Here is a 461,373-nt window from a genome sequence, read left to right on the forward strand (position 1 = left end):
AAATTGAGCAGGATGAAGCGATGTTTTCAGCAACAAAGCAGCAGAAGGTTCTTGATTCAGAAAGTTTTTTGAAAAAAAACAAAGACCTATTAAAAGGTAAAGAACCCATTGTTAAATTCTTATTAAATAAGGTTTTATCTCCACTTTATCCGGTAGAAAAGATAAAGCTGCTAATTAATGGGAATGAGAAGTTTGAAATGCTGTTAGCTGAATTAGAACAAGCCAAAAACCATATCCATTTGGAATATTACATTTATGAGGATGATGTGATTGGAAATAGGATTAAAGATATTCTTATACGTAAAATTAAAGAAGGTGTAAGAGTTCGATTTATTTACGATGCTTTTGGTAGTCATGCAATTAAAAAGCAATTAGAGAAAGAATTACAGGAAGCTGGCATTGAAATTTATCCATTTTATAGTATTAAATTTTTTCTTTTATCCAATCGGATCTATTATCGTAACCACCGTAAAATCATTGTCATTGACGGAAATATAGGATTTGTTGGCGGTATAAATGTAGGGGATCGCTATCTTAATAATGGAAAGCCTAAGGAGCTTTTTTGGCGCGATACCCATTTGATGATGATGGGAGGTGCAGTAGCAGGCCTTCAATCAACATTTATTGCTGATTGGAATTTTTGCAGTGGAAGTAAATTAAAGATAACGAAAGAATTATTTCCTCATATGAAGGACTGTCAGTATGATGCTTTGGTACAAATAGCTGTCAGCGGGCCCGATTCACCAATTGCAAATATTATGTTTTCTTATTTTGCAGCTATTAATTCTGCCCTCGAAAAGTTATATATTACAACTCCTTATTTTATTCCTAATGAAAGTATTTTGGACGCTATTAAGCGCTCGGCTCTTAGTGGAGTAGATGTACGTTTATTGGTTCCTGGTGAAGGGGATTCGAAATTTGTGAACGCAGCATCTTGTTCATATTATGAAGAACTATTGAGTACAGGTGTAAGAATATTCCGATACCAAAAAGGCTTTGTTCATGCTAAAACAATAACTGTAGATGATAATTTATCTATAATTGGAACCGCAAATATGGATATAAGAAGCTTCCATTTGAACTTTGAAGTGAATGCCATGGTTTATGATAAAAGATTAAATCAGGAACTGAATACAGCATTTATAAATGATATTAAACAGAGTAAAGAGCTTAAGTTAGATGTTTGGAGCAAACGAAATCAACTGAAAAAGTTTGGTGATGCATCAGCGAGGTTAGTTTCATCACTTTTATAAAAAAATACCAATTTCAAAAATAAATGACTGTTGAAGGTTGTTAAATAAGATTCCCAACGCAAAAATCTTTAATTTATTGGTGCCTTTTAACTCATAATCTTTTAAGAATACGCATAATAACCGAGTCGTTGATTTTTATATATTGACAAATCATGTTGATATGGTTATTGGTAGTAAGATAGTAACGCCGCAAAGATTGTATTAGCAACTGATTGACTCTGAGGATATCAAAAAAATCCGGGCCTATTTTCAAAACCTTTAATTCATCCTTCTTTAAACAATATATAGTTCCTTGTCACCAGGTCTGGGCAGGTAGATTTGCTTGCTCATTACCAGTTTTACCAGGTAGGCCGCCTTCTGTTGTTTAATTGATTTTCTTTGAGTTTGCGGTAAGCCTGTCGGTCTATCCCAAACAAATGTTCAGCCAGATCAATCGTCCTTCAAAAATAATCTCTTTTTAAACGCAAAGAATCGTTGTGTGTTGATAATGTGTGAATTATGTAACTATTATATTTAGTTATGTAACGTTCCCGTTGGTTTATAGTGGTACATTTATTCTATAATTGTTAAACTACTATTAAGATAAAAATCATGGAAGAAACCAAATCATCAGGAACGTTCGGACAAAGAAAATGGTCTGAACAAAAAACTAAGCTTATTGCAAAGTTTCCTGTTTTAACAGATGCCGATGTTCATTACGAACTGGGGAATAGAGAAAAAATGTTAAGAAAAATTGAAACCAAATTGGGTAAAACCAAAGAGGAATTAAATTTAATTATTCAACAACTATAATTTCTATTTAATATGATAATGGGTCAATATCTTTTGGCTCATTATTCTTTTGAGATTTTAAAGCTATTTCTTAAATGCTAGAAAGGTATATTAAGATGAGATTTAATTAATAGCAAACGGCTTATGTGCAGTGAGTAAAGGAGAACAGAAAATGGACAGAGGTGAAGTTGAAAAATCAAAAGCACTCATCATTGTTGAAATAATAGAGTACTTATCGAATGCGGTTGTAAGCAAAACAATCATCAAAAAGTCGACCGGCAATATTAGTGTACTTTCATTTGATACCGGCGAAATGTTAACTGAAAAAATTTCTCCATTTGATACGTTTGCTCAAATAATAGAAGGCAATGCGGAAGTAATTATTGATGGTAAGTTGAACTTATTAACGACAGGGCAATCGATCATTATACCTGCACACTCACCCAATAGTATAAAAGCAAATGAGCGCTTTAAAATGATAGTAACGGTTATAAAAAGCGGATATGAGTAAATGAAAATAAAAATAAATGTGTTAAACAGGATTAGCAAATTTAAAAATTAAAATCATGGGAAATTTATTGTATATACTGGCTGTACTATTGATAATAGGATGGCTAATTGGTTTTTTTGCTTTTCATGCAAGTGGTCTCATTCACATACTGTTAGTTATTGCTTTAGTTGCAATAATTATAAGGGTCTTGAAGGGCAGAACTGTCGTTTGATTATGAATTAATTCTGTAGAAGAATTATAATGGAAGTTCAAGGCAGAAGATGATCAGATGAAGAAACTGCACCCGTTAGTATTAGATTAGTAAATGGCGCCATCAAAGAAAATAAAACTCCAGCATCCTCCGGAGGAGCTCTTTTCCAAGAGGGCGAGAACTTTCTGATAAGGTAGTACAATTTGGTGGTAGCTGGAAGTTTATTATTCTATTTGGAATTGTGCTGGTTGGCTGGATTTTATATAATGTTTTTACCAGGAGGAAATAAAAGAAAACAATGAATACACTCTCTTTAAATAAAAGTTTGATGCAAGACATAATTACTGCATTAGTTGAGATGGAAGAACTTTGTCCTGAATTGTATTTGTTTATAGATGAAACACCTCAATTAATTAGTGATAGTGATATAACCGAAAACGGACCTAGCATTATTGCTTTGCAAGAATATTTGCAAACATTAAAGTGTCAATTAGTAAAAGCCGGCAACACTTCAAAATTAATTTATAATGCATGAATTTGTACGGCGAAAGAAAAAGAATATAACTGTTGGCTAAGTATGAATGTTCTGTTAAACACGGAATAATACCAGTTAAACAGCTTGGTAAAACCAGACTGGATATGGACTTCCCATAAACGAATCCTACGACCCCGACAGAAAACAAAAAGCTCAATTATGCAAATGGTTGAGACATAGTCATCGTTGCCGACGACGATTAATTGCCTCGTAAACTGTTCTTTGTAAGGTTACTTTCAGGTTTAATCAGCGCATTCCTTTTACCAAATGGCCCAATTTTTCCAGTGCTTGTTTTACGCTTTCGTTCCATATTGATCCGTAGTTTAATCGCAGACAGTTTTGAAACTGATTTTGAAGTGTAAAAATCCTGCCAGGTGCAATACTTATTCTATGACGTAACGCTTTGTCATATAAAACAGAAGTATCTTTTTTTTTATCCATTTCAAGCCATAAAGTGAATCCTCCCTGGGGACGATTGACTTTTGTGTTTTTTGGAAAATTTTCACCTATCGTTCGTATAAAATTTAAACAGTTCCCCTGAAGTGTGCGACGCATGCTACGCAGATGGTTCTCATATCGACCATTTTCCAGGAAATTTGCAATTACTTCCTGGGTAATCGATGTGGAAGAAATAGCGTGTGTTAGTTTTAATTGAATAACCTGTTCCTTAAATTTTCCGGGAGCTACCCAACCAACCCTATAACCTGGTGCTAATGTTTTAGACATCGATCCACACCATAAAACTATTCCCTCTGAATCAAATGCTTTACATGGTTTTGGACGAGCTGTACCAAAATAGAGATCTCCATAAAGATCATCTTCAATCAGGGGTATGCCTTGCTCTGTGAGCATGCGCACAACTGCAATTTTGTTTTCCTCAGGCATACAGCTGCCTAATGGATTACTGAAATTACTGACCAATACGCACGCATTTATTTTAGGTAACACTTTTTTCAAAGCATCTGGTTCTATACCTGTTATGGGGTGGGTTGGTAACTCCATTATTTTCAACCCAAGACTTTTAGCAAGTTGCAGGATTCCGAAATATGCTGGGCTTTCTACTGCTATGGTATCACCATGTTTAGTAGTAGCCATCAGGCAATAAAAGAGTGCATTGATAGCCCCCGAAGTACTAACAATATCTTCTGCTGTTAAACCTCCTTCCCAAGCAAATGCCCAGCGAGCAATGTTCTTGCGCAGTTTTAGGTTTCCTTGCGTGTCTTCATATGCTGTACCACTCCCTTGAAGCGAACGCATTGCATTTACAAGCTCCTTGTTCAATTTTGCAACGGGCAACAATCGTTCATCAGGTATACCGACAGATAGATTAATCATAGAAGGGTCGACTAATGAATCATGGACTTTCTTAATTAAGGCTTCAGTGTCCAACAACCCGGCTAAAGGACTTGGTTGACTTATCGTAGGTATTGTTAATCTGTACTGACATGAATTGCTAACAAAGAAGCCCGATTTTGGTCTTGATTCAATCATACCTTTTCGTTCCAGCTCCAAGTATGCTTGTATTGATGTATTCATGCTAACCCCATACTCAGTGCAAATAGTGCGTAGTGAAGGCAATTTTTCGCCAATTTTCCATCCACCGCTTCTTATTTGTTTTTCTAACGTAAAGGCTATTCTCACATACAATGGTTCTTTATCCATAACTAATTATCTGTACTCATCAAAATTAATAAAACTGTATCTGTACTCATGTTTATGTATTAATTAATTTTGTACTAATGAAAAAATAAAAACTAATATTTATTAAACTTGATGAAGATGAATATTCTAGCTAAAGAAAATTACTATAAGGCCATACCTTATCTCGCAGAGATAACCATCAATAATTTGTTTGCCCAATCTGTGATTGAACAAAAAATAGCAGGGAAAGTCTATGTTGATGATAGCGAAAATCCCAAGACGTTTTATGTAATTCATCCTTATGGAATGACGCTTCTTTTTGGGGAAAGTGGGAATACGAGATTTAATAAAAGCTTTCGGGATTATGCCTTAAACAAGGATAACAATAGAGATATCTATGAATGGATGCAAGCCTTTCCTGATACATGGCATATTGAATTAAAGGAACTCTTCGAAGGACATCTGATTAAGTCGGATGAAATGAACGGATGCTTTGACAAGGGAATAGTGGAACTTAATACAAGGGTCAATTTTAAATTCGATAAGAGTCTATATCTAAATAGAAAGAAAACTAGCCTTTATTCAGGTGTAAAAATTATAAGAACAGATCGGCAGATTTTAAGAGCAATGAAAGGGAGTGTTGTTCCTGAATATTTTTGGGAAAGTGAAGATGATTTTTTGGAAAAAGGTATCGGGTTTAGTCTTTTACATCAGGGGGAATTAGCATCAACAGCTTTTTCAGCACTAATTCATCATGACAAACTGGAATTAGGTATTGAAACAGTAGCTGAATTTAGGGGAATGGGGTTCGCTGAACAAAGTTGTTCAGCATTGATCGATTATTGTATAAAAAATCAGTTAGAGCCAGTTTGGGCTTGTCGACTAGAAAACGTCGGTTCCTATAAGTTAGCTCAAAAACTCGGTTTTGTCCCATCTGCAATGATTCCCTATTATAGATTGGGTAGATGATCAAATAGGTATAATTAACATTAATAGGGGGTAAATTAGGAGAAAATTCTCTTTATAGAAATGTATCCCCAAAAACTACAGAATGTTTTTCTGAGGAATATTTCAAAATTGAGTTAAAGGTTGGTAGCTTCTCAACATTATTTTGTAAGTTTCTTCCCCAAAAACACATTAGCTACCATAAAAATAGTTAGTTGTGATGATCTCAAAAGATTGCATAAATAAATCAACATATGAAAAATAAGGAATGTCATAAATTAAAAACAGTAATGAAAAACCTTTTTACTTTGCTTATTAGTCTTTCACTGTTAGTGTCTTGTTCTCAAACAAAGACAGACAATCTGCAATGGTACGAAGATCAGGTCATTGAACAAGTGATAGCAGATTCTGACTCCACATACATCATACAAATAGGAATGATGGCACAAGCATTTCATTTAGATAAACAAAATGAAAACTTTGAAAGCAATCTGAATCTGTTGCAGGAGAGTCTTTCAAACAAAAGAAAGATAACTATTGGAGTGGAAAAAGGCTCAGCGAAAATTATAAGCGTTAAAAAATAGTAATGGGGCTAAACTATCTAATAATAATAATAGTATCCTGATGTAGATTAAACTGTTTTTTAAATCAACATGTTCATAAAATAAAAGACTTAAGCATAATACCTACGATTGCCGCCATGGCAATAATGTATGGTTCTTGAATTTTCTTTAAATAAATTAACAGTACTACCGTAACAGCAGCAATTAATGCAGTTGGAATATCAATTATAGATCGACTTGCAATTACAAGAACAGCACCTACTAATGCCCCTATAACAGCGGCAGTAATTCCGTCGACAAAAGCTTTAATGCTTTTATTCTTGGCAATTCTTTTAAAGTACGGAGCTGGAATAATTGTAAATAAATAGCAGGGAAGAAATGTAGCTAAAGCTGCCACAATAGCACCAGGTAGTCCTGCTACTAAATAACCAATAAATCCAACGGTAATTACTACAGGTCCGGGAGTGATCATTGCCACAGCAACGGCATCAACAAACTGTTGTTCAGTTAACCATTTGTATTCAGTAACCACCCCTCCGTGTAAAAAGGGAACAATTGCAAGTCCGCTACCAAATACAAATGCTCCGGCTTTGGTAAAAAACCATGCAATTTTACCTAAAATACTCCAATCAACTTTTTCAACACTGAAGACGACTAAGAAAACCGAGTTAACAACAACAGGTTTCTTTATCCATTTAGGAGGTGCTTTCACCATCATATAAATAAGTCCGGCTGTAATAAATAACATAACTTCTTCAGATTGAGTAATTACGGTAATAATTGCAGCAATGAGGTAGAATAGCCATAGCAGCCAATTTTCCTTAATTGCTTCAACTTTAAATTTACCAACTGATTTAATGGTGAGTTTATAAGCACTCATGGCAATAATACCAATGACAGCCGCGCCAACTCCATAAAACACGGCCTGTATCCAAGGTATACCTCCAAACATTTTGTAAGCAATACCCAACAGTACAACCATAATAAAAGAAGGAAGAACAAAAGCAATTCCGATAAGTGTAGCTCCCCCAATACCATAATGGACAAAGCCCAGGTAAATTCCTAACTGTGCGGCCAAAGGCCCGGGAGCTAATTGGGCCAATGCCAACCCTTCTTTGTATTCCTCTTCAGAAATCCATTTCCGTTTTTCTACCAGATCACGGTGCATGTAACCCGCTAATGCAACAGGGCCGCCAAAACCTGCATAGCCCAGGTAAAGAAAATACTTAACTAATTGCCAGAGCGAATAAGTCGGTTTCGTAGTTGTTAAAGATTCGGATTCCATGTGTGTTTTTCGTTTTGAACAAATTTGGCCCAGGAATAAAGAGCGTCATAAACTTTCATTCCCAATTGTAACATGTCATAATCGTTATGAATATTGTAGGAGAGTCCCGCGGAAATAGCCCAAAGTCCAGCTGCTTGCGGTGCCAGGTCGAACCTGTCGGTATCGGCTCCTCGAACAATTAGTGCAAGTTGTAGTAATGCTGTGTCAGTAAGATTGTATTTTTTGATGATGTAGTCAAAGGTGCACTCCTCACCATAATGAGAATATTCCGCTCCTGGTATATCGTAAGGAATTGCCTTGAATTCGGCTGCTTTATCAAACACCTCTTCCTTGGCAACATAAATGAACTCCGCATCCTTATCCACAAAATTCTTAATGAGCCAGGGACAGGCAATCCTGTCTATCTTTGGCCGTTCACGGGTTATCCATTTCATAGCACAACATATTAGCTATCCAAAGTTCTTTAACCCTTTGCTAAAAAAATAGAATCCCTTTAACCTTTTGTATTTATTTTACTTTTTACAATACTTTTTTTGTAGTCAGAAGGGTTTTGACCAGTGTGTTTTTTGAAAATACGGGTAAAATGACTTTGATCAGAGAAACCTGTTAAATAGGCAATTTGGGATAAGGAATGATTACCCGACTCAAGGAGTTTAATGGCCTTTTCAATACGAAGTTTTCGGATATAATCACCAAAAGTTAGGTCATCAAAATGTTTTGAAAATTCGCGTGATAAATAGGCAGGATGTACATTTAACTCTTTTGAAACCCCCTTCAGGCTTAAACTTAAATTAATATCAATCTGATCCTGAATGATTTCTTTCAATTCAATTACCCAATCCGGTATCTTTTTTTGAGACCCCTTTTTTTGATGAAGATATTTGTTGTAAATTTCTAACAATAGATATTCAACAGGGTTTTGCGTGTGTTTTTCATTTTGATGGTATTTTGCCCAGCTGTACAATGCATCATAAATGAGCATGCCTTTTTCAAGCAGTTCATAATCATCTTTTGTGTTATGAGCAAGGCCGGCAGAAATGGCCCATAAGCCCGAAGCCTGACTGGCTAAATGATGGGCATCCGTATCGGCTCCACGAACAATGGGAGCCATCACTTGTAATGATGGGTCTTTGAGCTTATACTTTTCCAGGAAATAGTCAAATGTACATTTATCATTATAATGAGTAAACTCTACATCCGGTACGTCAAATGGAATTGCATTTAGTTCTTGCGATCTTGCGATCACCTCCTTAAAAGGAACATATATAAATTCCGCTTCGTTGTCGATGAATCTTTTGATAAGCCATGGACAGGCAATGCGGTCAATTTTGGGTCGTTCACGGGTGATCCATTTCATATGCTATTAACTGGAAAATTACATTATAGGAACGTTAGGCTACTGAATAGTTTCTTCAACTTAAAACTAAATATTTTAATTTTTTTTTGATAAAAACCTATAATTGTTAAAAATGCAAGATTTTAAAAAAAAACAGAAATTGGAGCAGTAGCCTATTTTCGCCATTTGTCGTTAATGACCTAGCTATGTGGCTTGATCAGTGGGAAATGACAGGAAATACTCCAGATGGGCATCCGATTAAAATGACAGCCCATACATCTTGCGTAATGAAAAGAAATGAGATTGGAGATTGTTGTGGATTGTTGATAATCCTTTTGGATCTGCGATACTCAATGCTGTACTTGATAAAGGTTTTTACCAAATGATTGTCCCTTCAGGGCGATAATAAGCTTATAAGCAAAATCAAAACCCTCTGAATTATATATTTAGAGGGTTTTTTATTTGTTCTACCATTTTTCCCGTTTGTCTGAAAGTCAGATTGATTAAATCGACTTGTCTCATTTCTAAGTAGTAGAACGTAGTTTTTCAAGTCAGAAGTTCTACGGATAAATAGCTTTTGACTTGGAAATACCTTTGATGGCAGAAATATGCTGTAAAATTTAGCGTCTATAATTTCCACAGCTATTTATAAAAGGGCACATGCTATGAAAATAGTTAGCCTCAAAATCCCATTTATCAATACTAAAACGTGATATGAGAATATACTTACTTTTTTTTTGCTGCCTTTTACAATTTGGAGCAGTGGCACAAAAAGTCACTAATTATGATTTTACGGCATCACAAGGAACTTTTGAGCAGATAAACGGCACTACCATGCCTTATTCTCAAACAAATCCCTTTAATCCCGGAGATGATGATAATTTTAATAAGATACCCATAGGCTTTACCTTTCATTATTGTGGACAGCCTTACACTGCTTTAGCAGCCAATACCAATGGCGTAATTGTTCTAACCGAAGGAACTGTGGTAACTGGATACAATTCTAATTCAAATGGATTTTCCAATGGATATTCTTACTCATTATTAGCTCCCTTATGGGATGATTTAAGACTTAATGATCCGTCTGATTTTTCTTACCAAACAACAGGAACAGCAGGTAATCGTGTTTTAACCCTCCAATATTTAAATGTAAGATGGGGCAATGGCGCTCCTGCACCTGTTATTTCTTTCCAGGTAAAATTGTATGAGGCAGATGGACATATAGAGTTTTTGTACCGCGGAGAAACAGGTGCTATCCATAATTCGGGAGTTGGATACCTGGGGGCAACTATAGGGATTGTTCTAGCCAGCCAACCTATTGCAAATTCGGTTGGGGGATTTCTGTCTCTATCAAATAGCTCTTCTGCTCCAACAATTAGCTCTACGGTTTCAACGAATTCGATTAACACCAAGCCGGCTGATGGTCAGGTTTACACTTTTACTCCAACTATTACAGGTGTCCCCAATGCGCCTGTTAGTTTAACCTTTCCAGGTCGTACCTTCAATACGATAACACTTAACTGGATTGATAATTCCAGTAATGAAACATTGTTTAAAGTTCGCAGATCAACTGATGGGATTAATTTTGTGGATATTGCCTATATTCAATCAACCACAACAACTACCACAGGCGATTCTTATAGTTATACTGCAACAGGATTAAATACATCTGCAAAATATTATTTTCAGGTTGTAGCGGCTAATGAAGGTGCTGCACCTTCAGCGGCTCTGAGTAGAAGTTATTATACAGATGGAGTTCCGCTAACACCCGAGCCATTTACCTCCGGATCTACTGATGTGTGTGCTCCTCAAGATGGATTAGTTTACGAAGTAGGAGAATCGATTAATGCAACAGCCTATGACTGGAGTTATACCGGTTCGGGTGTTGGCCTTGTTCCAAATGGAAAAACCATTACACTTCTTTTTACAGAATTTGCTACTTCCGGTTTTTTGAGTGCGACTGGTCGAAATACTCATGGAAATTCAAGCAGCCAATCATTGTTTATTAATGTAAAAAATTTCCCTATTACTATCAATCTTCAACCACGAGATCTGACCGTTTGTGAAAAAACTGATGCGAAATTTTCTGTAGCTGCAACTGGTAATAATTTAACCTATCAATGGCAAAAATCTGATATCAATGGACAATCATGGACAGATCTTTCTGATGCAGGTAATTATTCTGGGGTGAATACTGCTGAATTAACCAGAACTAACGCTGATTTTCAAGAAAATGGAATACAATATCGCTGTGCTATCAAATCGGGTTGCAGGACAGTAAATAGTTCAAGTGCAGTTTTAACTGTCATGGAATTACCTCATCAGCATAACTTTGTTATTAGTCAAAATGAAGTGATTCAGGGACAAACGAATGTTCTGTACAGAGTTGCAGATAGTCCGGATGACGGTATAGCTCAACCCGGAATAGCCTATCAATGGGAGTATTCAGGAACTGGGGTTACTATTAACGGGTCGGGAGATGCGGTATCATTAGATTTTTCTAATACAGCAACAAGTGGAGTATTAACTTTAAAAACCACCAATTGGTGCATGCTAGTAGGACCTGCTACATCTCTTAATATTACAGTAAAACCTTTAAAACAACCACAATCTATTACCTTTAATCCGTTTCCTGCTGTTACCTATGGATCTGCTCCGGTTTTAGCAGAAGCTACAGCCAGTTCGGGTTTACCTGTAACGTATGAAAGTTCCAATCTTTCAATAGCAGTAGTAGAAGGTGATAAAATTAAAATTTTAAGTGCCGGATGGGTTACAATTACAGCCAAACAAGATGGCAACGATCTATTTTCTCCAGCTCCCAATGTTCAACAGCTTTTAAAAGTAGATAAAGCCACACTTCTTGTTAAGGCTGATGATAAGCAAAGAACCTATGGGCAGAATAATCCTGGCCTAACATTTAGCTACAGCGGTTTCGTAAATGGCGATGATCCTTCAAAATTAAGCACCTGGCCAACTGCTAGCACTACTGCAGACTTAAACAGCCCGGCAGGATCATTCCTCATTACAGTTAATGGAGGCCAGTCATGGTTGTATGACTTCGTTTATCAGGATGGTACCTTAACCATAAACAAAGCTCAATTAACTGTAATAGCACATGATCAGCATAAAATATACGGACAACAAAACCCGGCTTTAATAGTCGATTATACAGGTTTTGTAAATGGAGATGACCAATCTGCAGTTACAACCCTTCCGGTTATAACTACCACAGCAACTGCTTCCAGTGCTGTAGGAACTTATCCGATTTCTGTTAACGGAGCAACCGCTTCAAACTATGATTTCAGTTATCAGCAAGGAAGCTTAGTTATAAGTAAGGCCCAATTAACCGTAAAAGCTGAAGATAAACAGAAAATTTATGGTCAGACAAATCCGGCTTTGACGATTTCTTACACCGGATTTGTAAACGGTGATGATGCATCTACTTTTTCAACACCAGCAACCGCCACAACACTTGCAACCAAAGAAAGTGCAGTGGGTACATATACTATTACTGCTGGCGGCGCTGCATCTGCTAATTATAGTTTCATCTATCAGGATGGAGTCATAACAGTTGGCAAGGCAGCTTTAACCATTACTGCAAATAATGCGACAAAAAATGCTGGCGCTGCCAATCCTTCTTTTACTGCAAGTTATAATGGTTTCGTTAATGGTGAAACTAATACAGTGCTTACTGCGCAACCATTAATTAGTACAAGTGCGACAACTGCTTCTCCTGCCGGAAATTATCCAATTATTCCAAGTGGAGCTTCAGCTGAAAATTATACGATCTCCTATGTTAATGGAACATTAACGATCAATTCATTTGTTCCGAATGCAGCGCCTACATTAGACCCGATTGCAGACCAGACAATCTGTGGTACTACTAATTTGCAATCAATTTTGTTAAGTGGAATAAGTGCAGGTCCGGAGGGTAATCAAACTATTACTTTACATGTTTCATCAGACAAAGATCTATTTGACCAGTTGAGCATTAGTGGTACAGGTCCGACAGCTACACTTAACTATCGTGTAAAACCAGAGCAGGGCGACATTGCAACTATTACGGTAACAGTAAAAGATAATGGAGGAGTTGATAATGGAGGAGTGGATCAGTTAACCAGAACATTTAAACTAACTGTAAATCCTTTGCCATGGCTCTCTATTACCACCAAAAATGGAGTAAAGATTTCCAAGGGAGATATTATTGAGCTTACAGCTGCTGGCACTGCCACCCAATACAAATGGGATGATGCTGAGGATATTATTGATGGAAGAAATTCAGCTACGTTAACTGTTCGTCCAATGAAGACTACTACCTATACAGTTAAAGGATTTAATTACAGAGGTTGTTATGTGGAAGAAAAAATCACTATTGAAGTAATCGATAACCCAATGCTTGACGCCACAAATGTAATTACACCTAATGGAGATGGTCATAATGATAAATGGTTAGTTAAAAACATTGAGAGTTACCCCAATAGTGTGGTAAAGATATTTGATAAGGCAGGTAGAATACTCTATACTAAAACCGGGTACGCCAATGATTGGGATGGAACCTTAAACGGAGCTCCTTTACATGAAGACACTTATTACTATGTGGTAGATCTGGGTAACGGAACAACGTTGCATAAAGGATACATTACTGTTATTCGTGATTAATAAGTTTTATCCATAGTAGAGTTAACAAATTTTAGAATGAAATCATCGATTCAAAAATATACAAATAAAAAGCTGTTGCTAATATTATTGCTGGTTGCAGGGACTGTTTTTCCGGTTCTTGCACAGCGAAATTTTGTGCCTGCACAATACTATTTTAATCAATATTTGGGAAATGCTGCCATGGCAGGTATTGATTCAAGTCTGAATATTACACTTACTTACAGTAAACAATATGATGATATGCCAGATGCTCCGGTAAATAAGCTGTTAAGTGCTGATTATTATCTAGGGAAACGAGTAGGTGTAGGTGTTAATATAATCAACCAAAAATCAGGTTTGTTAAATGAAACCCGGATTGCAGCATCGTTTGCCTACCATTTGCCTTTGAATGATCGTGGGCAATTATTACATTTTGGTTTATCGGCTGCCGTTGAATATAACAATTTGCTCTTTAATGAAGTTAACGGAGATCAATACGACCCCTCATTATTGAACTACAACTCACGGGGAGCCCCTATGGATGGCGATTTTGGAATTGCCTTTACAAGTGACAAACTCAATATTCAAGCAGCAGTCCCTACCATCAGGAACTTCATTGTGAAGGATATTTACAAAACCGTAGACAGAGCAACCTTTTATTCAGCAGCATCCTATAAAATTGCGTTGGGGGAAGAATTTAATAGCCTGGAGCCAAAAATTTCCTACACCATGGTAAAGGGAAATAATGACATTTGGGATGCCGGACTCGATTTTAAATGTGCTCATAACCTGGCGAGCATACAAGCGATTTACCATTCAACAAAAAGCTTTACTGTTGGACTGGGTATTAATCTACAATCACGCATTCAAATGTTGGCAATGTATACCACTGAAGCCAATGCCATTAGAAAATATACAGATGGAAACTTGTCTTTGAATTTGAAGATTGCTTTATTTCAAAGAAAATCTATTTAGTACAAAGTTTTAGGAATTAAAGTAGCCGGAGGAAATAAAAATAGCTTATGCAACCTGCATAAGCTATTTTTATTTCCCTTTTGACAACCATTGCCGGGAAAGTTGTCCAGGTCCCTCCGTCGAAAATTAACTGAAGTTCAACTTCAATAATGTTAATAGTGCTTTACGGAAAATAGCAAAGCACAATCCGGTTTAATGAAGATGATTTATCAAACCGTCATATGGATGAACATCATTTAGAATATTTTATATCTACTGTATTGATAACGCCATTAAATTTAAAGGGAGCTTTTTCATAATAAGCCAGCGACACAGGCGAGCCCAGGTCGCACCCGATATCCAAACAATCATTTGCAGTAAACGCTAAGGTGATCAGGGTAGGAATTTCTCCTCTTGCAACTTCCTTTCCATTTGCTGTAATAATGATATCTGCTGCGTGGAGTCCCTTATTGACAGTACTGGGTTTGGGCTTAAATGCAATTTCAATAGTTGTTTTGCCTTTCGGAAGCTTTGTTTTGCTGCTTATCATTGTACGTTTTATTTCAAACAAGTTGTATTCGTAATTAAGTACTCCATTTTCCAGGTAACAGGTTAGCCCACCTGAAAACGCACCTAACGCAAACAATACACCGGAAGCATTTTCGGAAATATCTGCATCAACGGTAATAGTATGGGGTCTCGACCCGATCTTAGGTGCAGAAAATTCAGGAATGCGAGTCGTAGAGCCAACATAACGAAAAGAAGAGGCTGGATTCTGAATGGCATCTTCCGGATGGTATAATACCCATAATCCACCGCCAATGGGAAGATTTTTATTTTCGGCTGATTGCATGTCAAAGAGTTCTTTCAGTCCGGCTAATTTTTGAGGCATTTTTTCAGCAAGGTTGTTGGCCTGGCTAAAGTCCTCCTCCAGGTTATACAATTCCCATTTATCTTTATCCGGTGTCCAAGTGGCAAGTCCAGGGCTAACGGTAAGCCAAGGAATTCTTGGCCCGAATGTGCAGGCAAACCAGCCATCACTATAAATGCCTCTGCTGCCCATAACGTCAAAAAATTGCATTGGCTTTTGTGTTTTTGCATTTCCGTCATTAAATGAATACATCAGGCTCACACCATCTATCGGATCTTGAGCAAATCCATTTACCGTGGCGGGTGGTGTTATATTGAGTACCTGGTAGATCGTTGGAGCGATGTCATTCACATGCGAAAACTGTGTATGCGGAGTTTTATTTGCCTTAATTTTTTGCGGCCATGAAATTGCTAATGGCTGTCGGGTACCTCCAAAGTAGGCGCCTTGCAATTTAGTGCCTTTGAAGGGTGTACTTCCGGCCCAGGCCCATCCGGCATGATACATATTATCGGCTTTAGGCGTACCAAGTACATTAAGTCCGCCTAATTCATTTGCCGCCTTTATATGATCCTCTATCTTGGTGGGTATTTGATTTTGTGCCAGCAGTTCACTGATACTGCCCATTTGTCCTTCGGCACTTGAACCATTGTCACCCCATATATAAAAAATTAGCGTATTTTCCCTTAATCCTAATTTTTCCAGCACATCTACAATACGTCCGGCATCATGGTCGGCCTGTTCTGCAAAACCTGCGAATACCTCCATTAAACGGCGTTGAAAAGGTTTTTCAGATTCTGGTATACTTTCCCAGGAAGCCATGGTAGAGTCCCTTGGAGTAAGTACTGTATTCGATGGAATCCAACCCATTGCTTTTTGGCGGGCAAAAGTTCTTTCGCGATATCTATCCCATCCATCATCAAATTTCCCTTTGTATTTATCTGCCCATTTTGCAAGTGTATGATGCGGGCCATGAGCTGCACCGGTAGCCCAATACATAAAGAACGGCTTTTGAGGCTCAAGGGCCTGGTGATTGTTTATCCATTCAATAGCATTGTCAGCAAGATCATCAGATAGGTGATAACCTTCTTCAGGTGTTTTGGGTAATGTTACATAGGTGGTGTTTTTTACAAGAGTAGGCTCATATTGGGAAGCTTCTCCGGCAAGAAATCCATAAAAATATTCAAAGCCATATCCGGTGGGCCAATAGTCAAACGGGCCGGCTTTTGTGGTATGCGATGCAGGAGTATTATGCCATTTGCCAAATGCAGCGGTGCTGTAACCGTAATTCTTTAGTATCTCCGCAACAGTAGCCGAAGTTTTTGGAATAGTTCCACTAAAACCATCGAAATCATTGCTTAATTCCGTGATTTGTCCATTACCAACCCGTGTATGATTTCTACCTGTTAGTAATGAGGCACGTGTTGGCGAGCACATAGAAGTAGAATGAAACCTGTTGTAGGATATGCCTGTACTGGCAATCTTACTAAGTGTCGGCGTATGAATTTCTCCTCCATAAGTATCAGGCAGGCCGGGCCCAACGTCATCAATTAAAATGATAACAATATTAGGTGCATTCTTCGGCAAATGATTTGATTCAACTCTGCGCTTATGCACTGATTCTTGTAACGTTCTGCCGGCAACAGAAGCACTTGGTGTAGGAGGAAATGGTAATACATCTTGTGCAACACTAAATGATAAGTTGCATAGAAGTAGTAAGAGCAGTAAATTTAGTTTTTTCATATGCGGTAATTTGCTTTTTAGGAACATTTTTTCGCTTTCGCTATATCGCCAGGCCCCTAACTTTTATCGAAGAACGTGACGTGATATGTTTTCATTTGCTTCAATGTATTGGGTGAATCACAGGATTGCGGCAAGGATAGATGGATAGGTTATGATGTAAAAACTGACCTGTAATGATTCTTTAATATAATAAATTAATTCTATTAAACTGATAAGATAGTTTTATTTGCGCCTATACAAGAAATTTTGTAATTGATTAGCTTTATTTAATTCAATAGAGTCTAGCCCGATAGAATCATTAAAAGCAATCACTAAGATTAGTTTTCGGATAATTCCTGCTTTTAAAAATACAGTTTGGCTAATGAATGATATTGTATACAACTCGTAAAATTGTAAGTATTTAATCAGTTGGTGATTAAATATGTTCAGTGAGGGATTTTTGTGCTGATTAAGGTGTTCTATTTGCTTTCATTTTTTATTTCCTTAAAATTGTGACCGCATAAATCTGTTGTATTAAGTATAATGAATAGTTGGAATGAGTTTAGGAATGGAAGTAAAGAGGCGTTTATCCTTTTATACAAGGCTCATTACAAGTATTTATGTGCCTACGGGAGCAGGTTTTCTACTGATGATGAATTAGTGGAAGAATGTGTACAACAGCTCTTTTATGAGCTATGGGACAATAGGGAAAAGCAGAAAGAAGTTCAATTTGTTAAGACCTATCTGCAAACTTATCTACGAAGGAAAATAGTTAGAGAACTTGCAAAGCTAGAAAAATCGGAATCTTTGCATAGTGATAAGTTTACTGAATTAGAACGCGAACGATCGTTTGAAGAAATCCTAATTAACCGACAAGAGTCTGAAAGTGTTAAGCTAAAACTTGAAAAGGCTTTCAATAAACTTTCTCCTACGCAAGTTGAGCTAATTCGTTTAAGATTTTATGAAAATTTAAGCAATGATGAAATCGCTCAGCTTACGGGGCTTTCACATAGCATTATATACAACCAAATTTCACGTGCTTTAAAAATTATCAAAAAGCAATTTATCACCGTTACCATAATTACCACCCTGGGTATACTGTTTCTAATTATTACAATAATGAAATTATTGTAAATCAGTTATAAATAGTTGATTTCGTCAATTTTATTGTCCTCAGTTCAGTTTAAAAAGATTTAATCGGCAAAGAACAACACAATCGGTTTATTGCTGATTGCTAAAGCTTTTTTGCGAAGCTGAATTATTTTTTAAAATAATTTGATAGAAAATGAATGTTAACTGCACTAATATCATATAGCGTTTAAAAACTAGCATTAAGAGAATGAATTATAATAGTTATAAAGCAGAAGATTTTGCTGTAGATGAGTCGTTTATAAGCTATTATCATCAATCGAGTCAAGAGCATGTGGCGTTCTGGGAGTCTTGGATTGTTGAACATCCTGAAAAGGTTAATGAAATAAAGCAGGCTTTTAAGTTAATTGAACTGTTAACCTGGCATGGATCTGAAATCAAGTTTCAGCGTAACCTGGAGAAGCTTAAAACTCACATTGGTTTTGAAGATACTTCTCTAAGTCAGGTACAACTAACGCAGTCGATCGAAAAGAAGCTAAATTGGACAGTTAGTTGGTTCTCAATGACGGGAGTAGCGGCAACAATTATAATCTTACTGGGCATTGGATTTGGTATTTACCGATATCAACATACAAGGGAAATAAATAATACAATTTCTGTTCAAGCAGTTGATATAGCTCCGGGAGGGAATAAGGCAACACTTACGCTAGCTGATGGAAGAAAGATCAATTTAAATGAAGCTGTAAATGGAACACTTGCTGAGCAGGCAGGAATTAAAATTACAAAAACTGAGGATGGAATGCTTGTTTACTCAGTAAATAAGCAAGATGTAAATAACGCTCAATTAACAGTAGAGCATAATATTATTCAAACTCCGAAAGGAGGCCAATATCAGGTAAACTTATCAGATGGTACAAAAGTCTGGTTAAATGCTGCGTCTTCTATTCGTTATCCAAACCTATTTAAAGGCAAGGAAAGGAAAGTTGAGATAACTGGTGAAGCCTATTTTGAAGTAGCGAAAAATGCCAAAATGCCTTTCAAAGTATTGGTTAATAATCAATCAGAGGTGGTGGTGTTAGGAACCCATTTTAACATTAACGGTTATTTAGATGAAGAAACAGTAAGAACAACTTTAATAGAGGGATCTGTTCGCGTTTCTTCGCTTTCTCCAACAATTAAATCACACCAAACAACAATTCTAAAACCTGGCCAACAATCCCAAATTAATAAAGTAAGCGGAGATATTAACGTAGCACCTGCTGATATTGAAGAGGCTGTGGCTTGGAAAAATGGGGATTTTATTTTCAAGAAACAGCCTTTAACTCAAATTTTGAAAGCGATAAGCAGATGGTATTCAGTTGAAATTGAATACGAGACAAACCAATTATCTCAACAAACATTCAGTGGGGTTATTTCGAGGTCGAAAAATCTTTCTGCAGTGCTTGAAATCCTTGAATCCACTGATCAGATTAGTTTTAAAATAGAAGGAAACAAAATTAAAGTGAAGAATAAATAAAAGTTATCCAATCCACCTAAACAAATTTAAATATGAAGAAAGTTTACACAAGAGATCCCTAAACATCATTGCCGTTCCTCGGCATTTTCTAAGGCTTTAATTACTTATTATGTATATCAGGAGTGTTTGAAAAGTACATTCAGGTTATAATAAGGTCGAGAATGCGCCAACATTCCCGACCATAAGTTTAGGCCTATTCATTAATCAAACCCAAGTACTGTTGGGTATTGTAACACAATTTATTAATGAACAACTGTGAGGTGCTGTTAATTGTACAACTGTGCACTTCACAAAATAAAAACCTACCCAAATTTATGAATTTTTACTCAAGTAGCTTATACAAGCCACAAGCTCGTATAAACAAATTTTTATTGGTTATGAAACTAACCTTCTTGCTATTAATTACTTCAATTCTTCAAATAAGTGCAAGCAGTTACGGTCAGAATGTAACTATCCATGAAACAAATGCACCATTGGTAAAGGTCTTTAAAGAAATAAGGAAGCAAACTGGCTATGATTTCTTTTACAGTGACTTTGTTATTGAAAGGACTAAAAATGTAACAGTAAATCTAAGTCAAGTAACAATTAAAGAGGCTTTAGATGCATGTTTTGAGAATCAGGTGGTTACTTATTCAGTAACTAATAAAGTGGTAACTATTAAGCCTAAAGAAGACAGAAGTGTTATTGAGGTTTCTACTAAAGAATCAACTTTAGTAAAGCTAAAAGGAACAGTAATGGATGAAAAAGGATCGCCAATTCCTGGTGCAACCATAATTATTAAAGGCACAACCAAGGGAACGCAAACAGATGTTAATGGTGCGTTTTCAATTAATGCTAACAAGGGTGATATACTGGTCTTTTCGTTTATTGGATATAAAAAGAAAGAAGTAACTGTTCAACGGGAGGAAACATTGAACATTATCCTTATTGAAGATATGGCCAACTTAGACCAAGTAGTTGTGGTAGGTTATGGTGAAACTCGCAAGAAGGATATAACCGGCTCAGTAGCTTCTATTAAAGCTGAAGCCATTCAGAATATGAATTCACCCAACTTTGATGTCGCTATGGTTGGTCAGGCACCTGGGGTTTATGTAGTAAAAACAAATGGTGCTCCGGGAGCAGACGCTTCTATCAGAATAAGAGGGGGGACATCAGTTTTAGGTATAAATGAACCTTTATATGTAATTGATGGACTGCCGATTCAAATTGGAGGTGGCTTAGGTGGAGAAGCATATGCAAGCAGTCGCACCATACAACTTTCTCCTTTATCTTCTATCAATCCTGATGATATTGAAAGTATCGATATTCTGAAGGATGCCTCGGCAACAGCAATTTATGGTTCACGTGCAGCAAATGGCGTTGTAATTATTACAACCAAAAGAGGAAAGAGCGGACAAACACCATCGCTTAGTTTTTCATATTCAGGCATATTTGAAGATTTTACCAACCGCTATAAGATGCTAAATACTGAGCAGTATATAGCAGTTGTAAATAAAGCATATGCCAATAATAATGAAGCACTTCCTGAAGGTTTTAAGCCTAATCCGAAAGTTTATACAAACTGGCAAGATAAAGTAACACAAGTGAGCCGATCAGAAAGCTGGAACTTAAGTTTAAATGGGGGAACGCCAAACAGCAAAACTATTTATTCTTTTTCTGCAGGTTTGAGTGATCAAAAAGGTGTTATTATGGCTTCAGGTTTTAAGCGCTATAACTTAGGTACTAATCTTGAAACCAACGTGTTTGACCAATTAAAAATTGGAACCAACTTAAAATATAGTCAATCATCGAGTAAAGGGAATGGAAATAGTTACTATACTGATATTGTAAATTATCGTCCGGATATTCCTATTTATGATGAAAAAGGAAATTATGCATTTCCATTTGAAAGTACGTCAAGCAACCCTTATGCTCAATTAATGCAAATTGCCGGGTCGGGAAATAAGAACTTGTTAGCTTCTTTTTATGGGGAGTATGAGATTTTAAACGGACTTAAGCTGAGATCGTCGCTATCTTATAATATTGGTGACGGATCCTATGAACGGTACACCCCAAGTTGGGACCCTTTTGAAATAGAAAATAACAGAACTGGTTCACGTACAGATAATTTGAATTCGTTTAATTCAAGAATATTTGATAACACGTTAACTTATAACAAGTTCTATGGTAAGCATTATTTAAATGCTGTTGCAGGTGTTTCTTTTACGCAAGATAAAAGCAGCTTTACCAAAATCAGTTCAACAGATTTTCCTAATGATGATGTTTTAAATAATATTGGGTCAGCTGAAAATATTATTCAGAATTTAAGTGGAGGAAGTATCAGTGGTTTAGAATCCTACTTTTTGCGTGGAAATTACAATTATGGAGGAAAGTATTATGTAACATTCACAGGTAGAGCCGATAAATCGACAAAATTCGGACCTGATAATCAATGGGGTGTTTTCCCGTCTGCGGCATTGGCATGGAGGATTTCGGAAGAAAGCTTCCTGAAGAAATACAACTTCATTAACGATGTTAAATTAAGAATTTCAGCCGGTCGTACGGGATCAGCCAATTTTGGAGACTTTTTATATTCAACCTATTTTACTACCGGTGGCAGTTTTTACAATGGTGCAGGAGGGGTAATTCCTAACAACGTTCCCAATCCGGGCATTAAATGGGAAACAACTGAGCAATTAGACGCAGGGTTAGATTTCAGTTTGTTTGCCAACAAACTACGCGGTTCGGTTACCTATTACAATAAATTAACCAAAGACTTGATTCTTAGTGTTGCTGTTCCTTATGAAACAGGGGCTGCTAATCAATTTGCAAATATTGGTGACGTGCTAAACAAGGGTATAGAAATACAATTAGGCACAGATATCATCAGTAGCAAGAACTTTACCTGGAGTACTGATTTTAACATTAGTTTTAATCAAAACGTGTTAAAGAAACTTAATGGAGGAACACTGCCTAACGGAATGCCTTTACGTGAAAATGAGCCTTTATCTTACTTCTATGGATATAAAACGGCAGGATTGTTCCAAACTCAAGGTGAAATTGATGCCTTGAATGCGGCCTCTCCAACAAAGATTTACCAGGCTTCAAAAACAGGCCCTGGAGACATTAAGTTTGTTGATGTTAATAATGATGGACAGGTTACGGACGCTGACTTGGTAAAATTAGGGAATGCAGAACCTGATTTCTTTGGCGGATGGAATCATTCTCTTCGTTACAAAAGAATTAGTCTATCGGCTTTATTCAATTATAGTGTAGGAAACGTATTGTACAATTCAAGTCAAGCCGGTTTATCAATCTTTAATAGCTACCGTAGCAACTATACAACAGAGATCCTAAATGCCTGGACTCCGGAGAATCCAAATACAGATGTGCCGAGAGTTGTGGCGAAAAATCCTAATCAAAATGGAAGGATTTCTGACCGTTATGTAAGTTCAGCTTCATTTTTCAGACTGAAAAATATCCATTTAAGTTATTTATTAAATGCTCCGTGGTTAAGTAAAGCACATCTGAATAGTGTTCGTGTATTTGCCGCAGCAACCAATTTATTTACTATTACCGGATACAATGGATTGGATCCTGAAGTAAATACCGGTCCGGCTAATCCGATTACCCAAGGATTTGATGGAGGAAGTTACCCTCAAACCCATAGCTTTTCTTTCGGTGTAAGTGCAGTTTTTTAACAGTTTAATCTTAAAACGAACTTTAATTAGTAATCATTTAATTGAATAATTAATGGTTGCTTTTTGGATAGTTAAAACTTTGAAATATGAATAAAATTCTTAAAAAATATATTGTAGTTGTATTTGGCTTTAGCACATTAGCTGGATGTAATTTAGTAAATGTAACAGATATTGAACCGGTTAATCAGTTGTCAGACGATCAGGCGATTACTAATATTTCTTCAGCCGAAAAAGTGCTTACTGGTGCTTATGGGCAGGTGAGGGGAGGCTTAGAGTTAATTATCTATACTCCTGGAAGTACTGGTCAACTAGGTTTAACCTTTGTAGGGGTTGGAGATAATAGTTTCGTTAACAATTCTGTATCGCCAGAGGATAAAACCCTATCGTCCATCTATATTCGTTTGTATAAAATCATCAATATAACCAATCATATTATTGAAAAAACAGAGAAGCTTGATGTTGAAAATCCACGGAAAGCGGAAATTATTGGTGAAGCTAAGTTCCTTCGCGCATTATCACATTTCTATCTTTTGAGGTTATGGGGACAATTCTATAATATGGATTCCGGATATGGCATTATTAAACGTGACAAACCTGTGGCCGATGCGGTCTCAGTACCTAGAAATACAGTAAAGGAATGTTATGATTTGATATTTAGTGATTTGGACTACGCCATTGAGCATGCACCTGAGTTTACAAAAGCTGTTTACGCTTCAAAAACAACGGCCATGGCCTTGAAAGCTAAGGTTTTGTTATATGCCAAAAAATATCAGGAAATAAGTGATTTAACCCGGGCTGTTATTGCTTCAGGGAAAGTGAAGTTGGAACCTATTTTCGCTGATGTGTTTAAACTCAAATACAATTCAACCGAGGTATTGTTTGCCACTCCATTTGACGATAAGAAAGAACGTAACAATAAACCATTTATGTTTCGATCTTCCTATTTACTGTCAGATTATTACAAAAATATAATGACAACTGATACTCGTAAATCAGCGGCTATTACCTCAAGCGGTCGAAATGGTAAGTTTTTAGGAGCAACAATAGATAATAAACCTTTGCCTGCGGATACAGAATACTTTTTACGATTAGCAGAGGTATACCTGATTCAGGCGGAAGCTTTAGTTCGTAGTGGGAGCAGTTTTGTTGAAGCTCGTAGTGCCATAAATGCAGTTCGTAAAAGAGCAGGAATGCCTGATATTACTGTGGATACTAAGGCTGAATTATTGGAGGCTATCCGCATGGAAAAAATTTATGAACTAGGTGCCGAAAGTGGTGAAGAATGGTTTGATATGATCCGTTATGCAATAGAAGGCGATATTAATATTGAATTAGTAAAATCTACAATTAAAAGTGAAGCTCAATATATTATGCCTATACCTATTAATACCATTCGAACTTCACAAGGTTTAATTAAACAGAATCCTGGTTACTAATCCATCTAAAAATGCAGAAGTCGATTATAACAGTTTTTTTGATAGGTTTTTCATTTATTAAAGCTTATGCTCAGAATGAAAACAAAGGAATTAAGTTCTTTCAAGGAACAGTAAAGGAAACCTTTGCTAAGGCCAAGCAGGAAAACAAACTAATTTTTGTTGATTGTTACACCTCTTGGTGTGGACCTTGTAAATGGATGGAGAAATACGTGTTTACAAACGATACGGCAGCAAGCTATTACAATAAAACGTTTGTAAACTATAAGCTTGATATGGAAAAAGGTGAGGGCATTGATTTTCGCAAACAATACGGCGTTAATTCGTTCCCTACTTATTTATTTCTTGATGCGAACGGAAAATTAGTACACAAAGCTGCAGGAAGAATGCCAACAACAGAGTTTGTTTCCATTGCGCAGAAAACCTCCGATCCAAAAGAAACCTCAAGTTCCCTTGAATCCAGATATAATAATGGTGATAAGAGTGCAGGCTTTTTATTCAAATACATTACTAGTTTAAAAAACAGTAATAGAGAAAAAGCTTTATTGGTTTACAAGGAACTCGTGGCTCAAACAGCTGACAAAAATCTTTTAACAGATGAAGGTTGGGAATTAATTAAGCTATATCCATTGGATGAGGAAAGCCGTCTTTATAAGTTTTTAATGGCCAATAAAACTCATTTTGTAAGTAAGTATGGAAGTGATGAGGTAGATAAAATTCAGAAAACAGCTGTAGAAAGAGCTTTAAATGCTGCAATTTATAAGAATGATAAAGATTCTTTTTTCAAACGACTTGATACTTATCGTCAGGATAAAAATGCAGATGAAAGTACTGCTGCTGAAATGGAATTAATGTACTATTTATATAGTAAAGATTATCCGTCGTTTATAAAGCAGGCCAGCCAATACAGTCAGACTGTTCTGAAAAAAAATGATGCTAAGCTTAGTTTCGTTGCGCGTTACTGTTTAAATTCTACAGAAGAAACGGAAGCTTTACAACAAGCTTGTGCAATGGCGCACCAGGCAACGGAATTAAATGGCAAAGAGTTTAGTAACTATTCTACCTATGCAGAGTTATGTTACAAGTTGAATAATAAAAATGAAGCATTAAGAGCTGCTCAAATTTCTTTACAAGTGTTAGGCGACGAAAATCCTAAAGCTAAAAAGAGGGTTGAATTATTAATTGAAAAAATTCAAGCCATGTAGAGTAAAATTGGTAGTAAATTTTGTGTTTAGGGTTTGAAAAGTGAGAGCTTTTCAAACCCTGTTTTATTAATGCACCAATACTCGATACTTAATAGTGTATAGGGTAATAAAGATCAATGGCAAAATAAAACAAAATACTCCATCCGGTTGATAACTTATTGCAGGTAAGAAAAAACTTTAAACGATTCAAGTAGCTTTCTCTATCTCCATTAATTCTATATAAATATTAAAAATGTAGAATATTGGAGAAGATTTTTACTCAACTTCTAAAGCTAAATACAGCTCACATCCAAATCTGTTTACTTATTAAACACCCAGCATAAAATGTTACCTTATTTTATTCAAAAGAATAGGATTGGCATAGTTTAAGCTGACTGATTATCAAATATTTATATTTCATAAAGTGCCCTTCTTAATGTTTATGATTTGTAAATTAGTTTGATATTTCATAATGCAATTGTATACCTTAATCAGAAACCGCGATGAAATCTATTGGATTAGTTATGTTGCTTGGGTCAATACTAGGTATTGCATCCTGTAGTAAGAATTCAGATAATCCTAGTATTCCTGAAACTAAAACAGAAACCCTTCCTAATTCCATTATTACCGACCGAACTTTAGAAACAGGCACTAATTATTTAATTGATGGTCAGCTGTATGTAAAAAACAATGCTGTCTTAACTATTCCTGCCGGTACAACAATATCCTTCGTCAAACATGATGAACCAAGTAGTAAAGGAACGATGGTGATCACACAGGGAGCTAAATTAGTAGTTAATGGCACGAGTAATAACCCGGTGGTATTTACTTCTGCAGAAGTAAACAAAGCCCCAGGCGATTGGGGGGCTGTAATTATATTGGGGAAAGCACCTGTTAACATCGGTACTGGGAATGTAGAAGGACTGGCAGTTTCAGCTGATACGAAATATGGGGGTTCTATTTCAGATGATAACTCCGGCACTATTAAGTATTTAAGACTTGAATATTGTGGCGGTATAAATCCTGATGCAGAAGAGGAATGGGCAATAGACAAAGCAAGTGGCTTAAGTTTGCATAGCGTGGGTTCTGCAACCACAATAGATTACGTGATGGTAGCTCATTCAAGAGATGACGGATTTCAATTTGTTGGAGGTACGGTAAATGCTACTCATCTTGTAGCCTATAATAATGGTGATGATGATTTTGATTTTGATTATGGATTTACAGGCAAGATGCAGTATATAATTTCTTACCGGACTGAACTTGCATCTGAGCATGCCCTGAGAGCAAATGGATTAGAGAGTTATAATGATGCGGTGCCCACTGCAAATGCTCCATTGACGCGCCCAATTATTTCTAATATGACCATTATTGGTCCACAAGGAAGTGAAACTACTAAAACCAGTCTCAACCAAGGGGTTTATATACGTAAAGGAACCAGATTTGTTTTTCAGAATTCTATTATAGCTGAGTATCCGCAGGGTGGTTTAATGACTTGTCCAAGAACGCGCCCTCCACTATTGAATAATAAAGGCTCTGAGTTCAAACATAACTTAGTACAAAGTGACAATGCAGACAGGGCTTTTAGTTATGACACAGGATCAGACCCAGCAGGATTTACTGGTATTATAGCAGATCCGGGGACTAGGGATTTTGCTTTAAATAATGTAAATCAAAATGGGTTGATTGAAGTATCAGGTGATTTGAAATTAGCCAATATGTACGGTGCAAATGGCCCTGATCTTACTCTCCAGGCCAGTTCTCCTGCCATGACGGGAGCTAATTTTGACGGTCCTAATTTTACCGGCTTCTTTACAGTGGTAACTTACAGAGGAGCGGTGGGTACTACTAACTGGGCTTCACCAAGTAATTGGGCTGTATGGAAGTAATAAAAATAACCCGTTGTGCGATTTGATTTCACATATGTGAATTTAAAGCATAAATTATCATAATAAGCCAAAATCGCCTCGTACAGTTCGGAAGAGATGATTTAAATACTCGCACCAACTGTCGGAGTACTGTACGCAGTCTCGGTTGAGCAGAGAGCATTTTTTGTTTACTTTTTTACTGAGGAAAAACATGCGAAGCATTCTTGAATACCTTTAAAATAAAACACTGCATGAAAAAAGTGAGTCTCGCTGAAAGCGGCGGAAGAAAATAATTCATCAAACTGTGTTTATTGCACTATTAGGCTTTTTTTCGACATTTAGATGTTGAAAGTCTTAGCGGAAGCGAGAGTCTAATTCCCTATGCAAACTAAATAATCAAAAATTACACAATCGTTTGCATTGCGATTAAATAGGCGATAAGTTGACTTTGGGTTACAGAGGCTTTTAAAGTCATGTAACATTCAATTAGATTTGATATTACTTATAAACATAAGTAGTTCAATACAATTTGCTTTTTACTTGATACAATACCTTTGAAACAATCATTAACACATGGATTTCAACAGGGTGTAGCTTCCAGAGTAAGAAGTTTTTTAAAGTCAACTTAAACCAAGATATGAAAAGATTAATGCTGGTGTGCTTATTGGCCTATGCGCAAATTGCGTTTGCTCAGAATGCAATTAAAACCTCAGTTGCTCAAACTTCATTAAGTAAAACAAAAGGATCTTTTGTTTTAGGAACAAACGAATTTTTACTCAATGGGAAACCGTTTTTAATTAGGGCCGGCGAAATTCATTTTCCACGTATTCCCAGAGAATATTGGGATCATCGCATTAAGCTTTGTAAAGCAATGGGAATGAACACCATTTGTATTTACCTCTTTTGGAATTTTCATGAGCAAAAACCTGATCAATTTGATTTTACAGGCCAAAAGGATGTGGCCGCTTTTGTTAAGCTTGTTCAGGCCAATGGGATGTATTGCATTGTGAGGCCCGGCCCGTACGCATGTGCTGAATGGGATATGGGAGGACTGCCTTGGTGGCTGCTTAAAAAGCCTGATTTAAAAGTAAGAACCTTGGAGGATCGTTATTTTATGGAACGTTCGGCCAAGTACTTAAAGGAAGTTGGAAAGCAATTGGCTCTGTTGCAAATTCAAAATGGTGGCAACATTATAATGGTACAAGTTGAAAATGAGTATGCCGCTTTCGGTAATAGCGCTGAATACATGGATGCCAATAGAAAAAACCTTAAGGATGCTGGTTTTAATAAGGTGCAACTAATGCGTTGTGATTGGTCTTCCACGTTCAACTCTTATATAACAGATCCTGAAGTTGCTATAACGCTTAATTTTGGAGCGGGCTCAGATGTAGATAAACAATTCAAAGGCTTTCAAGAAAAGCATCCGACGGCCCCATTAATGTGCAGTGAGTACTGGACAGGCTGGTTCGATCATTGGGGGCGACCACATGAAACCCGCTCAATTAACAGTTTTATAGGGAGTTTGAAAGATATGATGGATAGGAAAATATCTTTCAGCTTGTATATGGCGCATGGGGGTACAACTTTTGGACAATGGGGTGGAGCTAACTCTCCTCCTTATTCGGCAATGGTTGCTTCTTATGATTATAATGCCCCTATTGGTGAACAAGGCAATACAACTGAAAAATTTTTTGCCGTTCGTAACCTGTTAAAAAACTACCTGAATCCGGGTGAAAAATTAGGTGATATTCCTGCCCCAATTCCAGTTATCACTATACCTAAAATCACTTTTGAAGAGGCTGCTCCATTGTTTGATAATTTACCGCCAGGTAAAGCGTCCGAAATTATAAAGCCAATGGAGATGTTTGACCAAGGTTGGGGAAGAATAAATTACAGAACGAACTTAACCGCGTCTACTACTCCACGAAAACTGATAATTACCGAGGTGCACGATTGGGCTCAGGTGTTTATTAATGGAAAATTAGTTGGTAAACTAGATCGTAGAAGGGCCGATAGCACCATCGAAATTCCCGCTACAAAGGCTGGTGCGGTTCTGGATATTTTGGTGGAAGCAACCGGAAGGGTAAATTTTGGAGAAGCGGTTATAGACAGAAAAGGTATTACAGAAAAAGTTGAAATTTCAGATGGGAGCACTGTTCAAGAGCTTAAGAATTGGACAGTTTATAATTTCCCGGTTGATTATCAGTTTCAAGCCAACGCAAAATTTGTAAAGCAAAAGGTAAATGGGCCGGCATGGTATAGAGCCAAGTTTAACCTTAATCAAACGGGCGATACATACATTGACTTAAGCACTTGGGGCAAAGGAATGATTTGGGTAAATGGTTATAATATCGGGCGTTTCTGGAAAATTGGCCCTCAACAAACTTTTCTTATGCCAGGAGTTTGGCTAAAAAGGGGGATGAATGAAATTATTATTCTTGATTTGGAAAGACCCACAGACGCTACTGTTCAAGGTTTAAAAGAGCCAATTCTTGATAAAATCAATCCTGATGCTTCTTTACTGAACAGAAAAGAAGGACAAAATTTAGTTTTAACCAATGAGAAACCTGTTCTAGCAGGAAGCTTTGATGCTGCTATTAGCTGGAAAACGGTAAGCTTTACAACTGCTAAGGGCAGATATTTCTGTTTTGAAGCGTTAAGCTCTCAGGAAAATGACAATTTCACTTCAATGGCAGAATTACAATTATTGGGTAGGGATGGAAAACCTATTTCAACACAAAAATGGAAAGTAATTTATGCCGATAGTGAGGAAGTAACTGCTGCAAATAATGCTGCTGATAAGGTTTTCGACAATCAGGAATCAACTATATGGCATACCCAATATATTGGTAAGCAAAGCAACACGAAGCAACCTCATCAGTTAGTGATTGATTTGGGTAAGGAGGAAGAAATTACGGGTTTGAGATACCTGCCGCGTTCCGATAAAAAGAAAGGTGGTATGATTAAAGATTATAAGGTGTACCTGAAATCAGCTAGGTTCAATTTTTAAACTCAAAAGACCTATACTTAGTGGTAGATGAAGTTAACCTTATAGTGGTTAAAGACATAAGTGAAAAATAGGTTTCTCATAAGGTCACGATTTCTAAAATATGTAAATCTCGTTGTGGCATAAGTCATAGCGGGATTTTTTTGTACACAAAAAAGCAAGGTGAAAAGTGCCATTTGAGATTGCAAATGGCAATTAGTGCTTTATCCAGCCTCCCTGACTGAAGTAGTTATTAATCAGTGATTTTGAAATAAAAAAAGTTTATTCTATGTTAGTAGTATAGTATAGAATAGAATAACCAATTTTAACTCAATTTATATGAAAACAAAAACTACACAAAAACTGCTTTTGCTGTGGATGTTTGTTTGTGGAGTACAGATTATTTCAATAGCTACGGCATTTGGACAATCCGGATCTCTTCAAGCAGCATTGACAGTAAAAGGAAAAATTATTGATGAAAAAGGGGTAGAATTACCCGGAGCATCTGTAACAATTAAAGGAACTAGTAAAGGAACATCTTCAGATGCTTCCGGAAACTACTCCATTGTTGTTTCAACAGGTCAAACGTTGATTTTTTCATTTACAGGTTATGTTAGCAAAGAAATAACCGTTGGCAACAATACCGAAATCAATATTCAACTTAAGGCTGATTCCAAAGCTTTGGATGAAGTTGTAGTAGTCGGTTATGGAACAAAGAAAAAAGTAACCGTAACCGGTTCCGTTGCCACCGTTAAAGGCAGCGAGATTAAGCAAAGTCCATCGGCCAATCTTTCCAATTCATTAGCTGGTAGAGCTCCGGGGGTTATTGCATCAAATCGTTCAGGCGAGCCGGGAAATGATTTTTCAAATATTCTAATTCGTGGTAAAGGAACGTTAAACGACAATAGTCCTTTGGTGGTAATTGACGGCGTTGCTAACAGAGGTTCTTTTGAACGTTTAAATCCTGATGATATTGAGAGTATCTCTATTCTAAAAGATGCATCAGCGGCTATTTATGGTGCTCAGGCTGCCAATGGCGTTATTTTAATTACCACAAAAAAAGGTAAATCTGGTAAACCTGTTGTTACCTATACCGGAAGTTATGGAACAACGCAACCTACAAGATTGCCCAACCCGGTAAATGCCGGACAATATGCTACCTATATTAATGAGGTAAACGATAGATATGGTAAACCTCACCAGTATACTGATGCTGATATTGAGAAATATTACAACGGAAGCGATCCTGTAAATTATCCTAATACCAATTGGTATGATGCCGTTATAAAAGAAAATTCCCCTCAAGCCCGACACGCTCTTTCTGTAAGCGGAGGTGGTGAAAAAACCGACTTTTTCTTATCAGGAGAATACCTGAAACAAGAAGGTATTTATAGAGAATCGTCAACAGATTATAATCAATACAATCTGAGAACTAATATCAATACGCAAGTTCTGCCAATTTTAAATGTGGCATTAAATCTTTCGGGTCGTATTGAAGACAGAAACTTTTCTAATTATACCAGCAATAATATTTTTGCTGAGGTATTATCTGCTTACCCAACATTACCCGCCTATTATCCAAATGGACTTCCCGGACCAGGTTTAGCTGGAGGCAAAAATCCGGTTTTGATGGCTTCCGGAGCAACCGGATATAATTACACTACTGATTATAACCTTCTGTCTGATTTATCTTTCGATTTAAAATTACCGTTTGTAACTGAAGGTTTATATGTTGCCGGTTTAGCTGCTTATGATTTTAGGTTCAGAAATGAGAAAATATTCAAAGACAATTGGGATGCTTATCGCTATAACAGCACTACCAATGATTATGAGAATGTTCGCAGTTCGGAAGGGCCAATCAACTTAAGATCTGATTACAGAAATTATCAGATGAAAACCTATAATTTCAAAGTAGGTTATAACCGAGTATTTGGTCAGCATGATGTAAGTGCATTTGTGGCCTATGAACAAAGTGATAGTTATAATGAAGGAGTTTTTGCCTATAGAACCGGGTATTTAAGTAATAAAATCGATCAAATTTTTATCGGCGGTGATAAGGATAAAGACAATGGCGGAAATGCTGCTCAAACCGCTCGTCAGAATATATTTGGTCGTTTAAGCTATAACTACAAGCAAAAATACTTGATCGACTTTGTGTTACGCCATGATGGATCTTACATCTTTCCAAAAGACAAACGTTGGGGAACATTCCCTGGGGTTTCTGCAGCTTGGAGAGTATCGGAAGAGCCTTTTTTTAAGGATAATGTACGTTTCATCAGTCACCTAAAATTAAAAGCTTCATGGGCAGAACTCGGAAATGATAAAGTATTGCCTTATCAAAATATACAACAATATTATCTCGATGGGGGATATTACTTCGGAGCAACCAGTGAATTGGTTCAAGGATTATCAGCCGGAGTAACTCCAAACCCTAACATTACATGGGAAGTTGCCAAAACAAGTAATTTCGGATTTGAATCTTCTTTTTTTAATGGCCTTTTAACTGTTAATGCAGATTATTTCATTTCTAACCGCAATAATATCCTGGTAGCACGTAATGCATCAGTTCCTACAAGTACGGGATTGGATGGTAAGTTACCTGCAGAAAATATCGGAAGTGTTAGTAACCGTGGTATCGAATTGGAAGTGTCGCATCAACGTTCTGTAAATGAAAACTTCTCGTATAGTATTGGTGCTAATTACACGTATACAAAAAACGAAGTGAATTTTATGGACGAAGCCGCTAACGTTCCTGAATGGCAAAAAAGACAAGGTTTCCCAATAGACTCTTGGCTGGTTTATAAAAATGATGGCATTTATCGTACTCAAGCAGAAATTGATAATTCGGTCCATTTGCCCGGAACTCGTCCCGGTGATCTTCGTTACATCGATGTAAACGGTGATAAACAAATTACTGCTAATGATAGGATAAGAATTTATGAAGGAGCAACACCCAGAGGTATTTACGGTATTAATTTAGGTGTAAATTATAAGGGAATTGGGTTGAACATGTTGTGGCAAGGTCAAACAGATGCTAAACAATTGATCCTACCACAACAAGGTAATGCAATTACGCCTCCAACCTGGTTGTATGATGATAGATGGACTCCTGAAAATCCTAATGGATCTTATCCGGCATCTTTTGATCGTAATGATCCTATAAATAATCGTTATTCTGATTTTTGGTTACGCAATGCGGCATTTATTCGATTAAAAACAGTTGAGCTTTCTTATACTTTACCAAAAAGCCTAACTCAAAAGCTTCATCTGCAAAACGTTAGAGCATTTGTTAATGGCTTTAACCTGTTAACATTCAGCGATATCAAAGATTATGATCCGGAATTGAATAACGTTACGGGTAGTTATTATCCGCAAACCCGAATTATAAGCGCAGGAGCTAATATTTCCTTTTAATTACCAGTTCAAAATTTGATAAAATGAAAAACAAGATATATACCATTGTTTTGGCTTTAAGCTTTTTAGCAGGATTGAGCGCCTGTGAAAAAGATTTCCTTGATAGAAAGCCATTAGATACCTATTCAGAGTTGGATGTGTGGACGGATATAAATTTAGTCCAAACCTATGTTAACTCAAAGTACAGAGCATTTCCACATGTTTACAACTGGGACGTGGCAAGTGGAACAGGTTTATCTGCGGCAGCGGATGAAGGGTATTCTAAATTTAATTACGAAAATGTATTTAGTTGGAATAAGGGAACCATTACGCCAGACAATCTCTCTATGGATAGCTGGAGTACTAATTATGGTTACATAAGAGATTGTAATACCTTCTTTGAAAAGATAGGGGGAGTTAGTGGTGATGAAAACTTAAAGAAACGGTTAATCGGCGAAATGAAAATGATAAGAGCATGGTGCTATTTTGATCTGGTAACTCGTTTTGGGGGTGTTCCAATTATTACTAAATCTTACACGCTAACGGATACCGCCTATATGGTTAAGCGTAATACGTATGCTGAATGCATGAATTTTATAACTACCGAGCTGAATGAAACAATAGCGTTATTACCGGAGAGCTATAGTGGTATCGACGAAGGTCGAATTACCAAAGGTGCTGCTTTGGCATTAAAATCCAGAGCTTTATTGTATGCTGCCAGCCCTTTAAATAATCCGTCGAACGATAAAGCCAAATGGCAGGCAGCAGCTGATGCAGCCAAAGCTGTTATCGACTTAGCTGCACAAGGTGAGTATCAATTGTATCAAGGAAATGATTACAAACAAATTTTCCTTCAAAAGTTTAATTCGGAGATAATTTTATCGTTTGGAATGAACGGAACCAATTGGGAATCTGTCCTGGATATTTTTATTTGTCCTAATGGATACCATGGATGGTCGGTTTATGCTCCTTCACAAAACCTGGTTGATGCATTTCAGATGAGCAATGGTAAATCAATTACAGATCCGACATCAGGTTATAATCCATCGAAACCGTATGAAAACAGGGACCCACGTTTTTATGCCTCTGTTCTTTATAATGGTGCTGATTTTAAAGGCAGAAAAGCTGAATATTTTAAAGGAGGAATGGATAGCCCTCAAAGTCCGGTTGAAAATTGGAACGCCACACTTACAGGCTACAATTGGAGAAAATATGCTGATGAATCAAATGATTTAAATACAACAGGTAGTTCTCAAAACTGGATCATTTTCCGGTTAACAGAAATGTACCTCAATTATGCGGAGGCTCAAGTTGAACTTGGTAATGAGGCGGAGGCACTTCAGTATTTAAATCTAGTTCGAAACAGAAACAGTGTAAAAATGCCTGCTGTTGCAGCTACAGGAGATGCCTTGCAGGAAGCCATTCAATTAGAACGTGAGATTGAATTTTGTTTTGAAGGTCATCGTTTCTTTGATGTTCGCAGATGGAAAATAGCCATGCAAACAGAAAATAAACCGTTGCGTGCTGTTAACATTACCAAAAATACCGACGGAACATTTAATTACGAATATTATACATTACAACAACGCACCTTTAAAGAAGCTAATTATCTATTCCCGATACCTCAATATGAGCGGGAAAAGAATAAATTATTAACACAAAATCCATTGTACTAATAATTGTAAATTAAAGCTGAAAGCAGAATGAAGCTTTTAGTTTCATTCTGCTTTTATAATTACCTAGAGTTACTAAATTCACGATATACTTTTGAAATAGTTAAATGTTTCTATGTTTGTGAAGTAGATAGTATAAAATAGAATAGCATCCATTTATGAAAGAAGTATTTGATAAAATTCATGCATTAGAAGAACTTTCTGGTTATTCTAAACATGAGCGGCTGGTGCAGGGATTTATTAATGCAATTGATGAGAAACTATTACGACAGGGCGATTTGCTTCCTTCTGTTAACATCATGATTAAGGAAACCGGTTTTGCCCGTGAAACAATCGTAAAAGGATACAAAGAGTTAATCGATCGTGGCATTGTTGAATCTAAAAACAGAATGGGTTATTTTGTTTCAAGTGAAAATACCAATCAAAAGCTCACGGTGGCGCTTATTTTATATGCGTTTGATTCTGTACAGGAAACTTTCTACAACGCATTTAGAGCCGCGTTAACTACTGATGTTCATATTGACATCTATTTTCACAATCACAATATTGAAATATTCGAAACACTAATAAATAAGGTAGTTGGTAGGTATGGAATGTATGTGGTTGCACCTATGCCACACTCGAAAACCAGTGAAATTTTGAAAGTATTACCCCTGAATAAGCTGTTGATGATCGACCGATTTGAACAGTTAGAAGGAGATTTTTCCTATATCGTTCAAGAGTTTGAAAAATCAACTTATCAGGTATTGACGAAGCTAAATGATACAATAAAGCATTTTGATGAGCTTGTTTTCTTCTCGCGACCAGATTCTGATGCCCCAAAAGAAATTTTGGAATCATTTAAAAGATATGTTTCAGATAAGAAAATAGTCCATTCAGTAAAAACAAGATATGTAGCCGGATCTGTTGAAAAAGGGAAGGTCTATTTTTCAACGAACGACACACAGACATGGATGTTGTTGAAAGACTGCAAAGAACGTGGTTTCATTCTTGGAAAAGATGTAGGTGTTCTTTCCCAGGATGATGATCCGATTAAGGAGATTATCTGTGATGGTATCACTACTTACTCAACTGATTTTGTGCTGATGGCAAAGAAAGCAGCCAATTTTGTCTTAAGTCAAGAGAAAATTAAAGAGATAGTTCCTACAGTTTTGATCAGACGCAAATCGCTATAAATGTTACAAAGGTAAAATTTAATTGAAAACGCTTTTGTATTTATTAAATAGCATAGAATAGAATAGTATTTTAAATTTAAATCAACTTATGAAAACTATTATGAGAATGTTTTTGGCTTTGTTGTTATGTTTTGTCTTAAGCCAGGCAAATGGACAAAAGTTTGAAAACTTAGCAGAACGACCACCAATGGGCTGGAACAGCTGGAATAAGTTTGGCTGTGAGATCAATGAAAAAATTATAAAAGAAGTTGCCGATGCGATGACAAGCAATGGAATGAAAGCAGCAGGATATGAATATATAGTGATTGATGATTGCTGGCAAATAGGGAGGGATAGTTTAGGGAATATTTTAGCTGATCCAGACCGTTTCCCTTCAGGAATTAGTAGTTTGGTTGATTATGTACATGCAAATGGGTTAAAATTTGGTATTTACTCAGATGCCGGAACCGCAACTTGTCAGGGGCGACCAGGAAGCAGGGGTTATGAATTTCAGGATGCAAGAACCTATGCCAAGTGGAATGTGGATTATTTAAAATACGATTGGTGTTTTCATGGTAAACAAAATGCAGAAGCATCTTATACCTTAATGAGAGATGCAATTTATAAAGCAGGCCGACCAATGGTTTTAAGTATTTGCGAATGGGGAACTAATAAGCCTTGGGAGTGGGGTAAAAACGTTGGCCATCTATGGAGAACAACTGAAGATATTATTAATTGCTTTGATTGTAAGAATAATTGGGGAGGATTAGGTGTACTTCAGATCATTGATCTTCATACTGAAATTGGCGAGTATTCGGGTCCGGGTCATTGGAATGATCCTGATATGCTCGAAATCGGGAACGGTGTGTTAACGCCGGCTGAAGAACGATTGCATTTGAGTATGTGGGCTATGTTTTCGGCACCGCTAATGGCCGGCAATGATATTCGAAACATGTCGGCCGAAACACTTAAGCTTTTAACCAATAAAGAAGTATTGGAAATTGACCAGGATAAGCTTGGAATATCTGCTACCAGATGGATGAAATACGGTGACTTAGAAATTTGGTTTAAGCCTTTGAGTGATAATAATTACGCTTTTTGCTTTATCAACAGAAGCAATCAACCTATTACTATTAATCATGATTTAAAAACAACAATCAAGAAATTTAAGGTGGATGGTAATTACAAAGTGAGAGATGTATGGAAACACAAAGACGTAGGAACCACTAAAGAGAATGTTGTTGGAGTACTACCGGCACACGATGTAATCATGTTAAAACTTACCCAAATTTTTTTATAGATAAGGTTTTTGAATGACACTACTTAACCAATCTAAAATGACCAAACTGTTTAAGCTATGTTCCCTTTCAGTTGTCGTGTGTTTTTTGAGTAATTCCAGGATAACCGCACAAATTACTGAGAACAGATGGAGAATTGAACCTAACGGTAGCATTTACTGGAATATCGAAAAATCAAAACTTCCTCACACAGATCACATTGAAATGAGCGGGCAACAGGTTTCCGTTTGGTTAAACTATACCGTTGATACTACTGGCCGATTTCAATTGAGCAGAACATTGGTTTTTCCTTCCTTTCGCATGAAACCTAATGATACGCATGCCAGTTTCATGTACACAGTTAAAGATCAGGATTTACCAAGATTCTTTATCGATGGCAAACCGTTAAAGGAAGATATCATCAACGGACGTCATTTCAGCAATTTGCCTCAACAAACAACAGGTATCTATCAGTATGGAATTATGCAGATAGGTAGTAAGCTGAAAAAGGAGGGAACATTACTTCTTGAACGATATCTGTATCCATCTGTTGATAAGCCATTAGCAATTGAAACCTTTGTGTTTATTAATAAGGATTCAAAACCCGTTAAACTGGAAATGGAATATGCATTTCGCGAATTGAAAACTGATACTTCCCGTAGTGTAAATGGCCCGCATTCGTTTATTTGTAAAACAATCAATAATGGTCTTAAATGGGTTCAGCCGGGAGATTCAGTTTCTTTTTCAGTTGAATACCAGGCTGTAAAAAATGGATCAATAGAAAAACAGGTCAATGTGGAAGCCGAGAAGCTTGCCAGAAAAAACAGGGTTAAGGCATTAAGTTCTTTACTGCAACTGCAAACACCTGATATGCTTTTAAACACATCTTTTGCATTTGCAAAGTTAAGGGCGACTGAGAGTATTTTTTTAACGAAGGGCGGACCCATGCATGCACCTGGAGGTTTATCTTATTATGGTGCTATATGGGCCAATGACCAGGCAGAATATGTAAATCCATTCTTTGGTATGTTAGGTGATTCCCTGGCCAGCCAATCGGCCATAAATTCGTACCGATTGTTCGCCGGTTATATGAATCCATCGTATAAGCCAATTCCAAGTTCCATAGTAGCCGAAGGAGATGATTACTGGAATGGAGCCGGAGATAGGGGAGATCAGGCAATGATCGCGTATGGTGCAGCTCGTTTTGCGCTAACTTATGGCAAAAAAGAAACGGCGGAACAACTTTGGCCATTAATTGAATGGTGCTTGGAATATTGCGACCGTAAGAAAAACGCTGAAGGAGTAATTGCTTCTGATAGTGATGAACTCGAAGGACGTTTTCCGGCCGGAAAAGCAAATTTGTGCACAAGCACATTGTATTACGATGCGCTATTATCAGCAGCTTTACTGAGTACCTCCTTGCATCTTGATACTAAGATAGCATTGAATTATCGTAGCAAAGCTGAAACGCTAAAAAATGCTATTGAGAATTACTTTGGTGCTAAAGTAGAAGGATTTAATACCTACCGCTATTACAAGGAAAATGAGGTGCTGCGTTCATGGATTTGCTTGCCGTTAACCGTCGATATTTTGGATCGTAAAAAGGAAACCATTGATGCATTACGCTCCACTCGTTTATGGACTCCTGATGGATTAGCCACTCAAGCTGGAGATAAAACCTTTTGGGACCGATCAACATTGTATGCACTACGTGGTATGCTTGCTGCCGGGGAAACCGAAAAATCAATGGACTATTTAACATATTACTCGCAGCGACGGTTATTAGGAGAACATGTTCCTTATCCTGTTGAGGCTTTTCCGGAAGGGAATCAGCGTCATTTATCTGCAGAAAGCGGTCTTTATTGTCGCATTTATACCGAAGGTTTATTCGGAATTCGTCCTACTGGATTAAACCAATTTAAAATGACCCCACACTTACCTCAAAATTGGCCGTTTATGTCGCTAAAAAATATTCGAGCCTTTAATACAGTTTTTGATTTAACTGTTAAACGAAAAACAAAGGATGAGATTGAAATTGATGTGATCCAAAATGGTAAAAAGAAAGTGTATTTTATTAAATCAGGAGAAGACTTAACAATTACACTATAATAAAAAAGTCCCTTCTTTCGGTTTAACCGTTAGAAGGGACTTTTTACATTGGATTGAAATATAGTAGTTTACAGCTGCTGGTTGAGTAGACGAGTTTCAAAAACGGGGATCTCTATTGTTCTATTTGGGAGAGTTTTACAATTTGTTGCCCTAAAAGTATTTCGGGGTCTATTATTCGTTTCTTTGTTTTTAACGGCTGCTTATCAGTATCCTTAGCAAGCCAGTTATTATACATTTCATAAATATTTTCATTAGCGAGTTTTTCAATTTTTGATAGGAGATAAAAATCATCCTTATCAAAATCCTCTTTTGTTATTAATTGAGCATCGTAATAGTTTCTTATCAGGCTCTTCATAAATTGATTTGATTCGCTATTCTGTTTTCCATTGAAGTATTCTTCAACTAAATAAGTGTACTTTTCTTTGAACCATTTAGCATATTTTAAATCCTTCAGTACAATTCTGTTACTACTCAATGTTAATCCCTCTAAAAACCAGTTTATATCTTCTTTTGATATTAATTCTAATTTATAAAGGTCTCTTAAAGCATAATCAATTCTGTCGGCACATAGGCTGGGAAGAGGATATTCCAGAATGGTAAACTTTTCCAAATCCAGGAAAGTTTCAATACTTAAATTATGCTCAGTCAATAGGATTTTAATTTCTGAATGGGATACTACATCGCTATATATACGTTCGTGATAATTTTCATCATCAAGCTCCAGAACATAATCAATCAAATGAGAAAAAGCAGTATGTGAAATGTCGTGCAACAAACCTGCAATCTGCTCTTCGATACTGCCTCCAAGTTTCTTTATTAATATCATAACTCCGATTGAATGTTCAAACCGGGTATTATTGAGAGCAGAGTTAGCAATTATTATAGCTCCACCTTGATGTATGTTTTTTAAACGTTGAAAAGGTTTGGTATTTATTAACGATGATAACAGTTTCTCAATTTCTATTTCTCCGTAAATTGTATCTAGATATAACATTATAAAAATAGGTTGTAAAGCTAGGCTCAATTATAGGATTTTATTCCTTAAAAGACCGAAGGTTGAAACAGGCGTAGAAAAGAAGAAGTCAGGTGTAGTGTCACTAATAAGCAATGTCATTACCCTCTGAATTATATTGTTTTGCAAAGATTGTATGGATAATTAGCTGACTTACAGTTGATTAAATGGTATGTTAATTGTATACCGTTAGGTATCAATCACTATTAAGAAGAGCAGAATATTGTTAACTTACTTACTCCCTGCACCCCGCAGGGATTTTTTATAAATCTTGTTCAAAACGTTATCCAGTTCTATCTTCATCTTTAGTAGATATATGAAGAATATAACGTAAAATAAAATAGGCTACAAGTACGCCGAAAATACAGAACAATATTGTTGACATCAGAATAAATTAGTAATAGTTAACAAACAAATAAATGTATTCTTGTTCGGTTTACTTGTCCTATAACTTTTTTATAGTATAGGAAATACAATATACAAAAAAGTCGCATGAAGTAACCCCGACTTCAATAAATTTGCAAATTATTATCTCAGATAAATCCTATACCTTTTAACGGATCGAATCTTTACGTGAAGTATCTCGTTTTGTCGTATCTGGAGGAGGAACACTATCCGTTGAATTCATATTTGGATTGATATAGTTGGATGAATCATTGGGGTTGGTTTTATTCTCCCCCTTGTGAGATGAACAACCAATATAGGTTAAACAAGCTGCTACAGTTGCTATTACCAGAAAGTATCTTTTCATAATTAATTTATTGGTGTTTAATTGTTTTATGTAGTGAAAGAATTATGCCATTTAAGATTTGACTTATTTTACCTGTTTTTAGACCAAATATGTAGATATAGTTTCCTTAAATGAGGCGGATTTAGCAGAGAAATATTAAAATCTAACTGGTAAGATTTACTGTCCGGTCAAAAGTAAGTAAGAAAAAAAGACCCACATCGAGGATAGTGAGTCTTGTAAGTGATTAGTAAAATCAGTAGGTGAGTGTATTATATCCAAATGCATCAAATTTAGATTTTTGCATTTATCAACCTGTTGTCTGCATGTTTTCCCCGGTTATATTTCCGGTTTTAGATTTAGCTGGGGTTTCAGTTTCTTTCTCGCTAGTCTTACCTCCCATCAGATTTTGCATTAAATTTTCACCTAGTTTATCCACCAGCTCACGACCTTTTTCAGTATTAAGCAGCCTCCATATTACAACCCCTGTAGCTAATCCTGCTCCAAGTGTTATTAGTTGTTTTGTATTCATTATCTATTATTTTATGAAACGTTTTTATTCGGGTTTAAACTATTACAGATCTCTAACTTCAATTTGTTTAAGATCGTCTATAGCAGGTCCATTGATTACCACTCCTAAATTGGTAAATCTTGAACCATGACAAGGGCAATCAAATGTTTTCTCATCATCATTCCATTTTAATAAACATCCCAAATGCGGACAAATTGCATTAAATGCGTGAAGCTGACCGCTTAAGTCCCTGTAAACTGCAACTTTTAGAGCGTTATGATTAATAATTGCTCCTTTGTTAAAATCAAGTTCAATGGTTGAACTAATCTCGCTTTTATGCAAATAATCTGCATATTGGAATACCATATTACTGACTTCATGTAAGTAATCACTTACAACTTTCATGTTAATTCGGTTGGGTGAATATAAATCAGCCCACGGATTACTTTTTTCGTTAATCAAATCACTGATAAGAATGCCTGCAATAGTGCCATGAGTAATTCCATTTCCCGAATCTCCTGTTACAATATAGACGTTCGCACTATCTGGATTCTTTCCAATGAAACCCAAAAAGTCTAATGGTTCCATAACCTGACCTGACCATCTGAACTGAACATCTTCCAATTCAGGAAACCTTTGTTTAGTCCAATTTGCAAGGTTTATGTATCGCTCGTCGGCATCTTTTTTTTCTCTTTCGGGCTGTCCCGTCTTATGATCTTCGCCACCACATATTAATAGATCATAATTATCATCAAAATGCTGTAATCGTACATAATGGTAAGGGTGGGTGATCCACTCTGAATGCTGGTCGCCGGTATCCCACCATAAAGCATAAGGAAGTCTGCCTTTAGGGATTTTTTGCGAAATAACATAAGTTCGATAAGGAAACTGCTTAGTATGAATAGTAAATAGATTATTTATGGGCGTATTAGTGGCAACAACAATTTGGTTTGCTTTAATTTTGAAATTGTTAATCTCAATATAGTTACCGTCAATTTTACCTGCATGCGACTCAGTATAAATCTGGCCGCCATTTAATAAAATCGATTTACATAGACCCTGTAAGTACTTCATAGGATGAAATTGGCCCTGTGATGGAAATTTTAGACAAGGACCTTTTTCATAAGGGATACCAGGTACTTCATTTAACAATTCGGTTTTTATCCCCACGTTTAAGGTGGCCGTATGTTCATTCTGCAAACTTTCAATGGTATCCGTCGGATGAAGGAAAAGGTAGCCAGGAATCTCCATGAAATCGCAATCGATCTCTTCTGTTAAAATCGTTTTTTTATAAATTCGATTGCAGCTGTGTGACTTTCTGCAACTATTTGCGCACCTTCTTTTCCATGATATTTTTCAATATTGAAATAACGATCATCATATGCGTTGGAGATGTGTGCTGTTGTTCTGCCAGTTTCACCACTCCCGATATAACCATCTTCAATAACAATCACTTTCTTTCCCGATTTTATTAAGCAATAGGCAATCGATAGGCCGGCAATGCCTCCACCAATAATCACTACTTCCGTTTCCATAGAAGCCGAAACAGGTGTGAATTTTAATGGTGCAATTGATGAAATCCAGAAGGAGACATTCTTTCCGGATGTTAAATAATCATCACGACTTGCATTTGAACTATCCATATAATTTAATAGTATCCATTTAGGAGATACTTGGATAGTATAATCTAAAAGTATGCCTTGTTTGTAACTAATTATTTGATAAATAATTAGTTGTGCTGTGAAAATAGCTCTACTAATCGTTGATTATTTTAGAAAAACTGGAAGGTATTGCTCAATTTGTTAATAAACATGTTCAAGGAGTTGAATTTGATAGCTATTTTAAGAAGATCCTTTTGGATGTAATTTTGGAAAAAATAAGACCCACCAACTGTATAAACTTTGTGGGTCTTATTTTATTTATAAGCCGATTATTCTTTACTTGCTTTTTTATTAATATAACCTTCTGCTATTTTGGTTAAAGCTATATCTGTAGCTTTTTCATTTTCAAGTGTTTCGTTTAAAAGCTTAACAACATCATTGTGCCCCATGTTTGCCGCAAATGTTTTAAGCGTTCCATAAGTGGCAATTTCATAATGTTCTACCTTTTGTGCCGACAGAATTAAACCGGCATCCCTAACCATTGAACCACTTTCTGTATCACTTAATATACTTTCGGCTTCAGTAACCAGTCCTACCATGGCATCACATTTTTTACCGGTTGCTTTTTTTCCTAATAGTTCGAAAACTTTTTCCAGCCTGGTAATATGATCTGATGTTTCTTTACTATGTTTCTCAAAAGCAGTTGCCAGTTCTGGAGAGGTAGATGCCTTTTTCATTTTAGGAAGAGCTTTAGCCAGGTGTTTTTCAGCCCAATAAATATCCTTTAGCTCATCAATAAAAAATTGATGAAACTCAGATTTACTCATTTTATTCTCAGTTTTGCCTCCAATTTTACCAACAGCTTGTGCGGTTTTCATAGAAGATTTGCCTCTTACTTGTGTTGTTGCCATAATTAATTGATTTTAAGTTTGTTGTTATTATGTATCTAAAATTATGCCCTAGAGTAATTAGCGGCTTATTTAGAAAAAGCAGTATTAACAGATATTACTTTTCTGGTTGCTGACTTAACCTCAATAATTATAGAATTCTTTGTGCTGCATTTACCAATAAATAAGGGTTATTCTTTATAAATTTCACTCAGAATCTGAATTTTCTGATGGGCAATTTTTAAATAAGCCTGCTGCTCTTGTACAATTGCAATACATTCCAGTGATAGCATAAAGCAATCCTCATCATATGTACCGCGTTTTTCAGCCATTTCACAACATTCAAGTAGTTCTTTAATGCTTTTTCCAATAAAAAGAGTTCCGGCATCCAACCAAATCCTGTAGCCCTTGCTTGTGTTGGAATTATCGTAGTTGCATTCGCCCCCCCATCAGGTTAACATATTCAGTTAATTCTTCAGCAAAGTTGAAACTCTGGTTACTTAACTTGGCAAAAAGGGCTTTCAAGTTATCTTCATCCACTATTTCAGATGCCTTGTGATATCCTTCAGCTCTATCATAATTAATTTCCATTCAACTATTTAATAAAGAAATTTGCTGGTCATATATATATTCCATTTTTATTAATTCTTACACCAGTAAAAAGGAAAAATTAATGCCAGTAAATCCTGAAAATTATTTAAAAACGCGTGACAGTTGGGGTGTATATTACTCATAATCAATAATTTAATATATTTTAGTTGTTCCCCCATATGTGCAATAAATGCTACCAGATTGTATTGTAGAAAATATTAACCATTATCATATGCCGACTTATTTTATAAAAAAGAGGTTTGAATATTTTGATCGAAAAATTCAATTAAGATTCCGTTTCTATTAGGTATTCTTTAATAATCATCTTCAGTACAGTGACTTAGAAAAGCGTAGATTCTCTTACTTATTTTAGGGCTACATCAGTTGAGAAAAATTCACTATTGAATTATTGATTCCATATTTCTATGTATGAGTTGGCATTGTTTTTTGAATTAATCGATTAATTAAAGCAATAAGATTATGAACACGCAAGATTTTAGAGCAGGTATGGACAAGGATAATACGGGCTCTTCTCAAACCAATACCAACTCACAAGAAAATGTTGAAGAAAAAGGTTGGAACAATGTATTGCCTCCGGAAACAGAAAAACCATTAATGACTGATTATAGTATTTTTAAAGCAGGTAGTGACGATTTTCAAGAGCATCCTGTCTTTACTGCAGATCAAGAAAAAGAGGTTATGGAAAAATCTGAAGAAAAAGACAATTCATAAAAAACGGTGGCAATCTTTTTGAAAATAGCTAAGAACTGTTATTAAACCAACTAATTCTTACGCTATGCAAAAGCCATCAAAAAAAACCAGCCAATCAAGTACAGATAAAACTAAAGACCTGATACCTGATACAGAAAATGCTGAACAACAACAATTATCGACCAATCAGGGTACGCTGATTAATGATAATCAAAACTCATTAAAAGCAGGCAACAGAGGCCCTACTTTAATGGAAGATTTTATTTTCAGGGAAAAGATCATGCACTTTGATCATGAACGGATTCCTGAACGAATAGTGCATGCCCGAGGAGCCGGAGCTCATGGGCATTTTGAGCTTTATAAATCCATGAAGCAATATACTAAAGCGGCATTTTTAAATGATACCTCAAAGAAAACTCCGGTGTTTGTTCGTTTCTCCACTGTTGCTGGTTCAAGAGGTTCTACTGACCTGGCCAGGGACGTAAGAGGTTTTGCTGTTAAATTTTACACCGATGAAGGAAATTACGACTTGGTAGGTAATAATATGCCTGTTTTCTTTATACAGGATGCTATTAAGTTTCCGGATTTAATTCATGCCGCCAAAGGTGAACCCGATAATGAAATTCCTCAGGCTGCCACTGCACATGACACTTTTTGGGATTTTATTTCACTGATGCCTGAATCAATGCACATGATCATGTGGGCTATGAGCGACAGGGCTATACCACGAAGCTTTAGCCGTATGGAGGGTTTTGGTGTTCATACCTTTAGATTCATTAATGAGAACAAGGTTTCTACGTTTGTGAAATTTCACTGGAAGCCTTTATTAGGTGTTCACTCGGTGGCATGGGATGAGGCACAAAAAATTTCGGGAAAAGATCCGGATTTTCATCGCAGAGATTTGTGGGAAGCCATCGAAGAAGGGTTGTATCCCGAATGGGAGTTAGGGGTGCAATTAGTACCGGAAGAGAAGGAATTTGATTTCGGTTTCGACCTGTTAGATCCTACTAAAATTATTCCCGAAGAACTTGTGCCTGTTGAAATAATCGGAAAGCTTACGCTAACAAAAAATCCTGAAAATTTCTTTGCAGAAACGGAGCAAGTTGCTTTTCACCCGGGACATTTGGTGCCTGGTATTGATTTTACCAATGATCCTTTGTTGCAGGGACGCTTATTTTCCTATACTGATACCCAGTTGTCGCGTTTAGGCAGTGCAAATTTTCATGAGATTCCGATCAATCGACCCATTGCTCCGATTCACAATAATCAGCGCGACGGACATATGCGTCATATGATCAATTCAGGGAAAACCAGTTATCAACCCAACTCTATCCGTGGTGGTTGCCCATTTCAAACGACTATTCAACAGGGTGGTTTTGCCAGTCATGCTGAACACATAGATGCCCCTAAAATAAGAGATCGCAGTAAAAGCTTTTTCGATCATTTTAGCCAGGCTACCTTATTTTTTAATAGTCAATCGCAGCCCGAAAAGAATCATATTATTAAAGCGCTAAGGTTCGAACTGGGCAAAGTTGTTCTTAAGGATATTCAAAACCGAATGCTTGGGCTACTTTCATTAGTTAACTCAGAGCTGGCAAACGGCGTTGCAGAGGGTCTTGGCATGCCTGTACCTGAAAAACCGTTATATCCTATCAATGAAAGTATTCCTGCCGATATGGTTGTTGAAGATTATCAACCAATATCTGTTAATTCAGCTACCGACAAGTCGCAGGCTTTAAGTATGGAGTTTACGATTAAAAATACTATCAAAGGGCGTAAAATTGCTCTAATAGCAGGCAATGGTGTAGATGGCGTAGCATTAAATGCTATTAAAGAACGCCTTTCGGCAGAAAAGGCGCTGGTGAAAATAGTATCATCAAATCTAGGAACCATCAATACCAACGAAAACAACATAATTAAAGTTGATTTTAACTTTCTAACCACATCCTCTGTGCTGTTTGATGCTGCATTCGTATTCGATAATAGCAATCCTTCTTTTCTACATCAAACAGAGGTTCTTGAATTCATTAAGGAAGCTTACACGCACTGTAAACCCATTGCAATTCCATTCGGTTTAATAGATCGTCCGGAATTAACCAACATCAAAGTATTTGCAGAAGAAGATATGGGTGTCATCCTTATTAAAGACGGTGATACCAATGGGGTAGCAGATTCATTTATTGAAGCGGTTGCTAATCATCGTTTTTGGGAAAGGGAAACGTTTTAGTCTTGAGTTCGGAGTTTTTATTTAGTTCATGGTTCATGGATCATAGTTCATGGTTTTTTTAGTCTTGAGTCTTGAGTTCGGAGTTTCTTGCTTGGAATAATTACTCCCGACTCACGACTCGACTCACATTTTATTCATTTCTTTTATTACCTCTGCTTTTGTTTTATGAGCGGTTAATACCGGAATTGTTTTTACAGCGAAGTTTTGAATTTCAGCGTTGTTTGCATTTTTGCTTTTTTTCTCGAAAGCATCTATAGCATCTTCATGACATTTAACCATTTCTTTGATGTATTTTTTATCAAATTCTTTTCCTGTTACTGCAGCCAGTTCATTGTATGTCGACTGTTTATTATCTGTTAATGCAACTGGCAAGGTGACATTACTTTTTCCGGCAAGTGCTGATAACTGATCATTAGCCTTCATATGATCTGTTTCAATTGTTTTGGCTAATGTTTTTACTTCATTTGATGATGCATTTTTCTGAGCGAGCTTAGCAGCTTCTATTTCAAAAAGACCATCTCCATAAGCCATGGCCAGAAATTCGGCATCGTCTCTCATCGGACCACTCATGGTATTGTATGATGTATCTGTTGAAGTATGATCCCTCGTAACTGTATCTGTTGTCATGGTATCAAAGCCAGCTGAATCTGTACTATTTCTGTTGTTTTTGTCGCCCCGCTGCTGACAGGCAACATAGGCTAAGCTCACTGCTACAGTGGCTACCACCAATATTCTACTTTTCATCAGAAGTGATTTTTGGTTTTTAATTAAGTTTCTATTTAAACGTATAGATAGGCTGATAGTGAAACTATTATGCCATAATAATGTGTTAAAAGACTTAATGCTAACAGTTCATTCGAATTTTGGATAAATGGTTATTGGATGCTGATTTAGCTGATATATCTATCACAAGCTTTTACATTTTTAGGGTATCCTGATACCCTTTTTGTGTAGTTTAATCCTTTGTTTATCAGATGTTTACTTTTGGTATACGGTAAATTGAACGCTTCTTGTTATGGCATTATTTTTCTGCCTTGTAATAACATGAATGAACAAAACACAAATGATTATACCGGCAAGGCTGGAGTAAATCAACAAGGAAATCAAAACCAAAATCCTGAACAAAACAAACCTGAAACCAGACCCGAACAGGATCCAAGAAAAAACGACCCTACTCAACCTGAACGTCGGAACCCTGGACAAAATGATCCTACGAGGGAAGACCCTATCTGGAATGAACCTATAGGTGATAACGATACTGGTTTTAAAGAAAGTGATGATGAAGATTTTGCTGAACAAGATAATCCTCAGCAAAATGACGAGAGTGATGATTCTTAAAATGAAGAGTCTAAGGAATTGGTGTGTGTTTGTTATGCTTCCAAAACATTATTTTTTTACGCTCTCTTATGGCATCGGTAACTCATTAGTTCCGGTGCTTTTTTTTACAGAACACATTATTGCGTCATCATTTATTAACTGCCGATAGATAATTAGTTTACACATCATTGTGACATATCTTCCTTAATTTGTTGTTTACGCCCCATTATTTGATTTTAAGTGGTTGAACATCAGTTTAGTATCATCTATTTAATCAATAAAAAATCACTACTTATATACCAGCTCCTTTCTCAAAAGCTAAGTACTGTTAACTATTGACTAATAAATAATAATCCAGTGCATTTTCGTTGAATCATTTTCTCATATGTGAATAGTGTGGAATCGGTTGATGGTCTGGCCTTTGAATCATTTATGGTATCAATGAACCTTTAAACTTTTTATTATTATGAGAACTGAAAGAAATGAAAGACTTTATTCAAGAGGCCGGAGAAGTAATTATCAAGGTGGAGATCAAGGTCGACGTTATTCAGATGAAGGTCGCTATGGGTCAGACGTAGGCTACGATGAAGATGAATACGACGATGATTTTGAAGATGAGTATGATGATGAATATGAAGATGATTGGGATGATGAAGTCGATGATTTTGAAGGTGAATATGATGAAGACTGGGAAGAAGATGACGACTATAACGATGACAGAGGTCGCCGATCGTCAGGCAGAAGAAGTGGTTCAGGAGGCAGAGGATTTGCTTCCATGGATCGTGATGAGGTAAGACGTATTGCTTCAATGGGAGGCAGAGCCCGGAGAGATAGTAGTTCTGGTTCTGGTTCCGGACGAAGCAGCAGTGGTAGGGATGATGATCGTGGCAGCTCAAGAGGAGGCAGACAAGGAATGGGTCGGTCCTCAAGCAGCGGACGTGGCAGAGGCAGAAGGTCAGGCGGCCAAGGATTTGCATCTATGGATCGTGATGAAGTAAGACGCATTGCTTCCATGGGTGGTCGTGCATCTGTCCGTAGCAGAGGTTTATCTGGTGGTCGTAGCTTATCAGGAAGTCGCGGATATTCAAGCTACAGGTCACGTGATGATTCTGGAAGATACTCAGGTAGAGATGATGAAAGACGCGGTTCAAACCGTGGTTATTCTTCTTCATCTGGCAATGGACGCAGAAGTTTATCAGACAATGGACGTAGAAGTTCAGGCGGAGGCCGTGGGTTTGCTTCTATTGATCGTGATGAAGTACGCAGAATTGCCAGTATGGGTGGTCGTGCTTCGGGCGGAGGAAGAAGATCTTCATCAGGTTCTGGCCGATCTATTTCAAGCTCAGGTGGAAGAGGCAGAGACAGGAGTTCATCACGCTATTGATTTATGAATACTGAATTAGGCGCAGTACTAATCAATAAACCAACTGGCCGCCGTTGTTAACAACATAGTTCGACGGCCAGTTATTACTTTTTAAAACTTTTAACCCAAAATCATGGAAACAAAGTCAATCTCTGAAACAAACGCTGTAAATGATATTACAGGTGGTTCAATGGCAAACAAAGATCCATCAGCTACAAAAAGTTTAGCTAATAACCATAATTCACTCCGTGGACTGCTGGAGCACCAGCTAAACGATATTTACAGTGCAGAAATGCAACTAACGAAGGCATTGCCTGAAATGGCAAAAGCTTGCAACGATGAAGAACTACAAGATGCTTTTCTAGAACACTTAGACCAAACCAAAAAGCATGTAGAACGCCTTGAAAAGATCTTCATTAAATTGAGAATTGAAAAAACAGGCGAAAGTTGCAAGGCAATGGAAGGACTTATCCAGGAAAACAAGAAAATAATTTTAGAGTTTGAGGAAAGTCCTGTGCGAGATTCAGCTTTAATCATAGGTGCTCAAAAAGTAGAGCACTATGAAATTGCATCGTACGGTTCAGTAAGTGAACTGGCAGATGTTTTAGGTCTACATAAAGTCGCTGATCTGCTTGAACGCACCTTACAGGAAGAAGAGTTTACTGACAAATTATTAAGCGAAATCGCAATGGATATTAATGATGACGCTTATGAAACTGAAGAACAAAGTAGTAGATAATTGTTCTTTTTCCTGGTAAGAAAGCTTGTGAGTAGCGGTTTATTCATAAGCTTTCTTCTTTAAAGAATAATAAATGATGCTTACAAATAAATAGTATATGAAAACGATCTTATATTTTATAGCCCTAATCCTGATAATCGGGTGGTTGTTGGGATTAACCGTTTGGCATACAGGTAATATTATTCACGTTTTACTTGTACTGGCAATTATTTCATTCTTATTGACCTTTATACGGTCTAATACAAATGTTTAACTAAAAAAAATGGTATATAAAAAACAAAAAAATGGATAAGGAAAAGACAAAGAAAGAGCTGAAAAAACCGCAAAAACCAGCTAGTGCGAATCAGCCAACTGACAAGGCAATGACTAAAAAAGCCAGAGAGGCCGACCATAATTCAATGGAAGGCAAAACTCCTGGTACTAACACCAGAAAGGAGTGATTGAACCATGAGTGCTAGTCCGCTTGACCTGAATGTAAGCAATAATGCAGAAATAAAAGGTTTGCCCGATTTTTTAGTGCATCAATTGAAGGATATTCTATGGACTGAAAAATTCCTTAGAAGACAGATGTCTGAAATAAGGTCATATGTTACTTCTGCCCGATTAAGAATGGGCATTGAGAATCATATGAAAGAAATAGATAAGCAAATTTGGCGGCTGGAAGAAGTATTTCTTGTGATTAATGAACCCGTACAAATGCAGCCAAATGTGGGCTTGAAAGCCCTTGTACAGGATGCAATGAAAACTATTAAGGCTACAAAATTAGGTAGTATGGTTAGAGATGTGTGCATTATAAATTGTTTACAGAAAGTTGAACATTATGAAATTGCATCTTACGGAACGTTAAAAACATTAGCAATTGTATTGGGTCATCCACAAGCAGCAGATTTGCTGGAACAAACACTCAATGAAGAGAAAAATGCAGATGCCATTTTTTCAACTATTGCCGAAGTTTTTATTAATGAACAAGCAGCTGGTGAATAACCTAATTATTGGGAAAAAACAGGTGCTTTATTTAGTATTGGGTTCTTTTTTCAGAATTAAACTTTCAGAATTAAACATTTCTTCCAATTCAGAAGGTAATAGCGTAATTGTAAATGTTGTTCCCGTACCAACCTCACTTTCTACATGTATAGAGCCATAATGATTCAGAATCACGTTTTGTGTAGTGGTGAGCCCTAACCCGGTGCCACCATCTTTACCGTTCGTATAAAATGCTTCAAATAATTTATTTAAATTTTCTTTAGGTATCCCTTTACCATTGTCATTAATAGAGATGACTATTTTACCATTGTTGTTAGTATTAGTAATAAATATTTCACCGCCGTCTTTCTCTTCAATCGCTTCAATCCCATTTACGATAATGTTTAACAAAGCAACTTTTATTTTCTCCCCATCAAGGTATAAGTCGCCAACAGTTGTTAAATGACTTTTAATGTTTACGTTTTTATTTCGGGCAGAGTCTTCAGCCATTTTGATGGCATCGACAATTAACTCATTTAGATTGTTTTTCGCTAGGTTTAATTTAGAGAAGCGAGTGGAAGTAAGTAGCTCTGTTACCAGATTATTAATACGCATGCAATTTCGTTCAACAATCTCTATCAACATCATTGTTTCTGGATTTTTATTTTCTTCTCTCAACTCATTAATAGCAAAGTTTATGTTTGTTAACGGGTTTTTCACTTCATGCGCTATAATGCGGGCGATGCGTCCCATTGCTGCAAATTTTTCTTCTTCACGGCGTTCTTTTTCACGCAGGCTTATTTTAGTAACATCGTGAATAATAAATTGGTAACTATATTCATCCTGAACAATAAAACTAATCAGCCCAAGTATTTTTTTATCCATAGACTCAGTAAGGAAACTGCATACTTCGCCTTCCAGTTGGTTAGTAATAACCAATTCCCAAAAATGCAATTGTTCATTATCTTCTATAAGATGAATAATTTTCATCTTCAGTAATTCTTCTCTGCTTTGCTGAAATTTCTTAACAGCACAAGGGTTGGCATCAATTATTTTTCCTGATTGATTGGTTAATAGTATGATGTCACCTGATTTATCAAATATGTCTTTGTATTTTTTTTCTTTATTTTCAATGATCTTTAATTGATTATAACGTTCAATGCTGTACCTTATAGAACGTTCTAATGAATCTGGTGAAATTTCGTCTTTAATCAGATAATCGTAAGCACCGGCAAGCATTACTTCTTTATCAATGTTTAAATTTCCTTTTCCGGTAACTATAATAAATGGGGCATTAACATCATAAACTTTTGCAATATTCAGTATATCAATCCCTTTGTACTTTCCCAGCTTGTAATCCACTAAAAAAACATCAATTTCATCTTCAGAAAAAAAACTTAATGCCTCGTCATAATTGGATGCTCGTTTCACCTGGTACTTTTGATTAGGAATCTGATCCAAGTAGTGTTTTGTCAGCAAAAAATCATCATCATCATCATCTATTATTACTATTGTGATATAATTGGTCATTAGCTTTTGGGATTAAGGTTTAAATCATTTGCGTAGCCGGATTAAAAAGGTTTTCGGGTAAAAAGACTGTAAAAATGGCGCCACTTTTTGCAATTCCTTTCGCTTTAATAAAACCTTTGTGATTATCAGCAATCCTCTTACAAATGGCTAATCCAATACCAGTACCTGTATATTCATTCCGACCATGCAACCGATTAAAAATCATGAATATTTCTTTTTCATTTTGATCGTCAAAGCCTATTCCGTTATCTTTTATCTCTATTTGATAGTAAACAGCAGCGGTATGCGGTTTAAAATCAGTTATTAAGTTTCCTAAAATGGGCTGATACTGAATACTAATCTCAAGACTTCTTTCCGGTGAGGAGTATTTAAGGGAATTTGATAGTAAGTTAAGAAATAATTGATGCAATTGAAATTTAATTCCCCAAATAGTTGGTAATGAGGATACTGTAATTTGGGCGTTTTTCTCAATTATGATAAATTCTAAGTCTTTTAAAACGCTTTTTACAATTGTATTAAGGTTGATTTCTTCAAATAAAGAACTATCAACCTGAGAAAGACGCGAATAATTCAATAAATCTTCAATGAATTTCCTCATTCTTATGGAGGCATTAGAAATGATATCAAGGTAAACTCTACCATCATTGTCCAGTTTACCACCATGCTTTTTTAGTAATACCTCACTAAATGAGATGATTTTTCTTAATGGTTCCTGCAGATCATGAGATGCTACATAAGCAAATTGGTCAAGCTCATCATTTGTATGGTTAAGTTCCTGTATTTTAGACTCGAGTTCGGCCTTTAACAGGCTTAATTTAGATAGGGCTTCCTGTTTTGATTTTATTTCATTTTGTAAACCAAGATAGGCGAACACTGAAATAATTATACCCATCAATGAAGTGATTAAAATGATTGGTATCAACACCTCTGCATTATTGATATATTTTCGGTTACGTTCCTGAAGAATCTTCTTTTGTGTGTAAATAATAGATGAAAAATCCAGTTCAAGTGCATTCATTTGCTTATTACTTTCCATAAAACAAGCAGGTTGTTGAAAACATGCCGGATCTTTAATAATATTCTCCCAAAACTTAAACCTTCCGTTAATCTTAATTTCAAGAAGTTCAACACTTATATCATCAACTCCGTTTCTATTTATATCCGGAGTAATTTGTCTTAAAAGAGAAAAAGCTTTTTGATGTTGGTTGTCTAAAGTAGGGATAAGAAAAACTGTATTCTTACTAAGTGCATAGGCTCTGATATTTGATTCGGTTTCTTTCAAGCACAACCGTAAATCCTGAATGTGACTGATTACTTCCTGCGAACGATTAACCATTGTAACCTTTCTAAAGAAAGAAATGCAAATGATAAAGGAAAGCACTGATGTTACTACCAGCAGAAATATAGAAATCGAAAATCCAATTCTAATCTTAAATAATGTATTTAGCAGATTGAACATTCTATAACAAATAATTTAAATCACGACCAGATTTGTGTAATTATTTTCACAAATGTCACATATTCAGAAAAATACTCATTTTTCTTGTTAAGAAAGTCGTTTGGCACTTTATTTTCTTATACACTATAATCAACTAATAAATTCAATTTATATACCAATTACATGTTATGGAATCGAAAAAAAAACAAGGAGTTATAAAAAATAATAAAAGTCTGAATACCCCCCCACATGGCTCGCCGGTTAAAACAGGTACAACTAAAACTCCGTCATCACGAAAGAAACCTGATAAAGTAGAAGAAGATCCTAAAACGAAGGACGAAAACAAGCGCAAGGAAGTAAAAGATCAAATTCCGGTACAGGCCTCAACAGAAGTTGCGGCAGATAATCCGAAAGGAGATGACGATTATCGAAAGACAGATCCGGATAAAGAATTATTAATGTAATTAGGGTTAAGGAGTTCGGAGGGCGTTTCTTAATCGCTTGACAAGATCATGTCCATCGGTAATCCTACTTTTTTGCTGTTCTATTAGCATATTTATTGTTGTTCCCATTGTAAAGAGAATATTCTGTTCCACTTTCTTGTAATTTTCGAGCGCTATAGTTTCTCCAAATTCACAATCGCTCAGAATAGAATGATCATCATTACCGGAGAAGAGCGCTTTTACATTCATCCATGAACGGTAAAACTTCCCTGGCAAACTTGAACTGTCTACCGGCTTATTGTTAATTTTAATAAGCTGATCAGAAAGTTCATGAATGTTTTTGGTACTGTCTTCTGCCAGTCGCTGAAAGAGTGTTTTTAATTCTTCATTTTTAGTTAGTTTTTCGGCTTTTTCATACCCCGCAATACGGTCTTTATTTATTATTATTAAATCATTTAAAGCAGTAGCAACTTCTGAAAAATTTGTTAATTCCATACACCACATTTTAGCTAATTAGAACCCCAAAATTATGCCCTAATTAAAAGCTGAAAAATAGGTTGCAGGAATAGATGGAGGTGTAGTCTATTACTAATTTTTACTCAATTTGTGGAACAGTGTGAGTTTTATATACAACTATTTTAATATATTATCAAATACAGTGATGGTTTGTGAAACACCTTCAGTCAGGGCACTTGTTTCTTCGTTTTTGAAAAAATGTTTTTTATCTCATCTAATACTGCTGTGTTTTTCATAAATTAAGGTTTATTATGGAATATGAATGAAATTTTTACGTCACAGCATTTACTTCAATTGAAAAATGTAGCGAAATGTTCAATAATTTGCCAAAATCATGCAACCAATATCAAGTTGTTTTTTAATAGATGATGATCTGGATGATCAGGAGATATTTAAGTTAGCGATTAGTGATATTGAGTATCCTATTGTGTGCATGTTCGCACGAGATGGGGCAGAAGCTTTACAAAAACTGGAGTCATTAACTAAACTACCATCCATTGTATTTCTTGATATCAATATGCCCCGTATGAATGGAAAAATATTCCTGAAATTGTTTAAAGATGATCCTCGCTTTATGCATATTCCGGTAATCATCTATTCTACCTATTTTAACAAACGTATTGAGCAGGAAATGATAGAATTAGGGGCTGATGGTTATATTGAAAAACCTCCGTCTGTTAAAGATCTTACTCAAAAGCTGCAGAAAATATTTATCCGGATGCTACCTATTCATTATTAAATAATGGTAAAAAAATGGTAATCACAGTACCTTGGTTTACCACACTACTAACTTTAATAAATCCATGGTGATTATCTACAATTTTTTTGCAGATTGCTAACCCTATGCCTGTGCCTTTATAATCCAACGGGTGCAAACGCTGAAAAATGGTAAAGATCAGTGGTGCAAATTTTTGTTCGAAACCGATACCATTATCTTCAAAATCAAGTTTAAGATAACGTTGGTGTAGTAAGTCTTCATTTCCCATGGAAAGGCTCTTACCATCAACTATCGTTGATTTTATGTTGATATGCGTTGGAGGGTTTGAAAATTTAAGTCCATTTTCAATAATATTCATAAACAGTTGTTGCATCTGAAGCGGATCAGCCTTAATAGGAGGTATGATAGCTGATTTAATAACTGCTTTTTTTTCTTGAATCAAAACTTCCAGATTTTCAAGAGTTGCAGAAAGTAGCTGATTCAAGTCGACAAGTGTAAAACTCTCTTCGGGTCTCTCCAGTTGCGAATAATTAAGGATTGCTTTAATTAGATCAGACATTCTATTTGCAGAAACATCTATTTTTTGCAGGTACTTTTTGGTTGGTTCTGAAAGCTGTTCATTGTCCAAAATCAGGTTTGAAAAAACCCTGATTTTACGCAAAGGTTCTTGTAAATCATGCGAAGTGATATAGGCAAATTGTTCCAACTCATAATTTATCCGTTTAAGCATTAAGTTGCTTTGTGTAAGTGCTACGGTACGATCTTCAATTCGTTTTTCCAATTCTATTGCGGCATTTTTTAGCTTTTGTTCGGCCTCTTTTAGTTTAACTTCCGATCTCTTTAAAGCATCTATATTTGTGGCTGTTCCGTACCATTTTATCACTTCGTTATTTTCATTTAATTGAGGGAAAGCCCTGCTTAAATGCCACTTATACGACCCGTCAGCCATCCTCAGGCGATGTTCCGCTTCATAAGGTATTTTATTGTTCATCGCATTATTCCACCTCTGCCTGGTAAATTCAATATCCTCCTGGTGAACTATAGTTTCCCATTTATAATGTGCTGATTTTTCGGTATGGTTATATTCCTCAATCCTATTGTTATAATAATAAATATCACCTTGCTGATTAGCAATCCAAACCAACTGAGGCATTGCGTTTGAAAGCTGTTGAAGTTCTTTTTCACTTTTTATGATATTCTCTTTTATTAATGCCTCAGGAGTTACCTCATTGGCTAGAATTACTACGCCTATTATTTTTTCATCAATATTGCGGTTTGGTTGAAAGACCAGATTGTAATAAACATCTTTTATTTCATATTCAGTTTTGAGTCTTAATTTTATTTCGTGTCCGTAATAATGATTGCCTGTAGTAAAAACATAGTCAAGTTCTTTAGAAAAGTTTTTTCTGAACAGTTGGGTTAGAATAGGGAAGAATTTTTTGTGGTCATGCTTGTTCCAAGTCTTCAAAATCGTTTTGTTAGCAAATTCAACTTCCATTTCAGGGCCTGATAAAATGGCAATAGCCATTGGAGATTCAGAAATAAGCTCCCTGTAATGCTTTTCACTATCTTCAATTCTTTTGCGCGACAATACTAACTCTGTAATATCATCTGCCATAGCCATAAGACCAGAAATACTACCGTCTTCTTCGCGTAAAGGTTCATAAATGACTTTCAGGTAGAATAGAACTTGCTTGCCCTTCTGATTTTGTAGCAGGGGTACTTCATGCAGAATTACCCGTTCACCAGTTTGATAAGCTTTATTCATGAACTCCATAAAGCCCTGGCTTGCTGCTTCGGGGAAGATATTAAAAGCAGGTTTGTTAAGTACTTCAGCTTCTTTTTTCTGAAACATTTCCTGCATTCGCTCATTCATTAATTCAAAACGATGATCCTTGCCTTTTACAATGGCTATAGCGATAGGAGCCTGAATAAACAAGTTGCGTTGTTGTTCAAAAATGTGAGAACGATAACGGGTAATTCTTAACTGCGACTTTATACGTGCTATCAATTCTTGTGCAGAAAAAGGCTTAATCAGGTAATCATCAGCTCCCATTTCATACCCTTCAATCTTAGACTCTTCACCGGCTCTGGCAGTTAATAAAATAAATGGCACTGAAGCTGTAGCCGGATTATTTTTTAATTGATGCAGGAGTTCCACTCCATTCATTACCGGCATCATCACATCACTTAGGATAATATCAGGAAGATTCTTGCTAATTTTCTGTAGTGCATCTTTACCATTAATAGCAACGGAAACTTCATAATAGGGTAAAAGCAGATTAGTTATATAATTGCGCATATCGGCATTGTCGTCAATAACCAGTATCCGACCTTCGTTATTTTTACCAAGTTTTTGGTCTGTTTTTTTACTTTCGGTCAAACTAATCGCTTCTTTAAGATACATCTGTGAGCTGGCTGAATACTTACTTTTTGAAGGCGATTGTAATTGTTTTTTAGGAATATGTTCCATGCCTAAAGGAATACTGACGATAAAGGTCGAACCTTTACCGAAGGTACTCTCAACAGCAATAGTTCCGTGCATAATTGTTACCAATTCATGAACCAACGATAGACCAATGCCTGTACCTTCAACACTCCTTCCTTGTGAGTTGGTGTTCTTATAGAATCGCTTAAATATATCACCGATTTCAGCTGATTCAATTCCGATGCCGGTATCTTTTACCCTTAGAACGGCATACGGTTCTTCTTTTGAAAGTTCTATACTAATAGAACCTTTAAGAGTGTATTTAAAAGCATTTGATAGAAGGTTAAGCACAATTTTTTCCCACATTTCTGGGTCAACGTATACTTCTTCTTCCAGATCTGCACAATTTACATGATAGGATAAGCCGGCGCTTTCTATTATTGAACGAAAACTGCTGCTTAATTCCTTCGTAAATAAACATAATTTGATAGGTGAGTAGTGAACGGTAGTCCTTCTGGCTTCAATGCGACTGAAGTCTAAAAGAGTATTCACCAATTTTAGTAATCGTATACTGTTACGATGAACAGATGAAAGCTGGTCTTTAACCTGCTTAGAATCACTTAAACTATCATTCAGCAGGTTTTCAACCTGCCCCAAAATAAGTGTTAATGGGGTTCTGAACTCATGGCTGATATTGGTAAAAAAAGTTGTTTTTGATCTATCGATTTCGGTGAGTGCTTCTGTTTTTTTTCTTTCAGCTTCAAATTCGTTAATCTTTATTAGATTAATTTTAATAAGATCTGCCATCTGCTCAAATAGGTTGAAATATAATTCGTCCAATTTCCTATAAAGGCTTAAACCTATAGTAATTAAAATCTTATCACTTGTTGTCGGATTATTAAAGATAAACAGAATAATAGAGGAAGAAGGTTTCTCCCCAATAACGGATGTAAGTTTTGTGATAATTGATGCTGGTAAATGATGGATTTCAATTTCTTTATCCTTTTGATAGGTGTCTAAGGAGATAATTTCGTCAAAAGATAGAGATGAAAGGTTATGAGTTCCTTCTACATACTTTATTTCGTTGCCCACCTGACTATATAATGCTGCAAAGGGAAAGTCAAGCGGGTTGTTTCTGATGACTTCCAACGCGTTATTAAACATTTCATCTGTAGAAGTGTTATCAGTAATTTCCTGACTGAAATCTTTCAGAAAGCTTAACTGTCGCTCTGTTAATACACTAGCCGTAGTTTCCTGAACCGCAGTAAAAACTCCTGCAACTTGTCCGGTTTCATTATAAATCGGACTATAGGAAAAGGTATGGTAAGTTTCTTCCGGATAACCACTTCTTTCTAAAAATAAGCGCTGATTTTCTGACCAGGTTGCAACTCCAGTCTGCTGTACACCGATTAATAGGGGGCCAATTTCTTCCCAGATTTCACTCCAAACCATTTTACCGGGTTTACCCAATACCTCCGGATGTTTTATACCCAGCGTGCTTATATATGCATCATTGTACAGAAACAACAACTCTTTTCCCCACCAGATAATCATGGGAAAACGGGAGTTTAACATAATGCTACAAGCCGTTTTTAATTGCTGGGGCCAGGATTTAGGTTCTCCTAATCCAACTTCATCCCAGTTTTTCTCCCGAATTAAACGACTCATTTTATCATTGCCGGAAAGAAAATACATGGCGACAGGGTTAATGGTTAATGAATTTACAGAATTAGTAGTAATAAATCATGTATTCTCATTCAACGAAACATGGTGAAATTAGGAGAGGAACTGGGTCACGGAGCTTACTTTCGAAAACGTAAAAACTACTTTAATTCTATTTTGCTAAAATTCAGCTTTTTATTGCGCTCTTTTTTGTAAATTTAGATAATAAATTAAACCAACAGCGTTAACCAAAAACCTTGTTTTCCTATAGATTATGTCCTATTTATTGGGTTCTATATTATTAACAATACTGGTATGTATTATAGGTGCAGTATTCCTTTACGTTTTAGTTCGTTTTATTTTGAGTGATCGCTCTGAGGATGATATGACCGGATAAAATACCATGACTGAAACAGTTCGAATAGGAAACGCCCGTGATTGACGGAAGTATATGCATAACAAATTGAATGGCAACAGCTTAACCATTTGAGTGTCATTTATTGCAACTATAACGCAAAGTATTGTTACCGGTACAGCACTTGTAGTGGAAAATCGTGTATTGAAGAAAATTAACCCATTCTAACCGCATCACACCTTGTTATTCGATTTCTGCTCTTCATTGCGGGTACTTTCCAAATTGAACAGTAGTAAACAATTTCAATAGTTAAATTCTCTCGAAAGATTTTATAGTATATCATTTGGAAATTTTATAAACTATCTTAGATTTGTAATATGTTCAAACATATGCACAAAATACCTTTACTTGATCACGATAGTAAAATACCGTTGAATAAACAGGCTGAAGATGCGTTGAGATCGCTTATCCAGCATCCTGACTTTAGTAATGGCGCTTTATTTCCAAAGGAAACAGACCTTGCTCAGCGTTGGAGCATTTCAAGAAATACATTAAGGCAAGCGATCAACAACCTCGTAAAGGAAGGGCTGCTTGAAAGAAAGAAAAGATTAGGCACAAGGGTAACCAAGCAAAAGATTGCCACAAACCTCAATAATTGGATGAGTTTTACGCATGAAATGGAAAGCATGGGGCTGTCTTTTAAAAATCTGTTGCTAATAACTGAAATGAAGCCGGTAACGGATGAAGTAGCTCAGAGCCTTCAGATTCAAACAGAAACAGAAGTGATTTGCTTAAAGCGGGTTCGCAGTACAGATGAAAATCCTATGGTGTATTTCGAATCCTACTTTCATCCACGTATAGGGATTTCGGAGAATGAAAACTTTGAAAAGCCTTTGTACGAGTTATTGGATGAGAAGTACAACGTAATACCGGTTTATTCTCAGGAAGAAATTAAAGCCATTGCAGCTAGTGATAAAATTGCTGAGATACTTAAAATAAAAGAAGGCGAGCCATTATTGGAAAGAAAAAGGTTAGTTCTTGATGCCGGAAGGAAACCTATTGAGTATAACGTGTGCTATTACCGAAGTGACTGGTTTACCTATAGCATAGAAATCAAACGTTCAATTTAAACCATGGGAACTAGAAAATCTATCGGAGTTGATGTCGGCGGAAGTCATGTGTCAGCAAGTATTATTGATCTGCAAACTCCTGGTACGCCTCAGATAAAGAGAGCTACCATCAATGCGTTCGACGAGGCCAGTTCTATTTTACAAACCATTGGCAATACGATCAATCAAACCTTTGTTGAAATCGATGAAGAAACAATTGATTCAGTTGGTATAGCTTTCCCGGGGCCATTTGATTATCAAAAGGGAGTAAGCAACATTGCATTTGTAGGAGGAAAGTTTGAGTCAACCTTTGGAATACATGTGCAACAAGCCTTAAAAAGTAGTATCGCCCTCTCCAATGTACCATTTTATTTCGCCAATGATGCCCATTGTTTTGCCGTTGGTGCCCATCATCATTTACAATTAAGCTGCAAAAGATCTGTATTCCTAACATTAGGGACAGGTTTTGGCTCTGCATTTATGGAAGAAGACTGCTTGATTCATAATCATGTTGCGCTTCCGGCAATTGGAGCTTTTTATAACGAGCCTTTTTTAGATGCCATTGCCGACGATTATTTCTCCACACGTTGGTTTCTTAAAGAGTTTACAAATAGAACCGGACAAGAAATTCGGAGTGTAAAGGAATTAGCCGAAGCTAAGAATCAGGTTTCAGCGTCCATGTTTAATGACTTTGGTGCTAACCTGGGCGCTTTCTTATTTCCTTGGTTGAAAGAGTTCGAATGTGAAGTTCTTGTAATTGGCGGAAATATAAGTAATGCAAACGCTTTGTTTAATGAAACATTAAGATCCGAATTGCAGCAGCTTAAGCATTTGGATATTATTTATTGCAATCATACCGAAGAGAGCATTCTGACGGGTGCTGCACTTATAGCTGAAAAAAAGTGCATTGAAGAAAAATTAACTCATTCTATAAATCATCAAGAATTATCAATGGATTTCATTCCAACAGTACGAAAAACCACACAACCTATACTACCACTAACCAAATCTTCTCCATCTCATCAATCCTATAACATCTTTCCAACTTTTAGCACGCAACATACAGTCCAAACTGGTTATGATTCATTGGTGCAAAGTTTATTAGCCGAAAAGACGGTTATTATTGATGGTTTTGGTGGCATATTATGGGATTCATTCCGAATGAACATGCAGCAGTGTTTTAATGGCTATGGCAAAAAAGTATTATGGTATGATATTGATTCCAGCCTTAAAACTCCTGACGAAATAAACGAGATGATTGCCGGTAACTTAAATGGCGATGATCCGATATTTGGAAAAAAATATTTGGGCAGCTTGATTGATTTTTTTGATCAGAAAAAGCTAAGTCTGTTAACACCGGATCAACATGCAGATCTGTGTATTGTTTATGGAACAGGTGCTGCGTTAAGTAATTGGGAAGGTCCACTTGTTTATCTTGATGTTCCTAAAAATGAAATCCAGTATCGAATGCGTGCTCAAAGTATTACCAATCTTGGTTCAAAAGAAATACTTGAGAATTCGCAGACGTACAAGCGGTTCTATTTTGTCGACTGGCCCGTATTAAACAAACACAAGCACCAACTACTTTCTAAAGTTGATTATATAGTTGATGAGCAACGAATAAACGAAGTTACCTGGATGAGGGGTGATGACTTTAGGAGCACATTGGATGAAATGTTTCAACAACCTTTCAGGGCAAAACCTTGGTTTGAAGCAGGTGTGTGGGGTGGAAATTGGATGAAAGAAAAAATTGAAGGACTACCGCAGGAAGAAATAAATTACGCCTGGTCTTTTGAATTAATTACACCCGAAAATGGAATTGTGTTGGAAGGGGACAATCACTTGCTGGAGGTTTCTTTCGATTTCCTGTTATACCATAATAACCAAAAATTATTAGGAAAAGCCGCTAACCGATTTGGAACCGAATTTCCCATTCGTTTTGATTTTCTTGATACCTATGACGGCGGCAATCTTTCCATTCAGTGTCACCCCAGAACCCAATACATCCGCGAAAATTTTGGAGAGAATTTCACGCAAGATGAGACTTATTACATTTTGGATGGTGAGCCCGACGCCAAAGTTTATTTAGGTTTTCAGGATGATATTAACCCGGATCGTCTTAAACAAGCATTATTTGATGCTCAGCTTAATGGAGTTGAGTTGCCTGTAGAAAAGTATGTACAAAAGTTAGATGCACATAAACATGACTTATTCCTTATTCCTAACGGAACTATACATGCTTCTGGTAAAAACAATTTAGTGCTAGAGATTAGCAGCACACCGTACATTTTTACCTTTAAAATGTATGATTGGCTTCGGTTAGACCTTAATGGTAATCCACGTCCCATCAATATTGAACACGCATTTAACAATTTACACTTTGAATATAAGGGAGATTATGTGGCCTCCAACCTGATTTCTCACCCTAAAGTTGTAAAAGAATGGCCAGATGGAAGAATGGTTAAACTACCTACTCACTCCGAACATTTCTATGCCATTGACCGATATGAATTTGGTAATGAAACGATCATCAATACAGACGGGCAATGCCATTGTTGCATGCTGGTGGAAGGAGAAGAAATTGAAGTAATTGTAGCTGGAAAAACCACTGTTTTCAACTATGCTGAAACGTTTGTAATCCCTGCCTTTGTAAAAGAATATACCGTTCGGTATCAGAAGAATGGTAAAGCTTACTTGGTGGTCGCTTATGTAAAAAACGAATGTTGTACAAGTAATTAAAACAACAATGCAAAAAAACTCAACCTTAAACACACGCTTTCTTATCTTAATCACACTTACAGCAACGCTGGGCGGTTTTTTATTCGGTTTTGATACTGCTGTTATTTCAGGAACCATCGTCTTTGTTAAGCAGCAATACAATATGGATGCTTTAATGGAGGGATGGTATGTAAGTTCCGCTTTATTAGGTTCCATTGCCGGAGTTGCTATCAGTGGCAAAATGGGTGATCGACTGGGCCGTAAAAAGGTAATGCTTTTATCGGCATTTCTATTCGGTATTTCGGCTATTGGTTGCGCATTGGCTCCAAGTGCATTTTGGTTAATCGTTTTCAGATTATTAGGTGGTTTAGGGATTGGAGTGGCATCTGTTATTTGTCCAATGTATATCGCAGAATTGGCCCCTTCAAATGTTAGGGGTAAGCTGGTAACCTATTATCAATTGGCAATTACGATAGGAATTCTTGCTGCATACTTTTCTAATGCGATGATTCTATCTGTTGCACATAATAATGAAGTGATAGTTACGGGTTGGCTGCAATTAATTTTCCATCAGGAGTTTTGGAGAGGCATGTTTGCAGCCGGGATTATACCTGCGCTTCTTTTTCTGTTTATGATCGTATTTGTGCCGGAAAGCCCCAGATGGCTGGCTATGAAACAAAAAACAGCAGAAGCGCAACAGATTTTAACAAAAATCTTTGGCTCATCACAAGCTAATACAGAACTGACCGGGATTCTAAATTCAGTTGAAAATGCCGGTAATGCAAAAAACATATGGACTGCCTTTACTGGATACCTAAAGAAACCCATCATCATTGGTATACTGTTGGCAGCATTGTCGCAGTTTAGTGGTATCAACGCAATTATTTATTACGGTCCTTCCATTTTAGAAAAGGCGGGTTTTAAACTCAGTGAGGCCTTGGGCGGACAGGTAACCATTGGCGTTGTGAATATGTTGTTCACTTTTGTCGCTATCTATTTCATTGATAAAAAGGGTAGAAAGCCACTGTTGTTATGGGGAATAGGAGGGGCTGTTATATCACTGTTGCTAGCCGCGCTGTTATTTGCTTTAAACACAACAAGCTTTTTGGTATTAATACCTATCATCCTGTTCATTGCCTGCTTTGCCTTTTCTTTTGGCCCGGTTACCTGGGTGGTTATTAGCGAAATTTTTCCGACCAATGTTAGGGGCGGGGCCGTGGCTATTTCTACTATGAGCTTATGGGTTGCTAATTGGGTGGTAGGCCAATTCTTTCCGGTAATGTTACAAAGCACCGGAGCTTCCATTACCTTCCTTGTTTTCGCCTTATTTAGTGCTTATGCATTTGTGCTGTCTTGGAAAAAAATTCCTGAAACAAAAGGAAAGACATTGGAAGAAATTGAACATTTCTGGCAGAACGAAACCCATCAGGCAGCGTCGTTAGAGAAAAGTTAACAACATGATTGTCAGATATAAATTTTAAAGAATTATACAACGAAAAATCAATCCAGTTTATCAAATAAACCGCTATGAGAAAAGTCATTTTATCACTTTTTGTGATTGTCTTAACAGTTCGTTCTTATGCGCAATTAACCGTGCCCTATTTTGGAAAGATTGAGTGGATTAACGGTTATGCCAAAGAGATTAAAGGCGAAAATATAAATTATGATTCTGCATATCCCGAATATGCAACAACAGCCTTACTTACCCGATGTACCGATGGGAAAAAGGAAATAGTTTGGGAAACCGCTCCGGTTCCTCAAAAAATAAAGGGGAAGTATATTTATTTTAGTTGGGTAGCAGCGCATTCATCTGGAACCAGCGCTGGCACACGCTATTTCGATTTATACCTTAATGATGAAAAATTACTAACCTTTACCACGCAACCCGCACATCAAACTCCTGATTGGAAGTTTGTTGCGGCCGATAGTTCTGCGTTGGTTTTTCATCAAACCAAAAGAGATGGAGCTAGTGATGCTCACGGGTTGGCCTTTCTACGTTTGCCACTGAGCAAAGTTAAACCAGGAATGCCGGTGAAACTTAAAATTGTAGGGCAAGCAGAAAAAAGTAATGATTGGTACATGACCTTTAAATTCTCATTTGAAGAAAAGGCTGATGTATATCCCCGACCATTTTTGTTAAAAGACCAGCAACAAATCATTGCTTTAACCGCTTTGCATTTTGGCAAAGAAGAGCAATTGCATGTTAAAATCAATAATAAGGAACTACCTCCTTTTCGCCTCCAAAATGGCGTAAATAAATTTGATATTCCTGTAAATGCTGTACAAAAAGAAGATAGCGTAATGCTTCGTGTGGCTTTCGGAAGCAAAGTTTTGATTAACAAGTTTGTGCAACTTAAGCCTGTGAAATATCGTGTGCTGCATTTTATTCATCATTCTCATACCGATATAGGTTATTCTCATCTTCAGCCGGAGGTGTTGAAAATTCATTTAAAGAACATTGATGACGCATTACAGATGATAGAATCCACAAGAAATCTTCCCAAAGAGGCTCAGTTCAAGTGGAATATCGAATCTTTATGGGCGGTTGAAAATTATATGAAACAGGCTTCACCCTTACAAAAAGAGAAGTTTATCGCGGCTGTAAAGGAAGGAAGCATTTGCCTTTCTGCCTTGTATGCTAATATTCTTACCGGTCTTAGTCAGCCGGAAGAAATGTTTCATTATACTGATTATGCTGATAAACTGAGGAAAGAGTATGGGGTAACCATAAATAGTGCTATGATTTCGGATGTGCCGGGTTTTGCATGGACCACAGTAACAGCGCTGGCCAAAGGAGGTGTTCGGTATTTTTCAAGTGGCCCGAATTTTTTAGGTGAGAGTCACCCGTATTGGGGCGACCGGGCTGGACATTTTGTTAAAACCTGGGGTGATAAGCCCGTTTGGTGGGTTTCTCCTTCGGGTGATGAAAAGGTCTTATTCTGGACAGGAGCCAAAGGCTATTCATCGTGGCATGGAGTAGCTCCGGGAGGAGTATTTGAACGTGGCCCCGGAAAAATTGCTTCCTACCTGAATGAATTGGATAAGAATAATTATCCTTATGAAATGGTGCAGTGGCGCTATAATTGTGTTGCCGATAACGGTCCGATTGATACGGCTATTTCCCGCTTTGTAGATCAATGGAATAAGAAATATGCATCCCCAAAAATTGTGTTGAATACCACCGATAAATTGTTTGAAGAATTCGAGCAAAAGTATGGAACTCAACTTCAACAGGTAAAAGGTGATATTACGCCTTACTGGGAAGATGGTGCTGCTTCTACCGCAGCAGAGGAAGGGAAAAATCGGGTGAATAGTTTGCGCCTGCAGCAATTGACTACACTGTATGCTATGCTAAATCCCAGTCAATATAATCAGGAAAGGTTTTATGAGGCTTGGAAAAATGTAATCATGTTTCATGAACATACATGGGGAGCTCATAATAGTATTTCGCAACCAGATGTTTCTTTTGTAACCGAGCAATGGCGCATAAAAAAGCAATTTATGTTGGATGCTGATGAAGAAATTAATGGATTGGAAAAAGAGTTATTACAACCTTTCAGTAATATAAAATCGAAAAAAATAGCCGTTTTAAATACGTTATCCTGGAAACGCAGTGGGCCTGTTAAGTTATCTGCAGATGTAAGTGCAAAATCGGTTAAAGATGGTTCAGGTAAATTATTACCGCTCCAAAAATTAAAGGATGGTAGTTATGTCTTTATTGCGCAAGATGTGCCGCCTTTGGGAACCGCAATTTATGAACTAACAAATGCTGAAGCCCCTATTGCACCAACACCGTTTATTTTAACAGATAATTCCCTTTCGAACGGAAAAGTGAGCGTTCAATGGGATAAAACAAATGGCAGTTTGTTGAACCTGAATTTGGGTACTGACTTTAATTATGCCGGAGATTTTAGTAAGCAGGGATTAAACAGCTATTGGTATGTACCAGGTTTAAATCCGGCCGATGCAGAGACCAATGGCAGTGTGCAGTTGCAAGTTCTAGAAAACGGTCCGGTACTAAAAACGATTAGTCTGATTTCCGATGCTCCCGGAGCTAATAAACTGGAACGCAGAATGAACTTATACGCTGGAAGTCAAGAAGTGGCCATTGAAAATATAGTAGACAAAAAAGCTATTCGAAATAAAGAAGCCGTACATTTTGGATTTCCTTTTAATGAAACATTGTGTAAAACAATAATAGATGTGGGTTATGGTTCAATGCAATACATTACTGATCAGTTACCAGGCTCTAATATGGATTATTTGTACGGCCGTAGGTGGTTGGATGTAAACACTAGCGATAGAGGTGTACAATGGATGTTGCTTGAGGCGCCATTGGTTGAACCCGGCAACATGATTGATGAACGACTTGTAGTGCCACCTAGCCATAAAGAATGGAAAAAGGAAGGTAAACCAACCGCAACATGGTTCAGCTATGTAATGAATAACTACTGGCATACCAATTATAAAGCTGATCAGGAAGGGATAGCACGCTTTAGGTATGCATTAAGGCCACATGGCAAATTCAGTTATTCTGAAACAGAAAAAATGGGTTCGGAATTTACACAACCTTTAGTGGCATTGCCGGTAAATGAATCAATGGGTCTTAAAGGAGGATTATTTGCGCTCAGTAATAATCGCATAGTGGTTACCAGCATAACACCGCAGCAGGATGGTAGTTTCCTTATTCGACTTTACAATCCGGAATCTTCATCAGAGCAAACGAAAATTCAATGGCAAAATCTAAAGCCATCACAATTCATTAATACGAATACAGGAAAAACTTTTCAGCATAATGAAGCCATCTCGCTAAGCGGAATGGGGGTTTTAGAGCTAAGAACTATAAAGTAAATAGTGGTTGAATAATGAAGAGATAATAAATACAGCTGATAATTCAACCGGTAAGTAAGCAACGCATCCATTGCAATTAGGGCAATTGATGCGTTGCTTTTTGCATTGTAAAGGGTGTTAGTTAAATACCTCGAATTTATTAATGTAGTTGGTCATTGGTAAAAAAAAGTTCTATAATAGCAAAACCAAAACAAGTGCATCGCATTATCAGACAAGCCGCGAAACTGTAGAAATAAACAAAAGAATGAACGAATTAATTGCTTTTATAAATAATTTTCAAGAGCTAGATATAGAAACTGAAGAAGCCATCAAAAAGTACTTTGTTAAAGAAACCTTTAAGAAAAATGAATTTGTTGTGGAAGAAGGAAAGATATGTTCGAAAGTATGCTTTATTAAATCCGGATTAGTACGCAGATTCTATTTTGAGGACGGAGAAGATATAACCAAATGGATATATACCAACAATCAATTCATTATATCATTAAGTAGTTTTTTTGAGCAAAAACCTTCATTCGAATATTTTCAGGCTTGCGAAGAAACGGTCGTTTATTCATTGTCCTATTCGGATGAACAGATTTTATTGGAATACCCATTATTTTCAAAATTTCATATAAAACAACTTCGATTATACCTTTCTAAAATTAATGAGTTTCATCATTTGTATAAATTAATGAATGCTCAGGAAAAGTATTTGTATTTACTTCATTCATTTCCTCAAATTATACAAAAAGCAAAATTAAAGCATATTGCTTCCCTCATGGACATTAGTCAAGAAACTTTAAGCAGAATAAGAGCTTCAATTAATTGATTTTACATCAATAAAAATCACTTGTATTTTGTCAACTTTTGCCATCAGTTTAAACAAATGCAAAAGTGAAAAATACAGTAATCGGGAAAAAAGCTTTTATAGGTAAAAATGTACATATTGGCAATTTTACAACTATCGAAAATGATGTAGTCATTGGAGATAATACGTGGATTGGCAATAATGTTAATATTCTTGATGGCGCTAAAATCGGCGAAAATTGTCAGATACATTCCGGAGCTGTATTGTCAGGAATTCCGCAGGATTTAAAGTATAATGGCGAGGATACGACATTAGAAATCGGCAATAACAATATTATTCGAGAGTTTGTAACCATAAATAAAGGAACTATATCAAAACATAAGACCATTATAGGGGATAACAATTTGGTTATGGCCAATGCACATATTGGACATGATTGTGTAATAGGTGATAACACGATTATAGGATTTAGTGTTGGAATGGCTGGCGAAGTAATAGTGGGCAATTGGATTAATATAAGTGGATTAACAGCCATACATCAGTTTTCGGTTATTGGAGAGCATAGTATGATTAGCGGCATTAGTCGTGTTGTTAAAGATGTTCCTCCTTATGTAATGGCAGCTCGAGAACCATTGAGTTATGTGGGACTAAATACAATAGGTTTAAAAAGGAGAAAATTTGAGTCGGAGAAAATCAATGAGCTAAAAGAAATTTATCGAATTATTTTTCAGGAGAACAGGAACACTACACTTGCTTTAGGGTTAATAGAAAACAACTTCAAACCAACAAAAGAACGAGATATAATTATTCAATTTATAAAGCAATCTACAAGAGGAATTATAAAAGGGCGTGATGAATAAAATAGTAATAGCTAAAACAGTTATTCAACTTTTGGGGATGAGGAAATCTTCCAAATTCTTATTACAGGCTTTATAAGCAATGTAAACCTTCTGAATTATATGATTTAGAAGGTTCTTCATTTTTACCTACCTCTAAAATCAAAACAATCAAATTTCTGACGAGGATAAGTCAACTTATAAAGGGATTTTTTAACTAAAAGATTGATTAAAGTAAAAAGATAGTTTATCTTTGTTAGTGAATACTAACTAACTTAAAGTTTTAACGGAGCGTTTTTATGAACACATTTACGGAAAGACAGGTAGAGATTATGGAAGCAGCCTCTGTTCGAATTGATAAGTTTGGTATCCAAAGTTTAACTATCAAAAACCTTGCTTCCGATATTGGACTGTCGGAACCTGCTTTATATCGGCACTTTAATAGTAAAAATGACATTTTACTCGGGTTGTTGACCTATTTTATTGCTGAGATGAAAACCAGAATTGCCCTTGTCATTGCTAAACCTCATCAAACGGCAGGAGAGGAGTTAAGAGCGATATTTGACTCCCAGTTAAATACATTAATAAAAAAACCTGCTATTGTTAGCGTTATTTTCTCAGAAAGTATCTTTCATTTTGATGATGACTTGAGCAAAAAAGTAGCAGAAATTATGGAACTAATGCAAGGGCATATCAACCGCAATATCGAATCCGGACAAAAAGCCAGTAGTTATAGTAAGCTGATTAATGCTTCAACACTGACTACCATTATTTTAGGGAGTATACGACTAACGGTACTAAAATGGAAGCAGTCGGGACACAAGTCAGATCTGGTAAAAGAGGGAACAGAAGTATTAGCTGCAATATTGAAAATGATTGAAAACAATAAATAAACTACTAATTATGAATATGAAAAATGTACTCTTAATTGCTTTGAGCAGCCTTTTTATGCTAAGCTGCAATAATGGAACGAAAACGAAAGATACAGCAAATGAACAGGCTTCATCGCACAATCATGATTCAACTAGTCAATCTAATGCGCTGAAGATAGCACTTGATGGAGGGACAAAATGGATCGTTAATGAAGAAATGAAACCTTTTGTTTTAGCAGGTGAGGACCTGGTTAAACACTACCAATCAGAAAATAATACAGATTACAAATCGCTTGCAGAAAAACTGAAACTGCAAAATAACGGATTGATAAAAAGTTGTACAATGAGCGGTAAAAGTCATGATGAGTTACACAAATGGTTGCACCCACACCTGGAATTGGTAACTAAATTGGAAAAAGCAGAAAATGAAAAAGACTCCAATGCTATCATTTCTCAATTATTGGAATCCTATAAGACTTATCATGAGTATTTTCAATAAAAATAATTCATTACATATATAAAATTGCTGTTTGACTCTTAAGGAGAGGTTTTAGTCAGTCATATACCTGGGTAGTAAGTTGAAGAATACTCTTTTTGTGCTTTTAAAACCTATTTAATCTTAACTAATGAAGCTTTTTCAATTTATCTTATATGTCGCTGATCAAAATAGGAGTACCGATTTTTACCGTACACTTTTAGACCAAGAACCTTTATTGGAGGTACCCGGAATGACAGAGTTTGAATTGGCTCCATCCTTAAAACTGGGAATAATGCCAGAAAATGGTATTGCAAAAATTATAAGTGAAAAAGTGCCACATCCGGCAAACGGCAATGGAATCCCTCGTTGTGAAATCTATCTTGTGGTAGACGACCTTCTTCCTTATTATGAAAGAGCAAAACAATTAAATGCTATACTGGTAAGTGATATTTCGTTTAGAGATTGGGGACATAAGGCTTGTTATTTCGCCGATCCTGATGGCCATATTGTGGCATTCGCAGAAGAATTGTATTGAGGGATAATCTGGAAGCATAGATATGATATGAATCAAACGGGGACTACAACTACAATAAAGTATTGTTGAAGATTCTGCCAACCTAATGCAAGTAAAAAGCTCAATCATGAAAATGGTTGAGCTTTTTTGTTTTTTAGAGATTGTGAATAGTGGTTATTTGCAGGTATAATCTATTCTTTAACTATTGACAAATGTTAATAAGTTTAAATTTTTAAATTTTCTTATTTACTTAATAATTAACATTTTTGCTTTACAGTTTACCATTGTCTATGATAAATGATCAAATTTGATCTGCTAAGAATTCAATTAACTATTTCAATCTATATACGTTGAAAATAAAGATTCAATTCTTTTCTGGCCTTAATTTGCATTAGGGAAAATAACTATGAACTTTTTTAATTAATACATCTATCAATTATTTAATCTAAACAAATCAATCCCTTGGATGAGAATGAAAGCAACCAAATTTATAAGAACAGTTAAATTAATTATCGGAGTCACTATATTATTTATTAATTATAGTGTTAATGGACAAAATAACGAAAACCCTTTAGGGACATTGTTTAATAATATTCCTAATCCGCCCAATGTAGCGTCATTTGAAAAATTTACGAATATACCTATTACGTACGCTACGGGTATTCCACAGATAAACATTCCAATCTATCAGTATCAATCAAATAATGGTAATATTACTGTTAATGTTTCACTTGACTATCATGCAGGAGGAGTAAAGGTTGGAGAAAAATCAAGTAATATTGGCTTAGGTTGGTCTTTAAATACAGGAGGAGTGATAACCAGGACTGCTATGGGAAGAGATGATGATGTGGGAGGATATTGGTCTTTACCACTAATAGCAGACTATTATAATAATGTTCAATGTGATGTGGATTGTGAAAGTAATAAATTGTATAAATATAATAAAGGGCTTGAAGATTCTGAACCAGATGTTTTTTCATTTTCCTTTAATGGACGTAGCGGAAAGTTTGTTATAGGAAAGAACAATGAAGTGTTTCTCTTCCCTCAGCAAAATTTAGATATTCAATGTATTAAAAACGCAGGTGGAGTTATAAGTGGATTTAGTATTACCGATGAGAATGGAACAAAGTATTATTATTCTGAAAAAGACAATATTTCAGTTGATGCACGATTTACAACTAAATCATGGTATCTGACAAAAATAAGCTCAGTGCTCCAAACCGATTCAATTCTTTTTAAATATAAAAGGATAAGTCAATCATATGCCTTTGTTAAAGACCGTACAATATTTTTTGATTTCAATAATCAGAGGAGATCCGAAATTTTGTCAAAAATAAATGACAATAATAATTATGATTATACTTCAATGACCGTACCTGTTTTAGAGGAAATTGAATTTCCCAATGAAGTTACTGTAAAGGTATTATTTGCCGAAACGAATCGATGTGATATAAATGGCGATAAAGCGGTCTCATCTATTATGGTTAGATCTCAAGAAAATACGGTTTTTTATAATTTGATTCAGGATTATTTTCCTAAGAACTCTTTAACAGGTGAGTGCGGTACTAACACAGATGATCAAAAGGCATCTATCAGAATGATATTAAAAGAAGTTCGAAAGTCAACTAATAAAGGCTCTGAAAATCCTTATCAGTTTGAATATTATAATATTGATGAATTACCTTCTTCTCTTTCTCTTGCACAAGATCATTGGGGATATTATAACGGGGCAATAAATAATAAATCATTAGTGCCGAACTTATATGGGATGACAATGCCTAATGCTTTTAATATAGTAAATGCAGACAGAAGAGTTAATCCTGAATTTATTAGGTATGGATCCTTAAAGAAAATAATATACCCTACTGGTGGATATACAGAATTTGAATTAGAAGCTAATGATACTAAAATGGGTATTACAGTGCAAGAGAATCCAAATGCAGTCAAAAGATATGCAGGCGGATTAAGAGTAAAGAAAATTACCCAATATGATGGAGTAAATCATGCTAATGATTTAGTTAGAACTTATAATTATACGTATAGCGATGGCACATCTTCTGGAGTACTAATGGTACAACCAAATTATTCTGATGATTATAGTTATCAGGAGAATGGAAGTGGAAATTGTTTTGGCGAAACTAGTACTTCTATTACTGCTAATTTTACAATTATTAATAGTTCATCGATTTACAATTTAAGTACTTTTTTAGGAAGTCCAATATTTTATGAACAAGTTGAAGAAAATATAATAAATACAAGTAATCAATTGAATGGGAAAATTGAGAGACGATTTACATCTGTGAATGATTTATCAGCAATTAGCTTTCCTAGATTTATTCCTAATTTTCCATATAAACCGTTAGTCTTTCCCGATTGGAGTTTAGGATTATTAAAGAGCGAAACAATTTATAATTCTGAAGGTCAAAAAGTTAAAAAAATAGTCAATACATATAAACACTATGTAAACTCTATAAGTGATACAAAAAAAGAATATTTTAAAGGTGTTAAAGTTGCCTTGAAATCATATATGAAACAAGATCCAAGAGGTGGAGGCATTTGCATTTCCACAATTGATTTTCGAGTGCATACTTACTATCCGTTAACTGGTCGTGTAGAGAAAACTAGTGTAATTGATTCTAGCTTTACTAATCAAACTCCAATTACCACAGTTCAAAATTTTGATTATGAGAATGCTTTACATCAATTACCCACACGTATTACAAAAACAACAAGTAAAAATGAGTCAATAATAACTCAAAATAAATACCCACAAGATTTTGTTGATCTATCTAGCGGAGATGAATTAACAGATGGAATAAAAACACTTCTTAATAACCATGTCTACAATTCTCTGATTGAACAGAGTGTTTTTAATAAAGGTTTGACTAATGAGGAAAAGTTATTGTCATCGACATTTTTGCAATACAAATCTTCTTTGCCATTATTGGATAAATCATTTATAATTGACCTGGACAGACCATTAATAGATTTCCAGTCTTCCAAAACAATAGCAGGAAAAGTCATAAAAGATTTAAGGTACCAGGAAGCTGTTCATTATGAATTATACGACAGTAATGGAAATATAACTCAACAAAAAAAGAACAATGGAAGCCGAAGTAGTTTAATGTGGGACAAGAGATATTCCAATCCTGTTGTTATTGTAAATAATTCTCAATTGTCTGACGCAGATTATACAAGTTTTGAACCAGGGTTTAAAGGTAATTGGATTTACTCAGGTGAAGCTAATAAAGACACAATTGCCATTATGGGTGAATATTCTTTTAAGCTTAATGAGGCCAATATAGAAGGGCTTAGTAGGACTGGATTGGATATTAATAAAGTTTATGCAATATCCTATTGGTCAAGAAATCAAACACCTTTTTTTATTAACGGAATTATAGGTTCACCGGCTATTAAGAAAAATAGCAGAGGATGGAATTATTTTGAACATACAGTAACTGGTGTCAATAAAGTTAGTATTAAAGGTAATGGAGATATTGACGAGTTACGTTTGCATTCTTTTGATGCTCAAATGACTACTTTTTTCTATAAACCATTGTTAGGGATGATGTCAAATAACGATTCGAAAGGATTAATTAATTACTATCGTTACGATGAGTTATTCAGACTTCAAGCTATGAACAATCATCAAGGAGATTTGATCAAGTCTTTCTCTTATCATTATAAAGTAAATGAACCAGGAGTAGTTTTTTATAACACTAAAATTTCTCAATTTTTCACAAAAAATGATTGTGGGTCCAATTATACGGGATCAAGAATAGAATACAAAGTTTCAGAGGGCAAATATCAATCTTTTATTTCTCAGGAAGATGCTAACTCGCAAGCGTTAGCAGATATAGCAGCAAATGGACAGCAAAATGCAAATTACTTTGGAAGTTGTGATTGCTCTGGAATTTCTAGGAAAATAATTAATGGTAATTGTGAAATGGGAGTGAGGGTTGTTGTATCATCTGTTTATGATTCTTCGATAAAAAAATATAAGTGCACATATTATTTTTCATTCAGCGATGGCTCAAAAAGTGAAACTTTTGTTGATGAAAGTTTAAAGCCTTGTAGTTAAACATTTAACCTTTATTTATCTAAAATCATCTTGTAGTTGATTTCAAATAATGTTGTTTGAAATCAACCAAGGAACAAAGCAGAAATATCCTAAAAAAACAATGGATATCATTACCAAAACCCCAAACATTTACCTAAAAACGAATGATACAGCTTTTTAATAAAAGGATGCTACTGTTGGTGGTTTTCCTGAGCATAATTTGTGCAAGCGTATTTGCCCAGCAGGCTAGCGTGAGTTTATCCACTTATTCCGGACAGTCGGAAATTATGGCTACCCAAAGTGTTACTTTATTACCCGGAGTAAGCATTCCGTCAGGCAGTAATGTAAGGATTTACATCAGTGGAGCAGCTGCTTACTGTACACCTTTAGCTGCAGCACCGAGCACAAATCAGAATTACATTCTTACCAACACTATTAAAGTGCCGGGCATTATAGATGAAGCAGGTCTTGTCAACCGCAACACTTGTGAGATCAGCCAGACCATCCAATATTTTGACGGATTGGGTCGGCCGTTGCAAACGGTACAAACCAAGGGCAGTCCCTTGTTGAACGACATTGTCCAGCCGTTTGAGTACGATGCGTTTGGCAGGGAAGCTAAAAAGTATCTGCTATATGTAGGAGGCTCTAACGGAAGCTATAAGACCGATGCCTTAACTCCTGAGGCTGGAGTAAGCAAATTTTATAGCCTTACGAATCAGAATTATGCATCAACTGCTTACCCTTTCGCAGAAACCAAGTTTGAAGCCTCGCCTTTAAATCGAGTAGAACAACAAGGAGCAGTAGGAGAAGCCTGGCAGTTACTAAATGCTGGTATTAGCGAATCTGGGCATACGATAAAAACAGAATACGGCACCAATGTAGCCAATGAAGTAAAACTGTGGACGCTGAAAGCCGACGGAACCGGAGCTACTGCAACTTTCTATGAAGCCAATCAGTTGTATAAAACTACTCTTAAAGATGAAAACTGGATTGCGGCCGATGGAACAAAAGGTACAACAGAAGAGTTCAAGGACAAAGAGGGTAGAGTAGTACTTAAGCGCATCCTTGATGATGCAGGTACAGCATTATCAACTCAATATGTGTACGATGATTTTGGTAATCTACGGTACGTCATTCCTCCGGCAGTAACAGCCACTACCATCACGGAAAACGACGCCACCTTCAATGAACTGATCTATGCCTATCATTACGATGGTCGTCAGCGGATGGTGGAAAAGAAAATTCCTGCCAAAGGCTGGGAATTCATTGTGTACAACAAGCTGGATCAGGTGGTATTGACCCAGGATGCCGTTCAACGAGCTAAAGCGGCTGATGAATGGCTGTTTACCAAGTACGATGCATTGGGTAGAGTCATAATGACCGGTTTGTACAAAGACGGAGGTAATATTGCCGTGCTGACCAGCAATGTCAAGCGATTGGACCTGCAAACCCAGGTGGATGGCCAAGATCCAGCCAATTTATGGGAAACCCGCACGGCAGGCGATTATTCCAATAACAGTTTTCCAATATCTATTTCAGATACTTATACTGTTATCTATTACGATAACTATGCCTTTCCCGGTAATCCTTTTGGCGCGCCGACCGGAGGTCAAAGCCTGATGACCAGGAGCCTTTTGACGGGAACCAAGGTGAAAGTATTGGATGGCGGCAGTACCTATTTGTGGACGGTGAACTTCTACGATAATGAAGGCCGGGTGATTCAAAGCAAGAGCACCAATTACCTTTCAGGCCAGGATGTGGTGGATAACACCTATGATTTTCCGGGACAGCTTAAAATATCCAAGCGCATCCATACCGTTTCAGGCAAAGCACCGCTGGAGATCACCACTCGTTATGAGTATGATCACATGGGCAGACAAATCGATACTTATGAAAAGATCGGTAATGCGAGTGAAGTGTTACTGGCTTCCTACAAATACAATGAATTGGGTCAACAGATTAAAAAACAACTCCATTCGGAGAATAATGGAAGTTCATATTTGCAAGCAGTGGATTACGCCTATAACATTCGCGGTTGGTTGAAGAGCACTACTGCTCCGCAGTTTTCCATGAGCTTAAAGTACGATGATGCTACTGCAACAGCTTACAAGCAGTACAATGGCAATATTGGAGAGATGAACTACACGGGTCCCACCAGCGGAGTCAAAGGCTTCCAGTACAGTTATGATAAATTGAACCGTTTAACCAGTGCCGTTTCGACCAGTAACTTGCTGAATGAAAGCCTGACTTATGATGTAATGGGGAATATTCTGTCGCTGAACCGAACCGGAGCAGGTTATGGTAACACCACTTATGATTACGTAAAGAATGGTGTTAATAGTAACCAACTGCAAAGCACAGCGGGTAATATTGAATCTAACTACAGTTATGATGTAAACGGTAACCTACTTACCGATAGTAAGAAAGCAATTGCCTTAACCTATAATTATTTAAATCTGCCTAAAACAGTGGCTGTAAACGGAACCCCAAATGTTACGTATATTTACGACGCTGCAGGTAATAAACTACGTAAAACTATTATAGCGGAGGGAGGTCCAAAAAACACTGATTACGTAGCAGGTATTCAGTACAGGGATAATGGAACATTGGATTTTGTTCAGACTGAAGAAGGAAGAGCCATTTCAACAGGAGGTAGTTTTAAATATGAATATAATCTTTCCGACCATTTAGGAAATATAAGAGTATGTTTTGATAAAACAGGATTATTACAAGAAGATGAATATTATGCATTTGGGTTAAGAAAAAGTGTATTTAATGGATCAAGCAACTTATATTTATATAATGGTAAGGAATTACAAAGTGAGTTGGGTGAGTATGATTACGGCGCAAGGTTCTATAATCCGATATTAGGTAGGTGGAATGTAGTGGACCTGCTGGCAGAAAGTTATAACAATATATCTCCATATAATTATGTAGTTAATAATCCAATTAGTAATATCGATCCGGATGGAATGCGCGTAGTTGACAATGGAGATCGATACACAATTACAGGCGATGATGTATATTATTATTTGGGGGCTATTCAGCAGATTGCAGCGGGTAAAGGGAATAAAGCCAGCTTCAATAAGGCACTTTCAACTGCATCTCAACAGAATGAAGGAGAAGGGGGTAGTTTTGAGTATAACTTAGGGGGCGATGGAAATTATAGTAGCTCCATGCCGTTGCAACCAGATAATCGCAATTATCAAAGTAGCTGGCAATCCTTCAAGGATCAGATAAATTCTCAAAGAGATGCATTGATTGCATCAGAGTATTTTATTTATGGAAGCGTTGAGTTGTCAATGCTGTATATGGGAGGTGGTGGTGGATATTCGCGCACGTTATCAGCAGCAGGTATAAGAGAAAGTATTCCAGTTGCCGCTAAGACGGGAAGCACCGTAGCTAACCGCTTAGGACAATTAATGCATAAAGCATACAAAGCAGCAGATGTTTTGGAAGGAGTACGAATAAAAGAATTTAGGTTACCAAGTGGAAAACGCATAGATTTCATTGACTTCGAAAATAAAATTATTTATGAACTCAAACCCAATAATCCAAGAGCCATAAAGGAAGGATACAAGCAACTAGCAATGTATCTGCAAGAAGTGGAAAGCATTTACGGAAAAGGTTTCAAAACAATTTTAGATACATATTAAAATTAATATAATGGATTCAAAAATATTCAAAAAAACTGTTGCTAATTTTCTCATTGGAAAAGGTTTTTCGAAAAAAGGCAGTTATTATTATCTTTTTTTTAAAGATTTAGCAATTGTGGTTGGATTTCAAAAATCCAATTTTTCCAATGACTATTACATTAATATAGGATATGTTATTTCTGAACTAAATTCAAATCTTTTAACACCGAGAGATGTTGATGGGGATGTCAGAGCGAGATTTAGCGTGGAATTAGAAGGTAAAAAAGTTGATTCTTTTAACCTGGATAAGTTAACTGTTGATATGTTAATTAATGCCATAGACGAGAATATTAAACATTATGTTCTTGAAATTACTTCAATAGAAAAATTGAAGCTTCTTTTACAAGAAAATTCAATAATGTTATATCAAACTAAGTTGGCCGCAAAACAATTGTTAAAACTTGAATAAACGAGTTTCCGGAATATAGCATTATTAATGAATCGTACCCTTTGTTGTTGGCAGTCTTAGCCTAAGCGAGACTTTCAACAGCAAATAAAACCGAGGTCTCTGACCGGGATAAAGCATTAGCATTGAATCGTATAGTTGAGATAACGATTTTGTGCTTTTACCCAGTCAGAGACTTTATTGTATGTAATCTTAAGTGTCTCAGATTGAAACTACCAATTATATTTTAACCAAACGTTTTGGTCAAAGTAATTATTCTACCTCAGAATATAGAGATCAGAAAAGAGGAGATAAAGCTAATTTAATCTTAAGCATTATTTCAAATATAATTCATCTACTTAATTAATGATTATGAACAATTTGACAATTGTTACACTAGTTTTGGTAATACTGAGCGCAAGCTGTAAAAACAAGGATAGTGGTAAAAAATATTTTAATAAGGATGTTCAAAATAGTTATACCGAAAAACTAAATAGCTTTCCTAGATATTTAGTAAACTTTTTTCCATCTAAAATAGATGGGTTTATGGTATGTCTGAAACTAAAGATACCACCAATGAATGCATTTATTTTATGTATTATGATTTTAATAATAAAAAAAGTACTTCTATAGATTCTCTCTTCAGCTCCAAAGCAAAAGCAGTATATAATGCCATTGATACTAATATTATCTCAGTTAGAACTAAGTTACTGATTTGGGATGATCCCACTATGGAAATGTTTTACAATAATATTTTCATTAATGGTCGATATTATTATCCGGTTCCTTATTTTGAAAAAGACGATTATTCCAGCATTGGTATAAAGTCCGAAGATATTTATTCAAGTAAAACTCCTTGTGGTTTGACGAAGGATTTTACGATTTATGTATTGGATTCAAAACGAGGAAACTATTGGAAAGGTCTGAAGCCCTCGGAACATATGCCTAAAGATTGGAAAAATGGATTCTCAAAGGGGGTATGTGTTAATAATAAAAAGGGAATTGTTATTTATTGGTTTGTTATTTGGTAATTCTCTGTTCTTTGAAGAGTTAAGCATTAGCGTCACTTCAAAGTTTGAATAAAAAGAGGTTTTCAAACCTTTATAAAGACAAAACCCCAGTGTTGTTGAAAGTCTTAGCTAGTGAGACTTTCAACTTCAAATAAAGCGGAGGACTCCTATCTTTATTAATTGGTAAATTCAAAGAAAGACCTATTGGAGGAATCGGTGTTGGAGCAAGTATGGGAGGAAGTTTGGATCTGAATGCTGGAGGAACAGAAACAATGAATGTTGAAAATTTTGGAAAGAATACCGGTGGATACAGAATTGGGCAAGCAGGAATTATTCCTGATTTTGGTCAAATGAAAGGATACGGTTTTTCAGCAATGTATAGTTATGGAACTACTTGGGTATTTTAAGTAAATTTATAATGGAAATTAAATTGGAAAAAACCGATAAAATAATACTTTATAGTCTTTTTTCTATTCCAGCGATATTGCTCCTGATTTTTTTTGTCTGGTCAGTTAGTTCTAGCAAACCTGTGGAAGAGTTTAAAAAAGAAGATGATTTAAGAAAAGAATTTGTTGGTAGAGTAGATACTTTATACTTTGAAAAGCAAAATCATAATATTAAGATAGCGAAGTTAAGTAACGGATATAAATATCAGATTTTTAGAAGATGGGAAATTGAAATAGAAATAGGCGATTCTTTAGCAAAAGAAAAAGGATCTTTCTTTGTAAAAATTTATAAAAAAAATGGTCGTGTTATTACTTTAGATTATAGAGATACTTATTTAAAGAAGCAACCTATTCACCATTATTAAACGCAAAAAACATATCACGACGACGTGATTTTAGTTTGGTATACTGCAAAGAGTGGCTTTCCCTTGTTGTTGAAAGTCTTAGCCTAAGCGAGACTTTCAACAACAAAATAAAACAGAGGTCTCTGACCGGGATAAAGCATTTGCATTGAATCGTACATTTGAGATAACGATTTTGTGCTTTTACCCAGTCAGAGACTTTATTTATCTTTTCTGCAATCAATAAAACCATTATCAAATAGGATCTGCTGGTTTTATTCCTTCAGATACTTACAACCTTGTTGTTGAAAGTCTTAGCCCTAAGCGAAACTTTCAACTGACAGGAACCAAAGTAAAAGTATTGGATGGCGGCATACCTATTTGTGGACGGTGAACTTCTACGATAATGAAGGCCGGGTAATTCAAAGCAAGAGCACCAATTACCTTTCGGGCCAGGATGTGGTGGATAACACCTATGATTTTCCGGGACAGCTCCAACTATCCAAACGCACCCATACCGTTTCAGGGAAAGCACCGCTGGAGATCACCAGCCCTTATGAGTACGATCATATGGGTAGAAAGTTGAATACCTATGAGCAAATTGGAACAGGTAATACCGAGGTGTTACTAGCTTCCTACAAATACAATGAACTGGGCCAGCAGATTAAAAAACAACTGCATTCGGAGAACAATGGCGGCTCCTACCTGCAAGCAGTGGATTATGCCTACAACATCCGTGGCTGGTTAAAGAGCAGTACGGCTCCAAAGTTCTCCATGAGCTTAAAGTACGATGATGCTACTGCAACAGCTTACAAGCAGTACAATGGCAATATTGGAGAGATGAACTACACGGGTCCCACCAGCGGAGTCAAAGGCTTCCAGTACAGTTATGATAAATTGAACCGTTTAACCAGTGCCGTTTCTACCAGTAACTTGCTGAATGAAACCCTGACTTATGATGTAATGGGGAATATTTTGTCGCTGAACCGAACCGGAGCAGGTTATGGTAACACCACTTATGATTACGTAAAGAATGGCGTGAATGGCAATCAGCTGCAAAGCATAGCGGGTAATATTATAGCCAGCTATGGGTACGATGTAAACGGTAACTTGCTTACCGATAGTAAGAAAGGAATTACTTTAACCTATAATTACTTAAACCTGCCTAATACGGTGACTGGAACCCAAAATATCACCTATATTTACGATGCAGCGGGAAATAAACTGCGTAAGAGTGTTATAGTGGGGGGAGTTCCTAAAAACACCGACTATATAGCGGGTATTCAGTACAGGGATAATGGAACATTAGATTTTGTTCAGACTGAAGAAGGAAGAGCCATTTCAACAGGAGGTAGTTATAAATATGAATATAATCTTTCCGACCATTTAGGAAATGTAAGAGTAAGTTTTGATAAAACAGGATTGTTACAAGAGGATGAATACTATGCATTTGGGTTAAGAAAGAGTGTGTTTAACGGATCAAGTAACTTGTATTTATATAATGGTAAGGAATTACAAAGTGAGCTAAATCAATATGATTATGGGGCTCGGTTCTATGATCCGGTGTTGGGTAGGTGGAATGTTATCGATCCATTGGCCGAAAAAATGCGTAGGCATTCACCATATAACTATTGTTTTGATAATCCGATTCGCTTTATTGATCCAGATGGAAGGGCACCTTCTGGAGATTGGCCATTGTTGTCTGGCATTGTACAAAAAGCTAAGGAAGTAATAAGTAAAATTCCTACTATTAAATTAGAAGTTACACAGACGGTGGGTCCCCAGGTAGGATTTAAACTAGGAAAAGTAGCGGATGTTGATTTTAGTCCAGCGAGTATAAAAATTTCTTCAACAACAGTAAAATTGGAAAAAGGAAAATTAGGATCAGAAACAAAACATGGATTTGCAGAAACAAAAAATGGGGCAACAATAATGGATAAATCATCGGTTAAGAATACTGGAATAGAGATGGAGAATAAGATGGGATTAACAGTTGGTGGATTTGGAGGAGAGTTTGGACAATCCATGAAAATACTTAGCTTAGGGAACGACAATGAGTCTATGCAATACACAGATTATAAAAAATTTGTAAAAACGACAGGAACGGAAGGTGAACTTGGAGTTACGGTTTCGAAAGAAACAAGTAGGTATGGCACAGTTCAACGTAAGGTTGAGAGCGGGTTTACTGTCGGAGGGAAATTTATATATGGGGTTGAAATGAAATTAACAATGGAGCAAGTAAAATGAAAATAACCCTACAGAAAAATAAGTCCCTAATTAAGAAAGTATTAGTTCTTTTCATGGGGGCTGTTGCATTTGCATTAGTCACAAAGTTTATTATTAAATCTACGGAGCCGGATTTTTTAGATGTTTTATTGGAAGATTTCAAAAAAGATAGTTTACTAAACGACAAAATTGGAGGCTATCGATCTTATGAAGTTAACTACAATGATTACGAGGCCAAATCAGACTCTATGAATTTTAAAATTGTGATTTATGGCAAAAACAAGAAATATATCCATTATGGGAAAGCAATAAAAAATAAGAAAAAAAGCTGGATGTTGAAAAGTATAACAGATTCTATAATAGAATACTGATATAGTACTAAAGCACTGATCATTTGTTCTTTGCAGTGTTTAGTCTTGATACCAATCTGGACCACTTCAAAGTTCAAATGATTACTTGAGCATATAAGCTCCGCTAAAGCAAGAAGAATTTTAGTGTTAAAATAGGGGCGGATATCAAATTAATACGTAAAGAGCTGAATATGGAATATCTCAGTGGGCAGAATTACGTATTACGTTTTTTTTCGACAACTCGCCTTGTTGTTGAAAGTCTTAGCCTAGGCGAGACTTTCAACTGCAAATAAGTGTCTTGTCCTGAAATGAGTTTACACAAGAAGTAAACAAATGACAGCAAAAAAGAAAAGAGCAAGTCAACATTATTCCGAGGAATTCAAGCGCAGTGTGATAGAAGAGTATTTAAGCACTGGTAGTAGCAAGATGTCGTTGTTGAGAAAATATGACATCAGAATGAAGAGTGGGATTCAAAGATGGATGAAGCAATTAGGGTATTTGGATATTCATCAAAAAACAAGAGATTTGCCACCTTCTATTATTCCACCCTTGGCATTAAAAAAGACAGACAAACAGGAATCAGCCACCAATCAGGCATTAGAACAGCGCATCAAAGAGCTGGAACGCTTGCTGGAAGATGAACAGCTTCGCTCGGAGGCCTATGGGCGAATGATTGCTATTGCCGAACAGGAGTATAAGATTCCCATTCGAAAAAAGTCCAATACCAAGTAATCCATGAAATGAAAGACGATTACGCCAGGGTAAGCCTTGTGCGTTTATGTCGATTACTTGGCATTACCCCCGTCAGGCTTATTACCAGCATTGCTGGCAACAAGAAGCCTGCGGGATTGAAGAACGCCTTGTTTTGTCCACCATTTCAGCTATCCGTAAAGATCATCGTGTTATGGGAGGAAGAAAGCTGTATGAAAAATTACATCCCTTTTTGCTTGAGCATCAGATTAAAATGGGAAGAGATGCCCTGTTTGATCTTTTAGCAGCCAATGGCTTACTGGTAAAAAAGAAACGCAGGCGGTTTATGACCACTTTTTCAAATCACTGGCTAAGAAAATGGCCTAACCTTATTCGGAACCTGAACGTAAATCGTATTAATCAGCTATGGGTTAGCGATATCACGTATTTTAAAGTAGCAAACAGCTACGTATACATCAGTTTAATTACAGATGCGTATTCTCATAAAATAGTGGGTTATTCTAATAAGGCTAATCAACAAAATGTTATTGATAGAATACTAAGTATATATGAATAAATTATTTAAAGTAAGATTTCCAACAGGATATCAAATTAAGAATATTTTTGATGATAATATTGATATTCAAATTATAAAAATGGATGGAAAAGTTTTTTTTGCAACATTCTTTACATTAGATAATATCAATTCTTTAATGTTAAAAGAAAATATCGATTATTTCTGGGCAGATAGTATGGTAGTTGTAAGAGACTTAAGGAAAGAATCTATTCAAATAGCTATAAGTGAAATATTGAATAAAGGCAATGAAGGTATATTTTTTTCAGAAATAGGTACCATTGAATCCATTTATAGTTTTAAAGGGCTTAAAACTTATGATGAAGTGGTTGATATGTTATAGTCAAATCGAAGTATCATTTCGGACTTTAAATGAAACATTTCGTGGTTCGATGAGTTAAGCGTAGCTCTTCTGATTTCAAGTAACACCCTGTTGATTGAAGTCTTCTTTGGAGCCTTTAGTAGATAATGCATTTACCTCAAAAAAAGCATTTTGAGGAAGGAGTAAAATATGTAAAATAATAATCTGTTAAAAAACTTTCAAGTGTAAAATAGACTGCGATATAGCAGAATTATGACGAACAGAACCACATGCAAAGTGTGGTTCTGTTGTTTTATGTAATTATCATTAATCAAAAGTTTGAAATCTTTAATAATTCACTAATTGATCAGAATCAAGAAATTTCATGAAAATCTATCAAAAACTATCCCCTTAGAGGAGTAGAATGAGCAGGCAAGCATACTTGAAGATTAGAGATGAAAGCGGCTTAAATGCACTAAAATTCTCATTTTTACTCAAAAAGTAAACGGACATTTATAGTCTGATTTTTTCCCAATGTTGTTGAAAGTCTTAGCCTAAGCGAGACTTTCAACTGCAAATAAATTAGAGGTCTCTGACCGGGATAAAGCATTAGCATTGAATCGTATAGTTGAGATAACGATTTTGTGCTTTTACCCAGTCAGAGACTTTATTTATCTTTTCTGCAATCAATAAAACCATTATCAAATAGGATCTGCTGGTTTTATTCCTTCAGATACTTACAACCTTGTTGTTGAAAGTCTTAGCCCTAAGCGAAACTTTCAACTGACCGGAACCAAGGTAAAAGTATTGGATGGCGGCAGTACCTATTTATGGACAGTGAACTTCTACGATAATGAAGGCAGGGTGATTCAAAGCAAGAGCACCAATTACCTTTCAGGCCAGGATGTGGTGGAAAACACCTATGATTTTCCGGGACAGCTTAAAATATCTAAGCGCACCCATACCGTTTCAGGGAAAGCACCGCTGGAGATCACTACTCGTTATGAGTACGATCATATGGGCAGACGAATCGATGCCTATGAAAAGATCGGTAGTGGGAGCGAAGTGCTGTTAGCTTCCTACAAATACAATGAACTGGGCCAGCAGATCAAAAAACAACTGCATTCGGAAAACAATGGCAGCTCATACCTGCAAGCAGTGGATTATGCCTACAACATCCGTGGCTGGTTAAAGAGCAGTACGGCTCCAAAGTTCTCCATGAGCCTGAAATACGAGGATGCTACAACAGCCTACAAACAATACAATGGCAATATTGGGGAGATGAACTATACTGGGCCAAGCAGCGGAGCCAAAAGCTTCCAGTACAGTTACGATAAACTGAACCGTTTAACCAGCGCCGTTTCTACCAGTAACTTGCTGAATGAAAGCCTGACGTATGATGTAATGGGGAATATCCTATCCCTTAACCGGACAGGAACAGGTTATGGCAATACCACTTATGATTACGTAAAGAACGGCGTGAATGGCAATCAGCTGCAAAGCACAGCGGGCAATATTATAGCCAGCTATGGGTACGATGTAAACGGTAACCTACTTACCGATAGTAAGAAAGGAATTACCTTAACCTATAATTACTTAAACCTGCCTAATACGGTGGCAGTAAACGGAACCCCAAGTATTACGTATATTTACGACGCGACGGGACGCAAGCTTCGTCGGATTGAAGGAGGGAAGAATAATGATTATGTAGATGGCATACATTATGAGCAAAGTGGTACCTTAGCTTTCATTCAAACAGAAGAAGGCAGGGCCATCCCTAATGTAAGTTCTTATATTTATGAGTACAACCTGAGTGATCATTTGGGTAATGTAAGGGTGAGTTTGGATAAAGATCCCACTGGTATAGCACGAGTGATTCAGGAGGATGAATATTATGCATTTGGGTTGCGTAAAGGTATTACCAGCAGTTCCAATAACCGTTACCTGTACAATGGTAAAGAACTGCAGGAAGGTTTAAGTCAATATGATTACGGAGCCAGGTTCTATGATCCGGTGCTGGGTAGGTGGCATGTGATTGATCCGCTGGCAGACAAGATGCGCAGGCATTCGCCATACAATTACGCTTTTGACAATCCTATACGTTTTATTGATCCCGATGGGATGGCGCCAGCAGTTGGGGGACCAGGAGGACCATTTACACCAATTGGTAATGGTGATCAAATTGGATTGATACGAAATTCAACAGAAGGAGAAAGAGAGTTTTATCCAGTTGGAGCATCATTCAAGGACGCCTTACACTTTATTGCTACATCTTTAGGGATGAATGCTCTTGATAATGGAGTAGCAACAGTAACTTCCCCAGAAGCAAGCACAAGCGATAAAGTAATCGCTGTAGCAGAGGCTGTTGTTGCTGGAGCAGGATTGGAACAGCCGGGTGCAGGTAAAGGGACAAAGACATACCAAACTTATACAAAAGCATCCCCGATTCCGGGAGAGCCTCCATATGTTGGAAGAACAAGTGGAGAAGGAACTCCTTTAGAAAATATAGCTAAAAGAGACGTTAGTCATCACATGAATGAACAGGGGTTCGGTCCCGCTGAATTAGATATGTCATCAACTGATAAAAATGCAATACGAGGCCGAGAGCAACAACAGATAGATAATAGTGGCGGTGCTAAATCAAAAAAAGGAACATCTTCGAACGCCATCCAAGGGATTAGTGATAAAAACCCCAAAAAAGAAATCTATATGCAAGCGTTACAGAAGCTGTTAGGATTATAAGATATGAAAAAGCAAACTAGAACAATTGGTTCAATTGTAAAAATTGAACTTAATAACGGTTATCACACTTATGGAAGAGTTTTAAGTGATGCGTCTTTTGCGATTTATGATTGCAGAACTAATATTGAAATACAAGATCCTGAAATTATTGTACAAAAGCCTATTTTGTTTATTGTAGCAGTGTATGATTCTGCAGTTAAAAATGGAAGATGGTTAAAGGTGTTTAATTTGCCATTGGAAAAAGAATTGGAACGACTACCCTTTAAGTATATTCAGGATAAATTAGATCCTAATAAATTTCAAATTTATGATAATGGAAATATAAGACCTGCTTCAAAAGAGGAGTGTGTAGGTTTAGAGAGAGCAGCCGTTTGGGAGCCAGAACATGTGGAAGAACGAATTATTGATTATTATGAGGGAAGAAATAATAAATGGGTGGAGCTTTTCGCTCTGAAATAAAATCCCCTACTGGTATGCGTTTATAACGCACATGAAAAGCTACATAATAATACAACAAAAGCCATCCGTTAGGGGTGGCTCTTGTTGTATTATTGGGCGTAGGCTTTACGCGCTTTGGTATCCCTAAGAATGGTATCAATCAAAAAGAACAATTTGTCTTTTATAGCAGGGCTTAAGTTCTCAATCTCCTGCAAACACTGCACGATGTTTATTCCTTAGAGCAAAAAGGAGAATCGGCTTTAACTTATGTAAGGCCTGATGCATTAAATACAAAAAGTAATTTCAGTCAAAAACAAACAGGTAATTCTTATAAAGATTTTAGTCAAATTGAAACTACCAATTATATTTTAACCAAACCTTTTGGTCAAAGTAATTACTCTACCTCAGAATATAGAGATCAGAAAAGAGGAGATAAAGCTAATTTAATCTTAAGCATTATTTCAAATATAATTGAGCTATTTAATTAATGATTATGAACAAATTGACAATTGTTATACTAGTTTTGGTAATACTGAGCACAAGCTGTAAAAACAAGGATAGTGGTAAAAAATATTTTAATAAGGATGTTCAAAATAGTTATACCGAAAAACTAAATAGCTTTCCTAGATATTTAGTAAACTTTTTTCCATCTAAAATAGATGGGGTTTATGGTATGTCTGAAACTAAAGATACCACCAATGAATGCATTTATTTTATGTATTATGATTTTAATAATAAAAAAAGTACTTCTATAGATTCTATCTTCAAATCCAAAGCAAAAGCAGTATATAATGCCATTGATACTAATATTATCTCAGTTAGAACTAAGTTACTGATTTGGGATGATCCCACTATGGAAATGTTTTACAATAATATTTTCATTAATGGTCGATATTATTATCCGGTTCCTTATTTTGAAAAAGACGATTATTCCAGCATTGGTATAAAGTCCGAAGATATTTATTCAAGTAAAACACCTTGTGGTTTGACGAAGGATTTTACGATTTATATATTGGATTCAAAACAAGGAAGTTATTGGAAAGGTCTGAAGCCCTCGGAACATATGCCTAAAAATTGGAAAAATGGATTCTCAAAGGGGGTATGTGTTAATAATAAAAAGGGAATTGTTATTTATTGGTTTGTTATTTGGTAATTCTCTGTTCTTTGAAGAGTTAAGCATTAGCGTCACTTCAAAGTTTGAATAAAAAGAGGTTTTCAAACCTTTATAAAGACAAAACCCCAATGTTGTTGAAAGTCTTAGCCTAAGCGAGACTTTCAACTGCAAATAAAGCGGAGGACTCCTATCTTTATTAATTGGTAACTTCAAAGAAAGACCTATTGGAGGAATCGCCTTGTTGTTGAAAGTCTTAGCCTAAGCGAGACTTTCAACTGCAAATAACACAGAAGGCTTTGTCTGGCCGATGGCATAATTCTATCATTTTACAACTATAGATACGACAGTGCAAGAGATTATGCCGGACAATCAGTACGCCAAAAGTTGAGTTTTGAGAGTGAGCAGTTGGGTATAATACTTTTGACTGGACCGAGTCCGTTGGAGGCTATGAAATAATCAAGTATGTTAAAAAGGGGAAGAATAGTTATCGTTTTAATAAGTATATTATTTGGTTGTTCAGGATCAGATACAAAACTCCTTGAAAAATTAAAAAGCTCAGTAAATAACCATATTATCCTTTCGTCTAAGAATAGGTCTGGTTATTCAGTGTTGACATTAAGTAACATTGCTGATTTTGAATGGGATAAGTTTTATGTTTTTGATGAGTATGTTACTAGTGAAGAGATAAACGGTACTACTGGAATTCAATGGAATGGTTCGACCGTACCAAGTGGGCAAAGACGTTTATTTTTTATCAAAGAGAATGAAGTTGTTAAATATGTTGATTATAGACCTATAGACTTTCCTTTATTTATTTACGAATGTGAACCAAGCAAACAATATGTCTTTTATAAAAAGGATGATACATTTATTGTTTTCAAAAAGTGCAATAAGGATCATTGTATTTATGGTTTGGTTCCATATCGATGTAAAGAAGATTTTAAACGTTTTTACAAAAAGTAGGTTTCTGTGTTCTTTGAGGTATTCGTAGCGATGATCACTTCAAATTTACTAATGGAAGGGACTGTCTATAAGAGAGGACTAAGAAAAGGGTGTTGTTGAATGCATTAAAGCGTCACTTTCGAGTGAATATAAAACCGAGGACTCTGGCCGACAAAAAGCTCTAGACTAAGTCTAATGATTTTGTCAGTTAGAGACATTTTACCATTTGCAAGCTCCATACAAAAAGGCTGTTAAAGAATATAGCAACGCTAGTAATTTAGGGTTGAACGATATACAAATTAATGAACTGTCGATATTTAAACAGTTTTATAAAAAGCATAATGAGGTTATATAATTTATTTTTTTTCGAGTTTTTTAATTTTTTAAAAAATGTTGATTCAAATTGGAATTCGAATAATAGTGAGATAAAGTCTTTTCAGACAATTGCAATAATTTCGTTCTTGGAAACCATGAATATCGTGACACTTTTTCCAAGATTTCGAAACGATTATAGAATTTATTTATTAATTATGATTGGATTATTATCACTCAATTTATTTCTTTTTCTTAGAAGAAATAATTATATGGAAATTTATAAAACATATAGAAATAAAGGATTTACAGCTTCCAGTTTTTTAGTAATTGTTTATATAGCTATTACATTTTTTTTCGTTTTTAGATTTCACTCTTGAATTTATTGAATCATAAGCAGATATTCCTTATCAAAGAATGCTTAATCCTCCCCTTGTTGTTGAAAGTCTTAGCCTAAGCGAGACTTTCAACTGCAAATAAAACTGAGGTCTCTGACCGGGATAAAGCATTAGAATTGAATCATGTGTTTGAGAGATAACGATTCAATGTTTTACCTAGTCAGAGACCTTATTATATGTAGTTTTAAATGTGTTATGCTTAATACATAACCTCAACTTTATTTAACGATTACAAATAACAATGAGATTTGAACCATTTTGAAAAACTCCACTTGATCTCCTAATAGTTTTCATCCAAATAAAAATTCAATTCTCTTCAAATTGATATTTTTATCGCTATGAATATCCGACTTACCGAAGAACAGAAAGAATCATTAATAATTTACTAATTGATCTGCATCAATAAATTTCATGAAAAACTATCAAAAACTTTCCCTTTAGAGAAGTAGAATTAGCAGGAAAACATACGTGAAGATTAGAGATGAGAGTGGCTTAAATGCACTAAAATTCTCATTTTTACTCAAAAAGTAAACGGACATTTATAGTCTGATTATTCCATTCTTCCCCAATGCCTTACTTCACACAAACAGAATTCTTTAATTGCATTTATCTTAAGAAAAATTATTTTTGCAGGTGAATAGCTATCTATGAAAAAGCTGTGATACATCCAACTTAGAAGTTGAACCATAAACTCATGATATATTTATTTTAATGAATAAGCTTTACCAAACCAAAAAACTAAAAGCATTTACACTTACCGAAGTTTTAGTAGTACTTGTAATCGTAGGAATATTAGTCCTGCTGGCGTTACCAAATTTGTTGCCGTTAATAACCAAAGCCAAAAGTACCGAAGCTAAAGTCCAGCTGGAGCATTTATATACCCTTGAGAAGAATTATTTCTATGAACATTCAAAGTATTCAAATGACCTGAATGCTGTTTCTTTTGTACAGGAAAAATTATCGACAGAGGGAGATAAAGGACAGGCAAACTACCGTGTTGAAATAGTGGAGGCTAGTACAACTACATTTGTGGCAAGGGCTACTGCTGTTGTAGATTTTGATGGTGATGGGACGTTTAATGTGTGGGAAATCGATCAGGATAAAAACCTGCGCGAAGTAGTTCAGGACTAATGCATACCCTATTAAGTTGCAGTTTAATAATAACACTATTAATCATTGCTTATCAGGATTTTAAATCCAGAGAAGTGCATTGGTTCCTTTTTCCGTTGCTATTAATACTGTCTCTTAGTAAACTTTGGTACATTGATCAGCTTAAGGAAGTATTTTCTTTTCTTATAAATGTACTGATGGTGTTAGTGCAATTGTTGTTATTAACATTTTACTTTTCGGTTAAAGAAAAGAAACTGATAAATATTGCAGATAATTACCTTGGCTGGGGCGACATATTGTTTTTGTTTAACCTATGTTTTCTCCTGAGTCCGGTAAACTTTATATTGTTTTATCTTGTAAGCTTGCTGGCTACAATTATTTTTTTTTTGGTGTACAAGGTATTTGTTAATACTACCAAACCAATACCGTTAGCAGGATTGCAGGCAATAATTTTTACGATTGTCTATATAATAGATTTAAGCTCTCCAAACATCGACTTATTAAATGATTTTACAAGCCAGGAGGTGCTTAAAGGGTGGATAACATAGATGAAATAAGTTTTAGAACAGAGCAATTACAACTGATCAAACCTGATCAGGCCTGGCATTATAAAGTAATCCCCGAAACTTTAGCGGATAATACCGTTCATCTCTATATAGATGAAGGTTGTAATCAAACGGAAACCAAAGATGAACTGGAAATTCTATTGGGCAAAGATATCCGATTACAGCCTGTTAAGAGTGAACAAATAGGCAAATGGTTATCCAAATATTACGTACGCGAGCAAAAACAAGCCATAGTTGAATCCGAACACATTGCCGTTGGTTCAGAAGATTTTCTTATCAGTTTAATTCGTGAAGCTAAAAATCTTAAAAGTAGTGATATCCATATAGAGATATATGAGCATAAATGCAGGGTCAGGATACGTATTGACGGAATGATGATCGAACGGTATTCACTGAGTAAACAGGAATATCCGGCTCTGATCAACAAGATCAAAATTATGTCGAATCTTGATATTGCTGAAAAACGATTACCTCAGGATGGACGTATCAACTTTCATAAAAATCAAGATAAGTTTGACATTCGCGTATCTGTATTGCCCACACTGCATGGCGAAAAGGTCGTACTTCGTTTGTTAAGTACTGAAGCAACCAACATTGAGCTTTCTACGTTAGGTTTTTCCTCATTCGATCTGGAAAACTACCTGGAAGGAGTGAAGCGTCCAAATGGAATTCTGCTGATAAGCGGGCCAACAGGTTCCGGAAAAACCACTACTTTATACGCTACCCTGAAATTGCTGAATAAGGAAACGCGGAACGTCCTTACTATTGAAGATCCAATTGAGTATACACTTGAAGGAATAAACCAGGTACAGTTAAAAGAAAGCATAGGATTGAGTTTTGCTGCTGCTTTAAGGAATTTCTTGCGTCAGGATCCGGATGTGATTATGGTGGGTGAAATCAGGGATGTTGAAACCGCCAACATGGCTATCAGGGCAGCATTAACAGGGCACTTGGTGCTTTCTACCATCCATACTAATTCAGCTTGGGGTACAGTATCTCGTTTGATTGACATGGGAGTTCCACCTTTTTTAGTAGCTAATACCTTAAATACCTCGGTCGCTCAGCGATTACTTCGTTTGCTTTGTCCGCATTGTAAACAAAAACAACCTTTTTCTAACAATCTGTATCCGAAACAGTTTAAGGCCTTTAGAGAAGTGTCAGCTCATTACTTGTCTGTTGGTTGTGATAAGTGCTATTATACAGGTTATAAAGGACGGAAAGCTGTTTATGAAGTTATTCCGATCGATGCTGAGTTATCAAACAAAATTAAGAGCAATCGTTTAGATATCACTGAATCATTGAGTTCAAGAGGAGTAAAGTCTTTAGCAGAAAACGCCTTTGAGCTATTTGAAACAGGCGAAACAACCTTAGAAGAGATTTATCCATTATTATTCAATTTTTAGTCCAAACCAAATTGAGAAAGAATTTTACCCGTTTTGTTGTAAGTTGTATTTGTCTTTTAACGCTGATGACTTCCCTGTCATTTGCGCAGAATCAGGACCGATTCCAGGTAATTGAACAACGATTAAAAGAGATGAGTGCTGAAGTTCCGGGATTAAATGAGAAAGTTCAGTTATCAATTTCCGGAGCTACTATACAAGAGTTTTTAAGAGGACTTGCCGAGTCTAATAACTTAAACATTAATGTTGATCCTCAGTTAAATGCAAGGATTTATAACAATTTCAGGAATGAGAAAGCTATAAATGTTTTACTGTTCCTGGCCCGTGAGTATAATCTTGATTTTCGATTCGTTGGTTCTATTATATCTGTTGCGCCATTTCAGGCTCCTATACAAACACCTGTATATCGACCAAAGGAAATAAAGATTTCTTATGATGACGCTAGTAGCAACCTAAGGTTGGAACTGTCAAATGATAGTTTGGGAATGGTGGCTAAAAAGATCTCCGAAGTTTCCGGTAAAAGTGTGGTCGTTCCTTCAAATTTATTAGGTAAGCAGGTATCAATTTTTATAAATGCACCTTTCGAGAATGCCATTGAAAAGTTGGCTTATTCAAATACGCTGAAACTTACAAAAACTGCTGATAATGTTTTCTTGATTCAACCTTTAGGTGAAAACGAAGAGACTTATATTGATTCGGAAAATAAGATTGCTGTTAGAAAAGTTCGCATGCCCACTAATAATCCAAATGGTTTTCAAAACATGGGCGGACAAGGTGGTGGGCCTGTAAATGTTGAATTAGTAAAGAGTCCGGATGGAAGGCGTTTGCTCAATGTAGATGCAAAAAATGCATCAATCAATGAAATTGTCAAAACGGTTGCTGAAGAATACGGAATCAATTATTATTTGTTTTCTGACGTAAGAGGAACTACAACAACCCGCTTGCGTAATGTAGAGTTTGACCAGTTACTCGCCACCATCCTGATGGGTACAGATTACACGTTCAAAACAGAAAAAAACATCTACATGATTGGCGAACGTAAATTGGAAGGATTGAGAGTGATAAAGGTATTGCCATTGCAATATCGTTCGTTAGATACAGTTGAAGCAATGATTCCAATTGAATGGAAAAGAGGAGTGGAGATCAAGGAATTCAGGGAACAAAACACCTTGTTGTTGGCCGGATCGGGCCCCCAGATTCAGGAAATAGAATCATTTGTAAGGCAAATCGACAAGCTTGTCCCAATGGTGCTGATTGAAGTTACCATGGTGGATGTTCGTAAAGGAAAAACAGTAAAAACAGGTATTAAGGCCGGTGTGGCCGATAGCGTTGTCAGATCAGGAGGTACCGTGTTTCCAGGGTTAGATTACACTTTTGGAGCAAAATCGATCAATGATTTCTTAGGTAAAATAGGAAATAACAGCACCTTTAATATTGGTCGGGTAACTCCTAATTTCTACGTTAAATTGAGTGCTTTGGAGCAAAATGAAAATGTAGATGTACGATCGATGCCCAAGCTGGCAACCTTAAACGGACACGTGGCTAACTTAAGTATCGGAAGTACTCGTTACTATACCACAACTACTCAAAATGTAATGGGTTCATTAAATCCACAAACGGTGGTTACGCAAAATTTCACACCAGTTGAAGCTAATTTATCCATTAAAATTAGACCTATTGTTTCTGCGGATGAACAAGTAACATTGAGTATTAAGGTTGATATTTCTGACTTCCTCGGTAACCCTCCGGCGAATACCCCACCTCCATTAGCAACCAGTAAATTTGAATCCATTATCAGGGTAAAAAATGATGAAATGGTACTATTGGGTGGTTTGGAACGCACGGAAAAGACGGATTCGGGCTCAGGGGTGCCGATCTTATCTCGTATTCCAATTATAAAATGGTTGTTCAGTAGCAGGGAAAAAGGAACGAATAAGATCGTTTCCATTGTCTTTATTAAGCCAACTATCATTTACCAATAGTTATGCTTGAGGATTTAAAGTATAAGTTGTATTCGTTAAAACGAGTAATTGGTGCCGAACTGGTTATTCAGGCTGATGCTTCGTATAATATTCGGTTTACGGAGTTATCTATTAAGAATGATGTTGTTCAGTCGTCCAAAGGCCGGACAGACCTGACTTCAGTAAATCAGCTTAAAAATTCCATTGAGAATCAGGTGCCTGTTGTGTTGGTGTTAACTGGCAAAGGTATCATTCAAAAAAGAATTGAAGTTGTATCTTCTGAAAACGAGACCAAGCTTCAGCAAGTGTTCCCAAATGCCAGTTACAATGATTTCTACCTTGAAAGTTTTGAGAGTACACCCAATCATGAGTTTGTTTCAGTAATTCGAAAGGAGCAGGTTGACAAAATCATAACAGAATTTGCAACGGAGAAAGTTAGCTTAATTGGTATTCATTTGGGGCCTTTTATTATTAATTCAGTCCTTTCTCATTTAGCGGTTGGAACTGGAGAACTGGTTTTCGATAAGAATAAGTTTTCACTAAAAGATTCGCAGTTAATTTCTTATCAAAAACAAGATTCTCCTGAAAATACAGCTACTAAATCTAATGTTTTATTAAAAGGCTCAACTGTAAATGAACAATTATTGATTGCTTATGCGGCAGCTTTTGAAACATTGACCAATCCTGATTACCAGGGTGTTGATAATGACCAGCTTCAGTCCAATTTTAATGAAAACCTCGAAAAAATAAAATTCAAAATTAATGGTTGGGCAGCGCTTTTATTTTTCCTTCTGATTTTGCTCATAAATTTCTTTGTTTTTAGTCATTATAATTCGAAAAAGCAGTTATTAAGCAGTGATAGTATTACCATAACGGCGAAAGATTTGGATAAGTTGAAGGAGCAGGTTAAGGAAAAAGAAGAATTACTCAAAGATCAGGGAGGCGATTTTCCTTATAAGTATGCATACTTGGCTGATCATATTGCCTCAACCGTTCCATCATCTGTTCAATTGGATGAATTAACCATAAACCCTTTTGATGAACGTCGGTCGAAGGAACAAAAGCGTAAAATACTCGAGCAGGGAAAGGTAGTAATCAGAGGTACCGCCAATGATATTCAACCAGTTAATAATTGGGTTTTAAAACTTCAAGAGCTACCATTTATCCAGGAAGCTGTTGTCGTTAATTTTTTGTTTAATGACCAGGAACAAAACGGAGTTTTTGAAGTAAGCATTACATTAAAGCAATAACGATCAATGTTTAACACTATTCCATTTAAACAAAAGAACAAATACCTGAAATTCGGTTCGGTAATTTTATTGCTTTTTATATGGCAGTTTTCTATCAGAAATACAATAAACCTGCGAGCCGAAGTAAACACACAGCTGCAATTTAATAATCAAAATAGTGGGAATATTAGTCAGTATTATCAACTAAAAGACAGACTTCGAAAACTGAATAGTTTGTTGAATGCTGGGCAATCTGCCAATCAGACAAAAGGACAATTATCCACCATTAGTGACTTGGCGACGGAAGAAAAGGTTAAAGTGGTAGCGATTCCTTTTACCGGAGCGGACAGTACAAAGCGAATATTTGCTAAAACAGAGTTGCAAGGTGACTTTATTCACTTGCTCCGCTTTTTAGATAAATACGAGGCGGTAAGTAAATCAGGAATTTCTACAGTGTCATTCTTAAAGCCGCAAGTATTCAATGAATCAGAAAAGAAAACAGTAAAACTTATTTGTATGTAAGAATATAAGATCATCTACCAATAACCAACATCTGTCATACTTAACTAAATAATATTCATCAGAGTAATAAGTCATACTGATAGGCCTATGTCTATTGGTGTTGCTTTGTGTTCAGTCATTAAAAATCAACATAAGCCTTTTGTTTAAAATGAATCTATCAAAAATGAAAACATCGTAATCAAGAGAACATTATACCAAATAAACGAAACTGTAAATCTCAATAACATTAGTAATGAAAGTTAAAACTATTTTAAGTCTTCTGATAACATTTTTTGTAGCTAATAATTTGTACGCACAGCAGGATTATATTCTTCCCAATTTGATACGAAATTCCTACATGGATATTTTGGATGGAAGTAAACCGGCGGGTTATTCTACTTATGGAAATGTTGTGATTGAAGCGGTACACCCTTTCACCAAAGGATTTGAAGGTATATCAGCGGCCACAAAACCAGCAAATGCTGCACTTACAGTAGATGATGCAACAGCGATGAATCCATATTGGTTTGGAGTTTATAACAAAGGGGGGAGAATTGCGAGAGGAGGCTTAGCCGATGGATGGAACGCCTTTACTGGAGGAAACATTCTTAAGATTACCGGAGATAATGCTGGAGGATCTACTTCAGTTTTCTTCCCCTTTGAACGAAACGTATTAATACGGAAAGTAAGATTTAGAGCTTGGGTAAAAATAGTTAAAGGTGAATTTGTCGGTTTTGGTAACGATAGCGGCTTAAGCAGCACATATTGGGGAACAACTTTTACCAAACAAACTACAGATCAAGCACTCGATAAATGGTATTTCATCGATATGATTATTCAACCTTCACAGAATACTTCTTTAAATGGATTAGTCTTTTCCATGGGAATAAAAGGAAGTCCTGACTTTGAAGTTTACCTGGCCTTACCTCATTTATCTATTGAAGGTGCCAATGCTTGGCTGCCAAGCGTTACTGATATGATATCAAGAAATGGCCTTACCATATTACCTCAAAATGGATATGTTGGAATAGGTACCAAAACTCCAAAAGAAGAATTGTCTGTTAATGGAAAGATTCGTGCAAAAGAAATCAAAGTAGAAAATACAAATTGGCCAGATTATGTATTCACTCTAAGCTATAATCTACCTTCTTTACAAGAAACCGAACAACATATCAAAGAAAAAGGGCATTTACCAGGAATTCCTTCAGCAGAAGAAGTTAAAAACAATGGAGTTGATTTAGGCGAGATGAATGCGAAACTGCTTCAGAAAATTGAGGAGTTGACATTGCATTTGATCCGATTAGAAAAACAAAACGGGCAACAACAAAAAGCGATTGAAGTTCTACAATCGAAAATTAAAAAATAATTTCTATGAAAAAACTTCTATTATTTATTATCCCAACGTTCTTGGGTTTTAAATCATTTGCACAGACCAATTCTTTACCTACAACAGGTAATGTTGGTATCGGCACATTAACCCCAACAAGCATCCTTCATCTTGTTACCGGTGGACAAGGAATGCAGTTTGGAACCGGTACTAATACATCACCTTATGCATTTAGTTTTGGTTTAAATGATGATGGTATTAATTTCTCAAGCAACTCTACTGTTCGCGGGTATAATTTCAAAAATGCAAATGGTAGTTTACTTACAATTAGTCATAATGGTAAAGTTGGTATAGGAACTGCAACGCCGTTTACCGGAAGTAATAATTTCGGATTACATATTGATGCAGGGGATCACTCTTCAATTCTTTTAGGAAACCCTATATCAGGGGGGTACGGAGGTATTGTACAAACATCTGATAATAAACATCGTGTATTTATTGGTGCGAACCTTTATGATGATAAAACGCTTGCATGGAAAAGTTTTCAGACCGGAAAAGGAACTGCCGGGATAAGCATTATCGCGGATAATGGTGGATACGGAACCGGAATTACCATGTACGTTTCAGATCAGGACAATGCAGTAACTCCAAGACTCACATTAAATTCATCAGGAAATATGGGAATTGGAACCACAACCCCTGTTTCCAAACTACAAGTTGTGGGAACGACTAATGCTTTTACTATTGGTGAAAAAATAACTGGCAATACTATTCTGGACATTGGATTGAACCAACAAACCAGCGGTTATTCTTTTGTTCAAAGTGTTAAAGCACATGGATCGCTATGGGGTGATTTAATAATTAATGAGAAAGGTGGCAATGTGGGAATTGGCACAACGGATACCAAAGGCTACAAATTAGCAGTAGCCGGAAACATGGTTGCCGAACAAGTTACTGTTAAATTAAAAGGTAATTGGCCAGATTACGTATTCACACCAACCTATAATCTACCTTCTTTACAAGAAACCGAACAACACATCAAAGAAAAAGGGCACCTACCAGGAATTCCTTCAGCAGAGGAAGTTAAAAATAACGGAGTTGATTTAGGGGAAATGAATGCGAAGCTACTTCAAAAAATTGAGGAGTTGACATTGCATTTGATTGAAATGCAGAAGGATATTAACCAGTTAAAAAAGGAAAATCAGGAATTAAAAGTAAACAAACTCATCAAATAAATAATGAAAAAAATAATAACATTTGTCTTCCTTTTGGGAAGCTTACAAGGTCATGCGCAATGGAGTAATACGGCTGATAATATTACAACCGGAAATCTTACGATTGGAAGTACAGTAGCGGATTCGTACTCAAAATTTACAATTAAAGGGCCAAATCAACCTACTGGAATTACTAATAAGAGGGATATTTCCTTTGAATTCAGTTCTGCAGGACAAGCGCAAATCAGATCTTATAGAGGAACAAGTTGGGATACATATTTGCAATTTCTAACGAGTGATTATGCAAATACAGGAGGAATCCCTACTCCAAGATTGCACATTAATCATGACGGAAAAATTGGTATAGGTACAATTACACCAACGGTTGCATTGGATATCTTAATGCCGTCTATAGCTGCAACGGGAGAGAAAATCATGAAATTGTCTTTGCCTGATGCATCTAATGATTTTTTGTCATTTGAAAATGCGACAGCCACTGATGGAGTATTTCTTCCAATGATATTAGGAAATCATGAAACAGATAATCGGCCAGCTTTAACAATTATTGGGAGAGTAGGCGCAAATAACGATCAAGGTACTTCTGCAGTTATGGCCTTTGATTCACGTTTACCAACGTCTAAAATTTTAACCAGACCATTATTTCAATGGCAAAGCCTTGCAATTCCGTACATGACCCTGTCATCAGATGGAAGCCTTGGAATTGGTACTACAGACACTAAAGGTTACAAGTTAGCCGTAGCTGGAAACATGATCGCCGAACAAGTTACTGTTAAATTAAAAGGCAATTGGCCAGATTATGTATTCACCCCAAGCTATAATCTACTTTCTTTACAAGAAACCGAACAACATATCAAAGAAAAAGGGCATTTACCAGGAATTCCTTCAGCGGAAGAAGTTAAAAATAACGGAGTTGATTTAGGTGAGATGAATGCGAAGCTGCTTCAAAAAATTGAGGAGTTGACATTGCATTTGATTGAGTTGAAGAAGGAAAATGAATCCTTAAATGTCCGTGTAAATCAACTGGAGAATTCAAAAAAAGAAAAATAAGCATAAATGAGAAAACTATTACTATTTATATGCATATGTATGTATGCATTATCGAGCTATGGTCAAACAACTGGAAGCTTTGTCGTAAACGGAGACTTTGATAAATACTATCCGGTGACTTTTGTAGATGAAGGATATTTAAGTAATATGACTACAGAGCTTGAGATTGGACGATCTAATGTTCATATGGACGCCCAATGGCGCGGCTCCTTAAATGCATTATTTAGGTTTCATACGTTCAACTATGGTAATGCTTCCCATTTTATCGATGCCGTCGTTAATCAGTTTAATTTAAGTAGCAGCAATACACTAATTGCAGGGTGGCAAGATGTAACTAATGCTAATGGGGGATAGGAAAATTATTATATGGCTAAGAGGAGGAGTAACTACCTATTTTTATAAATCAAACTACAGCGTAAATCCTACTGTGTACGACGGTGTACAAAACCCATTACCTTATCAACAAACAGGTGGACCGACACACACTTATAAAACAGCCCTTGAGCCTTATGTTAACTCGAAAGGTATGTCCGTCAATCGAAACGCATATTTCAATGGTACTGAATTAAACTATTTTGGTGGAACAATGGGGATTGGTACCCGGACACCTAATGCCACATTAGGTGTTAACGGAAACATACGAGCCAAAGAAATAAAGGTGGAAACCGCCAACTGGCCTGATTACGTATTTGCACCAACCTATAATTTACCTTCTTTACAAGAAACCGAACAACACATCAAAGAAAAAGGACATTTACCTGGTATTCCTTCGGCAGAAGAGGTTAAAAATAACGGAGTTGATTTAGGGGAAATGAATGCGAAACTACTTCAGAAGATTGAGGAGTTGACATTGCATTTAATTGAGTTGAAGAAGGAAAATGAATCGTTAAACACTCGTGTAAATCAACTGGAGAATTCAAAAAAAGAAAAGTAAGCATAAATGAAAAGATACTATTTGTGTATAAGTATTTCGAATTCTAATAGTTATAACCAGTTAAAAGGTAACTGCCGAAAAAACTAAATAAAGATTAATTACAAATTGTTTAAATACATGAAAACATTTAATAGACTACTACTAATAATAATATTAATAGTTGGGAAAGCAAATTGTTATGCTCAGGGAGGTAGTCAGCTTCCTAAAATTATTCCTCCCTCTCCAGAGGCTACTTCTTTGGGTAAGTATGGGGATTGGCCTGTTAGTTATTATACGGGGACTCCAAATATTAATATCCCACTATATGAAATAAAAACAGGCCAACTTTCATTGCCCATTACATTAAGTTATCACGCCTCTGGTGTTAAGGTCGAAGAAGTTCCTTCTTGGGTTGGTGCTGCATGGACTTTAAACGCAGGTGGTTGCATTACAAGAACAGTTGTTGGTCTGGCAGATGAAAAAACGAATGGTTATATGAGTATTGAGCCCAAAGGTAAGAATTTACCTAATAGTTTTAATGTAAATAACGACAATGATTACACTTTTCTTACTAAAGTTGCTGATAATATTATTGACAGCGAACCAGATCTGTTCTTCTTTAATTTTGCAGGAAATAGTGGGAAGTTTTTTATGGATGAGAATGGAGTATTCTGTGCAATGCCTTACACCGGATTTAAAGTAATAAAACATCCTCTTTTTATTCAACCAGAAGGCTATTCATCATATTGGGAAATTGTAGACAATAAAGGAATTACTTACTTGTTTGGTTTAAATTCATCTGCAATAGAAACAACTGAAACTCATAGCAACAACCCAAGTTCAAATCGGGACCCGGAAATTTCATCATGGTATTTAAGTAGAATTATTTCGTCAGATAAAAAAGATACCATCAATTTTGAATATCTAGCAAAAGCAGAATCCTATCATCCTAAGGCGCAGCAAAGTTATATGGCACCATATACTAACCCTACTAATTTAACTCAATCTCTTTTGTCTTATGGATATGGATTTAATTTTAATGCTCTTAATGGTATAAAAATTAGCAATGATGATATAATAATCCAAGGGAACTCTCAACTTAATAAAATTAAGTGGAGTAGTGGAGAGGTTATCTTTTCAGCTCTTACATTAAGAAATGATATTACAGGGAAAGTTCTTGATAGAATAGAGGTCTATAATAGCAGAGGAACTAAAGTTAAGCACTATGATTTTTCTTATACTAATAACACTAAAAGATTATTCCTCGAAAAAATTTCAGAAAAGAGTACGCTTACGGCAGATTTATTAACTCATAAATTTGAATATATTGATGGGCTTCCTGACAGGTATTCAGATGCTCAGGATCATTGGGGGTATTATAATGGAGCATCCAATAATAATTTAATACCTTTTGATGATCTGTTGTTAACATTTTTTACAACTTCTTTAGGAATCCCGGATGCCAATCGTAAACCCAATGAACTATTTATGAAATCGGGAATGTTAAAGAGGATCATATATCCAAGTGGCGGATATACTGATTTTGAATTTGAGGCACATAGATACTATAGGATTGCTGATGGATTTTCAGCAAGTGAACCCGGCTCATACGCCAATACTACAGAAACAATTGAAGCACAAGATATTAATATTGTTCCTGTTCCTCAGTACCCTAAAGAAAGAAATATCACGATCCATAAACAGCAATTTGTAAAAATTGTAGTGGATTTTAAAAATTATCGAAAAGGACCCAGTAAAAAGGCTAGCTGGCTACCTAGTTTTAAGTTAGAGGAAATAAACAGTAATGGAACCACCACAACTTTACTTAGCTGGAATGCTTTCGATAATATGGCCCCCGGTAATTATGTAGTTGGGCCTGATGGGACATTAAACATTCATTTACAATCTGATCAATATTCATTATCACCAGGCAATTATCGGATATCATGTGATTTAACTTGTGGATTTGAACCTTGGGAATGTGGCACTTTTAACCCAATGCCTAGTGCTGTTGCTGCTGTCTCTTATGATAAATTTACGCCCCCTTCACAATCAGTAGACAACTCCATGTTGGCTGGAGGCTTAAGAATTAAAAAAATTAGTGATTACGATGGACAGAGCTCTGTTTCTTTTAATGAACGATCATTCGAATACCTGATGGGGGAAAATAGAAATGGCCAGTCAGTTATTGTATCCTCAGGAGTACTAATCACTAAGCCAGATTACAAGAATATTATACGTCATGATTTTGTCCAAAATACTCCAGAGGGTTATCAAACATGCTTCCATGAACTTTCATTAAATTTATTTTCAAACAGTCAAGCAATTTTAGGTACGACCCAAGGTAGTCATATCGGCTACACAAACGTTAATGAATATTTTAAGAACGGTATAAATGGGAAGAATATATACAGCTACTCATACTTTAGTGATGTATTTAATGATATTAATTTTAGTGATAGTTATAAGTCATTTGGTAGGCCAACCTCAATTTCCCCGACAAGTAATGATTATAAACGAGGTCTGTTGCTAGAGGTTGTAAACTATAAAACAGACATAAACGGTTATCTTCCTGTAAAAAGCACGTCTTTTACTTATTCGATAAATGATAATATTACCAAACCTCACTATGTTAATTTAAAAGTCTTAAAAGTCAAAAGAATTGCTCCAGCCCTTGTATCACAGGGAAGATGTCTAATGTCAGAAACTGATATATTTATGGCTAGACCGTTAGAATTTGCTTATGGCTTTTGCAATTTAAGGTCGTCATGGGTTCAGCAAAAATCAAAAACAGAGACAATCTATGATTTAAATGGACAAAATCCAGTAGTTACCAATACAGAATATTTTTATGATAATCCATCACATATCCAAACAACTCGAACAGATGTCTCGGATAGCAAAGGCAACATTCTAAAAACGGTTAACAACTATCCGCATGAAATGGTGACCCTAGGAAAAGATCCGACTGGGGTTTATCAAAAGATGATTAATCAAAATATTATAACTCCAGTTATTGAGTCTAAATCACAAAAAAACACCATTGACCTGGTTACAACAATCACAGGTTATCGTGACTGGAATAATGATAGTAAAGTTATAGCGCCAGAAGTTATTCAAACTCAAAAATCAGGAGATGTTTTAGAAAATCGTGTCAGATATTATGCTTACAATACTTATGGCAAACCTTCAAGTGTTGCTCAGGAAAATGGTCCGCGGATTAGTTATAAATGGGGCTATAATGGATTGTATCCTATTTCAGAATGTAAAAATGCTTCAGAAAATGAGTATTACTACGAGGGTTTTGAAGATAATACATTATTAGTTTCGGGAACTGGACATAGTGGAAAAAGATATTTCACAGGTGATTTTACAGTGACTTATGCTAAACCAAACTCAAGGAATTATTTAATAAGCTATTGGTATTTGTTGAATGGAAAATGGGTATTTGTTGAAAAAAACTATATGCCTAATGCTTCAAATCAATTATTGCTTGCAGAAGGAGATGCCATCGATGACATTCGGATATATCCAGATGACGCCCAAATGATCACCTATACTTATGAGCCATTAGTAGGGATGACCAGCTCAACAGATGCCAAAGGAAAGACTACCTATTACGTGTATGATGGCTTCCAGCGACTGAAATGGATCAAAGATCAGGATGGCAATATTCTGAAAACAATGGATTATCATTACCAAAACCAATAACATTTACCTAGCATACGAATGATACGATTTTTAACCAAAAGGATGTTGCTGATAGCAGCTATCCTGAACATAACCTGCCTCAGCGTATTTGCCCAGCAGGCTAACGTGAGTTTATCTACTTATACCGGTCAGTCAGAAATCATGGCCAGCCAGAGCATTACCTTGCTTCCAGGCGTAGGCATTCCTTCGGGTAGTAATGTAAGGATTTACATCAGTGGAGCAGCTGCTTACTGTACACCTTTAGCTGCTGCACCGAGCGCTAACCAGAATTACATTCTCACCAACACTATTAAAGTGCCGGGCATTATAGATGAAGCAGGACTAGCCAACCGCAGTACTTGTGAGATCAGTCAGACCATCCAGTACTTTGATGGATTGGGCCGTCCGTTGCAAACGGTACAAACCAAAGGCAGCCCTTTATTTAACGACATTGTCCAGCCGTTTGAGTACGATGCTTTTGGCAGGGAAGCGAAGAAGTACCTGCCGTATGTAGGGGGCACTAACGGAAGCTATAAGACTGATGCGCTAACTGCAGGAGCAGGAGTGGGCAACTTTTACAGCTTAACGGGTCAGAATTATCCATCAACCGGTTGTCCTTTTGCAGAAACCCAATTTGAAGCCTCGCCTTTAAATCGGGTCGAACAGCAAGGAGCAGCAGGTGAAGCCTGGCAGTTATTAAATGCTGCTATTACCGAATCGGGCCATACGATAAAAACAGAATACGGCACCAATGTGGCCAATGAAGTAAAACTGTGGGCCCTGAAAGCGGACGGCACCGGAGCTACTGCTACGGCTACTTTCTATGAACCTAACCAGCTCTATAAAACCACCCTTACTGATGAAAATGGGAATAAAACCATTGAATACAAGGACAAGGAAGGCAAAGTAGTACTAAAACAAGCTGAAGGAGGATTACAAACTCAGTATGTGTACGATGATTTCGGCAACTTGCGGTATGTCATTCCTCCGGCAGTAACAGCCACCACCATCACGGAAAACGACGCGACCTTCAATGAATTGATTTATGCTTACCATTACGATGGCCGTCAGCGGGTGGTGGAAAAGAAAATTCCTGCTAAAGGCTGGGAATTCATTGTGTATAACAAGCTGGATCAGGTGGTGTTAACCCAGGATGCCGTTCAGCGCGCTAAATCGGCTGATGAATGGTTATTTACCAAGTACGATGCACTCGGCAGGGTCATAATGACCGGTTTGTACAAAGACGGAGGGGATATTACTGTCTTGACCAGCAATGTCAAACGTCTTGATCTGCAATCGCAAGTAGATGCTCAGACTAATTTATGGGAAACCCGCACGACAGGCGATTACTCCAACAACAGTTTTCCAATATCTATTTCAGATACCTATACCGTTAACTATTACGATAACTATGCCTTTACCGGAAATCCTTTTGGCGGGCCAACTGGAACTCAGAGCTTAATGACCAGAAGCCTTTTGACCGGAACCAAAGTAAAAGTATTGGATGGCGGCACTACCTATTTATGGACGGTAAACTTCTACGATAAGGAAGGCCGGGTAATTCAAAGCAAAAGCTCCAATTACCTTTCAGGCCAGGATGTGGTGGATAACACCTATGATTTTCCGGGACAGATCCAACTAACCAAACGTACCCATACCGTTTCGGGAAAAGCACCCCTGGAGATCACCACTCGTTATGAGTACGATCACATGGGCAGACGAATCGATACCTATGAAAAGATCGGTAGCGCGAGTGAAGTGTTGTTGGCTTCCTACAAATACAATGAACTGGGTCAGCAGATAAAAAAACAATTGCATTCAGAAAACAATGGCAGTTCATACCTGCAAACGGTGGATTATGCTTATAACGTCCGTGGCTGGTTAAAGAGCAGTACGGCTCCAAAGTTCTCCATGAGCCTGAAATACGAGGATGCTACAGCAACAGCTTACAAACAGTACAACGGTAATATCGGAGAGATGAGCTACACGGGTCCCACCAGCGGAGCCAAAAGCTTCCAGTACAGTTACGATAAACTGAACCGTTTAACCAGCGCCGTTTCTACCAGTAACTTGTTGAATGAAAGCCTGACCTATGATGTAATGGGGAACATCAAATCGCTTAACCGTACGGGCGCAGGTTATGGTAACACTACTTATGAGTATTTAAAGAACGGTGTAAATAGTAACCAGCTGCAAAGTACAACGGGCAATATTGTTTCCAGCTATGGTTACGATGTAAACGGTAACCTACTTACCGATAGCAAAAAAGGAATTGCCTTAACTTATAATTACTTAAATTTACCTAGTACAGTGGTAGTAAATGGTACGCCAAGCATAACATATATTTATGATGCAACGGGAAATAAACTGCGTAAGAGTGTTATAGAGGGGGGAGTTCCTAAAAACACCGACTATATAGCAGGTATTCAGTACAGGGATAATGGAACATTAGATTTTGTTCAGACTGAAGAAGGAAGAGCCATTTCAACAGGAGGTAGTTATAAATATGAATATAATCTTTCCGACCATTTAGGAAATGTAAGAGTAAGTTTTGATAAAACAGGATTGTTACAAGAAGATGAATACTATGCATTTGGGTTAAGAAAGAGTGTGTTTAACGGATCAAGTAACTTGTATTTATATAATGGTAAGGAATTACAAAGTGAGCTAAATCAATATGATTATGGAGCCCGGTTTTATGATCCGGTGTTGGGAAGGTGGAATGTGGTAGATCCGCTAAGTGAGAAGATGAGAAGACATTCTCCTTATAATTATGCCTTTGATAATCCGGTTCGTTTTATTGATCCCGATGGAATGGGACCACAAGATATAATAGTAAACTATTTAAATGGAGATAATAAGGAACAAATTCGTTTAGAGTCAATTAAAGATATTGAAAAGCTTAAAGGAGTTGACAATGGATTTGTACAAGATGTGTATAAAACACTCAACTATCTAAAAGGAGAAAGTGTCTTGAAAGATGCGTTAGAATCTGATTACGATGTGCATGTTCAATTTGCTAAGGACGCTGCTAATTTTGATGACACAGGAGGGAGTGAAAACCTAAAAATAAACTACGATCCATCAGTAGGACTTATGACAGTTGCTAACAGTGAAGCTGGTAAATCGCCAACGGATATGAAGCAATCAGGTAAAGTCCAATCTCCAGCTTTGGGTTTTCTGCATGAACTGGATCACTTTCTTGGTTGGACAAAGGATGAAGGTATTTCTACGGATAAGCTCAGAAATACATCTGACAAATTTTATGGAAATAAAGAAGAACAAAGGGTTATAAACGGTTCTGAAAAAAGTGCAGCTGGTAGGCTAAAGGAACCAACTCGAACTAATCATTATGGCATTCCGGTAAGAACTAATGGACCAACTTCTCGTCAGAAGATTGGTTATACTAAAGACATTGAAAAGCAGTTTGAGATAAAAAAGCTAATCGAGGGAGCTCAATAAGATATGAAAAGTAGGAAGTATGGGTTTATTCTGGTAGTAATTCTAATATTTTGTTTGAATTATAAGGACTGCTTCTCTCAAACGATGGATAGTGTCCGTGTATATGCTGTACATATGAATATATTATATAGATGGAGTCTTACTAAGGCTTTAATACCAGGGGCAGTTGAACCTATAGTGTTAACTGATAGTAATCGACTTAATAAGCTTTATTCATCCATAATAGACTCTGTGAGAACCGGGAAGGGAAAAAAAATAAAAAGCAATTACCCTTTTGATTTAAGACTGTATTTTGAATTTTTTGAGAATGGAATGGTAACAAAAGAAATAGGTTTTACAGCTCAAAACGAAATGTTTGTTAATCGATGTCTTTATCCATATGATAAGCAAAAACTTAAGTGTTTAGATGAATATATACCAGACTTAACAGTTACACTTGGTGTTAAATAATCTGTTCTTGGAAGCAAGCGGAACTAAGTCCAAGTGCGGATTTTGGAGCTGGTGTGATATATAGTTATGGAACTGCTTGAGTATTTTTAAATTAATTCTTCCGCTTAGGTTTATAACCTTGTATATAACGATTATGACCAAAAGTAAGCAGGGGTAGAATTAACCGTTAATACCAACTGATCTTACTTAGTTTTTGTAGGTGTTCAGCGGTAGACTCTCCGAGGAGTTAAGCACAGCGTCTCCTAGAGTATAAATAAAACAAAGGTCTTTAAGATCGGCCAATAAACGCAAAACTCGGGGTAAAACTGGGATTTGAGTGTTTATGCTAAAATTGAGTAGGTTGGTGATAATGAACGATCTTCTGATAATTAAAGAATAGATACTAGCTTATTAATCTGATTATTATATTGTTAATTTTGATGCTGAAATTGTTTCAGATCTCGCTCTTGTTGTTGAAAGTATTAGCCTAAGCGAGACTTTCAACTGCAAATAAAACAGAGGTCTCTGACCGGGATAAAGCATTAGCATCGAATCGTATAGTTGAGATAATGATTTTGTGCTTTTACTCAGTCAGAGATCTTATTTATCTTTTCTGCAATCAATAAAACCATTATCAAATAGGATCTGCTGGTTTTATTCCTTCAGATACTTACAACCTTGTTGTTGAAAGTCTTAGCCCTAAGCGAAACTTTCAACTGACAGGAACCAAGGTGAAAGTATTGGATGGCGGCAACACCTATTTATGGACGGTAAACTTCTACGACAAGGAAGGCCGGGTAATTCAAAGCAAGAGCACCAATTACCTTTCGGGCCAGGATGTGGTGGATAACACCTATGATTTTCCGGGACAGCTCCAACTATCCAAACGCACCCATACCGTTTCAGGGAAAGCACCGCTGGAGATCACCAGCCCTTATGAGTACGATCATATGGGCCGTAAGATCTATACCTATGAAAAGATCGGTAGTACGAGTGAAGTGCTGTTAGCTTCCTACAAATACAATGAACTGGGCCAGCAAATTAAAAAACAACTGCATTCGGAAAACAATGGCAGCTCGTACCTGCAAACGGTGGATTATGCCTATAACATCCGAGGTTGGCTGAAAAGCAGTACGGCTCCGAAGTTTTCCATGAGTCTGAAGTATGAGGATGCCGCAACAGCCTACAAGCAGTACAACGGCAATATCGGGGAGATGAATTATACGGGGCCATCTAGCGGAGCTAAAAGTTTCCAATACAGTTATGATAAACTGAACCGTTTAACTAATGCCGTTTCTTCCGATAACTTACTGAATGAGACCCTGACTTACGATGTAATGGGGAACATCCTGTCATTAAACCGTACGGGAACGGGTTATGGTAACACCTCTTATGATTACGTAAAGAATGGTGTTAATAGTAACCAACTGAAAAGCACAGCGGGCAATATTGAATCTAACTACAGTTATGATGTAAACGGTAACCTGCTTACCGATAGTAAGAAAGCAATTGCCTTAACGTATAATTACTTAAACCTGCCTAATACAGTTACAGGAACTCAAAATATCACCTATATTTACGATGCCACAGGAAGAAAGCTCAGAAGGATAGAAGCGGGGAAGAATAATGATTATGTAAATGGCATTCATTATGAGCAAAGCGGTACCTTAGCTTTCATTCAAACAGAAGAAGGCAGGGCTATTCCTAATGGAAGTTCTTATATATATGAGTATAACCTGAGTGACCATTTGGGTAACGTACGAGTGAGCTTTGACAAAGATCCTTCGACCGGTACAGCACGGGTAATGCAGGAGGATGAATACTATGCATTTGGATTACGTAAAGGTGTTGCCAGCAGTTCCAATAATCGTTACTTGTACAATGGTAAAGAGTTACAGGAAAGTCTAGGGCAGTATGATTACGGCGCAAGGTTCTATGATCCTGTGTTAGGTAGGTGGAATGTCGTTGACCCACTTGCAGAAAAGATGCGCAGGCATTCTCCGTACAATTATTGTTTTGATAATCCAATTCGGTTTATTGATCCGGATGGAATGCAAGGAACAGATATTTGGCAGTTTAATAAGGATACTAAAGAATTGAAGTTGGTGAAAGAAACTAAAGACAAATCTCATACCTTTATTGATCAGGATGGTAAATTACTGTATAAAACCAATGAAACGAAGGCTGATTTGCAAAAAAGAGGAATGAAAGATAAAGCTATTTTTGAAACATTCGTCGCTCTTGGTTCTGCAATAAGGAAGGATGGTGATGCATATAATAATATGAAGGAAAGGGCTTACGAAGAAGGCTGGGATCCTTCAGCAATACAGGATCTAAAAGAAACAGGTGTTCGTAAATTAAAGTCAGACAGGGGTGGATTAGTCGCTGATCTTTTGGTAAGCCGAAAATATGGAAGTGCCTCTACATGGGAAAAAGCAAAGGATGTTTTGGAGGCTCCCGGTAAATTTGATAAAGCCACAGGATCCGATCTGGTTAATGATGTTCAGGATTTCGTTAAAGCCATCCCCGGATTTTTTACAGAGGTTTTGCCTAAAGCTCCTGGTAATTTTGTGGATTTTGCCAATCAGATTAAGGATCAAACTATAAAAAACTTACAAGCAATTCAAAATGGCACATATAAGTTTTAAAAGGATTATTTACTGTTTTTTGATAATAACGTTAATAAGTTGTAATAAGGATGGTTATAAAACATTTTATACACAAGATGGAATAAAAGAAAAAGGAAGAATGGTTAACGGGAAAAAAGAAGGTGTGTGGTATAGATGGTATGAAACAGGAGAACTATTAAGTGAATACCGTTATAAGAATGGATTGGAAAATGGTTTATGTAAACAATGGTTTGAAAATGGGCAATTGCAATCTTATGCTATGTATAAAAATGGAAAGTACATTGACACGATTAAGCGATTTTTCCGGAATGGCCATTTAAATTGCATTAATTATTACGATAAGAATGGGAAACGACAAGGCGAATTTAAAATTTGGCACGAGAATGGACAACTAAGCCAAGTTGGATATTATCTTCGTGGGAAAAAAGACAGTATCTGGCAAACATTTTATAAATCCGGTCCACTAGAATCTGTTAATAAGTATAAATTAGGAAAACAAGAAGGCCATTGGACTTATCTTAATGAAAAAGGAGACACCACCAAAATTGAAGTCTATAAAGATGATAAAATGATTGACAGTTTATAATCTTCAAAGCTCAGTTAATTCCGGGCTTTGTTTCTTATCTTATTTCACCTAACAGCCAAGCCTAAAAAGCTTCGGCTGTTCTTTTTATATTAGCAGCAATAAATGGAATCAGTAGAAAAACTAAAGACCAAAGCCTACAGAAACGAAGAAGAATACCGGTTGCTATTAAAATAAAATCCGGAAATGACCCAATTACAGCCCTTACAGGGCTATGGTACTGTTACGATAACCTTGCCCCCTTGTTGTTGAAAGTCTTAGCCCTAGGCGAGACTTTCAACTGCAAATAAAACAGAGGTCTCTGACCGGGATAAAGCATTAGCATCGAATCGTATAGTTGAGATAATGATTTTGTGCTTTTACTCAGTCAGAGATCTTATTTATCTTTTCTGCAATCAATAAAACCATTATCAAATAGGATCTGCTGGTTTTATTCCTTCAGATACTTACAACCTTGTTGTTGAAAGTCTTAGCCCTAAGCGAAACTTTCAACTGACAGGAACCAAGGTGAAAGTATTGGATGGCGGCAACACCTATTTATGGACGGTAAACTTCTACGATAAGGAAGGCAGTGTAATTCAAAGCAAAAGCACCAATTACCTTTCGGGTCAGGATGTGGTGGATAACACCTATGATTTTCCGGGTCAGCTCCAACTATCCAAACGCACCCATACCGTTTCAGGGAAAGCACCACTGGAGATCACGACCCGTTATGAATACGATCACATGGGCAGACGAATCGATACCTATGAAAAGATCGGTGGCGCTAGTGAAGTGTTATTAGCTTCCTACAAATACAATGAACTGGGCCAGCAAATTAAAAAACAACTGCACTCGGAAAACAATGGCGGCTCCTTCCTGCAAACAGTGGATTATGCCTATAACATCCGCGGCTGGTTGAAAAGCAGTACAGCTCCGCAGTTTTCCATGAGCTTGAAATATAATGATGCTACTATAGCTCTCTACAAGCAATACAATGGCAATATTGGAGAGATGAACTATACTGGGCCATCTAGCGGAGCTAAAAGTTTCCAATACAGTTATGATAAACTGAACCGTTTAACTAATGCCGTTTCTTCCGATAACTTACTGAATGAGACCCTGACTTACGATGTAATGGGGAACATCCTGTCATTAAACCGTACGGGAACGGGTTATGGTAACACCTCTTATGATTACGTAAAGAATGGTGTTAATAGTAACCAACTGAAAAGCACAGCGGGCAATATTGAATCTAACTACAGTTATGATGTAAACGGTAACCTGCTTACCGATAGTAAGAAAGCAATTGCCTTAACGTATAATTACTTAAACCTGCCTAATACAGTTACAGGAACTCAAAATATCACCTATATTTACGATGCCACAGGAAGAAAGCTCAGAAGGATAGAAGCGGGGAAGAATAATGATTATGTAAATGGCATTCATTATGAGCAAAGCGGTACCTTAGCTTTCATTCAAACTGAAGAAGGCAGGGCTATTCCTAACGGAAGTTCTTATATTTATGAGTACAATCTGAGTGATCATTTGGGTAATGTAAGGGTGAGTCTGGACAAAGATCCATCGACTGGCACAGCACGCGTGATTCAGGAAGATGAGTATTATGCATTTGGATTACGTAAAGGAATCACGAGTAGTTCTAATAACCGTTATTTGTACAATGGTAAGGAGTTACAGGAAAGTCTAAGTCAATATGATTATGGTGCACGGTTCTATGATCCGGCATTAGGCAGATGGAATGTCGTTGACCCCTTGGCAGAGAAAATGCGCAGGTCTTCCCCTTATACCTTTGTATTTAACAATCCATTACGGTTCTTGGACCCAGATGGAATGGAAGGAACTGACTGGGTGAAAGTGGATAAATTTACATGGGTATATTAGCATTATGAAAAGAATTGATAAGATAATACTTTATAGCATTTTTTTTATTCCTGTTGCTTTACTTTTGGGTTTCGTTATATGGTCAGCTATTTTCGGTAAACCGCTAGATGAATTAGTAAAAGAGGATGATTTAGGAGAAGAGTTTACTGGTATTGTAGATACTTTGTATCATGAAAAACAAAACCATAATGTGAAAATAGCCGGATTGTCTAATGGCTATAAGTACCAAATTAATGGGAGTTGGGAAAACGAAATAAAGAAAGGAGATTCATTATCTAAGAAGAAAGGATCTTTCTTGTTAAAGGTATATAAAGGTAATGGGCAGATTATTACCTTAGATTATAGAAATACTTATTTAAAAGAGTAATCTATTCTTTGAATTCAGCATTAGCGTCACATCAAAGTTGAAATGAACAAGAGGTTTCAAACCTTAAATAAACACAAAACCCAGCCTACAAGCTGGGTTTTGTGTTTATTGTGGTTACTATTATTTATACGTCAAACGAGTTTTGGCGTGTTGAATCAAACCGTCAAGGGAATACATGATATGGTTTTCATCCTCCATGGGTAGAAAGTTGAATACCTATGAGCAAATTGGAACAGGTAATACTGAAGTTTTACTTGCTGCTTATGCTTATAATGAGCTGGGCCAGCAGATTAAAAAGCAGTTGCATTCAGAAAACAGTGGCATCAGCTATGCACAAAATATAAATTATGCATACAACATCCGCGGTTGGTTAAAGAACAGCAGCGCAGCAAAGTTTTCAATGGATTTGAAGTATGATGATGCCGCTCCTGCATTGCAACAATTCAATGGAAACATTGGAACGCGCTTAATGAAACGTTGACATAACTCCACCTGCTATACCTGTTTTACAATCTCCGGCCGACAATCAGTCTGTTAGTTTACCTGCTACCTTACAATGGAGCTGAAAAATATAAGTTGTATGTTTATAAAGCTGACTCCACGACACTTTACAGTTCAAGTTTTCCAACGGTAACTTCTTCTACCTCTTTTTCGTTTAATCTGGGAACAGCAGGAGAAAAAATCTACTGGAAAGTTGCTGCGATAGATAAAGCAGGTAATGAAAGTGCACTAAGCAAGTTTCGCAAATTTATCGTCAGTCAGTAATTACTTGTTTTTCGCATGAAAAACAAAACAACAACCTATAGTTTATTAGTTGCAGTACTTTTTAAACAAGGTGGATGAAACCATCTACACCCATGTTAATAACGATAAGCCCTGCTTTACACCTAAAATTTCCAATACCTATTTTAGGTTCAGCGCCTGACAAATCAAGTCAACACAGGGTGGTTATAGTGGCAAACTTCTAAACGGTGGTTATGAAAGCTTTTATCCCGACAAGACTTTAAAAGAAAAAGGAGTGTTTAAAAACGGATTAAAAGATGGCGAGTGGAGAAAATGGTACTCATCCGGTAATTTGAAAGAGATAAAGCATTGGAATAAGGGGAGAGATGAAGAGCGATTTATAACATTGGATGAGCAGGGAAGGAAACTGAAAGAAGGAAGAATGAAGAACAAGCTTTTTTACGGTAAAGCCTATGAATATTTACCAAATGACAGTGTAAGTGTTACAAAATATCAGAAAGGTGAGGTTGTCTGTAAGAAAGAGAGTTTAATTAAAAATAAGTATAAGTACTATTATAAAAGGCTATTTGGAAAGAAAGAAAGTACAAAAGTTAGTAATGCATCTACAAAACTAAACTAAATAACATGAAAAAAATTGTATATCTATCATCACTGGTACTACTGGTGACAGTAAATTCATTTGCCCAAACCAATGTATTTCCAACAAGTGGAAAAGTGGGTATTGGCACAACTAGTCCTGTAGAAATGTTACAAATACAGGGCCCTACTACTTCGTTAAAAATAGACCCCGATTTTACTGGTCAATCGGTGGTTATTCTCACAATGGAACGACGTATACACCATTAATTGTTCAAGGATCTGATCTAAGGTTTAATGTTGGGAGTACTGAGAGGTTGAGAATAGATTCGAATGGCAGATTATGTTTTTGCTAAAGACTATAAGCTCCCAGTCTGAAAGAAACCGAACAACACATTAAAGAAAAGGGACATTTATCTGGTATTCCTTCTGCCGAAGAGGTTAAAACTAATGGAGTTGACTTAGGTGAGATGAATGCAAAATTGCTTCAAAAAATTGAGGAGTTGACGTTGCATTTGATTGAACAGAACAAAGCTATTGAAGAAATTAAGTGTGAAAATAAACTATTAAAAAAACTAATAGAGACAAAATGAAAATAATTAAAATAAGGAGATGGTATGGTAACCTGACATAGACGGTAAGTTGTAAGGCATTTAACAATTAATTATAATATATATATCAATTAAATTTTAACGAAAACTATCAACTACTTATTACTTCTAAAATATTTGAGTTGATAAAAATAATCATCTAAATGAAGCGTAATCGATTTAGAATTATAGGAGTCATTTTACTCTTGATAATTACAAGATTTTCATCTTTCGGCCAAACACAAATTAATTATGATCAAGTTGTACATGTAATTCCTCCATTACCCGAAGCAAGTTCTTTAGGCAAGTATGGAGAAACTCCTGTTAACCTATACACAGGACAAGCCAATATTAATATTCCGTTATATACCATCTCAGTTGGGGATATTAATTTACCCATTTCACTTTCGTATGCAACAGGAGGTATTAAGGTATCTGATATAGCGTCGCAAGTGGGTTTAGGGTTTTCCTTAAACGCAGGAGGAGTAATTACTAGATCTGTTGTTGGGCGACCTGACGACATTTTAAGAGGATACTTAGATAAATCCTATCAGGTACCTTCAGGAGCGTTGACTCTTGAACCCTATAAAGCAAATGAAATTGCAACAGGTTTAACGGATAGCGAGTCTGATATCTATTTCTTTAATTTCAACGGGAATACGGGGAGTTTCTTTTTTGACAGAAATGGAAACATACATCATACCTATTTGAATAAGATTAAGTTTGAAGTAACACGTGATACTTATGAGATTACCTCTTTTAAAGCAACTACCGGGGATGGTTTTGTCTATATTTTTGATGTTCGTGAACGACAAACCCACTGTACTGCATACTCTTTTAGTGATAAGATTGATATTCCTGAAGCGTATGGAGCATATGGCTGTAATGGCCCGGAATATACAGGATCATGGTATTTATCTAAAATAATTTCTCCAACAGGAAAGGAATTAAAGTTTGAATATGAGAGTTACGTTCAGGCTCATTATGAAATTTTGGGTCAGCACATGAGATATGTTTTAGATAAGAGCCAGACTTATACTTTAGGAGTAGAAACAAAAAAAAGTTTTAAATCCAAAACAACTATTAATTCTTTGTATGCAAAACGAATTAATAAGATTACTGGCAATGGTGTAGTTGTTAATTTCATAAAAGGTGAGGAACGATTAGACTTGCCTAGCAGCTATTGTCTTAAAGGTATTGAGGTAAACAACAATAGTTCTTTGATTAAAAAGATTGAATTTCAATACTACTATCCCAATGGAGATAAACGTTTGATGCTTCAAAAAGTTATCGATAAAGGAACCTCCTCAACTAAAGCAGATACATATGAATTTGTTTATAATGATGGTTTACCAAGTAGATTATCGTATGCACAGGATCATTGGGGGTATTATAATGCTAAAGTTAATAACATTCTTGTTCCTGATATGATAGTTAATAACGGTAAAATTACAGGAGGAAATAGAGATGTAAATAGTTTGTATTCTAAAGCAGGGGCTTTAATAAAAATTATCTATCCCACTGGAGGAAGAACGGAATATGAATATGAATCAAATGATGCAAATACTTATTTTCCTTATGAAAGAAGTGAACAGCAGGGTTCTGAACTTAGAATAGATGCTTACAATGGTTTTTCAGGTATTAATTGGAGTTCCTGTAATGCTGTTATTGAGCGATACAAAGACTTTACTTTAACAAACAGTGAAATAGTGTCTATAAGTATGTCCTCTCCTGATGATTATGAAACCATTGGTTATTATAATACAGGAGTAGAATGGGAGCTATTAGATTTACAAGAAAATGTTGTGGTAGCAACTAATCAATCCTTTAAAAAACTATATGGAACAGGTAGTACTTATTATTATTCGCTATTTGAAGCAAAGGGGTTATACCTGCCTGGAAATAGAACGTATAGGATAATACATAAAATGAAACCTTGTTTTTATAACAAAAACGCTACTTATTATAGCTTTAATGTTACTTGGACTCATATATTGACCGGAGTGGAGATCGCTGTTAAAGAAGTAGGAGGTTTAAGGTTAAAATCTGTGAAAGATATAGATAACGTTAATAATGTTACATCACAAAAAGAATACTTCTATAGAGCGAACAATGTTTCAACAGGAGTAATTCCTTTTTATCCGTTCTATAATAGTAAATACACAGAAAATGTTGTTATCAAACAATATCTTACAAATATTGAGCTATTTGGGACATACTTGATTGGCAAATCATCACCTTTTTACTTGGGACTCACTCAAGGCGCTTCAGTTGGTTACTCATCAGTAGAGGAGATTACCAATGGAAAATATAAAAATGTTTATGAATTTTCAACCTCCCGTGACTATCCGGATGAATATGATTTTGGAAATGGTACTTTTTTTAATATCACTGAGTCTGATTGGAGAAACACTCTTCTTGATAAACCTTATCTTGAGGTAAGTTCAAATGATAATTACAGGGGCAAACTTTTAAAGAAAACAACCTTTTTAAATAATAATGGTACTTACGTTCCAATAAGAATTGAAAAAAATACTTATAGTAAGACCTTTGGAGATAGTAATCCGGATAATTTTAGTGAACTCTTTCTAAAAGTTGCAGTTACTAAAAATGATAGAATTCAATTCGAGATGATAAAGTCTCCGAGCACATTTATGCCGGCAGGTTTTTATCCTTCTTATATTCTGTATTGGTATAAAAAGAAAAATGGCTATTTAACGCTTGATAAAACGGTGGTAGAAGAACGTGATGGCTTATCCGATAAATGGATGATAACTGAACAGAATTTCGAGTATAATATAAAAAACTTACAGCCTCAAAAGATAACTATCCAATCAAGTAATGGAGAGGTAATCACCAAGTGTTTCAAATATCCTTCAGACATATATTATAATGGAGTTACAGCAACTTCTCCCAGTTCATTAGCATTAAAGAATTTAGTTGATAGAAACATTATCATTCCAGTTATTGAGCAGTTTTCTCAATTATCAAAAGATGGTGTTAACAAATTAAAAGACGCCACCCTGTTAGAATATGATCAAAGTTTGCCAGTAATTAAAACTGTATACAAAGCTGAGTTGATAAATCCTAACACATCATTCGATCCAGCTAACATTGTAAATGGTAATGTTGTAAAAAGTTCTCTTTATAAACCAAACATAAGTGTTAGTTATAATCCAAACTGTAATCCGTTAGAAAAATCGATTAACGAATTGTCAAAAGCGGCATTTTTATGGGATTATAATAATATATACCCTATAGCTGAAGTAAAAAATGCAACTCAGACTGATATAGCTTATTGTTCCTTTGAAGCAGATGGGAAAGGCAACTGGAGCTTTACCGGAACACCTACAGATGATTTAAAAGCTCCGACCGGAACAAAAGTGTATAATATTGCTAATGGAGCTATCAGTAAATCTGGGTTGACAGCAACCACTGAATATGTTGTTTCTTATTGGACAAAGAATACTTCTGCCTTTACGATAACGGGTACTCAGGGTGCTGCAGTTAAAGTAAAATCCTTTAACGGTTGGAACTTATTTGAGCATAAGGTAAAAGGTGTAGCCTCAGTTTCAATTTCAGGAACTGGATTGATTGATGAACTACGCTTATATCCATCTGATGCCCAGATGACCACGTATACTTATACCCCATTAGTAGGCATAACTAGTTCAACCGATGCCAAAGGACAGACTACCTATTACGAGTACGATGACTTCCAACGACTAAAATGGATCAAAGATCAGGAAGGCAACATCCTAAAAGCAACGGATTATCATTACCAAAACCAATAACATCTACCTAGCATACGAATGATACAGCTTTTTAACAAAAGGATGCTACTATTGGTAGTTATCCTGAGCATAATTTGTGCAAGAGCATTTTCCCAACAGGCTAACGTGAGCCTGTCTTCCTATAGTGGCCAATCAGAAATCATGGCCAGCCAGAGCATTACCCTGCTTCCGGGAGTAAGCATTCCTTCAGGCAGCAATGTAAGGATTTACATCAGTGGAGCAGCTGCGTACTGTGTGCCGCTGGCAGCAGCACCGAGTGTTAACCAGAATTACATTCTTACCAATACCGTTAAAGTACCGGGCATTATAGATGAAGCGGGGCTGGCCAACCGCAGTACCTGTGAGATCAGCCAGACCATTCAATATTTTGACGGACTAGGCCGTCCGTTGCAAACGGTACAAACCAAGGGGAGTCCTTTGCTTAACGACATTGTCCAGCCGTTTGAATATGATGCTTTTGGCCGGGAAGCGAAGAAGTACTTACCCTATGTGGATGCAACCGGCAACGGCAGTTATAAAAACATTGTGCCGGGTACAACAGTGGGCAGCTTTTATGCAGCGCCGAATCCAAGCACTTTAGCTGCTAATATTGCTCGAACCGGATATCCTTTTGCCGAAACTCAGTTTGAAGCCTCTCCATTAAATCGGGTGAAACAACAGGGAGCAGCAGGAGAGGCCTGGCAGTTATTAAATACTTCTATTACCGAATCGGGCCATACGATAAAAACAGAATACGGTACCAATGCGGCCAATGAAGTAAAGCTGTGGACCGTTAAGACTGATGGAACCGGTGCGACGGCTACTTTCTATGAACCTAACCAGTTCTATAAAACCACCCTTACTGATGAAAATGGGAATAAAACCATTGAATACAAGGACAAGGAAGGCAAAGTAGTACTAAAACAAGCTGAAGGAGGATTACAAACTCAGTACGTGTACGATGATTTCGGCAACTTGCGGTATGTAATTCCTCCGGCAGTAACAGCTACCAGTATAACCGAAAACGATGTAACCTTCAATGAACTGATCTATGCCTATCACTACGATGGCCGTCAACGGGTGGTGGAAAAGAAAATTCCTGCCAAAGGTTGGGAATTCATTGTGTACAACAAGCTGGATCAGGTGGTATTGACTCAGGATGCTGTTCAGCGGAATAAAGCGGCTGATGAGTGGTTATTTACCAAGTACGATGCGCTGGGCAGGGTGGTAATGACCGGTTTGTACAAGGACGGAGGCAATATTACAGTACTTACCAGTAATGTCAAGCGGATAGAATTACAGGCAAGGGTGGATACCTTAAGTAAGGTATGGGAAAGTCGTCCAACAGGAGATTACTCCAATAACAGTTTTCCAACATCGATTGCGGATACCTATACCGTTAACTATTACGATAACTATGCGTTTACCGGTAATCCTTTTGGCGCGCAAACTGGAACTCAGAGCTTAATGACCAGAAGCCTTTTGACCGGAACCAAAGTAAAAGTATTGGATGGCGGCAGTACCTATTTATGGACGGTAAACTTCTACGATAAGGAAGGCCGGGTGATTCAGAGTAAGAGCACCAATTACCTTTCAGGTCAGGATGTGGTGGATAACACCTATGATTTTCCGGGACAGCTCCAACTAACCAAACGCACCCATACCGTTTCAGGGAAAGCACCGCTGGAGATCACCACCCGTTATGAGTACGATCACATGGGCAGACGAATCGATACCTATGAAAAGATCGGTAGTGCGAGTGAAGTGTTACTAGCTTCCTACAAATACAATGAACTGGGCCAGCAGATTAAAAAACAATTGCATTCCGAAAACAATGGCAGCTCATACCTGCAAGCAGTGGATTATGCCTATAACATCCGCGGCTGGTTGAAAAGCAGTACGGCTCCGAAGTTTTCCATGAGTCTGAAGTATGAGGATGCCGCAACAGCCTACAAGCAGTACAACGGCAATATCGGGGAGATGAATTATACCGGGCCAAGCAGCGGAGCCAAAAACTTCCAGTACAGTTACGATAAACTGAACCGTTTAACCAATGCTGTTTCGACCGGTAACTTACTGAATGAGACCCTGACCTACGATGTAATGGGGAATATTAAGTCGCTAAACCGTACGGGAACAGGTTATGGCAACACCACTTATGAGTATTTAAAGAACGGTATGAATAGTAACCAGCTGCAAAGCACAGCGGGTAATATTATAGCCAGCTATGGGTACGATGTAAACGGTAACCTGTTGACCGATAGTAAGAAAGGAATTACGTTAGCCTATAATTACTTAAACCTGCCTAATGTAATAACAGGAACTCAAAATATCACCTATATTTACGATGCAGCAGGACGCAAGCTCAGACGAATTGAAGCAGGCAAGAATAACGATTATGTAAACGGCATCCATTATGAGCAAAGTGGTACCTTAGCTTTCATTCAAACTGAAGAAGGCAGGGCTATTCCTAACGGAAGTTCTTATATTTATGAGTACAACTTGAGTGACCATTTAGGTAACGTAAGGGTAAGTCTGGACAAAGATCCTTCGACTGGCACCGCACGCGTGATCCAGGAGGATGAGTATTATGCATTTGGATTGCGTAAAGGTATAACCAGCAGTTCGGGTAACCGTTATTTGTATAATGGTAAAGAGTTACAGGAAAGTCTAGGGCAGTACGATTATGGAGCCAGGTTCTATGATCCGGCTTTAGGTAGGTGGAATGCTGTTGACCCGTTAGCCGAGAAAATGCGTAGGCATTCGCCGTACAACTATTGTTTTGATAATCCGATTCGCTTTATTGATCCGGATGGTATGGAGCCAACACCTCGGCAAGCAGCCGCAATGGCTGCGCATGTTTATGGTGATAAAGATGATAAAATATTGAAAGGCGGATGGAAAGTGTCTCAGAGAGAATTTGGTATCACAAAAAACTCAACAAATGGATTAAAATCGCAAGTTTATGAACGTACAAGCAAGGGGATAACAGAATATGTGTACGCAACAGCAGGTACCGAAGATGGTACAGATGCAAAACATGATGGTATACAACCCTTGGGTATATCTAGTCAGTATAAGCTTTCAATGAGCAACGCTAAAAAGATAAGCGATGAATTAGGAGGTAAAATTGAATTAACTTTTACAGGTCATTCATTAGGAGGAGGAGAAGCAGTAGCAAATGCTTATGCCACAGGAAGAAATGCCATAACCTTTAATGCCGCAGGGGTAACTGGATTTACCAGTAAAGCAAATAACCTATCGCGGATTGATGCTTATATCATGAAAACTGATCCTTTAAATGCTATTCAAAATAATGTATTCTGGTTACCAAATGTAAATGGAATAAAACATTATGTAGAACCTCCTGATTTACCATCTTTGTATAACGGGCACAGTATAGATAATATGCTGAAAGCGTTTTACATATATCCTTCAGATTATATAAAATCGAAATAATTCATGAGACATTTACTTTATATAATTCTATTAGTATTTCTTATATCATGTACTAACCGGGATAAATTGATAGATAAAAGTGAATTATTGGGTAATGATTACCGTTTATTTCAACAAACTCCAGTTTGGAATTTGGCAAAAGCCGTACAGGATGAAAATTTGAAAGAAATTAAAAGGATAATCGTTAATGAAAAGGTTGATATCAATTATTCTGAACCTAAATATGGGAATACCTTGTTAATACTTACGGTTGAAAATCAACACTACAGATCCTGTAAAACTTTATTAGAGCTGGGTGCTGATCCCAACAAACATAATAATTACAATGGATCTTCAGCAATGATAGAATCGGCAGGTATAGAAAATTATAATGAGGATAATACTCGTTTTTTAAAATTGTTATTGGCATATGGAGGCAATGTTAATGATGAAGAAATCGGAAAACGGCAAGAGGGTAATAGTACTCGTAGAACCCCTCTACTGTTGGCTTGTAGTGATGTTAATCAATTTGTTTCACCCATAAATAAAGTAAAAATATTAGTAGAAGCGGGAGCCAATGTTAATTATAAAAATGAATATAATGCTTTTCCCCTTAAGGAAGCATTGATGCATGATCATTACGATGTAGTACTATATTTACTTCAAAAAGGTGCTGATTACTCCTTAATGCTTTTTGATAGGGCTCAGTTTTCCAATGATGGAAAAAAAATTTACACAGTAGATTTATTAAGAGAAAAAATTTTCCCTCTTGATTCAAAAAAATATCAGCAAAAAATGGAAGTTGTAGCATTTTTAAAACAAAAAGACATTGATTATCGAAAGATTCCCATCCCCGATTTTGTGATTGAAAAGGCAAAAAAGATGTATCCAAACAGTTGGCAAGAATATTTAGATAAATATTAGGTTCTCCGTTGCCTTAGTTGTTCATGAGAATTTGGAGCATGTTATATGCAGTACTACTTTTCAACTCCTTATTGTTAAAAGTCTTAGCCTAAGCGAGACTTTTAACTGCAAATTAGACACACTGTTGTCGGAAGTCTTCGTAGCGAGACTTTCGACTGTAAATAAACCAAGGGTCTGTGACCCGGTGATAAGTGATAAAAGCAACCTTAGTGACCATTTGGGTAATGCACTGGTGAGTGTGGATAAAGATCCATCGACAGGTGCAGCAAGGGTAATCCAGGAAGATGAGTATTATGCATTTGGATTACGTAAAGGAATCACCAGTAGTTCAGGTAACCGCTATTTGTACAATGGTAAAGAGTTACAGGAAAGTCTAGGGCAGTACGATTATGGGGCTAGATTTTATGATCCAACATTGGGGAGGTGGAACGTTCCTGACCCGTTGGCAGAACTTAGTTTTAGTTTAACTCCTTACAGATATTGTTATAATAATCCAATAGGTTTTATAGATCCTTTCGGTTTATGGGAGGAAACAGCAGGAGGTTATACCACAAAAGATAGAAAGGATATCGAAAGGTTTATGTTGTACATAGAAACGGAGAAAACCATATTGAAAAATGATCCTACAACATCTCAAATGGATGACTTTATTAAAGATGAAATGTCAACTAATGGTCGAGGTAAGTTAAGTAATGGAAGCACCTTGCTAAGTGAGGTTAAAATGATTGGTTACACAAACAAAGAAACTGGCTATACTAGATGGTACAAAGATCAGGAATCATTTAGTAATATGAGGCATGAGGTACAAGGTAGTTTGACTCCGGAGGCTTTGGATCCTAGAACTTTAGGACATAATATATTGTGGACTTCTTATGCGGGTGGTAACAATCCTAAAAAGTATAATGGAGATGATGATTTTTCTTATATACCAGCTAACCCTATAGAGCTTTCGGCAATTAAACATGATTTAGCATATGATAGATTACAAATTAAAGGTTCTGGCGGGCTATTCAATGACAAACGGGCTATACCTGCGGATTGGACTTTTGTTTTGGAAAATCTATTACATTCAATAAATATAGGTATAGACCCAATAAATAGGTTTCGAGCTGGAGTAGTTGGAGTCGGTTTAGGGCTGGGGGCTTTGCCCAAAACAATAGAATATTATATGCCAGTGATGGTTTCACCACCAATAAAACTATGAAGAAATTAGTATTAATAATTTTTATCGCATTTGCTACTTCTTGTTCTCCTCCAAGCGCGGGGACATTGGGGGGATGGGACATCATTGTTTTTCCTTTGAAAGAGGAAAAGATGGAAAGTTATTTGAAGCAATTCTATCACCAATATCCGCAGTTTCAAGTTCCTACTGAGAAGAAATATATCGAGGATTATTGGAAAGATGCGGGATATAGTTTTCTTAAGGGAAAGTTTTTCTACATTGAAAACGAACCTTCAAGGATATATTATGTAACTTATGTAGATGCTGGGTTTGGCGTTCAACATCCTGAGTATACGAGGATAGCTTTAAGGGCAGTATACAAAAGTGAAAATGACAGATGGTATATCAAAGATAAATTCAGTATAAAAGAACAGGATGACATAAGTGAAGTATTTAAAAATGAGATTATTTTAAGATTGGAGCAGCTAACGGAGACAAAATCTTACATTCAAAAATAAACCTAATCTCAAAAACTAATTAAATTTATAAGCAACGTACGGATAAGTCTGGACAAAGATCCTTCGACTGGCACAGCAAGGGTAATCCAAGAGGATGAGTATTATGCATTTGGGTTGCGTAAAGGTATTACCAGCAGTTCCAATAACCGTTACCTGTACAATGGTAAAGAACTGCAGGAAGGTTTAAGTCAATATGATTATGGAGCTAGATTTTATGATCCGTTGCTGGGAAGGTGGAATGTTCCTGATCCTAAAGCTGAATTGCTTGAAATGTCATCACCTTATGTTTATTCTTTAAACAGTCCTGTTAATTTTATAGATAAGGATGGCGAACTTCCAATATATATTAATGGAAGAGTGAGTAGTAATAATGAGCGAGCAAGTAAAAATTATTGGGATACACAATTATTAAGAACTATAGGAAGTTCAGGCATCCCTAACCCAGGTGGAACAATGATTCTAGTTGATGGTGATAGAGGGATAAAAGATGAAAGGGTCTCGGATTTACATGGTGGTACTTCAGGAAATGCAACTGCTAGGAAGGTTGCAGGTGAATTAGCTGGAAAACGAGACTTTCAAAAAATACTTTCACAATTAGAGAGGGATCCAAGACTGGCAAAATAACTGAAAAAATACAAATTTATACACATAGTAGAGGCGCTGCATTTGGTGTAGGGTACACAGAATCATTACTTGAAATGATAAAAGAAAATTCAGATCAATTTGCTGATCCAAATAATGTTATTGATTTTGTTTATAACATGGCTCCTCATCAATCTGATGATATAGCAGCTCCTAATGGTGTTGATGAATACGCTCATCACCATGATAGGGATAAGTTTTCAGGAAATGATATGGGTGGAGTGAAGGCAGCATTTAGTTCTGATGAAAAAGTATCGGGGTTCGTTGGAGCTCATGCTAATGGGTCCTTTGTTAAAGATGTTGGTGCCTTTTTAAAAGCCTTCCAAAATAGTAATGGGGATAGCAAAAAGTTAATTAAAATCTTTACAGAATACATGCAAAAGCAATATGGAATACAAGTTAAAACTAATTGAGTGTACTAAAAATGAAAGATTTTCTAAAATTCATAGTTGTAAATCTATTTTTGTTTGTAACGTCCTATATCTGTTTTATGATAACTGTTTTTCTTATGGGGTACGCATCCAATGAAAAACATACGGTTGGAATTTGGGTGCTATTTTTTATTTTTCTCTTATTAAATATTATTGCCTATTCCTTGGTTTTATACAATGCAAAAAAAATAACGTCTAAAACATTTTTTTATGGCGTTTCAGTTATAACTTTTGCATGGATATTCGCAGCTATAATGGCTTATAATTAGCTTTTATCTATTTTTCACCGGTACATAAGAAAAATAAAAGCCATCCTTTAGCGAGGATGGCCTTTATTATTTAGCAAGTTGCTGAATATGCCGTTTGGTGAGAAAGGCATCCAGAAACGTTTTGATCAAATGTTTGTCTTCGGCGTTTAACAGTTCTACTTCTTTAAACTGTTGGAGCAGTTCCTTGTCGGTCAGTTGAGCTGTCTGATTCGGATTATTGCATTACAGAGGAAATGGTAGCGATTGGTAGGTTCTTAAAAGTTCCCGTGATTGATCACCTTATTATTTCCGAAATCGACTATATGAGCTTTAAGGACAAAGGATATCTAGATAAAATTGAAGTGGATAACGGTTATGATCTTTCTTTTACCTAGGTGAAGTTGTTGTTAAGCCAGAATCGGAAGAAAAGAAATTACTCCTATTGTACTTTAAATAAATACAGAGAATCCCCTTCTCAATAAACCCATCAAAAACACCAACAATTCATAAATAAATTTATAGTTTTGGAAGCACGATCAAGTGAGAAAGAAAATTTTAAATCGACCATGAAGAAATCATTTTTAAAACTCAACAATATACTATTGTGGGTTTTATGTAGCATACTCGTAACTGCCTGTACTGAGTTTCTTGAACCTTCCATTGAAAAAGATAATGTAACCCTATTGGCTCCGGGAGATAAAATAGTATCTCCGAATTACACACAAACATTTAAATGGGAGCCTGTCGAGCATGCTTTGAAATACCGACTACAAATTGTTACTCCTGATTTTGATGCCATTGAAGAGTATGTGTTAGATACGTTAATAAGTGATACAAAATATACCATTAGTCTTGCTCCTGGCAATTATGAATGGCGTGTAAGAGGGGAGAACGGAAGTACTCAGACTTCTTATGTGAAACGAACACTTAACATAGCTTATTCGTCCATTAAACAGCAGTCGGTACGGTTACTGGCGCCATCAAATGGATTTCAAACTAACCAGAAAGATCTTAGTTTTAAATGGGAACAACTTTACGGAGCTACAAAATATAGGTTTCAGGTCGACAGCAATAACTTTGCTGACGAATCAAAAATTATGTATGAAGTGGTGATTCCATCCAATGAGCAAACCTTTACGTTTCTGAAAGAGCGTGCATTTCAATGGAGAGTCAGAGCCGAAAATGATACTGCACAGTCAAAATGGTCGACTATTTATGGAGTGATATTTGACAAAACTCCACCTGCTATACCTGTTTTACAATCTCCGGCCGACAATCAGTCTGTTAGTTTACCTGCCATCTTACAATGGAATGCTGTTGCAGGAGCTGAAAAATATAAGCTATATGTTTATAAAGCTGACTCCACGACACTTTATAGTTCAAGTTTTCCAACAGTAACTTCTACTACCTCTTTTTCGTTTAATCTGGGAACAGTAGGAGAGAAAATCTACTGGAAAGTTGCTGCGATAGATAAAGCAGGTAATGAAAGTGCACTAAGCAAGTTTCGCAAATTTATCGTCAGTCAGTAATTACTTGTTTGTCGCATGAAAAACAAAACAACAACCTATAGTTTATTAGTTGCAGTACTTTTTATTTGGGGATACGTTTTCTATAAAGCTATTGACTCGGTGGCGGCTTCTGATAATACCAACCATGTTGCTAAACCTGTAAAAGATAGAATTGCAGTTCCAACGATAACTTTAATGCCCGATACATTTACCTTAATGGCTAATTACAGGGATCCATTTTTAGATAAACCCTATAACGAAGCATCAATTGATACTTCAAAAAGAAATACAATTAGTGCTCCTAAACCCATAAAAATAGAACCCTATATTGATTGGAGTATTATCAGGTATTCGGGAGTCATTCAAAATGCCAATTCAAAGCAAGCAATTGTTTTAGTAAATATCAGAGGTAAGGACTATATGATGAAAGAAGGTGCAACTAATGACGGTGTTAAATTGATGAAGAATCAAAAAGATTCGATTAAGGTGTTGTTTCAGGGAAAGTCAAAGTTTATCAGAATTAATTAATCTGCTATGAAAAAAGTATTTTACCTATTTATATTTAGTTTGTTTTTATTGCCAGGTATTACGTTTGCCCAACGTATTCCCAACCTTGATTTAACCAACAAGGTAGTTGTAAATAAAGTGGATGAAACCATCTACACCCATGTTAATAACGATAAGCCCAGCTTTACACCTAAAATTTCTAACACTTATTATTGGTTCAGTGCAGGACAAATCAAGTCGACACAGGGTGGTTATAGTGGCAAACTTCTAAACGGTGGTTATGAAAGCTTTTATCCTGACAAGACTTTAAAGGAAAAAGGAGCCTTTAAGAATGGTTTAAAAGATGGTGAGTGGCGGAAATGGTATTCATCAGGCAATCTGCAGGAAATAAAATATTGGAGTAAAGGGAAAGATGAAGAGCGATTTATAACATTGGATGAGCAGGGAAGGAAACTGAAAGAAGGAAGAATGAAGAACAAGCTTTTTTATGGTAAAGCCTATGAATATTTACCAAATGACAGCGTGAGTGTCACAAAATATCAGAAAGGTGAGGTTGTCCGCAAAAAAGAAAGCTTGATGAAAAATAAGTTTAAGTATTATTATAAACGGTTATTCGGAAAGAAAGAAAGTACAAAAGTTAGTAACGCATCTACTCAACTAAACTAAAAACACATGAAAAAAATTGCATTTATATTATCGCTAGTATTTCTTGCGACAGGGGCAGCATGGGCCCAAACGAATTCATTACCTACCTCTGGAAATGTTGGTATAGGAACTACTAACCCACAAGCGGGCTTACATGTTATAACAACTGCGACACTAGCAGATGGCAGTATTGCAACGGCCATTTTGGGAAACGCGTTCAATCATTATACTTATTTTGGAAGTGCTATCGGAGGCAGAATTAGAGGCAGCAACGAAGGTTATCTTGTTCTTGAGTCCTACCCAACAGGAACCAATAATACTTTGTATTTAAATACCACTTCAAATGGCAATATTTCTATTGGAAATGGAGGTGGAAAAGTAATTGTTGGAAGCCTTGGAGTCAATTTTTCTGATAATAGCTACAAACTTTTCGTTCAAACTGGAATAAGAACAGAAAAGATAAAAGTTGATCTAACTAGTCAATGGTCTGATTTTGTATTTCATAAAGAATATTCTTTAAAACCATTGGATGAAGTAGAGCAATTTATTCAATCCAATAAGCACCTGCCTGATATTCCATCTGCTGAACAAGTAAAAGCAAATGGTATTGACTTGGGAGAGATGGATGCAAAACTGCTTCAAAAAATCGAAGAATTAACACTCTATATTATTGAACAAAACAAGACGATAATAGAACAGGGGAAGAAAATAGCTGAATTAGAAAAGAAAATGAATTAATCTAGTCTACTTATGAAAAAAATACTTGCCATTTTTTTGTTTGTTTTAACCTATAGTACTTGCAAAGCACAAACCAACACATTTCCAACAAGTGGAAATGCTGGTATTGGTACATTAAGTCCTACAACAAAACTTGATATCAAAGCCGGTATTGACCATTTAGCAACAAGTACATCTTTTATTGCACCATTAAATATTGGGTTAACTAGTGATGTAGGAGCAGGTGCAGTGCCAAACTATGTTTTATTATCGCCAATGATAACTGGGGGGACAGGTAGCCCTCAGGCTGGATTAAGTGGCATATTATCTTTATACAGAGGTAGTGTGACATCAGGCAATATTAATGCTGAATATAGAATTATTACTCAGACGGCATGGGGGAACAGTTTTATTTCTTTAGTTCCGCTTACAGATAACACTATTAGCATAAATGTATATAAGGTTACCTATAATAATCAACTATATTTTGCTATTAAAGCAACTGAGATTACCGGTTCAGGAGGAAGGGTAACATTTAGAGGTGAATGGTGGAATGCAATTGATGGTACTAAACCTCAAATTGTTCAGGAGACTCAGGTATCGGATGTTAGTATTTATAAATCTGTACAATCTGTTTATGGAAATCTTATTTATGCAACAAAAGATGGTAATGTAAGTATTGGCACAACCGATCCCAAAGGCTATAAACTAGCTGTAGCTGGCAAAATCCGAGCAACTGAAATAAAAGTTGAAGCCACTCCATGGCCAGATTATGTGTTTGCCAAAGACTATAAGCTACCAAGTCTGAAAGAAACCGAACAACATATTAATGAAAAAGGACATCTTCCGGGAATTCCTTCAGCTGAAGAAGTAAAATCAAACGGTATTAATGTGGGTGAAATGAATGCCAAACTGCTTCAAAAGATTGAAGAGTTGACCCTTTATCTGTTGCAACAGCAGAAGGAGATCAATGAGCTAAAAGCAGAGGTAGTTTTACTAAAAACCAATAAATAGATTCAATTGAAGCTAAAAGCCGGAACACTTTTCATGGTACTGATCATTTCATTCATCATAACTTTATTGATGAGTGCATTGATCTATTATGCTTATTTGAATCGGTTAGTTGTCTTTGAGAATCAGTTAGAGGATCGTTTAGAGGCAAATGCCCGATCTGGTATTAATATTTTGCTCTCAAAAAATGGTATCGAGTCGGATAGTGTGACGCTTGATCTTTTTGATCAGCAAACGGATTCTGTTCAAATTGTCAAAAGGGTTTGGGGGATTTTTGATGTTGCTATTATAAAGGCTTTCTCAGGAGTTCATCAAAATCAAAAAGTTTTTCAATATGGTCAGTCGTATGATCCGGCAAAACGTTTTGCACTTTATTTAACGGATCAGGACAGACCGATTTCAATTGCAGGTAGTACGTTGATAAAAGGAGATGTGTTTTTGCCTCAAGCTGGTATACGAAGTACTTATATCAACGGAAAACCGTATGAACGAGATCAACTGGTTTTTGGTAAACAAAAATACAGTGAAAAACAAATTACCGCATTGAATGAGGAAACTAAATCGTCTGTGCTTGATTTTTTGAAATCCGATTCATTGTTGTTGACTCAGTTTCTTAATAAAACTAAACGAATTGCAACAAACAACGTATATCAGCCTTTTGATAGGCCCACTTTGTTGATAATGCTGGATAACAAGGACTTTACTATTACCAATTCTATTAAAGGAAATGTAATAATTGTAGCTAAACAACCAATCGTTATCGATAGATCCGCTCAGATTTCAGATGCATTAATTTTCGCACCGGCAGTTGAGATTCATGATGGCTTTTCTGGGAATTTACAAGTTTTTGTTACTGATTCACTTAAAGTTGGCGATGATTGCCGATTCACTTACCCATCAGTTTTGGGTTTAATAAAGAAAGAAAATACCGATACTCAACCCTTTATTCATATTGGAGAGAATACTTCAGTTAAGGGAATTGTGTTTACCGAAATGCAGACTCAGGATTTAAAGCAAACGATGATCGAACTTAAAAAAAATGCATCTGTGGAAGGTATTTTGTATTCAAATGGTTTTTTGCATTTATTGGGAAATGTTTTTGGTACCGTATATTGTAATCGGTTTGTGTTGAAAACCCCGGTTACTTATTATGAGAATCACATGCTAGATGTTCAGATTGATCAAAGCAGATTATCTCCCTATTTTGTAAGCTCTTCACTGTTTGGTGAAAAAAATCAAAAAAAAGTGATAAAATGGCTGCGTTGATAAACAAAAGAATTCGTGCCGGGTCACTTGTGGAGGTAGTTGTAGCCTTGGTAATTATTATGACCGTATTTGCCTTAAGTTTGATGATCTACATTAAAATTATTGGAGCATCTTTCAGTGGTAGGAAATTATGGGCCAACAGTAAACTTAAGGACGTGGCGAATCAGGTAAAGAAAGAACATCGTTTTAAAGATGATACGATTAACGAAGATGAACTGATTATTGATATAACAGTGAAACCTTATCCCCAATCTTCTGATTTGATTTTATTGGAGTTAGAAGCTAAAGATTTGAATGGAATAAGGTTGAATGAGTATAAAGAGATTGTTTTAAAAGATGAAAATCAATAGACTCCGATCTTTTACCTTAATGGAAGTAGTTATTGTTATGGTAATTAGTGTAACAGTTCTTGGGGTGGCCTATTTAGCATTTTCAATAGTTAACAGGCAGCTGTTGCAATACAGGCAAACAACCTCAAAAATTAATGAAATTATGCTGTTTAGTAAACTCGTCCGCAAAGATATCTCAAATGCCGGCTTGGTATATAAAACAGCAACAGGTTTTAGCTGTAAAAATGACTCTTCAAATGTGATTTATGAAATAAATGATTCCTTAGTTTTACGCATTTCATTAATAACTGATTCATTAAAAATTAACACTATTGATCCTGTTTTTTATTACCGGCAAAAAGAGGTAGGGGAGAGTGGCAAAATTATCGACGAGTTTAAAATTGATATTATTGATGAAAATAACAGGGTTATTGCCATTAGAGAGAAGAAACTTTATGATGCAAAAAGTTTAATGAGTTTTGATAGATAATTATGCAGGGAATCGACATTAAGCAATACCGTAAAAAGCAAAACTCAAACACTAAAGCAACAGGCGGTTCCGAAGTGAAAAACGGATGGACTGACGTACTTAGTAAAGATATTTCGTTATTTGGTAAAGGACTCTCAGATAAAACGAAAGAAGATTTTTATCAAGAGTTGGGGACTTTGTTGGGCTCAGGAGTTGATATAAAAACATCCCTGGAGTTAATTGCCAATGAGCAGGCAAAAGAAGCCGATAAAAAGCTTTTCACGGATATAAAAGACCAGATACTAACCGGTGGCAATCTCTCGGATGCAATGAAAAATTCAGGTAAGTTTTCTGCCTATGAGTATTTTAGTGTCGAAATCGGTGAGGAAACGGGTAAAGTAACGGCCGTTCTTAAAGACTTAGCGGTTTATTTCCAGAAAAAAATAAAGCAAAGACGCCAGTTAGTTAGTGCGCTTACCTACCCGGCAATTGTATTATTAACTTCCGTTGCTGCAATCATCTTTATGATGAATTTCATAGTTCCAATGTTTGCTGATGTTTTCAAACGATTTGGAGGTGATTTGCCATTTCTTACCGCTTTTATTGTTAAGATTTCAGGCGTTTTTAGAACTTATTTCTGGTTAGTTGCTTTATTTTTAGGAGGAACCATCATTGGTATTTATCAGTTGAGAAATACGGAGTCGTTCAGGAAATGGAATGCAGCTTTATTACTTAAACTTCCCGTGTTAGGAGAAATAATTCGCAAAATTTATCTGGCTAGGTTTTGTAACTCAATGAATCTGTTGATTAGCTCCAAAATCCCAATGTTACGTGCTATTTCATTAACCCGACAAATGATCGGATTTTATCCAATTGAGCAATCCTTAATTAAGATAGAAGATGATATCTTACATGGCCAATCGTTGCATAGGAGTATGTCGGCATATAAAATCTATTATTCAAAGATGATTACGCTGATTAAAGTTGGTGAAGAGGTTAATCAGCTGGATGTTTTCTTTGACAAATTAGCTAAGCAATACTCCGAAGAGATTGAACATCAATCTTCAGTTATAAGTAGTCTACTTGAACCATTCATTATTATTTTTCTGGGATTAATTGTTGGAGTAATTCTGATCGCTATGTATTTACCAATGTTCCAATTGGGCGGGAAATTCTAATGCAATTGTATTCGATATAAATATGACATATTAAACCTACAAAATCGGGAAACTAGAATAACGCTATTTTGTTAAAAAAATGAACAGCAGCAAAAATCATTTCGTTAAGATGGTTTTGCTGCTGTTCTTATATTATGATATTGTTTCCGTAGAATAATATTCTTACATCGGCCCTTTACCCAACGTTCCTAATAAATAATTGACTGAGATGGAAGGTCCATTATATCCCCATTTTAAAAATCCTACTTTATTGTTTTTTTCTGCATCCACTTTAAAGTTAAATCCTGTATAACCTGCATTGATTATAAGTCGGTCGATTGCTTTGTATTTTACAAAAAAATTGCCGCCTAAAATTCTGCCTTTCACATTACCTATTTTTAAGGAAAAGTAATCGAATTCTCCACTGATGGCCCATCGTTTAGAAATAGCATATCCGCCCCATATTCCAAAGTCGGGTAGGGGTGCTGTTAAACCAAAATCCTTGGATGCATCAAATCCTCGATTGACGCCAATACCTTGTAATCCAACTTCGGTATCAATGATGTGCAGACCGAAAGAAAGGCCGGCTTCGACTTTTGGATTAGAAATAAATGCGTATCCGTAAGCAAACCGATAAATATCTGAATTAAAGAAGCCTTTTACGCTTGCATTAACAGGGTAAATGCTGTCTCCAAAATGAATTTCTTTATCAAGGGTAGCCGATGAATTCCTGTGAAAGCGATAGTACACTAACTCCATCTTACTTCTGCGACCTAAATGTATATCTCCACCGATCAAAAATGTCTGTGTATTCTTACTCAAGTTTAAATCATCTTCAAAATCGATTACTGTACCTATTGTGCCAGCGGAATTGCCAACTTGTATCTGAGTATTATTTATCGGGAAGAATGCACCGCCACTAATTGAATATTTTCCTACAAACCAGGGTTTGTTTTCTATTTTTTCTTTACCAGTTAACTTGGTCTTGGATGCACTTTTCACATAACCAGGATAGTTTACTGATTTAAATACGGGATCATTTGTAATATTTTGCCGGTAATTTATTGTGAATTCGCGGATAGGCTTTTGTGAATCTGGATAGTCATAAACTATTTGAGCCTTTGCATAAGTAGCTATAAACAGCAATGCAGATAGAAGATAGAGATGCTTTTTCATGAAGCGTATATTTATATTAATTTACTGAAAATCATTTTTATTAAGAATAGTTTTAGTAAAATAATACACTTTATCGCTAAAGTTTGCTGATCTCTTGTCGGATACAGAGAATTTCAGTCTGCCAATCGCTTTCTTTTATTATTTCTTCAGCTTGTTGATGTTCATTAGGGATTAATAAATTTAGTTAATTAATGATTATTTGTTAAATTAACTAAAATCTAAGTTTATGCTTTGCTCTATCTTTTGCAACACCATCAATGTGTTTTGTCGCTCATGTGGCATCGCTAACGAGATCAACTTCTGCAATTGCTTCCGTCCGTATTCAGTAATCGTAAATTATTTCTACCATTCAATAGGCGCTACTACTTAAAGAAAGTTTATTAAGATAAAGCAGCATTAGCTCAATGATTTGATTTTCAGTTTATGACTAATTATTTATGTTAACCTAATCTGTAATCAATGAAACGACTTTTGATTTTAGTATTATTTATACCCTTCTCCGTTTTTTCACAAACAAAAAAGGTGGACACAATGGCTGTGCTCATACTCGACAGGATGAGCAATGTAATAGGAGATTTAGAATCATGTAGTTATGATTTAAGTACGGCCAGTGATGAGTTGGGAGAATATGGTTTAGTAAAGCACTATGGAGAAAGCAAAGTTTATATGGTTGGCCCAGATAAAATGTTAATACAAACTAAAGGAGATAAAGGACATCGTGGTTATTGGTATAATGGGAAGCAAATGACTTACTATTCATATACAGAGAATAATTTTGCAACAATGAAAGCTCCGTCCAGTATCATTGCAACGATAGATAGCTTGCATGAACATTATGGAATTGACTTTCCGGCAGCAGATTTCTTTTATCCCACATTTAGTGATGATATCCTCGATCATTTTGATAAGATTGTTCTTGTAGGAATTGCAAAAATAGAAGGCAAAGACTGCTTTCACCTATTAGCCGACAGTCAATCACTGCACTTACAAATATGGATCGCTAATGATGGTACTGCTTTACCGATGAGGTTTTCGATTATTTATAAAAGTAAAGACCAAAGTCCGCAGTATGAAGCCACCTTTTCCAATTGGGTTATGAATCCAAATTTACCCGATATACTTTTTGAATTTGCTCCACCACCTGGGGCACATGAAATAACCATATTGGCAAAAACAGCAAAAAATTAAGATACTAAAATCCTTTTGGAATGAAAACGCAATCCTTTTCGTTACAAGTATTACTATACAGCTTTATTGTTTCAGCACTTATTTTTCAACCTATAGATGGCAATGGTCAACGGATGCCTCATAGAGGAGGAGGTGGTGTGGGTAACAGAGGAGCTTCATCTCGACCAGCCACTCACAATAGACCTTCTACTCCATCAAGGCCAGCAAGTACACCTCAAAAGCGATCAATCAATGGAGGAAGCCAACTTGATGCAGATCGTGGAGTTCGCCAAAACAGGTCATCATCCGGAGGTCAAACCCAAATTAATAACCGCGATAATGCGGGTAGAAATGCAACTATTAAAGACAACACAGCTAGAAGAGATGATAACAATACCAACATTGGCAAAGGTGGTAACAAAGTAAATATTGATAACAGTAAAAGAAATGTCAATATAAATGTAGATAACAGCAAAAACATTAATGTAAATAACAACAGAAATACAGTTGTTCGAAGGAATAATATCAATACTTACAACCGACCTCCTTATCGTTATGGCGGACGAAGTTACTATTGCTATCATCCCTACTTCTATCATCCTTACAGACCATTCTATTGGGGCCCGGTTTGGCATCCATGGGGATTCTTTGTAGCTACCCTTGCGGTAACAGCTATTGTTGTAAGTGTGAATAATGCACAATATCATTATGATCAGGGAGTTTGGTACGAACCTTCAACTAATGGGTATACGGTTGTTCAGGCACCTGTAGGAGGCACAGTAACAACCATTCCCTCCGGGTATGAAACTGTGGTTGTAAATAATACTACCAATTATTATTACGGAGGTGCTTATTATGAAAAAGATGGTACCACCTATAAGGTAGTAGCGCCACCTGCGGGTGCAGTTATTGAAAAACTACCAGAAGGTGGGGAGGAGGTTCGAATCGGAGATCAGACGTATGTAAAAGTTGGTGAAACCTATTATCAGCCTGTTGAAGGCAATAAGTATGAAGTGGTTCAGATAGAAGAGGGGAGTTAATGGATTGGAAATAAATGATTTTTAAAATTCAAATTGTAAAAGCTATGAAAAAAATTATTTTGCTATTGAGCATTCTGTTTGTTGGTTGGCAAGCTGCCAGCGCACAAAAATGGTCTGAATTGTCAAAAGAAGAAAAAATGATGAAAGCCAAAGCTTTCAGAGAAGACAATCAGAAATACCTTAAGAATACTTTAGGGATGACAGATACTCAGCTAACGGATATTGACAATGTAAATGCTTGTTATCTGTCAACCCTCGACAGAATTGGCCGGTATGTAAAAACCGATGAGGAAAAGGAAAAATATGCTGAAGTAGCTACGGCAGCCAGAAGTGCTCAATTAGATGCAATTATGGGTGTGGAAAAAAGAGATCAATTTATGAAATATGTTGAGGACAAAATGAAAAATTCCAAAATTCAGCTGGATAAATAAAAGAATTTTTGTCCGATCAATTATGATAATAAGCGCCCTCTATATGAAATAATTAGAGGGTTTTGTTTTTCATATCACCTTAATTTTATTGTTGTTTGTTGATCAGTAAAATCGGCTAAACTACATTTCTGAAAATTACAGGCTTTGGAAGGGGCGAAACTAATTCTTTGTTTAGTTTCACTCCATACGGAGTTAACTTTCAAATCTTTTCTTTCTATTTCTATTAAGGTTAGACTTCTCCGAAGTTTACTCCTTAGGATGAAATTATCTCCTTTTGTTCCCCAACTTTTCCGATTGATTAAAAGTTAGGTAACTGACATTACATCTAAACCTAATAGGGGTGAATTCTCAATTCAGTGTATTATAATATAAATGAGGAGATAAATAAAATAGCAGAATTATTTGATTTAAATCAAGAAATAATAAAAGCCATTGGAAGTTAAAAGGAAATAATATTTTCGCGGCCAGTTCGTAAGGCAATTGAAAAACTAAACCTATTCTATCTACGAACCATTAAACAAAAGTAACACTATTAAATTAAAATGAAAAAAAATTATTTATTTTTTACTATTGCCTTGGCAGTAGTAACCGTTAGCTGCAAAGATGAAATGCCTAAACCAACTCAAAATGAAATAGTAGCAAATGAGCATTTGGAAATTCCAGTAACAACTGTAACCTTAAAAAAAACCAATTCTTTAAACGAAAGTTATCTTGCAAATGATCAAAATCAAATTATATCGTTTACCAGCGATGGAAATGTGTATAAATTAGCTTATGACGAAAAAGGAAACTTGACTGAATGCAACTATTTTGATAAAAAAAATTCATCTGAAATTCCAACTTCATCAGTAAAATACACCACTGTAAAGGGTCAATTTATTTCTGATGGAACTAAGTATTTTGAATTTAACAGTCAAAAACAGATTGCAATCTTCAAAGTATTAGGTTCAAATAAGGAGGCAAAATATTCTTATGATAAAAATGGTAATCTGGCTAAGGTTAACATTTTTGAAAATGGGTCTATTAAAGAAGTGGTAAAATTTAGTTACGAGAATGTTAATGACGCTGTTTACAAAGCAGCTACCAAGAATCCATTTTTATTTAGTATTAAATTTTTATAAGTGTTTGATTCAAAATCTATAATAATCAATATTTTAGTAAGTAATAAAGTCATCTTTAAATTTTAAGGATGGCTTTGTTCGTTTTACATATTGCATAAAATCCACCGAATTATCTAATGCATAGTGCGGATATAAAAATCATTATCAACCTACTCCTCCCGATGACTCCCGTATAATCAACAACGGATCCAGAACAATTTGCTCTGGAGTAGTGGAATAGTATTCCCCGCTCTTTAGTAATTTAAGAAACAAACGAGCCGATTCTTCACCCATTTTCACGGTCTGTTGGTCGACTGTGCTAAGGGGAGGAGTGATATGAGCTCCAAAAGCTTCATTGGCAAAACCAATTACTTTTACCTGATTAGGAATCGTAATATTTAGCTTTTTCAATTGCTTTAAAACACCTAAACCGGTGTAATCCTCAAAAGCAAATATTCCATCAAAGTCCACATTGTTATCAACTAATTGCTGAATACACTGCATTCCCAACTCAATCGACAGGTTGCCGTAAAAGATTAGCTTATCATCTACAGGTAAATTGTAATGTAATAACGCTTCTTTATAACCTCTTAAACGCTCCTTGAAAATTTTAACATTCTGATCAGTTGAGATATGAACAATTCGCTTGCAGCCTTGTTTGATCAAATGTTCAGTAGCCATGTAACCACCTCGATAGTCATCAATTCTTACACAAGGCACACCAATTTCATCATCTGTACGGTCAAAAAGTAAGACCGGAATGCCACGTTCTTTTAGTTCCTTAAAATGATCAAACGTTGAAGTTTCCAACGCTAAAGATGAAATGATACCTTCTACTCGCGATTGAAGGAAGGTTTCAATTCCGCTAACCTCATGCGCATGAAGCTCCTTCGACTGATACAACAAGATGCTATACCCATTCTCATTCATCACCGATTCAATACCATGTACCACCGAACTAAAAAAGCTGACATCCAATGTTGGTACTAAAACACCCACAATTCCTGTCTTTCCAGACTTAAGTGATGAAGCGAGCTTATTTTGCTGGTAGTTCAACTTGACCGCCATTTCACGTACGGCTATCTTGGTTGAAGCTTTAATACGAGGATGGTCATTCAGTGCCTTGGCTACTGTTGAAAACGTGATGTTTAGTTCTCTGGCTATATCGTGTATGGTGGTTTTTTTCAATGTAATACTCCTTTTTTCTTTATGCTTTCGATCTTTTGCAAATCTTTTTAAATTATATTATAAACTGAAATTAAATATCAAAAGAAGCTGAGCTAAGTCATGTTTTACAAGTTGATGAAATAAATTTTAAAATAAAATTTGGTTATAAAAAATTAACATCTACATTTATTCCAACGTTGGAACAAATGTAAATCTTTTTAGTTAATGTCTGTTCCAATTTTTTTGCAATAAAAGTTAATGACCTCCTGAATGGTCATCGACAGATAAAGAAAAGCGACCAATGTTATTATTAGGAATAGACGTAGGAACTTCATCCATAAAAGTTTCTGTAGTAGATGCTGCTACCCAATACTGTATTGTATCTGCACAGTTTCCGGAAAAGGAAACGGTTGTAATTGCCCATCGTACCGGTTGGGCTGAACAAGACCCGTTAATGTGGTGGGAAAATGTTCAGCAAGCTATCTTAAAAGCACATGCTACCCAAAAATATAACCCTAAGGATATTGGAGCAATTGGCATAGCTTATCAGATGCATGGAATGGTGATTGTTGATAAGCAGCAACAAGTACTTCGCAATTCAATTATTTGGTGCGACAGCAGGGCGGTTGAAATCGGAAGAAAAGCGTTTGATACCATTGGTCATGAAAGATGTCTATCACATTTATTGAACTCTCCCGGAAATTTTACCGCATCAAAACTGGCATGGGTAAAACAAGAGGAACCAGACATATATGCTCAAGTAGACAAGGTGATGTTGCCTGGTGATTTTATCGCGATGAAACTTACCGGAGAAATTACGACAAGTATTTCGGCATTATCAGAAGGTGTATTTTATGACTTTGTTACTGATGGGCTTTCTCGTGATGTGATGAATTATTATGGTTTCGGCGAAAGTGTCATTCCGTTAATCAATCCTGTATTTACTGCTCACGGCCAGGTAAAAGCATCAGTGGCTAATAAACTATCACTTAAGCCGGGTATTCCCGTTACTTATAAAGCGGGTGATCAACCTAATAATGCCTTGTCATTAAATGTATTGCAACCTGGTGAGGTTGCAGCAACTGCCGGAACATCAGGTGTTATTTATGGAATTACTGATCAACTTACTTTCGATCCGCAATCACGTGTTAACCCGTTCGCTCATGTTAATTATACCACTCATCAAAAACGACTGGGTGTATTATTATGCATCAATGGAACAGGTATTTTGAACAGATGGACGCGTGATACGATTGCTCCCGAGATGAGTTATGCCGAGATCAATGCGCAAGCTCAACGGATACCAATTGGTAGCGATGGTTTACGGATTTTGCCATTTGGAAATGGTGCTGAACGGATGCTGAATAATCAGCAGGTAGGCGCTCATATAAATAACATCGACCTGAATAAACACACTTCTTCCCATCTATTAAGAGCCACTCAAGAGGGGATTGCATTTGCCTTCCGTTACGGATTGGATATCATGCGTTCAAACAAAATGCATCCTCAGGTGATAAAAGCTGGACTAGCGAACCTGTTTCTGAGCGAATTATTTACCGAAGCTTTTGTGAATACCAATGGCGTGCCTGTTGAGCTTTATAAGAACGACGGCAGTGTTGGTGCTGCATTAGGAGCGGGGATAGGCGTGAAGGCGTTTGCCTCTGCAGAAGATGCTTTTACGAATCTTAAACCACTGAAAGTGATTGAGCCGCAAAATAAGGCAGCTTATGAATCGGCTTATGCAGATTGGAAAGAATTATTGGATAAACAACTGATTAATAATAAACAAGAAGAAATTATATGTCAATCGTATTAGGAAATAAGGAATATTTCAAAGGGATAAAAGAGATAAAATTTGAAGGTCGTGAATCGGACAATCCATTGGCGTATCGTTGGTATGACGAGAATCGTGTAATAGCCGGCAAAACCATGAAAGAGCATTTGCGATTTGCTGTGGCTTATTGGCATTCATTCTGCGGAAGCGGTGCCGATCCATTTGGTGAAGCTACCCATTTGTTTCCATGGAATGAAAAGACGGATGTTTTAGATCGCGCAAAAGAAAAAATGGATGCGGCTTTTGAATTGATCACCAAGCTTAATCTTCCTTATTACTGTTTTCATGATGTCGATCTGGTTGATTACGGAAATAACGTGGTGGAGAACGAAAAACGTTTATGTGCAATTACCGAATATGCTAAAAGTAAACAGGCTGCAAGCGGGGTGAAGTTGTTATGGGGCACAGCCAACCTATTTTCACACCGTCGCTATATGAACGGAGCTTCCACAAATCCTGATTTTCATGTGCTGGCACACGGTGCTGCCCAGGTAAAAGCCGCTCTTGATGCTACCATTGAATTGGGTGGTGAAAACTATGTTTTCTGGGGTGGAAGAGAAGGATACATGTCGCTATTAAATACAGACATGAAGCGTGAAAAGGAACATCTTGCCGAATTCCTTCGTACAGCTCGTGATTATGCTCGCTTGCAAGGTTTCAAAGGCACTTTCTTTATTGAACCTAAACCTTGTGAACCTTCAAAGCATCAATATGATTACGATGTAGAAACAGTTATTGGTTTTTTAAGACAGTATGATCTGTTAAATGACTTTAAGTTAAATATAGAGGTTAACCATGCAACGTTGGCGGGACATACTTTTGAACATGAGTTGCAAGTTGCTGCAGATGCTGGTTTATTAGGTTCCATCGACGCCAATCGTGGTGATTACCAAAATGGCTGGGATACCGATCAGTTTCCGACTAATCTGAATGAGCTTACTGAAGCGATGTTAGTGATTTTACAGGCTGGTGGTTTTAAAGGAGGAGGGATCAATTTCGATGCTAAAATTCGCAGGAATTCTACTGATCCTGCCGATTTATTTTATGCACACATTGGAGGTGCCGACAATTTTGCTCGTGCCTTAATTACCGCTGATAATATTCTTCAACAATCAAACTTCCTGAAATTAAAACAGGAGCGCTATGCCTCATTTGACTCAGGTAAAGGAAAGGAATTTGAACAAGGTAAACTCACTTTGCAGGACTTAAGAGATTTTGCTGTTGCTAATGGTGAGCCTGAAATGAGAAGTGGTAAGCAGGAATATACGGAGAATTTAATCAATAGATTTATATAGTCAGGCTCTTAGTTAAATAAATGTTTCTTCACGGGGCATTTATTTAGCTAAGAATTATCATATTACGAAACGATTAATCGCTCTCTCAAATTATACAACCAATTTATAAAGTTAAACCTTAACCTCTTTAAATTATGAAGACACTTGAAACAAAGGACCATATTGTGTTCCTTGTTTATTTCGTGATCATTGCCGTATATGGCTATTGGGTCTACCGAAGAAAAAAATCGGCAAGTGCCAGTTCTAAGGATTATTTCTTGGCAGAGGGCTCATTAACATGGTGGGCCATAGGTGCATCTCTAATCGCTTCAAACATTTCAGCAGAACAATTCATCGGAATGAGCGGTTCCGGTTTTAAAATGGGACTTGCCATTGCCACCTATGAATGGATGGCTGCGGCTACATTAATAATTGTGGCTGTATTTTTTATTCCTGTTTACCTAAAGAACAAAATATATACAATGCCGCAATTTCTGAATCAGCGGTATAATTCAACCGTGAGCATGATCATGGCGGTGTTTTGGTTGTTACTTTATGTGGTGGTCAATCTTACTTCAATTCTTTATTTGGGAGCATTGGCTATTAACAGTATTTCGGGTATCGATACCAATTTATGTATGCTTGGATTAGCTGTTTTTGCATTGGTTATTACGCTGGGAGGGATGAAAGTTATTGGCTACACGGATGTTATTCAGGTGTTTTTCCTGATTTTAGGAGGTTTGGTTACAACTTATCTTGCATTAAACATGGTGTCTGAACACTATGGTTCATCGGGTGTTTTGAATGGATTTAACCTAATGACAAAAAATGCAGGGGAACATTTTCATATGATCTTTGAAAAAGATAATCCGAATTACATGGATCTTCCCGGGTTAACTGTTTTAATTGGTGGTATGTGGATCGTAAACCTAAATTATTGGGGTTGCAATCAGTACATTACTCAACGTGCTTTGGGAGCTGATTTAAAAACGGCACGCAGTGGTATTCTTTTCGCAGCTTTCTTAAAAATGTTAATGCCGGTTATTGTGGTGCTGCCAGGTATTGCAGCCTACTTGTTATACAAAGAAGGTGCTTTTCAGTCGGAGATGTTGCAGGGTGGAGAGGTGAACCCTGATAGAGCCTATCCGGTTTTATTAAATCTATTGCCTGCTGGATTAAAGGGTTTGTCATTTGCCGCGTTAACAGCAGCGGTGGTAGCTTCTTTGGCCGGAAAAGCTAATAGTATTGCCACCATTTTTACCCTTGATATTTATAAGAAAGTATTTAATACTGGAGCCGACGAGAAGAAACAAGTGTTAGTTGGTAAAATAACCGTTGTAGTGGCTATGGCCCTTGCTTTTTGCATTGCTCCGCATTTAGGAATTGATAAAAAAGGTGGTTTCCAATACATTCAGGAATACACCGGATTTGTTTCCCCTGGTATTTTTGCCATGTTTATTTTAGGTTTCTTCTGGAAACGCACAACTTCAAATGCTGCATTGTTTGCTACAATAGGTGGTTTTGCGCTTTCAGTTTTCTTTAAAGTGCTTCCACTGTTTGCCGATTTATCATTCCTATCGCCATTTGGTTTTTCAAAAGACAACGGATCTGGGGTTTATGAAATTCCATTCCTTGATCGTATGGGCTTTGTATTTATTATTTGTGTGGTGGCTATGTACATTATCAGCATGTTAGAAAGCAAAAAATCAACTAAGGAAGAAATCGTTGAAACAGATGAAACTGTTTATGGTGACGAAACCATTGCTATTGCCGAAGATGGTACAGCCATTAAGGCCCTTAAAAAATCTCAAGGACTGGAAGTGGATACAACTATGTTTAAAACAACAACCGGATTTGCTGTGGGCGCATTAATAATTTGTGGATTATTGGTGGCTTTGTATACAGTTTTTTGGTAAAATATTTATATTGAATTCTATAACAGCGTTTTCAATAGCTATGCTCTCTGATTGAAAACGCTGTTTCTTCTGTACATTTCACACAGCCATTATTATTGTGAAATGTGTAAGCTAATAATGGTGCTTCTTATCGGTAGAAAGCCCGGTCAATAATCCTTTATTTCTTTCAGTCTATTGCAGTTGAAACTGATTATGAAACGTAGTGTATTAATAGTATTACTGGTCTCTTGTATTTATGCACTTGGTTTTGCTCAAACCAACCAATACCAGTTTTTACATCTCGATATTCATATGGGACTTTCGCACAATGAGGTCAACTGTATTTTTAAAGATAAGAAAGGGTTTATGTGGATTGGAACCATGTCGGGTTTAAACCGTTTCGATGGGTATAAATTCAAGGTTTTTAAGCATGACCTGCGCGACACAACAACCATTAATGACGATTACATAGCCAATATTTTTGAAGGACCGGATGAAAAATTATGGATACAAACCCGTACCGGCTTCAATATTTATGATCCTCTTACCGAAACCTTTAGAAGAAATGTTCAACCAATACTTACACTAATAGGGATTAAAGATATTTCTGTTAAGGATATCCGGAAAGATACTCGTGGCAATTATTGGTTTTTAAGTGATGTTTCAGGTCTTTACAAATACAATGGCTCAAAAGCCTCAGCAATCAGGAATGGAGGTTCCGGCACCGAAGCTCCGATTACCGGCATTGCTGAAAATTCTCAGGGTCATTTATGGTTGATCCGGAATAATGGCGATCTTGAGCTATTAGACGGGCATACCAACAAGATCATCAATCGCATTACTTCATATGCCAAAACAGTTAAGGAACCTGGTGATTTACGGATTTTTGTTGATGCACAAGATGAATTATGGATTTACAATTATTCAGTTCCTAAAGGGGTCATCTATATAAATCCTAAAACAACTACTCAACTACCTATAAACAAAGACTCTGGATCCATCAGATTAAATACAAATCTTGTTAATGGAGTAGTTCAGGATGATAAAGGTGTAATTTGGATTGCTACGGATCATGGCGGTGTTAATCTTATCGATAAGCGAAATTTCAGTGTCCGCTACTTGCTAAATAAAGAGGATGATTCTAAAACTATAGGTCAGAACAGTATCATCACAATTTATAAAGATCGGGATGGCATTATCTGGACCGGTACTTTTAAAAAAGGTATTAGTTATTACCATGAAAATATTATTCAGTTTCCAATTTACAAACGTCGCCAATCGGATGCCAACAGCTTATCTTATGATGATGTAAACCGTTTTGTGGAGGATGCAAAAGGAAATATATGGATTGGTACAAATGGGGGTGGCCTGATTTATTTCAATCGAAAAACAGGGAAATTTACCCAGTATAAGCATAATCCTGCGAGTCCGAACAGCTTAAGCAACGATGTAATTGTAGGAATGTGTATTGATCATGAACAGAAATTGTGGATCGGTACTTATTATGGAGGTCTCGATTGTTTTGACGGAAGCAGGTTTATCCATTATCGTCATAATGAAGCCGATCCAACCAGCATTAGTGATGATCGTGTTTGGGAAATACTCGAAGATTCTCAACAGCGCTTGTGGGTAGGTACTTTGTCAGGCGGACTCGACTTGCTTGATCGCAAAACCAATAGATTTACCCATTTTAATCGTGATACACCTAATTCTATCCGTTCAAATTACATTTCTTCACTGTTGGAAGGTAATGAAGGAAATATATGGATTGGAACATCTGAAGGATTTGATGTGTTGGAGAAAAAATCTAACCGTTTTATCCATTATGGGCATGTTGAAAATGACTTTGAAACGCTGAGCAATAATAACGTCATTACTTTTTTGAAAGATGCATCGGGCAGAATTTGGGTGGCAACACGGGAGGGGCTAAATGTATTTACTGTAAAAAGGAAAAAGCTGGCAACAATAGATGACCGCACCGGATTACCAAGTAGCACTATTGTCGGAATTTTAGAAGATAAGAATCGTAATATCTGGGTAAGTACGCCTAACGGAATTGCTCGCATTGCCGTTAATGGAAATGAACAAAAAGGATTAACGTTTGATATCAAAACCTTTGACGAACAGGATGGATTGCAGGGAAGAGCTTTTAATGAACGTTCAGCAATGAGGACTTCTACCGGGGAGCTAATTTTTGGAGGGGCGAACGGGTTTAACTTGTTTGTTCCTGCTACTATCAGCACAACGAATAACACGGCACCAATTTTATTGACAGATTTCCAGGTTTTTAATAAGAGTGTTACGGCAGGTTCCAAAATCAATGGTAAAATTCTTTTAGATAAGTCAATTAGTGCAACAGATGAAATTGTATTAAAGCACAGTGATAATGTATTTTCTCTGGAGTTTGCGGCCCTAAATTTCACGCATCCTGATAAGATCAAATACAGTTATATGCTGGAGGGTTTCGACAAGGATTGGCTAACAACCGATGGAGAAACCAGAAAAGCTACTTATACCAACCTTGATCCAGGAACCTATGTTTTCAGGGTAAGAACCTCGGCTAATAATGGTAAAGGACAAGAAAAAGAACTTGCACTTAAAATAAACGTACTTCCTCCGTTTTGGAGAACACCATTAGCTTATTTCTGCTACGTATTGGCATTATTCGGAATTCTTTACATTATCCGAAGAAGAGGTATTGAGAAGATCAAGTCCAAGTTTAAACTTGAACAGGAACGTCAGCAAGCACAGCGTATGCATGAATTGGATATGATGAAAATTAAATTTTTCACCAATGTAAGTCATGAGTTCAGAACTCCGTTATCATTGATATTGGCTCCGTTGGATAAAATGCTAAAGCAAGCTAACAATCAAGATGAAATTATTCAGCTGCAAATGATCAGCAGAAATGCCAAACGACTGCTTAATATGGTTAATCAACTGCTTGATTTCCGAAAGATGGAGGTGCATGAGCATAAGCTCTATCCTAAGCGCGGTGATATTATCCGTTTTATTAAGGAGTTATCTTACTCATTTACTGATATGGCTGATAAAAAGCATATTATCTTTGTGTTTAATTCGGATATACAATCGCTTACAACAGATTTTGATCATGATAAGGTCGAACGGATTTTGTTTAACCTGCTATCCAATGCTTTTAAATTTACACCTGAAAACGGAAATATATCGGTAAAAGTAAAGCTGAAAAATGATGCAGTTAAAGCAGCTGAATCAGTTCTTGAGATCACGGTAGAAGATAGTGGTATTGGTATTGAACCCGACAAGCAGCAACGGATTTTCGAGCAGTTTTTCCAGAATGGAACACCGGGATCGATTGTTAACCAGGGGAGTGGAATCGGACTTTCTATTACCAAGGAATTCGTTCGCCTACATAACGGAACAATTCGGGTAGAAAGCGAACCTGGTTTAGGCAGTAGTTTTATTGTCGACTTGCCTGTAAACGTTGCCGAGTTTCAAACACTTACCGAAGGGTCTGAAGCTTTTGAAGTAAGCTATCATTATCTGTCCGCCGAACCAGTAATTACGGATAAAACCGTTAAAAAAGCTACGTTGCTGATTGTGGAAGATAATGATGACTTTCGTTTTTACCTGAAGGATAATCTGAAACAGTATTTTACCATTATCGAAGCTTCAAACGGAAAAGAAGGCTGGCAAAAAGCGTTAGCTCAACATCCTGATCTGATTGTAAGTGATATTTCAATGCCCGAAATGAGCGGCACTGAGCTTTGCAGTAAAATTAAACAGGATAAACGAACTACTCATATTCCTGTCATTTTGCTGACTGCACTGGTTGGTGAGGAACAGGTGCTAAAGGGTCTTGAAACCGGAGCGAGCGATTACATGACTAAGCCGTTTAATTTTCAGGTGTTGCTTTCAAAAATCAGAAATTTGCTTTATCAGCAGGAATCGTTGCGTAAAACGTTCAGGAAGCAGATTGAAGTTAAACCGGGAGAAATTACAGTTGAATCGGCCGATGAAAAGTTTATGCAACAGGTAATGCTGGTGATTGAGAAAAATATCAGCAATTCAGAGTTTTCTGTTGAAGAATTAAGTGCCGAAGTAAATATGAGTCGTGTTGCGCTTTATAAAAAAGTGTTAACCTTAACCGGAAAAACTCCTGTAGAATTTATTAAATCTATTCGCTTAAATCGGGCTGCACAGTTATTGGAGAAAAGTCAGCTTACCATTTCAGAAATAGCCTATGAAGTAGGCTTCACAAATCCTAAATACTTTACCAAAACGTTCAAATCAGCTTATGGAATTCTGCCTTCTGCTTATGCTAATAAGCATCATGGAGAAGAAGAGCATGAGCTGCCGTAGTTTTTTTAGCTATTGGCTATTAGCTGTTAGCTCTCTTAGTTAACTGAATAACCTTTTGAAATACTTGCAAATTTTGTTTTGCTCCTATGGAGCAATCTTTATTGTTGTAATTATTTTCTACCGATGTGTTGTCCCTAACGAGACAGTCTTGCAAGCTGGCTAAACCATTTTTTGATTCACCTATCTATACCGTTGGCTAAAGCCGAACGGCAATGAAGTCTATGCACTCGAATCTATTGCAGTTATAATGTCCTGTAGGATATTATAACTGCAATAGATTCATTAGCCCTTTTACTTCTTGCCCTCTTAAGGGCAATACTTGCAAGTTTTGTTTTTCTCTTATGAAACTTCCAAGATGGTTTGTAAGGGGGTAATAAAGTCTTGTAATTATTAGCCCTGCCGCTAGTAAAATTTAATCCATAAAAAGAGTCTCTAAAAAACAGCCAAAAACGGCAGATGTTTATAATTGTCTCATTTATAAATTATTACATAGTTACTGGAGTCACTTTAGTTAACATTTTTACCCCTAAAAATATACATTTTAGTCCCCTCAACGATCGAAAGACTATCTACTTTCACACTTAACCAATTTATTATACAACCAATCAGTGAGGTTCCTAAGACCGATGCTGATTAAATTTTTGATGTATTATGTATCAACGTTTACTTGCTGCAATTATAGTAGGTACTTTCTTTTCGGCTGCGGTTCATCTTGAAGTGATGGCGCAAACTCCGGGATTTAAGAAATTGCCTAATGGTATAATTGTAGATCTTTCTCAATCATCAGCTGCGAAATCAGGAACCGTAAAATTGGAAGTGATCAATGAAAAGATCATCCATGTTATTGCATTTCCTGAGCAGGAACAGCCGTTACAAAAAAGCCTGATGGCAATTGAGTCGCCGGCTAAAGGAGTGAAGTGGGATGCCGTGCAGCGTGGCAATCAGATTGTTCTAAAAACGGGTGAAATTACAGCAACTGTTTCCGCTATTACAGGAGCGGTTTCTTTTACAGATAAAAATGGGAAGCCATTAGTAGCAGAAGTTGGAGTAAATGGTCGGGAGTTTAAACCGGTGTCGGTGGGTGGTGAGTTATCATATGCCATCCATCAACAATTTGAATCACCGGAAGATGAAGCCATTTATGGTCTGGGGCAGCATCAGGACGATATGATGAATTACAAAAATCAACATGTCGATCTATACCAGTACAATACCAAAGTTGCGATTCCATTTTTGCTTTCGAACAAGAACTATGGAATTCTTTGGGATAATTACTCATTGACCAAAGTAGGGGATACTCGCGATTATCAACCTTTATCCGGACTCAAACTTTATTCGGCAAAAGGTGAAGTGGGGTGGTTAACCGCAACCTATGAATGGAAAAATACCTCGAATGAAAAACCGATTGTTAGAGGTGAATCAACTATTGACTATTCGTTTCTTAAAGATCAACACAAGTTCCCTGTCAACTATAAATTATCAAATAATGGATTTATTCATTGGGATGGTGCAATTGAATCTGGTTATACTGGTATTCATCAGTTTAATGTTAAATATGCCGGTTATATTAAAGTGTGGATAGACGGCAAGTTATTGGTCAACAAGTGGCGTCAGGCTTGGAACCCTGGTTCTTCCGTGACGCCTATTTTTCTAACCAAAGGCCAAAAATACTCAATCAAAATTGAGTGGTTGCCTGATGGTAATGAATCATACCTGGCCGTTAACTGGTTGAGTCCGGTCCCGGAAAAAGATAAAAACAAATATGCTTTTGAGTCAGAGTCGGCCGATGCAATCAACTATTACTTTATTGCTGGTGCTAATGCTGATGAGGTAATAAGTGGCTACAGACAAATTACGGGTAAGGCTTCTATTCTTCCTAAGTGGGCCATGGGATTCTGGCAAAGCCGTGAGCGATATAAAACTCAAGAGGAAATCCTTTCTACTGTAAATGAATTCCGAAGTAGAAAAATCCCTTTAGATAACATTGTTTTGGATTGGTCATACTGGAAACAAAACGACTGGGGAAGCCAGCAGTTCGATAGTAGTCGTTTCAATAATCCATCAGAAATGATCAAAACGCTGCATGATAAATACCACACCAATTTTATCATATCGGTATGGCCTAAATTTTATGAAGGTATCAGTAGCTATAAATACATGGATGAAAACGGTTGGCTGTATAAACGTAATATCGCCGATCAACGTCGTGATTGGATAGGTGCCGGTTATACCTCAACTTTTTACGATGCATTAAATCCTAATGCGAGAGCTGGTTTCTGGAACCTGCTGAATAAAAATCTGTATGCAAAAGGTGTTGACGGTTGGTGGATGGATGCCGCAGAACCTGATATTCACTCTAATCTGGATGTGCAGGCTCGTAAAGATGTAATGACGCCTACTTATCTGGGATCATCAACCAAATACTTCAATGCGTTTCCTTTATGCAACGCCATGGGCATTTATGAAGGCCAACGTCAAACAAATCCTAATCAACGTGTACTTATCCTAACAAGGTCGGCTTATGCTGGTCAGCAACGTTTTGCTACCATTGTTTGGAGTGGTGATATCGCTTCTCGTTGGGAAGATTATAAAACACAGATCCCTGCAGGTATCAACTTTTCGATGTCGGGTTTACCTTACTGGAGTATGGATGCAGGAGGTTTTTCTGTGGAGCCACGCTTTGAGAAAGCTACGGGTGATGACTTGGAAGAATGGAGAGAATTAAATACCCGTTGGTATCAGTTTGCTGCATTTGTTCCTGTATTCCGTGCTCACGGACAGTTCCCTTATCGTGAAATCTATAATATAGCTCCTGAAGGCCATCCGGCTTATAGTAGTATGTTTTACTACAACAAGCTACGCTATCGCTTAATGCCTTACATCTATTCATTGGCCGGACAAGCATATCATAATGATTACACCATTATGCGTGGATTGGTAATGGATTTTTCGGCTGATGCGTCAGTAAATAATATCAAAGATGAATACATGCTGGGGCCTGCACTATTGGTTAACCCGGTAACTGATTTCCATGCAACATCAAGGACGGTGTATTTACCGAAAGGAAACGGTTGGTACAACCTATATGATGGGAAATATCAGGACGGCGGCCAACAGGTGACTGTTTATGCCCCTTATGAACGCATTCCGGTTTTTGTTAAGGAAGGTTCAATTATTCCATTTGGCCCTGAACTTCAATATACTTCTGAGAAACCTGCAGACCCAACCACACTCTATGTGTACTGTGGTAAGAATGCCGAGTTTACCATCTATGAAGATGAGGGTACCAATTACAACTATGAGAAAGGAAGCTATTCAACCATTAAACTCAGTTACGACGAAGCAAGCAAATCGCTGACAATTGGTAACAGAAGTGGAAGCTTTAATGGTATGCTAAAGAACAGAACATTTAAAATCATCTGGATCGATAAAGATCAGCCGTCAACATTGGATTTTGATAAAAAGGCGGATGAGATAATTAAATACAATGGTAAGTCATTAACCATCGCAAGAAGAGCGATTTAAAGTCTTTCATTTAAAGTTTTGTCATTTAAAAAACAAATAATAGTTTATACAACCAATTTTTGAGATGAATAAAATAATTACAAAAGGAAAAATAGTAGTCTTTCTGTGGACTATGATTTTTGCATTATCCTTGAGCAATAGTGTTTTAGCTCAAACCGTACGTAAAATAAAGGGTGCGGTAACAGATGCAAAAGATGCACAACCTATACCTGGCGTTACTGTACAGGTTAAGGGTGGAGCGGGTACTTCAACTGATTTAAATGGGGAGTTTTCAGTAAGTGCCAAAGCTGGTGATGTGTTAGTAATTACTTTTCTTGGCTACAAAGAAAAACAGCTTACTGTAGGATCATCAGATAAATACAACATCAACCTTGTGGAAGATTCACGAGCACTTGATGAGGTAGTGGTAATTGGTTACGGAACTCAGAAGAAAAAGCTGGTAACAGGTGCTAATGTTCAGGTAAAAGGGGAGGATTTACAGAAACAAAGCACAACAAATGCATTACAAGCCTTACAAGGACAAGCTCCGGGGGTTCAGATTACTTCAACTTCAGGTCAGCCGGGTGAAGCGCTAAACGTGGTAATTCGTGGTAAAGGTACGGTTGGCAACTCAGGTCCGCTTTATGTAGTTGACGGAGTACAAACAGGTGATATCAATTACTTAAACCCAGCCGATATCGAATCAATTGATGTACTGAAAGATGCTGCTTCGGCTGCTATTTATGGATCTCAGTCTGCTAACGGGGTGGTTTTGGTTACTACAAAATCGGGTAAATCAGGTAAATCACAAATCACATTTGATGCCTATTTCGGAGAGCAACGTTTACCACGCCAGGCTAATTTATTAAATGCACAGCAATACGCTACCATAATGAATGAAGCGGCAATTAACTCCGGTAAAAGTCCATATTTTACTAATGACGCTATTGCGGCAATGAGCAGTGGAACTAACTGGATCGACCAGATGTTTGTTGACAAAGCTCCAACCCAGAATTACACATTCGGCGCTCAGGGGGGCAATGAAACATCAAACTATTCGGCTTCATTAGCCTATACCAATCAACAAGGTATTGTTGGTGGTGAAAGTCTTTCAAATTACGAACGATATAATATTCGAATTAACTCTAGTCATAAGCTATACAAAGATATCATCACGCTGGGAGAGAATGTGAGTTTTGCTTACATTAACAACAACGGCATCGGGGTTGGTAACCAGTACAATAATTCTCTGCGCGGAGCCTTCAACACTAGTCCGTTTGTTCCAATGTATGACGATAAAGGAAACTTCTTTGATAACAGTAATTCAGACTGGAACAACGGAGAGGCTAACCCTTATGCGACAATGTATTACAGTAATCAAAATACTAATAATAACCAGCGCCTACTAGGTAATATTTACCTTGGCGTTGAGCCTATTAAAAACTTACGCTTTAAAACCACATTAGGTCTTGATTACGGTGCTTTTGAGGGACGTTCTTTCCTTCCGGTTTATTCGCTTTCTATTTACTCTTTTAATGATGTTACCAATGTAAATCAGAACATGAGTAAAGGTCGTGCACTTACCTGGGATAATCAGTTGAGCTATAATTTCAATTTGAAGTCGGTTCACAATTTTGAAGTAATGGTAGGAAGTTCTTCTTATCAATATTCAGGATCAGGGTTAAATGCAAGTAATAAAAATTTAATATTCAATGATTTAGAGCATGCTTGGTTAACTAATGCTACAAATACAGAAGGTGCAAATATTGGTTTGGGTGGTGCTCCAAACACACCTGATAAACGCATGTCGTACTTTGGCCGTTTAACCTATAACTACAAAGAAAAATACATGTTGAACGCCACCTTGAGAGGTGATGGGTCTTCACGTTTTGCAGCAGGCAATCGTTGGGGATTTTTCCCTTCGGTTTCGGCAGGCTGGGTAGCAACAAATGAGGCGTTTATGAAAAGCACTTCCGGTTGGTTAGACTTCTTTAAACTTCGTGCAAGCTGGGGACAAGTGGGAAATCAAAACATTGCTGCTTTCCAATACCTGGCGCCAATCAAGTTTGATAACACCAATTATATTTTCGGACAAGAAGAAGCCGTATTGGCTGCGGGAGCGTACCCAAGTCGTTTAGGCAACCCTGATCTTACCTGGGAAACTTCAGAACAAACAGATATCGGTTTTGATGCAACTTTCCTTAACAATAAGTTCAGTGTAAATTTTGATTACTATATCAAGGATACAAAAGACTGGTTAATTACTGCGCCAATCCTGGCTACTGCAGGCGCTGATGCTCCGTTCATCAATGGAGGTACAGTTAGAAACTCAGGTGTGGAGCTGGCATTAAACTACCGCGATAAAATTGGCGATAATTTTAATTATACGATCGGAATTAATGGTGCCTATAACAAAAATAAGGTAGGTAATATTCCAACAAATGATGGCATCATCCACGGGGAAGTTAATCGTTTATACGATAACTCACTTGAGTTTTACCGTGCAGAAAACGGTTTTCCAATCGGTTATTTCTGGGGATTAAAAACTGCGGGCATTTTCCAAAATGAAGGAGAGGTAAGCAGTTATAAAGCTCCAAATGGTACGCTTATTCAACCATCGGCAAAACCGGGTGATGTTCGTTACGTCGATCTAAACAACGACGGAGTAATTGACAATGAGGATAGAACAATGGTTGGTAAACCTAATCCTGATTACACATACGGAATTAACCTGTCGGCAAGTTACAAAGGTTTTGACTTTGCATTGTTGGCATCAGGAGTTGTTGGAGCTGACATTGTTCAATCATACCGTAACCAAGCTAACGCAAAAGCTAATTATTCAGCTTCTATTTTGGATCGCTGGCACGGAGAAGGCTCTTCATTTACTACACCACGTGTAACGGAAGACAATAAAAACTGGACTCAATTTTCTGACCTGTACATTAAAAATGGCGATTACCTACGCATTAATAATGTAACACTTGGCTATGACTTCGGGAAATTATTCAAGAAAAGTTACTTGAGTCAGGTACGTCTTTATTTCTCTGTACAAAACCTTTACACATTCACTAAATATGACGGCATGGATCCGGAGATCGGTTATAATGAGAGCTTCTCATCAGGTGTTGATTTAGGCTACTATCCTCGTCCGCGTACCATGATGTTGGGTGCAAATATTAAATTCTAAACGTTAGTGAATCGCAATTATGAAAAAATTAAACATATATATCGCTTTGGTTTTCACGTTGCTGTCGACCGGGGCATGTACCAATGATTTCCTCGATACCGAAATGGCTACAAACGTAACCGAGGAAAACTTTTACAAAACACCGGACGATGCTTACAAAGCATTGGTTGGCTGTTATGACGGCTTACAAACAGTATGGGCAGATGGAGTAAGCTTACCTGTGGCGGCAGAAGTGATGTCTGACAATGCTTTTGGAGGGACAGGAAACTCAGACGGATTCTCCTATCAGATGCTTGATGAGTTCGACAAATTAAGATCGCCATCAGACATGAACCTTTTCAGTGCCAACTGGAATGCATATTACAAAGCTATTTATCGTTGTAACATGCTGATCTCTAAAATGGATCAAATTGAGTGGAGTGGAAATACAGAGTTAAGAAATACTTACGAATCGGAGGCACGTTTCTTAAGAGCCTATCTATATTTTGATATGGTAAGATTATGGGGCAATATTCCACTTGTAATTGTTCCTACAAAAGACAACGTACCACAAGCGAATTCGGACGATGTGTACAAGCAGATTGCCGAAGATTTAAAATTTGCGGCAACTAACCTGCCTGCAACCAATTATGGAGCGCAGGCTCCAGCAACACTAGGCAGGGTCACTAAATGGGCTGCAGAAGCATTAATCGGACGGGTATTCCTTTATTATACCGGTTATTATGGCAAAACTGATCTTGTAGGGGTAATTACCAAATCAGAAGCGACCACTTACCTGGATGATGTTATTGCAAACGGCGGTTTTGGTCTGGTTGAAGATTTTAAAAACTTATGGCCATTCTCTGTAGATAATTATGTAGGAGAGGATAATAAAGAAACCGTATTCGCTATAAAATATACCTATACAAGTGATTACAACGGAAATACAGATGGTAACCATTGGATGGTAATGTATGGCTTACGTGGCCAATGGACTTTCCCTTACGGAACAGGATGGGGAGGCTCAACCGTAAATCCTAAACTGTGGAATGCCTACAATGAAAATGACAGTCGCAGAGGAGCATCTATTCTTTCCATTGAAAAAGAGGGAATTGTTTACACCAAGCAATCTGACCACCGTGAATACACCGGATATTACTTTAAGAAATACATGCCTTTAGTTGATAAAGACGGAAACAGTATTGCCGTAAACAAAGGCGCGACCAATTTTATGATTGGCCAGTTTGAGGATTATGTTTCTATCCGTTATTCAGATGTATTATTGATGGCCGCTGAATTAGGAAGTGCTAACTCACAGAAATATTTTGATGACGTAAGAAAACGTGCCTACAAAGGAAATTTCACGGCACTGGCTGTTTCTCAGCAGAATATCATGAATGAACGACGCCTGGAATTTGCAGGTGAAGGTATCCGTTACTGGGATTTGCTTCGTCAGGGTATTAGCACTGCCGCTTCAACAATTGCAGAAGCAACTACAGTTCTAAATGGTGGTGTAGTTACACCTAAAACCATTTCGGCAGGAAATATTCAGGCAACAAAAGGTTTACAGCAAATACCTTATACGCAAATAACACTTGCAAGTGGTGTGCTTAAACAAAATACAGGCTGGTAACAGGTAAATTAATGAAAGATGATGATTTAGGCCCTAAAGGCCAATTAAATAATTGTTGATATGAAAATCTTAAAGAAACTATCATGGATTCTTTCACTGGGCGTCTTAATGTTGAGCGCCTGTCAGAAAGATAACTATGAATTGGGCGATATGCTCGATAAATCTCAAATAAAGTTTGAAGTTATTCAGGATTTGCTAACAGATCCGGGAGGTAATACAGTGATCCTTATCAATAAAACTCCTGAAACGGTTGCCGTTTGGGATTACGGAACAGGTAAATCCAACCGCGACAGAGATACAGTTCGTTTTGCATTCAAAGGGGATTATACCATTAAGTATTCAGCAGTAACAGCTGGTGGAGTTGTTGAAATGGATCCGGTTATTGTTAAGGTAACCGATAACAACTTTAATTATGTAAGTGATCCACTTTGGATCGCTTTAACCGGAGGCCCGGGTAATGAGAAAACATGGATACTAGATTATGGAAAATCAGGTGTGTTTGATGGACCGTTGTATTATTACGTTCCGTTAACTACCTGGAAAGAAATGCAGGATGGTACTGCGCAAGCCGGATGGAAACCAGATTGGCCAGGTAATCAATGGATCATTTCTGCTGATGATATGGCAAGTACCATGACGTTCAGTCTAAAAGGCGGTCCTTTCTTCAAAACCCATAAAGTTTCTGAAGGTAAAGATGAATCAGGCACCTATTTCTTTGATGTAAACAATAAAACACTGACCACTTTTGATGGTACCATACTCAGATCATCGACCTTTATTGCTAATGCAACCAACTGGACAAAAGACTTGGTTATTCTTTCGTTAACTGAGAAGCAGTTACAAGTTGGTGTTCGCAGAACCAATTCTGAGGGCGATTATTTATATGTATGGAATTTCGTTTCCAAAGAATACGCTGATAATTATGTACCTCCGGTTACGAACCCAGTAGTGGAAGTCGACCCAGGTTTCAATCCTAAGTTTGAATCAGGAGGTTTATTGGATATGATTACCTCTTCTTCATTACGTACCTGGGCGTTGGATGTTACCGGAAATCCTGTTGACTGGATTGCTAAAGGAAAAGGATGGACAAAAGGTCAGGGAGATTCAAGAGATTGGGGTTGGAATGATAGCTGGGTAACCGCTGCAGAAAACTCATGGATCAGATTTGAAAAAGCAGGTTTAAAATATACCCGCAGCCAAAATGGTGTGATCACTAAAGGTACGTTCAGTATTAATGAAGCTACCAATGAGATCGTGCTTGATCCAAATACGCTTATTCAGAACACGAATAGTTGGATGAATCCAACGCAAACAACGATAAAAGTAATCAAAGCATTCCCGGGAGAGGAAGTGTCTAAAGGTATCTGGTTCGGTACATCATACGATCCTGGAAAGGATGAATGGTTATCGTTCCACTATATCATGCAATAAACTCAATTCAGTTAAAAGCACTTGTTGTAAAACGACAAGTGCTTTTTCTTAAACTACAGCAAAATGAGATACCTACATCTTCATAAATATAGTGTTGCGGCCTTTTTTGCCATTTTTATGGCTTTGTCGGCTTGTAAAAAAAGTGAGCAGGAAGCCGAAACTTCCGGAACAGGAGATGTGGACGTTACACCCCCGACAGAAATTCCGGAAGCTGCAAGTACAGGCTTTTTTCTTGATGAATGGGCACCGCGTAGCTTCAGTGCTCCTCAATATGATTACATTATTCCTCCGTTAACCATGGAGAACGTAAAAATAACAGCCGACTATAGCCAATCGGTAAGTAAGGTATCTAAATATGTATTTGGGAATAATACTAACCCTTATACGGGCCAGATGGTTGGTGAACCCGTATTGCTAAATCATCTTAAAGCCCTTTCACCGAATGTACTACGCTTCCCCGGAGGCAATATTTCAAGCGTCTATTTCTGGAACAATAACCCTGGAGTAAAACCAGCAGATGCTCCTGAAAAATTATATGATGCTAGTGGAAATTCGGTAGATGCAGGTTATTGGTATGGAAACAATAACGATAGCTGGACGCTTTCGGTTGCCAATTATTACGGCATGCTGCAACAGGTTAACGCAACGGGAATCATTACGATAAACTATGGCTATGCACGTTACGGCACTAGTGATCATCCTGATCAAGCTGCCGCACATTTAGCTGCTGAATGGGTCCGTTATGATAAAGGAAGAACCAAGTTTTGGGAAATCGGAAATGAAAGCGGCGGCCCATGGCAAGCAGGCTTTAAGATCGATCTTACGAAAAATAAAGACGGTCAGCCTGAAATTATCAATGGAACAATTTACGGTAAGCACTTTAAAGTATTTGCTGATTCCATGCGTAAAGCAGCAGCTGAGGTTGGAGCCAATATCAAGATAGGGGCACAGCTTATACATTATGATGCTTCTTCTTCATGGAATGTGCCCGATCGCACATGGAATGCGGAGTATTTCGCAGCGGCAGGAGACTATGCAGATTATTACATTATTCATGATTACTATACTCCACTAGGCGTAAATTCCGGTGCTTCAGAGATATTAAATACCGCCGCTTCAAACACGCAGAATATGATGGCATGGATGAAAACCACTACTCAAAAAGCAAATGTTCCCTTAAAGCCAATTGCCCTTACCGAATGGAATATTGGTGCTGAAGGCTCTAAACAAATGGTTTCTAATGTAGCCGGTTTACATGCTGCAATTGTATTGGGCGAACTCATAAAAAATAACTACGGACTTGCTACCAGATGGGATATTGCAAATGGTTATAATAATGGCAATGACCATGGTATGTTTAGTCTGGCTGATGAAGGTGACGGAACTACAAAATGGACGCCTCGTCCATCTTTCTACTATATGTATTATTTCCAGAAATACTTTGGCGACCGCATGTTTAACTCAACGATAGAAGGTAATACGGATGTAATAAGCTATGCATCAAGCTTTACTAAAAGTGGTGATATAGGTATGGTACTGATTAATAAAGGAACAACCAGTGCGATGAGTGTGATTGATATTAAAAACTTTAAGCAAGGCGGCAAATATTATTACTATACACTAACAGGTGGTAATGGCGGCGACTTTTCCAGAAAAGTATTTGTGAACGGACAAGGTCCTACAGGTCCTTCCGGCGGGCCTACTTCTTACAGTTCGGTAAAATCCAAATCGGGAGCGTTAACTGCTCCATCTGTTAAGGTGGAAATTCCGGCCCGTTCTGTTGTTTATTTAATGGTTGAAAAAGCAAAATAATGCTCCTGCTATGCAAAAATTGAAATACCTGAGTTATCTGTTGTTGCTAACGATACTTAGCCAAACAGTGAATGGTCAAACCAACACCAGAACTGTAGAAAATCTTAATAAAGGCTGGAAATTCTATCTGGGAGATGAAGTAAAAGCAAGTAATCCTGATTTTAATGATCAGAACTGGCGTAGCTTAAATGTACCTCATGATTGGAGTGTTGAAGGCTCATTTAGTAAGGATCATCCGGCAACACCTGGAGGAGGAGCACTTCCGGGTGGAACCGGTTGGTACCGTAAAACATTTATAATACCCGCAACAAGTAAAGGTAAATCGGTATTTATTGACTTTGACGGCGTTTATCGTAATAGTGAGGTGTGGATCAATGGTCATTTATTAGGGAAAAGACCTAATGGCTATATCGCTTTCAGGTATGATCTTACACCTTTCTTACTATATGGAAAAAAGAATGTGCTTGCGGTAAAAGTTGATAATTCCGAGCAGCCTAACTCACGCTGGTATTCTGGTTCGGGTATCTATCGTGATGTTAAACTTACCACTGTTAACCACGTTTTTGTTGATTTGTGGGGAACACAGGTTAGAACTCCAAAAGTAACCAGTGAAATTGCTAATGTGTCAATTAAAACCCAAATCAGGAATAACAGCACTGCTGTTCAACAGGGTGTTGTTAAAACTTCGCTGGTAAATGCAGAGGGTAAAGTAGTGACGTCAACCGCTACTAAAATTACGTTAAAAGATTCGATATCATTTGTTGAGCAATTGCTTTCTGTATCCAATCCTCATTTATGGTCTGATACAGATCCTTATTTATACAAGGTGGTCACAACTATTCTGCTGGGAAATAAAACAGTTGATCAGTATGAAACCACGGCGGGACTTCGTTATTTTTCATTTGATAAGGATAAAGGTTTTTCATTGAATGGTAAGCCATTGAAAATACGTGGCGTTTGCAATCATCATGATTTAGGGGCTTTAGGCGCAGCATTTAACGTACGAGCTGCTGAGCGTCAACTGGAAATGCTGAAAGAAATGGGTTGTAACGGTTTGCGGACTTCCCATAATCCGCCTGCTGAAGAATTACTGAATCTATGTGATAAAATGGGCTTTATCGTAATGAACGAAGCCTTTGATATGTGGAAGAAGGGAAAGAATAAATACGATTACAGCCTTGATTGGGACAAATGGCATAAACGTGATCTTGAAGATCAGATTAAGCGTGATCGTAATCATCCAAGTGTTTTCATGTGGAGCATTGGAAATGAGATTCAGGAACAGTGGGGAACAGGAGCAGACACTGCAGGAAGAGTGATTACCCGTGAATTGACTGCAATTGTAAAAAGCCTGGATGATCGTCCGGTTACATCAGCAACAAATGATATTAATCTGTATAACAATTTGATCTTTTCAAACGCTTATGATTTGATCGGTTACAACTATAACCATGATAAATTTGCCAAGTTCCCTCAGACATTTCCAGGTAAGCAATTAATAGGTTCTGAAACAGTTTCAGCATTGCAAACCCGTGGCCATTATGATATGCCCTCAGATAGTATACGAGTTTGGCCTACAGCATGGGATAAACCCCTTTTAACCGGAAATGCAGATTTAACCTGCTCCGCTTATGATAATTGCCGTACGCCTTGGGGATCAACTCATGAAGAGACGTTGTGTGAGTTTAATACTAACCAACATCTTGCCGGTATGTTCATCTGGACAGGTTTTGACTACCTGGGAGAGCCTACTCCATACCCATGGCCAGCACGTAGTTCCTATTTTGGAATTATCGACCTGGCAGGTTTTCCGAAAGATGTTTTTTACATGTATCAAAGTCAATGGACAAATACTCCTGTACTGCACATTTTTCCTCATTGGAACTGGAAACCCGGACAACTGGTAGATGTTTGGGCTTATTACAACAATGCGGATGAAGTAGAACTGTTTTTGAACGGTAAATCTTTGGGTTCGAAAAAGAAAGTACAGCATGAGTTTCATGTATACTGGCGAATACCATTTGAGGCGGGCACCATTAAGGCAGTTTCCAGAAAAAATGGAGTTACTGTATTAACAAAAGAAATAACAACAACTGGTACTCCTTCAAAAATTATCCTGACAGCCGACCGCAATAAAATTAAGGCAGATGGAGAGGACCTTTCTTTTATAACGGCCAAAATAGCGGACGAAAAAGGGAACATGATTCCCAATGCGGATAACCTGATTCAATTTACGGTAAGTGGAGATGCTTCCATAGCCGGAGTAGATAATGGAAATCCTACCAGCATGGAATCATTTAAGGCAAGTCAGCGAAAAGCATTTAATGGATTGGCTTTGGCCATTTTGAAATCAGGAGAGAAAAGCGGTAAGGTAACCTTTACAGCAACTGCACAAGGACTAGTCCCAGCGAGTATAGAGATTGAGGTTAAATAACCCTAAAGGGAATAGTGTATGATTATTAACAGAGGTCGTGATTGGTTAATTATAATAATGACAGCCTTCCTGATAACAGGGGGCTGTTTTTCAGCCTTTGCACAGAAAATAAATGCGTTTGTAGCGCCAGCAAGAGGGTTTACCAGTTGGCAACCTGCCGCCAATTGGGAGCATGCCATGCTAACCGGAAACGGTACAATGGGTGCAATGGTCATGGGACAACCTTATGACGAAACCATTATTTTAAGTCATGCAGCACTTTATATGCCATTGGCACAGTCAAAGAAACCGATCAGTCAAGCCGACAGGTTGGAAGAAATAAGGAATTTATTACTTTCCGGTAAAAACAAAGAAGCTGCATTGATACCTGTAGAGCAACGTAATATCGAAAACTACAAGGATGAAAGAGATCCCTTTATTCCGGCATTTGACGTCGATATTGTCCAGCAACCTGATGCAATTCACAAATATCAACGTTCGGTAAATTTTGAAACAGGAGAAGCCATAACTGATTGGGCTAGTGAAAAGGGAGTATTTCAGCGTAAGGTTTTTGTTTCCAGAAAGGATAGCGTGGTGGTAATCTCTATCAAAGGTGATCAACCAATCAATTGTTCCATCAATTTTAATCAGCGTCCGGTTGAGTGGCAGCAATCTAAATTTGTCCGAGAAGGTATTCGTGAGGTAAAAAAAGAGGCTGAAGCGGAATGGCTAACTTTTAGAAGCGGATTTAAGATTAAAAACAGAGTCGGACTCGAAGGATATGAAGGAGTTGGCAGGCTGATTTTAAAAGGTGGCAACATTGAAACCAAAGAAGGAAAGTTAACCATTGAAAATGCCGATGAGGTTTTGCTGTTAATTAAGATAGCTCCATCCTTCGATTATAAAAACTCGCAACTCAACCTTCTTAAATCTGCATTAATGAAGGTGCCTGGTGATTATCTGTTATTGCTGAAAAATCATGCAGGTATTCACGGAGAGCTGTTTAAGAGGGTAAAGTTTAATCTGACTACTACTAATGATGACGATAATAAACTAAATGCTGAAGAGCTGATTCTTAAGGCTAAAAGTAAATCATCTAAAGTGATGATTGAAAAGGCATTTGATGCCGGACGTTACAATGTTATCAGTTCTACCGGATATAATCCACCTAATCTTCAGGGTATTTGGAGTGGTACATGGACAGCTCCATGGACAGGGGGATTTACGAATGACGGAAATCTGGCAACGGCCATTTCTGCAAATCTTTCCACCAATATGCCCGAACTCATGCATTCATTTTTTAATTATCATGAACGCTTGATGGATGATTACCGACTTAATGCCAATTGCTTGTACAACTGCAGGGGTATACATATTCCGGCACAGGCTACTACAACGGGCTGGGATACTGATTTTGGAGAAACATGGTGCCTTACTTTTTGGACCGGAGCTGCCGGGTGGACTGCCGGGTTTTTCTATGATTATTACCTCTACACTGGAGATAAGGCTTTCTTACAACAGCATGCTTACCCATTTATGAAAGAAGCTGCATTGTTTTATGAGGATTTTATGACATTAGGTACTGACGGAAAACTAGTCTTTAATCCGTCCTATTCACCGGAGAATAATCCTTCTAATAACACTTCACAAGCTACTTTGAATGCAACGATGGACGTAATGATTGCCAAGCAGTTATTAAGAAATTGTATTACTGCAGCAAAAACACTTAATACGGATAAACAGAAAATTAAACAGTGGGAAGCTATGCTGGCGAAAATGCCTGAGTACGATGTTGCTGATGATGGTTCATTCAGAGAATGGCTTTGGGATGGAGTAGCCGAAAATCATCACCATAGACATACTTCTCAGTTGTACAGTTTGTATGATCATGCAGATCCGGATATTTTATCGAAACCCGAATTGACCAATGCTGTAGCTAAGACCATTCAGGAGAAAATGAAATTCAGAAATGCAGAAGGTGGAGGAGAAATGGCATTTGGTTTAGTTCAACTGGGATTAGCTGCCTCACGCATCAGTGATGTTAAAACAGTAGAACGTATTGTTCAGTGGTTATCATCAAAATATTGGTCAAATGGAATGGGCTCCTTTCATAATGTCGGTGGACTATTCAACACTGATATAAGTGGCGGATTACCATACCTGATCACTCAAATGCTTATAAGCGCTGAACCCGGAAGTATTTCAATATTACCGGCCCTTCCTGCTGATTGGGATAAGGGAAGCATCGAAGGCATTTTGTTGAGAGGACAAGTTAAAGTAAATAAGATGGAATGGAATGGCAAAAAAATACAATTGAAATTAACCTCGACAATTGACCAACGGGTTCAATTACAGTTCCCTGGATTTATTGACTATTTAACAGTAAATGAGAAGCAAGTAGCCATTGCAAAAAGCTATTCAATCTCATTGTCAGCTAATAAGGAGATTACTATTATTACTACTCTTAAATAGCTCAAATTATTCTGATGGGGACATCCTAATGAATAAGGAAACTCGAGTTAATTGGTTTAAAAACAGTGAAATATGCGTATGATAAAATATAAAATAACATTTCTACTGATAAGTCTGTTTAGCGGTTTTACTGCAACAGCACAATTAGTAATGCCGAAAGTTTTTGGCAGTAATATGGTTTTGCAACGGGATATTGCTATTCCGGTTTGGGGAAAAGCCAATCCGGGTGCAAAAGTTTGGGTTGAACTTGCCGGGAATACTACTATCACCAATAGCAACTCAAATGGTTCTTGGAAAGCTATGCTAAATGCATTGCCAGCCGGAGGTCCTTATGAATTAAAAGTCTATGCAAGCTCCGGAAATGAAGTTGCCAAAGAAACAATAGCATTTAAAAATGTTTTGATTGGAGATGTTTGGGTTGCCTCTGGACAATCAAACATGGAAATGAAGGTAAGCGAATCTAAAAATGCGCCTACTGAAATAAAAAATGCAAAGTATCCGAATATCCGATTCCTTATTGTTCCGCATGATGTAGCTCCTGAAGCTAAAACAGATATACTTCCGGCTGAATGGAAATCAATAGATTCAACAACAGTAGGTGAGTTTTCGGCTGTTGCCTATTATTTCAGCCGTCACTTAAATCAACAAGAAAATATTCCTGTCGGCATCATTCAATCGACCTGGGGCGGAACTCCGGTTGAAGCATGGACGAGCAAAGAACCGCTGATGTCAGTTCCTTCCGTTGCCAAAATAATCACGCAGCATGAAAACGAAAATGTTAACGGCGAAAGCTTTAAGAAAAATGAAGTGCTAATAAAACAGTACTGGGATCTTATTCAGAATTCAGCTAATGCCCTTAAGCAAAACATTCAGGCTGTAAACTACGACGACTCAAAATGGTCGACTTTGCAGATGCCTGCTACGGTAAGAAAATGGGCAGACGGTCCTTACCAGGGAATTGTTTGGTTTCGAAAAGTGGTTGAACTACCGGAAATAGCAGCCGGTAAAGACCTTCAGATTAACCTCGGTCATCCGGAGATGAATTATTGGCTCTATTTTAACGGCCAACTCATTTGTCAGAATAAATGGAACAACGCATTAAGTCACACCTATACTGTTCCTGCAAAATTCATTAAAAAAGGAAAGAATGTTATACTGTTAAGAGAAGCATTCCTATGGGGCGGCGGAGGTATTAATCCACCAGCCGATAGCCTGTATTTATCGTATGGAACCAACAAAATAAGCTTGACAGGTGCTTGGAAATATAAAAAAGGACTGGAGTCCGATCTACCTCCAACCATTAATTATCAGCATTATCCAACGTATTTGTACAATGCGATGATCAATCCGTTGATTCCTTACGGAATTAAAGGTTTTATCTGGTATCAGGGAGAAAATAACACAGGAAGTGCCTACCTGTATAAAACTCTTTTCCCATCAATGATCAACGACTGGAGGGTACGTTGGAAGCAAGGGTATTTGCCGTTCCTTTATGTGCAATTAGCTAATTACTTGCAGCAAAATCCCGAACCGGTTAATAGTGAGTGGGCCGAATTAAGAGAGGCGCAATTAAATACCCTCCATTACCCTAATACGGCTATGGCCACTATTATTGATATAGGAGAAGCGAATGATATTCATCCAAAGAATAAACAGGATGTGGGTTATCGATTGGCTTTAGCAGCAGAAGCTAAAGTTTACAATAGGAGTGATGTAGTTAGTCAGGGTCCAGTTTATGATTCACAACAAATACAAGGTAACACCATTGTGCTTCGATTTAAAAATGCAGAAAATGGATTGATTGCTTTAAATAACGATCAATTAAAGGGTTTTGCAATTGCCGGAAGCGACCAGAAATTTTATTGGGCAACCGCTGCCATTAAAGGCGATTTTATAGAGGTAAGCTCAGCTAAAGTCAGCAATCCGGTAGCTGTCCGTTACGGATGGGCCGATAATCCGGATTGCAATTTATACAACAAGAACGGTCTACCTGCTTCACCTTTTAGAACCGATTCGTTTGAAGGTTTAACAGATAAACGTAATTAAATGAAACGGTTAGCAGTCAATTACGCCCAGCTGATATAAAATTGGAACAAACGATAACCATAAGCAACTAAACAAACGCAATTGATATGAAACGTAGCAAAGTGATGGTCTCACAACTTGGGATTATAGCATTTATGATGATGAATATAGGGTTACAGGGCTGCCAGCAGTCCAAAGGCGCGGATGAAGAACGATTCGAGCAAAAAATAGAACAATTAATCGAAAAAATGACCTTAGAGGAAAAGGTAGGAATGATTCATGGAAATTCCTCTTTTACCTCCGCCGGAATTGAGCGATTAGGCATTCCGGAGCTGGTAACATCGGATGGGCCACATGGAGTAAGGGTAGAGCATGGCAGAGACTGGACTGTTGATACAAATGTTGATGATGCCGCAACTTATTTGCCAACTGGTAACACGTTAGCAGCTACCTGGAATACCGATTTGGGCTATCAATTTGGGGCCGTATTGGGCAGTGAGGCTAATTACAGGGGTAAAGATGTTATTCTTGGACCTGGTGTAAATATCATTCGTTCGCCGTTGTGTGGCCGTAATTTTGAATACCTGAGTGAAGACCCATACCTGATTTCGAAAATGGCTGTAGGTTACATCAAAGGGGTACAAGATCAGGGCGTATCGGCTTGCGTTAAACATTATGCAGCCAATAACGAAGAGGTCGATCGCAATACCGTTGATGTACAAATGAGCGAACGAGCCCTGCGCGAAATTTATTTGCCCGCTTTTAAAGCAGCTGTTGTTGATGGTGGTGTAAATACGGTTATGGGTTCTTATAATAAGTTTAGAGGGCAATATGCTACTCATAATGAATACTTGGTTAAAAAGATCTTAAAAGGCGAATGGGGTTTTAAAGGTGTGTTAATGAGCGACTGGGGAGCGGTACATAATACCATGGAGGCCATGCAAAATGGAACAGACCTTGAAATGGGAACAGATTTGGGAATGTTACCTAACCCTAATTACAACAAGTTTTTCATGGCCGATACAGTGCTGGCGCTTGTAAAAAGCGGCAAGCTTTCAGAGCAACTGATCGATGAAAAAGTACGTCGTATTCTTTGGGTAATGTTCAAGACCAATATGATCGATGGAAAACGTCAACCGGGAAGTTTTAATACCAAAGAACATCAGAAAGTAGCTCTTAAAGTTGCCGAAGAAGGGATTGTCTTGTTGAAAAACGAAAACGGAATTCTTCCGTTGCAGAAAAATGACCTTAAGTCCATTGCAGTTATTGGAGAAAATGCGAATCGTCCAAATTCAATGGGAGGAGGCAGCTCACAGGTGAAAGCGAAGTATGAGATCACTCTTTTACAAGGTTTAAAAAATCTGCTGGGTAGTACTGTTAATATCCAGTATGCGCAGGGTTATAAAATTGCAAGGGGACAACAAGCTGATGCAAAACTGATCAGTGAAGCCGTTAGCGCCGCTTCAAAAGCTGAAATAGCAATTTTGGTGGTAGGATGGACGCATGGATATGATTATTCAGTGTGGAATGATAATGCTTATGATGCCGAAGGTGTTGATAAACCTGATATGGATATGCCTTTCGGTCAGAATGAGTTGATAAAAGCCGTTTTAAAAGCCAATCCACATACAGTTGTGGTACTTACAGGAGGTGGACCGATTGATGTAACACAATGGATCGGTGATGCAAAAGGTGTTCTTGAAGGCTGGTACGCAGGTATGGAAGGTGGAAACGCTTTAGCTAAAATTCTGTTTGGTGAGGTAAACCCTTCAGGAAAATTGCCAATGACCTTCCCTAAAAAACTGGAAGATTCTCCTGCACATAAGTTTGGCGATTTTCCTGGCGTTAACAACGTGGCTCATTATAAAGAGGATATTTTTGTTGGTTATCGGTATTTCGATACGTATAAAGTGCAGCCTCAGTTTGCTTTCGGTCATGGATTATCGTATACAACATTTTCTTATGAAAACATGAAGGTGGCAGCCGGCGATGATAAAACAACAGCTACCATCACCATAAAAAACACCGGAAAAGTAGGAGGTGCTGAAGTGGCCCAGTTATATGTGAAACAAGTAAAATCTTCATTAAAACGCCCTGAGAAGGAATTAAAGGCTTTCCAAAAAATCTTCTTAAAACCAGGTGAATCAAAAGAGATCTCATTTGAACTTAATGATGAAGCCTTCCATTATTTTAATGATAAAGAAAATAAATGGGTGGTAGAACCCGGTAAATTTGATATTTTGATAGGTAGTTCTTCAAGAGATATCAGACAACAAAAATCGATTGTTTATAACAATTAATCCTTACGTCTGAAATTTCAACAGCTTGTTATCAACCTTATTATAAACAAAAAACTCCGTGCTCGTTGCACGGAGTTTTCTACTTAATCCATTTTTATTGATTAGAGTTTGAAAGCTACACCAAGGTTCAGATAAGTTACTCCATATCCGATTTCCATCATGGCAGCTAAATTGTCAGTGAAATAATAGCGACCGCCAATATTTACTCCTACAAACATACCACTACCGGCAATGCTACCGAATGATGAATCTTTCCACGATACGTTTTCATAACCTAACATTAAGCCTGCGTAAGTATCTAATTTATTCACAAATTCATAGTGAATATTTCCATTTACTCCAATAATTAAATCGGTTAATTTGGTTTTGCCGTTGTTAGCCATTCCGTAGTCATAAGCGTAATTATAACTTGCGTATCCAATGTATGGAGCAACACCAAGAGCACATTTGCTGTCGTTAAACAGGTTGTCTTTGATACCAAATTCTAATGACACTGAAACAGGAGGAACCGACATATTATAGCCGGAACCGGAAAACCCGGTGCTTCCTAAGCCAATACCTAAATTCAAAGCTTTGTCGCCTTTAATGAATGAAGTGCTTTGTGCTTTCACTTGTGCACTTACAGCGATTAGGGTAACTAAAATCGCAAATACAAATTTAAATTTCACTTGTGTACGTTTAAGATGTTAATATGTAAATGTTGAAAATTAACTTAATAAACAATGGCACTTGCACTTAACACATCTCCGTTTGAAACATTCTCTTTTACCACTTTCCCATCAATAATGATTTGGACGGTAAGTTTACCATTGTCACCTAATGTATTAGTACTGCCATTTGCACCGAAATTAATGGCAGGAACCGATGCTGGAATAGTTATTTCAGCACTTTCCCATGTTTTTGCATTAATATTGGTATTAGTTTGATTATCGCCCTGAGCATTGGTATGAATAGCAATAGATATCTTGGCATTATCAGATGTAAATGCTTTGAACTTCACTTTTCTTTCTTTAGATGTACCCGGATTGTTATCGTCATCTTTTTTACAAGAAACATTAACAATGCTGAATGCTAATAACACTACAATAATAGATAAAATTTTCTTTGACATGATATTTAATTTAAATGTGATTTACAATTGAATAGTTGATTTATTAGGATGTGTATTGCTGAGATGAATACAGTTGCTAAAAACAAGAAGGCAGTTTCCATCACTGGCATTATGGCTTGTTTTAATTTTCATGCGTTGTTGGTTTTAATCGTGATCCACTGTATAGAAGTTTTCACACAACAAAGCTACAAGCGCGAAAAAAGAAATGTAATCGCTGAAAACCCGTATTTTTTTCTACTGGTTTTCCTGTATTTTTATCTTTTTTAATTTAATTTCGAGCATTTTTAGTCACTTTTAATTAAGTTTTGATACTAAAAAGCTGACAAATAGTAAATTTAAACCAAACCTTTTCGATTAACATTCTATTTTAAATGCGAAAACATATACTACTCACAGGACTTTTATGGAGTTTGTTCTTGAACCTTTCGGCACAGCAATTATTACCTGTTAATGAAAAGGCCTACGCTGATAGTTTAACGACTATTCTGCAATCCAAGCAAACGGATAGTGTTAAAGCAAATGTGAATTATTTGTTATCGGATTACTGGCGAGCTAAAGACACGGTTAAGAGTAAAATTTACTTAACAAAGGGAAAACAGTTGGCTAGCCAAACTCCTTACCTACAGGCCTTATATTATTTTTATGAGGGTCAGTATTATTTCCATCGCAATCAACCAAGGGCGGCTGTATCCTTCAAGAAGGCCGTTGAAATGCTGGCTTCGTTTAAAACGCCGGAAAGTCAACAAAGCCTGGCTGCATCATGGTATAATTATGGAATCATGGTTCGAAATGAAAAAGGAGATGATTTTCTTATCGATATTCTGTTTAATAAATCCATTCCCTTAGCTGAAAAATCAGGAAATACGGAGAAAGCAGCCCATTATTATTCACAATTGGGTACTATTCTGATGTATAACTCCCAATTTGATAAAGCGGAGATCTATAACAAAAAAGCCATTGATTTACTAGAAAACAAAAAGCCCGGATCAACCACGTTAATGTTAGCTTATTTATCGGCAACCAGTAATTATATTTATAAAGGGAAGTCTGATGAGGCTAAAAAAATGCTGGATAAAGCAAAGAAGATTCTCGAATCGAATCCCGAGTCAACTCATTATCCTAATTATTATTACAATGAAGGACTTTATTACACGGCCAAAGCTGATTTTACCAAAGCCCTGGCAAGTTTGGATAAAGGTGTTCAGTTAGCTAAAAAATACGGACAGGCACAACTTCTGCAAATGCTTGTTTTTAGAAAATATAATATATTTCTTGAACAGAAGGACTTTAAAAGTGCCAAACAATTATTAACCGAAGTGGTAAAAGAGGGGACGCTGATTGCTGACGTTAACAACCGGAAAACCGTTTATTTTCAGTTAGCAAAAACCAACGAATACCTCGGTAACATGGGCGAAGCGTATAACTGGGCTATGAAGCACAGTTTATTAAGCGATAGCCTGAGTGCAAGTCACATGAAGGAAAAGATTAATGAGTTAGAGGCAAAATATCAACATGCAGAAAACCAGAAAAAGATATCCCTTTTAGAATCAGAAAAAAAGGAAGCGGACCTTTCTGCTCGTAATAATCGTTTATTTAACTGGTTGCTGGGTGCCATTTCCTTGCTTTTATTGATTTCGGCAGTTTTCTCTACGATTTACTTTAAGAATCAGAAAAAATTATCAGAACAAAAGGAGATTAATCATCAGCAGCAATTGAAAGAAATGGAGAATCAACAACAATTGGCAATGGCCGAGGCAATGTTGGAAGGAGAGGAACGCGAACGCAGGCGTGTTGCCAGGGATCTGCACGATGGATTAGGTGGGATGTTGGCCGGTATTAAAATTAAACTGTCGGGAGAAGCTGCTCAAATAGAGAAAGCTCCTTACGGCAGCGAGTTAACCAAAATTATTGACCAGTTGGATAATTCGGTTACCGAATTACGTCGCATTGCACATAACATGATGCCGGAAACCCTTATGCGTTTTGGCTTACAGACCGCGTTGCGTGATCTTTGCGATTCCATGCAAACGAAATATACAGCCATCAATTACGAGGCTTACAGTATTGCCGATAACTTGAGTCTATCTACCCAAGTGGCCATTTATCGTATCGTTCAGGAAACATTGTCGAATGCGATCCGTCATGCTGAGGCTCGAAACATCACCGTTCAATGCAGTCAGAATGGAGATGTATTTTTTATTACAGTAGAAGATGATGGTAAAGGGTTCGACAGCAAATTAAAAACGGTTAAAAAAGGGATGGGGTTAAACAACATTGAAAACAGGGTTAGATACCTTGATGGAAAGCTGGAAATTAACTCGAGTGCAAGTGAAGGTACAACTGTAAATGTGGAATTAAATGTTGCAGTCTGATCAATTAATACTAGCAATTGTCGATGATCACCCAATGGTAATTGAGGGCTTAAAAATGTTCCTTAAAAGCGAATCGAATATTACAGCGATAAGCTTTAATACCGGTAATCATTTTATATCATTTTTGCAGGATAATAAAGTAGACGTGGTGCTGCTTGATATTATGCTACCCGATTCGAATGGCATCGAGTTATGTAAAGAGATCAAAAAAATAGCGCCTACTACTGTTGTTATTGCACTAAGCAACCAATCGGAGCGAAGCATCATTATGCAAATGCTTCAAAATGGTGCCGCTGGTTATATGCTTAAAAATACAGACGCACATGAACTGTTAAATTGTATTAATGAAGCATTGGAAGGTAAATTAGCGTTTAGTAGAGAGGCAAGGGAGATTATGATGCGACCTTCTTTCAATGACTTAAAAGCAATCCCTTCCGTAACCAAAAGGGAAAAACAGATCCTACAAAAAATTGCTAACGGTGATACAACGGCTGCAATTGCCGAAGAACTTTTTGTTAGTCCTTTAACCGTAGAAACCCACCGCCGTAATTTGCTACAGAAATTTGAAGCTAAAAATGTAGCTGAATTGATAAAAATGGCTATTGAGCATAAATTGTTATAAACAAAAGCTTAACTATACGTAGTTGAGCTTTTTTGATACTACGTACTTAGTTTACCATGATTTTGCCTATTAATTAGTTTAATTGAACAGAATGATGGCTCACATCTTATATTTTTTAATTATTTTTATTAGTACCGTTTCAATATTCGCTTACAACTATTAAAGCACTAAGAACCTACTTATTCCATTCCAAGCCTTTTAAGCCCTTAAAGTCATTCAGTAAAAGAATTTTTCACCTTTTCAGATCAATTATTATGGCAACAAAAGATTTAACCATTGTATTGGTACATGGTGCATGGGGCGATGGCTCTCATTGGCAGCATATTATTCCTGATTTGCATAAACAGGGTTATAAAGTCAGGAGTGTACAAAATCCACTAACATCTTTAGAAGATGATATTCAGAAAACCAAAGACTTGCTTGATGCTCAGGATGGAGAAGTGTTATTGGTAGGGCATTCATATGGTGGTTCGGTAATATCTGGTGCCGGACATCATGATAAGGTGGTGGGACTGGTTTATATTGCTGCCTTTGCTCCGGACAAAGGTGAAAGTTTGGGAAGTATTTTTGCCCGACGTGAGCAGCCTCCCGGAGGAGCTAGTATTTATCCGGATAATAAAGGATTTCTGTGGATTAAATACGACGAGTATCACAAAAGCTTTTGCCAGGATTTGGACGAAAATGATACATTGGTGATGTCATTAGCACAAAAACCTATTCATGGTAAGTGTTTTGGTGATGAATCGGGTGAACCCGCATGGAAAAACAAACCTACGTGGTACCAAATTTCCGATAATGATCACGTGATTCCTCCGGAAACTCAAAAAGAAATGGCGGAGCGAATGCAACCTAAAAAAATCATCCATTTAAGCGCCAGTCATGCCTCATTAGCATCTCATCCCAAAGGTGTTCTGGACTTGATTGTTGAGGCAGCTAGTTCGTTTGAAAAATAGTGTTGATGAACGAACCATTTGATCAGAACTGAAGGTATTCATAAAAACCGACACAATGTTGCCGGTTTTTTTATGAATCATCATGCAACATCCGTTAAATCACTATGTCTATTAATCCGATAACACATTTACTACTATCTGATTATGAAAAAGATACTACTGATTTTACTAACTAGTTTCTTCTCACAAGTAACTCCTTCAGCAGCCTGTACTATTTTTATTGCTTGTAATAAGCAGAGTGTTTTGGTGGGCAACAATGAAGATTATACACCAACGGTTCAAACGTTCTTATGGGTAAGACCACAGCAACAGAATACCAATGGGTATGTTTTTTGGGGATTCGAAGAACAATATCCCGAAGGAGGAATGAATGATAAAGGCTTGTTTTATGATGTAGCTGTATTACCACAAAAAGCGGAGCTGATTAAAGATCCGAAAAAAGCGGATTTCGAAGGTTACATTGTCGAGAAAGTATTAAGAGAATGTAGTACGGTTGAAGATGTTATAAAGCTTGTTAGCAAGTATAATCTTACCTGGTATGAAAAGGCTCAGATTTTGGTAGCTGACAAATTTGGCGATTATGCGATTATCAATGCGAGTTATATTATCCGTCCAACCGATAAAAAATTTACCCTTACCAATTATAACTTAGCTAATCCTGCAAATAAAGATTTTAAATGTTGGAGAAGAAACACCGCTAATCAGTTATTGAACAATAATCCGTGCACCGTTGATCTTTTTACCAAGATTCTTGAAAATACCGCCCAGCACGAAACTGATAACGCTACGCTTTATTCACAGATATGTGATTTGAGGTCTAATACGATCTATTTATATCAACGAGGTAATTTTTCACAGGTTAAGAAAATAGATCTGCCCGAACTATTAAAAGCAGGTAAACAAGTTATTGAGATCAACGATTTATTTCCAAAGCGTATTACTGACGAACTGATCACGATCTATAAAAAGGATGGAATCACTAAAACAATTGAATTCTATCAAGGAAAGCGACGTGCTGACATAGGATATACCTTTACTGAAAACGACATTGAACAATTGGGATATCAACTGCTCGACAGCAATAAAGTAGCTGATGCTATTTCATTGCTAACAGTAAACTTACAGTACTATCCAAATTCAGAAAAAGCAAATGCAGCATTGGCCAATGCATACCTGAAAGATGGTAATAAAGTTGAAGCTAATAAATGCTACAAAAAAGCGTTGGACATAAATCCAGCAAGTTTTTACCCTGGCCTTTTTGGGCAGTCAGATAGTATCACGTTTCGCATAAAAGGTATGCAAGGGGCTGATAAAATAGCTTTGGTAGGAACATTCAATAACTATGATCCGAAGGCAAATTTGTTCACACGAACAAAGGATGGCTGGAGCTGCACCATTAAAATTCCACCTGGAGAATATGCTTATAAATTTAACATTGATGACACTTTTTGGATTCAGGACCCTGCAAATCAGTTACACGTAAAACCAACAGAATGGTGGGATTCTTATTTGAAGGTGGAGTAATTCTATTTTTCTTTCGGATTTTAATATCTTGAGTAATTACTATCTATTTTAAAATTCGCACATGAAAAGTGAAAAAAGCCTACTAACACAAGACTTAATTTTGGAAGCTGAAAACCGATTAATTGAATCAATGAAAAGCAGTAATGTAGATCAACTAGATCAGTTGTTACATGATGATTTAGTATTTATCACACCTGACGGACAAACATTGACTAAAAGTATGGACCTTGAAGCACATCGGTCGGGTTCAATGGTTATTGATAAGTTTGTTCCCTCCATCGAATCAATAAAGTTATTTGGAGACACAGCCGCAGTAGCCCTATTGGTTAATGCTTCTGGAGAAATGTTAGGTCAACCAATTTCAGGAACGTTTAGATACCTGAGGGTTTGGAAACAATTCGACGACTCATTAAAAGTTATTGGAGGTTGCTGCGCCATCGTGGCATAAATACGCCGGATCAAATTTGTCCGAGGTAAACTTCGGTACTATATTGAAATTTCACTTCACCATTTTGCTGGTATTGATTAAAGATAGTTTTTAGCTCGTTAATAAATACCTTTCCCTCGTGCGTATCAGGTAATGGAACATAGGAAGAAGAACTTGCTCGTCCGATCAAACCGGATTCATCAAAAAACTGATAATTGGGAAATGTTACTTTGGTATAGTTACCGTCTCTGAAAAAGGAAGAAAAATCAGTATGATCAAGCTTGCGATGATTTATCTCCTTATAATCGGTACTTTTTTGTTGAAGCAGCACATCATAGGCCATAGAAAACGCATCAGCTTCTGCTATTCGCTTATTCCACAGAAGCGCAACAAAGCTGTCTGGCTTTAATATACGTTGAAATTCTTTTTTAGTCTCAGCCGTATTAAACCAATGAAAAGCTTGCGCTGAAACAATCAGATCAACGGAATGATCGGGGAGGGTTGTCTCATCAGCAGGCGCCGAAACTGACACCATATTTGGGTATTCTTTGAGCATCTCTTCCGCAGCCAAACGCATCGGTTCATTAGGTTCAACAGCAAAAACCTCGCAACCAAGATCCAATAAATGTTTGGTGAAAATTCCGGTTCCGGACCCAATGTCTGCAACTCGATAGGTGGCAGATAAGCCAGTTTGTTTTTTTAAAAATTCGATTACCTGTGGAGGATAATCAGGGCGATACTTTACATAATCCAGCACCTTGTTTGAAAAACGCTTTGTGGAGTTGTTGATCATAGTGCAAATATAAATGAATCCGCGTTAGTTATTTTTTGTCAGGAAAAATCAAAAAGCGATAGTTGATATAAAATCATTAATTTACTATACTACAATTGTTTATAAACTATATAGCTACAAAAACGTTAAACATGCTGCCCATTATAGAAAAAGATGAAACCATCGATTCGATATTAAATGTATATAAAACAGACCTTGGACATTATTATGAGCCTTATAAGAATCATGTTTACAGGGTATTTAATTTTGCTGTCAGTTCTATTAATTCCAAAGAAGACCTGCAAAAATTAGCCATTGCCGCCGCATTTCACGATATCGGTATCTGGACAAATTCAACGTTTGATTATTTACAGCCCTCTATCAAATTAGCAAGAAATTATTGTCTAACTAATGAATTAACCCCGGAAACGACAGCTGAAATTGAATTGATGATAGATGATCACCATAAATTAAACAAGGTAACCACATCCGCACTTGCAGAGTTATTCAGACAGGCTGACTTAGTTGATCTTAGTTTAGGGTTGATCGGAAATGGGCACGAAAAAGAATATATTAAAGCCGTCAGAAATAAATTTGAAAACAAGGGCTTCCATTGGTTCCTGGTGAAGGCCTTTCTTAAAAATTTGGTAAAAAATCCCTTGAATCCATTGCCGGTAGTTAAGTTCTGAAAAGGTATAGGTTTATATAATTTACAATAGAATATTAATAATTCCCTTAATTAATTATTAATATTCTAATTATAACCATAAGTAAATCTTCAATTTATATTTGGATTCTATTTTTTGTTTTTGATTTTTTGTTCCGGCAAATAAGCCAAAGAAAAGCAAGAATGTTGTCTGCAATTTTTGAAAAACACCTTCCGTATTATACCTACCATTCAAAATGATTATTCATTAGTAAAATAAGGTAAACAAAGGTTTGATTTAATCACTCTCTTAATAGAAGCTTTCTGTTTTTGTTAAGAATCTAGTTGGCAGAAGCTAAACTACATGCACTTCTATGTTTTGATATGAAGCTATAAAGGTATTAGAAATATAATCATCGACTAAAATCTAAAAAGGAGGATCATGAATTACATAAACGGCGATGGGTAAGAAATTGAAACTTGTACACAAAAACAAATAGAGTTAATAAAAATTAAAGGATTGTATAATGAACATCTAATATGATTAAAAAAAATACCAAAAATCGAAGTGTACCCTTCCTTATGTCTTTATTTATTATGCTAACAATTAATGCATTTGGACAGAGAAAGGAAATTAATGTTAATTATTTTACAGGAGCACCCAATGTAACTTTACCACTGTACACAATCACGAGTGGAGATGCTGTAATACCTGTGAGTTTGAGTTATAATACCAATGGAGTAAAGCCAACAGATTTGGATGGTCCAATTGGTTTAACCTGGCAATTAAACGCAGGTGGAGAAATTTCTCGTGAACTAAGAGGTTTACCCGATGATTGCAAAAAAGATAATGCAACAACACCTAACAGCCGTTTAGGTTGGCTATATAATACTAACGGAACGAAGATAAACAGTTTTACAATCGCTAATGATAACAGTGCAGCTACCTGTCCAGATGAAACATCGGATATAACTTATGTTAATAGTAATTTTTCAGATCTTTCCGACACAGAACCGGATATTTTTCATGTAAATGCTCCAGGATTATCATGTCAAGTAGTATTTGATAATAATAAGACCATTAGAGTTAGCCCCTATCAGGATCTATCGATAGTTTATGCAACTGATGCTTCCTCTGGTTTGATCACTTCTTTCACTATCACTAATGATAAAGGGATTAAATATGAGTTTTCAGTAGTAGAGCCAACTACCATGAAAACCAGTAGTTCTAATCCAACAGGTATTACTTATTTTAAAAGAAAGTATGATCAGTTTAGTTCAGGAATAACCTTTAATAGCTCCTGGAAATTAAAGAAAATCACTGATTTAAATGGCAACTACATCTCTTTAGATTATGATTACGGAGGGGATTTACCCGGTGATTCAGAAGATAATTCTTCAACTCCAGTAATCACAATTCTGGGAGGGACCGGAGGAGCTACAACAAAGAAAATACAGTATTTGATCAATTCATCTGTGCTTTCTAAAAGAGTAGCTTACATTAATTGTAGCGATGGTATTACCCTAATACCTAAATTAACATTTTCATATACTTTATTTGAGAACACCTATACACCTTGGAGAAAACCTATATTAAACTCAGTGGCAGGTTTTGGAAAAACCTATTATTTTTCTTATGCCGATGTTGGAGGAAGGCGTTTTTTAGTTGATTTGAAGGCAACAAATGTAGCAACCGGAGACCCTGCTGCTTATCATTTTGCTTATAAATCATTAGTACGTTCAGGAGGAGGAGGGTCCTACAGTCTCTCACTTCCGGATAGTACATCTAAAGAACGAGATATTTGGGGTTACTATAACGCCAGCGGAGCAACAAATTTAACTCCTCAAATTTATGTAAATCCTTCAAATGGATCTTATGAGAGGTACAGAACCAACCAGGCTGTTAATAATCCTTCTGTGTACCCGTACTTATTAACTGGGGCATCAAGGGCTGTTAATCCATCTGTGGTAGATAATGGTTCTTTAAATAAGGTTTCTTTTCCGGATGGAGGTACAGCTTCGTTTGTATATGAATCAAATGATTATTACGATAATACTGCTGCTGCCGTTATGCAGGGTGGGGGAATTCGTATAAAGCAAGTAATTTTTTCTGACAGCGTAAATACGGCTAATAATATTGAAAGAAATTTTTCTTATATCAATCCGTCAACATTAAAATCGAGTGGTAAACCCATTTCAGTACCTGTTTACGCATTCACAACTCCTTATACGGGTACCGGAACCACACAAGATCAATGGAATTTTTCAACTGTTAGGTCTGAAGAAAACTTATCTGCAGAAGATAATACCATTATTTACAGTCATGTGAAAGAAAGCAGACAAGGAGCCGGTAGTACATTGTATGAGTTTACTAATCCGGCAACAGCTTGGGATCAGACAGCGCCCCCCGATTGGACATTGCCAATACAAAACTTCGCCAGAAGTTCCTGTGTTGCTGCCGGCTTTATGAAGAATGATATTAATACTTATCCTTTTCTTCCAAATACAAATTTTGATTTTGAAAGGGGGCTTCTAAAAAAAATCACTAATTATAACGAGACGAGTCAGATAGTTGATTTCGTTAATTATAGTTATCAACGTATAAATGCTCCGATTGTAATCACAGGTTTAAAATACGAATCAAATATTGCTGGGTTATCATATGGAAAGTATACTTCTTATGTATCTAGCGGTCAATTATTAAGCCAGGAAAGTAGAACGGTTTATGATTCGCAAACCCTATCTCAAGGTCAGGCTACTTCAATAAATTACTATTATACCGGAACATCTCATAAGTTGTTAACGCAACAACAAACTATAAATAGCGATGGAACAATTCAAAGAAGTTTCATTAAATATTTGAAAGATTATAATGTTTCTACAGGTTCGGATCCGAATGTAGTCGCGATGAGAAATCTTCAACAATTTAATGTAAATATACCTGTTGAAAGGTATTTTCAAGTCGAAAGAAGCGGAGTAAATAAGACGGTAGGAGCTGAATTGACCAAATTTAATACATTCAATGCGCAGGGAGTCCGCACCCTTAATCTTCCTTCTCAAAGTTTAAAATTTGTTTCAGGAGATGGAATTGCTTCTTTCCAACCGTCAACTGTAGCTTCCGGAGTTTTCTCAAGTGATCCTAATTATACAGTCACAGGAAATGTTCTTGCATATGATTTCTCGGGATTTCCATTAAACAGCGATGACAATAATAAAAATATTCAATCTGTTCTTACAGATCATGATAACTTTTTGCCTGTCGCAAGTATCAGTAATGCCCGCTATGATGAAATTGCCTATAATGACTTTAACAGTACTATTAAAGATTGTGGGTTTGTTAGACAGAGTGGGACTAATACATTATCTACCAATAGTAGAACTGGCCAATACGCATTATCATTGGAGGCATTAATGTCAATGATAAAAACGAACGTAGTAAAAAATAGCAGGGCAAAAAATTATATTTTCTCTGTTTGGATAAACTCCAACACTACAGGAAATATAACAGTTTCATTAACAAATACAAGCAGCCAAACTTCTACTTATACCTTACCATTTATTAACAGCACTAATACATGGAAATATTATGAGTTGAAAGTTCCATTAACAAATATGTCGGCTAGTTTTACAGCTCAGTTTCAATCTTCAGCAGCTATTTTAATTGATGATGTATTTTTTTATCCGGAAACATCAGAAATAGCCACCGTTGCTTATGACAAAACAACAAATGATAAAATTGCAGAAACCAACAGTAATGGTGTTTCTAAATACTACACTTATGATTCATTTGGACGTTTAAGATTTGTTTACGATCAGGATAAACAAATAACTTTGAAAAATACATATGTTGATGCTAACAGTTACAATTACTTTACCAAGCCTTCAATTATTCATGGAGGATCAGCTGTTGCTAATTCGTCCGTAGTATTTACAACAAGTGGTTATAATACTCCTATAAGTGATGGGTTAACCTATACCTGGAACTTTGGTGACGGATCTGCTCCGGTTTCCACTTCTTCATTGAGTTCACCCGCACATACCTATACTTTGGCAGGCTCTTATACGGTAACATTAACTGCAAATTCACCTATTTATGGATCACTTAGCAACACTTTTGTAATAACCATTACTCCTCAAACCATTATTGTTACTTATAATAATAATACAACGGGTTTGAAATATGCTCTTACAAGAGTTGAGTTTTATGAAGGTGCAACTTTAAAATATAATTTCACAGACGTACAATTAGCTACTGGTCAGCCTATTTTGCAAGGGAATTATACTGTTAAGGTTTATTTTAACAAAGTAATAGGGTTTAAGAGTATTTATGTTGATCCTTCCACTGGAGATTGGTGTTTCCCAACATCTGGCGCTGTTACAAGTCCCAATACTTCAACCATAAATTTATTAAACAGTTCTTATCTGAAGTTTAACTCTTATGCCTCAGACTGTTTACAATAAAGATGTACCTATAGAAAACCAGCAGATGAATAACATATCATATAAAATTATTACGCTGTGTACTATTCTTTTAAGCTGTTGTTTAAAGAATATTCAGGCTCAGAATAAAGGTTTTATTCAACAGGAGGTAATTAAAGTTTCCGGAATTTTGAATGACAGCCAAATATATACACTAAGTGCAGATCAAAAACAGACCTCCCGTACCTTTTATGATGGCCTGGGACGTCCGATTCAATCTCTTGCAATAAAAGCGAGTCCTTTACAAAAAGATATCATTCAAACTATCACTTATGATAATTTGGGCAGACAAACCACCAGTTATCTGCCTTATGCAGGAGGTGATGGTAAAGGAAGTTTTAATGCAAATGCCTCTACCAATCAGCTTAGCTTTTATGCCATTGGAACCACCGGGGATAAAATTGCGGATGATACCAAACCTTATTCGGCCCAGAAAATAGAAGACTCTCCACTACAACGGCTGTTACAAGCCGGCTCACCAGGAGCAGGATTTCAACCTTTAGCAGGTGATAAATATAAAAGCATTGCTTACAGAACTAACACTGCTTCAGACGTTGCTATCAGGGTATGGAAACCGGATGGAACCAGTGCAGCTGTATATGCCAATAACACGCTGTCAGTAGTTGAAGCAGCAGATGAGCAGGGCTTTAAAACAATTCAGTTTACTGATGCTTTGGGCAAAACGGTGTTAAAACGTCAATACATTAACGAAACCATAGAAGGCAAGTTGGAAACCTATCTTGATACATATTATGTTTATGATGAAGTTGGTAGAGTAAAATATACCATTCCGCCCAAAGCCGTAGTGTTAATGCGTGATGCAGCTAATTGGAATATCACAGTTACTGGTGTAGACAAACTACTGTTTAAATACGTGTATGATCCTATTGGAAGATTGGTGGAAAAAACCGTTCCCGGTGCAGGTCCTGGTTTTATTATCTATGACCCATTAAATAGGCCAGTCTTAATACAAGATGGTAATTTGCGAAATGGCAATAAATGGAATTATTTTAAATACGATGCCAATAACAGGGTGATCAGCCAGGGTATCTATGTTGATGCTACACGTATTGGCCGATCTGCTATGCAAAGTTATGTAACAGGGCTTACTGGTTACTCGACTGTTTTTTACGAAGACCGGACAGCTACTCTTACCAATAATGGCTATTATACTAATGTAGTATTTCCTAACACTGGCATTACTCCATTACTGTATAATTACTATGATGATTATGATTTTAATTATGATGCCGCTCATGCAGCCGATTACACTTGTAGAAAAACAACTACATTCAAAAATGGTGAAGTTGAGCCTTCTGAAACCAGCTATACACGTGGTTTTTTAACCGGAACCTGGCGTAAAACAGTTGGCTCCGGAGTATCGGCATGGTTAATTAGTGTGGTATTTTATGATAAAAACGGAAGGATAATTCAAACCCTGGGCAATAATCAGTTGAATCAAAGCACTACACTTAATGATTCCAAAACTGTTGCACTGGATTTTACCGGTCAAGCTAAACAGATAAAGACGGTAAAGAATATTACAAGCACTACCACAACGGTTTATACTGTTTATGGTTATGATCATGCGGGACGCACGAAATCTGTTGACCAATATCATAACGCAGATATAAACCCTATACGCATTGCTGATTATGAATACAATGAATTAGGTGCCTTAGTTGATAAAAAATTAAACAAAACAGGCAGTTCTTATCTGCAATCAGTTGATTATCGTTATAACATTAGAGGGCAGTTAACCTCAATTAATAACAGTACATTAACGTCGGATAATAATGTAACAAATGATGAAACTAATGACGTGTTTGGAATGGAGTTCTTTTACGATAAAAAAGAAAGTTCACTCACAAGTAGTCTGGCTTATTATAACGGGTTGGTTTCATCGGTTAAATGGAGAGCCATATCTCCCAATAATAATAAAGAACGGAGTTATTGGTTTACCTACGACAATATTGGTCGACTAAAGGCTGCTAACTATCAGGATCGTGCAATAGGCAGCAGTTGGACGCAGGGCGGTACCGGCACAGGAGGAGCATTTGATGAAAACAATATTTCCTATGATCACCAGGGAAATATAAAAACCTTAAGACGCAATACCATATTAGTCACTAGTCCGGGTGTTATTAAGGCTGTTGATGATTTAACTTATACGTATGATGGTAATCAATTAACTAACATTACAGATGGAGTAGGTACAGATTATACATCCTTTGGATTTAAAAATCCAACTGCAAGTGCTATTGCTTACACCTATAATGTCAACAGTGGAAACTTAGAAACGGATCCTAAAAAAGGAATAAGTATTGCTTATAATGAGCTGAATAAAACAGATAAGATCACGGTATCTGCTGCTAAATACATTACTTATACTTATGATGTAACAGGTGTTTTGATCCGCAAACAAATGTATGATAACAGTACTTTACAAAAAACAACCGACTATATCGACGGTTTTGTATATGAAAACAGTGCTTTAGCCTATTTTCCAATGGCAGAGGGCCGTGTACGTAATAATTCAGGAACCCTCAAATATGAGTATATTATCGCCGACAATATGGGTAATGCACGTGTGAGTTTTGAGGATAACGGAAGCGGAGCAGTGGTACTCACGCAAGAAAATAGTTATTATCCATTTGGATTGACAATGCCGGGTAATTACACCGTTAATAATCCTGCTAACACTAAATTGTATAATGAAGGCTCTGAATGGCAGAATGATTTCAATGGCCTTCCTGAATTATATAACACGTTTTATCGCAATTATGATCCGGCTTTAGATCGCTTTATTGCAGTGGACCCCAAAGCTGATGCTACATCATCTTTATCAACATATCACTATTCGGGAAATAATCCGATCTTGTTTAACGATCCGTTGGGAGACAGGTATGAGCGTGAAAAACCGATCAGGACAAGGCCTAATTATGATGGAATTGATATGGGAGGAATGTTTGGAGGCGGAAGATTACCAGGAGGAGTTAGTCATATAAGTAGTTCAAATTGGGCTGTACAATATAGAAGTCCAGTGGAAAACATGGCTCTAATGTCATCATCGCAGTTTACCAGCTATTATTCTGGATTAAGTGATTTGCAACGAGCTCAAATGGCAACAATGATTACCAGCAAAAAGGGATGCTCTTATAAATTAGAAGCTGATGATTATGCTAATCCTTATAGAGCAGATGGTAATAATGCGTATGGAGGAGGAGATGGAAATAAGTACTATGAATCTGGTGTTGGATTTATAACAGAATACAATTTAGTACCAATTACCCAAGGGCAGAATAGTTATCAGCCAATAGTAGCATATAATAAAACAATTGATGGCTCAATGACTTCATTAACTGTTTTGAATGGTGTAGTGGAATCAGGAGTTTCTTTATCAGTTGTAAGTAGTATTGGAAAATATACGTATAGCTCAGCTAAGCTTGGTTTAAAAACAGCTAAAGTTTTGGGAAATGCAGGATTAGCAGCAACGGCAGTTTCTGTTGGATATAAATTTGCAACTGGGCATGATAATACCTCAACAATTGTTGATGTTGGAGTAACTGCTGTTACCTTTGGCGCAGGTTTGGCATTAGGTACTGTAGCTGCACCTGCAATTGCGGTAATTGGTGTAGGTTATGGTATATGGTCAGCCGCAGGAGGAAGTGATTGGATTGATGAAAATTGGGGGTATAGAGACACAAAAACATTTAAACTTAAATAAGAATGATTGACAAAATATACTTTATCTTTTACTGTTCCGTAAGGATGAAAGGATTTGCTCATGCTGAAAGAGCAAGCTTCTTTTTAGCTATTCCAACATTTTTGATTTTTAATTCAATCTATTTTTTAATTACTGTATTTTTTAATATTAAAGTTTTAGATAAATTTATCTTTATTGCATTAATTGCTTCATTTGGTTTTATTATTCCATATTTTCTATCGAAGTACTACGTTGGTTCTGGTAGGTATAGGAGAATAATTGCAAAATATGGAAGTCCAAGAGAAATACCGTCAAAAACACGCATAAAATATATTATATTGTCTTGGAGTATATATCTTGCTGCTTTTGTGCTTTTCATTGTTTCGGGTAGAATTTTAAGTGATTTCTTAAATTGATTAATAGCTCTTAGTACATTTGTCTTAAAGATGTAATAGAAGAAAAGAATAAAGCCATTCGGAAGAATGGCTTTATTCTTTTGATTGTGTAGAGTTAGAGTTTATTTATTAATACCTATGCTTAAATCTGTAGTTGTTAGCGGTTAAATAATAAAAATTAACTTCATTAAGTATTGCTGTTATTATTTGTTCAAATATTTTTAAAAAAGGTAAAGCATTTGAGAACGCTGTGGTTGCGACAGTTTTATATGTTTCCCTTGCCTTGTTTCTTTATTTTTTGTCTCCAATACTTTTTTTAAGATTTCTGGAAGTGAATGTTGGAAATAGTGTTTTCTCGCCTGCTGTTCCTATTGCGCGGCAACAAATAGCGACTGGACAAGAACCTATGGAAGTGAAACTTATCGACAAGGCTTAGCTAATGGATTTAAGGATTTAGGAGGAAAGCTTGTACGGCCAACAGCAGGTGGAGGAAGAGAGACTTGGGGTGTTCGAAAAGGTGTGGAAGGTTATTGGAGCGATTATTATTTTAGTTACATTACGTATGAAGGTCTAACTGGCAAAAAGGAAGTTGTTCCTAATGGTATTGCCAGTCGATTTGTTGAGGGTAAAGCGAGTGATTCTACCCCTGATGCTCGAGTATTTAGTATCAATGTCTCTTATGCGCTTGGAGGTGGATATTCTTTTGAGTTGGGATTAATTGTTGATCGACAAGGTAATTCAAAATGGTTCACAAGTCATGGTCCCACAATTGGGCTAGGATCTGGTATCGGTGGAAATATGAAAGAAGTTAGAGCCCTTAAAGGTCACACTTTTAATATTAATAAGGATTATGAAGGTTACAGTTCAGGTTATAGTGGAGGAGTAGGAGTTGGATATGAATATTCTGGAAATAGAACCAATCCTAGCTATGAAAACTCTGATTGGAATTTAGGAGGCGAGAATTATACTCAAAGAGGATATTCTTATGGCTACGGGGCTGATTTTGGCTTAATGTGGTCCAGAACATTTACGAGTTTTTTTAGGTAGAATATATAAATTTATCAGACAATGAGAATAGAAGTAAAATTGATAATCTTTACTATTATGACGCTAATTATGGCATATCTTATTTTGAATACAGATTCCTTTAATACGTCATTGGCATGCCGTAAACTGGAATATTTTAAAAAAGAGGAGTATCAAGGTATAGTAATGAGCAAGTACTTAGATCAAAAGAATCATAGTGCTCAAACAATAAAGATGCAAGGAAAAAATGATTATGGAATTATATTAGCCCGTGATACCAGTGGTTTTTATGATTATGTAAAAGCAGGAGATTCATTAATTAAAATAAAAGGACAGGAGTACATTAAAGTATATCGTCAAGATTCGATATTGAGGCAGTTTAAAATTTATTTTGGATGTGATTAGTCATAGTTCTTGGAAAGGTTCGAAGCAGAATCATGAAAATGATTGAACTTTCTGTTTAAAAGTCGTTGTTGGAAGTCTTAGCCTAGGCGAGACTTTTAACCTGAATTTAAGATGTAAGGCTTTGTCTGGCCGATGACAAAAAAAGTAAATGAAAGAAGCAAAGCCATTCGAAAGGATGGTTTTGCTATTTATTGACTAGAAAATAAATTTTTTAGTCTTGCTTCACACTAATTCTCTCTTTTGCGTGGCATCGCTTGGTTGAATTTGAGTTTTTAGAATAAACGTTATTGCTTTTCTTCGTATAAGTTAGTTGAATGTTTTTTACCGGACAAAGTCCTCTGTTTTATACTCAACTCGAAGGTGACGCTATCGCTGAACACCTCCGAGAACGGAAGCAGCACAATATCGGAGTTCGACTGAAAATATGGCATTAATGTCATCCACTGGATTTTCAAATTATTATTCTGGAGTAAGTGATTTACAAAGAGCTCAAATGGCTTCGATGGTTGCGGGTAAAATGGGGAATGCCTATAAGTTAATTATAGATGACTATGCCAATTATAAAAGACAAGATGGTTCTTCAGCATATTCAGGTGGAGATGGAAATAAATACTTTGGAATTGGAGCATCTTTTAGTGCTGAATATCATTTTATATCTATTAAACAAGAAAGGTTAAGCAATGAAAATGTCGGAAGTGACTTTGATAATTGGTGGGCCAATTTAGGAACAGCAGGTAAATTGTTTATCGACTGGGCTTTAGGAACAGGATCGGATAAAAGAACATTTTCAAATGACAGAGTAGCTAACGCTATGCGCAATGCTAAACGAGTAAATGAAGCAAGGGAATTTTATTATAAAAAATATAAAAACGTTGAAGATATTGCTAATACTTCTGTTACTGGTTTTAAAGGATCTTTTGGTCTTAGTGGTCTTATAAATGCAGGATTGGATCCGATCGAGCAATATGTTGGAACATATAGAATTAATATATATAATTTTGATGGAAAGACTCTTTGGTTTGCCATTACTAATCAAACGAGTATGAATTCATTTTTATATGACTTAGGCCCCTCATGGGATCGTTCGTCCTGGGCCCCTGGAGGAAATATGAATCAAACATATATTTGGAAAGAGCAAGTAAAAAGATAGAAAAAATGAAAATATTTGAAATATTATGCATCATTTCATTAAGTATTTTATATGGATGCAAGGGATTAACCGATAGAAGAATTACTGACAGATATTATTTGGTAACAATGGAAACAAAAGAGAATGTTAGCATTGCATATAGTATTAATGATGATAATACATCATTTTTAGATGTTGTTAAACCATGTGTTTATTCAATAGGCTATAATGACAAATACATCTTGGCAAAACAACATCCACTTCAGAGCCATAATAATGTTAATACATCAATAACCAATTACTACATAATACCCATTTATAAAGAATTTAATTATTCACCTGAAAAGGAAGTAATTGGGCCATTAACTTTAGAGCAATTCAATTTAAAGAGGAAAGTATTAATGATACCTAATGAAGTAATATTTCAAGATTTATAATAAAAAGAGAGTGATTCATTTGTTCTTTGAAGTGTTCTAAATAACGATCACTTCAAAGAACAAATGAAAATAGAAGAGTCCATCTGGTTGAGAATATTAAGAAGCGTTTTTTGCTGCGGAATTTGCCAGAATTCTCAATTCAATCCTTTCTCTGTTTATATGCAATTTATGGTTGAGTTGAAGAAATTTTTAGTATCTAGTTCGCTAAATAGTAATTATGAAAATTACTTTTATTGCCTTTATTGCTGTTTTGATAGTTGTTTTAATAAATATCCTAATCAATAAGATTATTAAAATGAAAACAGTGAGGCATTATCTTCAACCATATTTTAAATCAAAAAATGTTGAAATTTCGAAAGTGAAGTTCGCCGGTTTCTTTGACAACGACTTTGATGTGCGAAAAACTGTTATTAAACCGATACCTGTAATGGGTAATGCTGTAAATAACAACTTTTATGTATGTTTATGTGAATGGAATTAATTCTTCTGTGGTAAAATATACAGTTAGAGTAAGTACATTTTTTTTATTTATAAAAGAGTTGAACTTAATGATAATGGAAATGTTTATTTATTGAGTAAAAAATAGAAGGTTAGGCACCTCAGAAAATAAAGACCACCATTAGAAAAGATAGAACATAACTCAAAATTCCTCCCATAAAATACCACATTTTAGGTATTTCTTCCTCCCAATATTCCTCACATTTTTAGCTATTCAACCAAAATAATTATATGAGAAAACTACTACTTACTTTAATGCTTATTATTTGTGCAACAATCTTGGTTAAAGCTCAAACCACAAAGTACGGAGCTTTGGCTATTGATCGTGATAACGGTTTTTATTACGGTTGGGCTTATGATTATTCAACGGTAGAAGAAGCTGAAAAAAGAGCCATTGAAGAATGTACCAGAAGAGGAGGGAACGCTTATGTGGTACTTACCTGGAGTGGTGGTGCTTGTGCTGCTTATCGCACCATTGATGGAAAGGTAGGAACGGCTTACGGTTGGGGAGTAGCACCTACACGTGTCGAAGCAGATGCTATTGCTACTCGGGAATGTTTGAAAAGAAGTAACGGGTCACCTGCCAGCAATTTTGTTTGGGCTTGTAATAGTAGCAATGCTCCTTTTAAAGAGATCTATAACGCAGCTAATCAAAATCCTGCACCAACAACTTCAACTCAGAATACTGGCGCTAAAGATTTCATCTCTTTTAATGGAGGCAGACTAGAGGCTTCGGGAGATTGTCCGAGTGAAAATACAGCATCCATTACTACCGACGATGAATCGTTTGGTGTATTGATTAGCAATTTGCCTGTAGGAGGAAGTGCTAACGTGGCAGCTCCGGGGACTTGCAGCGATTGCACTAATTTAATACTCACAGATTTAAACAATACTAAATCTTATATAGCTACCCGGGGAAGCGTTACCCGTAACGGAAAAGGAGTTACTTTTAATGTTTCTGTTATGGAGATGAATGACATGTTAAATGGAGGAGGAACCAGCTACAGCCTAAGCGGTACCATAACCTGTGAGGATTAGGCAAGATGTGGCAACCACCTGTTGTCGGTGTAACATCTTATTGGCCAACTACTTATGTTAATAAACTAAAAAACTACGATAACGTCTGAGGCTTATTATTCAGGCGTTATTGTTTAGTTCTTAGCAAGAAACTCCTTTTGATAAGTTAATGGGCTTTTTCCTGTAATTAGCTTAAAATATTTATGAAAGCTCGCGAAATTATGAAAACCGCTTTCATAACACACCTGTTTGATATTGATCTTGTTTTCTATTAATAATTTGCAGGCAACACCCACTCTTATTTCATTAATAAATAATGAATAGGTTTTCCTGGTTCTGTTTTTAAAATACCTACAAAATGAATTTGGACTCATTGAAGCTATCTTAGCCACATCTTCCAACTGTATTTTATGTTTATAGTTTGCAAGAGAATAGTCATAGATAGCATTTATCCGTTCATTTTCCGGTTCTTCGAAATCATGTTTAAATCCTATTGAAGATAAAAGTTCAAGGTCGTTCGAGCTTCCAATATTGGCCAATGCTTCAATTAATAACATAATTTTCTTCGGGCCTTCGGCTAATAATATCTGGCTAAGTATTTCAGCCACATTTTTCTGCATTTTTCCGGTAACTTGGATTCCTCGTTTTGCACGCTCAAATGCATATTTAATTACCTTGTTTTCCGGCAAATTAAGGAATTGGTCTCCCCAGAAATTTTCACAAAAATGCACTACTATTACATCCGCTGTAATAGCCGAATCTTTAACAAAATAAGTATCGTCAAATCGCCAATAATGAGGCATATGAGCACCTACCAATACAATGTCTCCCGATTTAAATCGTTTGATACTGTCGCCAATAAATTGGGTTCCATTCCCTTGTTTGAAATAGATAAGTTCAACCTCAGGATGATAATGCCATCTGTTATTGATGTAAGGCACACTATCTCTTCGGGCACTGAATGATTGCGCAAGATTTGTAGAAACTTTTAATAACTGTGGTTTCATTAAAGGTTTATTGATTGAAGTATCGAATATACTAATTGATAAATAAAATATTCCTTCAAAAAAAGAATGGGCACTCCTGTATGATAATATCGCTTATTAATTAGCTAATTTGAGATAATTTATTCTTAGCGAATAGGTTTTCTTTGTAGTTAACCAATTTATTAAATGCTATTTGTTTGTTTTAATCAACAGCTCACTGTTTAAGATTGAATTAACACGTGGCAGAATTATTACTCAACCTAATACTATGTTTTATGATTAAAAGACACTGTTTTGCACTTGATTTAAAGCCTGATGCCGAACTTATTGCTGAGTATGAAAAATACCATACAGAAGTTTGGCCGGAAGTGTTAGAAAATCTTTCTGCCGCCGGAATAGAACAATTGGAAATATACAGGGTGGAAAACAGATTGTTTATGATCATGGAGGTAAACGATAGTTTTTCTTTTGATAAAAAGAAAAAGCTGGATGATAATAATGATAAAGTGCAACAATGGGAAACATTAATGTGGACTTATCAGCAAGCATTACCTTCAGCTCTTCCCGGACAGAAATGGGTACCAATGGGTAAAATCTTTCAATATTAATTGATGACGATTTATGAGACTTTCAACCGAAACAATCACCGTTAGTACCTATAAAGGTAAAAGCCAGCAATTTTTATTGCCATTAATTTTAATTACTTCCTTGTTTTTCCTGTGGGGTATGGCCTATGGATTACTGGATGTGCTGAATAAGCATTTTCAGGAGGCACTTAATATTACCACTAAAAGGTCAACACTGTTGCAAACCGCCTATTTCGGGGCTTACTTTTTAATCGCTTTTCCGGCAGGAGTTTTTATGTCCAAATTCGGGTACAAAAAAGGGATAATGCTGGGTTTAGCACTTTATGCAGGCGGTGCGTTTTTGTTTTTTCCGGCGGCACAACTTGCCAGTTTTAACTTTTTCTTGCTGGCCATATTTGTCCTTGCATCCGGACTTGTTTGTCTTGAAACAGCCGCAAATCCCTACGCAACCATATTGGGAAAATCCGAAACGGCTGCTTTTCGATTAAACTTGGCCCAAAGTTTCAACGGAATCGGATCATTCCTGGGACCTATTATCGGTGCCAGATTATTTTTTAATAAAACTAATGTGGCTGCAACCAATGATCTGGAGTCAGTTCAGTGGGTGTACATTATTATTGGAGTTACGGTTGTTTTGGTTTTCTTATTATTCTTAAGAACTCCATTACCTGAAATAAAAAGCAGTGAAGAAAAACAGGGGGTTGATAACCAAACACCATTGATAAGTCATAAACACCTGATCAATGCAGTTATAGCGCAATTTTTTTACGTTGCCGCACAGGTAGGAATAGCAGCGTTGTTTATTAATTACTGTACTTCAGTAAATAAAAGTATTGATAATGCCGAAGCATCATATTTACTTTCGATCAGCCTGCTTCTATTTACCGCAGGGCGCTTTGCCGGAACAGCTTTGATGAAAGTGATTGCTCCCAATAAGTTACTTGCTTTGTTTTCAGTAGCTAATATTGTCTTATGCATTATTGTTGTGTTAGGAAATAGTTGGCTATCCGTGTATTCACTTATGGCGATCTTCTTTTTCGAGTCGATTATGTTCCCAACCATATTTGCGTTAGGAATAAAAGACCTGGGTAGCCATACACAAAAAGGATCATCACTGATTATCATGTCAATTGTAGGAGGAGCGCTTGTTCCTTACCTGATGGGGTATCTGGCTGATAAGGAATCAATAGCAGTTTCCTATTCAATACCATTGCTGTGTTTTATAGTAGTAGCCTGGTATGGACTAAAAGGTTATCGTATCCAAACCTCATCTAATCGTTAAATTTTATCAGAAAAACAGCTTAAAATCAACTAAATATGTCGCAAAAAGTATTACGTATTCATAGGGCAGATAATGTGTTGATCGCCTTAATTGATCTGGCTAAAGATGAGGTGATCGAATTTATGGATGAATACTATGCTTTACAGAATGATATTGCCGCTAAGCACAAATTTGCAACCACAGATTTAGCAGTTGGTGATGAAATCATAATGTATGGTGTGTTGGTCGGCAAAGCGACTCAACCTATTTTAAAAGGAGAACTGATTCATACGCATAATATTAAACATGCTTCTAATGAAAATTATAAAAAGCAAAAAGAGTATGAATGGACAGCTCCCGATGTAAGTAAATGGATAAATAGAACCTTCAATGGTTATTTGCGTAATGACGGACGGGTTGGAACGGCTAACTATTGGTTATTTATTCCCACGGTTTTTTGCGAAAATAGGAACCTGGATTATATAAAGGATGCTTTACTTCAGCAATTGGGGTATGCTCCTTCACCTAAATACAGAAAAGCAGTTTCAAAGCTAATAACTGCATATACGCAGCAAAACGATATTAACTCCATATTACCGGAAACACTATTACATGAAGAAGATATAGTGATTAGTGACCGGATGTTTCCCAATGTGGATGGAATTAAATTTCTCAATCATGAAGGCGGCTGTGGAGGTACCCGACAAGATAGTGAAACGCTGAGCAAACTGCTGGCAGCTTATGCAGATCATCCAAATGTGGCAGGTATCACTATCCTGAGTTTAGGATGCCAACATTTGCAAACAGATTTGCTGCTTAATGATATCAAAAAACGTAATCCTAGCTTCCAGAAACCGATCTACCTGTTTGAACAACAAGCTGCGGTATCCGAAGAATTAATGATTGTTGAAGCCATCCAGAAAACATTTGAGGGTTTAATTGAGGCGAATAAGACCGTGAGAACTCCTCAACCGATCAGTAAACTTTGTATTGGTGTTAAATGTGGAGGTTCAGACGGGTTTTCTGGTATTTCAGCCAATCCAGCTGTGGGTCATACTTCCGATTTATTGGTGGCCTTGGGAGGACAAGTATTACTGGCTGAATTTCCGGAACTTTTTGGAGCAGAACAGGATCTGGTCGATCGCTGCGAAACGTATGCTGCTGCCGAAAAGTTCACCAGTTTAATGAAATCCTATGACGCACAGGCAAAAGCGGTGGGAAGTGGCTTTCATATGAATCCATCACCTGGAAATATTAATGACGGATTAATTACAGATGCAATAAAATCTGCCGGAGCGGCAAAAAAAGGAGGAACTGCACCTGTTAAAGATGTATTAGATTATACGGAACCCGTCGTAAAATCAGGATTGCATCTGGTGTGTACACCCGGTAATGACGTGGAGGCTACCACAGGGAAAGCAGCTAGCGGTGCTACGTTGATCTTATTTACCACAGGTTTGGGCACACCGACAGGTAATGTTGTTTGTCCGACGATTAAGCTATCATCTAATACTTCGTTAGCTATTCGTATGCCTGATATTATTGACATTGACTGTGGAGGGGTTATCAGAGGTGAAAAAACATTGGAGGAAATGGGGGAAGAGATTCTTGAGTATTGCATCAGAGTTGCAAGCGGAGAGGCTACACCTAAAGCTGTGCAGCTCGGACAAGATGATTTTATTCCATGGAAAAGAGGCGTTTCATTATAATATAATTTAAATCATGTTTAGTTTAACAGGAAAATCGGCAGTAATTACCGGTGGAGGAAGTGGAATAGGCAGGGCCATTGCAAAGCTTTTTGCAAAGCAGGGTGCATTTGTTCATATCATCGAGTTAAATGAAGAAGCTGCTTTATCAGTGACTAAGGAAATACAAGCTGATGGAGGCTTAGCTACTGCTCATGGTTGTGATATTACCAACCAACAAAAAGTGCTGGATACTTTTGCAACTATTGATAAGGTTGATATTTTGGTAAACAATGCCGGAATTGCGCATATTGGCAAAGCAGATACCACTACCGAAGCTGATTTTATGAAACTGTTTGAGGTAAATGTAAAGGGTACTTATAACTCTTTATATGCGACAATACCGTTAATGAAAAAAAATGGAGGCGGTGCCATTCTTAATATGGCTTCTATTGCTGCTTTGGTAGGCATTACGGATCGATTTGCGTATTCAATGAGTAAGGGGGCTGTTTTCGCCATGACTTTATCTGTAGCCCGTGATTATATTGGTGACAAAATTCGTTGTAACAGTATTTCTCCGGCACGCGTACACACGCCTTTTGTAGATGGGTTTATTGCTAAAACCTACCCCGGACAAGAAGAGGTCATGTTCGACAAACTCTCAAAAAGCCAGCCTATCGGGCGCATGGGGCAACCGGAAGAAATCGCTTCACTGGCCTTATACTTGTGTTCAGACGAATCGGGTTTTGTTACAGGATGTGATTACCCAATCGACGGAGGATTTGTTAAGTTGAATAACTAATTAGCACTCCATCGGATCGACCTAGTTTCCCCGATGGAACATCTTATTGAACCTAACAACTTGAGTTAATTAATACAATCAAAACCAAAAAAAATTTAATAAAGAAAGAATGAAATTAATACGTTACGGCGAGGCTGGAAAAGAAAAAACCGGTGTTTATATAAATGATAAATTGTATGATGCTTCTGCTTTTGGAGAAGATTATAACGAACAATTTTTTGAAACAAACGGCTTAAATCGTTTAGCCGATTTTATAAAACAACAGGATGGTCAGCTGAAGACGGTTAATGAGAACATCCGACTAGGTTCACCAATTGCTCGTCCTTCAAAAATTGTCTGCATAGGCTTAAACTATGCTGATCATGCAAAAGAAACAGGCGCAACTCCACCTGCAGAACCGGTTATTTTCATGAAATCGACCACAGCTTTGTGCGGTCCTTTTGATGATATTATGCTTCCGGAAAATTCAGTAAAAACGGATTGGGAGGTAGAACTTGCGGTGGTTATTGGTAAAAAAGCCCGTTACGTAGCAGAAGCAGATGCGATGGAATTTGTGGCAGGTTATTGCTTGCATAATGATGTTAGTGAGCGGGAATTCCAGATCGAAAGAGGAGGTACCTGGGATAAAGGAAAAGGCTGTGACACATTTGCGCCTTTAGGTCCGTGGTTGGTTACCAAAGATGAAGTTAAAGATGCAAATGCGTTACGGTTGTGGCTAACGGTAAATGGTAAAAAAATGCAGGATGGCACAACGGCTAATTTCATTTTTGATATTCCTTTCCTGATCTCTTATGTCAGCCGGTTTATGACCTTATTACCCGGTGATGTGATTTCTACAGGCACCCCAGCGGGAGTTGGCCTTGGGTTTAATCCTCCGATTTATCTTAATGCCGGAGATGTGGTTGAGTTAGGTATCGATGGTTTAGGCGTATCCAAACAAACTGTAGTTCCATTTCATAAATAATTTACCTATAAAATGAAGATAAAAGTTGTTCTTCTTGGATTATTGTTAAATGCTGTAAATGTGTTCGCTCAGGCGGATTATAAACCATCGACATCGAACTTAGAAGCCAGAAAATTATTTCAGGAAGCCAGATTTGGTATGTTTATTCATTGGGGAGTTTCAAGTGTATTAGGACACGGAGAATGGGTAATGAATGAACGGAATATTCATGTGTCTGATTACAAACATTTACAGGATTTCTTTAACCCACAAAAGTTTGATGCTCAAAAATGGGTGGCGACTGCAAAGGGCGCCGGAATGAAGTACATTACTTTTATTACCAGGCATCATGATAGTTTTAGTAATTGGGATACAAAGCAATCAGATTGGAAAATTACCAATACGCCTTACGGAAAAGATGTGTTAAAGCAACTTGCCGATGAATGTCATAAGCAAGGTATCAAACTGGTACTTTATTATTCACTTTTAGATTGGTACCGTACCGATTACCAGTACTGGACCGGCAGAACCGGACAGGGAACGGGAAGAACAGAAAAAGGAGATTGGAATAACTACATTAAGTTTATGAAAAACCAACTTACCGAACTGTTAACCAATTATGGAGAAATTTCAGGTATCTGGTTTGACGGTCATTGGGATCAAACTGCTCCGGAAGGTGAGAAAGACAGAAGCTCAAGACTTGATTGGCATTATGATGAGATTTATACATTGATCCATACTTTACAACCGCAGTGCTTAATTGGTAACAATCATCACCTTTCACCGTTTTCCGGAGAAGATTTTCAAATGTTTGAGCGCGATTTACCCGGCCAAAATAAATCAGGTCTGAGTTTTCAGGAAGCTTCAGATAAGTTACCGTTAGAAACATGTGAAACCCTTAACGGCTCCTGGGGATACAACATAACCGATACCAAGTATAAATCTGCGCATGAAATCATTCGTTTATTGGTAAACGCGGCAAGCTTAAATGCGAATCTTTTGCTGAATATCGGCCCGATGCCAAACGGAGAAATTCAGCCTGAATTTAGCACTCGTTTAGATAGTGTTGGAAAATGGATGCAGAAATATGGTAACTCAGTTTACGGAACTAAAGGAAGTGAAATTAAATCACAAACTTGGGGAGTTATTACCGAAAAAGATAAAGAGATCTATCTACATGTTTTCGACAGCAATAAAACTGAAATTATCATTGATAATTTTCCCTATAAGCCCAGTAAATTATCGTTGTTCAATGTCGATGCAGCGCTGAACTACTCATTTAGCAAAGGACAGCTGAAAATCGATCTGACAAAAGTCGCTCGTGACGACTTTGACACGGTGCTGAAATTGAAAGTAAAACGCAAATAATTGTGCGCCCATGATTATTGATGCTCATGTACATTTCTGGAAATACAGTCCGTTGAGGGACGGCTGGATAACGGATGAAATGATAGTTATTCAGCGTGATTTCCTACCTGAGGATTTAGTTCCGATGCTGGTAGCCAATGGTGTTGACGGATGTATTGCTGTACAGGCGGATCAATCAGAAGCTGAAACCGAATTTCTGTTGAACCTGGCGGCAGAACATTCGTTTATCAAAGGAGTAGTCGGTTGGGTTGATCTGTGTGCGGATACTATTGAAGAGCGACTGGCCTATTATTCATCCTTTGAGCAACTAAAAGGAATGAGACATATCATCCAGTCGGAGCCGGATAATTTCATGCTTCGGGACGATTTTCGTCGTGGTATTTCCAAACTGAAAAAGTTTGGTTTCACGTATGATCTGTTGCTTTTACCGAAGCATTTACCGCAAGCCATTGATTTAGTAAAGCATTTCCCTGATCAACTATTTGTTATTGATCATTTATCAAAACCAGCCATCCGGACAGGGGAGATGGAGAACTGGAAAAAAGATATCAATCAAATAGCACAGTTTCCGAATGTACACTGCAAACTATCAGGAATGGTTACGGAAGCGGACTGGAAGAATTGGAAATTAACAGATTTCAAGCCTTTTATAGAGGAAGCATTATACGCCTTTGGTGTTGAGCGAGTTATGTTTGGAAGCGATTGGCCTGTTTGTCTGTTAGCCGCGTCGTATCAGCAATGCGTGGAAGTTGCTAAGCTAAATACCATTCAGTTAACTGATAGTGAAAAAGGAAAACTATGGGGATCAAATGCTAGTAATTTTTATTCACTGTGATGCTTTAGTTATCAGTTAAAAATGCATCGAAAAAAGATAAAATACTATTAAATGTTGCTCAAAATGAAAAATATTAATTATAAATTGGCCCGGTCAATTGTTAGTGGAAAAGGCTTTATGAACAGTTCCTTTATAAGCCCGTTACAGAATTGAATACCAGGGAATCCTAACTATTTATATCAATTTATTTTAATGAACAGATTCAAAATCCTTGCAGTAATTTTTAGCATATGTCTTGCTATATCGTTTTTGCAAACAAAAGCTGCAGATACCACACACGTAGTAACGCATAACAAAACTACTGTAGTAACCGATCCCTCTAAAGGTTTTAATACGTATAAGAAATGGGGAGTATTTCCTACTGCTAATGTTCCGGTGCGAAAGATCATACTGCATGTAAAATTTGCTTGTCCAGATAGTATGCGTTGTGCAGACTGGGACTATATGGATCGGATCAGCATAATGCGTACCAAAGGAAAAAATGGGCAAGTGCAGGATTACGAAATTGCACGTATGCTTACACCTTATGGCGGTGCATTTGATAAAAAATGGAAGTTTGAATGGCAAGTTGACGTAACAGACTTTAGTTCACTTTTACGTGATAGTGTAGAGATTGAATATAAGCATACCGGTTACGAACCGAATAAAGATAGGGGTTGGGCAATTACGCTTGATTTTGAGATTGTTAAAGGTAAACCGGCGTTAGAACCTGTTTCAATACAGAAAATATACGATGATAGTTTTAGCTATGGAGATACCACTAAACCTATTAACCAGGCCTTAAAACCAATTAGCTTTAAGGCAGAAAATAATGTGTTGTTTGCAAGATTACGACTGGTTCAAACTGGTCATGGAATGGATGAACCTGATAATTGCGCTGAATTCTGTAATAAATACAGGCAGTTGTTTTTTGACGACAAACTCATTGATACACGTGCTATTTGGAAAAAATGTGGAGATAATCCATTATATCCTCAAGCCGGAACATGGATTATTGACAGAGCCAACTGGTGCCCTGGAAATCTGATGCAACCGGATATTTTCGATCTGAAAGTACAATCCGGAACAACTCATACAGTTCAGGCAAAAATGGAGGATTATATTTCATCTAAACCAAGTGCTGCCGAAGTGATCAGTGCCTACCTGATTCAATATAAAGAGATAACTAATCAGAATGATGTAGCAATTGAAGACATAGTGGTTCCATCATCCAAATATGGTCATAAAAGAGCTAATCCGGCTGTTGCGAATCCAAAAGTCTTGATTAAAAATCTAGGAAAAAATGAAATCACCAACCTCGAAATGATCTATGGAACGGAAGGATTTTCCAAAAAACAATTTAAATGGGCTGGTAAAATGCCGTCTGGTAAATCGGTTTTGATTTCACTTCCTGGCGTTATTGACGCGAAAAAAAGTACCAACCAGTTTTACGCCAAGGTGGTAAAGGTAAATGGCAAAAAGGATGCATACGAGGCCGACAACTTTATAAAAGCTCCGTTTGAAGCTGCACCTTTAAATGCAGAAAAACTCATTTTTTATCTTCATACCAATCAACAACCCGAGCATAACTCATACGCTCTTAAGAATGCTTCGGGAGAAGTTCTTCAGGGAAGAAAACAAGGATCATTAAAAGCAAACACCATTTACCGTGATACATTAGCATTAACCGCTGGAGCTTATACATTAGCATTGGTTGATACGGCAGGCGATGGATTGGAGTTTTGGTATAATACAGCAGGAGGTCGTGGTTCGGCCCGACTGATGAACCTGAACGGTGAGATTGTAAAAGCTTTTGAATCTGATTGTGGCGCTGGTTGGGAATACAATTTTAGGGTGGGAGAAAAACCAGATGCCATTAATAAAGAGATGTTATCGGTAGGTTTATTTCCAACCCGAACTAATGATAAAACCACACTCGATTATTTTGGGAGTACAGCACAGGATGTAACGGTGCAACTGGTAACAGATCCCGGATCGGTAATAGTGGAAGAACATAAATATAATCAACTCAAAGAAGGAATATTTACATACGATCTTAGTAGATTTCCGAAAGGAAGATTTTACCTGAAAGTTTTTGTGAATGGTGAAGAAAAGTTCAAAAAACGTGTCAGACTAAAAGAATAGGTTAATCTGTTGGGTGATTTGATTTCACATTTGTGAATGTTAAGCATAATTATCATATAAGCAAAAATCGCCTTGTACAGTTCGGTGGAGATGATATAAATACTAGCACCAACCGTAGGAGAACTGTACGCAGCGACGGCATTTTTTGCTTACTTTTTTTTGCTGAAGAAAAACATGCGCAGCATTCTTGAATACAATTGAAATAGAACACTGCATGAAAAAAGTAAGTCCCGCTGAAAGCGTCGGTAGAAAATAATTCACCAAATTGAATTCATTGCTCTATTTGGCCGTTTTTAGTGTTGTTTTAAATCGTAAAACAGGATAGATTATTTAAAAAAATCTCAATATGGATTTACAACTAAGTGATAAGGTAATTATTGTAACAGGAGGAGCCAAGGGGATTGGAGAGGGGGTTGCAAAAACATTAAGTGCTGAAGGGGCAATATCTGTAATTGTGGGCCGTAATGAAGCAGATAACACCAAAACAGTCAGTGAAATAAATAGTTCAGGAGGTAAGGCTTTTCAGGTCACAGCTGAGCTATCTCATCCTGAAGAATGTGAGAAGGCGGTAAAGTCAGTGCTTGAACATTTCGGAAGAATTGACGGACTTGTAAATAATGCCGGCGTAAATGATGGAGTAGGCTTAGAAAATGGTAGTTACGATGCATTTATGGCATCACTGCATAAAAACTTGGTTCATTATTACCTGTTAGCTCACTATGCATTACCGGAGTTGATAAAATCCAAGGGAGCAATCGTAAATATTGGTTCTAAAACAGCTGAAACAGGACAGGGTGGTACATCAGCCTATGCGGCATCTAATGGCGGCAGAAATGCACTGACCAGAGAATGGGCCGTTGAATTATTGAAATACAAAATAAGGGTAAATGCGGTAATTGTTGCCGAATGTTATACGCCGTTATATGAAAAATGGATTCAGTCATTACCCGATCCTGAACAGAAATTACAACAAATAACGGCTAAAATTCCGTTAGAAAAACGAATGACCACAACCGAAGAAATTGCCAACATGGTTGCGTTTCTTCTATCAGAACGCTCAAGTCATACAACCGGACAATTAATACATGTTGATGGCGGTTATACACATTTAGATCGATCAATTTAAAGTTCATGAAAAAATTATACCTATTTCTTCTTTGTCTATGCTTTGCCGGTATCCAGGGTAAAGCACAACAAAAGACCAATCCTGATTCAATCAAGCAAAAAATGCAATGGTTCGCTGATGCAAAGCTTGGTATTTTTATTCACTGGGGTATTTATGCCGTAAACGGTATCGATGAAAGCTGGAGTTTTCATAATAAAAAGATCAGTTATGCTGATTATATGAAACAAATGGATGGCTTTACAGCACGAAATTATGATCCACAGCAATGGGCGGATTTAATAAATGAAAGTGGAGCAAAATATGCAGTAATCACGACCAAACACCATGACGGTGTTGCACTATGGCCAACTAAACAGAAACATTTTAATGTTGTTAAGAATACGCCTGCCAAAAGAGATCTTTTAAAACCTTTTTATGAAGCATTAGACAAACATGGCATTAAAAAAGGCGCTTATTTCTCGCTTATCGATTGGAGTTATCCTGATTATCCGGGATTTTTAAAAGACAGTAGCAGGTATAAAGTGGCCGACAATCCGCAGCGTTGGCAGCGCTTTCAACGATTTTATCAGGCACAGATCAATGAGGTTAATACAGCTTACAAACCAGATTTGTGGTGGTTTGATGGTGATTGGGAGCATAGTGCTGCTGAGTGGCAATGTGTGAAAGTGAGAACAGATATCTTATCATTAAAACCACAGGCAATCTTAAATGGTAGGCTACAAGGTTATGGCGATTATGATACACCAGAGCAGAATTTCCCGGTTAGCCGCCCTAAATTTCATTGGTGGGAATTGTGTATGACCACTAACAATAATTGGGGATACCATCCGGATGATACCAATTATAAAACACCTTTTGAAGTCATTTCAATTTTTACTGATGCAATTAGTAACGGTGGAAATCTGTTGTTGGATATAGGTCCGGACAAGGATGGAAACATTCCTACTGAACAAGTACATATTTTAAAGGAACTAGGCAAGTGGACTAAAAAACATCAGGAGGCAATTTACGGAACGTTAGCTGGTTTGCCTCAGGGACATTTTTATGGTGCCAGTACGTTATCTAAAGACTCTACAACGGTTTACCTCTTTTTGCCTGGACAAACAACCGGTAATATAATGGTTAAGGGACTTGACAATAAAATTAAGGACATACAAGTAGTTGGCACACAGGAGCATTTATCACCTAAAATAGTGGGTAAAGTATCCTGGAGTCCTATCCCAGGTATAGTGTTTATTAATGTACCTGATGCTCAAAAAGATCAATACATGACCGTTTTAAAGCTATCATTAAATGAACCCCTAAAACTTTACAGAGGGCAAGGCGGACTAAACTGATACTTAACACATTTAAAAGCAACATATTACTTTTCTTCATAGATCAATCTCCTGATTGATAGATAGTGCCTCTTCGGAGGCATTATTTTTTCTTATCCTTTGATACTAATTTTTGATAAAGCTAATATTCCTGAATAACTGGCTAAAAGTGCTGAATTCACTCCTCTAAGCATGTACTATCTTTGTAATACCTGGTGTTTAAAACTAGGGAACCAGTTGATAATTGCATTAGCCATTCGTGCAGAGGTAACCGATTTAGAAAAGGCCGGAATAAAAATAATACAGATCGATGAACCTGCCATACGAGAAGGGTTACCGTTACGAAAATCTGATTGGGAAGATTACTTAAAGTGGGCAATCGAGGCTTTTAAACTATCTTCGAGTAGTGTTAAGGATGAAACGCAAATTCATACGCATATGTGTTATTCAGAATTCAATGATATAATCAAACGCATTGCTAACATGGATGCTGATGTAATCACCATTGAATGTTCTCGATCTCAAATGGACTTATTAGATGCATTTGCAGAGTTTTAATTATCCAAACGAAATAGGACCTGGTGTTTAGGTATCCATTCGCCTCGAGTTCCATCAAAAACAGAAATGGTTCAATTGATGAAGAAAGCAAAAGCTGTTATTTCTCCTGACAAATTATGGGTAAATCCTGATTGTAGCTTAAAAACTCGCCATTGGGAAGAAACTCGGCTAGCTCTCACTGAAATGGTGGAAGCAGCAAAAGAACTTCGCCAGTTTGTTGACGAACAAGTTAAAGCATAGATTTTATAACCGGATTGAAGAAGTATCAGTCCGGTTTTTTTAAAATTATTTGAGTTATAAATAAGCCGTACAACCGACCGTAGAAGAATTAGCTTTAAACGAATTAATTGGATTAGCCAAGCAATTTTCTAATTACCTACAAAGTAAAATAAATACCAGATTATCAACTTCTAATAACTTTTAATTTAAAGTTAAAACCACGTAGTAATCCTTGGAGCAATATTTGATAGATAATTATTGAAAACCTGTCAAAATTCAACATTATGCTCTCCAATCACGCATTTTCGACTTATTTAAATGTTCTAGATAAGCGGTTTGTTTCGAAAAACAGACATAGGTGTCTAAACAAGTATTTTTTGGTATACAGTTGTTGTGCTTATTAATCACAAGATGATCAAGCTGTTGTACCCATTTAAAAAACTAATAGCAATTGTATTAATACTATTCTTTATTGCTAATATAGCTATCGGACTTGCCTGTAGTATTAGTCGTTTCGTTATGGAAAACCTAATAACTGCTGACTGTTCAGACACTTGTAATTCAAAAACTCCGCATCATCAGGTTTCAGCGGATCCTGAACCATCTCCCAAACCAATTTTAGGTACCAATCAAGCTTATTTAACCGGAGATTCTGACTGTTGTACTGAAGGAGTAGGAGGTTTTTATAGCATTACAAAAACGCTGCACTCTGAACGAACCATTAAATTTCTATCTATTGTTAATGACCTTCCCTTTATAAAATTTACTTCTCCTAACTTTTCAATCCTCGGAACGTACAAAATTTATTATATCGACGAAGGTCCGCCGTTTGTCCGAACTAAATTACATATTGACCATCAGTTATTTCTGATTTAGCGTTATCTAACAATTGCTTATCAGCAAGAATTTTTTTGCCTATCGATTCTGATTTTTTCCGTAGAGATTGTTTTCAGGATTTCGGTAAACGGTAGCTAAGTAAATCTAAATTGTTCTTTAATGCTCTTATAACTAATCCGGAATATGTATTTCAATTCATTTTCCTTTATAATATTTTTATTAATTGTATTGCCGCTGTTCGGTCTTATTAATGACCGATGGAAACCTTATGTACTTTTAGCGGCCAACTTAATATTTTATGCTTCCTTTTCGATTCATTATTGCTGGCTGGTAATAGCAATAGTTTTTGTCAATTATTTAATCGGAATAGCAATTACCCAGTTTAAAATTGATAAAAGAAAGATGGTTTATATAATAGGTATCCTCTTAAATGTGGGCATTCTCATCTATTATAAGTACACTAATTTTTTTATTGATAATTTCAATTTTCTTTCAGCCATTTCCGGATCAAAGGTCCATTTTAATCTGGTATCAATATTATTACCCGTAGGATTATCTTTCATGACATTTCAATCGATTAGTTATCTGATTGAAATTAAAAGAGGTAATTTATCTCCAGAAAAAAACATTATTACCCTGGCTAATTATTTTCTGTTCTTTCCAAAAATATTGGCCGGTCCAATTGAACGTCCCGGACCTTTTTTGGAACAACTTAAGAGTAAAATCCAAATAAATCCGACGCTTATCGAAGAAGGTTTAAAATTATGTTTGATTGGTTTTTTCAAAAAACTGGTGGTTGGAGATAGGCTTGCAATTTATGTAAACAAGGTTTATGATGCTCCTGAAACCTTCGGATCTGGGGCGTTGATTGTAGCCACTATCTTTTTTACTATACAACTGTACTGTGATTTTTCTGGTTATTGCGACATAGGAATGGGAGTTAGTAAAATGATGGGATTAAGACTCACCAAAAACTTTAACCATCCGTTATTTGCAGTATCCTTTTCCGATTTCTGGAAACGGTGGCATATTACCCTTTCATCTTGGCTAAGAGATTACATTTTTATTCCTTTATGCGGTCGCAGAGCGAAAAGAACTAAAATATATAGCGCCATTTTCCTGGTATTCCTCATTAGCGGATTTTGGCATGGCGCCAACTGGACCTTTATAGTTTGGGGAATGATGCACGGAACTTTCATCATTTTAGGTGATATAAAAGATCGACTATGGAACAAGTACGTCACCATTGACATTCCTGAAAAATTATTATATGTAGGCTCAGTATGCATTACTTTCCTATTAGTTTCCTTTACACGCATTTTTTTCAAATCTGATACCATAGGAGAAGCATTAATGATTATCAAACGGATTTTAACAATTCCGGGTCCGGTAGAGCTTGATATAGTAGGAAAGTACCTGTTGCTCGCAGTTACAGCTCTTTTACTTGTTTATGAATTCAAGAAAGAATTCTTTAAGAACAAATTTAGCATAAGCGGTCAAGCCAATGTTGTAATTAATAGTGCATATATGGCTTCATTACTTGTTCTTATTGTTTTACTTGGAGTATTTAATCAAAGTGGTTTTATCTACATGAAATTTTAATAGTATGGAGTTTAAAAAGAAACGGCTTTTGTTACAAATTGGTATTGTAATAATGGCATTTACCTTAATAGATTGGGCTTTTGGAAAATATTTTGATTCAAAGGTTGTTGAAACCAATTGTGGTGCCTATAAAAAAATAAGTGATTACTTTTTTTCTAATAAAAAATATGATCTCATCATTTTAGGCAATTCCAGAGCTGTACACCAGTATATTCCCACTGTTTTTGAAAAAAAACTGCATACCAGCGCGCTAAATGCCGGAATGGAAGGAACGGGTTTATACTATTATAATGTACTAATTCGGTATTACCTCCAGTCTCATCAGCCTAAACTGTTCATTATTGATATAAATAACAGGGAACTTGAGGCATCAATAGTTGGTGATAAATATACTGCGGTAAAATTTTTAGTGCCATATTTTAATGTTGTTCCAGAAACTAAAGAAATACTGAACTTATCGCTGATAGAAAGGATTTGCTTTACTTCAAATTTGTATCGCTATAACACTAAATTCTATAACATTTATAGGAATAGTGCTCAGTGTTTTGAAGATTCAGATTTTAAGGGCTACAGTCCATTTTATGGAAATGCCAAGAGAGACATTAGGATATATGAAGATTCGGCTAAACCTATAGATTCAGAACGAATCTCTCTTTTGAGCTCAATTATTGAAGAATGCAAAAAAAAGAATGTAAAACTGCTTTTTGTCTTTTCGCCTAAACAATTTGATGACCGACGGACACCGTCACGTACCATCTTAAATTCGATTTTTAAGAAGTACGATCTCGATGTGTTAGATTTTACTACAGATTCCCAGTTTAAAAATAATAGTTTGTTTTATGATGCAGCCCATTTAAACCATGATGGAGCTACGATTTACAGTAAACTTTTATCTAACAAAATAAAAAGCCTTCAGTTGTAGCAAATAATTGAGTACCAATTATTTGGCGTAAAATTTGATAATAAGTTGATGATTGCACTGAAAAAATGGAATAAATACTGTTTTTGCGTTTGTATTAGATAATAAGCAATCAGTTAGCAGATATTTTGTTCAATGTAATGGACATTTTTTAGTAGCCCTACCATATTTGGCTATAAAAACATCACTTATTGGGAAATTTTACTAAATCTACTCTACAATGAAAAGGTTATTCATTCAACTGGGAATAATTGTTATTGTTTTCGCGGCAACCGACTGGTTTATCGGACGATACTTTGACTCAAAGATTGTTAAGACCAATTGTGGTTACTATAAAAAAGTAAAGGATTATTTTATGACCGATAAAAAGTATGATATAATCATTTATGGTAATTCAAGGGCATTGCATCAATATGTACCTGCTGTTTTCGCAGAACAGTTAAACAAAAATGCTTTTAACGCAGGAATGGAGGCTGCTGGAATCTATTATTATAACGTATTGATTAAGCATTCACTTCGGAACCATCAAACTCGTTTAATGATTATTGATATCAATAACCGTGAGCTTGAATCATCTTTGGTAGGCGATAAAACTAATGCAGAACGATTCCTGGTTCCGTTCTTTAATATTATACCCGAATCTAAAGAATCTTTACAACTGACACTATCTGATCAAATATGTTATACGTCAAATTTGTACCGTTATAACACCAAATTCTATAACATTTTCAGGAATAATAATATGAGATGCAGGGATATTGACTGCAATGGGTATGAGCCTTTATATGGCAGAGGAAAGAGAAATGCAAGGCTCTACTACAGCAATACTGAACCTGTAGATAATGAGAGAGTTGCACTTATTAATTCAATTATTGCTGAATGTAAGGCAAATAACGTAAAACTGATTTTTGTCTTCTCTCCTAAACAATTTGATGATCGGAAAACTGAGTCAAGGGCAATTTTAAATGCAATTTTTGAAAAGAACAATATACCTGTATTTGACTTTACCAATCATTCAAGTTTTAGAGATAAAAACCTATTCTATGATGACGCACACCTTAATCACAAAGGAGCGGTTCTTTATAGTAAACTTTTAACGCAAAAAATAAAAGAGCAAGAATTGACGGCTCATAAACAATTGTAACTATGAACAATTCAGAAAAACTACTAAACGTATTTTCAAACGCACTGGGTATCCGTAAAGACAAAGTAAATGATCAATTAGCTTATCAAACATTTCCACAATGGGACTCAATCAGTCACATGGTATTGATCACTGAACTCGAGGATGCATTTGAGATTCAGCTTAATGATAAAGATGTACTTCAAATGGATACCTATTCAAATGTTAAATCTCAATTGCAGAAGTATAATATCAGTTTTGATTAATTATGAAGCTATTAGATCTTATTTACGCAAATCAATCATTGTCTTTTTTTGATTTAGAAAGTGAGAAAGAATGTACTATTAATGAGTTAATCGTTGAAATACCGCTAAAAACCGAAGGCAGGTTTCTCGTTTTTATTTATACGGATAATTCCATCGCCTCATTAGCAGCGTTGTTTTCTTGCTGGAATATTGAAAATGCGACAATTGCCTTGTTCAGTGAAACACTTGCTGAAGAACTAAAGGAAGCATTGGAACAACAATATCAACCAATGTGCGTGGTGGATAAAACCCGTGAAGTTATTCCTGACTATCACCTTATTGAAAGCATATCATTATTCCCGTTATTCATTTCTAACGAACCGAGAAAATTTGAAATAGACAATCAGATAAAACTTTTATTATCCACATCAGGAACAACAGGCTCACCTAAACTTGTTAAGCTATCAGAGCGAAATGTGGTTGAAAACGCACTATCGATCATCGATTATTTACCGATTGAAAGCAGTGATCAAACACCGCTATGCCTACCTATACATTATTCTTACGGTTTCTCTGTTTTAACCACCAATTCAATAAAAGGAGGGAGGATATACACAGCGGTTGATGACATGCTAAAACGAACCTTTTGGCAAACATTTAAGAGTTATAAATTTACAAGTATTGTCGGCGTACCGTTTGTATACGAGATGCTTAATAGATTAGGTTTCTATGCCTATGACTTGCCAAGTTTAAAGTATTTTACCCAGGCTGGAGGTCGGTTAAATACTGATTTGATTGAAAAATTTTATCAATATTCAAAGGAAAAAAACTGTCGCTTTTTTGTTATGTACGGCCAAACAGAAGCTACGGCCCGAATGTCTTATTTACCTCCGCAAGATCTTGAATCGAAAAAAGGATCGATTGGCAAACCGCTTAAAAACGGAAAATTCATCATTGATGAGCACTCAGGTGAATTGCTTTACGGAGGACCGAATGTTTTTGGCGGTTATGCACAAAACAGAGATGACTTGGCCATTTATGAACAACCACTTTGGTTAAGAACAGGTGATCTGGCTCAAGTAGATAACGATGGTTATTATTTTATAATCGGTCGCTTAAAACGGTTTGCTAAAATTGCCGGAAACAGGGTTAACCTGGATGAATTGGAAAATTATTTAAAGTTGGATTTCAATAGCGCCCAACTTGCTTGCCTGAACATTGATGATAAAAAAATCGCAGTGTTTATCAAAAAGGATGCTGAAATTGATCCTGAACGACTAATTGAATTTCTTCGTGATAAATTCACCATTCATCATACGATGGTACAAGTGGTTTTCATTGAAGAATTACCGTTAACTGCAAACGGAAAAGTGGATCTTCAATACCTATACAATTCATTTACTGAAGATAGTAAAGTTGGCTAACATCTAGCCGCTTGATTTTCCAGGCGGTTAGGTTTTAATTCGTTCCAACTCACTAATACATCTTTTTACCTCCTCTTCTGTGTTGATAATGCTTGGTGTTAAACGGGCATAACTAATCCGGTAAGGTGATGAAGTTGCAATAATATTTTTGGAATGTAAACGCTTCACTACTTCATCAGGTTTTAGTCCATCCACATCAAAACAATTAATTCCACAAGAAAGCTCACTTGAAACAGGCGTATATAATTTTATATGCTTGATCTCTTTAAGACCTTGTTTCAGCATTGTATTGAGTTCGTGAGTTCTCTCTTCAATGTTGCCTTTTCCTACTTTAAAATGAAACTCAAATGCCTTATCTAATGCCCAGCGGTTTTCAAAAGAATGAAATCCTCCCATGTTAAAAATGTCGCCAAATGTTAGTTGATCTTTTGGTATTAGTCCTAGCCACTCGGCATATACCTTATCAAATGACGGAATTGTTGGTACCATCATATCCCAGGCATCCTTTTTACCAAATAAAATCCCTGTACCCCGTGGACCGAAAATCCATTTATGACAAGCGGCTGTAAAAAAATCACAGCCCATATCTTTTATATCAATATTTTCAACTCCAAATCCGTGCACACCATCAACACAAAAATAAATTCGTTTTTCCGGTGATCGAGATGCATTTACAGCTTTTATCGCAGCTGAAAACTTTTTAATAGGGAGTTTCATTCCGGTGCATGAGTGTACCCATGTAACCGCAATAACTCTGGTTTCCGGCTTTATTGCTTTGATGAGTATATCAACCATTTCATCTGCTTTAGCTGTTGCAGGATCTTCATACAAAACAACTTTTCGTACAGTGGCCTTATTCTTTTCTACCGCATACTCGATTGATCTTTCCGTAGAGAAATGATCATGTGTAGTCATTAAAACTTCGTCGCCAGCCTTTAATTTTAGACCTGTATACAGAATGCCTAAACCCATTGTTGTGCTGCCAGTTAAGGCAACTTCATCAACACTTGAGTTGATGTAACGAGCCGCTGCTTCACGCATTTTTTGTTCCATCGCTATCCAGTTATTTTCCCAATATTCAACCGGATTTTCATTCAGCATTTTGCGATGATGGTCAATTGCTTCGCGAACCTCGGTTGGATTAGTAGCCAGCAGCATTTGCGACATATGAACTTTACCGGATTCGAGCAGGAATTGTTGCCTGATATCCGACCATGATGCAAAACTAATTTTCTTTGCTTTCTCCGTATCAAAAGCAAACACAGGTGGAAATGCACTAGCTCCAAGTGCAAGACCAGTAAGTTTTAAGAAATTACTGCGTTTCATGATAAATTAAGTTTGGACAAATACAATGGAAGGAGTGAGACCGAATGGATAGTTACCTTGAAAATTAGCAATAATTTTTGATAAACTAAAATAACTATCAAAGGGGTACAGGCTCAGTTTTTAGCAAAACGTGAGGAACAAAGAAGCGTCAACAGAAAACGCAATGAAGCATAAAGATTCTTCATGCTTCATAATGACCTATTATAGGTTTTGGTAATCTTATCTTAGCCATTACCCTCACAAAGTGGAAATATACTTTAATAAGAAAGTCCCGGTGTTTTATGCAAATACGTATTGTCGATTAATTGCTTTAACATAAAATCAGCCACATCTGCACGCGAAATTTTTAGCTTAAGCGACTTATCGTTCACCGAAAAACCATGTCGGTACATTCCTGAACGCGCTCCGTCCGTAAATGCTCCCGGTCTGACGATAATCCAGTCGAGATTGCTTTGCCTCACATATTTTTCCTGTAATTGATGATCTTCATAGGCTTTGCGGAGGAGCATGCCAAACATAATATGTTTCCACAAAAAATTGAGGTTACTACGGCTGTCGCCTGCACCCAAAGTAGTCTGACAAATGAGTCGCTGAACGCCAGTTTTTTTCATGGCATCAATGATATGTTTGGTACCTTCAGACCGGATCACACCTTTATTACCCGCGCCGAGAGTACATAAAACTGTATCGTGCCCATACATTGCCTTTTCTACAGTTGAGAGATCCATTACATCGCCCTGAATAAGTCGAGGGTTTTTATGTTCAACTGTAATTTTAGAAGGGTTACGGACAAATGCCGTAACTGTATGTCCCTGATCAAGTGCTTGTTCAACAAGCTGACGGCCTATAGTTCCTGTTGATCCGAAAATAAGTAGTTTCATTTTGATGTTCATTTGTATAGAACAAAGTTGCCACACTTATCCACGGAAAAATAGAATAAAACCGACAGTGATGGTTTCTATTGGGTCGGGGTATTTTCAATAACCACATTTACCAGTTTAGGGTACTGTAAAGGGGAGAAGCCCGCAAACTCTTTAAATGACCTAATGAAATGGGATTGATCAGAATAGTCGTTTTCATAGGCAATATCTGAGAGTTTTTGAAAATCATTGTTTTTAAGTTGATTCAGCGACACCTTAAAGCGACAAATTCTTGCATACAGTTTTGGTGAAATGCCGATACTTTGTTTAAACTTCCGCTCAAAACTCCGTTCCGATAATTGCAGATCATCATGTAGATCTTTTAACGGAATTCCACCCTTTGATTTAACGATTTGAGATAAACTGTATTGAATAATTTCATCAGCATCAGTTGTATTCAAATTAATCTGAGCTCGTAAATACTGGGATAAAAATTCTATTTGGTCATCAACGGAAGTCGAATTGAGTAATCGCTCATACAATTGATCACCTTGTTTTTTAGAAAACAGGTTAAAATCCAGGCATGAATCAGTAAGTTCATGAGCATTTAACCCGAATACCGATTTTAAAGCATGAGGATAAAAACAAATACCGATTGTACTAAACTTTTCAGGAGAGTTAATTTCTGCAAATTTTGTTGCCTGTCCGTACAGAAAGAACCCTGGTAAATGCTTCTCATTCTGGTAAAAAGTCTCACCACCCGATTGCTGAAATATAAGCCCCGGACAACCATCAGCAATTGTTCCAAATGAGGTAGGAACACTACTTTCCAGTGTCCAGAAATACTGTACATAATTTGATAAATAATCCGGGGGTAGTATTTGTCTGTATTTCATGGATGTAGTTAGTACTAACAAATTTAACAGAAATATACTAATAAGTGTTGATCATTTAGACTTAAGCAGATCGGCCATGACAATGTTCTTTTTAGTAGCTTTAGGTTCACTCAAATCCACTTCTAATGAGTTATGATGAACAACTTGCGCAACGAATTCGGGAATCATTAGCCGAATTACCTGACGTTGCAGAAAAAACCATGTTTAAAGGACTTACTTTTATGGTAAACGATAAGATGTGTATCAGTGTAAGAAACGATGATATTATGTGTCGCTTAAACCCAGACCTCCAAGAAGAGGTACTTTCACGCAACGGAACCAGTGAAATGATCCATAACGGCCGATCCATGAAAGGATTTATTTATGTTAATAAAACGGTGCTTAAAACCAAAGCAGATCTTGATTATTGGATAAACCTTTCACTCGAGTATAATACAGTGGCTAAATCGGCTAAAAAGAAGAAATAGAATAAATAAATACTAAGGCCAGCACTTCGCTGGCCTCAGCCATTTCCCTTTCTTACATTTTATCTGTTTTTTCTTTAATAACGTCTGCCTGAGTTTTATGAGCGGTTAATACAGGAATAGTTTTAACTGCAAAATCCTGTATTTCTGTATTATTGGCATTTTTTGATTTCTTCTCAAAAGCATCTATAGCATCATCATGGCATTTAACCATTTCTTTGATGTATTCTTTATCAAATTCTTTACCTGTTACTTTGGCCAAATCGCCATATTTCGATTGTTTCTTTTCACTTAATGCTGTCGGAAGCGTGATATTATTTTTGCTGGCAATCATTGAAATTTGCTCATTAGCCTTTGCATGATCTGATTCAATTTTTTTCGCTAATTCTTTTACCTCAGCAGAGGCCGCATTTTTCTGTGCAAGCTTTGCCGCATCAATTTCAAACATACCATCATTGTAAGCGGTTGTTAGAAAATCAGCATCATCTTTCATTGCGTTGTTACTAATACTATTGTTCATAGTATCAGCTCGTTCTTGGGCGATCTTGTTCGTATCTACATAACCGAGAGAATCAGTTGTATCGTTGGCCTTCTTGTCAGCTCGTTGCTGACAAGCAGAAGTTAAGCATACTGCTACAGCAGCTAAAACCAATAAGTTATTTTTCATATTTGAGAAATTTAGATTACTAATCGTGTTATTTTTCTTCTTTAGCTTCATGAACCGGAACCTTGGCCAGAAAATCATCAAAAGCTGCATTATCATAATTTGAATAGGTTCCATATGCATCTAAAGCATACCCTTTCAGTCCATTATTTGCCTCTATTATGTACAGAATCGAATTATCTGCAGGATCACTCATTCCTTCAAAACGATAAGTTTTAGTGATCAATAAATCATCTGGTTTAAACACCTGATCAGAATTAACTGCTTTAAAACCTTCGTTAGTCATTCTGAACTCATTATCGTTTTTTTCAACCCGAAGCTTTTCCATTATTTCACTTAAGGTTTTCATTTCATGGGGCATATTCATGGTTCAGTGAAGAAAATTGGATTTCTTCAATAGTATAAGTGAAAGGACTGTGCCAACACTTTTTAATTACCGACTTGATGGTAAAAACATTGATTGAATGGCTTTCAAAGGCGTTTTTTTAAACTATACAATACTTAATTGGATATCTAGTTTATGGGGATTGAGTACCCTATAGTGGGTACTACAATTCTTTATAACGCACTTATTTATAGATACATATAGCAATAATCGTTAAAAAAGTGCTTGGCATCATTTTCCTACTATTCAACTTAGCTATAATTAAATGTATTATGAATGAACAACACAAAATGGGTTATGGCGGCAAGGCTGGCATAAATCATCCGGAAATTAACCCTGATCCTCATCATCCGGAAATTCGTCCTGAACAGGAACCATGGAAAAATGATCCAACACATCCTGATCGAAATAATCCGGAAAGAAAAGATCCATCACGGGAAGATCCTAAGTGGAATGAACCAATAGGAGATGATGAAAATGACAAGGAAGAAGAAAATGACGAAGAACAAGACGGAAATGACAACGAAGAACCAAACAAAACTGATATTCAACGAAATGCACATGAAGAATTCATTGATGACGGTTCTCCAAATTTATAAACCTAATACCTAGTAACATGAGAAGCATCTTATATCTAATAGCAGTAATCCTTGTTATAGGATGGCTGCTAGGATTAACAGTATGGCATGCTGGCTATATTATCCATTTATTGTTAATACTTGCGGTAATTTCGTTTCTGTTAACCCTTATTCGATCAAATACAAATGTTTAACGAAAAGAATTATATAAGTAATTGTTGAATAGTCCGGTGGATTTGAAATCTCCGGACTTTTTTTGTTGAGGAGAACTTACAATTATAATGTAAAAAATATTATAAACAATTATAGGGAGATATCAATTAATTTATTTCTTGGTTTCAAAATATTCCTTTGGATATGATCCATAAGACTTTCAGTTGTTAGGTCAACTAAAGTACTGCAGTACCCATATATTGCCATTCAGAATTAATAGCAAATCGAGTAGACGCATTGACATTAGCATCCCATTTTACTTCATTAGTTCGTATGTTTTTAACCCAATCAGTTCCTACCATTAGTAGCAATGGTAAATTATGCACCTCGACAATATACCAAAACCAAGCCCGATTAGCTGGCTTGGTTTTGTTTGCTATAAAGTACAATACACTTTGGTCTTTGAAATACTATTCTTCTTACCCAATTTAGACTGTCTGGATATGGGTAAATATCGAAGTTTAGTTTATACTATAATTTTTTTTTACTGTCCATTATTTAATCTTTAAATGGGGATAGAAACGTTCTTGTATCCATCGTAAACTATCCGGATAAGGTATATCATGCTCTTCAAAATCTAATTGAGCTAACATTAAATTACAATTCTTAGGATTTTCTGGCTCATAAATCACAGGGAAATATCTATGCAAAAAAGAACTTTTAGATGCGAAACCGATAGTTGAAATAGCATCTACATTTGAATACACAGTGTTATTTACTGTAAACTGATAACGCACATTCATTCCTCCTTTATATTCCATAGTTATTTCAGTTATATAAGCTGATGTAATTTGGGTACGTTTATCAGATCTCCTATAGCTAAAAAAGATAATAAGGGCTCCTAAAACAATTATCAACGACCACAATACTCTCTGTACCAGTTGATCTTTCTCAATAAATTTATTCATGACTTTTAAGTGGAAAGTTATATTCATACTTTAAACCTTCCGTTAGTTGTGTTGACCCCCAAGATGGTGCTATAGTTGTTAAATAACCAGAAACAAACGAAGAAAGCTCCGGATTATACTGTTGGAGATTATTCATACCGTAAACGGAGACACTACCACCAATTCCTCCCATAAGCGTTTCAACAGCAAAAAGTTCGGCACTTTTATTTCCAAAAACTAAGGATTGCTTAAATTGATTGCCAATAGAAAAATGAAATGCAGAACCGTATCCAACACCTGTTATTGGCACCTTAAATGTTGCCATGGCTAAAGATTGAGCTATGTTTACATTGTAAAGTCGTTCTTGAAAACTTCCATTTCCCATTACCATTTGCAAACTAGCATCTCCAAAAAAGTTCCCCAGAGTTCCCCAACTTAATTGAGTGAATCCTCCGCCACTAACAGCACCCAAACCATAAACAGCTATTAAACTACCTGTAGCGGTCGCATCCAGCATAGGTTTTAATTCATTAATCTGACCAGTAAATTCTCCCCAATTAAGATTTGTTGAAACTTTAATAAAACACCATTGGCCATTATCACCGAATACTACTAGTTACTATAAAGTACAATACACCTATTTCCCTTTAAAATACTTCTCCTTTACCCATTTTAAGCTATCTGGGTAGGGTATATTATACTCTTTGAAATCATAAGGAGACAACAATAGGCCACTATTATCAGGATGATCTTTTTCATAAATTACTGGAAATTTCTTATTTAGAAAATCACTGTAATTACCTTGACCTATACTATACATTGCTTCTCCTTTATATGCTTTTCCTAAAATATTAAACTCGTAGTATAATATCAGATCTGCTTTATGACTTGTTCCATGGTCGGTAACAATAGCTGAGATTACTTCATTTCTTCGTTCAAACCTCTTATTATTAAAATATACTAAAATTAAAAAAGCTGTTATGATACATCCAATAAATACAAATCGAATAACCACTGGTCGTTTTTCTGATGCATCCATACTTTTATTTTTTATTCTCTCCGTTAAGTTCTGAACGTACAAATTGGAACGTATTGTTTTGCATATTGGCACCATAATTGGTTAAAAATCTAGCTGCAAATTCACTAAATGTTTTTTCAGTAAATGAAACATTATTAATCCATTTATTAGCCCCAAATTCTGCAAATAATGCCCTCCTATAGTTTCACTTGCAAACTTAACATTCGTTTTTTCTCCAAATGCAAATGAATTCTTAAAACCAAATCCAGAACTATACCCCAGCCCTGATCCAACTGTACTTGCTACAAGTGGATTTTTGAAAAGAGCCATCGCCCCTACACTTGTCCAGTTAACCGCATTTATATCTTGCCCATTAAAAGCCATTTGAGCTGTAAAATCAGCAACACCCGAACCTAATCCTGTAAGTAGAGATGAAGTAAATCCTCCGCTTGCTGCGGCTAAGCCATATACTGTTCCAGTTATCCCTGCTGCTGTTGCATCCAGCATGGGTTTTAATTCATTAATCTGACCAGTAAATTCACCCCAATTAAGATTCCGTTGATTATTTATGTAACTCCAATGTCCATTATCGCCTAAAAATACTTGTTTGGTACCGTTAGCCGTATGATAGGTTGTACCTACAGCGCCTATATATTGCCATTCAGAATTAGCTGCAAATCGGGTAGACGCATTGACATTAGCATCCCATTTTACTTCGTTGGTTCGGATGTTTTTAACCCAATCAGTTCCTGCCATTGGTGGCAATGGTAAATTATTCACCTCGATAATATACCAAAACCAAGCCCGATTATAGTGGGCTTGATTTTGTCGCGATAATAGTAAGCTTGATTTTGTTACTATAAAATACAATACACTTATTGCCCTTTGAAATACTTCTCCTTTACCCATTGTAAACTATCAGGATAAGGAATATTATATTCTTTGAAATCTAATGGAGATATAAGCAGTTGGCAATTATTCGGGTTACTTTTCTGATATATAACTGGAAAATATTGATATAACAATTCTTTTCCTTCTGCATATGAAAGTGCTACCCGCAAATCTGAATGCTCTTCTTTTTTTTGCTTCCTGATAAATTCATAGGTAATATCGATATTAAGTTTGTATCCATTACGAACATTGACTATTTGCCCAACAGTAATAACCATATCATCTTTTAAATTATTCTTCTTCCGATGAGAATATAGAAGCATTAAGCTAAACATGAGAACAAGTAACACAAGTGCTATCACTTGATTATTTTTTTTTAGTAAATTATTTATTTCCCCCATTTCTTTGATCATTTTGGTAATTAATTTCTGTTTTTAAATATCCATTACCTAAAAAATATGGCCCAATATTAGAAAGAACTCCTGCTTTGAATTGATAAAAATTACTACCAGGTCCGTTATATTTTAGAATTGAATTACTTCCAGCCTCTCCAAATTTATTAGTTAAGCTGTTTATAGTTGACTCGAAAAGAAAGCTTTCAAAAGCCTTTTCTTTAAACAATGAATTTTCAAATCCTTTTTCTAAAGTAAATTCACCTCCTGAAGCTAAAATTCCACCTGTTAATGGACTTTTTAGAAAAATAGCGGCTCCCATGCTTGTCCAATTAACTTTATAAATATCTCCTTTGTTATAAAACATTTGTATTGAAAAATCTGCGAAGCCACTTCCTGCCGATGTGTAAGTAAATCCAAGACCTCCAGTTGCGCCAGAGGCATAAGCAGCTAAACCATAAACAGCGATTAAACTACCGGTAGCGGTCGCATCCAGCATTGGTTTTAATTCATTAACTTGACTTGTAAACTCCCTCCAATTTAAATTACGTTGACTATTTAAATAATCCCAGTGCCCGTTATCACCTAATATTACTTGTCGGGTACCATTAGCAGTAAAATAAGTCGTGCCTGCCTTCCCGAAGTATTGCCATTCAGAATTAATAGCAAATCGAGTAGACGCATTGACATTAGCATCCCATTTTACTTCATTAGTTCGTATGTTTTTAACCCAATCAGTTCCTACCATTAGTAGCAATGGTAAATTATGCACCTCGATAACCAAACAATGACTGGCTAAATGCTTTTGGCCGTATAAGACTTCCACTTTATTTTTACTCCGAGGAGTTAAGCGTAGCGTCTCCTCGGAAAACATCCGTCCGAACACCTATAACAGCGGAGTGCAGTTGAAAGTCTCGTTTAGGCTAAAACTTTCAACAACATGGGGGCAACGGATGGATTTAACAAAGCTACAACGAGTGGCTTTGTTATACCTATTATTTCATAAAATACTTTTTTTCTATCCATTTTAGACTGTCAGGATATGGAATATTGTATCTCTCGAAATTAGAAGGAGTTAATAATAGACCACTATTTTCTGGTTTGTTCTTTTCATATATGACAGAGAACGATTTACCTTGAAAATCAGAGTAATTTCTGGATGGTATTTTTGTATAAGGCCCCGCAGCTCCCTTATATATCTTATTTCCTACTCTAAATTCATAATCTAAAGTTAGCTCGCCTTTGTATGAATTTCCAGAACTAATAATTATAGCTTGACATATTTCTGTTCTATGCCTAAATCGATCTTCATTTTTAACAACCATAGTTATAAAAGCTCCTATTATTATTGCGATTCCTATTAATTGCAGAATAATAGATCTTTTCTCTTTGGCGGCTTTAAAAGTAGTCTCTGATGGCAGTTCAACTTGGCTTAACCAATGGTTGCCTAACGCTCCGAAGGCAGCCCCACCAACACTTTCGGCTGCAAATACACTTCCAGATTTGTTTCCAAGAAGTGAGTTATCTAATCCTTCTGAAAAACTATATTGCATTCCAGAGGCAACCATATTAGCCGTTAGCGGACTTTTAAAAAGTGCCATTGAGCCTACACTTGTCCAATTAACTTTATTTATATCGCCTCCATTAAAAAACATTTGAACTCCAAAGTCTGCCGCGCCTGCTCCTAAGGATGAAGCACTTAGTCCTACACCTCCACTTGCCACAGCAGCCATGCCGTACGTAGTAACAGTTATACCTGTAGCGGTCGCATCCAGCATTGGTTTTAATTCATTTACCTGGCTTGTAAACTCTCTCCAGTTAAAGTTCCGTTGATTATTTATGTAATTCCAATGTCCATTATCTCCCAAAAGTACTTGTTTGGTACCGTTAGCCGTATGATAGGTTGTACCTACAGCGCCCATATATTGCCATTCAGAATTAGCCGCAAACCTGGTAGACGCATTTATATTAGCATCCCACTTTACTTCGTTGGTTCGGATGTTTTTAATCCAATCATTTCCTACCATTCCATCCTGATCAAGGAATCTTAATGGGTTATTAAAAACGAATGTATATGGTGAATACTTTCTCATCTTCTCAGCCAGTGGATCAACAACATTCCATCTACCTAACACCGGATTATATTGTCTTGCTCCGTGGTCGTACCATCCAGTTTCAGTTTGTATTTCTTTGCCATTGTAAAGGTACTTATTAGTTGCATTAAATGACTTACCCGGCATTTGCATTCCAAAAGCATAATAACTATCTTCCTGTAATACTGCTCCTGCTTCATTGATAGTAACCCTAATGTTGCCTAAATGGTCTTTCAGATCATAGTGATAATAATATGGATTGGTTTCTCCGTTCCAGTTAGCCCTGCCTTCTTCGGTAGCGATAAACTTGATTGTTGTGGTGCTGCCAACTGTTTGTAATTGTAATCCATCTATATAATCGTCAATGGTTGTTCCAACGGTTTTACGTAGTTTTCTGCCTAAAGCATCGTACAAGTAATTAATTGTCGTTGTTCCCTTTACTATTGTTTGCGGCAGGTTCAGGTGATTGTAAATGATATTGATGGTAATACCTGCATTTTTATCGGTCAGCATATTCCCGTTGGCATCATATGAATATTCTCCAGTCTGCTGGATACTTCCAATTTCATTAAAACCCAATGTCTTATTGGTGGAAGCAGACTTTTCGTCCACACGGTCCAGCTGGTTACTTAGATTTGGAACTTTGTACGTATACACGAGCGAGTCAATCAGGTCATTGTTACTCATGCGACTCAGTTTTAGGATGTTTCCCATTAGATCATAGTCATCGATCCGCTCCTCATAATTGCCTCCCTCCAAACTTTTGGCTTTCAGTAAACGATTTAACTTATCATAACTGAATCCATATTCCATTGTAGGCGCACTGAACCTTGTACCTCTCCAAACCATATTTGAAATATTACCGTTAAATTGCGGTACAGAACCATTATCGTACTTAAGCTCTAAAGCAAATTTATCTGCTTTATCGGCCGAGGTTGCCGAAATTTGAGCAGGATCATTAATCTTTTTCAACCAACCTTGACTTGTATATTGATAATCCACTACCTGTGAGTAGGAAACACCTTTGTCAATAGAATGCAACTTTTTAGCTGTAAGTTGACCTAGTTCATTGTAAGCATAATCAATCAGGATAACAGGTTGCGCTGTAGCATTTACTGTTCCGTTAATTACCTTATGCAATACACGCTTTTTACGATCCATATGATCATACTGGTACCAATATAAAAAGGTTTGAGCATTTATTCCTTTGCCATTCGTATGTACACGCTTAACAACCAATGGTTGCCCTGTAAAACTGTACTTAGTATTGATCAAATCCTTACCCCCTATATAGTTTTGCTTGTGTTGTTGGATAAGTCTGCCTTCCTTATCATAATAGTTCACAGTCCACAAATAATTAGCTGTACCATCCAGTACTTTTATTTTGCTTGCAGTCAGTAAACCATTGGACATGCAGCCTTGAACATTGAGTGTATCGGCCACGTAATTATAACCAGTGGGTGCTGCGAACGTGTAGTCATCATAATAATTGACCATAAATATCTCCACTGAAGTAGCAGAAGTGTTAGGGTAAGTTCGGGTGGTATAGCCCAATGTACTGGCATCCCGGTCTTCCCATAATGCTACAGTTTGATTGTTGACACTGGTTTGCACAGCTTGGCGAGTCTGGCCATCATTGTTTGCCAATCCGGCCATGATCACTCTACCCATTGCATCGTACTTGTTAAAGCTCCATTGCTTCTTTGCCCGTTGAACGGAATCCTGTGTAAAAACTACCTGATCCAGCTTATTGTAAATAATGTATTCCCAACCTTTACCTGGCAGTTTCTTTTCTATCACTCGCTGACTAGCAACTTTTTTATGCAAACTACATTTCACATTAACTAATAACTATTCGTATAAATCATTTTAATGTTCAATTTGTATCTTTTTAAAGTGTTTCTGTTTATTCATTATTTCGCAATAAGGAGATATTAAAAAAGCCGCCCTTTTCTTAAAGGCGGCTTAATCCAATCAGCGCTTTCCAAGGAAGTTTTATGACATGGACGGTTTCTACTGAAACAAAGATCACATTACAAGTACATTTTTTCTATTCGAAAAAACATATTACTACCCAATTTGTATAAAGGTGATATTCTTATGAAAAAGTTTAATTCTTTATTTAATTATTTAGATGCCAATTGTCAAGGTTTATCCTAATGACTGGTAAATTCTAATCAACTAAAGCATGAAGACAAAGTTAATGGAGCCAAAAATTGGAGGGGTGATGGAAAAACACAAAGATTTTTTTAGGAAGTTAGAACTGATAGTCCATAACAAATCAGTAGTAGATTCGGAAAGTTAGATTCAAATCTGCCATATTATACAAATAGAAATTAAAAGAGAGGAAAACAAATTATTAAAATCTTTAATAGTCCGATGTAACTAAATTCTCCGGACTATTTTATTTTAAGAAAGATCACACCTGCAACTTCTTCATAATAGCTGCAATATTTACCGTAGAAGAATAAATATCTGCCCAAGGATTTTTTCGTTTGGTTAATAATGACGGAACGTTTTTAATCGTATAATCCTCCATTTTAAGTTCTTTAGTTACTTCATCCCATGATAATGGCCAGGAAACAGTTGCACCTGGTTTAGGGCGTAAACTATAGGCAGCAGCAATGGTTTGCCCCTTACGATTTTGAAGGAAATCGATATACACTTTTTTTTGTCGTTTTTGCGGACTCCGCTCAATACTAGAAATGGATGGAATTAGCTCATGCGCCTTACCTGCCAGCCATTCTGCAAACAGTTTTACACTGTCATAGTGATACTTAGCACCGGTATATATATAAATATGAATTCCTGTGGAACCTGAAGTTTTCGGGTAGGATGGTATTGATAAGGAATCCAAAAGCTCTTTAATTGTTAATGCGACTTCAATAACACTTTCAAAACCAATCTGTTCCGGATCGAGATCCAATACCAAAAAATCAGGCTTTTCAATTCCAGGATACCTTGATAGCCATGGGTTTATTTCGATGCAACCTAAATTAGCCATGTACAACAATGTTTTTTTGTCATTGCATACTAAATAATCAATGTCTTTATCATTACTCTCAGAGTGTATTGAAACAGTTTTTAGCCAATTGTAGGATTTAGTTTCAATGTCTTTCTGAAAGAAGCTTGGCGCATTGATGCCATTAGGATGGCGATGTAAACTTAATGGGCGATCTTTAAGATAGGGGAGAATATAATCAGCTATAGTATCATAATAATCAACAACATCACCTTTGGTAATACCATTATCCGGAAAATAAACCTTGTTTCGATTCGTGATAGTTACTTTATTACCATTAGCCTTAATTTCATAATTATCTTCCGCTGGTTTCATATCTGTAACAGTTTTGTCTTCTCTTAAAGCTTTAAAAACAGGATGCCTAAGTTTTCCGTCCTCCGTACGCTCCGAGTATTTGACCGTACAAACTAATTCTGGTTTCAGCCAATGTATTTTAGTATCATTGGTAATTTTTGTTGTGAATGGAGATTTAGTTATTTCATAATCCTTCAGTGTAGCATAAATCTCCTGATCGCGCAACTCATCTAAGCCTGTTCCACATTTTCCGGAAAAGGTCAGGTTCCCGTTTTTATTTTCACCCAATAAAAAAGCACCAATAAGACCTTTTTTCCCGCGAGGTTCAGTATATCCACCAATTATAAACTCATCTTCCTGGTTCACCTTTAGTTTGATCCATTCCTTAGTCCGGTAACCCGGGTGGTAAATGCTATCGGCTTTTTTAGCCATAATGCCTTCACTGTTGTTCTTCCGGGCCTCTTCTAAAAGCTTATTCCCGTTACCCGATTCATAGGGTGTGAAAATGATATAGGGTGAGTCAATCGACTTAACAAGCGCCTCCAAAATCTTTTTACGATCAGTCAAGGGCATTTCAAGCAATGAATGTTCATCAAGTTGCAGCAGGTCAAACACATAATAATGAACTTTCCCTACGGGATTTTTGCCAAAGAGTTGTAATGCATTAAAACTTGGCTTACCATCATCATTCAACTTTACAACTTCTCCGTCCAAAACGCATGCCCGGTCGAGTTTTTTTAAGATCTCCGCCACGTTTTCGTATTTTGACGTATAGTCTAATTGATTCCTAGTAAATAATTTACTGTTATGGTAACCATCTGTAATGGCAACTATTCTATAGCCATCTAACTTAGGTTCAAATATCCAATCATCACCTTTTACCATATCAGACCCAAGTGTGGCCATCATGGGGGTAATTGGTTTTATTGTAGTATGGGTTCTAACGGACTTTTTTTTTGTTGCTGTTTGCTCCGAAGTGATGTTCTTTTTATTTTTAATTTTTGCAGCTACAAAGTCTTCGCTGTCGTAATCCTTATTTACAGCATATTTATCTTTATGCTTTATTAACAACCACGCATTTTCCTCATCCGACTTAATCTTTACGATGGCAAATTCTCCTTTGAGTCGTTTCCCCATCAGGATAATCTTCAGATTGCCACTTTTAAGTTCTGCGAGTAACCCCTTTTCGGGATCTTTATAGTCTGCAATTGGAATATAATACCCTTCATCCCAGATGTGTACATTTCCGGCTCCATAATTCCCTTTAGGGATTTCTCCCTCAAAGTCTTTATAATCCAAGGGATGATCTTCTACCATCATGGCCAATCGCTTATCCTGTGGATTTAAGGAAGGGCCTTTAGGAACAGCCCAACTTTTTAGCACACCCTTCATTTGCAAGCGAAAATCATAATGCAACCGGGAAGCATGGTGACGCTGTACAACAAAAGCTAATTTTTTGCCCGTAACATCTCCACCCACTGGTTCTTTGGTTTGTGAGAAGTTGCGCTTATCAATATACTCCTTAAGTTTGGGCATGATTTACGATACTTTCTTTTTAACAGAAAGACTCTTGATCAGTTGTTGAGTCAGATCATCCGTTTTAGTAGCCTCCACTTTAATTTTACGAATACTCGGACGTTTACCGCTTGCTTTGGCTTTAATAATTTTCATTAGCGCAGCAGTATAGGAGTTTTGAAAGCTTTTAATATCAAAAGGAGAGGTGTATTCCTTGATAAGCGCCATAGCCATTTCCATTTCCTTTTTACCTAAGTCCGCTTGCTCGAAATTAAGTTCACCTACTGAGCGAATTTCTTCTGGAAACCTAATCTTTTGAACCGATAATACATCTGCCATTGGTCTTATCAGGCATAAATTCTCGCTCGTCCGCAACACGAAACGACCTAAACCAGCTTTTCCAGTTTTCTCAAGCGCCTTATAAAGCATCCAATAGGCCTTTATGCCCCCTTTGTCCGGTTCAATATAATAGGAATTTTCGTAGTAAATTGGGTCAACGCTTTTCAGTTCTACAAAATTTTCAATATCGATCATTTTATTTTTTTCCGGAGCAGCATCTTCAAAATCGGCATCTTCCAGAATCACATAATCGTCTTTGATCATATAACCCTTCACGATATTGGCCCATTCAACCTCTTTACCACTATGCTCATTTATCCGCTTAAAACGGATAGGAGCGTGGTCTTTACGATCGAGCATATCCAAATCAAGACTACTTGATTGGGTAGCACTAAAAAGCTTGATAGGAATGTTTACTAATCCAAATCCTATACTTCCTTTCCATATCGCTCTCATAGTTTATTTGTATTAACTTTTCAGGAAGGAAAAACTGTTTTTCAACCCTTTAAAAGGTTGTTTCATCACTAACATCTTTCATCTTGGATGTGATCGTACTTGTAATATCGTCAAATCCGCCTTTAACGTTATTTACAAGATCATTACCAGTTTTTTTTAGCCTTTCAGTCATACGTTTTCTTAGCTCTGATCCTTTTTCAGGGGCAGTGAAAGCACCTATTGCAGCTCCTACGGCAAGTCCGGCGAAGAAGGCTGCTACTGTTTTGAAATTATCCATAGTATTAATTGTTTATTTATTGATAATGAAATAGTTGTGCCATTTACTAAAGTTAAGCAGAAATCAGTTGGATTGTTTATTCCCGAATAAAAAAACTTTTTTGATTTCTCGAAATGGGGATTAACCTATACGATAGACCTTTTTTGGGTATTAAGGGGATATCCTTCCAACAATTACCCATTTACAATTTCTCCACCATTGGGGTGTAAAATTTGACCTGTCATGTACGAGTTTTCATCACTAGCGAGAAACAAATAACATGGGGCCACCTCTTCTGGTTCACCGGCCCGTTTTAGCGGTACATCAGAACCAAACTCACTAACTTCTTTTTTCGTGAAACTTGCCGGAATTAATGGTGTCCAGATAGGGCCGGGAGCAACCCCATTAACCCGAATTTTTCTATCAGCTAAAGCAGCTGAAAGCGACCTAATAAAAGCAACAATTGCACCTTTTGTAGATGCATAATCTATTAAATGAGCACTCCCTCTATAAGCCGTAACTGATGTTGTACAGATGATTGAAGAGCCTTCTTTCAAATAATTGAGCGCTTCCGAGCTCAGATAAAAATGGGAGAATATATTGGTTTTAAAAGTTTCTTCCAGTTGAGATGAAGAAATAAGTTCAGGTTTTTTTTGTGGATACTGAACCGCAGCATTATTAATCAATACATCTAACCTGCCAAACTTTTTAACTGCTTGCTTGATAGACGATTTACAGAACCTTTCATCAGCTATATTTCCCTTAATTAACAAGCATTTGACACCGCATTCTTCAACCAGAACTCTTGTTGCTTCAGCATCCGATGTTTCATTAAGATAAGAAATGGCAATGTTAGATCCGTGTTTAGCAAATAATACTGCTACTGCACGACCAATACCACTATCACCTCCTGAAATATAAGTTACCTTACCGATTAGCTTTTGCTCCATTTGTGGGCTTCCCTCAGATTGAGGTTGGGGAATCATTTTCGATTCTATGCCAGGTTGCTTCTTTTGTGCCTGAGGTGGACGCTGAGCCCTTTTAGGATTTGATTTTTGCATAAGTGTTTAGGTAAATTGAAAAGAGATTAATATTTGCCCAATTAACCCCAAACATTATTGATGTACATTCTTGTGTAGTAATTGTTTTATTGTATCATGCCCTTCCATTATTCGTTGTTGTTGATATCTAATCAATATATCGGCTGAAACATCCATGATAAAATCATTACTTTCATTTACTCTTTCATACGCTTCCAAAGCAACACTTTCTCCATAATCACAATCTTTCAAAATAGAATGATCGCTACCACCTGAAAAGACAGATTTTATATCCATCCAGGTACGGTAAAACTTTCCGGCTATGCTGGTGCTTTCAAAAGGCTTTCCGTGTATTCTGAGGATCTGATCCGATAATTCATTTATATTTTGGGAACTATCCAACGATAATCGTTCAAAGATTGTCCTAAGCTCCATATTTTTAGTAAGCTCCATAGCTTTTTGATAACCTACAAAACGGTCTCTGTTGATTTTCACCAGATCATTTAATGCAGATACAATAACAGTTTTATTGGTGTTATCCATAATTGAAACAGCGTTAATTAATTAATTAATAAACAGGAAAATATCATGCCTGTTTTTATAGTTATGGCAAGCAATTTGAATTCTATATAATGAAACCAAAAATTCAAGTCATGGCAAAATATTCAAAGAAAAGTCAGGAAAAGGTTAAAGAGAACATGGAAGAAATGAAAGAGGGTAAGCTTAAAACCGGAACAGGTAAAAAAGTTACCAGTCGAAAACAAGCCATTGCAATCGGACTATCTGAAGCACGTAAAGAAGGAGCCAAAGTACCAAAACAGAAGGAATCTTCAGATGCGAAGAAAAGCACTAGCAAAAAAAATTCTTGATTTATGGATACAATTTTGAAGCTATTTGGAGAAGGTGAAAATTTAAGTGCACTACAAATGTCTGTTCGTGCTTGTTTCACCTTCTTTATATCCTTACTGCTGGTTAGGCTAGGGGGAGTTAGAATGTTCGGTAAAAAATCTTCGTTGGATATTATTGTGTTTATTATGTTGGGTGCAATTTTATCCAGAGGTATTGTAGGTGCATCCCCTTATTTACCTACAGTTTGTGCCGCAACAAGCATCGTGCTCCTGCATAGGATACTTGGATTTATTTCGGTAAAAAACCGGAGGTTTCAAAACCTGATTTCGGGTAAAAAGGTGATTTTATATGATAACGGCGAGCTACAATGGGATAACCTCAAAAAAACATCCATTAGCAAATCTGATATCTTAAAAAGCCTACGGCTGGAAACGCATCAGGATTCTCTTGAAAAAATAAGTACCGCATTTCTCGAAAATAATGGACGTATCAGTTTCATTATTAAAGATGTAGATACTGAATATTAAAGAGTTGGATCAACCACTGTTTGTTTGCCCATTCTTTTTAATTCTTCCTTCCTGAATTTATTCTTAAATGATTTGACAATTCGCTTGCGTGTATCCCTTAGCTGAACCTTAAAGTATTTGAATTGCTCTTTACTTATTTTTGATACCACAAATACGCCAATTGTAGCGCCTACTGCAATCCCTGCAAATAGTGTCATTATGCTTTTTGTATCTTTCATAACAATTGAATTGTTTACAGATGATAAAGGAAATATAATGCCAAATGAATTTACCAATTACCTGAATATTAAATAGTTAAACTGTAGATAATTATCCTCAAAACTTCATAGCGATTCACATTATTTACTCAAACAACCGAAATTATCCATCTAAAAACGGTTCGGCATAAATCTTTCAATAGTTAAACGGTATCAAAACTAAAAATCATGAAATCGCTATATATCCTCTTCATTTTATTGCTTTTAGCATCTTGTAAGCAAGCTGATAAACGCGATACAACCAAAGAGCAAGCAGATGCTTTAAATGACGTAAGTTTTAAAGCCGATGATCTGCAGGCAAATGCTAATTTTATTGTTAAGATCTATGAACAGGGACTGTTTGAAATGAAAAGTGCTCAGTTAGCAGATTCTGTTTCGCATTCAATTGAAATCAAATCACTCGCTAAAATTGTTTCTGATGACTACGGAACGATAAAAGGACGTTTAACCGATATAGCTTCGTTAAACAAAATCATTCTGCCAGATTCGCTCGGCGTTGAAAAACGAATTAATTATAATAACCTGCTATCAACCAAATCATTTGATAAAGATTATATCAGACAGGTGATGAAAGGAAATGAAGAAACGTTAGCTCAATTTGAATCTATGAAAACGGCGACTACAGATACCAATATCGTTAACATGATCAATGAAATGACACCGATACTGAATGAGCACATGAAGCGAGCGGCTGTATTACTTAAATAGTATCGAAAAAAGGGATTTAAATTTCTCATGACTTAAATCCCTTTTCTTCTATTAAATATTAATAACCCGTTGGGCGAGTTAAAATAATTCAAAAAAAGCCTAATAATGCAATAAACACAGTTCGATAAATTATTTTCTTCCGCCGCTTTCAGCGGGACTCACTTTTTTTCTTCAGCAAAAAAAAGTAAGCAAAAAATGCCGTCGCTGCGTACAGTTCTTTGGCAGTTAGTGCGAGTATTTAAATCACTTCTCCCGAACTGTACGAGGCGATTTTGGCTTATATGATAATTTATGCTTTAATTCACAAATGTGAAATCAAATCGTTCAACGCGTTATTAATAGTCTAATTATAACCCGGATTTTGAGTCAGACGATTATTGCTTAATCTGCGCTGACTGTTAGGAATAGGGAAGAGCTCATTCTTGCCATCTACAAAGCTCTTTCCTTGAGCCCTTAAGAGCGGTCCGGCTATACCAAGTCTTACGATATCAAAGAAACGGTCATGCTCCATTGCCAATTCTAAACGGCGTTCTTTATAAACATCATCCAATGTAACAACGGTAAGTGGGGTCAATTTAGCACGTTCTCGAATTCGGTTGATATCTGTTAATGCTTCTCCGGCACTTCCGGCATGCAAAGATGCTTCGGCGTGCATTAAAAGTACTTCTGCAAACCGCATTACCCTAAGATTTTTTGGTAAACGATCATTGTTACCACAAAATGCCTCAAGCGTACGGCTGTGGTAAGCTTTATAGTTATACCGTTTATTTTCAACTGAATCCTGACTTGGGATTCTGAAGCCATCCCATAAGCGAGTTCCTGTTGGTGTAATGAAGATAATGGTAGCATTTTTCCTTACATCATCTGCTTCGTATGCATTTACCAAATCTTCTGTAGGTTCAACAAATCCAAATCCAAGGTCCTGCCAGCCACCTTTTCCACCCTGACGAGGTCCCTGACAATTTGAATAAAGATTGATAGCTCCGTCGCATTTGGTGTTTCTACCTGTTTGTACTTCAAAAATGGACTCGATGTTATTATTACCACCATCTCCATTAATCGCATTCTGACGCCAGATTAATTCATAATTACTTACAAGGTCATAAGCACCAGATGCTCCTGAAATTACTGTCTGTGTTAGTTCAATTACTTTAGTCCAGTTTTGTTGGTATAAATATACTTTAGCAAGCATCGATTGTGCTGCTCCCTTTGTTGCTTTACCAGGTTCTGTTGCACCTTTAAGCGGTAAATTATCTGCGGCAAATGTGAGGTCTTCAATAATTAAACTATAAATATCATCTACAGAAGCACGAGTCTGGAATTCGTCATTATTAGCTTCTTCAGGTTTAGGAACTATGGTAATTTTGGGAACACCACCAAAGAAACGAACAAGGTTGAAGTAAAAATACCCACGTAAAAAACGAACTTCACCAATCAATCGATTTTTAGTAGCATCATCTAAAGGACTTAAAGGTAACTTACTCAGCGCCTGATTGGCTCTTGAAATAGCCAGGTAATAACCACTCCATATTCTGTCCACGCAAAAATTATCTGCATTTAGGGTAAAATTATCTACATCTAATGAAGGGCCGAAATCACCAGGTGTACTGCCTTTATTTGCATCATCCGAAGCAATTGTTGTTAACACCACGTACTGAAATCCATGTACATCAGGATCAAAACCACCTAGCCACATGGTATTATAAACTCCATTTACAAGGTCAAAGGCAGCGTTGGGGTTATTTTTAATTTCCTCTTCCGAAATTTGCCCCTGCGGAGGAATATCCATAAAATCTTTGCAGGAGGTTGGCAGTAATACCATCGTTAAAATGCTTAGGCCAACACTAATAATAAATTTATTTTGAATGAGCGTTTTCATGATCTTAAAGTTTAAAAAGTAAGGTTAACACCAAATGTGAATGTACGTGTAGTTGGATAAGCATTTAGCTCAATTCCTGGAGCCAAAGTTGCATCCGCATTAGGCGTTTGTGTTGTTGCTGCAACACTCGCCGGATTAACCAGTTCTGGTGTAAAGCCACTGTATGCTTTAAGTGTTAAGAGATTTTGTGAAGAGATATAAAACCTTAGTGTTTCAATCTTAATACGTTCAAGCGTTTTTTTAGGCAAGGTATAGCCTAACGTAATGTTGTTGATCCGAAAGAAATCACCTGACTCAACAAAATAGGTGGAAGCTGGAAGAATGTCTCTGGAAGCTCTTGGAACCCCTGTATTTGTACGATCGGAACGCCAATAGCTATTGGCTACATCCGATTCAATATTATCAGTAGCATTTACCCTTGCGCCTTTTTTACCATTATAAATCTGATTACCAAAGTTTCCATAACAATCTATGCTAAAATCAAAATCTTTATAAGTAAAACCTCCTGTTAATCCGAAATACATTTTAGGTTGATAAGAACCCACATATACGCGGTCGTCATCATTAATCTGTCCATCTCCTGAAAAGTCTTTGTATCTCAAATCGCCTACTTTAGCGCTTTTTTGTGCTGACGCATCAATTTCAGCTTGCGACTGGAAAATGCCGTCGGTTTGTAACACAAAGAAACTTCCTATGGGTTGACCGTTATCAGATTTAGTAGTAAAACTTTGCTGCCCAACCGTACCGGCAACCAAAGCCTGACCTTGGTTCAGACCAACAATCTCATTGTGATTAAATGTAGCATTGAACCCAATATTGTATTTAAAATTCTCATTTGATCGATGAGACCAGTTAATCGTAAATTCCCAGCCACGGTTTACAAACGAAGCTGCATTTGTGAGATATACGCCATCTGCATCACCTAAAATGGCCGGTAGATTAACTCTTACCAAGGCGTCTTTTGTCTTCTTGTTGTAATAATCAATTGTACCAGAGAGTTGACCTTGAATTGCTGAAAAGTCCAGTCCGATATCGTATTCTTCTGTTATTTCCCATTTAAGATTTTCGTCCACAATTTGTGTAATAGCAGTACCTCTAACAGGTTGTGTAGCAAAGAAATAAGGAATACCGGTATCAGCAATTGAAGTAGCCGAGTTTGGAGGCACCTGGTCATTACCAACACGTCCCCAGCTGGCACGTAATTTTAGCAAATCAAAGGTGGTTTGTTTTTTAAGAAAATTCTCTTCCGAAAGAATCCAGCCAAATCCGAAAGAAGGGAAGAACCCCCAGCGATTTGCTGATGGAAAGCGGGAAGTTCCGTCGGCTCGGAAAGTAGCGGTGAATAAATAACGGTTCATCAGATCATAATTAACCCGACCTATAAACGAAGTTCTTGACCATTTTTCACCACCTCCATCATTTATAGCTGTTTCGGGATCTCCAGTATTGCTTAGATACCATTGATCTTTTGTTGAAGGAATGTCTTTCTTCGATCCGTAATTGTTATCGTTTGTATATTTTTCGGTAGTTACACCACCTAATACCTTTAAGGTAGCGTTATCAAATTTATGATTGTAAGTAACTGTATTATCCCATACCCAGCGAAAAGTATTATCGTTTCTGATCTCCAATAAACTGCGGTCATTTCGTTGGTTTCCTCCGGCTGTTATGAAAGTTGCTTCGGTATTAAAAAACTGGTACTGATAGATTCGCCGTTTATTATTAAAGAAATCGCCACCAAATGCCGAACGTACTTGAAGGGAAGTAATGGGTGAATACTCCAAATACAGATTACCCTGAACCCGATTTTCAGTTAATTTATTGTCATTGTTTTCAATATCCAAAATTGGGTTTCCGACATTTCCAAAAGCAGAAGTATTTCCATACTTGCCATCCACTTTTGATTCAATAATAGGTGCGGCCCTGTAAGAGTCATTATATGCACCAGTAAGGTTAACATCACGTGTTTGTCCGGTGCTGAATGATAGTTGATTACCTAGTTTTACCTTGCTACTTAAGATAAAATCGGTATTGGAACGAAGTGTAAAGCGTTCATATTTATTCTCCAGTACAATGCCCTCATCGGTTAAATAGCTTCCGCTAAAGAAGTAATTAACTTTTTCACTACCCCCTGAAACTGAGATATTATGATTTTGTTGAAAACCCTTTCTTAGTATTTCATCGTACCATTCTGTCGAAGCTTGATTTCCAGGAAGGGCAATTTGTTCATTAGGAGGTAATCCGGCATTTATATCACCAATATAGGTAGCATATTGTGGCCCACTAGCCATAGTAACCAAATTAGCAACCTGCCTGAAACCGACATTACCATCATAAGTAACCCTAAGATCTTTCCCAACAGAACCTTTCTTAGTCGTGATCAATACAACACCGTTGGCGGCTCTCATCCCATAGATTGCAGTGGAAGAAGCATCTTTTAAAATATCCATCGAAACAATATCAGCTGAATTGATATTTCGGATATCTGAAGTAATTACTCCGTCTACCACATATAATGGATCAGCCCCAGCAAGCATAGTACCTGTTCCTCTAATCCTTACCACAGGTTGTGTTCCGGGCGCACCGGAACTTATAATCTGCACCCCGGCTAATTTTCCTTGCGCAGCTTGTGTAGCCGTAAGTACTGGTTGTTTGGTTAGTTCAGCTCCTTTAATACTTCCGGTTGAACCCGTTATATCAATTTTGCGTTGAGTACCATAACCAATTACGATTACTTCTTCCAGCGCCTTTGAAACCTGAACTAATACAATATTAATTGTTGTCCGATTATCTACATTAACTTCTTGAGTTTCATATCCCACATAGTTAAAAACCAGTATTCCATTAGCTGGAACTGAAAGTGAATAGTTCCCATCCGGATCTGTCATGGCTCCTGTAGAAGTACCTTTTAATGAAACGCTCACTCCGATAAGTCCTTCGTTATCGGCAGACGACGTAACTTTACCCTTTACAGTAATTTTTTCCTGAGCAAAGCCATTGATGGCTGATAAAAATAAAAGGGTAAAAAGAAGAAATTGAGAGCATAAACTTCTTTTCATAACACAAAGGTTTATAGGTTTATTATTAAAAAACCGGATAACTTTGTAAGCAGAACAAGAAGAAATCCGGATCCGTATTCAATTGGCAAACTGAGTTTCGCATTGGATTTATCTTTAATTTACGATTTTTAATTTATTAACTGTCAAGTATTTAAGTTAATAAAACAAGGGTTTTAAAGATTTGAATTAAAAGTAATTTTATTGCCTCGTTGTTTATTAGGCATTTAAACTGGGAGTTTAGGTATCTTTGTCGCTTTATTAAACACTTGTAATAAATGCTTACACATCACGTATTATTTTGGTTAAAAGCCGATACCACAGAAGAGCAAAAGAAAGCTTTTCGTGGTGGATTAGAATCGTTAAAAGGTGTTGAAACGATTAAATCGTTTTTCATCGGAACCCCGGCTCCTATAGAGAGAGCTGTTGTTGATACTACTTATACCTTCTCGTTGTTATTGTTATTTGATGATTTGGCGGCTCATGATGTTTATCAGGTAGATCCAATTCACAAGGCATTCCTTGACGAGTTCAGAGTTTTATTTGAAAAGGTCGTTATTTACGATGCTGAATAATTAATAGGAAAGAAGGTCGTTTTGGCCTTCTTTCTTATTTAATGTTAAGCGTTTAAACTATCAGGGATAGGAAAATCACTTACATTACCAAGTTGTGATAGTTTTGTTCCAAGCATTTTAAATGAGTTTGGAGAAGCGGATGTTCCTTTGCAGCCTTTTGCATTATTCATCTGTAGCATATAAGAGCTGCTGCTGCCCATCATATAAACCGCAAAACACTGACCTTGACCAGCTGAGGGACTATTAGTGCTTTTAAAATTATTACTTTGAATAATTACATTATCACAATTATTAATAGCTAAACCGGCCCTTAAATAATCATACTGGGAACTACTACTAAAACTACTTGCTCCGTTATTTGTAATTATACAACCCTGAACCATTACATTATCATTATTCAAACAGTATATTCCGGTTTGAAAGTTTCTGTCGGCCCTTACATTTATTAGTTCTACTTCTTCGAAGTCTTGTATCCAAAATCCTGTGTTAGTAGAAGCTTCTATTTGTGAATCTCTTATAAGTATTCTCGAATCAGCTGTAAGTTTATTGTAGATACGGAAACTGGTACCTCTAACAATTAAATCTGTAATGGATACATTCCTTGTATACACATTAAACATACAAATCATCCCTTTATCGCCTGTATCTACAGAAATAGTAAGCCCATTGATATTTACGGCGCCTACATTGTCTTTTATTCTGAATGCGTAACCGGATTGGCCAGAGTCCATTTTACAAACAATTGAGCAATTATTGATGGATATACTTGCCAGCGTTGTAATTTGATCAGTAATGATTCCAGAAAATTGAACTGTACCTAAACTTTGTATATTACAATTTTCGAAAATAAATACTCCCCATGAATAATCAGTGGTGGTTATGTGAATGCATTGAATGGCAGATGCTCCCCGGTAATAAATTTCGCAGTTACTTACTTTATTATAATATCCGCAACTCTCAAAGCCTCCGATTATAGTAGCACCGTCAACCTGAATATTCCATGCATTCCCATGTCCATCTACTGACCCCACTCTTTCCAGATTAGCATATAATCCACCATTAATCTGATAATCAACCGGGTAATTTCCCGTACCGGAAACAGCATGCCGACCTCCAATAATGTAACTATCGATAACTGCCACTTGCGACAAATCTGTTATTACAATACCATAACACGTTCTATTTGAATCATCTTGTTCACTTAGGTAAGAGTAGTAAATATTCGCAGAACATCTTGCGAGAGTATATTGAAGATAAATGGCTGCGTTAGCAAAATAATAGTAATTTCCGGCAACATCTACATTGGCTTTTATAAATTTGAAACAGTATATCCAATTATCTACTGAGGTCTTAAAGGTAAGTGCTGGACTTATTTTAAAAGGTGGAACATTAGTTGACACATCCACTTTTGCAGCGTTAATAGTTTGTCGAATAGTCTCAAATACCGTTACCAGTCCATTGGCACTATTATAATCAAACACTACAAAACGTTGTCCTTTATAGTAATAAGCTCTATCCGGATTTCCGTTAGCTTCTTGTGACGTTACATAGAGAAAATCTCCAATTTTTATATTTTTCCCACTACCTACATTAAATGAAGTTTCTCCTTTCGTAAGTTTTGCACTGCTATTTATGGTCGTTGAAGTGCCTGTTACTGCAAAAATTGTTTTTAATTTGTTTTGGTCAACCTTTGAACAATCAATAGTAGCATATCCGATAAATTCAGGAATGCCCGTAATATCCGTATCAGAGGTAGGGGTAAATACATAGGTTTTACCCCCGGTAAAGTAGAGTGGCTGCTTAATTTTCTTTGCCAAAGCGATGGCATCTACTATAGCTTTGGTATCATCTGTTTTGCCATCCCCTTTAGCACCGAATGTTTCCGGGAATACACCATAAATTGAAGTAGATGGTTTTGGGTCATCAACTGCTACTTGAGACGCTGGTGGAGCTGCAGGAGGAGTAGGTAACCCTAAATCACTTAATATTTTATTTAATTCGTTGGGAGTAAGGTTTCCGTTGTTCATAATAGTTGTTTTTAGATAATAAAAAAATGAACAGTATTAACAATGCTCTTGAATACAAATGCATTTAGTTTAAAAACAATATATGACAGAGAAATAATGCGGAAGGTAGTCCGCAACAGAGACTATTACCATAAATATACTCAGTATTGTACTAAAATCAAAAAAAATGAAAAGACTTGAATTGTATTAGCAATAGCCAAAATGGCTTTTTTTAAAGCTATTTTACCTATTTTTACCCGCATTTAATACCTATCATCTTTTCATGAACAATCAGAAATTATTTATGTTATTATTGGGTTGTAAGCCCAAAGGCCGTTATACAGAACAGCACGATGTATTTTTTGGAGTTGCTGCTTCAATCAAAGAGTTGATTCCTCAAATCAAAGAATTTTGGCCCGAAGCTGATGAAAAGATTCATATCGATGCATGGAGGGAAGTTAGTAATGTTGATAAGAATTCGATAAAATTGGTGCCTAAAAATGAAGATAATAGCTATTCCAACTTAAAGCTTTTCTTTATCAATCTGGGCGGATATAAGCAAAATGAGTTTGATGAGTTCCACTACAAAATGTTAACAGTCGCAGCTTCAAAAGGAGAAGCGATACAAAAGGCAAAGCAAACTGCTTTTTTTAAACATACGCAGTTTGAAGGAGCTAACGCTCATATCGACGATAAGTATGGAATTGATGTAGATGATATGTTTGATATCGAAGACATACTTCCGGAAGATGTCAAACAGCATTACCGTCTTTCAATCTCAATTGCCGAAAATACGATAGAAGATGAAATTCGTTTAGGATATTTTAAGTTAAGTGTGATTGCTGCTGAATAGTAATTATTGAACAAATGCTGATCGTTGGTAGTCAACCGGCGAAGTACCGGTCCAACGTTTAAAAGCTTTTGAAAAAGCACTCACTTCGTTATAACCAAGCATATAAGAAATCTCTTTAACCTGATAATTAGCCGACCGAAGGTAATGTATTGCCAATGACTTTCTTGCTTCGTCGGCTAATTGCTGATAGGTAATCCCTACTTCCTTAAGTCGACGCTGCAATCCTCTCGAACTTATATTAAAATTAGCGGCTATCTCCTCAATAGACACTATTCCCAAATAAGAATTGGTAAGCAAGTAGTTATAAATCCTGGATTGAAAAGTATGCTCAAGTACAGGGACTTGATTCTCAAGAGAAGCGACCTTTTCTAATAGTGATTTTTGTAAATCATAATTAGCCATCAGAATCTGCATATTCCAACACTTGTTATCAAATGTTAACGAAAACGCTCCACTTTTTTGAGATGGTGCGCATCGCATTACCCGTTCATACTCCATAGTGTTTATGATTTCATAAGGAAAATTAACAGATAAGGGTTTAATTTTTTCGAATAGTAACCCATCCAATTCCCGAATCGAAAAAACCATAAACAAATCTAAAGTTTGCTTAAAAGAAAAAGGAACATCCTTTTGAATAGCTATTAATGGGACAAATTGTAGCGTAAACGTATCCTTCGAATGAATTATTTCAAGTTTAAACAAATTCGTTATTAAATGAGTAAGGTTTGCTGCAATCGTTAAAGCTTCACCGATTGTGGTACTATTTTTAATGATTTCACCAATGGTACCTAAGGCTGATAATTGCAGTGATTCTCCAAAATGAAGGCCAAACAATTCATCTTTTGTTAAATGAGCAGCATTTAACCATAAGTCATTTATTTGCTTGGAAGTGAATACAATTTCTTCATTATTCTTAAGTTCATCTAAGTCAATTCCTGCTAAACGGGCTAATTCTATAGCAGAAACATCTTTATAAACTGCATAGGCAAAAAGACTGATAACGAGCCTTCGTTGATGATTTTCCATACCTAAAGTTAATGTTTCCCTTTTTATTAAAAAGACATTTGTCGTGAAATGACAACTGATTGTCGTGTATTGATAAAACATAGGGACTCACTTCCAAGTAGTTTTGGAGAAACAAATAAAATACCATGAAGACAATCAAAATTGCTATTGTCCTACTGATAATTTCAGTAAGTACGACCAAGGGGCAGCTAGCAACCAGCACTATTATGAATCAATCAACAAGTAAAACTTTAATAGAGAACAAAATGGAAAATCATGCATTACAAGTAGTAACCGACTTTTTAACAGCAGTACAAAAAGGTGATCATACAAAATTAGCTACTATCATTCATCCTGCAATTGAGTGGGATCAGCCCGGAAACAATCGTTTTTCAGGAATTAAGAAATCTGCCACAGAGGTATTTCAAATGGTAGGAGGGATGTTCCATTATTCAGAGAATACCTTGGCTCTAACTAAAATTGATGTAATTGCCATAAATGGCAACAGTGTAGCGTGCCTGCTTCACTGGAAAGCAGCCCAACAGGTAGGAAAAACAATGTCGGTTGATAATATCGATGTTTATACAGTTGAAAATGGCCAGATCACAAAGGCCAAAATATATTCAGCAGATTTAGCTCAGGAAAATGGATTTTGGGGTAACTAATTAAAAACAAAAACGCCATATGGTAATCCCTTATGGCGTCTTTTCAGTTTCATAGAAAAATTAAGCTTATTCATGGATTAACTTTTCAAGTTCACGGTCGATTCTGAATAATCCTACGCCTTCAATTCCAATCAATTCATAAAGTTCAATAGCTCTGCGAGCAGTTTTTTCTTCTTCTACTTGTTCATCCAAATACCATTGTAAGAAACGAGCAGTTTGAAAATCCTTAACCTTATGACACTGGTCAGTAATTTTATTGAAGTTTTCCGTGATCTTTATCTCCATTTCCAATGCCATAATAAGCATGTCGTGAAGATTATTGAAATGAAGGGTGATATTTTTTACCTCTGGAGACATAGGATGAGCACCTAAATCATTCATATAATCAAAGATTTTCATCATATGATCACGCTCTTCTCCAGATTGTTTTCTGTAAAACTTTGCTGCACCTTGCAGCCCTTGTACATTGCACCATGCAGACATAGCCAAATAAGCTGCAGATGAATGTGCCTCCATAGCAATTTGCTCATTCAGCAAATCTTGAATTGACTCCTGGAGTGAAGTTTTTAATCTTAATGCAGTTTTCATGGCTTAATTCGTTTACTATAAATTTACACCAATGAATTCTACTTTTATGTAAAATACTGAAATTTAGAAGCTTTCTAATTTAAAACAAGCAATTCTTCCTCGGTTGGTATGGTAAGGTCGTGCTCCATTAACACTTCAGAACGTATAAGCATATCCTTTAATGAAAAATAAAAGTATGCAGTATTCACCAAATCACGTAAACGAAGGGCATCTGCCAACTTAAATACAATTTTGGGGCTTCTTATGGAAAGATTAAGGTGGAAGTAATCATCCTTCGGATCGGTACCCAAAAGAATTGCTTTCCAATTAATATCATTGAGTCGTTGACGCAATAATAGAAAATCACACATACGCAACGGTGTTTGTTGATCGTACGCTTGTAAAATAATCGAGGCTTTAGTTTGATCCGTACTAATTTGGCCTAACTCGTTCTGACACAAAACTTTCATCAAGCGCAAAAATACATGTATTTAGACTTATTACAAATTAATTATGTTTTTTATTGCTAAAAAAAAGCTGATCGTCATTAATTATTAAATTACCTAAACAATTGATAGTAAAATCGTTAAGATGGTACTATAAAATTGAGCAAATCTGGTATTAGCTTAATCTTAACTTCTGCAGACTTCTTTACTTTAACCACTTTATCGTCTACATGTACGTGGGTGCCTTCCCAACGAATGCTAATATTTTCCCCTTCAATCGTATCAAACTTGTATTCAGATTTTTCTCCATCTATTTTGCCCTCTATATAGGATAGGAGTTTCTTTCGATGTTTTTCTCCGATGATAACTATATTTAGTTTGCTATCTCCTGGATCACTATCTGGTGAAAGAACTAAGTTAGGACCTATAGACTTTGTATTCATAATTTCCACCATTAAATATTTGCCCGAATAATCTTTTCCGTCAATTTGCAGATCGCATAAGCGGGCTTCATAACTGTCCAATATTTCAAGTAGCAGTTTTAACGCTTCTTTAATTTTTTCTTCAGGATCTTCGATTGATTCTTTTTCCTGTCGAACCATTTCTAGCATCAGGTAAGGAAAAACACCATAACCAAACGACTCAAGAAAAAATTCAACATTTTTAATAGCGTATAAACGGCCTACATCGTATTTCTTGATTAAAGGCTTTTTCCATGACTTTATGATTTGTTCCGTTTCAAGGGGAAGTTCTAGCGTTTTTGCAATATTATTTGCAGTTCCTAATGGCAGTAATGCAATTGGCCAAGACTTTTCGAGTACTTTACGTTCCAGCAATATTTTTGTTATTTTCTTAACTGTACCATCACCTCCGGCAACCACCAAAAAATCTGTATCTTCTGCAATATTCCAATCCTTACTTTTTGTGGAAGAATATCTACAATCAAACCCTTGATTCTCAATTAGTGAAATCAGATTTTTCTTTGAATGTTCTTCATTTCCGGCTGTGGGGTTATGCAATAGATGAGCGATTTTCATAATTTGAATAATTAATCTATGTTATAGTTGATAAAACTATACCACTATTGGAGTGTGGCACGATAATACCAATTAGTAGGCTATGGATATACTGATCACTAATGATGATGGCATTTACAGCCCAGGTATCGCAGCACTGGCTAATGTGGCCAGACACTTTGGGAATGTTCATGTAGTTGCTCCCGATGTGGAGCAGTCATCAATGGGACATGCAGTAACGCATTCCCGACCGCTTTCGATAAAAAAATCACCTATTCATTTCGAAAACATTGAAGCGTTTAGGGTCAATGGTACCCCAGCCGATTGTGTTGCGCTTGGCACCCATCTTTATCCTAAAACATCTTTAGTGTTATCGGGGATTAACATGGGACCTAATTTGGGTAATTCAATGTGGCATTCAGGTACATTGGCTGCTGCAAAACAGGCCGTTTTATTAGGAATAAAAGGAATTGCCTTTAGTACGCCTGTCGGTAACACTGAACCCGATTTTGAACTGTTGGCACCTTTTGTAAAAGAAACCATAGCCTTATTAATAGAGCATTCTGATTTTGGATTATTTAATGTTAACTTTCCTCCAAATCCAAAAGATATTGTTTGGACAAGACAATCTGTCAGAATGTATGACGGAAAAATAGTGCCAGCCATGGATCCTATGGGAAGAAAACATTATTGGTTTACCGTATCTCCGATGGAACCAGCCGAGGAAGGAACTGATAGATGGGCGATTGATAAAGGCTTTGTATCCATTACACCATTGCGTTTAGACCTTACAAACGAAGCCGAATTGCAAAAAATGCAAAAGACAACACAGCAACAATAAAAAAATCCCCAAGCTTTTTCAAGCTCAGGGAAACATCTACCTATGAAAAACTCCGGCGGGGAGCCGGATTGAATATTGTATACCATAAACTGTGCCATAATTTTGTGAGAGAAAAAATATTTTAAGTGCTTATAGTTATTTTATTTAAGTAGTGGGAATATAGGATCACGCGCACAAAGAACACTTTTTTAACAAAGCTTTGCGGCTTGGCCTACCCATTTTTTTGTTAAATTTATAACTAACTGAAAAACACCAGCAAAATCAAAAACAAAGTGACAAACCCAACAAAAAATCTTTGAATCAATACCTACTGACATAGGGTTGTCACAAGCCATTGTTTTCTTTGAATCATAAAACAAAAACATAAAGCTATGTCAACAATTATTCAATCGCTTCTTAAGGAAATGGAGCAAGAAGCGCAAACTACTCGTAAGATGTTAAGCAGGGTTCCTAACGACAAATATGATTGGAAGCCACATCCTAAAAGCATGAACATTAAAAGTTTAGCTACCCATATTGCTGAATTGCCTACCTGGGTAACAATGGCTGTAACCACAGATGAACTTGATTTTGCAAGTAATCCATATCAACCGCAGGATATCACCAATACCGATGATTTACTTAAGTATTTTGAAAAATCACTTGCAAACGGTCGCGAACACCTGGAAAAAACCAATGAAAAAACATTAGATGAACAATGGGTCTTAAGAAACGGGGATGAGATTTATTCAAAATCATCGAAAGCAGAAGTTATAAGAATGACTTACTGTCAGATTGTACACCACAGGGCTCAATTGGGTGTTTTTTTAAGATTATTGGATGTTCCAATCCCTGGAAGCTATGGCCCAAGCGCCGACGATATGAGTTTTTAGTTGGAACTTGCCGGATGGTAGTTAGTAGTTAGAAAACGTTTAACTACTAACTACTTTTGTCTATAGCAATTAACTTTGTAGTATGAGTGAAAACAAACTTCAACGAAAGATCATTCATATCGATATGGATGCGTTTTACGCATCCGTCGAGCAAAGAGACAATCCTGATTATAAAGGTAAACCAATTATTGTTGGCGGTTTACCACAAGGAAGGGGTGGGGTTGTTGCAACGGCAAGTTATGAAGCCCGTAGGTTTGGAGTCCGCTCAGCTATGCCCTCGAAAAAAGCGCAACAACTATGTCCACATGCTATATTTGTTCGTCCAAGATTTGCCGCCTACAAAGAAGTCTCCCAAAAGATTCGTGAAATATTTCATCGCTATACAGATCTGATTGAACCTTTATCATTAGATGAGGCCTACCTGGATGTTACCCATGATAAATTAGAAATTGGTTCGGCCATTGAAATTGCCATGCAAATTAAAAAGGCGATAAAAGATGAACTAAATCTGACCGCTTCAGCCGGTGTTTCGGTCAATAAGTTTGTTGCTAAAATTGCTTCTGATATAAACAAACCCGATGGCTTAACATTTATCGGGCCTTCCAAGATCGAATCTTTTATGGAATCACTTGCAGTGGAGAAATTTCATGGCATTGGAAGAGTTACCGCGGAAAAAATGAAACGGATGAATTTGTTTACCGGAGCTGATCTTAAAAAGCTTACAGAAGAGCAACTCCTGTTACATTTTGGTAAACCAGGTAAGTTTTACTATAAAATTGTGAGAGGAATTGATGATAGGGAAGTGCAACCCAATCGTGTGACAAAATCTGTCGGTGCAGAAGATACTTTTCCTTATGATTTAACAGATCTGGAAGAGATGAATGTCGAATTAGATAAGATCGCTAAAACTGTAGCAGACCGATTACAACGGTACCAACTGAAAGGGAGAACGTTAACATTAAAAATCAAATACAGCGATTTTAAGCAAATCACCCGAAATCAGTCATTTCTGCATGAAATAAACGATTTGCAAACAATTGCCCAAACGGCAAAGGAGTTATTACTTAAAACATCACCAGAAGATAAAAAAATCAGGCTTTTAGGGATTACACTTTCTAACTTTAATGAGATTTTTACGCATAAAAACACCTCTCAACTTGAGTTATTTCAATACGATGATTAAACGTTTATTTTCCCATTACTTTCATAATGATGAAAATAATAACAGCAATTACAACCACCACCAATAATACTCCCGACCAAACGCCTGCTTTAAAAATTCCTTCAATAACAGAACAGCTGCTCAGACTTATAACCAAACTAAATAAAAATGTTAATGATAATAGGTTATGCCTTTTCATATTTCATGGGATTAGTTCACAACTAGTATTGAAAAAACCATGCCTTAAAAACAGCTCTTTAAATGGTTTTTAAACTGGTTGAAATAACAAACTGAGAAATTTATACCCCAATGAAAGTCTAGGCAATAAGAACAAAGGTTCCAATAATGATCAATGAAGCGCCAATAATAATTTTAGGCGTTAGACTTTCTCCAAGAAATAAGACCGCTAATAAAATAGTAATAACCAGACTGGCTTTATCGATAGGAGCCACTTGTGAAACTTTTCCTATTTGCAAGGCCTTAAAATAAAAGATCCATGATAAACCGGTAGCTGCTCCTGATAACAATAAGAAAAGCCAATTTTGTTTATTTAAATCTAGTAGAGAGCTAGTGGCACCTTTAAAAAGTGCAATTCCCCAGGCTAAAAATAAGATTACTACTGTTCTTATAGCCGTAGCCAAATCGCTATCGATATTTTTAATACCTATCTTAGCAAAGATGGCCGTTAAAGCCGCAAAAAATGCAGATAATAAAGCATATACCCACCACATGATGTATTAGTTTGATGTTTAATACCAAGATAGTGGAAAGGGTTGTCTGTATGCATATTATCCCGAGATATTTTTTAAATCGTTCCAGAGAAGATACATTACAACCCTTCGTTTCCGTATTTGCCTCAATTGTTAACCTTCTATTCTACCTCAATACAAATCCCCACCACCGTTTTTTAAACAAATTCATTGATTCTTTTAAATGTTGGTTAAACATAAGCAATATAACTACCGCGATTAATGCAATACCTACGAACGTATATATTTCCATGTTTGTTAACAAAAAACTTTGTTTCGCAATAGCGGTATCAAGCTGTTTTATTGCCAATTGATACGATTGATCTACTGAGTATCCTTTTAATTGAAAGCTTTGCGTAAGTTGCGTTAATCGATCTTGTGTATTCATGCTTTCTGGTGAAACAAATTGCTGCATTTTTAAATAATGCTTTCGCTGTAAGATCACCTGTGCATTCTGTAAAAAAGAAAATCCAAGTACCGTCCCTCCAAAACGACCTAAAACAGCGATCAATCCGCCTGAAACAATCTGTGCATCAGGAACTGCTGAAAGTGTAAAAAGCACTAATGGAATAAAGATACTACCTACACCCATTCCTTGCAGAAAGTAAGGTATGGCAATCTGCTGGAGCGAAACATCAGGAACGAACAGAAATGTAAACCACAAGTGATATACTGCTAATAATGCAAATCCAAACATCAGGTTAAATCGCAACGGTAGTTTTCGTGCCAATGCTATTCCTGAAATAACTAATCCGGTAATTATACCCGCAACATTAATGTATTGAACGTGCACCACATGAATCTGTTCCCAGTTCCAAATGCGATTCATGGTTGAATGACAGATATTTAAAGTTGATCTCGACAGGTAAAAAATCAGGAAAACACCCAAACCAATTCTTAGATCCGCCACTTTGAATACATTTAAATCAAAGACTGGACGTTTCATATTCAACTGTTTTAAAATGAATAAGGCCGAACCTATTAATGTTACTATTCCGGCAATTACTATTTCTGTTGATTGAAACCAGTATTTCTTTTCGCCATAAACAAAAAAATAGGTTCCGGATATGGTAATGGTTAACAGTAATATGTAACTCGACCAATCGATCTGATAAAGTGGAAATTTACGTACGTGGCGTTCATCGTTAAATGTCAGCAGAATAAGGCCCAGCGCTAACAACTGACATAAAGCGGCAGTATAGGCCATGTAGGCCCAACTGAAGTTGTCGAGCATCCATACAATGATATTCATGGTAAGGGTAGAAGAGATCAGTAGTAAACCATAAAAAAATGAGTATACTATGATAATGGCGTCTTTCGATTTAAACCTCGACAATAGTAAAGAACGTAATGGAATTCCTGGTAAAGCCATTAAAATGCCATCAGCTATCCTCAATAAGATAAATTGAAAGAAATTATGGGTATATGCCGATAAACATAAAACAATGGCAATCGAAATGTAAATACCGATAAGGTAATTTCTGGTTGAAAAATACCTGAATAAACGATTCTCAATAATGATTGTAGCCATTAAAACGCCATAAGTAATATTCATGGCAAATTGCATGTCTTCCAGCTGCACATCCAGGTAACTGGCGGCATACGTTACATTAGAATTGTACAAACCAAGCAACATCATAGAAGGAGTGAGACAGAAAATAAGCGTTGCCTTTACCACCCAATCAGGAACCCAAGCCTTAAAAACACTATTTCTTTGCATACACTATTTGTTCCTGGCCACCACAATCACATTCATTCCGGCTCTTAAGAAAGCGGTTTTATTCTCCGTATCTACAAGATTGATTTTTACCGGAATACGCTGTTCAATCTTCACAAAATTGCCGGTGGCATTATCCGGTGGCAATAAGGAAAACCGTGCTCCACTTGCGGGCGACAAAGATTCGATCTTTCCTTTAAAAATTGCACCTGCCGTAGCATCTGCTTTAATTTCAACCTGCTGTCCAATTGAAAGATTTGCCAGCTGGGTTTCCTTGAAATTGGCAGTAATCCATTTTTCTTTGCTTACTACAGATAGCAATGTTTGTCCCTCTTTTATCATTTGCCCGGGTTGAATAGTACGCTTACCAACCCAACCGTCATCAGGTGCGGTAATAATCGTATAAGAAAGAAATAGTGAAGCATTATCAACTGCTGCTTGTTTCGCCTTAATCGTAGCGGCTGCGGTTGGTACTTTGGATGAAACTTCTGCCGTGGTCAATTCGGTCGATTGAATGGCATGTAAAACCTCGTCATAATGTGCCCTGGCTACTTCATAATTAGCTTTCATTTGCTCAAATTGCTGCACGGTTACGGCTTCTTCTTTCAATAAATTCTCGTATCGTTTATAATCCTGCTCAGCCTTCCAAACCTGCGTTTTGGCACCATCGAGCTGCGCTTTTCTTACGGCAACAGAACTCTGACTTGTGGCAACGCTTTTATGCATTACTTTTTCAGTTTCAAGCGCATTTTCCAGTTCAGCATTTGCCATAGCCAAACGCTCTTTATATTCGCTATTATCAATGATGATTAAGGTGTCACCTTTGTGAACAAACTGATTTTCTTTATACTTCACTTCCTGAACAAAACCAGTAATACGACTTTGAATAGGAGTTACATATTGCTCTACCTGAGCATCATTAGTTTCCTCGTGATTAGAATAAAATATAAAAAACCATATTCCCAGCCCCATCGCTGACAAAAACAACATAGTAGCAACGTAAGTCACCACTTTGTGTGTTAAGGTTTCTTTTTTAGGTTGATGATGTTTGTTTGTTATTTGCATTTTATTAGTTAAGTATCGTTTGTTTGGAGGGGATTTCCTAATTATTAAGTATTCCGGCTGCGTGTTGCAATTGGTAATATTTTAACTGAGCATCAACCTTTGCTGATACATCCGTGAATTTTGCTTCTAATAGTGAATTATCGGCATCAATCATGTCGGTGATTAAGGCCAGCTGATTTAAATATTTCATCCTTACAATCCGGTAATTTTCATTTGCCTGCATTACACTTTGTTCTGTTACTGTTAGTTTCTCTTTACTTGCTGTGTATTGTTTGTATTCTTTGTAAACCTTATCGATAATGTTATTCTTAACAATTTCTGCTTCAAGCAGCTGCTGCTCAATTTTTTTATTGGCTACACTCATTTTCTTCTTATTCTTAAATAATTCGGAAAGACTAAATGAAACATCAATACCGGCTAAACCCAAGGTATACAAGTAAGGAGTAGGAGGGAAAAACTTATAGTTTGGATAATTATAACCGTACGTGCCAAATAAAGCTACTTTAGGATAATAATTGCCTTGCGTTATTTTACGATCAGTTTGTGCAATTCCGGCTTCCTTTTCTGCAATTTGTAACTCCTCCTTATGTAGTGCAGCACTTACATAAGCATCGTATTCATTATTAGGTAATAAAACATTACTAACACTTGAAGTATCAATTTTTAAATCCTCATTTTCAGGTATTTCTAATAGTGTTTTCAATTGATGAAGAGCAATAGAAGTATTAGCCTCATTATTTATCAGTGCTAGTTTCATATTTGATAACTGTAGCTCCGCTCTTAAAAGGTCATTTTTAGTTAACGCACCATTCCTTTTTAATGCTTTTACCTCTGCCAACCGGTCAACTTCTTCTTTTATTTGTTCTTTCAATACATCCGAAAACAACATCAGTTTATAAGTACCTAAATACATGTTAATTACATTTATTTGAATGTCGTTTGCTATTTTCCTGGACTTCAATTCTGTGATTTGTTGTTCTTGTGCACTTTTTTCAATTTCATTATTGATCTTATTACCCATATACAAAGGCATCTTTGCATTCATGGTAACATCATACATGTCGGGGATATTTTTAAACATTTCAGGAGCCGAAAAAAGTCCATTTTCATACTGATTTAAATTGGTTACCCTTGCATATGAAGTATGCAACTCAACATCAGGTAGTCTTAATTGCTTTATTAATTGAATATTATCAGCACTTATTTCATTTTTTACTTTAGCTTGTTTTATTTCTTTGTTTTTGTGTCGGGCAAGTTCAATAGCATCCTGCAATGTGAGCTTGGTAGCATGATTCAATTCCTGTGCATAAAGGTTATTTACGGGAAATAAAAAAATCAAAAAAACGGCAATGCAATATGCAGTGCATTTAAATTTGTTTGCAATGAAAGTATTAAGGATCATATTATTATGGTGCAGATGCAGTAGACGACTGGCTATTTCTAAGCTACTTATCTGCTGTTTTTATTAATTGCAAATTTCCTAACTTTGACTTCGGCATAATTATTCACCAAAGACAAAGATTTATTCATTTCGGCCATGCCAATTCCTCAACCTGATTATTTAACAGAAGTAGATAAAATTGAAGGCAATATTTACTGTAATCATGATTATACAGGAGAGAACCATATTGCCATGCACCAGCATACGAAAGCACAGTTTTTATTTGCTGAAGGAGGGATTGTACACGTAATTACGGAGGATGAATCTTATTTTTTGCCGGCCCGACATTATATGTGGATACCTGCAGGAAGGCCTCACAGCATTATTTTTAATTCGTTGGATGTGATGATGAGGAATTTATACTTTCCCGTAGAACCGTGCGAAGAGGTATTTTATAGCAAAATTGCCATATATCCGGTAAATGAATTATTGTTGGAAATGCTATTTTTCACAACTCGTTGGAAAGGACAGATATCAAGAGAAAATGAAACCGCCTATTCATTTATTGTTGCTCTCAAAAAAATATTGCCTAGTATTAGTATTCATAGTTTACCATTAGGACTGCCTTATCCCAAATCGGAACGTTTGTTAAAAGTCGCCAGGTATATGAACCAACATCTTCAAGATCAGTTATCCTTTCCGGATATCGCAAAGAGATTTGGATTTAGTGAACGAACGCTATCCCGCACCTTTCAGCAAGAAGTAAAAATGTCTTTTATACAGTTTTTAACTGTGCAACGCATGATGAAATCATTACAATTATTACTTGATGAGAAAAAAACCGTAAATGAAACAGCCTATGCGGTTGGTTATAACAGCTTACCTACATTTAGCAATACCTTTTCTAAAATTGTGGGAGTAAGGCCGTCGGAGTATGTTAAACTGAGAGGTGTCTTAAAAAAAGATTCTTAGCTCAAATATTATTTAACACCTCAACAATAACAAACATATTAACAACATTTTGAGCAATCTGAATTAACCCATTTTTGCAAACAATGTTAAAACCTTTTTCATGCTTAATTACCTTACCAACTTCAGATAAAGGATAATGGGAATTGTTGCTATAGCCTTTTATTTTCAGGTCTTTATCTAACGGCAATTCAGCAGCATATTTGGATAATTCCGCTGCGGTAAACATTCCGCTCAATAAATGGTAGATGCGTTCAACAGACCATTCTTCCCATTGAATGCGCTCAAAAATAGTTTTTTTATCAATTCGATAGGCTCGTTCAGTTGAACTATGTTCAGGCTGCTTAATTCTTGTATATTGACCTTTTTCAATAGATTCCATAACATCTATAATCATTTGATATCCAATATTTTCTGAATTATGTACTGTTTGAATATAAGGTGTTCCGATTGCAATCTTAAATTCCCTTTGCATGATAATGTCACCTGTATCTTCTTTTTTTGCTATATAGTGGATGGTTACTCCTGCATTTAAATCAAAATCTAAATACTGCCACAAAAGTGGTTGAGGTCCACGATATTTCGGTAACAAAGAAGGATGGATATTTATAGTACCCAATGGAGAAGAATGAACAAGTTCATCTATAAAAATAAAAGGGCTTGAATAGACAATTGTTAGGTCTGTATTTAATTTTTTTGACCATTCAACTAACGCTTTTTGATTGTCTTTATACAGAAAAAAAACGGGTAATCTTTTGCCGGAACGAAGAATACGGAAGATACGACAAGAAATATCGAAAACTATATTTGCAATGCGCGTTTTTAACTGCGTTTTTTTATTTCTTTGTCTGGTAAATGCAACACCGACCAGCTCAATTTCTTTATTACTGATCAAGCTTCTCGCAATACGATTATATCCGGATGTAATTAATAGCACTTTCATTGTAGATATTTTTAATTATACTATAGCCTCTGGAACCATAATCAATTAAAAACAAAAACCTTACCGCATAATAGAAAGTTAAGAATTATTTAAATACCATTAAAGAAAATACTCTTTCCGGGATTGGTGAGTGTGTATTGGTAAATCAGATTTTTTACATAATCATAAGAGGGATAATTAGTTAATGATTGCTTTAACAAGTCAAGGTTGTTCCAATTGGTTTCTTCTTCAATGAATCCCATGCCATAAAATTCACCTCTGTGTATCAACAAACAACTTTTCTCCATTGAGGTTCTGCCTTCATCAATTATGGCAAAAGAGGGTAAATAATTATTGATCGATTCAAGAGCCAAATCTAAGCGACTATTATACGTGTCGGCAGTTTCTTCACCTTTGCAAGCTCCTTTACAGTCTGTTGAACAGCTTTCATGATTTTTATGCAGGAAACATAACTTTGGACAAAGCTCATAATCATCAATTAACTGATAAAGAAAGCGATATCCATCACTTAAACTATTAAATGTAACTAACGGCTTAAAGTGTTTTATCTTCTTACTAACCGCCAAACGTTTATAACCATTTTGAGCATCGAACAGGTACAAACCAAAAAGCTGATCGAATTGCTTTAATGAACGGTTATACTTTGGCCAATGTTTTTTAATTTCAAGCGCCTCTAATACAAATGCATATAATTCAGTTCCACATTCGGTAAAAGAAATGCTATAGATATTTCGCAAAAAATCCTGTTTCTGTTGTGTTGCCTTATTATTCGTAAAGTGACTTAATACTCTCTTCCTTAAATTGACAGCCTTACCAATGTAAATAATGGCTCCTTTTTTATCATAGAAATAATAAACGCCAGCGGTATAAGGTAATTGGTCGATTTGTTCTTTAGGTAAATTAGATGGGAGAGAGGCCTCCTTAGAACCCTTTTTCAGTGATTGTAGAATGAAGTTCCCATTGTCATTTTCGATTAGTTTTGAGAAAAGAATGGTGGTAGCATTGGCGTCTCCACCTGCACGATGGCGATTCTCAATAGTGATATCTAACTGTTTACATAATTTTCCTAATCCGTATGAAGAGAATCCCGGGAAAATCTTACGAGCTAGTCTAACAGTGCAGAGTTTTGGAGCCTGCAGTTGATAACCACAAGTAGTTAGTTGGTGCGTCAGAAACGAATAATCGAAATTTACATTGTGAGCAACAAAGACCTTGTCATGTAATAATTGATAAATATTTTCAGCAACCTCACTAAAAGAGGGTGCATTTTTTACCATTTCATTACTGATACCGGTTAATGATTGGATATGAATGGGAATTGACGAACCCGGATTAATTAATGTTTCATAACTATCAATTACTTCTTTACCGTTATGAATGAAAATAGCAACCTCCGTTATCCCATAATTACTGGCATATCCTCCGGTAGTTTCAATATCAACAATTGCGTATAATAGTTCTCCTGATTGCATAACAAATGCTAAAGCTCTGGCAAATATAATAAAGCTAATTATTTTAGTCAACTAGCAAATATTTTTAGCCAAAAGAATTTTTATGAACTGGGAGTAAGCGTCTTAACTGCAATAAAAACCTAATAAGGTGTAATAATCTATTAAAAACGATTAAAACTCATACTTTTGGATCGCCTAAGAAGTAACTTTCTTCTATCCGGAAAGTTTAATACTTAAAACATTATACTTACAATAACATCTTTTTAAATATGAGAAAAACTCTTATAGTATTATTAGCTCCCATTTTATTATTACCTGTTGGCTGCCAAAAATCCAAGGACAGTTTGAATTCAACTGAACCAATAAAAAAAACAAACGATCGTGAAATACAAGCAGCTGCTGACGGTGACTTGGACCTGTTAGGTTATGGTTATAATGTAACAAAGGAATTTGCAAATCCTAATTCTGCAACTTATCCAATAATTGATGTACAAAGATTAAGAAAAGAAGCTAATAGAGTTGATGTATCAGGGGCAGAAACTAGTGACCCCAAATGGATTTACGGTGAAAATGCACAGGATTGGTCTTCTAAAGTAACAAAATCTGTTAAATTGGATTTAGGCACATCAGCTTCTCCTGGAACAACCACAAATACAAATACAGATACCGAAAAGAATCTATTTGGCGGGACAATAAGTTCATCATATACAGAAACAAATAAGTTTTCGTCAAAGTTTATGTACGCATCATATACTTCATTCACAATTAAAAAAAGAGTGAAATTTATGCCGATAATCAGCATATTAAAAAACTATTTAACCCCAATATTCATTTCTGATGTTCAAAACTTCGGTCCAAATGAAATAGTTAGACTATACGGAACACATGTACTTTGTGATATTAAGTTAGGAGGAAAACTTGAAGTAATTTATCAGGGCGAGACTCAAAAAACCGATCGAATTACAGAATCAAAAAATTCAATATCGGCAGGTGTTGAAAAAGTATTTAAATTTACAGCAAGTTATGATTTTGACAGAACCTCAATAAATTCGAACAATAATCAAAGATTGCATTATAGAACAATCGGAGGGAATGCTTCACTATCACTTTTAAGTACCATATCTTTAAATTCCACAACACCAACAATTGATATTTCTACATGGCAAAATGGAATAACAACTATGAATGCAACACTTGTTGATATACCTGAAGATGGACTTATTCCTATTTATGAATTAATTGATGATCCAATCAAGAAAGCAGCACTAAAAGCATATACCGAACAATATATGATTGACAATCAGGTTTATACAGTCAACGAAGTGAGTGACATTTATAGATATAGAATAAACCCAGGTTTTGTACAGCTAAACATTCAAGCATCATTTGGTTTATCTAATGTGTATTATCCTATCAATACGCAGTATGAAAACTTTACTAATATGGGTGTGGCATTTAAAGCATTTAACCATAACATTAAGTCTCTTGAAAGTGCAGGGTTAGTTCCAATTTATAAATATTATAATCCAACTAAAAAACTTCATGTATTTAAACCACTTGATGATCATCCTGATTGGATAAGGGAAGATATTGCATTCTACGCATTTAACAAACAAGCCCCAGGTACCATTCCTATTTATCAGTATGAAGAGACTTATAAAGGGTTTCCGTTTCCAGCTCAAAATGTAATTTTGCATTACTATTTTTTATCAGCTAATCCTAATCAACCACTGGAAAACGTTTATCCTAAAACGGCAGTGTCTATAACAAAACAATATGCACCTTTTTATGCATATCCATTATAGTTAATAATTAATAAGTACTTGTCTCCTGAGTTTAAACAAAACACAGGAGACGAGTACTTCTTTATCAATTTATATTAAAACATTATCCAACAATCTTAAAACCACCACGTTCTGGCCGGCCTTTTTCGAAATAGTTATTGATTTCGGTTGCGATCTCCAGAAAAGTTTCCACTTTCCCTTTTCCAATTACATTTTCAACCTCTTCACGAAGTTCCCGAATACTGGTTTGAATATTAATGATTAGTTCTGCCCCTAAATCAGTCAGAATCACCAAAACAGCTCTGGAGTCTCTGGGATCTTTTGCTATTTCTACATAGCCCATTTCTTCTATGTCTTTCACCAGTTTACTCATTGCTTGTTTGGAGATGTTGGCACGGTCGGCAAGGGTTACTATATTGGTTCCTTCAAGATCAATGTTGGCAAAAACGGCTGTATGCTGGAATGAGCACGATGGATACCCCATCGTATGCATCTTGCTTATCAGCCTACCACTCAGATGCATGCGAAGATTATGTACAATCCTACTTAAGCTCTTCTGTCTGATCTCTTTCAAGTCTTCAAGTTGGAGTTTTAAGGTTTCTTTCATTTAATTAACTAACTAATAGTAAAGAGATTATTGATGTTAATCACCAATAATGAAGATTTACAATTTCTACAAATATGTAAATTTTTTACAAAAATAGTCAATTAAGTTGACAATATAGTCAACTTGGTTTACCTTTGTGCCGACAATTTAGATATATGAGCACCGAAAATTCTACACCAAACCCTGCAAAAAAAATAATTACAAGGGTAATTTTGGCCGTTGTCCTTATTGGATTGGCCGTTTACGGATACAAGAAAGTTACGTTCTTCTTATCACATGAAACAACAGATAATGCACAGGTTGAGGGCCATATGACTCCAATTTTATCTCGTGTTGCTGGTTATGTAAGAAACGTAAATGTTCAGGATTATCAACAAGTTAAAGTAGGAGATACGGTTGTAACTATTGATGATGACGAACTACAAGTAACATTAAAACAGTTAGAGGCTGATTATCAAACTGCTTTAGCTGATTTAGAAAGTGCAAAAGCCTCATTAAAGAATACGGAGCTTACAGCCAACCTGAGCAAAACTAATTTGAGCTTAAATCAAATCAGAGCAACTAAAGCAAGTAACGATTATAATCGTGATCAAAACTTGTTCAAAGATCAGGCGATAACATCTAAACAAGTAGAAGATTCTAAAACTAATTTAGATGTAACTCAAAAGCAGTTAGTCGCTTCACGCGAAGATGTAGAGATCTCAGCATCAAAAATTCCAATGATGCAGGCTGCAGTTGCAAAAGCGCAGGCAAACGTGGATTACAAAAAAGCTAAGATCGATGAGCAAAAACTAGAGCTTTCTTACACTGCAATCCTCGCTACTGCATCAGGCAAAATAGGTAAGAAAAACATTGAAAAAGGTCAGTACATCCAACCCGGACAACCATTGATGACTATTATTGATGGTAATGAGTTTTGGGTTGTTGCCAACTTCAAGGAAACTCAAATCGAAAAAATGAAAGTTGGGCAAACTGCCAAGATTACTATCGACAGTTATCCTGATTTAAATATTTTAGGTAAAGTAGTTTCCATCTCTGAAGCTACAGGGGCTAAATTCTCACTTTTACCACCTGATAACGCAACGGGTAACTTTGTAAAAGTAACGCAGCGTGTACCTGTAAAAATTCAGTTAAATGAGCCGGAAAAATATCGCGAATATTTAAAATCAGGTTTAAGTCTGGATGTTTCTGTAGAGGTTAACTAATATGGCGACTCCAACAGGCTTTAAAAAATGGATCGTTGTAATAACTGTAATTACTGCAGCGATCATGGAGCTGATCGATACTTCCATTGTGAATGTGGCTCTTTCGCAAATGAGCGGAAGCTTAGGCGCATCCATTGAAGATATCGCATGGGTAGTAACATCTTACGCCATTGCTAACGTAATTATTATTCCAATGACAGGCTTTTTAGCCCGTTATTTTGGCCGCAAGAATTATTACCTGGGTTCCATCATACTATTTACACTGGCATCCTATGCCTGTGGTCAGTCAACGGGCCTGGTTGAGTTGGTTATTTTCCGATTCATTCAGGGAGTTGGAGGAGGAGCATTACTGTCAACTTCACAAGCTTTATTATTCGACTCATTTCCAACAAACGAACGCCCGTTTGCTTCAGCTTTGTTTGGTATGGGTGTAATTGTGGGTCCGGCATTCGGTCCAACATTAGGAGGTGTGATCATTGATAACTTCTCATGGCCATTAATTTTTGATATTAACGTTCCGGTGGGGATTGTTGCCGGTATTTTGGTTTACTTATTCGTAGATAAAAAACCTGAAGAGTACAATATCGACCGCAAAAGCATTCCGATTGATGTATTAGGAATTGTGTTGCTGGCTGTTGGTATTGGTTGTTTACAGGTTGTTCTAGAAAAAGGTGAATCAGAAGACTGGTTCCATACACAATACATTGCCATCTTATCCGTAGCTGCCATTGTAGGTTTAGTCGGATTTGTAATTTGGGAACTCCGGCATAAAGACCCCGTGGTAAACTTAAAAGTAATGGGAAACAAAACCTTGGCTTTTACCACCATACTCACATTTATTTTCGGTTACGGACTTTTCGCTGCGGTGTTCATTTATCCGGTAATGGTACAGCGACTAATGGGTTATACTCCAACAATGACAGGGGTATCGTTAATTCCTGGTACTTTAAGCGCCTTTTTCATTCTTCCTATTGTAGGTAAGATGATGGTAAAGGGTGTATCGCCCCAATTATTCGTCGGAGTTGGATTTGTCTGCTACATTATGTTCTGTTTTTGGATGGCTAGCTTTAATGCTGATGCAAGTAGCTGGGATTTCTTTCACCCGTTAATTATTCGTGGTATTGGAGCGGCAATGCTTACAGTGCCATTAACCAATCAGGCAGTAATGGGATTAGCACCAAAAGATATTCCACAAGGTATCGCCATTAATAATATGATGCGTCAGTTAGGTGGTGCTTTTGGTATTGCAATTACCAACACCTATATCACTAACCGTGTGGCAACTCACCGTGCAGATTTGGTTACCAATGTAGATAGTGGATTTATAGCCACTGAACGATTAAATCAGCTAACTAACTTTTTCATGAGTAAGGGTGCCGATCTGATCAGTGCTAAAAATCAAGCTTTGCACATGATCGATAATATTGTAAATCAACAAGCTGCATTATTAAGTTATCAGGATGCATTCAGATTAGTGGGTATATTTTTCGTTATCTGTCTTCCGCTAATAGGTTTGGTTAAACGTAAAACACTTTCAAAAGAAGAAGCTGCTGACGCTGCAAAAGCCGCGTCTGAAGCTGCACACTAATATTAGCATCCGTTTAATTATTGACGTTTTTTAAATAAATTAAAACGTAATGATTGAGAACTCAACAGAATAGAGTAAAAATGAAGAAAAATTATTTATTTGGTATACTTTCATTGCTTGCGATTACTCCTGCAATGGCCCAAAGCAATGAACCGGCCACTTTAAACGCTATTGTGGTAAAGGCGCTGGATTATTATCCAAAACTAAAAGAACAGAAAGTTCAGTTAGAAGTAAACGATTATAAAACGGACATCACAAAAAGTAAATACTTACCAACCGTTACAGGCGATGCCATGTATCGTCATGTTTATCCTGATTCTTATGCCGAATTTGGAGGAGGAAGAATGTCATTTTATCCATTGGATCAATGGGATGCTGGTGTAAAAGTTAACCAACTGATCTATGATTTTGGTAAAACCGGTGCTGAGGTTCAAAAAAGTAAAAATGAAAAGAAACTTTCGGAAGATAATTACAGAAGTAATTCATTCAATTTTGCCTATCAGATAGCTAACGTTTACAATAACATCATTTTTATCAATAAAAGTATTGATGCTATTGATGCACAAATTGAGGTATTGAGCGGAACCAAAAAGATCATTGACAGCCGTATCCGTAATGGGGTTGGTATTGAGTTCGACTTGGTTTCTACGCAGGTAAAGCTTAACGATGCGATTAATCGCAAAACTGAACTCCAAAACACGCTCCAAAAGAATATAATCTTGTTAAACACGTTATCAGGCACGTCATTCAACTCATCATCAATTAGCTTTAAAAGTTTTGATTATGAATTGAGACAACATAGTGCAGATTCCATATTTTCAATTGCTCAAACAACAAATACTGAACTTGCATCCGCAAGATCTAAGCAAGAAGTGGCGGCAAGTGAGCTGAAGATAACGGAGAAAACATGGGCGCCTTCATTAAATTTCATGGGAGGGGTAGGTTACAAAAACGGATATTTCCCCGGAGATCTGTATGACATGAAGTTTAACTATAATGTTGGTGCTGGTTTGTCGATTCCAATTTATACCGGTGGGCGTAATGATAATCAACATAACATTTCAAAGGTTAACTATAAAGCGACCCAATACAACTTAGACGCTGTAAGTATCAACCTTAAAAAAGATATTCAGCAAAACATTGCAGACGAGGGTACAGCAAAAGAAAAAGTTGTTTTTTCAGCAACGCAGGTTGAACAAGCTCAAAAAGCATTAGATCTTGCAAACTCACGTTTTAAAAACGGTGTTATTACCAATATCGAACTGTTGGATGCACAAAGTAATTTATTAAAAGCAAAAGTTGAACAAATCCAGTTTGAATATCAACTGGCTACCACACAGTTAGAATTAAAGCGCCTTATGGGTGTCCAGTTTTGGAATAATAATTAAAACAAATCATATAATAGGTTGTATTTTCGTGACGGTGCTCTAAGACCCTAGAGTGCCGTTTTTTTATTCAAAAACCAACAATTTATGCTAAAAACCATTACTTCTATTTTTCTTTTCCTGATAAGTGGTGTTGTTATTTGTTCACCTAAAAAGGACGAAAGCAAAAATTTGTATTATGCAGTAACGAAAGTTATAGACGGTGATACTTTTTATGTGTTGAATGATAAAAACCAAACAGAAAAGGTCAGACTAATTGGTATTGACGCACCTGAAATCCATAAGTCGCAACGAAAGGACATTGGCCCTTACGGAAAAGAAGCAAAAGCATACCTGGTGAACCTGCTGAAAGATAAAAAAGTAAAATTGGTTTATGATGTAGGCCGAAGAGATCAATATGGCCGTACATTAGCCTATGCCTATTTATCAAATGGATTATTCATCAATGAAGCAATGATTAAATTAGGCTATGCAAGAGCCGTTACCTTTCAACCAAATGTTAAATATTCGAAACATTTCGTACAACTGGAAAGAGAAGCACGGAAGAAAAATTTAGGACTTTGGAAGTTTGAGTAAAAAAGTCCATAGTCAATAGTCCATAGTCGATAGTCAATAGTACTTTAAAAGAGTTTAAGCCTCAACTATTTTTGAAGATCACCCCGGAGGTAATGGGGATTATCTTCTTAAAATTATGGTTCTTAAATGATTTTAATCGCCGGAGAATGCAGCATTTTCTGTACTGGACCTTCGTTCCTCATGATGACAAACGCTTACTGTCTAAAACTAGCCCTCACAACTTTCGTTTTTGATCCATTCTATGAACTATGAACTATTGACCATGGACTATGGACTCTCGACTATGAACTATGGACTAAACTAATACTCCTGCTCTTTATGCTGGAAACTGTAATACAAGTAAAACAAGGCCGGTAAGATAAACACACAACCAAACAGTAGTGCATAGCCTAAAGCAAGCTGTGTATTAAGTGGAGCAGTGTTTTCAATTAACGAAATTTGCCCGCCATCTTTCAGCATAACAAAAGCAGGGAAATATTCATATCCTACAGCAAATAAGATCATTGTAATTTGAAAACCTGCTAATAAGCGCACGATGATCTTTCTACCTTTAAGCAGGAAATACCACAGAAAGATCAGTGAAAATGAGGCGAGTGAGATCGCAATCAGACTTAATCCGTTTGAAAATAACCCACGCATAAGATTGATATGTTCAATTTCAGCGATGATAAACACTAAAGCTCCTGCTAAAACAGTAACAATATTCATCCTCTTGGCTTTACGTGTGAAAATCTGCACATCTTCAGTCGATTTTGCTTCGCCGATCAAATAAACAGCAGCTAAAAAACCACAGATACAAACTGTAAACAAGCCCACACTGAAAGAAAACAGATTGAACCAAGGGGCAATAAAGGCAGTATGGAAATCAGTTGCATTCAGGTCAATTCTTCCTGCGATCAATGATCCCGAAATTACACCTAAAAAGAGAGGGGTAATGAAACTTGAATACACAAAAATTACATTATAAACTTTTTGCATATCATCTTTCACTGCATCATAGTGCCTGAAAACAAAGGCTGTTCCTCTTGCAATAATACCGAATAACATGATCAGCAAGGGAATATGTAAATGCACTGAAATAGTGGAGTAAATCATTGGAAAAGCAACAAACAAAATCACAATAGTAATGATCAGCCACATGTGATTAGCTTCCCAAATAGGTCCAATGGCCTTATAGGTTAGTTTACGGGTTTTACTTTTTTCCTCTTCACCACTAAATAGTTCAATGATGCCTGCGCCGAAATCCGCACCGCCTAACAATAAATAAAGTAATATGGAAAGGCCTAAAAAGGCAATATTAATGTACAACATTATTTTATAGTAAATGATGATTCAACTTGGTCAGTGTCATACTTAGCCGGAATACTCTTGATCTGACGATACAATAAAAAACTAACTGCAAAACTCAACGACAGATAAACAATTGTATATAAATAGAATGAATACTGAATTCCCGGCATTGGCGTAACAGCCTCACTGGTACGCATTACTCCATAAATGATCCATGGTTGTCGACCAACTTCAGTAACAGTCCAACCAGCTTCAAGGGCAATAAATCCTAATGGTGTCAAAAGCACAAATAGTTTAAAAAACCAACCAGATTGTAGCCATTGCTTTTTCCGGTAGTGTGCAAACAAATACATGATGCCAGCTACCATTAACAACATACCGCAGCCAACCATTATTTGAAATGCATAATGAGTGATTGCAACAGGAGGATGTTGGTCTTCCGGAATTTTATCCAACCCGGTTACCGGAGCATTAAAATCGCCATGAGCCAAAAAGCTTAATGCGCCAGGAATTTTTACGGCATAATCCACTTTCTTCTCTTTTTCATTAGGAATTCCACCGATTATCAAGGCGGCTCTTTCTTCCGTGTGAAAGTGAGCCTCCATGGCAGCCAATTTAGCCGGCTGTCGCACCGCAATGTCTTTGGCTGATATATCGCCACTCAAAGGTTGTAGAATAGCGCTAATGGCTCCAAATGAGGCTGCAATTTTAAATGCCTTCCAATGGAATAACACATTCTTTTTGCGAATGATCATAAAAGCGTGAATACCCGCAACAGCAAAACTGGTAGAAACGAAAGCAGCAATCAACATATGAAGAGCCTGAGAAAACCAGGCATCATTAAACATGGCTTTAATGGGATCAATGTTCAGGTATTGACCATTTATATAGTCAAATCCGGCCGGACTATTCATCCATGCATTAGCCGCCACTACTAAAATACCCGATGCTAAACCAGTAATACCCACTGTTAACCCGGTAAACCAATGGAACCAGGGTTTAAACTTATTCCATCCGTATAAATAAAACCCTAATGCAATGGCCTCAATGAAGAATGCCGTACCTTCTAACGAAAAGGGCATTCCGAAAATCGGACCTGCATGCTTCATGAACTCGGGCCATAACAACCCTAACTCAAATGAAAGCATGGTGCCTGAAACTGCTCCCGTTACAAAAAAAATTGCAACTCCTTTACTCCATGCTTTTGTTAAATTTTTATATTGAAGATCACCCGTTTTTATCCATTTATAGTGAGAAATGGCCATAAAAAAAGGCATTGCCATGCCTATACAAGAAAAAATGATATGAAAGCCTAAAGATAAGGCCATTTGCGAACGGGCAGCTAACAGATTATCCATACTGTCAAATTTATTAAATGAATAGCTGAAATCGGAAATATTCCTGTAACAATGCACTTCCGATACTTTACTAAGCTGTAAACGAGCACAATTGTTTTCAATATCATTTTTTTAAAAGGAATATTATTTTAAATTTATATCCAAAATGCCAATCACCTATTATTAAAATAATTGTTCATTTTTTTAAATTTTTACGCTTATGAACGGCACAAAACAAGCAACCGATTTACATGATGAAATCGCAGAGTGGAAAAATATGGTAAGTTTGGTTCGTGATGAATTAAAAGGATTTAACAATAGTCTTCAAGAAGTTGCGAAAAAGAGCACTTCAAATGATGTTAAGCCTTTCATTGAACATTTTCAGAACCAATTTATCAGACAAAATGAGGTTTCCGATGAGCTTTTTCATGATTTAAAGCAAGTTGATAAAGCAGTCAAATTAAAAGCTGAAGGGGTAGAAGAAAGTGAAGTTGACCACCTGATTGAAAATGACCAGGCTGCATTAAGAGACAGAACGGATTCCTACCAGCGAATTTTTAACGAATTAAAATCGGAGTATAATAACTTCTTAACGAAGCACAAAAATTAAAAATCAATTTATCAATGAAAGAATCGTCTGTAGCCAATAGCTACAGACGATTCTTTTTTATTGCCTGTTGCTATTTATTTACAGTTTTTTAACGGATGATTTATATTCATCCCAATTCATTCTTTGATAAAAATTATCGCCGAAATAATTAAGGATAGGAATAAATTCATCCGGATTTACAAAACCTGGTACTTTGGTCAGACTTTGTAATTTTTCATCCAGAAAAACAGTATGTGGATAAGATAATTGTCCGCCCAATAAAGCTACTGCGATTTCATTGCATCTGTACTCCGGACGGTAATTATAGGTAGTGCCCATAAATGTAATCGCATCTTTATTTTCCGCATTCAGTTTTACTGCATAATAGTTTTTATTGATGATACTTACTACATTGGGATTGGCATAGGTCTTTTTGTCCATCGTTTTACACCACCCACACCAATCTGTATAAACATCAATTAAGAGTTTTTTAGGCGTTTTTTTCATTAAAATTTCAGCTTGTTCGATGTTTAACCATCTAATTTCATCGTTAGATTGACTGTAACAAAAATTAAACATTCCCAAAAAAATGCATACAAGACCCGTTAAAGCCGTTTTTTTAATAATCATATGTGTGGTGTTAATTTTTTTTCAAAAATATTTTAATAACCTATTAAATCTTCCTACTTTTGTAGTGCCCACCCAGGGCATGTTTTTCATAGGTAGATGTGGGGTCGATTAAGAGATTAATCGGCCCTTTTTTTATTCTTACATTTGCAGCACATTTTATTATCGATGATCCTAGGATAAGTATAAGAAAACCGAATGTATTTATAAACTGCAAACTGAACATACTTGAACTTATCTTAAAAAAATTTTATACGAATGAAACACAGAATTGTTGTCGCAATTACAGGAGCAAGCGGATCTATTTATGCCAAAGTATTATTGGATAAGTTACAACAGCTTAAAGATCAAATTGATGCTATAGGAATCGTTATGTCCGACAATGCAAAAGATGTTTGGAAATTTGAATTGGGAAATGAATCATACAAAGATTATGACTTTCCATTTTATAGCAAAAAAGATTTTATGGCCCCTTTTGCGTCCGGATCTGCAAAATACAATACAATGATTATTTCTCCTTGTTCAATGGGAACATTGGCAAGGATAGCAACGGGCGTATCAGACGATCTTATTACACGATCAGCTGATGTTGTCCTCAAGGAACGAAGGAAACTTGTATTGGTAACTCGCGATACCCCGATAAGTCTTATTCATATCAATAACATGAAAACTGTAACCGAAGCAGGAGGGATCATTTGCCCGGCCAGTCCATCGTTCTATAGCAGACCCCAAACTCACGAAGAAATAGCACTAACAGTTATTAATCGTGTAATTGATCTGGCTGGATTAGTAAACAGATCATACGAGTGGGGAAACGAGAAAATTTGAGAATTTGAAAATTTAAAAAATTTGTAACCGATGTAATTGTATTAATTTCAGCAGTTTACTTAATTCTCAAATTTACAAATTCTCACATTCTCAAATTAAAAATCAGTATCTTTGCGCCCTTATGAATTCGCCCAAAAAAGTTAGTTTTTATACGTTAGGATGTAAGTTGAACTTCTCTGAAACCTCAACAATAGGCCGTATGTTTGCCGACAGCGGTTATCAAACTGTAGAGTTTCAGGAAGGTGCCGATGTTTATGTGATCAATACTTGTTCTGTAACTGAAAATGCTGACAAGAAGTGCAAGCGAGTAGTTAAAGAAGCTCTTAAATATTCTTCCAACGCATATGTAGTGATTATTGGCTGTTATGCACAGCTAAAGCCTACAGAAATTGCCGAAATTCCAGGAGTTGACCTTGTATTGGGTGCCGCTGAAAAGTTTCGTTTGCTTGAATTCATTAATGACCTTACGAAAAAACCTAAAGCTGAGATTCATAACAAACCTATCGAAGAAGCTAATACGTTTATTTCATCGTATTCTTACGGCGATCGTACCCGTACATTCTTGAAAGTCCAGGATGGATGTGATTACTCTTGTTCATTTTGTACCATCCCACTCGCGCGTGGTGCCAGTCGTAGCGATACTGTAGCCAATATTGTAAAATCAGCTCATGATATAGCTGCTTCAGGCGTTAAAGAAATTGTATTAACAGGAGTAAATATCGGCGATTACGGTAAAGGTGAACATGGAAATAAAAAACATGAGAATACGTTCCTGGAACTAGTACAGGCTTTAGATAAAGTGGAGGGGATAGACCGTATTCGTATTTCATCAATTGAACCTAATTTGCTTTCGAATGAAGTAATTGAATTTGTTGCTTCTTCAACTAGATTTGTACCCCATTTCCATATTCCATTACAATCTGGAAACAACAAGATATTAGGATTAATGCGCAGGAGATATAAACGAGAGTTGTATGCAGAGCGCGTTGCAAAGATTAAATCATTAATGCCAGATTGCTGTATTGGTGTTGACGTTATTGTAGGTTTTCCAGGCGAAACAAAAGAAGATTTCCTTGATACATACAATTTCCTGAATGAGCTTGACATTTCTTATTTGCACGTATTTACTTATTCAGAAAGAGAAAACACACCGGCTGCAACATACGATGGTGTAATAGGTGGTTCAGAGCGTGCCGACAGAAGTAAAATGCTCCATATATTATCGGAGAAAAAACGTCGTTATTTCTATGAGCAAAATTTAAATAAGAACTTCCAGGTATTGTTTGAAGCTGATAGTAAAGAAGGTAAAATGCATGGTTTTACCCGCAATTACATAAAAGTTTCGGTAAAATATGACCCTGTATTGGTAAATGAGTTAAAAGATGTTCAGTTATTGCATATAAACAATGAAGGTGACGTGGAAGTAAAAGAAGCTGAAGAAATATTAACACATTAAATCATAAAACTTACTAAAAGTAATTAGTCAATCATTTAAACCGCCCCTTAATCAATATGGCCGACAATCAGCGCCGAAAAAAGATAATAGACCTATCCAAAAACATATTTGAAAACAAAGCTTTCCGTTTTTTAATTTCAGGTGGCACCTCAACAGCTGTTGATATAGGTGTATACTTTGTCTTTTTCAATTTTGTAATACAGAAACAACCTGTTTACTTCTTGAACTCACAAGTAAGTGCTCACATAGCATCTTTATGTGTTTCCTTTACGGCTGGGTTTATCACTAATTTTTTTATTAGCAAATATTTTGTCTTTAATAGTTCAAACTTAAGAACAAGAGTACAGCTATTCAGATACGTTATTGTGGCGGCCATAAATTTTTCTGCCAACTATTTTCTGTTAAAATTCTTTGTAGAGTTTATGCACTGGTTCCCTACATTATCAAGAGCAGTTGCTGCTATGATCGTTGCTGTACTTAGCTTTTTCCTGGGAAAATACTTTGCATTCAGAGTAAAAACGGCATAAATGAATTTCAAGTTTTTTGTGAGTACTTAATTCACAAAAAATATGAATTCATGCCATTTTCTATCAATTTAAATTTTGCAACACGTAACTCGTAAATAATATGGAATTATCGAAGATATTTGAAGCTGTAAAAGAAGTAACCCTGCAAGCAGGTGCTTTTATAAAAACGGAACGAGAAAAATTCGATTCGAGCAAAATTGAATACAAGGGATTAAACAACCTGGTTTCATACGTCGATAAAACTGCTGAAGAAATGATTGTAAAAGGACTGCAGGTAATTATTCCGGAAGCAGGTTTTGTTACAGAAGAAGAAACGATCAATAAGCAGGGAGAAATTTACAACTGGATTGTAGACCCACTCGACGGTACTACTAATTTCATCCACGGTATTCCGGCTTTTTCAATCAGCATTGCTTTGTACAGAAAGAATGAGCCCGTTTTAGGAGTTGTTTACGAGGTTAACTCAGGAGAACTATTTTACAGTTGGGAAGGAGAGAAGGCCTATTTAAACGGAACTCCTATACAAGTTTCAAAAAATGAAACCCTTGGCCAATCATTAATTGCAACAGGTTTTCCGTATTACGATTTTGAAAAACTGGAAAAATACATGCAGGTATTCAAAGAATTAATTCCACAAACACATGGAATCAGGCGAATAGGATCTGCTGCTATAGATTTAGCTTATGTAGCCTGCGGTCGCTTTGAAGGCTTCTTTGAATATAATTTAAACTCTTATGATGTAGCTGCAGGAGCATTTCTTGTGCAGCAAGCCGGTGGAACCATCACAAATTTTACCGGAGGACCTGAATTTATCAACACAAGAGAAATTGTAGCAGGAAACGGTATTATTGGAAATGAAATAATAAAAATTACGGAAAAGTATTTTTAATAATTTAACAAAATTTCCATTAATTAAATATAATATTCATAATTATACTTCCCAAAGTATTTACAATTAATCAGCTTTTAGTTGATTAATTGTAAAATTAAAGTTAACTATTCGAAACTTTTTTTTGACAATATCAATACTGGTTTTATATTAGTGTCGAATTACGCGTATAGTGTAATATGTACGCATTGATTTGAAAGAATAAAACAGCCAGTATTATGAAAAAAAAATTACCTTTAAGGCTATGCTATGCTTTATTGTTAGCGACAGCTGCGCAAAGTGCTTTAGCATTACCCTCTACAACACCCCCACTTATTTCTAAAGAATTAAGAAAAGCAGATGTTAAAGTAACAGGTACTGTTACTGATGACAACGGAGAACCACTTCCCGGAGTATCCATCATTATTAAGGGAACATCAAAAGGTACGACCACTGATGCAAATGGTAATTATAGTATTACCGTTCCTGAAAACAATGTGCTGGTATTCCAATACGTTGGTTTTCTACAACGTGAAGTAACAGTTACCGGAGCTACACCAAAAATCAATATTAAATTACAATCTGATAATAAGATACTTGAAGAGGTTGTAGTTATTGGTTACGGTAGCAAAACCAAAAAAGACCTTACCGGTTCAATTGCTGCAGTTGGCGAGAAAGATTTCTTGAAAGGTCCTATAACTTCACCAGAACAATTATTAACTGGTAAAGTTGCCGGTGTTCAAATTGTATCATCAGGAGGAGCTCCAGGAGCAGCCTCAGAGATTTTAATTCGTGGAGGAAATTCTATTTCTGCTGGTAACTCACCATTAATCGTTATTGATGGAGTACCAATGGATACTTATAGAAACCCGGATGGAACTTCTAGTTTAGCCGGTTCACCTAACCCGATGAATATTATTGATCCAAAGGATATTGAATCGTTTAGTATTCTTAAAGATGCATCTTCAGCTGCTATTTATGGTTCGAGAGCGTCTAATGGTGTAATTTTAATAACTACAAAAAAGGGAAGCAGCGATAAGTTGAAATTAAATTTCACTACATCAAATGGTATACAACAAGTAAACAAGCACGTTGATGTATTAACAGCTGATCAATTCCGTGATTATGTAAATGCCAATGGCACCCCACAACAAATTGCAAAATTAGGAACAGCCAATACTAATTGGCAAGATGAGATTTATAAAAGCGCATTTGTTACCGACAATAGTTTTAATGTTTCTGGTGGTATTAAAAAACTACCATATCGTATGTCATTTGGCTATTTGAACCAAGATGGTGTGGTTAAAACGGATAAAATGAAGCGTTTTACTACGGCTTTATCCCTTAACCCTAAGTTTTTCAACAATAGCCTTGCAGTTGACATGAATGCACGCTATTCTAATAGTAAAACCACATTTTCTGATGCCGGTGCTATTGGAAGTGCTATTGCTTTTGACCCAACACAGTCGATTTACTCTGGCGATAATAGTAAATACGGTGGTTATTTTCAATGGCTTGACAATTCTGGAATTTGGAATAACCAAGCAACAGCAAATCCAGTTGCACAGTTAAATCAAAATTCTAATAACAGTACGGTTAACAGAGTTTTAGGAAATATCAAATTGGATTATAAGATGCCTTTCTTGCCGGAGTTAAAAGCTAATTTAAATATGGGCTATGACTACAGTAAAGGTGAGGGTGTGCAAATTTACACTGTTGATGCTGCACCACAATCATTAAATAAGCTGCAAAACATTCCTTACTCTCAGGAGAAAACAAACAAGTTATTTGATTTTTATTTAAACTATAATAAAGATCTTAAATCAATTGAAAGTAATGTTGATGCAACTGCTGGTTATACTTATCAGGATTTTTATAGCAACATTGGCAATTATCCTGCCTACAATACGGATGGAACTGTAGTTACCAGAGAAGCATCTCCATTCCCTAATAAACAGCAAAATACATTAATATCTTTCTTTGGTCGTTTAAATTACACCTTTAAAGAGAAATATCTATTACAGGCAAGTATGCGTGCCGATGGTTCTTCTAAATTTTCTAAAGATAATCGTTGGGGTTATTTCCCTACTGTGTCTGGTGCATGGAAAATTAATTTGGAGAACTTCATGAAGGATTCAAAAACCTTTAGTGATTTAAAATTACGGGCAGGATGGGGTATTACCGGACAACAGGATGGAATTGCTAACTATGGCTATATTCCTGTTTACGCACTTTCAACCCCAACAGCTGAATACCAATTTGGAGATACATTCTATCAAATGTACCGTCCGGTAGCTTATGATGCTAACATTAAATGGGAGCAAACAGAATCTGTGAATATCGGATTGGATTTTGGAGTATTGAATAACCGAATCACAGGTACTCTTGATTTCTACAATAAGAATACATCTAATTTGTTAAATAACATCCCAATCTCTGCTGGTTCGAACTTTAGCAATATGCTAACTACCAATGTTGGTTCTTTACGTAACCAAGGTGTTGAGTTAACAGTTAACACTGTACCGGTTAAACAAAAAGATTTATCATGGAATCTGGGCTTCAACGTTTCTTATAATAAAAACGATGTTACCAAACTTACCAATGTAACAGATCCAAACTATCCAGGTGTTGCTCAAGGAGGTATTACTGGTGGAACTGGTTCTAATATCCAAATGATTAGTGTTGGACATAAGGTAAGAGCATTCTATGTATACCAACAAGCATATACCAGCGATGGTAAACCAATTGAGGGTGCATATGTAGACAGAAATAACGATGGTATTTTAAATGAGAAAGATCTATATCACTATAAATCAGCTATTCCAGCTGTTAACTATGGTATTAATACTTCGTTAAACTATAAGAAATGGACAGCATCAATGGCATTCCACGGATCAGCTGGTAACTATATGTATAACAACGTATTCTCTAACAGAGGAGTAAAAACTACCATTTTAAATCCTTTAGAGTATTTAGCGAATGGTTCACCAAATGTACTGCAAACCAATTTCAATGGAACTCAGTTGTTATCTGATTACTATATTCAGAATGCTACGTTCTTCCGTATGGACAACTTAAATATTGGTTATAATTTTGGAAAAATAGGTAAAGGCATAGCCAATTTAAATCTTACAGCAAACGTGCAGAATGTATTTGTGATTACTGACTATAAGGGCTTAGATCCGGAAATTAACAATGGTATAGATAATAATTTCTACCCTCGCCCACGTACTTTCACATTAGGAGTAGCAGTAGATTTTTAAATTATAAATAGAAAAACATCATGATTTCAACATATTTAAAGAAGATATCATTAGCAAGTTTAATGGCTATAGCATTAACATCTTGTATTAATGATTTGGATAGAGAGCCGTTTTACGATGTTACAGCAAATGTTGTTTATAAAACACCAGCAGGCTACAAACAAGCTCTGGCAAAAGTATACGGTAGTTTTGCAACAACAGGAAACCAGGGTCCTGCTGGTCAGGGTGACTTAGGTGGAATTGACGAAGGTACGTCTGATTTCTTACGATTATTTTGGAACGCTCAGCAGTTACCAACAGATGAATCGATTACAGCTTGGAATGGAGATGCTGGTTTGCAGGACTTCCATTTGATGAATTGGTCTTCAGATAACCCATTCTTAAAAGGTCTTTACAATCGTTCTTATTATCAAATTACTGTTGCAAATGAGTTTATCAGAGAGTCAACAGATCAAAAATTAAGTTCGAGAGGAATATCCGGAAATGACGCAACTGAAATTAAGTATCAGGCTGCTGAAGCCCGCTTTTTAAGAGCTTACCAATATTGGGTTTTGGTTGACTTGTTTGGCAATGTGCCTTTTGTGGATGAAAATAGTGCTATCGGAGCTGATCTTCCTATCCAGAAAGACAGAATAGCATTATTCAATTATGTCGAGAGTGAATTAAAAGCTGTTGAAGGTTTACTTAAGGATCCACGTACAAATGAATACGGTCGTGCTGATAAAGCTGCAGCATGGGCTTTACTTGCCCGCTTATATCTAAATGCAGAGGTTTATACAGGTACTGCTAAATACGCGGAGGCTGCAGTTTATGCAAAAAAAGTAATTGATGCAGGTTACTCACTAATTCCTAAATACAAAAACTTATTTGTTGCAGATAATAATGTTGCGGCTAAAAATGAGATCATTTTAAGTATTAACTACGATGGAGCAAAAACTCAGGGCTATGGAGGTACAACATTCCTTGTAAATGGTTCTGTTGGTGGTGCTATGGATAAAACTAAGTCAGGAACAAGTGCCGGATGGGGTGGACACAGAACTACCAAGAATTTACCGTTACAGTTCCCAACTCCATTAAATTCACCTGACACCCGTGCAATGTTTGTTGAAAATGACGGGATGGAGATTAACAGCATTATCACCTTTACACAAGGATACGCTAGTATTAAATTCAAAAATTTAAGAGCTGACGGATCCGACTCGCCAAATATGAATCTTGGTTTTTCAGATACTGATTTTCCGTTATTCCGTTTAGGTGAAATGTATTTAATTGTTGCCGAAGTTGCTGTAAGAGCTGGTAATCAATCAGAAGCACTTGCAGCAGTTAACACCTTGCGTGCCAGAGCATATGAAAGCTCTACAGCCGGAAAATTAACAAGTATCAATTTACAGGAAGTATTAAACGAACGTTCGCGTGAATTGTATTGGGAAGGTTTCAGAAGAACCGACCTGATTCGCTTCAATCAATTTGTTGAAGGTTCATATTTATGGCCTTGGAAAGGCGGAGCATCTGCAGGGGCAAGCGTACAGGATTTCAGAAAATTGTATCCGATTCCATCATCTGATGTTACAGCTAATCCTAACATTACACAAAACAAAGGTTATTAATTCAGTAGATTGAAAGATATTATGAAAAATACATTCAAAAAAATATTGGTTTGCAGTAGTGCATTGCTATTCATGCTTTCTTCTTGTAAGAAAGATGAAACAATGGCAATTGCAACCGAAGGCAAACCATCTGCATTATCTGCTTCAAGCCAGGATGTAGTACTATTGGAAGCAAATGCAACTAAAGAAGCCGTTAAGTTTAGCTGGACTAAAGCTGATTATGGATACGAAGCTGTCGTAAAGTATACGCTTCAAGCAGATAAGAAAGGCAATAATTTTGCAAAACCTGCTAGTTTCGTTCTTACAGTACCGGGAGGTGGTAATTCGTATGAGCAAGCCTTAACTGTTCTCCAATTTAACACCCTTTTAACCGATTTGCAATTAGAGCCGACGGAAGTATCTGAAATCGAATTGAGAGTAGCTTCTCAAATAAGTACTACAATTGATGCTATCTATTCTTCTTCTATTCCAATGAAGGTGGTTACGTATGCGGGAAAACCTAAAGAAATGTACTTAGTAGGAGGTTCAACATCTATTGGATGGAGTGAAGCCGCTGCATTACCTTTCACATCACTAGGTGATGGTAAATTTGAAAGCTATCAATATTTAACAGTAATTGGCGATGGATTTAAAATATTACCTACTAAAGGAAGCTGGAGTGGCGACATGGGAATGAAAGATGGATCTCCGGGTACCTTAACAGAACAGAATGAGAAAAATATTCCTGTTACGGCTGATGGCTACTATAGAATCTACCTGGAAATGACCACTATCAGTAAAGGTATCTATACATTAAAACCAAGTTCATGGGGTGTAATTGGTGATGCAACACCTGGAAGCTGGGATACGGACACCAATATGACATATGACCCTGCATCTAAAACTTGGAAAGTGACTATGAATCTTACCGCAGGTAAACAGTTCAAATTCAGATTGAATGATGAATGGACTACAAACTACGGTTCTACTGCTGCAAGCGACGGAGATACTGCTCTTTCTGGATCATTAAGCCCAGGAGGTAAAAACTTCGGTGTAGCAGCTGGAGGAAGTTATACCATTACATTAGATGCAATAAATCAAACCTATAGCATGGTTAAAAACTAATTTTTCATTAATGTAATTATACAAAAAGCCGCCATTCTTAAGCAAATTGGCGGCTTTTTTATTGTTTTCTAACCTTGAATTATCTACTACTAACAACATGAAACTATATAAATGGTTATTATTTTTATTGGCTTTAGTGATAATTAGTGCCTGTAAAAAATCAACCGATGATCCGGAACCGACACCAACGCCTCCTGTAACCGAACAGTCTAATTCCTTAGATGAAAAAGCTGTTATTGCTTACAGTCCGGCATTTCCAACAGACGACAAAGAAGTTACCTTGATTTTTAATGCTGATAAAGGAAATGCGGGTCTAAAGAGTTTTGGAGGAGATGTTTACATATGGACTGGTGTTATTACTGATAAAAGTACCGGTGCAACTGATTGGAAATATGGAAAGAGTCCTAAGTTTGGTGAGGCAGATCCTAACGCCAAGTTAACTCGACTTTCTGAAAATAAATACCAGATAAAATTAACACCTCGAACTTTTTACAATGTTCCTGTAGGAGAGAAAATACTAAAGCTGGCGATGCTCTTTAAAAATTCAGACGGTTCAATTTCGGGTAGAAACATTGATGCAAGTGATATCTATCTTCCTATAAATCCTTCCGGAAATTTAGGCATCAGGTTTATTGATCCTGAATTTAACCCATTTTATAATCCTGAAATTGCGAGCCCTCTTAAAACAATTGGTGAAAGCGTTAAAATGACAGCTGTAGCCTCTGCAGCAGGTAAAATAACTATTTCAGTAAACGGTACAGAAGTAAAATCAGCGGAAAATGTATCTACTTTGACTACTGATGTTGCATTGACCAAGTCAGGACAAAATGAGATCAAAGCTGTAATTAGTTCAGGTGGAAAATCAGCTGAACAGAAATTTGCAATTACTGTTAAAGGACAAGTTGAAGTTGCTGCACTTCCTTCAGGAGCTAATCCTGATGGTGTTACTTATCTGAATGGGGGAACGTCTGCGATCTTTACTTTGTTTGCTCCAGGAAAACAAAATGTGTTTGTTACCGGTGACTTTACCGACTGGAAATTGGATGTAAAAGGTTTTATGAAAAAGACTCCGGATGGTAAACGCTGGTGGGTTCAGGTTGATGGGTTAACTGCGGGTGAAAAATATGGTTATCAATTCATGGTAGACGGATCATTGAAAATAGCCGATCCATATTCAGAACTTACCCTTGATCCATATAACGATAAAGATATACCAATAGGGGTATTTCCCTCCTTAAAAGCTTATCCATCAGGCAAAACTACTGGTATAGTAAGTGTGGCTCAAAGTAACGTTCCGGCTTATGTATGGAAGAATACAACATTTACTCGTCCAGAAAAATCAAAACTGGTAATTTATGAATTACACATGCGCGATTTTCTGTCGAGCCATAGTTACTCAACCTTGCGTGATACATTAAATTATTTTTCAAGTTTGGGGGTAAATGCCATTGAATTAATGCCTGTAAATGAATTTGAAAATAATTCAAGTTGGGGATACAATCCTAGCTTTTATTTCTCGCCAGATAAATATTACGGAACCAAAAATATGTTGAAGGAAGTAATTGATGAATGTCACAAACGAGGCATTGCGGTTATCCTGGATATGGTGCTGAATCACTCGTTTGGGCAGTCGCCAATGGTTCAGTTATATTTTGATACTAAAGCAGGCAAGCCAACAATAGAAAGTCCATGGTTTAACCAGGTTGCTACTCATCCATTCAACGTAGGATATGATTTTAACCACGAAAGCGCCGATACAAAATATTTCACTAAGAATGTAATGAAATTCTGGATGGAAGAGTATAAAGTGGATGGTTTCCGTTTCGACCTTTCTAAAGGATTTACGCAGAAAAACTCAGGAACAGACGATTCTCATTCCAATGTTACTGCCTGGAGTGCTTATGATGCAAGTCGTACCGCAATCTGGAAAGATTATAACAATTATATCAAAAGCATTGATCCTAACTTTTATGTGATCCTTGAACATCTTGGTGTAGATCAGGAAGAAAAGGAATTAGCTAATGAAGGTATAATATTGTGGAATAATATGAATCATCAGTATAACCAAAATTCAATGGGGTATTACAATGATAATGCTGATCTATCAAGAGCTAATTATATTTCACATGGTTTTAGTCAGCCTAACCTTGTTACTTACATGGAAAGTCATGATGAAGAACGCTTAATGTTTAAAAACAAAAGTTATGGTGCTTCCAATGGAACTTATAATGTAAAAAACATAGCAACAGGATTAAAGCGACAAGAAGCAGCTGCTTCATTTTTGTTTACAGTTCCGGGTCCAAATATGCTATGGCAGTTTGGTGAGTTAGGTTATGATATAAGTATTGGAGAAAATGGGAGAACTGGAGAGAAGCCAATTCTCTGGAACTACTACAGTGATCCAAACAGAAAAGCATTGCGGAATGTATTTGCAAAACTGATAAAGCTAAAAACAAAAACAGATGCTTTGCAAAATGCAACCTATACATCTGCAGTTAACAATACGGCTGTAAAATACCTGATTATCCAGTCTGCTACTACCAAAATGGTTGTAATTGCAAATTTTGATGTTGTAGAGCAGCAGGCAAATGTAACGTTCCCGGCAGCAGGAACCTGGTATGAATATGTTGGTTCCGGATCAGGGACAATTAACCTGCCAACAACCACCTATAATACCGTGTTACAGCCAGGAGAGTATCATGTGTATACCAGTACCGTTATTAATCTTTAAGTCGAATTAATTGGATGAATGATCTTTCATATAGTTAACTCTTGTTGTGTCAACTTATTTCAGGACGGAACAGGAAATAAAAAAAGAAAAGCCCTGCATGCAGGGCTTTTCAATTAAAGGTCTTTTTGCAACAGAACCTTTTATATTATTAAGTTAAACTATTCGGTATTACATTGATTCAGCAACAACTTCTGTTACATCAGGTACCATACGTTTTAGTAAGTTTTCAATACCAGCTTTTAAAGTAATGGTTGATGACGGACAACCGCTACACGAACCTTTTAAAACAACTGTTACCACACCTTCGTCATAAGATTTAAAGTGGATCGCACCTCCGTCTTGCTCTACGGCCGGACGAACATAATCGTGTAAAATTTGCTGAATTTTCTTTTCGATTTCAGTTCCTTCAAACGCAACTTCTTCTTTATGATCATCAACAATTTTCAGTTCTGACTCAACAGCACCTTTCACAAATTCCTTGAGAATTGGAATCAAGTCTTCCCAGTCAGACCCTGCAACTTTAGTAACGGTTACAAAATTACTTGCGAAGAAAACACCATCTACAAATGAGAATTTATACAATTCACGTGCGAAAGGAGAATCTTCAGCACTCTCTTTTGTGGCAAAATCTTTACTTCCGTTTATCAATAACTTATTGGTGATAAACTTCATGGTTGCCGGATTCGGCGTTATTTCAGTATATACGTTTACAGTGGCTGTTAAACTCATTGCACATGGATTTTATTTAGAATAAGTACAAAGATAAACAAAAAAGGTTTTAAGAAATTTAAAAATTCTGTTTAACCGCAAAGACGCAGAGACGCCAAGAAGTTTTTAATCATTACGGTTTGCAAAAAAAAAAGCAGCTTCTTGCTAATGAAACTGCTTCTCATAATATTAAAACCTTCTATACCTTTGCGGTTAAAAATTAGTACCCTGTATAAGAATGCGGACTAAACTGTCTCAATTCCTCTTTAACAGCATCATTAACATTTAATGTTTCGATAAATGCTTTGATGCTTTGCTCGTTAATTTGCTCGTTGGTGCGGGTTAATTCTTTTAACGCTTCATAAGGTTTTGGATAACCTTCACGACGTAATACGGTTTGAATAGCTTCAGCAACTACAGCCCAGTTATTATCTAAATCTGCATCGATGGTAGCCTTGTCTAACAATAGTTTATTTAAGCCTTTTAAAGTGGCCTTAAATGCAATTACACTATGTGCTAATGGAACACCAATATTACGCAGTACAGTTGAGTCTGTTAAATCACGCTGTAAACGAGAAATAGGCAATTTGGCAGCAAAGTGTTCCAATAATGCATTGGCAATACCCAAATTTCCTTCAGAGTTTTCAAAATCAATCGGGTTCACTTTATGTGGCATTGCTGATGATCCAATTTCGCCTGCTTTAATTTTCTGACGGAAGTAATTCATCGAAATATAGGTCCAAAAATCTCGGTCAAGGTCAATCAAAATATTATTGATACGCTTTAAATTATCGCAATGAGCAGCAAAATTATCGTAATGTTCAATCTGGGTAGTTAATTGTGAACGGGTTAATCCTAATTGTTCGTTCACAAACTTATTTCCAAAAGCAATCCAATCAGATTTAGGGTATGCTGCCTTGTGAGCATTAAAATTACCGGTGGCACCACCAAATTTTGCTGAAAAAGGAATTGTTTTCAGTAAATTAAGCTGGGCTTCAAAACGCTCTATAAAAACACCAATCTCTTTACCTAATTTGGTAGGAGAGGCCGGTTGCCCATGCGTACGAGCCATCATTGAAACACCATGCCATTCGGCACGGAGTTCTTTCAAGCGATCGAGCATTTTAGTGAGCTCAGGAAGATATACTCGTTCAATGGCATGCTTAAATAATAGCGGTGTAGCTGTATTATTGATATCCTGAGAGGTTAATCCAAAATGGATAAACTCTTTATAGTTCTCCAGGTCAAGTTCATCAAATTGCTCCTTAATGAAGTATTCAACAGCCTTAACATCATGATTGGTTGTTTTTTCAATCTCTTTTATCTGTTCAGCATCATCCTCACTAAAATCCCTGTAAATATCACGTAATGATTCATAGTGTGATTTGTCGAAATCAGCTAACTGAGGTAGCGGTAATTCGCAAAGAGCAATAAAGTACTCAATTTCAATGCGAACACGGTATTCGATCAGTGCGGCTTCAGAAAAATAAGCAGCCAGTTCATGAGTAGCATTTCTGTATCTGCCATCAACCGGAGATATTGCTGTAAGTGTATTAACCAACATAATAAGGAAGAAATTTTTGAAGATGCAAAGATGCCAAAAAACTGGCAGATTCTTGCTATAAAATAGCAAAAGCTGCTTTAGTGTTTAAACAAGTAATTTGTTTTATTGTGCAAAAGATGTAAAAATCACGTTACGGAAACTAAGGAAACTTTTGAAGTTGAAAATGTTTCCATAGTTTTGGTATACAATAGCACATGGAAAAAGAAGAAGTACAACGTCAGCGCATACTTGAAGCTTCGTATAAACTGTTCAGTACTTACGGAGTGAAAAGTATCACTATGGACGACATCGCTAAGGAGTTGGCAATGTCAAAAAAAACAATTTATCTCTATTATAATGATAAGGATGATTTGCTTACTCAATTAATGCAAACCGTTTTAACGCAGCATCAAAATGAGTTGAAAGTAGCATCTGATAAAGCAAAAGATCCAATCCATGAGATATTTCTTGTTTTAGAACAAATAGAGAAAATGCTTAAGCCTATAAATCCAAGCATGTTTTATGATCTGCAGAAATATTATCCGCATGCATGGGCTTTATTCGAAACCTTTAAGAATGATTGTATGATGCAAAATTTGCTCGACAATCTGGAGAAAGGAGTGGACTTAGGGATCTATCGTAAAGGAATGAACCATGAAGTACTAGCACACATGAGGGTTATCCAGATTTCAAATGTCTTTAATCCGATGTATTATCCTTCAGGCAAATTCGATATAACTGAAACGATGTTTCATCTTACTAATCACTACATGCATGGCATTGTAACACTGAAAGGACATAAACTAATAAATAAATACCTACAAGTTAACGAAGACGAATAACAATTATATGAAACCTATATTAACACTTATTGTTGCAGGTGTTTTAACAGCCGGAAACGTATGGGCACAGGAGCAACCCAAAACTCATGTGTTCAAGCTGGAGGATTGCCTCAATTACGCGTATGAACATCAGAATGCACTTCTGAATGCAAAATTGGATGAAGAGATCGCCAAGTCAAAAGTTAAGGAAACTATTGGAATTGGTTTACCACAGATAGAAGGTTCTGCTAACTTCCAACACTTTATAGATATACCTACTACCTATATTCCCGACTTTATAAGTCCGGCTGTATACGGGGTATTAGAAAAAGAAGGTGTTAAAGACGGAAGTGGAAGCGCCATTACCATGCCTAATGATCTTAGCCAAACTTTTCCGGCAAAATTCGGTACTAAAAACACCTTTACTGCTAGTTTAACCATTTCACAACTTTTGTTTGACGGTACCTATTTAATGGGACTGAAAGCAGCTGGTGTTTATAAAGAGTTATCTACAAAAAATGTAAAACGCACTCAAATAGATACACGTATTGAAGTATCAAAAGCTTACTATAACGTGATCGTTTATAATGCTTATCAAAATACTTTAGCATCTACCATTGAACGCTTAACAGAGACTTTAAAACAAACTGATGCATTGAATAAATCTGGAATGGCAGAAAAAATTGATGTGGATCGATTGCAGGTACTTTTAAATAACGCTGAAACGCAAAAGAAAAACATTGATCGCTTGTCTGAATTCAACACAAACCTGTTAAAATTTCAGATGGGCATGCCGATTACAGAAACGCTTATCGTTGATCAAAAACTGGAAGATATGGCGTTAGATGCTGTACTTCCTGATTTAGCAGAAGTTAAAGTGGAAAACCGTATTGAATATTCTTTGCTGGAAACCCAAAAAAGATTATTGGAGTATGATCTTAAACGCTATAAATTAGCCTATGTTCCGAGTGTAGGAGCTTTTGCAAGCTTTGGCCAAACAGGTCAAAATGACGCTTTTTATGAAACATTTAAAAAGTTTTTCCCAACCAATATTGTTGGTGTAAACTTTACTATTCCAATCTGGAGTAGTGGTCAGCGTCAGCAACGTATTAATCAGGCTAAATTTAATCTTCGCAAAACCGAGAATGACTTGGTTAATCTGAAAAATACACTTGCATTGGATCTAAGAACCAACGCAATTACTTTTCAGAATAATAAAGACCAGGTAGAAAACCAGAAGAAAAATATGGACCTGGCGTCAGAGGTAGTACGGGTAAGCAAAATTAAATACAACCAGGGAGTTGGCTCAAGTTTAGAGGTAACCACCGCCGAATCTGATTTACGAACCGCTCAAAACAATTACTACACTGCAATTTACGATGCAATTCTATCATACATCGAATTGCAAAAGGCAATGGGAAATTTTAATTAATCACTTAGAAAAGCTACACAAATGAATACATATAAATCTTTATCGGTTATTGCTCTGGCAGGCTTAATGGCCGCTTGTGGAAGTAAAACTCCAGACAAAAAAACTCAATTAGAGGATCTTAGAAAAGAACAGTCAGAAATTTCTGCAAAAATTAAAAAAATAGAAGAGGAGTTAGCTAAAACAGATACCACTGCTAACAAAAAAGTTCGCTATGTAGAAATCGCAAATGTTGCTACGTCTAACTTCAAACATTATATCGATATTCAGGGTAAAGTTGAAGCAATTGAAAACGTGAACGTTTCAGCTCAAGCTCCAGGAACTGTTACCAATATATACGTAACTGAAGGTCAATCTGTTAAAAAAGGACAAGTTTTGGCTCAGTTAAATAATGCCGTTTTATTAAGTCAGATTGAGGTTATTAAAACCAATTTAGCATTAGCTAATACCGTTTACAATCGCCAAAAAGCATTATGGGATCAGAAAATAGGTACTGAAATTCAATATTTACAAGCAAAAAGTGCTAAAGAAGGATTGGAACGTCAGCTGTCCGCTATGAATGATCAGATTGATTTAACGAAAATTAAATCACCGATTAATGGTACTGTTGATGCGGTAATTGCGAAATTAGGTGATGCTGCTTCACCTGGTGTACCAGCATTTAGAGTCGTAAATGCTTCTAACTTAAAGGCAAGAGCGACAGTTGCTGAAAGTTATGCGTCAAATGTAAAACAGGGAGATGAAGTTGTTGTGTTGTTTCCGGACTTAAATAAAGAAATCAATGCGAAAGTTAGTTTCGTAAGTCGTTCAATCGATCCATTAACTCGCTCGTTTACCGTTGAAGCTAAACTTCCTTCAGATGCTGCCTACAGAGCAAATATGGTTGCTGTAATGAAAATTGTCGACTATTCAGTTAAAGATGCAATTGCTGTTCCGGTAAACTCCGTTCAAAACGTTAATAACGAAACATTTGTGCTTGTGGCGGAAAAAGATAAGGGAAAAGATGTGGCGAAGAAAAAAGCAGTAAAGGTTGGTAAAATTTACAATAGCCAGGCTGAAATCCTTAGTGGATTAACAGAAGGTGAAAAATTAATTACAGTTGGTTACCAAGGCTTAAATAACGACGAAGCCATTAAATTTTAATCATTTTGTCTGAGTATTTGAAATATGGAACTCTGTATAGATCTCATGTCTCATATCTCACATCCAAAATCTCAAGAAAATGAAAGACGTATTTAAAGAATTTAAGCCTTCAAGCTGGGCTATTGATAACAAAACGAGTATTTATGTACTCACCGTTATCATTTCCCTTGCAGGTATTTTCGCCTATATGAAATTGCCAAAAGAGCAATTCCCGGAGGTAGTATTTCCACAAATGTATATAGCAACTGTTTACCAGGGAGTTTCTCCAGTTAATATGGAGAATCTGGTAACCAAGCAAATTGAGAAACAAGTTAAATCGATTTCAGGTGTTAAAAAAGTAACCAGTAATTCAGTACAGGACTTTTCTAACGTGATTGTCGAATTTAATACTGATGTCGACGTCGATGATGCCCAACAAAAAGTTAAAGACGCAGTAGACAAAGCAGGAGATGACCTTCCTAATGACCTAACACGTCAACCACAAGTTATCCGGATTGATGTTTCTGAGATTCCGATCATGAACGTCAATATCTCAGGCGATTATGATTTGGTTACTTTGAAACAATACGCCGAAGACTTACAAGACCGAATTGAAGGGCTGAATGAGATTACCCGTGTCGATCTTGTTGGTGCGCTTGATCGTGAAATACAGATCAATGTAGATATGTATAAGATGCAAGCGGCTAATATTACCTTTGATGATATTAACGTAGCGGTTGCTCGCGAAAATGCAAATATTACGGGTGGTTTAATGGCCATGGACGGCATGAAACGCACCTTGAGTGTTAACGGTCAGTTTAAAGATGCTGAAACAATAAGCAATATTATTATCAGAGGTGCTTCCGGTGCTACTGTTTTCTTAAAGGATATTGCTGATGTGAAGGATGATTACAAGGAAAAAGAGAGTTATGCACGCTTAGATGGCAAAAACGTTATCACGCTGAACGTTATCAAACGAAGTGGAGAAAATCTTATTAATGCATCAGATAAGATCAACGAGATCGTTAAGGATATGGAAAAAAACAATTTTCCTCCAGGCCTTAAGGTTGTAATTACCGGTGATCAGTCTGATCAGACTCGTGTGACATTACACGACCTTATCAATACCATTATCATCGGTTTTATCCTGGTAACGGTAATTCTGATGTTCTTTATGGGAACTACCAATGCGATATTCGTTGCATCATCAGTTCCATTATCAATGTTCATCGCATTTCTTTTTATGCCGTGGATTGGTTTCACCTTAAACATGATCGTATTATTCTCCTTCCTGCTTGCGCTGGGAATTGTTGTTGACGATGCGATTGTGGTAATTGAAAATACACACAGGATCTTTGATAATGGGCGAATACCGATCAAACAGGCCGCTAAAATGGCCACAGGAGAAGTATTCTTACCTGTATTATCAGGTACATTAACTACGCTTGCTCCGTTTATTCCATTGGCATTTTGGCAAGGGGTAATTGGAAAATTCATGTTCTATTTGCCTATTACACTAATTGTAACGCTCCTGGCGTCGCTAGTAGTAGCTTATATTATCAACCCTGTTTTTGCTGTTGATTTTATGAAGCCTCATACAGACGAACATCATGAAGAATCTAAGAAATTAACCAAAGGCTATAAAATTACAGCCGCTATTTTTGTGGCACTTGCAATATCGTTCTACTTGGGTGGTTCAATGGGAATGGGTAACTTTATCCTGACTCTGTTTGCATTGTATTCTTTAAACAGATTTGTTTTAACTGGAGTAATTAAAACATTCCAGGAAAAACGCTGGCCTGCTGTTCAAGATAAGTATAAAAACCTGGTAACATGGGCTCTTCAGGGTTCTAAACCTGCATTATTGCTAATTGGAACTTTAGCATTACTTGTATTTTCTTTCGTTTTCACAGGCATTAGAAAACCTAAAGTGGTGTTTTTCCCGCAAAGTGATCCTAATTTCATCTATACTTATATTCGAATGCCTATAGGTACCGATCAGAAATATACTGACTCTATTACGAATGTTGTAGAAAAGCGAATCTTTAAAGTACTGGACAAAGGTGGCAAGATGGACCCAATTGTTGAATCGGTTATTTCAAACGTTTCAATCGGTGCTAATGAAGATCAGATGTCAGGGAATAATGCACAACCACACTTGGGTAAAGTTGGAATCGCATTTGTTGAATTTGCGAAACGTAACGGGCAATCGACTCGTGAATACATGGACAAAATCCGTAACGCAGTAAAAGGGATTCCGGGAGCAGAAATATCTGTAGATCAGGAACAAAGCGGTCCACCAACCGGTAAACCTATCAATATTGAAATTGCTGGTGATAATTTTGATGAATTGACATCAACTGCAGGTAATCTTAAGAAATATCTCGATCAAAAACAGATCGGCGGTGTTGAAGAATTAAAGTCGGATTTTGAAAGCGATAAACCGGAGATTGTGGTTGATATCAATCGTGAAAGAGCTGGTAGGGAAGGAATTACAACCGGGCAAATTGGACTTGCACTTCGTACCGCAATCTTTGGTTATGAAGCCTCTAAATTCAGAGATGACAAGGATGACTACCCAATTCAAATCCGGGTAAGAGAAGATCAGCGAAATAATATCAACTCATTGATGAATATGAAGATCACTTACCGTGATATGAATATGGGAGGAGCTGTCAGACAAATTCCATTGTCATCTGTTGCTGATATTCGTTATTCAACTTCATATGCGGGTATTAAACGTAAAGATCAGAAACGTTTGGTAACTCTTGCCTCAAACGTTTTAAGTGAGTACAATGCCAATGAGGTGGTTGGCGAAATTAAAAATGCAATTGCTGATTTCGATACGCCACAGGGAATTACCATCAAAATGACCGGTGAACAGGAAGATCAGGCTGAAACAGGAGCATTCTTAATGACTGCAATGGCGGTATCATTAGGTTTGATCTTTTTAATTCTGGTAACTCAGTTTAACTCGGTAGGAAAACCTGCTATCATTCTTTCAGAGATCTTATTCAGTATCACTGGTGTGTTATTAGGATTCTCGTTATTTAAGATGGATATCTCCATCGTAATGACAGGTATTGGTATCGTAGCCTTAGCCGGTATTGTGGTTCGTAACGGTATCTTATTGGTTGAGTTTACTGATCTATTGTTAGAACAAGGCATGGAACTCAAAGAGGCAATTATTGAAGCAGGAAGAACTCGTATGACTCCTGTTATTCTTACTGCATGTGCAACCATGTTAGGTTTGGTTCCATTAGCAGTAGGTTTTAACATTGATTTTGTAACCTTGTTTACGGAGCTTAATCCTAAAATCTTCTTCGGAGGAGATAGTGTTGCCTTCTGGGGACCTTTATCATGGACAATGATCTTCGGATTAGCATTTGCAACCTTCCTTACCTTGATCTTGGTGCCGGTTATGTACTACCTTGTTTACAGTGCTAAAGCACGGATCAAAGGAAAAATGAAGAAAAATAGAAAAGAAGAATTTGAATTAGCTGAGTAAGCGAATCAATTCACTTAATAAATTATTTTTTGTGTTTGTCGGCCTTCCCGTGTATGCGGGAGGGCTTTTTTTATCCTTCAGATTTGTTGTAAAGAGCATTTCGGTAGGCAATTCCCCATTTGGCAATTTCGTCTATAATAGGACGTAACGTTTTACCGTATTCAGTAATTTCGTATTCCACCGTTACAGGTTTGGTATTGAACACAGTTCGGCTAATAAGATGGTTCATTTCCATATCTTGTAATTCCTTGGAAAGCATTTTCGCCCCAATACCATCAACTTCTCGCAGCAAATCCATAAAACGCAATTTATCCCCTAACAGTAATGTGCCGAGTATATGGAACTTCCATTTGCCTGAAAGTATTTCCATCGTGTCTTTAATAGCATTAATTCGTGCTTTGCAAATCGTATTGTTGTTTAATATAGCTTCCTTTTTCATACAATTCGTAATCTAATACTCTACAAAGAAATAGAATTGCCAGTTGGTTTCCTATTGGAAAGTAGTTTCTAAAAGGAAATCGATAGCAATTGTAAACTAATTGCCTTTAGCTTTGCATCGTCCTTACAATTTAAAAGGAACTAATACCTAATTCTCCACATAACTTGTTTAAAATGATAAAAAGCAAATTACTATGTACACTTTTTTTGTTCCCCTCATTATACAGTTGTATGGCACAAACAAACATTAACAACAATATGACAACAGATTCAGTAAAAAACAATCCGCTAATTTGCGATCCGGTAGAGGGTATTTGCGGAATACCAGATAATACTTCACTACAAAAAATATCAACTCAAAAAGCGAAGAAACCTGTAAAACTCATCTATTTTACCGATCCAATTTGTTCATCTTGCTGGGGGATTGAACCTCAATTAAGAAAATTGAAATTAGAGTACGGTAACCATATCGAAGTAGACTACCACATGGGAGGCTTATTGCCGGATTGGAGTTATAACAGTGGAGGAATAAGTAAACCTTCAGATGTGGCCCACCATTGGGACGAAGTAAGTATTTATTATGATATGCCTATTGACGGTGATGTATGGTTAGAAGATCCGTTATATTCTTCCTATCCACCTTCTATTGCATTCAAGGCTGCTCAACTTCAAAGTAACGAGAAAGCAATCTTGTTTATGAGAGAAATGAGGGAGATGGTTTTCTTACAAAAGAAAAACATTTCCAAATGGGAACAAATTTCTATGGCAGCAGAAAAGACAGGTCTTGATGTAAATAAACTAAAAACAGACTTTGAAGGTCAAGCAAAAAACCTTTTTGAGGAAGACTTGAAATTAGCAAGAGCGTACAACGTTCGGGGATTTCCAACACTATTTTTTTTAAATGGAGAAGGAAAAACAGAGGTTGTTTATGGTTCCAAACCCTATACATTATATGAAAATTCACTGTTAAAATTGTTTCCTCAGGCTGAAAAAAGTGTATATAACCAAGATTGGAAAGCGCTTTTTACCAACTACCATTCACTCACTGCAAAAGAGTTTTCTGAGCTTTCTAATACTCCCAGGGTAAAATGTGAAAATGTATTGGATGAACTTGTAGTAAAAGGATATTTGAAAAAACACACTACTAAAAATGGTTCTATCTGGACTTTAATTACCAGCAATTAGGGGGGATTCTCAAAAGATTATGAGCTAAAAAGAAAGCGGAAAGTATACACCTTCCGCTTTTGTATTGAATTAATTAGTCCTTTCTATTGATCAGCAAACTTAATATACATGGTTTGATGCATACCTATTCCTTCAACCTCAAATTCATCACCAATTGGTGTGAATCCTAATTTCTCATAAAAGCCTACCGCCGAAACCCGCGCATTACACCATAAAAGTTCAATTCCTTTATCTTGTAAATGCTTAAATGCATATTTCATTAATTCGCTGCCTGCATGCCTGCCCCTGTGAGCATTTGATGTAGCCATTCCCTTAAGGTTATATTGCACCGTCTCCCCGAAAAAAGGCAAATTACATCGATTAAAAGAACCAATGCTTATAACCTCCTCATTTTCAATTACAGCCAAATGAAATGTTCCTGGCTCATTATCTTTTGGAAAATAGCACGAAGTCAGGGCACAACCTGGCTTCAAAATTTGTTGGCGAAGAGGAAATGTCTCTTCTGCCTGAATGAATTTTACACGCATGACGCCGTACAGTTCAAATCTTAAATTATTCAACCGAGAGAGCGAAAAATTTAGGCGGCGCAAAGATAAAATTATTTTAGATTTTAATCCAATTTTAATGTTTAGTTGATTTACATCAAGTTCCTGATCTTCTTCATACTAAAAAATCATAACTATTATTTCAAACTTGCGCCTTTTTGACTCATCCACGGATGTACCTCCATGATCAATCGTCCTGCTTTTACCGCCGGATCTGCTTCTGTAAGTGCTTTAGCTTCTTCTAAACTTGTCACATTCAGAATAAAGATTCCGCGTAAATCGCTATCATCTAAACAAGGGCCTGCTATATTTAGTTTTCCATCAGCAGCCATTTTGTTAATATGTGCCATGTGACCCGTCTGAATTTGCATCGCTGTTACAGAATCCTGAGACCGATTATTCCCCTTTTTTAATAAAACGAGGTAATAAGTTTTCATTTCACCATCCGTTAGTTTTTTGGTTTCCTGAGCAAAGGTGTTGATTGTCAAAAACGATAAAAGTAATATCGATAAGGTCATAATCTTTTTCATAACATCATTAATTAGGTTGATTTTGAAACTAGTAACTTACCTATAAAATACAAAAGATATTGCACACAACCGAGTACTTAAAACATTGATAACTGACTATTATGATCATTTATAAAATGTGAAAGATCAAACTCTCTGAGATCTTTTTCCTTGAAATATTTTTTAACTGATATTTTGAACAAATTGGCAATAGCCTCTGCTACTTCACCGTCACCATGCATCCGGAGCCCCCAGCGACTATCGTTGATCGTTCCACCATGACATTGAGCGATCAGACTCAGTACTTTTTCAGCCCTGTCCGGAAAACTTTTATAAATCCAATCTGTAAAAATTTCACCAATAGCTCCATTTAGGCGCACAATCGTAAATCCGGCTCCTAATGCGCCCGCCTTTGCAGCTTGCTTTATTATAGAAGGCATTTCGTCGCTATTTAATCCGGGAATAATGGGAGCAACCATCACTCTTGTAGGAATATTTAATTGAGCTAGTTTCTCAATAATCTGTAAACGCCCGTTAGCTGTAACCGTTCGTGGTTCCAATAATTGCCTGAGATCTTCATTTAAAGTTGTAATGGAAATGCTAACATGTACAAGATTCAGCTCATTAAGCTCTGTAAGCAGATCTGTATCACGAAGAATCAGGTTGTTTTTTGTAATGATACTGACCGGATTTCTATATTTTAAAAGAACCTTTAACATCGATCGTGTTATTTTTAGCTTTCGTTCTATTGGCTGATAACAATCTGTATTACCGGAAAGTACAATAGGAGAGGGCAGCCAATTTTTACTTTGAAAAGTTTTTTCTAGCAATTGAGCGGCATTGTGCTTAACAATGATTTTTCGTTCAAAATCCAGACCTGCACTGAAGCCCCAATATTGGTGTGCATTTCTGGCATAACAATAAATACAACCATGCTCGCAGCCCTGGTAGGGGTTCATTGAATACATAAAAGGCAGATCCTGACTCTCTACCTTGTTCACTATTTTTTTTGCTGTTTCTTTGAAAAGTTGTGTAGCGGAGTTTTCTAATAACGGTTCATCTAAGCCCTCAATATGCTCAGTTACATATTCTTGCTTTAAATATGGATTTTTAGTGTTTAACTGAGCACCTCTTCCTTTAAAATATTCCTTCTCTTCCATACTTAAATATACTAATATTTTTAGTATTCATGATATGGAATTTAGTAAAAAAGCAATGCCTCTTTCTCTAAGCGTTTTGTCCTTAACAGGACAATGAAAAAGGCTTTATGATTTTTTTCCGACATGTAGTCCCTAACGGGACTGCCCGATTATTCACCGATCTATATATCCATGGCAGACAATCGAAAAAGCGACACAATAATCGGTAGAGATAATAAATAATAAAAAGAAAATCGACCCGTAGGGGCACCCTATCATGAGTTTTGTCCTTAACAGGACAACAAAAAGGAGATTCAAGTTTTACCGAAATGTAGTCCCTAACGGGACTGCTTAAATAATAATCCCCAATGGATTTTAAATTGTAGAAGCGAATAGAAATGTCCCGTAGGGACAATACATCGGTAGGACGGTTAAAAATAAAAAGGCCATCCCGGTAAAACCAGGACGGCCAATCTAATTAAGTAAGAATTAATTACTTTTTCAATGAATCAACTTTAGCAGCAGCTGAATCAACGTGTGCAGCAGCTGAGTCTACATGAGCAGCAGCTGAATCAACAACAGCAGCAGCTGAATCTACAGCTACAGCAGCTGAATCAGCAGAACCTTCTGCTTTTTTACCTTCACCACAAGCAACAACTGCGAATACACCAGCAGCTAACATTAATGCAAATACTTTTTTCATTTTTGTTTTAGTTTTAAAATTTTTAAGATTCAATACGACATTAATACCCCATCCGTTAAAAGGTAACCCAACTAATTGAAAATTTTTTTAAAATATTTTTTTCCTAATATTGGGTTACCATTTCCGTTTAAAAGTATTAATAGTGCACAGAGTGATAAAGAATTCATACTCATCGGATAATGAAATCATCCAGGGAATACTGAAAGATTCTGAAGAAGCGTTGCGTCAACTTTATAAGCAACATTTCCCGGTAATTCTTCAGTTTATTCTGAACAACAATGGCGACGAAGAGGAAGCCAAAGATGTTTACCAGGAGGCAATCATTATCTTATATGACAAAGTAAAATCAGGCTCGTTTGAGCTTAACAGTAAATTAAAAACATTCATATACTCTGTGTGCAGGCGTTTATGGCTAAAGCGATTAAAATCGATGAGCCGTAAAGCAGGGAATATAGCCGATTATGAGGAGTTTCTTCCGATTGAGGATGATCTGGAACACCACGAAGCAAAAGATGCCCAGTTAAATTTAATGGAAGGCTCACTTGCTAAACTTGGAGAACCATGTAAAACGATTATCGAAGATTATTATCTACACAATCAGTCGATGCAAGATATTGCAGAGAAATTTGGTTATACAAATGCAGAAAACGCCAAAAATCAAAAGTATAAATGTTTAATGCGTCTGAAGAAGATTTTCTTTCAGGCAAATATAAAAACGGAAGAAGAATATGTACGGCGATCTTAACTTATTTAACGAAATTGAACGCTACCTTAAAGGGGAAATGACGGAGACGGAGCGTGCGAATTTCGATATGTTACGTAAAGAAGATGCTGATTTGGATCACAAGGTAGTTGAACAAGAGCAATTTGTTCAGCGACTAACTAATGTGGGTAATAGAAGAGCTTTACGTACTCAATTAAATGCAATCCATTCAGAAATTGACGTTAATGAACTGAAAGGATCAATTCAACCTAAAGAAGGTAAAATCATTCAGTTATTCAGACGTTACCGCGCTAATATTGCTGTTGCAGCAACTGTGGCTTTCTTTACGGTTATTGGAACTTTATTGATCACTAAAAATACAGGTTCTGAAAAACAAAATTCATCTTATAGTGCATTAAGAAGAGATATGGAATCAATCAAGCGTTCGCAGAATGCATTGATTCGTAATATCAATAGTACAAAAACTAAAATGCCTGCTACACCAGGTTCATTTGGAGGAACCAGTTTTGTATTAAGTACCGACGGTTTCCTGATTACAAATTACCACGTAATTAATGGAGCCGATTCGATTTATATTCAAAATGAGAAAGGTGAAGCTTATAAAGTTAAAACTGTTTACAGCGATCCTTCGTTTGATTTGGCCGTACTAAAAATCGATGATCCTTCCTTCAAATCATTTGGATCATTGCCTTATACATTCAAAAAGTCTAAATCTGATCTAGGAGAAGAAGTATTTACCTTAGGTTTCCCTCGTGATGAAATGGTTTATGGTAAAGGTTACCTGAGTGCAGCTACTGGTTTTGGTGGAGATACTATTGCGTACCAGGTTTCTATTCCTGCAAACCCAGGTAATAGTGGAGGCCCGGTTGTTGATAATAAAGGAAATGTAGTAGGTGTGATCAGTGGTAAACAAACCTTAACGGAAGGTGCTACATTTGCTGTCCGTTCGCAAAGTGTGTTGAAATTTATCAATTCAATCCCTCAGGATTCCCTAAAAAGCAAGATTACAGTAACTAAGAAAAATACTTTATCAGGCTTAAGCCGTACACAACAGATCAAAAAACTACAAGATTATGTGTACATGGTAAAAGTGTATAATTAGATTTTAGATGTGAGATTTCTTATAACACGTTCTAAAATGAAAAATGGATATAATAGACTTATATCCATTTTTTTTATATCCTATATCTCATATCTAACCTACATATACAGTTTTAATATTTACAAATTCATGGATTCCGAATAAGCCTAGTTCACGGCCATAGCCGGATTCTTTAATGCCTCCGAATGGTAAACGAGGATCTGATTTTACTTGTGCGTTTACAAAACATGAACCGGCTTGCAGTTTAGTTTCGGCAATCTGTTCACCACGAACTTGATCTTTTGTAAATATGGCACTACCCAATCCGAAGGATGTATCGTTCGCAATATCAATTGCTTGTTCTTCATTCTCCGCAATAAACAACAAGGCAACAGGCCCGAAAAACTCTTCAAGGTAAGCTGGATTACTCTTTGAAATACCTGTTAAAATAGTAGGAGGGTAGAAAGCTCCTGTTCCTTCAGGAAGGAAGCCACCCAACGTGCATTTAGCACCCTTAGCCACCGCTTGATGTACTTGAGTATGTAATTGATCACGAAGATCATGCCTTGCCAACGGGCCCAAAGAAGAACCTTTTTGAAGTGGATCTCCATAGTGCTTATTTTTCATTAATGCATGAAATTTGGAAGAAAACTCTTCAGCAATTTCCTTGACCACAATAAAGCGTTTAGCAGCAATACAACTTTGCCCGCTATTAATTAAACGGCTGTTAACACATATTTCAACCGCTTTATCAATGTCAGCATCTGCTAAAACAATGTAGGCATCGCTTCCACCTAATTCAAGAACTGTTTTCTTTATAAGACTTCCAGCTTTTGCAGCCACCTGTTTTCCTGCTTCCGTACTTCCTGTTAAAGTAACCGCCTTTATCAATGGATGTTCAATTACTGCGTCCACTTCTTTTGAGCCAATTAATATGGTGTGAAACAACCCTTCAGGAAAACCGGCTTCACGAACAACGGATTCAATTGCCATTGCACAACCCGGAACATTGGAAGCATGTTTGAGAACAGCTGCATTACCCGCCATTATAGCTGGACAGAAAAAGCGTAATACTTGCCAAAAGGGGAAATTCCACGGCATAATAGCCAAAACAACACCTACAGGCTGAAAGCTAACAAAGCTTTTAGATGCATCGGTATCAATTAGTTGTTTTTGAAGAAATGAAGTAGCATTTTTTGCATAGTAATCGCAGCAAAAAGCACATTTTTCAACTTCTGCAATTCCTTGCTCCAATGGTTTCCCCATTTCTAGCGCCATTAATTCAGCTAGTTCTTCTTTTCTATGCCTTAATACTTCTCCTAATTTTATAAGATAAGCTGAACGAGTTTCAAAAGATGTATTTTCCCAGCTTTTAAATGCTTTGTTAGCTGATTGTATTTTATTGTTTACTTCAGTAGCAGTATGAGGAATGTAATCCTTAATTACTTCTCCATTTAAGGGATTTACAGATTGCATAATAGATTAGATTTGAGGTATATAAATAGATAATAAAAACAGTTTTTGAAAATCAACCTGGATAAATGATCAATTATAAAAAACCTACTAACACGAAACCCGTAACACTCAATCAGCTTACCTATCTACTTCACCTAACACAATGTCTATAGAACCTAAAATAGCCACCACATCCGCCACCATTGCACCTCTCGATATTTCGGAAAGAACGGAAAGATTATTGAAACTCGGTCCACGTGATTTTACCCTGAATGGTATTTCTCGCTTACCATCAGCAATAAAATAAAAGCCTAATTCGCCTTTAGGATTTTCTGCGCGTACATAAAAATCTTGAGCTTTAGGTGTGCATTTTCGAGGTAGTTTTGCTCTTGGATCAAATTCTTTATCACGTTTTAACTCTTTGGTTAATCGCTCGAGACATTGCTCAATGATGCGAACCGATTGCACAACTTCATCAACTCTTACTTTATAACGATCCCAGCAATCGCCAATACTTCCCATTTCGCCTTTACCAACCGGAATATCAAATTCAATTTCGGGGTAAACTGAATATTCATCCACCCGGCGCAAATCATATTTCAGTCCGGAAGCACGTAGCATAGGTCCAGAAACACCATAGTTTATAGCAACATCCAACGGTAAAACCCCTACATTGGCCGTACGGTCTATAAAAATTCGGTTTTGCGTCAGCAATTCATCCAATTCAACCAATTTTGGTTTAAAGTAATCGATAAATTCTTTGCAACGCTCTTCAAAACCTACCGGAAGATCGTAAAACAATCCACCTACCCAGATATAGTTATACAACATACGCGCTCCTGAAGCCCACTCCAGCATGTTCATAATGTGTTCCCGATCACGAAAACACCACATAAAAGGGGTAAAGGCTCCAATATCAATTCCGTATGTTCCGATGGCAATAAGATGCGAAGCAATTCGATTTAACTCACAAACCAACACTCGTATATACTCCACACGTTTAGGTATCTCTTTATCGATTCCCAACATTCGCTCAACGCCCATTACAAATGCATGATTATTATTCATGGATGCCATGTAATCCATACGATCCGTATAAGGAATAATCTGCGGATAGGTGAGTGATTCGCAGTGTTTCTCAAAACAACGGTGTAAGTAACCCAAATGCGGAATTACATCAACTACAATTTCACCATTGGTGATCAGTTCTAACCGTAATACACCATGGGTGGAAGGATGCTGAGGCCCCATATTGAGGATCATTTCTTCCGACTTTAAATTAGTGATCCGATCGTAATATTTTTCGAGTGCTTTTGTCAAGGTTCGTAAGTTATGTTATGCCGACAATCCTACTTAATAATCTATCTTAATGCCTTTGTATGTTTCTGCAGTTTTATAATCCTTTCGGAGTGGATACCCTTCCCAATCATCCGGAAGTAATATTCTACGCAAATCAGGATGACCTTCGAAATCAATTCCTAGAAGGTCAAAAGCTTCCCGTTCATGCCAATCGGCTGTACGCCAAACGGTAGAAACAGTTGGAAAAGATGGAAGCTTTGACGAATTGCGATCAAAAGCTTTTTCAACCTTCAATACCAATTGTTTTTTGAAGGGAATGGAAGATAAATGGTAAACGACACCTATTTTGGATTGTTCTTCGCCATAATCAACTCCTGACAGACAAGAGAGAAAATCAAAGTAAGTCTGCTCATTATCTCTTAATTCCAGGCATACTTCGGCTATTAATTCAGGCTTAATGGTCAGCGAAGGTTGAAGTCCGTCAGATTGTTCCGAAACAATAACCGCTTCACCGAATTTATCCGTTAATAAGCGTTTGATGTCGTTAAATTCCATATTTTCAAAAATAATGTTTTAACAGCAAAGACGTGAAGTAATGGTTAAAATAAAAAAGAGAAAATGATGCTCACATTGCTGTGAGATCATTTTCTCCAGGTTATTATATGGAAACGACTCTTAAGTCGAGATTGCACTTAATTATGGCGCCACACGCTGTATTTTCCAGCTTTTATCCGCTTGTCCGATATATTGAATACGGTCGTGCAAACGGCTTGGACGTCCTTGCCAAAACTCAAAAGACGTTGGTTTTAATAGATATCCACCCCAATGTTCAGGACGAGGAAGTACATCATGGTCGGCATATTCTTTTTCTAATCCTGCAAGTTTTTCTTCCAGCATCTCTCTACTGGTGATTACCTCGCTCTGAGGAGAGGTCCACGCACCAAGTTGACTTCCTTTAGGTCGACTTTGATAATAACGTGTAGATTCATCAGCTGAAACCTTTTCTATTATTCCTTCAATTATTACCTGGCGTTGCAATTCAAGCCAAAAAAAGGAAATACATGCGTAAGGGTTTTGAGCTAATTCATGCCCCTTCCTGCTATTATAGTTAGTATAAAAAGTAAAGCCTTCAGCATCAAAACCTTTTAATAAAACAACACGAGAGGAGGGTTTTCCATCAGGAGTAGCGGTTGCGAGTGTTAAAGCATTAGGTTCAATAATTCCTGAATCCATGGCTTCTTTAAACCATACTTCAAATTGATCAAAAGGATTTAATTTAACATCGGTTTCAGAAAGCGATTTGGCACTATAATCCTGACGTAAATTTTCGAGAGTTGTTTTTTCGAGGCTCATACAACAAAATTAGGTATTCGACAGTTCTTAACAATGACAATTGTCATGAAAATAAGTTTCAAAAGAGGATCATCAGGTAAGTCGCTTTTATTAAGCAAGTTGTTAATTGATTCTCTAATTTTAATTCTATTTAGTATCTTAAAGTAAGCAACAGCTATTAATATGTTGAACACAATAAAACCCACCGCAGGCAAATTATTGATTTCGGAACCCTTTATGGCCGACCCGAATTTCAAACGCTCGGTTGTGTATATTACGGAACACAACGAAAATGGAACCGTGGGTTTTGTACTTAATCAGAAAACTGAATTAACACTTGATAACCTTGTCGATGATGTTGAAGATACTGATTTTCCGGTATATATTGGCGGTCCGGTAGGGAATGATAGTTTGCATTATATTCATACTCTTGAAAATTTAGAAGGTGGTGTACCGGTAGGTAATGACGTATTTTGGGGTGGCAATTTTGAACTGTTGAAAATAATGATTCAGGCAGGGCAGGTTGAACGTGGACAAATTCGTTTTTTCATTGGCTATTCAGGTTGGGGAGAAACTCAGCTTCAAAACGAACTGGATGAAAATGCTTGGTTAGTTGCTGAATCAAAAAAAGAGTTTCTGTTCGGTGATAATGAAAGTGCTTTATGGGCACATGCTGTGAAAAGCTTAGGAGAAAAATTTGCGGTAATCGTTAATTTTCCGGAAAATCCACGATTTAATTGATCAACTTTTCATAAATACTTCTTTTTCGCTTTCTTTTTACTAAAATAATCCGACTAAAATCGTAGTTCTTAAATTGTATTCCTATTTTTGAGGAATTAAATCCCAGTGAGTGAAAACATTCAATTCGTCAAACTTTAAATTAGGAATATTAGGTGGTGGCCAGTTAGGCAAAATGTTACTTCAACCCGCTATGAATTACGGAGTTGATGTTTCAATATTAGATCCGGATCCGGCATCTCCCTGCAGCTATTTTTGTAAGAATTTTCATTTAGGCAGTTTTAATGATTACAATACCGTTTACAACTTTGGTCGTAATTTAGATTTAATTACCATTGAGATTGAAAATGTAAATGTTGAGGCATTAAAACGTTTGGAATCAGAAGGAGTAACTGTTTATCCGCAACCTCATATTATTGAGCTTATACAAGATAAAGGACTTCAGAAAGATTTTTATAAGAACAATGGTATTCCAACCTCTCCATATGCAAAAATTCAAAACCGTGAGGAGTTAAAGCTCTATGCAGAGAAATTCCCTGCAATGCAGAAACTACGCAAAGCAGGTTATGATGGCCGCGGAGTTTTTAAAGTTAAATCGGTTGATGATCTACCCAAATCTTTTAATGACCCAAGTATATTAGAAGACTTGGTTGATTTTGATAAGGAATTAGCAGTATTAGTTGCCCGCAATGCATCTGGCGAGATTAGAGCTTTTGATGTGGTTGAAATGGAGTTTGATCCACAGGCCAACCTGGTTGATATACTGTTTACTCCGGCCAAAATCGAAACTGAAATTGAGAAACGTGCAAAAGAAATAGCCATAGATGTAGTTGAGAAACTGAAAATAGTAGGTTTGTTGGCAGTTGAGTTATTTCTTACAAAGAGTGGTGAACTATTGGTTAATGAATTGGCACCTCGTCCGCATAACAGCGGTCACCACACGATTGAAGCTTGCATTACTTCTCAGTATGAACAACATTTACGTGCCATCCTTAATCTTCCTTTGGGTTCAACTGAATTACTGCAACCAGCTGTAATGGTTAATTTATTGGGGGAGAAGAACTTTGTGGGAGAAGCTAAATATATTGGGGTGAATGAGATTACCCGCTTGGATGGTGTTTACCTGCACTTGTACGGTAAGAAAATAACGAAACCTATGCGTAAAATGGGTCACGTTACTATCATTGATCACAATCTCGACAATGCTTTTGAAAAGGCAAAATTTGTAAAAGATACATTTAAGATACAAGCATAAATCAGCTGTTAGGAGTTAGCTATTAACAGTTATAATCGCTATCTGTAATAAGACTCTGGCTAAAAACCAAAAGCTAACCGCTAATTGCTACTGTCTAATAGCCAATCACAAAAAAAACTATGAATCCACAAGTTGGTATTATAATGGGCAGCGACTCCGATTTAAAAGTTATGTCGGCTGCTGCAGAAATACTTGAAAAGTTTGATATTCCTTTTGAATTAACCATCGTTTCGGCTCACCGCACTCCACACCGTATGATTGAATATGGGGAACAAGCCGCAGCAAGAGGAATTAAAGTAATAATTGCCGGAGCGGGAGGAGCAGCGCACTTACCTGGAATGGTTGCTTCTATTACCACATTACCTGTAATTGGAGTACCCGTAAAGTCAAGTAATTCAATTGATGGTTGGGATTCTGTTTTATCAATTTTACAAATGCCAAGTGGCATTCCGGTAGCAACAGTAGCCTTAAACGGTGCAGCAAACGCAGGCATACTTGCCACAAACATCATTGGTGCTTTTGATAATACAGTGGCCGAAAAATTAAAATCTTATAAAGAAGAGCTACGCGATAAAGTACTGCACAACGTCGAAAAAATTGACCGATTAGGCTATAAGAAAGTCCTTGAACACAAATTGAATATACACCCGTAGGTTTTCGAATTACGAGTTACGTGTTTCGGGTTACGAGTTACGAGTTATAAAAAAACAGATGGGGTTAATTGAATAATTAACCCCATCTGTTTTTTATAATTACTAATTATTTTATTCTAGAAAAAACCCGCAACCCGTAATCCTCAATCAAAAAATCAAACCCGGTAACAAACGGCATTAATATTCATCCCTGCACCAACAGAGGCAAATAATACCACATCACCCGGTTCAATTCCATGCTCTTCACCCATTTTGCCTTTTTTAACAAGATCGTATAAAGTTGGAATTGTAGCAACTGAGCTATTACCCAATTTATGAATACTCATAGGCATAATATGTGGAGGAATCTCTTTTATACCGTATAATTTATACAACTCCTTAGTGAATCCTTCATCCATCTTTTCATTTGCCTGGTGAAGAAAGATCTTTTTTACTTCATGAATATCGACACCCGCCTTGTCTAAACAAGCTTTCATTGCCGAGGGAACATGTCGCATTGCATATTCAAAAACCTTACGGCCCTTCATTTTGATATAACGTACACGAGGATCGCTTCCGGGAAAGTTTCCTTTGCCGATATATATATAATAAGCCTCATCTATACAATGACTTACAACGCTGCTGGCAAGGATGCCGCTATTGGTTTTATCTGAATCAACAGCATCAATAATACAGGCTCCGGCTCCGTCAGAAAAGATCATGCTGTCTCTGTCGTATACATCAATTACACGACTCAATGTTTCTGTTCCGATTACGAGGCAACGTTTGGCAATACCAGCCTTAATAAAGGCATCTGCCTGAATTACACCTTGTAACCAGCCCGGACAACCAAAAAGCAGATCATAAGGTACACAAGCAGGATTGCGTATTCCTAAAGAATGCTTTACTCTGCTTGCAAGTGAAGGAACTGCATCGGTTTGAATGGAGTGTTTTACAACGTTTCCAAAATTATGCGCAACAATTATTTGATCAATTGTTTCTGGATCAATACCCGCGTCTTCAATTGCTTCTTTAGCTGCCAAAACTGCTAAATCAGAAGAATTCATATCACATGGCGCATAACGACGCTCTTCAATACCGGTTATCTGTTTAAACTTTTCAGCAACAAGGGCCGGCGGTTGATTTATATGACCATGAAACTCATCATAAAAATCATGTGCAGCAAAATCTCGGTTGGTTTTAACTAATTCAGGAATATATGATCCCGTTCCTGTAATAACGGTGTGCAGCAATGTCATTTTATCTATATTATTCAAACGTTATAAATTATCTTTTCAATAATAAATACCAAATTAGTTTTTAGTACAAAAACAACGAAAATGATATTCATAACTCATTTGCAATGTAAACAAACTTGTTACACAGCGTTAATTCAAATCGCATTTTTTTATGATGCCCAAAGCTAAAAACGATCCTCAAAAAAGGAGTATCTGCTTATCCTTATTCCAGTAATAATACGCATTAAGGTGTCACAATGCAAATAATAGACTGAAAGCAGCAAAATGAAAAAAAATGATAGTCAAGGGGAGGGAACAGCGCAATAAAAAAGGGAGCATTGTCTATTCTGCTCCCTTAGTTTTATTATTTATTCATCAAAGTAATCTTCAATAGCGCCAAAATAATAATTATTCCAGCCGTATAACATATCCTCTAATTCAGTATCAGGAATATTTGTATGCCTCAATTCAACTGAAGTTCCATGTTTATCAGGATGAAGTTTGATCGTTACAATGGACTCTTCCTGCTGATCGCCAAAGTACCATTGCTGAACAATCTTTTTATTTTCTTCAAACTCAACATTTTTACCTGCAATACTATCATCCCATAGTGAAAACTCTGAACCCGGCTCTGTACTCATTATTGCCGGATATCCACTCCATAGTTCAATGGTAAGTGGATTGGTAAGAGCAGTATATACTTCTTCCGGATCCGCATGAATAAGGTAATACTTTTTAATATCCTTCATTTGGAATACAAATTATGCTTTAACAGCGTACATTTCTTCACGTAATGCTTTTACATCCTCATTTTCAAGGTACTCATCATAGGTCATCAATTTATCAATAACACCATTTGGAGTAATCTCAATGATACGGTTTGCTACAGTTTGCATAAACTCGTGGTCATGTGAGTGGAATAGTATATTACCTTTAAAGTCTTTCAATGAGTTGTTGAATGCAGTAATTGACTCAAGGTCAAGGTGGTTAGTAGGTTCATCCATAATTAAGACATTACCGCTTTGTAACATCATTTTAGAAACCATACAGCGCACTTTTTCTCCTCCTGAAAGTACTTTACAGCTTTTCAATGTTTCTTCACCAGAGAATAGCATCTTACCTAAGAAACCACGAATATAGGTTTCGTCTTTTTCCTTTGAATACTGACGTAACCAGTCGATCAGGTTGATGTCATCTTTAAACTCATCAGCATTATCCAATGGAAGATAAGCCTGAGTGGTGGTAATACCCCATTTAAATTCACCTGAATCAGCTTTTTTATTTCCGGTTAAAACTTCGAGGAAAGATGTAATAGCTAAACTGTCTTTTGATAAAATTGCAATCTTATCTCCTTTATTAACCATAAAGCTAATATCTGCGAACAACGTTTGACCCTCATTTGAACCTGAAAGGTGCTCAACAGTTAAAATCTGGTCGCCTACTTCACGTTCTTGCTTAAATATAATGGCAGGATACTTACGTGTAGATGGTTTAATCTCATCTAACGTTAGTTTTTCCAATAATTTCTTACGGCTTGTAGCTTGCTTTGATTTAGAAGCATTTGCACTAAAACGTTCGATAAATTCCTGTAATTCCTTACGTTTATCTTCAATTTTCTTATTTGAATCAGAACGTTGACGAAGTGCTAATTGGCTTGATTCATACCAGAATGAGTAGTTACCGGTGTATAACTGAATTTTACTAAAGTCAATGTCAGCAACATGAGTACAAACCGCGTCCAAGAAATGACGGTCGTGGGAAATTACAATAACTGTATTTTGAAAATCAGCTAAGAAGTTTTCCAGCCAGCTGATAGTAGCAACGTCAAGGTCGTTGGTAGGCTCATCCAATAATAAGATATCCGGATTGCCAAATAATGCCTGAGCTAATAGTACACGAACTTTTTCGTTACCATTTAGTTCATTCATTAGTTTAAAGTGAAGAGATTCTCCGATTCCCAATGAACCTAATAAAGAACCAGCGTCACTTTCAGCATTCCAACCTTCCATTTCTGCAAATTCAGCCTCTAGTTCAGAAGCACGGATACCGTCTTCTTCTGTAAAATCAGCTTTCGCATAAATAGCCTCTTTTTCATGCATAATATCCCACAGCTTTTTGTTGCCCATTAAAACGGTATGTAATACCTGGCAATCATCAAACTCAAAGTGGTTTTGTTTTAAAACTGACATACGTTCACCCGGAGTAATAAACACACGTCCGGTGGTTGGATCAATCTCTCCTGATAAAATTTTCATGAAAGTTGACTTACCAGCACCGTTAGCTCCGATAACTCCGTAACAGTTTCCATGCGAAAATTTAACATTTACTTCCTCAAACAGAACACGTTTTCCGTATTTCAGTGATAAATTCGATACTTCAATCATGGCGCAAAGGTCTTAATTTTCAGCGAGAAAAGCCAGTTTATTTTTATTAAATCTAAATTTTTGACAAGAGGGTGAGAATTGGTTAATATTGAAGAAAAAAATGAAAAAATATCTACTTCTTCTTGTTATAGTTATCACTCCATATTTAGCTATTTCCCAATCAAAAGAAAAAAATCCTATTCCTCGAGCTCCCACCAGAGAGAGTTGGAAAGAAGAACAAAAGAAACATGAATGCATCACAAGAGCTGTTTATTCAGAATCTGAACGAACCAGTTTTTATCCGTTCAATAAAGCGTCCAATATTTTATTTGTTTCATTCATAAATCAGGATGACTCTATTATTCAGGATGAATTACCGATGGAAAGAGGTAAAGTTGCCTTAAACAAATTAAAGGAAATAGTTTATCTGAACGATGAACAAAAAAATGCGCTTACAAATGTTCTCTACAATATAGGCTATAAAGGAAAACCGACAATAAATACTGGAGCAGCGTGTTATAATCCTCACAATGCTATACTTTTCATGAATGACAAAAAACAGGTTTTTGAATACATTGAACTATGTTTTGATTGTTCAAGACATGAATTAAGCTCTAAAAAAATAAACACAGGTGATTTTTGCACTCAAAAGTATGACCTGTTGAAACAGCTATTTCAAAAGGTGGGTATAAAGCTTACAGAATTGGAATTTGACTAATCTTTACTTATTAATTATTGCGAAAGAAGTACTCATTTTACAATAACTTCCTTAAACTTGTGGTCTTAAACTGTCATTAAAAACATGAGTGAGTATTTGAAAGAAATCAATCCGGAGGAACCTGTAAAAGAATTGCATATTGCACCATCATGGACAAGGTTTCTTAATTATTTCTTGGATTATATGGTCTTAGGCTTGATCATGTCGTTTTTTGTTTCTCCAGCTGCCGAGTCTAAAGAAGTCAATCCAACCGATTTAAAATCAGTAATGGATGAAGTGCAGAAAATGTTTGAAGATCCCAAAATTTTACTACTAAACATGGCCATTACACTTGGCTATTATATAGTCATGGAATCGTTGACAGGACAAACAATTGGCAAGATCATCACCAGAACAGAAGTTGTTGACGAATATGGTCATCGTCCCACGTTTTTGCGTATTTTAGGAAGAACACTATGCAGAATGATACCTTTCGAAGCATTCTCCTTTCTGTTTACACCCATTGGCTGGCACGACTCCATTTCGAAGACATTAGTAATAAAAAAAGAACTTCCGGTTTCAGGAACCAAAACAATAAAATAATCGTATAACTATGTTAGCAGCTAATTTAAACTAACATATATGAACACTGAAACTTTTGAAATAGAAGAAATCGTTAAACCTAAAAGTGTTTTTGAAGATTTTGTCCCTGAATTCTTTGAATATGCAACAGCATGGCAACGATTTGCAAACATGATTATTGACTGCATTTGCTATTATTTATTTGCAATTGGCACTTTATCCATACTGTATTTAACTGATAAAGAAACATTTGAAGGCGAAGGTATGGCTCAATTAAGCATTATTCTCTGCATGTTCCTTTATTTTGTATTCTTTGAAGCTTTAATTGGTCAAACAATAGGTAAAGTAATTACCCGAACAAAAGTGGTAGACCATTTTAATAACAAGCCTTCATTTTCAAGAGTTATGGGAAGAACTTTATGCAGGTTGATACCATTTGATGGACTTTCATTTTTCTCTGGAGGAGAGGGATGGCATGATTCTATCTCAAAAACCAGAGTAATAAAGATTCAATAATTTAAAAGAAAAAGAGGAATGTAAACATTCCTCTTTTTCTTTTATTTAGTTGAGATAAAAATTTCCACGTGGGCATCCTCAGAAACAAAGGAATCAGGTGAGTACGCCTCTAAATCAAATGTATAACTTCTGTCTATATCTGAGTTCCAAATATCTACCCAAGTATCAATTATACAATCAGGCATTTTCCCTCTTGCAATAAATTCGGCATAATTCGAAGCCGGAATTTTCAAAGCAATCAAACCCTCAGGAACAACGTCAATGTTATCGACTCTGCAGCCAATGGCAAATGAATATGGTTTTGTAAAATCCCCTTCGTAATCATAATAAAGGCCGAGGATTCTATTTCCGGATTTGTGCTCTACCTGCTCAATCCAGTTTTGTTGCAGAAATTGAGCCCAAAAGTTCCCAATATCGGTTTCGGCCGTTTCGTTTGATGTTCGAATTGATTTCCCAACAAAATAGAAATCAGTAAAATGAGTTAATACATAACCGTTTTGACTACTCATATATCTTTGTGATTTATCATACCCAAAGAAAAATAGGTTATTGACAATAGTATGTCAACAGCATCAATTATTATTTAAATGCATTAAATCCGGTAACATCCATACCAGTGATTAACAAGTGAATGTCGTGCGTGCCTTCGTAAGTAACTACAGACTCAAGATTCATCATATGACGCATGATCGGATATTCACCTGTAATACCCATACCACCCAACATCTGACGAGCCTCACGCGCAATGTTTAAAGCCGTTTCTACACTATTACGTTTGGCCATCGAAATTTGGGCAGCAGTAGCACGATTTTCGCTTTTTAATACGCCCAAACGCCATACCAATAATTGACCTTTAGTAATCTCAGAGATCATCTCCGCTAGTTTCTTCTGTTGCAGCTGGAATGCTCCGATTGGCTTATCAAACTGAATACGTTCTTTTGAATAGCGAAGGGCTGTATCATAACAATCCATTGCCGCGCCTAAAGCACCCCATGCAATTCCGTAACGAGCTTGATTTAAACAACCTAAAGGACCTTTTAATCCTTGTACATTAGGAAAAACGTTTTCTTTAGGAACCTTCACATTATCAAACACTAATTCGCCGGTTGCCGAAGCACGAAGCGACCATTTATTATGAGTTTCAGGAGTTGAAAAACCTTCCATACCACGTTCAACCACCATACCTCTGATTATGCCCTGCTCATCTTTGGCCCAAACAACAGCCAAATCAGCAAAAGGAGCATTGGAAATCCACATTTTAGCTCCATTTAGGATATAATGATCTCCCGCATCTTTAATATTAGTGATCATGCCTGATGGATTGGAACCAAAATCCGGTTCAGTTAACCCGAAACAACCTAACCACTCTCCGGAACCCAACTTTGGCAAATATTTACGGCGTTGCTCTTCCGAACCATATGCGTAGATAGGATACATCACTAAAGAACCCTGTACAGAAGCAGTTGAACGGATACCAGAATCACCACGCTCCAATTCCTGCATAATGATACCATAAGCAATATAATCCATTCCACCACCACCGTATTCAACAGGAATGGTAGGTCCGAATGCACCGATCTCTCCTAAACTTTTTACTAAATGTCTTGGAAATTGGGATTTCTGAGCATATTCTTCAATAATTGGAGAGATCTCTTTCTTTACATATTCTCTAACCGAACTACGCACAAGTTTGTGCTCTTCGGTAAGCAGTTCATCTAACAAATAATAATCAGGAGATTCATACAAATCCTGTTTTGCTGAACGTTTAACTTGTTCTTCTGTTGAAAGTAATGACATAATTGATTGGTGTTGATCTATCAAAAATAGAAAATTGAAGCTATTTTTGTGTCATGTCATTTCAAAAGATTCACACAATTGCCCTAAATGGGCTCGAAATCTTCGCTCATCATGGTTATTACCCTGAAGAACAGCTAATTGGTGGAAAATTTAAGATAGAAGCAAGGGTTGAAACCGATTTTTCAGGGGCAGCAATCAGTGACGATTTAGGGGCAACTGTTAACTATGAGTCAATTTTTGCAATTATTAAAGAAGAAATGAAGATCTCTTCTAAATTGCTAGAACATGTAGCTCAGCGCATTGTTGATAGAATAGCGATGCTTTCGGTTAAGATTCAACGAATTGAGGTACAGATTCAAAAGCTGAACCCACCGTTTTCATCAAAAATTCAAAGTTCATCCATTACTATTACATATTTAAAGCCAAACCATGTACTTTAATAAAGTAAGTTCGGCACATCTTGAACAGTTAAAATCATTAGTAGGCAGCCAGAATATATTCGTAGATCAGGTAACGTTGCAGAACTATTCACATGACGAGACTGAAAATCTTTCTTATTTACCGGAAGTAGTTATCAAACCGGAAAATACGCAGCAAGTTTCTGTCTTATTAAAATTTTGCAATGAAAACAATATTCCGGTAACCCCACGAGGAGCGGGAACAGGCTTAAGTGGTGGCTCATTACCGGTATATGGCGGAATTTCTCTTTCGATGGAAAAGATGAACAAGATCATTAAGCTTGATGAGCGTAACTTACAGGCTCATGTAGAACCGGGAGTTATTACAGAAGTGTTGATGGAGGAGGCAGCAAAACTCAATTTACTATACCCGGTTGATCCCTCTAGTAAAGGTTCTTGTTTTATCGGAGGAAATGTTGCTCATGGTTCTGGCGGCCCACGCGTGGTTAAATATGGTACATTACGTGATTATATCCTGAATCTTGAAATTGTATTACCAAATGGTGATGTTATCTGGACAGGTGCGAATACCTTGAAATATGCATCGGGTTATAACCTTACCCAATTAATGATTGGTAGTGAAGGTACTTTAGCTGTAATCACCAAAATCGTTGTAAAACTTATCCCTAAACCGCAGTATAACCTGGTAATGTTAGCCTCCTTTCCTTCAGCAGAAAGTGCATGTGAGGCAGTATCTGCCGTTTTCAGAGCGGGGATGACTCCTTCAGCATTAGAATTTATGGAGCGTGCCGGAATGGAGTGGGTAGTGAAATATGAGGGTATTAAATTTGAAATTAAGGATCATGTTAAGGCCTATTTATTAGTGGAAGTAGACGGGAATAACCTTGATTTATTGCGTTCTGACTGCGAAAAAATAGGAGAGGTGCTATTCGGTTATGAGTGTGATGATATTTTATTGGGCGAATCCGCAAGTGAGAAAGATGAGCTATGGATGATGCGCCGGAAAATGCCATTATCGGTAAAAGCTAATTCGGTTTATAAAGAGGAGGACACCGTAGTGCCACGTGCTGAGTTGCCTGTCTTATTAAAAGGCATTAAGGATATTGGAGCAAAATATGGCTTTAAGTCAGTATGTTATGGTCATGCCGGTGATGGGAATCTGCACGTTAACATCATCAAAGATTCTATGAGTGAGGAAGATTGGAAAAACAAACTTCCTTTAGGCATCCATGAAATTATGGAATTAGCGGTTAAGCTTGGTGGAACTTTATCGGGCGAACATGGTATCGGTTTAATCCAGCAACCTTTCATGAATATAAAATTCAGTGAAGTGAGTCTCCAGCTAATGCGAAGTATTAAGAATGTATTTGACCCGAAAGGTATTTTGAATCCGGGTAAGATGATTAATTAATACATGTATAAAAAAGGAAAACCATTACTGATTTTCCTTTTCCTTTATTGAACCTATTGTTTTGAGTTGTAGACTGAATAGTATCCCTGAGCCTGACTGTTATCATACTTAAGGCTTGGATAATAGAATTTTCCCACGTGAACAACACCCCAACGTTGATCCCAATAACTCATCGTACAACCTTCTCCAGCCTTCCAATTTGCTGTCCAAACGATCTCATAAAACGGATCGGTTCCCCATAAACCAGTATGATCTACATACTTACCATCAGCATAGGTGGTTGAAGTACGCTTTCCTGTTCCATCAGCATAAAGAATTATTTCATCTTTTTGAGCAAACTTGCCATCGCTCGTTGTGTACCAGTTTGTTACCCATTTACCGGCGATCGCATTTTTGTAAAACGCAGTTGAATCAAAATTTTTGGCTTTGACTTTTAACGTAGTTATCAACGGTTTCTGAAGTTGATCGTTATAGTTTAATTCAACCGTAACATAATCATCAAAGTCTTTAGGAACATTATTCAATTTAAGTTTGAGGTTAGTTACAGTTCCTGATAGTGAAGCAGTTATTGCATCTGATCCGGAAATTACCTTAACTTTTAAATTTTCAAAAGTTTCAACAGCTTTAGCCTTTATTTTTCGCGGACTTAAAGAAGGAATTTTAAAAGAGGTAAAGCTTGCAAATTTTTGAAATACAGAAGTTAACGAATTATATCCACTAACCAGGGTAGCAGCAATCGCATTAGAACCGGCTTCCTCGGCACTTGCATTTGCATAGTTACCTTTAAAATAAATAGATCCGTCGGTATCATTCATGAAAACCTGCTCTGTTGTACCAGCAGCTGCGTCAACCGTAATAAATGCCACATTTTGTAATGCTACATGATTCTGATAGGCTTCAATTCCTGCTTCAATTATATAAGCAACGCTCACACCAGCAACCGCTACATTGAATGGAAATGGTAGGGCAGTGGATGCATATAATACCACAGCCCATTTTCCAAGCTTTTTAATTGACTCCATGTGCTGGGTTACAAGACATTTCATCTGGTTAAACAGAATCCGCTCCTGGCAAGCATTTAGCATACTTTCTATTCCTACAGACTCAACAGATCTTGTTCTTAATTTATTAATCTGTTCATTAAGCTTAATAATTTCTTTGGTTTGAAGTGAAATTTGACGGAGAGATTCCTTTACTTCGGCATAATAAGCTGCATTTGCTTTTAAAAATATTGCAGCTTTAGCCTGATCAGCTGAATTAGCTTTAAGCAATATTCCTTTATACTTAGTTAGCGAATCTGTTAATGAACTCAGAGCTGCCTTTGTATTGTTAAAATCATAGCCCTGTACAAACGCTAATGAATCAGCGTTGTCTGAAGCTATTTCTACCTGACTTATTACACTATTAATTTGATCCGAAATTATAGTACTGGCCGGTTTATCTAATTGTGTTACTAGAACTGTAAGCGGATAGGAGAACGATTTATTATCCAACTTTAAATCAATTTTTTGCGCCCCAGATGGTGCATCAGTCGGAACTATAAGATTTACAGTTGTATCATTTTGTTTAACAGCATAACAATTTATTCCGGCTATTGAGGCTGACACATTTGCCAAAGAATAACCTTTAACTGATACCACCAATGATTCACCTTGTCTTGCTTCATTATTAAAAGCGACAGTAGGTTCCTTATCGGGGTTTACATTTTCTTCATCAGAAGACTTTTTACAGGAAGAAATAATTAATAGAGAGAAGAGCATTAATAAAGAAACTGAGTAAAACTTAAGTAAAAGTCTTTTCATACATTTTTTATTGAATAGTTAAGAGGTTAAACGTGCAATGTTAACTAAGGAAGTGAAACCATCCAATACCAAGAAGAGAGTATTTTAAATTAAGGGATAGCGAAGTTGCTGCCGTTTTGAACGCATAATCTTGAGTAACTATGACTTTTTGGCATTTTTAAATTAAAGTAAGTGTCATTTTGTCTTATGAAGTTATCGAAACTCATCAAAATAGGCATTGGTACATCCCTTGATGAATAGTAAACATCAAACAATAAAAAATTTAAAAACAATTAGGAGGATAAAACAATGACACTTATCAAATGGAATAACCCAAGAAACATTGAACGAGTTAACCCTTTTGCACCATCGTTTAATGAGTTTTTTGAGAATATGTTTAACGGTAACTTACCTACAGAAAACGCACTTAAAGTACCGGCAGTAAATGTTTCTGAAACAGAAACCAGCTATACTGTTGAGTTAGCTGCTCCGGGCTTAACAAAAGAAGATTTTAAAATTGATTTAGAAAAAAATACGCTTACGATTTCAGCTCAAAAAGAAACTGAACAAAAAGAAGAAGGCAAAAACTATCATCGTAAAGAGTTTAGTTTTTCAAGCTTTAAACGTTCATTCACCTTGCCTGAAACCGTAGATCGTGAAAATATTGGTGCCGAATACAAAGACGGCGTTTTATCACTGAGTATTCCCAAAAAAGCGGAAGCTCAGTTAAAAGCAAAACAAATTAAGGTTTCATAAGTAGAGTAGTTGTTAGTTAGATTTAGTGTTAAGGGAGGCAATTGCCTCCCTTTTTTTATTTTTGAATAAATTCCTCAGCTGATAGCAAGTAATCTATTTATGCCCTCATATTAATGTATTGTAATGGCTGTTCCAGATCTTCACCCCGCATTAATGAAATAACCGCTTGTAAATCATCTATTTTTTTACCCTGAACACGCACTTGATCATCCATAATAGAAGCCTGTACTTTTAAGCCACTATCCTTGATTTTCTTTACGATCTTTTTTGCCAATTCTTTATCAATACCTTCACGCACTTTAATATCCTTGCGGATCATGTTTCCGGCTGCATAATGCTCGTCGCCAAAGTCAAGGCAGTTTGCATCCAAATGTTGTTTCACCATTCTGCTGATGATCACATCTTGAATGGCTTTCATGCGCATATCATTCTCGGTAACAATTTTTACAATATTCGTTTTTTTATCCAGATCGATTTCCGTTTTAGAATCATGAAAATCATAACGGTTTACAATTTCTTTTTTGGCATTATTAATGGCATTATCAAGGGTTTGACCATCAACTTTACTTACAATATCAAAAGAAGGCATATGTTTAAAGCTTTAATAAAAATTATTTAATATAAAATTATTTGAATACTAAGTAATTGTAAATAACTTTAAGAAGAACCATTTAGCATCACACTTATCGTATGACTCCATCAAACAAAGACGCTAAAAAAACTTCTAAGAAAATATTAGAAACAAATATAGCGTTAAAAATCAAAGAAGCCTTAAAAGACATTGAACACGGCGATTCAAAAAAAGTGGTTAAAACTATTCAGGATGCAAGTAAAAAACTGGCAAGAAGAATACTCAAAGCCGCAAAGGAAATTGACAGGGAACTCACTAAAAAAGTAGTAGCGAAGCCACCGGAAAGTCAGCCAAAACTTTCGAAAGCTAAGGCAACAAAAGTTGTTGAACGTGTAAAAAAGGTGGTAGCAAAAACCGAAGGAGGTGATGTTGCTAAAGAAAAGCCTAAAATTACTTCGGCCACCATACCGCCTGTAAAACAAATAAAAAAAGTCGTTAAAAAATCACCTGCAAAAGTAAAAAGTAGTACTGTTGCAAACGGCAAAACAGCTGCAGTAAAGAAAACTGTAAAGCCAGGATCTGTTAACCAGGAAGAGGAGCAGGAAAAAGGACATTCATAATGTTACCAGTTAAATCAATTCCTGCCTGTTAATAATTATTTAACAATTATTTAACTGCGAAAATAGTTCCGTTTGCACGAATGGAGCTATTTTTATTTTTTAATGGAACTGGCATTAACACCAACAAAAACATCATTATTTGCGAAGATAGAGCGTATGACCGGAAAGAAAATGCCATTGGTTAACAGGGAATTGAGCTGGCTGGCTTTTAATGACCGTGTGCTCCAGGAAGCCTGTGATCCAACAGTTCCCCTGATTGACCGTATTCGTTTTTTAGCTATTTTCTCTAATAACCTTGATGAATTTTTTAGAGTAAGAGTTGCTACTATCGCCAGACTCACTAAAATTAAGAACGCCGAACGTTTTAATATGGGGTTTAATCCTCGTAAAATCTTAATTGAAATTCAGGAAATAGGGAAGAAGCAACAGATCAGATTTGATAATATTTATAATGATGTTATTATGCCTGAACTTGCCGAACAAAAAATATTCATTATCAATGATAAACAACTTAATGTTTCTCGTGGCCAGTTTGTGCGTAATTATTTCCAGGAAAAACTATTATCAACATTAGTTCCGATTATGTTGGATGGACTTTCTGAGTTCCCTCAATTAAAAGATGAATCGATTTACCTTGTTGTTCAACTTTCAAATTCGAAGGGAAATGCAAAACCTAAGCGGGCGTTGATTGAGATTCCTACGGATGTACACTCACGGTTTTTGATCTTGCCGGAAACCAATAGTCTCAAATACATTATTCTTTTAGACGATGTAATCAGGTATTGTCTTGATGACTTGTTTTCTATATTTAAATACGATGTATTCCAGGCTTATAGTATCAAATTAACACGTGATGCAGAAATGGATCTCGACAATGACATGACTTTAAGCATTGTCGACAACATATCTAAAAACCTGAAACTGAGAAGAAAAGGTAATCCGGTGCGTTTTGTATACGATTCGGATATGCCAGATGATCTTTTAGCTTACCTGGTTCGTCGAATTGGTTTAAAGCCTACCAACCTGATTCCAGGCGGTCATTATCATAACTTTAAAGATTTCATGTCGTTTCCTAATGTTGGAAGCAAGGAATTGGAATACCCGAAAACACCTGCATTACCGATAGCTGGAATTGATATTGGAGAAAGCATGTTAGAGATCATCTCAAAAAAGAACATCTTGGTAAATCTCCCATATCAGTCTTTTGATTATGTTATTCATTTCCTTCGAGAAGCAGCAATCGATCCTAAGGTGTTATCGATCAAAATTACATTGTATCGTTTGGCTCAAAATTCTCGCATTATCAATGCATTAATCAATGCTGCCCGAAATGGCAAACATGTATTGGTGCTATTGGAACTAAAAGCTCGCTTTGATGAAGAAAACAATATTTTTTGGACAAGAAAGTTAGAGGATGAAGGTATAAAAGTGCTGTATGGAATTTCTCAATTGAAAGTCCACTCCAAAATTTGCCTGGTAACCCGTAAAGAAAACAACAAACTGGTACATTATGGAAATCTGGCAACAGGGAACTTTAATGAGAAAACGGCAAATATCTATGCAGACCACAGCTATTTTACAGCCGATCAGGCCATAACCAAAGATATGGACAACCTTTTCTATGATCTGGAAAAAGGCATCCTTGTTTCTACCTACAAAAGCTTATTGGTAGCGCCATTGGAAATGCGTAAAAAGATTGTTCGGTTAGTTGATAAAGAAATAAGCAATGCCAGAAAAGGTTTGACCAGCTACATGATCTTAAAGATGAATAGCCTGAATGATGAACGCATGATTGCCAAACTTTATGAAGCAAACAAAGCGGGCGTTAAGATTCAGCTGATTGTAAGGGGCATTTGCTGTCTTGTCCCGGGAATGAAAGGTTACAGTGAAAATATTGAAGTAATTAGTATCGTTGATAAATATCTCGAACATGCTCGTGTGTTTATCTTTGCCAATAATGGAAAAGAACAGATATACCTGTCGTCAGCAGATTTAATGAACAGAAACCTTGATAACAGAGTAGAGGTAGCTTTTCCAATATTGGACAGAGAAAGTAAGCACACCATCCGAGAAATCATCAATATACAGCTTGCTGATAATCTGAAAGCCAGAATTGTCGACAAGCAACAAAAGAATATTTATAAGGAAAAGCAGTCGGAGGATGAACCCAACGTTCGGTCTCAGATTGCGACTTATAATTTCTTGAAAAGCAAAGTAATTAATACTATTAACAAATAACCAATTTATACCAATTAGTTAATTGGAAACCTTTAAACGTTAAGATCTTGAGATACGCTGCTATTGATATTGGGTCAAACGCCGTAAGGCTGCTAATCGCCGACATTGTTGAGATCAATGACGAGGTTAGCTTTAAGAAAAACACCTTGGTTCGTGTTCCGCTCCGGCTGGGCGATGATGCATTCTTGGATAAACATATTTCTCCAAGAAAAGTAAACGATCTGCTGAAATCGATGTCGGCATTCAGAAACCTGATGGATGTTTACAAAGTACAAGACTATATGGCTTGCGCTACATCGGCGATGCGCGAAGCCGACAACGGTCCGGAAGTAGTTGAACGCGTTTTAAATGAAACCGGTGTTCAGTTGCAGATCGTTGACGGCAAAAGAGAAGCTAATATTATCTATTCGAGTCATATCGAAAAGTACCTCGACTCACGACGGACCTATCTGTACATTGATGTAGGAGGAGGTAGCACCGAAGTTTCTGTATTTTCAAATGGCGTTTTAATCGACTCCAACTCCTTTAATATCGGAACAATCCGCATGCTGGATAACCAGGATACCGAAGAAACCTGGCGCGACCTGAAAAACTGGATAAAAGAGAACACCAAAAACTATAAAACCATTTTTGGGATAGGAACCGGTGGAAACATCAACAAGATCTTTAAGATTTCAGGAGAAAAAGCGGGTACACCATTAACTTTCACCAAACTGAAAGCAATGTATGATTACCTTAATTCATTCTCATTGAAAGACAGGATCAATGTTTTGGGGCTTAAAGAAGACCGTGCCGATGTAATTATCCCTGCATCCGAAATATACCTTACCCTAATGCGTTGGGCAGGTATTAAGCAATTGTATGTTCCCAAAGTAGGTTTAGTAGATGGAATTATACATCTGCTGATCGAAAAGAATTTCCCAAAAGCAATTTCAATTACAGAACGAAAAGAAGAATCCGTGTAACACCGCAAAGACGCGGAGACGCAAAGGAGTATCTGTATAAACCGCAAAGACGCAGAGACGCTAAGAGATTATTTCTTTGTGTCTTTGCGCCTTTTCGGTTATTTTCTTTGTGTCTTGGCGGTTATTTACTTTCTTCCTGAATCGTGAAAATCTCTCTTCTACCACTTTTGCATAAGGGTATAAACTTTTGATACCAGCTTTTCCATTCCAAAGAAGCCATATTTTCCTGAGCAGAAGTTTCAAAATGTGCCAGGCTATCAAAGGTCATTTCCAAGACCATCGTATAGGAATCTCCTGTAAGGTCAAACAATACTCTGTAAGGTTGTTTGTTAGAAGAAACGATAAGCATTTTTCCTTCTTTCCAAAGCTCTTTTGCCTCCCTGGCTTTACCAAATTCCAATTGGAAGATATTTCTGACAAGTATCATAACTAATTAAAAATTAGATTGGTTGTGAATTAAATTTACTTAAAAATTTATCAATAAAACAATTACTTGCTTATATGTAGTTAACTACGTATTTTTATACATAAATAGATCAAAATATGGAAACAACTTTTCAAATTGAACTACTCAGTAATAGAGATAGCAATAAAATAATAGACCTAATATTGCCAATCCAGCAAATTGAACATAACGTTCCGGTTACTTTGTCCGATCAACCTGATCTGTTAGACATCGAGTCATTTTATCATAAAGATGGGGGAGGTTTCTGGGGTGTTAAGTACAATGATGAAATAATCGGAACTATTGCATTAATCGCAATAGCAGGTAATGGAGGAGCGATCCGGAAAATGTTTGTGAAAAAAGAATTCAGAGGCAAAGAACTTGGTTTGGCCCAGCATTTATTGGAAAAACTAATAGAATACTGCAAAACCAAGAATATTACCGATTTGTATTTAGGCACTTTTGATACACTGAAAGCAGCTATTCGTTTTTATGAACGAAATGGGTTTGAAGAAATAGCTAAAGAAAATTTACCTGCATCGTTTCCGGTAATGCAAGTTGATAATCGTTTTTATCACTTTAAGATTCATTAATGATGAAGAATATAATTGATGAATCAGGTTTACTGGCCATCTCCACCAGATTGCAGCGTTTGAGCGACCAGTTGCGTAAAGATGGGCAGTTGATCTATAAAGCATATGGCATTGATTTCGAACCTAAATGGTTTCCTGTAATTTATACGCTGCACCATAAATCACCACTTAGTGTAATGGATATTTCAATGGAGATTGGCTATACGCATCCTTCAACCATTAGCTTATTAAAGGAACTAGAAAAACTAAAGCTGATTGAGTCCAAACGGGACAAGAAAGATGACCGGAAACGCTTAATTCAACTAACCACAAAAGGGAAAGACTTAGTCAATCAGATCGAACCTATCTGGAAGGTAATGGTTGCTGCGTTAGAAACCCTTACCGCTACGACTAATAATATTATGAAGGCAATTGATGAAGTCGAAAATAATATGAAGCAACAAGGATTTTATAATAGGGCCGAACAGATAAAACAAGGGTATTAATCAATTTCCGGACACCAAACTGTGTTCTTTTCACACTAAGATTTAGCAAAAAAAAAATTACTTAATTAACTGATAACAAACTCAATAGCACCAACACTATTGAGTTTTCGTGTTTTAAGTTGATCATTATCATTTTAATTATTCATTTAATATGTTCATTTTAGGCTGCGATATAATTGCTGAATAGCAGTTAAGGATAACCCTAAACCATTAATTAGTAAAGGATGAAAAAGCTCTTTTTCTTTCTGGCTATAGTTCTTACGCATTTAAAAATCTATGCCCAACGGACAGAAGAAACCATAAATGATAACTGGAGCTTTTCTATTTCGGATGAACAAAGTTATTCTTCAAAAGACTTTGACGATCAGAAATGGGCACTTGTAAACCTTCCTCATACATGGAATACAGATGCCTATTCTAAAAAAGACTATTTCAGGGGAAATTGCTGGTACAGGAAAAGATTAATGATACCAGAGCGCCTGAAAACAAAGGAAATATTTATCCGATTTGAAGCAGTAAACTCCCAGGCTGAATTATTCATCAACGGAAAAAGAAAAACTATTCACTCTGGAGGTTATAATGCATTTACTATTGATATTACCAATGACGTTGACTTTGGCAAGTACAATACTATTGCGGTTAAAGTTAATAACGAAAACAAGAATATACCACCTCTGTCCGGAGACTTTACCATTTTTGGGGGCATTTACAGGGATGTTTGGCTTATCTCCACAGAAAAACAACATTTTAACCTATCTGACTACGGTTCTGACGGGATTTATGTATCAACACCGTTGGTTTCTAATGAACTTGCCCAACTTAACCTAAAGGGTTCTGTAATCAATAGGGATAAGGCTGCTAAAAACGAAACAAAGCTCTTGATTAAAATTTTTAATCCGGGTAAAAAACTGGTTTATCAGCAGGAGGAAAAACTTAAAACTCCATTTAACACACCTTATCAGTTTAGCAAAGCTATTTCCATTACAAAACCGGAATTATGGTCGCCGGATCGTCCATCACTATATACTGCTGAAATTACCTTAACAGAAAGCCGGACTAATAAAGTAGTTGATCAACTCAGCATTCCAATCGGTTTAAGGTGGTTTAGTGTGGATACTAAAAATGGTTTTATGCTTAACGGAAAAAGCTTAAAGCTAATTGGGGTTTGTCGTCACCAAGATCAAGCACCATTAAGCATTGCTTTGACTGACGAAATGCATCGACGAGATATTCAATTGATTAAGGAGATGGGAGCAAATTTCATCCGCATTTCTCACTATCCGCAAGATAAAGCCCTACTTGAAGCATGTGACCGTTTAGGATTATTGGCTTGGGAAGAAATTCCTATTGTTGATTTAATCTCAAAAGCTCCGGAGTTTGAAGAAAACTGCAAAACGGCACTTATAGAAATGATTCGCCAACATTATAATCATCCGTCGGTGGTTATGTGGGGGTACATGAACGAAGCATTGATTCAGTTACCCTACCGCTATAAAAAAGAAGAATTACCTGTTTATTATGATAAAACAGTTGAACTGGCACAAAAACTTGAAAAACTACTAAAGCAGGAAGACCCTGGAAGGTTAAGTGTGATGGCTTTTCATGGCAGCCAGGTCTATAATGAAACCGGACTCTCATCAATAGCAGATATTGCCGGATGGAATTTATACCAGGGCTGGTATGAAAGTGACATTACAGGCTTCGAGCGTTTTGTGGATAAAGAACATGAAAAATATCCCAACCGTCCATTGTTTATCAGTGAATTTGGAGCAGGTTCCGATCGTCGCCTCCAAACACTATCACCTGAAGTTTTTGATTTCTCTATGCAATGGCAGCAAAATTACCTGGAGCATTATTTGCCAGAAATTCAAAAACGAAACTTTATTGTAGGCGCCACTGAATGGAATTTCATTGATTTTAACGTCGCAACCCGCCAAGAATCAATGCCGCGAGTTAACAATAAAGGTTTAGCCTATAATAACCGGTCATTAAAAGATGTCTACTATTATTTTAAGGCCTTTTTAAGAAAAGATGAACCTGTATTACATATTGCTGTTAATGACTGGCCGGTGCGTACCGTTGTTTCTGATTCGAGCACAACCGTTCATCCTGTAAAAGTTTATAGTAATTGTGCATCCATAAGTCTTACTGTTAATGATCAATTAATTGAAACAAAAGAGCCTGCGAATTACAATGCGATATGGAATGTTCCATTAAAAGAGGGACGTAACTCCATTAAAGCTACTTCTGTATGGAATAATCAAACAGTAGCAACTGAATCAGTAATAGTTTTAAAGGTAGTACCAGGTGAAATTACTGAGCAAAACAGTAATGGGTTAGAACTGGCAATTAATGCAGGCAGCAACTGTTATTTTATAGATGAATTAAGCAATTTATGCTGGCAACCCGACAGACCTTACCAACAGGGGGGCTGGGGATATATAGGAGGCACAGTTTTTCGAAAAAGCCCGGGAAGGATAGGCACTACTGCAGAAGTTACAGGAACTCACAATACTCCGCTTTTCCAAACAAAAAGAGAAAATCCGGACGCTTATCGTTTTGACCTTCCCAACGGACAATACGAGGTGGAATTATCATTCGCAGATTTATATGGAAATACCTCAAAATCCGCTTACGATCTTGCAAAAACACAGAATGAATCTGCATTCCAAGGAAACGTGTTTAATGTATTGATCAATAATGAATTGGTACTTGAAAAGTTCAATCCAGCTACCGATGCCGGAAATAACTTTGCCCTTAAAAAGAAGTACATCATTAAGGTAACAAACGGAGCATTAACGGTTAACTTTAAAAGCATTACAGGAAACAGCTTTATCAACGCGCTAAAAATCAGAAAAATATAAATACCTAACCATCCATCCATCAAAATGACAAGAAAAAAATCATTGTTCAGTTGTTTACTTATGCTTTTAGCTTTTGCAAGCTGCAAAAAGGCTGAACAACATCAACGACCCAACATTGTTTTTATCATGAGTGATGATCATGCGGCACAAGCCATTAGTGCGTATGGTCACCCAGTTTCAAGATTAGCGCCAACACCCAATATTGACCGAATTGCTGAAGAAGGGGCTATTTTTTTAGATAATTATTGTGCCAACTCCATTTGTGGCCCAAGCCGGGCCTCTGTGCTTACAGGAAAGCACAGCCATAAAAATGGCTTTATGCGTAATTGGGCAAAGGGTTTTGATGGCACGCAACAAACCATTTCAAAGATCCTTCAGCAAAATGGTTACCAGACAGCAGTAATAGGTAAATGGCATTTAATATCAAAACCAACAGGTTTTGATTACTGGAAGATTTTGAATGATCAGGGTGAATACAATAACCCGGATTTCATTACGGAGAAAGACACTGTAAAGAGTATGGGGTATGTTACTGATTTGATTACCAAATACACCAAAGAATGGCTCGAACATCGCGATAAGAATAAACCTTTTTTCTTAATGATGAATCATAAAGCTCCGCATCGTAATTGGGTGCCTGCTGAGAAGTATTATCATCTTTATGAGCATGTAAAATTCCCTGTGCCGGATAATTATTTTGATGATTATAAGGGAAGATTTGCCGCATCAAAGCAAAAAATGAACATCTATCGTGACATGTATGAAGGTCACGATCTTAAAATGGTTAAAGGGATCAATAGTGATTCTTTATTGTACGATCCGTGGCCTCAGGTTCTTGGACGCATGACTCCTGAAGAAAGAAAACGTTTTATTGAAGCCTATCGCGACCGAAATAATGACTTCTATAAAACAAAAATGACTGATAAGGAAATTGCTGAATGGAAATACCAACGTTATATGCAAGATTACCTGGCAACTGTTAAGTCTGTTGATGAAAGTGTAGGAGAGCTATTGGATTATCTTAAAAGAGAGGGATTAGATAAAAATACAATTGTTATTTATACCTCCGATCAAGGGTTCTATTTAGGTGAGCATGGCTGGTTCGACAAGCGTTTTATGTATGAAGAATCAATGGGAATGCCATTATTGATGAAATACCCCGGACATATTGAGCCCGGAACCAAGGTACGCGAACTGACACAAAACATTGACTTTGCACCCAGTTTATTAAGTTTCTGTGGCATTAGTGCGCCGGCAGATATGCAAGGAGTAACGTTTAAACCGCTTGTAACCGGCAAAAAGCCTAAACAATGGCGAGATGCCCTTTACTATCATTATTATGAATTCCCTGGTTTTCACGATGTCAGAGCACATTATGGTATTAAAACCAAACGTTATAAACTAATGTGCTTCTACAAAGAAAAAATTTGGGAGCTGTATGATCTGGAAAAGGACCCACATGAAATGAATAATATCATCGATGACCCACAAATGAAACCGGTTATCAATCAGTTAAAAGAAGAACTGGCGCAGCTTCAACAGCAGTATGAAGTGCCGGAAAGTGCAAAGAATTAGAGTTAGATTGGATAGAAATGAAGAAATCAAATTTACACGCCCTTATTGCAAGCTTATTAGTTATTACGTTTGCAACAACCTCAGCATTTGCCCAGCAAATGCGCATGGATACTTATTGTAACCCCATTAACCTGGATTATACTTATATGATCTATAATTCAGATAAAGGAATTTCATATCGCTCGGGGGCAGACCCTGCGGTTGTTGAATTCAGGGGTGAATATTACATGTTTGTAACCCGCTCAATGGGTTATTGGCATTCTAATGATCTTCAAAATTGGGATTTTATTACACCAGAGAAGTGGTATTTCCAGGGATCAAATGCTCCAGCCGCTCATAACTATAAAGATTCTGTATTATATGTTACAGGAGATCCTTCCGGACAAATGAGTATTTTATATACTGATAATCCTAAAAAAGGCGATTGGAAAACAGTGCCTTCTATCTTAAATAATTTACAAGACCCGAATCTTTTCATTGATGACGACGGAAAAGCTTATATGTTTTGGGGCTCGTCTAATGTTTACCCTATAAGAGGTAAAGAATTAGATCGTGAAAAACGCTTTATTGCCGGTCCGGAAAAAGAATTATTTAACCTTGACTCAACTAAACATGGTTGGGAACGTTTCGGCGAAAACCATTCGGATACTAAATTGGGCGGCTATATTGAAGGCCCTTGGCTTACAAAGTATAACGGAAAATATTACATGCAATATGCTGCTCCTGGCACCGAATTTAATGTATATGGAGATGGTGTTTACATCGCTGACCATCCGATGGGGCCTTACACCTATCAGAAACATAATCCGGTTTCTTATAAACCTGGAGGTTTTATGAATGGGGCAGGGCACGGAAGCACAGTTTTGGGTCCGGGTAATCAATATTGGCATTTCTCTTCGATGGCTTTATCATCTAACGTAAATTGGGAGAGAAGACTAGCCATATTCCCATTGGGATTTGATAAAGACGGTATTATGTATTGTGATACCCGTTTTGGAGATTATCCGCATTATGCACCAACCGTACAGGGCGAAAAAGGGAAATTTAGAGGATGGATGTTACTGTCTTATAATAAACCGGTAAAAGTTTCTTCATCTGTTGATGATCATAAAGCTGCAAACCTTACCGATGAGAATGTAAAATCGTTCTGGTTGGCTGAGAAAAATGATGACAAGCAATGGGTGGAGATTGACCTGGGAAAGGTAAGTTCAGTTGCTGCTGTACAGATTAATTACTTTGATTATAAAACCGATCTGTACGGTAGGGTTCCCGGTTTACATCACCGTTACCTGATGGAGGGTTCTGTAGACGGCAAAAGCTGGATCACTTTGGTTGACCGAAGCAATAATTACAAGGATGTTCCGAATGATTATGTTGAATTGGAAAGTAAAAAGGATGTAAGATACGTTCGTTATAAACATATCAGCCTGGCTACACCAAATCTGGCCATCTCAGATATTCGGGTTTTCGGTAATGGTAGTGGTGCTGTACCAGCACAAGTGAAAACTGTTGAAATGAAACGTCATAAAGATGGAAAAGACATCAACATCAAGTGGGAAAAAATTGCAGGGATCCAGGGCTATAATGTTCTATGGGGAATTGCACCTGATAAATTATACAGCTCATGGATGGTTTACGGAGAAAACAGCTTATTGCTTAAAAGCTTAACTGCCGGACAGAAATATTACTTCGCCATTGAGTCATTTAATGAGAACGGCGTTTCTAAATTGTCGAAAATATATGAGGTGCAATAGTTAAGATAGTCCCTTGCCAGTTGCATCAAAAATTACTAAACAAAAACACCCGGATTCTTTTAGAATTCGGGTGTTTTTTACTCAGATTACTCGCCCTTTATCGACACCTAATCTGTTAATATGTGCTTTGCATAATTTACTTTCATTTGGTCTAAACGTAATGCTTGTAGCTTAAAGCGCTTAATAAAGTCTTCGTAGTTCTTCTTTTCTTTTGAAGTCCAGGTTACTTCGGCTAATGCAAGTGCTCTTGGAAAAACCATATACTCAACATGCGAACCGGTTTTCATGTATTCCGACCAAACGTTGGCCTGTGCACCAATAATATATTTCGCTTCATCAGCAGAAAGCTCTTGCGGAATAGGTTCATAAGCATAAACCTTCTCAAGCGTTGTTGGCGTTTTTCCAATTGCCATTGGTTCATTTTTTGGATCAGCCTGGTAATAATCAAAATAACAAACATCACCAGGAGTCATAATTACATTATGCTTTTGCTTTGCAGCAGCAATACCACCTTCGGTACCTCTCCATGACATCACTGTAGCATTAGGAGCTAGTCCACCTTCCAATATTTCATCCCAGCCAATTATTTGTCGCCCTTTGGAGTTGATAAATTTTTCAATTCGTTGAATAAAATAGCTTTGCAGAGCGTGCTCATCCTTAATACCATTTTCCTTCATGAATGTCTGGCAATGGAAGCAATTTTGCCAACGTAACTTTGGACATTCATCGCCACCAATATGAATATACTTACTTGGGAACAAATCGATTACTTCAGTTAATACATCCTGCAAGAATATAAATGTTGAATCGCGGGTACAAAAAACATCTTTAAAAACACCCCAACGAGTTGCCACCTCATAAGGTCCTTTGGTACAACCTAAGTCCGGGTATGCAGCAAGAGCAGCCAAAGCATGGCCAGGCATTTCAATTTCAGGAATGATCGTTATAAACCGATCCTGAGCATATTTTATTACATCTTTTATTTCTTCCTGTGTGTAAAATCCTTCGTAAGGAGTATTATCATACACACGCTCCATAACAGGTGTACGAGATGTATGCCTTCCTACACAGGTTTCTTTTCTCCATTGCCCCAGGGTGCTTAACTTTGGATATTTCTTTATTTCTATTCTCCAACCCTGATCTTCCGTAAGGTGCCAATGAAAGGTGTTATATTTAAATAAGGCCAATAAGTTGATGTATCGCTTAATAAACTCGGGAGGGAAGAAGTGTCTGCAAACATCTAAATGAGCTCCACGGTATTGAAAACGAGGTTCGTCTTCTATAACAGCACAAGGAACCGACCATTTAACTGATGATACTTGCTGCTTTTGTTCAATTTCAGCAGGCATTAACTGACGTAAAGTCTGTATTCCCCTGAAAATACCTGCAGCCGTTTTAGCACGTATGGTAATTGCTTTATCAGTAATACTTAGATAATAAGCTTCCTCACTTTTAATAGATGGATCTAATGCTACTATCAATGCATTTTTAGCCTGACTTTTTGCATACCCTAATTTATATCCTGTCGAGGGAGCTAACAGATCAACCAAAAAACTTACCGCTTTTTGTACTTGCTCATCGCTGGTTTTAACAACTATTTTAGTTTCCTTGTTGAAAATAAAATCACCTTTCTGTTCAATTAATGAAAGCGGCTTGGGAATGATGGGATAACGCTCGGGACTTAAAGTGGATTGGGCGAGGTTTGATTCAATAGATAGTAAAAAACATACCACCACCATGAAAAAAAACTTTATTCTGTACATATTCATAAAAACTGGTATAAATTGGAAAATTAAAAATAGGCAAAAGTGTAGTAACAATAATACCAAAATTATATTACTTCATCTATAATAATGTCAAAAACACATATATACAGTCAATTTATTATAATATTATTGATTATTTTTTCCAAACTATGCTTAGTTCATTGCTGCAAAAACAATTATTTCGACAGAATTAAGCTATCTAATTACCTATAGTTAGGAATATTCATTCCTAATATTATGTTCCGGTTGAAGGTTAATATACCATCTTGAGATTTCGGCAAACCAACTCCTGAGCCACCACGATTCTGCAAGCGTTGTCTTTTCTCTTTCGTCAAAAGTGGATCGTCATCAAAAAGAAAATCATCTAAATAATATTCTTTTCGCTCTGGTTCTTTTACAATAATGTGTATATGCTCAGGTATTGAGGAGTTAGGGTAATGTGCTGGTCTGAACGTATAGAATGTATACTTGCCATTGTTATTTGTTTTTACCCATCCACGGATATAGCCATGCCGTCTCGACCAATCTGTTTCGCCTCCTTTTTTGGGATAGATCCCTTTTCGATTGGTATGATAAATATAGAGTATCACACCCCCTGCGGGCGTTTTTCCGTCATTTTTAAACACGGTTCCCGTAACTTTCAACTTCGGACTATTAGCTGAAAAATCAGGAAGGGTATCTACAGCAAGAAGGTTTCTGCTTCCGTATTCATAGATAGCCTCACATCCCTCACAAGGTCCTCCTAATAAACTATCTGGCTCAGATTTCGAACTTGTTTGGGCTTTACTTTTCGAGGGTTCACCACAGCTACCTAACAATATACTTATTCCCAGCAGACAAATTAGCTTCTTCGAATGCATAACATATCCTATTAAAACAAAACAATCTAATTTAATTAACTCAAATAGAATTAATTACAAACAAAAATAGTAAATACATGCATATCAGTTGCAGAAGAGAGGAGCGAACAAGAGCTAAAAGGGAAAGATAAATATTATAATAAATTTGGTTTGTACTACAAACTACATTACTTTTATAAAGCAATTAGCAACTTAAGATGGAAACTGAGAAATTATTATCACCGCAGGAGAGCCTGAATATTATTACCGAAGCCATAGCAAAAACAAAAGATAACTTCCGCGAAAACAGTTTTTGCTTTTTGCTATGGGGATGGCTGATTGCCATTGCCAGTATTCTATTTTTTATTCTGGAGAAATTTACTGCGGTTAGCTATTATTTTATTCCGTTCCCTGTGTTAGGCGGGATAGGCATAATCATAACATTCATGTATTATCAAAAAAAGAAGGCTTCAACCCAAACCCACCTAAATAATTTTCTCCTAAAACTATGGGCAGTTTTGGCAGTTGCATTTATTATTACCGTTTTCATAAATGTTTCTCATAAACAACTTCCATTTACTGATACATTGATAATTGCAGGTATTGGAACGTTGCTTTCGGGATGGGTGATGAAGTTTAAGCCTTTAGTTATTGGTGGTATTATATTTCTGTTAATGGCAATTGCAAGTGTGTACATTGAAAACGAGTATAAAGCCTTGATACATGGCCTCGCCATTTTAACGGGTTATTTAATTCCAGGGTATTTACTGAAACAATCGAAGGTATAATGGCAGAGAAATTTGAAGAGCTGGATCCGGTATTGAATACACCGGTTCGTTTGGCCATTATTTCCATCCTTATTAAAGTTGAGCAAGCTGATTTTAGCCATCTGATGGAAGCGACTCAAACAACACAGGGAAATATGAGTCATCAGCTTAAACGCTTAAACGAAGAGGAGTACGTAATTATAGAGAAAACGTTTAAAGGTAATTATCCTCAAACGATTTGTCGGATTACGATGAAGGGGAGAGAAGCATTTGAAAAATACGTGGAATCAATAAAGAAATATTTGCATCTATGATGCATATATTTTTTACCAGTTTAGTTTGCAACGCAAACTAGATTAATATAAACATATATCGGAAAAATCTTTAAACAACAAATAATATGAAAACTAAATTAGCAACACCAATTTTGATAGTTTGCGCATTGCTCTTAGCAATCGGAAATGGGACAGGAGTTTATGAACATTTATTCGGACTTCCAAAAATGCTTAGTACTGTAACTTCACTTAATGAAACCATCCACAGCACTACTAGTCAGCCACAAAAATTCTGGATACCATTACATGCAATGATCTTCATCACGCTGATATTGTCTATGGTAATGAACTGGAAGAACGAAGGTCGGAAAAAACTGATACTTACTGTTTTTATCAGTTATCTCTACATTTCTATTGTAAGTATAGTGTTTGCCAAAATGCTCTTTACATTTCCGGATATAACTGATGCTGGTGAGTTTGCCAAACAAACGCACAGATGGATATTATTATCATGGCATCGACCATTAATTGGTTTAGCAGGTGCTATTCTTTTGATGATCGCTATCTCTCGTCCGGCATTAACTTCGTCTAAATCATCATGAAAGCATCAACAGAAAGAAAAATAATTCGTTGGATACATATTATATTGGGTATTCCAATAATTGGCTTTATTTATGGACCGGTATCTCAAATTCCACAAGCCACGTTTATGGTAAGAGTTGTGTTCTTTCCGTTGATAATTTTATCAGGGCTTTGGTTGTGGAAAGGTCATATTATTAAGAAATGGAGCAAACAGCCATCGATAAAGCCGAAAAAGCTATAGATTTATAATTAAAAGCACCTTTTAACGAGGTGTTTTTTTTATTGTTGGGGAGGATCATCCAAAAAGAAAAATAACTTTTATGTTATATGACTTGTTTGAAAGTGCTGAATCACTATCTTTAATATATGCCACAACAACAAACAATAGAACCTTATTTAGATAGATCTTTAATAGATAGAATAGACGAAGTGTGGAAAGATATTCCTGGGTTTGAAGGCTTTTATCAGGTGTCTAATCAGGGACGAGTAAAATCTTTAGACCGAACAGTAGAACATCCACGTTTATATAGCCAGTTTGTAAAAGGACAGGTATTAAGACATTCTATTGCAAAGAACCTGAATATAAAAACAGGAGAGCCGATGATTGATTTGAGGGTATGTCTCAACAAATACGGTAAATCGTATTATTTTAATACACGGAGAATTGTTTATGCCACGTTTATTGATCCAACGCTAGATTTTACGAAAGATGGAATGTATGTAATCAATGCGAACGGTAATGGATACGATTGTTCTGTAGGTAATTTGAAACTTGCTAGCAAAAGCGAAAAGCAACAACGTGTAATTAAACGCGACAGGCATCATAATTACCTGGCAATTGCCGATCGTTCAGGTTGGACCAAAGCCTACGGGGGGGCTACCCGTCGAAAACCTATAGATAAGTACTCGCTGGAAGGAGAATTAATAGCCAGTTATGAGAGTATCTCTCAGGCGTCGAAATTGAATAGTTTGGATGAAAAAAGTATCATCGCTGTTGCTAAAGGTCGTTACCGGCAATGGAATGGATTTATTTGGAAGTACTCAACCGATATGCAGGACAAGTAAAAAACTTTTCGGAAATACTAAGGATACTCTCAATCATAATAAAACAAAGCCCCTTAATACTTAAAGTACTAAGGGGTTTTAATTTTATCTTGACTTTGTCTTAAGTCTTGAATTTCATTTGTTTACAGGTGCATCAATTCATGTTCGTTACCAGACATAACGGCGATGTTGTGCTATCAGCATTCTTTACAAATGGGTTTTATTTTTTAATGGGCTTTTCTCATTATTCAGTAAATCGGCTGCAATTTGCATCATCCCATTGTTGTTTGAACCACCCCAAATTGCTCTTCCGAAAACATAACTGGTTGTGTATTCTTTCCAGGTACAGCAATGGTTTTTTATTCCTTTGTACGATTTTTCTAAATATTCTTTAAGTTCTTTTTCTGAAAAATAACCTAATTCATAACAACAACGCGATAAAAATGCACCTCTTCCATAATTCCAAGCACTATCTTTTGTCTTTTTTATTTGAGAAAAATCAGTGATTACTTTTTGTTCAATAAGGTCGGGTACTGTGTTGTTTAATTTTCTATATAAATCTAAATAATACTCAAAAACACCTTCTTCTTTTGGTAATTCTGATTTCAAAATCTCCACATAGTTTTCTTTATTTTCAAACGCATGCTACACTATATCTATGTTTACATCCTGATTTCTTTCCTGCAAATCTTGAAGGATTTCAATGGCATCGTTTTGATTATATATTCCCCAATATTCTTCAGCTAATTTTCTAATATCAGACCTATTCAAGCCTGTTTCATAAGAATTTAAGAATGCCGATTGTTGTTCTGCATACATGGAGCCAATAAGTAAATAATCTAAAGGTTGGCCTATTACAGCATTCTTATCGTTCAGTCTAATACTTTTAAAAGAGTTGAAAATTTTTGAAAAAAAGCTCATAGATATCTATGCTAATTTTAAATTCGGAAATTTGTCTTGCAATATGTCTACAAATTTTTCACCTACGACTTGATATTTGGCTCTTGTGATTAACTGTTTTTTCAAATTTAAAATATCAGTTGGGTCTGGTACGTAATTTAGTCTATCGTGAATTTCAAGGGATAAAGGGCTACCATCAATATTAAATGTAATGATATGTGTTTTAGGCAAATATTCTTCTGAAGATTTTGAATATACACCTAATTGTGATTTTAAGACACCCCCATATTGAAGTTGGGCATCTTCGATTCTGAAATTATCAAAAACGATATGTTCGTCTAATTCGCCAACCGTATTGGTACTAAAAAAATGTAAATCGTTTCCACTTAATGCCAAAAAACAATCCGTTTCTATTCTTTTTAGTTTTACACCAATTGCAGACAAGGCAACGTTTTTAATGCCATCACTCACAATTTCCTGAACTTTATTGGCTGTCGATTGAGGTACAGATGCTGAAGTAAATGCATTTATAGATTTACCTTTCATCCATTGGCTTAATTGTGAAAAATCCTGAGTTAATAGCTCTTGTTTGTAAGTATCGTACTTAGTTCTTTCAACGTCCAGGTCAATTTCTGTTTTTGCCGCGCTGTGTTTTTTATTCATAAATATCATAAAACACACACCTGCAATTACTAATACTACTGGTATTAAAAATAATGGATTCATAGGAGTTATTTATTTTAAATGTTAATTTGTTTTACGTCTGTAGTTTTGTTTTTTGAAGGAATAACTCCCCAAATTAGTAGTACTATTATAATTGAAAAAACAAGCTTTCCGCCTATTTTTTTCCAAAATGACAAAGGATCATTAGCGGTTTCTACGTCAAAACTATGTTTCTCTTTTAATATTTTAGCTGCTTGAGTATCAATTTCAAAATACGTATTATTTGAAATGTCACTCAATACATATCTTCCGTTGGTGTTCCAAATAGACATCCAAAGAATGCCGTATTCATTATTAATATAAGATAGGTTTACTTTTTGCCCCGCTAATTTTTGAATTTCGGAATCAATAGGCAATTCTTGAATAGGTTGAATTGTTTCACAAGGAATACAAACTGGAATTTTCGCTTTTGCTGATACAATATTTATTGTGAAAAATGCAATTATTGCAGTTAAAAGTATGTTTTTCATCATATATTTTACGGGGTGTGAAAATAGCTTTTTTTATCATCAATATCCCATGAAACTTAAAGTCATTATTTTTTATTTATATTTAATTAACATTCAATCTCTTGAGTTGTGATTTTTTAGTGATTTACAAAAAAGTCATCAAAAATGAGATTTGATTACTCTCTGCTTGATAGTAAATGGCTTCTAATCCCGATCCTTTTTTGCTTAAATCTTTCCTAAAGGTTTAGGAAATTTCTTTTTAAAAACCAAGGTGTCCAGATAGAAATATAAAGTGTTTCTGCCTGTATTACTGATAGCGTCCTAGTTTTGTTCCGGCACCTGTTGGCACACCTTAAACTGCGAAAAAATTGTGCGATTTTGTTAGGGGGCTATAAACAAAAAAAAGCACCCTTTTGAGGTGCTTTTATTTTTTCCGCGGAAAGTGAGGGATTCGAACCCCCGGACCTGTAACAGTCAACGGTTTTCAAGACCGCCGCATTCGACCACTCTGCCAACTTTCCGGAGGCAAAAGTACAAAAACAGGCCATACCTGCAAATATTTTTTAGTGTTAGTAGTACCATAAAGCGCTATATAACTCACTTTCAGTTAAATATTTTTTAATATAGCCTTAAAGAAATACTAAAAACCGCAATTTAACGTTAGAAAGAACTCGCTTTAGTTAGTTTTTCAAGAGCAGAAACATCTAATTTTATCCGAACTGCATCTAAAAGGTCATGCAACTGATTCACATTTGTTGCACTTGCAATAGGAGCGGTGATACTTTTTCTTGCTAACAGCCAAGCTAAGGCAATCTGAGCAGGTTTAGCTTTGTATTCTTTGGCTACTTCGTCTAAAGCATCTAAAATAGCCATTCCCCGAGGAGTGAGGTATTTTTGAACTCCAGCTCCACGCGCACTTTGCTTCAGATCGGCTTCGGAACGATATTTCCCTGTTAAAAAACCACTCGCTAAAGCGTAATAATTAATAACACCTACATTTTCTGCTAAAGTTAAAGGCTCAAGTAAACGTTCAAAATCGGCACGATCATATAAATTATAGTTTGGCTGTAAGCTTTCATAGCGTGGCAAACCAAACCTTTCGCTTGCTCTTAATGCTTTCGAAAAACGCTCAGCACTGAAATTCGAGGCACCGATAAAACGAACTTTTCCTTCCTTAATCAATTGTGCAAATGCCTCCAGCGTTTCTTCAACCGGGGTTTCCGGATCATCATAATGGGCCTGATACAAATCAATATAATCTGTTTGGAGTCGTTTTAATGAATCTTCCACAGCCTTTAAAATATGTGTTTTTGAAAGATCCTTCTTGGGCAAACCCTGCATGGAAGAACCCGCTTTGGTTGCAATAATGACTTTATCACGGTTGCCACGAGCTTTCTGCCATTTACCAATAATTGTTTCAGATTCACCACCTGAATTACCCGGAGCCCAATACGAATAAACATCGGCCGTATCGATAAATGTAAAATCTGCCGCAACAAATGCATCTAATAATTCAAATGATGTTTTTTCATCAGCTGTCCAGCCGAAAACATTACCACCAAAGGCTAAGGGCAAAAATTCAAGTGAGGATCTTCCTAATTTTCTCTTTTCCATAATAATTGCTAACGTTCAATATTGAAGTGATAAGATTCCTGATTTAATATTCATTTAACAAAGAAGTAAATATACTTTTTTGTTTTAGAGGAAAACAGAATCAGTGTTATTGTTTAATCAAAAAAAATTCGTAAGTACTTAAATCTCTTTTAGTTTTACATTGCCACTACGTTTCAGAACACCCCAACTCATCAGCTCACCTTTAAGCGCATTATTAAACGCCTTTATTAAGATAATGTACATTAACTGGCGGTAAAAAAAGCGTTGTGGAATCAGTAGCCATAAACGGTATAAAGGTTCGCGTTCAAATGAAAATGCAATGGCAGCACCTAATGCATCAACTAAAATGAATACCAGGTAATAACCCAACACAAATCCTGCGCCACCAGTAAACAAAGCATATAACATCATAATATCTGCCAATGGAGATATTAGTGGCATTAACATTTGAAATATCAACAGGTTAGGCAAGGCAATCATTCCTAAAGATTTATATCGAATATTAAAGCAAACATTACGATGTTTCCAGAAAGATTGCATAATACCGAATGTCCAACGGAAGCGTTGCTTCATAAACATTTTTAATGATTCAGGAGCCTCAGTAACTGCAATGGCTTTAGGAGCATAAACAACTTTACCGCCATCCTTAATCAATCGGATGGTTAGGTCGCAATCTTCTGCTAGTGTATCTGTTGTAAATCCTCCTGCATTAATTAACGCCTCTTTTTTAAATGCCCCAATCGCACCAGGAATTACAGTGATACAATTAAGGAGGTCAAAAGCGCGCCGATCAAAATTTTGTGAAGTAATATATTCTATTGATTGCCATTTAGTTAAAATATTTAATTCATTTCCAACTTTAACATTTCCTGCCACGCCTGCAACATCATCACCAGTAAACTTTTTCATTAATTCACTTACTGCAGTTGAGTGCAATTGGGTGTCAGCATCAATACAGATTACATAGTCATAGTTCGCTTGGGATATCCCATAGTTCAACGCGGAGGCTTTTCCTCCGTTTGCTTTCGTAAAGATTTTTACGGTAGAATTTAATTCGAACTCATCCAGCACAACTTTATAGGTATCATCCTTCGATCCATCATCTACAAAAATGATCTCAAGATCGGGATAATTGGTGTTTAATAAATTATGAATTGTTTTAACAACATTTACTTGTTCATTATAAGCCGGAACAATAATACTCACACCCGGAGTTAACAAAGATGCGGTCCTTACTTTTCGCTGCTGGATAAAGGCAAGTATTCCAACAACCAACATCCGGGTTATAGCAAGGAAAATAGCCAGTATAAACAATGCTTCAAACAAGTGTTGGAAGTAAAACAATAGCATTGCCAACACATAATTCACTTTTGATAATAGTAAATCTTTTTTGTTGCTGATAGGCGGCATTAGATCGTCACGTGTTTTATTAACCAAATCTGATACGTTGATAAACTTATAACCCTTATTCTTAAAGTAATGAATAATACGTGGAAGTGCTTTAATGGTTTGTGTTCTATCACCACCAGCATCGTGAAGCAGGATGATGCTTCCTAAATTTTGTTGGTCAACCACACGTTGAAAAATGGTATCAGCTGAAACCCCTTTTTCCCAGTCGCGGGGATCAATAGATTCTCCAATAGCCAGGTAATTGTCTTTTTTACTCATGGCAACCGGCTCAATTTCCGCATAACTCTGCGGCTCGGAGTCGGCATTGAACGGAGGTCTGAATAAAACCGTGGAATGTCCTGTAATGCATTCTATTAACCTACGTGTTGCATTAAGCTCCAATCGTTGACGTTGCAAACTTACTTCTGCCAGGTTTGGATGGGAAAAGGTGTGATTGCCAATCTCATAACCTTCTTTGTACAGCTCTTTTACAAGTGGAATATTGTTCTCTGCATTCTGACCAATAATAAAAAATGTAGCAGGAACTTTTTCTTCTTGTAATATTTTGAGAATTTCCGGTGTATATTTTCCATCCGGACCATCATCAAAAGTGAGAATCATTTGCTTAGTACCTACACCATATTTTTTTACTACATAAGAAGTTGGTAATGTTATATAATTTTGATTAGTAATGCGCTTATTTTTTGCGTCATAAGAAACGCTGATTTTACCCTGTTGAGGTTTACTCAGAATATCCAAAATTTCACCTTCACCAATGTAATCGACATTGGTTCCTCCTTTGATAAACTCCATTTGATGAAGATCTATTAACGGAGATTTTGCATCCTTATCGCTCAGGTCTTTCTTGTAAAACGACCAAACCCGTGGATCTTCTGATCCTAATCGCCACAACGAAACACCTGCCAAACCTTCTTCCTGTGCAGTCATCATCACATTAAAGTTAGTAGCCGCATCAGCAAAGTACACTTGGTGCTCAATAGCTGCATCATCAGTATAAGAGAAGGATAGGTTATAATCATCGCTATTGAATTTGATCTTCCCATCAGACTCTACTGCTGAAGTTAGTGCCTCTTGGTACGTAACATCAGCTCCTTCACTATCTTTTGGCCAATCATAACCATATGCCGCTAAACATAAAATGATTTTCTCTTCCGGAATTTGAGCCTCCATATCATTGATCACCGATTCAATCCACTTCTGTTGGCCAACAGGTCCGGGTTTACTGGTTGCATAATGCTGATCGTAGGCCATCACAAATACATAATCATTAGTTGCAGCGGTCGACTTTAAGTTATAATCCGTATTATTTGGCGGAATATCTTGCGTTACTAAATAATGACGGGTATGAAGCGCGGTGTAAAGTTCTCGCTGAAACTTGATCAGATTTTCATCTGTATTTTCATTCAATTCCTCAAAATCAATGTTTACGCCTTGAAACTTGTATTTAGCCAAAATATCAACCAAACTATTAATGAATTGGTGACGTTTTAATGGCGAACTGATGATACGGTGAACATTATTTCCATTCCATTTATCGTTACTAAAGTTTGAAACCATCGGAACAATAGGCACCTTATGTTTCTTCATCAATTCCAGGGCCTGCGGATCAATAGCTGTTTGTACTACATCTGAAGTGTCTGTAATAAATAACCATTCTGGCAAAACCATATTTAACTGATCAATATGATTTCTTAGTGTACTGTAGGATTGTGCATCCCAGTTTACATAAAAACCTGATCGAATTGCCATCACAGAGTCTGCAACCGGCTTACGCTTCGGATGCATCTTTATTTCACGCGTGGTTGAACGATAAATACCAGCTTTAAGTTTTTTATAAAGTTGATTTGCATCATTTTTGAACATCATCGGATCGTCTGGATTCAGAATCTTCTTATAGGTTAGATTTTTATTACTGAGTTTCGGCAATGAGGTGTTTGAATCTTTCCACAAGGCAATTCCAAATGTGATTCCAAGAACCACAAAGAAAAAAATACATAAACGAATAACCCACAAGAATCGTTTCCACCGCTTAGTATCGGATGTTTGAAAAACCTGATGATTTGTTCCAGCCATAATAGTTGAGCATAAAAGATAATATGCAAAACAACCAAGACGTTATGAAGAAAAGATGAAGACTGACGCTATTATTGAACGACCATGTCTTCAATGAAAAACACATTATAATTACTTAAAAGCAATATATTTGCATTCATTTTAAAGTTTTATTAGGAAAAGCAAGTCCCTTTCTTAACACCTACTTAATTGATTTTTTTATTTCAATGATTGACTTAGATTATTTACAGAATCTCTACAATGAGGGACAACTACAAGAGTGTCTTGAAGCAACTACTACTTTCTTACTTTTTAATAATAAGAATGTAGGTGCAATATTATTAAAGGCTAAATGTGAGTTTGAGTTTGCCCGTGAACAGGAAACCGAAGAAGAATGTGAAGCCATGTATGCATCGGCTTACAATCATTTTGAAACTGTTTTAACACATGAGCCGGCTAATGAAGATGCTTTGTTGTTTGCAGCCTATATCATTATCTACATTTTTAAAACCAATATTCAACAGGGGATATTATACTGCAATCAGCTCCAATTATCAGACAACAACGACAAACGATTAAAAGCAGTCAATTATCGCCGTGAAGCCTATTATTTACTTGGAGAGTCGGATAAAGTACTGGAAGATATTGACTTGTTAATTGAGTCGTACAAAAGTTGTTTCAGCAACAGCAGCGACAGAAGTCTATTGGATGGCACATTAAGCAACATTTATCTTCACAAAGCCTATGTTTATCTCGACCTCAAAAAAGAGGTGGCAAATGCATTGTTAACCTATAAAACAGGTTTTGCTTATCAATCTGAAGGCAGGGCAGAAGATGCTGCAATTGCAAAGTTGGCGTTTGAAAATAAAGACTATGAGTTTGGTACATTAGTGTATAGCCGTTTATTTCATAATGGATTTAGATGTGAGCCTGATGAATTGATTGAACTTTATAATCTTTCGTTGTCCCTATTAGAGAACGAGTATATAAGTGAAGATCTTGTTTATTCGGTAATCGTTACGCTAAGGACATTAGGAGAGGAGTATTTCGGAGCTGACTATGAAGCTGAGTTATTTAGTCTGGCAAAAAAATATATGCAATTACATCCCGAATGGAGCATCACTTATCATTTTGCGGGAACAATATTGTATGAAGCCGGAAATTACAATGAGGCTTACCCTTATCTGGAGAAAGCTCTTGAACTAAAAGGAATGGCAGTAACCATCTACAGGTACATAGATGCGTATTACAGAACATTCAATGCATTACCTGTCATCAGCCGCTTGCCTGACGATCATCCAACCGAATACTATAATGCGGGTGTTTATCTTTCCGAAATTTTGGAGGGCATAAGAGATCATCATGACCAAACTACTATTAAAGAACTGAAATGCACCTTGTATGAAAAAGCTTATAATGGCTTCTATGAGTATTTCTGTAATGGCAACGGTCCCACTTTATTCACTGATAAACACATTTTCGCAATGTGTTGTAACAACTACGGCATCGCATTATCCGATTTACAAGCCTATGAAAAAGCTGCTCAGGTGCATGAATTAGGTTATTCAATATCGCCTTTCTGGGAACAGCTTAGCAGCTGGAGTACAGCTTTGATACAATTGAACCGGACTGAAGAAGCTATTAATGTTTTAAAAACGGCAATTTCATACAATGAAGAGTATTTAGACTTCCATAATTACCTGAAATTAAAAGGCGACTTATTGGATCAAACTTTTAAAATTGGACGAACAGAGGAAGCGAAAACCTTATTAGCGGAAATTGAAAGTGAATACACGTCTTTTATTGAAGCGAATAAAGATGAGCTACCGGATGAATATCTTTTTGAATTGGATCAAAGCTATATCACTATTCAAAATATTCGTTATGAATTCCTCAAAGATGTAAGTAAGGAAGAAGCAAATAAGGAATGGCATGAACAATTAAAGAAAAACCCTGACGACAATTCTGCCTGGTATATGCTGATGCAGAATTATTATGAGATGCAAGATTATGCTCAATGTATTGCCTGCGCCGATAATTATCAGAAAATTAAACAAGATACTGTTGCAGATTCTGACAATTTGTACCTGCACTACAAAAGAGGTGTTTCTTATTTAAAACTCAATCAGTACGAAAAAGCTTTAGCTGATTTAAAGTTTGCGCTGAATATTCATCAAACAAAATACAGTGTAGATGAAACCAGCCAGGCTATACTGTATATCCATCTTTCAAATGTAACGTACCTATTAAAACATTGGATCGATTGTAAACAATACGCATGGGAGGGAATTGCTTGCTATAACCGTAATGATTGGGCTTTAGATGATGATTCGGAATTATTAATGATTCAGTATGCTGATGCATGCAAGGAAACTGATGAAATTGAAGCAGCCCGAGAGACAATTGATAACTTGTTAGCGGTAAGACCTGATTGCGAAGAGGCTTTAAAAAGAAAAGCAGAATGGAAATCCAAAGGTTTTTTCTCCTTTTTTAAAAAATAAACCATAAAAAAATACCGGTTTCCAACAAAATGGAACCGGTATTTAAGTAAGAAAGATGAATTAAAATTTATTTAAAGATTTTTCTTCTTGAATAACTTCAACGAAATTATTAAGGGTACTACAAACCAAATTATCATAATCAATATCGAAATCAAGGTTCCCCACTGATTTCCTAAAATGTTTTTATACAACGCTCCGGTGTAACCCATCAACGCCGATACATCCATTTTTAACATAATGATTATCCGTGCTAAGTCAATTGGATTTAATGCCGATAGTGTAATAATGGTTTTCTCTAAAGGATAATCACTAAAACTGAATAGAACACCCAGAATCAGCCCGTCATAAATTACGGAAAAGAAAAACCAGATCAGTAAGGATAGTCCTATGCCTTTAGCCTTATCACGTGTTAAAACAGAGCATAAAAAAGCTAATGAGGTAAAAATTAACGAAAGCAATAATCCTATAAAAAGCAGTGTAATTCCTAACGAAGTGAATGAATAGAAACAAATCGGAATGCCTAATCCAATTGCGAGAGCAATTAATAATGATCCTGCAATTCCAATGTATTCTGCCATTAAAATGGTATTTCGCTTAAGCGGTTGCGATACTAGCAACTCGATAAACTCTGATGAATTATAGAAATAAGTAGTGGTAAAGATCATGGCAATTAAAGGAACAATGATCGTTACAATCGTTAACAGACTACTAATTGCTTTATCAGGATTTTCTTCCAGGTAAAACAAGCTGCATGAAAGGATCAGCAAAAAAACAGTATAAGCAAGTAATATTTTATTCCTCAGAATATCATACAGTACATATTTAGTGATCTTAAGCATAAACATTCATTTTTAAATAGTTAATAATCGCCTTTCCTAATTTTTGCTCGCCTGTTATCGCTTTAAAATCGTCGACATCATAATTAAACCGGATGCTTCCTTCCATCATGTACAATACTTTATCGGCAAGTTCATCCACTTCACTCATAATATGAGAGGTTAGTAAAATTAGTTTACCATTTTCCTTTTCCTTATGGATTTTGGCTTTCAAAATTTCGGCAGCAACGGGATCCAATCCGGCAGTAGGTTCATCAAGTATTAGTACTTCAGGATTAAACATAAATGCCAATACTGCACTTACTTTTTGGCGAGTTCCACCAGATAATGTACGCATTGGTTTTTGATAGATGGAAGGCAAATCAAACTGTTCGAGTAATTCTTCATCAATCTTTTTAAAATTGCGAATATCCTTCATCATGTCTATTAATTGCCCAATTTTCATATTATCGGGATAGCGGCCAATTTGCGGCATGTAGCCGATATGGTTTTTGTAAGAAGGATTTGACTGAATATTTGTTCCGTTAAAGGTGATAGTACCTGAATCTGGAATAACCATGCCTAATATGGATTTGATAAGAGTCGTTTTACCAGATGAGTTAGGTCCCAACACAGAAATTACCTGTCCGGGCTCAAAAGAGGTAGTAATACCTTTCAAAACATGGAGCTTACCAAATGACTTCTTTAATTCATTTATCTGGATCATCTTGCTATTGATTTAAGGAGTGGTTGTTCGTCCATTAAAGTTTCGGGAGTAATTGAAGGAATTGCTTTTTCAGCCTTATCAAGCAGACTTACAATAAAACTTCTCATAAGTGTTACTGCATAAGGCATTTTTTCAAGGATTTGTGAATACAGACTTACAGGTCGGTAGGGGACATCACCTATTTTATCTTTATTTAAATCATACCCTTCATACTTGTCCCAGTAATTTTGCTTAAAAGTGTTCAGGTTATGAGTGCCGTTTGTGGTTAGATCAAACGTGTTGCCGATGAAATTATTCTTTTCAAACGTATCATTTTCACAATTAGCAAGCAGACGAACCGCCCAGCCGTTTTGCAAAAAATCGTTGTTAACAACTGTTATCCTGCTAGAACCTTCAAAATAAATGGCTGATGTATTTTTACGAAAAATATTATTCTCAATATGACTATCAGAAATATCTTTCAGCAGTAAGCCGTAAGAAGAATTACCCCAATTGTTTTCAAATACGTTATTAAGCATTTTAATGCGCTTGGTGTACATAACTGCTACACCTGAACCATTATCCTTGAATGAATTTTCAATGTACTGATCGTCGTCAGAAAACATAAAATGCAGGCCATATCTAATGTTACGTTCACTCTTATTCTTTTTAATAAGACTCTGCTTTACGAATTCGAAGTAAATTCCATCCCTATGCTTTTTGATTGTATTATTTTCAATGACCACATTATTACATTTCCAAAGGTGAATACCATTTCCCGAATGCATGGGATGTCCTGAACCTATTAAGTCATTATTCTTAATCAGGCAATTATCCGCATCTGATAAATAAATACCAAAGAACGTATTTGTCAACTTATTATTCAGCACCTGAACATTGTTGGCCTTATATACACGTATTCCCGCATAATCCTTCACCGATCCTGTATTGGTATTTCTTACAGCAAATCCTTTTATTACAACATTATCAGCCAAAATTGTTAAAACTTCATCCTTATTTTCACCATCCAATACAGGATAATTTTCACCGATAAGCTGTATGCTTTTATCGATAGTTACATTATTACAAGGATATTTTCCGGGCTTTACAACTATTCGATCTCCATTTTTAGCTACTGTTAGTGCAGCTTGTATAGTTTTATACTTTTCATTCGGACCAACAGTGATTTGCTGAGCATAAGAAGAAAGTGTAATAATCAAGCAAAATAACAGAGCGTATATATTTTCTTTGGTCATTATTGATACTCTTTGGTAGTGCAAATATATAATCAAAAAAATAAATAAAAGACCTTTTTATCTTTTATTATTTATTTATATTTGCCTCTGTGAAAATCATTGCCTACATAAGCTTAGCACTTTTTCTATTGGGACAAACTTTGTCGCAATACACGATGCTTATCGCATATGAGCTAAACAAAAATGAAATCACGAATCGCTTTTGTATTAATAAGAATAATCTTATGAAACATTGCTCGGGTAAATGTTACTTAGCCAAGCAATTGAAAAAGTATGCAGAGGAAGAGGAGAGGAGAAATAAGAAGAACGAAAAAACCGAACTCCTCGAAGTATATAACAATATAAGTGTATTTGAGGTCCCAACTCAATTATATTCCTTTGAAATTAAGCAAGAGATGATCCCCGATCATATTGCCTATTATTTTCAGGTTCTTACCTCGATATTCCATCCACCTACCACAGGATAATCCCCTTTTTATTCTTTACACAAATTATTTTTTTTAGCGAACTAACTTTAAAGTATCGCATTGGATATCTATTGTATTTTATTTATTATGAACACCTTATATATTACAAAATATACACTTATTGCTATTACATTCATCTTTTCATTAACACAAATGTCGTGCAGCAAAAGCAGTGATGAAGCCATTGTACCTGATAATCAATTACCTGAGTTAAGTGTAATAGGTCAAGCTACACTTGCCACAGAGGGCATTAAGGCAGAAATTCTTGCTGAGAATGAATTCAAGCAAGGCTATAACGTATTTTATATAAAACTAACTGATTTACAAACAAATAAGACGATTGAAAAGGCTAATATTTCAGTTAATCCAATGATGTCAATGAAGATGGATAATGGTATGATTCACAAGCATTCATCTCCATCAATACAACCAAAATCTGACAATACAACCCAAGGCCTGGTTAAAGGTGCATTTTTCTTTACAATGGCTAGCACTGCAACTGGTGATTGGGTGATCGAAGTAAATGCAACGGTAGCGAATAAGCAATATCAATTAACCATTCCGGTTACCGTATCTAATAATAAATATGGTGAGGTGATCTACAAGCGAACCAATACGCTAAAACTAGCTGATGGCTCAAGGATCATCTTATCTTATATGGAACCTGTTAAACCTAAGGTAGGAACAAATGACCTGCAGCTAGCTATTCACACCACTAACGACATGATGACATTTTCTGAAGCTGCTGATTTTACAGTAGAAATGGTAACAGAAATGCCTTCAATGGGACATGGTTCGCCGAATAATGTAAATCCTGTTGCAATTTCATCAGGACTGTATAAAGGTAAAGTAAACTTTACGATGCCTGGCGATTGGAAACTTCACTTTAAACTACTCAAAAACGGAGTTGCCATAGCTGAAGATGTTCCTGTAGAACTTTATTTCTAACCAATTACAGCCACTTGGAAGCTATAAAGCCTTTTAAGTGGCTGTATCAATTGCAATCTTATGCGAATTCGTTTAAAAAACATTGCAGTACTTGTTCCTTTAGTATCTACTCTTGTAGTAAACGCACAAACAGCAAAGCCTGAACCAGCAGCATGCGATAGTGTTTGTCACCAGTTACAAGAAGTAACCATTACTGCAAAAAATAATATACATAACAAGTATTTCAAGCATTACCTTGCAAGTACTACTAGTTCCGTTGATGATATTATGGCCCGGTTGCCGGGTATTACCTTAATCAAGCGTGGTAATTATGCGTTAGAACCTACTGTTAGGGGTTATTCTGCCGGACAAATTAATCTTACAATTGACGGAATGAAAATTATGGGTGCCTGTACCGACAAAATGGATCCGGCAACTTCCTACATTGAAACAGCTAACTTAAAGCAACTACAACTGCAAACAAGTGGCGAATCATTACAATTTGGATCGAACATAGGTGGTTCACTAAATTTCAAATCACAGGAACCGGTTATTGGAGGGGAGAAGAAGCTTTCGGGCTTTATAGCAAGCGGTGTACAAAGTTCTGGAACACAAAACAACAATCAATTATTACTGAATTGGTCGGAGCAAAAGTTTGGTGCAAAACTAAATGCGACCTATCGTAAATCCGAAAATTACAAAGCCGGAAATAATCAAACAATACCATTTTCTCAATACAATAAATTTAACCTGAACCTGGCTTTTAATTATTTACTTGCTGATAATTCAACGTTAAAAACAGATTTTATTTATGATGATGCGTGGGATATTGGTTATCCAGCATTACCAATGGATGTAAAATCAGCAAAAGCAATCATTGGTGGAGTTACCTACCGGAAATATTTCTCCAATTCATTATTCGAATCCATCGAAGCTAAGATCTATGCAAATGCTGTACACCATGAAATGGATGATACAAAACGTCCGGATATTGCCATGCATATGGATATGCCGGGTAAGAATAATACGCTCGGTTCATATATTGAAACCTCAATCGTACCCTTTTCGTCTCATCAACTAACAATTAAAGGTGATGTTTATACCACTTATTCGCAAGCAGAGATGACGATGTATGCAAACAATCTGCCGATGTATATGCTTACGTTACCTGATAACAGGAGAACAGCTGTTGGTATCTTTGTTAAAGATGATTGGCAAGTTGACAGGACTAAACTATTAACATTCAATGCAAGAGCGGAGTATACACAAACATCTCTTATTAGTGATTTAGGCTTACAACAGCAACAAGCGATTGGGCTTAAACCTCAAAAAGTGATGACAGATTGGTTAAAGAGTGCAGGTACTCAGTTTAACTATCGTTTTTTACCTAAAGTAAGTCTTTTAGCTTCATTGCAATATGCTGAAAGGGCTCCGGCATCAATCGAGTATTTGGGATATTATCTCTTTAATCGTTATGATAATTATGATTATTTAGGCAATCCCGACATTAAAACTGAAACAGCTTTAAAAAGTGAATTAAAATTTCAATACAATAACGACAAGCTGTTGTTAAGCCTGACAGGGTTTTATGATCGTATTAATCATTATATAACTAGTACTGTTTTAAAGGACTATAGCAGCATGACCGCAGGTGCCAATGGTGTGAAAATGTATACCAATAGTGACTATGCAATTGTAAGTGGGGCAGAAGCAACTATTTTATGGCAACCTTCAACTTCGTTCGAGTTTATTGCTTCTTCAAAATATACACGGGGGAAAGATAATACCGGAATGCATTTACCCTTAATTCCGCCATTAAAGTTAAGCTCATCAGTTAGCTATTCACTTAAGAAATTAAAAATGGAATTGGAAAATGAATGGGCCGCGGCACAAAAAAATGTGAATCCTAATTTCGGCGAAACCCCGACTTCATCATGGTATATTATGAATCTTCGCCTGAAATATGACCTTAAGTTATTAAAAACCGATTTGGGACTAACAACTGGCGTTGATAATCTATTTGATAAAACCTATGCAGAACATCTTGACTGGGGGAAAATTCCAAGAACCGGAAGGAATTTCTATTTGTCGGCAATATTGAATTTTTAGGTTTTTAACCGCAGAGACGCGAAGGCGCTAAGTTTCTCTTTGTGACTTGGCGCCTTTTTAGGTTTTAACCGCAGAGACGCGAAGACGCTAAGTTTCTTATTGTGACTTGGCGCCTTCGCGTTAAAATTTATGAAATTTCTTTAGGATTTACTCCAGAAACACAAAGGCGCTAAGTCTCTCTTTTTGACTTAGCGCCTTTGCTATAAATTTCTATATAGAGGTGAAGGAATATTTTAATCTGTTAAGACTTTAACCGCGAAGGCACAAAGTATCAAATTTCTTAGCGACTTGGTGCCTTCGCGGTAAAAAAACTATTTCTTCCTTAACACCTTCACTTCTTCCCAGGTCAATAAATCACCTTTAAGTTCCTGTTGCATTTTTGCGGCATCATCTTTGGAACTAAAAGCAGCAATATTTCCTCCCATAGGACTTTTAACGTTTTCTCCATGAAGAAAAACAGCCTCACGAGCACTGATGTAGCTACCGGCTTTAGAAAAATCAGTAACAAAATAAGAATCACTATGCTCAGGCTTCTCATTAGAATAATCGATCATACATTCGGCCGAATCAAACTTAAACGACTTACCGTTTTTATTTAGCATTACAGCTCCGAACTTATTATCCATTATGGTCATTTTACAATGAACACATTCATCCGAACCATAATTAATTGCTTCGGGAGATTTGGCTGAGCAACTATACAGTAGCAGTAATAATACTACTCCAAGCTTATAATATTTCATCTTGTAGTTCTTTTTCTTTTAAATTCAACAAAACCAACGGAAATGGCAAGGAAAATTGAAGAAATTACCATCCATCCACCTGTATCAGGAAATGAAGCAGCTAAAAAGTTTAATAATTGCTTATAACCTAAAAGAGGTGGCTGATAAGCCATTCCCGGAACCTTAATAGCAGCCATAGGGTCTAGATTGTGTCCGTAATCATATTCCCAATGATAGAAATCAATTGCACCAACAACACCAAAAATCAGCAATAATGCAATCCAGGCATATAATAATTTTTTATTGTTTTTCCAGTAAGTGAGAAAGCCAAATCCAATTAAAATGGCCATTACATAAGGTAGAAGCTTAAATTCATAAAACTCTTCCACTATAATGTGTTTCATTCCTATATAATGGTTCAGTCCATTGATTTTTTGCACATCGCCAGTAATATTATTGATCCAGATTTTCATTTCAAGTCCTTCTGGATACTGCGGTGCTTCAAGGGCTATTTTCCATAATGGGAATATGTATGCTCCAAATAGTAAAAGAGTACATACCAGAACAAGCATTCGGGATGATTTTTTCATATCATTAAAATTTTAGCATAAAAGATATGCATACCATAGAGAGCGATTAAAATAAATGAAGCTATGTGCAGAAAATGCTGCTCATAGCTTCATTTCAATAATTCATAAAATAAGTTTGAGCGCTTTATAGCATCTATTTCTTAGCTATTTCGTTTTTAGGAGCAGCATCACCTGTTCCGAATTTTAGTGCTACATTAGATCCTGCAGGAGAAACCCTTGCATAACCTTGCATTTCCTGGTGTAGTGCAGAACAGAAGTCTGTACAGTAGAAAGGAAATACTCCGGTTGCTTTAGGTGTCCATTTTATGGTTTGAGTTTCACCAGGCATAACCAGCAATTCTGAGTTTTCAGCACCTTTAATTGCAAAACCATGTGGAACATCCCAATCTTGCTCAAGGTTGGTAACATGGAAATAAACCTCATCGCCTAATTTAATACCTTCAATATTATCAGGTGTTAAGTGAGAACGAATTGCAGTCATGTACACATCTACACGGTTACCGTTTCTGGTAATCTTGGTTTCCTTCTCATTTTTAGCAGCGTAAGGGTGGTGATTTTCTTCCAGATTGTAGATTTTCTTCTGATTTTTAAGAATGATGTCTGCTGCACATGCTTGCGCATAATGCGGTTCACCAATGGTAGGGAAGTCAAGCAACAGGCTCATTTTTTCACCTGTAATATCGATCAACTGAGCTGACTGAGTTAACTCAGGTCCTGTTGGCAAATAACGGTCTTTAGTAATTTTGTTAAGGGCAATAACGTATTTACCATAAGGTTTTTTATTATCACCACCAACCACACATAAGTGACCAATTGAATAATAAGTTGGAATTCTGTCGACTACTTCTAATGTTTTAAGGTTCCATTTTACAATTTCAGATGAAACAAACATTGAAGTATAGGCATTTCCTTTATCATCAAACTCGGTGTGAAGAGGACCTAAGCCTGGTTTTTGTACTTCACCACGTAAAGCAGCTTCATATTTAATAACCGGAACAGCATCAAATTCACCTTCGAATGCTTTGTTTGCAATTGCTTCTGTTATTTTCTTGAAGGAGAATACAGGAATAGTAGCAGCTAATTTACCACTGGCAACAATGCTTTCTCCATCAGGACTAACATCAGCACCGTGTGGTGATTTAGGACAAGGAAGGAAGTAAACGATGTCTTTTAGTTCTCTTGTATCAAGCGTTAATACTTCTTTCATTATGTTAGAAGTTGCACTATGCGTTTTTTCATCATATTTGTTATGATAATAGGTCGCAGGCATTTTCTTTCCTTTTCCTTGTTTAATGTATTCCTCTGCTTTTTTCCAGTTTACAGCCATCACAAAATCTTTATCACGCTGGCTTGCATTTACTTCTAATAGCGTATTAGCTTGTTCAGAATTATAGCAAGTGAAAAACATCCATCCGTGAGAAACACCTTTTCCACTTCTTACCAGGTCATAATCGACACCCGGAACTAATAACTGGAACGCAAGGTTCATATTTCCATTTGCTTGATCAACATTTACAAATGAAAGAGCTCCTCTAAAGTTTTCTTTATAAGTACTGATCGGAACATCTGTATTGCCACCAATTGGAACGCTAAAACGAGTACCAGCTACCACATATTCAGTATTTTCGGTACAATAAGGTGAAGAGTGGTTACCTCCTGAGTTAGGTAATTCAATAATCTCTTCTGTTTTAAACGTTGCCAGATTAATACGGGCGATACGTGGCGTGTTATTTCCGTTAATAAACAACCAACGTCCATCATCTGCTCCGTCAGTTTTTGATAACTGAGGGTGGTGAGCATCATCCCAAGGAATAAAACCGTGAGACGTGTTTAACATCGCTTTTGTTTCCTCTGAATAGCCCCAGCCATTTTCAGGGTTTTGAGCAAATACAGGAATAACTTTTAATAATCTTCCCGACGGCAACCCATAGGCAGCTACCTGTCCGCTAAATCCTCCGGAAGCGAACATATAAACCTCATCTAACTTGCCGGGAGCAACGTATACTTTTTGTGCGGCATCACCTGAAACCACACTTTCTGCTTTTTTAGGCTTACATCCTGTCGCAAAAGTGACCGACAGCACTGCTGTCGCCATCATTAGCCGGGTGTAATTTGTAGAAATATTCATGACTTTTAGAATTAATAAAAATAAAGGTCTTTTTATCTTTTATTAGATAAACTATTTTGCACCATCATTTTGACGCAAGTACTCTAAAATATCACGCGCTTCATCATCCGAAACATTTTGGAAAGTCATTTGAGTTAAATGCTCTTCCAAAAGTGCTTTTGCAACAGGATCTTTTTTAGTCATTTCTTCAGGGTTGGTAATCATGTTCATGATCCACTCAGGAGTACGGCGTTGGGTAACACCTTTCAATCCAGGTCCAACAATTTTCTGATCATCTACCTTATGACAAGCTGAACATTTGGCTTCAAAAACAGTTTTACCTTTGGTTGCCACATCTGATTTAAATGCCGCAACATCAACAGAAGTGAATTTTCCAACGCCTTTACTGTCGCTATGTTCATGAGTGTTTACAGAAGCAGTTGCAGCGGTGCTTTCGGTAGCAGTGTTTTCTGCCTGGGCTGAAGACTCAGTAGTGGTTTGTTGATTACCTCCACATGAAGCTAAAATGAGAGAGGAAAGAAGCATAAAAGGAAATAAAGCCCTTTTACTCTTTTTTTCGGTTTTATGGATTTTCATATTACTTATTTGGTTAAAATATTATTGATGATTTAAAATATTAGTGAGCACATTCCCTTCAGAAACAGCCACGGCCAATTCCTGAACAGTTTTGGTGGAAAAAAGCTTTACCAGCTGAATTTTAATCGGCTTATAATTATCGTGAAGAGGGCAGGGGTGCGTATCATCACATTCTTTAAGTCCTAAAACACAACTGCTGAAAGGATTTGGTCCATCGATAGCAAAAACAACGTCCAAAATTGATATTGGTGATGCATTCTTCTCCACATAAAACCCACCGTTTGGACCTTTAGTTGATGAAACCAAACCTTGCTTAGAAAGCGTTTGAAGAATTTTAGCTATAAAATGTTCGGGAGAGCCTGTTTCCTTGGCAATATCCTTTATACCTAATTTATTGCCGTCTTTGCTTTTGTAGACGATATAAATCAGTGCCCTGATACCGTATTCACATGCTTTTGAAAACATTCTTATAGAGTTAATCTAAAATTATCGTAAATCTTCACAAAAATTACAGGATAAAAAAATCTTTTTACCTAATTATTTAACAATTCTGCTTCTAGCAATGCTGCTTTTGGAAACAAGATATTGTTTTCTAAGTGTATATGAGTGTGAAGATCATTTTCAAATTCCTCAAGCTTCGCATATAGTACCATATAGGTGTTGCAGGCATGAGCAGGAGGGGTATAATCATTTGAAAGAGTTTTAATCTGTTTAGTAAGATCTCCAGCTGAGTCATGCTCAATTTCCATCATGTTAATTGGATTTTTAACAGTTCCAAAATGTGGAGTATTAGGAGCTGTTTGCTCTTTTTTACTTTTTACCAATTCTTTGATATAAGGGAATAATATGCGTTCCTCTTTTAATAAGTGAGTATTTAACTCAGCAGCTAACTCCTGTAATACTACTAATATCTTAATATTTTCAGGGTTGTGTTCACCATGCACACGAGCTACCTTTTGGCAGTATTCTAATAATAACGGCAACGATTCGTTCACATAATTATGGTGTTTATTTACAATATAATCAGCAAGGAAATCAAGTTCCCATTTATCGTAATTTTCAATTCCGTTATCAACTTGTTCTACAGCAAGCAAGGCTGATTTTAATTTTTCGAAGTCGATACCTTTATTCTGGCAAACCTGCTGAACAGATATTTTGCCTCCACAGCAAAAATCAATTCCATACTTTTTAAATACATCGGCTTTTCTATAATCCTTAGCCACCAATTCGCCAATTGTTAGTTCGTTTAACTCTGATAAAGTATTCATACTATTTTGTTTTTTTGACCAGTCAAATATAAAGAGTTATTTTATAATAAAAGACAAATTAGTCTTTTATTTTTTATTTTGATTTATATCATAGAATAGGGGGCCTTTTAACACCGGAATTGAACTTTTTTATTATAGAAATAAAACGATCGACTACCTTAAATAATGGATTATAACAGTACAGAGCCTTTAACGCTCTTTATATATACTTAAGCAGAAATTTATTCAGCTGAATTTTAACCTGATAGAACCAAAACTGACCAAAAGCATAAAAAATATTTGCAGGTATGGCCTGTTTTTGTACTTTTGCCTCCGGAAAGTTGGCAGAGTGGTCGAATGCGGCGGTCTTGAAAACCGTTGACTGTTACAGGTCCGGGGGTTCGAATCCCTCACTTTCCGCGAAAAAAATAAAAGCACCTCAAAAGGGTGCTTTTTTTTATGGCCAAAGTGTGTTCTTTGATCAGGTGCAAAAGTTGTGGATTAAGGATATCATAAAATAATGCCGAAGTATAAGCAGAAGAGAAATTATAACTAAATAAAAATCTCGATCCGTTTATTCCGATCGGGACAATATTATTTATCTTCATTGAAGGCATTCTTTTTATCCTTTCTTTTTAAGATGGCATTCGCAATTATCAACTAGGTAATTGATGCTAATACGCTGACGATTATTGCCCCTATTAACTCTTCCCCTAAGAGGTATTGAACTAAGGTTATAACTATTGCCATTAATAAAAAAATCTCAATATTTTTTCTTAAACCTCTTGGCGCCTCCAGGCTTGTAGTTCATCTAATATATTCATGTTCTTATTGTATATGTCAAATGTATTAAAGTGTAATTAAGCTTTATTCTAATATTGGTTCGTCAGGCGGTAATAGTGGTTTCCTTAATAATTTCATAATTAAACGTTTTTAGTAATGATTTATTTACTATAAGACAAATAAGTACCCTCTTAACCACTAGTCAATTATTATAACTCAGTAAGCGCCCTTACACGCTAAATCAGGGTGTGTTTGAGTTTATTTTTGTCTGTTAAATCAAAATAAATAATTTATGAAGAACTATGGTGTAACCTATGTTAGAGAAATAGCTGGAAGACCTGTCGTTTTAGAGGTCCAAGAATGTTTATTGCATCTCCACCAATATTTAGTGAGAGTGGATTTAACGGGTTATTATTATAGTTGGACAAGGCAATCGATCAATTATTCAACTAAATGATGCACAAAAAGTAATAAAAAGAAAATAAGCGAACAAGGCTATGAAATCATTGAAGGTACCCCACTTTGCAAATTGGGCTGGTTACCAGGTAAAAATGGATACGAATATAATGGTGAAGAAAACCCTGAATCAAGAAAATTATCATTAACTTTTTGGAATACTTATGCAGAATCTATTCATACTATGACAAAAGCACTGATTGATAATGAAGTTACAATTATGGCTGGAACAGATGCTAATGTATCCGCTGTTGTTCCAGGATTTTCTCTTCATGATGAATTAGCACCTTTGCCTATAATAAAAATAGGAATATAAAAATTGACGAATATCTTAAGTGAAAAAATACACGATCTGCCAACAGCAGTTTTAGTAATTGGGTTTTTAGGACGTTAGACATCCGTGCATTGCGAAACCCTTCGCTCAAACATTTGGAATAAGAAACAAATAAAAAATATAAATTATGGCACTTATCAATCCGCACATTAACTTCAACGGAAATGCCGAAGAAGCATTCAATTTTTACAAATCTGTATTTGGTGGAGAGTTCACGAAGATTATATACCTCAAAGATATATCAAGCCCTGAATATCCAGTAGCAGAAAATGATGCAAATAAGATAATGTACATTGCTTTGCCAATTGGCAAAAACATTTTAATTGCCAATGACATTCCAGAAAGTATGGGACAAGTAAATGAAAATGAAAACAGGTCAAAGATATCTATTAGTGCAGAAAGTCGTGAAGAAGCTGACAAATTATTTAGCGGACTTTCAGCAGGCGGAAATATTGAAGTGCCTATTGACGACAGTCCTTGGGGTTCCTATTTTGGAATGTTTAGAGACAAATTCGGTATTGAATGGATAGTGGATTTTGACCCAAACTATAACGCAAAAATATAAGCGAAAAACCACGAACACCTAACAGCGGTTTGGCAAAAAAAGGAGTGACGTGCTTCTGGATCATTCACTCAAATTTATTGCTCTTGCATTAGTTAATCTTCGGAGGAGATTAACCTTCGAAGGTTATGCATTGGTCTAAAACATAAGCCCGGATAGGGCGAAACTTATTCTCTGTTTAGTTTCACTGCATCCGGAATTAACTATTCAAATCTTTCTATTTCTATTAAGGTTAAACTTCTCCAAAGTTTTCACTTTATAACTGAAATTATCTCCTTTTGCCCCAACATTTCCTGTCGGTCCATTCAAAACCTCACTCTGCATATTAGATCATCCTAACTTTTAAAAAACTCACCAAAATGCCAAAGAATCCCTGAAGGATCGTGCAAAAAACATTCTCGTCCCCAATAATCTTCACGGATCGGGGTTAGCTTTGCTTCCTGATAGTTAGCAGTCAGGTTTAATGCTACTAATTCCTCCCAAAAACGATTTACATCATCCACCTCTAAAAAAATCATTGTATTATCTATCCAATCCTTAACATAAGCGTCTTGCAGGTAAAAACTAAGTCCATCAGTTTTAAAAACAGACATATTATGAGAGAGGATTGTTTCCTCAAAACCAAGATCGCGATAAAAACTTCTGGATAATTCAAAATCTTTAGCTCCAATAAAAGGACGGATGGATATTGCTTTATGTTCCATGGGTTTTGTGTGTTATTAATAGTTGACCAAACTTACTAAATACTTCTGTGTAAAAAACTTTAGCATTCATAATTAAAAACCGAATAAAAAACAACATAAATCAAACAAAATGAGTATATTAAATCAAAAACATGCATAAACTTATGAGAGTTCAATAGAATAAATTGACTTTGATCCTATTGATCTTCCCTGGTAACCTTTAATCTAAAAACTTGTATATGAAACAGTTTATTTTTATTGTAGTTATGGCCCTAGGACTAGCTGGTTGCAGTCCTTCTACACAAATTGTAAAAAGCTGGAAAGACCCAAATTCAACTTTGGAAAAGACTGAAAGCACTAAAATTTTTGTATTAGCAATGATAAAAGATGAAGCATCCCGAAGGGTAATTGAAGATGAATTGGTGAAACGAATGGCTCCGTACGCCTTTGCTTCATATAATTTTATTACATCTGACATGTTAAAAGAAGCCAGTGCAGAAAAACTTACTGAAAAGTTAAAACTGGAAAAATATACGCATGCGTTGTTCATGCGCTTGGCCGACATTGAGAAAGAAACTTCTTACGTGCCGGGCACTACCTCTTATGGTTATTATGGCGGCTATGGAAGATACTATGGTTATGGAGCAAGTATGTATTCTACACCTGGCTATTATTCAACAAGCAAAAACTACTTTGTTGAAACAACAGTTTATTCAGTTGACCAGGATAAACTACTGTGGACAGGTACCACAAAAACAGTTGATCCTTCAAAAATTGATAAAGCTGTAAATGACATTGCAACTGTAGTTGCTGAAAAAATGCGAAAGGATGGCTTTATAAAATAATACTGACTGTTATTATTGAGTTTTTCAAAGTAGTTGAATTTTGTTGATTCCAAAAGTATCCTACTCCTCAACGGTAGCAGGATAATTACAGGCTATTGCTTAAGAATCTTCATTTTTTATAAAATTATAAATTAGATGAGTATGTGTAAAGAGCTCACCTAATTTTCAAGGTTTTATTAACTAGTCTTCAACTTATTTCGTTGTCCTGATACATTTCCACGACGTTTCCATTCTGGAATTTCGCTTTCGGCAGCAATCACCAAGCTTCTTTTTGACAAAACAATGCTGGCATTTAACTCATAACCAATCAAAATGATCATGGAGTTTAGGTAAAGCCAGATCATTATAACGATTAACGTACCAATAGAACCGTAGAGTTTATTATAAGCACCAAAATGGTTGATGTAATAGGCAAACCCTACTGATACAGTAATGGCCAGTAATGTAGCTAGCACCGAGCCTGGTGTGATAAACCTCTTCGAACGAGTGGTCGATGGTCCGAAATAATAGAGCAGGGAAGTAGAAAACAAGAAAAGTAGTGAAATCACCAACCACCTGAATGTTTGCAATGCAAATTTGAGAAACCAACCTTTAATAAAATCCTCTCTCTCCAGAAAATTAATGATGTATTCACCTGCAATCAAAAAGAAAATTCCTACCACCAGCGAGATCGCAATATAAAGTGTTAGCAGCAATGCAATCGTTCTTTTCTTAATAAAACTCCGTCGCTCTGCTACTAATGAAGCCTTATTAAAAGCCCGCATTAACGAGTTAACGCCATTCGTTGAGAAAAATAATGCGGCAATAAAACCGAACGACAATAAGCTAACATTTTGCTTTTTGATAATATCAAAAAGCGTTTCTTCTGCAGCCTTGTAAGCATTATAAGGTAATATTTGCATCAGGATCGACAACAATTGATCCTGAAAGCCGTCAAAAGGAATATAGGGGATAAGTGTAAACAAAAAAATAATAGCCGGAAAGATGGCTAATAAGAAGCTATAGGCCAATGAAGAAGATTTAGTAACCAATGCTTCTTTTTTGAGTTCATTGATAAAGAAAACTCCAACTGTATAAATGGGTAATTGCTGAAAACCGGGCAGTGCTGTTCTTTTAGTCCATTGAATGAACCAACGATACAAGCTGATCTGGTTTAAATACTTTTCAATTTTACCCATTGAGTGATGCGTCAATTTAAAAATAAGATTATTTTCCGCGATAAGCGGGGTTTAATGTTAACTATTTAAGCAAGTTGATGTTTAGTGGAAATGTCGTTTTTAAAAGGTGATCAAACGACCAGGGCTGTTTTTAAAAGAATGCCTTTAATTTTTCCATAAAAACTTCCGGACCGTGACAAGGTTTGTTTGTCTTCATGTCCACAAATACCAATTTAGTATGAGCAATGGTCAGTAATTCTCCCTGTTCATTAAACAATTCATAATCAAAATGAATTCTGATGGCAGGAAGCGTTTTTAATGTTGTTTTTATAGTTATTTCATCATCGTAACGTGCCGGTTTAATATATTTTATGTTTAGCTCCAGAACCGGCATCATTATTCCCGATTCTTCAAAACTCTTATACGATAAACCAAGATTTCTGAGCATCTCAACACGGGCAACCTCTAAAAATTCGGCGTAGTTACCGTAATACATATAACCCATCTGATCTGTTTCACCGTAACGAACGCGCAATTTTGTTTCGTGTATATACATTGTTTATTTATTATTAATCACGCAGAGCCACGAAGGCGCTAAGTTTTATTTAATTTATGAACTGCTTGTTAAGTCCTGTTGAATCAAATTATCTTTGCGCCTCAGCGGCTTTACGTGCTTTTTTTCTTTTTTATTTATTTGGCGGACAATGTTGTACAAGAAAATTGGTCAACAGCTGATATAAATGCTCTGTTGTTCCTTCTCCTTCGTTTATTGAATGTGTACGATTAGGATAAGCCATCATACTGAATGGCTTTTTAGCTTTAATCAACGCATTTACCAGCATTTCGTGGTTTTGATAATGAACGTTGTCATCACCAGTGCCATGAATTAACAGTAAATTACCTTTTAATCCATCCACATAATTAATCGACGAACCTTCTTTATAAGCATTAGCACTTTCAGGAATCAGTCCCATGTAACGTTCTTCGTAAACATTATCATAGGTAAGTAGGTTAGCAACTCCGGCAACAGCCATTCCAGTTTTGTAAATATCAGAATATTTGAACATCAGGTTTTGAGTTGATGAGCCACCGCCACTCCATCCCCAAACTGCAATACGATCGCTATCCACCCATTTCCATTTCAGAATTTCTTTGGCAGCCATTGCTTGGTCGCGCACATTAAGAATGCCAATATTCTTAAAAACTGCTTTGCGCCACTTACGTCCTTTGGCAACAGGTGTACCACGATTATCTAAAGAAATGATCACATAACCCATACTTGCCAATTGCTGATGCCAACCGTTGGGAGCAAACTGATCTTTAACAGTAGCCGCTGCAGGTTCACCGTAGATATCGAACAAAACAGGGTATTTTTTAGTTTCATCAAAATTTGCCGGCTTAATCATCCATCCATCAATGGTAACACCATCTACTGTAGTTACATGGAAGAAACTTTGCGGATTCGGCAAATATTGCTTTATCTGGTCAGGTGTTAATTCAAAGCTTGCACCAGATCTCAATTGTTTGTGTCCGGCAAGAACAACAAACTCTTCTTGTGGAGCTGTGGTGTGATTGGAAAAACGATGAACACCATACAGTGCGTCGGGAGAGAGGTTGTAAGTATGAGTACCAGATTGTACCGCCGGTGATAATTGCACAAGTGTTCCTTTTCCATCTAACGATACCGAATACAAATATTGTTGGGTGGCATTCTTTTGTGAGCCGTAAAAATACAATACACCTTTTTTCTCATCAATGCCGGCAACATCCATCACGTCGTAATTTCCTTTTGAAATCAAACGTTCATTTGATCCATCACGGTTTAAACGAAATACATGTTTCCATCCGTCTTTTTCAGATGTCCATAAAAATTCCTTTCCACCATTGATCCAATCCCATCCCGGTCTGTCATATTGCCAGAAATAGCTCAAATCAATCCATGCAGCATCACTCTCCTGGTAAATTTTCTTACCTAAGCCAGTCTGAACATTTACCATAAACAATCTGCAGGTATCCTGTTTACGATTTAATTGTTGAACCATTAGCTCGTTGTTGTTTCCGGCCCAGTCTAAACGAGTGATATAGTTTTTAATTGGATCTCCCGGTATATTCATCCATTTAGTTGAAGCTGAATTAACATCAACAACTCCGACTCTAACATTAGATGGATTATAACCAACTTTTGGATATTCAACAGGGGTTATTCTCGAATAAATAGAGTCCGTATTATTAATCATCAGGAAATTGCCAATTTTTGAAGCATCAACCTGCCAGTAAGCAATCGATTTACTGTCGGGACTCCAACGGAATCCGTCACGACAAAACAGCTCTTCTTCATACACCCAATCAAAAGTACCGTTGATTATTCTGTCGGTTCCATCTGTTGTTAATTGCTTTCTATTTCCGCTTTGCAAATCTTCCACATAAATATTGTGTTTGCTTACATAGGCCGCTTTAGTACCGTCATCTGATATTTTCGCAAACTGTAATGAAGAAGAAGGCAAACCTTTTCCTAATTGCACTAATTTCTTTGTTGTCACATTAAGCACCCAAAAATCACCTCTTGTATTAGCCCGCCAAACCTTTTTTGAGTTGGTAAAAAGTAGCATCTGCTGTTTTGCCGGATACCAGGTATAGGATTCAACCTCTAATGGTTGTGCCCCTTGTGGAGTAAGATCATTTGATGACACTAATACCTTTCGTGCAAAATTAGCCGATGGGTCATACTGTGCGATCTCAAAACCAGCACCGGAAGGCTCCATATTGGTAAACAAATGTCCGTCTTTGTTCCACACAATACTGCTGAAGTTCATTGCTTCAGGGTCGACAGGAGTGAGGTTTAAGTTTTGTTTTAAACGCAGGTGTTCTGGCAAAGGCTGAGCTTCAACACTTACGCAACAACCTATTACAGCCAAAACTGCAATAAATAATTTGGGTGAAATCAACTTCATAGTTTAAGATTTAGGATAGTATCAGCTATAGTTATTACAAACAATGCAGCACTTACGTAGATAAGGCTGCATTGCAAATAACTAAAATAACTTGTCTATTAATTAATCCCACGCTCATTTAATGCTTTTTGGAATCTTTTCGCATTTGCCAAATGTTGTGCTAACGTTTCGGCAAAGGCGTGATAACCAGAAAAGTCATCTTTGGCACAGAAATACAAATAATCATGTTTTTGGTGATTCAATACCGCGTCAATAGCTGTTACAGATGGCATTGAGATGGGCCCTGGAGGCAAACCGGTATGCACATACGTATTATAAGGAGACGGGTTTGACATCATCTTTCCACGAACTCTTTTAATAGAGAAATCGCCTTCGGCAAAAATAACCGTTGGGTCAGCTTCCAGTTTCATGCCCTTGTTCAGTCGATTTAAATAAACCCCTGCTACAACAGGCATTTCATCCGGCTTTTTGGTTTCCCAATAAACTATTGAAGCTAAAGTGCTTACTTTCTCCGGACTCATTCCTAATTCTTCAGCTTTCTTTTTACGGTCTGCTGTCCAGAATTTCTGATGCTCATCATACATTCTGCTGAAAAACTTCTGCTGATTAGTGTTCCAGAACAGTTCATAAGTATTAGGGATGAAAACCGTGAAAACAGTTTCGGTATTAAAACCAAACTTTCCAACGAATTGCTCATCATTTAACAATTCCAGAAACTTAACAGAATCAATTTCCAATTTTCGACCAATATAACCTGCAAACTGCGCCTTCGTTCTGATATTATTAAAAGTTAAGCGAACGGCTTCTTGAGTTCCAGACTTTAAACGATTAACAATGGCACGGTTGTTCATGCCTTTATTAATACGATAACGACCAGCTTTAATATTGCTATCGTTATATTTCATAAAGTCTGCGCTCCATTTAAAGCTTTCAATATTATTAAGTAATTGATTTTTCTCCAGACTATCGATTACATTTTTAAATGTTCCACCGGTAGGAATATAGAGATATGCTTTTTCTTCAAACTTTCCGGTATTCGGCTTCAACAATTTAATATAAAAGAAAAAACCTACTCCCAATGCTGCCAACAGTACAACTGCTAACACTGATAAAATTATCTTTTTCAATTCTTGTTTATAATTGATTTTACTATAAATTCATTTAACAGGCTCAGCTTAACTATTTAATTTCCTGTAAGCCAAAATTCCACCTTTTAGATTACGAACATTGGAAAAGCCCGATTGTTTAAGCACATCAACAGCCGTTTTACTTCTGATACCATGCGCGCAGATCACAATCAGTTCTTCATCCTTTTCCATATCCAGTTCTTCAGCTTCAATGGAAAGGCGTCCGAGAGGAATGTGTAAACCTCCTAAATTGAAGGTAGCAAACTCCAGTTTATCCCTAACGTCAATAATTGTTAGCTGTTCTTTGTTTTTTAACCTTTCCGTCAATTCAACTGCACTGATATCCATTTTATTATTGCTGACGAATAAAAATATTGATCATTGAACCCTGAGTGATCGTTGTTGTATCACCTTCAATATATGGAGGATCTTGTTTAAATACTTTTGCTTGTGTTGAATCTGAAATTTCTCCTTCATAGATCACTTTTCCTAAGAACAACGAACTACCACGAATGGCAAAAATTGCTTCTTGCAAGGTTAAACCCGTTAAATCAGGAATTTTAATTTCAGCAGCACCAAAACCATCACCTAAAACCAAACCAATCGTTGAACCTCTTAACAAGCCGGTACCTGGATTTATTGACATGCCTTTATAGGTTACGGCTAAAACCACATCTTTTGCAATATCCGGTTTATACGTTTGGTCACCCAATTTTAATCCATAACTATTAATAATGGCTTTCGCTTCTGTTAACGTTTTACCTTCAAGATCAGGTAATCTTAATTGAGGAGGGGTTAACGACTGGATTAGCAAATATACCGTTCGTCCTTCTTTAACTTCTGTTTTAGCATCCGGATCTTGCTGTACAATTGTTCCGGGAGTTTTTCCCTCAATATAAACCGTATCAACTTTAAATGTAATATTACCTGAGGCAACTAATTCCTGCGCCTGATCTACTGTCATACCAGTTAACACAGGAAGTGTTAAACTTTCTCCGTGTTTAGTAAATGTTCTGAGTGAAAAAATAGTGGCAAAAACCAAAAATAGCACCAGTAAAACTGCGAATATTAAATTTTTACGAAATTCAGGTGTAAGGATAAAAGCGAATAGTTTTTTAAGCATGTGTTTTTGTGGTTCTATCTGACTTCAAACTTAATTAAAGTTTTATAAAATTAAAGTGTATCGATCGTAAGATACTTGAACTCAAAACGATAAAATTAAGTTACACGTATATTAATAATGATTAAAAATACTATCAACTATTCTCCCTAAACTATCTACATCTGTTTATATTTGCTCGGGCCAAAAACGGAACATACAAATGAAAAAAAATATCGCTTTATTGGCCGGAGGATACTCCGGAGAATCAGTAGTTTCTTTAAAATCAGCTGCACAAATTGAAAAAAGTATACCTGCTGATAAATACACCGTTTATAAGATCATTATCACCCGTGATAGTTGGTCGTATACTGATGCTTCCGGTAAAGTGAATGAGATCGACAGAAACGATTTTTCATTGAACCTTGAAAATCAAAAAGTAAAATTTGACTGCGTTTTCATTGCCATCCATGGTACGCCTGGAGAAGATGGAATGTTACAAGGTTATTTTGAAATGTTAGGTATACCTTATACCACTTGTGATAGCTTTACATCCGCTTTAACGTTTAATAAGAGTTATACGAACTGTGTAATTGCGGCAGCTGGGGTAAATGTAGCCAAGTCGATGCCGTTATTTGAAGGTCAGCCTGTTACTGAAGCAGAAATTCTTGCTAAACTAACCTTGCCTGTTTTTGTAAAACCAAATAATGGTGGCTCAAGTTTAGGTACTTCAAAAGTTAAAGAAGCAGGAGAATTAAAAGAAGCGATTGAACGTGCCTTTAAAGAAGACAAGCAGGTTTTGGTAGAGGAATTTATCAAAGGTCGTGAATTTACCTGTGGAGTTGTAAAACGCAACAATGAGGTAACTGTACTTCCTGTTACTGAAATTAAGAGCTCAAAAGAATTCTTCGATTTTGAAGCAAAATATACTCCAGGCCTTACAGAAGAAATTACACCGGCAGATATTGATCCTGAACTATTAAAAACGGTTCATCTGAATCTGAAACGCTCGTACCTGGCATTAAACTGTAGGGGAGTAGTTCGTATTGATTTTTTCTTACAGGAAGGCACCAACAAGTTTTATTTCTTAGAAGTAAATACCGTTCCCGGACAAACCGAAACCAGCCTTATTCCGCAGCAGGTTGCAGCAATGGGTTGGAATATAAGTGATTTTTATTCGTCGCTGATTGAAGAGGCCGTTAGGTAATTATGAGTTGCGGGTTGTTTAATTACGAGTTGCGGGTTGCGAATTACGGGTTCTTATATTGTTTATTAATTAGCTATTATTTTTTAAGTAATCGGATTTTATTCCGAAATTGATGGGTCAAAAATTTATCCGTAACCCGTAACCCGTAACCCGTAACCCGTAACCCGTAACCCGTAACCCGTAACCCGTAACCCGTAACCCGTAACCCGTAACCCGTAACCCGTAACCCGTAACCCGTAACCCGTAACCGAATTAAATACTATACTTTTCAATAATCCATTCTGGAATAGCTTCTGAACGTCCTGTTTTGGTATTCACCATTGTATAATCAAACCAACCGTTACTGCATAATTTTCCGGTTTTGTTTCGATGGATTTCAAAGCCAACTTTCAGATCTTTTTTAGCAACGCTCATAATCCAGGTCTTTACCGTAAAGCGATCACCTAGTAATAAAGGTCGTTTATACTCAACAAAAGCCGTATTTATTACCCAGCCATAATTCAGTGCCAGAAACTCTTCCATTGGCATTTTATAAAAACGCTCCATTTGGTCATACCGAGCGGCCAATACATAATCAAAATATTTACTGTTATGGACATGATTGTTCATATCTATATCGTCTGGACGAACCTGTAACTCGCTTTCAAAGACAGAATATTTTTTTTCACTCATGATCGATAAATCTAATTGACAGCTGCAAAACTAAATGAAAAAAGCCGGATACAAATCCGGCTTTCCTATTTTATTACATTTTAATGGTGTCTTCCATGTCCGCGGTGGTGGTGATGATCATCGTCATCATCCCAATCTCTATCTCTATCCCTGTCGCGATGCTTGTATTCTTTCCATTTACCATTTTTCCAATGACCAGGAGGAACTCTTCTGTAATAATCCTCATGACGATGGTACTCACGGTAAGTTATCTGGCGAGTTCCACAATATCCTCTCGGATATCTTTCTCTGTGCATAGAGAAATGCAGATAAGGAGAAGGGCCTCCATAATCCAAAACAACCTTATAACCCGAATACAAATCATAACCTCTGTAACGCGAAGGCAATGAGGAAACTCTTACCCAGGCATGCCCATTGTTGTAGATAAAGCGAGATTCATACACATCATAATAACAGGCTACATCCGGTAAATAATAATACCTAACCTCACTATAACCATAAGGAGCCCACATAGGTGGTGTTCCAATGTTAACATTCACAGACACTTGTGCATTTACTTTGGTAAGGCCAAGAGCAACGATCATTAATCCTAATAGAAATGCTTTATTCATAACTCTACATTTTATACCTAATAGATGCCAAAAACAACACCAAAGGTTGCATGCTAATCCTAAATTTTAAAAATAGTTTCTGTGAAGAAAGTCCATCGCATTATAACAGAAATTCAATTCATTGAAAGACAATTTTTTAGAAAAATTTAACTAGATTAAAGGTGTTAAATAAACTCTTATTATGAAAAAGACAGCTCTCTTATTACTACCACTATTTTTTAGTGTTTTAATTTTACAAAAGGCAAATGCCCAAGATTCAAAATCTGAACTTGAACTAACACGAAGTGCGTTGCAAACCATGAAGCAAGATGTAGTTACGCAAGTAATGAATCTAAGTGACGATCAATCTGAAAAATTTTGGCCATTATATAAAGAATATCAAGCAGCCAAAGCAGGATTAAACGATAAAAGCATTAAACTAATTGAAGACTATGCGAAGGTTTATGACAGTATTACCGATGAACAGGCAAATGCTTTAGTTCGTCAATTTCAAAGCATTCAGAAACAACAATTGTCCCTAGAAAACAAATACATTAAAAAATTTCAGAAACAGTTACCGGGTAAAGTAGTGGCCAAATATTTCCAAACAGAAAATAAACTAGATGCTATTGCCCGGTATGATCTGGCCGGTTCTATTCCATTGGTAAAATAGAATAGAAACTTTATTTAAGTAAGTATTTTAAATTTAGTTGGATAAGTTCTATCTTTGCACCTCAATTAATTATTTGTTTAACGCTTTAATACTATTCAAGAATGTATTTAAGTTCAGAAGTAAAGAAAGAAATCTTTAAGAAACACGGCCAGAGTGAAACTAACACTGGTTCAGCAGAAGGTCAGATCGCGTTGTTTACGCACCGCATCAAACATTTGACTGAGCACTTGAAGAAAAACAAAAAAGACTTTGGCACTCAATTAGCCGTTCAGAAACTAGTTGGTAAACGTCGTTCACAATTAGATTATCTAATGAAGAAAGACATTGCTCGTTACCGTGCAATTATCAAAGAACTAGATTTAAGAAGATAGTTTTTTCAAAAAAAGAGCCGTTAGTTTATACCAACGGCTCTTTTACTTTTACCTTCTGTTTACATATAGCGCATTAACCCCCAGAAAAACAAAGCGTTATAGCAAATCATTAGAACGATAAAAGTCCTAAATATAAAATCGCGACTAAGCGAATAAGTATTGAAGTTTTACTTATTTTTAGTCGCAAATAAGTTGTAGAAAAAAATATATGTCGCAAATTGGAATTACTAAAACGTTTGATATCGGCGATGGAAGACTGATATCAATCGAAACCGGAAAGCTGGCGAAACAAGCTGATGGTAGCGTAGTAGTAAAAATGGGAAACACCATGTTACTAGCTACTGTCGTTTCGGCAAAAGAAGCTAAACCGGGAACTGACTTTTTACCCCTGTCTGTAGATTATCAAGAAAAATATGCCGCTGCCGGACGTATTCCTGGTGGCTTTTTACGTCGTGAAGCAAAACTTTCTGACTATGAAGTACTAATCAGCCGTTTGGTTGACCGTGCACTTCGTCCTTTATTCCCTGATGATTATCACGCTGATACACAAGTAATGATCAGCTTAATTTCTGCTGATAAAGATATCGCTCCTGATGCATTAGCTGCTTTAGCTGCATCTGCTGCTTTAACGATCAGTGATATTCCTTTCAATGGCCCTATCTCTGAAGTACGTGTTGCACGTATTGACGGTAAATATGTGGTTAACCCTGGAATTAAAGAACTTGAACAAGCTGATATGGATATCATGCTTGCTGGTTCTGCTAAAGACATCGTAATGATGGAAGGGGAGATGAAAGAATGTTCAGAACAAGATATGATTGAGGCCATTAAAGTTGGTCACGAGGCTATCAAAGTTCAGATCAATGCACAGTTGGAATTACGCGAATTGACCGGAAACAAACCAAAACGCGAATACAACCACGAAGAAAATGATGCTGATCTTAAAAACCGTATCAGAGAAGAACTTTACGCAGCGATTTACAATGTTGCTAAATCTGGTGGAAACAAAGATGAGCGTGGCGAAGCTTTCAAAGCTGTTCGTGATGCATTTATTGAGAAAGTAACGTTAGAAAAAGGTGAAGAAGGTATTGATGATGTAACGTTAATGCTTATTAAACGTTACTACCACGATATCGAAAAAGAGGCAATGCGTAACATGATCTTAAACGAAGGTATTCGTTTAGATGGTCGTACTGTTACCCAAATTCGTCCAATCTGGTCGGAAGTTAACTATTTACCTTCTGCACATGGTTCGGCAGTATTTACTCGTGGTGAAACTCAATCATTAACTACTGTTACCTTAGGTGCAAAAGATGATGAGCAAATGATCGACGGAGCATTATTCTTCGGATATAACAAATTCTTATTGCACTATAACTTCCCAGGTTTCTCAACAGGTGAAGTTCGCCCTAACCGCGGTCCTGGTCGTCGTGAAATTGGTCACGGTAACCTTGCAATGCGTTCATTGAAACAAGTTTTACCAATCGAAGGCGAAAATCCATATACCATCCGTGTTGTTTCTGATATTTTGGAGTCAAACGGTTCTTCATCAATGGCTACCGTTTGTGCGGGTGCATTAGCATTGATGGATGCAGGTATTAAACTTAAAGCTCCTGTTTCAGGTATTGCGATGGGTTTAATTTCTGAAGGAGATAAATATGCCATTCTTTCAGACATCTTAGGTGATGAAGATCATTTAGGAGATATGGACTTTAAAGTTACCGGAACTACTAAAGGTATTACCGGTTGCCAAATGGACATTAAGATTGATGGTTTATCATACGAAACTTTAACGCAAGCATTAGAGCAGGCTCGTCAGGGACGTTTACACATCCTTGGTGAAATGGCGAAAACACTTTCTGAACCACGTGAAGATTACAAACCACATGCACCACGCATTGTTGAGATATTAATTCCTCGTGAATTTATCGGTGCAGTAATTGGCCCAGGTGGTAAAGTTATCCAGGAAATGCAACGCGAAACCGGAGCAGATATCAATATCGAAGAAGTTGGTGAATTTGGTAAAGTTCAAATCTTTGGTACAGAGAAAGAAAGTGTAGACAAAGCAATGGCAAGGATCAAAGGTATTACTACTGTTCCTGAAATTGGTGAAGTTTACGAAGGTACAGTTAAAAACATTCAACCTTTTGGTGCGTTTGTAGAGATTTTGCCTGGTAAAGATGGTTTATTACACATTTCTGAAATCGACTGGAAGCGTTTTGAGACAATGGATGGGGTTTTAGAAATTGGCGAGACAATCAAAGTTAAATTACTTGATATCGATAAGAAAACAGGTAAATTGAAACTTTCACGCAAAGTGTTGCTTCCTCGTCCGGAGCGTCCTGCACAAGAAAAGAAAGAAGAAAACAAACAATAATAATTTGTTTCTAATCCTATTAAAACCGGCTTTATGCCGGTTTTTTTGTTTCTATGGGATTAGGTATGTTAGCTATCACCAAGAGTAGACATATATCTACATGATTGCAAAAAACAATAGACGAAGTAATCAAGGAGCTTGGAAAAATTAGCCAAAGAAATATTTCGTTTTATCATATGGTTTATCCACCTGTTTGAATGGAAGAACCCGGCAAAAATCATCAATGCGTTAAGGACTTACGAGAAAAATGTTTTTCAGTTAAAAAGGAGAGAAGAATAGTATAGTTGCAGAGCCTTTTATTAGTTCTTAGCAAAGTACAAACTAAAGTCGCCGTTTACTCTCACTTTAACAGTATCTGCTATTTTCTCTTCTACGATTTTAGGGATTTTGATGTTATGATCTTCACAGTCGATAGTAAAATCAGCATTCAGGCTTACCATTCCGTTTTTAACTACCAGTGTTCCGGGAATAACCCTAGGTTTTTCAATTCCCCTAACTGATAGTTTTCCCTCCACAACTATGGGATAAACACCATCTTTTGTTAAATCGATTGAATCCTTGAATTTCCCACGAAAAGAAGCTTTAGGAAACCGGTCGCTGTCAAGGTAGTTTTCATTAAAATGCTCCTGCATCAATGAAATGTCAAACCGAAAGGTTCTTACAGCCACCTCAAACACAAACTCACCTTTTTCAAAATTTAACACACCCACACCCATTTTAGAAGAAGCTTCGATGTCTTCCAGAGGTGCATTTGAAATAAATGAGATCGCTACATTTTTAGAGGCATATAGCGTTTGTGCATTACTTCCCACAGTAATGCATAAGCATAACAATAGTGTAGATAAGAGCTTCATACTATACAATACGTTAAATTATGGCAGAATGTTTTAAATAGGTATGTAAATATTTTACATGATCAAATTTAGCACTTTCTTAGCATATAACGTTAGCATTAAGTATTTTTGCGGCAGATGTAAAAATCAATTATCCATGGGATGATTACATCTGTTAAAAAAACGATATGAAACATATAATTGCCCCTTCTGTTCTGTCAGCTGATTTTGCCAACCTGCAGGATGATGTAGAAATGTTAAATGAAAGTTCGGCAGATTGGTTACACGTAGATGTTATGGACGGAGTTTTTGTTCCGAACATTTCATTCGGATTTCCGGTTGTAGCAGCTATTAACCATCATGCTAAAAAACCTTTGGATGTGCACTTAATGATCGTGGATCCGGATCGTTACCTTGAAGATTTCAAGAAGGTAGGGGCGAAGATCCTTACTGTACACTACGAAGCTTGTACTCATTTACATCGTACAATTGCTAAAATTAAAGAATTGGGAATGAAGGCAGGTGTAGCACTTAACCCTCATACTCCGGTAAGTGTGCTTGAAGATATTTTGGAAGATGTGGATTTAGTATTGATCATGTCTGTAAACCCGGGCTTTGGCGGACAAAAATTCATTGAGAATACTTATAATAAGATTAAGGCTTTGCGTGAGTTATGTGCAAAGAGAAATGCAGAAGTTATTATTGAGGTTGACGGTGGTGTAAACAAACACAATGCATTAGCATTATTAAAAGCAGGAGCAGATGCTTTAGTTGCCGGAAACGCAGTGTTTTCTGCGGAAGATCCAATCGCCGAAATAGCTGAGCTTAAAAAATTAAATATTGAAGCAATACAGGCATAAGTACTTTTTGCTTATAGTAAAAAGTCCATCTTCTTAATAGTAGATGGACTTTTTTTATGCATTTTATTGTTTTGACACCATCAAAAAACAAAAAATAAAAACAGTATAATAATCTGATTATCTATGATATAGATCATTTAAAATACAAAAACTATCACTTTTATAGTCTTTAGCCATCGGAATTGATGGACACGGAATTTAAATACTTCATTCCTAAATAGTATTTTTGCACTTTCAAAACTGGGAAGTAGTCTTACTTTGTATCATTTATAAATCAACCAAAACCTTATTTTCTTTAATTTCGTAGTGTGCAATAAACACTATTAATTTAAACTTTTTTTAACATTTTGGTTTATAAATAATAAATTTGACAACAAAAGTTCACAATTATTAAAATAACAAACTATAAAACTACCATTTTTGTAGATAATTATAACTGTATACATGAAACACAATTTCGGAGCCGGACCTGGTATTTTACCCCAGGAAGTATTAAAACAAGCCGCAGAGGCCGTTTTAAATTTTAATAACAGCGGATTATCCATTTTGGAGATCTCCCATCGTACTGCCGACTTTGAATCCGTTGTCTCCGAAGCTTGTAGTTTAGTTAAAGAGTTATTGAGCCTTAATGACGATTATGCGATCACTTTTTTACACGGTGGTGCTAGTACCCAGTTTGCGATGGTTCCATACAATCTTTTAGGCGAGGGAGAGACTGCAGCTTATTTAGATTCAGGAACTTGGGCAAGCAAAGCGATTAAGGAAGCAAAATTCTTTGGAAATGTGAACGTTGTAGCATCTTCAAAAGAATCAAACTATACGTTTATTCCTAAGGATTATACAATTCCTGCTGATGCTAACTATTTTCACGTTACTTCTAATAACACCATTTACGGAACACAATTACATGAGTTCCCTGAATCTCCGGTGCCATTGGTAAGTGATATGTCATCAGACATTTTCAGTCGTGTTTTTGACGCAAATAAATTCGGTTTGATCTATGCTGGTGCTCAGAAAAATATGGGTCCTGCAGGTGTCGCTTTAGCAATTGTTAGAAAAGACTTGTTAGGCAAAGTAGACCGTAAAATTCCTTCCATGTTCAATTATCAGTTACATATTGATAATGGTTCAATGTACAATACACCTCCGGTTTTTGCCCTTTACGTTTCGATGCTTACACTTCGTTGGGTAAAAGAGCAGGGCGGTGTTGCTGCAATGGAAAAGATCAATAACAAAAAAGCAGCTACCTTGTACGCTGAGATCGATCGTAATCCGTTGTTTAAAGGTACTTGTGCGGTTGAAGATCGTTCACGTATGAATGTTTGCTTTGTGATGGACAATCCTGAGATTGAAAAAGAATTCCTGGATTTTGCTAAGAAAGCAGATATCGTTGGCTTAAAGGGTCATAGAAGCGTGGGTGGTTTCCGTGCATCTATTTACAATGCATTACCTCAATCAAGTGTTGATCACCTGGTAAGCACCATGCAAGCTTTCGAACAATTAAAAAAATAGTTTGTTGACCATTCTTAATTATAGATAAAAGTTTTTTTATGGCTAAAATATTAGCAAACGACGGTATTGATCCGGTTGGTAAAGCATTATTAGAAAGAGCCGGTTTTACGGTAGATACACAAAACATTCCGCAAGATCAGTTAGCTTCCCGCTTAAATGAGTATGATGCGATCACCGTTCGTTCGGCAACTAAAGTTCGTAAAGAGTTGATCGATGCTTGTCCAAACCTCAAATTGATTGGAAGGGGAGGTGTTGGTATGGATAATATCGATGTTGATTACGCTAAAAGTAAAGGATTAGCAGTTGTAAATACTCCTGCTTCCTCATCGCTTTCTGTAGCTGAATTAGTATTTGCTCACTTATTTACCGGTGTTCGTTTTTTACAAGATGCGAACCGTAAAATGCCTGTAGAAGGTGCAGAAAAATTTAACGACCTTAAAAAAGCATATACTAAAGGGATTGAATTACGCGGTAAAACCATTGGTATTCTTGGTTTTGGCCGTATTGGTCGCGAAGTAGCTAAAATTGCCTTAGGACTTGGTATGGAGGTTTTAGCGTATGATCTATACGAATTTAACCCTGAAGTAGAACTTTCATTTATGGGTGCTTCAAAGGTGAAGCTGTATGTAAAGGTTGCTACCAAAGATGAATTATTGAAAAACAGTGATTTCATCTCGGTACATACTCCTGCGGTTGACAAACCTGAAATTGGAGCCACTGAGTTTGCACTATTAAAAGACGGTGCTTTTATCGTAAATGCTTCTCGTGGAGGTGTTATCGATGAAAATGCATTATTAGCTGCGTTAAATAGTGGTAAAATTGCATTTGCTGGTTTAGATGTTTTTGAAAATGAGCCTAAACCATTAGAGGCTCTGTTAAAACATCCTAAAATTTCATTAACTCCACACATTGGCGCTTCAACCAACGAGGCTCAAGAGCGAATCGGGACTGAACTAGCAAACTTAATTATTGATTTCTTTAAGAAATAAAAGATTTAAATAGCACGCAAAGCCGCAAAGATGCTAAGTTTTTAGCTCTTTTGCGGCTTTGTTGGTTATTAGCTATTAGCATTTAGTTTTTTAGCTAATAGCTTGCCGTTAATGCCTATTATTGCAGGTAAGGTAATCTGAATATGGTTGAAGATACCTTTGTTGCGGATTATTTTTATACATTTGATAGTATCATATGATACTATCATGTTAAAACCTCCTTATTCAATAACTTCACTTATATTAGAACAGACCGCTTCAATTTTCGAAAAATTGGGCGAAATTAAATCTGCTAATCTTCAAAAAGCACCTACGGAATTACGAAAAAAAAACAGAATAAAAACAATACAATCTTCTTTAGAGATCGAAGGAAATACACTAAGCACGGCACAAATAACTGCTCTTTTAGAGGGTAAAAGAATTCTAGCTCCTGAAAAAGATATTCTGGAAGTAAAGAACGCCATTAAAGCCTATGAGCTGTTAAATGAGTATGAACCATATAAATTAGCGTCATTATGTAAAGCTCATAAAATTTTAATGACTGAATTGGTAAAAAATCCAGGGAAGCTCCGTACTCAACAAGTAGGTATAGCTCATGGAGAGTCAATTAAGCATATCGCTCCGCCACATAGCATGGTAGAGTCTCTGTTAAACAACCTCCTTGCTTATTTAAAAAATGATTCCGATTTGTTATTGATAAAAAGTTGTGTGTTTCATTATGAGTTTGAGTTTATCCATCCTTTTATGGATGGTAATGGCAGAATGGGACAATTATGGCAACCTGTTATTCTGAAAGATAAATATCCCGTTTTTGAATTTTTACCCATTGAAACATTAATTAAAAAGGAACAGAAGAGCTATTATAAAGCACTTGCATTATCTGATTCCTTAGGACATTCAACTCCATTTATTGAGTTTATGCTAAACATAATAAAGCAGGCTTTGGAAGAATTACTACAATCTCAAAACATAAGCTTAACAGGAAAAGATAGAATTCAATTGTATAAAAATGATATAGGCCTGAACAATTTCAGCAGACAGGAATATATGCGGTATTTCAAAACGATTTCATCTGCTACAGCAAGCAGAGATCTTAAAGATGCTGTAGCAGAAAAAATAATTGAAAAAACCGGGGATAAACGTTTAACGATCTATAAATACTTTCCGGATTGATTTAGCTATTAGCCATTAGCTTTTAGCATTTAGCAATTTCTTAATTGGATATTTTACACGACTAACTGTTAATAACAGTTAGTCGTGTGTTTTTAGATAACCGGGCCAAAAGCTACTTGTCAAATGACTAACACTTAACCAAGTTAACTTTTCTTTTTTCAGAAAGCTAAAAGCCAACTACCAATAGCTAACTGCTATCCCAAATAACTTAATTCCCAGGCACTTTGGTATGCACTGTTATTTTGAACATGATCTAAGAAACTGGCATAAAATGGATGAGACGATAATGTAGCGCTATCACCGATAATCAAAAGTTTCTTCTTTGCACGGGTAATAGCTACATTCATCCGTCGGGTATCTGCTAAAAAGCCGATTTCATTTTTCTCATTACTTCTTACCAGGCTAATTGCTATTAAATCACATTCTTGTCCCTGGAAGCCGTCCACAGTATTGAAGCTGATTTTTTTGCCTAAAGAGGCCAGCGTTTCAAAATTTTCTAATTGCTCTGTTAAGAAACTTACTTGTGCCTTATAGGGAGAAATAACGCCTACACGACGAATTTTATCCATAACTTCATTATCATAGTTGGTTAACTGCTGTAAATAATCATTCAGATAATTCATCAACAGATTTCCTTCTTCCGGATTGCTGGCACTTCGCCCGTTTTCTGTACGCTCATTAAAGCCACAACCTGCTGTGTCAATAAATAATAATGGATTTTCGTCTTCCTTCACCAGTTTTCGGTTCGCTACAGTTTCAAAGGCAGTCAGTTTACCGCGATAAAACTGCTGATTCGAAAATTCCATAATCGCTTTGTTCATTCGGTACTGAACCTCCAGTAAGGTATCAACCTTTTGTCGTTCGATTACCTTTTCAAATAGCGTTACATTTAGTCCTTGCTTACCAGCCTCATAAGATTTTACAGTAGGAGGTAACTGACAATGGTCGCCCGCCATGATCACTCGTTGCGCTTTCATGATAGGAATCCAGCATGCCGGTTCTAAAGCCTGAGCCGCTTCATCAATGAAAACAGTTTTAAACTGACGATCCCGTAATACTGAATTATTCGAACCCACTAATGTACAAGCAATTACTTGTGCTTCTGAAAGTATATCACTGACAATATAGTCTTCCAGCTTGATCGCTTCTTGCTTTAATGAACGAGCCTCATTAAACAATAGCTGTCGCTGCCGGCTTTCTTCTTTTCCAAAGTTCCGCTTGTACTTAAAGGCCATATTTCTAAATTCTTCGGCCTTCTTACGGATGCTTTTTATATCGTTAAAATATTCATGCTGACTGATCTTATTATCAATCACCAAATCAGCCAGGTGATCTCCTACACGCGCCGGATGTCCGATACGAACAACATTTAAACCCTGAGCAGATAAACGCTCACATAGCAAGTCTACAGCTGTGTTACTCGGCGCTGTTACCAATACTTGTTTCTCTTTTAGGGTAACTTGCTTAATTGCTTCCACAAAGGTGGTAGTTTTTCCAGTTCCCGGTGGCCCATGTACAATGGCGACATCATTAGCATTAAGAATGTTATGAACTGCCGAATTTTGAGAAGTATTTAACTGCTGACTTTCAGATGTATAAAAATCGGCAGAGAAACTGGCAGGGGAGTGGCCTAACAAAATTTCCCTTAACTCTGCCAATCGATTATTTTGTGCTTCGGCAACAATACGAAGCGTATCATCCATTTCTTTATAAGACGTTTCGTCAAACAACAGATCAATACCGATTTTACCATCATTAATCCATTCCGGAAGCTCATCTGCGTTTAAATATAACCGTAAACGATCTTTCAAGGCTGTTCCAATAACACCTTCAACACGCAATTTAGAAGCCTGATTGTTGGTATTACAAAACAATGAAGCCCGTTTTCCTGTTTGTAACTGGTGATCGCTATTTTTGGAATTGGTTCGCTCTAGTTCAACAAAAACCTGTTCACCGCGACCATAACCTGTTTGGGTAATTTTAACCGGGTACCAGCTGCTGCCATTTTTTACACGCTCACTGATTTCGGATTCAACAACAAACTTCCGGTATTGTTGTAAATCTTCCTCTTTCTCGATCTTAAGTATTTTCCGTAAATGCTTTAACTCTTCAGCAGCAGTCATTTAATATGGGTTATTTTTATAATAAAGTGCAAAGATGACCATTTGGTTTGAGAAAGGAGAGCAATTAATTAGTTTTGAACGATAAAACCGCTAAATATATAAACATGTCTATATCATCAGATAATGATCTTTTAGGAATGAAAAAGATCAGCGAAGCTGTTGCAACAACCTTAAAAGCGATGCGTGAATACGCAAAACCAGGTATGACTACCAAAGAGTTGGACGAATATGGAGGGCAGTTGCTGGAGCAATTGGGAGCTAAGTCGGCACCAAAATTAACTTATGATTTTCCGGGGTGGACCTGTATCAGCATTAACAATGAAATTGCACATGGAATTCCTTCAGAAACAACCATTTTAAAGAATGGAGACCTTATAAATATTGACGTTTCGGCAGAATTAGATGGTTTTTGGGCTGATAATGGTGGTTCATTTGTGCTTGGGGAAGATATTAACAATTATGAGCCTTTGGTAAAAGCATCTAAAGAGATCTTGCTAAAAGCTATTCAACAAATAAAAGGTGGCGTAAAAATATCGGATATTGGGTTACTGATCGAAACAGAAGCCAAAAAACGTGGCTATAAGGTAATTAAAAATCTTACCGGACATGGTGTTGGTCGTAGTTTACACGAAGATCCACATGAAATTGCCAATTATTGTGATCGCGAAAATAAGGCTCGTTTTCGCAAAAATTCTGTAATAGCTGTTGAAACATTTATTGCCACCGATTCAACTTATGCAGAGGAACAAGAAGACGGCTGGACTTTGTTAGGTAATAAAGGAGGTTTTGTGGCTCAACATGAGCATACAATCATTGTAACCGATGGAAAACCAGTTATTTTGACGGAAGCAAACGAGATCTGGAATTAACGAGCTAACAGCAATGAAGATTAAAATAACAAGTGTGTTTGTAGACGATCAGGATAAAGCGCTTAAATTTTACACTGAAATTTTAGGCTTTGTAAAGAAGCATGAAATTCCGCTCGGAAAATTTAAATGGTTAACTGTTACCGAACCAGATAATGATCATGTTGAACTTTTATTAGAACCCAACGAAAATCCGACAGCCTCAACATATCAGCAATCGCTTGTACAGCAAAATATTCCGTGTACCACATTTTTTGTTGAGGATGTTGATCAGGAATTCGATCGCTTAACAAAACTCGGTGTTAACTTCACGAAAACCCCAACAGTTATGGGTCCCGTTAAAATAGCCGTGTTTGATGATACATGTGGTAACCTGATTCAGATTACGCAAGTTTAAATTATTTATATGATTGAAGGCAGCCTGGTTCTAATGAGTCAGGCTGTTGTGTTTAAGGTCAAATTCGAGGTAAAGGGGATAATTGAAATATTCTATTTAACATAATATCAATTATAGGAATTTATATAAAATAAGCTTTGAGTGGAATTATTATAATCAATTTTCCGTTCAACATTTTAACTGTGTTTTTTTACATAATCCAATAGTTAAATTACCGTGGTTTTATGCAAGAAATTTGTACTTTACGGCAATTAAAAAATCTACATTTACAATCATAGATTACACGAAGGTCGCAATATATAAATTGTGCTATGTATGACTCCGTCAGAAGAATTATCTTTTATATTAAACGAAAAGAGTAAGATAATTGGCAAGACATATGTTGGTCCAAGCTACCATGTGATCCAAAACATTATTCGTTGTATAGACAATCTCTTACCTTTCCCTCCTAGTTTAAATGAGCTTTCCGCTGGGCAAATAGAGCACATCCAAGAATTGATAAGTTTTGGCTGGCCTCGACTTTTAAAGCCCTATTACGACGATATTAATATAGAGACTCATTTACCATTCCAAGTAATGACAGATGATCTAATCCAGTGGACGATTTCCAATCTAATTTTTTCTGGAAAAATAGAACTATGCAGGCAACTGATTTCATATGAAAAGGCCGGGCTACTAATAATCGACAAACATGCAGAAAATAGTTTCACCTTTTCTTATTCCAATGAATTTACTGGCATTGAGCAATATGATAGGGAAAGTGCAGAGTTTTATAAAATAGAAATAGTTAACAAAATTGTTGATGAAAGAAGAAAAGCGAAGCCTTTTGATGAAAAGAAAATAAAATCAGAGTTCGAAAAGCTAATCTTAAATCCTTTAGGACAATTAATAAGTTATGATACTACTCCTGAGATAGACGACTATTATAATGAAGAAGGGCATTACAGGCTATTGATGATGCAAGGATATGATGATTTTGATAATAAGGACATTTTTGGTGGAATAGAATACAGTAAATATATTGATGTTGTTGAGCTGATTATTGGAGTTGGTATTAAACATTCTGAGGCTTGCTTTATGGTAAAGCAAAGGAATAACAAGGTGAATCTTGAAAATCTATTGACCTATACACAGACTAAAGCAAGAGCTATAAACGACTATGCTAACTACTTAGGATGGGATACTGCAGTGGTGCAGCAAATTTTTGAAACAATCACATTAACCAAAGAGAATTACGATTACTACCTGGAATACCCCGCTACTCCACCGCCTATTTTTGTAGAAGTAGGTGGCCAATTATTAATGAGATCAATTGCTGGCTGTTTTGCTAATCCTTTTTCTATCCTTAACCGGGAATTAAAACGTAAGTATAAGAAGGATTATGACAAGGCATTGAACAATAGGGAAAACAGGTTTAGAAAAGAACTGTTCCTATTCTTTCCACAAGAACAGATCGTGAAAATCCAGAGAGAGATTAAGATATCATTTGAAGGAATCAAAACAGATATTGATGCCATTGTTTTTGATAAGCAAACTGGAACATTAGGCTTGTTCCAATTAAAATGGCAAGACCCTTATGCTCATTCTATGAAGGAGAGATTTAGTCGCATTACCAATTTATTTCCTAAAGCGAATGAGTGGATTTCTAAAATAAGACAGTGGATAGCTGCTAATACGGAGCAAACAATATTAAATTCTTTACAGATCGATAAGGAGCTTGTCAAACCTGTGAAGATAAACGAAATCTGTGTGTTTATTCTCTCAAGAAATCAAATCAATTTTACGGGTGTAGAATTGGACAACACCGTAGCATGGAGTTCCTGGTACCAATTAATTGAAAGTAACGCAAAGATTAAGACCATGTTCGATGATCCAATAAGGGAAATGTATGTTAAGATTAAAGCTTTCCGACCAGAATTTAGAAGTTCAATGGAAGGAAAGAAAGAAAAACCTGGCGAACTTGAGATCGATCTGGGGGATGTTAAACTATCGCACAAAAAATAGATTCTATCTTACTTATCTCATATCATAAGCATTCCTTCAATTCCATCAAAGAATCGCGATGTTTCTTTAAGTTTATCCTTATTTCTTTGAAGGATTCTTCATTAAATTCAAAATGATTATCACCAATCTGAGCTTTTAAAAACTCTTTGCCATCTCCATTTATTATAACCTTAGAATGAGCAAACTTGTTTCTCACATCGATCACTTCTGACTGATATGGAGCATTGACCTTAATAAAGCTTGGAATATACTGATGTTTCTCTTTGTTTTTTTTCAAAATTCCTCTTAGTAGTTCCAATTTTCTTATTGCATCAAGTCGAGGTAGAATAGCGGTTATCCCTCCCTTTTCATATTCTGCCTTCAACCATTTACATTTTCCTTGTTCTTTCTCTAAAATCTGTTCATTGAAAAATTTATCAATATCAAAGGCTTTAGCAATATCTAATTCCGTGCATTGTTGTAGTCTTTCTTCAATCATTTCATCAAGATCAGACGTTTCACCTACAATTAAGCCACGCATTGAATTGATTTCTTCAATTTTCTTGATGGTGGTAAGAAATACTTTTTCAAATTTATCTTCAATCTCTTTCCTGTCAGAATGATAAACACCTTCAAGTTCTCTTTCTTTAATCGATTCTATAATGGTTTGCTTATCGCTCGAATAGAAGATGATGTCCGTATATATATTTTTCTCCCGTAAAAAATCAATAATAGAACTGCCATCTGCAGAGTTTCTTAAATTGAAATCAATCAGGAAAATATCATATTTCTTTAACCCATCGTCAACAAGTTCCTGGATCACTTCATCAAGCGTTTTCTTCCTTTTAATTATTGGATTAAATCCATGGCCCTCAACAGTTTCCCTGAATAATTCGGTAGTTGTTTCATACCATGAATTATCGTCTTCTACCCAAAGAATGTAATAGTTTAGTTTCATTGTTTAAACTCGATAATTAACTCAAAACCTTTTTTGTAAGTTGGGTTATATACAATAGATGCATTAAAATCTTTTTCAAGAATACGCTTAACATGGCTTAGCCCAAGGCCAGCTCCTTTTGTAGATGTTACTCCTTCTTCAAAAATCAATTCCTCATCCATATTACTATCCAGCACCTTACCAACATCTTTTATTGATAAAATAATGTTGCGTCCTTTTTTAGAAAATTCGAAAATACTTTTGGAGGCGTCTTTTTTCCTGGAATTACCCAATATATTATCCAACACTACAGATAATTCAATGGGTTGAAAGTCCCTAACGAACTCTACCCCATTATCAATAACTTCAATTTTCATGTCCTTATGTAGTACAGAATATATATTGTCTATATAGTTCTTCATGTACTTCACAATATCTTCTTCAGTTGAAAGCTGAGCCTGTAAGAAGTTGGATTTGGTCGTGAACTTAGTGATCGTATTTATTTTTTCGTTGGCCAAGCTTATTCCTTGCAGCATAGAAAGAATATCTTCTTTCTTCATGTTTGGATTTTTGTCAAGCTTAGTTTTAAATAGCTTTATTTTTTTTGAAATATCGTCTGCATACACACCAATAATATGGTTAGAATCCCGAAGGTCTTTGTATGTTACAGTTTCGGCAGACCGAAATCTCTCTAATTGCCGCTTTTGATTATCGGCAATTTTTTCTGCTTGTTTACGAGCTTCTTCTTCTTTGCGGGTCTGTTCTTGTGCTTTTAACTTATCTAATTCAGCTTGTAATCGTTCTTTCTCTTTACGTTCAGTCGCCAATTCTGCCTTGCGTCTTCGCTCCTCTTCTTGCTGGTGTTTCTTCTCGGCTTCCAGTCTCTTTTTTTCTTCTTCTTTAGCTTTTTCTTCTGCCTCTATTCTTCTTTGTCGCTCTTCTTGCTCACGCCTTTCCGCTTTTTCTTTTTCTTTAAGTATGTTATTAAAATTCTCTTCTGTTAGCTTAACCTGGTTGAGTAAATCGGGGTCGCTTGTTTTCTCGGCAATTTTCTCAAGATCTTGAATAAACTTTGGTTGAACAATATCAAGTTGTTCATTCACAAAATCGACAAGTTTTTTATCATAGGATATAATCCTGATGTTCTTATCATCTGATAAAGATTTAATCAGGTTCACGAAATCTATTTTACTTCCTACATTCGCAGTAACATCTTCGTACGTATCTTTGTCTTTATCTCCTTTCAGATTTTCCCTTATTTCGTATGCGATTTCATCACTTATAAAATAATTCCTTCTACGGAAAGCTTCTCCCCAAAGGACGCCTGTTACATAGCGTTCCAAACGTTTCAATGCTTTTTCTTCAAACAACTCAAAAAGCACCTTTTTGCCTAATGTTTCTACCAGACCGCCATCTCTACTTGAAACCTCTCTAAATTCATTGAATGCTTCTGTTATCAGCTCTACACTTCCAAAAAGCTCCCTTGTACCTAAATTTCGACCAAATCCTTGTTGTTTATTTTTATCCAAGCCCCAACTGTCATCCCCTGCATTACCATAAGGTTGTACTCTAAAGCCATTTTTAAATAAGAATACATTACCATAGTTAACAGGTTCAATGTCCATTATTTTGCCAAAATTAACTTTAGCACTCCTGTTAAGAAAGTAAAGACCAATATCAAGATCGTCAATAAGTTTTTTGTGCTTATTAGGTTCTTCTATATAGTAGATTAAACTTCCTCGGTCAAATAATTTGGTAGTGATTTTATTGTCTTTGACCTCGACATTTACTTGCGTAGTTTTTATATCGAGAACCTTCAATATGCTGTTATGAATTGCTCCATTAATCTTTTGAGCATCTGGTCTATCGGCATCACGTTCTAAAAACTCTTCCGCAATAATTTCAATTTCGAAGTCTTCTCCTTTTGAAAATGGGTTGATAAGTTTCTCCAGCGACCTTTTAAGTTCTACTAATTTTCCTTCTGTCCAGATGGAGTTAAGGTTACTAATTCTCAGAAAAGTTCCATGAGGTTTATTATTGGGGAACTCAATTTTTCCAGTGTACCCATCTAAAGGGATTTGAATATCGCCAAAGCTCTGTCTTGCATCAACATCGAATTGATCCCAATTCACATCAATCGAATAAACTGCACTTTCTCCATCCTTACGAGTGATAAGTTCAAGTTGGCTTCCTAACCTATCGCATGAAAAACGGCCAACTCCTTTGGCCCCAGCGTAAAATCTTTTCGACTTTAAATTATTTAAATGGCGGCCTCGTTTCGAGGTTTCAGCTTCGTTTTCATTTTCTTCGAGGTCTTCTGAACCATCCTTCTTAGCAGAATAAGCGACAGCAAACCATTTATTTTTTAAATCCTTCTTAGACATGCCCTTGCCGTTATCTGCAATTATTACCTCATCGCTTTTGAAGGTTAACGTTACGTTCGTTGCATGGGCATCGTAAGAATTTTTTACAAGTTCATAAATAGCAATAAAATCATCGGTAATTAAATCTCTACCGATAATATTTTTCATCCCTGTCTTTACATCAAAAGAAATAAATTCTTTAGTCATTAATTATCTTGTTTAATACAATACCGGCTTGTTCCCCAAACAACGGAGGAATAGCATTACCGATTTGTGTGTAACGAGGGACTTCCTGAACTCGTCTTTTCCCTCCTGTAGTGTACTTTCCTTGGAAATGATACCAATCCGGAAAGCTTTGTATACGAGCATATTCCCTTACTGTTAGAATACGCGGCTCTGAATAATGAATATAATCGTCGGGTAAAGTAGTAATGGTAGGCGCAACTTTTTTTGACGCTAAAGGAATAATAACATGCTTATTAATATTCATTTGCTCTTTAATTTTAGTATCCAAATTTTTTCCTTTGGGAGCCTTCAAATAAAAAGCAAATTTCTGTTCAACATCTGGTCTATGGTTAGGAAAACTATGACTATTAGGAATAGCATCACTACACCCATTTCTTAAAAAATGTTGATAAGGAGACTGTGGTTTTATATACTTACCACTAAAGAATTTCTTGCCTCTATCTGGAGTTTGTTCTAACCCATTGCTTTTGAGTAGATCAGAAATTGCATCTATTAATTTTGGATTTTGAGGAAGGTCTTTGCTGAATAAAAACTGCTTTTTATTTTGAGTAATTTTTTTAAAGAAATAAGTGGCGTCTAATTTCTTTTTCTCGGCAACATCATTTCTAATTCCAACTAATATAAATCGCGTTCTTTTTTGAGGAATTCCATAGTTTGAAAAATCTATCATTTGCCCCTTTACGTTATAACCCAAACGTGTCAAGACACCGACCACAAGTTCTGAATAAGCTTTCTTTTTTGACCGAATTTCATTAACAGATGTTTTATTTTTTTTAAACTGAAGTGTAAAACCTTTTACATTTTCAAAAAAAATAATTTTAGGCCGAGTGTACATAATAAATTTAAGATAAGATCGAATCAATCCATTCCTGACATCATCTTCTTTACGTCTTCCTGCCATTGAAAATCCCTGGCAGGGAGGACCTCCAGCCACCATATCTACCCTGTCTCTTAAATTTATTAGTTCATCTTTATATTCTTTTAATACTTTATCTATTTCTAATTCATTTTTGGGTAGCCAAGATGGCCAATCAAAATGGTTCTTATTTTCAATTAAATTGTACTCTAGTGTTTTAAATGCATCAGGACTTTTTTCAATGGCGAAAAGACCTTTCCAACCAGCGTTATGTAGGCCAAGTGATAACCCTCCGCATCCTGCGAATAAATCTATGTAGGAAAAAGATGGCATCATAGTTAGATATAATATTATGGTATAAACGGGCCTAAAATAAGTTTTTTTTATAAAAGGTGCAAGTATCCGCCAACAAACAGGACGTGCATAAAGGTACACGAGCTTTGCAAATACTAGCTGCAAAATCCAGTATAGCCCAATTGATTTCTTTTGATCTTGGGTGGTTTATAACTCTAAATGCCAAACTTTGTAAATAAGGATCGCATCGTATATCAGCCAACTGTCGTTCTTCAAAATAACGTTCCAATACCCGTGTCATGTTCACATCTATTAATGGCCTTGGCTTGTTGAATAGTTGAAGTTCTATGGCGTTTACAATGTATTGTCCTAAAAAAGGTATTTGTTCCAGTGATTTCCGATCCGAAGGAAAACGTCCTTCTCTGCCAACCATTTCAAGTGCTAAATCTTTAAGCCGTTTAGCACGCTGACGATATAGTCCAACTGGCTGAAGTTGCTGTTCAATAAAACTATTGTCAGCTTTTGCGATTGCTTCCCAACTTGGGAATGTTTCAAGAAATAATGCATGGAATTTTTCAACTGTTTCGGCTTTGGTTCTCTGTAATAATACTTCTGCTATAACTATTTCATAAGAACTTAGTCCTTCTTGCCTCCATGGTAGATGATGGCGACCAAAAACACCAAACCAACCTAACATTTTATCCTGAAATAAAATAATCCGGGCTTTAACTATTCTTTTACGTCCATCGACCTTTATCATGAATAATTCCAAAATATCAATTTAATTCTCTAAGGATATTCATTGTGCTCGAACCTAAGTTTGACTTTAAGATTAAAGATCACCAATTCACTTATCTATATAAACACCTTTTATCCTTCCAGAGTCATTTAAACACAAAAGTAAACCGTTGCAATTAAAAAAGTAATTATTTTAAAATCAATAGTTTATTGTTTTTTTAAAATAAATTTGCGTAGTCAAATAACTACATATATATTTGTGTAGTTAAATGACTACGCAATGAATTTACGACGCGATGTATTCCAGGCTATAGCTGATCCCACCAGAAGGGCTATACTCGTATTGGTTGCTGCTCAGGCAATGACCGCTGGTGCAATAGCCTCTAATTTTGACACGGCTAGGCCGACTGTTTCAAAACACTTGCAAATACTTACCGAATGCGAATTGCTTAAACAAGAGCAAACCGGAAGGGAAATCTACTATCACTTAAATCCTCAAAAAATGAAGGAAATAGCCGACTTTATTGAGCCGTTCCGCCAAATGTGGGACGACCGATTTAATAAACTGGAAAGTATCATGAAAACCTACATCAAAAAATAATCTTATGGAACTGAAAACTAAAATCAATGCTGAAAACGGCAAGCAGGAAATATTAATTACACGAGAATTTGAGTTGCCTTTGGAGCTGCTTTTCAGAGCGTATGCAGAATCTGAAATTGTAGAACAATGGATGGGAACGAAAGTGCTGAAACTCGATAGTAAAAAGCATGGCAGTTACCAATTCGAAACCACTGATCCTAAAGGAAATAAACACGGTTTTAGCGGTGTGATCCATGAGTTCGTTGCGAACCAAAAAATCACTCGGACTTTTGAAATGGAGAATACGCCTTATGGTATTCAGCTTGAATTCTATGAGTTTGAACCATTAACCGACAGCACTTGTAAACTCAGCATGCGTGTACTGTATGAATCGGCTAAGCAAAGAGACGAAGTGTTGAAATTACCGTTCGCTCAGGGCATTAATATGGCACATAATCGCATTCAGGAAATTCTAAACAAATTAAACTAATATATCATGACTAAGAGAAACAAAATCATCTATTGGATTTCTACCCTTTGGCTTGCATTGGGAATGCTGTCGACAGGGATTGTCCAGCTACTTAAAGTAAAAGAGAACATTGAGCCTGTTTTAAACCTAGGCTACCCTATTTACTTCCTGACACTGATCGGTATCTGGAAAATGTTAGGTGTGATAGCGATACTGATCCCTAAATTTCCTTTACTGAAGGAATGGACCTATGCTGGCTTTTTCTTTTTAATGACCGGAGCAATGTTTTCACATATTGTAGCAGGAAACCCTTTCAAAGAAATTGCACCATCATTGCTGTTATTAACACTAACTGTAGTATCTTGGTACTTCAGACCTGTGGATAGAAAAATCATGACGGTAAATGTCGGGACGGTTTAATCAATGATCATCCACAACATCCTTTAAAATTCCTGATAATTAATAGTGTTAGTATTGTTTAAACAAAAATCACCATGTCAAACAGCGTAACATTACACAGAGTTCTTAAAGCAACTCCCGAAAAGGTTTATCGTGCCTTCATCGACCCTAATGCACTTGCATCGTGGATTCCTCCCTACGGTTTTCTTTGTACTGTTCACAGTATGGAAGTAAGAATGGGTGGCAAATACAAAATGTCTTTCACTAATTTTTCTACCGGCAATAGTCATTCTTTCGGTGGTGAATACCTTGAACTTAAACCTAATGAGTTCTTAAAGTACACCGACCAATTTGACGATCCTAATTTGCCTGGTGAAATGATCACTACAGTTTGGCTTACAAAGGTTTCTGTAGGTACAGAGGTTAAAATTACGCAGGAAGGCATTCCAGATGTAATTCCGGCTGAGATGTGCTACTTAGGATGGCAGGAATCATTAGAAAAATTAATAAAATTAGTTGAACCAGAAATTCCTGATGCCTGATCAGGAATTTTGAAAACCTACATAAACCTAAAACACCAACAAAAACTATGAATCCTAAAGTTGATTTCTTTTTTAAAGCCAAACAGTGGCAGGAAGAGTATGAAAAATTAAGAACGATCATACTTGCGGCGTGCTGATCCAGCAAACGGAAAATGTTCAGGCAGCCCGTCAAATGCGTTTTGTTAATCTAATGGATCTCCTTGAAAAGGAAGCTATTTTAAAAACCTATATCCATGAAGCTATTGAGGTGGAAAAAGCAGGTTTAAAAGTGGAGTTAAAACAAACCTCGGAATTTAAAATGGTAGAAGAGTTTCAGCACAGATTAGACACCTTCCCTGCCCTAAAAACTGCTTTTGAAGGCTTGACTCCCGGACGCCAGAGAGGTTATTTGCTTCATTTTTCACAAGCCAAACAAGCTAAAACCCGTGAATCAAGAATTGATAAATCTATTCCGCAAATTCTGAATGGCAAAGGATTGGATGATTAGTAATAAGCAACTTATTGCGACAAAGGAACTTGTTTACGATAAGTGTGGTATTGAAATTACGCAGATTCAAAAACAAGAAGAAAGCTCAGAATATGAAGCACATACGTTTAATATAAATAACAAGAAGATAGCATTCAGAGCTGCTAAAATTACCCCGACCAAAGTTGGCCAATTTGTTACTTTATGGAAGCGAATTGAAAACGGGCCTATTCAGCCTTACAATAGTGCGGATGATATTGATTTTTTTATCGTTAGTGTTTGTAACGATGAAAGTTTTGGTCAGTTTGTATTCCCTAAGCATGTGTTAGTTGAAAAAGATATAGTAGCAAAAGATAATATAGGTGGAAAAAGAGGGGATACGTGTATATCCTCCATGGGATACAACCAATAGCAAACAAGCTCAAAAAACTCAAAATTGGCAACTGGCCTATTTTTTAAATGTGTCTAAAGATGATCAGATTGATTTTTCGCATGTAAAAGCTCTTTATCATCTATAAAAAAATAAAAGCATTTGCTGAAAAAGATTTTGAAAGCATTGAAAATTAGATTGTAAAATTGAATGATTAAAGATTGGATAAACAGAAAATTCGGCAAGAAAACCGAATCTGAATCAACAATAAAAGATAAGAATTTTGACATTGATTATGATAAAAATGCAAGTTTTTATCATTCAAATTTGATCAATTCCATTATCCTTTTTTCATTAACTAAAAGCGATCTTGAAAAACTAATTTCACCAACATTTAATCCGTTTTTTGAACTCGAAACTGAAATTGATTATGCTTTTATGCCAGTTTGTTTTGAAACAGTTTTCAGAAACGGATTAATAAACAGCTCATTTAGAAGTGAGCTATTAGAATTTAAATTACTTACGCATGGAATTCCAAGTGAAATTTGGGATTGGGAATATATAGATATTCACCCGACATGGATTCAGATAAGACAGAAAGCAATTAATATATTAGATAAACTTGAGGTCAAGAATCGCATTTACAGCGATGATTATATAATCCATGAAAAGTGATCAAAACAAACTTAAGATTTAAAAAACTATCATGACTAACATAAAAAAACAATTATCACCAGATCAACAACAAGAACTGCTTAAAACACTCAAAACCCGTTTTGAGAAACACATGGATCGTCATAAAGGTGTTGAATGGGCGAAAGTTCAGGCAAAACTGGAGGCTAATCCGGATAAATTATGGTCGCTGAACGAAATGGAATTTACAGGCGGCGAACCGGATGTTGTCAGTTTTGAAAATACTAAAGCAGATGAATATATTTTCTGTGATTGTTCAGCAGAAAGTCCGAAAGGCCGTAGAAGCATTTGTTACGACCATGAAGCATTGGAAAAACGAAAAGAACATAAACCGGACGACAGCGCCATAAATATGGCAGCTGATATGGGAGTTGAGCTTTTAACCGAAGAACAATACCGTGAATTACAAAAACATGGCAATTTTGATTTAAAAACTTCCAGCTGGGTGGTTACCCCTACCGATGTTCGCAAACTTGGTGGCGCGCTCTTTTGCGACCGTCGTTATAATACTGTTTTTCTATATCATAACGGGGCAGATTCTTACTATGCAGCAAGAGGATTTCGGGGTTTGCTGAAGGTTTAGAAAAGTAAGCGACGAAAGAAATAAAGTACTTAATAATGCTAAATGTGATGTTTTTTGACATTGCGTCAATTTTGAACCAGAAGCTTCCCTCCTTCCCAAACATCCTTCCGTAACAAAATACAAGCAAAGCCGATGATCCATCGGCTTTAATTATATTTGAACGAATTTAGACCAAACTTAATGGAAATTATTATTATTTTCTTTCTTACACTATTAAACGGATTTTTTGCTTTATCGGAAATTGCTCTTGTTTCAGTGAAAAGAAGTCGGATGGAACATTTAGCGCTTCAGGGTAAGTCGAGTGCTAAAACCGTTCTCGGCCTTCTTGAAAATCCTGAACATTTTCTTTCTTCTGTTCAGGTTGGAATAACCTTAATCGGAATTATATCCGGTGCGTATGGAGGTGCTACACTTACTGATAATTTAGAACAATATGTCGTTCAGTTCAATGTATTAAAACCCCATGCACATACTATTTCATTAATTATTGTTATTGGAGCAATTACCTATTTTTCCATCGTTATTGGCGAATTAGTACCTAAATCTATCGCGATGAATAATGCAGAACGTATTGCATTGTTTTGCGCTCCGATCATAAAAGTATTTACCTCTATAACCTTTCCTTTTGTTAAGTTATTATCGGTTTCAACTACTGTAATTCTAAAAGTTTTTAGGATAAAGGATAATGGATCTGATACCATCAGCGAAGATGAGCTACGTTTTATGCTGAAAACAGCCGGCACGCAAGGCGTGTTAGAAAAAGAAGAAAGCGAAGTGCATCAGAATCTTTTTTCATTTACAGATCAGATCGCCAAAACGTTAATGACACATAGTTCTGAATTGGAATGGATCGATGTTAATGATTCAGCTGAAGAAATCTATGACAAAGTAATGCATAGTGCACATTCAAAGTTTCCGGTTTGCGACGGAGATATCGATCAAGTTTTGGGTTTCATGACCATTCGTGATTTTCTGGGTAAACGTAAAGATGATGATTTTAAACTGAACAACATTTTACAAGAGCCTATTTTTATCTCAGGTAACACCCCTGCTTTTACCATTCTTAATTTGTTTAAGAAACACAAAAAGCATTTGGCATTTGTCGTGGACGAATACGGAGCTATTAAAGGAATGATTACTCTTCATGATTTAACTGAAGCCATTGTTGGTGATTTACCTGATGAGGATGAAATAGATGATCAGGATATTTTTGCCCGTGAAGACGGTAGTTTACTTTTAAACGGCAAAACATCCATTTATGACCTAAATCAATACCTTAATAAAGAAATCATCGAAAACAGACCTAATCGTTATACTACGATTTCAGGGTTCATCATTTATAATTTAAAGCGTTTGCCGCAAACCGGTGATGTATTCGTACATGAAAATTATCGTTTTGAAATTATCGATATGGATGGCCGAAAAGTTGATAAAATATTAATGGTCGCTGAATAATTTGCTTAGTTAATTCCCTAAACATTCAAACACCTCAAAATGCTGGCCTAATCAATATTTTGAGGTGTTATGTTACTATTCCTTTTTATCCTTCAAAAATTAAGTCTGTAAAATTCTGATTCTCTAAATTATTCTACCCAGTTGTGCGATTTAAAATAAATCCAAAAAGGCCTAATAGTGCAATAAACATAGTTTGATGAATTATTTTCTTCCACCGCTTTCAGCGGGACTCACTTTTTTTCTTCAGCAAAAAAAAGTAAGCAAAAAATGCCGTCGCTGCGTACAGTTCTCCGAAAATTAGTGCCAGTATTTAAACCATTTCTTCCGAACTGTACAAGGCGAATTTTGCTCATATGATAGTTTATGCATTACATTCACAAAAACTAAATTCAAATCGCACAAACTAAATTTCCAAATCCGAATAAATCCCGGAGTTATATTCCCCTTGCCTCCTCCCCTATAATTTTTTTACTATATTTACTCAAATCGCAATCTTTTTAAATTTAATGTCTCTCGCATCATGAAATCTTTTATTCTTTCTACGCTCATCCTCATCATTACATTTAATGTAGTTACCGCTCAAGAAATCAAGACTGGTAATGACACTTCAAAAGCAACCCAGTCCGTTCCGGCCAATCCCGAAAATAAAGGCAAAATTGCCATCTTACCGTTCCATTACATTTATGATCAAAAAAATGATTCTGAAGAAATGGGCTATAAAGTTCAAAATGAGGCCTATGATTTTCTGAATGGTCATACCGGAGAGTTGCAAATACAAGATCCAATTAATACAAATGCTACTTTACTGAAAGGTGGAATTACACCAGATAACATCCGTGCATTAACAACAACTGAACTATGTAATATGCTAGGGGTTGAGTATTTAATCATGGGAACTGTTGGCGAAGACTTTACAGGAGTAAATAATTACACCACTAAAACCAACACTACCAACAACAAAAAAGGCAATAAAAATGATCAGCCTGTAGTTGATAAAAACGGAGTTGTTCTAGCTACACCTTCCACAACCACCACGCGTACAACCTCAACTGTTACTACCAGTACAGAGCAATATGATACTAATTTCAATCTGAAAATTATTAACGACAAGGGAGAAACTGTTTATAATCAAAACAGAACCAGTATGTTAAAAACTGCCGATGCCTATAGGTCAACGCTTCAATATTTATTAAAAAGAATTCCGTTATATAAGAAATAGTTTAGCTTATAGTTCATGGTTCATAGTTCATAGCCCAATATAATTTAACATAATGCTATGAACCATGAACCATGAACCATGAACCATGAACCATGAACCATGAACCATGAACCATGAACCATGAACCATGAACCATGAACCATGAACCATGAACCATGAACTATTTCAACTTCTTCATTTCTTCAGAAGAAACCGGAGCCGGAACCTGATTTTTCACCGGAGGTAATGAACGTAGGTAAGCATACACCGCTTTTAAATCATCATCCGTCATCATTCCAATAAAATTCCAAGGCATTGGCGGTAGCACTTTGCGACCTCCCTCCTGTCCTAAATGTTTACCGGTTCTTAATGTTTTTATAAAAGCTTCTTCCGTCCAAGCACCAATGCCTGTTGTGGTATCAGGGGTTAAATTGGCAGTGTAAGATATCCCCCACGGACCAGCAAAGGCAGTCATATCCAAACTCATCAATACCCAGTCGCTCTTTTTAGTTAAGGTTGAGTCTATTTTTAAGTTAATTTTAGACAAAACAGCACTTTCCGGATGGCCCGACAACAATCGGGTACTGTCGACAATAAGTCCTTCAAAAGGGGTCGATAATTTAGGAGAATGACAATAATTACAAGAACCTATAGTAACAAGATATTCGCCTCTGGCAACTTGATTGGTGGCCGATTTTTCTGTATTCGCACCTTGCTCACCACCACCACATCCAATAAATACGAAAAACAAACAGGTACATAAGGCAAAAGCTATTTTTATTTTTGTTCTCATAGCTAACAGCAGATAAGTATTGCACTTAAAGTTACATAATTAAAACACTAAACAGCAATTAACTAATTGAATAATAAATAGTTATAATTATAAAATTATTACTCAGCTTCTACTTTCAGTTTACCTTTTTTGATTTCCTTTATAAAGGCATTGTAATCTGCTTCAGTCTGATCTGCATACGATAAGGCAAATTTGCTAACGCTATCTTCCAGGATATCACTTTTGCCCATATAACCAGCTAAAACTGGAGCATCGCTGGTTTTAACATGTGCCCGCGCCAACATCCGTCCACATAATCGTGCATAACTTTTTAAAAGCTCCTCATCAAACTTATCTATTTCAGGTGCAATTTTCCGGTCTCTCAGTTGCCTGAAATAGAAATGGCGACCCGCTGGACCAGTTGACCAACCCAAAAATATATCGCTTGCTGCCTGCACCAGGCGTTGCCCTTGCACCACCCGTTGCCCCTGGTGAGTAAATTGCCTTTTAACATTCGAAACATAAGGAGCTAAAACACTGATTCTGGCTTCCTTTACCTGGAGAAATAATGGATCTAAATGCTGATTGATAAACAATGTCACATAACAACGAGTTCCCACGCTTCCCACTCCTACCACTTTCAATGCCACATCGATAATATTGAACTGCTCAAACAAATACCTTCTATCGGGAGCCAGTGTTTGAGCATATTTACCAACAAAATTCTCTATAGTTGTTTTAGCATCTTTCATATCAAAAGGATGATATACTAACGGTCGCTGCTCGGCAATTTCAAAACCACCCAATACGCTTTGAGTTATCTTATAAAATATTCTTTCATTGGTACCCTTCTGCGCCTTTTCAATTGCGTCAGTTAATAGTTTTCTCGCTTTATTGTTTTTAGCCTCTTTCAGTATCCGTTCAACATCAAATTTCATATACCATAAATCCAGTAAATTCATTTGAGAGAATTCGATGAAGTTTTCCCGATAGGAATTTGAAAGGATGTAGGCTGTTTCCTGTGCAGTTTTTTCGGACAAATTCAAGAAACGAGCCGCTAGTATAAAACTGGTAGCCAATCGTTTGACATCCCATTCCCAAGGAGCCGGGTAAGTTTCATCAAAATCATTTATATCAAATACCAACGTCCGTTCAGGAGTTGCATAACCACCGAAATTCATTAAGTGACAGTCGCCGATTGCCTGTACTTTAAAATTGGAATGAGGCAGAAAGGAAAGATCTTGAGCCATAATGCCGGCAGTTGCTCTGTAAAACGCAAAAGGGGAAGCACTCATCCGATAATGACGAATCGGAATGAGTTCTTCTACCCGGTCGTAATCAGAGGCTTTTATCATTTGTAATACAGACTGCCTTTTACTTGAAAGTCTGAAAACCGATTGATCTTTTCTCTTTATTCTTTCGCGGAGTTTTTTCCCTTGATCATACTTTTTATCATACATAGGTAAACAACTGAAAATGTTTAACTTATATATCAATATACTTAATTTTAATTGAATTTAGGCTCACACTTCAGCCAACTGCATGGTTGAATTACCATGGATTATAGCCGTTTTATTTGGGGTGATGCTATCAAAAAATGAGACACAGAGAAACAATTTCTTCACAATTACTATTAACTTAACATAATTTTAGACTAAGACTTAGGACAGTAAATTAATGTTATCGGATTCAACCTACCTGGCAGCCAAAATGGTAGCCTCGACTATAGAAACACATTTTGAGAACACAATAACCACCGCTATGCACATGGGAGTTGAGGGAATATCTGTAGCGCCCCCTGCTCATGTAATTGAGGCTATTATTGATGCGTCATTTTGGGCAAGCTTACGACATGAAGAAGGTCATTCTCCCAAGATTTCTATTGCATTACTCCCACCTGAAATAGCAGAAAAGCCTTTAGTATTCGAACATGCAATCCGCTTAACACCAGCTAATTTAACCAAATTAGCGCCGGCAGTGGAACGTGCAGGGATTCACCTGGGAGTCTGGTTCGAAAACAATAATATTTATGTTTGGGGAACTACCGTTAATATCCAGGGGATCTGTTTTGTGCTTGAAGTTGTTGAACCTGGACTATTGGTGGTAAAGCATCGCCGTATTGATGGTTTCGGCAAATTTGTGAATGTGGCTATTCTAAAAGGCGATCAGATAAAGATTGTTGATGAACAAAGTACCAGTCTTACCGACTGTCCGGCTTTACTCACTTCACTATTAGGAATGCCATTACCGTCATTTCTGAGTGATTCTGTAAATGTATTGGTTGAATTAGCAGCATCAATGCGTGCTCATGGCCGTGGAGGGCTTGTAGTGGTTGTACCTGGCGAATCTGAAGCTTGGAAATCGTCCATTGTTCACCCAATTTCTTATCCGGTTACCCCCTCCTTTTCCGGAATTGCAGAACTTATGGAATGTGATCCAGATGAAAGAGCAACAATTTCATGGCAAGAATCATTTCGTAAACTGATAGATATTATAGGAGGATTTACAGCTGTTGATGGCGCAACGGTACTTAATCAGAATCATGAACTTTTAGCTTTCGGAGCAAAAATAACCCGCTCAGATTCAAATCTGCATGTTGATCAGATCATTACCACGGAACCAGTAGTGGGTGGCACTCCTGCCAAAATTCATCCTACTCAAAATGGAGGAACCCGACACCTGGCTGCGGCTCAATTTGTTTATGATCAGCGAGATGCTATTGCATTAGTGGCTTCACAGGATGGACGGTTTACTATTTTCAGCTGGTCGCCTCAATTGCAGATGGTACACGCTCACCGTATCGATATTTTATTATTATAAATGGGTTGTACGATTTGTTTAAAGTAAGTTACGATAACGAAGAAAATACCCTCTGATACAATGCATTAAGAGGTTTTTAAACTATACAACGTTATTTAAAATAAACTCAATCATTTTCGGCCCGCGTATTGATAGTTAGACCCAGTATATTTTTACTACGAGAGTTAAAAATACTGTACAACTTATCTTACCGACGTATGAAAAAGCTTGTTACCAATGACACACTCACAGAATTTACTCCTGAACTTTTAAACCATTTCAAGGCAAATGGATATAAAAGCATACAGGAACAATTGATTTTCCATTCGAAATGGGCCAGTAGTATTCCTGATAATGATCACGAGGATAACTGCACTTATTTGCTAACTCCCTCATTAAACGATAAAGAAGGTACTCATGGACCGAACAAAAACAGTTGGTATGGCAACTGTATAAAATTGTATTCAATCGATAGTACAGAAGTTGAACAAATGGCCCACGGTGTAAACGGGCTAGTATATCAAATCAATTACCCAGATTAATTGTCGAATGTTCTCTTTCTAAACACATAAAAATGCAGGGATAAGATTACTTAATCCCTGCATTTTCTTTCTTAATGTTTAATTCTTTAGCCATCTCACCTGATAAAGCAATCTCTTCTTTTTCTTTATAAAGAATTAATTTGCTTCCACGCATGTTATAAACATTTATATTATCGTTCTTAAGATCAACATATAAATCATACGCGTCGCCCGGACAATCGTGTTTTTTGCAGCCGCTGGTATGTATAATTTCGTTTTCACTTGTAATAGGGGTTTCAACATTCCAGTTCTTAACCATTACATCATATTCAATACCAAGCAATGCCTTTAACCTGGTTGTTAACACCTCATTATCAAACAATTTGGCTTCATAAGGAATTTTACCAACTTCATTTTTCAAGTAAGCGAGATTACTTTGAACAGCCGGGTTTTCAGCTGTTACTGCTGCTGAATCAGTAAAAGCAGTGTCTTCTGAAGTCATTATTGAATCAGCTGTTTCAGCATTTTTAGGTGTACGGCTACCACATGCACTTAACATCGTGATTAGTACTATTGTAGTTAAAATTGTTTTTCGCATAAGAATAGTGTTTTGGTTTATTTTATTTCTATAACTGAGTCCTGTTTCAAAACCCAACTCGCTTCACCAGGCATAAGTTGATAATTTATTTTCCTTGTACCACCACTGGGGGCCGCATTCGGATCAGTTTCTTTATAAATCGGAAAAGATCGTATCAGTCTGTTTTTCTCAATATGAAAAGAATCATGGCCCATATAACCATCCGATAATTTTACATCATCTTGTATGTCGGGCAAATAAATGATCGACAGGCTCTTATTCTTATTAGAAGCAAAAGCATATAGTTGACCGTAAGAGCCACTTCCAGCTGAGGAACAAAAACAATAGATCTCAGAAAAACCATTATTATCGAGATCGGCAGACACTACATCGTAAATGGCTCCATCTATATCTACATTAACCGTATCTGCGCCATTTGCTAAGCCTGTAGTAATGATTTGTAGTTTATCATTTGATGAGGTCGTTTCAAAAACAATCCCTCCCTTTCCAATAAGTTTTTTATGGAAATTAGCCCCATCATTATTTAAATCACCGGTGATACCAGTAGTGTCTACTGCGGTTGATTGTTCTTTTTTATTTTCATTCAGTCTACGCTCTTCTTGTGATCGGTTATTACAAGAAAAAAGGAACAAGAAACTATTAACTAACAAGAACAAAATCGAGCGCTTCATAAACAAATAACGATTAACAACATAATTTAATATCGGGAACAAAAAACGGTTATTTTAACAACTTATTTAACTCTTCCAATATGGGTAACTGCGATGATAGAATTTTTTCTTTAGCTGCATTAATTTTAAACCATCCTGCTTTATCAATTTCAGGAAACTGTTGTGTTTGCCGAGACTTTGGAGGCCATTCCATTTCAAACATATTACTTTTAATTACTGCCGGATCAAGATCGCTTTCTAATGCCCAGGCATGTACTATTTTTCCGCCTTTTTGTTTTACAGTGGATAATCGGCTAAAGTTCCCTGAAATAGTCATTCCTGTTTCTTCCCAAAATTCTCTTTTAGCGGCTTCTAACGGATCTTCATTTTCAGAAAACTCTCCTTTCGGTATTGACCAGGCTCCGGAATCTTTCTTTGCCCAAAAAGGACCTCCCGGATGTACCAAAAAAAATTCAACCTCATTATTAGTAAACCTGTAAAGGAGCACCCCGGCACTTTGTTTCATGAGTTGTTAACGAAGAGATAAGTAACCATTCTTTATACCTTTAGAAAGAACTATTTGCCACAATTGATTTTGTCGTGCTCTAAATGCTCCGGCACAGCAGAGCAAATAATAGCACCACATCCTGTAAAACCGATCTGAATAATTAGATTGTAACCTCGACCAATTGGATGTGAAGTTATGATACCAAGCCATTAATGTTTGGTCGTAATCTGTTCCGAAATTATGAACATCTTCAATAACCAATAAATCTTCAACAGCTTCAGCTATCTGTTTTAAACTAGGAATCAAGCAATTGGGGAAAATATATTTTGAAATCCAAGGGTCAGAGTATTTTGATGAAACCGATGCACCAATTGTATGCAACAAAGCTAATCCGTTGGGTTTTAAACAACTGTTTATCACTTCAAAATAAGTCCGATAGTTTTTTAATCCCACATGCTCAAACATTCCTAATGAAACAATCCGGTCATATTTACCTTCTATCAATCTGTAATCTTGTAATTTAAACTCAACAGGCAAATCTTTACATAATTCGGAGCCCAATTTCACCTGTTCAGATGAAACGTTTATGGCAGTTACCCTAACCTTATATTTTTCAGCAGCAAATTTTGCAAAACTGCCCCATCCACATCCTATATCAAGAACACTCATTCCTGGTTCGAGATATAATTTCCGGCAGACTAAATCCAATTTAGCTTCTTGTGCCTCATCCAAGGTTGAAGCATCTTGCCAAAATGCACAAGTATAAGTCATCCGCTTGTCCAACATTGCCTGAAATAAATCATTACCCAAATTGTAATGTGCTGAAGCGTTATTTATAGCCTTTCTTATATTTTGAAGGTTAAAAAACTTTGCTTCAAAGGCCACCCTTTTAGTTCCAGGGTCGACGTTTGCCAATTTTGCCAGATCGGCATCAATTATTTTGGTGAAGAACTCATCTAATCGTTCACAGCTCCACCAACCATCCACGAAACTTTCACCAAGACCAACTGATCCATTAGCCAATATCTTTGAATAAAAACGGGAATCATTAACCTGAATATCATATTTATTACTTCCATTAATGATTATACCAGCTTGAGCAAATACATCCTTTATTTTTTGCTCATAACGCGAAACTGAAAGAGACAAAGTAGCTGCTGATTTCATGACATTTTTTTTGCAGACGGCACTTTAACTTAATTACCTATTAATTTAGGAAATTTAGTTCTGTTTCAACAGCTTAGCTGGCTAAAATTTGGTAGAAATTAAAAAGCCTCCAGGTGGAGGCTTTGGGAATTACTTTCTGATAAGTGAATATCGAATGCTGAATTGATAATATTTAATTTTTGAAGCAGTGGTCTCATAGGGCGATATTCCATTTGACTGATCATTTCGAATTTCAAACTTAAACTTATTGTAATTAACACCGAGAAGAAACACTAAGCTTTGTTCATAATTCCTGGTCTCTTCAAACAGTGGAACAGTGGCCGAATTTTTCTCAAAAAGTGTGTTCTGGCGGTAATAACTAGTTTGAATGTCAATTGCTAATCCGTTACTAATTCCAATTCCTATGAACGGGCGCACCTTACCTTTAGGGTACTCATAACGAAATATATTGAGTAATTTAATATAGCTGGCTTTTAGTTTTACATCTGAATTGATTTCATAAGTGCTTGTAGGATAAGTTCCAGTTGATGTTGAACTATAAGCAGAGTAAATCAATTGATTATCCAAAGAGAACTGCTTTCTATTTCTTGGAAGATAAGCGGTAAACCCTAATCCGAATGATGGCTGAATTGTACCATCAAATTTATAATTCGGTTTGGCAATAGCGCTTGTTCCGGAGAGTGAGGGAGATGCATAGGACGCACCGGCAATGATATCAAAATCGAAAGATAACTTTTCTTTTACCAATTGTTTATTTTCAAATCCCTTTGATTCATTGTTTTTTTGAAAAATTCTGATCATATCAGCAATTTCGTATCGAGCACTATTTATTTTTTTTTCAAGTGATTTATCGGGCTGTAGAGCTCCTATCAACTGGTTTCTGAAACTATTATCCTCTCCAATATAAGTAGACCCGCCTCTTTCTATTAGTTGTTTTTTATAAGTAAGTTCATGAATATTTACGTTTTGAACAATGTAAAAATGGGGCAAATCACTTTTATCATTGAATATGTACAGATCATAATCACTTTTGACCAGTAGTCTTAAAAAAACTGAAGTATCCGTTACAACCCTAGGAGCTTCATTAGGTATATGATCAGAAATATTCCTTTTATTAAGAATCATACTAACCGTAAATCTTTTATAAGTTTCATCTACGGTTCCAAAACCTGTTATTTCATTTACGGTATATTGTTGTTCGGCGTCAGTTTTAAAAGTAATCTTCGTAGGATTCATGTTCCAGTTACGGTCATCAAGTTGACCTTTTACCGTATCTCCATTCAGTTTAATGATATATCCCGGTACAAAGTTACTTTGAGCAAAGGTTTGTTGAATTGTGAAGAACGACAGTAAGGCAAGTAAAAGTGGTAAAATTCTCTTCATTTTAAATTAAGAAATAATTAGTAGTTAATAAGTGTGTATCCATATTGAATTGGTATAAGTAGCTTTTAGTTTGGTAACGTAAAGAAGAAAATCCATTAGAGTAATCATTTCTAACCTCAATCTAAATCCATCATAACTTACTCCTAAAAGAAACATATTAATGCTAATCTATTATTCGCAACAACGTCCAATATGGACGAACTAATCCTATAGGATACTCAATATTTCAATTTAACGACATGCAAGTACAAAGTTACTTTGGTAAATATTGATTTAATACAAGTTAAGTAGTAAAAATAGGTAATGTTCTTTCGTTTATATATAAGCTAATATAAATGAAAGCCTCTTTTCGAGGCTTTCAACGTATTTTTTAATCTTGTAATTCTGCAGTTGCTTTTTTATGTTCCTTAAACGATTCGCGAGCTTTTAATCCAAGAATATCAAACATTTGCATATCCTCGTTAAATGCCGGATTCGGGGTGGTCAATAATTTATCTCCGGCGAAGATTGAATTTGCTCCCGCCATAAAACATAAAGCCTGATCTGCTAAACTCATTTCTGTACGGCCGGCCGATAAACGTACAACTGATTTAGGCATCACAATACGGGCCGTAGCAATCATCCTAACCATATCCTGAATTGGAACACGCGGCTGATTTTCCATTGGAGTACCTTTTACCGGAACCAACGCATTAATAGGAACTGATTCTGGATGCTTTGTCATGGTCGCCAATGTATGCAACATAGAGATGCGATCTGCTGTGGTTTCCCCCAAACCTACAATTCCACCTGAACAAACAGAAATCTTCGCTTTCCGTACATTCTTAATGGTATCTAAGCGATCATCATAACTACGTGTTGTAATAATACGCTTATAATCGTCTTCAGAAGTATCCAAGTTATGATTGTAAGCATATAAACCTGCTTCGGCCAAACGTTCAGCCTGATTTTCAGTAAGCATACCCAGTGTACAACAAACCTCCATATCAAGGGAGTTTACGGCTGTCACCATTTCTAAAACACGGTCAAAATCACGGTTATCACGTACCTCTCTCCAAGCAGCACCCATACACAGTCGTGATGCGCCTCCTTCTTTAGCTTTTTTAGCTGCAATAACCACCTGATCAACCTGCATTAATGCTTGTACTTCAAGATCAGTGTGATAACGTGCTGCTTGTGGGCAATAGGAACAATCTTCCGGGCAGCCACCGGTTTTAATTGATAACAAACTACTGATTTGAACCTCCGCATAATCATCATTTTCACGATGAATAGTTGCAGCCTGATAGATAAGGTCCATCAGAGGAGTATTGTATATCTCTTCGATCTCTGCTTTCGACCAGTTATGTCTTACTTCTGCCATATTGTAAGTTGTTTAGATATTTTGGTTTATTGAATGGTTATTCTTCTGGTTAAATTTTTTAAAGTGCCAAGTATACTGAAAATCTATTGACCCGTGAGCTGTGATTTTCGAATGATATCCATTGCCCTGTTTCCATGATTGAAAAGAACATCAACAATACTCAGGTCGGCAATAAAGCCATTTGCAGTTGAGAAAACCTGATAGTATGCTTCAGTTGAATACAATGGTAATTTCTTAGGGCTAATTACTTCCCGATAGTCTTTTATCGGTTCATCGTACAATTCATATGAACTGGTAAATTCATAGTTTTTATCAAGTTTCAGACTTTTGAACAAAAAGTTTAATAGCCCTTCGTTATAATCTAAAAGAAACTCGGTTTTCTTCTCGTAAAAAGGACGAATATCGTCTTCATAATACTCGAAAAAAGAAGAACTTCTATATCCGCTTTCTAGCGACTTCCAGTGGATCTTTTGCCAATTTGCATCATAACTGATCTTAACATCTTTAAGTTTAGTATGATTTTTGGATCCTTTTATCACCGGAATACTCATAGAAAGCAAACCATTTGGTGAATAAATATGTGCCCGGTTACGATAGGTCTGCTTAGGAAAATGTTCAAATTTTTCAATTTTTACAGTACCTGTATGCTGCACTAATGCTGAAAACCAGCTAATTGGTGGTAAGTAACAAGAAGGAAGTATTAGTTCGTTTTGCATTGGGCCAAAAATAATGAAATTTTAATGTCCTGATTAACATTTACACGCAACTTCAAAATTCTTTGTAAAGAAATTATAGCTTTATAGAATAATAGTAGCATTCATCTATATTTGTCATAACATTAATTTTATTCAAGTTGAAGAAAGTTTCTTACTGGCTATCGCTCCCATTACTTTATTTAATTGCAATTCTCCCCTTTCCTGTTTTATACTTCTTATCGGATATATTTAAGATTTTAATTTTTGATATTGTTGGGTACAGAAAGCAAGTGATATTAACCAACCTCCGCAATAGCTTTCCGAATAAATCAGAAAAAGAAATCAATGAAATTTCGGTTAAATTTCAACGCAATTTTACGGATATGCTATTGGAGTGTGTCAAGATGTTGACTTTAACCCAAACACAACTAGCAAGACGTTTTAAAATTACCAATCCTGAGTTTTTATTAAAGCTTCAGGAGAATAATCGTGGGATTATTGGAGTGGTTGGCCATGTAATAAACTGGGAATGGGCCGGACTGATTCAAAGTCAATCCTCTCCACATGCCACCATGATCATTTACAAACCATTAGAAAATACGTTCTTCGACAAATTGGTTTTGAATATGCGCTCAAAGTTCGGAGCTGTTCTCGTGCCAATGAAACTTACACTTAGAAAACTTATTGAATATAAAAATAAGCCATATATCCTTGTTTTGGCAGGCGACCAATACCCTGGTAAAGGTGAAAATGTATATAAAACAACCTTTTTAAATCAAACAACTTATGTTTTTTTAGGAACAGAACGAACTGCCAAGATGATGGATGCCGCTGTTGTTTTTTGTAGTATCAAAAAAGTAAAAAGAGGCCATTATGCGGTGACGTTTGAGTTACTTGAAGAACATCCTAAAGCGACACCGGATGGGGTTATTACTGAAAAACATATCAGGTTTTTAGAGGAACAGATTATCGATCAGCCGGATACGTGGTTATGGTCGCATAAGCGCTGGAAATAATAAATAACCCTGAAATTAGAAACAATTTAAAGACATTACATCCAACATATTATTAATGCAACCTAAGGTAGCTGTCGTTATATTAAACTGGAACGGTAAACATTTCCTTGAACAATTTTTGCCTTCCGTACTTAACACCACGTATTCAAATCTCGAAATTGTTGTGGGCGACAATGCCTCAACAGATGATTCAGTAGCCTATGTTCAGGCAAACTATCCAAGCGTTACTATTCTTCAAAATGATAATAATTATGGGTATGCTGGAGGTTACAATAAAATTCTGGAAAGTGTAAATGCAGATTACATTGTATTACTGAACTCGGATGTTGAAGTGACACCTGACTGGATTGAGCCGGTTATCGATTTAATGGAGTCTGATGAGTTAATTGCAGTTGCCCAGCCAAAACTAAAGAGTTATCACCAAAAGAATTACTTTGAGTATGCAGGTGCTGCGGGCGGTTTTATTGACCAATTCGGTTACCCATTCTGCAGAGGGCGAATTTTTGATTCGGTTGAGGAGGATAATGGTCAGTATAATAACGTATCCGAAATTTTCTGGGCATCAGGAGCAGCAATGTTCATTAAGAAAAAACACTTTGATCTGGTTAATGGCTTAGATAGTGATCTTTTTGCCCATATGGAAGAAATAGATCTTTGCTGGCGACTAAAAAATCTGGGTTACAAAGTTGTTTATTGTCCTGATTCGGAAGTATTTCATGTCGGAGGTGGCACATTACAAGCCGAAAGCCCATTCAAAACCTATTTAAACTTCAGAAATAACCTGATTATACTTTGTAAAAATTTACCAACAAGCAAAGTCTTTGGAGTACTATTTGTCAGATTTTGGCTAGATCTGCTGGCTTGGTTCAAATTTCTGACTTCAGGTAAATTTAAAAACGCTTTTTCGATCAATAAAGCGCATACTCACTTTTTACTCCACTTAACTAAATGGACAAACAAACGGGTAGAGCAAAAAAATAAACCCAATACAAGCGGTTTCTGGCAAAACAGCATTGTTTGGGCTTATTTTGTTAAACGTAAAAAGTGTTTCAGTAAAATCGTAAGGGAAGTTTAACGCCCCCTACTCATATTGTTCCAACAAGTACTTAACGACATCTGTTGTTGTAACAATGCCTTTTAACTCTCCATTATCAACTACCGGTAATGCATGAAACTCTTCTTGCGTAAAAATTTCAGCTAAATCACGAATAGTTGTTTCTGATGTAAGCGTTCTCGGTTTTGACGTCATAACCTGAGGAACTGTTAACATATCCAGAATTGCCTCGTCTGTGCCATCCTGGTTGTCGAATAATGCTCCAAAGGTTAATCTGTTTATATCAGACCGGCTAATTATACCCACAACTTCTTTCCCTTTAACTACAGGAATATGCCGGATCGAGTGTTGTTTCAAAAGATCAACTACCTTTCTTAAATCATCAGTATCCTCAACGGTGTACACCGTCTTAGTCATTATATGACTTACAGGTTCTCTCTTTTTCATAGCACCTTTATTGTTGTTAGAATCAAAAATAGAACTAAATGCAATTCTAAAATATGATTTTTATCAGCCAAAAATCAATTATTTTTCACTTTATCATTGAAATATAAGCCATTAAAATGCGATATAAATATTATCTATATAGATATAAAAACAATCGATTTGAATTATAACAACAGAAGCCTCACCTTTGCGCCATCAAAAAGAAAAACAATAAATATAATAAGACATGCAAAACAGAATTTTATCAGTAGGTTCACAGTTTCCGGAGTTCAAAAAACAAGCAGTAGTATCAATTGAAAAAGGTAGCGAGTTTTTTGATATCACTTCGCAAGATCATATTAATGCAAATCAATGGATGGTAATGTTCTGGTGGCCAAAAGATTTTACCTTCGTTTGTCCTACGGAAATTGCTGAATTCAATAATAAATTCCAGGATTTTAGAGATCGAGATGCTCAATTAATCGGAGCATCAACCGATAGTGAATTTGTTCACCTTGCCTGGAGAAAAAATCATGATGACTTACGCAACCTTAAGTTCCCGATGTTAGCTGATACTTCAAAATCATTAGCGGAAGAATTGGGAATTTTAGAAGCGGAAGAAAAAGTTGCTTACCGTGTTACTTATATCGTAGATCCTCATGGAACAATTCGTTGGGTGAGCTTAAACGATTTAAGTGTAGGCCGTAATGTTGTGGAAGTATTACGTGTATTAGATGCATTACAAACTGATGAGCTTTGCCCTTGTAACTGGACAAAAGGTGAAGAAACCATCAAAGCATAAATTTGAGTCTTACTTTTATTTCCTGTTCACGTTGGAGCAAGCTCCAACGTGTTTATGAAAACACTATAAAAACTCGAGGAGGTAATTCTCTCCTTCAAATCCCATTAAATTATTATGATCGCTATACAGAACGAAACACTCGTTTCTTTATTTGAACAATTAAATATTAGTGAAGATAATGTTTCAGCTGAGTTAGTAAAACTAGCGGATGCTGATAGCAAGTATCTGAAAGATTTAAAGATTAACGTACAAAATTCGCTTAATTACCCAAATCTTACCAAAAAAGAAAGTGCATTATTAGCCCTTTCAATTGCTTTAAATGAAAAAAACAACGTTTTAATTCCTGTTTTCGAACAGATGGCAACTGAAAACGGTGCTTCTGCTGAAGAAGTAGCTGAAACGGTTGCTGTTGTTTCAATGATGAACGTTAACAATGTTTTTTATCGTTTCCGTCATTACACCAACAAAGATTATTACAATCAAACACCGGCTGGTATTAAAATGAGTGTAATGATGAGTCCTGTTTTAGGCAAAGAATTCTTTGAATTAATGAGCCTGGCCGTGTCAGCTGTTAACGGTTGCGAAATGTGTGTAAATGCCCATGAAGATTCAGTTATCAAACATGGCGCAACGCAAGCAAGAGTTTATGATGCTATTAGATTATCTGCCATCATTAAAGGCTTTGCAGCCATTTTATAATTAGAAAAGAGTTAGTTTTTAGTGATATAGATTGTGTAGGGCTTCCGGTTAACCGGAAGCTTTTTTATGGTGTATGCGGTAGCCAGCTTGAAATTGAACTCGTTACATTTTTAGGTCGATAGTTATTATTTACACGTTTATACCAATCCAAAGAGGAATGTAGCATTTCATGCCGCACCTGCTTTTTCCATGCCATATCATCTATCCGCCTGTTTCTAATGTTTAGCATTATCTTATACATTAGGCTCTCTTCATTATGCAACATATAATTTTGCTGACAAGCGGCCACCACTTTAACCCATCGTTTGTAAACCGGGTTAAAGCATAATCCTGTTGCTTCTGCCTTTTCAACCAGCCATAGTAAAGAGATAAAGCTTAAACCCTTTTCAGGATATCCTCCACCTATATCACTATGCACTCCGGGAAACCATACTTGTTCTAATACCTGTTTATGATTCGGATCTTTTTTAACTGTATCACTTAACTCCCATAAGGTAGGTCTAAAAGGTGATCGCCGCTCATCTATCGCTAATGCATGGTAGGCATACTCTACTTTACTACTGAGTTTAACATCATGAAACTGGTATTTCTTCATATTTGACTGTAATGCCAGTCTTGCGGGTATTCCTAAGGCTCCCACCGTATCCCAAACTCCAATAAACCTGATAGGCACCTCATCAGCCAAAGCAAATCGTCTCCTGTAGTCAATCATTTCAGGACTCTCAGGGTGATTTTTGCTATGTCTGTACTTACCATAGGCTTCAAGAAGATGGTTAAACTTGGTAGGCTTTAAAATGCCACAATTGCGAATCAATCCTGCCAGACTTCGGGCGGTGTAGGCACCTCGACTGAAACCAAATAGGTAAATCTGATCGCCAGGATAGTAATTACCGATTAAAAACTTGTAAGCTTCAATAATATTATCATCAATTCCCTTACCTGTAAACCCTCCAAGATATTTATCCATCAGGCCAGCTGTTCCGACTCCCTGTATATAAAAGGAAATTTGATCGATTTCGTGTTCTACATCATCAATAACTGTTTTTCCCTTCGGGCTTATAGCTTCAAATACTCTTTGAACATTCGTAGGATGTTTGCCGGGCTCATTCCATGTTCCATCACAGCAAATAATAATCCTTTTCATAGCAATGTTAATTTATAACAAACTGTGTTACAGTTAATTAATAAATTTAAAAACAATTTTACAAAAAAGAAAAGGTATTTATTCGCTAACTAATTGAGTATAAACACTTAGAAAATCTCTTTTATTCTTCCTTTTTCAAGAATAAGTTGATGTTCTATACAAGAAGGCATCTCGTTGGAATAATGAGAAACATAGATTAGGGTTTTATTAAAGTGACGGCATATATTGTCGACTATAGAGGTAAAACGTTGTGTTTGATACCTATCTAATCCCTGGCATGGTTCATCCAACAACAGTAAAGGTGGATTTTTAACCAAAGACCTGATCAATAACAATACACGTTGTTCTCCTAATGATGCTTTATAGAATGGTTTATCCTGAAGTTTTTTCAGTTCCAATGCTTCCAGCCAATGCAACACCAATGAATGCTGGTTATAGGTAATGTTAGCAGAAGATCCCATTTGATCATTAAAGCCCGAACAAATGGCCTCATAACAACTGGTTTGCTCTTGGGAGAATCCGTCAAGGGTGTAATCATTCGCTGAAAGTGAAATTGACTCTACGTAGGAGCTTGTTCGCTGAAAAAACACATGCATTTCTGGTGATACATACCCGATTTTCTTTTTAATCTCCCAAATGCTTTCACCGCCGCCTCTTTTTTGGTCAAATAACTGCACATCATTCAAATACACTTGTGGGTTATCTGCATTAATCAGACTTAGCAATGTTGATTTTCCTGAACCATTATGGCCTATCAATGCCCAATGTTCACCTTTTTTAACAGTCCACGATACATCATCCAGAATAACTTTATCCTCAAAACAAATATTCACATTCGACATATGAACGGCATTTTCAAATGCGTCATTCGCTACTGGCGACAATCGTTCTATTTCCTGCCATTCAATTTCGTTTTTAATGGCATTATAATGATTTTCCTGTTTAATAATGAGTTCATTGGGAATAACAATTCCGGATAGTTTACCTCCTTCCAACAGGAAGACCCGATCAGTACATGCCGGAATCTCTTCTGGAGAAGAAACCATGACAATTGTGATTCCCTCATTTTTAAGCCTTGTAATCAATTGATGCAGCTGCTGTCTGGTTTGTACATCCAATCCGATAAAAGGTTGATCTAAAACCATTAATTGTGGCTGTAAAAGCAAAGCCTGTGCTAACTGCACCCTTTTCCCCTCTCCGTTAGAAAGTTCAATTACCGGTTGGTCTAACTTTTCCTGCAAATGGAGCAAGTTAACTACATGATTCAAAAGGCTTTCGTCTGTATCCTTACTTAATATTTTATGTACGGTTGGAAACTGTCCCTCGTAATTTCGATCAAATCGTTGCCCGAAGTAGGAACGGGAATGAAAGGCAAATCTAAAGTCATGTTGCTGATGTACAAATATTTTACGTAAATCATTTGCAACAGTAATTGAACCCGAAGAAACCGGATAATGTCCCGCAATGATTTTACCCAGCGTTGTTTTTCCACTACCAGATGCTCCTGTAATAACAATACACTCTCCTTTACTGACCGTAAAGGAAGTTTCATGAAGGATCGTTTCTCCATGAACTTTAAATGAAATATCAGTTGCTTGAATTAAGGGGAGCATCAATAAAAAATTCTAACTACAATTTAATCTATTTAAGAAAGCTTTCTAAAGCCAAACGGTATCCATCAATACCCAAACCTACAATCACACCTTTACAATTGCTTGAAAAATAGGAATGATGACGAAACGCTTCACGTGCGTAAACGTTAGAAATATGAACCTCTACTACCGGGGTTTTAATGGCGGCTATTGCATCCGCAATGGCAATTGATGTGTGCGTATAAGCCCCTCCGTTTAAGATAATTCCATCATAGGAAAATCCTGTTTCATGGAGCTTGTCTATTAGTACACCTTCGCTATTACTTTGAAAATACGATAACTCAATAATCGGATATTTGGCTTTCAACTCCTCAAAATACTGTTCGAAAGTTTGGCTGCCATAAATCTCTGGTTCACGTTTACCAAGTAAATTCAGGTTAGGTCCGTTTATGATGAGTATTTTCATAAAATGTTATTATAATTATTAATCGTAGAAATTGTCACAATAATAGCCTTTGAAGTCTAATATTTCAAACGCAAGTAGTAATATTGAACATCGTATTAATTGATCAATGAATAGTGAACATTATATTAAAGCCTACCGATCTTATTTAAAACTGGAAAAATCGCTCTCGTCAAATTCTGTTGATGCTTATATTAATGATGTAAATAAACTATCCCAATTTATTGAATACAAACAACTAAACATTTCAATTACCCAGATAAAGCTTCAACATTTAAAAGATTTTTTAATGTGGATCTATGAATTAGGGATGGAGGCTAGCACTCAGGCGCGTATACTGTCAGGCTTACGTTCTTTTTTTCAGTATTTAGTTTTGGAGGATGTAATAGCAGATGATCCAACCGCTTTACTAGAGGGACCTAAGCTTGCAAGAAAGCTCCCCGACACGTTAAGTATTCATGAAATCAACAAATTAATCGATACGATTGACCTTTCTACTCCTGAAGGAATTCGCAACAAGGCAATGCTGGAAATGCTATATGGCAGCGGATTACGTGTATCAGAGTTAGTTAACCTGAAACTTTCATCTATTTACGCTGATGTAGAGTTTATGAAAGTGATTGGAAAAGGAAATAAAGAGCGTTTGGTTCCAATGAGCTCTTCCTCCATTAAGCATTTAACCATTTATAAAGAATCCATTAGAAATCATCAGGTTATAAAACAAGGTAATGAAGATATTGTATTCCTTAACCGCAGAGGCTCGCAAATGAGCCGGGTTATGGTATTCATCATTATTAAAGATTTGGCTGAAAAAGCGGGCATCAGGAAAACGATTAGTCCGCATACATTACGACATTCATTTGCTACGCATCTTGTAGAGGGAGGTGCCGATTTACGCGCTGTACAAGAAATGCTAGGGCACGAGTCTATTACTACCACCGAAATCTATACGCATCTCGACAGAGACTTCTTAAGACAAACCATTATCGATTTTCATCCAAGAGCCTAATTAGCTAACTCAAGTTGTCAGTTATTAGTTGTCAGTTAATAAAAAATAACTACTCCTTCGGAGTATAAGATCGGTAGAAACAAAGATTATAAAAGCAGTTTTTGCGCCGATAGGTGCAAAACTCATCGCCGTCTTGGCTAAGCCAAAACGGCAATAATTCTATATCAGTAAAAAGTGCAATCGTAACTTAATAGCTATTATTAACAGACAATATTAAACTATAAATCATTTATATCCAATGACTTATCTATCATATATTTAAGGATTTGTTTAATAGTCGGAAAATATCCACCGGCAATAAACATTGTCTTTCCTTCAGGAGTTATAACCAGGTTGGTTGGAAAAGTTCCTAGTTCCAATTTCTCCAACATATCTCCTACTCCGGCTATGTGTTTATAATTGAACGAACGACGAGTCAGGAAACGTTCAACCGTTTGTTTATTATCTGTTGAAAAAGCAAGAAAAACAACTTTCTCATTAGACTTGTATTCTTCAACCAACTCATTCAGTTCGGGCATTTCTTTTAAACAAGGAGCGCAGGTTGTAAACCATACATTCACAACTATCACCTTCCCTTTAAGCTGTTCAAAACTCAGTTCCTGACCGTCAATTGTGGTGAATTTTTCATTGGGAACATTTTCACCATGTTTAAAAAATGGATTGGGTGTACTTAACGTTTGTAATGCAGCATCTTTTTCCTGTGGAGTAGTTTTTAAAAGTTTGATCTCCGAAAATTCTCCCTGTTCATTTTTCAACTGCTGCATTTTATAGTCGCCTGTTAATAACAAGTAACTCATTTCATCATAAGAAATAACTTTATCGTTAATATCTTTAATAACAATATCAGATTTCTTCTGTTGCTGCTGAGCACAACTCAGCAATGGAAATAAACAGATAATAACTAGTAATCTCTTCATCATTATAAACCCGCTTCATCTAAATTTAAAACACAACGCTGACCCGACAATAACGAAAGATTGCCTTCCAGAGTTTCTTCAGCCTTTACATTATCAAACTCATGTGCATATCGTTTCTTTAACTCCTTGCGCTTAATCGCCTCAATGAAACGTCTTGCCTCTTCCTTATCCTCCAGTATTAATCCGGGAACTTTTTTAAGCTCATTCGTCTTTTCATCCTTTGCCACCATTGTTACGTAGGAGGTATTGGTATGCTTTATCTTCCGGGTTTTAACATTTTCACTTTCCACACGAATACCTATCACCAATGATGTATTCCCTACGTAATTAACCGAAGCATGTAATGAAACTAATTCACCTACTTCAACAGGTGCTAAAAAATTGACTTCATCCACAGAAACGGTTACACAGTAAGATCCGGCATGACGGGATGCGCATGCATAAGCCACTTTGTCCATTAATGATAGTAAAGTACCTCCATGAATCTTGCCGCCAAAATTAGCATAAGATGGAACCATTAATTCGGTGATAGTGGTCTGAGAGTATTTTACCCGGTAATACGGCTGTTCGTCGGTCATAGTTGTTGGTTTATTTATTTTTTGATGTTTGTTTTTCACCCCTAATAATCAAGCGCAATTATTTTAGAATTCCCTTCGCCATCCGATCTTTATCGTAAAGATCTTTCTTAATTTCAATATAAGCGAAACCGGCTTGCTCCATTACTTCCTTGGTTTGCAAACCCAATGCCTCATTGATCTCGAAATAAAGCGCTCCTCCTGTTTTTAATGCCTTAGCTGCAAAATTGGCAATTGAACGATAAAACAGTAAAGGATCATTATCTTCTACAAATAAAGCTAAATGAGGTTCAAAATCCAGTACATTTTTATGCATCTTTTCTTTCTCAGAATCGCGAACATAAGGGGGATTACTAACAATAATATCAAACTCTCTTTCATTTACGGGTTGCAACTGCAAAATATCGCACTGATAAAACTTTACTTCTGTTTTATTAAGCACAGCGTTTTGCATAGCTGTTTCTAAAGCACCATAAGAAATATCAAGACCTTGAACTTTTGCTGAATGCAGGTTTTTTTTTAAGGCAATGGGTATGCATCCGCTTCCGGTACAAACATCAAGAATAGAAATATCTTCTTTACTGTTCTTTTTCTGATCTGCCAATATCCAATGTACCAGTTCTTCCGTTTCGGGGCGCGGAATAAGCACATTTTCATTGACTTTTATCCGGCAACCATAAAATTCAGTTTCACCTAATACATATTGCACCGGTTTACCTGTTAATAATTCGATGAGCACCATTTCTATTGAGGTTACTTCCTGCATAGTCAATTCCCGAATTCCATTCATGGAAAGCTGTACCTTGTTAAACTTAAGAAGATGCATGAGCACTAACTGAGCAATACTACGAGCTTCCTGCTGATCATATAAAACGGAGAGCTTTTCCGTAAGGTGGTTTTCAAATTCTTTTACCAGTGGCATACAACAAAAGTAGTGATGTAACGCCAAGCCGCAAAGGCGCAAAGAAATATAATATCTCTACTATTCGATATTCTTCAATAACCAGGTTGTTGATTATCAAAATTACATCCACATGCCCCTCTACATAAAGACTTTTCTTAGCGTCATTGCGTCTTTGCGGTTATATTTATCTTACTTTTGCACTGCTCATGGATAAACATCAACTCTACATAAAACGTTGCATCGAATTAGCCCTTAACGGGCTTGGATCGGTAAGTCCGAACCCCATGGTTGGTGCGGTAATTGTATGTGACGAAAAAATCATCGGCGAAGGTTATCATAAACAATTCGGTAAAGCCCATGCGGAAGTAAATGCGATTAACTCCATATTGGAAAATTATGCTGATGCGGAGGAGCTATTAAAGCGCTCCACCATTTATGTTAGCTTGGAACCCTGCTCTCATCATGGAAAAACACCTCCATGTGCTGATTTAATTATCAAGCACAAAATCCCAAAAGTGGTTATTGGCTGTAAAGACCCCTATGAAAAAGTAAGCGGACGAGGCATCGAGCTATTAAAAAATGCTAGTATCGAAGTATTAACAGGCGTACTTGAAAATGAGTGTTTGGCATTAAATAAACGATTTATCACGCTTCAGACACAACATCGTCCGTATATTATTCTAAAATGGGCACAAACTGCCAATGGGTATTTTGCTCCAACTGATCATTCACAATTCTGGATTACGGGAAAAAGAGCTAAACAACTGGTACATAAATGGAGAAGTGAAGAAGATGCTGTTCTAATTGGTTCAAGAACTGCTTTGACTGACAATCCTCAGTTAACAGTTAGAGATTTCGCCGGAAGGAACCCAGTCAGAGTGGTTATAGACCGTCTTTTGAAGCTTCCTAAAGACTTGAACATCTTTAATAACGAAGCCAAAACGATTGTTTACAATGAATCAAAATTAGGTGTGGAAGGCAACGTTTATTATAACACCTTAGAATTCAACGAGTATTTACCTCAATTCATGATGTATCAATTGTATTTACAAGATATTCAGTCGGTTATTATTGAAGGAGGAGCAAATGTGCTTAACCAGTTTATTAACTATGGATTATGGGACGAGGCTCGTGTATTCACAGGAGAAAAGACCCTGGAAAATGGTACTCCAGCCCCAGCAGTTTCCGGTAAAGTTATCTCATCGGAAATGATCGACCAGGATGAATTGACAATTATTGCCAATAAAAACAATCCTTATATAGCGCTCTGAAAAGATATAAACATCTCACTAACCTTTAATTTACAACAATGTTTTACATATTTTTAAGCATTCTCTGCAGTGTTGCAGTTGCCGTTCTTTTAAAGCTTTTTAACAGATATTCTATTGACTCACTACAGGCTATTATAATTAATTATCCTACTGCCTTAATTCTATCTTATCTTTTCTTTAAACCCGATTTACAAATTGTAGGCCAGCACAGCAACCTGCTGCCAGAGTACACTATTCTTGCACTGCTGTTGTTATCGTTGTTTTATTTCATTTCAAGATCAATCACCTATTCAGGTATGGTGATAACGGCTGTAGCACAACGCCTATCACTCTTGATACCTGTTCTGGCTGCTTTTATCTTATTTGGAGAGCAATTAAACCCCATTAAAATTGCAGGACTCTTAACAGGCTTCCTAGCCATTATTTTATCACTTCCTTATACTAAAAATGAGGACGGCAATAAAAAGGCATCTGTATTTTTTCCATTGATCGTTTTTTCAGGAACCGGGGTTATTGATGTGCTGTTTAATCGGCTTGCCCAAAACAAAGAAGTTCCATTTACCACCGCGTTGTCGACTGTATTTGGAATTGCCATGTTTTTAGGGTTCATCGTACTTGCTTATTTGTTTACAACAGGAAAATCCAAGTTTTCTCTAAAAACTGCAATTGGAGGCCTATTGTTAGGTTCTTTCAATTTCTTCTCTATCATATTTTATTTAAAAGCACTCCATTTGGAGAGTACTAAGCCCTCGGTTATTTTTTCTGCACTTGATGTTGGGGTAATTACCTTGGGTTCAATTGTAGGTTTTTTCATTTTTAGTGAAAAATTAAGTCTGAGAAATAAACTGGGCATTTTAGTCGCTATTATTTCAATTATTATTTTTTCATTCGCTTAATGTTATTTGAAGATACATATCAAACTATAGCAGCTCCGGCTGAGGGTATTTTTCGAGATAAGGGAAGTAAATTCTTGGCCTATGCTTATCCGGTTAAAACGGAAGATGAGGTAAAAGAATGGTTGCAAGTATTGAAAAAAGAGCATCCTACTGCACGGCATCATTGCTATGCATGGCGTTTCGGACTTGATCGTTCCGTTTTTAGGGCCAATGATGATGGAGAACCTTCCGGAACTGCGGGAAGACCGATTCTGAATGTCTTACTGTCCAAAGATGTTACCAATGTGGTTGTATTTGTGGTTAGGTATTTTGGAGGAACATTATTAGGTGTACCCGGCTTGATAAATGCCTATAAAACAGCAACCATAGAAGCCTTGAATAATGCTGCAATAATTCAAAAAACTGTTAATGATGTTTATCGTGTTGATTTTGAGTATTTACAGATGAATGATGTAATGAAGGTACTTAAGGACGATGCCATAAAAATTCTTAATCAACAGTTTGACAATGCCTGTTCAATTGAATTTGAGTTAAAGAAATCGGAGGTTAACCGATTAATAGGCAAACTGGAAGGTTTAAAGGCAGGGATTCACTATTTAAGGACAGTATAGCACCTTCCCTTTCAACTATTTCTTTTCTAAAATTGTAAATTTAAGCACAATCAATAAATCTGTCATTAATGCTAATTTCCGAAACTGATCTGATTTTAAACCCAGATGGATCTGTATACCATTTAAATCTATTTCCTGAAGATATTGCTGATACCATAATTACAGTTGGAGATCTGGAGCGTGTAGGCGAGGTTTCTAAATATTTCGACAAAATCGAGTTAAAAAAGAATAAACGAGAATTTGTTACACATACTGGAAGTATTGGAAATAAACGAATCACAGTGATTTCTACAGGAATCGGGACAGATAATATTGATATCGTTTTCAATGAGTTAGACGCTTTGGTAAATGTAGATTTTCAAGAGCGTATAGAAAAAAAGGTACATAGATCGTTAGATATTATCCGTATCGGAACGTCTGGCAGTTTACAACCCGACATCCCAATGGATACTTTGCTCTTTACCACTTACGGAATCGGATTTGATAATTTAATGCGCTATTACGAATATGAGAATTCCAATACTGAGTTAACTATTCTAGAAGCACTAAATGAACAATTATCTTTTAGTCCGTATGTATTTTCTGCGGATAAAACATTGAAAAGTAAATTATCAGAAGGTATGCTTGAGGGCATGACCGTTACCTGTAGTGGATTTTATGCTCCCCAGGGACGAACGATCAGAGTTCCCAACCGCCATCCCGATTTTATAACTAAATTACAGCAATTCACTTATAATGGTTCCAGAATTACTAACCTAGAGATGGAAACAGCCGGGATTTTAGGAATGGCAAAAGTGTTGGGACACAAAGCTTGTTCAATAAATGCTATTTTGGCAGCTCGACTTGAGAAAAAGTTTAGCAAGAATCCCTCTGCAATTGTTGAAAAAGCAATTAAATTAGTTTTAGAACGATTAACCGCTTAACCAAAATAAAATGAAAGCATTAGTTCTTGAAGGGTTAAATCAACCTTTAACAGTAAAAGAAGTGGAAACTCCATCATTACTACCGGATGAAGTTTTGGTAAAAGTTAAAGCCGCATCATTTAACCATAGAGATAACTGGATTCAGGTTGGATTATATGCCGGTATTAAATACCCTATTATTCTGGGTTCTGATGGCGCAGGTGTTGTAAGTGAGGTGGGTGAAGATGTTGACAAGGCCTGGCTAAACAAGGAAGTGCTTATTAACCCTGGGAATTTTTGGGGCAATACGGAAAAATACCAGGCAAAGGAGTTCAAAATTTTAGGCTTACCAGAAGATGGCACTTTTGCTGAGTATGTAAAAACAAAAGCTATCAATCTGTACGATAAACCGGCACACTTAAGTTTTGAGGAAGCAGCTGCAATTCCATTAGGTGGAGTAACTGCATTTAGAGCGTTATTCTCAAGAGCGGGTGCTCAAGCTAAAGAGAAGGTGCTGATCAATGGTGTTGGCGGTGGTGTAGCATTATTTGCCTTGCAATATGCAGTGGCTGAAGGATGCGAAGTATATGTAACTTCTGGCTCTGATGAAAAAATTGAGAAGGCCAAATTCTTAGGTGCTTATGGAGGTGTAAACTATCGCATTTCATCATGGGTAAACGATCTGAAAGAAATGGCTGGTGGTTTTGATGTGATTGTCGATAGTGCAGCAGGTGAAGGCTTTAGGGATTTAGTGGAGCTTGCCAATCCAGGTGGACGAATTGTATTTTATGGCGCAACAAAAGGAACGATCAAAGACCTTGACCCTCGCCGGATTTTCTGGAAACAGTTAAACATTTTAGGTTCTACTATGGGGAGCAAACATGATTTTGAAAATATGCTTCGTTTTATTGAACAGCATAAATTACTCCCGGTAGTAGACAAAGTATTTGACTTTACAGAAGCAAATGAGGCTTTGGAACGAATGAAAAAATCGGAACAGTTCGGGAAGATTGTGCTGAAGATAGATTAAAAATTCACGCAAAGCCGCTAAGGCACAAAGAAATTAAGCTTAAAAACGTGCATCTTAGCGGCTTTGCGTGAAACCCTTATTTTCTCTTTATCTCGTAAAGAATACCATCCCAAAGTTTAATGCGGGCTTTCAAAGCACCAATTACTGCTTTTTCTGCTGCTTCCCATTTCTCTTCATCATCCCCGCAAAGTTCTTGCGTCATTTTAAGAGCAAGCTCTCCATGATGACCGCCATCAACTTCGATATGACGTTCGATATAATATTTGAATATGCTGATTTCTCCAGGATACTGCTGATCTAACTCTTTCAGAATTGACAAGAACATATCTGGAATTAAATCTTCACGACCGAATGTAAATACGGCAGCCTGTGTATATAACTTGCCTTCTGCAATGGTATCAAAGGTAAAGTTTACAAACTGCTGAATAGACTCAGCTAACTCTGCCGTACGTAAGGCGTTTTCAACTGAATAAATACCGGTAACGCATTTGAGAAAAAATTTCAGCTTTGATTTATCAGCTTTAGCCTGAAGCATCGCATCAAGATAAAGTTCAAAATGGCTTGTGCGTTTACCGTTTTGATCTACATCACTTTCTTCACCTACTACAATCTCGTTGATCAAATAACGTGTTTCAGCAGAACCTACAGGCATCCAAGGTGCTTCTGTACAAGTTAAATTTTGCTGAAGACTCTTTAGCAACGACATAAAATCCCATACGGCATAAACATGGTGTTCCATGAAAATACGCAGATGATCAATGGTTTTAATGTGTTCGTACAGCGGATGTTTAATCAGCTGTTCACGTAAAGGTTCAATGGTAGAGCGTATTTGTTGTATAGATCTTTGCATAGCACAACATTAAATAGAAAATTCAGGAACCAGACTATGATCAATTTCTTTAAGATATTCAAGGTAAAGATTTAATGCTTCATGCTTTTTCTCATCAAACACAAAATCAATACTATGCATCAGGTAATAATCAATGTCAAAATCACTGCGCTTTTCTATGGTTTTCAATAACTCAGGGCGATGTTCAATGCCATACGCCAAAGCCGCATTTAACTCAGCTTTAATAGCTTCATCTATTGGCTTATTGGCTGCCCACACTGCAAACACAAATGGTAAACCTGTTAGTTTTTGCCACTCTTCTGCTAAATCATATACATAATTGAATTCATCTTTTCTTCCAAAAGTTCTGTCGCCTATCAACACTTGCGCATCAGCTTCGCCTTCATTCAAAACCACCGGATCAATTTTCCAATGTTTTTTCATTAGGATACGAGCCAAATTATTCGAAGTGCGTGATTGAGGATCCAAACGGATTGTCTTGATATCTTCAACCGGAATATCACTAAAAACAAATACCGAATTTACTGCTCCGGTAGCTCCTATGCAGTAATCAGCCACAATCTCGTAATAGGATAACCTAAGCAACGCGGCCACTGGAATCAATCCAATATCTACTTGATTATCAATAAGTTTTTGTGCGCAATCAGCTGGGATATCGCGAGATAACTCTACCTTATTTAAAATACCCGAATGCTCTAAACCATAAATAAAGGGCTTGGTATTGGTATAAGATACAGCAGAAATTCTCAATTTTTGGTTTCTATCATTCATCATTAATCCTCCAAATGGGCCAAGGAATTAAAAGTTAACATCTCAAAGCGCTGCCCATCATATCCCAGGGTGTATAAAGATGTATTTTGGTGGATAAATGAATCCATGTGTTTAAACTCAATCTGGAGCAAACCACAAAGCAAAATACGCATAGCACGGCCATGCATACATATCAACACTTGTTTTTCATTTTCCTGTGAAAGTACATGATCAATTGCTTCCAATTGACGCTTACTAACTTCCAGCGGGCTCTCGCCACCGGTAAACCGCACATCATACTGACCGCTTGTCCACGCATCGGTTACCGCTGTAAAACTTTGAACAACCTCCGAATGATAAGGTTTGCCTTCATTTTCGCCCCAATCCAATTCATCAAATCCAGGATGCTGTTCCCACTGCAAACCTCCTTCAATAAAAGGATGCATCGTTTGATGAGTACGTTTTAATGTAGAAGTATATACTTTGTCAAACGGCACGGTTCTATAAGTTTCAAAGAAACGTTGAGCTTGTTCACGGCCTAGATCATTTAAATCAGTATTTACTCCACGACCTTGCACTACCCCACTACGATTGAAATCAGTTTCTCCATGTCTGACTATATATAGGATCTTTTGGTAATCTCGGTTTTGTAAATCTACATCCTCACCTAAAAATGCAGGGTGATTTGACAATATTTCCATTCAGTTTGTTTTGGTTGGCTTTTGGCTGATAGCGATTAGCCTTTAGCACTATATTTTGTAAAATAACCAGACGTTAGTAGCTAATTACTAAAAGCTAATAGCTATTGAATAACCGGCAAAGAAATAAACCCGGCTTCTTTCTGTTCAGCAGAAAAATCGTAGTTCATATAATCGGTGACAGTATTGTATAAGGTATCACGCTCAATCGGGTGACGGTTTACATGTTTTATCAATTCAACTAATTCTTCGGTACTCATTGCCGGGTGCTGTTCTTCCGAGCCTGCCATTGAATAAATCTTTGTTGTATCGTCAATAGTTCCATCGATATCATCCACACCAAAGGCCAACGACAATTGTGATGTAACGCGACCGATCATTGCCCAATAGGATTTGATGTGATCGAAATTATCTAGATAGATGCGTGAAATGGCATAGTTCCTTAAATCTTCAACAACAGAGACTTCCGCCACATCAGACATCTGATTATCCTTGTTTCTGAATTTTAGTGGAATAAATGCCTGGAAACCTCCTGTTTTATCCTGAAGTTTTCTTAATTCTTCCAAATGATGAATCCGGTGCCAAAAACTTTCGATATGTCCATACAGCATAGTTGCGTTGGACCTCATACCCAGTTTGTGCCATTCCTCGTGAATTTCCAACCATTGATCAGCAGTACATTTATCGGCAGCAATTTGATTACGAATATCCGGATGGAATATTTCAGCCCCACCACCTGGCATTGACTCAAGTCCTGCTTCTTTCATTAAACGCATACCTTCAGCATAACTAAGTTTCGCTTTTTTGAAGATATAATGATACTCAACTGGCGTAAGTGCTTTTACATGCAGTTCCGGACGATGAGCTTTTATTTTGCTAAATAGTTCAGTATAGAATTTGAAATCATACTGTGGTAGTACACCTCCAACAATATGAACCTCTGTAACATGCTTACCATCGTATTTTTTTACCATGTCAAACATCTCGTCCATGGTAAACTCCCACCCTTCTGAACGTTGCTTTATTAAACGCGAGTAAGAGCAGAATTTACAATCATACACACAAAGATTGGTGGGCTCAATATGAAAATTGCGATTGAAGTAGGTATAATCGCCATTTTTTTTCTCCCTGATATAGTTAGCTAGTGTACCCAAATAGCCAAGTTCACCTTTTTCAAAAAGTAAAACACCCTCATCAAATGTTATGCGTTCGCTGTTTTTTACTTTTTGAGCTATATTTTTTAATTCAGGAGCAAGATGTGGATCTGCTAAAAGTATGTCAAGTTGTGTTTCAGATCTCATGTATTAAGTTTTGACAAAAATAATAAAATAGTAAACAATGTTGACTATTTTATATGTAGAACGATTTTTTACTAATAACTGTTTTTCAAAAATGCGAAATATTAACCAACAATGACAGCTTTTTAAGACAATCTATCCTTAATTTTTCAATCATGGTTTCTAATGCATGCAATCTTTTTTGCAGTCCATTCTCACCAATTGCATTATCGTTCAGGTTTTTATCAGCAAATTCATACAATAATTCACTATCATGCAGCGTTCCTAATTCTTCCTGCAAATGATCTATTTGCGGAATAATTTTTTTCTTATCAATACGTATTCTTAAGAATTTATGTAACAAAAAGATTTGCTTTAGCTGACTTCTGATAAAATGAAGTTGAGTGTTATCGCATCCTTCAAACATCATTTTTTCGACAACAGCCATTTTTTCGGTAGAGAATAACCGGAAACTTTTTACCTGCTCTGCCCTATCCGAATTAAGACAAAAAGCAACTTTCACTAAAACTGCCTCTGCGTCATCAGCTGCAAACTTCTTTGCCCTATTAATAAATTTTTCTTCCAATGCATGTCTTTTACTATGTAAAGAATGTTTAAGCTGTTCTATCCATTTCTCATCTTCAGTAAAATAATGCTTAAGTTTCTTTTCCAGCTGGTAATTATCCCGAAGCCTTCCGGCGTGCTTAAACAACTTTTTAAACGGTGAAAACAGTTCTTTGGATCTATGATGATCAGGGTGCACATTTTCGCATAAAACACAAAATGTTTTAACTGTTTTAAGCTTTAATCGTAATTCATGTAAATGTTCGTTAGAACAATCATCTTTAGCTAATTCAACGGCATTGAACAATTTCTCACTAAAAGACTGGACGGAGGCTAATTCTATTTCCACTACTTTAACAATTTATAATTTTAGGATCAGCTGATTCTAAATGTTTATTACTTTCAAAATATTCTGCATTTAACTATCACACTATGTAAATTTAAGGCATACAGAAAAGCCTGATTGGCCAATTTTGTATAATGCAAACATTAAAAACTGATTATAAGCAATTTACGAAAATGAAACTGGAAACAATAGCAATTCACGCCGGCAATGAACCTGATGAGTCAACAGGAGCCATTACCCCACCTATTAACCTGTCGACAACTTTTATGAGGGATGAAGACCTTGGATATTCAAAAGGTTTTATGTATACCCGTCATAATAATCCTAACCGTAAACAATTAGAAACTTGTTTGGCAGCATTAGAGGGTGGTGAAGCGGCTTTAGCCTTTGGTTCCGGCTCTGCGGCAGCATTTGCTGTTTTTCAGGCTTTGCAACCAGGAGATCATATCATTGCTCCGGATGATATGTATCACGGTCTCAGAAGCCAGTTAAAACAGATTTTCATTGGGCTTAAAATGTGGATCACTTTTATTGATTTCACTCAAATTGAGGAACACATTCGGCCGAACACACGTTTAATTTGGATGGAAACACCCTCTAACCCGTTAATGAAAATTACCGATATTGAACACGTGGTAAAATTGGCAAAGGAAAACAACATTATTACTGCTGTCGACAATACCTTTGCAACCCCTTGCATTCAGCGTCCGATGGAGATGGGTGTTGATATTGTTATGCATGCTACCACCAAATACATCAATGGTCATAGTGATGTTTTAGGTGGAGCGGTTATTGCCAAAACTAACAATGAGTTTTTCCAACGAATAAGAATGGTACAAATTCTAGGCGGAGGGGTTCCCTCTCCTTTCGATTGCTATTTAACCTTACGAGGAATTAAAACGTTACCCTATAGAATGAGAGGCCACAGTGAGAATGCGCTGACGTTGGCAAAGTTTCTTGAAGGACACCCCGCAGTTGAAAAAGTATTTTACCCTGGACTATCATCACACCCCGACCATTTACTGGCAAGCCGACAAATGAAAAACGGGTTTGGAGGTATGTTATCATTTTTGGTAAAAGGTGGTGCTGAAGCCGCAATTAAAGTTGCCAATAAAACTACTTTATTTATTCAAGCGACCAGTTTAGGTGGTGTGGAAAGTTTAATTGAACATAGAGCATCTCAGGAAGGTCCGGATACCAAAACCCCACAAAATCTGTTAAGAGTTTCAGTAGGACTTGAACATATTGAAGACCTGATCGCAGATATGGATAAGGCGCTGAGGTAGGATTTCGAATTTACGAGTTACGAGTTTCGGATTACGAGTTATGGGTTACGAATTATGAATTAATAACCCTATTAAATTAACCCGAAACTCACAACCCGTAACCCGTAATCCTTATTTATACTGATAAATCTTATTAATCTGGCTGGCATCTGAAACAGAAACGTCCAGGTCATGGATAATGCCGTCTGCAACGTCGAAGATCCAGCCATGAATTGATAGTTTTTGGCCTTCGGTCCATGCTTTTTGTGCGATGCTGGTATTGCAAACGTTCAATACTTGTTCTTTTACATTTAATTCACAAAGCAATTTAAATCGTTCGTTTTCATCTTTAACGGCATCCAGCTCATCCTCGTGCATGCGATAAACATCCTTAATATGTCTTAGCCAGTTGTCGATCAAGCCGAACTTATCACTTCCCATAGCAGCTTTAACTCCCCCACATCCGTAATGACCCACAACTAAAATATGCTCAACCTTTAGCACTTTTACAGCATACTGAATTACTGATAAACAATTCATATCTGTATGAACTACTACATTGGCAATGTTACGATGAACAAATACCTCTCCTGGATTTAATCCGGTAATTTCATTTGCCGGAACACGACTATCTGCACATCCAATCCATAAAAATTTCGGTGACTGCAATTTTGCCAGATTTTTAAAATAGTTTTCATCTACATTCAGCCAGTGCTCTACAAACTTTTTATTGTTCTCGAAGAGCAATTCAATATCTTTCATGTAATTATTTATTTAAAGTAAGACAAAAGGAAATCTCAGTGCTAAAAAAACCGTTCCGGTTTTAATCGGAACGGTTTTTACAATATTATTAAATGTCCCTGTTAGGGTCAAATGCTTCCAAATAATCAGCAACTTTTCTAACAAACATTCCTCCCAGCGATCCATCGACCACGCGGTGATCATATGAAAGTGATAAGAACATCATATGGCGAATAGCGATAACATCCCCAAACTCAGTTTCAATAACTGCAGGTTTCTTCTTAATAGCACCTACAGCCATAATTGCTGCCTGAGGTTGGTTAATAATAGGTGTTCCCATTACATTACCGAATGAACCTACATTCGTCAATGTAAATGTACCACCCTGTATCTCATCAGGTTGTAACTTGTTATTACGAGCACGATTAGCTAAATCATTAACCGACTTTGTTAAGCCCACCAAGTTCATCTGATCTGCATTTTTGATAACAGGAACGATCAGGTTACCACTTGGCAACGCCGTAGCCATACCGATATTAATATTTTTACGAACAATGATCTTAGTTCCATCTACTGAAACATTGATCATAGGAAGATCTTTAATTGCTTTGGCAACTGCTTCAATAAATATTGGAGTAAACGTGATCTTTTCACCTTCGCGTTTTTCGAAGGTTTTCTTCACCTTATCTCTCCATAATACAATGTTAGTAACATCTGCTTCAACAAATGAAGTAACGTGCGGCGACACATGTTTACTCATCACCATATGCTCAGCGATAAGCTTACGCATTCTGTCCATCTCAATGATCTCATCAGCACCACCAACAGAAACTGCAGGAGCTTTAATTTCAATAGCAGGAGTTGCGGCTTTTTGAGGTTGAACTGGTGCAGCAGGAGTTTCTTTTACCGGAGCCACTTGTGGAGCTGGAGCTGAAACGGAAGGAGTTGCAATAGTACCAGCTGCTTTTTGCTGAACGTATGCTAAAATATCTTGTTTGGTAACACGACCTTCTGATCCTGTTCCTACGATTGAATCTAATTCAGTACCTGAAATACCCTCACTTTCAGCGATATTTCGCACCAAAGGAGAATAAAAACGTATACCATTTGATTTTACAGGAGCTGGTGCTTCATCAGAACGACCTAATGTTGCATTCACCAGGTTCATATCTGGTAGTTCAGCAGATTGAGGTTCCTCAATATGTACAGCAGGTTCTGGCTGGGCATCAGAAACCGAAGAAGATACACCGCCTTCTGTTTCAATAATGGCGATAGTTGCACCTACCTGAACTACATCATCTTGTGAAAATAAGGTTTCTACTAAGGTACCCGAAACCGGAGAAGGCACTTCTGAATCTACTTTATCTGTAGCAATCTCTAAGACGTTTTCATCAGCCTCAATCCTGTCGCCGATATTTTTCACCCATTTGATAATGGTAGCTTCCGCTACGCTCTCACCCATTTTGGGCATAATCAATTCATAACGTGCCATAGAATAGTTGAATCTATTTTTTAAAGGTTAATTAATGGTAGGCAAATTTAGAAATATTTAGGTGATTACACAGATTATGTTTGGATTACACAGATTAGTTTTGATGATTATATTATTGGATTACATAGATTAGTTTGATGATTAAACTAAATATTGGATTACACAGATTAGATATGAAACTATAAGGTAAAGACTATGAACTATGATCCATGAACTATGAACCTCAACTCCCGACTCAGGACTCAAGGACTAAACCTACTGTTGTCCAACAGCAAAGGTAAAGCCTTCCCTAGCCAAATGACTATTGGCAAAGGTAGACTGGCTTTCTTCTAAATGAGGATTTAAATCGCGGTAGCGTGCTGAAAAATGACCAATTATCAGTTTTTTGGCTTCAGCCATTGTGGCTATTTCACCAGCTTGGCGTGCGGTAGTATGGAAAGTATCTGCTGCTCGCTGGTGAAGATCATGTAAAAAAGTAGCCTCATGATACAAGAGGTCCACTCCTCTTATTTGATCTACTATTTTAGTATTCATAATCGTATCCGAACAATAAGCATAAGAACGAGGCTCAGGAGGATCAACAGTAAGCACCGCATTCGGTAGCACTGATCCATCTTCCAATACATAATCGGCACCTTCTTTTATCATCGGAATAAGTTCAGGTGATATGTTGAATTGCTTAATATATTCTTTAATGACCCTTCGCGGACGTTTCAGCTCTCTAAAAAGAAAACCTGTACATGGAATCCGGTGATCCAGAATAATAGTTTCTACCTCAATTTCTGAGTTTCTAAAAATTACTTCAGGATGATCTGTTTGAGTCGGAATAAACTTTAATGGATAGCGAAGTAATGTTTGGGAATATTTAAGTTGAATTTCGAGAATTTCCAGTAGTTCTGGCGGACCTGCTAATGTTAGTTCATTAGCACGTCCGTTCAGATGCATACTTGAAATCAATCCCACTAATCCTAAATAATGATCGCCATGCAAATGGCTGATGAAAATATGATCGATTTTGTTATAACCAAACCCATAACGGTTTAATTGAAACTGGGCACCTTCGCCACAGTCGATCATAAAAAATTTTTGGTTGTAATTAACGATCTGCGCAGTTGGATAGCGGTGATGAGCAGGCGTGGCAGAACTACTGCCCAAAATGGTTACTTCAAATTTGGTCACTCGCTATACTTTTAAAGATTATTCTTCAGCTCCACCTTTTAAATCTCGCTCAATCTCTTCCATAAAGATGTAGTCAATAGCTTCATCAACCGTTGGAACTAAATTGAGCACATTCTCTAACTGAGAGATCTTGATTAATTTCTCAACAGAAGGACTAATACCTGTTAAAACAAATGTACCTTCCTGTTCACCACCTTTACATAAACGGTGAGCCAAAAGAATTGCACTTAAACCTGATGAATCAGAATATTTTATCTCGGATAAATCAAGAATAATATTTCTGATGCCTTCGGCATTAAGTAGAATGAGTTCCGATTTAAGCATCGGAGTAATGATGGAGTTTAGCTTATCTTCGTTAAGCTTAAATACTACATACTTTTCGTGTTTATCAACCGAAAACTTCATCGTGTTCTAATTTTTGTAATGGGTTTAATTTGGTTTTATAATTGTAATCGCCAAAATAAACTTTATTTCTAAAAATTATTACTTGTTATACGTTTTTTTGAATAAAATCGTTAACGTTTCTCTCTAATCTTGATAGAATATCAACCGAGTTATCTTTTACAAATTTTTCACCAGTGATATTCTCATAAAGTTCAATATAACGTTCTGAAATGGAATTTACAATTTCATCTGTCATTTCCGGAACCTGTTGACCGTCTTTTCCCTGAAAACCATTCTCAATTAACCATTGGCGAACGAACTCTTTCGAAAGCTGACGCTGTGGCTGATTATCTGCCTGTAACTGCGTATAAGTATCTTTATAAAAGTAACGCGATGAGTCTGGCGTATGGATTTCGTCGATCAAATAAATCTGTCCGTCTTTTTTACCGAACTCGTATTTAGTGTCTACTAATATCAAACCACGCTCAGCGGCCATTTCAGTACCTCTTTTATATAATGCCAGTGTGTACTCTTCCAGCTGTTTGTATTCTTGTTCTGAAACAATTCCCTGCGCAATAATTTCTTCACGAGATATATCCATATCATGGCCTTCTTTTGCTTTAGTTGTAGGCGTAATGATCGGAGTTGGCAGTTTATCGTTTTCTTTTAAACCTTCTGGTAAAGTAACGCCACATAAAACACGTTTTCCTGCTTTGTATTCGCGGGCTGCGTGCCCTGCTAAATAACCACGAACAACCATTTCAACAGGATAAGTTTCACAAACCAAACCAACGGTAACATTAGGATCTGGTACTGTAACCACCCAGTTAGGTACAATGTCTTTAGTCGCACCTAAAAATTTAGCTGCAATTTGATTAAGTACCTGACCTTTGTACGGAATTGCACGAGGTAAAACCACATCAAACGCCGAAATACGGTCAGAAACTACCATAGCAAGGTATTTCCCGTCAATATTATAAACGTCGCGAACTTTACCACGGTAAAATGATTGCTGTTTAGGAAAATTAAAATTTGTGTCTTTTAATACGTTTGTCATTTATAATTTATTACGAGTTACGCGTTGCGGGTTACGAATTTGCTTATCAACCCGCCTAATTTTTTTAACTATGAAATATTTCTGAGTTTGGTTGCAGTTAGAGATTTATAATTCGCAACTCGCAACACATACCCGAAATTTAAAAATCTAAATATCACCGTAGGCTTCTAAAATGCGTCTTACCAATTTATGGCGTACAACATCAGAGCCATTCAGGTAAATTACATCGATGCCACTAATATCTTTTAACACATTTAGCGCTTTAAACAAACCTGATTGTTGTTTCTTTGGTAAATCGATCTGGGTTACATCGCCGGTTACAATGAATTTTGCCGACGGTCCCATACGTGTCAGGAACATCTTTAACTGCAGTTCTGTTGCATTTTGAGCTTCATCCAAAATCACAAACGCATTATCAAGCGTTCGGCCACGCATAAATGCTAGTGGAGCAATCTCAATTGTACGGCTTTCTAGATACGCTTTTAATTTCTCAGGAGGAATCATGTCATCCAGTGCGTCATAAAGCGGACGTAAATAGGGATCGATCTTTTCTTTTAAATCACCAGGAAGAAAACCTAAGTTTTCACCTGCTTCAACAGCCGGACGGGTTAAAATAATACGTTTAACCTCTTTATTTTTTAATGCCCTAACCGCCAATGCTACAGCTGTGTATGTTTTACCTGTACCAGCAGGCCCAATTGCAAAAATGATATCATTCTTTTGGGCACTGTCTACCATTTTCTTTTGGTTTTCGCTTCTTGCTTTGACCAAAATACCATTAGTACCAAATACAATTACATCTTTATTTCCTGATCCTTCTCCATTTATCGGTTGTTGATTGATATTAATCGTTGCTGTTGGAGTTATTCCCAGAATCAATTCAAAATCTCTCGTCGATAACTGGTTATGCTTTTCGAGATGATTCGTCAGGTTATTGAACTTTTCTGTAAACAAGCCAAGTTCTTTCTCATCTCCTAAGGCTTTTACTTCTGTACCCCTTGCAACAAGTCTTAACTTAGGAAAACTTCGTTTCAGGATCTCAAAATGCTCGTTGGCCGCTCCCCAGAAAACAACAGGGTCAACGTGTTCAAGTTTCAAAATAGCTTCACTCAAGGTCGTACTTTTTAATTTTTTAATTCCAATATTTGCGGTCGGAAATTTTTGAACGGTAAAAATAACCAAATAATATCGAATGGCAATCATCACCTTAACTACAGATCTTGGGCACCGCGACTTTTATCAGGCCGCACTCAAGGGCGCCATTCTTAGTGAGCACCCTGAAGCCAGGATTGTAGATATTTCTCATCAAATTTCTTCTTACAATATACCGCAAGCGGCATTTATTCTGAAAAATAGTTTCAAATTTTTTCCGAAAGGTACCATACACGTCATCGGAATTGACCCAGATTATGATCAAAAGCCTAATTATCTGACAGTTGAAAATGAAGGTCATTTTTTTATTGGTCCGGATAATGGTGTATTTTCCTTGCTTTTTGATCAAAAACCTGAGCAAATAATAAATATATCCATTCAGCCAAACGCTGAATTTGGTCATTTTCCGCTACTCGATGTATTCGTTAAGGCAGCTTGCCATCTTTCAAAAGGTGGAAAAATAAGTGATATAGGTACACCTGTAAACGATTATTATCATCGTTCCCTTATTCAACCTGTTGTTGATTCAACTATCATTAGAGGTAGTGTAATTTATATAGATTCGTTTCAGAATGTGATCACCAACATTACCCGCGAACTATATGAATCAGTCGGAAATAATCGCTCATTTGATATTTATTTCCGTAGAAATGAATCCATCAACAAAATAAGCAAGCATTATAACGACGTACAGGAAGGTGAAAAATTAGCGTTATTCAGTATTACCAATTATTTGGAAATAGCTATTAATAAAGGTAATGCTGCAGGATTGCTTGGACTACAACTGGGAGATATTGTAAGGATAGAGTTTAAATAATTACGAATTATTGGTTGCATATTTCGAGTTTGTAAACCCGTAACCAATAACCCGAAACCCGAAATGATATGATAAAGAGAATAGTAAAAATGACTTTTGATCCGGATAAAGTGGATGAATTCCTAACTGTTTTTGAAGAATCAAAAGCATTGATAAGGAATTTTGACGGTTGTCATCATTTAGAACTTTTGAGAGATGCAAATGCTCCTAACCGCTTTTTTACGTTCAGTTTCTGGGATTCTGAAATCCATTTAAACACGTATCGCGATTCAGCGCTTTTTAAAAGCACCTGGGCCAAAACAAAGATTTTATTTATCGAAAAACCCGAGGCCTGGTCTGTTGAACAGCATACCTGCGCTTAATTATTATTATAAAACCAAGTAAATGAATGTTTTTTTTGTTGTTACAACTATTTTAAAAGCTGTAATTGGAGTTACCGGATTAGTTTATGTTATTTTAAACCTATTAAAATGGTTTAAAGTAAAACAAACACCTTATCCTAAGGATGCTTTAAAAGCTTTATTGATTACATGGGTAACACTGCTAGTAATTACTTTAATAGAATACTTTATCATCAAAATGTAAAATTATCCCACATAAAACCCTCTTCTCTCTATTTTGTTAAATTTGCACAGGTTATTATATATATAGGATATAGATGGCGCGTCAGCGATTGAATAGCAGTAATGCTGCAGAACAGGAACTTCCAAAGGCTAAAATTTCAAAAGAATCATTACAGCACGCTTTTACTCTACTAAAATACATGAAACCTTACCGGGTTAAATTCGGTTTAGGCTTATTTTTCTTAGTGCTGTCTACCCTTGCATTCATGGTTATTCCTAAAGAAATGGGTAGTCTGATTGATGCTGCAACGCATTCCATCCAACGTGGAGAATTAACTCAAATCCATGAAATTGCATTTATTCTCTTTGGAATTCTTGCATTATCATCCGTTTTTTCATTTTTCCGTATTTTATGGTTTGTTGAAGTTGCTGAGAAAACATTAGCCAGCATTCGAAAAGACACTTATTTTAAACTGATCACACTTCCGATGAATTTTTTCGCTCAAAACAGAGTGGGCGAGTTAAATAGTCGTATTTCATCAGATCTATCTCAAATACAAGACAGTATCACCACTACTTTAGCAGAGTTTCTTCGTCAGCTTATCATTTTGGTGTTGGGAACTGTAATGCTAAGCTTTGTTTCCGGAAAACTTACGCTATTAATCCTTTGCGTTTTACCAGTATTAGTATTATTTGCCATTTTCTTTGGAAAGTTCATTCGTAAAATTGCCCGAAAAGCACAAGATAAGTTAGCTGAATCGAATACGGTTGTTGAAGAAACTTTGCAAGGTATTGCCAACGTAAAAGCTTTTGTAAATGAAGCTTACGAATCGGTTCGCTATTCCGGAAGTATTAATGAGGTTGTTCAATTAGCAATGCGTGGTGCACGCTACCGTGGAGCTTTTGTAATCTTTATTACATTAGGTTTATTCGGAACTATTATTGGAGTAGCTACCTATGGTGCTTACCTGGTAAGTGTTCATGAAATTACAATCGGACAACTAACTTCATTTATATTGTATGCCGGTTTTGTTGGCGGTGCAATGGGTGGCTTTGCCGAACTATATGCGCAAATACAAAAAACATTGGGAGCCACTGAGCGCGTGGTCGAATTATTAAATGAAACGAACGAGCCTATTAGTATTGATGATAAAGATAATCAAATCACTCAGCATATTAAAGGCGACCTTTCCTTCGATAATGTTTCATTCTACTACCCTTCCCGTCCTGAAATAACAGTTCTCAATGGCGTGAACTTTACGGCTAGTGCAGGTGAAAAAGTAGCGATCGTTGGACCAAGTGGTGCCGGAAAATCGACAATTGTTTCTCAGATCCTTCGCTTTTATGAGCCTCAACAAGGTCAATTGTTATTTGATGGTTTACCGGCTTCTTCCTACTCATTAGCAGATATACGTAACCAGGTCGCAATTGTACCTCAGGATGTGTTGTTATTTGGAGGAAGCATTAAGGAGAACATTGCCTATGGTAAAATTGGTTCAACCGAAGAAGAAATTATTCAGGCTGCCAAACGTGCAAATGCACATGATTTTATCATGAGTTTTCCGGAAGGTTATGAAACAATGGTTGGCGAACGAGGTGTTAAACTTTCAGGCGGACAACGCCAGCGTATTGCGATTGCAAGAGCTTTACTGAAAAACCCTGTGATCCTGATCCTTGATGAGGCAACCAGTTCACTCGACTCTGAATCAGAACGTTTAGTGCAGGAAGCATTAGAGGAATTAATGAAAAACCGTACATCTATTATCATTGCTCACCGCTTATCAACTATTCGTGAAGCGGATAAAATTGTGGTGATGGAAAAAGGAAAAGTAGTTGAACAAGGCACACACAACGAACTTATTTTAAAAGATAATGGTTTATATCGCTACTTATCCGAACTTCAACTAGAAGGCACTAATTAATTGATTTAATGCTATTTAAATCAAATTACTTATTATTATTTAGATTCATTTAATAGTCTATTAAAGTAATAGTAATAATATTTTTACTGCTATTTTATTTCTAAACTACTATTTTTGCAACCATGTTTAAAAAACTGGTACATATCGCGTTCGTACTGCTGCTAACAAATATCATGTTGGCAGAGGTCTGTACGCTATATAGCTGGTTAAACACAACACAACAGATTTTGGTTGAAGAAGAACATGATCATAAAGATCATAACAACGATTTAACCAAAAAACTTAAAAAGAAATCATTTGAAGAGTACTTCAATAAAAATGCGGTATTACTTCAAAGTATTGATGCATTCTTACGTTCAAGATTTCATGATCTTGAAATGATCAAACACAAAGAGCCTCTCCGGGAAATTCTTTGTCCCCCTCCTAACTTTTGTTAATATCTGTTAACAGCATCTGACTTATTTCTGTAATAAGAAGTACGTCTGTTTATGTTGTTTTCTAGCAAGTTTAATTTGTTAAACGTAATGTTTAAGATAAACTTTCAGCCTTGGTATGTGCTATCGAAGTTCATTTGCCTGAGGAATTGAAAATTATCTCCATCAAATTTTTCACAACTAAATATTAACAAAATGAATAAGTCTGGCTTATTTTCAAGTATAAAACACGATTTTCCGGCAAGTATTGTCGTTTTCCTGGTAGCTCTTCCGCTATGTTTAGGTGTTGCCCTGGCATCCGGAGCTCCATTATTTTCTGGTTTAATCGCCGGTATGGTAGGCGGTATTGTTGTAGCAAGTTTCAGTGGTTCACAGCTTAGTGTTAGTGGTCCTGCTGCGGGCTTAACAGCTATCGTTTTAAGTGCAATTACTCAATTAAGTACTTATGAAACCTTTTTGTTTGCAGTTGTTTTGGCAGGTGTATTACAATTAATTTTCGGTTTACTAAAAGCTGGTACTGTTTCCAACTATATACCTTCCAATGTAATTAAAGGTATGTTGGCTGCTATTGGTATCATCCTTATTTTAAAGCAGATACCTCATGCTTTCGGTTATGATGCAACAGCAGAAGGCCTATTTGCATTCGCACAACCTGATCAGCATAATACATTCACTGAACTGTATTTCATGCTGAATAAAATTCATCCGGGAGCTGTTATTATAGCATTAATCTCCGTGGCTATTTTATTAATCTGGGAACGCCCCTTCTTTAAGAAATTCAGGTTATTCCCGGCTCCATTAGCAGTTGTTGCGGTTGGGGTACTTTTAAATCAAATCTTCCTTTCATCAGGATCTCCACTTGGAATTCAACCATCTCACTTGGTTAGTATTCCTGTGAGTGATGGTCTTGGAGGTTTTTTCAGCAACTTTAAAACACCTGATTTCTCTGCATTTGCTAATCCACAGGTATATGTGGTGGCAGTTACATTAGCAATTGTTGCTTCTATTGAATCATTATTAAGCTTGGAGGCTTCTGATAAAATGGATCCGGAGCGTCGTTACTCTTCTACTAATCAAGAATTAAAGGCTCAGGGTATTGGTAACATTGTTTCTGGTTTAATCGGAGGTTTGCCGGTAACTTCAGTAATTGTAAGAAGCTCTGCCAACATTCAATCTGGAGCAAAAACCAAGCTTTCAGCAATTATGCATGGTGTTTTGTTATTGCTTTCAGCTTTGTTAATTCCGGGTTTATTAAATATGATCCCATTAGCAGCTTTAGCAGCTATCCTAATCATGACGGGTTATAAATTGGCTAAAGTGAGCATCTTTAAAGAAATGTTTAAAAACGGATGGGGACAATTCCTGCCGTTTGTAATCACTATTGCAGCTATTGTATTTACCGATTTATTGATTGGTATTGCCATTGGTATTGTTGTGTCTACGTTAAGTATTCTTAACAAAAACCTACGCAATTCTTACTTCTTCAAAAAAGAGCAATATCATGATGGTGAAGTGATTCGTGTTGAATTATCAGAAGAAGTATCGTTCTTAAATAAAGCCTCATTAATGCTTACACTTGAGAATCTTCCGCATAACTCAAAAGTTATTTTAGATGCTACTCGCTCTGTATACATTGATTTTGATGTAATCGAAGTGATCAAGGAGTTTAAAAATGTAAAGGCCCCTGAAAGAAATATTCAACTGAATCTGCTTGGATTCAAAAACAATTATAAAGATTATAACAATGTGAGCTTTATGAGTGCGCCTACAAAAGAGTCGCAGTCACAATTAAAGCCTTCGCAAGTGCTTCAGATTTTAAAAGATGGAAATAATCGTTTTGTGCATAACCATCGTTTAGACAGAAATCACTCACACTTGGTACACACCACCGCATCAGGACAATTTCCACATGCTGTTGTATTAAGCTGTATTGATTCAAGAACATCATCTGAAGTGATTTTTGATCAGAGTATCGGAGATATTTTCAGCGTCCGTATAGCGGGTAACGTAAGTAATGAAGATATTTTAGGAAGTATGGAATTTGGATGTAAAGTTGCCGGCTCAAAACTAATAGTAGTGCTTGGTCACACAAATTGTGGTGCTATTAAGGGCGCATGTGATCATGTTCAACTAGGTAACCTTACCGGATTATTATCAAAAGTGAAACCTGCTCTCGACGCTGAAGTGGTAACACTTGAGAACAGAACTTCTAAAAATACTGACTTCGTAAATAACGTTACCCGACTAAACGTTTTTACAACAATGAAAAATATTCGCGAATCGAGCCCGATTTTGAATGAGATGATCAACTCAGGAGAGATTGCCTTGGTTGGAGCGATGTATGACGTAGAAACAGGAAAAGTTACTTTCTATGAGAAATCATTGGTTGAATCAAAATTTACACCTGTTCAGATATTACAGGATTAATGAATTGGAGAAATCGTTTATCTCCTAAAGTTTTTTAGTTGTGTTAGTTGGCAAAGGCACGGATTTATCCGCGCCTTTTGCTTTTAATTCATTTTTATTCAATTCCCTTCATTAATCTCCAGAGAAAATAAAAACCATTGATTGCAGTCCGCTCAATATTTTGCATCCGCTTGTTACCAAATTGAAATTTCTTAGCCAATACTTTATGTTTATTAGCAACCGCCACCCAAACTGTTCCAACCGGTTTTTCTTCAGTTCCACCATCCGGACCTGCAATTCCCGAACACGCTATTGAATAATCAGCTCCATAATTCTTAAGGGCACCTAAAGCCATTTCTTTCACTGTTTCTTCACTTACCGCTCCAAACTGCTCAAGCGTTTGGCTTTTTACTCCCAGCATTTGTTGTTTTAATGTGTTACTATAGGAAACAGCTCCTCCAACATAAGCAAGTGACGAACCGGGAATAGACGTGAACAAATGTGCCATATATCCACCCGTACAACTTTCAGCAGTTGCTAATTTCAGCCCATTTTCGGTCAGTCTTTTCAAAATAGCCTCTTGGATACTAATATCTTCTAATGCGATAATATGATTGGGAATGCGTGCTGTTATTTGCGAAGAGAAGTTCTCCACTTGCTCCAACAACAGGTTCTTATTAGTTCCAATTGCACTTAATCGCAACCTTACTTGCCCAAGTTTAGGCAAATACGCCAACTTAATATTAGCCGGAAGAGCATCTTCAATATCCTCAATTTCCTTTGCAAGGAACGACTCCCCTAATCCGGCAGTTATAATGGTTTTGTGAAGAATATTATCAACATCAAATCTTTTTTTTAGCGCTGGAAGTACATAATCTTCCATCATACCCATCATTTCAAAAGGTACACCCGGCATTGAAACAACAATTTTTCCGTTATATTCAAACCACATACCCGGAGCCGTGCCATTCTTATTTTGAATAACCACACAATTATCAGGGACCTCTGCTTGCTTAATATTTACATCGATCAATGGTCTGTTGAAACGGGCAAATATTTGCTTTACATTTTCAAGTGCGTCCTCATTTAACACTAATTCAGCCCCAAAAAACTTACACAGCGTATGCTTGGTAATGTCGTCTTTTGTCGGCCCCAGCCCCCCGGTTATTAAAATAATATCTGCATGCTGAAGAGCCTCAGTCAATCCGTTCAAAATTGCTTCCTGATGATCACTAATAGAAGTAATTTGCTTAACAGCAATACCTATTTCATTTAATTTTTGTCCCATCCAGGCAGAATTGGTATCAATAACCTGCCCAATTAGTATTTCGTCACCAATGGTAATAATCTCTGCTAACATTTGTTAATAATTTCCTGCTAAATTGTTGAATAAACTGAAAAAACTTTAATAAAAATTGAAACTTTAAACTATAAGTAAAAGTATAAGTACAGAAGCCAACTAGCAAAACATTGTAATTAAACCAACTAAAACCAAAAAACTATGTTCGCTTTTTTCGTTTGTTTACTTGCAGGAGTTACTGTAAGTATAACAATTGTCGCGTGTATAATTATGGTTGCTGTAGATGCCTACCGTAACAAATTATCTAACATCTTTTTTTGGGTTTTGTTATCTGTTTTTTTACCTGTGATAGGAACAATCATTTACTTTTCTTTCCGTAAAGAAAAAAATCAAGATAAAAAAGAGAAACTCCTGTTTAGCTAATTCCGGATGTTTTTGCCTGAGCAATTTACATATTCGTTCACTATATGGCCAACAACTTTAGTGAACGACCGCCGAATTGTAATGCAACTACAAAGTGTGCTGCTGTTTCGGAATTGGCAAAGGAGCTAGTTTAAGTAGGTTGAAAACAAGAATCCCCCGCTAACAGCAGGGGATTTCTTGCATTGGTTGAGATTGAGAAGTTGATCTTTATATCAGGTTATTTACCTAAAAATGTGTTTTATACCAATTAGTATAAAACACACTTATATTTTTAATTAAGCTACAGTAGCAATTGATTTCATGGCTGTCATCGCTTGTCTTAATACTTCACCTACAGCTTCAATCTGGTGAGTACGAATCGATTTATTAACAGCAATTAATTTTTTATTGTCTACCCCTGCATCCTTGCCTTCATTATAATTTTTACCGATAACATTTGTATCAACAGTTTTCATGAAATCAGCTAATAATGGCTTACATGCGTGGTCGAATAAGTAACAACCATACTCGGCTGTATCAGAAATTACACGGTTCATTTCAAATAACTTTTTACGTGCAATAGTGTTTGCAATTAATGGAGTTTCATGCAATGATTCGTAATAAGCTGATTCAGCTTTGATACCTGCTTCTACCATGGTTTCAAAAGCTAATTCAACACCAGCTCTTACCATTGCAACCATTAATAAACCATTATCGAAAAACTCTTGCTCAGTAATTTTAACGTCTGCAGGAGCAGTTTTCTCAAACGCTGTTTCTCCGGTAGCAGCTCTCCAGGTTAACAGGTTTTTATCGTCATTTGCCCAGTCAGCCATCATAGTTGCAGAGAAAACACCACTCATGATGTCATCCTGATGTTTCTGAAACAACGGACGCATAATATTTTTCAATTCTTCCGATACATCAAAAGCTTTGATTTTAGCAGGATTTGAAAGTCTGTCCATCATCGCAGTAATACCCCCTTGCTTTAACGCCTCGGTAATAACTTCCCAGCCGTATTGGATCAATTTTGCAGCGTATCCTTTATCAATTCCTTTTTCAACCATTTTGTCGAAACAAAGGATAGAACCAGTTTGCAATAAACCACAAAGAATAGTTTGCTCACCCATTAAGTCAGATTTCACCTCTGCTACAAAAGATGATTTTAAAACACCTGCTTTATGACCTCCGGTACCTACCGCATAAGCTTTTGCTTGTGCCCAGCCTTTACCTTCCGGATCATTTTCAGGGTGAACAGCAATTAGCGTAGGAACACCGAAACCTCTTTTATATTCTTCACGTACCTCAGTACCCGGACATTTAGGGGCAACCATAATAACAGTGATGTCTTTACGGATCTGCATGCCTTCTTCCACAATGTTAAACCCGTGAGAATAAGATAAAGTAGCTCCTTTTTTCATTAAAGGCATAACGGCAGATACCACTGCAGTATGTTGCTTATCAGGAGTAAGGTTGATTACCACATCAGCACCCGGAATTAATTCTTCGTAAGTACCAACAGTAAATCCGTTTTCAGTAGCACTTTTCCAAGATTGACGTTTTGCATCAATTGCCTCCTGACGTAATGCGTATGAAACATTTAAACCAGAATCTCTTAAGTTTAATCCTTGGTTTAAACCTTGTGCTCCACATCCAACAATTACGAGTTTTTTGCCTTTAAGGGCATCAACACCATCTGCAAAATGGCTATTATCAAGAAATTCACATACACCTAGTTGGTTTAATTTTTCACGCAAAGAAAGTGTATTGAAATAGTTAGTCATATTTGATTTGCTGGTTGCCAATTCAACTGCATCAGCAAAATTTGATTGTCCCATTTTCTGTTTAAGTTATTTTGTTATGTGATTTGTTTAATTATTTAACTATCGATCAGCTGATTATTAATTCAGAATAGTTTCATACTCCGACAATTCCTCCGCATGATAAATCTCATGTGCCTGATGACGTTGCTTATGAATGGCAATACGACCTGAGTGCACAAACTCCAGCAAACCAAAAGGTTTAAGCATGTCATAGAACAGCATCAGTTCTTCCAGCGTACCCGTTTTTTCCAAAGCAGTAAAGCCTGGTTCCATGTAAACTACACGTGCACTATGCTCATTTGCAAGGTTGATAATCGGAGTTACTTTAGTTGCGTCCTCAATATTGACCTTATAAATAGCCACCTCGCTAAAGATCATATTGTCAGCATCATAAGCATAGGCAATTAATACTTCAATTACCTTGTTAATTTGCTGAACCAATTTCTTGCTCATGTCTTCTGTACACTTAACCACAATGGTAAAGCGTGAAATGCCTTTTTTTTCGGTCTCAGAAACAGTTAAACTTTCGATGTTAATACGTCGACGTGTAAATATAATTGTCAAACGATTAAGCAAACCGATATTGTTTTCAGTGAAAACCGATATTGTATATAATTTTTCCATGATTTAAAAGCCTCACCCCGATCCTATCTCAAAGAGATAGTGCGCAGTGCATTGGCAGTTATTATGTTAAACCATCTATTTAACTGATTAATAACACTTTTCGCACTTCCAATTTGCAAAAAGCCTCCCTATGAAGGGGATCAGTAAGTTTATTCCAATCTCACCTCATCAACACTTGCACCTGTAGCCACCATTGGGAAAACATTTACTTCTTTTTCCACTACAACTTCTAATAAGAAAGGACCGTCAAAAGCTAGCATTTCATCAATTGCCCCATTCAGTTCAGCACGCTCAGTGATCTTTTTACCTTCAATGCCAAAACCTTTTCCAATGGTAATGAAATCAGGATTCTGCAATTCAACAAACGAATAACGATTATCGAAAAACATTTCCTGCCATTGACGAACCATTCCTAAGAAATTATTATTCAAAATGATGATCTTAACCGGAAGTTTGCTTTGAGCAATGGTTCCTAATTCCTGAATAGTCATTTGGAAACAACCATCACCAATTATTGCTACCACCTCACGCTCAGGAGTTGCTACTTTTGCACCAAACGCTGCTGGTAACGCAAAACCCATTGTGCCTAAACCTCCCGAAGAAATGAATGAATTAGTACGAGCGAATTTGTAGTAACGAGCCGCCATCATTTGATGTTGGCCAACATCGGCCACAATCGCTGCCTCACCTTTCGTTTTTTCCGAAAGTTTGTTGATTACCTCTCCCATCTTCATTCCGCCTTCTGTTGGATAAACTTCATGCTGAACTACCTTTTCATATTCCTGGCGATCGCAATCCTTAAATCGCTCTAACCATTCTTTATGCTCTCTTTTTGAGATCAAAGGAAGTAATACCTGTAATGCCTCTTTAGCATCCGCATTAATTGAAACAGCTGTTTTAACATTTTTATCTATTTCAGCAGGATCAACTTCTATATGGATAACTTTTGCCTGCTTTGCGTATCGGCTAAGATCGCCAGTTACACGATCATCGAAACGCATACCAATGGCAATGATAACATCTGCTTGATTTGTAAGCAGGTTTGCTCCATAATTTCCATGCATTCCTAACATACCAACATATTGAGGATGTGCAACCGGAAACGCTGATAAACCATGTAATGTGCTTGCAACCGGAATACCCGACTTCTCTACAAACTCACGGATTTCTTGTTCAGCTTTTGATATCAATACTCCCTGACCAATAAATAAGAAAGGCTTTTGGGATGAATTGATTAATTCTGCTGCTTTTTCTGCCTGTTCGTATGTATAATTAGATTTTGGCCGGTAGCCACGTACACTGTTACATTTTACATTTCTAAACTCACTACTTAATAGTTCAAATTGAGCATTTTTAGTAACATCAATTAACACAGGACCCGGACGGCCGCTGCGAGCGATATAAAATGCTTTTGAAATAATCTCAGGGATTTCATCTGCAGTTGTTACCTGGTAATTCCATTTAGTAATGGGCATCGTCATACCGATAACATCGGCCTCCTGAAAAGCATCAGTACCTAAAAGTGATTTGGCAACCTGGCCAACGATACAAACCATTGGTACGCTATCCATCATGGCATCTGCAATTGGAGTGATCAGATTAGTAGCACCCGGTCCTGAGGTTACAAGGCATACGCCCACTTTGCCCGAAATACGTGCATAACCTTCAGCTGCGTGACCGGCTCCCTGCTCATGACGAACCAAAATATGATTTAGTTTTTCACGATAATCATAAAGTGCATCGTAGACCGGCATAATTGCACCGCCCGGATAACCGAAAATGGTATCCACTCCTTCTGCGACCAAAGCCATCATTAATGCTTCGGAACCATTGATCTGACGTGCAGCTGCCTTTGTTGCAACTTTTTGAGTGTCGTTTTGAACTGTTGTACTCATATACTTTAATTTTGGGATTACACCGATTTTAGATTGATTACATTGAAAAATCGGCGTAATCATTTTAAAATCGGTGTAATCATCTATTATAATTCATCTGTAACGCATCCTTCAGAAGCTGATGATACGTTTTTGATATATTTAGCTAATGTTCCTTTGGTGGCTCTCCATGCAGGTGCCTGCCATGAAGCTTTTCTTTTTGCGATCTCCTCATCGCTTAATTCAGCATTGATGACTCGTTTTTCAGCATCAATCATAATAATATCACCATTTTTAATTAAGCCGATCAAACCTCCATTTTGAGCTTCAGGAGTGATGTGTCCCACAACGAAACCATGTGTACCACCTGAGAAGCGACCATCTGTAACCAGCGCAACACTTTTACCTAAACCAGCTCCCATGATCAACGATGTTGGCTTTAACATTTCAGGCATTCCGGGTGCTCCTTTAGGGCCTTGATAACGAATCACCACCACATCTCCTTTGTCAATTTTACCGGTTAATACCGCGTCGCTAAACTCGAATTCGGAATCAAAAACTTTCGCCGGGCCACTAAAATGTAATCCTTCCTTACCGGTGATTTTTGCAACTGAACCTTCCTTAGCAAGGTTACCGTATAATATCTGTAAGTGACCACTAGGTTTAATTGGTGCACTTAACGGAACAATAATTTTCTGATCTACCGATAAATCCGGAATATCTGCAAGATTCTCTGCCACTGTTTTACCAGTTACAGTTAAGCAGTCGCCATGTAAGAAACCTTCTTTCAATAAGTATTTCATTACAGCCGGAATACCGCCAATCTTGTGCACATCTTCCATCAAATATTTACCACTTGGTTTTAAGTCGGCAATAAATGGTGTTTTATCTGATATGCGTTGAAAATCATCAATGGTTAACTTGATATCTACTGCTTTAGCCATAGCAATCAAGTGAATAACTGCATTGGTTGATCCTCCTAAAGCCATTATAATTGTCATTGCATTTTCAAATGCCTTTTCAGTCATAATATCTTTCGGAAGAATATTTTTCTCCAGTAATACACGAATAGCTTTTCCGGCGGCTTTACATTCGTCCTGTTTTTCTTTACTTGTAGCAGGGTTTGAAGAACTGTAAGGCAAACTCATTCCTAAAGCTTCAATAGCCGACGACATGGTGTTTGCTGTGTACATACCTCCACATGCGCCCGAACCCGGACAAGCATGCTTCACCACTTCTTTAAATTCTTCAGGTGTAATATCACCGCTAATTTTTTGCCCTAACGCTTCAAAAGCAGAAATAATGTCGAGGTTTTGACCATTATGATGGCCGGCGTTAATTGTTCCTCCATAAACCATAATAGAAGGGCGATTTAAACGACCCATTGCCATTAATGCGCCAGGCATATTTTTATCACAGCCCATTACGGTAATTACACCATCGTAAAACATCGCCGAAACAACAGTTTCAATACTATCGGCAATGATATCACGAGATTGTAATGAAAAACGCATACCCGCGGTTCCGTTTGAAATACCATCACTTACGCCAATGGTGTTAAAAACAAGACCAATCATATCATTTTCTCTAACGCTCCCTTTAATTACCTGGGATAAATCATTCAGATGCATGTTACAAGTATTTCCATCGTAACCTGCACTGGCAATGCCTACCTGGGCTTTTTTCATGTCTTCATCAGTAAGACCAATGCCATATAACATGGCTTGAGCACCAGGAAGTGTAGTGTCTTCAGTTAATGTCGCACTATATCTGTTCAGTTTAGTCATTTTGTAATATTTAATTCGAAAGTAGGTTTTCTTTGAAAGTTTGATAAACAATCATCGTTTTGTTTTACGACGCTCAATTTATATGATATAACCTTTGTATTCTTTTAAAGTAACTCGTTTCCTGTACTTTACACTGATTTCATAACCAATGGTATCTTCCCACTTTTTACGAAAGCCTTTACCGTCAATACTTTCAATACCTGCTACTTCGGCGGCCGTTCCGGTTGAGAATGCTCCATCAATATCAATTAGGTCTTCTGGTCTTATTTTTCCTTCTACCACATCATACCCTAAGTATTTAGCTATTTCGATGACCGTAGATCGGGTTATTCCCGGAAATATATTGCCTACTTCAGGAGTGTAGATTACATTATCTCTTTCGAAGAAAAAGTTTGAAGCAGCACATTGAGAAACAAAACCATTTTGGTCTAATAGTAATGCTTCATCAAAACCTTTTGATTTAGCCTCTCGCGTAGCCAAAATTGCATTCACATATTGCCCGGTTACTTTGGTATCAACATGGAATGACGAAGGGCTTATACGGCTATAAGACGAAGTCATTAAACGAGTTTGTTTATCTCCATAATACACCGCCCAACTCAATGCCCCTATGAAAATATTATGACTGTTACTTGGTGTCAATGAAAGATTATCACCAGCAAAAACCAATGGACGCAGATAAGCATTTTTTAAGTGATTCTGACGAATCAATTCGTATGAAATGTCTGTTAGTTCTTCAACAGTATAATTGAGCTTAATATGTAACTTATCGCATGAATAAAGCAATCGCTTAAAATGTTCAATAGGCTTAAAAATTCGCGTTCCGTCATCCGTTTCATAAGCACGAATCCCTTCGAATGCACTGTTGCCATAATGAAACGACTGACTGTAAGGACTGAATCTCACATCTTTGGCTTTTACATACTTCCCATTGTAAAAAACCACGGAGTTTTCGTTAAACTGCATAAATCGATCTATAAGGTTAAAAGTTAAATTGGATTAAGAATTTAATGTAAACACAGTTGAACCCACTGTTACTATACGAGATATTTTCTAAGCATTTCATGATCATTTACATTGATGTAATTGATATGATTTTGCCTGAAGCGAAACAACAACGGTTCCAAATCAGCTTTGGATGCTAACTCAATCCCTACCAGAGCCGGTCCAAACTCCTTATTTGTTTTCTTCAGATATTGAAAATGCACAATGTCGTCGTTTGGCCCCAACGCATCATTTAAGAAATTACGAAGTTCACCCGGCTTCTGTGCAAATTCAACGATAAAGTAATGCTTTAGGCCTTCGTAAATCAAACTACGCTCAATTACCTCCGGGTAGCGAGCAATATCATTATTACCACCACTAATTACACAAACCACCTTTTTCCCCTTTAATTGAGGTGCTAGTTTGTCTAATGCAGCAACAGAAAGTGCTCCTGCCGGTTCGGTTATAATTCCCTCATTTTGATAAAGTTCGATCATAGTAGTACAAACCTTACCTTCATGAACCGTTAAAAATTCATCAATATTTTCCGATGCCAAACGGAAAGTAAGATCACCAATTTGCTTAACTGCAGCACCATCAATAAATGTATCGATAGACTCTAAACGTACTGGCTTACCTTCTTTCAGCGCTGCAATCATTTTTGGTGCTCCTTCAGGGTCAATACCAATAACTTTTACATTGGGATTAATTTCTTTGAAAAACAAAGAGGCTCCTGACGCTAATCCTCCTCCACCTACAGGCACTACTAACACATCAAAATCCTGTAATTCATCGTCAATTTCTTTTGCTACTGTTGCCTGTCCATAAATGGTGTTCCAATCATCAAAAGGATGGATAAATGCTAGATTATTTTGCTCTGCAAATCTTTTAGAAGCAGCATAAGCCTCATCGTAGGTCGTTCCGGTTAACACCACATTTACCCATTCACCTCCAAAACTTCTCACTTTTTCAATCTTTTGTCTCGGCGTTACCTGAGGCATAAAGATGTGCGACTTAATTTTCAGCTTACTGCTACTAAAAGCTACCCCTTGAGCATGATTTCCTGCACTTGCACACACAACACCTCTACTGCGCTGCTCATCACTTAGACCGATAATATTATTGTACGCACCTCTAATTTTGTACGAACGTACAGGTTGCATGTCCTCCCTTTTGAAATACATTTTACAATCATATTTCTCCGACAAGCGGGAAATGTATTGCAGTGGCGTTTTCAGGGCTACACCATTTAATCTCTCAGCGGCTAAGCTTATTTGTTCAGTTACGTTAGAAGTTGTTGTTTGCATAAAATGGTACTTAACAAAAGAGCCGCTTCCTTTTTCAGGAAGCGGCTCTTTTTATGTTTGTGTTTGCTTTACATATTTGAGTGCACTACTTCCCTGTCATGTGTGAATAATCACCACGATAATAATAATGACAGTAATAATAGTGCTTAGATTTCTCATTTGTTTATCTATAATGCTAATGTATTGCGATACTTTTAAAAAACCAAATCAAAGTTTAAAAAAATTAAATCATTCTACGATGTCTATTGCTCTTAATAGCTATCATCGTAATAATAAGGACGACGTTTACTTAGCTTCAAATCCTGTAAAATCGACGATTTTACCCTTAAATCGATGCTATAACTCTTATATCCTCCAAACGGAATCCAATACACAGAAAGGTCCCAACAGTGTAAATCTCTTATGATACCCAAACTGGTTGGAGAAAGCACTCCGTTAGTAATATCATAACCTGTTGTTCCATTAATCTTCCATTTAGGTGTCAAACTAAAGTCTCCACGCACGTTAACAGTTTGCGACGTAGATTTAGTTAATCCGTTATTTGAATAATTAAGGGAGTAATCTAATCCTAAATTCCATGGAATATTAAAGTCGATGAAATCATTCGGATTCGGGTCGATCATGTACAGATCTCTCCGTTGCTGATTTGTTATAGGGGTTTTTCGTTTTGATTCAGAATTAAAGTTTGCACTTAACGACACGTATGCATTTGTCATGCGAACCAAAGGTCCTCCTTCGGAAATAGAGAAGCTATTTATACGTGTTGCCTCTTTTATTCCTAGGCTATCTGTTGATATAACAATTGCATAAGGATCAAACGTTGCTCCAAAATTCAGATTTACCTTTTGAAATAAATTGGTAAATCCGCTCATAGTAATTGGGCTAAGTTTAAATTCATCAGCTGCAAAATTATAGCTGGTTGAAAAAGAGAGATCATTGATTAATGATATTTTCTTCTCACCATTAATACTATCCTTCTTAGAGCGCACCTTCATTTCAAGGTTGTTGCTCAAGCTGAAGTTAAGGGCACTTTGTACGCTACCATTAGGACTCGGTCCAGAATTAACCTGTCCCTCAAAGATTGAATATTGAACTGTATCTTTAGTAGCAGTATTTATATAGCTTTTAATATAGCCATAACTTGGGTCTGAGAAATTAGGCCTATATGAATATCCTACTGAAGGCCGTACTGTATGACGAATAGCTTTTATACCACCATTTTTGAATTGCGCCATACCATATAAAGTGGTAGATGCTGCCACATTAAAGCCATATTCCCTGTAAGATTTGAAACCATTATGCATTTGTGTTTCAACTGAGTCATTTTTAGCGTTGTAGCTTTTTGTAATGCTCTTTAAATACCAGTTTTCTGTCAATGCAACACTTGGACTAATATTGATGTATTTCAACACATTGAAGTTGGTTGAAATTGGCAACTGGTGTTGAATAACTGTTTTAATTTGATCACCTATACCTGGTTTAAACAATAAACTGTCATAGGTTTGCAACTGGTTATCGAAGCGTAAGTTATAAGTAAAGTTAAGTTTATGATACCAACGCTGAGGCCCGATTCGATTTTTTGAATCAAAAGGTGTAATACGGGAAACGCTAAAGTTTAAAGCGGGTAAACCGATGTACAATGAACCTGTATTTAACTCCTGGTTAGTGGTTAAAGCGGTTGATAAGTTAAACGGAGTTCCTTGCCACGTTTTTGAATAACTAATAGAAGAAGATAACGTGTTATTAAAACGGTTAGGAAGCGGCATATAGGTACTCGTATTCTGATAATAAGTAGAAGTACCAGCATTTACAGAAGCTGAAAAGTTTTCTCCGGTTCCTTGTCTGCTTTGCGAATGTGACCATAATATCCGGAAATCTTTTGTATTGGAAAACCCTGCTGTACCCTCTTCACCAAAACGTTGGTTAGAGTAGTTAAGGCTAAAATTACCCGAATACTTATATCGAACAATGTAACGTGAACTTACACCCAAATCATAACTTCCGTTTGTAAAAATACTCCCTCTCAGGGTCATATCCATATTATCGGTTAACCCGACATAATAACCCAAATCACGTAAAAAGAAGCCTTTTTGGGCATCCTCTCCAACTGAAGGAAATACAATTCCGTTAGCTCGTTTTGATGTTTTTGGAAAAAATCCGAATGGTAATACTAAAGGCGTAGGAATATCTTCAATGAACATATAAGCAGGGCCGGTAACCACTCTGTTTTCCATCACCTTGGCTTTAGAAATTTTAATACCAAAGTGTACATGATTAGGGTCATTACATGTAGTATAAATACCACCTTTAAGGAAACCTTCTTTATTCTCATTCAGCTTCATTTGTCCGCCGCGAATAAATCCTTCTCCTTCTTTGCTCACGCCCGACCAAACTTTTGCCTTCTTTGATTTAAAGTTATAAGCTAAACTGTCTGCAATCACATCACTGCCTTCTCCGCTTAAAAATGGTCGTCCCGCATAAAAACCACTAGTATCGTTTACTCCTTTCGCATACACCGTCATCGTATTCTGATCGATACGGATAAAATCGGCTTTAAGCGTAACTCCTTCATAAATTACTTCTGCATCTTTGTACAGGTACAAAAACTTACCTGCAATATCAGCGAGAATAGAGTCTTTGGCACTATATTGGACTTTCGATTGCAAAGCACCGCTACTTTTTTTATTAAGGTTTACCTTTAACGTATCCTTAGCAATTGTATCAATCTTATTGCGCTGAGGTTTTATAATGGTATCTTTTAATAAACTTGAAATAGGTAGAAATGAAGTAAAATTCCTGTTGTTAGCAACTTCCGCCATCATTGACGGTCGAAGAGACAACAAGAACAGGAAAACAAAAAAAGCTTTTAAAAAATGCTTACCTGATAATTTCAAAATATTTAACTGAATGTTACTTTTGCGTTTATGGAAATAAATAGCACCCCAAAGTTAAAGAAATTTAGAGCAGTGCGAATACTTTTTAACATTTTGGCCCTGTCCTTTTTATTCATTAGTCTATCATCATTTAACTTACAACCTGAAAATAAGGGGTTTAGTGGTACAAAAAAATATAAATACAAATTAAAAACCATTGTAATAGATCCGGGACACGGCGGCAAAGATAACGGCGCTAACCGAGCCTGGGCCACCGAAAAACATATTGTCTTAGCAATTGGACTAAAATTAGGCAACATGATAGAAGATGCTTTTCCGGATGTAAAGGTTGTCTTCACCCGAAAAACGGATTCATTTGTTGACCTTGATGAGCGAGCTAATATAGCCAATCGAAATAAAGCAGACCTTTTTATCTCCATACACTGCAACTCAAACAATAGTGGTTCACCTTACGGAACGGAAACTTACGCTTTCGGTACAGATTCAAGAACATCGCAAGAAAAAATGGATGTAGCCAAACGTGAGAACTCAGTAATTATGCTGGAAGATAATTATGAGAAGCGTTACGACGGTTTTGACCCTAACTCTCCCGAAGCCTATATCATTTTCTCTTTATATCAAAACAAAAACTTAACGCAAAGCTTAAATATTGCCTCTAAAATTGAAACGGAATTTGGTGATACAGATAATCGTTACAGCAGAGGTGTAAAACAAGAACGTTTTCTGGTGTTAAGGTATACTAACATGCCGGCAGTTTTAGTTGAAACAGGATTTGTGTCTAACCGTGAAGAAGGAAAGTATCTTGCTAGTTCTGAAGGACAAAGTGAAGTTGCGGCGTCTATTTTCCGCGCTTTTAAGTCTTATAAAAAGGATTTAGAGGCAGCCAATTAATTTTTTCATATTTTTGCAGACTGAAGGTTAAGGAAATTTACCCTTATTTATTGCGTTATTAATTATAAGTTAAACGTAAATTTATAAGCACAATACCTTTATCCGCACTTATTTCTATATTATTCTTAAATGAAGATCGCGAACGAAACCAAAATTGGAATACTTACCGCTCTGGCAATTACATGCCTTATACTTGGTTATAATTATTTAAAAGGGAATGACGTTTTTTCTAATACACGTAAATTCTATGCAATTTACGACCGTGTTGACGGATTAACTATTTCTCGTCCTGTTTTAGTAAACGGCTTCCAGATCGGACGTGTTGCTCGCCTTGATTTACAGGAAGATCATAAAATCAGAGCACGTTTTGATATTGCATCTGATATTGAGTTACCTAAAAATACAATTGCTGAAATTCAAAGCCCTGATTTACTGAGTGGAAAAGCTGTTGTTTTTAAACTTGGAAATTCAACAGAAATCGCTCCTGAAGGGTTTCAGTTCACTGCCGGTATTGAAAGCTCACTAATGGAATCGCTAAGTCCGATCAAGGATAAAGCGACCATCACACTTGTGAAAATCGATTCTGTTTTAACAGCGGTGAATAACATTTTGAATCCTGAGTTTCAGAAAAGTATTCAAAATAGCTTTAAAAGCATTGAGGTTACCATGAAACACATGGAAGGAACCACAGCTAAATTAACCACAAGTGCAGATCGCCTTAATTCTATAATGTCGAACGTTGAGTCGATCACCCAAAACCTGAAAAACAATAACGAGAAAATCAATAATGTATTAAACAATATTGATAAAATCACTGATCAGGTGGCGAAAGGTAATATTCAGGAAACACTATTAAATGCCAGCAAATCTATGGCTGAGGTAAATGCAATTATGGCCAAAATTAAGAAAGGTGAAGGTTCTATTGGAATGTTGTTAAACGACAATCGTTTGTACGAAAATTTGAATAAAACTGCAGCTGATCTGGATAAATTAATGGTCGATTTCCGTGTGAATCCAAAACGTTACGTGCATTTCTCATTGTTCGGTAAAAAAGCAAAAGTTTATACAGAGCCCGATTCAACAAAAAAATAATCAAGATACAAGTACCAAAAAAGGTTCATTATTTAACGTAATGAACCTTTTTTATTTACAAACTTTTAGCAAATATTAACTAAAATTTTTAGCTTTATTAAACGTATTTTAATACTTTTGAACCAATTAAAATTACAGAATGCTAAATCCCAATCTTGATCCTAACTCGGAAAGGTTAACACCAACGGAAAAAGAAATTGAACGTGTTTTACGTCCACAGGAGTTTGAAGATTTTACCGGACAGGAAAAAATCCTTGAAAACCTTCGCATTTTCGTTAAAGCAGCCAAAAATCGCGGGGAAGCACTAGATCATGTGTTATTGCATGGCCCTCCGGGATTAGGCAAGACTACGCTTTCACATATTATAGCTAATGAGATGGGTACGGGTATTAAAATTACCTCGGGCCCGGTTTTGGATAAGCCCGGTGATTTAGCTGGCTTACTAACTAATTTATCAGATGGTGATATTCTATTCATTGATGAAATTCACCGTTTAAGTCCGTTGGTGGAAGAATACCTTTATTCAGCAATGGAAGATTACAAGATCGATATTATGTTGGAAACTGGCCCAAATGCCCGTTCCGTACAAATATCATTAAGCCCGTTTACATTGGTGGGGGCCACTACCCGATCAGGTTTATTAACAGCACCACTTCGTGCCCGATTTGGAATCAATGCACGATTAGAATATTACGATGCTAAACTATTAACGAGTATTGTAATGCGTTCAGCCGATATCCTAAAAACCCCAACAACAGAAGAAGGTGCTTTTGAAATTGCCCGCCGTAGTCGTGGAACTCCTCGTATTGCCAATGCCCTACTTCGAAGAACCCGGGATTTTGCCCAGGTGAAAGGAAATGGGAATATTGATACCGAAATTGCACGTTATGCGCTAAATGCGTTAAATGTTGATGAACATGGCTTAGACGAAATGGATAATAAAATCCTTCTAACCATTATCGATAAATTTAAAGGAGGTCCTGTAGGTCTAAAAACAATAGCAACAGCCGTTGGAGAAGATGAAGGAACAATTGAAGAAGTTTATGAGCCTTTCCTGATTCAGGAAGGATACTTAATGCGCACTTCCCGAGGACGAGAAGCTACCGAATTGGCATATAAACATTTGAAGAAATTACACCACTCAAAAGGGAATACTTTATTTTAAAATTACGAGTTGCGGATTACGGATTATTAGTTATGTAATTCATTATGAACTCGTAACACGTAACCCGCAATTCGTAATCAATATCTACTCTCCGTAAACTACATTCACCTTATTTCTAAGATTGTAGTTCGAAGCCATCACTTCTCCGTAAGCACCGGCTGTACGAATAGCGATTAAATCTCCTCGTTGGGTTTCCGGTAATTCTACCGCTTTCCCAAAACAATCGGTAGACTCACAAATCGGGCCTACTACATCGTAATTTTTGCTTTTAACACTGTTACCCGATTTCGAAATATTTTGAATCTTATGATAGGCCTGATACAAAGCAGGACGCATTAATTCAGTCATACCTGCATCTAAAATGGCAAAGTTTGTAACCTGACCATTTTTGACAAACAGCACTTTCGAAATTAAAGCACCTGAATTGGCTACCAATGCTCTCCCCAATTCAAAATGCACTTCTTGCTGGGCAGTGCGCTCAAGGAAGGAATCAAATATTTTGAAATAGGTTTCAAAGTCGACAATTGATTTTGAATCTGGTTCATAATAATCAACCCCTAATCCTCCTCCTACATTAATAACCTTAATGGCTACACCACGATCAGTAAACCACTTAACAATGTCATTCACTTTAACACACAGGCTTTTAAAAACATTAAAATCAGTAATTTGAGAACCAATATGAAAATGCAAGCCTACACATTTGATATTAGGAAGAGATTTTAGTGAAGTAACTACTTTGTCAAACTCCCACTGATTAATGCCAAATTTATTTTCTTCTAAACCTGTGGTAATGTATTTATGCGTATAAGCATTAACATTCGGGTTAATTCTTAATGCTACTTGTGCAGTTTTACCTTTTTTAGCAGCTAACTCATTAATTACCTCGAGTTCCTGGATTGATTCAACATTAAAACAGAAAATATCATTATCCAAACCAAAATTGATTTCCGCATCTGATTTACCTACACCTGCAAACACAATTTGGTTCTTATTAAAACCAATCTCCAATGCACGCTTTACCTCACCTCCGCTCACACAATCCGCACCAATGTTATAGGATTTAATTGTTGCTAAAACGCGTTTATCAACATTCGCCTTTAACGCATAATGCACATGAAATCCATACTTATCAGAGGCAGTTGTACAGGCTTTCAAAGTGGCCGATAGCAACGAGAGATCGTAATAATAGAATGGCGTTTCTTCTGATTGAAACTTATTTAGTTGTTCGTTTGAAAACATCTTTTAGTAAAGTTTGAGATATGAGATTATGGTATTGGAACTTAGCGTTATGTCCCACATATCTATATCAGTTTTATATCGACCGGAATACTTGAATGTAAGAACTCTATTTTCTCAAATCTCCTATCCCATATCTGATAACTAATTAAACAGCCCTTCGTGTAAATCTTGCAATGCTGAGTGTTTGAAACTAGAATCAACAATAATTGAAATATTGTTATTGCTACCACCATACGAAATCATACGCATCGGAACTTCTTTCAATGAGTTGATTACACGCGCAGCATACCCAGTTTTAGAAGAAACAAAATCACCTACAATACAAATAATAGTAAGGTCTTTATCTACCTCTACAGCTCCGTAATCGGCCAATTCTTCAATAATATCTTTAAGATTATCTGTTTTATCAATAGTTACTGAAACGGCTACCTCTGATGTAGTAATTACATCAATTGGTGTTTTATAACGTTCAAAGATTTCAAAAACTCGTCTTAAGAAACCATAAGCCATCAACATACGACTTGATTGAATCTTAACAGCTGTGATACCATCTTTTGCTGCAACAGCTTTAATTTCACCTTCGCTACGTTGTGCATCGATTAATGTTCCCGGAGCAGTAGGATCCATTGTGTTTTTTAAACGAACTGGGATTTTATATTTCTGAGCAGGTAATACACTCTGAGGGTGTAAAATCTTAGCCCCAAAATAAGCTAACTCTGCTGCTTCTTCAAATGAGAGTCGCGCAATTGGACGCGTATTTTTAACAATGCGAGGATCGTTATTGTGCATACCGTCAATGTCTGTCCAAATTTGCACTTCTTCTGCTGTAATCCCGGCACCGATAAGTGATGCCGTATAATCACTACCTCCACGTTTCAGGTTATCAATTTCGCCAAAAGGATTACGACAAATGAAGCCTTGGGTTATGAATAATTTTGTGGTTGGATTTGCTTCTAATAATGGCGTTAATTTTTCAGTAATGAAAGGTACAATGGGCTCCGATTCTTCATCAATTTTCATGAAATCCAATGCCGGTAACAATACCGCATCAATACCAATCTGATTTAAATAAACAGTATATAAATTGGTAGAAATTAACTCACCTTGTGCTAATATTGCCCGCTCATGTGCAGGTGTAAATGAAGCCTCATTGGCAAATGAGTAAATAGTTGCAAAGTGAGTTTCAATTATTTCATTACCTTTTGCGTAAAATTCTTGCTGCGGAAATAAATCTTGTATAAAAACGATGTACTTCGACTTCAGATTATCAATCAATGAAACTGCCTTATTCTTATCAACCTTATATGCTTCACTGATTTCTACCAGGCTGTTAGTTGTTCCTGATACTGCTGACAATACAACGATCTGACGTTCGTTAGGATTAATTATGTCTAAAAGTCTGCGCATACGCTCAGGACTTCCGACAGATGTTCCTCCAAATTTTAATACTTTCATTTTAAGTACAATGATTAAAAAAATATATGTTTAGGTTTTATTCTCAGAAATAAACACTTTTAAGACTTGTGTTTCAACAAATTGAGAAAATTGCAACAATCTTAATTTTTTACTCAAATTTCCTGAACGGATAAGTCAAAATCTTATTTTAATTAAAATTTCGCTAAAATAACGATATTTTTTTCATTGATTCATTAATTTAGGCACGTAATTGAAAATTTATGATAAACATTAAATTCGGCACCGATGGATGGCGTGCCATTATAGCTCAGGAGTTTACAGTTGAAAATGTTATTCGTGTAGGATACGGAACTGCCTTATGGTTAAAAGAACAAAAACCTAAAGCTTCAGTAGTAATTGGCAATGACCCTCGTTTTGCAGGGAAATTATTTGCTGAAACCACAGCAAAAGTTTTCGCAAATGCCGGCATTAAAGTATTTATCTCTTCTACCGATTTTGTATCTACACCAATGGTTTCTTTAGGAACCGTATTATTAAAAGCTGATCTGGGGGTAATCATTACGGCAAGTCACAATCCACCGGCTTACAGTGGTTATAAAATCAAAGCTTCTTATGGTGGACCTGCTACTCCGTCTATGATTGATGCTGTTGAAGAGCTAATTCCTGAGAAAATTCCTTTGGACTTACTTTCAATTGATGAATACAAAAAACAAGGATTGATTGAAGAGATTAATCTGGAAGACATGTATATTAAACACGTTGAAGAAAAATTTGACCTTGATGCTATCCGTAACTCAGGGATGAATTTTGCTTACGATGCGATGTATGGCGCCGGACAAAATGCAATGCGCCGCTTGTTCCCTGATGCAACGTTCCTTCACTGTGATCATAATCCGGGGTTTGACGGACAAGCACCTGAGCCGATCCACAAAAATCTTTCTGAATTTTCTGAATTGATCAAACTTAGTGGTGATATCGCATCAGGTTTAGCAACTGATGGAGACGCTGACCGTATTGGTTTGTATGATGAAAAAGGAAATTTCGTAGATTCTCATCATATTATCTTATTACTCATTCATTATTTACACAAATACAAAGGTTTAAGTGGCGAGGTAATCACCACTTTTTCTTGTACACAAAAAATCGCTGACCTTTGTGCGAAGTATAAACTTCCTCAAACTACCACTAAAATCGGGTTTAAATATATCTGTGATTTAATTGTTAACGGTGGTAAGCAAGTGTTGGCAGGCGGTGAAGAATCAGGAGGAATTGCAATTACCGGTTATATTCCGGAACGTGATGGTATTTGGATTGGTTTAACTGTTTGGGAATTTATGGCTAAAACAGGTAAATCATTAACTGAACTGATTGAAGAAGTATATGCTGAAGTTGGTTCATTTGCCGTTGAGCGCTACGATCTTCACTTAACGGAAGAGAAAAAGCAAGCCATCATTAAAGCTTGTAAAAACGGCCTGTATTCTTCGTTTGGAAGCTATAAAATTGCACAAGTTGAAGATATGGACGGTTATAAATTCCACTTAGGAAATGGAACCTGGGTAATGATTCGTCCTTCGGGAACAGAACCTGTATTAAGAGTTTATGCTGAAGCAGCAAATTCTGCAGATGCATTTGCAATTCTGGATGCAACAAAAGCGACTTTACTTGGCTAATTGAGGCATTAATGCAATTTAACTAAAAGACGAAGCTGTTCCGTTTTGCGGAACAGCTTCGTCTTTTAGTTAAGAATCATTTAAATTAAAAGAACAGTATAACATCTACATGAGTTTTAACGAACAAATAGTTGAAGTCCGCAGGCATTATAACTCCGGGGACTTTGATCTTGCACATCGACGCCTTTTGGATTGTGTAATAGAAACCGCTGATACAACCCTATTTAAACAAGCACTCTCCTATTGTGAGTGGTATGAACAAAGTATTGCATCAGTAGCAAAAGATGAAATAAGTACAAAAGCAGTTGAATTATTGGCGCTTATTGAGAAAATAGGGCCGTTGGATTCTTCAACAAATCAAAAAGAACTATTAACTGTTAAATCACTGTCTAAACAGTATGCTAAAAGCAATTTTGAGCTAAATGACATTGATTTTACATTATCGGCCGGTGAAGTTATCGGATTGGTTGGAGAAAACGGAAACGGAAAAACCACCTTATTACGTTTGTTAGCTGCTGAATTATATCCTGATTCGGGTTTAATTAATTACAGCTTCGCCAATAATGTTCATGATTATGAATTACGCTCCAAATTAGTATATGTACCTCAACGCATCCCACGTTGGTGGGGCAGTTTAATGGATAATCTGAATTTTACACTAACACAGCAAGGAATCAAAGGCAGTGACAATCTGTTATGGGCTGAAATGATTGTAGCCCGTTTAGGATTAAGGCCTTTCAGACACCTAAGCTGGAACCGTCTCTCCTCCGGATACAGAACACGTTTTGAGCTGGCAAAAACATTATTGAGAGCGCCTAAAGTTTTGTTGCTGGATGAGCCATTAGCTAATCTAGATATTAACGCCCAACAAACGGTCCTTCAGGATTTAAAATTCCTTTCTCGTTCGGCGAGCAGGCCTTTTGGAATTTTATTGAGTTCACAGCATATTTATGAGGTGGAAAAGGTTTCAGATAAAATCATCTACCTTGAGCACGGCAAACCTAAATATCAGCAATTAAACGGTCAAAAAATTGACGAGGAATCAAAACCTGTTTATGAACTAATCATTGAATTAGAAACTCCCGCTACTAGAGAAAGCGTAGAGAAAACATTCCGGGATTTATCACCAAATCACCTGAAATATAACGGAAACGTTTATATCGTATCATTCTCCCCTGAACAAACCATGGGAGCTGTTTTACAATCAATTGCACAACATCAGCTGGAGATCATTTATTTGAGAAATATTTCACAATCTTCTCGGAGATTTTTTACTAATTAAACTTCTATCCAAATGAAAAAAATTGGACAATGGTTGCTGTTGCATTATCCACTTATATGGAACACTCGAATCTATATACTATTACCTTTTGTATTACTCTTAAATGTATTATTCTATTTATGGGGTTATAATTCGGTAAACAATTTAAAAGATTTAACTTATTACAACTATTTCAGATCTGGCGGTGAAGAAATCATCATATCATTACTAGTCGGAGTGTTAACCCTAATTACATGGTTGGCATTCTATTTACGTCAAAATGCGTTCAAAAGTTATTTACCAATCAATAACACTTATTTAATAAAAGAATTCTTTATTATTCTGATTGCAATCGCCGGTGTTTCTTTTTTGATGTTTTCACAAGGGCAAGGCAGAATTCATAAGCTTCGCGAACTTTCTAAAGATACTAATCTGATTGAAGAAGCTAATCTTATCAATATTGCATCCCATTTTTTACCTTTTAACACTGACGACTTTAACCCTAATAATTATTACAATTCTCCCGCAAATAAAGACTCAAGTAATTATACGCCGGTTTCTGCGTTCAGTTATTTAGATTATAACAGAGGTCCTGAAATTTATTCTTTAAATTCAGTCTCAAAAACTTCATTAAAATCAGACACGGTTATTAGAAAAACTGCCCATAAATTATTGCTAAATCATAAAAGTGATACTGTAAAAGCAATAATAAACAGGTACCTATCCATTTGTAATAAATATGGAATTGAATACCGATTAGATGTTGATCGACTAGTTAACTCAATATTTGCAACTCCTGATTTCAGACTAAATGGGAAAACAATTGAGCAATATGGAACGGAAGGAGACTATGTGCAGTCGTATAACCTTAATAATGCTATAACTACTTTAGACAATGCAAAACACCGTAACATAATGAGTTTGGAAGATAGTATATGCTTCATTTATTGGTGTTTAGGTTGTACAATAGTGCTATTATCGTTCAGAATTACACAGATTAAAACCTGGTTCATCAGTTTAATCACCTTTGGAGTTCTTGTTATTCTCAACATCTTATTAATGGTTTCATCAGAGAAGGATGCTTGCATGCTATTAATTTTACAACCTATTGCTGCTTTCATACTAGCTTTCGTTTATATTAATAAAAGAAGAAAGAAGTTAGTATCCGGAGTTTGTTATTTGTTAGCGTTATGGTCTTT

General features: G+C 36.6%; 400 protein-coding genes, 2 tRNA genes and 3 pseudogenes (2 of these 405 running past the window's edge). 255 read left to right on the top strand and 150 right to left on the bottom strand.

The features are described 5' to 3' along the window. The 5 genes from cls to SOLCA_RS07275 form a co-directional block, all read left to right on the top strand. Window positions 1–1,253, top strand: partial view of a cardiolipin synthase gene (gene cls, locus SOLCA_RS07260; protein ID WP_042479479.1) — the 3' portion only. Its footprint begins 211 nt before the window's first position; only the last 1,253 of its 1,464 coding nucleotides appear in the window; its start codon lies off the left edge, out of view; the stop codon is at window positions 1,251–1,253. Between the two features lie 591 nt (window positions 1,254–1,844). Beyond that, window positions 1,845–2,045, top strand: coding sequence for a hypothetical protein (locus tag SOLCA_RS07265; protein WP_014679793.1), 201 nt, complete (start codon window positions 1,845–1,847; stop codon window positions 2,043–2,045). A 151-nt stretch (window positions 2,046–2,196) separates the two neighbouring features. Continuing rightward, window positions 2,197–2,535, top strand: coding sequence for a cupin domain-containing protein (locus SOLCA_RS07270; RefSeq protein WP_014679794.1), 339 nt, complete (start codon window positions 2,197–2,199; stop codon window positions 2,533–2,535). Window positions 2,536–2,590: 55 nt separating this feature from the next. Further along, window positions 2,591–2,746 carry a lmo0937 family membrane protein gene (locus SOLCA_RS23085; protein WP_014679795.1) on the top strand — a complete coding sequence of 52 codons (156 nt, stop codon included), beginning with the start codon at window positions 2,591–2,593 and terminating at the stop codon, window positions 2,744–2,746. Between the two features lie 277 nt (window positions 2,747–3,023). Next, window positions 3,024–3,260, top strand: coding sequence for a hypothetical protein (locus SOLCA_RS07275; protein WP_042479480.1), 237 nt, complete (start codon window positions 3,024–3,026; stop codon window positions 3,258–3,260). A 246-nt stretch (window positions 3,261–3,506) separates the two neighbouring features. On the opposite strand, the gene SOLCA_RS07280 is transcribed toward SOLCA_RS07275, so the two are convergent. Then, window positions 3,507–4,922: an aminotransferase-like domain-containing protein gene (locus SOLCA_RS07280; RefSeq protein WP_014679797.1), complete on the bottom strand. Its 1,416-nt coding sequence runs from the start codon at window positions 4,920–4,922 to the stop codon at window positions 3,507–3,509. Between the two features lie 117 nt (window positions 4,923–5,039). On the opposite strand from SOLCA_RS07280, the gene SOLCA_RS07285 reads away from it, so the two are divergent. Together SOLCA_RS07285 and SOLCA_RS07290 are read left to right on the top strand one after the other, a co-directional pair. Further along, window positions 5,040–5,870, top strand: coding sequence for a GNAT family N-acetyltransferase (locus SOLCA_RS07285; protein ID WP_014679798.1), 831 nt, complete (start codon window positions 5,040–5,042; stop codon window positions 5,868–5,870). A 230-nt stretch (window positions 5,871–6,100) separates the two neighbouring features. Beyond that, the gene (locus tag SOLCA_RS07290) at window positions 6,101–6,430 is read left to right on the top strand and encodes a hypothetical protein (RefSeq protein ID WP_014679799.1); all 330 of its coding nucleotides are present in this window, start codon (window positions 6,101–6,103) and stop codon (window positions 6,428–6,430) included. Window positions 6,431–6,503: 73 nt separating this feature from the next. Here SOLCA_RS07290 and SOLCA_RS07295 read toward each other — a convergent pair whose 3' ends face one another. From SOLCA_RS07295 to SOLCA_RS07305, 3 genes are read right to left on the bottom strand one after another with little or no spacing between them, the layout of a single operon-like run. Beyond that, entirely contained in the window at window positions 6,504–7,694 is a 1,191-nt protein-coding gene (locus tag SOLCA_RS07295; RefSeq protein WP_014679800.1) for a chromate transporter, read from the bottom strand. Beyond that, complete coding sequence (locus tag SOLCA_RS07300; protein ID WP_014679801.1) at window positions 7,676–8,128, bottom strand: chromate resistance protein ChrB domain-containing protein; 453 nt, start codon at window positions 8,126–8,128, stop codon at window positions 7,676–7,678. Before SOLCA_RS07300 ends, SOLCA_RS07295 begins: the two co-directional genes overlap by 19 nt. 59 nt (window positions 8,129–8,187) lie before the next feature. Next, the gene (locus SOLCA_RS07305; protein ID WP_014679802.1) at window positions 8,188–9,051 is read right to left on the bottom strand and encodes a chromate resistance protein ChrB domain-containing protein; all 864 of its coding nucleotides are present in this window, start codon (window positions 9,049–9,051) and stop codon (window positions 8,188–8,190) included. A gap of 741 nt (window positions 9,052–9,792) precedes the next feature. Here SOLCA_RS07305 and SOLCA_RS07315 point away from each other — a divergent pair. Both SOLCA_RS07315 and SOLCA_RS07320 read left to right on the top strand, forming a co-directional pair. Beyond that, window positions 9,793–13,689, top strand: coding sequence for a T9SS C-terminal target domain-containing protein (locus SOLCA_RS07315; protein WP_042479485.1), 3,897 nt, complete (start codon window positions 9,793–9,795; stop codon window positions 13,687–13,689). Between the two features lie 36 nt (window positions 13,690–13,725). After that, on the top strand, window positions 13,726–14,643 hold the full coding sequence (locus SOLCA_RS07320; RefSeq protein ID WP_014679804.1) for a PorP/SprF family type IX secretion system membrane protein: 918 nt from the start codon (window positions 13,726–13,728) through the stop codon (window positions 14,641–14,643). 232 nt (window positions 14,644–14,875) lie between these two features. Here SOLCA_RS07320 and SOLCA_RS07325 read toward each other — a convergent pair whose 3' ends face one another. Further along, window positions 14,876–17,233: an arylsulfatase gene (locus tag SOLCA_RS07325; RefSeq protein WP_014679805.1), complete on the bottom strand. Its 2,358-nt coding sequence runs from the start codon at window positions 17,231–17,233 to the stop codon at window positions 14,876–14,878. A 522-nt stretch (window positions 17,234–17,755) separates the two neighbouring features. Here SOLCA_RS07325 and SOLCA_RS07330 point away from each other — a divergent pair. The 12 genes from SOLCA_RS07330 (at window position 17,756) to SOLCA_RS07385 (ending at window position 40,574) form a co-directional block, all read left to right on the top strand. Then, window positions 17,756–18,346, top strand: coding sequence for an RNA polymerase sigma factor (locus tag SOLCA_RS07330; protein WP_014679806.1), 591 nt, complete (start codon window positions 17,756–17,758; stop codon window positions 18,344–18,346). Window positions 18,347–18,551: 205 nt separating this feature from the next. Further along, entirely contained in the window at window positions 18,552–19,817 is a 1,266-nt protein-coding gene (locus SOLCA_RS07335) for a FecR family protein (protein ID WP_014679807.1), read from the top strand. 377 nt (window positions 19,818–20,194) lie between these two features. Further along, the gene (locus SOLCA_RS07340) at window positions 20,195–23,497 is read left to right on the top strand and encodes a TonB-dependent receptor (RefSeq protein WP_157604526.1); all 3,303 of its coding nucleotides are present in this window, start codon (window positions 20,195–20,197) and stop codon (window positions 23,495–23,497) included. Window positions 23,498–23,583: 86 nt separating this feature from the next. Continuing rightward, window positions 23,584–24,933 carry a RagB/SusD family nutrient uptake outer membrane protein gene (locus SOLCA_RS07345; RefSeq protein ID WP_014679809.1) on the top strand — a complete coding sequence of 450 codons (1,350 nt, stop codon included), beginning with the start codon at window positions 23,584–23,586 and terminating at the stop codon, window positions 24,931–24,933. A gap of 11 nt (window positions 24,934–24,944) precedes the next feature. After that, window positions 24,945–26,135: a thioredoxin family protein gene (locus SOLCA_RS22220; RefSeq protein ID WP_014679810.1), complete on the top strand. Its 1,191-nt coding sequence runs from the start codon at window positions 24,945–24,947 to the stop codon at window positions 26,133–26,135. A 482-nt stretch (window positions 26,136–26,617) separates the two neighbouring features. Then, window positions 26,618–28,003: a hypothetical protein gene (locus SOLCA_RS07355; protein WP_014679811.1), complete on the top strand. Its 1,386-nt coding sequence runs from the start codon at window positions 26,618–26,620 to the stop codon at window positions 28,001–28,003. A gap of 616 nt (window positions 28,004–28,619) precedes the next feature. Further along, window positions 28,620–30,992 (top strand): beta-galactosidase, encoded by a 2,373-nt coding sequence (locus SOLCA_RS07360; RefSeq protein ID WP_014679812.1) that lies wholly within the window; start codon window positions 28,620–28,622, stop codon window positions 30,990–30,992. A gap of 315 nt (window positions 30,993–31,307) precedes the next feature. Further along, window positions 31,308–34,382 carry a SusC/RagA family TonB-linked outer membrane protein gene (locus tag SOLCA_RS07365; RefSeq protein WP_014679813.1) on the top strand — a complete coding sequence of 1,025 codons (3,075 nt, stop codon included), beginning with the start codon at window positions 31,308–31,310 and terminating at the stop codon, window positions 34,380–34,382. 23 nt (window positions 34,383–34,405) lie between these two features. Beyond that, window positions 34,406–36,037 carry a RagB/SusD family nutrient uptake outer membrane protein gene (locus tag SOLCA_RS07370; protein WP_014679814.1) on the top strand — a complete coding sequence of 544 codons (1,632 nt, stop codon included), beginning with the start codon at window positions 34,406–34,408 and terminating at the stop codon, window positions 36,035–36,037. A 155-nt stretch (window positions 36,038–36,192) separates the two neighbouring features. Continuing rightward, complete coding sequence (locus tag SOLCA_RS07375) at window positions 36,193–37,209, top strand: GntR family transcriptional regulator (RefSeq protein WP_014679815.1); 1,017 nt, start codon at window positions 36,193–36,195, stop codon at window positions 37,207–37,209. An 88-nt stretch (window positions 37,210–37,297) separates the two neighbouring features. Further along, complete coding sequence (locus SOLCA_RS07380; protein ID WP_014679816.1) at window positions 37,298–38,488, top strand: glycoside hydrolase family 27 protein; 1,191 nt, start codon at window positions 37,298–37,300, stop codon at window positions 38,486–38,488. Between the two features lie 37 nt (window positions 38,489–38,525). After that, complete coding sequence (locus SOLCA_RS07385) at window positions 38,526–40,574, top strand: hypothetical protein (protein ID WP_042479489.1); 2,049 nt, start codon at window positions 38,526–38,528, stop codon at window positions 40,572–40,574. 112 nt (window positions 40,575–40,686) lie between these two features. Here the strand turns inward: SOLCA_RS07385 and SOLCA_RS07390 are convergent, their stop codons facing one another. From SOLCA_RS07390 to SOLCA_RS22750, 8 genes are all read right to left on the bottom strand, one after another. Continuing rightward, window positions 40,687–41,568 (bottom strand): HD domain-containing protein, encoded by an 882-nt coding sequence (locus SOLCA_RS07390; protein WP_014679818.1) that lies wholly within the window; start codon window positions 41,566–41,568, stop codon window positions 40,687–40,689. 571 nt (window positions 41,569–42,139) lie between these two features. Then, window positions 42,140–42,337 (bottom strand): hypothetical protein, encoded by a 198-nt coding sequence (locus SOLCA_RS23090; protein WP_014679819.1) that lies wholly within the window; start codon window positions 42,335–42,337, stop codon window positions 42,140–42,142. Between the two features lie 286 nt (window positions 42,338–42,623). Then, entirely contained in the window at window positions 42,624–42,845 is a 222-nt protein-coding gene (locus SOLCA_RS07395) for a hypothetical protein (protein ID WP_014679820.1), read from the bottom strand. Window positions 42,846–42,887: 42 nt separating this feature from the next. Then, window positions 42,888–44,075 carry an FAD-dependent oxidoreductase gene (locus SOLCA_RS07400; RefSeq protein ID WP_217166181.1) on the bottom strand — a complete coding sequence of 396 codons (1,188 nt, stop codon included), beginning with the start codon at window positions 44,073–44,075 and terminating at the stop codon, window positions 42,888–42,890. A 23-nt stretch (window positions 44,076–44,098) separates the two neighbouring features. Further along, window positions 44,099–44,467, bottom strand: a complete 369-nt coding sequence (locus SOLCA_RS23440) for an NAD(P)/FAD-dependent oxidoreductase (protein WP_217166183.1) — start codon at window positions 44,465–44,467, stop codon at window positions 44,099–44,101. Between the two features lie 287 nt (window positions 44,468–44,754). After that, window positions 44,755–45,336 (bottom strand): YciE/YciF ferroxidase family protein, encoded by a 582-nt coding sequence (locus tag SOLCA_RS07405; protein ID WP_014679821.1) that lies wholly within the window; start codon window positions 45,334–45,336, stop codon window positions 44,755–44,757. Between the two features lie 167 nt (window positions 45,337–45,503). Next, window positions 45,504–45,704, bottom strand: coding sequence for a hypothetical protein (locus tag SOLCA_RS07410; RefSeq protein ID WP_042479491.1), 201 nt, complete (start codon window positions 45,702–45,704; stop codon window positions 45,504–45,506). Window positions 45,705–45,735: 31 nt separating this feature from the next. Beyond that, entirely contained in the window at window positions 45,736–45,903 is a 168-nt protein-coding gene (locus SOLCA_RS22750) for a ferritin family protein (RefSeq protein WP_081479981.1), read from the bottom strand. Window positions 45,904–46,383: 480 nt separating this feature from the next. Between SOLCA_RS22750 and SOLCA_RS07415 the strand changes: the two genes are divergently transcribed. Next, entirely contained in the window at window positions 46,384–46,635 is a 252-nt protein-coding gene (locus SOLCA_RS07415) for a hypothetical protein (RefSeq protein ID WP_014679822.1), read from the top strand. A 64-nt stretch (window positions 46,636–46,699) separates the two neighbouring features. After that, the gene (locus SOLCA_RS07420) at window positions 46,700–48,841 is read left to right on the top strand and encodes a catalase (RefSeq protein WP_014679823.1); all 2,142 of its coding nucleotides are present in this window, start codon (window positions 46,700–46,702) and stop codon (window positions 48,839–48,841) included. A 123-nt stretch (window positions 48,842–48,964) separates the two neighbouring features. On the opposite strand, the gene SOLCA_RS07425 is transcribed toward SOLCA_RS07420, so the two are convergent. Further along, window positions 48,965–49,585, bottom strand: a complete 621-nt coding sequence (locus SOLCA_RS07425; protein WP_014679824.1) for a DUF4142 domain-containing protein — start codon at window positions 49,583–49,585, stop codon at window positions 48,965–48,967. Window positions 49,586–49,885: 300 nt separating this feature from the next. On the opposite strand from SOLCA_RS07425, the gene SOLCA_RS07430 reads away from it, so the two are divergent. From SOLCA_RS07430 to SOLCA_RS07445, 6 genes are all read left to right on the top strand, one after another. Continuing rightward, a complete protein-coding gene (locus SOLCA_RS07430) occupies window positions 49,886–50,179 on the top strand; it encodes a hypothetical protein (RefSeq protein WP_014679825.1) in 294 nt (97 codons plus the stop codon). A gap of 445 nt (window positions 50,180–50,624) precedes the next feature. Further along, window positions 50,625–51,542 (top strand): KGG domain-containing protein, encoded by a 918-nt coding sequence (locus SOLCA_RS07435; RefSeq protein ID WP_014679826.1) that lies wholly within the window; start codon window positions 50,625–50,627, stop codon window positions 51,540–51,542. A 112-nt stretch (window positions 51,543–51,654) separates the two neighbouring features. Continuing rightward, on the top strand, window positions 51,655–52,260 hold the full coding sequence (locus SOLCA_RS07440) for a YciE/YciF ferroxidase family protein (protein WP_014679827.1): 606 nt from the start codon (window positions 51,655–51,657) through the stop codon (window positions 52,258–52,260). 97 nt (window positions 52,261–52,357) lie between these two features. Further along, on the top strand, window positions 52,358–52,513 hold the full coding sequence (locus SOLCA_RS23095; protein ID WP_014679828.1) for a lmo0937 family membrane protein: 156 nt from the start codon (window positions 52,358–52,360) through the stop codon (window positions 52,511–52,513). Between the two features lie 31 nt (window positions 52,514–52,544). Beyond that, entirely contained in the window at window positions 52,545–52,700 is a 156-nt protein-coding gene (locus SOLCA_RS23100) for a hypothetical protein (RefSeq protein WP_014679829.1), read from the top strand. 7 nt (window positions 52,701–52,707) lie between these two features. Then, window positions 52,708–53,244: a YciE/YciF ferroxidase family protein gene (locus SOLCA_RS07445; protein WP_014679830.1), complete on the top strand. Its 537-nt coding sequence runs from the start codon at window positions 52,708–52,710 to the stop codon at window positions 53,242–53,244. A 27-nt stretch (window positions 53,245–53,271) separates the two neighbouring features. Here the strand turns inward: SOLCA_RS07445 and SOLCA_RS07450 are convergent, their stop codons facing one another. Both SOLCA_RS07450 and SOLCA_RS22225 read right to left on the bottom strand, forming a co-directional pair. Beyond that, a complete protein-coding gene (locus tag SOLCA_RS07450) occupies window positions 53,272–54,753 on the bottom strand; it encodes a hybrid sensor histidine kinase/response regulator (protein WP_014679831.1) in 1,482 nt (493 codons plus the stop codon). A gap of 19 nt (window positions 54,754–54,772) precedes the next feature. Next, window positions 54,773–56,212: a sensor histidine kinase gene (locus SOLCA_RS22225; protein ID WP_014679832.1), complete on the bottom strand. Its 1,440-nt coding sequence runs from the start codon at window positions 56,210–56,212 to the stop codon at window positions 54,773–54,775. A gap of 167 nt (window positions 56,213–56,379) precedes the next feature. Between SOLCA_RS22225 and SOLCA_RS07460 the strand changes: the two genes are divergently transcribed. Continuing rightward, window positions 56,380–56,655, top strand: coding sequence for a hypothetical protein (locus tag SOLCA_RS07460; protein WP_014679833.1), 276 nt, complete (start codon window positions 56,380–56,382; stop codon window positions 56,653–56,655). A 6-nt stretch (window positions 56,656–56,661) separates the two neighbouring features. Here SOLCA_RS07460 and SOLCA_RS07465 read toward each other — a convergent pair whose 3' ends face one another. Beyond that, window positions 56,662–57,129, bottom strand: a complete 468-nt coding sequence (locus tag SOLCA_RS07465; protein ID WP_014679834.1) for a ferritin-like domain-containing protein — start codon at window positions 57,127–57,129, stop codon at window positions 56,662–56,664. A 355-nt stretch (window positions 57,130–57,484) separates the two neighbouring features. Between SOLCA_RS07465 and SOLCA_RS07470 the strand changes: the two genes are divergently transcribed. Then, window positions 57,485–57,889 carry a response regulator gene (locus tag SOLCA_RS07470; protein ID WP_014679835.1) on the top strand — a complete coding sequence of 135 codons (405 nt, stop codon included), beginning with the start codon at window positions 57,485–57,487 and terminating at the stop codon, window positions 57,887–57,889. On the opposite strand, the gene SOLCA_RS22230 is transcribed toward SOLCA_RS07470, so the two are convergent. Further along, the gene (locus SOLCA_RS22230) at window positions 57,876–61,991 is read right to left on the bottom strand and encodes an ATP-binding protein (RefSeq protein WP_014679836.1); all 4,116 of its coding nucleotides are present in this window, start codon (window positions 61,989–61,991) and stop codon (window positions 57,876–57,878) included. The genes SOLCA_RS07470 and SOLCA_RS22230 overlap by 14 nt on opposite strands. Before the next feature lie 711 nt (window positions 61,992–62,702). Between SOLCA_RS22230 and SOLCA_RS07480 the strand changes: the two genes are divergently transcribed. The 63 genes and pseudogenes from SOLCA_RS07480 (at window position 62,703) to SOLCA_RS07795 (ending at window position 139,509) form a co-directional block, all read left to right on the top strand. Beyond that, window positions 62,703–63,443, top strand: coding sequence for a GntR family transcriptional regulator (locus SOLCA_RS07480; RefSeq protein ID WP_014679837.1), 741 nt, complete (start codon window positions 62,703–62,705; stop codon window positions 63,441–63,443). 3 nt (window positions 63,444–63,446) lie between these two features. Next, window positions 63,447–66,161, top strand: a complete 2,715-nt coding sequence (locus SOLCA_RS07485) for an ROK family protein (protein WP_014679838.1) — start codon at window positions 63,447–63,449, stop codon at window positions 66,159–66,161. A gap of 7 nt (window positions 66,162–66,168) precedes the next feature. Next, the gene (locus tag SOLCA_RS07490; RefSeq protein ID WP_014679839.1) at window positions 66,169–67,593 is read left to right on the top strand and encodes a sugar porter family MFS transporter; all 1,425 of its coding nucleotides are present in this window, start codon (window positions 66,169–66,171) and stop codon (window positions 67,591–67,593) included. A gap of 74 nt (window positions 67,594–67,667) precedes the next feature. Then, window positions 67,668–70,991, top strand: a complete 3,324-nt coding sequence (locus SOLCA_RS07495) for a glycoside hydrolase family 38 N-terminal domain-containing protein (protein WP_014679840.1) — start codon at window positions 67,668–67,670, stop codon at window positions 70,989–70,991. A 244-nt stretch (window positions 70,992–71,235) separates the two neighbouring features. Then, on the top strand, window positions 71,236–71,799 hold the full coding sequence (locus SOLCA_RS07500; RefSeq protein ID WP_157604528.1) for a Crp/Fnr family transcriptional regulator: 564 nt from the start codon (window positions 71,236–71,238) through the stop codon (window positions 71,797–71,799). Window positions 71,800–71,864: 65 nt separating this feature from the next. After that, on the top strand, window positions 71,865–72,638 hold the full coding sequence (gene lpxA / locus SOLCA_RS07505) for an acyl-ACP--UDP-N-acetylglucosamine O-acyltransferase (RefSeq protein WP_014679842.1): 774 nt from the start codon (window positions 71,865–71,867) through the stop codon (window positions 72,636–72,638). 275 nt (window positions 72,639–72,913) lie between these two features. Continuing rightward, window positions 72,914–73,507 (top strand): TetR/AcrR family transcriptional regulator, encoded by a 594-nt coding sequence (locus SOLCA_RS07510; RefSeq protein ID WP_014679843.1) that lies wholly within the window; start codon window positions 72,914–72,916, stop codon window positions 73,505–73,507. Window positions 73,508–73,523: 16 nt separating this feature from the next. After that, complete coding sequence (locus tag SOLCA_RS07515; protein WP_157604529.1) at window positions 73,524–73,985, top strand: hypothetical protein; 462 nt, start codon at window positions 73,524–73,526, stop codon at window positions 73,983–73,985. A gap of 127 nt (window positions 73,986–74,112) precedes the next feature. After that, the gene (locus SOLCA_RS07520) at window positions 74,113–74,499 is read left to right on the top strand and encodes a VOC family protein (RefSeq protein ID WP_014679845.1); all 387 of its coding nucleotides are present in this window, start codon (window positions 74,113–74,115) and stop codon (window positions 74,497–74,499) included. 451 nt (window positions 74,500–74,950) lie between these two features. Beyond that, window positions 74,951–78,559: a DUF5977 domain-containing protein gene (locus tag SOLCA_RS07525; protein ID WP_014679846.1), complete on the top strand. Its 3,609-nt coding sequence runs from the start codon at window positions 74,951–74,953 to the stop codon at window positions 78,557–78,559. Between the two features lie 143 nt (window positions 78,560–78,702). Next, a complete protein-coding gene (locus SOLCA_RS07530) occupies window positions 78,703–82,194 on the top strand; it encodes a DUF6443 domain-containing protein (protein ID WP_014679847.1) in 3,492 nt (1,163 codons plus the stop codon). A gap of 10 nt (window positions 82,195–82,204) precedes the next feature. Continuing rightward, complete coding sequence (locus tag SOLCA_RS07535; protein ID WP_014679848.1) at window positions 82,205–82,642, top strand: DUF4304 domain-containing protein; 438 nt, start codon at window positions 82,205–82,207, stop codon at window positions 82,640–82,642. Window positions 82,643–83,169: 527 nt separating this feature from the next. After that, window positions 83,170–83,649: a hypothetical protein gene (locus SOLCA_RS07545; RefSeq protein WP_157604530.1), complete on the top strand. Its 480-nt coding sequence runs from the start codon at window positions 83,170–83,172 to the stop codon at window positions 83,647–83,649. Between the two features lie 209 nt (window positions 83,650–83,858). Next, entirely contained in the window at window positions 83,859–84,035 is a 177-nt protein-coding gene (locus tag SOLCA_RS23105) for a hypothetical protein (protein WP_014679851.1), read from the top strand. Window positions 84,036–84,046: 11 nt separating this feature from the next. Beyond that, window positions 84,047–84,439, top strand: coding sequence for a hypothetical protein (locus SOLCA_RS07550; RefSeq protein ID WP_014679852.1), 393 nt, complete (start codon window positions 84,047–84,049; stop codon window positions 84,437–84,439). Window positions 84,440–84,805: 366 nt separating this feature from the next. Beyond that, window positions 84,806–86,662 (top strand): RHS repeat domain-containing protein, encoded by a 1,857-nt coding sequence (locus tag SOLCA_RS07555; RefSeq protein WP_014679853.1) that lies wholly within the window; start codon window positions 84,806–84,808, stop codon window positions 86,660–86,662. Further along, on the top strand, window positions 86,659–87,012 hold the full coding sequence (locus tag SOLCA_RS07560) for a hypothetical protein (RefSeq protein WP_014679854.1): 354 nt from the start codon (window positions 86,659–86,661) through the stop codon (window positions 87,010–87,012). The genes SOLCA_RS07555 and SOLCA_RS07560 overlap by 4 nt, the downstream gene beginning before the upstream one ends. A 312-nt stretch (window positions 87,013–87,324) precedes the next feature. Then, a complete protein-coding gene (locus SOLCA_RS07565) occupies window positions 87,325–87,723 on the top strand; it encodes a transposase (protein ID WP_014679855.1) in 399 nt (132 codons plus the stop codon). 46 nt (window positions 87,724–87,769) lie between these two features. Next, complete coding sequence (locus tag SOLCA_RS07570) at window positions 87,770–88,258, top strand: hypothetical protein (protein WP_014679856.1); 489 nt, start codon at window positions 87,770–87,772, stop codon at window positions 88,256–88,258. Next, window positions 88,251–88,598 carry a hypothetical protein gene (locus tag SOLCA_RS07575; RefSeq protein ID WP_014679857.1) on the top strand — a complete coding sequence of 116 codons (348 nt, stop codon included), beginning with the start codon at window positions 88,251–88,253 and terminating at the stop codon, window positions 88,596–88,598. The genes SOLCA_RS07570 and SOLCA_RS07575 overlap by 8 nt, the downstream gene beginning before the upstream one ends. A gap of 795 nt (window positions 88,599–89,393) precedes the next feature. After that, window positions 89,394–91,298 carry an RHS repeat domain-containing protein gene (locus SOLCA_RS07580; RefSeq protein ID WP_052308564.1) on the top strand — a complete coding sequence of 635 codons (1,905 nt, stop codon included), beginning with the start codon at window positions 89,394–89,396 and terminating at the stop codon, window positions 91,296–91,298. A 3-nt stretch (window positions 91,299–91,301) separates the two neighbouring features. Next, window positions 91,302–91,757 carry an immunity 26/phosphotriesterase HocA family protein gene (locus SOLCA_RS07585; protein WP_014679859.1) on the top strand — a complete coding sequence of 152 codons (456 nt, stop codon included), beginning with the start codon at window positions 91,302–91,304 and terminating at the stop codon, window positions 91,755–91,757. A gap of 472 nt (window positions 91,758–92,229) precedes the next feature. Continuing rightward, window positions 92,230–92,889 carry a hypothetical protein gene (locus tag SOLCA_RS07590; RefSeq protein ID WP_014679860.1) on the top strand — a complete coding sequence of 220 codons (660 nt, stop codon included), beginning with the start codon at window positions 92,230–92,232 and terminating at the stop codon, window positions 92,887–92,889. A gap of 423 nt (window positions 92,890–93,312) precedes the next feature. Then, complete coding sequence (locus SOLCA_RS07595) at window positions 93,313–93,813, top strand: hypothetical protein (RefSeq protein ID WP_014679861.1); 501 nt, start codon at window positions 93,313–93,315, stop codon at window positions 93,811–93,813. A 1,400-nt stretch (window positions 93,814–95,213) separates the two neighbouring features. Further along, a complete protein-coding gene (locus tag SOLCA_RS07605) occupies window positions 95,214–95,633 on the top strand; it encodes a prepilin-type N-terminal cleavage/methylation domain-containing protein (protein WP_014679863.1) in 420 nt (139 codons plus the stop codon). Next, on the top strand, window positions 95,633–96,160 hold the full coding sequence (locus SOLCA_RS07610; RefSeq protein ID WP_014679864.1) for a prepilin peptidase: 528 nt from the start codon (window positions 95,633–95,635) through the stop codon (window positions 96,158–96,160). The genes SOLCA_RS07605 and SOLCA_RS07610 overlap by 1 nt, the downstream gene beginning before the upstream one ends. Further along, window positions 96,148–97,581, top strand: coding sequence for a GspE/PulE family protein (locus SOLCA_RS07615; protein WP_014679865.1), 1,434 nt, complete (start codon window positions 96,148–96,150; stop codon window positions 97,579–97,581). Before SOLCA_RS07610 ends, SOLCA_RS07615 begins: the two co-directional genes overlap by 13 nt. A gap of 11 nt (window positions 97,582–97,592) precedes the next feature. After that, entirely contained in the window at window positions 97,593–99,560 is a 1,968-nt protein-coding gene (locus SOLCA_RS07620; RefSeq protein WP_245536760.1) for a type II secretion system protein GspD, read from the top strand. Between the two features lie 2 nt (window positions 99,561–99,562). Beyond that, window positions 99,563–100,789 (top strand): hypothetical protein, encoded by a 1,227-nt coding sequence (locus SOLCA_RS07625; protein ID WP_014679867.1) that lies wholly within the window; start codon window positions 99,563–99,565, stop codon window positions 100,787–100,789. A gap of 6 nt (window positions 100,790–100,795) precedes the next feature. Beyond that, the gene (locus SOLCA_RS07630; protein WP_014679868.1) at window positions 100,796–101,290 is read left to right on the top strand and encodes a hypothetical protein; all 495 of its coding nucleotides are present in this window, start codon (window positions 100,796–100,798) and stop codon (window positions 101,288–101,290) included. Between the two features lie 232 nt (window positions 101,291–101,522). Beyond that, window positions 101,523–102,635, top strand: coding sequence for a prefoldin domain-containing protein (locus tag SOLCA_RS22235; RefSeq protein ID WP_014679869.1), 1,113 nt, complete (start codon window positions 101,523–101,525; stop codon window positions 102,633–102,635). Window positions 102,636–102,640: 5 nt separating this feature from the next. After that, a complete protein-coding gene (locus SOLCA_RS22240; protein ID WP_014679870.1) occupies window positions 102,641–103,831 on the top strand; it encodes a hypothetical protein in 1,191 nt (396 codons plus the stop codon). Between the two features lie 3 nt (window positions 103,832–103,834). Then, the gene (locus tag SOLCA_RS22245; protein WP_014679871.1) at window positions 103,835–104,878 is read left to right on the top strand and encodes a hypothetical protein; all 1,044 of its coding nucleotides are present in this window, start codon (window positions 103,835–103,837) and stop codon (window positions 104,876–104,878) included. Between the two features lie 6 nt (window positions 104,879–104,884). Then, entirely contained in the window at window positions 104,885–105,232 is a 348-nt protein-coding gene (locus SOLCA_RS22960) for a hypothetical protein (RefSeq protein WP_157604531.1), read from the top strand. Further along, a complete protein-coding gene (locus SOLCA_RS22965; RefSeq protein WP_052308566.1) occupies window positions 105,222–105,812 on the top strand; it encodes a hypothetical protein in 591 nt (196 codons plus the stop codon). Before SOLCA_RS22960 ends, SOLCA_RS22965 begins: the two co-directional genes overlap by 11 nt. Window positions 105,813–105,929: 117 nt before the next feature. Then, window positions 105,930–109,502, top strand: a complete 3,573-nt coding sequence (locus tag SOLCA_RS07660) for a hypothetical protein (RefSeq protein WP_014679872.1) — start codon at window positions 105,930–105,932, stop codon at window positions 109,500–109,502. 18 nt (window positions 109,503–109,520) lie between these two features. After that, complete coding sequence (locus SOLCA_RS07665; protein WP_245536761.1) at window positions 109,521–112,943, top strand: DUF6443 domain-containing protein; 3,423 nt, start codon at window positions 109,521–109,523, stop codon at window positions 112,941–112,943. Between the two features lie 114 nt (window positions 112,944–113,057). Then, window positions 113,058–113,393 carry a hypothetical protein gene (locus SOLCA_RS07670; RefSeq protein ID WP_157604532.1) on the top strand — a complete coding sequence of 112 codons (336 nt, stop codon included), beginning with the start codon at window positions 113,058–113,060 and terminating at the stop codon, window positions 113,391–113,393. 695 nt (window positions 113,394–114,088) lie between these two features. Continuing rightward, a pseudogene (locus tag SOLCA_RS07675) lies at window positions 114,089–116,020 on the top strand (RHS repeat domain-containing protein); the annotation flags it as partial. A 19-nt stretch (window positions 116,021–116,039) separates the two neighbouring features. Continuing rightward, complete coding sequence (locus SOLCA_RS22255; protein WP_169313281.1) at window positions 116,040–116,588, top strand: toxin-antitoxin system YwqK family antitoxin; 549 nt, start codon at window positions 116,040–116,042, stop codon at window positions 116,586–116,588. Window positions 116,589–117,092: 504 nt separating this feature from the next. Further along, on the top strand, window positions 117,093–118,466 hold the full coding sequence (locus SOLCA_RS07685) for an RHS repeat domain-containing protein (RefSeq protein ID WP_014679877.1): 1,374 nt from the start codon (window positions 117,093–117,095) through the stop codon (window positions 118,464–118,466). 4 nt (window positions 118,467–118,470) lie between these two features. Beyond that, window positions 118,471–118,833, top strand: a complete 363-nt coding sequence (locus SOLCA_RS07690) for a hypothetical protein (protein ID WP_014679878.1) — start codon at window positions 118,471–118,473, stop codon at window positions 118,831–118,833. 175 nt (window positions 118,834–119,008) lie between these two features. Continuing rightward, complete coding sequence (locus SOLCA_RS07695) at window positions 119,009–119,314, top strand: hypothetical protein (protein WP_174270027.1); 306 nt, start codon at window positions 119,009–119,011, stop codon at window positions 119,312–119,314. Between the two features lie 95 nt (window positions 119,315–119,409). Beyond that, on the top strand, window positions 119,410–119,598 hold the full coding sequence (locus SOLCA_RS23325) for an Ig-like domain-containing protein (protein ID WP_042479505.1): 189 nt from the start codon (window positions 119,410–119,412) through the stop codon (window positions 119,596–119,598). Between the two features lie 253 nt (window positions 119,599–119,851). Next, the gene (locus SOLCA_RS07705; RefSeq protein WP_042479508.1) at window positions 119,852–120,196 is read left to right on the top strand and encodes a toxin-antitoxin system YwqK family antitoxin; all 345 of its coding nucleotides are present in this window, start codon (window positions 119,852–119,854) and stop codon (window positions 120,194–120,196) included. 5 nt (window positions 120,197–120,201) lie between these two features. Further along, window positions 120,202–120,423: a hypothetical protein gene (locus tag SOLCA_RS07710; protein ID WP_042479510.1), complete on the top strand. Its 222-nt coding sequence runs from the start codon at window positions 120,202–120,204 to the stop codon at window positions 120,421–120,423. 484 nt (window positions 120,424–120,907) lie between these two features. Continuing rightward, window positions 120,908–124,537 (top strand): hypothetical protein, encoded by a 3,630-nt coding sequence (locus tag SOLCA_RS07715; protein ID WP_014679879.1) that lies wholly within the window; start codon window positions 120,908–120,910, stop codon window positions 124,535–124,537. Between the two features lie 18 nt (window positions 124,538–124,555). Further along, window positions 124,556–127,975, top strand: a complete 3,420-nt coding sequence (locus SOLCA_RS07720; RefSeq protein ID WP_245536762.1) for a DUF6443 domain-containing protein — start codon at window positions 124,556–124,558, stop codon at window positions 127,973–127,975. Window positions 127,976–127,978: 3 nt separating this feature from the next. Beyond that, window positions 127,979–128,878, top strand: a complete 900-nt coding sequence (locus tag SOLCA_RS07725) for an ankyrin repeat domain-containing protein (RefSeq protein ID WP_014679881.1) — start codon at window positions 127,979–127,981, stop codon at window positions 128,876–128,878. A gap of 124 nt (window positions 128,879–129,002) precedes the next feature. Further along, window positions 129,003–130,082 carry an RHS repeat domain-containing protein gene (locus SOLCA_RS07730; protein ID WP_245536763.1) on the top strand — a complete coding sequence of 360 codons (1,080 nt, stop codon included), beginning with the start codon at window positions 129,003–129,005 and terminating at the stop codon, window positions 130,080–130,082. Next, a complete protein-coding gene (locus SOLCA_RS07735; RefSeq protein ID WP_014679883.1) occupies window positions 130,079–130,558 on the top strand; it encodes a hypothetical protein in 480 nt (159 codons plus the stop codon). The genes SOLCA_RS07730 and SOLCA_RS07735 overlap by 4 nt, the downstream gene beginning before the upstream one ends. 84 nt (window positions 130,559–130,642) lie before the next feature. Next, entirely contained in the window at window positions 130,643–131,182 is a 540-nt protein-coding gene (locus SOLCA_RS23620) for an RHS repeat-associated core domain-containing protein (RefSeq protein ID WP_281048063.1), read from the top strand. A gap of 74 nt (window positions 131,183–131,256) precedes the next feature. Then, on the top strand, window positions 131,257–131,613 hold the full coding sequence (locus SOLCA_RS07745; protein WP_014679885.1) for a hypothetical protein: 357 nt from the start codon (window positions 131,257–131,259) through the stop codon (window positions 131,611–131,613). Between the two features lie 481 nt (window positions 131,614–132,094). Further along, window positions 132,095–132,274: pseudogene (locus tag SOLCA_RS23935) on the top strand (JAB domain-containing protein); the annotation flags it as partial. A 171-nt stretch (window positions 132,275–132,445) separates the two neighbouring features. Next, window positions 132,446–133,408: a fibronectin type III domain-containing protein gene (locus SOLCA_RS07755; RefSeq protein ID WP_014679887.1), complete on the top strand. Its 963-nt coding sequence runs from the start codon at window positions 132,446–132,448 to the stop codon at window positions 133,406–133,408. A gap of 15 nt (window positions 133,409–133,423) precedes the next feature. Beyond that, window positions 133,424–133,915 carry a hypothetical protein gene (locus SOLCA_RS07760; protein WP_014679888.1) on the top strand — a complete coding sequence of 164 codons (492 nt, stop codon included), beginning with the start codon at window positions 133,424–133,426 and terminating at the stop codon, window positions 133,913–133,915. Window positions 133,916–133,921: 6 nt separating this feature from the next. After that, complete coding sequence (locus SOLCA_RS07765; protein WP_014679889.1) at window positions 133,922–134,560, top strand: toxin-antitoxin system YwqK family antitoxin; 639 nt, start codon at window positions 133,922–133,924, stop codon at window positions 134,558–134,560. Window positions 134,561–134,566: 6 nt separating this feature from the next. Next, on the top strand, window positions 134,567–135,277 hold the full coding sequence (locus SOLCA_RS22265) for a hypothetical protein (RefSeq protein WP_014679890.1): 711 nt from the start codon (window positions 134,567–134,569) through the stop codon (window positions 135,275–135,277). A gap of 12 nt (window positions 135,278–135,289) precedes the next feature. Continuing rightward, the gene (locus tag SOLCA_RS22270) at window positions 135,290–136,270 is read left to right on the top strand and encodes a hypothetical protein (RefSeq protein WP_014679891.1); all 981 of its coding nucleotides are present in this window, start codon (window positions 135,290–135,292) and stop codon (window positions 136,268–136,270) included. 6 nt (window positions 136,271–136,276) lie between these two features. Continuing rightward, window positions 136,277–137,533, top strand: coding sequence for a hypothetical protein (locus SOLCA_RS07780; RefSeq protein ID WP_042479521.1), 1,257 nt, complete (start codon window positions 136,277–136,279; stop codon window positions 137,531–137,533). Continuing rightward, window positions 137,521–137,883 (top strand): hypothetical protein, encoded by a 363-nt coding sequence (locus tag SOLCA_RS07785; protein WP_014679893.1) that lies wholly within the window; start codon window positions 137,521–137,523, stop codon window positions 137,881–137,883. Before SOLCA_RS07780 ends, SOLCA_RS07785 begins: the two co-directional genes overlap by 13 nt. Beyond that, window positions 137,870–138,352, top strand: a complete 483-nt coding sequence (locus SOLCA_RS07790) for a PulJ/GspJ family protein (RefSeq protein WP_014679894.1) — start codon at window positions 137,870–137,872, stop codon at window positions 138,350–138,352. The genes SOLCA_RS07785 and SOLCA_RS07790 overlap by 14 nt, the downstream gene beginning before the upstream one ends. 2 nt (window positions 138,353–138,354) lie before the next feature. Further along, window positions 138,355–139,509, top strand: a complete 1,155-nt coding sequence (locus tag SOLCA_RS07795) for a type II secretion system F family protein (protein ID WP_014679895.1) — start codon at window positions 138,355–138,357, stop codon at window positions 139,507–139,509. Between the two features lie 162 nt (window positions 139,510–139,671). On the opposite strand, the gene SOLCA_RS07800 is transcribed toward SOLCA_RS07795, so the two are convergent. Continuing rightward, window positions 139,672–140,664 carry a hypothetical protein gene (locus tag SOLCA_RS07800; protein ID WP_014679896.1) on the bottom strand — a complete coding sequence of 331 codons (993 nt, stop codon included), beginning with the start codon at window positions 140,662–140,664 and terminating at the stop codon, window positions 139,672–139,674. Window positions 140,665–141,123: 459 nt separating this feature from the next. Here SOLCA_RS07800 and SOLCA_RS07805 point away from each other — a divergent pair, with 459 nt between their 5' ends. The 4 genes from SOLCA_RS07805 to SOLCA_RS07820 all read left to right on the top strand — a co-directional run bounded on the left by SOLCA_RS07805 (window position 141,124) and on the right by SOLCA_RS07820 (window position 144,423). Next, window positions 141,124–141,852 (top strand): DUF2092 domain-containing protein, encoded by a 729-nt coding sequence (locus SOLCA_RS07805; protein WP_014679897.1) that lies wholly within the window; start codon window positions 141,124–141,126, stop codon window positions 141,850–141,852. A gap of 20 nt (window positions 141,853–141,872) precedes the next feature. Continuing rightward, window positions 141,873–142,871 (top strand): DUF6515 family protein, encoded by a 999-nt coding sequence (locus tag SOLCA_RS07810; protein WP_014679898.1) that lies wholly within the window; start codon window positions 141,873–141,875, stop codon window positions 142,869–142,871. A gap of 44 nt (window positions 142,872–142,915) precedes the next feature. Then, window positions 142,916–143,302: a hypothetical protein gene (locus SOLCA_RS07815; RefSeq protein WP_157604533.1), complete on the top strand. Its 387-nt coding sequence runs from the start codon at window positions 142,916–142,918 to the stop codon at window positions 143,300–143,302. A gap of 542 nt (window positions 143,303–143,844) precedes the next feature. Continuing rightward, the gene (locus SOLCA_RS07820) at window positions 143,845–144,423 is read left to right on the top strand and encodes a hypothetical protein (RefSeq protein ID WP_014679900.1); all 579 of its coding nucleotides are present in this window, start codon (window positions 143,845–143,847) and stop codon (window positions 144,421–144,423) included. A gap of 144 nt (window positions 144,424–144,567) precedes the next feature. On the opposite strand, the gene SOLCA_RS07825 is transcribed toward SOLCA_RS07820, so the two are convergent. Continuing rightward, window positions 144,568–145,590, bottom strand: coding sequence for a LacI family DNA-binding transcriptional regulator (locus tag SOLCA_RS07825; RefSeq protein ID WP_014679901.1), 1,023 nt, complete (start codon window positions 145,588–145,590; stop codon window positions 144,568–144,570). A 280-nt stretch (window positions 145,591–145,870) separates the two neighbouring features. On the opposite strand from SOLCA_RS07825, the gene SOLCA_RS07830 reads away from it, so the two are divergent. The 13 genes from SOLCA_RS07830 (at window position 145,871) to SOLCA_RS07890 (ending at window position 175,669) form a co-directional block, all read left to right on the top strand. Then, window positions 145,871–147,385 (top strand): xylulokinase, encoded by a 1,515-nt coding sequence (locus tag SOLCA_RS07830; RefSeq protein ID WP_014679902.1) that lies wholly within the window; start codon window positions 145,871–145,873, stop codon window positions 147,383–147,385. Then, window positions 147,370–148,698, top strand: coding sequence for a xylose isomerase (gene xylA, locus SOLCA_RS07835; protein WP_014679903.1), 1,329 nt, complete (start codon window positions 147,370–147,372; stop codon window positions 148,696–148,698). Before SOLCA_RS07830 ends, xylA begins: the two co-directional genes overlap by 16 nt. A gap of 134 nt (window positions 148,699–148,832) precedes the next feature. Then, window positions 148,833–150,593 carry a sodium/sugar symporter gene (locus SOLCA_RS07840; protein WP_014679904.1) on the top strand — a complete coding sequence of 587 codons (1,761 nt, stop codon included), beginning with the start codon at window positions 148,833–148,835 and terminating at the stop codon, window positions 150,591–150,593. A gap of 192 nt (window positions 150,594–150,785) precedes the next feature. After that, window positions 150,786–154,913, top strand: a complete 4,128-nt coding sequence (locus SOLCA_RS07845; RefSeq protein WP_014679905.1) for a hybrid sensor histidine kinase/response regulator transcription factor — start codon at window positions 150,786–150,788, stop codon at window positions 154,911–154,913. Window positions 154,914–155,564: 651 nt separating this feature from the next. Next, on the top strand, window positions 155,565–158,438 hold the full coding sequence (locus SOLCA_RS07850) for a TIM-barrel domain-containing protein (RefSeq protein WP_014679906.1): 2,874 nt from the start codon (window positions 155,565–155,567) through the stop codon (window positions 158,436–158,438). 64 nt (window positions 158,439–158,502) lie between these two features. Further along, window positions 158,503–161,604, top strand: coding sequence for a SusC/RagA family TonB-linked outer membrane protein (locus SOLCA_RS07855; protein ID WP_014679907.1), 3,102 nt, complete (start codon window positions 158,503–158,505; stop codon window positions 161,602–161,604). 19 nt (window positions 161,605–161,623) lie between these two features. After that, window positions 161,624–163,216 (top strand): RagB/SusD family nutrient uptake outer membrane protein, encoded by a 1,593-nt coding sequence (locus tag SOLCA_RS07860; protein WP_014679908.1) that lies wholly within the window; start codon window positions 161,624–161,626, stop codon window positions 163,214–163,216. 60 nt (window positions 163,217–163,276) lie between these two features. Beyond that, window positions 163,277–164,647, top strand: coding sequence for a hypothetical protein (locus SOLCA_RS07865; RefSeq protein WP_014679909.1), 1,371 nt, complete (start codon window positions 163,277–163,279; stop codon window positions 164,645–164,647). A gap of 63 nt (window positions 164,648–164,710) precedes the next feature. Continuing rightward, window positions 164,711–166,459 carry an alpha-L-arabinofuranosidase gene (locus tag SOLCA_RS07870; protein WP_014679910.1) on the top strand — a complete coding sequence of 583 codons (1,749 nt, stop codon included), beginning with the start codon at window positions 164,711–164,713 and terminating at the stop codon, window positions 166,457–166,459. Between the two features lie 10 nt (window positions 166,460–166,469). Next, window positions 166,470–168,893, top strand: a complete 2,424-nt coding sequence (gene galB, locus SOLCA_RS07875) for a beta-galactosidase GalB (protein ID WP_014679911.1) — start codon at window positions 166,470–166,472, stop codon at window positions 168,891–168,893. A gap of 18 nt (window positions 168,894–168,911) precedes the next feature. Further along, the gene (locus tag SOLCA_RS07880; RefSeq protein ID WP_014679912.1) at window positions 168,912–171,344 is read left to right on the top strand and encodes a glycosyl hydrolase family 95 catalytic domain-containing protein; all 2,433 of its coding nucleotides are present in this window, start codon (window positions 168,912–168,914) and stop codon (window positions 171,342–171,344) included. Between the two features lie 72 nt (window positions 171,345–171,416). Further along, entirely contained in the window at window positions 171,417–173,390 is a 1,974-nt protein-coding gene (locus SOLCA_RS07885) for a sialate O-acetylesterase (protein WP_014679913.1), read from the top strand. 86 nt (window positions 173,391–173,476) lie between these two features. Then, a complete protein-coding gene (locus tag SOLCA_RS07890; RefSeq protein ID WP_014679914.1) occupies window positions 173,477–175,669 on the top strand; it encodes a glycoside hydrolase family 3 C-terminal domain-containing protein in 2,193 nt (730 codons plus the stop codon). Window positions 175,670–175,770: 101 nt separating this feature from the next. On the opposite strand, the gene SOLCA_RS22275 is transcribed toward SOLCA_RS07890, so the two are convergent. Beyond that, on the bottom strand, window positions 175,771–176,337 hold the full coding sequence (locus tag SOLCA_RS22275; protein ID WP_014679915.1) for an outer membrane beta-barrel protein: 567 nt from the start codon (window positions 176,335–176,337) through the stop codon (window positions 175,771–175,773). 44 nt (window positions 176,338–176,381) lie between these two features. Continuing rightward, the gene (locus tag SOLCA_RS07900) at window positions 176,382–176,780 is read right to left on the bottom strand and encodes a hypothetical protein (protein ID WP_014679916.1); all 399 of its coding nucleotides are present in this window, start codon (window positions 176,778–176,780) and stop codon (window positions 176,382–176,384) included. A gap of 371 nt (window positions 176,781–177,151) precedes the next feature. Between SOLCA_RS07900 and SOLCA_RS07910 the strand changes: the two genes are divergently transcribed. The 5 genes from SOLCA_RS07910 to SOLCA_RS07930 all read left to right on the top strand — a co-directional run bounded on the left by SOLCA_RS07910 (window position 177,152) and on the right by SOLCA_RS07930 (window position 182,699). Next, window positions 177,152–179,152, top strand: coding sequence for an ATP-binding protein (locus SOLCA_RS07910; RefSeq protein WP_014679917.1), 2,001 nt, complete (start codon window positions 177,152–177,154; stop codon window positions 179,150–179,152). Continuing rightward, on the top strand, window positions 179,139–179,774 hold the full coding sequence (locus tag SOLCA_RS07915; RefSeq protein WP_014679918.1) for a response regulator transcription factor: 636 nt from the start codon (window positions 179,139–179,141) through the stop codon (window positions 179,772–179,774). The genes SOLCA_RS07910 and SOLCA_RS07915 overlap by 14 nt, the downstream gene beginning before the upstream one ends. Before the next feature lie 254 nt (window positions 179,775–180,028). Next, window positions 180,029–180,727, top strand: a complete 699-nt coding sequence (locus SOLCA_RS07920; RefSeq protein WP_014679919.1) for an alpha/beta hydrolase — start codon at window positions 180,029–180,031, stop codon at window positions 180,725–180,727. A gap of 144 nt (window positions 180,728–180,871) precedes the next feature. Continuing rightward, entirely contained in the window at window positions 180,872–182,251 is a 1,380-nt protein-coding gene (locus tag SOLCA_RS07925; RefSeq protein ID WP_014679920.1) for a carcinine hydrolase/isopenicillin-N N-acyltransferase family protein, read from the top strand. A 61-nt stretch (window positions 182,252–182,312) separates the two neighbouring features. Beyond that, window positions 182,313–182,699: a nuclear transport factor 2 family protein gene (locus tag SOLCA_RS07930; RefSeq protein WP_014679921.1), complete on the top strand. Its 387-nt coding sequence runs from the start codon at window positions 182,313–182,315 to the stop codon at window positions 182,697–182,699. A 10-nt stretch (window positions 182,700–182,709) separates the two neighbouring features. Here SOLCA_RS07930 and SOLCA_RS07935 read toward each other — a convergent pair whose 3' ends face one another. After that, window positions 182,710–183,471 carry a class I SAM-dependent methyltransferase gene (locus SOLCA_RS07935; RefSeq protein WP_014679922.1) on the bottom strand — a complete coding sequence of 254 codons (762 nt, stop codon included), beginning with the start codon at window positions 183,469–183,471 and terminating at the stop codon, window positions 182,710–182,712. Between the two features lie 131 nt (window positions 183,472–183,602). On the opposite strand from SOLCA_RS07935, the gene SOLCA_RS07940 reads away from it, so the two are divergent. From SOLCA_RS07940 to SOLCA_RS07990, 10 genes are all read left to right on the top strand, one after another. Next, window positions 183,603–184,139 carry a hypothetical protein gene (locus SOLCA_RS07940; RefSeq protein WP_042479531.1) on the top strand — a complete coding sequence of 179 codons (537 nt, stop codon included), beginning with the start codon at window positions 183,603–183,605 and terminating at the stop codon, window positions 184,137–184,139. Window positions 184,140–184,693: 554 nt separating this feature from the next. Next, entirely contained in the window at window positions 184,694–188,557 is a 3,864-nt protein-coding gene (locus SOLCA_RS23115; RefSeq protein WP_157604534.1) for a PKD domain-containing protein, read from the top strand. A 25-nt stretch (window positions 188,558–188,582) separates the two neighbouring features. Next, window positions 188,583–192,302, top strand: a complete 3,720-nt coding sequence (locus SOLCA_RS07950; protein WP_157604535.1) for a DUF6443 domain-containing protein — start codon at window positions 188,583–188,585, stop codon at window positions 192,300–192,302. Between the two features lie 2 nt (window positions 192,303–192,304). Next, on the top strand, window positions 192,305–192,697 hold the full coding sequence (locus tag SOLCA_RS07955; RefSeq protein WP_014679926.1) for a hypothetical protein: 393 nt from the start codon (window positions 192,305–192,307) through the stop codon (window positions 192,695–192,697). Window positions 192,698–193,195: 498 nt separating this feature from the next. After that, window positions 193,196–193,723, top strand: coding sequence for a hypothetical protein (locus SOLCA_RS07965; RefSeq protein ID WP_014679927.1), 528 nt, complete (start codon window positions 193,196–193,198; stop codon window positions 193,721–193,723). A 69-nt stretch (window positions 193,724–193,792) separates the two neighbouring features. Continuing rightward, a complete protein-coding gene (locus tag SOLCA_RS07970) occupies window positions 193,793–194,107 on the top strand; it encodes a hypothetical protein (RefSeq protein WP_042479537.1) in 315 nt (104 codons plus the stop codon). Between the two features lie 433 nt (window positions 194,108–194,540). Continuing rightward, complete coding sequence (locus tag SOLCA_RS07975) at window positions 194,541–195,257, top strand: hypothetical protein (RefSeq protein WP_014679929.1); 717 nt, start codon at window positions 194,541–194,543, stop codon at window positions 195,255–195,257. Between the two features lie 5 nt (window positions 195,258–195,262). Continuing rightward, complete coding sequence (locus tag SOLCA_RS07980) at window positions 195,263–195,673, top strand: DUF3997 domain-containing protein (RefSeq protein ID WP_014679930.1); 411 nt, start codon at window positions 195,263–195,265, stop codon at window positions 195,671–195,673. A gap of 217 nt (window positions 195,674–195,890) precedes the next feature. Next, window positions 195,891–196,154 (top strand): hypothetical protein, encoded by a 264-nt coding sequence (locus tag SOLCA_RS07985; protein WP_014679931.1) that lies wholly within the window; start codon window positions 195,891–195,893, stop codon window positions 196,152–196,154. 248 nt (window positions 196,155–196,402) lie between these two features. After that, window positions 196,403–197,209, top strand: a complete 807-nt coding sequence (locus tag SOLCA_RS07990; RefSeq protein WP_014679933.1) for a DUF4189 domain-containing protein — start codon at window positions 196,403–196,405, stop codon at window positions 197,207–197,209. Window positions 197,210–197,322: 113 nt separating this feature from the next. On the opposite strand, the gene SOLCA_RS07995 is transcribed toward SOLCA_RS07990, so the two are convergent. Continuing rightward, the gene (locus tag SOLCA_RS07995) at window positions 197,323–198,195 is read right to left on the bottom strand and encodes an AraC family transcriptional regulator (protein ID WP_014679934.1); all 873 of its coding nucleotides are present in this window, start codon (window positions 198,193–198,195) and stop codon (window positions 197,323–197,325) included. Between the two features lie 254 nt (window positions 198,196–198,449). Between SOLCA_RS07995 and SOLCA_RS08000 the strand changes: the two genes are divergently transcribed. The 17 genes and pseudogenes from SOLCA_RS08000 to SOLCA_RS08080 all read left to right on the top strand — a co-directional run bounded on the left by SOLCA_RS08000 (window position 198,450) and on the right by SOLCA_RS08080 (window position 217,148). After that, a complete protein-coding gene (locus SOLCA_RS08000) occupies window positions 198,450–198,782 on the top strand; it encodes an L-rhamnose mutarotase (RefSeq protein ID WP_014679935.1) in 333 nt (110 codons plus the stop codon). 13 nt (window positions 198,783–198,795) lie between these two features. Continuing rightward, window positions 198,796–200,043 carry an L-fucose:H+ symporter permease gene (gene fucP / locus SOLCA_RS08005; RefSeq protein ID WP_014679936.1) on the top strand — a complete coding sequence of 416 codons (1,248 nt, stop codon included), beginning with the start codon at window positions 198,796–198,798 and terminating at the stop codon, window positions 200,041–200,043. Window positions 200,044–200,078: 35 nt separating this feature from the next. Next, window positions 200,079–201,731 (top strand): UxaA family hydrolase, encoded by a 1,653-nt coding sequence (locus SOLCA_RS08010; RefSeq protein WP_014679937.1) that lies wholly within the window; start codon window positions 200,079–200,081, stop codon window positions 201,729–201,731. 13 nt (window positions 201,732–201,744) lie between these two features. Then, window positions 201,745–202,509 carry an SDR family NAD(P)-dependent oxidoreductase gene (locus tag SOLCA_RS08015; RefSeq protein WP_014679938.1) on the top strand — a complete coding sequence of 255 codons (765 nt, stop codon included), beginning with the start codon at window positions 201,745–201,747 and terminating at the stop codon, window positions 202,507–202,509. Window positions 202,510–202,618: 109 nt separating this feature from the next. Further along, window positions 202,619–203,473: a fumarylacetoacetate hydrolase family protein gene (locus SOLCA_RS08020; protein WP_014679939.1), complete on the top strand. Its 855-nt coding sequence runs from the start codon at window positions 202,619–202,621 to the stop codon at window positions 203,471–203,473. Window positions 203,474–203,485: 12 nt separating this feature from the next. Then, window positions 203,486–204,820: an alpha-L-fucosidase gene (locus tag SOLCA_RS08025; RefSeq protein ID WP_014679940.1), complete on the top strand. Its 1,335-nt coding sequence runs from the start codon at window positions 203,486–203,488 to the stop codon at window positions 204,818–204,820. A 10-nt stretch (window positions 204,821–204,830) separates the two neighbouring features. Beyond that, entirely contained in the window at window positions 204,831–205,655 is an 825-nt protein-coding gene (locus tag SOLCA_RS08030; protein WP_014679941.1) for an amidohydrolase family protein, read from the top strand. Window positions 205,656–205,847: 192 nt separating this feature from the next. Beyond that, window positions 205,848–207,779 (top strand): peptide-N-glycosidase F-related protein, encoded by a 1,932-nt coding sequence (locus tag SOLCA_RS08035; protein ID WP_014679942.1) that lies wholly within the window; start codon window positions 205,848–205,850, stop codon window positions 207,777–207,779. A gap of 346 nt (window positions 207,780–208,125) precedes the next feature. Further along, window positions 208,126–208,905 (top strand): L-fucose dehydrogenase, encoded by a 780-nt coding sequence (locus SOLCA_RS08040; protein WP_014679943.1) that lies wholly within the window; start codon window positions 208,126–208,128, stop codon window positions 208,903–208,905. Between the two features lie 5 nt (window positions 208,906–208,910). After that, window positions 208,911–210,242 (top strand): alpha-L-fucosidase, encoded by a 1,332-nt coding sequence (locus SOLCA_RS08045; RefSeq protein ID WP_014679944.1) that lies wholly within the window; start codon window positions 208,911–208,913, stop codon window positions 210,240–210,242. A gap of 171 nt (window positions 210,243–210,413) precedes the next feature. Beyond that, window positions 210,414–211,019: pseudogene (locus SOLCA_RS22770) on the top strand (hypothetical protein). A gap of 390 nt (window positions 211,020–211,409) precedes the next feature. Continuing rightward, complete coding sequence (locus SOLCA_RS08055) at window positions 211,410–211,874, top strand: hypothetical protein (RefSeq protein ID WP_014679945.1); 465 nt, start codon at window positions 211,410–211,412, stop codon at window positions 211,872–211,874. A gap of 363 nt (window positions 211,875–212,237) precedes the next feature. Then, on the top strand, window positions 212,238–213,437 hold the full coding sequence (locus tag SOLCA_RS08060) for an MBOAT family O-acyltransferase (RefSeq protein ID WP_157604536.1): 1,200 nt from the start codon (window positions 212,238–212,240) through the stop codon (window positions 213,435–213,437). A gap of 52 nt (window positions 213,438–213,489) precedes the next feature. Then, window positions 213,490–214,359 (top strand): hypothetical protein, encoded by an 870-nt coding sequence (locus SOLCA_RS08065; protein WP_245536764.1) that lies wholly within the window; start codon window positions 213,490–213,492, stop codon window positions 214,357–214,359. A 217-nt stretch (window positions 214,360–214,576) separates the two neighbouring features. Continuing rightward, complete coding sequence (locus SOLCA_RS08070) at window positions 214,577–215,500, top strand: hypothetical protein (protein WP_014679948.1); 924 nt, start codon at window positions 214,577–214,579, stop codon at window positions 215,498–215,500. Window positions 215,501–215,502: 2 nt separating this feature from the next. Continuing rightward, the gene (locus SOLCA_RS08075; protein WP_014679949.1) at window positions 215,503–215,745 is read left to right on the top strand and encodes an acyl carrier protein; all 243 of its coding nucleotides are present in this window, start codon (window positions 215,503–215,505) and stop codon (window positions 215,743–215,745) included. Window positions 215,746–215,747: 2 nt separating this feature from the next. After that, window positions 215,748–217,148 (top strand): AMP-binding protein, encoded by a 1,401-nt coding sequence (locus SOLCA_RS08080; RefSeq protein WP_014679950.1) that lies wholly within the window; start codon window positions 215,748–215,750, stop codon window positions 217,146–217,148. A 27-nt stretch (window positions 217,149–217,175) separates the two neighbouring features. Here SOLCA_RS08080 and SOLCA_RS08085 read toward each other — a convergent pair whose 3' ends face one another. The 3 genes from SOLCA_RS08085 to SOLCA_RS08095 form a co-directional block, all read right to left on the bottom strand. Further along, window positions 217,176–218,474, bottom strand: a complete 1,299-nt coding sequence (locus tag SOLCA_RS08085; RefSeq protein WP_014679951.1) for an aminotransferase class V-fold PLP-dependent enzyme — start codon at window positions 218,472–218,474, stop codon at window positions 217,176–217,178. A 257-nt stretch (window positions 218,475–218,731) separates the two neighbouring features. Next, window positions 218,732–219,355 (bottom strand): NAD(P)-dependent oxidoreductase, encoded by a 624-nt coding sequence (locus SOLCA_RS08090; RefSeq protein WP_042480961.1) that lies wholly within the window; start codon window positions 219,353–219,355, stop codon window positions 218,732–218,734. A 77-nt stretch (window positions 219,356–219,432) separates the two neighbouring features. After that, complete coding sequence (locus SOLCA_RS08095; RefSeq protein WP_014679953.1) at window positions 219,433–220,230, bottom strand: helix-turn-helix transcriptional regulator; 798 nt, start codon at window positions 220,228–220,230, stop codon at window positions 219,433–219,435. A 125-nt stretch (window positions 220,231–220,355) separates the two neighbouring features. Between SOLCA_RS08095 and SOLCA_RS08100 the strand changes: the two genes are divergently transcribed. Beyond that, the gene (locus SOLCA_RS08100; RefSeq protein WP_014679954.1) at window positions 220,356–220,697 is read left to right on the top strand and encodes a TfoX/Sxy family protein; all 342 of its coding nucleotides are present in this window, start codon (window positions 220,356–220,358) and stop codon (window positions 220,695–220,697) included. A gap of 52 nt (window positions 220,698–220,749) precedes the next feature. Here the strand turns inward: SOLCA_RS08100 and SOLCA_RS08105 are convergent, their stop codons facing one another. Together SOLCA_RS08105 and SOLCA_RS08110 are read right to left on the bottom strand one after the other, a co-directional pair. Beyond that, a complete protein-coding gene (locus tag SOLCA_RS08105) occupies window positions 220,750–221,361 on the bottom strand; it encodes a DUF4142 domain-containing protein (protein ID WP_014679955.1) in 612 nt (203 codons plus the stop codon). 28 nt (window positions 221,362–221,389) lie between these two features. Beyond that, complete coding sequence (locus SOLCA_RS08110; RefSeq protein WP_245536765.1) at window positions 221,390–221,707, bottom strand: hypothetical protein; 318 nt, start codon at window positions 221,705–221,707, stop codon at window positions 221,390–221,392. Between the two features lie 308 nt (window positions 221,708–222,015). On the opposite strand from SOLCA_RS08110, the gene SOLCA_RS08115 reads away from it, so the two are divergent. Together SOLCA_RS08115 and SOLCA_RS23120 are read left to right on the top strand one after the other, a co-directional pair. Beyond that, entirely contained in the window at window positions 222,016–222,342 is a 327-nt protein-coding gene (locus SOLCA_RS08115) for a hypothetical protein (protein WP_014679957.1), read from the top strand. Window positions 222,343–222,359: 17 nt separating this feature from the next. Then, the gene (locus tag SOLCA_RS23120; protein ID WP_014679958.1) at window positions 222,360–222,515 is read left to right on the top strand and encodes a lmo0937 family membrane protein; all 156 of its coding nucleotides are present in this window, start codon (window positions 222,360–222,362) and stop codon (window positions 222,513–222,515) included. Window positions 222,516–222,710: 195 nt separating this feature from the next. On the opposite strand, the gene SOLCA_RS23330 is transcribed toward SOLCA_RS23120, so the two are convergent. From SOLCA_RS23330 to SOLCA_RS08175, 13 genes are all read right to left on the bottom strand, one after another. After that, window positions 222,711–222,923, bottom strand: coding sequence for a hypothetical protein (locus tag SOLCA_RS23330; protein ID WP_169313282.1), 213 nt, complete (start codon window positions 222,921–222,923; stop codon window positions 222,711–222,713). A 105-nt stretch (window positions 222,924–223,028) separates the two neighbouring features. Next, window positions 223,029–223,442, bottom strand: coding sequence for a hypothetical protein (locus SOLCA_RS08120; protein ID WP_014679959.1), 414 nt, complete (start codon window positions 223,440–223,442; stop codon window positions 223,029–223,031). Then, a complete protein-coding gene (locus tag SOLCA_RS08125) occupies window positions 223,435–223,938 on the bottom strand; it encodes a hypothetical protein (protein WP_014679960.1) in 504 nt (167 codons plus the stop codon). The genes SOLCA_RS08120 and SOLCA_RS08125 overlap by 8 nt, the downstream gene beginning before the upstream one ends. A 120-nt stretch (window positions 223,939–224,058) precedes the next feature. Beyond that, window positions 224,059–224,460 carry a hypothetical protein gene (locus SOLCA_RS08130; RefSeq protein ID WP_014679961.1) on the bottom strand — a complete coding sequence of 134 codons (402 nt, stop codon included), beginning with the start codon at window positions 224,458–224,460 and terminating at the stop codon, window positions 224,059–224,061. 81 nt (window positions 224,461–224,541) lie between these two features. Next, complete coding sequence (locus SOLCA_RS08135) at window positions 224,542–225,219, bottom strand: hypothetical protein (protein WP_169313283.1); 678 nt, start codon at window positions 225,217–225,219, stop codon at window positions 224,542–224,544. Window positions 225,220–225,314: 95 nt separating this feature from the next. Continuing rightward, entirely contained in the window at window positions 225,315–225,743 is a 429-nt protein-coding gene (locus SOLCA_RS08140; protein ID WP_014679963.1) for a hypothetical protein, read from the bottom strand. Beyond that, on the bottom strand, window positions 225,715–226,548 hold the full coding sequence (locus SOLCA_RS08145) for a hypothetical protein (RefSeq protein ID WP_157604538.1): 834 nt from the start codon (window positions 226,546–226,548) through the stop codon (window positions 225,715–225,717). The genes SOLCA_RS08140 and SOLCA_RS08145 overlap by 29 nt, the downstream gene beginning before the upstream one ends. 169 nt (window positions 226,549–226,717) lie before the next feature. Further along, window positions 226,718–229,642, bottom strand: coding sequence for an RHS repeat domain-containing protein (locus SOLCA_RS08150; RefSeq protein WP_014679965.1), 2,925 nt, complete (start codon window positions 229,640–229,642; stop codon window positions 226,718–226,720). 592 nt (window positions 229,643–230,234) lie between these two features. Continuing rightward, entirely contained in the window at window positions 230,235–232,667 is a 2,433-nt protein-coding gene (ligD, locus tag SOLCA_RS08155) for a DNA ligase D (RefSeq protein WP_014679966.1), read from the bottom strand. Window positions 232,668–232,670: 3 nt separating this feature from the next. After that, window positions 232,671–233,441 carry a non-homologous end joining protein Ku gene (gene ku / locus SOLCA_RS08160; RefSeq protein ID WP_014679967.1) on the bottom strand — a complete coding sequence of 257 codons (771 nt, stop codon included), beginning with the start codon at window positions 233,439–233,441 and terminating at the stop codon, window positions 232,671–232,673. A gap of 49 nt (window positions 233,442–233,490) precedes the next feature. Next, window positions 233,491–233,718, bottom strand: coding sequence for a YtxH domain-containing protein (locus tag SOLCA_RS08165; protein ID WP_014679968.1), 228 nt, complete (start codon window positions 233,716–233,718; stop codon window positions 233,491–233,493). Window positions 233,719–233,891: 173 nt separating this feature from the next. Continuing rightward, window positions 233,892–234,758 carry an SDR family oxidoreductase gene (locus tag SOLCA_RS08170; RefSeq protein ID WP_014679969.1) on the bottom strand — a complete coding sequence of 289 codons (867 nt, stop codon included), beginning with the start codon at window positions 234,756–234,758 and terminating at the stop codon, window positions 233,892–233,894. A 54-nt stretch (window positions 234,759–234,812) separates the two neighbouring features. Then, window positions 234,813–235,280 (bottom strand): ferritin-like domain-containing protein, encoded by a 468-nt coding sequence (locus SOLCA_RS08175; RefSeq protein ID WP_014679970.1) that lies wholly within the window; start codon window positions 235,278–235,280, stop codon window positions 234,813–234,815. A gap of 110 nt (window positions 235,281–235,390) precedes the next feature. Between SOLCA_RS08175 and SOLCA_RS08180 the strand changes: the two genes are divergently transcribed. Together SOLCA_RS08180 and SOLCA_RS08185 are read left to right on the top strand one after the other, a co-directional pair. Further along, window positions 235,391–235,606 (top strand): DUF6496 domain-containing protein, encoded by a 216-nt coding sequence (locus tag SOLCA_RS08180; RefSeq protein ID WP_042480964.1) that lies wholly within the window; start codon window positions 235,391–235,393, stop codon window positions 235,604–235,606. A gap of 3 nt (window positions 235,607–235,609) precedes the next feature. Continuing rightward, on the top strand, window positions 235,610–236,113 hold the full coding sequence (locus SOLCA_RS08185; RefSeq protein WP_014679972.1) for a DUF421 domain-containing protein: 504 nt from the start codon (window positions 235,610–235,612) through the stop codon (window positions 236,111–236,113). Here the strand turns inward: SOLCA_RS08185 and SOLCA_RS08190 are convergent. Then, a complete protein-coding gene (locus SOLCA_RS08190; RefSeq protein ID WP_042479550.1) occupies window positions 236,110–236,331 on the bottom strand; it encodes a hypothetical protein in 222 nt (73 codons plus the stop codon). The genes SOLCA_RS08185 and SOLCA_RS08190 overlap by 4 nt on opposite strands. 207 nt (window positions 236,332–236,538) lie before the next feature. Between SOLCA_RS08190 and SOLCA_RS08195 the strand changes: the two genes are divergently transcribed. Then, a complete protein-coding gene (locus SOLCA_RS08195; RefSeq protein WP_014679974.1) occupies window positions 236,539–237,078 on the top strand; it encodes a DUF4142 domain-containing protein in 540 nt (179 codons plus the stop codon). Between the two features lie 343 nt (window positions 237,079–237,421). Here SOLCA_RS08195 and SOLCA_RS08200 read toward each other — a convergent pair whose 3' ends face one another. Continuing rightward, window positions 237,422–238,957, bottom strand: coding sequence for a RagB/SusD family nutrient uptake outer membrane protein (locus SOLCA_RS08200; protein WP_014679975.1), 1,536 nt, complete (start codon window positions 238,955–238,957; stop codon window positions 237,422–237,424). 11 nt (window positions 238,958–238,968) lie between these two features. Continuing rightward, complete coding sequence (locus tag SOLCA_RS08205) at window positions 238,969–242,016, bottom strand: SusC/RagA family TonB-linked outer membrane protein (RefSeq protein WP_014679976.1); 3,048 nt, start codon at window positions 242,014–242,016, stop codon at window positions 238,969–238,971. Between the two features lie 275 nt (window positions 242,017–242,291). Here SOLCA_RS08205 and SOLCA_RS08210 point away from each other — a divergent pair, with 275 nt between their 5' ends. Then, on the top strand, window positions 242,292–242,588 hold the full coding sequence (locus tag SOLCA_RS08210) for a Dabb family protein (protein WP_014679977.1): 297 nt from the start codon (window positions 242,292–242,294) through the stop codon (window positions 242,586–242,588). Between the two features lie 44 nt (window positions 242,589–242,632). Here SOLCA_RS08210 and SOLCA_RS08215 read toward each other — a convergent pair whose 3' ends face one another. After that, window positions 242,633–244,615: a right-handed parallel beta-helix repeat-containing protein gene (locus SOLCA_RS08215; protein WP_014679978.1), complete on the bottom strand. Its 1,983-nt coding sequence runs from the start codon at window positions 244,613–244,615 to the stop codon at window positions 242,633–242,635. A 262-nt stretch (window positions 244,616–244,877) separates the two neighbouring features. On the opposite strand from SOLCA_RS08215, the gene SOLCA_RS08220 reads away from it, so the two are divergent. Then, window positions 244,878–245,447 (top strand): DUF1543 domain-containing protein, encoded by a 570-nt coding sequence (locus SOLCA_RS08220; RefSeq protein ID WP_014679979.1) that lies wholly within the window; start codon window positions 244,878–244,880, stop codon window positions 245,445–245,447. A gap of 3 nt (window positions 245,448–245,450) precedes the next feature. Here the strand turns inward: SOLCA_RS08220 and SOLCA_RS08225 are convergent, their stop codons facing one another. Further along, the gene (locus SOLCA_RS08225; protein ID WP_014679980.1) at window positions 245,451–246,473 is read right to left on the bottom strand and encodes an AraC family transcriptional regulator; all 1,023 of its coding nucleotides are present in this window, start codon (window positions 246,471–246,473) and stop codon (window positions 245,451–245,453) included. A 125-nt stretch (window positions 246,474–246,598) separates the two neighbouring features. Here SOLCA_RS08225 and SOLCA_RS08230 point away from each other — a divergent pair, with 125 nt between their 5' ends. Then, the gene (locus tag SOLCA_RS08230) at window positions 246,599–247,117 is read left to right on the top strand and encodes a nuclear transport factor 2 family protein (protein WP_014679981.1); all 519 of its coding nucleotides are present in this window, start codon (window positions 246,599–246,601) and stop codon (window positions 247,115–247,117) included. Between the two features lie 66 nt (window positions 247,118–247,183). Here SOLCA_RS08230 and SOLCA_RS08235 read toward each other — a convergent pair whose 3' ends face one another. From SOLCA_RS08235 to SOLCA_RS08245, 3 genes are all read right to left on the bottom strand, one after another. After that, entirely contained in the window at window positions 247,184–247,705 is a 522-nt protein-coding gene (locus SOLCA_RS08235; RefSeq protein ID WP_014679982.1) for a ferritin, read from the bottom strand. Window positions 247,706–247,779: 74 nt separating this feature from the next. After that, window positions 247,780–248,154, bottom strand: a complete 375-nt coding sequence (locus SOLCA_RS08240) for a hypothetical protein (protein WP_014679983.1) — start codon at window positions 248,152–248,154, stop codon at window positions 247,780–247,782. A gap of 116 nt (window positions 248,155–248,270) precedes the next feature. Further along, the gene (locus SOLCA_RS08245; RefSeq protein WP_014679984.1) at window positions 248,271–249,167 is read right to left on the bottom strand and encodes a diacylglycerol/lipid kinase family protein; all 897 of its coding nucleotides are present in this window, start codon (window positions 249,165–249,167) and stop codon (window positions 248,271–248,273) included. 82 nt (window positions 249,168–249,249) lie between these two features. Here SOLCA_RS08245 and surE point away from each other — a divergent pair, with 82 nt between their 5' ends. The 3 genes from surE to dinB all read left to right on the top strand — a co-directional run bounded on the left by surE (window position 249,250) and on the right by dinB (window position 252,042). Next, window positions 249,250–249,987 (top strand): 5'/3'-nucleotidase SurE, encoded by a 738-nt coding sequence (gene surE / locus SOLCA_RS08250; protein ID WP_014679985.1) that lies wholly within the window; start codon window positions 249,250–249,252, stop codon window positions 249,985–249,987. A 371-nt stretch (window positions 249,988–250,358) separates the two neighbouring features. Then, the gene (locus SOLCA_RS08255) at window positions 250,359–250,859 is read left to right on the top strand and encodes a DinB family protein (RefSeq protein ID WP_014679987.1); all 501 of its coding nucleotides are present in this window, start codon (window positions 250,359–250,361) and stop codon (window positions 250,857–250,859) included. Window positions 250,860–250,941: 82 nt separating this feature from the next. Next, complete coding sequence (gene dinB / locus SOLCA_RS08260; protein ID WP_014679988.1) at window positions 250,942–252,042, top strand: DNA polymerase IV; 1,101 nt, start codon at window positions 250,942–250,944, stop codon at window positions 252,040–252,042. 4 nt (window positions 252,043–252,046) lie between these two features. Here dinB and SOLCA_RS08265 read toward each other — a convergent pair whose 3' ends face one another. The 5 genes from SOLCA_RS08265 to SOLCA_RS08285 form a co-directional block, all read right to left on the bottom strand. Continuing rightward, a complete protein-coding gene (locus tag SOLCA_RS08265) occupies window positions 252,047–252,220 on the bottom strand; it encodes a hypothetical protein (protein WP_014679989.1) in 174 nt (57 codons plus the stop codon). Between the two features lie 118 nt (window positions 252,221–252,338). Beyond that, the gene (locus SOLCA_RS08270; RefSeq protein ID WP_014679990.1) at window positions 252,339–252,752 is read right to left on the bottom strand and encodes an EamA family transporter; all 414 of its coding nucleotides are present in this window, start codon (window positions 252,750–252,752) and stop codon (window positions 252,339–252,341) included. A gap of 145 nt (window positions 252,753–252,897) precedes the next feature. Continuing rightward, complete coding sequence (locus SOLCA_RS08275; protein WP_014679991.1) at window positions 252,898–254,490, bottom strand: efflux MFS transporter permease; 1,593 nt, start codon at window positions 254,488–254,490, stop codon at window positions 252,898–252,900. Between the two features lie 3 nt (window positions 254,491–254,493). Next, window positions 254,494–255,552: an HlyD family secretion protein gene (locus SOLCA_RS08280; RefSeq protein WP_014679992.1), complete on the bottom strand. Its 1,059-nt coding sequence runs from the start codon at window positions 255,550–255,552 to the stop codon at window positions 254,494–254,496. Window positions 255,553–255,589: 37 nt separating this feature from the next. Beyond that, entirely contained in the window at window positions 255,590–256,954 is a 1,365-nt protein-coding gene (locus SOLCA_RS08285; protein WP_014679993.1) for a TolC family protein, read from the bottom strand. Between the two features lie 135 nt (window positions 256,955–257,089). Here SOLCA_RS08285 and SOLCA_RS08290 point away from each other — a divergent pair, with 135 nt between their 5' ends. Continuing rightward, window positions 257,090–257,905: an AraC family transcriptional regulator gene (locus SOLCA_RS08290; protein ID WP_014679994.1), complete on the top strand. Its 816-nt coding sequence runs from the start codon at window positions 257,090–257,092 to the stop codon at window positions 257,903–257,905. Between the two features lies 1 nt (window position 257,906). On the opposite strand, the gene SOLCA_RS08295 is transcribed toward SOLCA_RS08290, so the two are convergent. Both SOLCA_RS08295 and SOLCA_RS08300 read right to left on the bottom strand, forming a co-directional pair. Then, entirely contained in the window at window positions 257,907–258,845 is a 939-nt protein-coding gene (locus SOLCA_RS08295; protein ID WP_014679995.1) for a formyltransferase family protein, read from the bottom strand. 89 nt (window positions 258,846–258,934) lie between these two features. After that, window positions 258,935–260,317: an exonuclease domain-containing protein gene (locus SOLCA_RS08300; protein ID WP_014679996.1), complete on the bottom strand. Its 1,383-nt coding sequence runs from the start codon at window positions 260,315–260,317 to the stop codon at window positions 258,935–258,937. Between the two features lie 248 nt (window positions 260,318–260,565). Here SOLCA_RS08300 and SOLCA_RS08305 point away from each other — a divergent pair, with 248 nt between their 5' ends. Then, window positions 260,566–262,101, top strand: a complete 1,536-nt coding sequence (locus SOLCA_RS08305) for an MAC/perforin domain-containing protein (RefSeq protein WP_014679997.1) — start codon at window positions 260,566–260,568, stop codon at window positions 262,099–262,101. Window positions 262,102–262,183: 82 nt separating this feature from the next. Here the strand turns inward: SOLCA_RS08305 and SOLCA_RS08310 are convergent, their stop codons facing one another. Continuing rightward, a complete protein-coding gene (locus SOLCA_RS08310) occupies window positions 262,184–262,687 on the bottom strand; it encodes a MarR family winged helix-turn-helix transcriptional regulator (RefSeq protein WP_014679998.1) in 504 nt (167 codons plus the stop codon). Window positions 262,688–262,842: 155 nt separating this feature from the next. Between SOLCA_RS08310 and SOLCA_RS08315 the strand changes: the two genes are divergently transcribed. From SOLCA_RS08315 to SOLCA_RS08330, 4 genes are all read left to right on the top strand, one after another. Beyond that, the gene (locus SOLCA_RS08315; RefSeq protein WP_014679999.1) at window positions 262,843–263,892 is read left to right on the top strand and encodes an HlyD family secretion protein; all 1,050 of its coding nucleotides are present in this window, start codon (window positions 262,843–262,845) and stop codon (window positions 263,890–263,892) included. A 1-nt stretch (window position 263,893) separates the two neighbouring features. Beyond that, entirely contained in the window at window positions 263,894–265,480 is a 1,587-nt protein-coding gene (locus SOLCA_RS08320; RefSeq protein WP_014680000.1) for a DHA2 family efflux MFS transporter permease subunit, read from the top strand. 80 nt (window positions 265,481–265,560) lie between these two features. Next, a complete protein-coding gene (locus tag SOLCA_RS08325; RefSeq protein ID WP_042479551.1) occupies window positions 265,561–266,868 on the top strand; it encodes a TolC family protein in 1,308 nt (435 codons plus the stop codon). A gap of 84 nt (window positions 266,869–266,952) precedes the next feature. Continuing rightward, entirely contained in the window at window positions 266,953–267,441 is a 489-nt protein-coding gene (locus SOLCA_RS08330) for a thermonuclease family protein (RefSeq protein WP_014680002.1), read from the top strand. A gap of 300 nt (window positions 267,442–267,741) precedes the next feature. Here SOLCA_RS08330 and SOLCA_RS08335 read toward each other — a convergent pair whose 3' ends face one another. Next, complete coding sequence (locus SOLCA_RS08335; RefSeq protein ID WP_014680003.1) at window positions 267,742–268,752, bottom strand: cytochrome d ubiquinol oxidase subunit II; 1,011 nt, start codon at window positions 268,750–268,752, stop codon at window positions 267,742–267,744. Continuing rightward, window positions 268,752–270,089: a cytochrome ubiquinol oxidase subunit I gene (locus tag SOLCA_RS08340; RefSeq protein WP_014680004.1), complete on the bottom strand. Its 1,338-nt coding sequence runs from the start codon at window positions 270,087–270,089 to the stop codon at window positions 268,752–268,754. The genes SOLCA_RS08335 and SOLCA_RS08340 overlap by 1 nt, the downstream gene beginning before the upstream one ends. Before the next feature lie 199 nt (window positions 270,090–270,288). Here SOLCA_RS08340 and SOLCA_RS08345 point away from each other — a divergent pair, with 199 nt between their 5' ends. Continuing rightward, window positions 270,289–270,678, top strand: a complete 390-nt coding sequence (locus tag SOLCA_RS08345; RefSeq protein WP_014680005.1) for a hypothetical protein — start codon at window positions 270,289–270,291, stop codon at window positions 270,676–270,678. Between the two features lie 78 nt (window positions 270,679–270,756). Here SOLCA_RS08345 and SOLCA_RS08350 read toward each other — a convergent pair whose 3' ends face one another. Continuing rightward, entirely contained in the window at window positions 270,757–271,287 is a 531-nt protein-coding gene (locus tag SOLCA_RS08350) for a thioredoxin family protein (RefSeq protein ID WP_014680006.1), read from the bottom strand. 255 nt (window positions 271,288–271,542) lie between these two features. Here SOLCA_RS08350 and SOLCA_RS08355 point away from each other — a divergent pair, with 255 nt between their 5' ends. From SOLCA_RS08355 to SOLCA_RS08390, 8 genes are all read left to right on the top strand, one after another. After that, entirely contained in the window at window positions 271,543–272,112 is a 570-nt protein-coding gene (locus tag SOLCA_RS08355; RefSeq protein WP_014680007.1) for a UbiX family flavin prenyltransferase, read from the top strand. Between the two features lie 121 nt (window positions 272,113–272,233). Further along, on the top strand, window positions 272,234–273,568 hold the full coding sequence (gene mtaB, locus SOLCA_RS08360; protein ID WP_014680008.1) for a tRNA (N(6)-L-threonylcarbamoyladenosine(37)-C(2))-methylthiotransferase MtaB: 1,335 nt from the start codon (window positions 272,234–272,236) through the stop codon (window positions 273,566–273,568). A gap of 56 nt (window positions 273,569–273,624) precedes the next feature. Beyond that, window positions 273,625–274,095: a GtrA family protein gene (locus tag SOLCA_RS08365; RefSeq protein WP_014680009.1), complete on the top strand. Its 471-nt coding sequence runs from the start codon at window positions 273,625–273,627 to the stop codon at window positions 274,093–274,095. A gap of 100 nt (window positions 274,096–274,195) precedes the next feature. Next, on the top strand, window positions 274,196–274,984 hold the full coding sequence (locus SOLCA_RS08370; RefSeq protein ID WP_014680010.1) for an inositol monophosphatase family protein: 789 nt from the start codon (window positions 274,196–274,198) through the stop codon (window positions 274,982–274,984). Between the two features lie 218 nt (window positions 274,985–275,202). Then, entirely contained in the window at window positions 275,203–278,226 is a 3,024-nt protein-coding gene (locus tag SOLCA_RS08375; protein WP_014680011.1) for a SusC/RagA family TonB-linked outer membrane protein, read from the top strand. A 20-nt stretch (window positions 278,227–278,246) separates the two neighbouring features. Next, window positions 278,247–279,833: a RagB/SusD family nutrient uptake outer membrane protein gene (locus SOLCA_RS08380; RefSeq protein ID WP_014680012.1), complete on the top strand. Its 1,587-nt coding sequence runs from the start codon at window positions 278,247–278,249 to the stop codon at window positions 279,831–279,833. A gap of 21 nt (window positions 279,834–279,854) precedes the next feature. After that, window positions 279,855–280,937, top strand: a complete 1,083-nt coding sequence (locus SOLCA_RS08385) for a SusE domain-containing protein (RefSeq protein ID WP_014680013.1) — start codon at window positions 279,855–279,857, stop codon at window positions 280,935–280,937. A gap of 97 nt (window positions 280,938–281,034) precedes the next feature. After that, window positions 281,035–283,668 carry a DUF4961 domain-containing protein gene (locus SOLCA_RS08390; RefSeq protein ID WP_014680014.1) on the top strand — a complete coding sequence of 878 codons (2,634 nt, stop codon included), beginning with the start codon at window positions 281,035–281,037 and terminating at the stop codon, window positions 283,666–283,668. Between the two features lie 168 nt (window positions 283,669–283,836). Here the strand turns inward: SOLCA_RS08390 and SOLCA_RS08395 are convergent, their stop codons facing one another. Together SOLCA_RS08395 and purB are read right to left on the bottom strand one after the other, a co-directional pair. Then, window positions 283,837–284,397, bottom strand: a complete 561-nt coding sequence (locus tag SOLCA_RS08395) for a NifU family protein (protein ID WP_014680015.1) — start codon at window positions 284,395–284,397, stop codon at window positions 283,837–283,839. A gap of 199 nt (window positions 284,398–284,596) precedes the next feature. Beyond that, window positions 284,597–285,940: an adenylosuccinate lyase gene (gene purB, locus SOLCA_RS08400; protein WP_014680016.1), complete on the bottom strand. Its 1,344-nt coding sequence runs from the start codon at window positions 285,938–285,940 to the stop codon at window positions 284,597–284,599. Window positions 285,941–286,134: 194 nt separating this feature from the next. On the opposite strand from purB, the gene SOLCA_RS08405 reads away from it, so the two are divergent. From SOLCA_RS08405 to SOLCA_RS08420, 4 genes are all read left to right on the top strand, one after another. Beyond that, window positions 286,135–286,761 (top strand): TetR/AcrR family transcriptional regulator, encoded by a 627-nt coding sequence (locus SOLCA_RS08405; protein ID WP_014680017.1) that lies wholly within the window; start codon window positions 286,135–286,137, stop codon window positions 286,759–286,761. A 7-nt stretch (window positions 286,762–286,768) separates the two neighbouring features. Further along, window positions 286,769–288,172: a TolC family protein gene (locus SOLCA_RS08410; RefSeq protein WP_014680018.1), complete on the top strand. Its 1,404-nt coding sequence runs from the start codon at window positions 286,769–286,771 to the stop codon at window positions 288,170–288,172. A 21-nt stretch (window positions 288,173–288,193) separates the two neighbouring features. Continuing rightward, on the top strand, window positions 288,194–289,312 hold the full coding sequence (locus SOLCA_RS08415; RefSeq protein WP_014680019.1) for an efflux RND transporter periplasmic adaptor subunit: 1,119 nt from the start codon (window positions 288,194–288,196) through the stop codon (window positions 289,310–289,312). Between the two features lie 79 nt (window positions 289,313–289,391). Next, complete coding sequence (locus SOLCA_RS08420) at window positions 289,392–292,799, top strand: efflux RND transporter permease subunit (RefSeq protein ID WP_014680020.1); 3,408 nt, start codon at window positions 289,392–289,394, stop codon at window positions 292,797–292,799. Window positions 292,800–292,869: 70 nt separating this feature from the next. On the opposite strand, the gene SOLCA_RS08425 is transcribed toward SOLCA_RS08420, so the two are convergent. Continuing rightward, on the bottom strand, window positions 292,870–293,238 hold the full coding sequence (locus SOLCA_RS08425) for a winged helix-turn-helix transcriptional regulator (RefSeq protein WP_014680021.1): 369 nt from the start codon (window positions 293,236–293,238) through the stop codon (window positions 292,870–292,872). 257 nt (window positions 293,239–293,495) lie between these two features. On the opposite strand from SOLCA_RS08425, the gene SOLCA_RS08430 reads away from it, so the two are divergent. Further along, window positions 293,496–294,422 (top strand): ClpXP adapter SpxH family protein, encoded by a 927-nt coding sequence (locus SOLCA_RS08430; RefSeq protein ID WP_042480982.1) that lies wholly within the window; start codon window positions 293,496–293,498, stop codon window positions 294,420–294,422. 83 nt (window positions 294,423–294,505) lie between these two features. Here SOLCA_RS08430 and SOLCA_RS08435 read toward each other — a convergent pair whose 3' ends face one another. The 4 genes from SOLCA_RS08435 to SOLCA_RS08450 all read right to left on the bottom strand — a co-directional run bounded on the left by SOLCA_RS08435 (window position 294,506) and on the right by SOLCA_RS08450 (window position 297,318). Then, the gene (locus SOLCA_RS08435; protein WP_014680023.1) at window positions 294,506–294,949 is read right to left on the bottom strand and encodes a GNAT family N-acetyltransferase; all 444 of its coding nucleotides are present in this window, start codon (window positions 294,947–294,949) and stop codon (window positions 294,506–294,508) included. A 155-nt stretch (window positions 294,950–295,104) separates the two neighbouring features. Beyond that, the gene (locus SOLCA_RS08440; protein WP_014680024.1) at window positions 295,105–295,497 is read right to left on the bottom strand and encodes a YciI family protein; all 393 of its coding nucleotides are present in this window, start codon (window positions 295,495–295,497) and stop codon (window positions 295,105–295,107) included. A 77-nt stretch (window positions 295,498–295,574) separates the two neighbouring features. After that, window positions 295,575–296,636, bottom strand: a complete 1,062-nt coding sequence (locus SOLCA_RS08445) for a PA0069 family radical SAM protein (RefSeq protein ID WP_014680025.1) — start codon at window positions 296,634–296,636, stop codon at window positions 295,575–295,577. 472 nt (window positions 296,637–297,108) lie between these two features. Next, window positions 297,109–297,318: a PG1828 family lipoprotein gene (locus SOLCA_RS08450; protein ID WP_014680026.1), complete on the bottom strand. Its 210-nt coding sequence runs from the start codon at window positions 297,316–297,318 to the stop codon at window positions 297,109–297,111. Between the two features lie 142 nt (window positions 297,319–297,460). Between SOLCA_RS08450 and SOLCA_RS08455 the strand changes: the two genes are divergently transcribed. Both SOLCA_RS08455 and SOLCA_RS08460 read left to right on the top strand, forming a co-directional pair. Beyond that, window positions 297,461–298,063 (top strand): RNA polymerase sigma factor, encoded by a 603-nt coding sequence (locus SOLCA_RS08455; RefSeq protein WP_042480989.1) that lies wholly within the window; start codon window positions 297,461–297,463, stop codon window positions 298,061–298,063. Beyond that, window positions 298,047–299,144: a S1C family serine protease gene (locus SOLCA_RS08460; RefSeq protein WP_014680028.1), complete on the top strand. Its 1,098-nt coding sequence runs from the start codon at window positions 298,047–298,049 to the stop codon at window positions 299,142–299,144. The genes SOLCA_RS08455 and SOLCA_RS08460 overlap by 17 nt, the downstream gene beginning before the upstream one ends. A gap of 93 nt (window positions 299,145–299,237) precedes the next feature. On the opposite strand, the gene SOLCA_RS08465 is transcribed toward SOLCA_RS08460, so the two are convergent. From SOLCA_RS08465 to pdxH, 4 genes are all read right to left on the bottom strand, one after another. Further along, complete coding sequence (locus SOLCA_RS08465; RefSeq protein ID WP_014680029.1) at window positions 299,238–300,599, bottom strand: NAD-dependent succinate-semialdehyde dehydrogenase; 1,362 nt, start codon at window positions 300,597–300,599, stop codon at window positions 299,238–299,240. 117 nt (window positions 300,600–300,716) lie between these two features. Further along, window positions 300,717–301,841 (bottom strand): NADH-quinone oxidoreductase subunit D, encoded by a 1,125-nt coding sequence (locus tag SOLCA_RS08470; RefSeq protein ID WP_157604696.1) that lies wholly within the window; start codon window positions 301,839–301,841, stop codon window positions 300,717–300,719. Window positions 301,842–301,931: 90 nt separating this feature from the next. Beyond that, window positions 301,932–302,432 carry an NADH-quinone oxidoreductase subunit C gene (locus SOLCA_RS08475; protein ID WP_014680031.1) on the bottom strand — a complete coding sequence of 167 codons (501 nt, stop codon included), beginning with the start codon at window positions 302,430–302,432 and terminating at the stop codon, window positions 301,932–301,934. Between the two features lie 141 nt (window positions 302,433–302,573). Continuing rightward, window positions 302,574–303,230: a pyridoxamine 5'-phosphate oxidase gene (pdxH, locus tag SOLCA_RS08480; RefSeq protein ID WP_014680032.1), complete on the bottom strand. Its 657-nt coding sequence runs from the start codon at window positions 303,228–303,230 to the stop codon at window positions 302,574–302,576. A gap of 162 nt (window positions 303,231–303,392) precedes the next feature. Between pdxH and SOLCA_RS08485 the strand changes: the two genes are divergently transcribed. From SOLCA_RS08485 to purE, 3 genes are all read left to right on the top strand, one after another. After that, window positions 303,393–303,950, top strand: a complete 558-nt coding sequence (locus SOLCA_RS08485; protein WP_014680033.1) for a YqgE/AlgH family protein — start codon at window positions 303,393–303,395, stop codon at window positions 303,948–303,950. Between the two features lie 109 nt (window positions 303,951–304,059). Continuing rightward, on the top strand, window positions 304,060–305,202 hold the full coding sequence (locus SOLCA_RS08490) for a 5-(carboxyamino)imidazole ribonucleotide synthase (protein ID WP_014680034.1): 1,143 nt from the start codon (window positions 304,060–304,062) through the stop codon (window positions 305,200–305,202). A gap of 119 nt (window positions 305,203–305,321) precedes the next feature. Beyond that, the gene (gene purE, locus SOLCA_RS08495) at window positions 305,322–305,855 is read left to right on the top strand and encodes a 5-(carboxyamino)imidazole ribonucleotide mutase (RefSeq protein ID WP_014680035.1); all 534 of its coding nucleotides are present in this window, start codon (window positions 305,322–305,324) and stop codon (window positions 305,853–305,855) included. A 155-nt stretch (window positions 305,856–306,010) separates the two neighbouring features. Here purE and SOLCA_RS08500 read toward each other — a convergent pair whose 3' ends face one another. The 3 genes from SOLCA_RS08500 to SOLCA_RS08510 all read right to left on the bottom strand — a co-directional run bounded on the left by SOLCA_RS08500 (window position 306,011) and on the right by SOLCA_RS08510 (window position 309,456). Continuing rightward, window positions 306,011–307,093: a 3-oxoacyl-ACP synthase III family protein gene (locus SOLCA_RS08500; RefSeq protein ID WP_014680036.1), complete on the bottom strand. Its 1,083-nt coding sequence runs from the start codon at window positions 307,091–307,093 to the stop codon at window positions 306,011–306,013. A 347-nt stretch (window positions 307,094–307,440) separates the two neighbouring features. Next, on the bottom strand, window positions 307,441–307,821 hold the full coding sequence (locus SOLCA_RS08505; protein ID WP_014680037.1) for an SRPBCC domain-containing protein: 381 nt from the start codon (window positions 307,819–307,821) through the stop codon (window positions 307,441–307,443). A gap of 12 nt (window positions 307,822–307,833) precedes the next feature. Next, a complete protein-coding gene (locus tag SOLCA_RS08510) occupies window positions 307,834–309,456 on the bottom strand; it encodes an ABC-F family ATP-binding cassette domain-containing protein (protein ID WP_014680038.1) in 1,623 nt (540 codons plus the stop codon). Between the two features lie 100 nt (window positions 309,457–309,556). Here SOLCA_RS08510 and SOLCA_RS08515 point away from each other — a divergent pair, with 100 nt between their 5' ends. The 3 genes from SOLCA_RS08515 to SOLCA_RS22280 all read left to right on the top strand — a co-directional run bounded on the left by SOLCA_RS08515 (window position 309,557) and on the right by SOLCA_RS22280 (window position 311,230). After that, entirely contained in the window at window positions 309,557–310,153 is a 597-nt protein-coding gene (locus SOLCA_RS08515) for a hypothetical protein (protein WP_014680039.1), read from the top strand. Between the two features lie 84 nt (window positions 310,154–310,237). After that, window positions 310,238–310,735 carry an RDD family protein gene (locus SOLCA_RS08520; RefSeq protein ID WP_014680040.1) on the top strand — a complete coding sequence of 166 codons (498 nt, stop codon included), beginning with the start codon at window positions 310,238–310,240 and terminating at the stop codon, window positions 310,733–310,735. Between the two features lie 39 nt (window positions 310,736–310,774). Next, complete coding sequence (locus SOLCA_RS22280; protein WP_014680041.1) at window positions 310,775–311,230, top strand: RDD family protein; 456 nt, start codon at window positions 310,775–310,777, stop codon at window positions 311,228–311,230. Window positions 311,231–311,271: 41 nt separating this feature from the next. On the opposite strand, the gene SOLCA_RS08530 is transcribed toward SOLCA_RS22280, so the two are convergent. Further along, complete coding sequence (locus SOLCA_RS08530) at window positions 311,272–311,739, bottom strand: GyrI-like domain-containing protein (RefSeq protein WP_014680042.1); 468 nt, start codon at window positions 311,737–311,739, stop codon at window positions 311,272–311,274. A 70-nt stretch (window positions 311,740–311,809) separates the two neighbouring features. Then, window positions 311,810–313,027 (bottom strand): acyl-CoA dehydrogenase family protein, encoded by a 1,218-nt coding sequence (locus SOLCA_RS08535; protein WP_014680043.1) that lies wholly within the window; start codon window positions 313,025–313,027, stop codon window positions 311,810–311,812. A 53-nt stretch (window positions 313,028–313,080) separates the two neighbouring features. Between SOLCA_RS08535 and folB the strand changes: the two genes are divergently transcribed. Together folB and SOLCA_RS08545 are read left to right on the top strand one after the other, a co-directional pair. Continuing rightward, window positions 313,081–313,467: a dihydroneopterin aldolase gene (gene folB / locus SOLCA_RS08540; RefSeq protein WP_014680044.1), complete on the top strand. Its 387-nt coding sequence runs from the start codon at window positions 313,081–313,083 to the stop codon at window positions 313,465–313,467. Then, a complete protein-coding gene (locus tag SOLCA_RS08545) occupies window positions 313,457–314,857 on the top strand; it encodes an FAD-binding oxidoreductase (RefSeq protein WP_014680045.1) in 1,401 nt (466 codons plus the stop codon). The genes folB and SOLCA_RS08545 overlap by 11 nt, the downstream gene beginning before the upstream one ends. Window positions 314,858–314,910: 53 nt before the next feature. Here SOLCA_RS08545 and SOLCA_RS08550 read toward each other — a convergent pair whose 3' ends face one another. After that, window positions 314,911–316,659, bottom strand: a complete 1,749-nt coding sequence (locus SOLCA_RS08550; RefSeq protein WP_014680046.1) for a hypothetical protein — start codon at window positions 316,657–316,659, stop codon at window positions 314,911–314,913. A gap of 288 nt (window positions 316,660–316,947) precedes the next feature. Here SOLCA_RS08550 and SOLCA_RS08555 point away from each other — a divergent pair, with 288 nt between their 5' ends. Beyond that, the gene (locus tag SOLCA_RS08555) at window positions 316,948–317,394 is read left to right on the top strand and encodes an Hsp20/alpha crystallin family protein (RefSeq protein WP_014680047.1); all 447 of its coding nucleotides are present in this window, start codon (window positions 316,948–316,950) and stop codon (window positions 317,392–317,394) included. A gap of 97 nt (window positions 317,395–317,491) precedes the next feature. On the opposite strand, the gene SOLCA_RS08560 is transcribed toward SOLCA_RS08555, so the two are convergent. Beyond that, entirely contained in the window at window positions 317,492–317,983 is a 492-nt protein-coding gene (locus SOLCA_RS08560) for a YajQ family cyclic di-GMP-binding protein (RefSeq protein WP_014680048.1), read from the bottom strand. Between the two features lie 101 nt (window positions 317,984–318,084). Here SOLCA_RS08560 and SOLCA_RS08565 point away from each other — a divergent pair, with 101 nt between their 5' ends. The 3 genes from SOLCA_RS08565 (at window position 318,085) to SOLCA_RS08575 (ending at window position 321,788) form a co-directional block, all read left to right on the top strand. Further along, window positions 318,085–318,585 (top strand): hypothetical protein, encoded by a 501-nt coding sequence (locus tag SOLCA_RS08565; RefSeq protein ID WP_014680049.1) that lies wholly within the window; start codon window positions 318,085–318,087, stop codon window positions 318,583–318,585. Between the two features lie 102 nt (window positions 318,586–318,687). Beyond that, window positions 318,688–320,823, top strand: a complete 2,136-nt coding sequence (ppk1, locus tag SOLCA_RS08570) for a polyphosphate kinase 1 (RefSeq protein WP_014680050.1) — start codon at window positions 318,688–318,690, stop codon at window positions 320,821–320,823. A 47-nt stretch (window positions 320,824–320,870) separates the two neighbouring features. Beyond that, window positions 320,871–321,788: a Ppx/GppA phosphatase family protein gene (locus SOLCA_RS08575; RefSeq protein WP_014680051.1), complete on the top strand. Its 918-nt coding sequence runs from the start codon at window positions 320,871–320,873 to the stop codon at window positions 321,786–321,788. A gap of 121 nt (window positions 321,789–321,909) precedes the next feature. Here SOLCA_RS08575 and SOLCA_RS08580 read toward each other — a convergent pair whose 3' ends face one another. Further along, complete coding sequence (locus SOLCA_RS08580) at window positions 321,910–322,215, bottom strand: hypothetical protein (RefSeq protein ID WP_014680052.1); 306 nt, start codon at window positions 322,213–322,215, stop codon at window positions 321,910–321,912. 116 nt (window positions 322,216–322,331) lie between these two features. Here SOLCA_RS08580 and SOLCA_RS08585 point away from each other — a divergent pair, with 116 nt between their 5' ends. From SOLCA_RS08585 to SOLCA_RS08605, 5 genes are all read left to right on the top strand, one after another. Then, window positions 322,332–322,826, top strand: coding sequence for a GNAT family N-acetyltransferase (locus SOLCA_RS08585; RefSeq protein ID WP_014680053.1), 495 nt, complete (start codon window positions 322,332–322,334; stop codon window positions 322,824–322,826). Further along, complete coding sequence (locus SOLCA_RS08590; RefSeq protein ID WP_245536766.1) at window positions 322,826–323,311, top strand: MarR family transcriptional regulator; 486 nt, start codon at window positions 322,826–322,828, stop codon at window positions 323,309–323,311. Before SOLCA_RS08585 ends, SOLCA_RS08590 begins: the two co-directional genes overlap by 1 nt. Before the next feature lie 224 nt (window positions 323,312–323,535). Next, window positions 323,536–326,175, top strand: coding sequence for a glycoside hydrolase family 2 TIM barrel-domain containing protein (locus SOLCA_RS08595; protein WP_014680055.1), 2,640 nt, complete (start codon window positions 323,536–323,538; stop codon window positions 326,173–326,175). Window positions 326,176–326,199: 24 nt separating this feature from the next. Beyond that, window positions 326,200–327,750 carry a sulfatase family protein gene (locus SOLCA_RS08600; RefSeq protein WP_014680056.1) on the top strand — a complete coding sequence of 517 codons (1,551 nt, stop codon included), beginning with the start codon at window positions 326,200–326,202 and terminating at the stop codon, window positions 327,748–327,750. Between the two features lie 17 nt (window positions 327,751–327,767). Beyond that, a complete protein-coding gene (locus tag SOLCA_RS08605) occupies window positions 327,768–329,504 on the top strand; it encodes a family 43 glycosylhydrolase (protein WP_014680057.1) in 1,737 nt (578 codons plus the stop codon). 107 nt (window positions 329,505–329,611) lie between these two features. On the opposite strand, the gene SOLCA_RS08610 is transcribed toward SOLCA_RS08605, so the two are convergent. Continuing rightward, window positions 329,612–331,267, bottom strand: a complete 1,656-nt coding sequence (locus SOLCA_RS08610; protein ID WP_174270028.1) for a beta-N-acetylhexosaminidase — start codon at window positions 331,265–331,267, stop codon at window positions 329,612–329,614. 206 nt (window positions 331,268–331,473) lie between these two features. Then, window positions 331,474–332,130 (bottom strand): dioxygenase family protein, encoded by a 657-nt coding sequence (locus SOLCA_RS08615; protein WP_014680059.1) that lies wholly within the window; start codon window positions 332,128–332,130, stop codon window positions 331,474–331,476. Between the two features lie 197 nt (window positions 332,131–332,327). Between SOLCA_RS08615 and SOLCA_RS08620 the strand changes: the two genes are divergently transcribed. From SOLCA_RS08620 to SOLCA_RS22285, 5 genes are all read left to right on the top strand, one after another. Beyond that, complete coding sequence (locus SOLCA_RS08620; RefSeq protein WP_014680060.1) at window positions 332,328–332,897, top strand: hypothetical protein; 570 nt, start codon at window positions 332,328–332,330, stop codon at window positions 332,895–332,897. Continuing rightward, window positions 332,897–333,190 carry a winged helix-turn-helix domain-containing protein gene (locus SOLCA_RS08625; protein ID WP_014680061.1) on the top strand — a complete coding sequence of 98 codons (294 nt, stop codon included), beginning with the start codon at window positions 332,897–332,899 and terminating at the stop codon, window positions 333,188–333,190. Before SOLCA_RS08620 ends, SOLCA_RS08625 begins: the two co-directional genes overlap by 1 nt. Window positions 333,191–333,276: 86 nt before the next feature. Further along, window positions 333,277–333,753, top strand: a complete 477-nt coding sequence (locus tag SOLCA_RS08630) for a hypothetical protein (RefSeq protein WP_014680062.1) — start codon at window positions 333,277–333,279, stop codon at window positions 333,751–333,753. Further along, a complete protein-coding gene (locus SOLCA_RS08635; RefSeq protein ID WP_014680063.1) occupies window positions 333,750–333,974 on the top strand; it encodes a hypothetical protein in 225 nt (74 codons plus the stop codon). The genes SOLCA_RS08630 and SOLCA_RS08635 overlap by 4 nt, the downstream gene beginning before the upstream one ends. Before the next feature lie 125 nt (window positions 333,975–334,099). Then, window positions 334,100–334,798, top strand: coding sequence for an NUMOD4 domain-containing protein (locus SOLCA_RS22285; RefSeq protein ID WP_014680064.1), 699 nt, complete (start codon window positions 334,100–334,102; stop codon window positions 334,796–334,798). 186 nt (window positions 334,799–334,984) lie between these two features. Here SOLCA_RS22285 and SOLCA_RS23445 read toward each other — a convergent pair whose 3' ends face one another. The 7 genes from SOLCA_RS23445 to SOLCA_RS08670 form a co-directional block, all read right to left on the bottom strand. Next, on the bottom strand, window positions 334,985–335,386 hold the full coding sequence (locus SOLCA_RS23445) for a DUF1266 domain-containing protein (protein ID WP_217166189.1): 402 nt from the start codon (window positions 335,384–335,386) through the stop codon (window positions 334,985–334,987). A 36-nt stretch (window positions 335,387–335,422) separates the two neighbouring features. After that, complete coding sequence (locus tag SOLCA_RS23450; protein WP_217166192.1) at window positions 335,423–335,698, bottom strand: hypothetical protein; 276 nt, start codon at window positions 335,696–335,698, stop codon at window positions 335,423–335,425. A gap of 6 nt (window positions 335,699–335,704) precedes the next feature. After that, on the bottom strand, window positions 335,705–336,403 hold the full coding sequence (locus SOLCA_RS08650) for a 6TM ABC transporter family protein (protein ID WP_014680065.1): 699 nt from the start codon (window positions 336,401–336,403) through the stop codon (window positions 335,705–335,707). 14 nt (window positions 336,404–336,417) lie between these two features. Next, entirely contained in the window at window positions 336,418–336,870 is a 453-nt protein-coding gene (locus SOLCA_RS22290; protein ID WP_052308569.1) for a hypothetical protein, read from the bottom strand. Between the two features lie 415 nt (window positions 336,871–337,285). After that, a tRNA-Ser gene (locus tag SOLCA_RS08660) sits at window positions 337,286–337,370 on the bottom strand. Window positions 337,371–337,509: 139 nt separating this feature from the next. Beyond that, complete coding sequence (locus tag SOLCA_RS08665; protein ID WP_014680067.1) at window positions 337,510–338,463, bottom strand: aldo/keto reductase; 954 nt, start codon at window positions 338,461–338,463, stop codon at window positions 337,510–337,512. A gap of 138 nt (window positions 338,464–338,601) precedes the next feature. After that, a complete protein-coding gene (locus SOLCA_RS08670) occupies window positions 338,602–341,946 on the bottom strand; it encodes a glycosyltransferase (protein WP_014680068.1) in 3,345 nt (1,114 codons plus the stop codon). 206 nt (window positions 341,947–342,152) lie between these two features. Between SOLCA_RS08670 and SOLCA_RS08675 the strand changes: the two genes are divergently transcribed. After that, entirely contained in the window at window positions 342,153–344,426 is a 2,274-nt protein-coding gene (locus tag SOLCA_RS08675; protein WP_014680069.1) for a tetratricopeptide repeat protein, read from the top strand. A gap of 71 nt (window positions 344,427–344,497) precedes the next feature. On the opposite strand, the gene SOLCA_RS08680 is transcribed toward SOLCA_RS08675, so the two are convergent. Genes SOLCA_RS08680 through SOLCA_RS08690 form a run of 3 tightly spaced genes read right to left on the bottom strand, consistent with a single transcriptional unit; the run spans window position 344,498 to window position 347,203 of the window. Next, on the bottom strand, window positions 344,498–345,265 hold the full coding sequence (locus SOLCA_RS08680; RefSeq protein ID WP_014680070.1) for an ABC transporter permease: 768 nt from the start codon (window positions 345,263–345,265) through the stop codon (window positions 344,498–344,500). Next, window positions 345,258–345,968 (bottom strand): ABC transporter ATP-binding protein, encoded by a 711-nt coding sequence (locus tag SOLCA_RS08685; protein ID WP_014680071.1) that lies wholly within the window; start codon window positions 345,966–345,968, stop codon window positions 345,258–345,260. The genes SOLCA_RS08680 and SOLCA_RS08685 overlap by 8 nt, the downstream gene beginning before the upstream one ends. Next, window positions 345,965–347,203, bottom strand: a complete 1,239-nt coding sequence (locus SOLCA_RS08690) for a nitrous oxide reductase family maturation protein NosD (protein ID WP_014680072.1) — start codon at window positions 347,201–347,203, stop codon at window positions 345,965–345,967. Before SOLCA_RS08690 ends, SOLCA_RS08685 begins: the two co-directional genes overlap by 4 nt. A 224-nt stretch (window positions 347,204–347,427) precedes the next feature. On the opposite strand from SOLCA_RS08690, the gene SOLCA_RS08695 reads away from it, so the two are divergent. The 3 genes from SOLCA_RS08695 (at window position 347,428) to SOLCA_RS08705 (ending at window position 350,706) form a co-directional block, all read left to right on the top strand. Then, window positions 347,428–347,670, top strand: a complete 243-nt coding sequence (locus SOLCA_RS08695; RefSeq protein ID WP_014680073.1) for a hypothetical protein — start codon at window positions 347,428–347,430, stop codon at window positions 347,668–347,670. Between the two features lie 87 nt (window positions 347,671–347,757). Continuing rightward, a complete protein-coding gene (locus SOLCA_RS08700; RefSeq protein ID WP_042479561.1) occupies window positions 347,758–348,618 on the top strand; it encodes a FixH family protein in 861 nt (286 codons plus the stop codon). A 60-nt stretch (window positions 348,619–348,678) separates the two neighbouring features. Then, window positions 348,679–350,706 carry a TonB-dependent receptor gene (locus SOLCA_RS08705; protein ID WP_014680075.1) on the top strand — a complete coding sequence of 676 codons (2,028 nt, stop codon included), beginning with the start codon at window positions 348,679–348,681 and terminating at the stop codon, window positions 350,704–350,706. A gap of 311 nt (window positions 350,707–351,017) precedes the next feature. On the opposite strand, the gene SOLCA_RS08710 is transcribed toward SOLCA_RS08705, so the two are convergent. The 6 genes from SOLCA_RS08710 to ric all read right to left on the bottom strand — a co-directional run bounded on the left by SOLCA_RS08710 (window position 351,018) and on the right by ric (window position 355,990). Then, window positions 351,018–351,449 (bottom strand): nitrous oxide reductase accessory protein NosL, encoded by a 432-nt coding sequence (locus tag SOLCA_RS08710; protein ID WP_014680076.1) that lies wholly within the window; start codon window positions 351,447–351,449, stop codon window positions 351,018–351,020. Beyond that, a complete protein-coding gene (locus SOLCA_RS08715) occupies window positions 351,446–352,018 on the bottom strand; it encodes a hypothetical protein (RefSeq protein ID WP_014680077.1) in 573 nt (190 codons plus the stop codon). Before SOLCA_RS08715 ends, SOLCA_RS08710 begins: the two co-directional genes overlap by 4 nt. A 133-nt stretch (window positions 352,019–352,151) precedes the next feature. Next, window positions 352,152–354,146 carry a Sec-dependent nitrous-oxide reductase gene (gene nosZ / locus SOLCA_RS08720; protein WP_014680078.1) on the bottom strand — a complete coding sequence of 665 codons (1,995 nt, stop codon included), beginning with the start codon at window positions 354,144–354,146 and terminating at the stop codon, window positions 352,152–352,154. A 51-nt stretch (window positions 354,147–354,197) separates the two neighbouring features. Next, window positions 354,198–354,722 (bottom strand): c-type cytochrome, encoded by a 525-nt coding sequence (locus SOLCA_RS08725; protein ID WP_014680079.1) that lies wholly within the window; start codon window positions 354,720–354,722, stop codon window positions 354,198–354,200. A 21-nt stretch (window positions 354,723–354,743) separates the two neighbouring features. Next, window positions 354,744–355,187: an RrF2 family transcriptional regulator gene (locus SOLCA_RS08730; RefSeq protein WP_014680080.1), complete on the bottom strand. Its 444-nt coding sequence runs from the start codon at window positions 355,185–355,187 to the stop codon at window positions 354,744–354,746. A 68-nt stretch (window positions 355,188–355,255) separates the two neighbouring features. Then, complete coding sequence (gene ric / locus SOLCA_RS08735; protein WP_014680081.1) at window positions 355,256–355,990, bottom strand: iron-sulfur cluster repair di-iron protein; 735 nt, start codon at window positions 355,988–355,990, stop codon at window positions 355,256–355,258. A 314-nt stretch (window positions 355,991–356,304) separates the two neighbouring features. Here ric and SOLCA_RS08740 point away from each other — a divergent pair. The 3 genes from SOLCA_RS08740 (at window position 356,305) to SOLCA_RS08750 (ending at window position 358,107) form a co-directional block, all read left to right on the top strand. Next, window positions 356,305–356,389 (top strand) — tRNA-Ser (locus tag SOLCA_RS08740). A gap of 892 nt (window positions 356,390–357,281) precedes the next feature. Then, window positions 357,282–357,524, top strand: coding sequence for a hypothetical protein (locus SOLCA_RS08745; protein ID WP_042479566.1), 243 nt, complete (start codon window positions 357,282–357,284; stop codon window positions 357,522–357,524). Window positions 357,525–357,669: 145 nt separating this feature from the next. Continuing rightward, window positions 357,670–358,107, top strand: coding sequence for a VOC family protein (locus tag SOLCA_RS08750; protein WP_014680083.1), 438 nt, complete (start codon window positions 357,670–357,672; stop codon window positions 358,105–358,107). Window positions 358,108–358,439: 332 nt separating this feature from the next. Here SOLCA_RS08750 and SOLCA_RS08755 read toward each other — a convergent pair whose 3' ends face one another. Beyond that, a complete protein-coding gene (locus SOLCA_RS08755; protein ID WP_014680084.1) occupies window positions 358,440–358,808 on the bottom strand; it encodes a VOC family protein in 369 nt (122 codons plus the stop codon). Between the two features lie 218 nt (window positions 358,809–359,026). Here SOLCA_RS08755 and SOLCA_RS08760 point away from each other — a divergent pair, with 218 nt between their 5' ends. After that, window positions 359,027–359,632, top strand: coding sequence for a hypothetical protein (locus SOLCA_RS08760; protein WP_014680085.1), 606 nt, complete (start codon window positions 359,027–359,029; stop codon window positions 359,630–359,632). Between the two features lie 176 nt (window positions 359,633–359,808). On the opposite strand, the gene SOLCA_RS08765 is transcribed toward SOLCA_RS08760, so the two are convergent. The 6 genes from SOLCA_RS08765 to SOLCA_RS08790 all read right to left on the bottom strand — a co-directional run bounded on the left by SOLCA_RS08765 (window position 359,809) and on the right by SOLCA_RS08790 (window position 365,990). Next, the gene (locus tag SOLCA_RS08765; protein ID WP_014680086.1) at window positions 359,809–360,810 is read right to left on the bottom strand and encodes a YihY/virulence factor BrkB family protein; all 1,002 of its coding nucleotides are present in this window, start codon (window positions 360,808–360,810) and stop codon (window positions 359,809–359,811) included. Between the two features lie 130 nt (window positions 360,811–360,940). Further along, the gene (locus SOLCA_RS08770) at window positions 360,941–361,345 is read right to left on the bottom strand and encodes an acyl-CoA thioesterase (RefSeq protein WP_014680087.1); all 405 of its coding nucleotides are present in this window, start codon (window positions 361,343–361,345) and stop codon (window positions 360,941–360,943) included. A 130-nt stretch (window positions 361,346–361,475) separates the two neighbouring features. Next, complete coding sequence (locus SOLCA_RS08775; RefSeq protein WP_014680088.1) at window positions 361,476–363,740, bottom strand: S9 family peptidase; 2,265 nt, start codon at window positions 363,738–363,740, stop codon at window positions 361,476–361,478. 98 nt (window positions 363,741–363,838) lie between these two features. Beyond that, window positions 363,839–364,867: an endolytic transglycosylase MltG gene (gene mltG, locus SOLCA_RS08780; RefSeq protein WP_245536767.1), complete on the bottom strand. Its 1,029-nt coding sequence runs from the start codon at window positions 364,865–364,867 to the stop codon at window positions 363,839–363,841. Window positions 364,868–364,915: 48 nt separating this feature from the next. Beyond that, on the bottom strand, window positions 364,916–365,215 hold the full coding sequence (locus SOLCA_RS08785; RefSeq protein WP_014680090.1) for a rhodanese-like domain-containing protein: 300 nt from the start codon (window positions 365,213–365,215) through the stop codon (window positions 364,916–364,918). 4 nt (window positions 365,216–365,219) lie between these two features. Beyond that, complete coding sequence (locus SOLCA_RS08790; RefSeq protein WP_014680091.1) at window positions 365,220–365,990, bottom strand: PASTA domain-containing protein; 771 nt, start codon at window positions 365,988–365,990, stop codon at window positions 365,220–365,222. A 199-nt stretch (window positions 365,991–366,189) separates the two neighbouring features. Between SOLCA_RS08790 and SOLCA_RS08795 the strand changes: the two genes are divergently transcribed. After that, a complete protein-coding gene (locus SOLCA_RS08795; protein WP_014680092.1) occupies window positions 366,190–367,173 on the top strand; it encodes a D-alanine--D-alanine ligase in 984 nt (327 codons plus the stop codon). Window positions 367,174–367,425: 252 nt separating this feature from the next. On the opposite strand, the gene SOLCA_RS08800 is transcribed toward SOLCA_RS08795, so the two are convergent. Both SOLCA_RS08800 and SOLCA_RS08805 read right to left on the bottom strand, forming a co-directional pair. After that, entirely contained in the window at window positions 367,426–367,845 is a 420-nt protein-coding gene (locus SOLCA_RS08800; protein ID WP_014680093.1) for an acyl-CoA thioesterase, read from the bottom strand. Between the two features lie 80 nt (window positions 367,846–367,925). Then, complete coding sequence (locus SOLCA_RS08805; protein WP_014680094.1) at window positions 367,926–368,456, bottom strand: hypothetical protein; 531 nt, start codon at window positions 368,454–368,456, stop codon at window positions 367,926–367,928. Between the two features lie 181 nt (window positions 368,457–368,637). On the opposite strand from SOLCA_RS08805, the gene SOLCA_RS08810 reads away from it, so the two are divergent. The 3 genes from SOLCA_RS08810 to pnp all read left to right on the top strand — a co-directional run bounded on the left by SOLCA_RS08810 (window position 368,638) and on the right by pnp (window position 371,856). Next, window positions 368,638–369,108, top strand: a complete 471-nt coding sequence (locus tag SOLCA_RS08810; RefSeq protein WP_014680095.1) for a hypothetical protein — start codon at window positions 368,638–368,640, stop codon at window positions 369,106–369,108. Between the two features lie 101 nt (window positions 369,109–369,209). Next, window positions 369,210–369,479 carry a 30S ribosomal protein S15 gene (gene rpsO, locus SOLCA_RS08815; RefSeq protein WP_014680096.1) on the top strand — a complete coding sequence of 90 codons (270 nt, stop codon included), beginning with the start codon at window positions 369,210–369,212 and terminating at the stop codon, window positions 369,477–369,479. Window positions 369,480–369,687: 208 nt separating this feature from the next. Beyond that, on the top strand, window positions 369,688–371,856 hold the full coding sequence (pnp, locus tag SOLCA_RS08820; protein ID WP_014680097.1) for a polyribonucleotide nucleotidyltransferase: 2,169 nt from the start codon (window positions 369,688–369,690) through the stop codon (window positions 371,854–371,856). 299 nt (window positions 371,857–372,155) lie between these two features. Here the strand turns inward: pnp and SOLCA_RS08825 are convergent, their stop codons facing one another. Further along, entirely contained in the window at window positions 372,156–372,710 is a 555-nt protein-coding gene (locus SOLCA_RS08825) for a YceI family protein (protein WP_014680098.1), read from the bottom strand. A gap of 167 nt (window positions 372,711–372,877) precedes the next feature. On the opposite strand from SOLCA_RS08825, the gene rpe reads away from it, so the two are divergent. The 4 genes from rpe to SOLCA_RS08845 all read left to right on the top strand — a co-directional run bounded on the left by rpe (window position 372,878) and on the right by SOLCA_RS08845 (window position 377,223). Continuing rightward, window positions 372,878–373,549 carry a ribulose-phosphate 3-epimerase gene (rpe, locus tag SOLCA_RS08830; protein WP_014680099.1) on the top strand — a complete coding sequence of 224 codons (672 nt, stop codon included), beginning with the start codon at window positions 372,878–372,880 and terminating at the stop codon, window positions 373,547–373,549. A 444-nt stretch (window positions 373,550–373,993) separates the two neighbouring features. Next, window positions 373,994–375,061 (top strand): 3-phosphoserine/phosphohydroxythreonine transaminase, encoded by a 1,068-nt coding sequence (gene serC, locus SOLCA_RS08835; protein ID WP_014680100.1) that lies wholly within the window; start codon window positions 373,994–373,996, stop codon window positions 375,059–375,061. Between the two features lie 38 nt (window positions 375,062–375,099). Further along, complete coding sequence (locus tag SOLCA_RS08840; protein WP_014680101.1) at window positions 375,100–376,050, top strand: D-2-hydroxyacid dehydrogenase; 951 nt, start codon at window positions 375,100–375,102, stop codon at window positions 376,048–376,050. A 207-nt stretch (window positions 376,051–376,257) separates the two neighbouring features. Next, window positions 376,258–377,223 carry a Fic family protein gene (locus tag SOLCA_RS08845; protein ID WP_014680102.1) on the top strand — a complete coding sequence of 322 codons (966 nt, stop codon included), beginning with the start codon at window positions 376,258–376,260 and terminating at the stop codon, window positions 377,221–377,223. Between the two features lie 194 nt (window positions 377,224–377,417). Here the strand turns inward: SOLCA_RS08845 and SOLCA_RS08850 are convergent, their stop codons facing one another. After that, window positions 377,418–379,346, bottom strand: a complete 1,929-nt coding sequence (locus SOLCA_RS08850) for an AAA domain-containing protein (RefSeq protein WP_014680103.1) — start codon at window positions 379,344–379,346, stop codon at window positions 377,418–377,420. 104 nt (window positions 379,347–379,450) lie between these two features. Here SOLCA_RS08850 and map point away from each other — a divergent pair, with 104 nt between their 5' ends. The 3 genes from map to SOLCA_RS08865 all read left to right on the top strand — a co-directional run bounded on the left by map (window position 379,451) and on the right by SOLCA_RS08865 (window position 382,613). Further along, the gene (gene map, locus SOLCA_RS08855; protein WP_014680104.1) at window positions 379,451–380,215 is read left to right on the top strand and encodes a type I methionyl aminopeptidase; all 765 of its coding nucleotides are present in this window, start codon (window positions 379,451–379,453) and stop codon (window positions 380,213–380,215) included. A 13-nt stretch (window positions 380,216–380,228) separates the two neighbouring features. Next, window positions 380,229–380,609 carry a VOC family protein gene (locus SOLCA_RS08860; protein ID WP_014680105.1) on the top strand — a complete coding sequence of 127 codons (381 nt, stop codon included), beginning with the start codon at window positions 380,229–380,231 and terminating at the stop codon, window positions 380,607–380,609. A 315-nt stretch (window positions 380,610–380,924) separates the two neighbouring features. Further along, the gene (locus tag SOLCA_RS08865) at window positions 380,925–382,613 is read left to right on the top strand and encodes a hypothetical protein (protein ID WP_014680106.1); all 1,689 of its coding nucleotides are present in this window, start codon (window positions 380,925–380,927) and stop codon (window positions 382,611–382,613) included. A gap of 22 nt (window positions 382,614–382,635) precedes the next feature. Here SOLCA_RS08865 and SOLCA_RS08870 read toward each other — a convergent pair whose 3' ends face one another. Genes SOLCA_RS08870 through SOLCA_RS08885 form a run of 4 tightly spaced genes read right to left on the bottom strand, consistent with a single transcriptional unit; the run spans window position 382,636 to window position 388,048 of the window. After that, window positions 382,636–383,550, bottom strand: a complete 915-nt coding sequence (locus tag SOLCA_RS08870; RefSeq protein ID WP_014680107.1) for a response regulator — start codon at window positions 383,548–383,550, stop codon at window positions 382,636–382,638. After that, the gene (locus tag SOLCA_RS08875) at window positions 383,547–386,099 is read right to left on the bottom strand and encodes an ATP-binding protein (protein ID WP_014680108.1); all 2,553 of its coding nucleotides are present in this window, start codon (window positions 386,097–386,099) and stop codon (window positions 383,547–383,549) included. Before SOLCA_RS08875 ends, SOLCA_RS08870 begins: the two co-directional genes overlap by 4 nt. Beyond that, window positions 386,092–387,330 carry a DNA cytosine methyltransferase gene (locus tag SOLCA_RS08880; protein ID WP_217166194.1) on the bottom strand — a complete coding sequence of 413 codons (1,239 nt, stop codon included), beginning with the start codon at window positions 387,328–387,330 and terminating at the stop codon, window positions 386,092–386,094. The genes SOLCA_RS08875 and SOLCA_RS08880 overlap by 8 nt, the downstream gene beginning before the upstream one ends. A gap of 31 nt (window positions 387,331–387,361) precedes the next feature. Beyond that, window positions 387,362–388,048 carry an HhH-GPD family protein gene (locus SOLCA_RS08885; protein WP_014680110.1) on the bottom strand — a complete coding sequence of 229 codons (687 nt, stop codon included), beginning with the start codon at window positions 388,046–388,048 and terminating at the stop codon, window positions 387,362–387,364. 258 nt (window positions 388,049–388,306) lie between these two features. Between SOLCA_RS08885 and SOLCA_RS08890 the strand changes: the two genes are divergently transcribed. The 11 genes from SOLCA_RS08890 to SOLCA_RS08935 all read left to right on the top strand — a co-directional run bounded on the left by SOLCA_RS08890 (window position 388,307) and on the right by SOLCA_RS08935 (window position 394,802). Next, entirely contained in the window at window positions 388,307–388,627 is a 321-nt protein-coding gene (locus tag SOLCA_RS08890; protein ID WP_014680111.1) for an ArsR/SmtB family transcription factor, read from the top strand. Window positions 388,628–388,631: 4 nt separating this feature from the next. Next, entirely contained in the window at window positions 388,632–389,096 is a 465-nt protein-coding gene (locus tag SOLCA_RS08895; protein ID WP_014680112.1) for an SRPBCC family protein, read from the top strand. Window positions 389,097–389,102: 6 nt separating this feature from the next. After that, window positions 389,103–389,495 (top strand): DoxX family protein, encoded by a 393-nt coding sequence (locus tag SOLCA_RS08900; protein ID WP_014680113.1) that lies wholly within the window; start codon window positions 389,103–389,105, stop codon window positions 389,493–389,495. Between the two features lie 74 nt (window positions 389,496–389,569). Continuing rightward, on the top strand, window positions 389,570–390,016 hold the full coding sequence (locus SOLCA_RS08905; RefSeq protein ID WP_014680114.1) for an SRPBCC family protein: 447 nt from the start codon (window positions 389,570–389,572) through the stop codon (window positions 390,014–390,016). 130 nt (window positions 390,017–390,146) lie between these two features. After that, window positions 390,147–390,503 carry a YdeI/OmpD-associated family protein gene (locus SOLCA_RS08910; protein WP_245536768.1) on the top strand — a complete coding sequence of 119 codons (357 nt, stop codon included), beginning with the start codon at window positions 390,147–390,149 and terminating at the stop codon, window positions 390,501–390,503. Next, the gene (locus SOLCA_RS08915) at window positions 390,481–390,894 is read left to right on the top strand and encodes a MepB family protein (protein WP_014680115.1); all 414 of its coding nucleotides are present in this window, start codon (window positions 390,481–390,483) and stop codon (window positions 390,892–390,894) included. Before SOLCA_RS08910 ends, SOLCA_RS08915 begins: the two co-directional genes overlap by 23 nt. Continuing rightward, window positions 390,845–391,000: a MepB family protein gene (locus tag SOLCA_RS23760; RefSeq protein ID WP_281048054.1), complete on the top strand. Its 156-nt coding sequence runs from the start codon at window positions 390,845–390,847 to the stop codon at window positions 390,998–391,000. The genes SOLCA_RS08915 and SOLCA_RS23760 overlap by 50 nt, the downstream gene beginning before the upstream one ends. A gap of 62 nt (window positions 391,001–391,062) precedes the next feature. Next, the gene (locus tag SOLCA_RS08920) at window positions 391,063–391,527 is read left to right on the top strand and encodes a hypothetical protein (protein WP_014680116.1); all 465 of its coding nucleotides are present in this window, start codon (window positions 391,063–391,065) and stop codon (window positions 391,525–391,527) included. 31 nt (window positions 391,528–391,558) lie between these two features. Further along, window positions 391,559–392,128 carry a DUF4256 domain-containing protein gene (locus SOLCA_RS08925; RefSeq protein ID WP_014680117.1) on the top strand — a complete coding sequence of 190 codons (570 nt, stop codon included), beginning with the start codon at window positions 391,559–391,561 and terminating at the stop codon, window positions 392,126–392,128. A gap of 180 nt (window positions 392,129–392,308) precedes the next feature. After that, complete coding sequence (locus tag SOLCA_RS08930; RefSeq protein WP_014680118.1) at window positions 392,309–393,583, top strand: hemolysin family protein; 1,275 nt, start codon at window positions 392,309–392,311, stop codon at window positions 393,581–393,583. Window positions 393,584–394,103: 520 nt separating this feature from the next. After that, a complete protein-coding gene (locus SOLCA_RS08935) occupies window positions 394,104–394,802 on the top strand; it encodes a hypothetical protein (RefSeq protein WP_014680119.1) in 699 nt (232 codons plus the stop codon). Window positions 394,803–394,962: 160 nt separating this feature from the next. Here the strand turns inward: SOLCA_RS08935 and SOLCA_RS08940 are convergent, their stop codons facing one another. Beyond that, window positions 394,963–395,574, bottom strand: a complete 612-nt coding sequence (locus SOLCA_RS08940; RefSeq protein ID WP_014680120.1) for a c-type cytochrome — start codon at window positions 395,572–395,574, stop codon at window positions 394,963–394,965. A gap of 98 nt (window positions 395,575–395,672) precedes the next feature. Beyond that, window positions 395,673–397,049, bottom strand: coding sequence for a DUF2252 domain-containing protein (locus tag SOLCA_RS08945; protein WP_157604539.1), 1,377 nt, complete (start codon window positions 397,047–397,049; stop codon window positions 395,673–395,675). Between the two features lie 181 nt (window positions 397,050–397,230). On the opposite strand from SOLCA_RS08945, the gene SOLCA_RS08950 reads away from it, so the two are divergent. Beyond that, window positions 397,231–398,373, top strand: a complete 1,143-nt coding sequence (locus tag SOLCA_RS08950) for a putative sensor domain DACNV-containing protein (protein WP_014680122.1) — start codon at window positions 397,231–397,233, stop codon at window positions 398,371–398,373. A gap of 197 nt (window positions 398,374–398,570) precedes the next feature. Continuing rightward, window positions 398,571–398,894, top strand: a complete 324-nt coding sequence (locus SOLCA_RS08955; protein WP_014680123.1) for a hypothetical protein — start codon at window positions 398,571–398,573, stop codon at window positions 398,892–398,894. A gap of 46 nt (window positions 398,895–398,940) precedes the next feature. On the opposite strand, the gene SOLCA_RS08960 is transcribed toward SOLCA_RS08955, so the two are convergent. The 7 genes from SOLCA_RS08960 to SOLCA_RS08990 all read right to left on the bottom strand — a co-directional run bounded on the left by SOLCA_RS08960 (window position 398,941) and on the right by SOLCA_RS08990 (window position 405,258). Beyond that, window positions 398,941–399,471: a hypothetical protein gene (locus SOLCA_RS08960; protein ID WP_157604540.1), complete on the bottom strand. Its 531-nt coding sequence runs from the start codon at window positions 399,469–399,471 to the stop codon at window positions 398,941–398,943. Between the two features lie 17 nt (window positions 399,472–399,488). Next, complete coding sequence (locus SOLCA_RS22295; RefSeq protein ID WP_014680125.1) at window positions 399,489–400,142, bottom strand: hypothetical protein; 654 nt, start codon at window positions 400,140–400,142, stop codon at window positions 399,489–399,491. Window positions 400,143–400,191: 49 nt separating this feature from the next. Continuing rightward, window positions 400,192–400,647: an NUDIX domain-containing protein gene (locus tag SOLCA_RS08970; protein WP_014680126.1), complete on the bottom strand. Its 456-nt coding sequence runs from the start codon at window positions 400,645–400,647 to the stop codon at window positions 400,192–400,194. A 6-nt stretch (window positions 400,648–400,653) separates the two neighbouring features. Beyond that, window positions 400,654–401,796: a cyclopropane fatty acyl phospholipid synthase gene (gene cfa / locus SOLCA_RS08975; protein WP_014680127.1), complete on the bottom strand. Its 1,143-nt coding sequence runs from the start codon at window positions 401,794–401,796 to the stop codon at window positions 400,654–400,656. Between the two features lie 129 nt (window positions 401,797–401,925). After that, window positions 401,926–403,179 carry a hypothetical protein gene (locus SOLCA_RS08980; protein ID WP_014680128.1) on the bottom strand — a complete coding sequence of 418 codons (1,254 nt, stop codon included), beginning with the start codon at window positions 403,177–403,179 and terminating at the stop codon, window positions 401,926–401,928. Window positions 403,180–403,549: 370 nt separating this feature from the next. Next, complete coding sequence (gene bioB / locus SOLCA_RS08985) at window positions 403,550–404,542, bottom strand: biotin synthase BioB (RefSeq protein WP_014680129.1); 993 nt, start codon at window positions 404,540–404,542, stop codon at window positions 403,550–403,552. Window positions 404,543–404,625: 83 nt separating this feature from the next. After that, the gene (locus SOLCA_RS08990) at window positions 404,626–405,258 is read right to left on the bottom strand and encodes a WbqC family protein (RefSeq protein ID WP_014680130.1); all 633 of its coding nucleotides are present in this window, start codon (window positions 405,256–405,258) and stop codon (window positions 404,626–404,628) included. A 137-nt stretch (window positions 405,259–405,395) separates the two neighbouring features. Between SOLCA_RS08990 and SOLCA_RS08995 the strand changes: the two genes are divergently transcribed. Both SOLCA_RS08995 and SOLCA_RS09000 read left to right on the top strand, forming a co-directional pair. Next, a complete protein-coding gene (locus SOLCA_RS08995; RefSeq protein ID WP_014680131.1) occupies window positions 405,396–406,253 on the top strand; it encodes a lysophospholipid acyltransferase family protein in 858 nt (285 codons plus the stop codon). Window positions 406,254–406,308: 55 nt separating this feature from the next. Beyond that, entirely contained in the window at window positions 406,309–407,328 is a 1,020-nt protein-coding gene (locus tag SOLCA_RS09000) for a glycosyltransferase family 2 protein (RefSeq protein WP_014680132.1), read from the top strand. 6 nt (window positions 407,329–407,334) lie between these two features. On the opposite strand, the gene SOLCA_RS09005 is transcribed toward SOLCA_RS09000, so the two are convergent. Further along, the gene (locus SOLCA_RS09005; RefSeq protein WP_014680133.1) at window positions 407,335–407,754 is read right to left on the bottom strand and encodes a CBS domain-containing protein; all 420 of its coding nucleotides are present in this window, start codon (window positions 407,752–407,754) and stop codon (window positions 407,335–407,337) included. A 226-nt stretch (window positions 407,755–407,980) separates the two neighbouring features. On the opposite strand from SOLCA_RS09005, the gene SOLCA_RS09010 reads away from it, so the two are divergent. Beyond that, a complete protein-coding gene (locus SOLCA_RS09010; protein ID WP_014680134.1) occupies window positions 407,981–408,535 on the top strand; it encodes a peroxiredoxin in 555 nt (184 codons plus the stop codon). Between the two features lie 114 nt (window positions 408,536–408,649). Continuing rightward, window positions 408,650–409,234 carry a carboxymuconolactone decarboxylase family protein gene (locus SOLCA_RS09015; protein ID WP_014680135.1) on the top strand — a complete coding sequence of 195 codons (585 nt, stop codon included), beginning with the start codon at window positions 408,650–408,652 and terminating at the stop codon, window positions 409,232–409,234. 64 nt (window positions 409,235–409,298) lie between these two features. Here SOLCA_RS09015 and SOLCA_RS09020 read toward each other — a convergent pair whose 3' ends face one another. The 3 genes from SOLCA_RS09020 to aroQ form a co-directional block, all read right to left on the bottom strand. Continuing rightward, a complete protein-coding gene (locus SOLCA_RS09020; RefSeq protein ID WP_014680136.1) occupies window positions 409,299–410,378 on the bottom strand; it encodes a DUF2235 domain-containing protein in 1,080 nt (359 codons plus the stop codon). Between the two features lie 107 nt (window positions 410,379–410,485). Beyond that, entirely contained in the window at window positions 410,486–411,991 is a 1,506-nt protein-coding gene (locus SOLCA_RS09025) for an ATP-binding cassette domain-containing protein (protein ID WP_014680137.1), read from the bottom strand. Window positions 411,992–412,019: 28 nt separating this feature from the next. Continuing rightward, window positions 412,020–412,436 carry a type II 3-dehydroquinate dehydratase gene (gene aroQ, locus SOLCA_RS09030; protein WP_014680138.1) on the bottom strand — a complete coding sequence of 139 codons (417 nt, stop codon included), beginning with the start codon at window positions 412,434–412,436 and terminating at the stop codon, window positions 412,020–412,022. 106 nt (window positions 412,437–412,542) lie between these two features. Between aroQ and xerD the strand changes: the two genes are divergently transcribed. Then, complete coding sequence (xerD, locus tag SOLCA_RS09035; protein ID WP_014680139.1) at window positions 412,543–413,442, top strand: site-specific tyrosine recombinase XerD; 900 nt, start codon at window positions 412,543–412,545, stop codon at window positions 413,440–413,442. A 218-nt stretch (window positions 413,443–413,660) separates the two neighbouring features. On the opposite strand, the gene SOLCA_RS09040 is transcribed toward xerD, so the two are convergent. The 3 genes from SOLCA_RS09040 to prmC are packed head-to-tail and all read right to left on the bottom strand — an operon-like array spanning window position 413,661 to window position 415,856. Beyond that, window positions 413,661–414,359, bottom strand: coding sequence for a TlpA family protein disulfide reductase (locus SOLCA_RS09040; RefSeq protein ID WP_042479578.1), 699 nt, complete (start codon window positions 414,357–414,359; stop codon window positions 413,661–413,663). A gap of 2 nt (window positions 414,360–414,361) precedes the next feature. Next, the gene (locus tag SOLCA_RS09045; protein ID WP_014680141.1) at window positions 414,362–414,937 is read right to left on the bottom strand and encodes an acyl-CoA thioesterase; all 576 of its coding nucleotides are present in this window, start codon (window positions 414,935–414,937) and stop codon (window positions 414,362–414,364) included. A 58-nt stretch (window positions 414,938–414,995) separates the two neighbouring features. After that, window positions 414,996–415,856, bottom strand: coding sequence for a peptide chain release factor N(5)-glutamine methyltransferase (prmC, locus tag SOLCA_RS09050; protein ID WP_014680142.1), 861 nt, complete (start codon window positions 415,854–415,856; stop codon window positions 414,996–414,998). Between the two features lie 188 nt (window positions 415,857–416,044). Between prmC and ribD the strand changes: the two genes are divergently transcribed. The 5 genes from ribD (at window position 416,045) to SOLCA_RS09075 (ending at window position 420,548) form a co-directional block, all read left to right on the top strand. Continuing rightward, window positions 416,045–417,109 carry a bifunctional diaminohydroxyphosphoribosylaminopyrimidine deaminase/5-amino-6-(5-phosphoribosylamino)uracil reductase RibD gene (gene ribD, locus SOLCA_RS09055; protein ID WP_014680143.1) on the top strand — a complete coding sequence of 355 codons (1,065 nt, stop codon included), beginning with the start codon at window positions 416,045–416,047 and terminating at the stop codon, window positions 417,107–417,109. A gap of 38 nt (window positions 417,110–417,147) precedes the next feature. Further along, window positions 417,148–418,005, top strand: a complete 858-nt coding sequence (locus SOLCA_RS09060) for a hypothetical protein (protein ID WP_014680144.1) — start codon at window positions 417,148–417,150, stop codon at window positions 418,003–418,005. Further along, a complete protein-coding gene (locus SOLCA_RS09065) occupies window positions 418,005–418,616 on the top strand; it encodes an IMPACT family protein (RefSeq protein WP_014680145.1) in 612 nt (203 codons plus the stop codon). The genes SOLCA_RS09060 and SOLCA_RS09065 overlap by 1 nt, the downstream gene beginning before the upstream one ends. Before the next feature lie 68 nt (window positions 418,617–418,684). After that, window positions 418,685–419,539: a nucleoside phosphorylase gene (locus SOLCA_RS09070; RefSeq protein WP_014680146.1), complete on the top strand. Its 855-nt coding sequence runs from the start codon at window positions 418,685–418,687 to the stop codon at window positions 419,537–419,539. 10 nt (window positions 419,540–419,549) lie between these two features. Continuing rightward, window positions 419,550–420,548 carry a zinc-binding dehydrogenase gene (locus tag SOLCA_RS09075; RefSeq protein ID WP_014680147.1) on the top strand — a complete coding sequence of 333 codons (999 nt, stop codon included), beginning with the start codon at window positions 419,550–419,552 and terminating at the stop codon, window positions 420,546–420,548. Between the two features lie 76 nt (window positions 420,549–420,624). Here the strand turns inward: SOLCA_RS09075 and SOLCA_RS09080 are convergent, their stop codons facing one another. The 5 genes from SOLCA_RS09080 to SOLCA_RS09100 all read right to left on the bottom strand — a co-directional run bounded on the left by SOLCA_RS09080 (window position 420,625) and on the right by SOLCA_RS09100 (window position 425,036). Next, window positions 420,625–421,398 carry a DUF3050 domain-containing protein gene (locus SOLCA_RS09080; RefSeq protein WP_014680148.1) on the bottom strand — a complete coding sequence of 258 codons (774 nt, stop codon included), beginning with the start codon at window positions 421,396–421,398 and terminating at the stop codon, window positions 420,625–420,627. Between the two features lie 9 nt (window positions 421,399–421,407). Continuing rightward, window positions 421,408–422,172 carry a menaquinone biosynthetic enzyme MqnA/MqnD family protein gene (locus SOLCA_RS09085; protein ID WP_014680149.1) on the bottom strand — a complete coding sequence of 255 codons (765 nt, stop codon included), beginning with the start codon at window positions 422,170–422,172 and terminating at the stop codon, window positions 421,408–421,410. Next, entirely contained in the window at window positions 422,172–422,849 is a 678-nt protein-coding gene (locus SOLCA_RS09090; protein ID WP_014680150.1) for a histidine phosphatase family protein, read from the bottom strand. Before SOLCA_RS09090 ends, SOLCA_RS09085 begins: the two co-directional genes overlap by 1 nt. Before the next feature lie 101 nt (window positions 422,850–422,950). Further along, window positions 422,951–424,147 carry an aminofutalosine synthase MqnE gene (gene mqnE / locus SOLCA_RS09095; protein ID WP_014680151.1) on the bottom strand — a complete coding sequence of 399 codons (1,197 nt, stop codon included), beginning with the start codon at window positions 424,145–424,147 and terminating at the stop codon, window positions 422,951–422,953. A gap of 85 nt (window positions 424,148–424,232) precedes the next feature. Continuing rightward, window positions 424,233–425,036 (bottom strand): CHAD domain-containing protein, encoded by an 804-nt coding sequence (locus tag SOLCA_RS09100; protein WP_014680152.1) that lies wholly within the window; start codon window positions 425,034–425,036, stop codon window positions 424,233–424,235. A gap of 131 nt (window positions 425,037–425,167) precedes the next feature. On the opposite strand from SOLCA_RS09100, the gene SOLCA_RS09105 reads away from it, so the two are divergent. After that, window positions 425,168–426,319: a trans-sulfuration enzyme family protein gene (locus SOLCA_RS09105; protein ID WP_245536769.1), complete on the top strand. Its 1,152-nt coding sequence runs from the start codon at window positions 425,168–425,170 to the stop codon at window positions 426,317–426,319. A gap of 111 nt (window positions 426,320–426,430) precedes the next feature. On the opposite strand, the gene can is transcribed toward SOLCA_RS09105, so the two are convergent. The 6 genes from can to SOLCA_RS09135 all read right to left on the bottom strand — a co-directional run bounded on the left by can (window position 426,431) and on the right by SOLCA_RS09135 (window position 432,264). Then, window positions 426,431–427,060, bottom strand: a complete 630-nt coding sequence (can, locus tag SOLCA_RS09110; RefSeq protein WP_014680154.1) for a carbonate dehydratase — start codon at window positions 427,058–427,060, stop codon at window positions 426,431–426,433. An 88-nt stretch (window positions 427,061–427,148) separates the two neighbouring features. Further along, a complete protein-coding gene (locus tag SOLCA_RS09115; protein ID WP_014680155.1) occupies window positions 427,149–428,531 on the bottom strand; it encodes a dihydrolipoamide acetyltransferase family protein in 1,383 nt (460 codons plus the stop codon). Between the two features lie 255 nt (window positions 428,532–428,786). Then, window positions 428,787–429,710: a ribonuclease Z gene (locus SOLCA_RS09120; protein WP_014680156.1), complete on the bottom strand. Its 924-nt coding sequence runs from the start codon at window positions 429,708–429,710 to the stop codon at window positions 428,787–428,789. A gap of 18 nt (window positions 429,711–429,728) precedes the next feature. Then, window positions 429,729–430,115 (bottom strand): STAS domain-containing protein, encoded by a 387-nt coding sequence (locus SOLCA_RS09125; protein WP_014680157.1) that lies wholly within the window; start codon window positions 430,113–430,115, stop codon window positions 429,729–429,731. Window positions 430,116–430,200: 85 nt separating this feature from the next. Further along, window positions 430,201–431,151 (bottom strand): phosphoribosylaminoimidazolesuccinocarboxamide synthase, encoded by a 951-nt coding sequence (locus SOLCA_RS09130; RefSeq protein WP_014680158.1) that lies wholly within the window; start codon window positions 431,149–431,151, stop codon window positions 430,201–430,203. A 147-nt stretch (window positions 431,152–431,298) separates the two neighbouring features. Then, complete coding sequence (locus tag SOLCA_RS09135; protein WP_042481027.1) at window positions 431,299–432,264, bottom strand: PhoH family protein; 966 nt, start codon at window positions 432,262–432,264, stop codon at window positions 431,299–431,301. A 79-nt stretch (window positions 432,265–432,343) separates the two neighbouring features. On the opposite strand from SOLCA_RS09135, the gene SOLCA_RS09140 reads away from it, so the two are divergent. The 6 genes from SOLCA_RS09140 to SOLCA_RS09165 all read left to right on the top strand — a co-directional run bounded on the left by SOLCA_RS09140 (window position 432,344) and on the right by SOLCA_RS09165 (window position 438,466). Then, the gene (locus SOLCA_RS09140; protein WP_014680160.1) at window positions 432,344–433,120 is read left to right on the top strand and encodes an SAM hydrolase/SAM-dependent halogenase family protein; all 777 of its coding nucleotides are present in this window, start codon (window positions 432,344–432,346) and stop codon (window positions 433,118–433,120) included. 68 nt (window positions 433,121–433,188) lie between these two features. After that, window positions 433,189–433,482 (top strand): putative quinol monooxygenase, encoded by a 294-nt coding sequence (locus tag SOLCA_RS09145; RefSeq protein ID WP_042479583.1) that lies wholly within the window; start codon window positions 433,189–433,191, stop codon window positions 433,480–433,482. A 22-nt stretch (window positions 433,483–433,504) separates the two neighbouring features. Beyond that, window positions 433,505–433,705, top strand: a complete 201-nt coding sequence (locus tag SOLCA_RS09150; RefSeq protein WP_014680162.1) for a hypothetical protein — start codon at window positions 433,505–433,507, stop codon at window positions 433,703–433,705. 73 nt (window positions 433,706–433,778) lie between these two features. Beyond that, window positions 433,779–435,605, top strand: a complete 1,827-nt coding sequence (locus tag SOLCA_RS09155) for an ABC transporter ATP-binding protein (RefSeq protein WP_014680163.1) — start codon at window positions 433,779–433,781, stop codon at window positions 435,603–435,605. Between the two features lie 122 nt (window positions 435,606–435,727). Then, window positions 435,728–436,042 (top strand): hypothetical protein, encoded by a 315-nt coding sequence (locus tag SOLCA_RS09160; protein ID WP_014680164.1) that lies wholly within the window; start codon window positions 435,728–435,730, stop codon window positions 436,040–436,042. 192 nt (window positions 436,043–436,234) lie between these two features. Further along, entirely contained in the window at window positions 436,235–438,466 is a 2,232-nt protein-coding gene (locus SOLCA_RS09165) for a bifunctional SulP family inorganic anion transporter/carbonic anhydrase (RefSeq protein WP_014680165.1), read from the top strand. A gap of 94 nt (window positions 438,467–438,560) precedes the next feature. Here the strand turns inward: SOLCA_RS09165 and SOLCA_RS09170 are convergent, their stop codons facing one another. Continuing rightward, window positions 438,561–439,805: a competence/damage-inducible protein A gene (locus SOLCA_RS09170; RefSeq protein WP_014680166.1), complete on the bottom strand. Its 1,245-nt coding sequence runs from the start codon at window positions 439,803–439,805 to the stop codon at window positions 438,561–438,563. Between the two features lie 141 nt (window positions 439,806–439,946). On the opposite strand from SOLCA_RS09170, the gene SOLCA_RS22775 reads away from it, so the two are divergent. Further along, complete coding sequence (locus SOLCA_RS22775; RefSeq protein ID WP_014680167.1) at window positions 439,947–440,168, top strand: PLDc N-terminal domain-containing protein; 222 nt, start codon at window positions 439,947–439,949, stop codon at window positions 440,166–440,168. Between the two features lie 275 nt (window positions 440,169–440,443). On the opposite strand, the gene ilvC is transcribed toward SOLCA_RS22775, so the two are convergent. From ilvC to SOLCA_RS09205, 7 genes are all read right to left on the bottom strand, one after another. Next, window positions 440,444–441,928, bottom strand: a complete 1,485-nt coding sequence (gene ilvC / locus SOLCA_RS09175; protein WP_042481029.1) for a ketol-acid reductoisomerase — start codon at window positions 441,926–441,928, stop codon at window positions 440,444–440,446. Window positions 441,929–442,045: 117 nt separating this feature from the next. Continuing rightward, window positions 442,046–442,591, bottom strand: a complete 546-nt coding sequence (gene ilvN, locus SOLCA_RS09180) for an acetolactate synthase small subunit (RefSeq protein ID WP_014680169.1) — start codon at window positions 442,589–442,591, stop codon at window positions 442,046–442,048. 149 nt (window positions 442,592–442,740) lie between these two features. Then, window positions 442,741–444,486 (bottom strand): biosynthetic-type acetolactate synthase large subunit, encoded by a 1,746-nt coding sequence (gene ilvB / locus SOLCA_RS09185; RefSeq protein WP_014680170.1) that lies wholly within the window; start codon window positions 444,484–444,486, stop codon window positions 442,741–442,743. An 86-nt stretch (window positions 444,487–444,572) separates the two neighbouring features. After that, on the bottom strand, window positions 444,573–446,252 hold the full coding sequence (gene ilvD, locus SOLCA_RS09190) for a dihydroxy-acid dehydratase (protein ID WP_014680171.1): 1,680 nt from the start codon (window positions 446,250–446,252) through the stop codon (window positions 444,573–444,575). 78 nt (window positions 446,253–446,330) lie between these two features. Then, window positions 446,331–447,218, bottom strand: coding sequence for a branched-chain-amino-acid transaminase (gene ilvE / locus SOLCA_RS09195; protein ID WP_014680172.1), 888 nt, complete (start codon window positions 447,216–447,218; stop codon window positions 446,331–446,333). Between the two features lie 71 nt (window positions 447,219–447,289). Further along, window positions 447,290–448,543 (bottom strand): threonine ammonia-lyase IlvA, encoded by a 1,254-nt coding sequence (gene ilvA / locus SOLCA_RS09200; protein ID WP_014680173.1) that lies wholly within the window; start codon window positions 448,541–448,543, stop codon window positions 447,290–447,292. 251 nt (window positions 448,544–448,794) lie between these two features. After that, window positions 448,795–451,437, bottom strand: a complete 2,643-nt coding sequence (locus tag SOLCA_RS09205) for a putative LPS assembly protein LptD (RefSeq protein ID WP_014680174.1) — start codon at window positions 451,435–451,437, stop codon at window positions 448,795–448,797. 72 nt (window positions 451,438–451,509) lie between these two features. On the opposite strand from SOLCA_RS09205, the gene SOLCA_RS09210 reads away from it, so the two are divergent. The 3 genes from SOLCA_RS09210 (at window position 451,510) to ruvB (ending at window position 454,585) form a co-directional block, all read left to right on the top strand. Further along, entirely contained in the window at window positions 451,510–452,328 is an 819-nt protein-coding gene (locus tag SOLCA_RS09210; protein WP_217166196.1) for an N-acetylmuramoyl-L-alanine amidase family protein, read from the top strand. A gap of 129 nt (window positions 452,329–452,457) precedes the next feature. Beyond that, window positions 452,458–453,420, top strand: coding sequence for an MlaD family protein (locus tag SOLCA_RS09215; RefSeq protein WP_014680176.1), 963 nt, complete (start codon window positions 452,458–452,460; stop codon window positions 453,418–453,420). A 139-nt stretch (window positions 453,421–453,559) separates the two neighbouring features. After that, window positions 453,560–454,585, top strand: coding sequence for a Holliday junction branch migration DNA helicase RuvB (ruvB, locus tag SOLCA_RS09220; protein WP_014680177.1), 1,026 nt, complete (start codon window positions 453,560–453,562; stop codon window positions 454,583–454,585). A gap of 84 nt (window positions 454,586–454,669) precedes the next feature. Here ruvB and lysA read toward each other — a convergent pair whose 3' ends face one another. Both lysA and SOLCA_RS09230 read right to left on the bottom strand, forming a co-directional pair. Next, entirely contained in the window at window positions 454,670–455,827 is a 1,158-nt protein-coding gene (gene lysA, locus SOLCA_RS09225) for a diaminopimelate decarboxylase (RefSeq protein WP_014680178.1), read from the bottom strand. 141 nt (window positions 455,828–455,968) lie between these two features. Further along, the gene (locus SOLCA_RS09230) at window positions 455,969–457,282 is read right to left on the bottom strand and encodes an aspartate kinase (RefSeq protein ID WP_014680179.1); all 1,314 of its coding nucleotides are present in this window, start codon (window positions 457,280–457,282) and stop codon (window positions 455,969–455,971) included. A 221-nt stretch (window positions 457,283–457,503) separates the two neighbouring features. Here SOLCA_RS09230 and SOLCA_RS09235 point away from each other — a divergent pair, with 221 nt between their 5' ends. The 3 genes from SOLCA_RS09235 to SOLCA_RS09245 all read left to right on the top strand — a co-directional run. Next, a complete protein-coding gene (locus SOLCA_RS09235; RefSeq protein WP_014680180.1) occupies window positions 457,504–458,913 on the top strand; it encodes a phosphohexomutase domain-containing protein in 1,410 nt (469 codons plus the stop codon). A 109-nt stretch (window positions 458,914–459,022) separates the two neighbouring features. Further along, window positions 459,023–460,195 (top strand): ABC transporter ATP-binding protein, encoded by a 1,173-nt coding sequence (locus SOLCA_RS09240; protein WP_014680181.1) that lies wholly within the window; start codon window positions 459,023–459,025, stop codon window positions 460,193–460,195. Between the two features lie 12 nt (window positions 460,196–460,207). Further along, on the top strand, window positions 460,208–461,373 hold the 5' portion of the coding sequence (locus tag SOLCA_RS09245; protein WP_014680182.1) for a hypothetical protein. 196 nt of this gene lie beyond the right edge of the window; 1,166 of the gene's 1,362 nt are visible here — the first part of the coding sequence; its start codon is at window positions 460,208–460,210; its stop codon lies beyond the right edge, outside the window.

Source organism: Solitalea canadensis DSM 3403 (assembly GCF_000242635.2).
In the GTDB taxonomy this organism is placed as follows: domain Bacteria; phylum Bacteroidota; class Bacteroidia; order Sphingobacteriales; family Sphingobacteriaceae; genus Solitalea; species Solitalea canadensis.

Bases quoted from the DNA above. Each gene is read 5' to 3' on its own strand.
- SOLCA_RS08845 (WP_014680102.1), top strand. From the start codon at position 376,258: ATGTTAAAACCTCCTTATTCAATAACTTCACTTATATTAGAACAGACC.
- SOLCA_RS08630 (WP_014680062.1), top strand. From the start codon at position 333,277: ATGAAAACTAAATTAGCAACACCAATTTTGATAGTTTGCGCATTGCTC.
- SOLCA_RS08115 (WP_014679957.1), top strand. From the start codon at position 222,016: ATGAATGAACAACACAAAATGGGTTATGGCGGCAAGGCTGGCATAAAT.
- SOLCA_RS07420 (WP_014679823.1), top strand. From the start codon at position 46,700: ATGCAAAAGCCATCAAAAAAAACCAGCCAATCAAGTACAGATAAAACT.
- SOLCA_RS07665 (WP_245536761.1), top strand. From the start codon at position 109,521: ATGATACGATTTTTAACCAAAAGGATGTTGCTGATAGCAGCTATCCTG.
- SOLCA_RS08730 (WP_014680080.1), bottom strand. From the start codon at position 355,187: ATGTTTTCAAAAGCATGTGAATACGGTATCAGGGCACTGATTTATATC.
- SOLCA_RS09165 (WP_014680165.1), top strand. From the start codon at position 436,235: ATGAATAAGTCTGGCTTATTTTCAAGTATAAAACACGATTTTCCGGCA.
- SOLCA_RS08690 (WP_014680072.1), bottom strand. From the start codon at position 347,203: ATGACCAAAGAAAATATATACGCTCTGTTATTTTGCTTGATTATTACA.
- SOLCA_RS08550 (WP_014680046.1), bottom strand. From the start codon at position 316,659: ATGAAAAGACTTTTACTTAAGTTTTACTCAGTTTCTTTATTAATGCTC.
- SOLCA_RS07450 (WP_014679831.1), bottom strand. From the start codon at position 54,753: ATGACCAATTATATCACAATAGTAATAATAGATGATGATGATGATGAT.
- SOLCA_RS07935 (WP_014679922.1), bottom strand. From the start codon at position 183,471: ATGATCAACAACTCCACAAAGCGTTTTTCAAACAAGGTGCTGGATTAT.
- SOLCA_RS07550 (WP_014679852.1), top strand. From the start codon at position 84,047: ATGGAAATTAAATTGGAAAAAACCGATAAAATAATACTTTATAGTCTT.
- purB (WP_014680016.1), bottom strand. From the start codon at position 285,940: ATGTTGGTTAATACACTTACAGCAATATCTCCGGTTGATGGCAGATAC.
- SOLCA_RS08365 (WP_014680009.1), top strand. From the start codon at position 273,625: ATGGCCGACAATCAGCGCCGAAAAAAGATAATAGACCTATCCAAAAAC.
- SOLCA_RS08685 (WP_014680071.1), bottom strand. From the start codon at position 345,968: ATGATCCAGATAAATGAATTAAAGAAGTCATTTGGTAAGCTCCATGTT.
- SOLCA_RS08895 (WP_014680112.1), top strand. From the start codon at position 388,632: ATGGAACTGAAAACTAAAATCAATGCTGAAAACGGCAAGCAGGAAATA.
- SOLCA_RS07470 (WP_014679835.1), top strand. From the start codon at position 57,485: ATGCAACCAATATCAAGTTGTTTTTTAATAGATGATGATCTGGATGAT.
- SOLCA_RS08390 (WP_014680014.1), top strand. From the start codon at position 281,035: ATGAAACTATATAAATGGTTATTATTTTTATTGGCTTTAGTGATAATT.
- SOLCA_RS07670 (WP_157604532.1), top strand. From the start codon at position 113,058: ATGAATATATTATATAGATGGAGTCTTACTAAGGCTTTAATACCAGGG.
- SOLCA_RS08185 (WP_014679972.1), top strand. From the start codon at position 235,610: ATGGATACAATTTTGAAGCTATTTGGAGAAGGTGAAAATTTAAGTGCA.
- SOLCA_RS07595 (WP_014679861.1), top strand. From the start codon at position 93,313: ATGTTAAAAAGGGGAAGAATAGTTATCGTTTTAATAAGTATATTATTT.
- SOLCA_RS08090 (WP_042480961.1), bottom strand. From the start codon at position 219,355: ATGAAACTACTTATTTTCGGATCAACAGGAACTATAGGCCGTCAGCTT.
- rpsO (WP_014680096.1), top strand. From the start codon at position 369,210: ATGTATTTAAGTTCAGAAGTAAAGAAAGAAATCTTTAAGAAACACGGC.
- SOLCA_RS07575 (WP_014679857.1), top strand. From the start codon at position 88,251: ATGAATAAATTATTTAAAGTAAGATTTCCAACAGGATATCAAATTAAG.
- SOLCA_RS22265 (WP_014679890.1), top strand. From the start codon at position 134,567: ATGAAAAAAATTGCATTTATATTATCGCTAGTATTTCTTGCGACAGGG.
- SOLCA_RS07530 (WP_014679847.1), top strand. From the start codon at position 78,703: ATGATACAGCTTTTTAATAAAAGGATGCTACTGTTGGTGGTTTTCCTG.
- SOLCA_RS07385 (WP_042479489.1), top strand. From the start codon at position 38,526: ATGACCAAACTGTTTAAGCTATGTTCCCTTTCAGTTGTCGTGTGTTTT.
- SOLCA_RS08840 (WP_014680101.1), top strand. From the start codon at position 375,100: ATGGCTAAAATATTAGCAAACGACGGTATTGATCCGGTTGGTAAAGCA.
- SOLCA_RS07440 (WP_014679827.1), top strand. From the start codon at position 51,655: ATGGAAACAAAGTCAATCTCTGAAACAAACGCTGTAAATGATATTACA.
- purE (WP_014680035.1), top strand. From the start codon at position 305,322: ATGAATCCACAAGTTGGTATTATAATGGGCAGCGACTCCGATTTAAAA.
- SOLCA_RS08270 (WP_014679990.1), bottom strand. From the start codon at position 252,752: ATGTGGTGGGTATATGCTTTATTATCTGCATTTTTTGCGGCTTTAACG.
- SOLCA_RS22245 (WP_014679871.1), top strand. From the start codon at position 103,835: ATGAAAAAAATAATAACATTTGTCTTCCTTTTGGGAAGCTTACAAGGT.
- ku (WP_014679967.1), bottom strand. From the start codon at position 233,441: ATGAGAGCGATATGGAAAGGAAGTATAGGATTTGGATTAGTAAACATT.
- SOLCA_RS07295 (WP_014679800.1), bottom strand. From the start codon at position 7,694: ATGGAATCCGAATCTTTAACAACTACGAAACCGACTTATTCGCTCTGG.
- SOLCA_RS08760 (WP_014680085.1), top strand. From the start codon at position 359,027: ATGAAACAGTTTATTTTTATTGTAGTTATGGCCCTAGGACTAGCTGGT.
- SOLCA_RS07865 (WP_014679909.1), top strand. From the start codon at position 163,277: ATGAAAATCTTAAAGAAACTATCATGGATTCTTTCACTGGGCGTCTTA.
- SOLCA_RS09010 (WP_014680134.1), top strand. From the start codon at position 407,981: ATGCAAAACAGAATTTTATCAGTAGGTTCACAGTTTCCGGAGTTCAAA.
- can (WP_014680154.1), bottom strand. From the start codon at position 427,060: ATGAAAGATATTGAATTGCTCTTCGAGAACAATAAAAAGTTTGTAGAG.
- SOLCA_RS09070 (WP_014680146.1), top strand. From the start codon at position 418,685: ATGCTAATTTCCGAAACTGATCTGATTTTAAACCCAGATGGATCTGTA.
- SOLCA_RS08585 (WP_014680053.1), top strand. From the start codon at position 322,332: ATGGAAACAACTTTTCAAATTGAACTACTCAGTAATAGAGATAGCAAT.
- SOLCA_RS08320 (WP_014680000.1), top strand. From the start codon at position 263,894: ATGGCGACTCCAACAGGCTTTAAAAAATGGATCGTTGTAATAACTGTA.
- SOLCA_RS08700 (WP_042479561.1), top strand. From the start codon at position 347,758: ATGAACACCTTATATATTACAAAATATACACTTATTGCTATTACATTC.
- SOLCA_RS22240 (WP_014679870.1), top strand. From the start codon at position 102,641: ATGAAAAAACTTCTATTATTTATTATCCCAACGTTCTTGGGTTTTAAA.
- SOLCA_RS09105 (WP_245536769.1), top strand. From the start codon at position 425,168: ATGCAAACATTAAAAACTGATTATAAGCAATTTACGAAAATGAAACTG.
- SOLCA_RS07325 (WP_014679805.1), bottom strand. From the start codon at position 17,233: ATGAAAAAACTAAATTTACTGCTCTTACTACTTCTATGCAACTTATCA.
- SOLCA_RS08045 (WP_014679944.1), top strand. From the start codon at position 208,911: ATGAAAAAATTATACCTATTTCTTCTTTGTCTATGCTTTGCCGGTATC.
- SOLCA_RS08670 (WP_014680068.1), bottom strand. From the start codon at position 341,946: ATGGCTGGAACAAATCATCAGGTTTTTCAAACATCCGATACTAAGCGG.
- SOLCA_RS07545 (WP_157604530.1), top strand. From the start codon at position 83,170: ATGTCTGAAACTAAAGATACCACCAATGAATGCATTTATTTTATGTAT.
- SOLCA_RS08790 (WP_014680091.1), bottom strand. From the start codon at position 365,990: ATGCTTAAAAAACTATTCGCTTTTATCCTTACACCTGAATTTCGTAAA.
- SOLCA_RS22220 (WP_014679810.1), top strand. From the start codon at position 24,945: ATGCAGAAGTCGATTATAACAGTTTTTTTGATAGGTTTTTCATTTATT.
- SOLCA_RS08580 (WP_014680052.1), bottom strand. From the start codon at position 322,215: ATGATACTTGTCAGAAATATCTTCCAATTGGAATTTGGTAAAGCCAGG.
- SOLCA_RS08285 (WP_014679993.1), bottom strand. From the start codon at position 256,954: ATGATCCTTAATACTTTCATTGCAAACAAATTTAAATGCACTGCATAT.
- SOLCA_RS08240 (WP_014679983.1), bottom strand. From the start codon at position 248,154: ATGAAAGTTTTGTGTCAGAACGAGTTAGGCCAAATTAGTACGGATCAA.
- SOLCA_RS08930 (WP_014680118.1), top strand. From the start codon at position 392,309: ATGGAAATTATTATTATTTTCTTTCTTACACTATTAAACGGATTTTTT.
- SOLCA_RS08940 (WP_014680120.1), bottom strand. From the start codon at position 395,574: ATGAGAACAAAAATAAAAATAGCTTTTGCCTTATGTACCTGTTTGTTT.
- SOLCA_RS07590 (WP_014679860.1), top strand. From the start codon at position 92,230: ATGAACAAATTGACAATTGTTATACTAGTTTTGGTAATACTGAGCACA.
- SOLCA_RS07855 (WP_014679907.1), top strand. From the start codon at position 158,503: ATGAATAAAATAATTACAAAAGGAAAAATAGTAGTCTTTCTGTGGACT.
- SOLCA_RS08420 (WP_014680020.1), top strand. From the start codon at position 289,392: ATGAAAGACGTATTTAAAGAATTTAAGCCTTCAAGCTGGGCTATTGAT.
- SOLCA_RS07985 (WP_014679931.1), top strand. From the start codon at position 195,891: ATGAAAATTACTTTTATTGCCTTTATTGCTGTTTTGATAGTTGTTTTA.
- SOLCA_RS07500 (WP_157604528.1), top strand. From the start codon at position 71,236: ATGAACGAATTAATTGCTTTTATAAATAATTTTCAAGAGCTAGATATA.
- SOLCA_RS07715 (WP_014679879.1), top strand. From the start codon at position 120,908: ATGAAGCGTAATCGATTTAGAATTATAGGAGTCATTTTACTCTTGATA.
- ilvD (WP_014680171.1), bottom strand. From the start codon at position 446,252: ATGACTAAACTGAACAGATATAGTGCGACATTAACTGAAGACACTACA.
- SOLCA_RS07535 (WP_014679848.1), top strand. From the start codon at position 82,205: ATGGATTCAAAAATATTCAAAAAAACTGTTGCTAATTTTCTCATTGGA.
- SOLCA_RS07975 (WP_014679929.1), top strand. From the start codon at position 194,541: ATGTCATCCACTGGATTTTCAAATTATTATTCTGGAGTAAGTGATTTA.
- SOLCA_RS08460 (WP_014680028.1), top strand. From the start codon at position 298,047: ATGTACGGCGATCTTAACTTATTTAACGAAATTGAACGCTACCTTAAA.
- SOLCA_RS07270 (WP_014679794.1), top strand. From the start codon at position 2,197: ATGGACAGAGGTGAAGTTGAAAAATCAAAAGCACTCATCATTGTTGAA.
- SOLCA_RS23120 (WP_014679958.1), top strand. From the start codon at position 222,360: ATGAGAAGCATCTTATATCTAATAGCAGTAATCCTTGTTATAGGATGG.
- SOLCA_RS07360 (WP_014679812.1), top strand. From the start codon at position 28,620: ATGAAAAGATTAATGCTGGTGTGCTTATTGGCCTATGCGCAAATTGCG.
- SOLCA_RS07795 (WP_014679895.1), top strand. From the start codon at position 138,355: ATGCAGGGAATCGACATTAAGCAATACCGTAAAAAGCAAAACTCAAAC.
- SOLCA_RS07755 (WP_014679887.1), top strand. From the start codon at position 132,446: ATGAAGAAATCATTTTTAAAACTCAACAATATACTATTGTGGGTTTTA.
- SOLCA_RS08010 (WP_014679937.1), top strand. From the start codon at position 200,079: ATGTCGCAAAAAGTATTACGTATTCATAGGGCAGATAATGTGTTGATC.
- SOLCA_RS08275 (WP_014679991.1), bottom strand. From the start codon at position 254,490: ATGCAAAGAAATAGTGTTTTTAAGGCTTGGGTTCCTGATTGGGTGGTA.
- SOLCA_RS23095 (WP_014679828.1), top strand. From the start codon at position 52,358: ATGAAAACGATCTTATATTTTATAGCCCTAATCCTGATAATCGGGTGG.
- SOLCA_RS08500 (WP_014680036.1), bottom strand. From the start codon at position 307,093: ATGACATTGCTGCACACCGTTATTACAGGAACGGGATCATATATTCCT.
- SOLCA_RS07915 (WP_014679918.1), top strand. From the start codon at position 179,139: ATGTTGCAGTCTGATCAATTAATACTAGCAATTGTCGATGATCACCCA.
- SOLCA_RS08590 (WP_245536766.1), top strand. From the start codon at position 322,826: ATGATGAAGAATATAATTGATGAATCAGGTTTACTGGCCATCTCCACC.
- SOLCA_RS09015 (WP_014680135.1), top strand. From the start codon at position 408,650: ATGATCGCTATACAGAACGAAACACTCGTTTCTTTATTTGAACAATTA.
- SOLCA_RS08635 (WP_014680063.1), top strand. From the start codon at position 333,750: ATGAAAGCATCAACAGAAAGAAAAATAATTCGTTGGATACATATTATA.
- SOLCA_RS08560 (WP_014680048.1), bottom strand. From the start codon at position 317,983: ATGCCTTCTTTTGATATTGTAAGTAAAGTTGATGGTCAAACCCTTGAT.
- SOLCA_RS08510 (WP_014680038.1), bottom strand. From the start codon at position 309,456: ATGATTGAAGTATCGAATTTATCACTGAAATACGGAAAACGTGTTCTG.
- SOLCA_RS08245 (WP_014679984.1), bottom strand. From the start codon at position 249,167: ATGAAAATCGCTCATCTATTGCATAACCCCACAGCCGGAAATGAAGAA.
- SOLCA_RS08350 (WP_014680006.1), bottom strand. From the start codon at position 271,287: ATGATTATTAAAAAAACGGCTTTAACGGGTCTTGTATGCATTTTTTTG.
- serC (WP_014680100.1), top strand. From the start codon at position 373,994: ATGAAACACAATTTCGGAGCCGGACCTGGTATTTTACCCCAGGAAGTA.
- SOLCA_RS07340 (WP_157604526.1), top strand. From the start codon at position 20,195: ATGAAACTAACCTTCTTGCTATTAATTACTTCAATTCTTCAAATAAGT.
- SOLCA_RS08020 (WP_014679939.1), top strand. From the start codon at position 202,619: ATGAAATTAATACGTTACGGCGAGGCTGGAAAAGAAAAAACCGGTGTT.
- SOLCA_RS07585 (WP_014679859.1), top strand. From the start codon at position 91,302: ATGAAAAAGCAAACTAGAACAATTGGTTCAATTGTAAAAATTGAACTT.
- SOLCA_RS09215 (WP_014680176.1), top strand. From the start codon at position 452,458: ATGAAGATCGCGAACGAAACCAAAATTGGAATACTTACCGCTCTGGCA.
- SOLCA_RS08405 (WP_014680017.1), top strand. From the start codon at position 286,135: ATGGAAAAAGAAGAAGTACAACGTCAGCGCATACTTGAAGCTTCGTAT.
- SOLCA_RS23450 (WP_217166192.1), bottom strand. From the start codon at position 335,698: ATGAGCTTTTTTTCAAAAATTTTCAACTCTTTTAAAAGTATTAGACTG.
- SOLCA_RS08105 (WP_014679955.1), bottom strand. From the start codon at position 221,361: ATGAAAAATAACTTATTGGTTTTAGCTGCTGTAGCAGTATGCTTAACT.
- SOLCA_RS09045 (WP_014680141.1), bottom strand. From the start codon at position 414,937: ATGACCGACGAACAGCCGTATTACCGGGTAAAATACTCTCAGACCACT.
- SOLCA_RS07460 (WP_014679833.1), top strand. From the start codon at position 56,380: ATGGAATCGAAAAAAAAACAAGGAGTTATAAAAAATAATAAAAGTCTG.
- SOLCA_RS08980 (WP_014680128.1), bottom strand. From the start codon at position 403,179: ATGAAGAGAATTTTACCACTTTTACTTGCCTTACTGTCGTTCTTCACA.
- xerD (WP_014680139.1), top strand. From the start codon at position 412,543: ATGAATAGTGAACATTATATTAAAGCCTACCGATCTTATTTAAAACTG.
- SOLCA_RS07330 (WP_014679806.1), top strand. From the start codon at position 17,756: ATGAATAGTTGGAATGAGTTTAGGAATGGAAGTAAAGAGGCGTTTATC.
- SOLCA_RS08920 (WP_014680116.1), top strand. From the start codon at position 391,063: ATGATTAAAGATTGGATAAACAGAAAATTCGGCAAGAAAACCGAATCT.
- SOLCA_RS09005 (WP_014680133.1), bottom strand. From the start codon at position 407,754: ATGAAAAAGAGAGAACCTGTAAGTCATATAATGACTAAGACGGTGTAC.
- SOLCA_RS09130 (WP_014680158.1), bottom strand. From the start codon at position 431,151: ATGACAAACGTATTAAAAGACACAAATTTTAATTTTCCTAAACAGCAA.
- SOLCA_RS07415 (WP_014679822.1), top strand. From the start codon at position 46,384: ATGAACACGCAAGATTTTAGAGCAGGTATGGACAAGGATAATACGGGC.
- folB (WP_014680044.1), top strand. From the start codon at position 313,081: ATGTCATTTCAAAAGATTCACACAATTGCCCTAAATGGGCTCGAAATC.
- SOLCA_RS08695 (WP_014680073.1), top strand. From the start codon at position 347,428: ATGAAACATTGCTCGGGTAAATGTTACTTAGCCAAGCAATTGAAAAAG.
- galB (WP_014679911.1), top strand. From the start codon at position 166,470: ATGCAAAAATTGAAATACCTGAGTTATCTGTTGTTGCTAACGATACTT.
- prmC (WP_014680142.1), bottom strand. From the start codon at position 415,856: ATGCCACTGGTAAAAGAATTTGAAAACCACCTTACGGAAAAGCTCTCC.
- SOLCA_RS22295 (WP_014680125.1), bottom strand. From the start codon at position 400,142: ATGAAGCGCTCGATTTTGTTCTTGTTAGTTAATAGTTTCTTGTTCCTT.
- SOLCA_RS08860 (WP_014680105.1), top strand. From the start codon at position 380,229: ATGAAGATTAAAATAACAAGTGTGTTTGTAGACGATCAGGATAAAGCG.
- SOLCA_RS22280 (WP_014680041.1), top strand. From the start codon at position 310,775: ATGAACACTGAAACTTTTGAAATAGAAGAAATCGTTAAACCTAAAAGT.
- SOLCA_RS09140 (WP_014680160.1), top strand. From the start codon at position 432,344: ATGGCAATCATCACCTTAACTACAGATCTTGGGCACCGCGACTTTTAT.
- SOLCA_RS07925 (WP_014679920.1), top strand. From the start codon at position 180,872: ATGAAAAAGATACTACTGATTTTACTAACTAGTTTCTTCTCACAAGTA.
- SOLCA_RS07980 (WP_014679930.1), top strand. From the start codon at position 195,263: ATGAAAATATTTGAAATATTATGCATCATTTCATTAAGTATTTTATAT.
- SOLCA_RS22230 (WP_014679836.1), bottom strand. From the start codon at position 61,991: ATGTATTTTCTTTCCGGCAATGATAAAATGAGTCGTTTAATTCGGGAG.
- SOLCA_RS07290 (WP_014679799.1), top strand. From the start codon at position 6,101: ATGAAAAATAAGGAATGTCATAAATTAAAAACAGTAATGAAAAACCTT.
- SOLCA_RS08280 (WP_014679992.1), bottom strand. From the start codon at position 255,552: ATGCAAATAACAAACAAACATCATCAACCTAAAAAAGAAACCTTAACA.
- SOLCA_RS08195 (WP_014679974.1), top strand. From the start codon at position 236,539: ATGAAATCGCTATATATCCTCTTCATTTTATTGCTTTTAGCATCTTGT.
- SOLCA_RS08435 (WP_014680023.1), bottom strand. From the start codon at position 294,949: ATGCGTGTAAAATTCATTCAGGCAGAAGAGACATTTCCTCTTCGCCAA.
- SOLCA_RS09065 (WP_014680145.1), top strand. From the start codon at position 418,005: ATGTTATTTGAAGATACATATCAAACTATAGCAGCTCCGGCTGAGGGT.
- SOLCA_RS07495 (WP_014679840.1), top strand. From the start codon at position 67,668: ATGAGAAAAGTCATTTTATCACTTTTTGTGATTGTCTTAACAGTTCGT.
- SOLCA_RS08710 (WP_014680076.1), bottom strand. From the start codon at position 351,449: ATGAAATATTATAAGCTTGGAGTAGTATTATTACTGCTACTGTATAGT.
- SOLCA_RS08785 (WP_014680090.1), bottom strand. From the start codon at position 365,215: ATGGATATCAGTGCAGTTGAATTGACGGAAAGGTTAAAAAACAAAGAA.
- SOLCA_RS09060 (WP_014680144.1), top strand. From the start codon at position 417,148: ATGTTTTACATATTTTTAAGCATTCTCTGCAGTGTTGCAGTTGCCGTT.
- SOLCA_RS08200 (WP_014679975.1), bottom strand. From the start codon at position 238,957: ATGAAAACGCTCATTCAAAATAAATTTATTATTAGTGTTGGCCTAAGC.
- SOLCA_RS09170 (WP_014680166.1), bottom strand. From the start codon at position 439,805: ATGTTAGCAGAGATTATTACCATTGGTGACGAAATACTAATTGGGCAG.
- SOLCA_RS07885 (WP_014679913.1), top strand. From the start codon at position 171,417: ATGCGTATGATAAAATATAAAATAACATTTCTACTGATAAGTCTGTTT.
- SOLCA_RS09145 (WP_042479583.1), top strand. From the start codon at position 433,189: ATGATAAAGAGAATAGTAAAAATGACTTTTGATCCGGATAAAGTGGAT.
- SOLCA_RS07370 (WP_014679814.1), top strand. From the start codon at position 34,406: ATGAAAAACAAGATATATACCATTGTTTTGGCTTTAAGCTTTTTAGCA.
- SOLCA_RS08030 (WP_014679941.1), top strand. From the start codon at position 204,831: ATGATTATTGATGCTCATGTACATTTCTGGAAATACAGTCCGTTGAGG.
- ilvN (WP_014680169.1), bottom strand. From the start codon at position 442,591: ATGGAAAAATTATATACAATATCGGTTTTCACTGAAAACAATATCGGT.
- SOLCA_RS08440 (WP_014680024.1), bottom strand. From the start codon at position 295,497: ATGAAAAAGATTATGACCTTATCGATATTACTTTTATCGTTTTTGACA.
- SOLCA_RS08395 (WP_014680015.1), bottom strand. From the start codon at position 284,397: ATGAGTTTAACAGCCACTGTAAACGTATATACTGAAATAACGCCGAAT.
- pdxH (WP_014680032.1), bottom strand. From the start codon at position 303,230: ATGAGCCTCGAAAAAACAACTCTCGAAAATTTACGTCAGGATTATAGT.
- rpe (WP_014680099.1), top strand. From the start codon at position 372,878: ATGAAACATATAATTGCCCCTTCTGTTCTGTCAGCTGATTTTGCCAAC.
- SOLCA_RS07380 (WP_014679816.1), top strand. From the start codon at position 37,298: ATGAAAACTATTATGAGAATGTTTTTGGCTTTGTTGTTATGTTTTGTC.
- SOLCA_RS08335 (WP_014680003.1), bottom strand. From the start codon at position 268,752: ATGTTGTACATTAATATTGCCTTTTTAGGCCTTTCCATATTACTTTAT.
- SOLCA_RS08810 (WP_014680095.1), top strand. From the start codon at position 368,638: ATGAAAAAGACAGCTCTCTTATTACTACCACTATTTTTTAGTGTTTTA.
- SOLCA_RS07510 (WP_014679843.1), top strand. From the start codon at position 72,914: ATGAACACATTTACGGAAAGACAGGTAGAGATTATGGAAGCAGCCTCT.
- SOLCA_RS22965 (WP_052308566.1), top strand. From the start codon at position 105,222: ATGGGGGATAGGAAAATTATTATATGGCTAAGAGGAGGAGTAACTACC.
- SOLCA_RS08225 (WP_014679980.1), bottom strand. From the start codon at position 246,473: ATGGAAAATCATCAACGAAGGCTCGTTATCAGTCTTTTTGCCTATGCA.
- SOLCA_RS08715 (WP_014680077.1), bottom strand. From the start codon at position 352,018: ATGAAAAAATCATCCCGAATGCTTGTTCTGGTATGTACTCTTTTACTA.
- SOLCA_RS08095 (WP_014679953.1), bottom strand. From the start codon at position 220,230: ATGAAATACAGACAAATACTACCCCCGGATTATTTATCAAATTATGTA.
- SOLCA_RS07695 (WP_174270027.1), top strand. From the start codon at position 119,009: ATGATATGGTTTTCATCCTCCATGGGTAGAAAGTTGAATACCTATGAG.
- SOLCA_RS22225 (WP_014679832.1), bottom strand. From the start codon at position 56,212: ATGTTCAATCTGCTAAATACATTATTTAAGATTAGAATTGGATTTTCG.
- SOLCA_RS08015 (WP_014679938.1), top strand. From the start codon at position 201,745: ATGTTTAGTTTAACAGGAAAATCGGCAGTAATTACCGGTGGAGGAAGT.
- SOLCA_RS08615 (WP_014680059.1), bottom strand. From the start codon at position 332,130: ATGCATTCGAAGAAGCTAATTTGTCTGCTGGGAATAAGTATATTGTTA.
- SOLCA_RS08565 (WP_014680049.1), top strand. From the start codon at position 318,085: ATGACTCCATCAAACAAAGACGCTAAAAAAACTTCTAAGAAAATATTA.
- SOLCA_RS07725 (WP_014679881.1), top strand. From the start codon at position 127,979: ATGAGACATTTACTTTATATAATTCTATTAGTATTTCTTATATCATGT.
- SOLCA_RS08375 (WP_014680011.1), top strand. From the start codon at position 275,203: ATGAAAAAAAAATTACCTTTAAGGCTATGCTATGCTTTATTGTTAGCG.
- fucP (WP_014679936.1), top strand. From the start codon at position 198,796: ATGAGACTTTCAACCGAAACAATCACCGTTAGTACCTATAAAGGTAAA.
- SOLCA_RS08610 (WP_174270028.1), bottom strand. From the start codon at position 331,267: ATGTACAGAATAAAGTTTTTTTTCATGGTGGTGGTATGTTTTTTACTA.
- SOLCA_RS08230 (WP_014679981.1), top strand. From the start codon at position 246,599: ATGAAGACAATCAAAATTGCTATTGTCCTACTGATAATTTCAGTAAGT.
- SOLCA_RS08665 (WP_014680067.1), bottom strand. From the start codon at position 338,463: ATGGAAAAGAGAAAATTAGGAAGATCCTCACTTGAATTTTTGCCCTTA.
- SOLCA_RS07490 (WP_014679839.1), top strand. From the start codon at position 66,169: ATGCAAAAAAACTCAACCTTAAACACACGCTTTCTTATCTTAATCACA.
- SOLCA_RS09155 (WP_014680163.1), top strand. From the start codon at position 433,779: ATGGCGCGTCAGCGATTGAATAGCAGTAATGCTGCAGAACAGGAACTT.
- map (WP_014680104.1), top strand. From the start codon at position 379,451: ATGTCTATATCATCAGATAATGATCTTTTAGGAATGAAAAAGATCAGC.
- ppk1 (WP_014680050.1), top strand. From the start codon at position 318,688: ATGGAACTGGCATTAACACCAACAAAAACATCATTATTTGCGAAGATA.
- SOLCA_RS08545 (WP_014680045.1), top strand. From the start codon at position 313,457: ATGTACTTTAATAAAGTAAGTTCGGCACATCTTGAACAGTTAAAATCA.
- SOLCA_RS08125 (WP_014679960.1), bottom strand. From the start codon at position 223,938: ATGCTGGATGCGACCGCTACAGGTAGTTTAATAGCTGTTTATGGTTTG.
- SOLCA_RS07970 (WP_042479537.1), top strand. From the start codon at position 193,793: ATGGCATATCTTATTTTGAATACAGATTCCTTTAATACGTCATTGGCA.
- SOLCA_RS08625 (WP_014680061.1), top strand. From the start codon at position 332,897: ATGGCAGAGAAATTTGAAGAGCTGGATCCGGTATTGAATACACCGGTT.
- SOLCA_RS08130 (WP_014679961.1), bottom strand. From the start codon at position 224,460: ATGGATGCATCAGAAAAACGACCAGTGGTTATTCGATTTGTATTTATT.
- SOLCA_RS08875 (WP_014680108.1), bottom strand. From the start codon at position 386,099: ATGACTAAAGAATTTATTTCTTTTGATGTAAAGACAGGGATGAAAAAT.
- SOLCA_RS07335 (WP_014679807.1), top strand. From the start codon at position 18,552: ATGAATTATAATAGTTATAAAGCAGAAGATTTTGCTGTAGATGAGTCG.
- SOLCA_RS07375 (WP_014679815.1), top strand. From the start codon at position 36,193: ATGAAAGAAGTATTTGATAAAATTCATGCATTAGAAGAACTTTCTGGT.
- SOLCA_RS23105 (WP_014679851.1), top strand. From the start codon at position 83,859: ATGGGAGGAAGTTTGGATCTGAATGCTGGAGGAACAGAAACAATGAAT.
- SOLCA_RS08890 (WP_014680111.1), top strand. From the start codon at position 388,307: ATGAATTTACGACGCGATGTATTCCAGGCTATAGCTGATCCCACCAGA.
- SOLCA_RS08470 (WP_157604696.1), bottom strand. From the start codon at position 301,841: ATGATCCTCAATATGGGGCCTCAGCATCCTTCCACCCATGGTGTATTA.
- SOLCA_RS07565 (WP_014679855.1), top strand. From the start codon at position 87,325: ATGACAGCAAAAAAGAAAAGAGCAAGTCAACATTATTCCGAGGAATTC.
- ilvC (WP_042481029.1), bottom strand. From the start codon at position 441,928: ATGACTAACTATTTCAATACACTTTCTTTGCGTGAAAAATTAAACCAA.
- SOLCA_RS08205 (WP_014679976.1), bottom strand. From the start codon at position 242,016: ATGAAAAGAAGTTTATGCTCTCAATTTCTTCTTTTTACCCTTTTATTT.
- SOLCA_RS07525 (WP_014679846.1), top strand. From the start codon at position 74,951: ATGAAAGCAACCAAATTTATAAGAACAGTTAAATTAATTATCGGAGTC.
- SOLCA_RS08325 (WP_042479551.1), top strand. From the start codon at position 265,561: ATGAAGAAAAATTATTTATTTGGTATACTTTCATTGCTTGCGATTACT.
- SOLCA_RS09235 (WP_014680180.1), top strand. From the start codon at position 457,504: ATGATAAACATTAAATTCGGCACCGATGGATGGCGTGCCATTATAGCT.
- SOLCA_RS08100 (WP_014679954.1), top strand. From the start codon at position 220,356: ATGAGTTATGATGAACAACTTGCGCAACGAATTCGGGAATCATTAGCC.
- SOLCA_RS08765 (WP_014680086.1), bottom strand. From the start codon at position 360,810: ATGGGTAAAATTGAAAAGTATTTAAACCAGATCAGCTTGTATCGTTGG.
- SOLCA_RS07900 (WP_014679916.1), bottom strand. From the start codon at position 176,780: ATGTCAAAGAAAATTTTATCTATTATTGTAGTGTTATTAGCATTCAGC.
- SOLCA_RS22290 (WP_052308569.1), bottom strand. From the start codon at position 336,870: ATGAAAAACATACTTTTAACTGCAATAATTGCATTTTTCACAATAAAT.
- SOLCA_RS07345 (WP_014679809.1), top strand. From the start codon at position 23,584: ATGAATAAAATTCTTAAAAAATATATTGTAGTTGTATTTGGCTTTAGC.
- SOLCA_RS09040 (WP_042479578.1), bottom strand. From the start codon at position 414,359: ATGAAGAGATTACTAGTTATTATCTGTTTATTTCCATTGCTGAGTTGT.
- SOLCA_RS08080 (WP_014679950.1), top strand. From the start codon at position 215,748: ATGAAGCTATTAGATCTTATTTACGCAAATCAATCATTGTCTTTTTTT.
- SOLCA_RS07630 (WP_014679868.1), top strand. From the start codon at position 100,796: ATGTTTAACACTATTCCATTTAAACAAAAGAACAAATACCTGAAATTC.
- xylA (WP_014679903.1), top strand. From the start codon at position 147,370: ATGTCAATCGTATTAGGAAATAAGGAATATTTCAAAGGGATAAAAGAG.
- SOLCA_RS08960 (WP_157604540.1), bottom strand. From the start codon at position 399,471: ATGCGAAAAACAATTTTAACTACAATAGTACTAATCACGATGTTAAGT.
- SOLCA_RS07570 (WP_014679856.1), top strand. From the start codon at position 87,770: ATGTCGATTACTTGGCATTACCCCCGTCAGGCTTATTACCAGCATTGC.
- SOLCA_RS22960 (WP_157604531.1), top strand. From the start codon at position 104,885: ATGAGAAAACTATTACTATTTATATGCATATGTATGTATGCATTATCG.
- SOLCA_RS08060 (WP_157604536.1), top strand. From the start codon at position 212,238: ATGGTTTATATAATAGGTATCCTCTTAAATGTGGGCATTCTCATCTAT.
- SOLCA_RS08215 (WP_014679978.1), bottom strand. From the start codon at position 244,615: ATGAACAACGGAAACCTTACTCCCAACGAATTAAATAAAATATTAAGT.
- SOLCA_RS07320 (WP_014679804.1), top strand. From the start codon at position 13,726: ATGAAATCATCGATTCAAAAATATACAAATAAAAAGCTGTTGCTAATA.
- SOLCA_RS09160 (WP_014680164.1), top strand. From the start codon at position 435,728: ATGTTTAAAAAACTGGTACATATCGCGTTCGTACTGCTGCTAACAAAT.
- SOLCA_RS08905 (WP_014680114.1), top strand. From the start codon at position 389,570: ATGTCAAACAGCGTAACATTACACAGAGTTCTTAAAGCAACTCCCGAA.
- SOLCA_RS08595 (WP_014680055.1), top strand. From the start codon at position 323,536: ATGAAAAAGCTCTTTTTCTTTCTGGCTATAGTTCTTACGCATTTAAAA.
- SOLCA_RS07265 (WP_014679793.1), top strand. From the start codon at position 1,845: ATGGAAGAAACCAAATCATCAGGAACGTTCGGACAAAGAAAATGGTCT.
- SOLCA_RS09080 (WP_014680148.1), bottom strand. From the start codon at position 421,398: ATGCAAAGATCTATACAACAAATACGCTCTACCATTGAACCTTTACGT.
- mtaB (WP_014680008.1), top strand. From the start codon at position 272,234: ATGAATTCGCCCAAAAAAGTTAGTTTTTATACGTTAGGATGTAAGTTG.
- SOLCA_RS08795 (WP_014680092.1), top strand. From the start codon at position 366,190: ATGAAAAAAAATATCGCTTTATTGGCCGGAGGATACTCCGGAGAATCA.
- SOLCA_RS08300 (WP_014679996.1), bottom strand. From the start codon at position 260,317: ATGCAATCAGGAGAACTATTATACGCAATTGTTGATATTGAAACTACC.
- SOLCA_RS08000 (WP_014679935.1), top strand. From the start codon at position 198,450: ATGATTAAAAGACACTGTTTTGCACTTGATTTAAAGCCTGATGCCGAA.
- SOLCA_RS08120 (WP_014679959.1), bottom strand. From the start codon at position 223,442: ATGAATAAATTTATTGAGAAAGATCAACTGGTACAGAGAGTATTGTGG.
- SOLCA_RS09020 (WP_014680136.1), bottom strand. From the start codon at position 410,378: ATGAAAAGGATTATTATTTGCTGTGATGGAACATGGAATGAGCCCGGC.
- SOLCA_RS07560 (WP_014679854.1), top strand. From the start codon at position 86,659: ATGAAAATAACCCTACAGAAAAATAAGTCCCTAATTAAGAAAGTATTA.
- SOLCA_RS07890 (WP_014679914.1), top strand. From the start codon at position 173,477: ATGAAACGTAGCAAAGTGATGGTCTCACAACTTGGGATTATAGCATTT.
- SOLCA_RS07840 (WP_014679904.1), top strand. From the start codon at position 148,833: ATGAAGACACTTGAAACAAAGGACCATATTGTGTTCCTTGTTTATTTC.
- SOLCA_RS23085 (WP_014679795.1), top strand. From the start codon at position 2,591: ATGGGAAATTTATTGTATATACTGGCTGTACTATTGATAATAGGATGG.
- aroQ (WP_014680138.1), bottom strand. From the start codon at position 412,436: ATGAAAATACTCATCATAAACGGACCTAACCTGAATTTACTTGGTAAA.
- surE (WP_014679985.1), top strand. From the start codon at position 249,250: ATGGATATACTGATCACTAATGATGATGGCATTTACAGCCCAGGTATC.
- SOLCA_RS08025 (WP_014679940.1), top strand. From the start codon at position 203,486: ATGAAGATAAAAGTTGTTCTTCTTGGATTATTGTTAAATGCTGTAAAT.
- SOLCA_RS07355 (WP_014679811.1), top strand. From the start codon at position 26,618: ATGAAATCTATTGGATTAGTTATGTTGCTTGGGTCAATACTAGGTATT.
- SOLCA_RS08950 (WP_014680122.1), top strand. From the start codon at position 397,231: ATGTTATCGGATTCAACCTACCTGGCAGCCAAAATGGTAGCCTCGACT.
- SOLCA_RS07280 (WP_014679797.1), bottom strand. From the start codon at position 4,922: ATGGATAAAGAACCATTGTATGTGAGAATAGCCTTTACGTTAGAAAAA.
- SOLCA_RS08825 (WP_014680098.1), bottom strand. From the start codon at position 372,710: ATGAAGCTCTTATCTACACTATTGTTATGCTTATGCATTACTGTGGGA.
- SOLCA_RS08165 (WP_014679968.1), bottom strand. From the start codon at position 233,718: ATGGATAATTTCAAAACAGTAGCAGCCTTCTTCGCCGGACTTGCCGTA.
- SOLCA_RS07955 (WP_014679926.1), top strand. From the start codon at position 192,305: ATGATTGACAAAATATACTTTATCTTTTACTGTTCCGTAAGGATGAAA.
- SOLCA_RS08705 (WP_014680075.1), top strand. From the start codon at position 348,679: ATGCGAATTCGTTTAAAAAACATTGCAGTACTTGTTCCTTTAGTATCT.
- SOLCA_RS08370 (WP_014680010.1), top strand. From the start codon at position 274,196: ATGGAATTATCGAAGATATTTGAAGCTGTAAAAGAAGTAACCCTGCAA.
- SOLCA_RS07745 (WP_014679885.1), top strand. From the start codon at position 131,257: ATGATAAAAGAAAATTCAGATCAATTTGCTGATCCAAATAATGTTATT.
- SOLCA_RS07390 (WP_014679818.1), bottom strand. From the start codon at position 41,568: ATGTTATATCTAGATACAATTTACGGAGAAATAGAAATTGAGAAACTG.
- SOLCA_RS08040 (WP_014679943.1), top strand. From the start codon at position 208,126: ATGGATTTACAACTAAGTGATAAGGTAATTATTGTAACAGGAGGAGCC.
- SOLCA_RS08485 (WP_014680033.1), top strand. From the start codon at position 303,393: ATGTTGAACACAATAAAACCCACCGCAGGCAAATTATTGATTTCGGAA.
- SOLCA_RS08070 (WP_014679948.1), top strand. From the start codon at position 214,577: ATGAAAAGGTTATTCATTCAACTGGGAATAATTGTTATTGTTTTCGCG.
- SOLCA_RS09230 (WP_014680179.1), bottom strand. From the start codon at position 457,282: ATGAAAGTATTAAAATTTGGAGGAACATCTGTCGGAAGTCCTGAGCGT.
- SOLCA_RS08465 (WP_014680029.1), bottom strand. From the start codon at position 300,599: ATGCAATCTGTAAATCCCTTAAATGGAGAAGTAATTAAGGATTACATT.
- SOLCA_RS08085 (WP_014679951.1), bottom strand. From the start codon at position 218,474: ATGAAACGCAGTAATTTCTTAAAACTTACTGGTCTTGCACTTGGAGCT.
- SOLCA_RS07760 (WP_014679888.1), top strand. From the start codon at position 133,424: ATGAAAAACAAAACAACAACCTATAGTTTATTAGTTGCAGTACTTTTT.
- SOLCA_RS08505 (WP_014680037.1), bottom strand. From the start codon at position 307,821: ATGAAGGATATTAAAAAGTATTACCTTATTCATGCGGATCCGGAAGAA.
- SOLCA_RS07800 (WP_014679896.1), bottom strand. From the start codon at position 140,664: ATGAAAAAGCATCTCTATCTTCTATCTGCATTGCTGTTTATAGCTACT.
- pnp (WP_014680097.1), top strand. From the start codon at position 369,688: ATGTCGCAAATTGGAATTACTAAAACGTTTGATATCGGCGATGGAAGA.
- SOLCA_RS07660 (WP_014679872.1), top strand. From the start codon at position 105,930: ATGAAAACATTTAATAGACTACTACTAATAATAATATTAATAGTTGGG.
- SOLCA_RS07880 (WP_014679912.1), top strand. From the start codon at position 168,912: ATGATTATTAACAGAGGTCGTGATTGGTTAATTATAATAATGACAGCC.
- SOLCA_RS23100 (WP_014679829.1), top strand. From the start codon at position 52,545: ATGGATAAGGAAAAGACAAAGAAAGAGCTGAAAAAACCGCAAAAACCA.
- SOLCA_RS22270 (WP_014679891.1), top strand. From the start codon at position 135,290: ATGAAAAAAATACTTGCCATTTTTTTGTTTGTTTTAACCTATAGTACT.
- SOLCA_RS08900 (WP_014680113.1), top strand. From the start codon at position 389,103: ATGACTAAGAGAAACAAAATCATCTATTGGATTTCTACCCTTTGGCTT.
- SOLCA_RS09125 (WP_014680157.1), bottom strand. From the start codon at position 430,115: ATGAAGTTTTCGGTTGATAAACACGAAAAGTATGTAGTATTTAAGCTT.
- SOLCA_RS08410 (WP_014680018.1), top strand. From the start codon at position 286,769: ATGAAACCTATATTAACACTTATTGTTGCAGGTGTTTTAACAGCCGGA.
- SOLCA_RS08915 (WP_014680115.1), top strand. From the start codon at position 390,481: ATGGCAAAGGATTGGATGATTAGTAATAAGCAACTTATTGCGACAAAG.
- SOLCA_RS07610 (WP_014679864.1), top strand. From the start codon at position 95,633: ATGCATACCCTATTAAGTTGCAGTTTAATAATAACACTATTAATCATT.
- SOLCA_RS08190 (WP_042479550.1), bottom strand. From the start codon at position 236,331: ATGAAAGATACAAAAAGCATAATGACACTATTTGCAGGGATTGCAGTA.
- SOLCA_RS08850 (WP_014680103.1), bottom strand. From the start codon at position 379,346: ATGACTGCTGCTGAAGAGTTAAAGCATTTACGGAAAATACTTAAGATC.
- SOLCA_RS07465 (WP_014679834.1), bottom strand. From the start codon at position 57,129: ATGGAATTAACAAATTTTTCAGAAGTTGCTACTGCTTTAAATGATTTA.
- SOLCA_RS08605 (WP_014680057.1), top strand. From the start codon at position 327,768: ATGAAGAAATCAAATTTACACGCCCTTATTGCAAGCTTATTAGTTATT.
- SOLCA_RS08140 (WP_014679963.1), bottom strand. From the start codon at position 225,743: ATGATCAAAGAAATGGGGGAAATAAATAATTTACTAAAAAAAAATAAT.
- SOLCA_RS07520 (WP_014679845.1), top strand. From the start codon at position 74,113: ATGAAGCTTTTTCAATTTATCTTATATGTCGCTGATCAAAATAGGAGT.
- SOLCA_RS08065 (WP_245536764.1), top strand. From the start codon at position 213,490: ATGGCATTTACCTTAATAGATTGGGCTTTTGGAAAATATTTTGATTCA.
- SOLCA_RS08430 (WP_042480982.1), top strand. From the start codon at position 293,496: ATGACAACAGATTCAGTAAAAAACAATCCGCTAATTTGCGATCCGGTA.
- SOLCA_RS07930 (WP_014679921.1), top strand. From the start codon at position 182,313: ATGAAAAGTGAAAAAAGCCTACTAACACAAGACTTAATTTTGGAAGCT.
- SOLCA_RS08180 (WP_042480964.1), top strand. From the start codon at position 235,391: ATGGCAAAATATTCAAAGAAAAGTCAGGAAAAGGTTAAAGAGAACATG.
- SOLCA_RS07785 (WP_014679893.1), top strand. From the start codon at position 137,521: ATGGCTGCGTTGATAAACAAAAGAATTCGTGCCGGGTCACTTGTGGAG.
- SOLCA_RS08415 (WP_014680019.1), top strand. From the start codon at position 288,194: ATGAATACATATAAATCTTTATCGGTTATTGCTCTGGCAGGCTTAATG.
- SOLCA_RS22285 (WP_014680064.1), top strand. From the start codon at position 334,100: ATGCCACAACAACAAACAATAGAACCTTATTTAGATAGATCTTTAATA.
- SOLCA_RS08515 (WP_014680039.1), top strand. From the start codon at position 309,557: ATGAAAAAATATCTACTTCTTCTTGTTATAGTTATCACTCCATATTTA.
- SOLCA_RS08310 (WP_014679998.1), bottom strand. From the start codon at position 262,687: ATGAAAGAAACCTTAAAACTCCAACTTGAAGACTTGAAAGAGATCAGA.
- SOLCA_RS08755 (WP_014680084.1), bottom strand. From the start codon at position 358,808: ATGGAACATAAAGCAATATCCATCCGTCCTTTTATTGGAGCTAAAGAT.
- SOLCA_RS08750 (WP_014680083.1), top strand. From the start codon at position 357,670: ATGGCACTTATCAATCCGCACATTAACTTCAACGGAAATGCCGAAGAA.
- SOLCA_RS08355 (WP_014680007.1), top strand. From the start codon at position 271,543: ATGAAACACAGAATTGTTGTCGCAATTACAGGAGCAAGCGGATCTATT.
- SOLCA_RS08295 (WP_014679995.1), bottom strand. From the start codon at position 258,845: ATGAAAGTGCTATTAATTACATCCGGATATAATCGTATTGCGAGAAGC.
- SOLCA_RS09150 (WP_014680162.1), top strand. From the start codon at position 433,505: ATGAATGTTTTTTTTGTTGTTACAACTATTTTAAAAGCTGTAATTGGA.
- SOLCA_RS08055 (WP_014679945.1), top strand. From the start codon at position 211,410: ATGATCAAGCTGTTGTACCCATTTAAAAAACTAATAGCAATTGTATTA.
- SOLCA_RS08340 (WP_014680004.1), bottom strand. From the start codon at position 270,089: ATGGATAATCTGTTAGCTGCCCGTTCGCAAATGGCCTTATCTTTAGGC.
- SOLCA_RS08345 (WP_014680005.1), top strand. From the start codon at position 270,289: ATGAACGGCACAAAACAAGCAACCGATTTACATGATGAAATCGCAGAG.
- SOLCA_RS23440 (WP_217166183.1), bottom strand. From the start codon at position 44,467: ATGGATAGTTCAAATGCAAGTCGTGATGATTATTTAACATCCGGAAAG.
- SOLCA_RS09090 (WP_014680150.1), bottom strand. From the start codon at position 422,849: ATGGAAATATTGTCAAATCACCCTGCATTTTTAGGTGAGGATGTAGAT.
- SOLCA_RS22235 (WP_014679869.1), top strand. From the start codon at position 101,523: ATGAAAGTTAAAACTATTTTAAGTCTTCTGATAACATTTTTTGTAGCT.
- SOLCA_RS08110 (WP_245536765.1), bottom strand. From the start codon at position 221,707: ATGAAAACCTTAAGTGAAATAATGGAAAAGCTTCGGGTTGAAAAAAAC.
- SOLCA_RS08990 (WP_014680130.1), bottom strand. From the start codon at position 405,258: ATGCAAAACGAACTAATACTTCCTTCTTGTTACTTACCACCAATTAGC.
- SOLCA_RS08725 (WP_014680079.1), bottom strand. From the start codon at position 354,722: ATGAAAATCCATAAAACCGAAAAAAAGAGTAAAAGGGCTTTATTTCCT.
- SOLCA_RS08290 (WP_014679994.1), top strand. From the start codon at position 257,090: ATGCCAATTCCTCAACCTGATTATTTAACAGAAGTAGATAAAATTGAA.
- SOLCA_RS07405 (WP_014679821.1), bottom strand. From the start codon at position 45,336: ATGGCAACAACACAAGTAAGAGGCAAATCTTCTATGAAAACCGCACAA.
- SOLCA_RS08035 (WP_014679942.1), top strand. From the start codon at position 205,848: ATGAACAGATTCAAAATCCTTGCAGTAATTTTTAGCATATGTCTTGCT.
- SOLCA_RS08675 (WP_014680069.1), top strand. From the start codon at position 342,153: ATGATTGACTTAGATTATTTACAGAATCTCTACAATGAGGGACAACTA.
- SOLCA_RS07625 (WP_014679867.1), top strand. From the start codon at position 99,563: ATGCTTGAGGATTTAAAGTATAAGTTGTATTCGTTAAAACGAGTAATT.
- ligD (WP_014679966.1), bottom strand. From the start codon at position 232,667: ATGCCCAAACTTAAGGAGTATATTGATAAGCGCAACTTCTCACAAACC.
- SOLCA_RS09000 (WP_014680132.1), top strand. From the start codon at position 406,309: ATGCAACCTAAGGTAGCTGTCGTTATATTAAACTGGAACGGTAAACAT.
- SOLCA_RS08805 (WP_014680094.1), bottom strand. From the start codon at position 368,456: ATGAATAAAGCATTTCTATTAGGATTAATGATCGTTGCTCTTGGCCTT.
- SOLCA_RS07485 (WP_014679838.1), top strand. From the start codon at position 63,447: ATGGGAACTAGAAAATCTATCGGAGTTGATGTCGGCGGAAGTCATGTG.
- SOLCA_RS07850 (WP_014679906.1), top strand. From the start codon at position 155,565: ATGTATCAACGTTTACTTGCTGCAATTATAGTAGGTACTTTCTTTTCG.
- SOLCA_RS08445 (WP_014680025.1), bottom strand. From the start codon at position 296,636: ATGGAAGAGAAGGAATATTTTAAAGGAAGAGGTGCTCAGTTAAACACT.
- ruvB (WP_014680177.1), top strand. From the start codon at position 453,560: ATGCTAAATCCCAATCTTGATCCTAACTCGGAAAGGTTAACACCAACG.
- SOLCA_RS07860 (WP_014679908.1), top strand. From the start codon at position 161,624: ATGAAAAAATTAAACATATATATCGCTTTGGTTTTCACGTTGCTGTCG.
- SOLCA_RS07810 (WP_014679898.1), top strand. From the start codon at position 141,873: ATGAAAACGCAATCCTTTTCGTTACAAGTATTACTATACAGCTTTATT.
- SOLCA_RS07820 (WP_014679900.1), top strand. From the start codon at position 143,845: ATGAAAAAAAATTATTTATTTTTTACTATTGCCTTGGCAGTAGTAACC.
- SOLCA_RS07870 (WP_014679910.1), top strand. From the start codon at position 164,711: ATGAGATACCTACATCTTCATAAATATAGTGTTGCGGCCTTTTTTGCC.
- SOLCA_RS09240 (WP_014680181.1), top strand. From the start codon at position 459,023: ATGAGTTTTAACGAACAAATAGTTGAAGTCCGCAGGCATTATAACTCC.
- SOLCA_RS08680 (WP_014680070.1), bottom strand. From the start codon at position 345,265: ATGCTTAAGATCACTAAATATGTACTGTATGATATTCTGAGGAATAAA.
- SOLCA_RS07720 (WP_245536762.1), top strand. From the start codon at position 124,556: ATGATACAGCTTTTTAACAAAAGGATGCTACTATTGGTAGTTATCCTG.
- ribD (WP_014680143.1), top strand. From the start codon at position 416,045: ATGGATAAACATCAACTCTACATAAAACGTTGCATCGAATTAGCCCTT.
- SOLCA_RS08380 (WP_014680012.1), top strand. From the start codon at position 278,247: ATGATTTCAACATATTTAAAGAAGATATCATTAGCAAGTTTAATGGCT.
- dinB (WP_014679988.1), top strand. From the start codon at position 250,942: ATGAGTGAAAACAAACTTCAACGAAAGATCATTCATATCGATATGGAT.
- SOLCA_RS09075 (WP_014680147.1), top strand. From the start codon at position 419,550: ATGAAAGCATTAGTTCTTGAAGGGTTAAATCAACCTTTAACAGTAAAA.
- SOLCA_RS07365 (WP_014679813.1), top strand. From the start codon at position 31,308: ATGAAAACAAAAACTACACAAAAACTGCTTTTGCTGTGGATGTTTGTT.
- SOLCA_RS08385 (WP_014680013.1), top strand. From the start codon at position 279,855: ATGAAAAATACATTCAAAAAAATATTGGTTTGCAGTAGTGCATTGCTA.
- SOLCA_RS07690 (WP_014679878.1), top strand. From the start codon at position 118,471: ATGAAAAGAATTGATAAGATAATACTTTATAGCATTTTTTTTATTCCT.
- SOLCA_RS07830 (WP_014679902.1), top strand. From the start codon at position 145,871: ATGTTATTATTAGGAATAGACGTAGGAACTTCATCCATAAAAGTTTCT.
- nosZ (WP_014680078.1), bottom strand. From the start codon at position 354,146: ATGAATATTTCTACAAATTACACCCGGCTAATGATGGCGACAGCAGTG.
- SOLCA_RS07435 (WP_014679826.1), top strand. From the start codon at position 50,625: ATGAGAACTGAAAGAAATGAAAGACTTTATTCAAGAGGCCGGAGAAGT.
- SOLCA_RS08175 (WP_014679970.1), bottom strand. From the start codon at position 235,280: ATGGATAACACCAATAAAACTGTTATTGTATCTGCATTAAATGATCTG.
- ilvA (WP_014680173.1), bottom strand. From the start codon at position 448,543: ATGCAAACAACAACTTCTAACGTAACTGAACAAATAAGCTTAGCCGCT.
- SOLCA_RS09115 (WP_014680155.1), bottom strand. From the start codon at position 428,531: ATGGCACGTTATGAATTGATTATGCCCAAAATGGGTGAGAGCGTAGCG.
- SOLCA_RS08935 (WP_014680119.1), top strand. From the start codon at position 394,104: ATGAAATCTTTTATTCTTTCTACGCTCATCCTCATCATTACATTTAAT.
- SOLCA_RS08955 (WP_014680123.1), top strand. From the start codon at position 398,571: ATGAAAAAGCTTGTTACCAATGACACACTCACAGAATTTACTCCTGAA.
- SOLCA_RS07480 (WP_014679837.1), top strand. From the start codon at position 62,703: ATGCACAAAATACCTTTACTTGATCACGATAGTAAAATACCGTTGAAT.
- SOLCA_RS07300 (WP_014679801.1), bottom strand. From the start codon at position 8,128: ATGAAATGGATAACCCGTGAACGGCCAAAGATAGACAGGATTGCCTGT.
- SOLCA_RS07995 (WP_014679934.1), bottom strand. From the start codon at position 198,195: ATGAAACCACAGTTATTAAAAGTTTCTACAAATCTTGCGCAATCATTC.
- SOLCA_RS08555 (WP_014680047.1), top strand. From the start codon at position 316,948: ATGACACTTATCAAATGGAATAACCCAAGAAACATTGAACGAGTTAAC.
- bioB (WP_014680129.1), bottom strand. From the start codon at position 404,542: ATGGCAGAAGTAAGACATAACTGGTCGAAAGCAGAGATCGAAGAGATA.
- SOLCA_RS08925 (WP_014680117.1), top strand. From the start codon at position 391,559: ATGACTAACATAAAAAAACAATTATCACCAGATCAACAACAAGAACTG.
- SOLCA_RS22775 (WP_014680167.1), top strand. From the start codon at position 439,947: ATGTTCGCTTTTTTCGTTTGTTTACTTGCAGGAGTTACTGTAAGTATA.
- ric (WP_014680081.1), bottom strand. From the start codon at position 355,990: ATGAATACTTTATCAGAGTTAAACGAACTAACAATTGGCGAATTGGTG.
- SOLCA_RS08880 (WP_217166194.1), bottom strand. From the start codon at position 387,330: ATGATGCCATCTTTTTCCTACATAGATTTATTCGCAGGATGCGGAGGG.
- lysA (WP_014680178.1), bottom strand. From the start codon at position 455,827: ATGTTTTCAAACGAACAACTAAATAAGTTTCAATCAGAAGAAACGCCA.
- SOLCA_RS07950 (WP_157604535.1), top strand. From the start codon at position 188,583: ATGAATAACATATCATATAAAATTATTACGCTGTGTACTATTCTTTTA.
- SOLCA_RS07790 (WP_014679894.1), top strand. From the start codon at position 137,870: ATGAAAATCAATAGACTCCGATCTTTTACCTTAATGGAAGTAGTTATT.
- mqnE (WP_014680151.1), bottom strand. From the start codon at position 424,147: ATGAGATCTGAAACACAACTTGACATACTTTTAGCAGATCCACATCTT.
- SOLCA_RS08255 (WP_014679987.1), top strand. From the start codon at position 250,359: ATGTCAACAATTATTCAATCGCTTCTTAAGGAAATGGAGCAAGAAGCG.
- SOLCA_RS23090 (WP_014679819.1), bottom strand. From the start codon at position 42,337: ATGAAAAGATACTTTCTGGTAATAGCAACTGTAGCAGCTTGTTTAACC.
- SOLCA_RS07400 (WP_217166181.1), bottom strand. From the start codon at position 44,075: ATGGAGATTCCTGGCTACCTTTTCCTTCATCCGACGGATACCATTGAA.
- SOLCA_RS07765 (WP_014679889.1), top strand. From the start codon at position 133,922: ATGAAAAAAGTATTTTACCTATTTATATTTAGTTTGTTTTTATTGCCA.
- SOLCA_RS08535 (WP_014680043.1), bottom strand. From the start codon at position 313,027: ATGTCATTACTTTCAACAGAAGAACAAGTTAAACGTTCAGCAAAACAG.
- SOLCA_RS08650 (WP_014680065.1), bottom strand. From the start codon at position 336,403: ATGAATCCATTATTTTTAATACCAGTAGTATTAGTAATTGCAGGTGTG.
- SOLCA_RS07305 (WP_014679802.1), bottom strand. From the start codon at position 9,051: ATGAAATGGATCACCCGTGAACGACCCAAAATTGACCGCATTGCCTGT.
- SOLCA_RS08170 (WP_014679969.1), bottom strand. From the start codon at position 234,758: ATGCAAAAATCAAATCCTAAAAGGGCTCAGCGTCCACCTCAGGCACAA.
- SOLCA_RS08450 (WP_014680026.1), bottom strand. From the start codon at position 297,318: ATGAAAAAAGTATTTGCATTAATGTTAGCTGCTGGTGTATTCGCAGTT.
- SOLCA_RS23115 (WP_157604534.1), top strand. From the start codon at position 184,694: ATGCTAACAATTAATGCATTTGGACAGAGAAAGGAAATTAATGTTAAT.
- ilvE (WP_014680172.1), bottom strand. From the start codon at position 447,218: ATGCAGTTTAACGAAAACTCCGTGGTTTTTTACAATGGGAAGTATGTA.
- SOLCA_RS08870 (WP_014680107.1), bottom strand. From the start codon at position 383,550: ATGAAACTAAACTATTACATTCTTTGGGTAGAAGACGATAATTCATGG.
- SOLCA_RS07425 (WP_014679824.1), bottom strand. From the start codon at position 49,585: ATGAAAAGTAGAATATTGGTGGTAGCCACTGTAGCAGTGAGCTTAGCC.
- SOLCA_RS08315 (WP_014679999.1), top strand. From the start codon at position 262,843: ATGAGCACCGAAAATTCTACACCAAACCCTGCAAAAAAAATAATTACA.
- SOLCA_RS07275 (WP_042479480.1), top strand. From the start codon at position 3,024: ATGAATACACTCTCTTTAAATAAAAGTTTGATGCAAGACATAATTACT.
- SOLCA_RS07285 (WP_014679798.1), top strand. From the start codon at position 5,040: ATGAATATTCTAGCTAAAGAAAATTACTATAAGGCCATACCTTATCTC.
- SOLCA_RS07990 (WP_014679933.1), top strand. From the start codon at position 196,403: ATGAGAAAACTACTACTTACTTTAATGCTTATTATTTGTGCAACAATC.
- SOLCA_RS07430 (WP_014679825.1), top strand. From the start codon at position 49,886: ATGAATGAACAAAACACAAATGATTATACCGGCAAGGCTGGAGTAAAT.
- SOLCA_RS07395 (WP_014679820.1), bottom strand. From the start codon at position 42,845: ATGAATACAAAACAACTAATAACACTTGGAGCAGGATTAGCTACAGGG.
- ilvB (WP_014680170.1), bottom strand. From the start codon at position 444,486: ATGAGTACAACAGTTCAAAACGACACTCAAAAAGTTGCAACAAAGGCA.
- SOLCA_RS08330 (WP_014680002.1), top strand. From the start codon at position 266,953: ATGCTAAAAACCATTACTTCTATTTTTCTTTTCCTGATAAGTGGTGTT.
- SOLCA_RS08885 (WP_014680110.1), bottom strand. From the start codon at position 388,048: ATGATAAAGGTCGATGGACGTAAAAGAATAGTTAAAGCCCGGATTATT.
- SOLCA_RS08075 (WP_014679949.1), top strand. From the start codon at position 215,503: ATGAACAATTCAGAAAAACTACTAAACGTATTTTCAAACGCACTGGGT.
- SOLCA_RS22750 (WP_081479981.1), bottom strand. From the start codon at position 45,903: ATGGAAATTAATTATGATAGAGCTGAAGGATATCACAAGGCATCTGAA.
- SOLCA_RS07515 (WP_157604529.1), top strand. From the start codon at position 73,524: ATGAAAAATGTACTCTTAATTGCTTTGAGCAGCCTTTTTATGCTAAGC.
- SOLCA_RS09085 (WP_014680149.1), bottom strand. From the start codon at position 422,172: ATGATGAATGATAGAAACCAAAAATTGAGAATTTCTGCTGTATCTTAT.
- SOLCA_RS08970 (WP_014680126.1), bottom strand. From the start codon at position 400,647: ATGAAACAAAGTGCCGGGGTGCTCCTTTACAGGTTTACTAATAATGAG.
- SOLCA_RS08775 (WP_014680088.1), bottom strand. From the start codon at position 363,740: ATGAAGTTGATTTCACCCAAATTATTTATTGCAGTTTTGGCTGTAATA.
- SOLCA_RS08770 (WP_014680087.1), bottom strand. From the start codon at position 361,345: ATGTATATACACGAAACAAAATTGCGCGTTCGTTACGGTGAAACAGAT.
- SOLCA_RS08800 (WP_014680093.1), bottom strand. From the start codon at position 367,845: ATGAGTGAAAAAAAATATTCTGTCTTTGAAAGCGAGTTACAGGTTCGT.
- SOLCA_RS08235 (WP_014679982.1), bottom strand. From the start codon at position 247,705: ATGAAAACTGCATTAAGATTAAAAACTTCACTCCAGGAGTCAATTCAA.
- SOLCA_RS07940 (WP_042479531.1), top strand. From the start codon at position 183,603: ATGCTGCCCATTATAGAAAAAGATGAAACCATCGATTCGATATTAAAT.
- SOLCA_RS08620 (WP_014680060.1), top strand. From the start codon at position 332,328: ATGGAAACTGAGAAATTATTATCACCGCAGGAGAGCCTGAATATTATT.
- SOLCA_RS07815 (WP_157604533.1), top strand. From the start codon at position 142,916: ATGAAAAAAATTATTTTGCTATTGAGCATTCTGTTTGTTGGTTGGCAA.
- SOLCA_RS09025 (WP_014680137.1), bottom strand. From the start codon at position 411,991: ATGCTCCCCTTAATTCAAGCAACTGATATTTCATTTAAAGTTCATGGA.
- SOLCA_RS07845 (WP_014679905.1), top strand. From the start codon at position 150,786: ATGAAACGTAGTGTATTAATAGTATTACTGGTCTCTTGTATTTATGCA.
- SOLCA_RS08475 (WP_014680031.1), bottom strand. From the start codon at position 302,432: ATGGAATTTAACGACATCAAACGCTTATTAACGGATAAATTCGGTGAA.
- SOLCA_RS08520 (WP_014680040.1), top strand. From the start codon at position 310,238: ATGAGTGAGTATTTGAAAGAAATCAATCCGGAGGAACCTGTAAAAGAA.
- SOLCA_RS07710 (WP_042479510.1), top strand. From the start codon at position 120,202: ATGAAAAAAATTGTATATCTATCATCACTGGTACTACTGGTGACAGTA.
- SOLCA_RS08600 (WP_014680056.1), top strand. From the start codon at position 326,200: ATGACAAGAAAAAAATCATTGTTCAGTTGTTTACTTATGCTTTTAGCT.
- SOLCA_RS07910 (WP_014679917.1), top strand. From the start codon at position 177,152: ATGCGAAAACATATACTACTCACAGGACTTTTATGGAGTTTGTTCTTG.
- SOLCA_RS07920 (WP_014679919.1), top strand. From the start codon at position 180,029: ATGGCAACAAAAGATTTAACCATTGTATTGGTACATGGTGCATGGGGC.
- SOLCA_RS08220 (WP_014679979.1), top strand. From the start codon at position 244,878: ATGAACAATCAGAAATTATTTATGTTATTATTGGGTTGTAAGCCCAAA.
- SOLCA_RS08210 (WP_014679977.1), top strand. From the start codon at position 242,292: ATGCTTACACATCACGTATTATTTTGGTTAAAAGCCGATACCACAGAA.
- SOLCA_RS08425 (WP_014680021.1), bottom strand. From the start codon at position 293,238: ATGAAAAAGGAAGCTATATTAAACAACAATACGATTTGCAAAGCACGA.
- SOLCA_RS07445 (WP_014679830.1), top strand. From the start codon at position 52,708: ATGAGTGCTAGTCCGCTTGACCTGAATGTAAGCAATAATGCAGAAATA.
- SOLCA_RS08265 (WP_014679989.1), bottom strand. From the start codon at position 252,220: ATGAAAAGGCATAACCTATTATCATTAACATTTTTATTTAGTTTGGTT.
- SOLCA_RS07805 (WP_014679897.1), top strand. From the start codon at position 141,124: ATGAAACGACTTTTGATTTTAGTATTATTTATACCCTTCTCCGTTTTT.
- SOLCA_RS07605 (WP_014679863.1), top strand. From the start codon at position 95,214: ATGAATAAGCTTTACCAAACCAAAAAACTAAAAGCATTTACACTTACC.
- SOLCA_RS08530 (WP_014680042.1), bottom strand. From the start codon at position 311,739: ATGAGTAGTCAAAACGGTTATGTATTAACTCATTTTACTGATTTCTAT.
- SOLCA_RS08865 (WP_014680106.1), top strand. From the start codon at position 380,925: ATGACTCCGTCAGAAGAATTATCTTTTATATTAAACGAAAAGAGTAAG.
- SOLCA_RS08305 (WP_014679997.1), top strand. From the start codon at position 260,566: ATGAGAAAAACTCTTATAGTATTATTAGCTCCCATTTTATTATTACCT.
- cfa (WP_014680127.1), bottom strand. From the start codon at position 401,796: ATGAAATCAGCAGCTACTTTGTCTCTTTCAGTTTCGCGTTATGAGCAA.
- SOLCA_RS07735 (WP_014679883.1), top strand. From the start codon at position 130,079: ATGAAGAAATTAGTATTAATAATTTTTATCGCATTTGCTACTTCTTGT.